Here is a 455,348-nt window from a genome sequence, read left to right on the forward strand (position 1 = left end):
TTCCCCATCCGGTCGAGGATCGTGGTGTTGTCGGCGAACCACTGCTTGACGGCGGCGAAGTCGGTCAGCAGGCGCCCCTGCGACTGCGAGCCGCTGGCCAGCACGATCGCCCTGGCCTTGGTCAGCTCGGCCCGGTAGACCTTCTCGTCCATCAGGGCCTTGACGAGGAGCTGGCGGTTGGCGCCGCTCGCCTCGATGGTGAAGTCGGCCTTGTACTCCTCCATGCGCGATCTGGAGGCGATGAACTTCTCGATCTCCTGGGCGGTGATCTGCGAGGGGGCGTAGTAGCCCGCGAGCAGACGCGAACGCTGCCGGGAGACCTCCTCCTTGGCGCGGGCCAGCGCGCTGAGCGCCCGGGTGTTGCCGACGATCTCGGGGTCGTCGCTGACCAGGGTGAGTTCCTCGTGCAGCTGCAGCAGCGGGGCGATCATGATGCTGTAGCGCTCTGCCCGGTTCGTCCCGGGCAGCTGCCGCAGCTCGCCCAGGCCCGCGAGCTGGTAGCCCACGTCCCTGGCCGCCTCCGCGGCGCGCTGGCCGTAGCTGTCGTCGATGTTCTGCAGGTCGAGCCTGACCTTGCCGACCAGGGCGTCGACGGTCTTCGCCTGCGCCGCCGCCGCGTCCTGCAGGCCCTGGTTCGAGGGCTGGAAGGCGGCCCAGGCGACACGGTCACGTTCCAAACCGAGGGCCTGCGCCAGTTCTCGCAGCGATCCGGAGTACTCGGCCGCCGAGGCGGTCCGCTGGTATCCGGCCACGCTGTCGATGGAGGCGACCACGCGCGTTCCAGCGAGCACCACGCCCACCACGGTCGGCACGAGGATCAGGGCGGTGAGGCGCGTCCGCACACGCCAGTTCCGCAAACCGAACCGGGCGGCGAAGCGCCTGCCGCGGCTGTGTGCCGCGGTACCGCCGCCCTCGGTTGTCGCCGTCGTCACCGCTCTCGCTCTACCTCTCACCATCACGACATAGGTGGCCCTCATCAGACCACATGGTCACGGGACGCAATCGACAAAGCCGACAAACCGGACGCAATCGTTACGAAGGTGACGAGAGAACGATTTCCTATGGTTATCGCAAGGCGGCAAGCACCTGGTCCCGCACCAGTGCCCGCTGGGCCTCGTCAGTCAGAGGACGCCCGGCTCTATCGACAACGTAGAAGACATCCACCGCCTCTGCGCCGAGAGTCTCTACACGTGCGGCTCGCACGTCAAGACCACAGTCTCCAAAAGCCCCGCCGATTCGCCACAATAGTCCCGGTCGGTCCCGTGCGCGCACCTCCACCACGGTTGCGGTGTTGGACGCGTCGTCAACAATAGTGACCCGTGGTGGCGCGACCGGCACCCGGGGCGGCCGGGCCGAAGCGGCCCTGCGGGCCAGGCGCCGCCCGATGTCGAGCCGTCCGGCGAGAACGAGCCGCAGGTCAGCCTCCAGGGTCGCCGGATCGGGCGGCGAGCCGTACTCGGGGACGACCGCGAACTCGATCACCGCCGTCGCCCCCGCGGAGGCGGCCGAGGCGGCGCGGACGACCATCCGGTGCGCGGCGAGCACCCCTGCCGCGCTCCACAGCAGCCCGGCCCTGTCCGGGGCGACGACGGTGACCGCTCCCCCGTTGACCCGTACGGCGCCGCCACCGTGTCTGGCCAGGGACGTCTGGGCCGCCGAGAGCACCGGGGCCGGTCTGACGGGCGTGCCGGACAGCACCGAGCGCACCCGGCGCACGAGGTCGGCGACCAGGGACGCCTTCCAGGAGTTCCACGCGGCGGGTCCCGTGGCGCGGCCGTCGGCGACGGCGAGCGCGGCCAGCAGCTCCAGGACCTCGCGTGATCCGACCGCCTCGGCCACCCTGGAGATCGTCACCGGGTCGTCGAGGTCGCGGCGGGTCGCGGTCTCCGGCAGCAACAGGTGGTGACGGACCACCCGCTCCAGGGTCTCCACATCTGGCGCGGAGAGTCCCATCCGGGCGCCGATATCCCGAGCCACGACCGCCCCGGTCACCGAGTGGTCCCCGGGCCATCCCTTGCCGAGGTCGTGCAGCAGCGCGGCGACGAGCAACAGGTCGGGCCGGGCCACCTCGCGGGTGAACGACGCCGCCCCCGCGGCCGTCTCGATGAGGTGCCGGTCCACGGTGTGGCGGTGCACGGGGTTGCGCTGCGGGCGGTGCCGTACACGCTCCCAGTCGGGCAGCAGACCGACCACCACGCCCGCCTGGTCCAGCTCCTCCCAGACCGGCACCGCGGCCTGTCCCGCGCCGAGCAGCCCGACCAGGGCGTCGCGCGCCTCGGCGGGCCAGGGTACGGGCAGCGGCGGCGAGTGGGCGGCGAGCGCGCTCACCGTGGCCTGCGCGAGCGGCAGCCCCGCCTCGGCGGCGGCCGCCGCGGCGCGCAGCACGAGCACCGGATCGGCGCGCGGGTCCGCGTCGCGGGCGAGCACGACCTCGCCGCCCTGCTCGACCACGCCGTCGGCGAGCGGGCGGCGCCCCCTGGGCGCGGGGCCGCCGACCAGCCGGTCGACGGCACGCCAGGTGGCGTCGAAGGCGTGCGTGACGGTCCGCCCCGCCTCCGCGAGAGCGCGCATCAGCACCTCGGCGTCGAGCAGGCCGAGGACGCCCGCGACCGCCTCCTGCTCCTGGAGCACCAGCCGGTCGCTCCCCCGCCCGGTCACCAGGTGCAGGGCGTGCCGGACGTCCAGCAGCAGTTCGTGGGCCTGCCTGACCCTCGGCCCCGGCGCCGAGGCGACCCAGGCCGCGGCGACCGCCTGCATGACCTGCACGTCACGGATGCCGCCGCGCGCGTCCCTGAGGTCGGGTTCCAGCAGGAAGGCCAGCTCACCGCGGGCCGCCGCCCGCAGGCCCGCGGCCTCACGAAGCTCGGCGAGCCTGCGCCGAGCGTCGGCCCGCCACCCGGCCAGCACGCCCTCCCTGGCCGCCCTGGTCAGCTCCGGGTCGCCCGCGACGTGCCGGGCCTGGATCAGCCCGAGCGCCGCCTTCAGGTCGTCTCCGGCGACCGCGACGGCCTCCCCGACCGTCCGCACCGAGTGGTCCAGGCCCGCGCCCGAGTCCCAGATCGGGTACCAGAGCCGGTCGGCGACGGCCGCCACGTCGTGCCTGCCGTCGTGCAGCAGGACCAGGTCGAGGTCGCTGCCCGGTGCCTGCTCGCCCCTGCCCAGGCTGCCGACCGCGACGAGCGCGATCCCGGACGGCTCGCGTTCCCCGCTCCCCGCGCCGTCCTTCCCGTACGGCGCGCCGCGGGCGCTCCTCAGCAGCCCGGCCAGCCAGCGGTCGACCTCCGCGGTCCGCTCCCTGCGGGCCGCGGCGTAGGAACGCCGGTTCACAACGCCTCTGGGCCGCGTTCCCCGGTGCGGACCCGCACGACCGTGTCCACGGGGACGGACCAGACCTTGCCGTCCCCGATCTTGCCGGTCTGCGCCGCCTTGACGATGACGTCGATGACGTCGTCGGCGTCGTCCTCCTCGGCCAGCACCTCAAGCCGGACCTTGGGCACCAGGTCCACCTGGTACTCCGCGCCCCGGTAGACCTCGGTGTGGCCACGCTGGCGGCCGTACCCGCTGGCCTCACTGACCGTCATGCCCCTGACGCCGAACTGTTCCAGCGCGGCCTTCACGTCGTCGAGCTTGAAGGGCTTGATGACGGCGGTGATGAGTCTCATGCGTCCACCTTCTTCGCGGTGCCACTGGCCGCCGGGGTCCTGACCGTGACGCCGGAGGCGTGCACGGTGCCCAGGTCGTAGCCGGTCTCGGCGTGGGAGGTGATGTCGATTCCGGTGACCTCGTCGTCGGCGCCGATCCTGAACCCCACGGTCCTGTCGATGATCTTGGCGATGACCCAGGTGACGGCGAACGAGTAGGCCGCGACCACGATCGGGCCCAGCAGTTGCAGTCCCAGTTGCCCGAGGCCGCCGCCGTACAGCAGCCCCTTGCCCTGCTGGCCGAGGAGGGGGTAGGCGGCCAGGAAGCCGAGCGAGACCGCGCCGAGCACGCCGCCGACCATGTGGACGCCGACCACGTCGAGTGCGTCGTCGAAGCCGAGACGGTACTTCAGGCCGACGGCACTGGCGCAGACCGCGCCCGCGACGGCGCCGATGACGACCGCGCCCCAGGGGTCGACGAAGCCGCACGCCGGGGTGATCGCGACCAGGCCCGCGACCGCGCCCGAGGCGACTCCCAGGCTGGTCGCGTGGCCGTCGCGCGCCTTCTCCACGACCAGCCAGGCGCCCGCGCCGACGGCGGCGGCGATCTGGGTGTTCATGAACGCCAGCCCCGCGGTCCCGTCGACGGCCAGTTCCGAGCCCGCGTTGAAGCCGAACCAGCCGAACCACAGCAGGCCCGCGCCGAGCAGCACCAGGGGCAGGTTGTGCGGGCGCATCGGCTCCCTGCGCCAGCCGACGCGCCTGCCGAGCACGAGGGTCAGCGCGAGCGCCGCGGCCCCGGCGTTGATGTGGACGACCGTGCCGCCCGCGAAGTCCTCCACGCCCAGGTCGAACAGCCAGCCGCCGCCCCAGACCCAGTGGGCGACCGGGAGGTAGACCACGCTCGCCCAGACCGCGGTGAACAGCACCCACGCGCCGAACCTGGCGCGGTCGGCGACGGCGCCGCTGATCAGGGCGACGGTGATCACCGCGAAGGTGAGCTGGAAGGCGGAGTAGACCAGGCTCGGCATCCCGGTGCCGTCGGCCTTGGTCGCCGTGCCCACCAGGCTCTGCAGCCCCAGGGCGTCCAGCCCGCCGACGAAGGCGTTGACGATCCCGTTGCCGTTCTCGGTGAAGGCCAGTGAGTGCCCGTAGAGCACCCAGGCGACGGTGACGGTGACGATGCTCGCGAACGACATCATCATCATGTTCAGGACGCTCTTGGCCCTGGTCATGCCGCCGTAGAACAGTGCGAGCCCCGGAGTCATCAGCAACACCAGCGCGGTGGCCGTGAGCATCCAGGCAGTGGTGCCGCTATCGATCTTCATTCGAAGCGACCCTCCTTACGAATGGCGCGTGCCTGTCTCAGGTCGCAGTGAACGCCTCCGGGCTCCGTCGACCGTGCGCACTGACGATGCGCCCCAGCGTGTTCCCCGGTGGTTTCACGGCGCCGCACGATGTGTTTCGGATCTGTGAAACTCCACGACACGGTGTTTCAGCCACGTTTCGGACAGAGTCCCCGAAGGCCGCGATCCATCCCAAACCAGCCGCCGGACGGGTTGGTTTTCCCACGAAAGACCACGAAAGAGAATGCCCCGACACATCGCCACAGGCCGGGACGGTAACACCAGCCCCTTACTCACAAAACGGACGAACGTCAGCAAATATCGACAAGATCATCAATAACTGACTACGAACGGGATCGCCGACCTTATCGTGTGTGACGACAGCGGAATACGCGTACGACAGGAGACCTCCCCCTGTGGTGAAACGTGATGATTCACCTTCCTCCCCGCAGAATCCTTCCGAATGGAAGCTTTCCCAGCAGAAGCCAGAAATCGACACCACCGTCCCGCACTCGGCCCGGATCTGGAACTACTGGCTGGGCGGCAAGGACAACTACCCGGTCGACCGCGAGGCCGGCGAGCAGTTCGCCGAGGTCTTCCCCGGTATCGCCGGGCTCGCCCGCGCGTCCCGGCACTTCCTCGCCCGCGCGATCCGGCACCTGGCCGGCGAGGAGGGGATCCGCCAGTTCCTCGACATCGGCACGGGCCTGCCGACCGTCGACAACACCCACGAGGTGGCCCAGCGGGTGGCCCCGGACTCCCGCATCGTCTACGTCGACAACGACCCCCTCGTCCTGGTGCACGCGGGCGCGCTGCTCACCAGCACCCCCCAGGGCATGACCACCTATATCAATGCCGACCTGTACGACCCGGACACGATCCTGGCCGCCGCGGCCAAGACGCTGGACCTCACCCGGCCCGTCGCGCTCGTGCTGATGCAGATCACCGGGCACGTCCGCGACACCGGCGAGGCGCACGCCATCGTGAGACGGCTCATGGACGCCCTGCCCTCGGGCAGCTTCCTCGCCTTCAACGACAGCGTCGACACCAACGCGGAGAACTTCGCGGCCACGCAGCAGTACAACGACAGCGGCGCGGCCCCCTACCACCTGCGCAGCCCGGAGGAACTCGCCGGCTTCTTCGACGGCCTCGACCTCCTGGAACCCGGTGTCGTCCCGATCACACACTGGCGGCCCGAGGTGCCTCTCCTCGACCCGGTCGCCGACGTGGACGCGCTGGGCGGCGTCGCCCGTAAGAGGTAGGTCTCCACCACACCTCGCGCGGACCGCGCCGTGACGGTCCGCGGTGGCCTCTCCCGGACACACGGTGACCACCCCCGCCCCCGTACGGGATCTCCCGCGCGGGACGGTGGACGGTCGCCGTGCTCCGGTTTTCCCGAGACCGGCGCGCCGCGGTCCGACGTCGGCGACCGTCGCCAGAAAGTGACTGAACATGAACATCGAGACCGTGAAGGACCGGCCCGACGGCCGGACCACGGACGACTCCCCCGCAGGGAGCGGACCCACCGTCCTGCGGATGCTGCTGGGCGTCCGGCTCCGCAGGCTGCGGGAGGTCAGCAACATCAGCCTTGAGGAGGCGGGCGAGACGATCCGGGCCTCGCGCTCCAAGATCAGCCGCCTGGAGCTGGGACGCACCGGCTTCAAGCAGCGCGACGTGGCGGACCTTCTCACCCTCTACGGCCTCACCGACGAGGCGGAACGAGCCACGCTGCTGGCGATGGCCAAACAGGCCAGCCGGCGCGGTTGGTGGCACCCCTACAGCGATCTGGTGCCGAGCTGGTTCGACGCCTATCTCGGTCTGGAACAGGCCGCCGACGTCATCCGCGGTTACGAGGTCCAGCTCATCCCCGAGCTGCTGCAGACCGAGGACTACGCCCGCGCCGCCATCCGGCTCGCCCACCAGGACGCCACGAACGCCGAGTGCGAACGCCGGGTCGAGCTGCGCATGAGGCGGCAGCGGATCCTGCACCGGCCCAACGCCCCGAGGCTGTGGACCGTCATCGACGAGGCGGCGCTACGCCGTCCGGTCGGCGGCACGGCGGTGATGCGCGCCCAGCTGGAACACCTGGTCGCCGTCACCGGGCTCAACCACGTCACCGTCCAGGTCCTGCCGTTCAGCGCGGGCGGCCACGCCGCGTGCGGCGGGCCCGTCACCATCCTGCGCATGCCCGAGCAGCAGCTTCCCGACGTCGTCTATCTCAGGCAGCTCATCGGGGCCGCCTGCCCCGACAGGCCGAGTGACGTGCAACGCTTCTGGCACGTCATGAACCAGCTGGTCGTCCAGGCGGAACCGGCGCTCATGACGCGGGACATTCTTCACCGCTTCATCGAGGAGCTCCCCGGACGCTGACCCCGGACCCGATCCGGTACGGCTCCCCGAGGCCGTACCGGATCGTAGGGGTTCAGGCCGCCATCGCCATCTTCCGCAGCCTGGCCAGGGCGTCGCGCTCGATGCGGCGGGCGCGGTCACGGCCGATGCCGTAGCGCTCACCGACCTCGGTCAGCGTGTGCTCACGGCCGTCGATCAGGCCGTAGCGCCAGCGGAGCATCTCACGGGTCTGTCCCTCAAGGCCGGTCAGCCACTCCTCAAGGCGCTCGCGCTCCAGGATGTCCATGGCCTGCTGCTCGGGGTCGGCCCACGTCTCGTCGGCGATCATGTCGCCGAGTTCGGTCTCGTCCTCGTCGCCCACGCCGAGCTGCAGGGAGACCGGGTCGGAGGCCCAGCGGCGCAGCTCGCGCACCCTCTCGATCGGCAGTTCGAGCACCTCGGCCAGGTCGGCGTCCGTCGGCTCCTGGTCGAACTCGGCCAGCATGTCGCGCCTGACACGCATCAGCCTGGTCATCTGCTCGCCCGCGTGGGTCGGCAGCCGTACCGGCCTGGCCTGCTCGTGGATCGCCCTGCCGACGGACTGGCGGATCCACCACGTCGCGTACGTCGAGAACTTGTAACCGCGCCGGTAGTCGAACTTCTCAACCGCCCTGACCAGACCCAGGTTCCCCTCCTGGACCAGATCGATCAACGGCATTCCACGCCCTGAGTACTTGCGCGCCACCGCCACCACAAGACGTAGGTTGGCCTGAATGAACTCATCCTTGGCCCGCTGCCCGGAAACAGCCAGTCTTTCGAGCTCCTCGTCGGCGGCGTCCGCGATACGCGGTTCCCGCAACCCGCCGTCGAGCAGTTGCTCGGCGAAGAGACCGGCCTCGATCCGCTTGGCGAGCTCGACCTCCTCCTCCGCCGTGAGCAGGGGGACCCTTCCGATCTCAGCCAGGTATGTCCCAAGCAGGTCTCGATCAGAGACGTGCTGATCCTGCGTCCGATTCCCCGTCGGCCTTGCCATCAGATGGCACCTCGTTCCGCCTGCTTATGGCAGGCCCGCGCGCTCAATCGAGACCCCGGGCGCGCGAACATGCCGCTTGCCTCAACAACGCCCGGACCAGGGCAAAGATTCCCCAAAAAAGTACGCCGAGAGAACGGTTTTGGATTTCCTCCTCAAGGAGGATGTCTCAGGACACAGCGCCATGAGGTCCCCCGGTTCCCCGCCCGGAAGGGCTCAAACCACGCCGCGCACCTCGGCGATCACCGCGGCGAGCGCGGCGCCCACGTCTCCCAGGACGTGCCTGCCCTCCTCGACCACCCGGCGGCCCCCTGAGACCACGGAGTGGACGTCCGCGGCCGTCGCGGCGAAGACCGTGATCTCCACGGCGTCCTCCTGGCAGGCCCCCGCGGTGCGGACCGAGTCCAGGCGCACCGAGACCAGGTCCGCCCAGGCCCCCGGCACGAGCATGCCCGCCTCGGGGAATCCCAGCGAGGCGTGCCCCGCGGCGGTCGCGGTCTGGAGCAGCTCGGCGGCCGTCCAGTGGCCGCGCCGTTCGGTGACGAGCCGCTCGCTCAGCTCGACGCCGCGCGCCTCCTCGAACAGGTCGATCACCGCCTGGCTGTCCGAGCCGAGCGTGACGGGCGACCCCGCGTCGAACAGCGCCCTGACGGGGCCGAGACCGTCGGCCAGGTCCCGTTCGGTCGTCGGGCACGCGCAGACGTGGGCGCGTGACTGCCCGAGCAGCGCGACGTCCACCTCGGACAGATGTACGGCGTGCACGGCCGTGGTGCGGGGTCCCAGGACGTCGTGCTCGGCCAGGAGCTGGACGGGGCTGGCGGTGTAGGCCTCGACGCACGCGGCGTTCTCCTCGCGCCGCTCGGACACGTGGACGTGCAGCGGGACCGCGTGGTGGTGGGAGAAGGCGCCGACCACGGGCATCTGCTCGGCGGGCACCGCGCGCACCGAGTGGAGCGCTGCCCCGACCTCGACGTCGTGTTCCCCCCGGTAGGCCCCCAGCAGTTCCTCCGCCCGGACCGCCCACCGCTCCGAGTCGCCGTCCCCGAAGCGGAGCTGGGCGCCCGTCAGCGGAACGCCGATGCCACCGGCCAGGTAACAGGTGTCCAGCAGCGCGATGCGCAGTCCCGCCCGTCGCGCCGCCTCGACGAGCGCGTGCCCCATCGCGTTCGGATCGCCGTACGGCCCGCCGCCCGGTGAGTGGTGGAGGTAGTGGAACTCCCCCACACAGGTGATCCCGGCCAGCGCCATCTCCGCGAAGACGGCCGTGGCGAGCCTGTGGTGGGAGTCGGGGTCCAGGGTCGCGGCGACGCCGTACATCCGCTCACGCCAGGTCCAGAAGTTGCCCTTCTCCCGCTGTGTCAGCCCGCGCAGCGCCCGGTGGAAGGCGTGGGAGTGCGCGTTGGCCAGCCCCGGCAGGGTCAGCCCGGCCAGCCGTACGGCCCCGGCGGGAGGGACGGCGACGCCGGAGGCCACCTCGGAGATCCGTGAGCCCGTGACCGTGACGAGCACCCCCGAGGCGACCTCGCCCGGCGGCAGCCAGGCCAGCTCACACCAGTAGGCCGTCTCCGGCACGGACGCTCCCCGCCCGGGCGCCTGGGGCGCTCCTGGCGAGGACGGGAAGGAGTCTCCCCGCGCTGCGGCGAACACCCTCCATTATGTGAACAGGGTCGTTCACGGGCGCCCCGCACGGCTCACATGAAGGGCAAAAGGGTCGTCCAAGACACCGCTCAGTTGACCGGGCCCGCGCTGGGACGGACGGTGATCTCGGTGACGTGGGCGTCCGGGGTGGCGCTCACCGCGGTGAGCACGACCCGCGCGACCGACTCGGGCGTCAGATATCTGTCCGGCTCGTAGGCCGCGCCCTCCTGCTCGCGGACCCCGCGCTGCATGTCGGTGTCGATCCGCCCGGGATAGACGGAGGTGACCCGCAGGGCGGGCTCCTCAAGGCGGAGCGCGTCGGCGAAGGCCCGCAGCGCGAACTTGCTGGCGGCGTAGGAGCCCCAGTCCGGGTTGGCCCGCAGGCCCGCCCCGGAGTTGATCAGCACGACCCGCCCCTGGGCCGCGCGCAGGGCGGGCAGCAGCAGCCGGGTCAGTTCGGCGACCGCGACCACGTTGAGGTCCAGGGTGCGCCGCCAGACCTCGGCGGGCGTCGTGGCGATCCGTCCCAGGATCGCCACCCCGGCGCTGTGCACCAGCACGTCGAGCCGGTCGATCCCGGCGACGTCGGCCTCGGTGACCGAGGTCAGCTCGACCGGCCAGGGGCGCGAGCCCGGCAGTTCCGCGGACAGCGCGGCGAGCGCCGCGGTGTCCCGGCCGCCGAGCAGCAGGTCGTGGGTGGGGGCCAGGGCGCGCGCGACCGCGGCGCCGACCCCCCGCGAGGCTCCGGTCACCAGTGCCAGGGGACGTTCGGACATGTGGATCACCCTACTCGGGGCGGAAGGTGTCCGGCCCGGGACGCTCCAGGGTGAGCGCGTAGACGTCGTGCGGGTAGTCGTGGCCCGTCGGCCGGACCCTGACCTCCCGCTCGTCGGCCTCCAGGATGACGCACCGGTGCCACCTGCCCTCCTGCAGGAACAGCCACGGCTCGCCCAGCACGGAAAGGCCCGAGCGGTGGACCTCCTCGGCCGCCTCCTCGTCCGGGCGGGGCTCCCCCAGCGGATAGCCGAACACGGTCAGCGGCTGCCAGGCGTCCCCCACCGGCCGCAGGTAACCCAGAAGGGCACCGTCGTCGTCACGTCTGATCTCTCTCACGCCCGGCACCGTAGCCCACGATTGACATCGTATTCAAACTTGAATAAAAAATTGCACATGTCCTCCACTCGTGTTCTACTGCTCGGCGTACTGCTCGACGGCCCTCTCCACGGTTACGAGGTGCGGCGCCGCCTCGAACTCATGGGCACCCAGCACTGGGCCAACGTGGCCTACGGCTCGATCTACCACGGACTCGCCAAGATGGCCGACGAAGGCCTCCTTGAGCGGGTCGAGGAGGGAAAGGGAGGCAAGACCGTCTATGGGATCACCGAGATCGGCCGTGCGGAGTTCGCCCGGCACCTGATGAGCCACTGGTGGGAGATCAAGCCGATCGTGGACCCGTTCCAGGTCGCTCTCACCTTCATGGACCGGCTCTCACCCGCCGACCTGACCTCGGCGATGGAGGCCAGGGCCGCGCAGCTGCGCTTCTCGATCTCCATGACCGAGCGCGCGATCGGCGGCAAGCAGGCCTTCGGCGCCCCCCGGCACATCGACGAGTGCCTGCGGCTCAACATCCTGCAGCTCCAGGCCCAGCTCACCTGGCTCGAAGAGGCCATGGAGAAGGTTCGCGACGGGAAGCTGCCGTGAAAAGGGGTTGAGCCTCACACCGCGAGAGGGTCCAGCCTTTCCCGGGAGGTCGCGCGAGCGCCTCCCCACCCCCAGTCACCCCCCGGACATCCGGCGGAACGGAGTGTAATGATCATCGAAGCGCGCGGACTGCGCAAGACCTTCACCAGGCGCGGGCGAGGCGGGAGCGAGCAGGTCGAGGCCGTCAGAGGCATCGACCTGTCGGTCTCCGAGGGCGAGATCTTCGCCGCCCTCGGCCCCAACGGAGCGGGCAAGACCACCACGGTCAGGATGCTCGCCACCTTCACCGCCCCGACCGCGGGAACGGCCACCGTGGCCGGATACGACGTGGTACGGCAGGCGGCCAAGGTCAGGGAGCGGATCGGGTACGTGGGCCAGACGGGCGGGATGGACGACAACGCCCCCGGCCTCGACAGCCTCCTGCTGGCCGCGCGCCTGGCGGGCCACTCCCGCAGGCAGGCGGCCGTCCGGGCCGACGAGCTGCTCGCGGCCTTCAGCCTGACCGAGATCGCCCGGCGCCCCCTCAAGACGCTGTCCGGCGGTCAGAAGCGGCGCTTCGCGCTGGCGGTCGGCCTGGTGAACCGGCCGCCGCTGGTCTTCCTCGACGAGCCGACGACCGGCCTCGACCCGCAGAACCGCGCCAACCTGTGGCAGGAGGTGCGCGCCCTGCGCGACCAGGGCACCAGCGTGCTGCTGACCACCCACTACCTGGACGAGGCCGACGCGCTGTGCGACCGGCTCGTCATCATCGACAACGGCCAGATCGTGGCCGAGGGCACCCCGCAGGGACTCAAGCGGGAGATCTCCGGGGACGTCGTCACCCTCAGGGTCGACGACCGGGCCGCGGCGCTGCCGCTGCTGGCCGCGCAGCCGTACATCAAGGAGACCCAGGAGCGGGACGACGCGCTGCTGGCCTACCTCGACGACGGCGAGCGCAACCTGACGTCACTGCTGCGCGCCCTTGAGGCCGGCGGGCTGGCCATCCGGTCCATCTCCCTCGACCGGGCCACGCTGGACGACGTCTTCCTGCGGCACACGGGGCGTTCCCTGCGTGACGCCGCCTGACGACCACCCCCACCGTCGAAACGTTAGGACCCCCCATGTTCCGGCACACCGCACTGTTCTTCGGCCACGAGCTGCGCGCCATCCTGCGCAATCCGGCCTGGGTGCTGATCGGCATCATGCAGCCCGTGCTCTACCTGCTGTTGTTCGCCCCGCTGCTGACCACGACCACCCGGGGCGGAACGATGGGTGAGGCGCTGCGGATGTTCACCCCCGGCGCGATGATGATGATCGCGCTGTTCGGCTCGCTCTTCACCGGCTTCGCCATGATCAACGAGACCCGCAACGGCGTGCTCGAACGGCTGGCGGTCAGCCAGGCCTGGCGGCCCGCGATCATCCTCGGCCGGGTCGTCAAGGACATGCTCGTGCTCGCCTGCCAGGCGCTGCTGGTGATGGGCGTCGCCGTGCTCATGGGCCTGCGGCTGAGCCCGGCGGCGGCCCTGCTGATGCTGCTGCTCATGGCCACCACCGGCCTGTTCGCCGCCAGTCTCTCCTACGGCCTGGCGCTGGCCATCCGCGACGAGAACGGCCTGTCGCAGATCGTGCAGTTCTTCGCCCTTCCGCTGACCCTGCTGGCCGGGATGCTGCTGCCGGTCTCCCTCGGCCCGCAGTGGATGCAGACCGTCGCGAGGTTCAACCCGCTCTACTACGCGGTCGAGGCCGGGCGCTCGCTGTTCGCCGAGCGCCTGACCGACACCACGATCCCGGTGGCCTTCGCCGTCTTCCTCGTGCTCGGCGCCCTGACCCTCACCTGGTCCGTGCGTTCCCTGCGGAAGCTGGCGGGCTAGCCGTACCCGGCCGGTTCCCGGTGAAGACCCCGGCCCTGTCGATCATCCGCTCGTACTCCTCAAGCCGGGCCTGCGTCCGCAGCGGCGCCGCGTCCGCCATGGCCTCGACCAGCACCATGGCCAGGGCGAGCGGCGCCGTGTGCGCGTCGAACACCAGGCGTTCACCGACCGGGGCGTCCAGGATCACGTCCGCCTCGAACGGCACGTCGCGCCTGTCGGTGATCACCGCGGTCCGCAGGCCCAGCTCCCTGGCCCCGCGCAGGGCCCGTACGGCCTCGGCCGGATAGCGGGGAAGCACCACGGCGACCAGCCAGGCGGCCCCCGCCCTGCGCGCGGCGTCCAGGCCGTCGGCCAGCTCGGAGCCGCCGTGGGTCAGCAGGCGGACGTCGGGGTGGATCCTGCGGGCGAAGTAGGCGAACGTGGTGGCCAGCCCGCTCGAAACCCGCAGCCCGAGAACGGGCAGCGGCTCGCACCCGGCCAGCGCGGCGCCCAGTTCGGCGATGACCGAGGGGTCGGCCAGCCGGTCGCGCACACTCCGCAGGTTCTCGATCTCCGCGTCGATCGCGGTCTGCAGGTCGTTGGCCCGCGACAGGGGCCGCTCGCTCACCACGAACGGCCGCAGCGCCTGCCTCAGCTCGGGATAGCCGGCGAAGCCGAGCGACGTGGCGAACCTGGTCACCGAGGGCTGGCTCACCCCGGCCCGTTCCGCCAGCTCCACGCTGGACAGGAAGACGGCCTCGGCCAGGTGGTCGTTGAGATAGCGCGCGATCCGCCGCTGCACGGGCGAGAGCCTCCGGCCCTCAAGAAGTCGATCGAGTCCTTCCCCCACGTCCCCTCCAACCGCTCGCCCCTCCACCGGCATTCCATCTCCCTCCCGTCCCGGTGTCGTTCATACACCTCACGGAAAGGTGGACATGACGGCGGAGGCGCCATGGCAGGGGTGAACCCATAAAAAAGGGGGCGTCCCAGGCCGCACGCCGGGACGCCCCATCCTTTCCACCACCGCCACATCGGCCTGTGCCCCGCCCTGTCCCGCACGAACCGGACCGGAGGCCGAACCCGGTGAGCGTCCCGAGGGGCGCTCTTGAGCGAAGAAGAGGCTTCGCACAGGGCGGATGCCCGGTTTCCTCCGGCGCCAACCGACGGAGGAGACCGGCGCCCGAACCATCGCCCTCTCCACCACGTAAATTTGCGGGAGCCGTACGAAACCCGGGAGATCAGTTCGACTCCGGTGGCCGTCTCCCTCAGGTCGGCAGCAGGAACTGGGTCGCGGCCAGCTCGCGGTAGAGGTCGTCGTCGTCGAGCAGTTCCCCGTGGGTGCCGACCGCCCGTACGACCCCGCCCTCCATGACCACGATCCGGTCGGCGCTGGTCACCGTGGACAGGCGGTGCGCGATCACCAGCACGGTCGTCTCCTTCGCCACCTCGGCGATCACCTCGCGCAGCCGCATCTCGTTGACCGCGTCGAGCTGGGAGGTCGCCTCGTCGAGCAGGAGCACCCTGGGCCTGCGCAGCAGGGCCCTGGCGATGGCGACCCGCTGACGCTCCCCACCGGAGAGCATGATCCCGCGATGGCCGACCTGGGTCTCCAGGCCCTCGGGGAGCCGGGCGACCAGGTCGTCGAGCCTGGTCAGCGCGAGCACCCGCCGGACGTCGGTCTCGTCGACCCCGGGGGCGGCGAAGACGAGGTTCTCCCGCAGCGTGCCGTCCAGCACGGGCGCGTCCTGCTCGACGTAGCCGAGGACGGCCCGCAGCTCGGGCAGCGGCCAGTCCCGCACGTCACGGCCGTCGACGGTGATCGTCCCCGACTGCTGCTCGTAGAAGCGCTCCAGCAGGGCGAAGACCGTGGACTTGCCCGCCCCCGACGGGCCGACCAGGGCGGTCAGGCCGCGCGCCGGGATCTCGAAGGAGACGCCGCCGTGCACGACCGGCCGGTCCTCGCCGTAGCGGAAGACCACGTCCCGGAAGCCCACCCCGGCGGGAGTCGTGCCGGAGACGCCCGCCGGGGTCCCGATCTCCTCCGCGGGAAGTTCCTCGATCTCCCTGATCCGCCTGACCGCGGCCAGGCCGTTCTGCATCTGGGTGAAACCGTGCACGAGCTGGCCGATCGGGGAGACCAGGTAGAAGAGGTAGAGCAGGAAGGCGACCAGCGAGGAGACCGCGAGCGCACCCGAGGCGACCCGCGCGCCGCCGACGCCGAGCACCGCGACGAAGGCGAGCTGGGCGGCCACCCAGGTGGAGATGCCCGCGATCGAGGTCCACCAGGCGACGGCGACCCCCCTGTCACGCGCCTCGCGGGCCGCGGCGTCCACGGTGGCGATCTCGCGTTCCTCCGCGCCGCTGGCCTTGACCGTGCGGAAGGCCTGCAGCACCCGGTCCAGCACCGCGCCCATCTCGCCGACCGCGACCTGCGCCTGGGTGGAGGCGCGCCGGATGCGCGGCATGACCAGGCCGACCAGCGAGCCGACCACGGCCAGGACCACCAGGGTGACCACCAGCAGCAGCCCGTCCATGACCGCCATCATCACGATGGCGCCGACCAGCATGAACAGCGCGCTGACCATCTCGACGACGCCCTCGGTGAACACCGCGCGCAGCAGTGTGGTGTCCGAGGTCACCCGGGACAGCAGGTCGCCCGGTTTGAGACGGTCGACCTCGGAGACCCGCAACCTGAGGATGCGTCCGACCAGGCCCCGCCTGGCGGCGAAGACCACTCCCTCCCCCATGCGTTCGAGCACGTATCTGCCCAGCGCGCCGACGACCGCGCCCACGACGACCGCGACCGTCAGGCCGAGCACCGGCCCGGCCAGGGACCGGTTCGCGCCGAAGGCGTCGATGACCGTCTTGGCGAGCAGTGGCATGGCCAGGCCGGCGAGCGAGCCGACCAGGCTGAGCGCGCCGCCGAGCAGCAGGGCGGAACGGTGTGGCCTGATGTAGGCGAACAGCGGGCGCCACGACGCGGTCTCTGACAATTCCCGTCTCCTTTGAGATGACATGACCGGCCCCCGACCGACGTGCTTCATATCTACTGCGCACACGCCCCTTTCGAGCGGCACGGCCGGTTTCGTAGACGAAAGTCGATTCCGTCAACATAGGTTGACGCGATCGGCATGTCAACCATGGTTGACGCAAGAGAAGCGGGACACCCGGGGAGGGATGCCCTCTTCGGTCTCCCCAAGGGAAAAATCCATGAATTTTCTGCTCTTTCCGCCGTGCCGCCGCACGAAAAAGCCATCCGGAGCCGGAAGCATTCCAGCGGCGACCAGGCGGCCACCGGCGGGCCGGGGCACTCCCCGGGGCACCGCAGGCCGCCGACGCCGAGATCGAACGTTCGCCGGCACGACGGAGCCCCGTCCGCGTCCGTGAGCCTCGGGAGGTTGCATGACATCGGCACAGGTCCCACCGCCCGCGGGCCGGTACGGCACACGGGAACGGCGTCGTGGAGGGCTCCTGTTCGCCCTCTCCTGCCTGGCGGTCGCGATGTTCCCCGCCTTCGCCCCGCCCGCCGCCGCGCATCCGCTGGGAGACCTCACCGTCAACCACTACGACGGCCTGCGGATCACCCCCGACCGGATCGAGAACACGGCGGTCGTCGACAGCGCCGAGCTGCCCACCCTCCAGGCCGTGACCGAGATGGACACCGACGGCTCGGGCAGGGTCTCCGCCGCCGAACTGGCGGCCTACGGCGCCGCCCGCTGCGCCGCGCTCGCCGGGGCACAGCGGCTGACCGTCAACGGCTCCCCCGTCGCCTGGCGTGTCGCCGGGAGCGGCCTGCGGTACGCCCGGGGGCAGGGCGGCCTGCGGACCAGCCGCCTGACGTGCGACCTGACCGCCGACGTCCGCGCCCGGGGGACGGTCGACTTCAGCGACGACTACCTGCCCGACCGGACCGGCTGGCGGGAGATCACCGCGGTCGCCTCCGGCGGTCTGCGCCTGAGCCGGTCCTCCGTTCCCGGGACGAGTGTCAGCGGACGGCTGCGGTCCTACCCGGACGACCTGCTGGCCGCCCCGCTCGACCAGCGGACCGCGCGGCTGAGCGTCACCCCGGAGACAGGTCCCTCGGCGGCCGTGCCGTCCCCGACGCCCGAGCCGTCCGACCTGTCCGGGCTGTCCGGCGGTCCGCTCGGCGGTGTGACGGCCTGGCTCGACCACACCTTCACCGGCCTGGTCGGCACCGACTCGCCGACCGCGCCGCTCGTGCTGCTCTCGGTGCTCATGGCCGTCGCGCTGGGCGCCGGGCACGCCCTCATCCCGGGACACGGCAAGACCATCATGGCCGCCTACCTGGCGGGCAGATGGGGACGCCCGCGTGACGCGCTGATCGTCGGCGCGACCGTCACCGTGACCCACACCGTCGGCGTCCTGGTGGCCGGTCTGCTGCTGACCGTCCTGTCCGCGCTCACCGGCGAGGCGGTGCTCGCCTGGCTCGGCCTGGTCAGCGGTCTGCTGATCACCCTGGTCGGGGCCGGGCTGCTGCGCTCCGCCTGGCATGCCCACCGCACCGGCGAGGCCCCCGCCCACGGTCACGGCCACACCCACGGCCGTGCTCCCCTCGTTCCCCGGCGTTCCCCCGTCCGGGAGGTCCCCGGCGGCGCGGCCCACGGGTACGCGCCGGTCGCCGTCCTCGAACGGCGGGCCGAGGAGGACCTCCCCCGCGAGCCGACGCCCCGCTCCCGGCGCGGGCTGGTCGGCCTGGGCGTGGCCGGAGGGCTGGTGCCCAGCCCCTCGGCGCTCGTCGTCCTGCTGGGCGCGATCGGCCTCGGCCGCACATGGTTCGGGATCGCGCTGATCCTGGCGTACGGCCTCGGCATGGCGGGCACGCTCACCCTCACCGGGCTGCTGCTGGTCAAACTCGCCGGGCGTCTCGGCCGCCTGGCGGCCGGGGGAAACGGCGTGGCGAGCCGCCTGTCCTCGCTCCTGCCGATCGGCACCGCCGTGGCCGTCATGCTGCTCGGTCTCGGCCTGACCGTGCGGAGCCTCATCGGCGCCGCGTGAACGACCCCGGACCGCCTACTGGGTCTCCTCCTGCAGGCGCGCCCACAGCCCGGCGAGCGCGTCCACGTCACCGGAGCTCCTGAGGGAGTTGCCGCCCGCCCCGCGCCGGTTCCACAGGTGGAGCAGGAGGTCCTCCGGCTCGCCGTCGATCCGCGCGTCCGGCGTCGCCCCCTCCTTCGCCCACACCGCGCGGTCCGCGCGCAGCGTCAGCGCCCACTCCCGGTCCCCGCAGCCCAGCACGACCGTACGGCCGACGCCCTGCTCCCGTTCGGGCCTGCCGCCGAAGTCGTGGGTGATGAAACCGAGCAGCTCGTCGACGCCGTCGGCCGCCGGCTCGGGGTCGACCGGGGTCGGCCCCCCGTCGATCAACTCGGCGTCGATCCGGTGGACGACCGTCTCGTGGGCCATCCTGCGGTACCAGAAGCCGACCGTCCGGTCCGGCGGGAACCAGGTGTGGGAGGGCGCGCCCGGCCCGCGCATGACGAGCTGGTCGAGCAGCGTCTCACGCTGGGAGAGGAACCAGTCCCTGAGCGCGGCGTCGCCGGGCAGCGGCGCCCGCTCGGCCTTCTGCGGGTCACGCCCGAGCCGCATGCACAGGACCTTGTGGTCGTAGACCCCTCCGACGTGGTGGAGCAGGTCACGGCCGGTCCAGCCGGGGCACGACGGCACCCGGGCGTCCAGCCCCCGCTCCGCGGCCGCGAGCAGGAGATCACCGTCGGCGCGGATCAGGTCGAGATAGCGAGTGTGATCCATGGGCGGCATCATGCCGTACGGCCCCGACGGTCCTCTCCCTGTTTTCCGCTCGGCCGGTGGACGCCGCGCCCCGGTGTCACCGGGCGTCGAGCACCTCGCGAAGCAGCTTCCCGAACTCGGCGGGGTGGGTGCTGAGCCCCGTGTGCCCGCCGGGGAAGTGGACCAGCTCCGTGCCGAACCGCTCTGCCAGGAGGGCCGCGGGACGGTAGGGCAGTTCGCCGTGGGAGTCCGCCCCGGCCGCGAGCACGAGCCGGTCCGACAGGGCCCGCAGCCGGTCCACGTCCGGGACGTGGGCCATGAAGCTCGGGATGACACGCCCGATGAAGTAGGGGGCGTCGGCCATCGACCGTTCGACGCGCGCGGCCGCCCTGGGGGACAGCTCGGCGGCGGGCCGCGCGCCGGCGCTCTCCCCCGGGCGCCTGAGACCGGCCGCGAGCACGGTCGCCGCGGCCATCGGCCCCTCCCGGTCGAAGGCCTCCCGGACACGGGCGAGCATCACGCGGTGCTCGGCGGCGTCCGGCAGCACCTCGGCCAGCGGCGGCTCGTGCGCCACGACACGTGCGATCCGCCCGGGGTGGGCGGTGAGCAGGCGCATCGCGACGATCGCCCCCGAGCTGCAGCCCGCCACGCTTACGGGCTCCCCGGGGGACAGCAGGTCGATCAGCCCGAGGGCGTCCTCGGCGTGCTGTTCCACCCGCTGAGGCGCCGCCGGGTCGTCCAGCGGGCTGTTGGACAGGCCGCGCGGATCGTAGGTGACGACCGTGCGGTCGGCGGCCAGGTCGTCGACGATCTCCTCGAAGGAGGCGGCGCCGCCGGTGCCGCCGGGGATCAGCAGCAGGAGCGGCCCGCGCCCCCGCACCTCGTAGTACAGCTCGGCGCCGTCCACACGCAGGCGTCCGGTGGTCGTCTCGGTCATGTCCTGTCTCCTTCACCGTGTGGTTCGTGATCGGCGGGCCAGCGCTCCAGGAGGGTGTGCAGGGCGTCGAGGCAGCGTGACCACGACTCCTCGGCCGGGCGCGAGTGCGCGAACCCGCCCGCCGCCTCAAGGCTGATGAAGCCGTGCAGCATGCTGCGCAGCAGCCGTACCGCGTCGGTCAGGTCGGGCTCCCCGAGGGCGTAGGCGCGCAACATGCCGTAGGTCAGCTCGATCGCGCGCCGCGGCCCGCGCGCCGCGGCCAGGAGCTCGGGGTCGATCTCCGTGGGGATCTGCGTCGCCATGTAGCGGCCCGGGTGTTCGCGGGCGTAGTCCCGGTAGGCGGTCGCGTACGCGACCAGCGCGTCCCTGCCCGCCAGCCCCGCGGTGGCCTCCGCGATGCGGACGCTCTTCTCGTCGGCCGCCAGCAGGGCGATCCGGCCGCGCAGGTCCTCAAGGCCGCGAACGTGCGCGTAGAGGCTGGCGTCCTTCACCCCGAGCCGTCGTGCCACCGCCGACATGGTCAGCCGGTCGAACCCGACCTCGTCGGCCAGTTCGGCACCGGCGAGCGTCACCCGATCCGTCGTCAACCCGGCCCGCGCCATACGCGCCCCTCTCTCCTAGAACCCCTAGACTGTAACTAATCCCATTAGCTTCTGTCTAATGAGATTAGTTTCACCGGGCGCGCGACAGTACGGCACGGCGGTTCACCGAGGTCAGCGGCGTGGCCGCAGGCGGGAGGAGGGCAGGTCGTGACGGCCGGAGACGAACTCCTGGAAGGCGATCTTGACCTTGATGGCCGGGCGACGCCAGCGCTCCTCACGGCGCTGCGCCCTGGCCAGTTTCCAGGGCCTCGGCCTTCGGGAGCCCGGGGCGAAGAACCAGTGGGCCCAGGGGGAGCCGGGCCGGGCCAGCCGCAGCGCCCCGACGATCAGCAGCAGCGGGACGAACAGACCGACCATGCCCGTCCAGATCTTCCCCTTCAGCAGGGTGACCACGGCGAGCATGAGATTGAGCACGAGGAAGCCGACCGCCAGCCACGTCCCCTGCGGCGTGCCGTCCGGCCGCTCCCAGCCCAGCGGGCGCAGGCCGAGCAGGAGCAGACCGGTGACGGCGATCGCGATGAACACCGCGTCGACCGACGTGCGGCCCTCCTCCTCCCAGTAGACGTCGTGCAGGTGCAGGATCAGCGCGAACTCGTCCAGGATGAGGGCGGCGCCCACCCCGAAGACGGCCGCGGTCAGGGCGTACCACCCCTGGGAAACGCCGGAGACGAGCAGGCCGGAGACCCCGCCGAGCATCGTCAGCACCACGCCGAACACCACATGGTGGATGTGCATGTCGCCGACGCTGACGTTGCCGAACCAGCCGATCTTGGCGCGGATGAGCCGGACGTTGATGCGGGTGAAGACGAAGGCGACGATCAGCGCGACGAAGAAACAGAAGAGCGGTAGCCGTCCTGTTTCCACGATTCGATGTTGGAACAAATCCCCCACTGCACCTTCAGGTTATGCGAGAGCCGTCATGATCACGCCTAACCGGACACTCTGTCCCGACCCGGGGATTTCGCTCGGCCCTCGCCTACGGTTAGGCTGGCCGGGACACCGACGAGCCCGCGCGGGAGAGCGTCCTGACATCCAGGCCAGGACCCCTGAAGGAGCAAGCCCTCCCCGCAAACCTCTCAAGGCAAAGGACCGCGTGGGTAGGTGCCTCTGGAAAGCAGGCCGTACGGCCTCGCCGAAGGTGAAAGTCCGGCAAAAATCGGGCGAAGCTCTCAGGCATCCATGACAGAGGGGGAGGATGCTTCTCATCCGACCCCTGTCTGAGGTGCGAACATGTCCCGACCCACGCCGCTGCGCGGTGTTCACGAGGCCCTCGGCGCGACGCTGACCGACTTCGCGGGCTGGCTGATGCCGCTGCGCTACGGAAGCGAGTCCGCCGAGCACAACGCGGTCCGCCAGGCGGCCGGCCTGTTCGACCTCTCCCACATGGGAGAGATCTTCGTGACGGGCCCGCAGGCAGGCGAGGCCCTCGACTACGCGCTCGTCGGTCACATCTCCGCCCTTGAGCCGGGACGCGCCCGCTACACGATGATCGTCGATCCCCAGGGCGGCGTGCTCGACGACCTGATCGTCTACCGCCTGGCCGACCAGGAGTTCATGGTCGTCGCCAACGCCTCCAACTACCCCCGGGTCGCCGCCGAGCTGACCGAGCGCGCCGGGGCCTTCGAGGCCGCGGTCGAGGACCGCTCCGAGCAGTACGCGCTGGTCGCGGTACAGGGGCCGCGCTCCCGCGAGATCCTGGGCGGGCTCACCGACGCCGACCTCGACGGCCTGAAGTACTACGCGGGCCTTCCCGCGACCGTCGCCGGGCTCTCCGCCCTCGTCGCCCGCACCGGCTACACCGGCGAGGACGGCTTCGAGCTGTTCGTCGCCGCCGACGACGCCGAGCCGCTGTGGGCCGCGCTCACCAAGGCGGGCGAGCCGTACGGCCTGCTGCCCGCCGGGCTTTCGGCGCGTGACACCCTCCGTCTTGAGGCGGGGATGCCGCTGTACGGCAACGAGCTCTCCGCTGATCTCACCCCGTTCGACGCGGGGCTCGGCCGTGTGGTGAGGTTTGACAAACCAGGCGACTTCGTCGGCAGGGCCGCCCTTGAGCCGCTCAAGGACGTCCCCCCGGCCCGCCGCCTGGTGGGACTGATCGCGACCGGCCGCAGGGTGCCCCGCCACGGGTATCCGGTGGTCTCCGGCGACGGCGTCGTCGTCGGAGAGGTGACCAGCGGAGCGCCTTCCCAGACCCTGGGCAGGCCGATCGCCATGGCCTACGTGGACAACGGAACGTCCGCTGGACTGGCCGTGGACATCCGGGGCAGTCACGAGCCGGTCGAGGTCGTTGAGCTGCCTTTCTACAGGAGGAAAAAGTGAGTGACATTCCCGAGGAGCTGCACTACACCAAGGAGCACGAGTGGATCTCGGGCATAGACGACGGCCTGACCCTGACCGTCGGCATCACCGCCTACGCCGCCAACGCCCTCGGTGACGTGGTCTTCGTCCAGTTGCCCGAGGCCGGTTCCTCGCTCACCGCGGGTGAGGCGGTCGGCGAGGTCGAGTCGACCAAGTCGGTGAGCGACATCTTCGCGCCGGTCGGCGGTGAGGTCGTCGAGGTCAACGAGGCCGTCGTCGACGACCCCTCGCTGGTCAACAGTGACCCCTATGGCGACGGCTGGCTGTTCCGCGTCCGGCTTGAGGGTGACCCGGAGGACCTGCTGTCCCCCGAGGAGTACACGGCACTCACTTCGGGCGAATCCTGAAATATCTAATCTTGCGTCGTGATCACGCGCGTCCACCGGCGCGCGTGATCACGACCGCGGGACAGCGCAAAGGCAGGGCAGATCAATGGCGATCAGCGTCTTCGACCTCTTCAAGATCGGTATCGGCCCGTCCAGCTCGCACACCGGCGGCCCGATGGCCGCCGCCCACAGGTTCGCCAGAGGGCTCGACCACGACGGCCTGCTCGACAAGACCACCCGGGTCGAGGTCATCCTCTACGGCTCACTCGGCCTGACCGGCAAGGGCCACGGCAGCGACAAGGCCGTCCTTCTCGGCCTGACCGGCGACAAACCCGAACTCGTCGACGTCGACACCGTCGACGAACGGCTGGCCGCCATGCGCGCCTCGGGAACGATCCGGTTGTACGGCTCCCGCGAGATCCCGTTCGTGGTCGGTGAGCATCTCGTCTTCGAACGCAAGATCTCCCTGCCGCACCACCCGAACGGCATGCGGTTCACCGCCTTCGGGGAGACCGGCGACGTCCTGCGGGAGAAGGTCTACTACTCGGTCGGCGGCGGCTTCGTGGTCGACGAGAACGCCACCGGCGCCGACCGCATCAAACCGGACGACACCGTCCTGCCGTACCCCTTCACCACGGCGGCCGAACTGCTCGGCCACTGCACGGAGACGGGTCTTTCCGTCTCGGGGCTGATGCTGGAGAACGAGAAGGCCTTCGGCCTGTCCGAGCGGGAGATCCGCGACCGGCTGCTGAACCTGTGGCGCGTCATGAGCGAGTGCGTCGGGCGCGGCATCGCCAAGGAGGGCGTGCTGCCCGGCGGCCTGAAGGTCAGGCGCAGAGCCCACCAGCTCCACCGGAGGCTGCAGAGCGAGGCCGCGGAGAAGGACCCGCTGCACGCGATGGACTGGGTCTCGCTGTTCGCCCTCGCGGTGAACGAGGAGAACGCCGCGGGCGGGCGGGTCGTCACGGCACCGACGAACGGCGCGGCGGGCATCGTCCCGGCCGTGCTCACCTACTACGACCGGTTCGTCCCGAACTCCGACGACGACGGGGTGGTGCGCTTCCTGCTCACCGCGGGGGCGATCGGCGTGCTGTTCAAGGAGAACGCCTCCATCTCCGGCGCCGAGGTCGGCTGCCAGGGCGAGGTCGGCTCCGCCTGCTCGATGGCGGCGGCCGGGCTGACCGAGGCGCTCGGCGGCACCCCCGAGCAGGTGGAGAACGCCGCCGAGATCGGCATCGAGCACAACCTGGGGCTGACCTGCGACCCGATCGGCGGCCTGGTGCAGATCCCGTGCATCGAGCGCAACGCGGTGGCCTCGATCAAGGCCATCACCGCGGCCAGGATCGCGCTGCGCGGCGACGGCCGCCACTTCGTCTCCCTGGACAAGGCGATCAAGACGATGCGTGACACCGGCCGCGACATGCTCGACAAGTACAAGGAGACGAGCAGGGGCGGCCTGGCGGTGAACGTCATCGAATGCTGACCCGACCTCCCGGCAAACACGCCAAACTCCACGAACTTTGACATCTCACCCGGCCACTCGCCGTAGCGCCCCTATGCTGGGTGCCGCTGTCACCGAGAGTCGGGAGGACGTCGTGCCGACGAAGGTCTCACAGCCGGAGAAGACACGTCCGGGAGGCCGGGCCCGCCACCGCGCGTCCGCCCTCCCCGGCGACCACCGTGACCACAGCGGCTCCCCGGGCTCCCGTGGTTCCCGTGGCTCTCACTGGTTCTTCGCGCTGGCCCTGCTCGCCGGGATCGGGGTGCGCGCGCTGGCCGTGCTCGGTTACCGGCCCACGCTGTGGTTCTGGGCCGACTCCTTCGTCTACCTCGGCGCCGGACTCGACCCCCGGCCGATGGAGTCCCGCCCCTCCGGCTACTCCCTGCTGTTGTGGGCGCTGCGCCCGCTGTCCAGCGTCCAGGCGGTCGTGGTGATCCAGCACCTGCTCGGGCTCGCCACGGCGTTGTGCGTCTACCTTCTGCTGCGCCGCCGGGGAGGGCTGCCGGGGTGGGGGGCGACGCTGATCACGCTCCCCGTGCTGCTCGACGTCCACCAGGTCCAGCTCGAACACCTCGTCATGGCGGACCTGCCGATGGAGTTCCTCGTGGTCGCGGCGGTCACGCTGGTGATGTGGCGGCGGCGCCCACCTGCGTGGGCGGCGCTGCTCGCCGGGCTCCTGCTCGCGGCGGCGACCGTGACCAGGACGATCGGGCTGCCGCTGGCCCTCGTGGTACTGGTGTGCATGGTGATCGGACGGTCCGGATGGCGGGCGGTCACGGCCACCGCGCTGGCCTGCGCGATCGGCCTGGGCGGCTACGCGGCCTGGTTCGCCTCCGAGTACGGCAACTACGGCCTGACCAGGGGAAACGCCTTCCTCTGGGCGCGCACCATGACCTTCGCCGACTGCGCCAGGATCAAACCCGCCGGTCCCGAGGCCGCGCTGTGCCCGACCGTCCCCGTCGCCGAGCGCAAGGCCCCGCCCGTCTACATCTGGGACGCCTCCTCGCCCCTGAACAAGGTCAAGGGAACCTGGGCCGAGCGTGACAGGCTCGCGGGCGCCTTCGCGGCCCAGGCCATCAGGGCGCAGCCGCTCGACTTCCTCACCGCGGGCCTCACCGACGTGGCCCATGTCTTCGACTGGGAACGCAGGGTCTACCCGACCCCCGGCCCGCAGAGCGCCTACGTCTTCCCCGCCGTCGCCAGGCCCTTCCCCACCGGCGCCGCCTCCCAGGGCAGGACCGCCGAGGAGCTGACCGTCGCCTACCAGGGCGCCTCCGGCGAGACCCGTCTCGTCGAGCCGTACGCGGGCTGGCTGCGCCTCTACCAGGAGAACGGCTTCCTGCGCGGCCCGGTCCTCGCCGTGATCGTGCTGGTCGGGCTGGCCGGGGTGCTGCGCAACTGGCGGCGGCTCGGCGGGGTCGTGCTGCTGCCGTGGGCGGCGGGGGCCGTACTGCTGGCCCTGCCGCCCTTCATCGCGGCCTTCGACCACCGCTACGTGGTCCCGGCCGTCCCGTTCGCCTGCCTGGCCGCTGGACTCGCCTTCGCCGTACGGGACCGTGCCCCCGCCGCCCCCGCCGCCCCCGCCGCCCCGGAACCGGCGGCACCGGGACCGGCGAGGTCAGCGGCCCCGGACGTGCAGCCTGACCCAGGCGCCGAGGTTCTCGTCCCCTATCGTCCTGCGGACCTTGGAGACCGCGTCCTTGTTCAGCCGCGCGACGAGCCTGCCGACGTCGGTGGCCGGCCCGCAGGTGATCGCGACGCGCAGACGATCGTCCTTCGCGTGCCTGACGCCAACTCGGACGAGCCCTTCGATTTCTTTAACCGCGACCCCCAGCATGGCCGTACCGGTGGCGCTGCGGCGTCCCACCCGTCCCCAGCCCAGGGCGCGCAGCAGCCACCTGATCGACAGCAGCGCCAGCACCACCAGTAGCAACGCCACCAGCCATCCCAGCCACGCGTGCTGCTCCAGGTAGGAGGGCAGCCCCCGGCTCATGATCCGGTCGTCGCGTGGCTGGGAGGAGAGCTTCCCCTGCCCCCGCAGGCAGGCGTACATCCCCGCCCCGGTCAGCGTCACCCCCGTGAGGGCCAGGCCGACCCTGTTGTCCAGGTAGGCCCGCATCAGGCTCCCCTCCTGCACAGCCGTACGACGATCTCTCGCGCGCACATCGCGCCCAGGGCCGTCAGCCGGTCACCCACGACGATGCCCACCTGACGCAGCAGGTGGCCCGTCCGGTCGGCGTCGGTGAACACGGTGACCTCGATGTCACGCGAGCCGAGCCGTACCCGGGCCCGCCCGACCCCGTCGACCGACTCCGCCGCCGCCCGCAGCGTACGGCGAAGCCCCGCCCTGGTCAGGCCGATCACCATCCGGGAGTCCGCGGACTCCAGCGGCACCAACCGGGTCTTGCCCGGCAGCACGGCCAGGGCGAACAGCACGATCCCGGCCGCCGTCACCGCCAGCGCCACGGCGAAGACCGCGGGGTCGGACCACCTGGCCGCCCCGATCCCCTCGGCGACCCTGCGGTAGGGCACCCGCCCCATCGGGGAGCCCATCGTCAGCCCCGCCGTCACACAGGCCGCGGCCGAGAGCGCCGCCGAGACCAGTACGGCGGCCACCAGGCCCGCCGGATTGCGCTCGGGCCGCAGCAGCCGTACCGATCTGCGCCGGACGGCGTGCAGGTGCTCCCCCGCCGTGGTTCCGCCCGTCCCCGCCATGATGTCCTGGAGAGTGCTCATCACCTGGACAGGTCTACGCGTCCCGGAGTCGTCACGCGGGGGCGAAGCGGCGACTTTCACGATCCCGGAGTCACCCTGGCCGGAGAATTTACCGCCGGCATCTCAACATGAACACTGCTCATATTAGTCGTTTTACGGCTATTCTGCGGGCATGGACGACCGTCAGCGCTACGACCGGGCGACAGCGCACCTGGATCCTCCGTTCGCCGTGCTGGACCTGGAAGCCCTGCGCTCGAACGCCTCCGCCATGGCCCGGCGGGCGGGCGGCAAACCGATCAGGGTCGCCAGCAAGTCCATCCGCTCCAGGCCCCTGCTCGAACGGATCCTCGCCATGGACGGCTTCGCCGGAATCATGGCCTTCACCCTGCCGGAGGCCCTCTGGCTGGTCTCGACCGGCCTGCGGGACGTGCTCGTCGCCTACCCCACCGCCGACAGGACCGCGCTGGCCGAGTTGGCCGCCGACCCCGTGGCGGCGCGGGAGATCACGCTGATGGTTGACAGCGCCGATCACCTGAACCTCGTGGACGCCGCGATCGGCGGCCTCCCCCATCGCCACGAGATCCGCATATGTCTCGACATCGATGCGGGGTTCGTGGCCTTCCGCGGCAGATTCAGGGCCGGAGCGCACCGCTCCCCGGTACGCAGGCCCGACCAGGCGGCCGACCTGGCGGCCACCATCGCCAAACGCCCCGGCTTCCGCCTGGTCGGCGTGATGGCCTACGAGGCCCAGATCGCCGGAGTCGGCGACGACCAGCCGGGCAACCCCGCCCTCACCCGGGCCGTCCGCCTCATGCAGGCCCGCTCCCGCCGCGAACTCCTCGTCCGCAGAGGCCGCGTCGTCCAGGCCGTCGCCCAGGTGGCCGACCTGGAGTTCGTCAACGGCGGAGGCACGGGCAGCATCGACCTGACCGCCAGGGAGAAGGCCGTCACCGAGGTCGCCGCGGGATCCGGCTTCTTCCACCCTCGCCTGTTCGACTTCTACCGCGGCTTCACCGGGCGCCCCGCCGCCATGTTCGCCCTGCCCGTCGTCCGCCGCCCCGCCCCCGGCGTCGTCACCGTCCTGGGCGGCGGCTACCACGCCTCAGGCCCCCCGGGACGGGACCGCCTCCCCCACCCCTACCTGCCCCACGGCCTGCGCTACGCCCCCGGTGAGGGCGCAGGCGAGGTCCAGACCCCGCTCCTCGGCCCCGCCGCACACGACCTGAGAACCGGTGACCGCGTCTGGTTCCGGCACGCCAAGGCCGGCGAACTGTGCGAACGCTTCACCGCCCTGCACCTGATCGAGGGCGAGGAGGTCGTCGAGACCGTCCCCACCTACCGCGGCGAGGGCCGCACCTTCCTCTGACCCGGCCCGCCCGCCTCAACGGCGACGGCGCCGCCACAGCATGACCACCGCGGTGACCGCCAGCACGGCGCCCACGCCGATCAGCACCGGCGCCAGGCTCGGCTCCTCCTCGGCCCACAGGCCCTGCGGCTCGTCCCCCGGCTTGACCGGACGCGGCGTGACCCCGACCACGTCCCCCACCCTGTCTCCGACCGAGACCAGGAACTGCCTCGCACTCGTCTCGGCCTTGGCGACGGTCCTGCGCGCGACGTTCTTCGGGCTCACCCGGTCGGCGATGGCGTCAACCGTCTTGGCCAACTCCGCACGGGTCCGCTCGATTCTCCGCTCAAGCTCCGCGGGATCGGTGTCCGCCATCGGATCTCCTCTCGTCACCCTTGACATTGATCAGTCTGTCAGGTCCGGTCCGCCCGCGGCACTTCGGGCAGGCCGGTAAGTTGACCCGGGAACGAGTCCACGGAGGAAACCCATGAAACTAGAGCCCGGCGACGCCGCCCCGGACTTCGCGCTCCCCGCCGCCGACGGCGGCACCGTCTCCCTCGACGCCTACCGCGGCAAACGTGTGATCCTCTACTTCTACCCCGCCGCGATGACCCCCGGGTGCACCAAGCAGGCCTGCGACTTCCGCGACAGCCTCGAATCCCTGGCCGCCGCGGGCTTCGCCGTACTCGGTGTGTCCAAGGACACCCCGGCCAAGCTCGCCAAGTTCGTCGAGCACGACGCCCTGACCTTCCCCCTGCTGTCCGACCCCGGCCTGGAGGTCCACCAGGCCTACGGCGCCTACGGCGAGAAGACGATGTACGGCAGGACCACCGTGGGCGTGCTGCGCTCGACCTTCGTCATCGACGCGGACGGGAAGATCGAGAAGGCCCTCTACAACGTGAAGGCAACCGGTCACGTGGCCCGCCTCCGCCGCGAACTCGGCGTGGACTGATCCACTTTTTTCGCCATTTAATGTGATTGGCGCATGCCCCAGGAATTGTCGGTCTCCTTCCGTAACCTCGGGGCATGCCGGCGAAGTACAAATACACCCTGGAAATGCTGGCCGAGGCCGCGGCCGCCTCTCTCAGCGTCACCGACGTCCTGCGCCGCCTCGGCATCACGATCGCGGGCGGAAACCACGCGCACATCAGCCGCCAACTGAAACGCCTCGGCATCGACACCTCACACTTCCGCGGCCGGGCGCATCACCGCGGACGGCGTTCCCCCAGACGCCTGCCTCCCGAGGAGGTCCTCCTGGTCCGTCCGCCCGGCTCCCTCAGGACCAAGCCCCCGATGCTCCGCCGCGCGCTCCAGGAAGCCGGGGTGCCCTACCGGTGCGGTGCCTGTAAGATCGGGGGCACCTGGGAGGGCGAGCCCCTCACGTTGCACGTCGACCATCTCAACGGCGACTGGCTCGACAACAGAATAAACAACTTGCGATTTCTCTGCCCGAACTGCCACTCTCAGACAGAGAACTTCGCGGGAAAAAACAAAGGGGCCGTAGCCCAACGGCAGGAGGCAGCGTCTTTAGGTGGCGCGCAGTATGGGTTCGAATCCCATCGGCCCCACAATAAAACGGAAAACGAAACGCAGGCGTTCATCCCGGTGACCGTCAGCGTCATCCTGGCCCCTCAGGACGCCGCCTTCGTCGAGGCCTACGTCACCCAGGGCAGGGCCCCCTCCCGATCCGCCGCCCTCCGCGAGGCCCTCCGCCTGCTCCGCGTCTCCGCCGGCGGCCTCCCCTCACCAGTCGCTCCCTCCCAGAACGGCCGTGTGGAGATCGCCGATGTCGAGTCCTCCCCGGTGGAGGATCTTCCCTCCGGCCCCCAGGACACGGTAGTCGCACGCGCGCAGCCGTTCCCTGGACAGGCCGGGGGGTGAGAAGAGGGCCAGTCCTGTGGCGGTGGCCAGGGCGCCGAGTCCCCACAGCAGTCCCTGAGCCTGTTCCCGGTCGACGTGGCCTTCGGCGGCCGCGGCTGCCCTGGTCAGGTTTGGGCGGAAGGCGGGGTCCTCGTGCTGGGATGTGGGCCAGCCGAGTGACACGGGTTCTCCGAAGCGTTCTCCCAGCCGAATCTTGATGGCGACGTGGCCGGGAGCGGCGTCGGGGACGGGGGTCAGGATCAGGCCGTCGTCCGTCCGGAGGGTGCGGGTGCGGCGTGTCGGGGTGCCGTCGGAGCGGTAGGTGACGGAGGGGGAGATCTTCACCGCGGTCGTCCGCGGGGGGCCGAGCACGATGAGGGTGTGGTCGGGGTCTGCGGAGATCCAGGCGATGCCGTCCCTGCCCGTCATGTTCGGGGGTTGCGGGTCGGCTCTCAGAGCCTCCACGGGGGTTCCCGCCGTGCCGTACAGGATGACCGTGCCGCCCATGGCGGGGTTCCTCGGGGAGACCGCCACGATGACGCGGTGTCCTGCCCTGTCCCCGGCGTAGAGGACACGGGCGCCGGGGTCGCCGGTGATCCCGGGGTGGCCTCTGAGCCGTTCCAGGCCGCGTGAGGCCTGGCTTTTGACCGTGCCGAGGGAGCAGCCGAGTGTTCTGGCGACCTCGGCCTCCGGCAGGTCCTCGAAATAACGCAGGACGAGTACGGCGCGCATTCTGGGGGGAAGGGTCAGCATCGCCGTCCAGAGCGCGTCGCGGGTTTCGTAGCCGGTGTGCGGGTCCTGGACGGCTGTCTCCGGGACGGTGCCGGTGAGGTGTTCGGTGATCCGTCTTCGCCGCCACCAGGAGATGTTGAGGTTGGCGAGCACCCGGCGGGTGTATAGCTCGGGGTCGTCGATCCTGTTCCAGCGTCTGTGGGTCCTGACCAGCGCGGTCTGGAGCAGGTCCTCGGCTCTGCCGTGGTCTCCGGTCAGCAGGTAGGCGGTGCGGAGCATGGCCTGCCAGCGTGAGGTGACGAAGTCGCGGAAGTGTTCCTCCGCGCTTTCCGCGCCTGTTTCCACGTTTCCCCTCCCGGCCCGCCCTCTTCTTTCTCAGATACCGGGCCGGTGGGAAAAGGTTGAGAGGGTTCCGTCAGTGAGGGGCCGGGAATGACGACGGGCCGCGCGATGCGTCCTCTTCATCGCGCGGCCCGGCATTGTTGTGATCCGCCATCACAAACAATCTCTCCCTTTACTCACCCCGGAGGGTGCTCCCGAAAACCATGGTGCCCGAAGGGGCGTAAGAGGGGTGTAAGGGCTTTGGAGGTGCGACCTGGGTCGTAGGCGCGGTTCCGCCCTGAGGGGGAAGGGCATTGATCTGCGTATACGTATCGTGGTGACGTGTTCGGCAGATTACTCGACTGGAGCCGTCGGCATCCCGGTGCCGTGGATGCTCTCTGGCTGGTGCCTTTCGCCGCGATCTCGGTGGCGAACGGGTGGTTCGTCGCGAACCTGACGGGTTCGGGGGCGAGGAGTGTGCCGTGGCCGGGGGTCGTGACGGGGCCGTGGGCGATCCTGGTCTTCGGGCTGATGGTCTCGGTTCCGCTGTTGTGGCTGCGGCGGCATCCTCTCGGGGTCTTCGCGGCCGTCTCGCTGGGGAGTTTCCTGCAGTGGCTCGCCGGGGTCGATCCGCTGGCGTTCAACGTGTCCGTGCTGATCGCCATGTACGCCGTGGCCGCGCGGCGCCTGTTGCGCTGGGCGGTCGCCGCGGGCCTGGTGGCGGAGCTGGGGCTGGCCCTTTCCTTCGGGCGGCTCGTGACATATCCGGATTTCGTGAGCTGGGCCAGCCTCTCCGTGTTCGTGGTGGCGATCTGGATCGCGGGCATCTACGCCAACACCCGCCGCCGTTATCTGCTGAGCCTTGAGGAGCGGGCCGTACGGGCCGAACATGAGCGTGACCAGCAGGTACGGCTGGCCGCCGCGGCCGAGCGGACCAGGATCGCCCGTGAGCTGCACGACGTGGTCGCGCACAACGTGAGTGTGATCATCGTTCAGGCGGACGGCGCGGGGTACGCGATCGACAACGATCCCGAGCAGGCCAGGGAGGCCATGCGGGCCATCTCGTACACGGGCAGGCAGGCGCTGGCCGAGATGCGCAGGATGGTCGGCGTGCTGCGCACCGACGGCGTGTCCGGGGCGGGTTCCGCCGAGAAGGGTTCCGCCGGGCAGGGCAGGGCCGAGGAGTACGCTCCGCAGCCGAGCCTGTCGCAGCTGGACGACCTGGTGGCCCAGGTGTGCGCCTCGGGGGTGCCTGTCGAGTTGCGGGTCACCGGCCCGGCCCAGGGTCTGCCCGAGGGGGAGCAGCTGACGGTCTACCGGATCGTCCAGGAGGCCCTGACCAACACGCTCAAGCACGGCGGCCCCGGCAGCAGCGCGGTGGTCGAGATGGAGTACGGTCCGCGTGAGCTGCTGGTCCGGGTGACCGACGACGGGCGGGGCGCGGCGGCGCCGCGAAGTGTGGACGGGCACGGCCTGGTCGGCATGCGGGAGCGGGCGGCGATGTTCGGCGGGAGCGTCGAGGCGGGTCCGCGCCCCGGTGGCGGGTTCCGGGTGACGGCGCGGTTGCCGATCGGCGAGATGGGCAGGAGCAGGGCCGCGTGAGGGGGGCCGGACGGAAGGGTGCCGGGGAGCGGTTTCCCGGTGGGAAGGTGGGTGGCCGGTGATTCGCGTGATGCTGGTGGACGACCAGGCGCTGCTGAGGGCCGGGTTCCGCATGGTGCTGAACGCCCAGCCGGACATCGAGGTCGTCGCCGAGGTGGGTGACGGGGCGGCGGCGGTCGAGGTGGCCGGAGGCGGCGGTGTCGACGTGGTGCTGATGGATGTGCGGATGCCGGTGATGGACGGCGTCGAGGCGACCCGTCTGATCCGCGCCGCCGAGGACGGGCCGCGGGTGCTGATCCTGACGACGTTCGATCTGGACGACTACGCGTTCGCGGCGTTGAAGGCGGGGGCCTCCGGGTTCCTGCTGAAGGACGTGCCGCCTTCCGACCTGGTCAGCGCCATCCATTCGGTGCACAGCGGGGACGCGGTCGTCGCGCCGAGCACGACCAGGCGGCTGCTGGAGCGCTTCGCCGTGCATCTTCCCTCGCCGGGTACGGCGGAGCCGACGGTGTTCGGCGGTCTGACGGCGCGGGAGCGGGAGGTGCTGGTGCTGGTCGCCCGCGGTCTGTCCAACGGGGAGATCGCCGAGCGGCTCGACCTGGCGGAGGCCACGGTCAAGACGCATCTGGGCAGGGTGCTGGCGAAACTGGGGTTGCGGGACCGGGCCCAGGTGGTGGTCTACGCCTACGAGTCCGGGCTTGTGACGCCGCATTCGACGGATTCGTGAGCCCTTCCCGGCAAGGTCTTTCACGGGCCGGCCCCGCGAGCCAGGCCCCCGGCTCGTCCGAATGGCCGATACGGGGACTACGTCACGGGTCGTAGCTGCCCGGGAACAAGCCTCCTTCGGCGGAGACCGACTCTGTCCCGCAGGCCGATGAACGGCCCTGTCCTGCGCCAATAGCGTTCTTCCAGTTCGCAAGACACGCTTTTGGCAAGGAGACAGAGACGTGACCATCACCGGAGAGGTCGGCGCGGGGCACGCGCGCAGGGACACGGCGGCGGCCGTGGTGGCCAGGGGCCTGACCAAGGTCTACGGCCAGGGAGACGCGGCCGTGGAGGCCCTCCGGGGAGTGGACGTCTCCTTCGCGACGGGCGCCTTCACCGCGATCATGGGGCCCTCCGGGTCCGGCAAGTCGACGCTGATGCACTGCCTGGCCGGTCTGGACACCGTCACCCACGGGCAGGTGCACATCGGCGAGGTCGAGCTGACGGGTCTCGACGACAAACGGCTGACGCTGCTGCGCCGCGAGCGGATCGGGTTCATCTTCCAGGCGTTCAACCTGCTGCCGACGCTGACCGCCGAGCAGAACATCAGGCTTCCGCTGGAGATCGCCGGAAGGCAGGCGGACCAGGTCCTGTTCGACCGGGTCGTGGAGACCGTCGGCCTGCGGGAGCGGCTCGGGCACAGGCCCAGCGAGCTGTCCGGCGGCCAGCAGCAGCGGGTGGCGGTCGCCCGCGCCCTGATCAGCAAGCCACAGGTCATCTTCGCCGACGAGCCGACCGGCAACCTGGACTCGCGCAGCGGCGCCGAGGTGCTGTCGTTCCTGCGCACGTCGGTGCGTGAGCTGAACCAGACGATCGTGATGGTCACCCACGACCCGGTCGCGGCGTCCTACGCCGACCGGGTGATCTTCCTGCGGGACGGCCTGCTGGTCAGTGAGCTGTTCCAGCCGACCCCGCAGAGCGTGCTGGACACGCTGATGAAGCTGGAGGCCTGAAGGTGCTCAAGACGACCTTCGCCGGGCTCAGGGCACGCAAGCTGCGGCTGCTGCTCACCTCGCTGGCCATCGCGCTCGGGGTCGGCTTCATCGCGGGCACGTTCGTGCTCACCGACACCATGCAGGCCGGTTTCACCCAGAAGTTCGGCGCGGCGGCCGACAAGATCGACGTCGCCGTGCTTCCCGCCCCCGACAAGGCGGACCTTTCCCAGGCCGTGCTGGAGAAGGTCCGCGCCGTCGGCGGTGTCGCCGAGGCCCAGGGTCTCGTACGGGGCACCTCCGCGCTGATCGGCAAGGACGGCAAGGCCGCCGGTGACTACCCGACCTCGGGGGTCTCCATCGTCCAGGGGCCGCTGAGCCGTACCTCCATCGTCAGCGGTTCGGCGCCGAGCACCGCGACGCAGGCCGTGCTCGACAAGAACACCGCCAAGACGCGGGGGTTCAAGGTCGGCGAAACCGTCGCGGTGCTCGACTCCAAGAACGTCAGTCACGAGTTCACGCTGGTCGGGCTGTTCGACGTCGGCCTCGACCAGGAGCTGGCCTACACCGGCGCGGTCGGCTTCGTCACCGAGACGGCCAGGGCGATGACCGGTGAGAAGGGCTACCGGGAGATCGACGTCGCGGCGGCCGAGGGGGTCTCCCAGGAGGACGCGCGCGCCGCGGTCGTCAAGGCCCTCGGGGCCGACTACGAGGTGAAGACCGGCAAGCGGTACGCCGACGACATGGTCAAGGCCAACGGCGCCGACAGCCAGTTCCTCACGATGGGTCTGTTGCTGTTCGGCCTGGTGGCGATGTTCGTCGCGGCGCTGGTCATCTACAACACCTTCAACATCCTCGTCGCCCAGCGAACCCGGGAGATGGCGTTGCTGCGCTGCATCGGCGCGACGCGCGGGCAGGTGTTCGGCTCCGTCCTGCTGGAGTCGGCGGTGGTCGGCCTGATGTCGTCGCTGCTCGGCCTGCTGCTCGGGTACGGCATGGGCGCGGGGGCGATGGTGGTGCTGCGTACCTCCGGTGCCCCGCTGCCCGAGGCGACCGCGACCCTGACGCCGTTCACCGTGGCGCTGGCCGTGGCGGTCGGCATGGTCGTCACGGTCGGGGCGGCCCTGCTGCCCGCGCGTTCGGCGACGCGGGTCGCGCCGATCGCCGCGCTGCGCGCCCAGGTGGAGGAGCACACCTTCAGGGCGGGGGTCGTGCGGGTGATCGTGGCGGCGTTGTTCCTGGTCGCCGGGGTCGCGGTCACCGTGGTCGGGGTGACGATGGATCCCGGCCAGGCGGCGCTGTTCACCGTGATGGCGGGCGGCGCGCTGGTGTTCTTCGCGGTGCTGGTCCTCGGACCGGTGATCGTCAGGCCGCTGGGCGCCTTCGTGGGCTGGCTGCCGGGCAGGCTCTTCGGGGTGCCGGGCAGGCTCGCGCTGGACAACTCGGGGCGCAACCCGCGACGTTCCGCGACCACGACGGTGGCGCTGACCGTCGGCGTGACGCTGATGACGCTCATCTCGGTGCTCACCGGCACGCTGCGGCTGACCTACTCCCAGAAGCTCGACGAGCAGTTCCCCGTCGACTACATGGTCCAGGCCCAGGACCGCGAGTCGCGTCTGCCGCGTGACCTGGCGGAGAACCTGCGGACCAGGCCGGAGCTGACCTCGGTCGTCGCGATCCGCCAGACCGACGCCAAGGCCGGCGCCGAGGACTCCACCTACCGGGCGGGAACGTTCGCCGCCACCCGGGACTTCGCCCCGGCCTTCACCTCGGGGTCGGTCGGCGCGCTCAAGCCGGGGACCGTGGCGGTGGCGGGCTACGTGGCCAAGAACCTCAAGGTCGCGGTCGGCGACCGGCTTCCGCTGCGCACGAAGAAGGCGGGCCGGGTCGAGCTCACGGTCGTCGGGGTCTTCGACGCCGATCAGACGGGCCTGGCGGAGCTGACGGTTCCCGAGGCTGACTTCGACCGTTACTTCGGCGTGGTCGACGACAGCCGGATCCTGGTCAACGCCAAGGAGGGGGTCGCCCCCGACGTGACGCGCAAGGTGGTCGAGGCGGCGGCGCAGCCGTACCCGACGGCGAAGGTGGCCAGCTCCACGGAGGTCAGGAGCGGGTTCGACGAGGCGCTCGACATGAGCATGATGATCATCACGGGGCTGCTCGGGCTGGCGGTGCTGATCTCGCTGCTGGGGATCGCCAACACGCTGTCCCTTTCGGTCCACGAGCGGACCAGGGAGTCGGCGCTGCTGCGGGCGCTGGGCCTGACCCGGTCCCAGCTGCGGGCGATGCTCTCGGTCGAGGCCCTGATCCTGGGGCTCATCGGGGCGCTGGTCGGGGTGGTGCTCGGTGTCGTGTTCGGCTGGGCCGCCGCACGGACCGCGACGACCGGCGTAGTGTTCACCGTTCCCGTGCCGCAGGTCCTGGCGTTCGTGGTGCTGTCCGGTCTGGCGGGCGTGCTCGCCGCCGTGCTGCCCGCCCGTAAGGCCGCCCGGGCCTCGGTCGTGGACGCCCTGGCCGCGGGCTGACCGGTGCCGGGGCGCCCCACGGGGTGCCCCGGCCCTTTCGCCCGGCTCATCCGGGGTACTGGTCGGCGATGGTCTCCGGGTTGAGGAGGGGCCTGATCGTGATCTCCCCGGTGGCCTTGTCGATCACAAGGCATCCGCCGCCGACGGTGTCGGGCAGCACGCCGGGGTCCTCGGGTTCGGGCTCCTTGGCCCAGGCGACGTATCCCTCGGCGAAGTCGTAGATCCGGATCTCCACGGCGGCGTCGAGGCCTCTGACGCCGTTGAAGTACTCCTCCGCGACCGCCCTGGCCTGTTCGAGGTTCACAGCCCGCGTCCCTCCGCGTCGAGGATCACGCAGAACACCCCGGTCACGAACTTGTAGAGCGGCTCGTCCGCGAGCCTCCCGAGTTGCGCGTCGAGCCAGAGCACCTCTCCGGAGGCGTTCACCGCGTTCCAGGCGTGGCTGCCGCCCCCGGGCCAGCGGTTGACGATGATCGCGGCGGATCCGTGGCCACCGGCCAGCAGCGCCGGCCCGATCGGGCCGTAGGCCTGTCTTCCCTGTCCGAGGTACTGGAAGCGCTGTCCGAGCCACCGTTCCGCGCGGGCCGCCCCGCCTTCCTCCCCGGTCAGCAGGGGTCTGCCGGCCCGGTCGTACTCCGGCCGTCTCGGCGCGGCGACGACCGGCGTCCCGTACCAGGTGGACAGCACCGACAGGGCGCAGTCCAGGGAGTTGGTCGCCCGGAACGGGTCGTCCGCCGCACCGGCCCCGTTGATCGCCTTGATCCACTCTCCCCGGGGGTCGGGGAAGCGCGTGGGCGTCCCCTCTTCGGTCAGCGGCACCGAGCACAGCAGGTCCTCCTGGATCTGCGGGTCCGGCATCACCAGCCCGCCCACCGCGCCGTACGGCCTGCACCGGTCCAGCCTGATCGGCCGCCACGCGACCCGCTCCGGCTCCCTGGGCGGCGCCACGACGACCGAGGAACGCGGGTCGAGCTCGAAGTCCCGCCACCGCTGCCCGTCCGCGGTCACCACGGGGTTGTACGTCCTCGTTTGTAATACCGCGGTTGAAAACGCCTGTTCCACCGGTCCCCCTCGGCCTCGTTTCGGGCCGATGTTAGGGCGCTCGGCCGTACGGCACCGGCGAGTTGACCAGATCTGGAAGGAGCGTCCCCGGCTCAGGTGACCCGGACGTCCACGGTGTGCCAGCCGGTGGCGCCGTCGGGGCCCACGGGGGCGCGTTCTGCGGTCTGGGTGTAGCCGGTGGCGTCGGTCGCCCGTACCTCGATGGTGTGCTCGCCCGGGGTGGCGTCCCAGTCGTCGACCACCCACTGGCGCCAGGTGTCGGCGGTCGGCGCCTGGGCGAGTCTCGCCTGGCGCCACGGCCCCCGGTCGATCCTGACCTCGACCGCGTCGATCCCCTTGTGCTGCGCCCAGGCGACCCCCGCGATCACCGTACGGCCCGCGGGCAGGTCGGCCCCGTCCCTGGGCAGGTCGATGCGCGACTCGGTCTTGACGGGTCCCTTCGGCGCCCATCCCCTGGGGGTCCAGTAGGCCTCGTCCCGGTCGAAACGGGTGACCTTGATGTCGGTCACCCACTTGGTCGCCGAGACGTATCCGTACAGGCCGGGCACGACCTGGCGGACCGGGAAGCCGTGCGCGAAGGGCAGCGCCTCACCGTTCATCGCGAAGGCCAGCAGGGCGTCACGGCCGTCGAGGACGACGTCGACCGGGGTGCCGCAGGTCCAGCCGTCGGCCGAGGTGCTCAGCAGCATGTCCGCGTCCCGGTGCACGCCCGCGTCGCGCAGCACCCCCGCCAGATCGGCCCCCAGCCACCTGGCGTTGCCGACATAGGGACCGCCGACGTCGTTGGAGACGCAGCACAACGTGACGTCCGCCTCGACCACGGGCCGTTTCAGCAGGTCGGCGAAGGTCAGTTCGACGGGCCTGTCCACCATGCCGTGGATCCTGAGGGTCCAGGAACGGGGGTCGACCTGCGGCAGCACGAGGGCGGTGTCCACCCGGTAGAAGTCCGCGTTCGGGGTGACGAACGGCGACAGTCCCTTGATCCTCAGGTCGGCCCCGGCCGGGATCGGGGGAAGCGGGGTCGCGGGCCCGGGCAGCCTCAGGGAGGCCCTGGCCGCGCTCACCGCGGAGCGTCCCGACGTCAACGCCTGGCCGATCACGCCGCTCACCCCGGCGAGCGCGAGACCACCCGCCGCCCCGATGAGCAGTCCGCGCCGGTCGATCGCGGCGCCCTCCCCCGAGGTCGTGGGGGCCGGGCCCCGCAGGGCGCGTCCGGTCAGCAGGCGCAGGGTGACGATGCCCGCGACCACGCCCGCGAGCGTGGGCACGGCGTCCAGGACGCCCGCGTCCGGACGGGTCAGGGCGGCCGAGACGCCGACCACGCCGAAGGCCGCCAGCCCGGCGGTGCCGTACCTGAGGTCGCGCAGGGCCAGCGTCCCGATGGCCGCGGCGACCGCGGCGAGGACCACGAGGATGCCCGCGACCAGGACGTTCTTGTCGTTCTCCCCGAAGACGCGGATCGCGAACTCCTTCGCCCCCGCGGGGGCGAGGTCGACGGCGGCGTCGCCGACCGCGACGACGGGGAAGGCGGACGCCCTGACCAGCCCCGCGGCCGCCAGGGAGACCCCCAGCGCCGCCGCGCAGGAAACCAGGCCGATCAGCGGGCCCGCCCACCCGGGCGCACGTCTGTTGCTCTCCATGCCTGCGACGTTACGCCTGTCCGCGCGCCGGTCGCGGCGCGCGTCCTCAGCCGAGGAGCTCCGCGATGACGGGGGCCAGGGCGCGGAAGGCACGGCCCCGGTGGCTGATGGCGTTCTTCTCCTGGGCCGAGAGCTCGGCCGCCGTACGGCTCTCGCCCTCGGGCACGAAGATCGGGTCGTAGCCGAAGCCGTTGGCGCCGCGCGGGGCGTCGATGATCACCCCGTTCAGGGTGCCCTCGATGATGCGCTGCTCACCGGAGGGCAGCGCCAGAGCCGCCGCGCACGCGAAGTGGGCGCCCCGGTGCTCCTCCGGCACGTCGGACACCTGGGCGAGCAGCAGTTCCAGGTTCGCCCGGTCGTCGCCGTGCCTGCCCGCCCAGCGGGCGGAGAAGATGCCCGGCATGCCGTTCAGCGCGTCGACGCACAGGCCGGAGTCGTCGGCGATGGCGGGCAGGCCCGACTGCTCGGCGACGGCGCCCGCCTTCAGCAGGGCGTTCTCGGCGAAGGTCAGGCCGGTCTCCGCGACGTCACCGATCTCGGGGAACTCCTCAAGCCCGAGGATCTCGGCCGTGATCGAGGCGTCGGCCAGGATCCGGCGCAGCTCGGCGATCTTCCCGGCGTTCCTGGTCGCCAGGACCAGTTTGATCGAGGAGCTCACGCCAGCGCCTCGCGCTGCAGGCGGGTCAGCTCCACGCATCCGGCGGCGCCGAGGTCGAGCAGTTCGTCGAGGGCGGCCCTGTCGAACGGCTTGCCCTCGGCGGTGCCCTGGACCTCGACGAACTGGCCGCTTCCGGTCATCACCACGTTCATGTCGGTCTCGGCGGCGACGTCCTCGGTGTAGCAGAGGTCGAGCAGCGGCGTGGAGCCGACGACGCCGACCGAGACGGCGGCGACGGAGTCGATGAGGGGGTCGCCCGCGCACATCTTCCGCTCGCGCATCCACCGCACCGCGTCGGCGAGGGCCACGTAGGCGCCGGTGATCGCGGCCGTGCGGGTGCCGCCGTCGGCCTGGAGCACGTCGCAGTCGATCACGACGGAGTTCTCGCCGAGCACCTTGTAGTCGACGCAGGCCCGCAGGGAACGGCCGATGAGGCGGGAGATCTCGTGCGTCCTGCCGCCGATCCTGCCGCGCACCGACTCACGGTCGTTGCGGGTGTTGGTCGCCCTGGGCAGCATGGCGTACTCGGCGGTCACCCAACCCTGGCCGCTGCCCCTGCGCCAGCGGGGCACGTTGTCCTGCACGGAGGCGGCACACAGCACCCTGGTGCCGCCGAACTCGACGAGCACCGACCCCTCTGCGTGGGCGAGCCAGCCACGGGTGATGGTGACGGGGCGAAGCTGATCGGGAGAACGTCCATCTGCGCGAGCCATGGACCTCACCCTAGGGCCTTTCACGCCTCCAGGTCGTAGTGGGCACCGCTGCGGGCCAGTTCGATCCGGCCGGCGAACCCGCCCCGCGACGCCTCGTCGAGAACCCGTTCGGTGGCGTTCCAGGGGACCAGGTGGGTCAGCACCAGGGTGCCCGCGCCCGCCGCCGCCGCGTGTTCGGCGGCCTGGCGCCCGGTCAGGTGCAGGTCGGCGGGCAGGTCAGGGCCCTCGACGAAGGAGGCCTCGCACAGGAACACGTCCACCCCCGAGGCGAGTTTGACCAGTTCGGCCGACTCCCCGGTGTCCGCGGAGTAGGCCACGGAACGGCCGCCGTGGGAGACGCGGAAGCCGTAGGTCTCGACCGGGTGGTTCACCCTGGCGGCCGTCACCTCGAAGGGACCGACCCGGAAGACGCCGGGCGACAGCCGTACGAAGTCGAAGGCCGTCTCCAGGCCCGGCTCGGCGGGCATGCCGTAGGCGGCGGCCAGGCGGCGGGGTGCGTCCGCGGGGGCGTGGACCGGCACGCGGGGCAGCGGGCCGTGCGGGGAGTATGTGCGCACCACGTGGTAGGAGCAGATGTCGAGGCAGTGGTCGGCGTGCAGGTGGGACAGGCAGATCGCGTCCACGTCGTAGAGGCCGATGTGCCGCTGGAGCGCGCCGAGTGAGCCGTTGCCGAAGTCCAGCAGCATGCGGAACCCCTCGGCCTCCAGCAGGTAGCAGGAGGCGGGGCTGTCAGGGCCCGGGAAGCTCCCGGAGCATCCGATGATCGTCAGTTTCACGGCGGCCTCCTACTCGCTGTCTGTCACGTTACGTCGCGTGCCACCGGGGGCTCCCACCTCAGCGGGTCATCCGGTGGACCCGCTGGCCGTTTCCCCTGACGGGCCCGCCGTCCCCGGCGCCGTCACCGACCGTCGCGAGTTCGACCGCCTGGATCTCGGGGCCGAGGAAACGCTGGCCGAGCCTGGCGAACAGGTCGGTGTCCCCGGTGGTGGTGAACCTGTGCGCGGCGGGGCCGCCGGTCGCGGCCATGCCACGGTCGTGCAGGACGCGGTAGACGTCCTTGGCCGTCTCGTCCGCACTGGAGACCAGCGTGACGCCGTTGCCCGCGACGTAGGAGATGGGGCCGGTGAGCAGCGGATAGTGGGTGCAGCCCAGGATCAAGGTGTCGCAGCCGTCGTGCAGCACGGGTTCGAGATACTCCCGGATGGCCTCGATGACCTCCTCGCTCGTCGTCTCCCCCCGTTCGACGAACTCCACCAGGCGGGGCGCGGCCACCCCGGTCAGCCTGACGTCCGGGGCGGCGGCGAAGGCGTCCTGGTAGGCCATCGACTCGATCGTGGCCCTGGTCCCGATCACCCCGACCCTGCCGTTCCTGGTCGCCTGTACGGCCCGGCGCGTCGCGGGCTGGATGACCTCGACGACCGGCACGTCGTAACGCTCGCGGGCGTCCCGCAGCACCGCCGCGCTCGCGCTGTTGCACGCGATCACCAGCATCTTGACGTCGTGCTCGACGAGGTGGTCCATCACCTCAAGGGCGTAGGCCCGCACCTGCGCGATGCTCTTCGGCCCGTACGGCTGGCGTGCGGTGTCCGCCACGTAGAGGAGTGACTCGCTCGGCAGCTGGTCGATGATCGCCCTGGCCACCGTCAGGCCGCCGACCCCGCTGTCGAAGATTCCAATGCTTGCTTGCGACACGGTTCCCAAGGTTAGGCGACCTGGGACGACCGCTCACGGTAAGAATCCTCACAACACGATCAATCATCGCGAAAAGATCAGCCGCGCCCCACCCTGGCGAGCTGCCGCGACTGGGCGACGAGACGTCCGGCCGAGTCCCAGACCTCGACCTCCTCGTCGAACCAGCCGTCACCGATCAGCCGTCCGCTGCCGAGCAGGGTGAGCCAGCCGGGGGCGGGCAGGGCGCGCAGGTGCCAGGTGAGGTCCACGGTCGGCGCCCAGCCGCGAGCGCCCGCGGAGAAGACCACCGGCGGCAGGCAGTCGACGGCCATCGCCAGCACGTAGGGGTCGGGTTCCCTCCCCTCGGCCAGCCGGAAGTAGGCACGGGCCTCGGGACGCCCGGTGGGCCTGCCGTCGAGCCAGCCTGCGGTCGGCGGGTCGAAGGCCAGTTCCATCCGCTCGTTGAGCGTCATGCCCGAGCCGGGATCGGGGACGGGCGGCCTGAAGCACTCCTCGATGGGGGGCATGGTCGCCGAGGGACCGTCGCTCCAGTCGGGGGCGACGTCGTTCAGGGTGGCGGTCGTGACGAGGGTCTCGATCAGCGGGACGTCGTCCTGCAGGAGGGTCGCCCTGGTCATCGTGACGGTCCTGCCCGACTTGAGCGGTTCGAGCCGCACCCTGGCGGGGCCGGGCGGGGCGACGCGCAGGAACTGCGCGCTGGTGGTCACGGGGTGCTCGTGCGGGGAGGCGTCCACGACGGCGCGCAGCAGTACGGCCAGCAGGTAGCCCCCATTGAGCGGTCCTCCGACGGCGTATCCGGGGTCCAGGTGCACGTCGTAGGTGGTCTCGTCCACCCGGACCGCCCGCGTCGCCTCATCGAACTTCGTCATCCACGCTCCCCGAACTATATTCTGGAAGGGTCACTCTATCGGGTTTGACCGGTATTCCTGGCTCCCCTTGGCATATGTCACCTTTTGGAAGAAGACGGGGTGTTTCCCGGGAAGATCAGCGATCTCCGGCGTGCGGGCGCGTTGGATGGAGCAATCGCGTGGTTAGTTCAATGCAAGCGGGTTGCTACCGATGTGCACTAACTTCTCGGTATCCGAGAGAAGTCCACATTGTGAGTGAGCATGTCTGCCAACAACCCCCCCGGCCAGCCGCCCTACCCGGGCCAGGAACCTGACAGGACGATCGCCTACCGGCCACAATCTCAGGGCTACCCCCAGGACGGCGGTTACCAGCAGCCCGGCTACGGCCAGCAGCACCAGGACCAGCAGGTCTACGGCCAGCAACAGGCGTACGGCCAGCAACCCGGTTATGGCCAGCAGCCCGGTTATGGCCAGCAGCCCGGCCACGGCCAGCAACCTGGCTACGGCCAGCAACCCGGCCACGGTCAGCAGGCGTACGGCCAGCAGGCGGGGTACGGCCAGCAGGCCCAGCCGGGTTATCCGCAGAACTACGGCCAGCAGCCCGGCTACGGCCAGCAGCCCACCTGGCAGCAGAACCCGGACTTCCTCGGCCCCGGGCAGCCGACCGCCCGGCCCGCCAAGAAGGGCAGAGGCTGGCTGATCGGGTTGATCGCCGCGCTGGTCGTCGCCCTCGTCGGCGGTGGCGGCGCCTTCGCGGTCAGCCTGCTGAGCGGCGGCGGCACCCAGCCCCACGACGTGCTGCCCGGTGACGCGATCGGCTACGTGCGCCTGGACCTCGACCCGGCCGCCAACCAGAAACTGGCGCTGTTCAGCATCGCCAGGAAGTTCGACGTCACCCGCTCCTCCTTCACCGGGGACGACCCGCGCAAGGCGCTGTTCGACCTGATCAAGGAGGACGGCGGCCTGGACAAGATCAACTACGCCACCGACGTCGAGCCCTGGCTCGGCAGCCGCATCGGCGTCGCCGTGCTCTCCCCGACCAAGGCGGGCGCGGAGCCGGGCGTGGTCGTGGCCGTGCAGGTCTCCGACCAGGACAAGGCGAAGGCCGGGCTCTCCAAGCTGATGGGCGGCGCGAAGTACGGCGTCGCCTTCCGCGAGGACTACGCGCTGCTCGCCCAGACCCAGGACCAGGCCGACCAGGCCGTCAGGGTCGCGCCGCTGTCCGACAACACCGCCTTCTCCGACGACCTGAACGCCCTGGGCGAGACCGGTGTCCTGTCCTTCTGGCTCCACGCCGGGAAGATCGCCGACTTCGCACCCGAGGTGGCCACCCGCAACCCCGAGGCGCTCGCGCAGGTCAAGAACCTCAGGGTCGCCGGCGCGCTGCGCTTCGACGGCGACTACGTCGAACTGGCCGGCGTCACCCGTGGCGCGCAGAACCTGGACATGGGCCAGCCCGAGACCTCCAGGATCAGCACGCTTCCCGCCTCGACCGCCGCCGCCCTGTCCATCTCCGGTCTCGGTGACGTCGTCGGCAAGCAGTGGGCCCAGATCCTGAAGTCCGCCGACCAGACGGGCGCCGGTCTTCAGCGGTTCGCCGACCAGGCCCAGCAGCAGTACGGCCTCGCCCTGCCCGCCGACCTGTCCACGCTGCTCGGCAAGAACCTGACCCTGGCCCTGGACTCCAGGGGCCTGGACGCCAACCAGCCGAAGTTCGGCGCCCGCGTCATCACCGACCCGGCCAAGGCCCAGGAGATCGTCGCCAAGATCGAGAAGGCCCTCGCCGACTCCGGCACCACGACCCCGCAACTGGCCAAGGCCCCCGGCGACGGCAGCTTCGTGCTGGCCAGCTCCCCCGAGTACGCCGCCGAACTGGCCAAGGACGGCGCCCTCGGCGACGACGAGGGCTTCAGGCTGGCGGTCCCCGACGCCGAGAAGGCGACCTTCGCCGCCTATGTCGACCTCGACAAGCTGGAGCACCTCTACCTGCAGAACCTCCAGGGCGAGGAGCGGGCCAGCCTTCAGGTCCTGAAGGCCGTGGGCATCAGCGGAACCCAGTCGGGCAGCGACTCGACCTTCTCCATGCGGCTGGTGTTCAACTGACCCTTCCCGAACCCACCGTCTGAGGGCGGGCGTCCCACCCGGGACGCCCGCCCTTTCGCGTTTCTCCCCGCCGTGGACCACGGCCCCGCACCCCTCGACGCGAACCCGCGAAGCCGGTGAACCGATCCCCCGTCTCCGACGTGTCATCGTCGTGAAGTCCCTGCCCGTGATCGTGATCGTCCTGGCCGTCGCCGTGTGCGCAACCGCCGTACTGGCCTCGCGGTCGGCCGCCGGGCCTCCTGCGGCCCCGCCGCCGTGCCCGCAGCGGTGGGGCGGCGACGCCCCCGGCGGCTGGGTGCCCGGACCCTCCGGCGTCGCCGGGGCCGGCGGGTCCCTCGTGCCCGGCGATCCGGTCTCGGCGCTGATCTGCGCCTACCCCGGGGACAACACCCACCCCGGCGGCACGCGGCTGGCCGGGTCCAGGTCCCTGACGGAAGGAGCCGTGGCGATGGCCCGCGACCTGGACTACCTTCCCGCCGCCGGGAAAACGCCCTTGGGGCCCTGCACGCTGATGGGCGGCCCGATGACCAACTACCTCGTCCGTTTCGTCTACGACGACGGGAAGGTCCTGTGGCTGGGCAGCGCCGAGGAGGTCAACTCCTGTGTGACGACCACCAACGGCGCCGTCGGCAGCCCCTCCTACATCGGGCCGGAGATCACCGCCGCCTACGAGAGCGGCACCTGGCGCCCCGTACGGCCCGCCGACCCCTGCCAGGGCCGGCCGACCGGCCGCAGGGGACAGAACGAACAGATGGTGCCCGAGGGAGCCGTCTCGGTCCTGGCCTGCGGACGGCCCCACAGGCCGGACGCTCCCCCCGTACGGCGGGAGCACGACGCCGAGACCGCCGAGGCCCTGGCCAGGGCCCTGAACTCCCTTGGGACCCGGCCCGGCGACAACACCTGCCACCGGATCCCGGGCCTGCGCGGGCGGCCCTTCCAGCTGCGCTTCCGCTATCCGGACGGCCCCGCCGCGATCGTCGACGTCATGCCGGACTGCGCCCCCATGGTGAACAACGGCCTGCTCCAGGCGGACGCCGACGACACCGTCCGCGAGCTCACAAAGGCGGCCTCGCCCTACGCCCGCTAGGGACCCCCATCCCGGAAGGCCTTCTCACGGCCTCCCGGGGGCCACGGGGAGAAATCAGGCCCAGAGCTGGCCTTCGAGGCGTTCCTCGGCCTCGTCCAGGGTGCCCTCGTAGGCGCCGGTCGACAGGTACTTCCAGCCGCCGTCGGCCACCACGAACACGATGTCGGCGCGCTCGCCCTCCTTGAGGGCCTTGGCCGCCATGCCGAGCGCCCCGTGCAGGGCGGCACCGGTCGAGACACCCGCGAAGATGCCCTCGGTGGACAGCAGCTCCCTGGTCCGCCGCAGCGCGTCTCCCGAGGAGACGGAGAAACGGGTGGTCAGGACGTCGGGGTCGTAGAGCTCGGGGATGAAGCCCTCGTCCACGTTGCGCAGGCCGTACACCAGCTCGCCGTAGCGCGGCTCGGCGGCCACGATCCGCACGCCGGGGACGCGCTCACGCAGGAAGCGGCCGACGCCCATCAGGGTGCCGGTCGTGCCCAGGCCCGCGACGAAGTGGGTGACGGACGGCAGGTCCTCCAGGATCTCCGGCCCCGTCGTCTCGTAGTGCGAACGCCAGTTGGCCGGGTTTCCGTACTGGTAGAGCATCACCCAGTCGGGGTTCTCCGCCGCCATGCCCTTGGCGACCCGTACGGCCTCGTTCGAGCCACCGGCCGCCGGGGAGGAGACGATCTCCGCTCCCCACATCCGCAGCAGCTGACGGCGCTCCTCCGAGGTGTTCTCCGGCATCACGCAGATCAGCCGGTAGCCCTTGAGCCGGGCGGACATCGCCAGTGAGATGCCCGTGTTGCCGCTGGTGGGTTCGAGGATCGTGCAGCCGGGCCGCAGCAGCCCGTCCTTCTCGGCCTGCTCGATCATCCACAGCGCCGGGCGGTCCTTGATCGAGCCCGTCGGGTTGCGGTCTTCGAGCTTGGCCCAGATCCGCACGTCCTGTGAGGGGGAGAGTCGGGGCAGGCCGACCAGGGGGGTACGACCTACCGAGTCGATCAGTGAGTCAAAGCGCATGGTGTAGGGCTTCCGCCTCGTGTTAACAAACCAGAAACATCGGCGTGGGCCACCACCGAACCGGTGGTGGCCCATATGTCTCGCTAGCGGGAGCCGCCGGCCACGGCCGGAAGGACGGTGACCGTGTCGCCGTCGGCGACGGGGGTCTCCAGGCCGCCCAGGAAGCGGACGTCCTCGTCGTTGAGGTAGACGTTCACGAAACGGCGCAGCGCGCCCTTGTCGACCAGACGGTCCTTCAGCCCGGGGTGCCGGGAGTCCAGGTCGCCGATCAGCTCCTCCAGCGTCGCGCCCTTGGCGTCGACAGCCTTGGCACCCTCGGTGAAGGTGCGCAGGATGGTGGGAATGCGAACCTCGATGGCCATCGCGGGTCAGTCTCCTTGTGTCGTCGTGCTGTCGTCGGGGAGGCGTCCACCGGTTCGGAACACCGGTGGGCACGGGGGGATTCCGGAGTGAGGTCCGGAGCTGTCATCAGCGACAGTCGTAGACGACGACGGAGGGGGTGTGCGCGAACAGGAAGTTCTGCACGGGCGCGAGGCCCGCGTTCCCGGCCCACGCATCGGGACGTGAGAGCACGACGTCCTCCTGGCTCGGGTCGGCGGTCATCATGACCGCCAGTCTACCCAACGGGTTTTCCTCCCCCATTGCCGTGTCACCCCCGAGACGGCCGTCACGCTGGGACGATCTTGACCTCTTCCTCGGTCACCACGCCGTCGAGGATGCGGTAGGACCGGAACTCGACCTCCTCGCCCAGTTCCTCGCGGGTGGAGACCAGCACGTAGTGGGCGTTGGGCTCCGAGGCGTAGCTGATGTCGGTGCGTGAGGGGTAGGCCTCCGTCGAGGTGTGGGAGTGGTAGATGACCACCGGCTCCTCGTCGAGGTCGTCCATCTCGCGCCAGACGCGCAGCTGCTCCAGCGAGTCGAAGCGGTAGAAGGTCGGCGACCGTTCGGCGTTGACCATCGCGACGAACCGCTGCGGGGAGTCGGAGCCGATCGGTCCGGCGATCACGCCGCAGGCCTCGTCCGGGTGGTCGGCCCGTGCGTGCGCGATGATCCTGTCAACCAGTTCCCGGGAGATGGTGAGCATGCCTGGAAGTTACCAAAGGGCGTGAACCAGGGTCTCCTGGAGGTAGGTCAGCCAGTCGTACAGGACGAGGACCGGATAGCGGGGGTCGTCCTCGCTCATCCCGGCCAGCTCGTTGTGGGCCTCCTCGGTCACCTCAAGCCGGGTGCCGAGGACCAGCCGGACGTCGTTCAGGGCGCGCATCCAGGCCCGCGCCTGCTCCAGGGTGAGCTCGGCGTGACCGGTCTCCAGGCCGTCGAGCATGGTCTGCGCGTCGGCCCGCTTGCCCTCGCGCAGGGTGGTCTCGGTGTAGCGGCGGAAGTCGGCCGACTGTTCGGCGTCCTCGTAGGCGGAGGGGAAGAGCCTGGCGAGCACCGGGTCGTCGGGCTTCTCCGCGGGCCCGATGCCCAGCGCGCGCTCCAGCGGGTCGTCCCCCGTCTCACCCGGTTCGACCAGGTCCAGCGTGTGGGAGGCCAGCGATCTCAGGATGGAGACCTCGGCGTCGTCGAAGTTCGTGACGACGCCGCCCTCACGGCCACGGCTGAATCCCGAACTCACCGTTCGCTCACCACTTTCGTTCGTCCGCACGCCTCACACGCCACGGCGCCCTCTGATGTCACCTTCTGATGTCACCGTCTGATGTCACCGCCGCGTCGGGCGGGCCGCACTCACGAGTCCTGCTGCAGCGTGGCCCACAGCCCGTAGGAGTGCATGATCTGCACGTCGCGTTCCATCTCCTCGCGCGTGCCGCTCGACACCACGGCCCTGCCCTTGTGATGCACGTCCAGCATCAGTTTCTCCGCCTTCTCCTTCGAGTATCCGAAGACGGATTGGAAGACATAGGTGACATATGACATCAGGTTGACCGGGTCGTTCCAGACGATCGTCAACCACGGCCGATCGGGCCGCACGTCGATCGACGGACGCTCGACCTCCATTGGAGCAGTGCTACCCACGTACCCCAGTCTGCCCTACCTCGGGCTTAGTCTTCGACTCGTGAGTACGAGCATGAGCAGCGCGCTGCTGACCGACCACTACGAGCTGACGATGCTGCAGGCGGCGTTGCGCGACGGGGTCGCCTCCCGGCGGGCGACGTTCGAGGTGTTCGCCAGGCATCTGCCCGAGGGACGGCGCTACGGGGTGGTGGCGGGCACCGGGCGCCTGCTCGACGCGCTGCGCGACTTCCGGTTCGGCGAGCGTGAACTGGCCTTCCTGCGGGAGAACCGGGTGGTCGACGAGCCCACGCTGGAGTTCCTGTCCGGCTACCGCTTCTCCGGCGACGTGTACGGCTACCGCGAGGGAGACTGCTACTTCCCCGGCTCCCCCATCCTGACCGTCGAGGGCACCTTCGCCGAGGCCGTGCTGCTGGAGACCGTGGTCCTGTCCATCCTCAACCACGACTGCGCCATCGCGGCCGCGGCCTCCCGCATGGTCCACGCCGCCGGGCCGAGGCCGATCATCGAGATGGGTTCGCGGCGCACCCACGAGATGGCCGCCGTGGCCGCCGCGCGGACCGCCTACCTGTGCGGGTTCGCCTCCTCCTCCAACCTGATGGCGGGCCACCTGTACGGCGTGCCGACCGCCGGGACGGCCGCCCACGCCTTCACGTTGCTCCACGACTCGGAGAAGGCGGCCTTCCGGGCCCAGATCGACTCCCTCGGCGCCGGGACCACGCTGCTGGTCGACACCTACGACGTGGCGGAGGCCGTACGGACCGGCGTCGAGCTCGCGGGACCCGACCTGGGGGCGGTCAGGCTCGACTCCGGTGACCTGGCCGAGGTCGCCTACGCGGTCCGCGCCCAGCTCGACGAGCTGGGCGCCCACAAGACCCGGATCATCGTCACCAGTGACCTGGACGAGTACACCATCGCCGCGCTCGCCGCCGCCCCCGTCGACGGCTACGGCGTCGGCACCTCGCTGGTCACCGGTTCCGGGGCGCCGACCGCGGCGCTGGTCTACAAGCTCGTCGCCAGGCAGGACGAGGAGGGGGTGATGCGCCCGGTGGCCAAGCGGTCGGTGGGCAAGCCGAGCCGGGGCGGTCGCAAGCACGCCTTCAGAAGGCTGGACGAGTCGGGTACGGCCGACGCCGAGCTGGTCACCGTCTCCGGCGAGCGACCCGCCGGCAGCCGCCCGCTCCAGGTGGAGCTGGTACGCGGCGGGGAGATCGTGGGCGCCGAGCCGCTGGAGGCCGCCCGTGAGCGGCACCGGCTGGCCGTCGCCGAACTGCCCGCCACGGCCCGTCAGCTGGCCAGGGGCTACGAGGCCGTCCCCACCGTCTTCGACGAGTGAGGACGGGTGAACCCGGCTGCCGGACACGGCCTCGGACGTGTTTGACTGACCCCATGGCAACAGCGCTGATCGTCGTCGACGTCCAGAACGACTTCTGCGAGGGGGGCAGTCTCGCGGTCGGCGGTGGCGCCGAGGTCGCCGCCGCCATCTCCAGGCACGCCGCCTCGCACGGCTACGACCACGTCGTGGCCACCCGTGACTTCCACGTCGATCCCGGCGACCACTTCTCCGCCTCCCCCGACTACGTGGACTCCTGGCCCGCCCACTGCGTGGCCGGGAGCCACGGCGCGCTGTTCCACCCCGCCTTCGACACCGCCGGGGTCGAGGAGGTCTTCAGCAAGGGCGCCGACGCCGCCGCCTACAGCGGTTTCGAGGGCAGCGCCCCGGACGGCACGAGCCTGGCCGAGTGGCTGGCGGCCCGCCGGGTGGACACGGTCGACGTCGTGGGCATCGCCACCGACCACTGTGTGCGCGCCACCGCCCTGGACGCGGTCCGCGAGGGGCTGGCCGTACGGGTGCTGCTGGACCTGACGGCGGGGGTCGCCAGGGGGACGACCGAGGCGGCACTCGACCAGCTCAGGGCCGCGGGGGCCGTTCTCACCGGCGAGCCGGTGCTCCGTTCCTGACCGGCCTCCCGTATGCGGCCACAGGCGGGTCATCAAAGGTCAAAGGCCGCCGCCGCCCGGCACGGCAGGAGCTAGTTACGGAGAGTCGTATCCCATGACCTCCGGTGGTGATCCCACATGCTCCTGCTCGGCATCTCGTGGCTGGTCCTGGCTCCGCTCGGCCTGTGGCTGGTGATGCGGGGCCGCGGCTCGGCCCGGGTCGGAGGCGCTTTCGCGCTGGTCGGCCTTGAGGCGACCACGTTCTGGATCAGCGGTCCCACGCTGACCAGGCCGACGATCCCGCTCGAACAGCCCGCTGCCGTCTCCTCGGCCACGCCCCGCCCCTCGGCGTCCCCGACGCCCACGGAGGCGTCCCCTGAGCCTGCGCGGCCCGCACGGAAAACGGCACGGAAAACGGCACGGGAGACATCAAAGGAGACGTCGCGGAAGGCGTCACGGAAAGTGCCGCGGAGGGCGTCCGGGCCCTGCCGGGCGCCGGTCAGCGCGAGCGCTGGACGGCCCACTGGCGGATCTTGTCGATCCGCTCTTGGACCTGTTCGGCGGTCGCCTGGGCGATAGCCGGGCCGCCGCAGGCCCGGCGCAGCTCGGCGTGGATGACGCCGTGGGGCTGGCCGGTGCGGTGGTTCCAGGCCCCGACCAGGGTGTTGAGCTCGCGGCGCAGGTTGGCGATGAGCTCGTGCGGGGCGACCTGCGTCTCCTTGGGCTCGGGGGCGGCGCGCTTGGCCTTCAGCTGGTCGGACTGCCGTTTGCTCAGCAGCGTGCGCACCTGGTCGGGCTCCAGCAGGCCGGGCAGTCCGATGAAGTCCTCCTCCTCGGGGGAGCCCGGCTCCGCGCCGGTGCCGAACTCGCCTCCGTCGAACAGGACCCGGTCGAAGGTGGCGACCGCCTCAAGCGTCTCGAAGGGCAGCTCGTCACCGACGACGTCGGGGTTGTCCTTCTTGCGCTGGGCGTCGTCGAGCAGGAAGTCGTCCAGGCCGTCCTCCGGCGGCTTGCGGTCGAGCACGTGGTCGCGCTCGGCCTCCATCTCCCCGGCCAGGCCCATCAGGGTCGGCACCGAGGGCAGGAAGACCGAGGCCGTCTCCCCGCGCTTGCGCGCCCGCACGAAACGGCCGACGGCCTGGGCGAAGAACAGCGGGGTCGAGGTGCTCGTGGCGTAGACCCCGACCGCCAGGCGCGGGATGTCGACGCCTTCGGAGACCATCCGGACCGCGACCAGCCAGCGGTCCTGTGAGGCCGAGAACTGCTTGATCTTCTTGGACGCGTCGGGGTCGTCGGAGAGCACGACCGTGGCGCCCTCCCCGGTGATCGTGCGGATGTGCCTGGCGTAGGCGCGGGCCGTCTCGTGGTCGGTGGCGATGACCAGGCCTCCGGCGTCGGGGACGCCTCTGCGCACCTCGGTCAGCCGCCGGTCGGCGGCGTGCAGCACCTGCCGGATCCAGTCGCCCTTGGGGTCGAGGGCGGCCTTCCAGGCCTGGCCGAGCTGGTCCTTGGTGAGCGGCGTGCCCAGCGTCGCGGCGATCTCGTCGCCCGCGCGGGTCCGCCAGCGCATCTCCCCCGCGTAGGCAAGGAAGATCACCGGCCGGACGACGCCGTCGGCCAGGGCCGGCCCGTAGCCGTATGAGTAGTCGGAGACGCTGCGCCGTACGCCCTCGCCGTCCTCGGCGTAGGTGACGAACGGGATCGGGTTGACGTCGGACCTGAACGGCGTGCCCGTCAGGGCCAGGCGCCGGGTCGCGGGCTCGAACGCCTCGCGCACCCCGTCGCCCCAGGACTTCGCGTCACCCGCGTGGTGGATCTCGTCGAAGATGACCAGGGTCTTGCGCGCCTCGGTCCTGGCGCGGTGCAGCGCCGGGTGCATCGAGATCTGGGCGTAGGTGACGGCGACCCCGACGTAGTCGCGTGAGGTCGCGCCCTGGCTGTTCTTGAACTCCGGGTCGATGGCGATGCCGACCCTGGAGGCGGCGTCGGCCCACTGTTGCTTGAGATGCTCGGTGGGTGTGACGATCGTCACAGCCCGGATGAGCCCGCGCGACAGCAGCTCACTGGCGATGCGCAGCGCGAAGGTCGTCTTGCCCGCGCCGGGCGTGGCGACCGCGAGGAAGTCGCGCGGCTCACGCCTGAGGTACAGGTCAAGCGCCTCCTGCTGCCACGCGCGCAGCTTCGGCGCGGTGCCCCAGGCGGCACGGTCCGGAAACGAGGGGGACAGGTGGGAGGCGGCGAAGGTGCTCACAGTGTCATCAGAGTAATCGCCGCAACCGTCAGGCGTGCCGATCGGGCGAGATCCTCGCCGATAACGCCCCCGCGTGCTAGGCCCTGTTTTGTGGATCTTTCCGCCTACTGCGGTCGTCCAGGCGGCCCCCGCCGCGTTGTCGCCCCACCCCACGAAAACGCTCCGCAGGCTCCGCGTTTGCCGTGGGGGCCCGGGGAGAATCTGTCGCCCATAACTCCGTTATGAGCTCCTCCTCCGCCTTGCGGGGCATCCACCTGGACGATCCTCGCCACGGCGAAGATCCACAAAACAGGTCCTAGGCCCCTCCCATCCGGGTACGGCCCGCCCCACGGCCGCCGCCCGCCGCCCGCCACCAGGCCCTCACCGGCGCCGACGCCCGTTCCCCCACCCGCCGTCACGCCCTGACGCCTCCCCTGGGACCCCGGGGGAACACCCGAGGCCCGTGGGGGGCCCTTGCGGGCCGGAGTAGGGGCTAACGGAGCCCGGAGATCACCTTGTCGATCGCACCGCGCAGGGCGGGATCGTCGGGCTGGGCGACACCGACCACGACGACCGGTTCGCCGCCCTTCCCGGTGAGCAGGACCAGCCTGAGGTAGGCGGGCCGGTTGACGACGTCGTGGTACTCCGCGCGCAGGGAACGGCTCCGTCCGGTCCGCCCGTTCACGGTGACCGCCCGGTCGTCGACGACCTTGACCTCGTCGCCATGGAGCAGCAGCCTGCCGTACAGGTCGGCCAGACCGGCCGCGGTCTTGGCGGGGTCGTCTCCCGGCTCGGCGGGCCCGGTCATGACCGTCACCGCGCCGTCGCCGCCCGCGATGGAGGTGAACCCGGTGACCGGCGGCACCGCGCCGACCCGCCAGCCCGCGGGCAACGGGTACGTCACACCCGTGACGGGGTCGCTCACCACGGCGGGCCTGGTGGCGGCCTGGGCGTCCGAGGGGGCCTGCCACAGCAGCAGCGGGGGGAGCAGCACGGCGACGGCGAAGCCGACCGCGAGACCGGCCGCCGCCGCCACCGTCCCGAGGAGCAGGCGCCGCAGCCGCCCCGCCCTGCTGGGGGGAGGCGCCACGGGTGAGCCGTACCAGCGGGCCGAGGGCGGCAGCTCGTCCTGGGGGGAGTCGTCGTCGTTGAGCGGCCAGGGCCGGTGGGTCTCCCAGACCGACTCCTCCGGCCAGATCCCCTCCCCCTCCCGCCGTGCCCTGCCCAGGCGCCGGGCACGTCCACGCCTCCAGAACGCCCAGGGCCCGGCGGTCCGCCCCCGGAACTCCTCCGAGGTCCATCCCCGCAGGTCTCCGTCGTCGGTCTCCTCGGACACCCAGCCGCCACGTCCGCCGTCGACCGGCACGAGCACCGGCGTGGGCACCGTCTCGCTGTCCGCCGTCTCCGGGGTCTCGGCCGGTCTCGGCGCCTCTGGGGGCTCCGCCTCGTCCCGGTCCCAGAGCGAGGCCCGGTGCTGGGCGGGACGCGGACGCCTGTCCGGTGGCCATGTCCCCGGCGTCCCCGGCGTCCTCGGCGCCCCCGGCGCCCCGGACTCCCCCGGCGTTCCGCCCGTCTCCGCCACCGGTGACCACACCAGGTGGCCCTCGTCCCGGCCGTCGCGTGCCTTCTGTGAGACGTCGGGCTCGTGCGGCTCGGCGGGGGGCTCAAAGGTGGGGGCGGCGTGAGCCCGGGTCTCCTGGGCCGCGTAGGGAGCGCTTCCACGACGCGTGCGACGCGGCGTGTCCTGTGGCACGCGGGACGCGCCGGAGGCGTCCTCCCCCTCGGGGCGCTCCGGCGGCCACGCCTGGCGAGGTCGTTCGTCCACGACGCCTGCCTTCCCGGTGGTCACGGTTCTACCGTCCTACCATGCCCGTCCTTACCCGGTCCGGCTATAGATGATCGTCGTCAGCGGGAAAACGACCGGCTCAGGCGGCTTCCCGCATGCGGCCCGCGACGGCCACCCCCAGCAGCCCGACCGCCGCCATCAGGACGGCGATCGTGGTGTAGCCGGTGGCGATGTCGTCGTGGCCGATCACGTTGATCAGCACTCCGCCGAAGCCGATCGTCAGGGCGCTGCCGAGGGTGTCGACGACCTGGAGGGCGGCGGAGTTCGCGCCCTGCTCGGCGTCGGGAGACTGGCGCATGGCGGTGACGTTGACGCTGGTCATGGCGATGCCCATGCCGAACCCGGCGAGCACCCAGGCGGGCACGGTGATCCAGCCGGTCACCCCGGGCACCAGCGCGAGCAGGGTGAGCAGGACACCGGAGGTGACCGAGGCCGCGCCGAGCCGTACCAGGCGGGGGCGGTCGAACTCGCGCCTGGACTGCAGGTAGGAGCCGGTCGTCCAGCCGAGCGCGCCGATGGTGAGCGCCACTCCGCCCTCGATCACCGAGAAGCCGCGCACCTGGGTGAGCAGCAGCGGGATGAAGGAGTTGATCCCGAAGAAGGAGGCGGAGAGCACACCGCGCATCATCACCGTGGTCGACAGGCCCCGGCCGAACATGAGCGCCCGGCGCGGCAGCAGCCTGGGCAGGCCCGCGGCCAGCAGCGCCAGACCGGCCAGGGTGGCGGACCAGCCGACCCCCGGGTTCAGGTGCAGGAGGTCGACGCCGTACAGGAGCGCTCCGGCGCCCGCGGCGGTCGCCGAGGCCGCCAGGGTCATCGCCAGCGGCCTCGACCGCTCCCCGGAGGGCGCCGGAGCGACCCCCGCTTCCGTGTCCGGCCCGGCACCTGGTTCGGTTTCGGCCCCACGCGGGCGCAGCGCGGGCAGGAGCATCAGCAGGGCGGGGATCACCAGCGGCACGATGCCGTAGAAGACCCAGCGCCAGCCGAGCGTCGCGGCGACGAGCCCGCCGAGGCCGGGGCCGACCAGCGCGGGCAGCACCCAGGCGGCCGACAGGGCGGCGAAGACCTTGGGTCTGGCCTCGGGCACGTACACCCGCGCGATCATCACGTAGACCGCCACGATGACCGCCCCGCCGCCGAGGCCCTGCACGGCCCGTGCCGCGATGAACAACTCCTTCGACCCGGCGGCGCCCGCCATCGCCATGCCGGTCACGAACAGGCCGACCCCGAGCAGGAAGGGCCAGGCGTGCCCTCTGCGGTCGGACCAGAGCCCGGCGACGACGTTGGCGAAAAGGCCCGCGATGAGGAAGGCCGAGAAGCTCATGCCGTACAGGTCGAGCGCGTCGAGGTCCTCGGACACCGCGGGCATCACGGCACCGACGGACATGCCTTCGAAGGCGATCAGGGTGACGACGAGCAGGATCCCGAGGGAGGCCGTGCGGTATTCCGGACCGAAGATCCGGGGGGACTGGTATGGAGCGTAGAGGGTCTTCGGTACTGTCACCCGTTAAGGGTAGTGGCCGCCTCCCGACTGCGGTAAAGGGCCCATATTTCATGCATTCTGCCCGCTTGTCCGGTGGTGAACTCGGACATACAGCGATCCTGGGCGTAGTCCATGAAGTTGTGGATCGGGTCGGAACCGCCACCCTTGCAGGTGTCCTTGGCCGCCGGGCAGCCCTCGGTCGGCTGAGCCTCCGGCGGGGTGTCGTCGACCGCGTCTCCGGGCGACTCGCAGCCGTTCTCGAAGGTGTGCAGCAGGCCCAGCCAGTGGCCGATCTCGTGGACGGCGGTGAACCCCCGGTCGAAGTTCCGCAGCGACCCGCCGGGCAGCGTCCGCCAGTCGACGACCACACCGTCGAGCTGGGGCTCGTTGCGGTACCAGTGGGGGTAGGTCGAGTAGCCGAGCACGAGCTGGCCGAGCTGGGCGATGTAAAGGTTGAGGGTCTCCGGGCCACCCCGGCGCATCTGCTTGAGCGGCCGTTCGTAGGTGAGCGGACCGCGGAACCAGGCCGTGTTCTCTGTCCTGGTGATCCCGTCGAGCCGGAAGCGGACCCCGGTGTCCACGCCGCCGTAGCGGCCTCCGTAGGCGGAGTTGAGGGCGGCGATCTGCGCGCGCACCGCGTCGTCCTGCGCCCCGAGGACACCCTCGGTGACGACGTGCGCCCAGGTGGGGACGGTGATGGTGGCCGTCGGGACGCGTCGCGCCCGCGACCGGCGCAGCGCGAGGTCGGCGAGCATCTCGGCGACCTGCGCGGGCCGTGGGGCGTACGGTTCTGAGCCCCTGCCGGGGAGCGCTCCCCGCGCGCCCGCCGTACAGCCTCGTCCGCTCACGGCGGCCGCCGTGGCGGGGAGTCCGGGCAGGGCGCCCACGGTGAACAGGCACGCCGAGACGACGGCGATCGCACGCCGAGCCATGCACTCCCCCGAGATGTCACGTTCGCTGGCCGTCAACCGCCAGGCGGTGACATCCCGACCGTAGCCTCATCGGCGGCGATCACCCGTCAGCAACACTCATTCCTTGCCGCTGTCGTCCTCGCCCTTCGGGAGTCCTTCGTAGATCTCCTTGCACTCGGGGCAGACCGGGAACTTCTGCGGGTCCCGGTTCGGCACCCAGACCTTGCCACAGATCGCGCGCACCGGGGTGCCGGTGAACGCGCTCTCCATGATCTTGTCTTTCTCGACGTAGTGGGCGAACCGCTCGTGGTCGCCGTCACCGAACGAGAGGTCGGGACGGATGTCGCTCTCAGGGAGAATTTTCGTGCTCACCCTGACGATTTTATGCCCGCGGGGCCGCGATCCCGGATCCGGCGCACACCGTTTCTCCACCGACCCCGCCAGGGACGGGTACGGCTCCCGCCGGCAAGGGCGGGAGCCGTCGCAGGGATCACCCCATGTGGATGGGGGCGTCCTCGCTCTTGCGGCCCGCCTTGACGAACAGCGCGAGCACGGCGGCCAGCACCGCGACGCCCGTGCTGACGGTGAAACCCAGGTGCATGCCGTCCAGGAAGGACAGGTGGGAGACCTTGCCGATGGCCTGCACGAGCGGCTCGGGCACGCCCGGCATCATCTGGGCGGTCGGCGCCCCGCCGAAGGTGGCGAGTTCCTGCAGCCCGTCCACCTGCTGCGGAGGCAGTGCGGGGAGCTTGGCCTGCGCCCAGTGGTCCTGGTAGACGCCGGCGACCCTGGCCGAGACGATCGCACCGAGGATGGCGGTGCCGAGCGCTCCGCCCACCTGCATGGCCGACTGCTGGACTCCGCCCGCGACGCCGCTGAGGTCCTCCGGGGCGTTGCCGACGATGATCTCGGTCGCGCCGACGAAGACCGGCGAGAGGCCGAAGGCGAGCAGGGCGAACGGGATGCCGCTGTCGATGAACGCCGCGTCGAGGCTGAGCCGGGACAGCAGGAACATCGCCAGCCCGGTGATCAGCATGCCGCCCGTGATCGTGATCTTGGTGCCGAACCTGCCGATGAGCACGGCGGCCAGCGGTGAGGCGACGATCATGCCCGCGCTCATCGGCAGCATCCGCAGACCCGACTCCAGGGGCGAGAGGCCGTGCACGCCCTGGAAGAAGAACGTGAGGAAGAACATCGCGCCGAACATGGAGAACGCGACCAGCATCATCAGGCCGGTGCCGATGGAGACCGAGGCGTTGGCGAAGAGGCTGAGCGGCAGGAGCGGCTCCGACGAGCGGGTCTGCCACCACAGGAACACCCCGCCGACCACCACGGCCGCGGCCAGGAAGCCGATCGTGCGCGCGTCGCCCCAGCCCCAGGTGGGAGCCTGGATGATCGCCCAGACCAGGGAGAACATCGCGACCGACAACAGCAGGACGCCCAGCCAGTCGACCCTGGACAGGGTCCGCGCCCGGCTCTCGGTCAGCACCCACAGGCCCATGGCCAGGGCGGCGATGCCCACGGGGACGTTGATGAAGAAGACCGACTGCCAGCTGACGTTCTCGACCAGCAGGCCGCCGACGATCGGGCCCGCGGCGCTGGACAGGCCGATGATGCCGCCCCAGGCACCCATCGCCGTCTTCAGCCGCTCGCCGGGGAAGGCGACCCGCAGCAGCGCGAGGGCGGCGGGCTGCAGCAGCGCGCCGAACAGGCCCTGGAGCACGCGCAGCCCGATCAGCATGCCGACCGAGGAGCTGAGGCCGATCGCGAGCGAGCTGAGCGCGAAGCCCGCGACGCCGATCAGGAAAATTCGCTTGTGTCCGAACAGGTCACCGAGCTTCCCCGCGGTGATCAGGAACACGGCGAGCGCGAGCAGGTAACCGCTGGTCACCCACTGCAGGTCGGACAGAGATGCCTTGAGGTCCTGGGCGATCACCGGGTTGGCGATGGAGACGACGGTGCCGTCCAGCATCACCATGATCACGCCGAGCGACACGGACAGAAGTGTGAGCCATGGGTGGCCCTGTCGCGTCGTGCCCAGGTCCGACGGTGGTGGTGCGGCCACCGTCTTGGCTTGTGCCATGGGAAGGGGTCCCCTCGTGAGTTCGCTTCGCCCCGCTTATGTCGATTGAGGCGTCAACACCCGGTAATTTATGACAGTCGCTGACAAGTGACAAATCCTTTGAAGAGGCAGCCCATGACTTATGGCAGACTGTGAACGATACGTTTCGGAGAGGTGACACGCATGGGTCAGCACGGCCTGCGCGAGCGCAAGAAGCACAGGACCAGGCTCGCGTTGATCGACGCCGCCCTTGACCTGTTCGCCGAGCAGGGCTACGAGGCAACGACCGTCGACCAGATCGCGGCCGCGGCGGACGTCTCGCCTCGCACGTTCTTCCGCTACTTCGCGACCAAGGAGGACGTCGCCCTCTCGCTGCCTCTCGACGGCCAGGAGGTCATGCTCGCCGAACTGGCCGCCCGCCCGTCCGAGGAGCCGCCGTTCACCGCCCTCGGTCACGCCATGCGCGCGGTCGTCGCCATGCTAGAGGAGTCCGATCCGACCGAGACGGCCAGGTTCCTCAAGGCGCGTGAGCTGATCGAGAGCACCCCCGCCCTCCTCGCCGGGAGCATGCACCGCCTGATGGGCAACGAGCGGCGGCTGATCGAGGAGGTCGCCAGGCGCGAGGGCGTCGGCGACGACGACCTGCTGACGCACTTCGCCGTCGCGCTGTTCGTCTCGGTGGCCAGGACGGGCTTCGAGCACTGCCGGGTGAACGACGTCTCCATCACCGGCTCCATCAGCGCGCGCCTCGACGCGGTGCTCGCGATGGCCGAGGAATCACTGCGTCCCGGCTGGGACCGACCGCCGACCCGCCCCGTTCTGCCCGGTCAGTTCATCGAGGGGTCGTCGGGGCAGGTCGCCACGTAGGCCAGTTCGTCGCGCTGACGACGGAGCACCGCCCGCCACAGCGATCCGGGGTCGTGGTGGAAGGTGTCGCCGGGTTCTGAGTCCACGACGTACCACGCCCCCTGGCCGATCTCGGCTTCGAGCTGCCCGGCCGACCACCCCGCGTAACCCGCGAAGATCCGCATCTGTGCGATCTCCCCGGCGAGGATCTCCGGAGGGGCGTCCAGGTCGACGGTCCCGATCCTGGAGACCGCGTCGGTTCCCGAGTGCAACCGCCGCCACCCCAGGGGCTCCTGCCCGCTCGGGACCGCGGCCAGGGCCAGGGCACTGTCGGTCTGCACCGGCCCTCCCTGGAAGAGCACCGACGGGCCGGTCACCATGGGGTCCCAGGTGGGCAGCACCTGTGTCACCGAGATGTCACTCGGCCGGTTGAGCACCACGCCGAGCGTGCCGCCGTCGAGGTCGTGCTCCAGGACGAGGACCACGCTCCGCCGGAAGTTGGGGTCGTCGAGCCGCGGCGTCGCCACCAGCAGGCCACCGACGTAGATCGCCTCCGCCATGTCTCCATCATGAAGGGTCAAAGGCGGATCTCGCTGCGCTACCCCCACTCCAGATCTTCCAGATATCACCCTGCGTTACGCAAAGCAGCTAAACGGGAACCCTCAGTACATACACCAATAAATGGGGGAGAAATGCGACAGGATGGCGAGGCGACGATCACCCCCGTGGCGTTCTTCGCGCTGGTCTTCCTCTTCGTCGCGGGCACCCTCCCCACACAAGGCACCGGCGAGCCGCACCGGACGGGGGCGCCCCTCACGGGACACGGCGTCAGGGCGCCGAGCGCCGGACACCAGAGGGCACGACCGGGGCGCAGGACCTCGCGGTCCCTGTCCGTTCTCGGTGCGCCGCGTCCCTGGGAGACGGGCCCGCTCGCCGGAGTCGAACCCGCCGCCGGGCTGCCCTCCTGGGCCGCGACCGCCGCAGGCGTGACGCTCACCGGCGGTGCGCTGTGGTGGTACGGCGTGCTGTGGCCACGCCGTACCCCGTCACAGCCGATCGGCCCCGGACACCCGCCGGACGGCCGCCGCCGTCCCGGGCGCAGGCTCTGAGTGCTACGCCTCGGTCATGCCGGTGCGCGCCCTGCCACCCGCCGACTCGCGCACGGCGGCGGCGACGGCGCCCGCGACGTCGGCGTGGAACACGCTGGGAATGATGTAGTTGGGGCCGAGCTCCTCGGCGGTGACCACGGCCGCCAGCGCCCGAGCCGCCGCCAGCAGCATCTCCTGGCTCACCACGCTGGCCTGCGCGTCGAGCAGACCGCGGAAGACACCGGGGAAGGCCAGCACGTTGTTGATCTGGTTCGGGTAGTCCGAACGACCGGTGGCGACCACGGCCGCGTGCTCGCGGGCGTCGTCGGGCGAGACCTCGGGCTCGGGGTTGGCCAGCGCGAAGACCACCGCTCCGTCGGCCATCGTCGCGATGTCGTCGCCGGTGAGGATGCCGGGGGCGGAGACGCCGACGAACACGTCGGCCCCCTTGATCGCGCCCCGCAGGTCACCGGCGTAGCCCTCGGCGTTGGTGTGCTCGGCGATCCAGCGCAGCGAGTCGTCGAGGTCCTCCCTGCCGCTGTGCACCGCGCCCAGGTAGTCGCAGACGACCACGTTGCGGGCACCGGCCGCCAGCAGCAGGCGCAGCACCGCCGTACCGGCCGCCCCGGCGCCGGCCAGCGTGATGCGGACCTCGCCGAGCTCCTTGCCGACCACGCGCAGCGCGTTGGTGAGCGCGGCCAGCACGCAGATCGCGGTGCCGTGCTGGTCGTCGTGGAAGACCGGGATGTCCAGCAGCTCCCGCAGCCGCCGCTCGACCTCGAAGCAGCGCGGCGCGGAGATGTCCTCCAGGTTGATGCCGCCGAAGCCGGGGGCGATGACCTGGACGGTGCGGACGATCTCGTCGACGTCCTGGGTGTCGAGACAGATCGGCCAGGCGTCGATGTCGGCGAAGCGCTTGAAGAGAGCGGCCTTGCCCTCCATGACGGGCAGCGCGGCGGCGGGGCCGATGTTGCCCAGACCGAGCACCGCGGAGCCGTCGGTGACCACGGCGACGGTGTTCCGCTTGATGGTCAGCCGCCTGGCGTCCTCCGGGTTGCGCGCGATGGCCATGGAGACCCGGGCGACGCCGGGCGTGTAGGCCATGGACAGCTCGTCACGGTTGCGCAGCGGCACCTTGGAGCGCATCTCGATCTTGCCGCCGAGGTGCATGAGGAAGGTCCGGTCGGAGACCTTGTGGAGGACGACTCCCTCCACGGCGTCCAGCTTGTCGACGATGGCCTGGGCGTGGTCGGTGTCACGTGCGGCGCAGGTGACGTCGATGCGCAGGGTCTCGTGCCCGGCGGTGGTGACGTCGAGTGCGGTGACCACCCCTCCGGCTGACTCTACGGCGTGGGTGAGCTGGCTGACGGCCTTGCCCCCTGCGGGCACCTCAAGGCGCACGGTGATGGAGTAGGACACGCTCGGCACGGTCGCCACAGTCATTCGCTCCTTCGCGACAGGACTGGTTGGAGTCCCTCCATCGTGCCACCAACGGACCGGTGTCCGTACCGGGTCGCTCAGCTCAGAGCTGTCGATGCGGTCACAATCAGCTCCACGCACGTGTCGACCGGGATGCTCGTGCTGTCCAGCACGAGGTGGTAGAGGGTCGGGCAGGCCGCGTCCGCGCGGTAGAAGTGACGGACGTAGGCGGCCCGCGCCCGGTCGTTGTCCTCGATGATCCGGCGCGCCTGACGCTCGGTCACCCCGCTCAGGGTCGCCGTCTGGACGACCCTGCGGGTCAGCGGCGCGTCCAGCCGTACGTGCAGGGCGCCGGGGTGGTCGGCCAGCACGAGCGCGCCCGCCCTGCCGAGGAACACCCCGCCCTGCTCCCCGGCGATCTGTCTGATCACCCGTTCGGTGTGGGCGACGAAGTCCTCGGCGGGCAGCGGCATGACGCCGGGGATGTACATGTCGATGCCGCCGAAGCTCGCCGCGGGCAGCCGCATCGCCCCGGCCAGCAGCCGGGCCAGCCCGTGCTCGGCCCGGTCGTCGTGCGCCAGGACGTCCTCCAGGCTGCAGCCGAGCTCGACGGCGACCGTGCCGGGGATCGCCCGGTCGAGGAAGGGGACTCCGAGACGCCCGGCGACCGCCGGTCCGATAACGCTTCCGGCGGTGCCGTACGTCGCGGAGATGGTGACGACCCGCATGACCTGTTCATGCCCGGAAACCGGGGGCGTCCATACCCGTGGGCCGGCGCTTTTACGGGCGGACCCTTATCCGGGGCGTCCCGGCCCTCCCGGCGCGGGTGGCGGACACACACGCGGCGCCCGGGAGGCCTCGGACGGGTCAGAACAGGGCGCTGGCCAGGTTCCTGCGGGCCTTGCCCACGGAGGGGTCGTCCGCGGGAAGGGTCTCGAACAGGCTGAGCAGGCGGGTCCTGACCCGGTCTCGGTCGTCGCCCGAGGTGCGCCGCACGACCGCGACGAGCCGTTCGAAGGCCTGGTCCACGTCGCCGGAGAGCATCTCGAAGTCGGCGGCCAGGAGCTGGGCGTCGAGGTCGGCGGGGTCGGACAGGCGGCCCTGCACCTCGGCGGGGTCGACGTCCTGGGTACGCCGGATCAGGCCGAGACCCGCCAGGCCGATCTTGGCGTCCTCGTTGTTCGGGGAGCGCGCCAGCAGCCGCTCGTAGGCGGCGACCGCGGCGTCGAGGTCACCGGCGTCGATGGCCTGCTCGGCGGCGAGAACGTCCGGGTCGGTGGGAGGCTCGGCGGGCTGCTCCTGCGCCTGCCCGCCCTCGGGGACCGGGGGGAGATACTGCGCGAGGGCCTCAAGGAGCTGCGAGAGCCAGTCGCGCAGCTGCGCCTCCGTCGCGATGCCCGGGACGACGGCGACCGGCTGGCCCTGGAAGAGGGCGTAGAGCGCCGGCACGTTCTGCACCCGCAGTGCCTGGGCGATCTGCGGGCTGACCTCGACGTCCACTCTGGCCAGGGTCCACCGGCCCGCGTTCTCCGCGGCCAGTTTCTCCAGCAGCAGGCTGTACTCCCTGGCCTGTTCCGCCCTGGTCACCGTGAGCTCCAGCAGCACGAGGCTGTTCATGGAGCGTTCGACGACCTCCTGCGTGAAGTTGGTGTCGTCCACGTCGACGACCGGAGCCGGTACTCCGCCGGTCTCCTGGGCGGTGGCCTCCCGGCGCGCCTGCGCGTCGAGCGCCTGCTTGCGCGCGCCGAGATCGACGGCACCGTAGAGCGATCCTGCTCGTTTGAAGTCCGCTGGGCTCATACTCCAATCCTGCCGCATCCGGGCGGCTGCGCCGACTCGGCACCACGCCGGGACGCCTTCCGGAGGACAGGCCGGGGCCGGGCGGACGCGCCCACCGGACCCCCCGCGCCGTAGGGAGGCAGGTGGGCTGTCTCGCCCGGCCCTCGGGTCTTCGGGATCCTGCTAGAAGCGCGCGGGCTCGGTGTAGACGCCCCACACCTCGCGCAGCGCGTCGCAGATCTCGCCGAGGGTGGCCTCGGCGCGGACCGCGTCGAGCATGGACGGGATCAGGTTGCCCTCTCCCCTGGCCACCTCGACCATCGTGGCGAGCGCCCGCTCGACGGCCTGCCCGTCGCGGGCCGTCCTGCGCTCGGCGAGGACGCGGTTCTGCTCGCGCTCGACCTCGTGGCTGATCCTGAGGATCTCCAGCGGCTCGTCGATGGAGGCGGTGTGGCAGTTGACGCCGACGATCCGCTTCTCGCCCTTCTCCAGCTTGCGCTGGTAGTCGAAGGCCGCCTCGGCGATCTCGGACATGAACCAGCCGTCCTCGATGCCGCGCAGGATGCCGGACGTCATCGACCCGTCGGAGCCCATGTCCCGGACCTTGGCGAAGATCGCCTCCGCCTCGGCCTCGATCCTGTCGGTCAGCGCCTCCACGTACCAGGAGCCGCCGAGCGGGTCGGCCACGTTGACGACCTCGGTCTCCTCCATGATCACCTGCTGGGTGCGCAGCGCGATCTCGGCGGCCTTCTGCGAGGGCAGCGCCAGGACCTCGTCGAGGGCGTTGGTGTGCAGCGAGTTGGTGCCGCCGAGCACCGCGGCGAGCGCCTCGATCGCGGTGCGCACCACGTTGTTGTACGGCTGCTGCGCCGTCAGGGAGACACCGGCCGTCTGGGTGTGGAAGCGCAGCCACTGGGCCTTGTCGGTCTTGGCCCCGTAGACGTCGCGCAGCCACCGCGCCCAGATCCGCCTGGCGGCCCTGAACTTGGCGATCTCCTCGAAGAAGTCGATGTGCGCGTCGAAGAAGAACGACAGGCCCGGCGCGAAGACGTCCACGTCCAGCCCCCTGGACAGGCCGAGTTCGACGTAGCCGAACCCGTCGGCCAGGGTGAAGGCCAGCTCCTGCGCCGCCGTCGCCCCGGCCTCGCGGATGTGGTAACCGGACACGCTGAGCGGCTTGTAGGCCGGGATGTTCGTGGCGCAGAACTCCATCAGGTCGCCGATCAGCCGCAGGTGCGGCTCGGGGGCGAACAGCCACTCCTTCTGGGCGATGTACTCCTTGAAGATGTCGGTCTGCAGCGTCCCGTTGAGCCTGCCGACCGGCACCCCCTGGCGTTCCGCCGCGACGACGTACATGCAGAAGATCGGCACGGCGGGACCGCTGATCGTCATCGAGGTGGTGATGTCGCCGAGCGGGATGCCGTCGAAGAGCAGGTCCATGTCCAGCGCGGAGTCGATGGCGACGCCGCAGTGGCCGACCTCCCCGAGCGAGCGGGGGTCGTCGGAGTCGCGGCCCATCAGCGTCGGCATGTCGAAGGCGACGCTCAGCCCGCCGCCGCCCGCGCCGAGGATCATCTTGTAGCGCTCGTTGGTCTGCTTGGCGTTGCCGAACCCGGCGAACTGCCGGATGGTCCACGCCTTGCCCCGGTAGCCGGTGGGGTGCAGGCCTCGGGTGAAGGGGTACTCCCCCGGCCAGCCGATCCGTTCGAAGCGCGGATCGTCCTCCTTGGGCCCGTATACGGGCGCGACGTCGAGGCCGGAGAGCGTCCGGAACTCGGAATCACGCTTGGCTGCCTTGTCGAAACGCGCCTGCCAGCGCGCCCTGCCAGCCTCGATCTCCTCGGCGTCCATGGCCAACTCCCTCTAACGCCCTTGTACGGCTCGGCTTCTCGTGACGGCTTGTGGCCTCGAAAAGATACTAGGACGTCCTACTAATTTTTGGCCAGCATACGAGAAAGCGACCGGCCCCGCGATCAGCCCTCGAAGTCCCCCGCGGCCACCCTGATGGTCCTGAGCAGGCCGAACATCTGGCCGAGCTCCGCCTCGCCGTACATGGTCATGCCGAAACCGGCCGCCATCAGGTCGTCCGTCGCCTCGCTCACGACCTCCCGGCCCCGGGTGGTGATCTCGGCCAGCACCCCGCGGCCGTCGCGGGGGTTGCGCATGCGGCGGACCAGCCCGGCGCGTTCGAGGCGGTCGACGGTGTTCGTGACACTCGTCGGGTGGACCATCAGCCGCTCGCCGATGCGCGACAGCGGCAGCGCGCCGGACTTGCTGAAGGTCAGCAGCACCAACGCCTCGTATCGAGCGAAGGTCAAGTCATACGGTTTGAGCAGCGTGTCCAGTTGCGCCAGCAGGATCTGGTGCGCTCTCATGATCGACGTGACGGCGGCCATGGCCGAGGACTGTCCGAAATGAACGCGCCACGTCTCCGCGGCACGCTCGATGGGGTCGAACGGCAGATTCAGCTGACCTGTAGCCACAGGGTTACGTTAGCGCGGCCTCGTCCCCGTCCGCCCGTGCCCACAGGGCGCTGAACCGATGGCTTCGCCAAGAACCCGGACGTCAAACGTCACGCTCGGTTATGGTTCCCACATCGAATGGTGAGGGCGCGGCCAAATGGTCGCGCACGCTCAGTCCGGATCTGCGGGGGACGCCGACCGGACCGGTGGCCGAGGGGAACGGTCATCGAACATTCACAGCACGGGGGGTGCTTGATGAACGACGACTCGACGGCGCTTGTACGCCGTATGACCTATGGCACGTGTCCGAGCACGGACGGCACGGCGTGGACCGCTTCCACGCACGGCGGTGCGTGAGCACAGGGGCGTTTCACGCGAGGAACTCCAGCAGAGCGCGTTGGTGGCTGTCGCCGTCCTGCTCGTGCTCGGCGTGGTCGCGGCGTGGAGCGTCCTCATACCCGGCGTCAGCGCGTGGGAGAACGTCATCGCCGCGGTGATCGGCTCGCTGCGGCTCACCGGGCCCGTGGCCGCCGCCTTCGCCGCCTGGGTCGCGGTGCGCAGGCGGCGCGGGGCCAGGCGGCGCCCGCAGAGCGCGTGGCAGGCCGTGCGCGCGCCACTGGCCATCGCGGTGGTGGTGGCCGCGCCCTTCACCGCGACCGCGTTGATCATGGCGGTCAGGACCGTGCTCACCGAGCAGGCGGGGCTGCTGCTGCCCAGCGGGCTGGTGATGGGGGTCGCGGGCCTGACGCTGTACGTCGCGCTCGGATGGGTGACCGGGTGGCTGCTGCCCTGGACGATCACCCCGGTGTTCGCCGGGCTCGGCTGCTACGGCCTGTTCACCTGGCTGGCCAGGGGGCAGACCTGGACCGACCGCCTCACCCCCGCCACGCGGGAGCCGTACGACGTGTTCCGCGGGCTGAGCTCGACGGCCTTCACCGACCAGTCGCTGTGGCTGCTCGGCGTCAGTACGGCGTTGCTGCTCGGCTGGGCGGCACTGGTGACACGTCAGGCGCTGGCGCTGGCCGGGGCGCTGCTCGCGGTGCTCGCCGCGGGCACGGGGATGGCCAGGCTGCTCAGCCAGCCCGCGACCGTCTCGGCCCAGCGGGTGGTCTACAGCTGCCAGGAGTGGCCGATCACGGTCTGCGTGCACCCGGGGATGCGCACGGGGCTGCCCGAACTCGGCTCCGCGTTCGTCAAGATCGCCTCCCGTCTCGCGGGAACGCCCGGGGAGTTCTCCCGGCTTGAGCAGCGGCCCCGCAGCGACGCCGCGGCCCCCGCCTCCGGCGCCATCCCGATCCACGTGGACGACCTGTCGACCGGGTTCGCCGACGCGGCGGCCGACGAGTTCGTCGAGGGCCTGGCCCGGCAGTGCGACGGCAGCCCGGCGGCCGGATACCGCGACATCGTGATCGCCTGGCTGCGCGGAAAGCCGCTGCCCGGCGGGCCGCTGCCCGAGCACCAGTACGCCGCCGCCTGGTTCTCCGGGCTCACCGAGGCCCAGCGGCGCGAGTGGCTGCGGCTGAACTACGCCGACTTCGCGGCCTGCAGGCTGCGCGGCGACCTCTTCGGCGGGCAGGCCGTACAGGCGGCGCAGCCGTTCCAGACCGCCCGGCCCGCCCAGCCGTTCCGCCCCTTCCAGCCGGCCCAGCCGGTCCAGGACGGCGAGGCCTCGCCGCTCGTCCCACGGGAGCAGCTCGCCGCCCCGGAGCAGCCGGGCCGGGTACGGCGCGCCGGACACTCGGGACGGATGACGGCTCCCCGGCGGCAGGTCGGGCAGGAGAACGGCATGAGCCGTCACGAGGAGTGTGCCGCCCGGGGCGCGGACGGGGGAACGAGACAGGCGCGTCCGGCCCACCACGAATGACATGATCGGCATAGGCTTCGGCACGGGAGCGTGGTCCGTCCGGGACCGCCCGATATGAGAGCGCCGATCCGGATGAGTCGTTCCACGCGGGAAGACGGCCCCTCCTCCGGCCGCCCGCGTGAGAACGCGGCCACCGAGGGAAGGAGACCGCCGTGAACGCCCCCTTGGAAGCGCCGCCGCAACCGGCGTCCGCGCCGCCCCCGCGCAGGGGCGCGCGCCTGCTCGCCGGGCTGCTCGTCACCGTCGTCCTGCTCGTCGTGGGCGCCCGTCTGGCCTGGTCGTGGCTGAACCCGTTCGGCGAGAACACCGTCGACCGCAGTCAGCCCGCGCTGCTCGAATCCATCCACAACCTCAGCCGTTTCGAGGCGGCCACCGGCAACTTCCAGGTCGTCGTGGACCTGGAGAAGGACGCCCCCTTCCTGCCCGACGCCATCAAGGGCAGCCGTACCCTCTTCGTCGGCGCGGGCGGGGTGGACGCCTACGTCGACTTCGGCGGCCTGGCCTCGGGCGCGCTGACCGTCTCCCCCGACCGCAGGCAGGTCACGGTACGGCTGCCGCACGCCCAGCTGGAGAAGCCCAACCTCGACAACAGGCGCTCCTACGTCTACGCCCAGGAGCGCGGTCTCTTCGACCGGGTCGAGGACTTCCTGTCCTCCTCCCCCGGCGACCAGCAGGAGCTCTACGTGCTGGCCGAGAAGAAGATCGCGGATGCGGCGCAGGCCAGTGACCTGCGCACCCGCGCCGACCAGAACACCAAGATCATGCTTCAGGGCATGCTCGGCGGGCTCGGCTTCGAGAAGGTCACCGTCGACTTCGCCGCCCAGCCCTGACACCCGGCTCTGAGCCTCCCAGCCCTGAGCCGCCCGGCTCCGAACGGCCCGGCCCTGATCGGTGTTCCGGTCAGGGCCTTCGACCGGCCGGTGCCGGTCGGTCGATACCGCTCAGTCGATGGCGCTCAGTCGATGGCGGCCAGCAGTTCGTCGGCCGCGCGGTAGGGGTCGAGTCCCTCGTCGAGCACCCGGCGGGCCAGCGCGTCCAGACGCCGGTCGCCGTGCAGGTGCGCGAAGCGTGAGCGGAGGGTGGCCAGCGCGATCGCCTCGATCTCGTCCCTGGCCCTGGCCTGACGTCTGCGCCCGAGCTCGCCCGACTCCTCAAGGTGGGCCCAGTGCGCGTCGAGGGCGTCGACCACGTCCTGCGCCCCTTCGCCCCGGTAGGCGACGGTCGGCACGATCGGCGGCTTCCAGTCCCGTGCGACCAGGGCGATCATGTTGCGCAGTTCCCTGATGGCCGCCTGAGCGCCGTCACGGTCGGCCTTGTTGACCACGAACACGTCGGCGATCTCCAGGATGCCCGCCTTGGCCGCCTGCACGCCGTCCCCCATGCCCGGGGCGAGCAGCACGATGGTGGTGTCGGCCAGCGAGGCGATGTCCACCTCCGCCTGGCCGACCCCGACGGTCTCGACCAGGATGACCTCGCACCCGGCGGCCTCCAGGACGCGCAACGCCTGGGGGGTCGCCCATGACAGACCGCCCAGATGCCCCCGGCTCGCCATCGAGCGGATGAACACCTCGGGGTCGGTCGCGTGGTCCTGCATCCGCACCCGGTCGCCGAGCAGGGCGCCGCCGGTGAACGGCGAGGACGGGTCGACGGCGAGCACGCCGACCCTTCTGCCCTGCTCGCGGAAGGCCCGCACCAGCATCCCGGTCGAGGTCGACTTGCCCACGCCGGGAGAACCGGTCAGCCCGATGATCCTGGCCCTGACCGGACGCTCCGCGCAGAGCCTGGCCATGATCTCTCTGAGCAGGGGCGAGCCGTTCTCCACCAGGGAGATCAACCTGGCGACCGCGCGAGGCTGCCCGGCCCGTGCCCGCGCGACCAGATCGGAGACGTCGGCCTGCGGGAGGTGCCCGTTCCCCGTGGCCGCGGGCCGCTCGCGGGTCACCGGTCCCGGGTCTCGCACCGTCACGCCGAGGGGACCCGGATGATCAGGGCGTCACCCTGGCCACCGCCGCCGCACAGTCCCGCCGCGCCGAGGCCACCGCCACGGCGCCTGAGCTCGTGGGCGAGGGCCAGCACGATGCGGGCTCCCGACGCCCCGATCGGGTGACCGACGGCGATGCCGCCGCCGTTGACGTTGATCTTGTCGAGCGGGACGCCGAGCTCCTTGGCCGACTGCAGGACGACCTGGGCGAAGGCCTCGTTGATCTCCAGCAGGTCGAGATCGTCGACGGAGAGCCCCTGCTTGTCCAGGGCGTGCCTGATGGCGTTGGCCGGCTGGGACTGCAGGGAGTTGTCCGGACCGGCGACGTTGCCGTGCGCGCCGATCTCGGCCAGCCATTCGAGCCCGAGTTCCTCGGCCTTGGCCTTGGACATCACGACGACCGCGCAGGCGCCGTCGGAGATCTGCGAGGCGGAACCCGCGGTGATCGTGCCGTTCCTGCCGAAGGCGGGGCGCAACCGGGCCAGGGCCTCGACGGTGGTGTCGGCGCGCACGCCCTCGTCTGCGGCGAAGACCACCGGCTCGCCCTTGCGCTGCGGGATCGTCACCGGGACGATCTCGTCGTCGAGCACACCGTTCTTGATCGCCGCGGCGGCCAGCTCGTGCGAACGGGCGGAGAAGGCGTCCTGCTCCTCACGGGTCAGGCCGAGGCGCTCGTTGTGCCGCTCGGTCGACTCGCCCATGGACACCTGGTCGTAGGCGTCGGTGAGGCCGTCGTGCGCCATCGAGTCCACGATGCCCGCCTCGCCGTACTTCACCCCTCTGCGCAGGCCGGGCAGCAGGTGGGGGGCGTTCGACATGGACTCCATGCCGCCTGCGACCACGACGTCGAACTCGCCCGCCCTGATGAGCTGGTCGGCGAGGGCGATGGCGTCGAGGCCGGACAGGCAGACCTTGTTGATCGTCAGCGACGGCACGGTCATCGGGATTCCGGCCTTGACGGCGGCCTGACGGGCGGGGATCTGCCCCGCTCCGGCCTGCAGGACCTGGCCCATGATCACGTACTGCACGGCCTCGGGAGCGACGCCTGAACGCTCCAACGCGGCCTTGATGGCGATGCCGCCGAGCTCGACGGCCGAAAGACCGGACAGCGAGCCGAGCAGCCGCCCGATGGGGGTACGAGCTCCGGCGACGATGACGGAACCAGACATAGCAGGGCCTCCCTGGCGGGGCTTGGGACGACTTTGCCACCATACCCATGGGTACCCGAGTAGCCGCCATGGAGGTTGGACATATGTTCATGCGGATCGATCATGTGGGAATCGCCTGCCACGACCTTGAGGAGAAGATCGCATTCTTCGAGCGGACCTTCGAGCTGACCGTGGTCGCCCGCGAGGTCAACGAGGAGCAGGGCGTCAAGGAGGCGATGCTGCACATCGCCGACGGCAACGGGGGCGGGTCGTACATCCAGCTCCTCGAACCGCTCGGCCCCGACACACCCGTCGGGAAGTTCCTCGCCAAGCGGGGTGAGGGGGTCCATCACGTGGCCTTCGGGGTCCCGGACGTCGCCGAGGCGATGCGGGAGATCGGCGACCGGGGCGTCAGGCTTCTCGACGAGGCTCCCCGGCACGGCACGATGGGTTCCTCCATCGCTTTCCTGCATCCCAAGGATGTCGGCGGAATGCTCACCGAACTCGTTCAGGCGCCAAAGCACTAAAGGCGCACCATGTCAAATGTAAGAAACGTTCGTACGTAACAAGTCGCGCAGAAAGCCAGAGGAGACCGACAACTCGGCGACTCCAGAGTACGCTGGCCTACCACCGGACGTGTGGATCCCCGCCACGGCTCCGCCTCGGATGTCCGACCAATCCCCCGTCCGGCCCGTGTAGCCGCCTCGACAACCCAGGATCGAGCCTCCATGCAGTCCGACATCGACGCCCAGCTCAACAATTTCTTCGAAGACGCCCCCGCTCGGGAATTCGACGTGGTGCTCCGAGGCTATGACCGGCACCAGGTCCACGACCATCTGAAGCAAGTCGACAACGAACTGCGCCAGACCAGGGAACAGCTCCAGGGCCTGCAACGAGAACTCGCCGACTCCCAGCGTCAGCTTCAGGAGCAGGAGCGTCCGACCTACTCGGGGCTGGGCGCCCGTATCGAACAGCTGCTGCGTCTGGCCGAGGAGCAGGCCACCGAGTTGGTCCAGGCCGCTCGTTCAGAGGCGAACGAGATCAAGGCCGCGTCCAAGGTCGAGGCCGCGGACCTGCGTGCCGCCGCGGAGAACGAGGCGGCGGAGAAGCGCGCCCTCGCCACCCGCGAGGCCGACGACATGCGCACCACCGCCGAGCGGGACGCCGACGAGATCCGTTCGACCGCTCGCCGTGAGGCCGACGAGCTGACCGCCACCACCGAGCGCGAGGTCGCCAAGCTCAGGGCGACCGCCGACCACGAGGTCGCGGAGAAGCGCGCGGACGCCGAGCGTGAGATCGCCAAGCTGCGCACCACCACCGAGCGCGAGGTCGCCCAGCTGCGCGCCTCGACCAAGCGCGAGCGCGACGAGATCCTGACCACCGCCAAGCGCCAGGCCGACGAGATGCGCGCCCAGGCCCAGCGGGTCCTTGAGGAGTCCGAGGCCAAGCGCGCCCAGGACGAGGCCGAGTTCGAGATCCAGCTCGCCTCCCGCCGCGAGGAGGCCGAGCGCCAGGAGGCCGAGCGCCACGCCACCGCGCAGGCCAACACCCAGAAGCTGGTCTCCGAGGCCGAGCAGCGCGCGGCGACCGCCGAGCAGCGCGCGACCAAGGCGACCCAGCAGGCCGAGCAGACCCGCCGCGAGGCCGACACCCACGCCAAGCAGCTGCTCGCCAACGCCCGCAAGAACGCCGACCAGCTCGTGGCGGACGCCAAGTCCAGCGCCGAGTCGATCGTCTCCGAGGCCAAGTCCGAGGCCGAGCGCAGCCGTACGGTCGCCCAGCGCCAGGTCGACGAGCTGACCCGCCAGCGCGACAGCATCACCAGCCACCTCGCGCAGCTGCGCCAGCTGCTCGGCGGCGCGCCGCTGCCCGCGGCCGACCCCGAGCCCGCGATCGCCGCGGCGCCGCCCAAGCCGGCCATCCCGGCCTCCAACGGCAGCGAGAAGCCGCTCGCGCCCGCCGCGAAGTCGCCCGCCAAGGACGACGACGCGGAGTGGTGGCAGGAGTAGTCCCCCGCCTGGCGAGGCGTCACGACGGCTACACATGACGGCTACGAGAGAGCCTGGCGACCCTGAGGGTCGCTAGGCTCTCTTGTCACGTTCCCCGCCGTTCCCCCACCGCCAGGAGCACCAGTGTCCGAAGCGTCCCAGCCGCCCCAGGCGTCTCCGGCGCCTCAACCGCCCCAGGCGGCCGACGCCGCCCGGCCCGCCGTGCCGAAGGCCAGGCCCGAGTTCGCCGAGCCGTACGGCAAGCCGGGCAAACCGCTGACGAGGAACCCGTTCCTGATCGGGCTGACCGGGGGCCTGGGGATACTGACGGCCTGGGCGCTGGCCCAGGCGCTGATCACGGCGCGCAGCGTGATCGTACTGGTCGTCGTGGCGATGTTCCTCGCCGTCGGGCTCAACCCGGCGGTCGAGGCGTTACAGCGGCGCAGAATGCCCCGCCGGGGGGCGATCTCGATCGTCTTCGGCGGGGTGATCCTGTTCTTCGTGCTGTTCGGTCTGGCGATCGTCCCGCCGGTGAGCCGGGAGGCGGCCTCCTTCGTCAGCGCGGTGCCCGGCTACGTCAGGGAGCTGCTGGCCAACCCCACGCTGAGGGCACTGGACAGCGACTACCAGATCCTCACCAGGATCGGCGACTACGTCACCAACGGCGGCCTGGCCCAGGCCGTGGCCGGCGGCCTGGTCGGTGCCGGCGCCGTGGTGTTCGACACGTTCTTCTCCGGCTTCACGCTGCTGGTGCTGACGCTGTACTTCCTCGGCTCGCTGCCCTCGATCAAGGACTACCTCTTCCGGCTCGTGCCGAGCAGCCGCAGGGAGCGGACCAGGGCGCTGGGCGACGAGATCCTCGACGGCATCGGCGGTTACGTGGCCGGGAACCTGCTGATCTCGGTGATCGCCGGGGTGACCACCTGGGTGTTCCTCGCGGTGCTGAACATGCCCTACGCGCTGGCCCTCGCCCTGGTCGTGGCGGTCGCGGACCTGATCCCGCTGGTCGGGGCGACGATCGGCGCCGTGCTGGTGACGCTGGTCGCGCTGCTGCAGTCCTGGACGCTCGGCGTGGCCTGCGGGGTCTTCTTCCTGATCTACCAGCAGATCGAGAACTATCTGATCTATCCGCGCGTCATGAAGCGCTCGGTCGACGTGGCCCCCGCGGTCACCGTGATCGCCGCGTTGTTCGGCGGCGCGCTGATGGGCATCGTCGGGGCGCTGCTGGCCATCCCGGTGGCCGCGGCGATCGCGTTGATCATCCGTGAGGTCGTGCTTCCCCGGCAAGCCCGGCTGTGAAGGCGGCCACGGCGCCGTTGAACGCCTCTGGCTGTTCGAGCGCGCTCAGGTGCCCGGCCCGCTCGATCACGGCCAGCCGCCCGTCGGGTACGGCCTCGACCATCGCCCGCGCTTCGGCGACCGGGGTGGTCTCGTCCTCCTCCCCCACGATCACCAGGGCGGGGACCGTGAGCCCGCGCAGGGTGTCGAAGGAGTCGGGACGGCCCGCCATGGCCCGTTGCGCCCAGGCGACCGCCCCCGGCGGGGCCGACTCGATCAGGGCGCGCACCCGGCCGAAGACCATCGCCCTGCTGCGCGCGGTCGTCCTGCCGACCATCGCGGGCATGATCTCCCCGGCCAGGAAGGAGGAGCCCTCCGCGAGCACGGTCGTGGCGACGCGTTCGCGGTACGCCCTGGCCTCCTCGGTGTCGGCGCTCGCCTTGGTGTCGGCGAGCACCACTCCGAGCAGCCGATCGGGGTGGCGCCTGCACATGGCCATCGTCACGTAGCCGCCCATGGACTGGCCGACGACGACGGCCCTGTCGATCTTCCGGTGGTCGAGCAGGCGCGCCACGTCATCGGCCATCACGTCGACGGAGGGCTCCTGGTCACCGAGTGGGGAGCCGCCGAAGCCACGCAGGTCGGGGGTGATGACCTCGCAGGAGGAGGACAGTCCCTCCCGCTGGGTCAGCCACATGGCCGAGGAGAGCGGGAAGGCGTGCAGCAGGATGACCGGGAGTCCCTGCCCGGCTGATCGCGTGTACATGAGCACGCTGTCCACCGTAGCCCCGCCGTCCGTGATTCGCGGACCCTATCCCTCGCCGGGCACCTCGCCGAGCATCTCGTGGGGTACCTCGTGGGGCAGCGGATGGGCCGCCGGATTGACGCGCCGTACGATCTCGTTCAGGACGATCCGCACGTACGGCTCGCCGACCCACAGGTGTTTCGCGCCCTCGACCCCGACGACCTCGGCCTGCGGCACCCGCGCGAAGCGGGCCTTGGCCTCCTGCGGCCTCAGGTAGTCGTCGAACTCGGGGACCAGCGCCGTCAGCGGACGGCCGAAGGCCGCCCAGGCGTCGAGGTCGGCGTCGGTCGCCCGGCGCAGCGGCGGAGAGAGCAGGACGGCCCCCGTCACCAGCGGGTCGCGGCCCCATTTGAGCGTCAGCTCGGTGCCGAAGGACCAGCCGACCAGCCAGACGTTCGGCAGGTCGTGGAACTCGGCGTACTCCAGCGCCGCGGCGACGTCGAAGCGCTCCTCCTCGCCGTCGCCGAAGACCCCCTCCGAGGAACCGCGCTCGGAGGAGGTGCCGCGCGTGTTGAACCGCAGCACCGCCAGGTCCGCCAGCGCGGGCAGCCGGTTGGCGGCCTTGCGGTACAGGTGGCTGTCCATCATGCCGCCGTGCGTGGGCAGCGGGTGCAGGCAGACCAGCGTCGCGACCGGCGGCCTTCCCGGGGGAAGGGCCAGCTCTCCGACGAGCCTCAGCCCGTCGCCGGTGTGCAGCTCGATCGGCTCCCTGCGCGCGGGCAGCACCGTCGAGGACCTGATCTCCATGTCTGTTCCGTGTCTCCTCACCGGCGGCCGGAGTGCCGCCGTTTTTCCGTACCCGGCCCGGTGTTCGGCGCCGGGTCTCAGTATCGGCTCCGGCCTGGACCGCGCCGTATCCGGTTGCGCCAGCACGCGGTGTGCCAGTGCCTGCGTTCCTGCTCTCCGCCCCGCCAGGCGGGCCAGCTCACCAGGTGCGGAACGCCCGGTCTGAGTTCCTGGTCACAGCCGGGGCACCGGTAGACCTTGTCCGCGCCCGCGCCGGTGACCCGGCGCACGAACCAGTCGCCGTCCGGCCACTCCTCGACCTGGTCGACGCCGGGCACCGAGGAGCCGACGGGGCGTGCGGGGCTTCCCCGTCCGTCGCCCCGGTCGAAGGGGTCGATCCGGCGGGCTCTGCGGGGGCTCATGACAGGCCGCGAATGCTTCGCACGCCGGCCGTGACGAGCTGGTCGAGCAGCGGCGCGGGGGCGAAGGCCGGGTCGCGGTACTCGGCGTAGAGGGCGCGCAGTCCGTCGCGGACGGTTTCCAGGCCCAGCGCGTCGATCATCTCGAACGGCCCCGCCGGGTATCCGCAGCCGAGCCGCATGGCCGCGTCGATGTCCTCGGTCCCTGCGTAGCCCGAGTCGTACATCCGCACGGCGTCGTTGAGGTACGGGTACAGCAGGGCGTCCACGACGAACTCGGCCCGGTCCTTGCAGTGCACCGGGACCCGGCCGACGATCTTGGTCAGTCCCTCGACGGCGCATGTCGCCTCCGGCGAGGTGAGCACGGTCGAGGCGACCTCGGCCAGCCTGTCCCCGACCAGGTGCAGGCCGACCAGGCGCCTGGGGTGCGGCAGCCGCGCGGCCAGTTCGATCACGGGGGTGTGCGACAGCGCGATGACCACGTCGGCGGTTTCCACCGCGCCCTCAAGCGCGTCCTCCGCCTCGCCCGCCGTCACCGTCTCCAGGGCGGTCGTCCTGAACCCGGCGTCGCCGAGCCTGGCCGCGAACTCGCGCGCGCCCTCACCGAGCACCGCGACGGAGCTGACCGTGGGCTTGCCCGACGCCGGAGGGGTGGCAACGGCCTGCCCGTCGTAGAAGCCCGCTCCCGTCTTACGGCCGAGCAGGCCCGCGGTGACCAGCTCCCGCAGGATCGGCGCGGGGGCGTGGCGGCGGTCGCGTGTCTCCTGGAACAGCACGCACATCACCTCGTAGGAGGTGTCCAGGCCGATCAGGTCGAGCAGCGCGAAGGGGCCCATCGGCACGCCGACGCCGAGTTTCATCGCGGCGTCGATGCCGTCGCGGGTGGCCAGGCCGTTCTCCAGCAGGACGGCGGCGTGGTTGAGGTAGGTCAGCAAAAGCCGGTTGACCACGAATCCGGCGCGGTCGCCGACGCTCACCGGCGTCTTGCCGAGCCGCCGCGCCAGGGCGGCGATCTCCTCGGCCAGGCCGTCCTCGGTGACCACCGTGTGGACCACCTCGACCAGCCTCATGACCGGCGCGGGGTTGAAGAAGTGCATGCCGACGACGCGTCCCGGCCTGCCGGTCGTGGCCGCGATCTCGGTGACGGAGAGGGAGGAGGTGTTGGTCGCGAGCACCGCGGACGGCTTGCAGATCCGGTCCAGGTCGGTGAACAGGGCCCGCTTGAAGTCCATGACCTCGGGGATGGCCTCGATGACGAGGTCGGCGTCCGCGAGGTCCTCCCGCGAGGTCGTCAGGGTGATCCGGCCGAGGATCTCGGCCCGCTCCGCCTCGCTCAGCCTGCCCTTGGCCAGGGCCCGTCCGGTCGAGTTCTCCAGGTTGTCCCGGCCTCGCCCGAGCGCGTCGGGATCGGCCTCGACACCGATCACCCTGAGCCCCGCGCGGGCGAAGACCTCCGCGATCCCCGCCCCCATCGTGCCGAGCCCGACGACTCCGACCTTCTCAAAGCTCCGCGTCATGCCGCCAGTCTCCCAGAGCCCATCACCTCCCCCCAAAACCAACCCAGATAACCAACCGGTAGCAACCCCGACGCCTCTTCCCGGTACCGTCCGGCGAAATCAAAGCAGTCGGTGAACGGATGAAGCCCTGTCGTCCTCGACGACGGACCACGCTCTCGCCGCGCGGCGAGAGCGGTCGCCCGCGATCGAGGCTCGACGTCTAGAGACCCCGCGCCACCGGCCTCCCCGCCCGATAGACCGCGCGGACCCGGCGTACGTCGTCGATGTGGTGGACGGGATCGCCGTCGACGACGAGAAGGTCGGCGTCATAACCGGGAGCGACACGGCCTTTGCGGTGCCCGAGGCCGCAGGACTCGGCGGCGAGGGAGGTGACGGAGGCGAGCGCTTCGACATTGGTGGCGACCTGTGCGGCGAAGTAAACGAGATCGCCGGGAAGTACGTCATGAGGTTTGTGAGGGTTGATGCCCGCGTCGGTGCAGCAGACGACGCGCACGCCATGGCGTTGCATGTAGGCCTGGTTCTCCCAGTAGGGCTCGATGGTCTCCAGGACCTCGGGAGGCATCCCCTCACGGGGTTTGACGACCGTACAGCCGACGAAGGTGCCGGCCGCGGCCATGGCGTCAACGGTCCGAGGGTCGAGCCGCACCCCTGACCGCGTCATGAACGTGCAGTGTTCGATGCCGTCGACTCCGGCTGCCACGGCGTCGGTGATTCCCGCCGCAGCGTGCGCGTGCGCGGTGACAGGCAGTCCCAGCCCGTGAGCGGTCCGGGTGACCGCCCGCAGATCCGCCAGACCGTACTGCGATCCCCCGGGGTTGGTCCCCTTGGTGGACATGCCCCCCGTTGCCATGACCTTGACGAGGTCGGTCCCGTGTTCGGCGCGGGAGGTGACGGCGGCGACCAGTTCCTCCGCCCCTTCGGCCTCTCCGCCGAGGTACCAGCAGTGTCCACGGTTACCGGTGATGGGAGGGCCGGCCGCGAGGATCTGAGGGCCCGGTTCCCCCGTGGCGTACTCGTCGCGCAACCGTAGCGAGAGATATCCACGGTCGCCGAGGTCGCGAAGGGTGGTGATGCCGGCGTGCAACGCCTGGGCGGCGTGTTCCCGCATTCGCGTCATGACGGTGGCGTCATCGTCGTGAAGCATCTGGTGTTCGGTGTTGCCGTTCGGGTCGAACGCCAGGTGGGTGTGCGCGTCCACCAGTCCCGGCATGAGGGTCACGGCCCCCAGGTCCGCCAGCGCCACCCCTTCCGGCGGGGGAGCGCCGGTGAGGTCGACGTCAACGATCCGGCCGTCTTCGATCAGGACCATGACCGGACGCGGATGCGCGGTCTCTCCGTCGAACAGGCGCGCACCGCGGACAGCCAGTCGAGAATCTCTCACGAACGCACTCCCATTATGGTCATGAATAATTCTCCGTTTCGGAACTCCTTACCACCGGTGAAAAGACTGCGTTCGGTGGCGCAAGCACCGGTGGCACGATCCGTCCCAGGTGAATTCATCTCCCGGGGGCATCGGAAATCGTAGGTCACCGTGGCCCGAAGTCGATAACGACCGATCAGCCCGGCGGGTGAGAAACGGCGGCGAAAAGACCGTCGGCGCAGGTGAGGCATATGATTCCGTCGCCTGAACGGCGTGGCGGGCAGGGGTTGTTCCGGGTCACCGAAACAATCAGCCTCGGGCCTTTCTCGTTTCTCCTCCTCGCGGGCACCGCCCGACCGATGCGAATGCGGCATCGACCGTGTCCGCACCGGAAGCCCGGTCCCGACACGGCTTGGCGAAAGACGGCGGCAGCGGGCACAACGCAACCTGATCGATTCCGATCACCGCCAAAACGACGGGGACAGGCGCCAAAGCTCTTCGGCCAGGAAGGGATACACCGCCGATCACCTCACCTGCTCCGAGCCGCCCGCCGTTCCTCGGTCGCGGGCGGAACGGCAGGATCGGAAACGGGTCACGGAGCGAACCGGGCGAAGAACCTCCTCGTCCTGTCGTGGAACCGGCCTTCGTCGGCGGTGAAGCCCCTATGGACCGCCTCATATCCGCGACGACGCGGGATATGAGGCGATCCGGAACCGGCGACGAGCGGCTGGGTCTAGGCTTGGGTGCCATGCGTCTGGTCATCGCGCGGTGCAGCGTGGATTACGTGGGAAAGCTCACCGCTCATCTTCCGATGGCGCCCAGGCTCATCCTGATCAAAGCCGACAGTTCGGTCTCCATCCATGCGGACGACCGGGCGTTCAAGCCTCTGAACTGGATGAACCCGCCCTGCAAGCTCCGTGAGGAGGAGGGCACCTGGACGGTCACGCACGGCAAGACCGGGGAGAAGCTCGTCCTGACGATGGAGGAGATCCTGCACGACTCCAGCCATGAGCTGGGGGTCGACCCCGGCCTGGTCAAGGACGGGGTCGAGGCCCACCTGCAGGAGCTGCTGGCCGAGCACATCACCACGCTGGGCGCGGGCTGGACACTGGTCCGCCGCGAGTACATGACGGCGATCGGCCCGGTGGACATCCTCTGCCGTGACCACACCGGCGCCTCGGTCGCCGTCGAGCTCAAGCGCCGGGCGAACATCGACGCCGTGGAACAGCTGACCCGCTATCTGGAGCTGATGAACCGCGACCCGCTGCTCGCGCCCGTCAGCGGGATCCTGGCCGCCCAGGCCATCGTGCCGCAGGCCAGGACCCTGGCCGAGGACCGCGGCATCCGCTGCGTGACCCTCGACTACGACGAGCTGCGCGGCATCGAGCGCACCGACACCCTGTTCTGAGACCACTGTCACGACGCCGCTGTCCTCCGTTCGGAGGACAGCGGCGTTCCACCGGTCGTGGGTGCCGCCGAAGCCGTACGAGGCGGACGCTTGAGGCATGGATACGGCGGTGAAGGTACGTGGCCTGACCAAACGGTACGGCGACGTGCAGGCGGTCGGGGGCATAGACCTCGACATCCACGCGGGCGAGGTGTTCGCGATCCTCGGCCCGAACGGCGCGGGCAAGTCGACCACGGTTGAGATCCTCGAAGGGCACCGGACCAGGGACGCGGGCGAGGTCAGCGTCCTGGGTGCCGACCCCGGCAGGCCGACCCGGGACTGGCGTTCCCGGATCGGGATCGTGTTGCAGACGGCCAACGACATGACAGAGGCGACGGTCGGGGAGACCGTACGGCACTTCGCCGGGTACTACCCGGCTCCGCGCGACCCGGACCAGGTCATCGAGCGGGTGGGCCTGACGGACAGCGCGGGCAAGCGCGTCCGGCAGCTCTCCGGAGGGCAGCGGCGACGGCTGGACGTGGCGCTCGGGGTGATCGGCGATCCTGAGCTGCTCTTCCTCGACGAGCCGACCACCGGGTTCGACCCGGAGGCCAGGCGGCGGTTCTGGGAGCTGATCCGGGACCTGGCGGGCCAGGGGACCACGATCGTGCTGACCACCCACTACCTGGACGAGGCCGAGGCGCTGGCCGGCCGGGTCGCCGTGGTCTCCGGCGGCCGGGTCGTCGCCGAGGGCGAGCCCGCGACGCTGGGCGGGCGGGCCAACGCCAAGGCCAGGGTGAGCTGGTCGGACGGGGGCGAGCGGCGCACGCTGGAGACGGACACCCCGACCGGGACCGTGCTCGAACTGACCCGGCGCTTCGACGGGGAGGTTCCCGAGCTCACCGTGACCAGGCCGACCCTGGAGGAGATCTACCTCGGGCTCGTCACCCCCTCCGAGGTGACCTCATGAGCCGGACGACCACCCATGTCCCCCTTTGGAGACCGTCCGCGGCACGACTGGGGCTGTCGCGGGCGGCCATCGAGACCCGGATGTTCCTCCGCGAACGGGACGCGGTCATCTTCGTCTTCTCCCTCCCGATCATCCTGCTGGCGATCTTCGGGGCGATCTTCAGCGGCACCCTTGAGGGAAGCGGCGTCAGCGTCGCCCAGCTGTACGTGTCGGGGCTGATCGGCTCGGCGGCGATGACGGGCTTCCAGAACCTCGGTATCGGCATCGCGATCGACCGTGACGACGGCACGCTCAAGCGGCTCGCGGGCACACCGCTGCCGCGTTCCTCCTACTTCGTCGGCAGGGCGTTGCAGACGCTGTTCCTGTCGCTGTGCCAGGTGGTGCTGCTGCTGGCCGTCGGGGTGCTGGCCTTCGGACTCGACCTGCCCATCCGGGTCTCGGCCTGGGTGACCTTCTCCTGGGTCTTCGTGCTCGGCGTGCTGTCCTCGGCGCTGCTGGGCGTGGCGGCCAGCAGCCTGCCCCGCTCGGGCCGGAGCGCGAGCGCGGTGATCTCCATGCCGTTCGTGGTGCTGCAGTTCGTCTCCGGGGTGTTCATCCCGGTCAGCCAGCTGCCCTCATGGCTGGTGAACATCGCCTCGGTGTTCCCGCTGAAGTGGATGTGCCAGGGCTTCCGCTCGGTCTTCATCGGTGACGCCGGGGCCACACTTGAGGTCGCCGGGTCCTACGAACTGGACCGGGTCGCCATGGTCCTGGGAGCCTGGGTCGTCGGAGGACTGGTGCTGTGCCTGCTGACGTTCCGGTGGAAGAGCCGCCGCGACGGATGACCCCTGAGGAACGGCCCCGTCCGGGCGGTGACCCGGCGGGGCCGAACACGTGGGAGTCGTCACCGGCCGTCTGGGAGATCCTGCTGGTCCCGGCGATTCTGCTGCCGGTCGTGCTCGTCGTCACCGGCGACATGACCGTGCCGGGGAAGGCGGTCGCGGCGGGCTGCCTGCTCGCCGCCGAGGTGCCGGGATGACGCCCGCCCCCGGGGAACGGCACGCCTACCACCGCATGGACGGCTGGGAGCGGCTCTATCTTCTCGACCTCATCGTCTCCGTCGCCTTCGTCCTCCTCGACGACGCGCTCACCGTCGCCTGGAAGGCGGTCGTGCTGTGCCTGCTGGGCGGTTGCACGGCGGCCTACGTGTTCCTGGGCAGGCGCATCCCAGGGGGACCGTACGGCACGAACGGGCGCGCCTACGTGGTGCTGTCGATCGTGCTCTTCACCCCGGTCTCGGTGCTCTGCCCGCCGACCCGTTTCCTGCTGTTCGCCTTCGGGCCGCAGTACTACATCCTGCTGCCGAAGCGGCAGGCGATGCTCGCGACCGTGGCGCTGAACGTGGCCCCCGTGCTGTGCCTGCCCCTGTTGCCCTCCAGTGGGGAGGACCTGCTCGCGTTGTCCGTCATCGGGCTGCTCTCGCTGGCCTCGAACCTGGTCTTCGGGCCCTGGATCCAGGATGTCGTCGAGCAGAGCAAGGGACGCGCCCTCCTCATCGAGGAGCTGGAGAACAGCCGTGCCGAGGTGGCCAGGCTCTCGGCGGCGCAGGGGGCGGCGGCCGAGCGGGAACGGCTGGCCGGGGAGATCCACGACACCCTGGCTCAGGGCTTCACCAGCATCATCATGTTGCTGCAGCAGCCGGACGAGCGGCGGATCGGGCTGGCCGTGCGGACGGCGAGGGAGAACCTGGCCGAGGCCCGCGCGCTGATCGCCGCGCTCGGCCCGGCGCCGCTCGACGGCTCGACGCTGGAGGAGGCGCTGGGGCGGATGGTCTCCCGGTTCGGCGAGGAACTGGCCGTCACCGCCTCGTTCGGGGTGAGCGGCGAGTCGCAGCCGATGTGGACCGGGGCCGAGGTCGTCCTGCTGCGCGCGGCGCAGGAGGCGCTGGCGAACGTCCGCAAGCACGCCCGCGCCTCGGCCGTCACGGTGACGCTGGACCATCTTCCCTCCGCGGCCCGGCTGACCGTCCGCGACGACGGCGTGGGGCTCGGGCCCTCGGCCGCCGACGGGTACGGCCTGCGCGGCATGCGCGCGCGGGCCGAGCAGGTGGGAGGGTGTCTGTCGCTGACGGCCGCCGCCGGCGAAGGCACCGTCCTGGAGATCACCGTCCCCGTTTCCCCGGCGACGGTCAGACGAGGAGTTTGACGAGTGCTACGACTGATGATCGTCGATGACCACCCCGTGGTCCGTGAAGGCCTGCGGGGCATGCTTGAGGCGGCGCCGGAGATCACCGTGGTCGGGGAGGCCGCCTCCGGGGACGAGGCGGTGGCGCGGGCCGTGCAACTGCGACCCGAGGTGATCCTGATGGACCTGCGGATGCCGAACGGCGACGGGGTCAGCGCGACCTCGCGCATCCTGGCCGCCCTGCCGCGGAGCCGGGTGATCGTGCTGACCACCTACGAGACGGACCAGGACATTCTGCGGGCGGTCGAGGCCGGGGCGGCCGGTTACCTGCTGAAGGACACCTCGCGGGCCGACCTGCTGGCCGCGATCGCCTCCGCCGCGCGTGGGGAGACGGTGCTGTCGCCGTCCGTGGCGACCCGGCTGGTGACCAGGATGCGCGCCCCGGCGGCCGAGACCCTGTCGCCGCGCGAGGCCGAGGTGCTGGCGCTGGTGGCCGAGGGGCTCACCAACGCCGAGATCGGCCGGGCGCTGTTCATCAGCGAGACCACGGTGAAGACCCACCTGCTACGGGTCTTCGGCAAGCTGGGGGTCTCCGACCGTACGGCCGCCGTCACCACCGCTTTGGACCGTGGGTTCCTCGTCCGCTGAGGCCCTTCACGGACGTGGGTGACTTGACTGCCCAGTCAGGCTCGTGACCTTCTTGCATGAAGTGTGCAAGCAACAGGACACTTACTCTTCCGCAAAAAGGATCTTGCACCCATAATGGGGGATTCCGGGGGCCAGGATCATGAGGTGGAAGTGATAAAACGAGCATTTGTCAACCCCACGTCAAGGCGGGGTGCTTGACATGAACGGCCGGCCTTACCGGGGAATGTCAGCGGAGGAACGTCTCGCCGAACGACGGGAACGTTTGATCTGCGCGGCGTACACCCTCTATTCCGACCCCGGATTCCCAGAGACGACGATCGAGAGGCTGTGCGCCACGGCGCGCATCTCCAACCGCGCGTTCTACGAATGTTTCTCCGGGCGCACCGAACTCATGCGGGCACTGCACGAGAGGTGCGTCCAGGAGGCCGTCTCGGCGGTGGCGAAGGCCGTCGAGGAGGCTCCCGACACCCTGCTCGGCAGGGTCGAGGCGGGCATCACGGAGTACATCAACTTCGTCACCGAGGACAGAAGACGCGCCCGGATCATGCACCTGGAGGTGCGCAGGGCGGGCGACTGCCTCACCACCTCACGGCAGCAGGCCGTACGGGCCTTCGCGAGGATCGTCGCAGCCGGTGCCCTCGGTCCTCCGGACACGGTCGGGGTCAACCGGCACCTGCTCACGCTGGGCATGATCGGCGCCGTCCACGAACTGCTCATCGAGTGGGTGCTGGCCGAGGACCCGCCCCCGGTCTCCGACCTGGTCGGTACGGCCGTGCACATCTTCCACCGGTCGTTCGCGACATGACCGCCAGGTGAGCCCACCCGTCCCCCTCGCCCCGGTCGTCCCCGGGGCGTGGGGGGTCAGGCGACCGCGGCCATGGGCACCTCGACGATGAGCACCCGGTTGAGGCGGGTCACCGCCAGCACCCGCATGACCCGGACGGGCACCCCTCTCAGCACCAGGCGGCGCCCGGTCTCAAGCGCCCGGCGGTGCGTGCCGACCAGCACGCCCAGGCCGGTGGCGTCGATCATCTCAAGTCCGGAGAGATCGACGATCAGATCACCGTCACCGGAGTCGACCGCGCTGTGCAGTCGCGGGCGCACCACGGCTACGGTGCCCACGTCGAGGCGGTTGCCCACCACGACCACCTGCGCCCCGGGCTTTCCAACGGCGCGCATACCCCCTCCTCAGACCGATCTCGGCGCCACCTCGGTCGGCCGACCACGTGCACATCGGACCGTGTGAAAGCCCTGTCCCAGGACTGGGCTTTCTGCCGTCATGAGGAGCCCTTGCCCCCTTCTGGGAGAAAGATGCTGTTCATAACCAACCTTTTTCCTGCGCGACACGGATCGCGGTGATCCGGTTGGTCGCGCCGAGCTTGGTGATGGAGCTGGACAGGTAGTTGCGCACCGTCCCCTCGGTGAGGTGCAGTGAGGCCGCGATCTGGGCGACCGTCGCCCCCTGGGAGGCCAGGGACAGGGCGTCGCGCTCGCGTTCGGTGAGCGGGTTCTCCCCCGCCATCATCGCCGAGGCGGCCATCTCGGGGTCGAGATATCGGCCGCCCGCGTGGATCTTGCGGATCGCCGCCGCCAGTTCCTCGGCCGAGGCGTCCTTGGGGACGAACCCGCGCACCCCCGCGGCCAGCGCCCTCCTCAGGTAGCCCGGCCGCCCGAAGCTGGTCAGGATCAGCACGGCGTGACCGGGCAGTGTCTCGGCCACGCTCAGCCCGTCCATCCCCGGCATCTCGATGTCCAGCACCACCACGTCCGGGCTGTGATCCTGTACGGCCTGTGCCACCAGGTCGCCCCTGGACACCTCGGCGACCACCTCGATGTCCGGCTCCAGGCCGAGCAGCGTGGCGATCGCCCTGCGGATCAGGTGCGCGTCGTCTGCCAGCAGAACCCGGATCATCGTGCCCCCTCCAGCGGGATCGTGGCCCGCAACCTGAACTCCCCCGCGCCCTCGCCCGCGCCCGCGGTGAGGACCCCGCCCATCGCCGTCACCCGCTCCGACATGCCCGTCAGCCCGGTGCCGCCGCGCCCGCCCGGCCCGGTGGCGCCGTCGTTGGTCATCTCCAGCACCGCCGTACCCTCCCGCAGGGTGATCGCGATCCGGCAGCGGGTCGCCGAGCTGTGCCTGAGCACGTTGGTCGTGCCCTCCCTGATCACCCAGGCCAGCAGCGTGGCCGCCTCGTCGGGGACCCCCTCCTTCGGGAGTTCGAGGGAACAGCCGATGCCGCCCGCCTCAAGCACGGCCGTCATGCTGCGCAACTCGGCGTCGAAATCGACCGTGCGGTAGCCGCGCACCGCCGTACGGATCTCCTTGAGCGCCTCGCGTGCCAGCACGCGCACCTCGCCCATCTCCGCGGCGGCCCGCTCGGCGTCCACGGCCGACAACTTGGCGGCGACCTCGCTCTTGAGCGCGATCGCGGACAGGCTGTGCCCGACCAGGTCGTGCAGGTCACGGGAGAAGCGCAGCCGTTCCTCGGTCACCGCCAGCCTGGCCATGGCCTCCTTGCCCTCCTCGGCCGCTCTGACCACCTTCCAGAACCAGAGCTGGAAGCGGTTGGCCCACGGCATGAACATGGCCATCGCGAGGAAGGTCGCTATCGCGAGGGCGGAGGTGTCGTCGAGCCCGAGACGTCCGCTGGGCACGACGAGCACCGCGACGGCCGCCGCGCCGACGGACACGGCGATCGCCCCTCTCCTGTCCAGCAGCAGGGCCGCGCCCGAGGACCAGGCGACGGCCAGGAGCCCGAGGGACCACAGCTCACCGTGCAGGGACACCAACATGACCAGGACGAGCGCGCCGGAGGCGATCATCTCGCGGGTCGCCCTGACCCCGGCGATCGAGGCTCTGACCATCTGCACGTACAGGATGCTGAAGGCGGCCGTCCCCGCCATATCGAAGATCGTCAGAGGGGCCAGGAGGTGCCGGCCCTGCGCGGTGAGCCTCACGAAGGTGCCGAGCCAGGCGAAGGCCACGCCGATCAGCAGCGTGCCGACGGTCGACCTGCGCAGCCGCTCGACACTCGTACGCCCGGGATGGCACCACAGCGACATCCGCAGCTTGCCGAGGACGGTCTTCCAGGACGGACGTCCGGGCTCTCCGGAGAACACCGGCGAGGCGGGAGGCATGTCGCCTCCCGCCTCCCCTGTGTCACTTTTTGTCTGCATCTCGCGGTAGACGTTATCCGTGCCGGGGTTCCCACCGGAACAGCCATCCGGCCAACAGGGCCGTCACCGCGATCCAGACGACCAGGATTCCGAAGGAGGGCAGCGCCCCCGTCCACTGCTCCAGCACGCTCAGCGCCCTGCCGCTGCCGGAGTAGTGGTCGGAGCCGAGGAAGGCGCTGCGCATGATCTTCACGATCGGGGTGATCGGGAGCAGGCCGGAGATCGTCCCCAGCAGGCCGGGCAGCGCGTTCGTCGGGAAGGCGACCGGCGAGCCGATCATCAGGAGCAGGAGGATCGGGAGCACCGTGATCTGGGCCATCTCGGCGTTGGGGGTCAGGCCGGAGCAGGCGGCGGCCAGCAGCCCGAACACCGTCACCCCCAGGACCGCGGCCAGGAGCATCAACGGCACGTTGACCGGGGTCGCCCCCTCGGTGCGCTGGATCCAGATCCCCAGCAGGACGACCTGACCGAAGAAGAGAGCGAGCGCACCGAGGGCGCTTCCCGCCAGAACCGCCGCCGCAGAAGGCTGGCCCCCGCGCAGCCGCTTGAGCACCAGTTCCTCACGACGGGCCGTCAATGAGTTGACCAGGTTGACGAAGACCGCGAACCCCATCATCAGGCCCGGCATTCCGGTCAGCACGAAGAGCTTGGCGGACACCCCCTCGATGGTCGCGCCCCCCTGGGTCTGGGTGAACAGCCAGGCCATCAACAGCGGCATCAGCAGCACGGTGAACAGGACGGTGGTGTTCCTGAAGATCAGGGTCAGGTCGATCTTGGCCAGCCGTACGGCGTGCAGGGCGTCGGTTCTCATGGTCTGTCGTTGCCTTCCGGCCGTCGTGCGGCCTGTCGTCTCCCCGCGGATCGCTCCGCCGTCCACCCGGATGGTCTCCGGTCCTACGCCGTCTCCCCGAGGACCCGCATGAAGGCGTCCTCCAGGGTCCCCCGGCGTACGGTCAGCCGCTCCAGGACCTCGCCCCGGCTGTCGGCCCAGGCCAGCAGCGGTGAGAGGGCGGCGTGCGCGCGGGCCTGGACCTGGTCGCCGGTCAGCGTGTAGGCGACCTCGGTGCCGTCGCCCGTGTAGGTGAGCGCCGGGGCCGCGCCGTCCAGGAAGGGCAGCTCGTCGTAGGAGCGGGAGGCCCCGCCGAGCCGGAAGGAGATGGTGTCGCCGGAGCCCGCGACGACCTCCTCGACCGTCCCGTAGGTGTGGATCCGCCCCTCGTGCATGATCGCCAGGCGGCCCGCGAGGCGCTCGGCCTCCTCCAGGTAGTGCGTGGTGAGCAGCACACTCGTGCCGCGTTCCCGCAGGTCCTCGATCACCCGCCACGTGGTACGGCGCGCCTCGGGGTCCATACCGGTGGTCGGCTCGTCGAGGAAGAGCAGCTCCGGGGCGGACAGTACGGCCAGCGCGAGGTCGAGCCTGCGCTTCTGACCGCCGGAGAGCTGCTTGACCCTGGTCCTGGCCTTGTTCTCCAGGCCGACCAGCTCAAGCGCGCCCATGGTCTGCCGGTCGACGCCCTTCGTCCAGCCCGTGATGGACAGGCGTCCCGGCGTCCCGGTGCCGGACAGGGTCACGGGGCGTCCCGCGTCCTCGCTCAGCCCCTTCCACAGCCCGACGGTCTCGGCGACCGTGAGGTCCCCCAGGAAGCCACCCTCCTGCAGCATGATCCCGATACGGGGACGCAGGCTGCGGCGCTGCCTGATCGGGTCGAGGCCGAGGACCCTGACGCTCCCCTCGGTGGCGGGCGTGAAGCCCCCCAGGACCTCCATGGTGGTCGTCTTGCCCGCGCCGTTCGTGCCGAGCAGGGCGAAGATCTCGCCCCTGGCGACGGTGAAGGAGACGCCGCGCACCGCCTCGAAGTCACCGTACTTCTGCCGGAGCCCGCCGACCTCGATCACGTTTTCGAGGCCGACGGTTCCGATCTCCGCCGTGTCCGCGAGCTGTGGTGTTCTCATGGCGACAATCCTGCTGTTTCCGCCTTTCACCAGGTAGTCGCCGATATCACCACACCGGCAGAGAGATGTCAGCCGACGGAGCTGACAAATGTCATCCGGACCGGGGCGGCAGCGCCGGACGACGCCGGGACGGACGCCGCGAGAGGTCGGGAGCCTTCGCCGCAGGCCGCTCCTCAAGCGCGGCCAGCGCCAGCCGTACCGCCTCCTCGATCTGCGGGTCCCGGCCCCGCGCCCAGTCACCGGGGGTGATCTCCACCTCGACGTCGGGATCGACGCCGTAGTTCTCGACCCCCCAGCCGAGCTCGTCGAACCAGAAGGCGTACCTCGCCACGGTGATGTAGGTGCCGTCCACCAGGCGGTGGTCGCCCTCCGTGCCGATGACGCCGCCCCAGGTCCGGGTGCCGACCACGGGACCGAGCTTGTGGATCTTGAAGGCCGCCGTGACGATGTCGCCGTCCGACCCCGCGTTGTAGTCGGTGACCGCGACCAGCGGGCCACGCGGGGCGTCCTCGGGATAGGTGACCGGGTTCAGGCCCCTGGGCAGGTCCCAGGCGATGATCCGGCGGATCAGCTTCTCGATGATCAGCTCGGAGGTGTGGCCACCCCGGTTGCCACGCAGGTCGACCACCAGTGCCTCCCTGGTCATCTCCCTGCGCAGATCACGGTGGAACTGCGCCCAGCCCTCCGCGACCATGTCCGGGATGTGCAGATAACCGACCCTGCCTGCCCCCAGCTCACGGACGTGCGTCCTGCGCTCGGTGACCCAGTCCTGGTAACGCAGGCGCCGGTCGTCACGCAACGGGGTGACGACGACCCTCCGCCCACCGCCCAGGGTCAGCTCGACCGGTTTGTCCGCCGCACCGATCAGCAGCGGCGCCGGGCCCTGCGGGGGCACCGGACGGCCGTCCACGGCCAGCAGCCTCTCCCCCGGCGTGATCCCCGCCCCCGGTACGGCCAGCGGCGAGCGGGCGTGCACGTCCGAGGACTCGCCGGGCAGTACCCGGTCTATCCGCCAGTGGCCCTCCTCGTCCCGGGACAGGTCGGCGCCGAGCAGACCCACCGGCTCGGAGACCCGGTGCCCCCACGGAGCCGCGTAGACGTAGCAGTGCGAGGTTCCCAGCTCCCCCATGACCTCCCACAGCAGGTCCGCGAAGTCGTCCTGGGTCGCCAGACGCTCGACCAGCGGCCGGTACTCGTCGAGCACGGCCTCCCACTCCACCTCCGCCAGGTCCTCGACCCAGAAGTCGGCCCTGACCCTGCGGCCCATCTCGGTGTAAGCGTGCCGCCACAGGGCGACCGGGTCGGCGGTGACGCGGATACGCGACAGGTCGACGGTCGTGTCCTCACCGTTCTTGCCCGTGACCGGCCTGACCGTGAGGGTCCCCTTGTCCGAGACGACGAGCTGGGTGCCGTCCCCGCTCACCGCGTACCAGTCGAGCTTGTCCACCACCTCCTCGCACTTGCGCTTGACCAGGTCGAAACGGTCGAGCGCGGCCCTGGGGGCATCACCGCCGACCTTGTCCCGGTCCTCACCCAGCTCACCCGCCAGCGGCTCACGCAGCCAGACGATGCCGTCCTTGACCGCGCTGAGCGCCGAGTAACGTCCCTCCGGCACCGGCACCTGCACCACCCTGGAGGCGATGCCGTCGAGATCGACGGTGAACGGGAGATCGCCGTCCTTGTCGTCCTCGGGATCCGTCAGGGGCCGCCCCTCCCCGCTCGGCGCGAACGGCGAAGGCGTCGCCGCGGCCAGCGGCACCAGGTACGGCCGGTAGCCGAACGGGAAGGACATGTCGAAGGAGTGCGCGTCGTAGACGGGGTCGAAGCCCCTGCGCGACAGGAACGCCAGATACCTCCCGGCGAAGGCGGGCGAGACGTCGACGAACCGCCCGTCGGTGACGTCGGTGACGACCCGGTCGGCCATCCTCGCCAGCCTGATCCGGCGCAGCGGGGTCGCGTCCGGGTGCGACCACGCCAGCCATGCGGAGTCCGGAGACCAGGTCAGCCCGCTGATCTCGCCGTTCGCCCTGGACAGCTCGACGACCTCCCCCGAGGCCACGTCGACCAGGAGCAGCCCGCCGTCCCTGGCCGCGACCGCGATCGTGTTCGCGTCGGGCGCCACGGCCAGGTCACCGACCTCGCCCAGCCGCCCGGCGGCGATCCTGCGGGTCTCCCCACCGCCGGCCGGGCCGATCTCCAGCCCCTGACGCTCCCCGTCGTCGAAGACCCACACCACCCGGTCCGCGCCCAGAAGCCGAGGCGTGCCGGCGGCCAGGCCCGTGCTGAGCTGCCGCGCGGGCCCGTCCCGGTGGGTGAGCCAGTGCACCGTCCCCTGGACCTCGACCGCGCTCGCCTGCCCCGTCGCGTCCACCGCCAGATCGTGCAACCGCCACCCCGGATTGACCTGGTACGGCTGCCGCCCCCTCGGCGGCGAACCGAGCGTCACGTCGAGTTTGCGCGAGGAGCCGTCGAGATCGTCGAGCAGGTAGACGTCCCCGGCGTTCTGGTAGACGATCCTGGTCCCGTCAGTGGTCGCGTGACGGGCGTAGAAGACGTCATGGTCGGTGTGGCGGCGCAGTCCGCTGCCGTCGAGCTCACAGGAGTAGAGGTTGCCGACGCCCTCGTGGTCGGAGAGGAAGACCAGCCGTCCCCCGACCAGCATCGGGTTGGCGAAGGTGCCTCTCACCTCTGGCAGGACCTGTTCGAACTCATCCGACAGGCCGCGCCGTACCCACAGGCGGCCCGCCGTACCGCCTCGGTAACGCTTCCAGACGGCGGGGTCGCGGGAGAGTGAGGCGGTGAGCAACGCGACCGTCGCCCCCGCCTCCCCCGATCCCCCGCCGTCCCCCGTGGCCGACAGATCGAAGACCGGCCCGTACGGCAGCCGCTCGACGTGGCCGTCGCCGAGCGCGTAGGCCCAGTTCCGCCAGACGAACGGCTCGCCGGTCGCGCTGATCGCGAGAATCCTGCCGTCCGGAGTCCAGCCGCGGGTGCGGGTCCTGGGGTCGTTCCAGTAGGTCAGCCTCTCCGCCGACCCGGACTCAAGGTCGGCGAGGTGCACCTCGGGGTGGCCGTCGCGGACACTCGTCCACGCGACCCTGGTCGCATCGGGAGAGAGCCGGGGATGCGAGGCCGGCGCCCTGTCCGAGGTCAGGCGCCAGGCCCTGCCGCCTTCGGCGGGAGCGGTCCAGACGTCGTCGTCGGCGACGAAGGTCAGAGTCTCCCGGGAGATGTGCGGGAAACGCAGGTAAAAACCGGAAACCATCGGTAAATCATATTGTCAGCTATCTAACTAATCAGGAGTAATTCTGCGCAAGATACGCTGAGTCTCATGACCCGAGCTGACAGAGACAACCCGGTGGTGCTCTCCAAGATCTACACGCGCACCGGCGACGACGGCACGACGGCACTCGGCGACATGAGCCGCACCCGCAAGACCGACTCCCGGCTCGCCGCCTACGCCGACGTGGAGGAGGCCAACGCCGCGATCGGTGTCGCCCTGGCCGTGGGCACCCTCGACGAGGACGTCACCACGGTCCTGACCCGGGTGCAGAACGAACTGTTCGACCTCGGCGCCGACCTGTCCACGCCGATCACCGAGAACCCCGAGTTCCCCCCGCTGCGCGTCGAAGCCTCCTACGTCGAGTGGCTCGAAGCCAGGTGCGACGAGTTCAACGAACGGCTCAGGCCACTGCGCAGCTTCATCCTGCCCGGCGGCACCCTCGCCGTGGCCCAGCTCCACGTCGCACGGACCGTGGCCCGGCGCGCGGAACGGAACGTCTGGGCGGCCCTCGAAGAGCACGACGACGTCAACCCGCTGACCGCGAAGTACCTCAACCGCCTCAGCGACCTGCTGTTCATCCTGTGCCGCGTCGCCGCCGGGGGCGATGAGATCCTGTGGAAGCCGGGGGGTACGCGTTAGCGCTTGCTCCGCCTGGCTGTGTCTCTTTGCGCCGCCTTCGGCGCCGCGGGCTGTGTCTCCTTGCTCCGCCTGACGGCGTCGCGGGCTTGGGCGCTTCGAGCCGGCGCTTTCCCTCGTCGCTGTGTCTCTTTGCGCCGCCTTCGGCGCCGCGGGGCTTGGGCGCCCCGAGTCGGCGCTTTCCCTCGTCACTCCGTCGCTGCGCTCCTGCGTTCCTCAGTCCAAGCACCGACGGCGCCCAAGCCGGACACTCCTCACACTTGGGGCCGGGAAAGCCAAGATCAAACCCTTCGGAAGCGGCGTCCCGGTGTCCGGGTGGAACTCTTCACGCTTGGGGTCGGGGCGTCCGGGAAGGCGGAATGAGAGAGAGGCGCCTCGCGCCTCCTGCTCCCGTGTGGGGGTGGTCGCCTGTGTCGTCGGCTGGGTGGGATCGGGGGCTCCCCGCGTAGGCGCGATGGGTGCCAAAAGTTCATTTTTCGTGTGTTGGTTGGTTGCCGTCATGGGATGGGGCGCTTCGCCGGAGGGCTTAAAGATCTTGGGTGAGACGGGTCATCGTGCCCGGGAATGAGCCTCCTGGAGGTTCACCGAAAGGCCAACGGCGGCCGAATCCGGAGCGGTTAAATCTGTTTGGAGCCGAAAGAGAAGGAGAAGGCGGACGGCTTTCTCACAATTGAGAAACAGGAGACCGGAGCCTACGGCAATGGCCTTCACCTGGCGGTTCCCCGAGAGGCCGCCCCACGGGCACGACCGCCGCGGACGGGCCAGCGGACACGTCTCCGGGTTTCCATGAACGGCACGAGCAGCCGACAAGTCGGGCTTTGACCTCGCCGTCGACCACCATCCCCGCGATGGCAAAATGTCATGGCTTGTCCCTTATAGGCGGGTGACACTTATCGCCGAATGGGCGGGGTCCGCCGACGCGAATCCCCATAGAACGCCCCGCCGTCCACGGACCGGCCGGAACGTTCCCACCACCCGGCTACCGGCCGGAACCGGCGACGGCCCGGCCGGACGGGTTCGAACCCACAGGCCGGTGCGACGCGCGACAGCGGAGATCCACCCGGTTCGAACGCCGGGCCCATCCCGACCGGGATCACCTCAATCCCCCACCGGCCAGGCCGGGCCCGGAGCGCGAATCCCGCACACGCGCCGTGACCCCGCCCCTTCCCCGTCCGGGCCGAGATCTCCGTTCCGGAGCCGGGTTCCATTCTCCGAGCGTTATGGCCGCCGCGCCGCCGTCCGCGCACGGACCGGGCGCAGCGCGCCAAGCCGGGGAGGCGATATGGACCCCGACCTCCCGCCCCTTGGACGCGCCCCGTCGCACATGCGCAGCGTGGACGGGTGGCGACGGAGGGTTCCGAGGGTCGTTACTTACCGTTTGCCTTGACATACGAAAATGCTATGCCTTTACGAGGCTTGTCAATCTATCTGTTGCATGTCACCTTTAGTGCAGCCCTGGCCGGCCACGGGCTCCTGCTAGTCCCTTCCCCCCTTTGTGGGACTTGTGAGAGGAGTCATCCGTAGTGAGGTCCAAGACAAGGTTGGGGGGCGTCGCCGTACTGGCGGCAGCCGCCCTGGCCACATCCGCGCTCACGAGCGCGACCGGCGCGTACGCCCAGCCGAACGGCACCGGCCCTTCGGCCACCGCGAACTCCGATGGCGCCTACGCCCCGCCGGACGCCCAGAGCAGTGAGCGTGCGATCGCCACCGCGGACAGGGCGCTGGTGGCGCAGTCCCAGGCACTGCACAAGGCTCCGGAAGACAGCTTCGTCCGCGAGAAGACCGTCGTGGGCACCTTCGGCCTCCAGTACGTGCACTACAAGCGCAGCTACCGGGGCCTTCCCGTCTACGGCGGTGACGTGATCGTCGCCACCGACCGGACGGGCGAGCAGGCACGGGACGTCGTCTCCGGGCAGCAGGCCACGCTCAACCTGGACACCACCCCCGTCGTCAGCGCGGACGCGGCTGCGGCCACCGCCCGCGGCCAGCTCACCACCGTCGCGACCGCCTCCGCGCCGGTGCTCGTCGTCCACGCGGCGACCGAGACCCCGGCGCTGGCCTGGGAGGTCGGGGTAACCGGACGCTCGGACAACGCCGAGAGTGTTCTCCACGTGTACGTCGACGCGCGCACCGGCGCCGTCATCGACAAGGTGGACGAGGTCAAGGAGGGAACCGGCAACAGCTACTACAACGGCAACCCGGTCACCATCCAGACCTCGGGCTCGGGTGGCTCCTACTCCATGACCGACGGCACCAGGCCCGGCCTGAAGTGTGGCGGTCAGAGCGGCTCCGCCTACACCAAGAGCTCCGACTCCTGGGGCAACGGCTCCGGCACCAACCTTGAGACCGCCTGCGTCGACGCCCTCTACGCGGCCCAGAAGGAATGGGACCTGCTGAGGAACTGGCTCGGCCGCAACGGCTTCAACGGCAGCGGCGGCGCCTTCCCGGCTCGCGTCGGCCTCAACCAGGTCAACGCCTTCTGGAACGGCTCCTACACCAACTTCGGCCACAACCAGTCGAACAGCAGGCAGGCCACTCCGATCGACGTGGTCGCCCACGAGTACGGCCACGCCATCTTCCAGTTCTCCGGTTCCGGCGGCTCCGGCAGCGGTAACGAGGCCGGCGGCCTGAACGAGTCCACCGGTGACATCTTCGGAGCCCTCACCGAGGCCTACGCCAACAACGCCTACGACCCGCCGGACTACACCGTCGGTGAGGAGGTCGACCTGGTCGGCAGCGGCCCGATCCGCTACATGTACAAGCCGAGCACCAACGGTGACCCCAACTGCTACAGCTCCTCCATCCCCAGCACCGAGGTGCACAAGGCCGCAGGCCCGCAGAACCACTGGTTCTACCTGCTCGCCGAGGGCACCAACCCCGGTGGCGGCAAGCCCGCGAGCCCGGTCTGCTCCGGCCCGTCGAGCCTGACCGGCATCGGCGTCCAGAAGGCCGGACGGATCTTCCAGGGCGGCCTCAACCTCAAGACCATCCCCTGGACGCACGGCAAGGCGCGCGTGGCGACCCTGAAGGCCGCCAAGTCCCTCTACACCTGCGCCGAGTTCAACGCGGTCAAGGCCGCCTGGAGCGCGATCAACGTCGGCGCGCAGAGTGGTGAGCCCACCTGCCCGTGACAGGCACCGGATGTGTGCGGTGGTGATCCCGCCGGCACGCGCGAGGCCCGTCGGCTCCCGTCATCGGGCAAACCCCCGGCACCCTCATCGGCGAATCGCCTCAGGGCGAAAGCCACCGCCGGCTCGGTGACGGCGTGTGGACCCGGTTGGACGGCACCGTATGGGTGACAACCCGCACCGTCACTCATAGGACGTCCCCGGGGCCGCGTTCTCCCCTGAGAACGCCGGATGGCCCGGACCACACCAGGTCCGGGCCATCTTCCATGCCGGGGTGGACCGCCCTCACCCAGGAGGGTCAGGCCACGTCGAGATGGGCGCTGGGCGGGGCGGACTCCAGCCAGGCGACGAAGCCGGTCAAGGCCCGGTACCCCATCGCGAGCTCGAACGCCACACGCTCGTTGCGGCACTCCAGCGCCGTCACACCTTCGATGAAGCCGTAGAACTCGTCCGACCCGATCCTGCGTCGTCCAGAAATGACAAGGCCGCGCCTCACGATCACGTGGCGCGGCCTTGGAAGCAGACCTATGAGCGGAATCCAGTTGAGGTGACCGTCGGCGTAGCGGGCCACACCGACCCGCCAGCCTCGTTCTCCCGACATCGGACGCAGGCAACACAGCACCGAACCCCGAGATCGGGTCAGGATCAGCACGCGGGAGGCGAGGAGGGCGGCCAGCAGCGCCACGACGATGAGTACGTCCAGCACCACCATGTCCCCGCCCCCAACAACCGATACCGCGCTCAGAAGCAGAATTTATCCGACTTCTTCGCCCGCCGCGCGCAACCTTGCCCTGGCGCGCTTGACCTCGATCGCGGCGTCGGCGTCCTCCTGGTTGGCATCGATGGATGCCTGGGCCCGCTGGAGGGCGTCCTTGGCGGCGGCGACGTCCACCTCGGAGCCGAGTTCGGCCAGCTCGGCCAGGATCGACACCTCGTTGTCCGCCACCGAGAGGAAGCCTCCGTGGACCGCGGCGACGAGGTCGGGCTCGCCACCGCCGCGCTTGACCGTCAGCACGCCGCCCTCAACGAGGACGCCGAGCACGGGCGCGTGCTTAGGCATGATACCGATCTCGCCGTCAATGGTCTTGGCAATCACCATGTCGGCCTCGCCCGACCAGATCTCACGCTCCGGCGAGACAACGCCTACTCGCAGCTTCGCCACTTTCCTGAGTTCCTTTCGAACCAGGCACCGGTACGGCCGGGCCGTACCGGTGCCGATGGCGACTAGCGGGCGAGTTCCTTGGCCTTGGCGATGGCCTGCTCGATGCCACCGACCATGAAGAACGCCTGCTCGGGCAGGTGGTCGTACTCACCGGCGCACAGACCCTTGAACGAGGCGATCGTCTCGTCCAGCGGCACGAACTCACCCGGCTGACCGGTGAACGCCTCGGCGGCGTACATCGGGTGCGACAGGAAGCGCTCGATACGGCGGGCCCGGTTGACGGTGACCTTGTCCTCTTCGGAGAGCTCGTCGATACCCAGGATCGCGATGATGTCCTGCAGTTCCTTGTACTTCTGCAGAATCCGCTTGGTCTCCTGGGCCACGCGGTAGTGCTCCTCGCCGAGGATCAGCGGGTCGAGGATCCGCGAGGTGGAGTCGAGCGGGTCCACCGCGGGGTAGATGCCCTTCTCCGAGATCGGCCGGGACAGAACGGTCTGCGCGTCGAGGTGCGCGAACGCGTTGTGCGGGGCCGGGTCGGTGATGTCGTCCGCGGGGACGTAGATCGCCTGCATCGAGGTGATCGAGTGACCGCGGGTCGAGGTGATGCGCTCCTGGAGAACACCCATCTCGTCGGCCAGGGTCGGCTGGTAACCCACCGCGGACGGCATACGGCCGAGCAGGGTGGAGACCTCGGAACCGGCCTGGGTGAACCGGAAGATGTTGTCGATGAACAGAAGCACGTCCTGCTTCTGCACGTCACGGAAGTACTCCGCCATGGTGAGGGCGGAGAGCGCGACGCGCAGACGGGTGCCCGGGGGCTCGTCCATCTGGCCGAAGACGAGGGCGGTGTCCTTGAGGACGTTCGCCTCCTCCATCTCCAGCCAGAGGTCGTTACCCTCACGGGTGCGCTCGCCGACGCCCGCGAACACCGAGGTGCCCGAGAACTTCAGCGCGACTCGGCGGATCATCTCCTGGATCAGAACGGTCTTGCCGACACCGGCGCCACCGAACAGGCCGATCTTTCCACCCTTGACGTACGGGGTGAGCAGGTCGATGACCTTGATGCCGGTGGGCAGCATCTCGGTGCGCGACTCAAGGGAGTCGAAGGAGGGCGAGGGACGGTGGATGCCCCAGCGCTCCTCGATCTTCAGCGACGCGGTCGGCACGTCCAGGGACTCGCCCAGGGTGCTCCACACGTGGCCCTTGACGACGTCGCCGACCGGCACGGAGATCGCGGCACCGGTGTCGGTCACCGGAGCGCCACGGGTCACACCGTCGGTGGGCTGCATGGAGATGGCGCGGACCAGGTTGTCACCCAGGTGCTGGGCGACCTCCAGGGTCAGGGTCTTGGTCTCCCCCGCGAGGAGGACGTCGACCTTCAGCGCGTTGTAGATATCGGGCATCGCCTCGACGGGGAACTCCACGTCGACGACGGGACCGGTGACCCGCGCGACGCGGCCCACGCCGGTCTCAACAGTCTGTGCAGTCATTTCACTCTTTCCCCGCTGCGGCGTCAGCCAGCGCGTTGGCGCCACCGACGATCTCGCTGATTTCCTGGGTGATCTCGGCCTGGCGAGCCTGGTTCATCTGCATGGTGAACACACGGATCAGCTCGTTGGCGTTGTCGGTCGCCGACTTCATGGCCCGGCGACGCGAGGCGTGCTCGGAGGCGGCCGACTGGAGCAGCGCGCTGAAGATACGCGATTCCACGTAACGCGGCAGCAGCGTGTCGAGCACGGCGCCCGCGGTGGGCTCGAACTCGAAGTACGGCAGCGGCGTCTCCGGCTTCGCGGTGGTCTCCTCGATCTCAAGCGGGAGAATCCGCCTGACCGCGACCTCCTGCGTGAGCATCGAGACGAACCCGGTCGAGACGATGTGGATCTCGTCCACCCCGTCCTGCGCCGAGAACGCCTCGATCAGCGTGTCCGCGATCTGCTTGGCGTGGGTGTAGGACGGGTTGTCGGAGAAGCCGTCCCACTTCCCGCCCATCTCGCGGCCGCGGAAGGTGTGCCAGGCGATGCCCTTACGACCGACCACGAAGGGAACCGGCGTGATGCCCTTGCCCTTCAGCAGCGTGCCGAGGGCCTCGGCCTCACGCAGGATGTTGGCGTTGAAGCCACCGCAGAACCCGCGGTCACTGGTGACGATGAGCACGGCCGCCTTGGCGGGCCGCTCCTTCGACACCGTCAGCGGGTGGTCGACGCTGCTGGTGTTGCTGACGACGCCCGTGACGGCGCGGGTGATCTCACGCTCGTACGGCACGGCCGCCTGCATACGCTGCTGCGCCTTGACGATGCGCGACGAGGCGATGAGCTCCTGGGCGCGGGTGATCTTCGCCGTGGACCTGACCGACTTGATCCGCCGCCGCAGCAGTCTTAGCTGGGCACCCATCGGCTACTTCTTCTCGGCAGAGCGGACGTGCTTGGTGATCTTCTCCTGGCCGACCTCGTCCGCGGACAGCGCGGCGACCGGCTCCTCGTTGACCAGCAGCTCGCCCGACGAGGTCTCGAAGGTCTTCTTGAACTCGGTGATGCCGTCCTTGAGGGCGGTCACCGTGTCGTCGGAGAGGTCCTTCGTCTCGCGGATGCTGTCGAAGACGCCCTTCTTCTCCCTGGCGACGTAGTCCAGGAACTCCGCCTCGAAGCGGCGGATGTCCTCGACGGGGACGTCGTCCAGCTCGCCCGTGGTGCCGGCCCAGACCGAGACGACCTGCTTCTCGATGGGGAAGGGGGCGTACTGCGGCTGCTTGAGCAGCTCGACCAGGCGCTGGCCGCGCTCCAGCTGGGCGCGGGAGGCCGCGTCCAGGTCGGAGGCGAAGGAGGCGAAGGCCTCCAGGTCACGGAACTGCGACAGCGACAGACGCAGCGTGCCCGCGACCTTGCGCATCGCCTTGATCTGCGCGGAGCCACCGACTCGGGAGACGGAGACACCGACGTTGATGGCCGGACGCACACCCGAGTTGAACAGGTCGGTCTCAAGGAAGCACTGACCGTCGGTGATGGAGATGACGTTGGTCGGGATGAACGCCGAGACGTCGTTGCCCTTGGTCTCGATGATCGGCAGACCGGTCATCGAGCCCGCGCCCATCTCCTTCGACAGCTTCGCGCAGCGCTCCAGCAGACGGGAGTGCAAGTAGAAGACGTCGCCGGGGAAGGCCTCACGGCCCGGCGGGCGGCGCAGCAGCAGGGAGACGGCGCGGTAGGCGTCGGCCTGCTTGGTCAGGTCGTCGAAGACGATGAGGACGTGCTTGCCCTGGTACATCCAGTGCTGGCCGATGGCCGAGCCGGTGTAGGGGGCGAGGTACTTGTAACCGGCGGGGTCGGAGGCCGGGGCGGCGACGATGGTGGTGTACTCCATCGCGCCCGCCTCCTCAAGGCGGCCCTTGACCTGCGCGATCGTGGAGCCCTTCTGACCGACGGCGACGTAGACGCAGCGAACCTGCTTCTCGGGGTCGCCGGAGAGCCAGTTCTCCCGCTGGTTGAGGATGGTGTCCACGGCGATGGCGGTCTTGCCGGTGCCACGGTCACCGATGATCAGCTGACGCTGGCCGCGGCCGATCGGCGTCATGGCGTCAACCGCCTTGAGGCCGGTCTGCAGCGGCTCCTTGACCGGCTGGCGCTGAACGACCGACGGGGCCTGGAGCTCAAGGGCGCGCAGGCCCTCGGACTCGATGGCACCCTTGCCGTCCAGCGGAACACCCAGCGGGTCGACCACTCGGCCGAGGAAGGAGTCGCCGACCGGCACGGACAGGACCTCGCCCGTCCTGCGGACCGACTGGCCCTCCTCGATCTTGCTGAAGTCGCCCAGAACAACGACACCGATCTCCCGGACGTCCAGGTTCAGTGCCAGGCCGCGCGTACCGTCCTCGAACTCAAGCAGCTCGTTCGCCATCGCCGAGGGAAGGCCGGAGACATGGGCGATACCGTCGCCGCAGTCGACGACGGTCCCGATCTCCTCGCGCGCGGCGCCTTCCGGCTCGTACGCCTGGACGAAGCGCTCAAGCGCGTCCCGGATCTCGTCCGGCCGGATCGTAAGCTCCGCCATCTCTCTTCAGTCTCCCTATTCGCCTAGCCGGCCAACCGGCGGCGGACTTCTTCGATTCGTCCCGCGATCGTGGTGTCGATGAGGTCGTCCCCGATCCGCACCGAGAACCCTCCGAGCACTCGCGGGTCCACCTCGACGTTCAGGTGAACGTCGCGGCCGTACGAGGTGCGGAGCCACGTGGCGAGACGCCGCTTCTGCTCCTCGGAAAGCTCGACCGCGCTGCGCACCACCGCGACGAGGCGCTGCCTCTGGGCGGCGACCAGGCTGCCGAACTCGTCCAGCCCTCTGTCCAGGCTACGTCCTCGCGGATGCAGCACAAGCTGCGTGACCAGACGGAGCGTGGTGGGGGCGACCTTGCCGTCGAGCAGGGAGCCGAGCAGCTCCTGCTTGGCCTGTCCGGTGACGGCGGGGTCGGCCAGGACGCGCTGCAGGTCCAGGTTCGAGGCGACGATGCGCCCGAACCTGAACAGTTCGTCCTCGACGTCGTCGAGTTTGCTCTGTGCCTCGGCCTCGGCCGAGGCGGCGACGACGCCGAGCCGCTCAAGGGCGTCGGCCAGGTCTCCGGAGCCGGACCACCTGACGGAGACGGCCTGGATGACCGTCTCCAGGGCGGCACCGCTGACCTTGCCCTCCAGCAGAACCCGTACGGCCTGGGCCTTCTGGGACGCCGGGCGGGCCGGGTCGGACATATAGCGCCGGAGCCCGTGCTCACGGTCGAACAGGTCGGCGACCGCGAAAAGCTCGTCGGCCAGCGAGCCGAGGTCGGCGCTTCCCGCGACGGCGTTGAAGCGCTCTTCGACCTCGGCCAGCGAAGCCCTGCTCAGACCTCGCATCAGCGAACCGCCGCGCTGCTGCCGGCCTCAAGCTCCTCAAGGAACCGGTCGACGGTACGGCGCTGGCGCGCCTCGTCCTGGAGGGACTCACCGACGATACGACCGGCGAGGTCGACCGACAGGCGGCCGATCTCCGTGCGAAGCTGGGCGAACGCCTGCTGGCGGTCGGCCTCGATCTGGGCGTGCGCGGCCTCGATGAGACGACGGGCCTCGGCCTGTGCCTCCTCGCGGAGCTCGGCCTTGATCTGCGCGCCCTGCTCCCGGGCCTCTTCACGCAGGCGGGACGCCTCGTGACGAGCCTCGGCCAGCTGGTCGCGGTACTGCTTGAGGGCCCGCTGCGCCTCTTCCTGAGCGTCAGCGGCTCGCTTCAGGCCGCCCTCGATCGCGTCGACGCGCTCGGCCAGGGTCTTCTGGATACGGGGAACCAGGAGACGCCCGACGATGAAGAGGACGACCAGGAACGCGAACCCGCCGACGACCATCTCGGCCACGTTGGGCACAAGCGGATTGCTTGCTTCCTCTGCCGCTAGGAGATACATGGGTGCTGCCTTCCGTCAGAGCGGGGTGGTGTTTCTCAGGTCCGGAAGACGAACGCGAGCGCGATACCGATCAGCGCGAGCGCCTCGGCGAACACGAAGCCCAGGATCATGTTCTGGCGGATCAGGCCGTAGGCCTCGGGCTGGCGGGCGATGGCCTGCACACCCTGACCGAAGATGATGCCGATGCCGACACCGGGGCCGATCGCTGCGAGGCCGTAGCCGATGGAACCGAGGTTGCCGGTCACTTCGGCGAGCAGACCACTCATTGGTTGGTTTCCTTTTCTATCGACCAGTGGAGTGTCCACCGGGGTTCTCTGGCGGTGAGAGGGAAAAGTCTTAGTGCGCGGCGTGCAGGGCGTCGTTGATGAACATGGCGGTCAGCAACGCGAACACGTAGGCCTGCAGCGCCTGGATGAACAACTCGAAGGCCGTCAGCAGGAGCGTCATGACGACGCCGAGCACGCCGACCGGAGCCCCAAGCGGGGTCAGCTGGACGAACAGGAAGTGCCAGCCGACCTCGGAGAACAGGCCGATGATCAGGTGACCGGCCATCATGGTGGCGAACAACCGGATCGCGTGCGTGATGTGGCGCAGGAAGAACGTGGAGACGAGCTCGATCGGCGCGACCAGGAAGTAGATCCAGGTCGGCAGGCCGGGAGGGAACATCACGTTCGTGAAGAACTTGATGGGGCCCTGGTTCTTGATGCCCAGGTACATCACCAGCACCCACACCCCGATCGCGAGGACCGCGGGGTAACCGATGCGTGACATCACCGGGAACTGGATGAAGATGATGGAGCCGAACAGGTTCATGATCCACACGAAGAGGAACATGGTGAACAGCAGCGGCATCCACCGGTCGCTGTCCCTGCCGAGGTTCGGCCTGGCGATCTGCTCGCGGACGAACTCGTAGGCGAGTTCGCCGACGTTCTGCACGCCCCTGGGCACCAGCTTGGGCCGGGAGAAGGCGGCGAAGGCGAAGGCTATGACCAGCAATCCGCCGATGAAGGCGAGGAGAGCGGGCTTGTTGAACCAGGCCTGACCTTCGACGAGCGGCGGCCAGTCGAATATGCCGAGCCCCGGAGCATGGAACTCCTCGGAGGCGAGAGGCGTCAGCGCGGCGCTCACTCGGCGTTCCCTTCGTCGTGATGATTGGTCAAGAGGGTGTCATCCGGCTGCCGCGCCGTATGCAGGCCGGCCGGACGAGGAGGGTGAAGATGGTGAGGAGACCAGGGCTCGATGGCTCCGAAGGACGTTCCTCTACCTTCGTCTATCGCGATGTTTATCGCGCACGCGACAATAGCAGGCGGGGCTCTGACTAGTCATACCGGGCCAGCCTCCAGGGTTCTCTCTCCCGGGAGGGCCGACCGTGACCGGTCCCGCCTCGTCTGCCATGACGAGCTTAGGGGACGGGCTGTGAAGATCGCGACTTGTCATCGCTTGCTCCCGAACTGGCCGGGCACCGTCGCGTCGGGGTCGACGTAGAGGATCCGGAGTTTCAGGAAGCCGCGTGCCTCACCGGCCGTCCAGCAGATCGTGCACGCGATGACCGTCAGGGCGAAGGCCATCGGGCTCCACACGGTGGTGTCCTCGAAGGCGGTCAGCAGCACCACCAGCGCGAGGATCTTGGTGAAGAAGACGCCCATCGCGGCGGCCATCATCATCGTGGGCGAGATCCGGGCCGCGTAGACGACGGCCAGCAGGCCGATCGTGAAGAAGGCGCCGACCACGAGGACGCCTATGCCCGCTCCCAGTGCCCCCTTGCCGCCCGAGAGGACCGCGGAGACGACAACGGCGACCAGCCCCAGTAGCGCCGTGGGGATCGCGGCGGCTTTGAGAACTTGGAGATCGTTGGCCTGCATCGGTGCTCCAGGTACGGTTATCAAGCGAGCAATTGCTACGGCGCAGGATGCGTTCATGACGCCTGCCTGCTAGTGAAAGCTATCACAAGCTCTCGAAGGCCGCCTTTACCTGCCGTTTCAAGTAAACGATCAAGAAGTGTCCGGCGGCCGGACCCGGCACGACCCGGCGCCCTCCGGAACGACCGGCGCGCCTTCCACAGGAAAGCGGCATTCGGCCACACCGGGCCGTCGGCACCCCTGACGGCTCACCTGACCCCCGCGGACCGGTGGATACAGGCCACCGATCCCGGCGAACGAGCATACCCTTTTCCGCTCCCCGCGGTTCGCAATCGATTTCGCCGCACCATTAACCAGGGAAAAAGAACTGTTTTCCCTTAATGCCTCTCATGCGCCAAATCAAACGAATACGAACTCTGCCTGACCGGGATCGAACACGGCCTTCCGAGCCCGGAGTAAAGCGGCACCCGAATCAGGGATTCGTTATACGGAGTCATGACCTTACCCCGGATTTCACCGTGGACGTCGGCGGCGGCCCCTCAACGCCCCCGCGACGTACGGCACCGCCCACCTCTGATCAGCGATCTCTCCACGGAGCCCCCCACCCCCGTCATGAGGAGCGACTCACGCTCCCGGAGGGGGCCGTCCCGCCCGGACCGGACGACGGCACCGAAGAACGCATCCGAATTGCGGCTTTCATACCTCTCATCGACCCCACGCGGAGATCACTCCAGCAACAATTCAGACTTCGCATCGCATAGGACGACAATCCCATGCATCACCCTGCGGGGCGATCTCCCACCGAAGCACGATGAACTGACCGCCATTCATGAAGAAAGAGATCACTTCTCGGGGTTCGCTCTGTTTTTCCCCTACCGGGAATCCGTGTCCGATATCCCGCCACCGGACGTGTGCGGGAGGTCACCGCCGTTCCCGTCGCCGGGACGGCCGAGGCCCACGCCCGGCGTCCTCACAGGGGCATCACACGCCCGGGAAGGGGCACGGGGAGACACCGGCCCCAGCCGTACAGTGACGGATCACACACCGAACGACCTCAGGGCAGCGTCTCCGGGTTGGAGAAACCGGGTCCGGGGAGCGCCGACAGCACAGCCGTGTCCTCTCCCACACCGAGCACCTGAGGGGCGGGCGGATAGGCCACCGGTGCTCCCAGAGCGGCCATGGGGGCACCGGGAGGGCCGGGGGGATACGGAGGCTGAGCGGAGAACGGCGGTGCCGGCTGGACGGAGGACGGCTCCGCGTCCGAACGCACGTGGCGGCCGCCCCCCGCGTTCCTGCGCGCGCGCCAGCTGGGCAGCGCCATCACCACCAGCACCACGACCGCCAGCAGGAAGGTCAGCAGGAACAGCACAAGCGGGAGTCCCTCAACGGCCATCGCCACGACGGTGAAGGCGAACAGGATCGTCCAGGCGTACATGATCAGCACCGTGCGCCGGTGCGAGTGGCCGATGTCCAGCAGCCGGTGGTGCAGGTGGCCCCGGTCGGGCGCGAAAGGCGACAGACCGTTCGAGGTGCGCCGGATCACCGCCATGATCAGGTCGAGCAGCGGAAGCACCAGGATGGCGACGGGCACGAGCAGCGGCAGGATGACCGGGAAGCGGTTGATGGTGGTCGAGTCGAGCGGCGTGATGGTGATCATCGTGGAGGACAGGACCAGCCCGAGCAGCATCGCCCCGGTGTCACCCATGAAGATCTTCGCCGGATGGAAGTTGTGCGGCAGGAAGCCCAGGCAGACACCGATCAGCACCGAGGCGATGACCGCCGTGACGTTGATGCTGGTGTTGCCGTAGTAACTGGAAAGGACGACGGAGTAGACCCAGGTGGCCATCGCGGCGATGCCGACGATCCCGGCGGCGAGCCCGTCGAGCCCGTCGACGAAGTTCACCGCGTTGATCGCGACGACCACGACCAGGATGGTGATCAACGGGCGGAGCGTCGAATCGAGACCGAACGGCCCGCCCATGGCGTTGGGCAGCGGAAGCCACGGCAGGGTGACGTCGAAGGCCACCAGGACGCCCGCGGCGCCGATCTGCCCGGCCAGCTTGACCAGCGCGCTCATCCCCCACCAGTCGTCGAGGAAGCCGGTGAGCGTGATCAGGCCGCCCGCCGCGATCAGCGCGATCGCGGTGTTGCCGCCGGCGAAGGTCTCCTCCCCCAGCTTGCCTCCCGCGTACGGCAGGCTGCTCGCGATCAGCAGGCCGGCGACGAGTCCGCCGTACATGGCAAGGCCGCCGAGTCTGGGGGTCGGGACGGTGTGCACGTCACGGTCACGGACCTCCGGCATCGCGCCGATGCGGATGGCGAACACGCGGACCAGTGGGACCAGCAGGTACGTGGCCGCCGCCGCGACCAGTGCCATGAGTAGGTATTCGCGCACGGACCTAGTTTCTCTGATAGTCGGGCCATCTGTGACCGAAAACCGTGACAGAACGCCTCATAGTTCCCTGGCATATGTCTGGTGGGCGTGTGCCAGCTCCCTCGCCCGCTCTCTGGTCTCCGCCACGGCGGCCGGGTCCTTGACGACCCGCGCCACCATCGAGGCGATCTCCTTCATCTCCTCGGCTCCCATCCCCTGGGTGGTGACGCAGGGGGTGCCGACCCGGATTCCCGAGGTCACCGTGGGTGGTTCCGGATCGTAGGGGATCGCGTTGCGGTTGAGCGTGATGCCCGCGGAGGCGCACCGCTGTTCGGCGAGGGCTCCGGAGATCCCTGTGTCCCGCAGGTCGACCAGGGCGAGATGGCTGTCGGTGCCCCCGGAGACGGGCCGCATGCCCTCGGCGGCCAGTCCGTCGGCCAACGTCTGGGCGTTGGCGACCACCTGACGGGCGTACTCGGCGAACTCGGGACTGAGCGCCTCCCCGAAGGCGACGGCCTTGGCCGCGATCGCGTGCATGAGCGGGCCGCCCTGGGTGAACGGGAAGACCGCACGGTCGATCCTGCCCGCCAGTTCCTCGGTGCACATGATCCCGCCGCCCCTCGGCCCGCGCAGCGCCTTGTGCGTGGTGAAGGTCACCACGTCCGCGTACGGCACGGCGGACGGCATGGCCCCTCCGGCCATCAGCCCCACGGTGTGCGCGATGTCGGCGAGCAGCCAGGCCCCGACCTCGTCCGCGATGCCCCTGAAGGCCGCGAAGTCGATCCGCCGCGGATAGGCCGTGGCACCACAGATGATCATCTTGGGCTGGTGCCGCAGCGCCAGTTCCCTGACCTCGTCGTAGTCGATCAGCTCGGTGTCCCTGCGCACGCCGTACGCCACGACACCGAACCAGCGGCCGGAGAAGTTGACCCGGGAGCCGTGGGTGAGGTGGCCGCCGTGCGGCAGCGCCATGGCCAGCACGGTGTCGCCCGGCTGGAGCAGCGCCGCGTAGGCCGCCAGGTTGGCAGAGGTGCCGGAGTGGGGTTGCACGTTGACGTGGTCCGCGCCGAACAGGCGTCTGGCCCGCTCGACCGCGAGGCGCTCGGCGCGGTCGACGACCTCGCACCCCGCGTAGTAACGCCTGCCGGGATAGCCCTCGGCGTACTTGTTGGTCAGCGTCGACCCGAGCGCGGCGAGCACGGCGGGCGAGGCGAAGTTCTCGCTGGCGATGAGCTGCACACCGTCCCGGACCCGTTCGAGCTCGTCGACGAGGACCTGCGCTATCTCGGGATCTTGTCTCTGCAGGAGGCCGAAGTCGGGCCCGTAGTACGGCTCAGCACCCATGGTTCACATCCCGGGGATGACGACTCACCCCACTGTATGCCTGTCCGCCGTCTACGCCCCACGCCAGGGGAGCGTTTCCCCGTGGGCGCAGGCCCGTGGGCGCCTCACGAGAAGGCGTGCGGTGCCCCCGCGTTGACGGGTATCCACCTGGGCGTGTCGGCCGCCTGATCACTGATGGAGGTCAGGATCGCCTGCCGGTAGAGGCCGAGCCGGGTGCGCCACTCGGCCATCTCCTCCACGTAGCGCCCGGAGACAGGGGCGTCCCAGACGTCCTTGCTCCTGGCCATCTGATAAGCCTTGTCCAGGCTTGAGGTCAGCGCGTCAAGCTCTGGCAGCACCTGCCGCCACATCATGACCAGCCGCTGGTAGTCGGGATTGAACTCCCAGGAAACGGCCATGTCCGGTGTGGGCAGCCCCGGGCTCCCGGAGACGGGCGGGGTCTCCCCCGGCTGCAACGGCTGTGGAGCGGGCGGATCGACGAACATCACAGACTCCTCACGTTCACTTCACCGCACCGGGACCGGACGGCGTGGACGGCCGTGACGGGTCCTCCCGCAGGACGGCCCCCCGCGAGTCACCCTGTCCGTCGCTCGTGGACTTCCACGTCCCTTCCTCCTCCCAGTCGTCGCCGTAGAACCCGCCGGCCCCTCCCTTGCCTCCGGCCTCATCGGCTTCCTTGGCCCACTGTGCGAGCACCCCGTCCTTCGGGTCCGCGGAGTGGGCCACCGGGTGAACGGACCCGGTGTTGATGATCGTCTTGTGAGCGCCGTCGGAGGCCGGATGGGTACCCGCCGCGTGGGTGTTCACCGCGTGCGTGCCCGTGACATGGGTGCTCGTCCCATGGCTTCCGGCCGCGTGGGTGTTCGCGGTGGTCGTGTGGGTGCCTGCCTGCTCCGTCGTACCGCCGTCGTAGAAGGCGCCGACGGCCTGGGTGCCCGTGTTCTGGGGGGCGGGGTCGAGGGCCTGCTCGACGGTGTCGGGGATGGGCAGGGCCGGTTTGGCCGACGGCAACGCTTCGTACGGATCCGCCTTGCCCGCCTGGTGGGAGTCGGCACCGCTGGGGCCGCTGTGCAGACCGGGGTTGCCGTCGTCTCCCTGCGGAAGGGAGCCCGCGTCTCCTGTCTGGAGGCCGGAGGCCTGCGGGGCCGTACCGCCCGGGTCCGGGTCGCCGTCCGCCGCGTCGAGAAGCGGGACGTCCTCTATGTGGTCGAGCAGCGTGTTGACCTGCTCCGCGGTGGGCGAGTCGAGGGGGATCTGCAGCACCTTCGCCCCGTCCATCTCCACGACCTTCGCCTTGCTTCCGCCGGCCTGGTCGACGTCGTCGGGATGGTCCTTCTGCGGGGTGTCGAGGATGTCGACCTTCCCGTCGCTTCTGGGCGAACGCTCGTCACCCTTGGAACCGGCGTCGGGCTTGGCGTCCGAGGAGGAGTCGTCCCCGGCGTCCTCGTAGGACCCGTAGGGGGAATCCCCGTCCCTGGGAGACCGCTCGTCGCCCTTCGAACCGGCGTCAGGCTTGGCGTCCGACGAGGAATCATAGGAAGAGCCACTCTCTCCCGAAGACCGCTCGTCGCTCTCCGAACCGGCGTCCTCGTAGGACCCGTAGGGAGAGTCCCCGCCCCTGGGAGACCGCTCGTCACCCTTGGAACCGGCGTCAGGCTTGGCGTCCGACGAGGAATCACCCTCAGAGGACCCGTAGAAAGAGTCCTCCTCTCCGGAAGGCCGCTCGTCACCCTTCGAGCCGGCGTCCTCGTAGGACCCGTAGGGGGAATCCCCGTCCCTGGGAGACCGCTCGTCACCCTTGGAACCGGCATCGGGCTTGGCGTCGGGACCCGAATGGCCGCCTCTCGGCGAACGCTCGTCATCCTTGGAGGCGTTGTCCGGCTTCGTGTCGGAACGCTCGTCCCCCTTGGAACCCGCGTCGGGCTTGGCGTCAGGTTTGGTGTCGGGGCCCGGATGCCCGTCCCTCGGAGACCGCTCGTCACCCTTGGAACCCGTGTCGTGCTTGGCATCCGGTTTCGCGTCAGGTTTGGCCTCGGGCTTGGTGTCGGGACCCGGATGCCCGTCCCTCGGAGACCGCTCATCACCCTTGGAACCCGCGTCGGGCTTGGCGTCGGAGTCCGTACGACCACCGGAAGAGGACGAATGCCCCTCTCTGGGGGAACGCTCGTCGCCCTTGGAGCCCGCGTCGGGCTTGGGGTCGGGTTTGGTGTCGGAACCCGAGTGCCCGTCCTTCGGTCCCGCGTCCGGCTTGTGCTTCTGGTCGTCGTCCGGCCGTACGGCGGGCTTGAGGTCCTCCGCCTTGGGGGCGGCCGGCTTCGCGTGATCCTTCGCGTCGGCGCCCTTGGCGTCCGTCTCCTTGGAGGCCTCACCCCTGGCGTCCGCGACCCCGGACGTCTTCTCCTTGTGGTCTTCGGCCTTCTCGCCGCTCGACACCGGTTGTCCCGCCGGGGAGCCGCCCTCCTGCTTGACCCTCTTCTCCAGGAGTTCGACCCGGGAGGAGACGTCGCGGACCATGATGTCGCATGACTCCGCGACCTGGACGGGGCGGTGCGTGGACTGCGCGGACAGCCCCGCGGCGCTCATCATGCGAGCGACCCGGCCCTCCGTCGTCCGCATGCGCTCCGCCGCCTGTCGGACCTCGGACAGCAGATCACGGACCAGCTTGGGGTCCATTCCGTCTAACTTGCCCATGGACGTCTCCCGGAAGTGTCGGCCACCTCAAGGTACCGGCGGGGCAGCCCGGCGTCACGATCATAATCAGACTGTATGGATCACGATATGGAGCGCGGATCCACCGTTCAGTCGCGGGAATCCGGCTTCCCACCGGCCTCCGGCTTCGCCTCGGCCCCGGCTTCGGGCTTCGCCTCCGGCGCCGGGTCTGGCTTGACCTCCGGCTTCGGTGCCGCGTCCGGCTCGGAGTCCGGCTCAGGGTCCCCATCCGTGGCCACGTAGCCGACCACGCCGCGCAGCCGTCCCACCGGGATGGCGCCCCTGCGCAGCAGCCTGGGCACCGCCGTGGTCAGGTCGAGGATCGTGGAGGGGATGTTGTCCTCGGTCGGGCCGCCGTCGAGGTAGACCCCGACGGAGTCGCCCAGCTGCGCCTCGGCCTCGGCGGCCGTGGTCGCCGCGGGGGCTCCGGAGCGGTTGGCGCTGGAGACCGCGAGCGGACCGGTCTGCTTGAGGAGTTCGAGGGCCAGGGGGTGCTGCGGCATCCTGATGGCCACGGTGCCCTTGGTGTCGCCCAGGTCCCAGGAAAGGGACCGGTTGGCGCGGCAGATCAGCGTGAGCGGGCCGGGCCAGAAGGCGTCGATGAGGTCCTGGCCGTACGGGCCGAGGCTGTCCACCAGGGCCGTGGCCGCGCGCACGGTTCCGACCAGCACCGGCGGGGGCATGTCGCGCCCGCGCCCCTTCGCCTCCAGCAGCTTCGTGACGGCCGGCGGGATGAAGGCGTCAACCCCGACCCCGTAGACGGTGTCGGTCGGGAAGACTATGAGCTCGTACTTCGGGATGGCTATTACCGCGTCGGCCAGCCCCATAGCCCGCTGATCAGGGTCTGAGCAGTCATAACGTCGACTCACGGCAAACCATCCTATTCTTGCCTATTCTTGGCCGAAACGGGCGGTAACGAAGCGGTCCCTGCGGGTCAGGTCTTGGCGGCTACGCACATCACGCCAGCCGTTGTCCTCGGGGAAGAGCAGATATACCGCGGTTCCCTGCTCGTCGGCGTGCTCGACGGCGACGAACCCGCCGGGACGCAGCAGCCGCCTCGCGGTCCGCTCGACGGCCCTGACCTCGTCGAGGCCGTCGCTGCCCGAGCCGTACAGCGCGCGGCGCGGGTCGTAGTCACGCACCTCGGGATCCCTGGGGATCGCACCCGGCGGAATGTACGGCGGGTTGGAGATGACCAGATCGACCTGCCCGTTGAGTTCGGGCAGCGCGTCGGCCAGGTCTTCGGGGTGCAGGTGGACCCGGCCCTGGCCGTGTTCGAGGATGTTGCGCTTGGCCCAGCGGTAGGCGTCGGGATCGACCTCGACGGCGTGCACGATGGCCAGCGCGATCTCCTGCGCGATGGACAGCGCAATGGCGCCGGAGCCCGTGCCGAGGTCGACGACCACCGGCGAGGCGACGTCCATCTCCCGCAGCCGCTCGATCGCCCATCCCGCGACGACCTCGGTCTCCGGACGCGGGACGAACACCCCGGGCCCCACTTCAAGGGACAGGTAGCGGAAGTAGGCGCGGCCGGTGATGTGCTGGAGTGGCTCGCGGGCCTCACGCCGGGCGATGCCCTCCCAGAACAGCGCGTCGAAATCCGCGTCGGTCACGTTGTGCAGCTCGCTGCGCCGTACTCCGTGGACAAAGGCGGCGATCTCCTCGGCGTCCGTGCGTGGCGACGGCACACCTGCCTCGGCGAGCCGGGCGGTGGCGAGGGCGATCTCGTCCAGCAGAAAGGTCATGGGCGCGTTCTATGAGTGGTCTGCGAGCTTCTCCGCCATCTCGGCGTCGAGCAGGGACTGAATCACAGCCGTGAGGTCGCCGTCCAGCACCTGGTCGAGGTTGTAAGCCTTGAAACCGACGCGGTGATCGGAGATGCGGTTCTCGGGGAAGTTGTAGGTGCGGATGCGCTCGGAGCGGTCGACGGTGCGGATCTGGGACTTGCGCTCGGCCATGGCGGCGGCGTTGGCCTCCTCCTCCGCGATGGCCTGGAGACGGGCACGCAGGATGCGCATGGCCGACTCCTTGTTCTGCAGCTGGCTCTTCTCGTTCTGGCAGGAGGCGACCACACCGGTCGGGATGTGCGTGATCCGTACGGCGGAGTCGGTGGTGTTGACGCTCTGGCCGCCGGGACCACTGGAACGGTAGACGTCGATCCTGAGGTCGTTCGGGTCGACCTGCACGTCGACCTCCTCGGCCTCCGGGTAGACGAGGACGCCCGCGGCGCTGGTGTGGATGCGCCCCTGCGACTCGGTCACCGGCACCCGCTGGACCCGGTGCACACCGCCCTCGAACTTCAGCTTCGACCACACGCCGTCGTCGCCCCTGGCCTTGACCGCCACGGTGACGTCCTTGTATCCGCCCAGGTCGGAATGGGTGGCGTCGATCAGCTCGGTCTTCCAGCCGACCCGCTCGGCGTACCTGAGGTACATCCGCAGGAGGTCTCCGGCGAACAGCGCCGACTCCTCACCGCCCTCGCCCGCCTTGATCTCCATGATGATGTCCTTGTCATCGTTGGGATCACGCGGGATCAGCAGGTGCCTGAGCTTCTCCTCAAGCTCGGGGACACGGGCCTCGAGCTCCTTGGCCTCCTCGGCGAACGCCTCGTCCTCCGAGGCCAGCTCCCTGGCGGTCTCCAGGTCGTTGTGGACCCCCTGGAGCTCACGGTAGGTGTTGATGATGGGAGTCAGCTCGGCGTAGCGCCTGCCGAACGTACGCGCCTGCGTGGGGTTGGCGTGCACGGTGGGATCGGCGAGCTTGAGTTCCAGCTCGGCGTACTCACTGAGCAGCTCGTCGAGATTCACCGTGCGTCCTCCTCGAAGTCCTGACGAAACCTGCCTCATCACCACGAACGCCGACCCGGGGTACTCCTCGCGGGCGAGGAGCGTTCCGGGCCGGCGTCGGGATGAGAGCTACTGGCCCGTGGTCTTCTTGCCGAAGCGCTTCTCGAAGCGCGCCACCCGGCCGCCGGTGTCCAGGATCTTCTGCTTGCCCGTGTAGAACGGGTGGCAGGCGGAGCACACGTCGGCGTGGATCACGCCGGACTTCGCGGTGCTGCGGGTGGTGAAGGTGTTACCACAGGTGCAGGTCACCTCGGTGGTGACGTACTCCGGGTGAATGTCGGGCTTCATGTCCTTCGGTTCCTCTCCAATGCGCGGTCGCCGGGTCGCCACTGTCTTTCGCCTGTTCGAGGCTTACGCGCTGTAGCACACCGAGGTGCGCGCGGGCGGGAACCGGAACCGCTGCGGTTCGGCTACCAGTGTGCCAGATGCTCCAACCATCCCAGGCCACGGGACATTCCCGGAGACCATGATCGGGTTCGTATGGACGGGTCCCATTCGTACCACTAGGCTCCGGTGCCCAAACCGTAACTTTTATCACTATCTTCACCCAAGTTGGGGGCCCAAAGATGAGGAACGGAATGCGGTTGCTTCTGGCCACCGCGACGGGGGCAGCCGTCTTCGCCAACGGTACGGTCACAGCCCTCGCCTCCCAGTCCGCCCAGTCCAGCGCCCGCGCGGACACCCGCTGCTCCGGCTCCGCCGAGTTCTCCAAGGTGGAGTGGACCGAGGCGTTCGTCCCCCTCAAGGACAACAACGACGTCACCGTCACGGCCACCCTCAAGAACCCCTTCAAGAAGGGCGCCGACGGGAAGTGGGCGAAGGACCAGGACAACAAGGCTGTACGGGACATCACCGCCCTCGGCGGGGAGATCGTCAAGGCCGGGGCGACCACCGGCGCGAAGGTTGAGCTCGACCTTCCCGCCACTCCCACCATCACCGCGGACAACGAGCAGTCGGCCACCCTCGGCGAGGCCAAGGTGACCGGTAAGTTCACCGTCACCAAGGACGACAAGGACGGCAAGTGGCTGCTCAAGCTCAACCCCGTCCGCGGTAGCGCGCAGCCGTGTGTCGAGGAGATCGCGGTCGGCCCGCAGCTCAAGCTCGCGGGTGCCTCGGTGACCGACCCGGTCGTCGTCACCACGAACGACGACACCAAGGTCGCCGTCAAGGCCACCGTCCTCGGCGGCGCCACCTCGGTCTCGGCCCACCTCTACAGCAACGACGGCAACGACTCCGTCGACCTCAACCTCGACAAGGGCAACTCCGCCAACTCGTGGTACCAGGACACCTGGTTCGACAGCGACTTCAACACCGGCTCCTGGACCCTCGACGTGACCGTCACGCGCGGCAACGAGAGCATCAAGTACGAGCGGGCCGACGTCTTCACCGTCCAGCTCAAGAAGGCCAAGAAGAAGAAGGCCAAGACCAAGGTCTCCTTCGACGTCAACGCGAACAAGGTCCGCAAGGGCAAGACGGTCCGCTTCTACGGCGCCGCCTACCGGGGCAGCTCGGCCTACTCCGGCAAGGGCGTCGAGCTCTACTACCGCAAGAAGGGCTCCACCAAGTGGGTGTTCTTCGCCATCGCCAAGGCCAACCGCAGCGGTAAGTACAGCAAGGTCGTCAAGCCCAAGGCCGACGCCTACTGGCGCGCCGTGGTCACCGGCAACAGCACCACCTCCGGGTCGACCTCCGGTTACGAGTTCGTGGACGTCCGCTGACCACGAGCCCCACGTCACCTGTACCGCTCGCGTCCCCAACCCCGGGCGCAAGCCGTACAGAGGACTGACCGGCCGACGAGGACCGGGAGCGCCCGGCGGCACGGACCGCCGGGCGCTTCGCCGTTCCCGGCCGGGAACGCCTCACAACCCCAGATACGCCAGTACGGCCAGCACCCTGCGGTGGTCGCCGGGGGCGGGGTCGAGGCCGAGCTTGGTGAAGATGCCGGAGACGTGCTTCTCGACGGCCCCCGCCGTGACCGCCAGCCGGACGGCTATCGCCGAGTTCGAGCGGCCCTGCGCCATCAGGGCCAGCACCTCGCGCTCCCGCCCGCTCAGGGAGCCCAGCGGACCGCCCGTGTGGTGGCGGTCGAGGAGCCGGTCGATCACCTCGGGGTCGAGGACCGTCCCTCCTGCCGCGACCCGGCGCACGGCGTCGAGGAAGTCGGTCACATCCGCTACCCGCTCCTTGAGCAGGTAGCCGAACGGTGCGGCTCCCCCACCGGCCAGTTCGGCCGCGTAACGCTCCTCGACGTACTGCGACAGCACCAGGACCGGCAGGGCCGGCTTCAGCGCACGGGCTTGGAGGGCCGCACGCAGTCCCTCGTCCCGATGGGTCGGCGGCATCCGCACGTCCACGATCGCCAGGTCGGGATCGTGCTCGGCGACCGCGGCCACCAGCGACGGGCCGTCGCCGACCGCCGCGACGGTCTCGATCCCGCCGTCATCGAGGAGCCTGGCCAGGCCCTCCCGGAGCAACACGGAGTCCTCGGCGATCACCACGCGCATGGTCCAAGTGTTCACCAGTCACAGGGGAGTTCGGCGCGGATCACGGTCGGGCCGCCCGGTGGGCTGTCCACCCCGAGGACGCCGTCAACGGTCGCCGCCCGGTCCGCCAGGCCCGCCAGCCCTCCTCCCGGACGGGCGAGCGCGCCGCCGGAACCGTTGTCGCGGACCTCGACGGACACCCGCCGGTCGCGCAGGCCGACCCGGACCGAGGCCTCGGTCGCCCCCGAATGCTTGGCCATGTTGGTCAGCGCCTCGGCCACCACGAAGTAGGCGACGCTCTCCACGGCCGCCGGAGGCCGTTCGGCCAGTTCCACCGAAACGGCGGCCCGCACGGGTGCCCTGGCCGCCAGCGCGGACAGGGCGGCGTCGAGGCCCCGGTCGGTGAGGATCGCCGGGTGGATGCCCCGCGCCAGATCGCGCAGTTCGGCGATTGCGGCCTTGGCCCCCTCGTGGGCCTGGGCGAGCAGCCGCCTGGCGGTCTCCGGGTCGCTGTCCAGTTTGACCTGGGCGCGCCCCAGATCCATGGCCACCGACAGCAGCCGCTGCTGGGCGCCGTCGTGCAGGTCACGCTCGATCCTGCGCCGTTCGGCCTCGGCCGCGTCCGCCCCGCGCGCCCTGCTGGCGCGCAGCCGGGCCGATCCGGCGATCTTCTCCCCCGGGCCGAGCAGCGCCATGGCCAGCTGCCCGTGCAGCCGTGCCATCCCCCGCGTCGCGTACAGCGCCGCGACGAGCACCCCGAGCCCCGCCGGAACACACGCCAGCGCCCCGGCCGGGCCGTCGACCGTCAGCTCGCCGACGATCCGCACCTCCATCACCCCGGACAGCACCAGCGGCGGCGTGACGAGCAGGGCGAGCGCGACGGCCCACAGGGCGGCCGAGACGACGAACTCCACCAGGCCGACCAGCGGTAACAGCAGCAGGTACAGCAGGTCCTTCCAGGTCGCGGGGTCGGCGAGCGCTCCTCCGCAGCGCAGCAGCGGGTTGCCGCCCCCACCCGGCCGGTAGGGGTCGGGGATCCTGACGCCGAAGGCCAGCCCGACGAGACGGCGTTCGAGCATCGCCGCGCCACGCCAGGCCACCATGGTCAGCGCGAGCAGCGGCGCCCCCACCCAGGCGACCGCCAGGGTCAGCGAGAACGGGATCACCGAGACCAGCACGGCGAAACAGACCAGGCCGTGGAACACGCTCCCCAGGAGGTACGGCAACGCCCGCCAGGTCATCGGGTCGACGAACATGCCCAGTGGACCGTTGGGACCCAGCGGGACGCGCAGTCTCAGCGGTGTCCGCGCCACGGGCGCCGTCCCGGCCGTCATGCGCGCCTCCCCACGCCCTGTCCGCTGTGCCCTGTAAGTGCCCTCGACGGGTCTTCCCGAGGTATGGATATCCCGGGGAGGCGGATCTCACAAGGGCCGGACAACGGTGAACGCCCCGGCCGTGAGGGCCGGGGCGTTCACCGTACGGGACGGGTGGGTCAGTCGCGATCGGAGCTGACGGTCGTCGTCCTGACCTGGAGGAGGAACTCCGCGTTGGACTTGGTCTCCTTCATCTTCTCCAGGAGAAGCTCCAGAGCCTGCTGCATGTCCAGCGCGTGCAGCACACGCCGCAGCTTCCAGATGATCTGGAGCTCGTCCTTGCCCAGGAGGATCTCCTCCTTGCGGGTGCCGGACGCGTCGACGTCAACCGCGGGGAAGATGCGCTTGTCCGCGAGCTGACGGTTGAGCTTGAGCTCCAGGTTTCCTGTGCCCTTGAACTCCTCGAAGATGACCTCGTCCATCTTGGAGCCGGTCTCGACCAGCGCCGTGGCGAGGATCGTCAGCGAGCCGCCGTTCTCGATGTTGCGGGCGGCACCGAAGAAGCGCTTCGGCGGGTAGAGCGCGGTCGAGTCGACACCACCGGACAGGATGCGTCCCGAGGCCGGGGCCGCCAGGTTGTAGGCGCGGCCGAGGCGGGTGATGGAGTCGAGGAGCACGACGACGTCGTGACCCAGCTCGACCAGGCGCTTGGCCCGCTCGATGGCGAGTTCGGCGACCGTGGTGTGGTCCTCAGCGGGACGGTCGAAGGTCGAGTGGATGACCTCGCCCTTCACCGACCGCTGCATGTCGGTGACCTCTTCGGGACGCTCGTCGACCAGGACGACCATCAGGTGGCACTCGGGGTTGTTCCTGGTGATCGCGTTGGCGATGGCCTGCAGGACCATGGTCTTGCCCGCCTTGGGCGGGGAGACGATGAGACCGCGCTGGCCCTTGCCGATCGGGGCGACCAGGTCGATGATCCTGGTGGTCAGGATGTTCGGCTCGGTCTCCAGGCGCAGCCGCTCCTGCGGGTAGAGCGGGATGAGCTTGTTGAAGTCGGGCCGCTGCCGCGCCTGCTCCGGGTCCATGCCGTTGACGGTGTCGAGGCGGACGAGGGCGTTGAACTTCTCGCGGCGCTCGCCGTCGCGGGGCTGACGCACCGCGCCGGTGATGACGTCACCCTTGCGCAGGCCGTTGCGGCGGATCTGGGCGAGTGAGACGTAGACGTCGTTGGCGCCCGGCAGGTAGCCGCTGGTCCGCACGAAGGCGTAGTTGTCGAGGATGTCCAGGATGCCGGCGATCGGGATCAGGACGTCGTCGTCACCGACCACGGGCTCGTTGCCGTCGAAGCGGTCGCGCCCACGGCGGTTGCGCTCCCTGAACCGGCCGCGACGCCCGCGACGGTCGTCGTCGTCGCCCACACCGTGCTGGTCGTTGCGGTCCTGCGGGCCGCGGTTCTGCTGGTTCCTGTCGTTGCGGTCACCGCGGTCGTTCGACCGCTCGCCCCGGTCGTTACCGCGGTCGTTGCGGTCGTTCGACCGCTCCCCGCGGCTCTGGCCCGCGTCGGCGGCGCGCTGGTCGGGACGGCCCTCGCCGCGCTCACGCCTGTCGTTGCCGCGCTCGCCGCGCTCACCGCGCTCACCGCGGTCGCCGTTGCGGCGGCGGTCGCCGCGCTCACGGCGGCTCTCGCCGCGCTCGGGTCGCGTCTCCGCCTGAACCGGCTCGGCCTGCTGCTCAACGACGGGAGCCGCGACGGGCTCGGCGGCGACGGGAGCGGGGGCCTGCTGGACGACGGGAGCGGGCTGCGCCTGCTCGGCGACCGGCTCCGCGGCCACCGGGGCGGCGGCGCGGGAACGTTCCCTCCGGCTGCGGGCCGGACGCTCGGCGACCGGCTCGGCCACGGGGGCCGCAGCGGCGGCGGGAGTGGGAGCCGCAGAGGCCTCCTTGGCCGCGACGGGAGCCGGGGCGCTCTCTGTGGCTACGCCCTGCTTCTCCTGGATCGCCGCGATGAGTTGGCTCTTGCGCATCCGCCCGGTCCCGCTGATGCCGAGGCCGGACGCGATGGCCTGCAGCTCAGGCAGCACCATGGCGGACAGGCCGGTGCCGGAGCGACGGCGCGGCTTGGCCGCGGCGCGGGTGGGGGTGTCGCCGGCCGTCGGCGATGCGCCGGCGGCGTCGGAGAGGAGTTCGGTGGTGTCGCTCACTAATGGGTCCTTCCCAGGGGTCGGGCGTGGCCATGATCAGCCAATCGTCCCGGTGGTGCGATCGACCCGGTGGGACAGACCGGGTCGGGTTGCACGTCGCGATCCTCGACGGCCCTTGGGGACCGCCGCCACTGTCGGGGAAGGGCACATCCATGCCGTCACCATCGAGATTCGCCGACGGTGGGGCTTGGAGGACACCCCCCGGATTGCTACCGGCAACCAGATGTCGAGGTAGTTCGAACGCGCATGTCCCCTCAAACGCCGCCTCTCGTTGCCCCAACCGAATGTGGAGCATTCGGAGGCGACGGATTCGGGGAGGCCACTGCGGCCCTCATGCCCCACGGTGTGGGAAATGAGACAGCGATGTGTGGCTGACAAGCACGCACCCAACAAGGGGGCACCTGGTGCGGCTACCAGCCTAACATCACCAGCGCACACAGCTATTCCCTGAAGGTCGAAGAGGTATCAGCGTGTCTCGGGAGAGACAACACGGGCACCGCGGGTTTCGACATCCAGTGGCTGGATGAGCCAATCCGTACCCACTTCCGGTGCGATCAAATCCTGCGTATCCACTGTGGAAAACGCAAGAATTGTGGGACCCGCTCCCGAGACCACGGCGGGGACCCCGATGCCGCGCAGACGTTGTACCAGATCCGCCGTACGCGGCATCGCAGGCGCGCGGTAGTCCTGGTGCAGCCGGTCCTCGGTCGCGGCGAGCAGCAGCTCCCGCTCGGGCCTGACGGTCAGCGCCGCCACGAGAAGCGCGGCCCGCCCCGCGTTCGCGGACGCGTCCGCGTGCGGCACGCTCTCAGGGAGGAGTCCCCGCGCGACCTCCGTCGAGAGGCGTTGTCGGGGAACGATGGCTACGGGCCGGATGTCGGCGTGCGGAACCAGTTTCAGCATATGCGGCGTGTTCGACCGGTCCGTCCAGGCGACGGTCAGGCCGCCCGCCAGGCAGGGGGCCACGTTGTCGGGGTGTCCCTCGATCTCGGTGGCCAGGGCGAAGACGTCGTCGTCGCCGAGCGAGGACGTGCCCGCGAGCGCCCTGGCGGCCAGGACGCCCGCGCAGATCGCCGCGGAGGAGGAGCCCAGGCCCCGGGCGTGCGGAATGCGGTTGAGACAGTTCAGCCGGATGCCGTGTGGCTGCGGCAGGCCCATCCGCTCGAAGGTCGTGCGCATCGTCCTGACGATGAGGTGCCCCTCACCCTGGTCCAGCTCGCCGGCGCCCTCTCCCGAGACGGCGATCTCCACCGTCCCGGTATGGGAACCGTCCGGGGTGAACAGGCTCGCCTCGACCTCGTCGTAGAGGCCGAGGGCGAGTCCCAGGGTGTCGAACCCGGGCCCGAGGTTGGCCGATGTCGCCGGGACCCGGACGGTGACCTTGGTGCGTTCGGTCATCGAGAATCTGGGGCGCGAGCCCCTGGCGTGGCCATGGGCGTGGAAGGCCCCTCCTCCTATCTGCCTGCTGTCCGCCTGACGCGGGACGGTCTGCCTGATGCTTCGGGAGTGCGCGCGAAGAGCCGCGGCGGCGGGGCCGCCGCGGCACGCGGGTCGGGGAGGTGCCCTGCGGACGGACGGTTCAGGCGAGTTCCAGCGCCTGGGCCGCGGCGTGGGCGTCGACCGAGATCGTCAGCGGGGTCGGCGCCCCGGAGATCGCCCAGTCGGGGTCCTTGAGGCCGTTGCCGGTGACCGTGCAGACGATCCGCTGGCCGGGGTCGACCAGGCCCTGGGAGTGGGCCTGCAGCAGGCCCGCGACGCTGGCGGCGGAGGCCAGCTCGACGAAGACGCCCTCCTCCTGGGCCAGCAGCTTGTAGGCGGCGGCGATCTGACGGTCGGTCACGGCCTGGATGACGCCGCCCGAGTCGTCACGGGCCGCCTCGGCCAGCTGCCAGGAGGCGGGGTTGCCGATGCGGATCGCGGTGGCGATCGTGTGCGGGTGGGGCACCGGGGCGCCGTTGACGATCGGCGCGGAGCCGCTGGCCTGGAAGCCGAACATGCGCGGGCTCCTGGTCGCGACGCCGTCCTTGGCGTACTCGGTGTAGCCCATCCAGTAGGCCGAGATGTTGCCCGCGTTGCCCACGGGGATGCAGTGGATGTCCGGGGCGTCGCCGAGGGCGTCCACGATCTCGAAGGCGGCGGTCTTCTGGCCCTGGAGCCGGAACGGGTTGACCGAGTTGACCAGCGCGATCGGGTAGCTCTCGGAGAGCTTCCTGGTCATGTCGAGACAGTCGTCGAAGGAGCCCTCGACCTGGATCAGCTTGGCCCCGTGGACGAGCGCCTGCGCCAGCTTGCCCATCGCGATCTTGCCGCGGGGCACGAGCACGGCGCAGGTCAGGCCCGCGCGGACGGCGTAGGCGGCGGCCGAGGCGCTGGTGTTGCCCGTCGAGGCGCAGATGACGGCCTTCGCGCCCTCCTCGACGGCCTTGCTGATGGCCATGGTCATGCCACGGTCCTTGAAGCTGCCGGTCGGGTTGGCCCCCTCGACCTTGAGGTAGACGTCGCAGCCGGTCAGCGCCGAGACCCGGTGTGCCGGAACGAGCGGTGTGCCGCCCTCCAGCAGCGTGACGACGGGCGTCGCCGTGGTCACCGGAAGTCGGTCACGGTACTCCTCGATGAGGCCACGCCACGCCCTGCTCATCATTGCTCCTCCCGCGCGTTCCCAGCACGCGCGTTCTACCTGCGGTGTTAGGCAGCAAGTCTACGGGTAATGGGATCTGAACCGGGATCTGCCGTCCACCAACTGGACACCTCAAGCGTCTCCCCAGGAAACGCTCAGGAAGCGTGGGTAGTGTCATCGGGTCCTGAGAAGCGGGAACGCAGACAAGGAGCGGCGGAACATGGCGGGCGGAGTGGCGACCAGACGGCCCCCGATCCGGCACAACGACTACTCCCCTCTCGATCCGCCGCCACTGGGCGACTGGGCTCCCTCCCTGTCGGTCAGCGTGGTCGTCCCCGCGTACGGCGGGCAGCACGCGCTCGACCTCACCCTCGCCTCCCTGGCCGCGCAGACCTATCCCGGTCACCTCATGGAGGTGATCGTGGTCGACGACGGCAGCGATCCACCGCTGCGCCTGCCGGACATCGCCCCCGAGGGCGCCAGGATCGTTTCCTCCGCCTCGGACGGCTGGGGCATCGCGCACGCGCTCAACACCGGTGCCGCCGTGGCCGAGGGGCGGATCATCCAGCGGCTCGACGCCGACATGGTCGTCTGGCCCGAGCACATCGAGGCGCTGGCCCGCTGGCACCACCTGAGCGACTACCTGGTCACCATCGGCGCCAAGAGGTTCGTCGAGGAGCCGCCCCCGGACCTCTCCCCCGAGGGGCTCTACGAGCACGCGCGCGCCGGCTCCCTCAGCGAGGTCCTCGACCTGTCGAACGCGCTGGCCAGTTCGACGGAGCAGACGATCTCCCGGACCGACGGCCTGCGCAGCAGCCGCAACCCCTACCACGTGTGCACGGGGCCGACGGTCTCGATGCGGCGGGAGACCTTCCACGCCGTGGGCGGGGTCGATCCCGGCGTGCTCAGGGGTGAGGACACCGAGTTCGCCTACCGGCTGGCCACCCACGGGGTGGTCTTCGTCCCGGACATGGCGGCCAGGGCCGCGCACCTGGGGCTTCCCGCGCAGCGGGTCGACCGGGACCGGACGGTCAGGGCCGTCGCCCCCTACCTGGCCCACCGGGTTCCGCTCCGCCGCGACCTGCGCAAGGACGGGGGCAGACGGTGGCTGGTGCCGTACGTGGAGGTGGTCCTCCATGTCGACGGGGACGAGAGGCAGGTGCGGGCCGCGGTGAGCGCCGCGCTTGAGGGTTCGGTCTCCGACGTCCGGGTCACCCTGGTCGCGCCCTGGTCGCGTCTGTCGCCCGGACGGCACTCGGTGCTCGGCGACCCGTCGTTCGAGCTTCGCGTGATGCGGGAGCACTTCGCCCACGACGAGCGGATCAGGCTGGCCGACGAGGTCGTCCCGACGCCGGGGCCGACGCCGTTCCGTTACACGGGGCCGGTCTCGGTCCCGCTCGGCAGGGAGACGCTGGAGCGGATGATCGCCGCGGTCCAGGAGGACCGGTCGGGCATGCTCGTCGTCGATCTCGGTGAGGACGGGTCGGCGACGCTGGAACGGGCGGAGGCGCTGGGCAGGGCCAGGCTGCTCGGCGCGGACGACGTCGTCACCTCGATCAAGGCCACCCACGGGGTACGGCACGGCACGAAGGCGGAGTTCTGGCCCGCTCCCCGGCGTCAGGCACCCAGGCCGGCCCCGGCCAAGACCGCCAAGCCCTGCGCGAACCAGTCCTCCGCCTCCAGGGCGACCCGGTCCCTGCGTTCCAGGCTGGGGGCGGCCTTCAGGGAACTGCGGGCCTGACGGCAGGGGTCTCGCCCTGCTCCTGCTGCGGGCGGGGAACGACGCGCCGCCGTACGACCAGGCCGAAGGCGACGACGAGCAGGCCCGCGACGCCCGCGACAGCGAACGGCGCCGCGGGCCGCCAGGAGCCGAAGAGCGTCCCGCCGACCGCGGAGATGACGAGGATGCCCACGGCGCCGCAGAGCGTCTGCACGCCGTAGGCGGAGGCGCGCACCGCCGGGGGGACCTGCTGGGCCAGCAGCGGACCCGCGCTGACGATGGCGGCGATCTCGCCGAGGCCGATGAGCGCGGCCACGGCCATCATGCCCGAGCCGAGCGGGTCGTCGACCAGCAGCGTGGACAGGTAGGCGACGGCGGCCAGGGCCTGGGCGACCAGGACGGCGTCCTGGCGGCGCAGCCGGTCGCCGAGCCAGCCGAACAGCGGGGCCCCGAGGGTGGCGACCGTCTGCGCGACGCCGACCACGGCTCCGCCTCTGGCCACGGCCTCGACGGGGGACAGGCCGCCCTCCCTGACGCCGTGGACGACGACCCACAGCGGCAGGAACGCCGCGACGATGGACAGGTCGGCGCGGGCCACGAAGGAGGCCGCGTACGACAGCGCGACCCCGGGGTCGCGGGCGAGCGCGAACCCCTCCCTGACCAGGCGGACCAGCGGGATTCGCGCCGAGGCGGCGTCCACCCTGATCCTGGAGATGGTGACCCACATCAGCGCGGCGACGGCCAGGACGATCACGGCGACGATCAGGAACGAGTAGCGGGCCGCGTCGACCGTGGCCGCCCTGCCTCCGTCCCCGCCGAGGTTCCTCTCGATGATCGCGGGCAGGCGGACCAGGCCGAGGACGGCCACCATGGCGCCCAGCCCGCTGAACAGGCCGATCAGTCCGTATGACTTGCCGCGTGAGCGGTCGCGGACGTAGTCGATGGCGACCGTGGCGAGCATGCCGTTGAGGGCCGCCACACCCAGGGCGAAGACGACCCTGAGCGCGACGAGCACGGTCACGTTGCCCGCGTAGGGGAACAGCAGGGTGGACAGGCCGCACAACGCGAACCCGGTCACCACGACGGGCCGCCTGCCGAAGCGGTCGGCGAGCGCGCCGTACCAGGGGAGGCTGAGGATCATCGCGATCTCGGCGGCGGCGGCCAGCAGGGCGACCACCCTGCCCTGGTCGGCTCCCTGGCCGTCGAGCACACCGAGCAGCAGGAGCGGCTGGGCGGCGGGCAGGAATGTGATGATCATGGTCGCCGCGAACGCCATGATCATGGACGCCACCAGGTTGCCTGGGCTGATGCCGTCGGACAGGTGAAGCCCGGCGAAACGGCGCGGGGGAAGGGCGGCCATGCGGCGATCTTGCCAGCCGCCTGATCACTTCTCCAGCGTTACCGCTCGATATGATCACGACAATTCCGGAAATATTTCTACCGGGGAGCAGCACGTGACCGATCAGGCACTAAAAGGCATCAACACCCAGATACCTAACGTTGCACGCATGTACGACTACTATCTGGGCGGCAAGGACAACTTTCCCGCTGACCGGGAGGCGGCGGAACGGGCCCTGACGGTCGTCCCCGAGATCAGGCACAGCGCCAGGTCGAACCGCGCCTTCCTGCGCCGCACGGTCGACTTCGTCGCCAGGACGGGCATCGACCAGTTCCTCGACCTCGGAGCCGGGCTGCCCACCCAGAACAACGTCCACCAGGTCGCCCCCGGCGCCAAGGTCGTCTACGTCGACAACGACCCGACCGTGCTGGTCCACGGCAGGGCGATCCTCGGCAAGAACGAGAACGTGACCATCGTCGAGGGGGACATGCGCCGCCCCCGCGAGATCCTGGAGCACCCGGACGTCCGCGCGGCGATCGACTTCGACAGGCCGGTCGGTGTCCTGCTCCTGGCGATCATGCACTTCGTGCCCGACGAGGACGACCCCTGCGGGATCCTCGCGACGTTCCGCGAGGCCATGGCCCCCGGCAGCCACCTGGTCATGTCACACGTCGCCATCGACGCCAGGCCCGCGGCGGCCGACGGGGTCACCAAGGTCTACGACCGGGCCTCCTCACCGTTCGTGGCCAGGACCAGCAAGGAGATCGTCCGGCTGTTCGAGGGCTTCGACCTGGTCGAGCCCGGCATCGTCAACCTGCCCGAGTGGCGCCCCGCCCCCGGGGACACCGTGCCGTACAAGGGGATCGGGTCCTACTTCCTGGGCGGGGTCGGAGTGGTCAACGGCGACGGGTGATCGCCCGCTTCACCGAGGACAGCAGACCGTACTGGACGACCTTCCTGGCCGCGGCCAGTTCCTTGCGGAGGGTACCGACCTCGCGCCGCAGCTCGACGGCGCTCCTGCGCCAGCGGCCCGCCTCCTCGCGCCACCGGGTCACCTGGCCGCGCAACCGCTCGGCCTCCTTGGTGAGGCGGGCGATCTCGGCCTGTGCCTCCGCCCTGGCCCGGTAGGCCCCCCTGCGCCCGGCCGGGGTCCTGGCCTCCCGCAGGAAGCCGTAGGTCTCCCCGTCCGCCCAGAAGGTGCCGAAGGTGTCCTGGACCGCGTCGTCGAGCGGCTCGCCGTCGGCGGCCACGATGGCCGCGCGGGCGAAGGCCGCGGTCCGCTCCAGCCTGGCGACGATGAGTCCCCGCTCCGCGTCTTCCGCCAGGAGCACACTGACCAGGCCGTATCCTCCGTCCGTCGCCAGGTCGAGCAGTCTGGCGAGGGTGTCCTCCCCCGGCGTCCATCCGGCGGGCAGCCGAAGCCGGTACGGCACCGCCCCCCACGACGACTCCCCCGGCCGTCCCGCCTGTCCCGGGGTCAACGAGGTGAACCGCACCCGGCCCTCGTGCGCGTAGTGGCCGAGGATCAGCGTCAGGTCGAGGTGGGGGTCGCGCAGCGGGGCACGTCCCTCGACGCCCGCGTGCTCCCAGGGGCCGGGGACGGTGACCGCGACGTCGGGCACGGTGCCCGCGAGCACGGCGTCCACACTCGCCCTGACCTCGTCGTAGCCGGGGTCGCCGTCGCTCTCGACGACCACCTCCAGGTAGGGCACCTTCCACTGCCGCGCCGGGTGGGAACGCAGCCAGCGGTAGGCCGGGATCCGGTCGGCGACGAAGGCGTGACTGACCCGGTCGATCGGCGCCTTGTCACGCATCCGCATGGTCGGCCCCAGGTGGAAGGCGCGGGCCAGCGGCTCGGGCACGAAGACCGCGCCCGCCTGGGCGAGCCGGTAGCCCATCTCGGTGTCCTGACCGAGGACGAGATCGGTGTCCATGGGGCCCGCCTCGGCCAGCAACGCGGCGTTGACCGAGGTCGCGCCGCCGACGTGCAGGCTGAAGGCCCGGCTGCGGCCGTCGGTCAGGCCCGAGGTGCGTTCGATGAGGTCGACCAGCCAGGCGTGCGGCTCGGCGGGCTCGAACAACTCGGCCAGGTCCGGCGCCTCGGCCACCTCCCGCGCCGTGGGCAGCGGCGCGGGTGTGAAACGCAGCCGCCCCGTCACCACGAGGTACGGCGCCGCGTGGTGCCAGCGCATGTGCGCCTCGACGGCCTGCCGGTCCAGGACCACGTCCGAGTCGAGCCAGTGGACCACGTCGCCGGTCGCGGCCCGCAGCCCGGCGTTTCGCGCGTGCGCCCTGCCCGGGACCGGGCAGGCGACCAGCCGGGTGCCCGCGGGCCTCAGCTCGGGCAGGCGCAGCGGCGGGTCGCTGCCGTTGTCGACCACGATGACCTCGGTCAGGTCCTCGGGGTAGGTCTGGCCCGCGAGCCCGGCGAGCACCAGGTCGAGCTTGTCCTGGCCGCCGTAGGCCGGCACGACCACGCTGACCCGCAGCGACGGGGTCCAGGCCCCCGGCTCCGGCGGGGTGAGGCTGCGGTAGTCGTTGCCCACGACCCGCGCGATCACGAGGCCTCCAGGATCAGGCTCGGCGCGAAGCCGTACCACTGGTACGACGCGACACGCAGGAAGTGGGCCAGCGGCAGCCGCCAGGTGTGCTCGGCGCTCACCGAGCGTCGCAGCACGTAGCCGAGGCCGTGGGTGCGGTAGATCCGTGCCCCCTCGGCGTGTGCGGCCTTCAGGAAGGCCGCGTCGACCCCGCGCGGCAGGGCGGGGAAACCCCCGGTCCGCGTGAACAGGTCTCTGCCGCTCAGGATCGTGCCGCCCGCGACGTGGTCGGACCAGATCTCACTGGTGTAGTCGGTGCGGCGGACCGTGACGCCCAGGGGCTCCAGGTGGAAGAACTCGGCGGCGGTGCCCACGATGTCGGCGCCCGAGTACGCCCTGGCCAGCAGGAGGTCGGCCAGGTGCTCGGGACCGTACCAGTCGTCGTCGTCCCACTTGGCGACGTACTCTCCCGACGCTCCGGCCGCCGCCAGGTTGAGCACCTCGCCGAAGGGCACGGCCGCGGGTGCCTCGGTCACCCTGACCGGCAGGCCGCTGTCCTCGACCGCGCGCCGTGCCTCGGGGTGGTCGGCCGGGACGCCGTGCAGGCCGAGCAGGACCTCGGTCTCGACCCGGCGCTGGGCGGCGATCTGGGCGAGCGCCCCGCCGAGCAGGTGCGGGCGCATGGTGGACATCACGACGCTGACGGACGGGGTGCCCCGGGGAGGGACGCCCAGCAGGGACAGGCCGTGGCGGCGCAGCCGTACGCTGTGCTCCTCCCTGCGCAGGGCGGTCACCGAGTGCGGCGGCGGGTTCTCCTCCGGCTCTCCGGGGGTCCAGGCCGCCAGCAGGCGGGCCAGGCCGGGCTCGGCCCAGCCGGGCGAGGCGGCGGCGCGCAGCGGGACTCCGGCGGCGGCGAGCGCGGTGAGCGCGCCCGTGGGGACCTCCTGATCCGGCCAGCCGACGTTCAGGCCGAGCAGCGGCCTGAGCCTGTCGATCTCGGCGGCCTCCGGGCGCTCCCCGACTGGCTCACCCGCCGCGAGCCATCCGGAGCCGGACCACGTCAGCTCGGCCATCCCCTCCTTCGCCGTCCGCAGGAAGCCCGCCGGGGTCGCGGAAAGGGTCGGAACGGGCCCTGATGGGGGCGGGGACGTGGGCGGTGACGCGGAAAGAGCGGGGGAGGGCACCGACGCAGGATATCGAGGCCGGGAGATCACTTCCCAGCGCGTTCCAGGGTTGACACGGGCGCTCACCGACAGTCACTCACAGCATTCACCCAGGTCACAAAAACCTTGAGGTTTACCGTTTATCGCTATATCCACTCATGTGGAGTGGATAGCCTCGAACACTCCCCCCGACAGAACAGGCAACGAACGACAGAGCGGCACGGAAGGTAAGCGCGGATGTCCACGCCCCGAAAATTGACGCTACTGACGACGATCGCGGCCCCGCTGGTCGTCATCGCGCTGACCCTGCTCACGGTCCTCGGCGCCGTCCCGGTCGTGGGCGCCCTCGGGCTCGCCGCGGCCGTGGCCGTGCTGGCCGCCCAGGCGCTGACCCTCGTCACCCTGCGCAGGACCGACGGGAAGGCCCAGCGTGTCGACAACCGGGTCAAGCGGCAGGAGGCGGAGCTGGCCAAGGTCAGGACGGCCGTCGAACGGCTGGACGGACGGCTCGACGAGATCGTCTCCCTGCTCAGGCAGGAGAGCGGCAGGCACGAGGAGGACCTGCGGGCGATCCTGGTCTCCCTGGGCGAGGACCGGCTGACGGCCGTTCCCCGGCGCAGGGAGATGGAGGAGTTGGTCAGCGAGCTGCTCCCCAAGCTCGCCGCGGCCGAGGCCAGGCCCTGGCGGGCCAGGCCGGAGGGCGCGGCGTGAGTGAGGCCCGAGAGCGCCGGGAGGCGGGTTCCGGTACGGCCGGCCCGTCCCTGGACGGAGAGGACGGCGCGCTCAGGACGGGCGGGGAGGACGGCACGGGACAGGTCGCCGTTCCCCCCGCCCGGAACACCGGAGGGGTTGCGAGGGTCAGGCACAACGACTACGGCTCGCTGACCCCGCCGGAACCCGGCCACTGGGAGCCCCGGCTCGGGGTGAGCGTGGTGATCGCCGCCTACGACTGCCAGGAGTCCCTCGACCGCACGCTCGCCTCCCTGGCCGCCCAGACCTACCCGGCCCATCTCACGGAGGTGGTCGTCGCCGACGACGGCAGTGAACCGCCGTTGCGGATCGACGGCCCCGCCCCGGCCGGAACCCGGATCGTCCGGGTGCCCGAGGGCCGCTGGGGACGCGGCTGGGCGCGCCAGACCGGTGCCGCCTCCGCGACCGGCGACGTCCTGCTCTGGGTGGACGCCGACGTGGTCCTCGACCGGGAGCACGTGGAGGCGCACATGCGCTGGCACCACCTGGCCCCGTACGCGGTCGTGCTCGGCGACATCCGCTTCACCCCCGAGCCGTCCGGGGACGCGCCGGGACCCGAAGAGGTCCTCGCGGCCGTACGGCGGGGGCGTGCCGAGGACCTCTTCCCCGTCTCCGCCCCGCACGCCTGGCGGGCCGAGCGGTTCGCCGAGACCCGGCGGCTGCGGGAGGCCGGTTCCCGGGCCCACCTGCTCCATTCGGGGGCGGCGACCTCGGTCCCGCTGGCGCTGCTGCGCGCCGCGGGAGGGGTGAACACCGCGCTGAACATGGGTGAGGACACCGACCTGGGCTTCCGGCTGGCACAGGCGGGGGCGGTCTTCGTCCCCGACCCGCGCGCCACGGCCTGGCACCTCGGCCCCTCGACGGTCATGACCAGGGAGAAGGAGGTGCACCGGCACAACTGGTCGGTGCTGCCCGACCTCATCCCCGACCTGCGCTGGCTGCGCGCCCACCCGCGCAGGACCTGGCTGGTGCCGTACGTGCGCGTCGTCGTGGACGCGGCCGGGGCCACCTACGAGGAGGTCAGGACGAGTGTGGACGCCGCGCTCGCGGGCACCCTCGCCGACGTCGCCGTCACCGTGACCGGACCGTGGTCGGCCCTGCCACGGGGACGTCGTTCCTCCCTCGACGAGCCGCTGCTCGACCTTCGCCTGGTGCGCAACCTGTACGGCGGCGAGCCGCGCGTCTCCTTCGCCGAGACCGTCCCCGACGCGGCCCCCGCCCCCTTTCTCCTCACCTGCCCCGCCGGATGGGCCCTCGGCCCCGACACCCTCGCCAGGTTGGTCGAACACGCGGAGAGCGAGGGGTACGGCCTGCTGAGCGTGGTGCTCGACGAGCGGGAGAACGGGGTCACCGCTGCCAGGCTCGAACGCACCTCGGCCTTCGCCAGGGCGGCGCTCGTCGCCGGGGACGACCGGGACGACCTGGTGCACGAGATGTTCGGCTCCCTGTGGGTGGGCGGGGAGGAGTTCGGCTTCACCCCCGCGGACCGGTCCCAGCCCGTCGCCGGGGACACCGCCAGGTGGCGGGCGGAGGCGGCCAGGTGGCGGCGCGAGGCCGAACGCCTTGAGGACGAGGTGCGGAGCCTGCGCCGGGAGGCGCAGGAGGCGCGCGAGCGGGCCGAACAGGCCGGGGCCGAACGGCGGCGCGGCCCGATCGGCGAGATCATCGCGACCGTCCGGCACAGGAGGGCGGGCTGATGTCGTTCCTGACCGACCTGCTCGGCGGCCGGGACGCGCGGGGCCTGCTGGTCTGCCACGCCGGGTTCGACACCCTCGAAGACCTGGAGCCGTACCGGGTGACGGACCTCGACGGCGACCTCGGCGGGCTGCCCGGAGCCCAGGACGGCGTGACGGAGGTCCTCGTCGTCGCCAGGACGCCGACCGACGTCCGCAGGGCCGCGGCGCTGCAGTCCCTGCTCCCCTCGGCCTCACGGGTCACGGTCGCCGTCGAGGAGGCCCCGTACTGGTACACCGCGCCGGTGATCTCCCCCGTCCCCGCGCACCGCTGGCGGTCCCTGACCGAACTGCGGGTGCACCGTCCCGCGAAGGACGCCTGGGCGGTCGAGGCGAGGTTCGCCAAGCCCACGCCCGCGGGCCGTACGCTCGCCGCGACCGCCAGGGCGTTCGGCGGGCACGGGATGGACGCGGTCGCGGCCCCGGTGGCCGGGCTGGCGGGCCCCGGAGCCGCCCACTGGCGTCCCGGCGACCCCAACGCCGCCCCCGCCGAGGTGACGGGCCCGGTCCCCGAGCGGTTCGGTGCCGCGGGAGCCGACCTGGTCCTGCGCGTCACCGACGAGGAGCCGCCCTCCTGGGAGGGCGCGGAGACCCCGATCGACCGCCCCGCCGCCGCGCTGATGAGCTGGGAACGGCTCGGCCGTCCGGGAGGGGCGGGCATCCTGCGCAGCGGCCTGGGAGACCTGTCGGAGCCCAGGACCATCCCGCCGGTCGACGACCGTTCGGTCAACCCGACGGGCTTCGTCACCGTACCGTCGCTCGGCATGGCCGACCTGTCCGTCGAGTCGGGCCGCTGGGCGATCACCTGTGAGGGGCGCACGCTCACCGTCCTCGGCGCCTCCGGCTGCGTGACCGACGTGGACGTCACCAGGATCAGGCAGGTCAGAGGGGTGCGCGTGGACTGGCGGCGGGGCCACAGCGGGCCGGTCGCCGCGCTGCGGGTCGTCACCGGGCTCGCCGCGGCCGGGGTTCCGCTGGTCTGCGAGACCGTGCCCCCGTGGGCGGGCGCGCTCGGCCGGGACCTCGCCGAGTTGGTCACCTCCGCCGACGAGACCGCGCTCGCCGACGACCTGACACGTGAGGAGTACAGCGTACGGCTGCGCAGGCGGGCGCTGCGCGTCCACGGCGTACGGGCCCGCTGGGAGCAGCTCGGCGCCCCCGCCGTCCCCGTCCCCCTGGTCTCGGTGCTGCTGGCGACCCGGCGTCCCGAGATGGTGCGCTTCGCGTTCGAGCAGCTGTCCAGGCAGCGCGGCGCCGAGTTCGAGGTGATTCTCGCCCTGCACGGCATCCCCGCCGGACATCCGGACGTGGCGGAGGCGACGGCGTCCTTCGACCGGCCGCTCACCGTGTTCGAGGCGGACCGGGCGAGCGTGTTCGGCACGGTGCTCAACGAGGCCGCGGCCAGGGCGTCAGGGGCGTTCCTGCTGAAGATGGACGACGACGACTGGTACGGCCCCGACTTCGTCTCCGACCTGCTGCTGGCCCACTCCTACTCGGGGGCCGAGGTGGTCGGCATGGTGCCCGAGTTCGTCTACCTCGCCTCGATCGGGGTGACCGTCCACCGGGAACAGGTCACCGAGCAGATCACCAACTTCATCGCGGGAGGGACCATCCTCACCGAGCGTTCGGCCTTCCACGCGGTGGGGGGCTTCCGCCCGCTTCCCGGCACGATCGACGCCCAGTTCCAGCACGCCGTGCAGGGCGCGGGCGGGCGGATCTACCGCACCCAGGGGCTGGGGTACGTGCTGCGGCGCGGCAACGCCGCGGGGCACACCTGGCGTGAGCCCATCGGCACGTTCCTGCGCAGGAACAAACGCCAGTGGCGCGGCTTCCGGCCGAGCGCGCTGATGGAGCTGCCCGTGGAGGCGGGATGACCGCGCGGATCCCCGGCAACGACTACGGGGTGCTGGAGCCGCCCGCGCCCGGCACGTGGCGGCCCCGCATGGCGGTGAGCGTGGTGATCCCCGCCAGGGGCGGGCAGGAAAGACTCGACCTCACCCTGGCCGCCCTGGCCGCCCAGACCTACCCCGCCCACCTGCTTGAGGTGGTCGTCGTGGACGACGGAAGCGTTCCCCCGCTCCGTGTCCCCGGGATCGCCCCGGAACGCACCAGGATCGTCCGCTCCCCCCAGGGCAGGCGGGGCATCGCGAGCGCCATGGAGACCGGTACGGCCGCCGCCGACGGCGAGGTGATCCACAGGATGGACGCCGACATCGTCCCCTACCACGACCACGTCGAGGCGCACATGCGCTGGCACCATCTGGCCGACTACCTGGTGGTGCTCGGGAGGCTGCGCTTCACCGCCGCGGCGGGCCCCCTCCCGGCCCCGGCCCAGGTCAGCGGGGTCGTCGCGGACGGCGGCGCCCACGGCCTCTTCGCGGAGGACCCCGAGCACGGGCACGACTGGATCGACGAGCTCGTCGCGGCCCATCGCGGCCTGCGCGACGCGCCAAGCCCCCTGCTGCACCGCGTCCACGTGGGGGCGACGGTCTCCTCACCCGCCGCCCTGCTGAAGGAGGCCGGCGGCCTGGACACCTCCCTGGTGCTCGGCGAGGACACCGAGCTGGGCTACCGGCTCACCCAGACCGGCGCGGTCTTCGTCCCCGACGCCGAGGCTGTGTGCTGGCACCTGGGCACCACGACGGCGATGCGCAGGCCCGCCGAGGTCAGACGGCACAACGGGCCGTTCATCGCCGACCGCGTGCCGTACCGGCGCAATCTGCGCTCCGACCCGGGCCGCCAGTGGCTGGTGCCGTACGTCGAGGTGGTCGTGGACGCGGCGGACGCCTCCTTCGAGGACGTCAGGGCGAGCGTGGACGGCGCGCTGGCGAGCACCCTGTCCGACGTGAGCGTGGTGCTGACCGGCCCGTGGGCCCTGCTCGACGCGCGTCCGCCCGGTGAGGAGGGCCGGACGCCGCTGGACGACCCGCTGCTCGACCTGAGGCTGGTGCGCGGGCAGTACGCGGGCGACGGCCGGGTGCGCCTGGCCGAGCGCGTCCCCGCGACCTCCTTTCCCGCTCCCTTCAGGCTCACCTGCCCGCCGGGGTGGGTGCCGGGGGCCGAGAGCCTGGCCATGTTGGTCGAGCAGGCCGACGGGGACGACGAGGGACTGCTGCTCGTCGCGCTCGACGAGAACGAGACCGGCGTCGTCACCGCGCGTCTCGAACGGACCTCGGCCGTCGCCAGGGCGCTGCGCGTCGCGGCCGAGGGCGAGTCCCTGGACGACGTGATCGCCGACCTGTACGGCGCGACCTGGCTGGACGCCGAGACCTGGCGGTTCCGGCCCGCCTCACGCGCCTATCCGGCCTGGGCCTCGGCCCGCAACAGGGAGGCCGTGCGCTGGCGCGCGGAGGCGGAGAGACACGGGCGGGAGGCCGAGCGCGCCAGGCAGCGGGTCGCCGCACTCAAGGCCGAGCTGCGTGAACTGCGCGCCCAGGCGGCCAAGGGCGACCGCGCCGCCGCCCGGTGGAAGGAGAAGGCCGAGCAGCGCCGCCTCGAAGCCGTGGCCCTGCGCAGGGAACGGGACCGTTCCCTGCTGCGCCGTGCGGCCCGCAGGCTGCGGGGTCTCGCCGAGGGCGGCCGCTGACCCGCGCCTTCCCCTGCTTTCCCCCGCTTTCCCCTTGACACGCCTGGCTTTCCCCCTGGCATGCCCGGAACGGCGCCATGGTGACGCCACTGCAGACTTGCCATGGCGCCATCGTGGCGTCATAGTGGCGTCATGGACCTGACGCCCTACGTCGATCGCCTGCGCCGCGAGCTCACGGTCGTCGCGGAGACAGGCGGCGAGGAGGTGCGCGCCGCCGCCAGGCAGCTCACCTCCGCCCTTGAGTCGACCACCAGGCTCGTCCTGCTTGAGGCGCTGTCCACCGCCGCCGACGAGATCAGCCGCGACCTCGCCCCCGGCTCCGTCGAGGTACGGCTGCGCAGACGCGACCCCGACTTCGTGGTGACGCCTCCTCCGGCGGCCAGGCCGTTCGAGGAGGGCTTCGAGGCCGGGGCGCCCACCGTCCAGGGCCCCGCCCCCACCTCGCCCGAGGCGGAGGACGGCGGCACGACACGCCTGTCCCTGCGGGTCCCCGAGCACCTCAAGCCGCGCATCGAGGAGGCGGCGGGCAAGGAGGGGCTTTCGGTCAACGCCTGGCTGGTCCGCGCCGTCTCCGCCGCCCTGGAGGCCGGGGCCCGCCCCTCGCCGCCTCCCCGGGTCTCCCAGCGGGGCGAACGGCGCTACACCGGCTGGGTGCGGTAGCCGACCGTCAGGAAGAGAGCGCCATGCCCACCTTCGACACCCCGGAACCGATCTTCGTCGTCATCGACATCGGGGCGGGCCACATCCGGCTCAACGCCGCCGAACGCGCGGACACGGTCGTCGACGTGCAGCCCGCCGACGAGCACGGCGGCGCCGACATCAGGGCCGCCGAGCAGACCCGGGTCGAGTACGACCAGGGCAGGCTCCTGGTCAAGGCCCCCAAGACCAGGATCGGCTCGCTGCTCGGGTGGGACGGCTCGGTCAGGGTCGTCATCGACCTGCCCGAGGGCTCCCGCGTCGACGTCAGCGCCATGGCCGACCTCCACTGCGAGGGGCGGCTCGGCGAGTCCACGCTGCGCACGGTCTCCGGCGACATCTGGCTCGGCCAGACCGGCGAACTGCGGCTGAACACCGCCGACGGCGACATCACGGTGATCCGCTCCGTCGGGCGCACCGAGGTCACCACCTCCAACGGTGAGATCAGGATCGGCGAGATCGACGGCCCCGCGATGGTCAGGACCGCCAACGGCGGCATCACCATCGGCGAGGTCACCGGCGACCTGCGGCTGAACACGGCCTACGGCGACATCACCGTGGGCCGCGCGCTGGCCGGCGTCGACGCCAGGACGGTCTCCGGAGACATCCGCATCGGTGAGGCCGTACGCGGGTCGGTGGTCCTGGAGACCTCCTACGGCAAGCTGAAGGTCGGCATCCGGGAGGGAACCGCCGCCTGGCTCGACCTGAGCACGCCCTACGGCAGCGTGCGCAACACCCTGGAGGCCGTGGACGGCCCCTCCCCCTCTGACGAGACCGTCGAGGTGCGTGCCCGCACCCACTACGGCGACGTCGTGATCCACCGTTCCTGAAGTCCTGAAAGGCGAAACGAGGGACAGAATGCACAATTTCGCGATCTCGGCGTCCGGGCTGCGCGTGTCGTTCGGCGACAGGACCGTCCTGGACGGCGTCGACCTTGAGGTCCCCTCGGGGACGGTCTTCGCGCTGCTCGGCGCCGAGGGCTCGGGCAAGACCACGGTGATCCGGATCCTGTCCGGGGTGACCGGGGCCGACGAAGGCCTGGTGCGGATCACCGGGGAGCACGTGGGCCGCCGCTCCCCCCTGGACGACTCGCTCACCGGTGAGGACAACCTGCTCGCGGTCGCACGGCGGCGCGGGCTCGACCACGCCGAGGCCGCGCGGTGCGCCGCCGACCTGCTCGGCCGCCTCGGTCTCACAGAGGCCTCAGGAATACCGGTCGCCGCCTACTCCGGCGGCATGCGGCACCGGCTCGGCATCGCGACGGCCCTGGTCGGCTCCCCCGAGGTGGTCCTCCTCGACGAGCCGACCGGCGGGCTCGACCCGAGTGGCCGCCGTGCCGTACGGCGGGTCCTGCGCGATCTCGCCGCGGAGGGCGTCACGGTCTTCCTGACGACGCGGCACCCACGGGACGCGGGCGAGCTGGCCGACCGGGTCGCGGTCCTGTCCCAGGGCAGGATCGTCGCCGAGGGGACCCCGCGGGAGCTGGGGCGCCTGGCCTCCTGCGGCCACGCCCACCTGCGTTTCGCCGACGCCGAGGAGCTCGAATGGGCCGTGCGCGTCCTGGGCGGCGTGCCCGGCGACGACGAGGCGTTCACCCTGCGGGTCCCGAACGACGGCAGCGTCGGCTCCCTGCGTGCCCTTCTCGACAGGATCGACCACCAGTTGCTCGCCGTGGACGGGCTCTCGGTCCACGCCCCCGACCCCGACGACGTCTTCCTCACGCTCACCGCCCGCCCCGTGACGGGCTGACAGGCCCACCGTGACGGTCCACAGTACGGTCAGCCGCGGGCGCCGACCGCGTCCCGCAGCGTCATGACGACCGTGCCACGGCGTTCGCGGGCCGCCAGCCACGCCAGGAAGCCGTCCAGAACCTTCGGCGGCACCGAGTAGAGGCCGCAGTCGTCGCAGACCCGGTGGAACACCAGCGGAAGGACGCCGCCACCGGCCCGTTCCGCGTTGAGGACCAGCTGTCTCAGCTGCCGCAGCGAGGTGTCCTCACGGACGGAGCCCGGGGTGCGGATGCCGTACCGGTCCCGGGGGCGCCGGGGTTCGGTCTCCGGGCAGCCGGAGCAGCTCCACTGCCGCAGGCCGCCGACCGTGCGGGCGGCGTCGTAGCCGCATCCCCGCGCGACCTTCTTGGCCTGGGCGTCGACCGCGCCGAAGGGGTAGGCGAGGGTGACGGGACGCAGCCCCCAGGCGAGCAGCCTCCTGCGGTCGTCACAGATCTGCCCGCGCTGCTCGGCACGGGTCAGCTCGTCCAGCCGGACGTGGGTCAGGGTGTGGCCGCCGACCTCGTGCCCCGCCCGGGCCAGCGCGACGACCTGCTTGCGGGTCAGCTTGCCCGCGCGTCCGGCGGTCGCGGAGTTGACGTAGAACGTTCCCCGCATCCCTCTGCGCTCCAGCAGACGCGCCGCAGCCACGTGGGTGGCGTCCCCGTCGTCGAAGGTCAGCGAGACGACGGTCCTGACCTTCCCGGCGGTCTCGGCGGTCTCGGCTCTGGCGGGAAGTGCCCCGGCCAGTACGGCCAGCGCGACCGCCGGCGCGCCCAGCCGGTATGCGATCCTCACGACGGCCCGCCCTCCCCTACGACGCAGGCGCCCTCCCCGTCGCCGGGAAGGGCGCTCTTCGGCCTCGTCAGGAGGCGTCCTCACCCTCGACGCGCATGACGCTCACCACGTCACGGACGATGTCCATCTCCCGCAGGCCCTCGATGGTCGCCGAGAGGGCCGCGTCGCTGGCCCGGTGGGTGACCAGGACGAGCTGTGCGTCGTCGCCGTGCCCCTCCTGCCGGACGGTCTGGATGGAGACGTCCTGCTTGGCGAACATGTCGGCGACCCGGGCGAGGACACCCGGCTTGTCGGCGACGTCCAGGGAGACGTGGTAGCGCGTGACGGTCTCGCCCATCGCGTGCGCGCCCAGGTCGGCGTAGGTGGACTCCTCCGGGCCCCTGGTCCCGGCCAGGCGGTTACGCCCGACGGCCACGAGGTCGCCGAGCACCGCGCTCGCGGTGGGGGCCCCACCGGCGCCCGCGCCGTAGAACATCAGCTGCCCCGCCGAGCGCGCCTCGACGAAGACCGCGTTGTAGGCCTCGCGCACCCCGGCCAGCGGGTGCGTCCTGGGGATCATGGCCGGGTGCACCCGGACGCCGAAGGAACGCCCGTCGTCGGAACGGGAGCAGATCGCCAGCAGCTTGATGACGTAGCCCATGGCCTTGGCGCTGGCCACGTCGGCCGCGGTGATCTCGGTGATGCCCTCGCGGTGCACGTCGGCGGCCGTCACCCGGCTGTGGAAGGCGATCCCGGCCAGGATGGCGGCCTTGGCCGCGGCGTCGAAGCCCTCCACGTCGGCCGTGGGGTCGGCCTCGGCGTAACCGAGCGCCTGGGCCTCCTCAAGCGCGTCGGAGAAGGAGGCGCCCGAGGAGTCCATCTTGTCGAGGATGTAGTTCGTCGTGCCGTTGACAATGCCCAGCACCCGGTGCACGTGGTCACCGGCGAGCGACTCGCGCAACGGCCTGAGCAGCGGGATCGCACCCGCGACGGCCGCCTCGTAGTACAGGTCGGCGTTGTTGGCCTTGGCCGCGGCGTGGATGGTCGCGCCGTCTTCGGCCAGCAGGGCCTTGTTCGCCGAGACGACCGACTTGCCGCTGTTCATCGCGGCCAGGATGAGCGATCTGGCCGGTTCGATGCCGCCGATCACCTCGACCACGATGTCCACGTCGTCACGGGTGACCAGGGCCTCGGCGTCGGTGGTGAACAGCGCGGGGTCCACGTCGGTGTCCCGCCTGCGGCCCATGCGCCGTACGGCGACGCCCGCCACCTCAAGCGGTGCCCCGATACGTGCGGCCAGGTCGTCGGCCTGCTCGTGCATCAGCCGGATCACCTGGGAACCGACGACGCCGCATCCGAGGAGGGCAACTTTCAGAGCCATACGGCCGCACTCCTCTTCTCGTTTCCGGATCGTTTCACGCTTGTCCCCTCAGGAGGTCGTCCTCGGTCTCGCGGCGGACGATCACGCGGGACTCCCCGTCCCTGACCGCGGCGACGGCGGGCTTGGGGAGGTAGTTGTAGTTGTTGGCGAGCGAGCGGCAGTAGGCGCCGGTGCCCGCGACGGCGATCAGGTCTCCGGTGGCCAGGTCTCCCGGCAGCCACAGGTCACGCACGACCATGTCACCGCTCTCGCAGTGCTTGCCGACCAGGCGGGAGAGCATCGGCTCGGCCGTGCTCTCGCGCGAGGCGAGCCGCGCGGTGTACTCCGCCCCGTAGAGCGCGGTGCGGATGTTGTCGCTCATGCCGCCGTCGACGCTGACGTAGGTCCGCAGCCCCTCGACGTCCTTGATCGTGCCGACCTCGTAGAGGGTCACGCCCGCCCGGCCCGCGATGGCGCGCCCCGGCTCGACGGTCAGCTTGGGGACGGGCAGCCCAGCGGCCTGGGCGACCTTGGTCACGATCTCCCGCAGGCCGTCGGCGATCTCCTTGACGTCGGGGGCGACGTCGCCCTCGACGTAGGGGATGCCGTAGCCACCGCCGAGGTCGAGCTCGGGCAGGACGACGCCGTGCTCCTCCTTGATCTGCACCAGGAGCGTGGCCAGGCGGCGCGCGGCCACCTCGAACCCGGCGGTGTCGGTGATCTGGGACCCGATGTGGGAGTGCAGGCCGACCAGTTCGAGCTGGGGCAGGGCGAGGATGCGTCTGGCCGCCTCGGCCGCGGCTCCGCTGCTCAGCGAGAAGCCGAACTTCTGGTCGTCGTGCGCGGTGGCGATGAACTCGTGGGTGTGCGCCTCGACGCCGACGGTCACCCTGATCATGATCTGGGGACGCCTGCCGTGCTTGTCGGCGAGGAAGCCGAGGCGGGCGATCTCCTCGAAGGAGTCGGCCACGATGTGCCCGACGCCGACCTCGACGGCCTTCTCCAGCTCGGCCGGGGACTTGTTGTTGCCGTGCATCGTGATCCGCTCGGGCGGGAAGCCGACGCTCAGCGCGACGGCCAGCTCACCGGCGCTGCACACGTCGAGGCCGAGGCCCTCCTGCATGATCCAGCGGGCGACCTCGCGGCACAGGAACGCCTTGCCCGCGTAGTGGACCTCGCCTCCGGCGAACGCCTCCCGGTAGTCGCGGCAGCGGGAGCGGAAGTCCTCCTCGTCCACCACGTAGAGCGGGCTGCCGTGCCGTGCCACCAGATCCCTGACGTCCGCGCCGCCGATCGTCACCGAACCGTCGACGCGGCCGGCCGTTCGCGGCCAGATCGTGGGGTCGAGCGTGTTCAGGTCGGCGGGTACGTGGGGAGGGCGGTCCTCGGGCAGCACTTCGGCGTGCCGGTCACCGGCGGGATGGGCGAATCGACTCACCCTATCGAGGCTATCGGACCCGGTGATCCCCATGGGACGCGTGCCCACGTATCGAGACGTGATCATCCTAAAAACCGCGTATTTTTCACGGTTTCTAGGGGTATAGGAGGATATTTTTGTGCTCGTGGACGGTTCCGCCGTCAGGACACCTGTCTGGCGGGGGCGACCCAGGTGTCACAGGAGGCCACCGTTCCCTGGCGCTCCCCTCGCTTCATCCATGCGACGGAGTGGGCCCATGAGCCGTGCGTGCGCAGCATCGCCGCCAGTTCCTCGGCCCTCCCGGGCTCCGCCTCCAGTCCGATGTAGGACGTGTACGTCTTCCGCGCGGATTCCAGCTCCTCCGGCAGCACGGTGCGCAGCGTCACCGCGGCCAGGCAGCCGGCCTGCAGTTCGAGGCGGCGAAGAATGTCGTCGTCGACAGGCCGCGTCATCCACCTGTCGGTGATCGCGCCGGTGAACTGCGCGTGGTGGGCGTACTCGTGCGCGAACACGAACCAGGGTGTCGGCTCCCCGTCCGTGATCAACACGTTGACCACGTTCTTCCCGTAGCAGTAGAGCCCGCCCCATTCGAAGGCGAGCGACGCGCAGGCCGCCTCCTCCGGGGTGCGGATCAGGCGTATCTCGGGTTTGACGTAGGTGACCCCGACCTTCGCCAGGGTGTCCGTCCACATGCGGTCGAGGCAGAGCGCCAGGGCCCGCAACGCCGGTTCGGGCTCGGCACCGGTTCTCAGGGACTCCGGCAGGTCGCACCGGGCGTCCACGGGGCCGAGTCCCCGGTAGGACTTGTGGGAGACCTTCAGCCACGCGGGCTGGGTCGGTGTCGCCGTGGGTGTCGCCGTAGGTGTCGTGGCCACGGCCGCCGCCCGTGCGGTCTCGTCCGGTCTTTCCAGGTTGGTAATGATGTAGACGGCACCGGCGACGATCACCAGGACGATGAGGACCACCGGCACCCACCCGACGATGCCCCGGCGCCGTAATCCGGTTCCCACCCGTCCCCCTTATGGTCTTCCTGAACTACCGGATTTATCACAATCTGTCGGGAACTGTCTCACCAACTGCGGCCAACGCCTCGGTCAGCACCTCTCGTACGGCCTGCGCCAGCCGTACCCGGGCCGTGTGCAGCGCCGTGGGCTCCTCATCCCCGGCGGGCAACGCCGGGGCGTGCTCGAAGGCGTCGTGGTAGGCCAGGGCGAGCTGCTCGGCGTAGGCGGCCCAGCCGGGGTCACGGCTGCCGCGCCTGCCGTACAGCTCGGCGAGCAACCTGAGCACCGCCCTGTCCTGCCGCCCGTCCAGCAGCTCGGGCAGGAACGGACCCCCGACCCCCAGCTCGTCCGCCCAGCGCTGTACGGCCGCCGCCCTGACGCAGGCGTATCTGACCGTGAACCCCGGGTTCCGCCATGTCCTGGGGAAGTCGGGCCACGGCGACCCCGTTCCCAGGGAGGGAGCCACCGTCCCGGCGGCCCCGATCTCGGTCAGCAGTTCCCCGGGGACCGTGACCACGATCTCCAGGAAGCCGCCGGGCCGTACCCGGACCTCGGCGACCCCCGGCAGGGCCCGCACCCGCGCCGCCAGCTCCTCGGGCTCCTCCCGCCCTCGAAGCGCAGCCGCCGAGACGTACAGCGCCTCCTTCTCCCACGTCCCACGCGGGACCGGCGGCGTACCGAGGACCTCGTCCAGCTGACCCGGCGTCATGCACGGCAGCCTAGTAAGGCCGTGACTCGCGGGGCCGCGCGGTGGCGTGTGGACTCCCGTGCCGACGTCCGTCTCCCGGCCTGAGGCCGTGACGCGAAGGCACCGGGGAACGCGACCACCGCGGATTCGGTGACGGCCATGCGTGACCGGCGCCGCCTGTGACAGCGACCCGCATCACCAGGGGATCTCCTCTTTTTCGATGAGATGCCGTACACCGCGTCGCGTCCACGGCCCGCGAAACCAGGTTGAAAAAGCTCATCGTCGTCCGCACCCTGGAGCAGGACGCCCCGCGAGACACACAGGAAATGCGACAGGAGTCCAGATGAACCGGCTTCCTTATATGGCGATCCTGGTTTTCGAGGTCATCGTGAAGGACGGCCGCACTCCTTCTGAGTACACCGAGGACTTCGTCGTCCTGTACGAGGAGTCGGACGAGAAGGCCCACGCGGCCGCCGAGGCGATGGGCCGCGAGGAGGAGACGTCGTACAGGAACCAGTACGGAGAGACCGTGGAATGGAAATTCCTCGGAACCGCGGACGTTCGGGCCGCCCTGTATGACGATCTGTCCTCGGAGACAAGTCTTTACACAAGAGGCTTCAGTGATATCTCACGTTACAGAGATCTCTTCTCCGTTTCTTTGCCGGACGACGGAAAAGAGGACCGGCGTCCTGGTTGAAATTCGCACGGTGACCGAAACGCAGAGCGCCGCCCGCTCCCATGCCCCCGGGCACGGGCGGCGCCCCGAGCTGACCAACCGTCACGCCCGGCAGCCTAAGGCCCCGAACGGCTCACGGCCGGACGACCACCCGGCGGAACGGCAGGACCAGCAGGAGCGCGGTCGCGACCAGGGCGCCGCTGACCCAGACGGGGCCCGTTCCTGCGGAGCCGGTTGCCAGGGTGGCCGCGGCGAGGGCCGGACCGGCGACGGCTCCGACGTTGAGGGCGGCGGTGGCGTAGGACCCCGCCATGGTGGGTGCCCCCGGAGCCTCGTGGAGCACACGTGCGATCAGCGTGCTCCCGAGGCCGAAGGAGAGCGCCCCCTGGACGAGGGCCAGGACCAGCAGGGCGGCCGGATGGACGGCGGTGAGTCCGAGGACGACCCAGCCGCAGAGCAGCGACGGCCCGGCGACCGCGACGACCAGGCCGGGCCTCCGGTCGGACAGCCTCCCGGCGACGGTGACGCCGATGAAGGAACCAAGGCCGAACAGCACCAGCACGACGGGGACCCACAGCGGGCCGAGCCCGGCGACACCGGTGACGATCGGGGCCAGGAAGGTGAAGGTGCCGAAGGTCGCGGCGTTGACCAGCGCGCCCAGCGACAGGACCAGCACCAGCCTGGGGCGCCGCAGCTCGGCGAGCTCTCGGCGCAGGTCGGGAACCGGTCCGTCGGGCCGCGCCGTACCCGGGGGGACGCCGAGCACCACACCGAGCGCCGAGGGCACGCACAGCGCCGCGACCACCCAGAAGGTGGCGCGCCAGCCGAGCAGCGTCCCCAGCAGGGCGCCTCCCGGAACCCCGGCCACGGTGGCGATCGTGACGCCGCCCAGCAGGACGGCCAGGGCCCGGCCCCTCCGGTCGGCGGGCACCATCCCGGTGGCCGTGGTGAGCGCGACCGCCAGGAAGCCCGCGTTGGCGAGCGCCGCGAGGAACCGGGTGACGAACAGGACCGTGAAATCGCCGGTGAGGGCGCCGGCGACGTGCGTGACCAGGAACAGGCCGAGGAGGCCCAGCAGGCCGGCCCGCCGTGGCCGGCGGCGCGCGAGTCCCGCCGTGAGCGGGGCGCCCACCACCATCCCGGCGGCGAAGGCCGGGGTGAGCAGCCCCGCCCTCGCGACCGGGACACCGAGGTCGGCGGCGATGTCCGGCAGCAGACCGGCGAGCATGAATTCGGACGTGCCCATGGCGAAGATCGCCATGGAGAGCAGGTAGACGGGCAGAGGCATCGAGAGACCCCGGGGTGATGAGAGATCGGATGGGACGTCTCGTCACCGCGGTCAGCGGCCCGGCCGCTCCTGTCGCCGCCGCCGTACGGCGGGACAGGGTCTTGAGTGGTTCAGGGGGCTGACGGGTGACCGAAAGCCCCCGTCCTGGATGCCTCAGGGCTCGACATGAAAGGCACGATACCCGAGCACACCGGTTCCATCCCCGCGAGAACCCGTCGGGTGCTCAACGACGTGTCGCCACCGAAGCCCCGTCGCCGTCAACCTGTACGGCGGCCACGGGGCGTGTCGAGCACCATGGACGGGTCGCCGAAGTCTGCAACGATCTTGAGCTGTACGTCACCCCAAGCGCGCCCGACGACTCAGAGTATTCGAACAGCCACGATCCCCTCTCGGGACGACGCCAGGCCGTACGGTTCAGGCCAGGGCGTGGGGCTCCGGGGGGCCGTAGTCGACGAGCTGGGCGGAGCCGAGGAGCCAGCGGTCACGGTCACGCATGCGGACGTAGCCGAAGCGGTCGGCGGAGAAGACCTTCACCCCGTCCGTACGGCACTGCCGCATCAGCACCTCGTCCCACCCCTCGGAGACGTCGGCGAACCCGATCCCGCGCAGTACGGCCCGGCGGGCCAGCAGGGTGGCTCCCGCGACCTCGGGCAGGTAGGAGTACTCGGCGGACGGCTGGCGCAACACCGTCGCGGCGACGTCACGCAGGTGGGCGTAGTAGGCGGCCTTGCCGACGATGTCGGCGGTGGTGAACAGGAAGGCGCGGGCCAGGTCGGTCAGGTAGTGCTCGCCGTACACGTCCTGGGCGTCCATGACCGCGACCAGGTCGCCCTGGCACAGGTCGAGGGCCCGGTTCAGCATGGTGCCCGTGGTCAGCTCGGGGTCGCCGGGACGGACCACGACCTCGACCCCGGTGGGCATGGCGTCGCGGGCCCGCTTCAGGGCGTCCTCGGCGTCGGAGAGCAGGACGAGCTGGATGACGCCCTTCTGCGGCACGACCTGGGCGAGGGTGTGGTCGAGGTCGCCCCTGTCGATCATGATCACCGAGATGTTCAGGGTGGCGCGCGCGCTGGGCAGGCCGACCACGCCGAGCAGGTCGTCCACCTTCTGGCTCATCGTGCCCGAGGCGTAGGCCTGGCGCAGCGCCGCGTGCGCCCTGCGGGCCTCGGCGCCGGTGTCGGGTGTGGCGCCGAGCGGGAGGGGCTCGGCGGGCTGCGCGGGCGCCGCCAAGGGCGAGGCGGCGATCGGCGTGCCGCAGGCGGCCAGCTCGGCCATCCGCCACGGGTCGGTGCCCGGCGGGCAGTCGACGGCCTTCGGCCAGCGGTAGGAGGTGAGCACGTCGGGATAGGACAGGTGTGCCGGGAGCAGCTCCTCCAGGGTCAGCACCCGGTCGAAGCGGTCTCCGGCCAGCGGCAGCGGGTTGTGCACGCGGGGCTGCACGGCGAAGGGCAGCAGCCCGAGTGAGGGGGTGCGACGGCCCGGTTCCGGCTCGCAGGAGGCCAGGGCCGCCCCCCATTCGCCCACGCTCCTGGGCAGCGCGGTGACGATGTGCTCGAACAGCGAGGCGGCGGCGGAGAAGGCGGCCACCTCGCCTCCGGTGTGCCAGAAGACGGTGCGGATGCCCCGTTCGGCGCACCAGGCCAGCAGCGCGCGCAGCCCCTCACCGGCCCCCGCGAGCTCCTCGGCCCAGGGGCCGGTGGTGACCGACTCGACCAGCAGCAGGTGCGGCACCTCTGCGGCCAGCACCCTGGCGAAGTCGCGCGGGGTGAAGCCGGTGCTCTGGCGCCACTCGTAGCGCAGCAGCGCCTCGGCGTGCGGCTCGGCCACGACGGCGACGGTCAGGTGCGGTCGGGTGTTCGGGCCCGTCGGCACGCGGAAGGGCTTGAGCTTGACCGAGGCGCCGCCGACCGTCCTGGTCGAGGTGGTCGCCTGGAAGGAGGCGCCGGGGACCGGCTTGCCGGTGGCCCGCTGCGGGATCGGCTGCCGTTTGGGCGCCGCGGGGCGCTTGGCGGGTTTCGCGGCTCCGCGCAGCCCGCGGGCCAGCCGTACCGGGTTGCTCTTGCCGGTCCTGATCGCGTCGCCGAGCCTGGACCAGCGGGCCACCTGCACCGAGGACAGCTTCCACTTGGCCACCTCGGCCTGGTAGCGCTGCTCGGCAAGGTCCTTGCGGAGCTTCTCCTCGGCCGCCTGGACCTTCTGGAGCCGTTCCTCGGCCTCCTCCAGCCGCTCCTGGAGACCTCGCAGCTCGGCCGTCGCGTCCTGTGCCTCGGCCAGCCTGGCCTCCGCCGCGGCGAGCAGCCTGGCCAGCTCAGCGGCCCGCTCTCCTTGGGCCATGGCCTCCCGCAACGCCAGCCGGGTGCTTTCCAATTGCTCGTCCGCCACGCCGTCCTCCGTTTTCTGAGCCGGGCAAAGGATACCCTTTGCTCAATCGCGACACAGAGGAGTCAGCACGGTGCAGTGGCCGACGTTCAATGTGAGGCCGTACGTCTGCGGCGGCATCGGTCACCTCGACGAGGCCGCCCTTGAGACGCTGCGGAGCGCGGGACCGCGGGTCAGGCCCGCTCTGCGGACGCCGGAGGCCGCGCTGTTCAGCTCGGCGCCGCTGCCGCCGTACCGGCGGGACGAGCGGACGTGGGCCTTCGCCTGGGGCGAGCGCAGACCGGTCGGGGCGGGGTCGTGGATCTCCGTGGCCGAGGAGTTCGAGACGCCCGGGCTGATGGACGACGGCGAGCGGATCGTCCTGCACGCGGGCGGGCTCGGGCTGGTCGACGTCTACTACGTCATGCGCGGGGACGCGGTCTACTTCTCCTCGCTGCTCGAACCGCTGCTGTCGCTGGCGCGCACGCCGTACGAGGTGAACTGGGACGCCTGGGCCTCGATCATCAAGCTGACCTTCCCGCTGCGGGACGACACCCCCTACACCGAGGTCAGGCGGCTGGCCGGGGCCGGCGCGCTGGTCTTCGAGCGGGCCACGGGGCGGATCTCGACCCGCAGGGAGCTGCCCAGGTGGCTGCGGGAGGAGCCGCTGGACGCCGGGCACACGGCCGGGGAGATCCTGGAGATCCTGCACGACGTCTACAAGGAGTTCGACGGGCGGCCCCTGCTGGTGCCGGTCAGCGGCGGCTACGACTCGCGGCTGCTGTGCTCGGTGGCGGTGACCAGGGGCGCCGACGTCGAGTCGTGGACGACCAGCCCGGACGACGGCACCGACACCGACATCCCCTTCGCCCAGGCGATCACCCGTGAGCTGGGCGTGCCGCACCGGGTGATCGAGCAGGACCCCGCCGCCTACCCCGGTGACGCGCTGGCGGTCGCGCGGCGCCTTGAGTTCCTCACCCCGCACCACGCCTGGTACTCCCCCTTCGCCAGGGAGGTGCACCGGGCGGGGCGCACCCTGGTCGACGGGCTCGCCGGAGGCCCGCTGCTGAAGAACTTCATGGTCAGCGGGGCCGCCCTGGAGGCCTCCTCGCAGGCCGAGCGCAAGGCCGCGCTGCTCGGTTCGCTGGCGCTGGGCACCCCGTCGGTGCCGTTCCTGGCCGAGGAGGCCGCGGACTGGATCGCCTCCTCGGTCGGGGCCGCGTTCACCCAGGCGACCTCGATGCTGAACGGCCACCGGGCGGAGCTGCCGCTGTCCGTCCTGCACACCAGGACGGCGCGGGGCATCGCCCGTTCCCCGGTCAACCTGGTCGGCCCCGAGGTCTCCTTCGTGGCGCCGTTCATGCACCCGGCCTTCTTCGACGCCGCGCTCTCGGTCGGCGTGGCCCGCAAGGCCCGGGGCGCCTTCTACCGGGAGCTGCTGCACGCGGCCAACCCCCGGGTCGCCGCCCTGCCCTCGACCAACGTGGTCAAGCAGCCGCTGCGCCGGGTGCCGCTGCGTTCGGCCGCCGCCCCCGCCAGGGAGTACGGCCACCGCATGCTGGGCCGGGTCGCGGAGCTGGTGCCCACGCTGCTATCGGAGCAGTTGCACGCCGTGGTCGCCGAGGGGCCGGACGCCCTGGCCCGGTTCAACGGGTGGAACGACCGGTTCTGGGTGCGGAGCCTGGTGCTGTTCGGAGCGTGGCTGGGCGACTACGAGAACCGGCTGACCGAACTCACCCCGCCCTGGTCTTGATCCCCTTTATGTAGATTTTACGGCTTCTTGTGTTTTTAAGGTAAAAATTCATGCCTTTTGATGGCATATCCAGGCGAGGGGATCGTCCGACCTTTACATGACTCTCGGTGAGCGTCCGAATCCACCACCGGATCGGGGTGCGGGAGGGGACGGAAGCCGGTTTTCACCCTCGGAAACCCGGCGCGCAAGGGCATGCGGCACCTCCGGCGGGGCCGTACCGAGCGCGAGTCGTCCACCGAGGTCAGGGCCCTGATCATCGCGTTCTTCACACCGAAGGACACTGGGTGAGCGGACGATTACGCGCCGACGACGCTAAGTTGACGGGATTCCGTGTCCCCTCGGGGAGAGGTACCTCTTTGGGAGGGCTTCGCAGCACTCACACGGCTGGTAGTCTTCGGCCCAGAAAGCGCCACAACGGATGGCACCGAACCACGAATTCGGTCCGCCGGGGGCATGGAGCACGTGGGGATGACGGCTCCTCCCAGCGCAGTCATCAAACATCATGAGCCGGACACTCCGGTGACTTCGTCCTGCCCTTTCTCACTGTGAGCGAGAACACGATGAATGCATCCCCCTGCCCGGATTCCGTGCCCGAGGATTTCGTCTCGGCCGATCCGCAGTGGTACAAGCGAGCGGTCTTCTACGAGGTGCTCGTCCGTGGGTTCAAGGACTCCAACGGCGACGGCACCGGGGACCTGCGTGGCTTGATCGAGAAACTGGACTACCTCCAGTGGCTCGGCGTGGACTGTTTGTGGCTGCTGCCTCTCTACGAGTCGCCGCTGCGCGACGGGGGCTATGACATCTCCGACTACATGAAGATCCTTCCGGACTTCGGGGACCTCGGAGACTTCATCCAGCTCATCGAGGAGGCGCACCGGCGCGGGCTGCGCATCATCACCGACCTGGTGATGAACCACACCAGTGACAAGCACCCCTGGTTCCAGGCCTCACGCCACGACCCGGAGGGACCCTACGGGGACTTCTACGTCTGGGCCGACGAGCCGACCGGCTACCCCGACGCGCCGATCATCTTCATCGGCGCCGAGGAGTCCAACTGGACCTACGACCCGGTCCGCAAGCAGTACTACTGGCACCGGTTCTTCCACCACCAGCCCGACCTGAACTACGACAACCCCGCGGTTCAGGAGGCCATGCTGGAGGTGCTGCGCTTCTGGCTCGACCTGGGCATCGACGGCTTCCGGCTGGACGCGGTGCCGTACCTGTTCGAGCGTGAGGGCACCACCTGTTCCGGGCTGCCGGAAACCCACGCCTACCTGAAGAAGGTCCGCGCCGAGGTCGACCGGCTCTTCCCCGACCGGGTGCTGCTGGCCGAGGCCAACGGCTGGCCGGAGGACGTCGTCGAGTACTTCGGCGACCCCTCGGTCGGCGGCGACGAGTGCCACATGGCCTTCCACTTCCCGCTCATGCCGCGCATCTTCATGGCCGTACGGCGCGGCAGCCGCGAGCCGATCTCCGAGATCATGTCCAGGACCCCGAAGCTCCCCGACACCGCGCAGTGGGGCATCTTCCTGCGCAACCACGACGAGCTCACCCTGGAGACGGTCACCGAGGAGGAGCGCGACTACATGCACGCCGAGTACGCCAAGGACCCGCGGATGCGGGCCTACCTCGGCATCCGGCGCCGCCTGGCCCCGCTCCTGGAGAACCACAGGGACCAGATCGAGCTGTTCACCGCGCTGCTGCTGTCGCTGCCCGGCTCCCCCGTCATGTACTACGGCGACGAGATCGGCATGGGCGACAACATCTGGCTTGAGGACCGTGACGCGGTCCGCACCCCGATGCAGTGGAGCCCCGACCGCAACGCGGGGTTCTCGACCGCCGACCCGGGACGGCTCTACCTGCCCGCCGTCATGGACCCGATCTACGGCTACCAGGCGGTCAACGTCGAGGCGCAGCAGAACAACCCCGCCTCCCTGCTGCACTTCACCAAGCGGATGCTGGAGATCCGCCGTAACCACCCGGTCTTCGGCACCGGCGTCTACAACGAGCTGTGGTCCAGCAACCCCGCGGTGCTGTCCTACGTTCGCGAGGACGGTGACGACGTCATGCTGTGCGTCAACAACCTGTCGAAGTACCCCCAGCCGGTCGAGCTTGATCTGCGTCGTTTCGAGGGCATGACGCCGGTCGAGGCCAGGGGCGGCGTGCCGTTCCCCGTCGTCGGGGAGCTCCCCTACCTGCTGACCCTGCCGGGCCACGGGTTCTACTGGTTCTCCCTGCAGGGGTGACCCCGCGTACCGACGCCCGCCGTCCGGTGATCCCGGGCGGCGGGCGTCGGCGTGTCAGCGGGCCGTGACGGGCACCCGGGCGCGGGCCGCTCTTCTCGCGGGGATCAGCGCGACGAGCAGCGCCGCCCCGATCGCGGCCAGCACCGCCAGGACCAGGGTGAGCGCGGAGGGCGTACGGCCGATGCCCGCCCCGACGCCGCTGCTGTGCCCCTGAAGGTCGATCAGGCCGCCGACGACCGAGACCCCGGCGGCGGTTCCCGTGACGACGCCCAGCACGACGAGCAGGCCGGTTCCGGTGACCAGGGTCGCGGCGACCTGCCTCGGGGTCAGGCCCATCGCCTTGAGGACCGCCAGGTCGAACGCGTGGTCGCGCAGGCCCAGGGCGCTGGCGGTCAGCAGGTTGGCCAGGCCGAGCAGCGCGAGCACGGCGATCAGCGCCACGATCACCCCGCGGATGACCGAGAGCCGCTCGGCGGGGTTGACCACCCGCCGCGCCTCCAGCGCCTCGCCCGAGGCCGCGAGCAGCCGTGCCCTGACCGTCGCCGGGTCGGCCCCTTCCCTCAGCACCAGGCTGTGGAACTGCGGTGGCACGGCGTCCTTCGCCGCCAGGCTGTCCAGCCCCAGGGAGAGCACCTCGCCGTCCTGCTCGGGCTCGATCACCCGGCCGACGATGTGCACGATCAGCGGGGTGCCGCCGACGGTCATCCTGACGCGGTCGCCGATGCGCACCCCCATCAGGTCGAGCAGCCCCTGCCCGGCCACGGCCTCGCCCCTGGCGGTGAACATCCGCCCCTCGACCACGGAGAAGGGGTACGGCTGCGCCGAGGTGCCGACGGCACGCACGAGCACGCTCCTGGTCTGCTCGGGTTCGAGGGCGGCGACCTCGCTGCCCGGATAGACGGCCGCGACGTCCGGGTCGGCCCTGGCCAGCCTGGCCACGTCCTCGGCCGGCAGCCGGTCCGAGCGGACGGTGAGGGCCGCGGCCTGGCCGACCCGCTCCGGGTGGCTCAGGAAGTCGTCCAGGGTGGCCCAGCAGCCGAGCCCGACCACGATCATCATCATCGGGACCGCGAGGCCGAAGATGCTCAGGAACGCGGGCGCCCGCCTGCTGAAGGCGTCCCGGGTGCCGAGCACCAGGGCGGGCGGCAGCCGTACGAGGAGGGCGAGTCTGGCCATGCGCGACAGGTGGCCCCGCAGCGGCGCGGCCGGGGCGGCGGGGATGGGCGCGGTACGGCCGCCGCGCCAGGCGGGCAGGGCCACCGCGACGAGGACGACCACGGCGGTGCCCGCGGTGATGGCCAGCAGCGGCATCGGGGAGAGCGGCAGGATCGGCACGCCCCGCAGCGCGAAGGAGGAGGCGAGCTGCCCGCAGACGAGCCCGGCGGCGATGCCGATCATGCCGAGGGCGCCGTGCTCGGCCATGAGCAGGCCGAAGATCTGGCCCCTGGTGTAGCCGAGGGACTTGAGGGTGGCCAGGTCGCGGATCTGGCCGAGCACCCGGCCGCCGGCGGCGTTGGCGATGGCCAGGGCGGCGGCGACCATGCCGACGCCGCCGAACAGCGCCAGCAGCAGGCCGAGCAGCCGGTTGTCCAGCTCCATCGAGGCGCGCACCTCGCGCCAGGTGGACATGCGCTGGATCTGCCCGCCCAGCAAGGTGACCGCGCCGTGCACGACCGGCAGGGTGTCCTCGCCGTCGGCGAGCCTGAGCCCGGTGACCATCTCGCTGCGGCCGGGCGCGGGCTCGATCTTGACGAGGGTCGTGCCGAGGGTCCAGGCGAGGCCGGGCGTCGTCTCCGGGTAGAAGCCCTGGTCGGCCGTGTCCGCCAGGCCGACCACGTTCAGCGGGTGCAGCGCGCCGTTGAGGGCCGTCACGGTGAACGAGGAGCCGACCCGCAGGCCGAGCGCCTCGGCGAAGGACCGTTCGACGACCACCCCGTCGTCGTCCCCCTGGCGTAGCCATCGTCCGGCGCGGACCAGCGGCACGGCCACGTCCGGCGGCCTGGCCTCCATCCCGCGCAGCGTGACCGGCGTCCGCCTGCCGTTCATGGTGAGCATCACCGGCGCCGCCCGGTACGGCCCGGCGACCCTGACCACCCCCTGGAGGCGTGCCAGCGCCGCCACCTGGGGGGCGTCCCTGGTGTGGATCCACACGTGGGCGCCCTTGGACTCGGTGAACAGGCCCCGCCAGGGGTTGGTCCCGTCCTCAAGGAGGGTCGCCGCGGTGATCAGGGCGGTGACGATCCCGGCGACGGCGAGCACGGTCAGCAGCGCCTGCCCCCGTCGTGCCCTCAGGTCGGCCCCGACCCATCTGGCCGAGGCCCGCAGGGTGCTCACGTGGCCGCTCCGCTCGGGGGTGTGTTCGGGAACAACGCGGGCTATCCCCGCAGCTCGACGACGTCGCCCGCCGTGCCCCTCGGGCGGCGGCGGGCGGTTCCCAGGGCTCCGTCGTCGACGATCTCTCCGTCGAGCAGGGTGATCACCCGGTCGGCCAGGCTGGCGACCCGGGCGTCGTGGGTGACCAGGACGATGGTCTGCCCGTCGCGGTGGACCTGGCCGAGCAGGCGCAGGACGTCACGGGTGTTGCGGCTGTCGAGGTTGCCGGTCGGCTCGTCGGCCAGCAGCAGGCTCGGCTTGTTGGCCAGCGCGCGGGCCAGCGCGACCCGCTGCTGCTCACCGCCGGCGAGCTGGGCGGGTGAGGCGTCGGCGCGGCCGGTCAGCCCGAGCTCGCCGAGCAGGTGCTCCCTGCGCTCCCTGGCGTCGCGGGCCGAGGCCCCGGCCAGCAGCGCGGGCAGCTCGACGTTGTCGGCCACGGTCATGTTGGCGACCAGGTTGAAGAACTGGAAGACGAAGCCGATCTTCCGGCGTCTGAGCAGCGCCCACGCGCTCTCGCTCATGGTGTCCGCCCGCTTGCCGTCCAGCCAGATCTCCCCGCTGGTGCGGGGGTCGAGGCCGCCGAGCATGTGCACCAGGGTCGACTTGCCCGAGCCGGAGGGGCCGGTGATCGCGACGAACTGTCCCGGCTCGACCACCAGGTCGACCCCGCGCACCGCGGGCACCGGCACGGCGCCGTTCTGGTAGATCTTGACCAGATTGACCGTACGGACGACCGGGGGGTGACTCACGAAAGGTCCTCCTGACATCGTTCGAGCCAGTCGAGGTCGGCCTGCAGATGCAGCATGGCCCCCTCGATCAGCAGGAGTGCGACGTAGTCCTCCCGGTCTGTCCGGTCGGCGAGTTCGTTGAGGTCGCGCATGAGCCCGAGATAGTGGCGGCGCTGGCGGTTGATCAGCGCCATCCGGTCGGCGATGCCGGTCATGGGGGCCAGGACGAGCTTCATGAAGAACTCGTCGCGGACCCTGGGGCCCTCGGTCGGCTCCTCCACCCACGCGTCCAGGGCGTCCCGGCCCGCGGCGGTCAGATAGTACACCTTCTTGTTCGGCCGGTTCGACTGCTCGACGTCCACGGCGCGGATCAGGCCGTCCTTCTCAAGGCGGCCGAGCGTGACGTAGATCTGCCCGATGTTCGGTGACGGGTAGGCCCGGCCGAAGATCTGCTCAAGCGCCTGTTTCAGCTCGTATCCGTGGGCAGGTTCCTTCGCGAGGAGCGCCAGCAGTGACTGTCTCACCCCCCACCTCCTCGACATGCTCGTTACCTGAGCGTTACGGGACTATCCGTTGACGTCCACATTAACGCTGTGCATAACATGCATGCATCTACCTAACATGTATGTAGCCGCCAGGAAACAGGGAGGCAATCGTGCGCCACCTCCTTCTCGTCACTCTCGTCGTCGTTCTGGTGACGGGGTGTTCGGGAGCGGTCGCGCGGGACGCCGACCGTTCCGGCGGCAGCGGTCCGTTCACCTTCGTGACGGGCCGTGACACCACCGGTTATCTGCGACCGCTGATCGACCGGTGGAACCAGACACACCCGGCGGAGCAGGCGACGCTCCTTGAGCTTCCCGAGGCCGCCGACGAGCAACGCGCGCAGATGGTCGCCAACCTGCAGGCCAAGAGCGACCGCTACGACGTGCTCGGCCTGGACGTGGTCTGGACGGCGGAGTTCGCCGACGCCGGCTGGATCGTGCCGCTCGAACGCGGCATGTTCCCGCTGGACAGGTTCCTGCCGTCCGTCACGGACACCGCCGTCCACCGGGGCAAGCTCTGGGCCGTGCCGTACACCAGCAACGCCGGGCTGCTCTACTACCGCAAGGACCTGCTGGCCAAGGAGGGCTTCACTCCGCCCACGACCTGGGCGGAGCTGCGCAGGCAGGCCCGTGCGCTGCACGACAGGTACGGCATCGGCGGCTACGCCGGGCAGTTCCTCGCCTACGAGGGACTGACCGTCAACTTCGCCGAGGCCGTGCAGTCCGCGGGCGGGCAGATCCTCAACCGCGACGGCACCCAGGTCACGATGGACACCGCCAAGGCCACGACCGGGCTCGACTTCCTGGTCAACGGTCTTCGTGAGGGCTGGATCCCCCGCGAGTCCCTCTCCTACAAGGAGGAGGAGTCACGGCTGGCCTTCCAGGAGGGCCGCCTGGCCTTCTCCCGCAACTGGCCCCACGCCTACGGCCCGGCGACGACCTCGCCGATCGGCCGCAGGTTCGGGGTGACCCGGCTGCCCGGCCTCAACGGGCCCGGCTCCAGCTCGCTGGGCGGGATCAACCTCGCCATCAGCGCCTACTCCAAGCGGCAGAAGTCCGCCCTGGAGTTCATCCGCTACTTCACCGGGCTTGAGAACGAACGCCGGGTGCTCGCCGACGGGTCCTTCCCCCCCGTCTGGGCCGAGCTCTACGACGACCCCGCTCTGATCAAGCGCTTCCCCTACCTGCCGGTGCTCAAGGACAGCCTGCTGTCCGCGCGGCCCAGGCCGACGAGCGCCAACTACAACCAGCTGAGCCTGGTGATCGCCAGTGCGGTCTCCAACGCGCTCACCCCGCCCTTCGACGAGGACAGCGGCGACGTCGTCACCTCGATGAAGGGTCAGCTCGACGAGATCATCCGGGCTCGATGACGGGGGTCACCCCTCCGTTCCGCGAGTCGTCATCCCTTCCCTTCCCCTTGTTTCTGTCTCTTTCCGTCTCTCTCCGTTCTCGGCGGACGCCCGTGGGCATCCCCACCGCGCGGCGTCCGCCGTACCTCACGCCTCACCTCACCACCCCAGGACCGGGGACAGGCGGTCCCCCCGCACCGATCGCCTGTCCCCCCATCTCCGTTCCGTCAGCACAGGAGGTTCGCCAGAATGCGTAAGACCATCGCCACGGTGACGTTGACGGGCCTGGCGCTCGCGCTCGCCGCGTGCGGCAGCCAGGACAACGCGTCCTCGACGCCCGCCCCGGGCGACAGCGCCCCGGCCTCCTCGGCCGCCGCGGGAGCCAAGACCCTGGACGGCGTGACCATCGAGGTCGCCGCCAAGTGGACGGGCCAGGAGCAGGAGAACTTCCAGCAGGTGCTCAAGGCGTTCGAGGCCAAGACCGGTGCCAAGGTCACCTACGCCTCGACCGGTGAGGACACCGGCGCCTACCTCGGCCCGCGCATCCAGGGCGGCAGCCCGCCGGACATCGCGATCCTGCCCCAGCCCGGCCTCGTCCAGCAGTACGCCAAGGAGAAGGCCCTCAAGCCGCTCACCGCCGAGGTCCAGAAGCAGATCGACGACAACTACACCCCGTACTGGAAGGAGCTCGGCTCCGCCGACGGCCAGGTCTACGGCGTGCTGGTCAAGGCCGCGCACAAGTCGCTCGTCTGGTACCGCGACCAGGCGTTCCAGGACGCGGGCGCCCAGCCCCCCGCCACCTGGGACGACCTCATCAAGACGGCCCAGACCGTCGCCGACTCCGGCACCGCCCCGTTCGCCCTCTGCGGCGCCTCCGGCTGGACGCTGACCGACCTGTTCGAGAACGTCTACCTCTCGACCGCCGGGCCGGACAACTACACCAAGCTCTCCAAGCACGAGATCCCGTGGACCGACGCGACCGTGACCACCGCGCTTGAGAAGATCGCGCAGATCGTCGGCAAGAAGGAGTTCCTGCTCGGCGGCCCCTCCGGCGCCCTGCAGACCGACTTCCCGACCTGCGCGACCCAGGTGTACGGCCAGGACAAGGCGGCGATGGTCATCGAGGCCGACTTCGTGGCCACCTCCGCCGAGCAGTCGGGCGCCAAGCTGGGCGAGGAGGCCAAGTACTTCCCCTTCCCCAAGGCCGGTGACACCGAGCCGGTCGTGCTCGGCGGCGACATCGCCGTGGCGCTGAAGGACTCCAAGGGGGGCATGGCCCTGCTTGAGTTCCTCGCCTCGAAGGAGGGCGGCGAGATCTGGGCCAAGCTGCCCGGCTACCTTTCGCCCAACCGCAACGTCTCGCCGGACAACTACCCGGCCGAGCTGACCAAGAAGCTCGCCCAGACGATCATCTCCGCCGGTGAGGCGGTCCGCTACGACATGTCCGACCTCGCGCCGAGCGCGTTCGGCGGCACCGAGGGCAAGGGCGAGTGGAAGCTCCTGCAGGACTTCGTCCGCGACCCCTCCGACGTCAAGGGGACCCAGACCAAGCTTGAGGACGAGGCCAAGAAGGCCTGGAAGTAGGGGGACCGGCCGTGACCAACCGGTTGGACGGCCCGCAGGGCCCGAGGGAGGGCGAGGGCGCCTCCCCCGGGCCCGGGCCCGGCCCCGCGACCCCGCAGGGCCAAGCGGACGATCCCCCGCCGTCCGCCACCGCGCCGGAGACGGCCGGGGCGACAGCGGAGGCCACGACGGCGGGAGCCGCGGCCCGGGGGTCTGCGGCTCCCGCTCCTCCCCCGAATCCCTCGAATCCCTCGAATCCCTCGGGCCGCCGGGGAAGGCTCGGCCCCTCCCCGACGCTGGCGCTGGTTTTCCTGCTGCCCGCCGCGGTCGTCCTCGGCGCGCTGGTGATCTACCCGATCGTCTACTCGATCTTCCGCAGCCTCTTCGACGCCACCGGGGACACCTTCGTCGGCGCCGGGAACTACGCCGCGATCTTCAGTGACTCCTCGACGCTGACCACGATCAGGAACAACCTGATCTGGGTCGTGTTCGCCCCCGCCATGGTCACCGCGATCGGCCTGATCTTCGCGGTGCTGACCGAGCGGATCCGCTGGGCCACCGCGTTCAAGCTGGTCGTCTTCATGCCGATGGCCGTCTCCCTGATGGCCTCCGGCGTCATCTTCAGGCTCGTCTACGAGCAGGACCCCGACCGGGGCGTGGCCAACGCCGTGATCACCTCGGTCCAGGGGATCTTCGGCCCCTCCCACGGCTATCCCGACGCCAGGCCGAGGGAGAACGACGCGGCGCCGGTCGTCCCACGCGACGGCGCGGTCGTGACCAGGCAGACCGTCAAGCCGGGCCAGGCCGTACAGGTGCCGCTGGTGGGCGTCAAGCCCGCGACGCTCGCCTCCGCCTCCGCGGCCAAGGCGGCGCAGCCGGTGCCCGGCGAGCTGACCGGCACCGTGTGGGTCGACTTCACCCAGGGCGGCGGCGGCACGCTCAACCAGGTCGACGGCACGGAGAAGGCGCTGGCCGGGGTGACGGTCGAGGCGGTGCGCGGCGACGCGGTCGCGGCGACGGCGACCACCGAGGCCGACGGGACCTTCCGCTTCGCCGGTCTGCCCCAGGGCGACTATCTCCTGCGGCTGCCGCCGTCGAACTTCCAGGAGCCCTTCAACGGCGTCTCCTGGCTCGGGCCGACCCTGATCACCCCGGCCATCATCGGGGCGTTCATCTGGGTGTGGGCCGGGTTCGCCATGGTGCTGATCGCCGCCGGGCTCGCGTCCATCCCGCGTGACGCGCTTGAGGCGGCCCGCATCGACGGGGCGACCGAGTGGCAGGTGTTCCGCAAGATCACCGTCCCGTTGCTCTCCCCCGTGCTGCTGGTCGTGTTCGTCACCATGATCATCAATACGCTCAAGGTCTTCGACCTGGTCTTCGTGATCGCCCCGGGCTCCGTGCAGCCGCAGGCGAACGTGATCGCGCTTGAGATGTGGCGGGTCTCCTTCGGCGGCGGAGGCAACCAGGGGCTGGGCAGCGCGCTGGCCATCTTCCTGCTGATCCTGGTCCTGCCGTTCATGATCATCAATATCCGCCGGTTCAGAAGGGACAACCAGTGACGACCCCCGCGCTGGGCGCGCCGAGTCGCGGCCCCCTCGGCAGGGCCGTCGACCGGATCGGCGGCGGCCTGCTCCAGGCCCTGATGGTGGTGATCGGCCTGTTCTGGCTGGTTCCCACACTCGGCCTGTTCGTGGTCTCGATCAGGAACGAGACCGCCAACAACTCCACCGGCTGGTGGACGGCCCTGACCAGGCCGGCCGAGCTGACCCTCAGGAACTACTCGGACCTGCTGGCGACCGGCTTCACCTCCTCGTTCTGGAACACCGTCCTCATCACCGTCCCGACGACCGTCCTGGTGATCGGCATCGCCGCCATGGCGGCCTACGCCTTCGCCTGGATGGAGTTCCGGGGCAGGGACACCCTGTTCCTGGTGGTGGTCGGCCTGCTGGTCGTACCGGTCCAGATCGCGCTGATCCCGATCGCGAAGCTGTACGGCACGCTCGGGATCTTCGGCTCCATCGCCGGGGTCGTGCTCTTCCACACGGCCTTCGGCCTGCCGTTCGCGATCTTCCTGCTGCGCAACTTCTTCGCGGGCATCCCGCGCTCGCTGCTAGAGGCGGCGCGGATGGACGGCGCGGGCGAGTGGAAGATCTTCTCGACCGTGGTGTTCCCGCTGGCCAAGCCCGCGGTGGCCTCGCTGGGGATCTTCCAGTTCCTCTGGGTGTGGAACGACCTGCTCGTCGCCCTGGTCTTCGCCGACACCGGCAACCAGCCGATGACCAAGGCCCTGCAGTCTCAGATGCGGCAGTTCGGCACCAATATCGACATCCTTGCCCCCGGCGCCTTTTTGTCGCTGATAATCCCGTTAATCCTGTTCTTCGCATTCCAGCGGTATTTCGTGCAGGGCATGATGGCGGGCTCCGTGAAATAACGACAGGGGCAGGTCAGATACGGCTCGCGTGATTCGTCACGCGAGCCGTACCTGGTCGCAAAACTCGATAGGGTTTTCGGCATGGCCGCACGTCCTTTGAACGAAGTCGTGGAAGCCGGGTGGGCGCAGGCCCTGGAACCCGTCGCTGACAAGATCGCCGAGCTGGGTGACTTCCTCCGCCAGGAGGTCGCGGAAGGCAGGCAGTACCTCCCCGCGGGAGCCAACGTGCTCCGCGCCTTCCAGCAGCCCTTCGACCAGGTGAAGGTGCTGATCGTCGGGCAGGACCCCTACCCGACCCCGGGACACCCGATCGGCCTGAGCTTCTCGGTCGCCGCCGACGTGCGCCCGATCCCCGGCAGCCTCCGCAACATCTACAAGGAGCTGACCGAGGACCTCGGCCTGCCGATGCCGAGCAACGGCGACCTGACCCCCTGGACCGACCAGGGCGTCCTGCTGCTCAACAGGGTCCTCACCGTCATGCCCGGCAAGCCCGCCTCGCACCGCGGCAAGGGCTGGGAGGAGGTCACCGAGCAGGCCATCAAGGCCCTCGTCGCCCGCGACCAGCCCCTGGTCTCGATCCTGTGGGGCCGCGACGCCCGCTCGCTGCGCCCGATGCTCGGCTCGACCCCGGCCATCGAGTCGGCCCACCCGAGCCCGCTGTCGGCCCGCAGCGGCTTCTTCGGCTCCCGCCCCTTCAGCCGTGCCAACGACCTGCTGCAGCAGCAGGGCGCGGCACCGGTCGAATGGAAGCTGCCGTAGTCTGATCGTCCCTTGTCGGGGCACTAGGATTCCACCATGAGTGATGAATCGGGCACCGAACGCTATCTGCGTCTGACGATCGAGCTGACCGTTGAGGTGCAGGACCTCGCCGGGCTCCAGGAAGCCGCGCTGAAGGAGATCAACCACCCCGACGCCGACCTGGACGACGACGAGCGCAGGGAACAGGCGGAGATGGTCTCCGCCGACGAGACGGGGGCCACGGCCCTGCAGTGGCTCATCGAGCCGGACCACGTTCTGGGCCTGATCGAGCACGTGGAGCAGGTCGAGCCCCGCGAGGCCGTGCTGGGGGTCGAACCCTCAGACGGCCCCTCGGACGAGGAAGACGACCACGACCACCACGGCCACGACCACTGAGATCAGTCGTCGGCCTCGAAGCCGTCCCCGAAGGCCCAGAGCTGGCCCTCCAGATCGAAGGCCATGTAGATCCTGGTGCCCTCGGGGGTGGTCTCGGGCTCGACCACGATCTCGGCGCCCCGCGCCACGGCCTGCTCGTAGTGGGCCTCAAGATCCTCGACAACGACGAACACGCCCTGGCTGACCGCGGGCAGGTCGAGGGCACTGCGCAGGTAGGGCTCGCCGGGCCGTACCGAGGCGAGCACGATCACCGCGTCCCCCAGAGTGAGCCGGGCGTACCCCACTCCCCCGTGAGAGCCGGGCACCGTGACCGACGGCCGGAAGCCGAAGACCTTGCCCAGCCATTCGATGGCGCCCGGGGCGTCCTGGTAACGAAGGAACGGAACCACACTGGGGTTCGACATGCGGCCCTCCACCGAGACGATGCGATGTCTTAAGCCCAGAGCTTGTCACCGTTGGCCGATCACGTCAGCATGTCCGCCGCACCTTCCGTTCCGGCCGTCCGGTCCGTCCTCTCTCAGCCCGCGAGGAGTTCCTCCCTGCGGGCGATGAGCAGATCACGCTGACGCGCCAGCTCGGCGTGGTTGGTGGTCAGGGTCGCGACGGTCTCCTGCACCCATTGGGCGATCTCGGCGACCGCCTCGCCGGTGCGGGAGATCTTCTGGTGCTTGATCGCGTCCACGATGATGTTGTCGAAGAACATGTCGGCGAACCAGCGGGTGTCCACCTCGGGCATCTGGGGGTTGACGTGCACCCCGACGTCGGCCAGCTCCCTGGAGAAGACGTCCAGTGCCCGCTGCGCGTGCCAGGCCGCCTCGTCGGCGTTGCGCAGGTGGCCGTTCTCCACCATGTCGGCGAAGCCCCCGCCGCCGCTCAGCATGTCCCAGCGGGAGGCGCCCCGGGCGCTGCCGAGACTGTGCAGGACCTGGCCAACGGCCTGGACCGCGCCGACCCCCGCCTGGCGCGCCTCCTCGTGCTCGCGCAGCCCGGCGTCGGTGTCGGCGAGCCGCCGGGAGATGTCGGTGAGCTCCCTGCCCTTCGGGTCGCCCGACTCGACCAGCATGCGCTCCTTGCGTTCGAGCAGCGCCGCGTACTCCTCGCGCGCCGTGCCCACCTCGGCGAGGCCGCTCTCCACGGCCGCCATGTCCGTCTCCAGCCACCCCAGGCGGCCGCGCTGCCCGTCAAGGCGCTGCCGTACGGCCTGCGCCTCGGCCCGCTCCTTGGCGAGCCGCTCCTCCTTCGAACCGGCGAGCCCCGCAAGGAACGCCGTGAAGCCGCCCGCCTCCAGCCGGGAGACGTCCTTCTCCTCCTCGGCGAGCCGTTCCTCAAGTTCCGCGAGCAGCCGCCCGACCTCGTCGAGTTGCAGGGCCAGTCCCTGACGCTGGGCCGTCAGCCGCTCAAGACGCCGTACCCGCTCACGGGCCGCGCGCAGGTCGTCGTCGATGCCGTCGAAGATCATCACATCAGTGCGACGTACGGCACAGGCGAATTGTTCCGCTCCCGACATATCAACACTTGCGGTCAGGGCCGAAACACGGCCCGCGACCTCACTCCATGGTCACCAGGGGTGGCGGGTAGCCCTCGACCCCGCCGGGCAGGCGCCAGGGCCGGTGAACCGCCCCGTCCGGTACGGCCCGCAGCTCGGGCACGTGACGACGGACGTACTCCCCCGTCGGGTCGAACCGTCTCGCCTGCCTCAGCGGGTTGACGACCCGGTTGGGCCTGGTGTCGTTGCCCGTCCCCGCGACCCACTGCCAGTTGCCGTAGTTGTCGGGCACGTCCCCGTCGAGCAGCAGCGAGAAGAAGTGCTCCGCACCCACCCTCCAGTCCACGCCCAGCCTCCTGACCAGGAAGGACGCGGTGACCATCCGGGCGCGGCCGTGCATCCAGCCCTCGGCGAGCAGCTGCCGCATGCCCGCGTCCACGATCGGCACACCGGTCCTGCCCTCCCGCCAGGCCCGCGCGGCCTCCTCGTCGTGGCGCCAACGGTGTCCGCGCGGCCGGTAGTCCTCCCGCGTGATGCCCGGGAAGGCCCGCGTGACCTGGTGGAAGAAGTCGCGCCAGCAGAGCTGCCTGACGAGGTCGTCACCGGGCCGCCGTGATTCGAGCTCAAGGGGCGACAGGCAGCCGAAACGCAGGTAGGGACTGAGCCGTGAGGTACGGTCGCCCGCGAGGTCGTCGCGCCTGTCGGCGTAGTTCTCCGCGTCGTACCTGAGCCAGGTGTTCATCCGCTCCCTGGCGGCCCGCTCACCACCGGGGAAAGGCCCTCCGGGGCCGGGCTCGGGCAGGGTGCCGGCGTCGAGTCCCTCGGACAGGACGACCTCGCGCGGGGCGTCCAGCAGCCGCCTGCGGCCGTGCTCCGCCCAGACCCGCCAGTAGGGCGTGAACACCCGATAGTGGTCACCGCCGCCGGAGGGCCGCAGGGCGCCGGGAGGCACGATCGTGACACCGGGGAAGGCCAGGAAGGCCGTCCGCGCGCGCTCGCACTCCTCGGCGAGCCTCCGCTGCCTGCGCGAGGCCAGGGCGCTGACGTCCTCGCTGACATGCACGGCCCGGGCACCGACCTGACGGGCCAGACGCATCGTCTCGGTGACCGTGTCGCCCCGGCGGACCACCAGGTCGCCCCCTCGCCCGCGCAGGGACCGGCGCAGGTCGGCCAGGCTCTCGGCGAGGAAGGCCGCCCTGCCGTACGGCCGGACGGCGGGGTCGAGCACGAACAGCGGCACCACCCGGCGCGCCCCGGCGCACGCCTCCGCCAGTGCCGGATGGTCATGGACCCGCAGGTCACGGGTGAAGAGGACGACGACGGTCTCGATCACATGGGGACCTTCGTTCCCGCGCCCCGCGTGGTTGCATCCGGCCGGGGCCGGGTGTCCGAAGGGATCGTCAGGGGGACGAGACTGGCAGGCTGTAGACCGTACGGGAGGGGCCCGTGGATGGGGTGAGACGGTGACGGACGAGCAGGAGCCGGGATACGGCATCGGGGCCGTCGCCCGCAGACTCGGTGTGCCCGCCCCGACCCTGCGCACCTGGAACCTGCGCTACGGCGTCGGCCCGAGCCGCCGCAGCCCCGGTGGGCACCGCCGCTACGACTCCGCCGATCTGCGCCGCCTTGAGGAGATGAACCGGCTGATCAGGCAGGGGGTTCCGGCGGCCGACGCCGCCAGGCGGGTCCTGCGGCCCGGCGCCCTGCCCCTCCAGACGCCGGAGCCCGCGCCGGTCCCTGTCCCTGCCTCGGGTTCGGGCTCGGGCTCGGTCCCTGGCTCAGGTTCGGGCTCGGGTTCGGAAGGGGAGGCCGCGATCCCGACGGTGGCGATGCTGGCACGGGCCGCGACCGCGCTGGACAGCGGGGGTGTCTCCGACTGGATCGACGCGGCGCTGGCCAGGCACGGCGTCGAGTGGACCTGGCACACCCTGGTGCTGCCGGTCTTCGAGGCCATCTGCAGGCGACAGGCGGAGACCGGCGCGGGCATCGAGATCGAGCACCTGTTCTCCGAACGGCTGCTCGGCGCGCTGACCCGGATAGGCCGTCCCCCCGCCCTGCCGGTCAACGACCGTCCCGTGCTGCTGGCCTGCGCGGAGAACGAGCTGCACAGCATGCCGGTCCACGCGCTGGCCGCCGCGCTGTCCCTGGAGGGCGTCCAGACGCGGGTGCTCGGCGCGCGGACGCCGTACCCGGCGCTGGGGGACGCGATGCGTCGTCTCGGCCCTGCGGTGGTCTTCGTCTGGTCCCAGATCCCCGAGACAGGGGATCCCGCGCCGCTCGCCTCGCTGCCTCCGCTGCGCCCGCCGAGCCGCCTCATCGTGGGCGGCGAGGGCTGGCGGGAGGGGTTGCCCGCCTCGGTTCTGCGGGTCTCCTCCTTCGCCGAGGCGCTCACCGGCGTCCACGCCGCACTGCGCTGACCTGCGCGAGTCGCTTGCCTTCATGCACACCGGAGAGTATGAATAAGTTTTGAGTAGCTTTTTTCGGCAAGGGGGGCACCATGACAGACACCCTGAACGTCCGGTTCGCCGAGGGTGACGACGCGGCCCTGGCCGAGTGCCTCCACACGCACGGCTCGCTCGTGCGCTCCTACCTGCGGCGCTTCGTCGCCTTCCAGGACGTCGAGGACCTCCAGCAGGTCGTGTTCACCGAGGTCTGGCGGTCACGGCACCGCTTCGACCCGGCCCGCAGCCTTCCCGCCTGGCTGCTCGGCATCGCGCACAACCGGGCGGTCGACCACCTGCGGGTGCGCACGTTGCGGACGGTCCCGCTCGACGCGGTCGCCGACCCCGCGGGTCAGGACGGCAGGGCCCACGGGGAGGCCCTGGCCGAACGCGACGAGGTACGGCGGGCGCTGGCCGAACTGCCCGCCCCGCAGCGCCAGGCCATCGAGCTGGCCTACTACGGCGACCTCACCCAGCGGGAGATCGCCGAACGGCTGAGCGTTCCGCTCGGCACCGTCAAGGCCCGTACGGCCCGCGGCCTGCGCCGCCTTTCGGCCCTGCTCACCCCCATGGCGGCGTGACCGTCAGCGGGTCTCGGGCCAGCGGCCGGTGGCCTTGGCGGCCTCGATCGCGGCGTGGCCCGCCGGGCGCATCCGGCCCTCGGCCGTCAGCGCCTCGGCCTTGGCGACGTTGATCTCCGACCAGGGGCTGCGGCGGGCGCGCGGTGAGTAACGCTGCAGGTAGTAGTCGCCGTCGAACGCCCTGCGGTGGCTGTCGATCCAGCCGTGGCACAACGCCTCGTCGAGGGCCTCGTCCAGAGTGACGGTGGTGGCGTTGCCGTTCTTCTTGGCGATCATCAGCCAGACGTCGCGGGCGCTGTCGTGGTGCTCGGTCAGCCAGGCCTTCCAGGCGGCGGCGTCGTCCAGGATCAGGGCGTTCTCGGTCATCGTGGTCAGCCCTTCCGGCTCGCGAGGACGTTCATGTAGTGGTTGTTGATCATGATGCCGAGGATGTTGCCGAACGGGTCGCGGACCGAGGCGGTGACGAAGCCGGGGCCGCGCTCGGTCGGCTTGTCGAACGGGACGGCCCCCATCTCCAGCAGCCGCTCCCAGGTCGCCTCCAGATCGTCCACCGCCCAGTAGACGATCGCCCCGCCGCTCTCGGCGCTCCAGCCCTGCGGGGCGAAGCGCGCGTCGATGACGCCCAGCTCGTGCTGGTAGTCACCCACCCGGAACTCCACATAGACCGGATCGCCCTGCTCGGGCCGCTGGAAGTAGGCCTCCATCCCGAGAAGCTCGGCGTACCAGTCACGGGCGGCGGCGACGTCGTGCGCGTAGAAGCTGATGGTGGTGAGTCCGCGAAGCATGTCCTGCTGCCTTCCGCTCGGTGGCTTGTGAGATCGATCCTGTCAGCCAAAGTGCTCACCGAATGAGCACTTTTACCGGCGACATGAGTTCAGCCGGCGTCGAGGAGGGCCCTGATGTCGCTCTCGCGGTAACGGCGCTGCCTGCTGGGGGTTCGCACCGAGGGGATGCGGCCGGTCAGCGCCCAGCGGTTGACGGTCTTTGGGTCGACGCCGAAGATCCGGGCCACCTCACCGGGGGTGAGGAGCCTGTCGGTGGTGTCCGGGCCGGTGGTGAAGGTGCCGTCCGGGGCGACGGCCTTGAGTGGGGACATGGAGGGCTCCAGAAGGGTCAGTGGCGGCTGCGGTGGAGGATCTCGTCGTGGTGGGCCAGCGCGCAGGCCAGCCGGTGGAGGGTGGTACGGCCGCGCACATCCCTGGTTCCGGCCGCGCGCTGGTCGGGACGGAGCGGGTGATAGCGGACGGCCCACGACCGGGGCGGTCCGGGCAGGTCGTGTTCCTCGTACCGCCAGGCGGGGTGGGTGCTGATGAGCAGGTCGATCAACCGGCGTTCGTACTCGGTCATGGTCGTCCCTGGTGCCGGGAGTCGTTCCGGGGTGCTCCGAAGGTCTCCCGGAAGTTGTTCCGAAGGCGTTCCGAGAACATTCCGGGAGCGTTCCGGGGGCGGAAAGGGTGGAGAGGGTGGAAGCGGGGGCGGGCGCCCGGCCCCGAGCCGGGGAGCACTTGGCCGGGCACCCTGGAGGAGGACCGGCCCCACATGGGGCCGGTGCGCCAGACGGCTCCCTCTTCCCCAGCGCGCCCGGCGCGTGGGAACCGTCTCGCGGAGGTGTGCGGCCCAGGTCCCTCCCACCTGGACCGCACGCTGAGGAGGTACGGCGGGCGGCGGGTGGGATGATTTCCACCGCCCGCCGTACCGGCTTTCACGAGCGCAGAAGTCTGCGCAGTGCCGTAGGCCGACCGGGCGCGACGGCCTGGCCAGGGCATACGGCCAGGGAGGTCCGGGTCGGCTGCCCGACCAGGGCGGTCCGCAGGGCGCGGGCGACGGCCCTGATGCTCGGCGGCACCGTCGGGGTCACCTGGGCGGACAGCTTGCGGTCCAGTTCCTCAGCCGACTCCGCCCGTACCAGCGGCACGGTCCCGGGAGCGCGGCCTGCCGGACAGGGCGCTTCGGTAGGCGCTCCACAGGCCGGTCGCCGAGTTGTGGAACACCAGCCAGTCAGGGTGCGTCCGCTGTACGGCATCGCAGCTCTGACGTGCGGTGTCCGACGTCATGCCGCCCTCCCACCCGGCGAACGCCGCCCTCCGGCGGATGCCGTTCCCTTCCTGCGCCGGGCCGACACTGGGGAGGACTGCGGCGAGAGCCGGATCGTCCTGATCATCTCCGCCTCCCGCATCCGCTCCTCCAGCCCCTCACCCGTGGAGTCCTCAACGATCACCGGACGAGGGCCGTCCCAGGCGGCCACGGCGTAGAAGCGGCGGCTACCCAGGCTGTAGAGCACCGTCCAGCCCGCCCAGGCCTGGTCGATCCGCTCGGCCTGCGCCCGTGCCGGGCCGTCCCAGACCCGCCTATACACCGGGGCGTACGGCAGGCCCGCACGGTGCCGTCCGGTCACGACGCCACCCCCTTGGCGATCTCCTCCTGCTCGGCCACGGCCGCCTGGACCTCGTCGAAGGTGTCGGCGTCCACGGCCGACTGGGCCCCGGCGTGTACGGCGGTGCAGGGGAAGACGTGGGAACGGAAGGCCCAGAAGCGGCCCGCGTCGCTGATGATCAACCGCCAGCCCGGGATCACCTGGGCCGTGGGGATGCCATGCATGATCTGGACCTCCCGGGTCCGTCCTGTTGGAGAAGCGGCCGGTACGCGGATGGCGGGAAACCCTGCGATAACAGGCAAAAGGGACTTCGGTCGGCTATTTCCCAGATGGCGAGTGTTCGCGTTTATCACCGAAACAACCATCTTCATTACCATACCAATACCCTTAATACCCCTTTTCTGATTGACTTCCGCACCTCCACAGGGAGTTGTGAAGTTGACGGTACCCACCCGGGAGGAAAGTCCGCCCCGAATGCCGTGAGCTGCGGAATACCGATTTCCGCACCCGCGTCGTCGTGAGTATTCCCTCATGTTCACCATCCCCTCGTCCGCGCCTAGGGTGCCGCTTCGGCTCGCCACCGAGAATCCCAGACACGACGGCCACAGAGCAGCCTGTAATGGCGCACGGTTCCCACACACTTCTTGTGAAGTACTGGCGACCCGGCCCATGAGGATATAAAGGATTACCCATGGACGTCTCCCAGGAATACGACTCCTCGAAGTCGCCGCGAACCTACTTCGCCCAAGAACTCCGCAGAATTCGCACCGGCAAAGGAATCACCCAATTGCGACTTGCCGACATAATTGGGTGGTCGGAGAGCCAGATCAGCATGGTCGAGCAGGGGCACAGGAAGCCCACGAGGCCCTTCACCGTGGCCGTGGACGCGGCCATGCGCCTCGAAGGACGGCTCATCGAGCTCTACGACATGTTCGACAGCATGGCCGCCCAGTCACCCGAGTGGTTCCGCCCCTGGATCGAGGTCGAGCGCGAGGCGCAGACGCTGCGGGCATGGGAGCCACTGATCGTTCCCGGACTGCTCCAGGTGGAGGGCTATGCTCGGGCGCAGCTGAGCGGTGAGCCGGGGGTCTCGAAGGAGCGGACCGAGGAGCTGGTGCGAGCCCGGCTCGACCGGCAGAACATCTTCGCCCGGCCCGACCCGCCGCGCTTCTGGGTGGTGCTGGACGAGGGCGTGCTGGCCCGGCCCGTGGGCAGCCCCGAGATCATGGCGGCCCAGATCGCCCACCTGCTGGAAGTGGCAGAGGAGGGGCACATCTCCATCCAGATTCTCCCGCACAGCGCCTACAACGTTGTGGGACTGCTGGGCAGCTTTGTGGTCGCCGAGCTTTCCGGTGCGGCCGCGGACATGGTCTACGTGGAATCACAGGGCACCGAAGGGCGAGTGAACGATCGAGTAAAGGAGGTCGAACGTCTACGATTCAAGCACGACGCGATTCGCGCCGACGCCATGTCGCGGCGCGAGTCGCTGAACGCGATCAAGGAGATGATGCGGCGATGGACAGCCTGACCAGGGAACTCGTTTCTGCGGCCTGGCGCAAATCCTCTCTCTCTGGCAGCGACGGCGGTAACTGCGTCGAAGTCGCCCGTCTCGGCGGAGGACACATCGGCGTTCGCGACAGCAAGAACATCACCGGTCCGGCACTGGCCTTCACCGCCTCCGGCTGGGAATCTTTCGTGAAGGGCGTGAAGAACGGCACGTTCGACGCCCTCTGATTCACCCTCGTCGCCCGCCGGAGAGGAAACCATCATGAACACCTGGCGTAAATCCAGCCTCTCCGGCAGCGACGGCGGCGACTGCGTCGAAGTCGCCCACCTCAACGGTCTGACAGCCATCAGAGACAGCAAGAACCCCACCGGCCCGACACTGACCCTCACCCCCGCCCAGTGGCGTTCGTTCATCGGCCATCTGAAGGCCGACGCCTGAGCGCGCTCAATGTCACGGCAGTGAGCGGGTGAGCCACACCACCTCACCGTTTTCCTCCGTGGACAGGCGGTCCCGCTCGAACCCGAGTTTCTCCAGGACGCGGAGCGAGGGCGTGTTCCACGAGCCGACGGTCGACCAGAGCCGTTTCCGCCCGGTCGCCACCGCCGCGTCGAGCACCGCGCGGGCCGCCTCGGTCGCGTACCCGCGCCCGTGCACACGCTGGAACAGCTCATACGCGATCTCGGGCTCCTCGACGGTGCAACGACCGACGATCAGCCCGCAGTAGCCGATGAAGTCGCCTTCCACCCGGCGCCGGACGGGCAGCAGCGCGATCCCCGTGGCCGCCGTCGCGGTGAGCTGCTTCGCGATGATCGCCCGGACGTGCTCAATCGTGGGCGTCCCCTTGCCACGTTCGGCATGCAGGTCCCGAAGCTCGCCGGCGTCCGACTCGGCCCACGGCCGCATCGTCAGCCGCTCGGTCTCCAGATGAAACGCCATCGTCTCGTACCCGGTCATGGCCCCACTCTGCCTCACGGATCACGCGAGCCGGGTCCTGGCTCACGGTGGCGCGCGACCCCGGCACGGCCTTGCCGGTCACCGTACGCCACCGTGCCCAGCTCAGACCTGGGAGGCGCGGCCGAACGCGCGAACCCTCCTCAGCTCAAGAAGACGCTCATCCACTGGCCACCGACGAGTCGTAAGCGATCTTGGTTCTGGCTGGAGCAACGCGATGGATACCCGCGCCTCCCCTGCCAGGCCGAGCAAGAAGGGCTCAACCCTCATCAACACCGCGCTTTTGCACATCGATGCGCCGGAGCCTGATGTGGGAGCGCCGGGCATGCAAGCCAGCCTCTTCCAAGTGATCGGCGATCCTCCTCAGACGGTCACGAACCTCAGCAAGCAGCGGTTCCGCGTCTTCACCAGTGTCGTCGCACAACAGGTCGCCACGCGCGGTGCACCGCTTCCGCAGAGGGGCGATTTCGGTTCGCAGGTGATCGGCCACAGTGGCGGTGGCCTGAGTCACCTCGCCCAGTAGTCTCAACGCTTCACGTAAATCGGCCATGTCCACCTCGCGCCGCTTACGGGCCGCTTGGATAAGTTCGCCAAGGCGCACCAAGTCCTCGCTGTCCACCGTTGTGCCCTTTCCTCAGTCCTGTCAGCGAAGCCGGATTGGTCGACGTCGGTCTCACCGAATTCAGTCAATGCGCCCGTTGCAAGCTTCGCCGCCATTCGTGCCCGAAAGCTACGCCGGCCCCCAGACCATTGCGTGCAGAAAACAGGCCCTTGACGACGAATCGTCGAATTTTCTCCACTCTACTCAGAGAAAGCAGGGCATGGGCCGTCCCCTAGTCGACCAGAGGGTAGCACATAATCATAACTGCGTCCACGCGTGCAACTTACGTTTTTCCCACCCGAACATCCGTCTTTTCGGCCTGGCGATACCGCTTAATGGACATTCGAAAAATTTGGTAAGTGTCGACTCGTTGACATCTGACCACCGTAACAACTTGTCCCGACGTGACCACATAAAATTATTCTTTAATTCTCCTGCGATATGAGTTACACAAGAGAGGCGGGCCGGAGCACGGGCCCGCTTCCTCCATCCAAGAAAGGGAACGCGTGAAGCCGAGAGTTACAGCGATCGCAGCGGCGCTTTGCTTCCTGGCGATCAACATGTTTGCCCCTGCCGGCTCGGCCCAGGCCGATACGTCGCCGAATCAGTGCGGACTTGACCGCCAGGCGGCCGTCAACGAGCAGCTGAAGAAGATTCCCGGCGGTCAGGTCATCGATGAGAGAACCATCTCCTACGCTAGCGGAAAGGTCACAGTCACCCTCGCCAACCCCGCCTCTTGCGGAGGCGATGGCGCCTCCGCTAAGTCTGATTGCACGGAAGACTGGCTGTGTCTGTGGTCGAGTTCCCGTTACCTGGGAACTAAATGGTCCTTCACCGACAACGGCTACTGGCAGGACCTGCGCCAGTGGGGAATCACCTCGTTTTCCTCCTTCTACAATCACCGAGCGGACGCCTTCCTGCTGAAGCAGCACTCCAGCGCCCCCTCCTACTGCTACGACTACGAGACAGCGGCGTCCGACGTTGCAGCCACCGTAGGCTCCTACCGGTTCATCTACCTTCGTGAAACCTCGGGCTGCTGACTTCGAGCAGCCACCGTTCGGGGACGCCATGGTGTGTATGGCGTCCCCGAACGGGGTTCGTCCTCCCTCTGAAAGGGAGAGCATCACATGTCAGTTGAGATTTCGAACCCATCGCTGGCTCAGGAATGTCGTGTAGCCGATGACTGCAGGTATTCGGACATTCAGCTTTCCGGCGTCCGTGGTCAATATCTCCTCGAACGCTAGCAGACGCCCGGTCTCCGGACTGATGATCATCACCCAGCGCATGGGCAGTGCCAGATCGAAGTCAAAGGTGATGGCTTTCCCCTTCCGCCCGGCCCGATCGGTGACCTCTCCGCCGAATACCAGATCGGGCTGCCGCGCCAGCAGACGCCATATCCGGCCTGCGAGCGGATCTGGGACCACATGGTAGGTGTGCAGCATCCGCACCGCGCGAAGGAGCCGATAGGTGACCGGTTCGCCGGAGTTGCTCCCGCCACGCAGGAGTTCTTCCCGCAGCTCTTGGTCCGAACTACGGGCCAAGGCATCGCTCCAGGGCCCCATGTCCGCCCCTGCCGGCCACGCCTCATCAGAGAGTGCGGCGGCGTCGTCAACTGCCTCAGCGCTATTTTCTTTTGCCTCTTCAACGCTTTGCGGCTTGCCTCTGCGTTCCACCCGGCGCCCAGAGCCAGTCATCGCGAGGGGAGTCCACTGCTGAACGAGCTTGGGCACAATGACCGACGTCGTCTTCTGGTCAGCCACAGTAACGTTAAGGTCCCAAATATTGGTCGTGATGAGGCTGAAAGCCGCATCGGCGGGAGGGTGCGTGCTCGATTGCCGGTCAACGACAGTGGCTAGGGCCAACAGCACCGCCTGTGCGGAGGGGGGGATAGATGTAGGGGCTCTCATCAGCCGATAGTGCAACATCGGCGGTGTGGCCAGCGGAGTTGGAGAGGAGGATTGGCGGATCACTACGGTAGCGGTGGCCGCCATTGCCACCGCTCCCGCTGCCAGCAGGCGGCGCCGCGTCCACATCCGCGGTGCGCCATGTAGCGACGCCTCAGCCGTCTGCTCAAGGGCTCGACGTAAGGCTGCGCGGCCTTGGTCGTCATGGGCAGCACCGACAAGGTGGTGGCGGGGAACCGGATTGGTCATGCTCATCAGATGCTTGATGTCGTGAAACTCCTCAGCCATGGTCACCGCTCCGTTCGACGGGGGATGGAGAGAATCGGGGCTGGCGTTCCTTGATCGTCAAGGATGGCCAGGAAACGGCGGCGCGCGCGGTGAACTTTGACCGCCATGGTCGCCGGCGAGCATCCGATGACGATGGCGGCTTGGCGGATCGTCAGTTCCTCCCAGCCGATGAGCTGGAGAACCTCCTGATCTCTGGGAGGAAGTGACTGCAGTGCCTGGCGCAGTCCCATCACCGCGGTGACATCGTCGCCGTGGTCGTCTTCACTCATCGGGCCGCTTAGCGATCGTGCGATCCGTTGCAGAAGTCGCTGGCTGCGACGCTCTCGACGGTATTCGTTGGCCAGGACGTTTCGCGCGACTCCGTACAGCCACGGCAGGATATCGCCATCAACCTGAGGGACTTCGGACAGTCGCCTCCAAGCGACCAGGAAGGTCTCAGCTGCGACGTCGCGTGCGGTGTCAGGATCGATCCGCCGTGCCGCGTATCGCAACACGTCGTCATAGCAGGTGTCGAAGAACCAGGCGAATCTGTCGACCGGCTCTTGCATGGTCACACCTTTCCTCGGGACGCCAACACCTCCCTATGTCCGACATGGATGCTGCGCTTACACCTCGATCTCACACAGGCTCCAGGCCTTCGGAACTCCATACCGCTATCTGATGCACTGGTAGGAACGTCAGGCATCGCTAGTGAATCGCTATCTGCGGCCGGCTCACCCGATGTCTCGGTATGGCATGGGCAATAGTGTCTCTGCAACAAGAGCCAGGTTGCCGACAGCAGTCACATAGCGTGAGCATGCTCCCCTTAAGGGTTCCCCGAGCCTCGGCGCCAGCAGCAAACGTTTACCTGAGAACTCCGATAAACGCAGTATCAGACTCGTCTTTATTATTTATACACTAACCGAAATTGGCTACAGAGACGACTATATTAATGAATGGCATCATAATCACACGCGAAGACCATGCGAAACGAGTTATCCGGGCGCCACATACCAACGCAGGCCGCCCATCCAAACCCCAAGCCACTAGCTTTAAGATTCAACAAATAGATCCCAGCTATGCATCTTGACACCCCACAGAGTGCTAATTACCATCCACTTTAGAGATCTCTAAGGAGGTGTCACCCAAAGTCTCAGACATTGACACGAAAACAGAAGCGGATCATTTCATTCCGAATGGAAACCCATGAGATTTCTTAAAGCAAACCTGTCCGCTCGACGCGCTTCAGTTAGTGTGATAATCGCGGGAATGGCTCTATTCGCCTCTTCTACGGCCGCACACGCGGAGCAACCCGGTACAACTGGAGCCAACTCCGCCTCTTCGGTGAAACTGGCCCCTGGATCAAACGGGCAGCAAATCCGAGTATGCGATAATACCGCTTTCTATGACGCCGTAAAGCTCAGTGGAACAAGTCACACTGGCACGTCGGCCAACACTTCATCTCGGCTCGACATCGATAAATGCCACAGCTTTGCAAATTGGTGGTGGGTGGGAAGGGTAACCTTAAAATGGTTCAGGGACGGAAGTTCTAAGACTCTCACTACCTACTGCGATGTGCCGAGGTATGATCCGGACTGGGACTGGGTAGTTTGCGAAATCGAGCCCAGTAACCCGTAACGTCGACCGGAAGGCCTCGTCCGTATGGAGGAAGGTGCTGTGGCGCATCGTGGAAAGCGCCCGGATCGCCCGCCTGCGTGCTGATCACGATTGCAGCAGGCCGCCTTCCGACGAACCCAATGCATGGTGACGCAAGGCCCCAGGGTATGGCTGGTAATGCTGCCTAGGATCCCGGTTTAGCAAGATCCCGGAGAAAATGCCGCCTCCCTGGGGCTTCTTCACATCCGTACAGATCGCAGATTCAAGGGTCTCCCAGGCGCAGGTCCTTGTACCAGACCGTCCCGCTCTGGGCTGCCAAGCCCATTCCATGCGAGTTCTGGCGTGACTTCGCGATCTCATACCGATCGAGCGCGTCCGGGAAAGAACTTCTCCAGATCCGACAGCGACGGCAACTCCTCGAAGGCCGTATATGCCCTAACCTGACCATTAGCCTCGATCTTTCACGATCTTCGTGTGGTCAGCTGGCGTCTTCGGCTAAGGGGTGATTTCGCTTCCTGGTCAGCGTGATGGCCCGGCTTTCGCGTCGGGTGAGCGGGTTCCACGAGGCCCGGCTGGTTCTCCTTCCTGGGTTGTCTGGACGGTTGGGTGCCGGTGACAAGCAGGGGAAACGACGCCCGTAGAGGTCAGTGAACCACGGTTGAGCGCCCGGGTGGAGGCGTTCCTCGCGGACGATGATCCGCGTGCCTTCCAGGTCAGCCGCTGGTCACTCAGCCCCGGAGGACTGGAGTACGGCCAGCGATCTGGCGGGGAGGAACAGGTCAGGGCCGGTCAGGGTTGTGGCCGGGTCGAGGGCGAGGAGGATGTGGGCGGGGCCGGTCGGCAGGGTGAGGGGGGTGGGGCCGAGATTGGCCGCGATCCGCAGGGCGCCGCGCCGTACGAGGAGCCAGTCGTCGCCGTGCGAGACGGCGGTCCGGTCGAGCCGGGGGTCGGTCAGTTCGGGGTGGGCCCGGCGCAGCGCGATCAGGGCCCGGTACCAGTCGAGGTGGGCCCGGTGGGCGTCGTCGTCGAGTTCGCTCCAGTCGAGTTTGGAGCGCAGGAACGTCAGCTCCTCGCCGGGGTCGGGCGCCTTGTCCGCCCAGTCGTCGTAGCCGTGGCCGACGAACTCCCGGCGCCGCCGTTCCCCCTCGCCCTCGCGCAGCTGAGGCTCGACGTGGTCGGTGAAGAACAGGAACGGGGTGCGGGCCCCCCACTCCTCGCCCATGAACAGCATCGGGGTGAACGGGGAGGTCAGCAGCAGCCCGGCGGCCAGCCGCAGGGCCTCCGGCGGCATCCGGTCGCCCGTCGCGCGGTTGCCGATCTGGTCGTGGTTCTGCGCCGAGCAGACGAAGCGGTGGGCGGGCACGTGCCCGGCCGGGCGGCCGTGGGAGCGGCCCCTGAAGGAGGAGTAGGTGCCGTCGTGGTAGTAACCCGAGGTCAGCACCTTGGCCAACGTCGCCGTGACGCCACCGGTGGCGTCTCCGGCTGTGACCCCGGTGGCGTCTCCGCCCGTGCTTCCGCTGGTGTCTCCGGCCGTGACCCCGGCTACGGCCCTGGCTTCGGCCCCAACCACGGCCCCGGCGGCTCCGGCTCCGGCACCGGCGAAGTCGGCGTAGTAGCCGTGCCGTTCCCCGGTGACCGCCACGTGCAGCGCGTGGTGGACGTCGTCGTTCCAGGCCGCGGCCAGGCCGTACCCTCCCGCCTCGCGGGGGGTCATCAGCCGGGGGTCGTTGAGGTCGGACTCGGCGATCAGCGTCAGCGGCCTGCCGACGGCCGTGGAGAGGGCCTCGACCTCGACGGCCATCTCCTCAAGCAGGTGCACGGCCCGGGAGTCGTGCAGGGCGTGCACGGCGTCCAGGCGCAGGCCGTCCACGTGGTAGTCGCGCAGCCACTGCAGGGCGTTGCCCACGAAGTAGCGGCGCACCTCGTCGGAGCCGGGGCCGTCCAGGTTGACCGCCTGCCCCCAGAAGGAGGCGGCCGAGGGGTTGAAGTAGGGGCCGAAGGGGGCCAGGAAGTTGCCCGAGGGCCCCAGGTGGTTGTGAACGACGTCCAGGATCACCCCGAGTCCCCGCCGGTGGCAGGCGTCGACGAAGCGCTTGAACCCGTCGGGGCCGCCGTAGTTCTCGGTCACGGCCCACAGGTCGACCCCGTCGTAGCCCCAGTTGCGCGTGCCGGGCACCGGAGGGACCGGCATGACCTCGACGAAGTCGACGCCGAGTTCGGCCAGGTGCGGGAGCCTGTCGATCGCCGCGTCGAAGGTCCCCTCCGGGGTGAAGGCCCCGACGTGCAGCTCGTAGATCACCGAACCGGGCAGGGCGCGCCCGCGCCACAGGTCGTCGTTCCACGCGAACCTGTCGTGCTCGTAGACCCGGCTCGGCCCGAAGATCCCCTCCGGCTGCCTGCGTGACCTCGGGTCGGGCAGCCCGGGACCGCCGTCGAGGCTGAAGCGGTAGTCGGTGCCGTGGCCCGCGCCCGGCACCCGGGCAGACCACCAGCCGCCCGCGCCCAGGGCCATCGGGTGGCGCACTCCGTCGATCTCCACGTCCACCGAGGACGCCTGCGGCGCCCAGACCTCGAACACGGGCTACTCCCTCTCAAGAAGCGCGACCGGGAAGACGGAAAGCAGGTGGGCCAGCGGGACACGCCCGGTGTGGCGGGCGCCGGACAGCAGGTCGAGCCATCTGCCGTGCGGCAGGGTGATCGTCTCACCGCCCCAGCCGCCGCGCGCGGCCAGGCCGACCGGCAGCCGGGTCGCGACCGCCACCGCCCTGTCCCCCCGGGCGAAGGCGACGGCGTGCTCCCCCGTCTCGACCGGCAGGTACGGCAGCGCCGGGTCGAGGCGTTTGCGCAGCCGCAGCGCCTGGGTGGTGACCAGCAGCTTGTCCTCGTCCCACGAGCCGCTCCTGGGCCCACTCCCGGTCACGGCCAGCAGCGCGCGACGGCGGGCGAAGTCGACCGGGCGGCGGTTGTCCGGATCGACCAGCGAGAAGTCGGTGATCTCGTTGCCCCAGTAGAGGTCGGGCACGCCGGGCAGCATGAGCTGCACGAGTTTCTGGCCGAGGGAGTTGGACCTGGCGTACGGCTCGATCATGGCGGTGAACTCGGCGACCGAGGGGCCGCACTCGTCGACGGCCCGCATGACGAAGTCACGGACGCCCCGCTCGTAGGCGGGGTCCGGGGCCGCCCACGAGATCGCCGTCTTGGCCTCGCGGGCCGCCTTGAGCAGGTAGTCGAAGAACCTGCCCGGCTCGATCGGCCAGGCGGCCATCAGGTTCTGCCAGGCGAGATAGTCGAGCGCCGGGTCGAAGGAGACCTTCGCCGACCACTCCCCCACCGCCCGCGCCCACTCCTGCGGCATCTCGGAGAGTACGGCCAGCCGCGCCCGCACGTCCTCGGAGCGTTTGGTGTCGTGGGTGGACAACGTCGTCATGGTCCCCGGGGACATCTCCCCGCAGAAGGCGTGGAAGTCCCCGACGTCTCCGCCGAACCGGTCGGGCTCGCCGCCGACCTCGTTCAGGCAGGCCAGCGGGTACCACCGATAGAGCGCGGTGTCCTCGACGCCCTTGGCCATCACGGGGCCGCAGGTCTGCTGGAAGCGGACGACGGCGTCGGCGGGGCCGTACAGGACCCTGTCCACGACCTCGGCGACCGGGGCGCCCTCGGGCAGCCTGGCGGCGGCGGCCCGCCCCGCCGCCTCGACGATCGCCACCGACCGCTCGGGGACCGGCTCACCCGGCACGGCGTAGGCCCGGTAGACCGGCATCGCGACGAGCAGTTCGGCCAGCGCCGTACGGTCGGAGCCGACGACCGCGTGCAGCCGGTCGAGTTCGGCGCCCAGGAACAGGTCGATGACCTCCCGTTTCGCACAGCCGACCACGGCGGCGTACTCGCGGGGCATGCCGGTGCGCTCGACGAACAGGTCGGTCAGCGGCTCCTGCCCTGCCGGGTCGACGAACAGGCCGGTGATCCGGTTGAGCACCTCGTAACCGGTCGTGCCGTCGCAGTCCCAGTCGGCGGGCAGCCGTTCCTCCCCCACCAGGATCTTCTCGGCGACCGTCCACACCCCGCAGGCCTCGCGGAGCCTGGCGAGGTAGCCGCGCGGGTCGGCCAGGCCGTCCGGGTGGTCGACCCGCAGCCCGTGGACGATCCCGTCGCGGACCAGCCCGACGATCACCTCGTGGGTGGCGTCGAAGACCTTCTCGTCCTCGACCCGCAGCCCGATCAGCGAGGAGACGTCGAAGAAGCGCCGGTAGCCGGGGCCGCGACGCCAGTCGACCAGCCGGTAGTGGGTGTCGGGCAGCGGGAACTCGTGGTCGTGGTAGCGCAGCACGGAGCCGTCGGCGTGCGGCTCGACCTCGTCGCCGAGGACCGGCATGTCCACCCGGCCGCCGCCGCCCGCCCAGTCGATGTCGAACCACCGCGCGTACGGCGAGGCCGGGCCGTCCCTGAGCACCGACCACAGCTGCCGGTTGCCCGACTCGGGGACCGGGACCGTCATGTGGTTGGGCACGATGTCGACCACGACGCCCAGGCCGTGCGCGGTCAGCCGCTCCGACAGCGCCCGCAGCCCCTCAAGGCCGCCGAACTCCTCCCTGATCCGGGAGTGGTCGGTCACGTCGTAGCCGTGGCGGGAGCGCGAGGTCGCCTGCAGGATCGGGGAGAGGTAGACGTGGCTCACCCCCAGGTCGCGCAGGTAGGGGGCCAGCTCGGCGACCTCGGCGAAGCCGAAGTCGGGGGTGAGCTGGAGCCGGTAGGTGGACAGCGGCGGTCCGAAGTCCCGCCCCGCGTTCTCCCTTCGCCCGTCAGACACGCCGCAACACCCGTACCGACCTGCCGGTCACCGGCACCTCCTCACCCGCTCTGCAGACCCTGGTGTCGACGATGATGGGCATCGCCGTGTCGATCTCCGTCACCCACATGTCGCCGTGGTCCTTGGGGATCGTGAACTCGATGACGTCGTGGTGGGCGTTGAACAGCAGCAGGAACGAGTCGTCGACGATCCGCCGTCCCCTGCGGTCCGGCTCGGTGATCGCGTCGCCGTTCAGGAAGACCGCCAGCGACTTGGCGTAGCCCACGTTCCAGTCGGCGTCGGTCATCCGTTCCCCTCTCGGGGTGAACCAGGCGATGTCGCTGAGGTTGTCGCCGGAGCCCCGTACCGGGCGGCCGTAGAAGAAGCGGCGCCTGCGGAAGACGGGATGCCCGGCGCGGAGCCTGGCCAGGCGCCGGGTGAACTCCAGCAGCAGCCAGTTCTCCCTGACGTCGGACCAGTCGACCCAGCTCAGCTCGTTGTCCTGGCAGTAGACGTTGTTGTTGCCCAGCTGGGTACGGCCGAGCTCGTCGCCGTGGGAGATCATCGGCACGCCCTGGGACAGGAACAGCGTCGTCAGGAAGTTGCGTTTCTGCTGCTCGCGCAGCGACTCGATCGCCAGCGAGGCGGGCCCCTCCGTGCCGCAGTTCCACGAACGGTTGTCGTCGGTGCCGTCCCGGTTGTCCTCGCCGTTGGCCTCGTTGTGCTTGCGGTCGTAGGAGACGAGGTCCTGCATGGTGAAGCCGTCGTGGCAGGTGACGAAGTTGATCGAGGCGGCGGGCCTGCGGCTGTCGTCCTGGTAGAGGTCGCTGGAGCCGGTCAGCCGGGAGGCGAACTCCGGCAGGGAGGCGGGCTCGCCGCGCCACAGGTCGCGGATCGTGTCGCGGTACATGCCGTTCCACTCGGTCCACCTGGCGGGGAAGTTGCCCACCTGGTAGCCGCCCGGGCCGACGTCCCAGGGTTCGGCGATCAGCTTGACCTGCGAGAGCACCGGGTCCTGCTGGACGAGGTCGAAGAAGGCGCTCAGCCGGTCGACCTCGTGCAGTTCCCTGGCCAGGGTGGCCGCCAGGTCGAATCTGAAGCCGTCCACGTGCATCTCGATGACCCAGTACCGCAGCGAGTCCATGATCATCTGGAGGACGTGCGGGGAGCGCATGAACAGGCTGTTGCCGGTCCCCGTCGTGTCCATGTAGTAGCGCCTGTCGTCGTCCACCAGCCGGTAGTAGCCGGGGTTGTCGATCCCCCGCATGCTCAGCGTCGGCCCCAGGTGGTTGCCCTCGGCGGTGTGGTTGTAGACCACGTCGAGGATGACCTCGATGTTCGCCTCGTGCAGCGCCTTGACCATGGCCTTGAACTCCAGCACCTGCCCGCCGCGCTGCCCGGTGCTCGAATAGGCGTTGTGCGGGGCGAAGAACCCGATGCTGTTGTAACCCCAGTAGTTCGTCAGGCCACGCTCGGCCAGGACGTGGTCGGTGACGAACTGGTGGACCGGCATCAGCTCGATCGCCGTGACGCCGAGGGAGGTCAGATGGTCGATGATCTCCGGGTGGCCGATGGCCGCGTAGGTGCCCCGGATCCGCTCGGGGATCTTCGGGTGGTTCACGGTCAGGCCCTTGACGTGCGCCTCGTAGATGACCGTGTCGTGGTACGGCGTCGCGGGCGGCCGGTCGTGTCCCCACCCGAAGAACGGGTTGATCACGATGGACCGGGGGACGAACGGGGCCGAGTCCGCGTCGTTGCGCAGGTCGGGGTCCCCGAAGCGGTAGCCGTACACGGCCTCGTCCCAGCGCATCTCCCCCTCGATGGCCTTGGCGTAGGGGTCGAGCAGCAGCTTGGCGGGGTTACAGCGCACGCCCCTGGCGGGGTCGTAGGGGCCGTGCACGCGGTAGCCGTACCGCTGGCCCGGGCCGACGCCCGGCAGGTAGCCGTGCCAGACGTAGCCCTCGCACTCGGTGAAGGGGACCCGCGTCTCGTTGTCCTCCTCGTCGAACAGGCACAGTTCGACCCGCTCGGCGACCTCGGTGAAGAGCGCGAAGTTTGTCCCCGCGCCGTCGTAGGTGGCCCCGAGGGGATAGGGGTCACCGGGCCAGATCTCGATCATCACACCGCCCTTCAGCGGTGGGAAGACATGCCCCATGTTTCCCCTGTCATGCGTGGCGGTGCCCCGGCGTGAGCCTCGGCGCGGCGAAACCGGCATGACATGGGAGTATTCCTGGCCCTCAGGCGGGAGGACAGGACCGCGCCCGGCGATTCGCGGCCCGTCGGCGGGCCCGCCCGCCTACCGGCCCGTCCTCGCCTCCCCCACCGGCTCGGCCAGCCTGTCCTCCAGGTCGCGCAGCGCGGGCTCGTAGCGGGTCAGCCGGGCGCGGGTGACCAGGTCACGCGCCGCCCCCAGGTGGTCGTGGGCGCCCCGGACGTCGCCGTCGAGCAGGGCCAGCCGCCCCAGGCACAGGTCCGTCACCGACCAGCCGAGCAGCCTGCCCGCGTTGGGGGCGAGCAGGCCGTACAGGACACGTCCTGCCGCCCGCTCGCCCAGCGCGGCGCAGGCCTCGCTGAGGGCGTCGGGGACGAACCGGTAGGCCAGGTCGGGTCCGGCGGCCGCGAAGCCGTCCTCGGCGAGGACCGCGAAGACGGCGCGTGCCCGCTCGGTCCCGCCCAGGTCGATCAGGGCCAGGCAGCGCAGGGCGAGCCAGGGCCGCTGCCCCGGGCGCAGGGCGAGCATCTCGTCGGCGACGGCGAGCGCCCCGGCCGCGTCCCCGTCCGCCCGCAGCGTCAGGAAGCGGAACACCCCGCGCCTCAGCCCGGCGTCGTCCCTGCCCAGCGCCCCCTCCGGGTAGGCGGCGGCGGACTCCTCGGCCGCGGTGAGGGCCGCCTCCGCGTGCCCGCCCAGCCAGGCGTGCACGGCCCGCTGCCAGGCGGCCAGGCTCACCATCGAGGGGAGCCTGAGGCGTTCGGCCGTCTCGGTGAGCCAGGCCAGCAGTTCGGGGGCCCGTTCGGTCCTGCCCTGGGCGAGCAGCTCGACGTAGGCGGTCTCCCTGCCGACCCACTCGACGGCCAGGTCGCCGATGCGGTGGCCGATCTCGGTGATCTCGTCGATGACCGCCTGCCTGCGGTCGTGGTCGTGTTCGGTCCGGGACAGCAGCTCCTGGACGATCAACGTCCTGGCCAGCGTCCTGTCGTCACCGAGCCTGCGGGCCAGCCGTACGGCCTGCAGCGCGGTCCGCGTGCTCTCCTCGACGGGCCTGGTCGTCGCGCCGGTCAGCGCGGCGGCGGCCAGGAGCTGGGCCCGCCAGGGCGAGTCGGCGGCCAGCCCGGAGGCCAGGACCCGCTCGATCCGCTCGGTGAGCCGGTCGATGCCGGTCGTCTCCTCGTACATGGCCAGGGAGATCGGGTCGGTGAACCCCAGCACCGCCCTGGCCAGCCTGCTGTCGTCGCCGAGTCCCTCGGCGATCTCCGCCGCCGCCTCAAGGGAGGCGTGGGCCGCCACGCTCATCCCGGCGGCGCCCTGCGCCTCGGCCAGGTCGAGCAGCAGGTCGCAGCGGAGCGCGTCGTCGGACCTGGGCAGGGCGCCGACCAGCGCGATCGCCTGCTCCAGGTTCTCCACCGCGTCCTCGTGGGCGAACTGCGCCGTGGCCTGCGCCGCGGCGCGCCGGGTGTAGCCGATCGCCTTGCCGGTCGTGGCGGCGGTGAGCAGACTCTGCCGGTAGTGGTGGGCGATCTCGGTCAGGCGCGCCCCGCCACGGGCCTCCAGCACCTCGGCGATCCGGGCGTGCAGGCGCCTGCGGCGCAGCGGGGGCAGCGCCTCGCGCAGCACGTCGCGGACGATGTCGTGGACGAAGCGGCAGGCGGGTCCCCGCCCCTCGGTCAGCAGCCCCGCGCCGACGGCGGCGTCCACGATGTCGAGCACCCGCTCGACGGACAGCCCGGTCACCTGGGTCAGGACGTCGGCGACCACCTGATCGCCGAGCAGCGCCGCGGTGGTCAGCACCTCCTCCGTCTCCGGAGGCAGGCCCGTCATCCGGCCGCGCACGACGTCGGAGAGCGCCGCCGGGGTCTCCCCGAGCCGCAGGACCTCCCCCAGGAAGAACGGGTTGCCCGCGGTCAGCCTGCCCATCTCCCCGGCCAGCCCGGGGTCGGCGCCGGCCCGCCCGAGGTACTCGCCGATCTCCGCCTCGCCGAGCCCCCGCAGCGGGAGCCTGCGCACGTACGGCAGCCGCGCAAGGGCGGCCAGGGCGTGTTCGAGCGCGCCGCCGGGCCGTACCTCGGTGTCGCGGTAGGTGGCGACCACGGTCAGCTTGGGGCACAGCCGGGTCGAGGCGAGGAATTCGAGCAGCCGCAGCGAGGAGGCGTCGGCCCACTGGAGGTCGTCGAGGACGACCAGGACCCTGCCGTGCTCGTTGAACAGCTCGGCGAAGGCCTCGTAGAGCTCGAAGCGGTCGCCTCCCGAGGGACCGGCCTTGCCGCCCTGCCCGCCGGTCAGCTCCTGCGCGGCCTGCGTCCAGGGCCAGAAGGGCGGCGCTCCCGTGCCGTCCCAGCAACGGCCCCACACCACCCGGTTCCCCTCGGCCCGCGCGGTCCGCGCCGCCTGTTCGGCCAGGCTCGTCTTGCCGATGCCCGGCTCCCCGGCCAGCAGCACCACCCGGTACGGCCCGCCTGTGACCGCGGCGTCGAGCACCTCCGCCTCGGCGTCCCTGCCGATGAGCCGGGTCTCCCGAGGGTCCTCCGCGGGCCGGGGCGGAGCCGGTGTGGCCTGGACGCGGGGGGTCAGGGACGGGTCCTGGGCGAGGATGCGCCGTTCCATCTCCCTTGAGCGGGGGTCGGGGTCGAGGCCCAGCTCGTCGGCCAGTGTGTCGCGTCCCCTGGCCAGCACGGCGAGCGCGTCGGCCTGCCGTCCCGCCTGGTAGAGGGCGTGCGCGCCGAGCACGTGCAGGCGTTCCCTGAACGGGTTGTCGGCGACCAGCCGCGTCAGGGTGCCCGTCAGCTCCGCCCCCAGGCCGAGCGCGAGTTCGCACTCGGCGAGGTCCTCCTGCAGGGTCAGCCGCTGTTCGCCCAGGTGGGCGGCCTCCCGCGTGGCCCACGAGGCCTCGGCGAAGTCGGCCAGCGGCTCCCCGCGCCACTCGGCCAGTGCCAGCCGCAGCCGTCCCGCCGCGGCCTCGTGCTCGCCCGCGGCGGCCAGGCGCCTGCCCTCGGCCGCGTACCCCCGCACCCTGGTCAGGTCGAGGTCCCGTGCCGGGATGTCGAGGGCGTAGCCGCCCGGCTTGCTGACCAGGACCGTGGGCCGCGTGGCACGGCTCCTGCCGGGTTCGAGAGCCCGGCGGAGCTTGGAGACGTAGGCCTGGAGGGTGTTGAGCGCCCTGGGCGGCGGCTCGCCCTCCCAGAGCTCCTCCATCATCGTGGCCGCCCCGACGGGCCTGGGCGCGGCCAGCATGCACAGCGCCAGGACCGCACGCTGCTGGTGGGGACCGATGTCCAGCGGCGTCCCGTCACCGGTGATCACGCTGACCGGTCCCAGCACACGAAAGTCCATCAGGCACCTCGCTCACGAATTCGGCAGATGGTAACCCACCATGGACCCGGACCGTAAAGTCGTGGTCGTGCGAACGTCATCGCTCAGTTACTCTCCGGGGCGGGCTTCGCGGTAGGCTCGGCGTCCACACGAGTGGAGGACGCACGGAATGACCGGATTCAAGAAGTTCCTGATGAGGGGCAACCTCGTCGAGCTCGCCGTGGCCGTGGTCATCGGCGCGACGTTCAGCGGCCTGGTCCAGGCCCTGGTCAAGGACCTCATCACCCCGCTGATCGCGGCGGTCACCGGCGGCAACGAGCCGGACTTCTCCGACTACGTCTTCACGGTCAACGGCGCCAAGTTCATGTACGGCGACTTCGTCAACCAGCTGCTGAGCTTCCTGATCATCGCCTCGGTCGTCTACTGGCTGGTCGTGCTGCCGATGAGCAGGGTCGTCGCCTACTTCGACAGGAACAAGGAGTCGACGGAGAAGAAGTGCCCCGAGTGCCTCAGCGACATCCCCGTCGCGGCCAGGCGCTGCGCGTTCTGCACGGCGGTGCTGGAGGACTCCGGAGCCACGGCCGCCTCCTGAGCGCCCTCCCCGTCGTCCGCGAGACGATGGGGTCATGAGTTTCGAACTGGCCGTCTGGCACGAACCCGAGCCGATCACCGCCGAGCGCGCGGCCGAGGTCCTGCGGGCGCTGCGCGAGGGCGACACCCGGGCCGTACGGCCTCATCCCGGGGTGACCGAGTTCACCGCCGCGTTCCCCGAGGCCGTGTCCTTCGGCGACTCCCCGGCTTACGCCCTGCTCACCGTGGACCTCGAACGCTCCGACGAGGTCGCGGGCGAGGCCTTCGCCCTGGCCCGTGAGTGCGGGCTGGTCTGTTACGACCCGCAACGCGGACTGGTGCACAACCTGGCCCCGCTGGGCGCCTATCCCGGCATGCAGCTGCGCACCGGGGACGGCATGATCGTCGTCGATCCCGACCTGCGGCTCGTCGGGGACGCGGTCGCCACGATGTCGCCGCAGAACCCGTTCACGGCGCTGGTCGTCTTCGGTGAGCACTTCGTCCAGTCGTCTCCGGAGATCACCGGATACGAGCTGGAGTACAAGGACAGCGCGCGGGACGTGATGGTCCGCACGCACGTCCCGGAGATCGGCGCGGTGCGGGAGGCCTTCGTCGAGTACGCCGAGGGGGGCCGTTCCTTCCTGGAACGCCACGACTGGCGCCGGGTCTAGCGGTCGGGCGGGGCCGTACGGGGAGAGGGGCTGTGCACGGGCCGCCCCGGGGATGCGGGGGGCGCCGGAAAACCGGCCGCGGGCTCATCGTCCACCACCCTCACCAGCCTTTTCACGACATAGACGACGACAGGCGGAAAAAGGCGACAACGCGGTGATAGCGGGAAAAAACAGTGATTTGTAAGCTGTGTCAGTAATATCGGTAAACCTCGGAGAATCCGAGAGGACACCGGCGGGAGCACCACGACCCAACCTTCCAGGAGCCCCCCGTGACCATCAAACGAGCCGCCTCGTACGCCCTGCTCGCCGCGCTGACCGTCACCTCCTCGGTCGCCACGGCCGCCCCGTCGAGCGCGGATACGGCCGGCCACGCCGCGTTCGCCCTGACCAGCGCCGCCTTCACCGAGGGCGGGACGATCCCGAAGGTCCACGAGTGCACCAGCGGCGGCAACGACCCGCGCCAGCACAACGAGTCCCCGCCGCTGACGTGGGCGGGCGCGCCCACCGCCGCGCGCAGCTACGCGCTCGTCATGCGCGACCTCGACAACAACAACCTCATCCACTGGGTCATCTACGACATCCCGGTGGGCGTGACCTCGCTCCCGCAGAACGTCGATCACGCCTACCGGCCCACGGTCCCCTCGGGGGCCAGGCAGGTCTACTACCGCGGCAGCGCCAGCCTGTACGGCTACCAGGGCCCCTGCTCGCCCAGGACCGTCAACACCTACGAGTTCGTGGTCTACGCGCTCAACAGGGCGAGCCTGACCGAGCTGACCACGAGTTCCTCGACGCAGACCGCGGCCAGGGTCATCGCCAACGCGTCGCTGGGGTCGGCCAGGCTGACCGGGGAGTCCTGAGCGCTCCGTCAGCAGCCGCAGTCGCAACCGCAGCCGTCGCCGCAGCACCCGTCGCCGCCACAGCAGTCACAGCAGCTTCCGCAGTCGCCGCAGTTCCCGCAGCAGTCGCAGCCGCTGGCGTCGCACCGCTCACCGCATGACTTGTACCGGTCCTCATCCCACGGGGGCCGGTACAGGCCACAGGTGCAGCAGGCCATCGCCGCGCACATCATCGACAGCAGGCCGCCGGGGTCGGGCTTGAGCCTCGGGTCGCGGGGCCGGTCGTGGTGCGGGGTCTTGGGGTCCTTGTGGCCCGGTCTCCCCCGCTGCCCGGCCAGGGCGAAGGTCTGTTCGACGGAGCGGGCGGTCTCCCTGACCAGCAGCGCCCTGACCAGGGTCCGCCGTTCCAGGTCGAGTTCGGCGACGGCGAGGCGCAGCCCGAGCAGCGCGTCGTCGCAGTGGCGCCGGGCCTCGGCCAGGCCGGTCCCCGAGGCGATCAGCGGGTTGTAGGCGCCCCGGGCACGGTCCTCGGTCAGGTCCTCGACCGCGTCGAGCAGGTGGGCCAGGCGGCCGAAGTGGCGTCCCGCCTCCCGCAGCGCCTCCTGGTTGTGCGGTTTGCCGGTGAGCAGGGCGGTGTGCCCGAAGGCGGCGGCGACGGCCTCCTCGGTCGGGGCGGTCAGTTCGAGCAGCCGCAGCCCCGGCACGCCCTCCAGCCTGGTCTGCTCCGCCACCGCCCTGACCAGGACCTCGGGGTCGAAGCCGACCGCGACGGCCGTACCCGAGCCCGCCGCGGACCAGCGGGTGGCGACCCGGCCCGCGACGGCCGCGACCGGCCTGCGCGCGTAGGCGCCGTCCCCGTCCGCGACGTGGTCCCCGATCTTGCCCGCGGCCAGGATCAGCGAGACCGCCGCCGCGAGCCGTACCCCCTGCTGGGCCTCGACGACGTCGGCGCCCTTGAAGCCGCGCAGCGCGCACGCCGCGGCCCTGCGGTGCGGGGAGGAGGAGACGGCCTGGGCCTCGGTGAGCACCGAGACGAGCAGGCCGTCGTAGTTGGTGACCAGCCGGGAGAGGTGGCCGTGCTCGTCACGCAGAGCCAGGCAGAGCCCGCACAGGTGCGCCATCCACTCCTTGAACAACCCGTTGCACATCCCGTGGCGGCACGGGCGGACGATTCCGAACATCTGCTTCCCTCTGTCACACGGCCGCCGTCGCACGGCACGCGAGCCACCGCCCTACCCCCCCCGGTGGACAGGCGCTCCGGCGATAAGGATGCCCCATTTGGCCGTCTTGTGGGGATATATCGCACCAGGCGCGGACATGGCCGCCCATTCTCCGATAGACGGCGCGACAGAGGGCCCCTACGCCCGCCTCCAGCGGCCTTCAGCGGCCCCGGCGCGCCCGATGTGATCCATCGAGACCCGGGGCCGTTTCGGCGGCTCGTAGGGCGGCTCAGCCCCGGGTGTCGGCGAGCAGGGCCTTGAGCACGAGGTTCGGGTGGTCACGCAGCACGCCGCGCATGCGCCACTCGTCGCTGAACAGCGCGAGCAGCTCTCCGTCGATCGCCCGGGTGAGGACCTCGACACCCCGCTGACGGGCCAGGATGGGCGCGGACTCGGCGTCGGTGATCCTGGCCAGGCTGTAGTCGAGCCTGTCCATGACGATCTCGGTGTTGAACTCCCCCGCCAGGCGGTGCTTGACCACGTCGAACTGCATCGGGCCGACGGCGGCGAGCACCGGCGACTGGTCTCCTCTGATGTCGGAGCGCAGGACCTGGACGACGCCCTCGGCCTCCATCTGGTCGATGCCCTTGCGGAACTGCTTGGCCCTGCTCGAATCACGGCACCGGGCGGTCCAGAAGTGCTCGGGCGCGAAGCTGGGGATCTTGGGGAACTCCACGGGGACGCCGTCGTAGAGCGTGTCCCCCGGGCGCAGGGCGGTGGCGTTCACCAGGCCGACCACGTCGCCGGGGAAGGCCTCGTCGATGGTGGCGCGCTCCTGGCCGAAGACCGACTGGGCGTACTTGGTCGCGAAGGGACGGCCCGTCGCCGCGTGGGTCAGCACCATGCCGCGCTCGAAGCGCCCCGAGCAGACCCGGACGAAGGCGATCCGGTCGCGGTGCGAGGGGTCCATGTTGGCCTGCACCTTGAAGACCAGGCCGGAGAACGGCTTGTCGAGCGGGCGGGGGTCGTCCTTGACGTCAGGGCGGGGCGCCGGGGCCGGGGCGATGTCCACCATGGCGTCGAGCAGGCGGCCGACGCCGAAGTTGTTCAGCGCGGCGCCGAACAGCACCGGGGTCGACTCGTGGGCCTCGAAGGCCTTCTGGTCGTGGTCGGAGCCGATCGCCGACAGCAGGTCGGCCTCGTCCCTGGCCCGCTCCCAGTCCTCGCCGAGCTCGGCCGTGGCCAGCTCGGGGGTCAGCAGGGTCTCGATGGCCTTGGTCGCCCCACCGGGGGTCCGGGTGTAGCGGACCGCCTGCTCGGCGACGCGGTCGATCACCCCGTGGAAGAAGCCACCGGTGCCGATCGGCCAGGTGATCGGGGTCGGCCGCAGGCCGGTCTTCTCCTGGATCTCGTCGAGCAGCTCAAGGGCCTCCCTGCCGGGACGGTCCCACTTGTTGACGAACGTGATGACCGGGATGCGCCGGTGGCGGCAGACCTCGAACAGCTTCAGGGTCTGCGGCTCCATGCCCTTGGCCGCGTCGAGCAGCATGACCGCGCAGTCGACGGCGGCCAGCACCCGGTAGGTGTCCTCGGAGAAGTCGGCGTGGCCCGGGGTGTCGACCAGGTTGAACATGTGGCCGCGGTACTCGAACCGCAGGGCCGCCGAGGTGATGGAGATGCCCCTGGCCTTCTCCATGTCCATCCAGTCGGAGGTGACGCCACGCCTGCCGGCCTTGCCGTGCACGGCACCGGCCTCACTGATCGCCGAGGCGTGCAGCGCGAGCGCCTCCGTCATCGTGGACTTTCCCGCGTCGGGGTGGCTGATCACCGCGAACGTACGGCGCCGCCCCGCCTCCTGCGTGACCGCGGTCATTTCCTCAGCTCCTCGCCGTCCGGGGTGGTGGGGCTCCCGGCAACGTGTGCGGGGAGCCGAAACAGCTTACGCGCCACGGTGACCCCCAAAGGATGTGACGACACTTCCACAGGCCGCTTGCGCCACCATGGTGTTAAGTGGATTGTGGAACATCTCGGTTCGACCGTGCCGATTCCACCGCCCGAAAGCGACCCGCTCGTGCAACTCGACCTTCCAGTGGTGTGCAGATGATCACGCTCCGCTACGCAGCCGGTTCCGACGTCGGCCGTGTCCGCCAGGGCAACGAGGACGCCGGGTACGCCGGCGCCCGGCTGCTCGCCGTCGCCGACGGCATGGGCGGCCACGTGGGCGGGGAGGTCGCCAGTTCGGCGGCGATCGCCGCGGTCGCCTACCTGGACCACGAGTGTTCCGCCGACCTGGCGGCCGCGGCCGAGGCCGGGATACGCAGGGCCAACCAGCGCCTGCGCGAGCTCGTCGAGCAGGACCCGTCCCTCACCGGGATGGGCACGACGCTGACGATGATGCTCTGGGACGGCCCCCGGGTGGCCCTGGCCCACATCGGCGACTCCCGCGCCTACCTGCTGCGCAACGGCGACCTCTACCAGATCACCTACGACCACACCCTGGTGCAGACGCTGCTCGACGACGGCCGGATCACCCCGGAGGAGGCCGCCAGGCACCCGCACCGGTCGATCCTGCTGCAGGTCCTCGACGGCGGAGACAACGCCGACCCCGACCTGTCGCTGCGGGACGCCGAGGTCGGCGACCGCTACCTGCTGTGCTCGGACGGCCTGTCCGGGGTCGTCGAGGCCGAGCGGCTGCGCCACGTGCTGGCCGAGGTCGACGACCTCTCCGAGGTGACGCGGCAGCTCATCGACCTGGCCTGCGAGGCGGGCGGCCCGGACAACATCACCTGTGTGGTGGCCGAGGTCGTCGAGGGACCCGGCTCCGAGGAACCGGTCGTCGTCGGCTCGGCGATTCCCTCCTGAGACCCCTCCTGACGGCCTTCCGAGGGTTCTGGTCGCGGCGCGGGGCAGGCGCTATCGTCGGTGCTCAGCGTTCCCGCAACGATCGTCACCCTCGAAGGGATGTCCGTCGTGTACAAGGAGTTCGCCATCGAGGCGATCGTGTGGCTCATCCCCGTCGTGATCCTCGTCGGGCTGGCCATCATGATCACGCGGCCCGCCTGAGGCCCCGAGGCCGGGGCGCGCAAGGCCCGCCGCCCCGGTTCTCACCCCTGCGACTACGCTGTTGGTGCCGATCAGCCTCCCACCGGGCCGGGCGGACACGTGTCAACCAGCGGGCGGTGCCGCCATCGCGGCCATCGTGCCGAGCGATCTCAGGGGATTAGGGAACAGTGAAGCTTCTCCACTCAGGGAAGGTCCGCGACGTCTACGAGGACCGGGGCGACATCATCCTGGTCGCCTCCGACCGGGTCTCGGTCTACGACGTGATCCTGCCCACGCCCATCCCCGACAAGGGAAGGATCCTCACCCAGCTCTCGCTGTGGTGGTTCGAGCAGCTCGCCGACGTCGTGCCCAACCACGTCATCTCCGCCACCGAGGTGCCCGACGAGTTCGAGGGCCGGGCCGTACGGTGCAGGCGGCTGGAGATGGTGCAGGTCGAGTGCATCGCCAGGGGTTACCTCACCGGCTCGGGCCTGAAGGAGTACCAGGCGACCGGCGCGGTCTCCGGGGTCGAGCTGCCGCCCGGCCTGGTCGAGGGCTCCAGGCTCCCCGAGCCGATCTTCACGCCGACCACGAAGGCGCCGCTCGGGCAGCACGACGAGTTCATCACCTTCGACGAGGTGGTGGCCCGGGAGGGCGCGGAGACCGCGCAGGAGCTGCGCCGGATCACCCTTGAGGTCTACCGGCGCGGCGCGGAGCTGGCACGCGAGCGCGGTGTGATCATCGCGGACACGAAGATCGAGCTCGGCCGGGACGCCGAGGGCACGCTGGTGCTCGGCGACGAGGTGCTCACCTCGGACTCCTCGCGGTTCTGGCCCGCAGACCAGTGGGAGCCGGGACGCCCGCAGTTCTCCTACGACAAGCAGTTCGTCCGCGACTGGGCGGCGAACAGCGGCTGGGACAAGAAGGGGCCCGCCCCCGAGGTGCCTGAGGAGGTCGTCGAGATCACCAGGGCCCGCTACATCGAGGCCTACGAGCGCATCACCGGCAGGACCTGGTAGTGCCAGGTCCGGTACGGCGGGCCGGCCTCCGATCCGCCCGCCGTACCGGTCACAGGGACAGTCTTCGCTCCGCCGCGGCGCCGACGACGAACCGGTTCGCGGAGGCGGGGTGGGCGCCGAAGTCGGCCACGACACAGGTGATGTTGTCGGGCCCGCCACCCCGGTTGGCCAGGTCGATGAGCCATCTGGCCGCCTCGTCGGGGTCGCCGATGTCGGTCAGCGTGTTGAACAGGGTCTCCGGGCCGACCACGGCGGTCAGGCCGTCCGAGCACAGCAGGTAGCGGTCGCCGACCTTGGCCTCGCGCAACGACAGGTCGAGTTCGCCGTCCCCGGTGCCCTCAAGGACCCGTAGCACCATGGAGCGGCGTGGGTGCTCGGCCGCCTGCTCCGGAGTGATCCGCCCGTCGTCGACCAGCGACTGGACCAGGGTGTGGTCGTGGGTGATCTGGTAGAGGGCGCCCTCGCGCAGCATGTAGGCGCGGGAGTCGCCGACGTGGGCCAGCGCGAAGGAGGCGCCGTCCCAGAGCATGGCGGTGAATGTGGTTCCCATCCCCCGCAGGGTGGGGTCCTGCTCGCTCCTCTCCCTCAGCGCGTGGTTGACGTCCCGCGCGGTGTTCTTGATGGTGGTCACCAGATCGACGCCACTCTGCGGGAGACTGTCGTCCAGTGCCGCCAGGGCCGTGACGGCCAGGGAGCTGGCGACCTCCCCGCCGGCGTGACCGCCCATGCCGTCCGCTATGGCCAGCAGGCGCGCGCTCGCGTAGCCCGAGTCCTCGTTCGCCTCACGGCGGACGCCGACATCCGAGCGGGCGGCATAGCGCAGTGCCGGTGCTTCGTTCAGTGCCATGAAGGCAGTAAATCATTGGTTGAAGCACTTCACAAGCAAAGCTGTTGTAGACCGCTGCGGCACAGTGAACTACTCTGGCCCAGTATGGAGGAGAGCCAGGAGATCACGGTGAACGCGGGCGACATCGCCCGGCTCGCCTCCGTCGGCCGTGCCGCGGTCAGCAACTGGCGCCGCCGCCACGACGACTTCCCCCAGCCGGTCGGCGGAACCACCTCCAGCCCGCTCTACTCCCTGCCCGAGATCGCCGCTTGGTTGCGCCGTAACGGCAAGACCTTCGAGGTCTCCCTCGGTGACCTGGTCTGGCAGCGGCTGCGCACCTCGGCCGACGACCTGCGCCTCGGCGACCTGGTCGGCGGCGCCGGGGCCTTCCTGTTGTTCCTGCACCGTGAGCCCCGGGCCTGGCGCGAGCAGGGCAGACGAGCCCTGTCCCGGATCGCCGAGGTGACCGCCGACCTGCCCGGCACCCCGGCACGCGTCGACGACCCCGCGCTGCTGCGCCTGGTCGCCGAACTGTCCGCCGAGCTCGGGCCGCTGCCCGCCTTCGAGTTCCTCTGCGAGCGCTACGTCGAGGCCCACTCCCGCAGGCTCTCGGTCACCAGGGACGACGTCGCCGCGCTCATGCACCGGCTGGCCGTGCAGGACGGCGGAACGGTGCTGGACCCGGCCTGCGGGGTCGGGACCCTTCTGCTGCATGCGGAGAACGCCCTCGGCCAGGAGATCAACGAGACGAACGCGCTGCTCACCGCGGTCAGGCTGCTGCTGCGGGGGACGAGGGCGCGGATCGTCGCGGGTGACTCGCTCCGCGAGGACGGCCTGTCGGACGAGCCCGCCGACGCCGTGGTCTGCGACCCGCCGTTCAACGAGCGCGCCTGGGGTTACGAGGAGCTCACCGGCGACCCCCGCTGGGAGTACGGCCTGCCGCCGCGCGGGGAGTCCGAGCTGGCCTGGGTGCAGCACTGCCTCGCCCGCGTACGGCCCGGCGGCCTGGTGGCGATCCTGATGCCCGCCGCCGCGGCGAGCCGCCGTCCCGGCAAGCGGATCAGGGGCAACCTGCTGCGCGCCGGGGCGCTGCGTGCGGTGGTCACGCTGGGCGCGGGCGGCCCCGACCTGTGGCTGCTGCGCCGTCCCGACGGGGAGAGGCCCCCCTCCCAGCTTCTGGTGGTCGACGCCAGTGAGAACCTGTCGGTCGTCGAACCCGCCTGGCGGGCCTACTGCGACGACCCAGAGGCCGAGATGACCGGCGAGAGCCGTACGGTGCGGATCATCGACCTGCTGGACGACGAGGTGGACCTCAGCCTGGCGCGCGTCCGCCCCCAGCAGGGCGGCCCCGACTTCCTGCGTGACTTCACCGGGGCGCTCGACCGCTTCAGGGGCACCTCGGCGAGGCTCTCCGGCGCGCCCTTCGCCCTCGAACCGCTCACCGAACGGCAGGACCTGCCGACGACCACGGTGGGCGAGCTGGTCAAGGCGGGCCTGATCACGATCCTGCAGGCCCCGCCGAAGATGTCCGTCGAGAAGGGCCCGCTGCCGGTGCTGACCGCGGAGGACGCCGCCCTGGGCACCGCCCCCTCCGGCAGGACGACCCCTGACCCGGCGCCGGTCATGGTCACGCCCGGAGACGTCGTGACGACCGTCATGGGCGCGGTGCGGGTGGTCACGCACGGCGGGGCCGCGCTCGGCCCGCAGCTCACGCTCTACCGGGTCGATCCCGGGCGGCTCGACGCGGACTTCCTCGCCGGTTTCCTCCGTTCGGCGGACGCGGCGCGAATCCATCCCAGCTCAAGCCGCCTCGACGTACGGCGGGCCAGGGTGCCGATGCTTCCCCTGGTTGAGCAGCGCCGTTACGGCGCCGCCTTCCGTGAGCTGTTCGCCCTTGAGGACAGATTGCGCGAGACGGCGGCGCTGGGGGAAACCTTGATCCGGTTAGGCTTTGACGGACTGGTCGACGGTCATCTGCGGCCGTGCGACCAAGGAGTGTGATGTTCCGCGGGCTTGGAGGACCGGATGGTCATCGGCGACCGGTACGTGCTCGACGACCTCCCGCTCGGCCAGGGCGGCATGAGCGCCGTCTACGCGGGGCACGACAGGCATCTCGACCGCAGGGTCGCCGTGAAGTTCCTGCGGCTCGTCACGGGTCCCGACGAGGAGATGAAGCGGCGCTTCCTGCGTGAGGCGCGCATCCTGGCCAGGCTGGAGCATCCCGGCGCGCCCGTCCTGTACGACTTCGGCACCTTCGACCACCGGCTGTTCCAGGTGATGCAGTTCATCGCGGGCGTCACCGTGGCCGACCTGCTCAGCGAGCACGGCCCGCTGCCGGTTCCCTGGGCCGCCACGATAGCCGCGCAGGCCTGCGCGGTGCTGGTCGCGGCCCACGCGCTGAGCATCTACCACCGCGACCTCAAGCCGACCAATCTGATGCTCTGCCCCGACGGCAGCGTCAAGGTGCTGGACTTCGGGCTGGCCGTGCTCCGTGAGACCGGTTCGGCCCAGTTCACCCGGGTTGGGCAGATCCTCGGGACGCCCGCCTACATGGCCCCCGAGCAGATCCAGAGCGGGATCGTCGGGCCCCGCAGCGACCTGTACGCCCTGGGCTGTGTGATCCACGAGATGCTGACGGGCGAGCAGTTGTTCACCGGCCCGACGGAGTACGCCGTGTTCGAGCGCCAGGTGAAGGAGCGCCCGCCCCCCGTCGGCGGCGTCCCCGCCGAGCTGAACCGGCTGATCCAGGACCTGCTGGAGAAGGACCCCGAACGGCGCCCCCCAGGGGCCGACGTCCTCTACGAACGGCTGCAGCCCTTCGCCGTGAACCCGCCGATGCTTCCCGGCTTCCTCAACCCGCCCTCGGCGCCCAGCCCGGGGCGGATGTACGCCCGGATGGTCGGCCGCGTGCTGGCCTGACGTTCAGGGGGCCGCGTCGACCGGCCTGCGGCACACGTACGCGATCCCCGGCGGGATGTTCCGCCAGACGGGCCCGGTGATCAGCACCTCGTCGAAGACCGCGCGCAGCCGCCGGCGCAGCGCCCTCGCCCCGGCCAGCGGCAGCGCGTGCAGGTAGGTCACGGTCGTGAACGCCCCGCCCGGGGCGAGGGCCCCGCTGATCTGGCCGAGGATGCGCTCCTGCACGTCACCGGGGAAGAACGACCACGGCAGCGTGCTGACGACCGCGTCCACCCGCTCGACCCCCGCCTTGGCCAGCAGGGTGCCCAGGTCGGCGGCGTCGCCGTACAGGGTCTCCATCCACGGCCTGGTCCTGCGCAGGTGCGCGGCGAGGTCGGGGTCGATCTCGACGGCCAGGTGGCGGGAGCCGGGGGCCAGCCGCGCGTGGATGACCTCGCTGATCGGGCCGGTGCCGGGGCCGAGCTCGACCACGACCGACGCGTTCCCCGTGGGGACCACCGCGCTGAGCGCCCTGCCCAGGACGGGGGAACTCGGCGCGATCGCGCCGACGACGTGCTGTCTGCGCAGCGCGGCCGACATGAAGGCCCGCAGGTCCGGGCGTACGGCTGTCTGGTTCATGGCCCCCATGACACCGTCGCCGGGGTCGTGGACACAGGACGCCAAAGCCTAGTTTTCCGGGTATATCTGGCTATACCCCTATAAGTGGGGTTGCTCTCCTGGGGGCCTCCGCTCCGGGGACGTAGTGTCGTCGGATGCAGTCATCGGCGGCGTGGCGGGCCCTCACCCGGTGGGACCTGGTGCTGACCTCCTGGCCGTGGCGCTCGCTCGCCTACCTGGTCACCGGCGTGCTCGTCGGCGAGGTCGTCCTGGTGGTCTTCCTGCTGGGCCTGTTCACCGGGACCGTCCTGGCCGCGGTGCTGATCGGCGTGCCGCTGCTGCTCGTGCTCGCCCTCGGCGGCATACCCGTGGCCGCGCTCGAACGCCGCAGGCTGCGGATCATCGACCCGGACCCGGCCCCGACCCCGCACCGCGCCGCGGAGTCCTCGGGGGTCGTCGCGTGGCTGCGGTTGCGGCTGCGGGAACAGGCCACCTGGCGGGAGCTCGGCTACCTGGTCCTGATGGTCACGGTGCTGTGGCCGATCGAGCTGCTGGCGGTGACCTTCGGCCTGGGCATGCCCGCCACGATGGTCCTGACCCCCGCCCTGCGCTCGCAGACGGGAGACGTCAGGGTGCTGAGGTTCTGGCTGGTCGACAACGACCTGTCGGCGATGGCCGCGCTCGCCATCGGCTCGCTCTGGCTCCTGCTGGCCCTGTACCCGCTGACGCTGCTCGCCCTGGCCCACGGCGCGCTGGCCAGGGCGATGCTGTCGCCGAAGGAGATCGACGCGGGACGGCGGCTCGCCGAGATCACCCGGTCGAGGACCCGGCTGGTCGCGGCCTTCGAGTCGGAGCGGCGCCGGATCGAACGCGACCTGCACGACGGCGCGCAGCAACGGCTGGTCGCGCTGACCATGACGCTCGGCATGGCCAGGCTGACGGAGGGCGAGGAGACCGCCGAGCTGGTCGCACGGGCCCACGGCCAGGCGAAACTGGCCCTGGCCGAGATCCGCGACCTGATCAGGGGCATCCATCCGCAGATCCTCACCGACCGGGGCCTGCCCGCCGCCGTCGCCGACGTGGCCGACCGGTCGCCGATACCCGTCGACGTCTCGGTCACGCTGCCGCGCCTGCCCGAGGCCGTCGAGTCGGTCGCCTACTTCGTGGTCTCCGAGGCGCTGGCCAACGTGGCCAGGCACAGCGGCGCCGCCCACGCCCGGGTCGAGGGCCGTCTCGACGGCGGCCTCCTGGTGGTCGAGGTCGGCGACGACGGCACGGGCGGCGCCGACCCCGCCAGGGGCAGCGGCCTGGCCGGTCTGGCCGACCGCGTCTCCGTCGTCGACGGCAGGCTCATGCTCTCCAGCCCCGCCGGGGGCCCTACCCTGCTACGTGTGGAGATCCCTTGCGTACCGACCGACCCCTCGACATAGTCCTCGCCGAGGACGGCGTCCTGCTGCGTGAGGGGCTCGCCGGGCTGCTGACCCGCTTCGGGCACCGGGTGGTCGCCTCGGTCGGCGACGCCGACGGCCTCGTCGAGGCGGTACGGGCGCACGCCCCTGACGTCGTGGTCACCGACGTGCGGATGCCGCCCGGCTTCACCGACGAGGGACTGCGGGCCGCGGTCACGCTGCGCGCCGCCGACCCCCGCCTGCCCGTCCTGGTGCTGAGCCAGTACGTCGAGCAGACCTACGCCAGCGAGCTGCTCGACTCCGGCGACGGGACCGGGGTCGGCTATCTCCTCAAGGACCGGGTCGGCGACGTCGAGGAGTTCGTGGACGCGCTGCACGGCGTCGCCTCCGGCGGCACGGTCGTCGACCCCGAGGTGGTCAGGCAGTTGCTGCGCCGCCGCCGTGACCCGCTCGGCAGGCTCTCCCCGCGCGAGCGGGAGGTGCTGGCCCTGATGGCGGAGGGCCGTTCCAACGCGGCCATCGCCAGGGGGCTGGTGATCTCCGAGGCCGCCGTCGGCAAGCACATCGGGAGCATCCTGACCAAGCTCGACCTGCCGCCCGCCGAGGACGACCACCGCAGGGTCCTGGCCGTGGTGACCTACCTGCGCGGCTGACCTCCATGGCCCGTGGACAAGCAGGCATATAAAGAATGAATTTTCCAGTTAAGGCCGGACTTTAAGGGTCATTGCCACCTAAAAGGTCAATACAGCTGTTATGGACTCCAACACCGTACTGCTGGGAGTCGTGGTGGCCACCGCCCTGGCCTTCGACTTCACCAACGGATTCCACGACACGGCCAACGCGATGGCGACCTCCATCGCCACCGGCGCCCTGCGCCCCAAGATCGCCGTCGCGCTCTCGGCGATCCTCAACTTCCTCGGCGCCTTCCTCTCCCTGGCCGTCGCGGCGACCATCGCGACCGGCATCGTCGAGGCCGGAGCCATCACCCTCACCGTCGTCTTCGCCGGACTCGTGGGCGGTCTGGCCTGGAACCTCCTCACCTGGTACTTCGGCATCCCCTCCAGCTCCTCCCACGCGCTGATCGGCGGAGTCGTCGGGGCGACGCTGATCGCCGCGGGCCCCTCGGCCGTGAAGGCGGTCGGCATCGTCTCCAAGGTGCTGATCCCCGCCGTCCTGGCGCCGCTGGCCGCCATCCTGGTCGCGACCATCGGTACCTTCCTGGTCTACGTCATCACCAGGAACGTTCCCGACGACATCCGCGGCAGAGGGTTCAGGATCGGCCAGATCGGGTCGGCCTCACTCGTCTCGCTCGCCCACGGCACCAACGACGCCCAGAAGACCATGGGCATCATCACCCTCGCCCTGATCGCCAACGGCACCCTCGGCAAGGACGCGGGACCGCCGCTGTGGGTGATCGTCTGCAGTGCGAGCGCCATCGCCCTGGGCACCTACCTCGGCGGCTGGCGGATCATCCGTACCCTCGGCAAGGGGCTCACCGAGATCGAGACGCCGCAGGGCTTCGCCGCGGAGGGGTCCTCGGCGGCGGTCATCTTCGCCTCCTCCCACTTCGGCTTCCCGCTGTCCACGACGCACGTGTGCGCCGGGTCGGTGATCGGCTCCGGCCTCGGCAAGCGGCTGGCCGAGGTGCGCTGGAACGTGGCCGGTCAGATGGCCACCGCGTGGCTGCTGACGCTGCCCGCCGCCGCCCTGGTCGGCGCCGTCGCGTGGAAGGGCGCCGACCTCATCGGCGGGGCGGGCGGGGTGACCGTCGTCTTCCTGCTCGCGCTGCTCGGCGGCCTCGGCCTCTACCTCGCCTCCCGCCGCAGCACGGTGAACGCCGCCAACGTCAACGACGAGTGGACCGGACGCACCCCCGCCCCGGTCAAGGAGGCCGTGTGATGAACGCCTACCTCGACCTCGACGCCCTGTGGCGGGTCCTGGTCGCCGCCCTGGCCGGTGGCGCGGGGCTCGTCGCGGTCTTCTCCGTCGCCCTGGCCGGTCTGGCCGCCGCCCGGCCCACCTCGGCCGGAGGCGGCGGATGTCCCCTCGGCTGGGTCGTCGCGGTGGCCGGTTTCCTGGTCGTCGTGAGCGGTGTCGCCCTCGGCATCTGGGTGATGCTGCACAAATGAGCCTCCCGTACGGCCCGGCCGCGCGGGCCGTACGGGAGAATGCCGTCCGTGGAGGGACGTTGGATCGAGGTCGCCGACCGGGTGCTGGTGCGGCGGCACAGTGAGCTCGACCTGTCCGTCGGGCTGGTCCTCGGCGACGGCGGCTGCCTGGTGGTCGACACGCGGGGCGACGCCCGGCAGGGCGCAGAACTGGCCGCCGAGGTACGGAGGATCACCCCGGATCCGTGGACGGTGGTGATCACCCACTCGCACTTCGACCACAGCTTCGGCACGGGCGCCTTCCTCGACTGCCCCGTCTGGGCGCACGAGGCCTGCCGTGGCGACCTGGTGGCGAACGGTTGCGCGGCCAGGGACACCTGGGCGCGGTGGTACCGCGACCAGGGGCGGGACGACGTCGCCGACGACATCGCGGGCACGGAGATCGCGCTGCCCGACCGCCTGGTGAGCTCGGGGGCCGAACTCGTCGCCGGAGGCAGGAGGGTCGTGCTGGCCCACTTCGGTCCCGGCCACTCCGGCAACGACCTCGTGGTCCACGTGCCGGACGCGGACGTGGTCTTCGCCGGTGACCTGGTGGAGAACGGCGCGCCGCCCGACTACGAGGACGCCGCTCCCCTGGCGTGGCCCGCCGCCCTCGACGGACTGCTCGGGCTGCCCGGGACCACGGCGGCGACGACGGTCGTTCCCGGCCACGGCGACCCGGTCGGGCGCGGGTTCGTCGTCGCCCAGCGCGCGGAGATCGCCGCCGTCGCCGACTTCTGCCGCCGGGTCGCCTCGGGCGAGCTGGACCGGGAGCACGCCGTACGGCTGTCGCCCTATCCGCGCGAGACGACCCTCACCGCCCTTGACCGTGTGTCATGAGGGCACGAAGCTGGGGGCCTCCCCGCTGAACTCGCTGTGCACGCGCTCACCGCGCACCCCCATGGCCAGCAGCCGCGCGGTCGTGTGGCGCACCATCTCCGGCGAGCCGCACACGTAGACGTCCCCGTCGGGGATGACCCGGTGGTATTCGAGGGCGTCGACCGCGGTGTGCCTCGGCCAGTGCTCGGGTTCGTCGGAGACGGCCTGGATGATCCGCAGACGCTTGTGCTGCGCCCGCAGGCGCCGCAGGTCGTGCATGTCGTAGGCCTCGGAGCTGTGCCGTACGCCGTGGAAGAGGTCGATGGAGGGGCGCTCCGGCGACCACGCCGACTCCTCGACGAGCGCCTTGAGCGGGGCGAGGCCGGTGCCGCCCGCCAGGAACACCAGGTGCGGGGTGCGCGCGTCGTTCAGCGAGAACGTCCCCCTCGGCGGGCCGATCAGGACGATGTCGCCGGGCTGGGTGTGCCGGACCAGCGCCGTGCTGACCCATCCGCCCGGCACGGCCCGCACGTGGAAGGACAGGCGGTTGTCGTGCCTGGGCGCGTTGGCGATCGAGTACGGCCGCCACACCTTGGGCCACTGCCCGGTCTGCAGGGTGGCGTACTGACCCGCCCTGAAGGGGTAGGGCTGGTCGGGCTCGACGTTGATCACGGCGATGTCCCTGGTGCGCATCTCGTGCGAGACGACCGTACCGATCCAGGAGGGCGGCGCGTGGACGGCGTCCTGTTCCGCGGCCTGGATCATCACCTCGGCGACGTAACGGTAGGCGTTCATCCACGCCTCGTCGTAGGCGGGCAGCCAGGCGCCGTGGGCGTTGGCCCGCATCGCGGCCACCAGGCAGTGGCCCAGCGCGGGGTAGTGCTCGGGGCGCACGCCGTACTTGCGGTGGTCCCTGGCGAGCTGGCCGAGGTAGTCGTCGAGCGGCTCACCGTTCTCCAGGCTGAGCACCACCTGGGTCAGCGCCTTGAGCAGCCGGTCGCGCTGCACGTCCATCGCGGGCGGGAACATCTCTCTCACCTGCGGATACTCGGAGAAGAGCCTGCCGTAGAAGTGCATGGTGACCTTCTCGGCCACGGGGGCGACGAGCAGCCAGCTGTGGCGGATCAGCCCGATGTCGATCATCATGTCGTCACCCGGCCGGCTTCCCCGCCTTTTCCCTTTCCCTCTCGGCGGGCCACTCCCTCTCGGCGGGCAGCCCTCTGTCGACGGATCTCTCCCTTTCGACGGGCCGCTCTCCACGGCGGCCGACACCGAAGTGGTCCTCCCCCGCCGGTCTGCGCCGCGCTCCGTGCCGGCCTCCGCGTTCCTGCCTGGCCAGCAGCGGGATGTGCTTCGAGCAGTGGATGTAGGCCTCCTCGACCTCGATCCTGACCCAGCGCTCGGCCCTGCGGCCCGGGGCCGTCATGTCCTCGTCGGCCAGGCCGTGACGGCGGGCCGCGTCGTAGGCGGTGACGATGGTCGCCGAACCGTTGACGTGCAGCCCGACGAGTTCCTCGAAGAAGTCGACGAACAACAGGCTGAGGTGCGGATTCTCCATGATGTTGCCGAGGCTGGCGAGCACGCCGTTGCCGCGGAACTCCGGGTAGGCGAGCGTGGTCTCGTCGAGGACCCTGACGAATCCGGGAGGGCCGGCGCGGAAGGTCGTGTCGCAGTTTCCCGAGGCGTCGGCCGTACCCACGAAGACCATCTCCTGGCGGGCCACGAACTCCCTCATCCGCGGCGTCAGCCGGTCGGTGACCTGGCGTTCGTAGAACCTCTTCGCCCTGTCGCGGGTGGCGAACAGGAGCTGGAGCACGTGTTCCCCCCTCGAACCGGGGAGGTGGTCCCCGTCGTCCAGGCCGCCGCGCGGCGTGTACTGGTCCATCAACTCGACATCGCTCCCATCCATCGCGGACCCGTGGTCCGCGACGCGATCTGTGACATGGGCACGCGCCGGTCCTGCCTCCGGCGGGAGCCGCCGGAGGAGGTCTGTGCCCGCTCCGTGCCCGCTCCTTGCCCACACAGGCGTTGGAGCCTAGACCACAAATCGTGCATGTCTTGAATGTTTACGAAACTTTCCTTCGGCTGTCACATCGGCCACTTCAGCCACAGCCGTCCCCGGTACCCGATGCCCGTGCGACCAAACACGGCCTCGCCAACTTCTTGTGACGGCCCCGCCCCGAGCCCGGTCGTCACACGTGTTTCGCCGAAATTAACAAAAAACACAGGAGAGAAAAAACAAACAGCTTCTCGACTGCCGGTGACGACTCGGCTACTCTTACTCGCATGACGAAGCGACAGGCCCTGACGCGGCGGCGGCACGTCGATCTCGCCCGCGTCTCCAGCGCCATCTGTCGTCCCCGGTCCTGAGAGCCCTTCCCCCTCTCACCCCCTCCCACCAGGCATTTCCCCCTTTCTCCGCCTGGCGTTCACGGCGTCGCCCCTCTTCCCAACCGCCTTCGGAATTCCCCTTCCAAGCGGTACGGCATCGCATGTGAATTCGCCATGCCAATTTCCCGACCCTCTTTTCCCGTCCGTCGTGAACGGTATTTCCCCATGCCGTGAACGACGACCACCCGGTTTTCTCCGTCATGCCCTCCCTCCATGTGCCGGGAGCCTTTCGATGTCCGCACCACCCTCCACAGAACCCGTGCGATTCGCCTACTGGGTGCCGAACGTCAGCGGCGGCCTGGTCACCAGCCGGATCGAACAACGCACCGACTGGAGCTACGAGTACAACCGTGACCTGGCCGTCCTCGCCGAGGAGAACGGCTTCGACTACGCCCTGAGCCAGGTCCGCTACATCGCCGGCTACGGCGCCGAGTACCAGCACGAGTCGACCGGATTCAGCCTGGCCCTGCTGCTGGCCACCCGGCGGCTGAAGGTCATCGCCGCGGTCCACCCCGGCCTGTGGCATCCGGGGGTGCTGGCCAAGTTCGGCGCGACCGCCGACCACCTCTCCGGCGGCCGGTTCGCGGTGAACGTCGTCAGCGGCTGGTTCAAGGGCGAGTTCACCGCCCTCGGCGAGCCGTGGCTCGAACACGACGAGCGTTACCGCCGCTCAGAGGAGTTCATCCGCGCCCTGCGCGCCATCTGGACCGAGGACCACGCCGAGCTGGCCGGGGACTTCTACCGGATCCGCGACTTCTCCCTCAAGCCGAAGCCGCTGAGTTCCGCGGGCCGTCCGCACCCGGAGATCTTCCAGGGCGGCAACTCCACCGCCGCCCGCGCCATGGCGGGCCGGGTCTCCGACTGGTACTTCAGCAACGGCAGGGACTTCGACGGCGTCGCCGAGCAGCTCGCGGACGTGCGCGCCGCCGCCGAGGGCGTGGGGCGCCGCCCGCCCCGCTTCGGTCTCAACGGCTTCCTCATCGCCCGCGACACCGAGGCCGAGGCCCGCGAGACCCTCAGGGAGATCGTCGCCAAGGCCGACACCGAGGCCGTGCGCGACTTCGGCGACGCCGTCAGGCAGGCGGGCCGTTCGACCGCCGACGGCAGGGGGATGTGGCAGGACTCGACCTTCGAGGACCTGGTCCAGTACAACGACGGGTTCCGCACCGGCCTGATCGGCACCCCCGAGCAGGTCGCCGAGCGCATCGTCGCCTACCGGCGGCTCGGCGTCGACCTCCTGCTGCTCGGCTTCCTGCACTACCACGAGGAGGTCGAGTACTTCGGCAGGCGGGTGCTGCCGCTCGTGCGCGAGCTGGAGTCCCGGCTGCCCGGGAAGGAGAGCGAGCCCGCCACGCTCGGCTCCTGACCGCACCACCAGCCCCCCGGAACAGCGAACCCACGACCGTCAGCCCGAACGAGAGGTCCGTCATGACCGCCGTCACTCCTTCCGCCTGGCAGACAGAGCCCTTCCCCGACAGCCCGCGGGGCTGGATCGACCGGGCCGCCGAGGTGGCCGCCGTGCTCTCGACCGACGCCGCCGCCCGTGACAAGGCCGCGGCGACGCCGTACGCCGAGGTCCGGTTGCTGAAGGACTCCGGGCTCGTCACCCTGCTCGGGCCCGCCGAGCACGGGGGCGGGGGCCAGAACTGGCCGACCGCCTACCGCGTCGTCCGTGAGATCTCCAAGGCGGACGGCTCCGTCGGCCAGCTGCTCGGCTACCACTACCTGTGGAACTGGGCGGCCAGGCTGGTCGGCACCCGTGAGCAGTGGGAGCACGTCGAGGCGGAGGCCGCGCGCAACCGGTGGTTCTTCGGCGGCGCGGTCAACCCACGCGACAACGACGTCGTCGTCACCGAGGACGGCGACGACCTGGTCTTCACCGGGCGCAAGTCCTTCTCGACGGGCAGCAAGGTCTCCGACGTGACCGTCCTGGAAGGGGTGCTCGACGGGACGCAGACGCACATCTTCGCGATCGTGCCCTCCGACAGCCCGGGGCTGACCTTTCACGACGACTGGGACAACATCGGCCAGCGGCTCACCGAGAGCGGCAGCGTCACCCTCGACGGCGTCCGGACCCCATGGGCCTCGGCGGCCGGTTTCGTGGACCGGGTGTTCCAGCCCCGCGTCTACAACACCCTCAACGTCCCGACGATCCAGCTCGTCTTCGTCAACCTCTACCTCGGCATAGCGGCGGGCGCCCTGGAGACGGCCGCGACATACACCAGGACCAGGTCCCGTTCCTGGCTGCACGGCGGACACGACAACGCGGTGGACGAGCCGTACGTCATCGACGCCTACGGCGAGCTGACCTCCAGGCTCTGGGCGGCCGAGGCGCTGGCCGACCGGATCGCCGAGGAGGGTGAGAGGCTGCACGGCGACCCGGACGCGGTGACCGAGGCGGCGCGCGGGGAGTTCGAGGTGCGGGTCGCGGCGGCCAAGGCCGTGGCGACCGAGGTCTCCCTTGAGGTGACCGGCCGGATCTTCGAGGTCACCGGCGCGCGGGCGACCACGAGCGCCGAGGGCCTGGACCGGTTCTGGCGCAACGTCCGCACCCACACCCTGCACGACCCGGTCGCCTACAAGCGCCGGGAGGTCGGGCGTTTCGTCCTGACGGGCGAGATTCCCGAGCCGACCTGGTACTCCTGACCCCTCCGCGCCGGTGACCGCGGGCCCGGTCGTGGCCGACACGGACGGCCACGACCGGGCACGCCCCGGTTCTCCCTGTACCGACCCCCTGGAGATCCCGCCGTGACCGCTCATGTGATCGCCGACGACGCCGAGGCGCTGGAGACGGCCGGGAGGCTGGCCGCCGAGTTCCGCGCGGGCGCCTCCGAGCGGGACTCGGCGAGGAAGCTCCCGCACGCCGAGGTGGAGCGGCTCTCGGCGAGCGGGCTGCTCGGCGTCACCGTTCCCGCCGACCACGGTGGCGCCGACATCCGCCACGAGACACTGGCCGAGGTCTTCCGGCTGCTGGCCTCCGGCGATCCGAGCCTGGCGCAGATCCCGCAGAGCCACTTCGTCTACGTCAACGTCCTGCGCCGCCAGGGCACCCCGGCGCAGCGGGAGTTCTTCTTCGCCGAGGTGCTGGCGGGACGCAGGTTCGGCAACGCCCAGTCGGAGGCGGGCACCAGGCACGTCCAGGACATCCGTACCAGGCTCGTCCCGGCGCCGGACGGCTCGTTCCTGCTCAGCGGCGTCAAGCACTACTCGACCGGGGCGCTGTTCGCGCACTGGATCCCGGTGCTCGCCCGTGCCGAGGACGACACGCTCCACGTCGCCTACGTGCCGCGCGAGGCGCGGGGGCTGACCGTCGTCGACGACTGGGACGGCATGGGTCAGCGCACCACGGCGAGCGGGACCGTCAAGCTCGACCGGGTCGAGGTGCCCGCGGACCGGGTGGTGCCGCACCACCTGACCTTCCAGGGGCCGCAGCTGCACGGCGCGGTCGCCCAGCTGCTGCACACCGCCATCGACGTGGGGATCGCCGCCGCGGCCCTGGCCGAGGCCGCCGAGTTCGTCCGCACCAGGAGCAGGCCCTGGTTCGAGAGCGGTCACGAGAGCGCGGCCGACGACCCGCTGCTCATCCAGCGCTTCGGTGAGCTGGGCGTTCAGCTGCGCGCGGCCGAGGCGCTGCTGGCGACGGCCGCCAGGACCGTGGACGCCGCGGGCACGCCGGGGGCCGGGCTCACCGAGGAAAGCGCGGCCGAGGCGTCCATCGCGGTGGCCGCCGCCAAGGCCTTCGCCGCGAGCGCCGCGGTCGACATCGGCGGCGCCCTGTTCGAGCTGGCCGGAACCCGCTCCGCGCTGGACGGCCTCAACCTGCACCGTTTCTGGCGGGACGCCAGGACCCACACCCTGCACGACCCGGCCAGGTGGAAGGTGCAGCACATCGGGCGTTACCTGCTCAACGGCACCCTGCCGCCCCGGCACGGCCTGCTCTGACCTTCTCCGGCGCGCCCTCTCTGGACCGTCCTCCGCGGTCGCGCGCCGTACGGGATCTTCGTGGCCCGTAATCCCCGGTGTCCGGATGGATATGTCCGGACATATAGAAAAACCGAGGGTTGACGGTGTATGTCAGCGCGAGTAGCTTCCCGAATTAAATAAGAAGGTTTCTTGTTTGTTGCTTCCCTGACGAGCGGATTCACCCGCCCGCCGGGAAGGTCACACGCGCGCGCGAACTATCTCGGGGGACACCTTTTTAGCTGCTTCGCCAGAGAGGAAGCACGATGTCCCGTCTCCGTTCATGGAGAGCAGTCGCCGTTGCGGTCATGTACGCGGCCGCAACGGCGGGAATGGCCGCGGTCGGTGCGCCCGCCGCGCACGCCGCGGCATCGCTGACCGCCAAGTTCTCCGCCTCCGACCGCGGTACCTGGTGGCAAGGAACGTACGAGGTGAAGAACGCCGGCGACTCGGCGGCGACCACCTGGACCCTCGAATTCGACCTCAACTCCGGCCAGTCCATCGGCAACTGGTGGAACGGCACGCCGACCATCAGCGGCAGCCACGTGACCGTCAAGCCCGGCAGCGGCAACGCCAACGTTCCCGCGGGCGGAAGCACGGGCGGCAACAGCTTCGGCTTCGTCGGCATGGGGCCGACCACCCCGCCGGCCAACTGCAAGATCAACGGCAACCCGTGTGAGGGCGGCCCGCCGCCGGACACCCCGCCGACCGCGCCGGGCAAGCCCGTCGCGACGCCGACGACCAACAGCGTCGCCCTGACCTGGGCCGCCTCGACCGACGACAAGGGCGTCGCGGGCTACGACGTCTACCAGGGCACCTCCAAGGTCACCTCGGTGGCGACCACCTCCGCGACGGTGAACGGCCTCACGCCCGACACCGAGTACACCTTCTCCGTCAAGGCGAAGGACACCGCGGGCCAGGAGTCGGCCTCCTCCCCCTCGACCACCGTCCGCACCCTCAAGGACGACACCCCCGACACCGAGGCGCCGACCACCCCCGGCACGCCGACCGTGAGCGGCAGGACGACCACCAGCATCACCCTGCAGTGGGGTGCCTCGACCGACAACAGGGGCGTCACCGCCTACGAGGTCTACAACGGTGACTCGTCGGCTTCCACTGTGACGGGGACGCCGCCGAACACGACCACCACGATCAACGGGCTGAGCGCCGACACCGAGTACACCTTCAAGGTCCGCGCCAAGGACGGAGCGGGCAACCAGTCCGGCTTCTCCGGGACCGTCACCGCCCGCACCGACAAGCCGGACACCGAGGCGCCGACCACCCCCGGCACGCCGACCGTGACCGGCAAGACGAACACCAGCATCACCCTGCAGTGGGGCGCCTCGACCGACAACAAGGGCGTCGTCTCCTACGAGGTCTACAACGGCAACTCCTCCGCGACCGTCGTGACCGGGACCCCGCCGGGTACGACCGCGACCGTCAGCGGCCTGACCGAGGACACCGAGTACACCTTCAAGGTCCGGGCGAAGGACGCCGTCGGCAACCAGTCCGACTTCTCCGGAACGGTCACCGGCCGCACCGACAAGCTGCCCACCGACCAGTCGGCCTGCCGTCCCGACGGCCTCTACCAGTCTCCCGGCGTGACCGGCGTGCCGTACTGCACGGTCTACGACAACAACGGGCGCGAGAAGATGGGCGCCGACCACCCGCGCCGCGTGGTGGGCTACTTCACCAGCTGGCGCACCGGCAAGGACGGTTCCCCGTCCTACCTCGCCAAGGACATCCCCTGGGACAAGATCACCCACATCAACTACGCCTTCGCCCACATCGACGGGCAGGGCAAGGTCTCCGTGGGCTCCCCCAGCGCGAACAACCCCTCCATCGGCATGGAGTGGCCGGGCGTCGCCGGGGCCGAGATGGACCCGGCCTACTCCTACAAGGGCCACTTCAACCAGCTCAACAAGTTCAAGAAGCAGCACCCCAACGTCAAGACGATCCTGTCGATCGGCGGCTGGGCCGAGACCGGTGGCTACATCGACGACAACGGCGTCCGGCAGGCCTCCGGCGGCTTCTACACGATGGCCAGCTCGCAGTCGAGCATCAACACCTTCGCCGACTCGGCCGTGAAGTTCATGAAGGACTACGGCTTCGACGGTGTGGACATCGACTACGAGTACGCGACCTCCGCCCCCAACGCCGGTAACCCCGACGACTTCAGCTTCTCCAACCCGCGCCGGGCGACGCTGATGGCGGGCTACGTCAACCTGATGAAGACCCTGCGGCAGAAGCTGGACGCCGCCGCCGCGGCCGACGGCAAGTACTACCTGCTCACCGCGGCGACCACCGCCTCCGGCTGGATCCTGCGCGGCAGCGAGACCTACCAGGTCACCCCGTACCTCGACTACGCCAACATGATGACCTACGACCTGCACGGGGCGTGGAACCACTTCGTCGGCCCGCTGCAGGCCCTCTACGACGACGGCAGCGACGCCGAGATGAAGTACTGGAACGTCTACGGCACCTACAGCGGCATCGGCTACATGAACGGCGACTGGGCCTTCCACCACCTGCGAGGCGCGATGCAGGCGGGCCGGATCAACCTGGGCGTCGGCTACTACAGCCGGGGATGGCAGCGCGTCACCGGAGGCACGGACGGCCTCTGGGGCACCTCCGACCTGCCGGACCAGAACAACTGCCCCGAGGGCACCGGCGGCAAGATCGGTTCCAAGGTGCCGTGCGGTGACGGCGCCATCGGCATCGACAACCTCTGGCACGACCTGGACAAGGCGGGCAAGGAAGTCCCGGCCGGCGTCAACCCGGTCTGGCACTTCAAGAACCTGCAGGAGGGCAAGCAGGGCAGCTACATCACCCAGTACGGCCTCACCCCGGACACCGACCCGACCGACCGCATCTCGGGCACCTACGTCCGCAAGTACTCCTCCTCCATGGTCGCCCCGTGGCTGTGGAACAACGACAAGAAGGTCTACCTGTCCACCGAGGACGACCAGTCCATCCAGGCCAAGGCCGACTACGTGGCCAACAAGGGCATGGGCGGCATCATGATCTGGGAGCTGGCCGGCGACTACAAGTACTACCCCGAGCGTGACGGCGGCAAGGGCGAGTACTTCATCGGCGACACCCTCACCACCAAGATCTACAACACCTTCAAGACGGCCGCGCCGTACGGGAACCTGAAGGCCGGCACCAGGACGATGCCGACCGAGACCCTCAACGTCCAGGCCGAGCTGTACGGCTTCGCGGTCGGCGACGCCAACTACCCGATCTCCCCCAAGTTCAAGTTCACCAACAACTCGACGACCACGATCCCCGGCGGCGCCACGATCGAGTTCGACTACGGCACCTCCGCCCCGGCGACCATGACCCAGCAGACGGGCTGGACGCTCTCGGTGGTCTCGACCGGGCACACCGGGCCGAACGTCGGCGGCCTCAAGGGCGACTTCCATCGGATACGGCTGACCGTTCCGACCTGGGAGAGCATCGCCCCGGGGCAGTCGAAGGAGGTCCAGCTCAGATACGACCTGCCCATCGCGACGCCGTCCAACTTCGTCGTGACCTTCGGCGGGAAGTCCTACCGGATGGCCGCCGACAACCCGCGGTGATCTCCCGGTGATCCGGGAACCGCACCTTCGCTGACACGTTCCGCCCGGCCACACGGCCGGGCGGAATGTTTTTCCGCCCTTATCCAGCATTATCCAGATTGCTTACCTGTTGGGTCGGAAGCCAATAAGACCGCCCCACAACCCACATTGCATGCGCACTCAAAAACACGGTTCACGGTGATATTGACCGAGCTTTACAACATGAGTGGCAATCTGGTATTAGTTAAAATATTGTTCCGCCTGTTCATATCAGGGAGGACGTGTTGGCTGGGCGCCCAGGTGCAACGAAAGGCGCGACCCGGATCCAACCGAAAAGGAATTCCATCGGAGAAAAGAATCATCACAGGGGTTCCGACGACGCCTACGGAGGCGTCCAGGTGACCCCCGTCGGTCTTCGCATCCCAGCGGAGTTGCCCTACGAACTCTGGGAGAAGGCCGGTTTCCGGATTTCCGCGGTCGCCAACTCTTCCACATGGTGTCTCGGCGACTGGCTCGCCTACGGCCGGTCCCGCTACACCGACAGATACCGAAAAGCCATCGAGGCCATCGGCCTCGACTACCAGACACTTCGCAACTACGCCTGGGTCTCCAGGAGGGTCGACCTCTCCCGCAGACGCGACGGGCTGAGCTTCCAGCACCACGCGGAGGTGGCGTCACTGCCTCCCGAGGAGCAGGACCACTGGCTCGACCAGGCGCAGCGGAACGGATGGACACGTAACCGGTTGAGGCGGAACCTCGCCGCCCTCCGCCAGGAGAAACCAGAGGCCGAAGGAAAGCGGGTCTCACTCGAACTCAGGCTGGGCGCCGACCGCATCGCCCGCTACCAGGAGGTCGCGGGCCAGTCGCAGACCAGCCTCGAATCCTGGATCGTCGAACAACTCGACACCGCGGCCGCCGCGTTTCTCGGCTGAACGAACCATCCGGGCGGACGACACCGTCCGTAAATCTCAACAGGGGGCGAACGGCCTTCCCCTCTCGTTTTCCGGCCCGGCGCTCCCGTCATGTCCACGGTCTCTCCAGGCCCGACCGAGCGCGAAAGGACATCGGAAATGAGATCAACGCCGGAAGGAACGACCGGCGAACTCGACTGGGAGGTCTCCGAGGGGAAACCGGTGTCCGCGTGGCTCACCGGCCCCGACGACATCGCCGGGACCTGTGACCGGCTGAGCGCCCTCCTGCCCGAGTTGCGCGCGGCCCTGGCCGAACACGGTGCCGTCCACCTCCGGGGCCTGCCGCTGAAGGGCGTCGAGGACTTCGCGAGGGTGCGGGACGTGCTCATCCCCAGGCACACGCCGTACCGGGAGAAGGCGACGCCGCGCAGCGACCTCGGCAGCGGGGTCTTCTCCTCGACCGACCTTCCCCCCTCGCAGCCGATCATGATGCACAACGAGAACAGCTACACCCTGACCTTCCCCGGGCTGCTGCTGTTCGCCTGCCTGACCGCGCCGGAGGAGGGCGGGGCCACGCCGGTCGCCGACTGCAGGAAGGTTCTGCGGAACGTCCCCGCACCCCTGGCCGAGAAGGTCCGGGCCTCCGGCTGGCTGCTGAGACGCGGCTACTCCGAGCACATCTCGACCGACTGGCGCACCGCCTTCTCCGCGCAGGACAGGGGCGACGTCGAGCGCTACTGCGCCGACAACCTCATCGGCCACCGGTGGCAGGACGACGGGAACCTGCGCACCAGCCAGCTGCGCCCCGGCGTCATCAGGCACCCGCGCAGCGGGGAGGAGGTCTGGTTCAACCACCTGGCCTTCTGGAACGAGTGGTCCCTGGACGAGGAGCTCAGGGAGGTCCTCGTGGCGGAGTTCGGGCGGGACGGCCTGCCGTTCAACACCGCCTTCGGCGACGGCGAACCCCTGACGCGGGACGACCTGGAGGACCTGCGGGCCGCCTACGAGGCGGCGACCGTACGCGAACGGTGGCGCCCCGGTGACCTGCTCATCGTCGACAACGTCCTGACGGCGCACGGCAGGGACCCCTTCCGCGGCGACCGCAGGATCGTGGTGGCGATGGGCGAGCCCGTCGACCTCCTCGACTGCGCGCCGACCGTCCAGCCCGCGGCCGGTCAGCTGTGAGCGGGCAGGAGCGGGACCTGCTGAGCCGTTTCTCCGCCACGGTCCGGCACGCGCCCGACCGGCCCGCGGTGCGCCACGGGGAGACCGTGCTCGACTTCGCCGAACTCGACGCCCGTACGGCCCGGCTCGCGGCGGCGCTGCGCGACCTGGGCGCCGGGCCGGGCCACCGGGTCGGGGTGAGCCTGCCCAGGGGCGCCGACCTGGTCGTGGCGCTGCTGGCGGTGTGGCGGGCGGGCGCGGCCTACGTCCCGCTCGATCCCGTCTACCCCGCCGACCGGCTCGCGTTCATGGCCGAGGACGCGGAGACGCGGATTCTGCTCCACACCGGTGAACGTCCCTCGTGGGCGGGTGAAGCGCGTTGCCTCACCCCGGATGCGACCTCGGGCAACGACGGGGCCTTGGACCTTCCGTCCGCCTCGGCCCCGGCGTACGTCATCCACACCTCGGGCTCGACCGGCAGGCCGAAGGGGGTCGAGGTGTCCCGGAGCTCCGTGGCCTCCATGGTCACCGCGCTCGAACGCTTCGGCGCCTACGCCGACCGTCCCCGGGTGGTCGCCTGGAACGCCAGCGTCTCCTTCGACGCCTCCGTGCAGCAGTGGGTCAGGGTGTGCCGGGGAGACACCCTGGTCGTGCTCGGCGAGCAGGACCGCACCGACCCGGCCCGGCTGCGCGCCCTGCTCGACGAGCACGCGGTGACCGACCTCGACCTGACCCCCTCACATTGGGAGACCCTGCGCGAGGAACTGCTCACCCCCCGCCCCGACGGACGTGTGCTGCGGCTGTTCCTCGGCGGCGAGGCCGTACCCGAACGGACCTGGCGGGAGATCGCCGGCTCGGAGCACGTGGAGGGGCTGAACCTGTACGGCCCAACGGAGTGCACGGTCAACGTCACCACCGCCTGGATCACCGGCGCCGGGCCGCACATCGGACGGCCGCTGTCCGGCTGCCACGTCCACGTGCTCGACGACGCCCTGCGCCCGGTGCCGCCCGGCGTGACCGGGGAGCTGTACGTCGCGGGCCCCCGCCTTGCCCTCGGTTACGTCGGCAGGCCCGCCCTCACCGCGGAGCGGTTCGTCGCCGACCCGTTCTCCGCGCCCGGCGCCCGGATGTACCGCACCGGCGACCTGGCCTCCCGCGCGGAGGACGGCACGCTGCGGTTCGCAGGGCGGGCCGACGGCCAGGTGAAGGTCCGCGGCTTCCGGATCGAGCCCGGCGAGATCGAGCACGCCCTCGGTGCCCACCCTGACGTGGCACGCGCCGTCGTCACGCTCCGCGGCGACCGGCTGGTGGCCCACGTGGTGCCCGTGGAAGGCCGCGAACCCTCCCCGGAACGGCTGCGGGAGCACCTGGCCGCCGGGCTGCCGGAGTTCATGGTGCCCTCCGCCTTCGCCCTCGTCGAACGCCTCCCGCTCACCCCGAACGGCAAGCTCGACGTGGCCGCCCTCCCCGAGCCCGTGTGGGCCGCGGAACCCGGGCAAGCGCCGCGGGGCGAGTTCGAGGAGCTGATCGCGGGCGTGTGGGCGGAGGTCCTCGGCCGGGACGGGATCGGCCCCGACGACGACTTCTTCGCCCTCGGCGGCCACTCGCTGATGGCCATCCGGGTGGTCGCGCGGCTGCGCAGGAACCTCGGCGTCGTCGTGCCGACCCGGCAGGTGTACCGGCATCCGCGCCTGCGCGACCTGGCCGGCTACGTCGAGTCGCTGCACCGCAACGGCTGAGGACCACAAGAGAGGGAAAAGCGTGGACACCATCGTGGTGCGCCCCCGGCACCGGCCCGAGGCGGCGCGGGCACTCGTCTGCCTTGGTTTCTGCGGCGGCGGCGCGGGCCCCTACCTGGGGTGGGCCGACGTCGTGCCGCAGGATGTGTCCCTGGCCGCGATCTGCTACCCCGGCAGGGAGGGCCGTTTCGCCGAGGCGTTCGCCACTGACTGGGACGAACTGGCCGAGGACGCGACCGCCGCCGTGCTCGCCGCCGCCGACCGGCCGTACGTCCTGTTCGGGCACAGCATGGGCGGCTGGATGGCCTTCGACGTCGCCTCCCGGCTCGAACGGCACGGCGGCAGGCCCCCCGAGGCGCTCGTCATCTCCTCGACGAACGCGCCGAGCGGCGGCCTGCGCCCCAGAGACATGTTCCCCGCCCAGGAGGAGACCGACGAGCAGTTGCTGCACTGGATGAGCGTCAACGGCCTGTTGCCCGCGCACGTGCTCGACGACCCTGACCTGAGCGAGATGGCGGTCGAGCTGATGCGCGCCGACATCAAGGTCCGCGACTCCTTCCGTCACCGGGCCGGGACACGCGCCCGGGTTCCCCTGCAGGTGCTCACCGGCGCCGCCGACGACGTCATCGAGCCCGAGGCGACCGAAAGGTGGCGGGAGCTGGCCGAGAGCGCCTTCCGGCACGACAGGCTGCCCGGTGGCCACTTCTACACCCCGGACGTCTGGGCGAGGCTGCCCGCGTTCATGGCGCCGTTCGCCGGGGATCCGCCCGGGGTGTGAGCGGTCAGAGCAGGACGGTGCCCAGGGTCCGGGCGGCGGAGAGGTCGGCGCAGCCCGTCAGCAGCATGGCCTCACGCAGCTCGGCGCGCAGCAGGTCGAGCACCAGCCCGGCCCCCGCCTCGCCGTCCATCGCCAGCCCCCACAGCAGGGGACGGCCGAGCAGCACGCCGGCCGCGCCGTACGCCAGCGCGCGCAGCACGTCGGTGCCGCTCCTGACCCCGCTGTCGAACAGCACCTCGCACCGCCCGGCGACCGCCTCGACGACCCCCGGCAACGCCACGATGGACGGTACGGCCCCGGCCAGCTGACGACCGCCGTGGTTGGAGACGACCACGGCGCTCACCCCGGCCTCCACGGCCCGTACGGCGTCGCCCGGGTCGAGGACGCCCTTGAGCACGACGGGCAGGCCGGTGTGCCCGCGCAGCCAGGCCAGGTCGTCCCAGCCGAGCGTGTTCTCGAACATGATCCCGGTGTGGGAGGCGACGGCCGACTCGTGCGGCATGGGGACGTGCGCGGCCGACCCCGTCCCCTCGGGGAGGTTGGCGGCGACGACCGAGGCGGGCAGCGTGAACCCGTTGCGCATGTCGCGCGGTCGCCGCGCGGGCACCGGCACGTCCACGGTCAGCACCAGCGCCGTGCAGCCCGCCCGTTCCGCCCTGGCCAGCAGGTCGAGCACGAGCCCCCGGTCACGCAGCCAGTAGAGCTGGAACCAGAGTGTCCCGGCGACCGCCGCGATCTCCTCGATCGGGACGCTGCTCAGCGTGGCGGCCGTGAACGGGACGCCCGCCTTCCCGGCGGCGCGGGCCATGGCGAGCTCGCCGTCAGGATGGCACAGCCGCTGGTAGGCCATGGGGGCGACGGCGACCGGCATCGCCGCCGTGCCGTGCAGCAGCCGTCCCGCCGTGTCGGCCCCGTCCGCCGAGGTCAGCACCCTGGGCACCAGGCGCACCCGGTCGAGGCAGGCGCGGTTGGCCGCCTGGGCGGACTCGTCGCCGCCTCCCCCGGCGACGAAGTCCCGGATGTCCGGCGGCAGGAGATCTCCGGCGAGCCGTTCGACGTCCGCGACGCACACCGCCGCGTCCCCGGCGTTCACCGGGCCTGCCTGTTGCGCTGGATCTCCACCGCGGTGTAAAGGGCGTTGATGTTGCCGCTGCCGAAGGTACGCGCCCCGGCCCGTTCGATCACCTCGAAGAAGAGGGTGCCGCGCGGGTGGACGCTCCTGGAGAAGATCTGCAGCAGCTGGCCGTCCTGGTCCTGGTCGACGAGGATGCTCAGCGCGCGCAGCTCGCCGAGGGAGTGCCTGGCCAGCCGCAGCCGCTCCGGCACCAGGTCGTAGTAGGCGCCGGGGGTGCCCAGGAACTCGATGCCGTTCTCCCGCAGCGTGCCCACCGCCCTGACGATGTCGCCGGTGGTGAAGGCGACGTGCTGGATGCCCGCCCCACCGTGGTCCTTGACGAACTGGTCGATCTGGCCGGGGTCGCGTGACACGTCGGGTTCGATCAGGGTGAGCGTCACCGCGCCGGAACGGCTCTGCACCACCTTCGAGTCCATGGCCTGGCGTCCGACGACGATGCGCTGGGTGAACACCATCTCGAAGTCGAGGGCCGTCTCGTAGAACTCGACCGTGGGGTCGAGCTGCCCGGCCTCCAGGCAGACGGCGAAGTGGTCGACCGTGCCGAGCCCGGCGTGTCCCGCCGGGTGCCGTTCCCCGGTGGCCGGGAACAGTCCGGGCAGGACACGCGGGTCGGTCGTGGGCGGGCGCTGGACGAAGGTGTGCAGGACGTCCGCGAAGCCGACGATCGAGGCGGTGACCACCCCGTCCCGTACGGCCGGTGGTGTCACGGGCCGGGCGCCGCGCCGTACGGCCTCGGTGTAGGCCGCCTCGGCGTCGCAGGTGCGCAGGGCGATGTCGGAGACCCCGTCGCCGTGCCGTTCCACGTAGGCGGCGGCCGGGTGGTCGGCGTCGCCCGCCTGGGTCAGCACCAGCCTGATGTCCTGGCAGCCGAGGGCGACGGTGAGGGCGCCCCCGGTCTCGGGGGGTTCCTCGGATCGGGCGTAGACGGTGAAGCCGTAGCGGTCGACGAAGAGTCTGGTCGTCTCCGCCAGATCGGCGACGGAGAATCCGACGTGGTCGACGGACAGCTCCTCGAAAACTGTCATCTCTTGCCTCCCTATGGGGCCTCACAACGCCGGGCGACGAAGCGCGCCAGCCGGTCGAGGCCGATGGTGATCTCGCCGGGCGTCAGATGGCTGAACGACAGCCGGATCTGTGGTCGTGGCAGGCCGTCGCCGTAGAAGTGGTGCATGGGCGTCCACAGGACGCGGTGCTCGCGGGCCGAGTGTTCGAGCAGCTCGTCGTCGGCGGGGAACGGGACGTCGAGGACGACGAAGAAGCCGCCCTCCGGGGTGTTCCAGCTGACGCGGCTCTCCGGTGGGAAGCGTTCGCGCAGCCCGTCGAGCATGTGCCGGAGGTTGCCCTGGTATACCCGGGTCTCCCTGACGTTCGCCGCGCGCAGGCTGCACCCGTTGGCGAGCAGTTTGCCGCCGATGACGGCCTGGGCGATGGGTGAGGTGTTGACCGTCAGCATGCTCTTGATCTTCGCCAGCTGGTCGGCGAGCAGCCCGTTCCCGGCGCGCTGGTCGGCCACGACGTAGCCGACCCTGGCGCCGGGGATGCCGGTCTTGGCGAACGAACCGAGGTAGACCACCCGCCCGCCGGGGTCGAGGGCCTTGAGCGTCGGCGCCCGCTCCTCCTCGCCGTGGAAGAGGCCGTACGGATTGTCCTCAAGGATCAGCAGGTCGAGCTCCCCTGCCAGGGCGAGCAGGCGCTCACGGGTGGCGCGGCCGAGGCTGACGCCGGAGGGGTTGGCGAAGTCGGCGACCACGTACAGCGCGCGTGGCCGCATCCCGTCGGCCCTGGCCCGATGGACGGCCGCGACGAGGTCGTCCAGGTCGATCCCCTCCGGGGAGCCGGCGACGGGCAGCAACGGCATGTCGGCCAGCGCCGCGGCGCCCGCCACCCCGACGTAGCACGGGAAGACGCTCAGCAGGGCGTCCCGCCCGTCGCGGCGCAGCGCCCGCACCGTGAGGTAGAGGGCCTCCTGGCAGCCAACCGTGACGACGATCGACTCGGGGTCGACGTCGATGCCCTCGTCCAGCAGGAGGTTCCTGGCCACGAGGTCGTGGATGACGCCCTTGGTGCGGCCGTACTGGAGCATGGTGCGCCTGACCAGGACCTCGTCCCCCAGCCGTTCCATCAGGTGGTCACGGTAGACGCGCAGGTAGCGGTGGACCTCCTCGATGTCGAAGAAGCCCTCGTAGGGCCGTCCCGCGGCGAAGGAGACCGCGTCGGGGAAGCGGCTGGAGACCTCGTTGAGGAAGTTCATCGACTCGATGACGGGAGAGCCGAGCGAGCCGTGCAGGCCGAGGAGGTCCAGGACGACCGTGTCGGCGAGGCCGGTGTCACGCGTCATGGGAGCCCGCCAGACCGCGGGGCCGCATGTCGGTCCAGTGCTCCTCCACGTAGGCGACGCAGTCGTCCCGGCGCGCGTCGTCGAGCCGCACCAGCCACCCGCCGGGTACGGCGGTGCCCGCGGGCCACAGTGAGTACTGGCCCTCGTCGTTGACCAGGACCTTGAACAGCCCCGTCTCCTCGTCGAACGGTCCGGGCATCTCAGCCTCCGCTTTCTCTCCCCGCCCCTCGCGGAGAGTCCGTCGTCATGTGGCCGTACCGGTGGGTCGCGCGGCGAGCATGAACCCCGCGCCGAGCACGGCGACCACCCCGCACAGCGCCCAGTGGCCGGCGGCGGTGTGCCCGTACAGGAAGCCGCCCGCGGCGGGGCCCGCCGTCTGGGCGACGGTCACCGCGACGCCCTCCGCGCCCTGGTAGCGCCCCCTGAGGTGGCCGGGCGCCAGCAGGCCCGGATAGGCCGTGGCCACCGGCGTGTAGACCATCTCGCCGAGCGTCCACAGCGCCACGGTCGCCACGAGCGCGGCCCGCTCGTCCGCGACCCCGGTCAGCGCGACCCCGGCGCCCAGCAGGACCACCCCGGCCGCGATCACGTACCGGGGCTGGCGGCGCTCGGTGAACCGGACGAGCGGCAGCTCGAACAGCACGATCAGCAGCGCGTTCACCCCGAGCAGCAGGCCGTAGAACTCGGTGCCGAGCCCCTGGTTCCTGACGTGCAGCGGGAGTGTCGCGATCGTCTGCGTGTAGACGTAGGTGGCGGCGGTCATCGACAGCAGGTACAGCACCATCGCCCGGTCGCGGAACACGGTCCGGTAGCCGCCGCGTGCCCCGGCGCCCTCGTGCTCGGGCGGGGCGGGCCTGGTCTCCGGCAGCAGCGTCAGCACCAGCAGCCCGAACAGCAGGCACGTCACCGCGTTGCCGACGAACAGGTAGGTGTAGGACAGCACGCTGAGCAGGCCGCCGACCACGCCGCCGATGGCCATCCCGAGGTTCATGGCCAGGCGCAGCAGGGAGACCGCGGCGATCAGGTCGCGGGCGGGCACGGTGTCGACGAGGATCGCGCCCGCCGCCGGGCGGTAGAGCTGCGCGAGGAATCCGACGGCCAGCGACAGCGCGACGATGACGCCGATGGTGTCGGCCAGCGGGACGAGCAGGGTGAAGACCGCGGTGCCGAACATCGAGGCGACGATCGTCCACCGTCTGCCGATCAGGTCCGCGATGCTTCCGCCGACCGCGTTGCCGAGGAAGCCGCCGAAGCCGACCGCGCCGAGCGCGAGCCCGGCCAGGAAGGCGGAGTACCCCCGGTGGGTGAGGTACAGGACCAGGAAGACGTTGAGGAAGGCGCCGAACTTGTTGACGAACATGCCCGCGCAGATGACCCAGGCCTCCCTGGGCAGGCCCATGATCCGCCGGGTGAGCGAGGTGGTGGTCGCGGTCATCGCGCGGAGCCACCGAGCGCGCGGAGCCCGTCCGTGCTTCCGTCCGTGCTTCCGTCCGTGCCTCCGTTCGTGCCTCCTTCGGTGTTCCCGTCCGTGCCCGCGTCTGTGTTCCCGCGTTGAGGGCCGCTCCGGTGGTCCGGGTCGGCGACGGCCTGGCGCAGCCTCGTGACGAACCCCTCGACCAGCCGCAGCGCGCTCTCCCGGTCGAACAGGTCGGTGGCGAACTCCGCGTAGCCGTCGAGCGCGCCGGGCGTGCCGTCCGCCTCCCGCCGGGCGATCAGGTCGAAGGTCAGGTCGAACCTGGCCGCCCCGGTCCTGGCCAGCGTCCACTCACCGCGCTCCGGCGTTCCGGGGGCCTGCGGAGTCGTTCCGGGGGTCCCCGGAGTTTCGGAGGGCTCCGGCGTGAGGTCGAGGGCGAGGTCCGGGGCGTCGAGCAGGCCGAGCGTGACCTGGAAGACCGGGTGGCGGGACAGCCCGCGTGCCGGGTTGACCCGTTCGACCACCAGCTCGAAGGGGACGTCCTGATTGGCCGAGGCGGGCAGCCAGCCGTCGCGCACCCGGCCGAGCAGCTCACGGAAGGTCGGGTCGCCCGAGGTGTCGGTCCGCAGCGCGACCATGTTGACGAAGAAGCCGACCAGCTCGTCGAGCGCCTCGGCCGTACGGCCCGCGGTCGGGCTGCCCACCACGATGTCGTGCCCGCAGCCCAGGTCGGTGAGCAGGTCCGCCAGCGCGGCGTGCAGCGTCATGAACAGCGTGGCCCGGCAGGAGCGCGCGAGGTCCTCAAGCCCCCGGCGCAGCTCGGCGGGGACGGTGAAGGCGACGGCGTCCCCCCGGTTGCCCGAGATCGGCGGCCGGGGCCGGTCCGGCGGCGGCGAGACCTCGTCGGGCAGGCCCGCGAGCCGCCGTTCCCAGTAGCGGAGCTGGGACGACAGCCTGCTGCCCGGGTCTCCGGCGTCGCCGAGCAGCTCACGGTGCCAGGCGGCGTAGTCGGCGTACTGCAGCGGCAGCGGGACGAACTCCGGGGCCGTACCCGCCAGCCTGGCCCGGTAGGCCAGGGACAGGTCGCGGCAGAGCGACGTCAGCGACCAGCCGTCGGCCGCGATGTGGTGCAGCACCAGCAGCAGTGTCGTCCCCCGCCCCTGGGACGGGCGCAGCAGCGCGCCGCGCAGCGGCAGGTCCTCGGTGATGTCGAACGGCCTGCGGACCTCGGCCGCGAGCAGCTCCTCCATCTCCGCCTCGGCGCAGACGGTGACCGTCAGCTCGGGGTCGCGCTCCCCGGGGTCCAGGACGCGCTGCCAGGGCCCCTCGTCGTCATAGTCGTCGGGGAAGACCGTGCGCAGGCTCTCGTGCCTGGTGACGACGTCGGCCATGGCCAGGCGCAGCGCGTCGGCGTCCACCTCGTACGGCAGGCGGAAGACCAGCGGGATGTGGTAACCGGGGTCGCCCTCCTCCTGGAGCTGGTCGACGAACCACAGCCTGCGCTGGGCGTGGGACAGCGCGATCCGCTCCGGGCGCGGCTTAGGAACGGGCGGAAGGCAGAGACCCGCGGCGCGGGCCGGTGAGGTGAGGAGGCGTACGGCCAGCTCGGCGACCGTCGGCGCCTCGAAGACCTCCCCCGCCTCGACCCGGAGGCCGAGGGCGGCCTCGGCCCTGGCCGCCAGCCGGGTCGCCGCCAGCGAGTGGCCGCCCAGGTCGAAGAAGCCGTCGTTCACCCCGACCCGTTCGACGCCGAGCACGTCGGCGAACAGGTGGCACAGCACCTTCTCCGTCTCCGACGCGGGCTCCGCGCCACCCGCCGCGCGCGCCGGGGCGGGCAGTGCCCGTATGTCGAGCTTGCCGTTGTTGTTCAGCGGCAGCTCCCCGAGCACGACCAGCGCCGAGGGCACCATGTACGGCGGCAGCCGTTCGCGCAGGTGGTCCAGCAGGACGTCCGCCCAGGCGTCCCCGGTCTCCCCGGCGTCTCCGGCGTCCCCTGCGGGGACGACGTAGGCGGTCAGGGTCGTGTCGCCGTGCCGGTCGGCGGTGGCGACGACGGCGGCCCGGGCCACGTCCTCCCTGCGGGAGAGCTGGTTCTCGATCTCGCCGAGCTCGATCCTGAAGCCACGGACCTTGACCTGGCCGTCGTGCCTGCCGACGAACTCCAGCAGGCCGTCGGGGCGGCGCCGTACGATGTCGCCGGTCCGGTACATCCGGGCGCCGTCACCCGCGAAGGGGTCGGCGACGAACTTCTGGGCGGTGAGGCCCGGTCTCGCCCAGTAGCCCCGGGCGACGCCCCGTCCGCCGAGGCACAGCTCACCCTCGGCGCCGTCGGGGACCGGGCGCAGGTGCTCGTCGAGGACGTGGACGGTGACGTCCCGCATGGGCGAGCCGATCGGCACCGGGCTCGGCACGGGTTCCTCGACCGGGTGGTAGGTGGCGAAGACCGTGGCCTCGGTCGGGCCGTAGACGTTGACGACGGAGCCCGGCCCCGAGGCGCGCAGGGTGCGCTCGACCGCCACCGGGGAGGCGGCCTCGCCGCCCATCCACACCTGGCAGCCCCCGGCGAAGGCGTCCGGGTGCTGCTCGGTGAGCACGTTGAAGAAGGAGGTGGTCATGAAGGTGCAGGTGACGGCCTCCTCCGCGATCGTCCGCGCCAGCGCGCGGGCCTCGACGGGGCCGGGCGGGGCGAGCACGACCGTGCCGCCGCGCAGCAGGGGGACCCACATCTGGAACACCGAGGCGTCGAACTCAAGCGGGGAGTGCAGCAGGACCCGTCCCTCAAGGCCGGTCCAGCAGGGGTCGGCGGCGAAGGCGACCAGGTCGCGGTGGCAGATCGCCACGCCCTTCGGCGTCCCCGTCGAACCCGAGGTGTAGACGACGTAGGCGAGCTGCCCGGGGACGACCTGTTTCCGGGCCGTTCGCGGGCCGGGTCCCGACAGGTCGAGATCCTCACCGACGACGGCCACCCGGGTGCCCGGCTCGCAGAAGCCCCGGACGAAGGCCGCGCGCTCCGCCGAGTCGGTGATCACGACGCGGATGCCGCACTCGGTGAGGATCAACCGCAGCCGGGCGGCCGGTGAGCGGGTGTCGAGCGGGACGTAGGCGGCGCCCGACTTCACCGTCCCGACGATCGCCGCGACCACGTCGGGGCCGCGTTCCATGAGGATGCCGATCCGCTGCTCGGAACGAATATCACAGCGTTCCAGAAAATCAACGAAAATGTCGGAGATCTCATCCAATCTGCGGTATGAGAGAACGGTCCCACCCTGCTTGACAGCGGGTCTGTCGCTGTTCTCCTGGACTTGTTCGGCGAAAGCGCCGACTATGGTGCGCGACTCGCCAGACACCGGAGAATCCCCCTTCTCTCACACGCCCGCCATTGAAACACGATGCCGCGCGTTCATGTCAACGCGCCGCCGGGGCGGGTCCGCGCGCCGCCACGATGTCCCGCCGGCGGGACATCGGCCCTCACCGGAGGCACTCGCTTGACGTCCACCGGCCATCTGGTTCAATCGGTCGAAAGTAACGTGGCAGATAACTCATACAAAAGCTATGCAGGATCACACGGGGAGTGATTTATCCATCCCTCGGCGTACGCATACCGGCCGCGAACACAAAGGGAAAAGGAACTGCATTGCTGAATGACATTCACGTTCACCGATTCCCCGGGGGAACCGTTTCCTCCGGGTTCGAGGAACTTCTTTCCGCGCGCAGAAAGCGCCTCTCCGAGGACCTCGCGCTCGGGCGTCTTCCGCACCGGAACTTCCCGGTGCTGGCCGTGCTCGCGCCCGTCATGACGCAGGCGGAGGGCGAGATCACCTACCCCGGCGACCCGATGTGCCTGTACGCGGCCCTCTCGGTCGCGGTGCGCAACGCCGTACGGAACGCCGGGCACTACAACGACCTGGCTCCGGGGTGGACCCGGTTTCCCGACCTCTCCTACCGCATGTCGGTCGGCGAGGACGGCTACCGGCCGTACACCGACTCGCCGAACACCGACGAGACCGTCTTCGACCCGCGCGTCTGGGACCGGGCGGCACGGGAACGCTGGATCGGCCTGCTGCGCGAGACCCGGCCGAGGATCGTGCTGATCAGCAGCGTCTCACCGGCCCACCGTTACGCCCTGGACATCGCGGGGCTTGCCAAGGCCGAGATACCCGGTGTCTACGTGATCCTGGGCGGGCGGCACGTCGACGAGACGACCACCTGCGTCCCCGGCGCCGACACGCTCATGATCGCGCCGAGCAGCACGCTCGCGGTCATGGACGACGGCAGGGTGCCGCACGTGGTCGACGCGACCGTCTCCGGCGAGGCCTACCACTCACTCGACCTGCTGATGCGCGCCGTCGCGCTCTCCGTCGACCTGGACACCGGGTGGGTCGCCCCTTCGGCCGTCCGCCCCCGCCTTGAGGACCTGCTGCGACGGGACGGCCCTGCCCCGGGGCGCTCCCTGATCACGCTGACCGGCCAGGACGCCGTGCACGCCTACCCCCAGGAAGGGCCCAGGCTCGACCTGACCACACTGCCCTCGCCGTACGAGGCGTTCGCGATCCGGTCCCGGTTCCCGATCTTCACCGACGGCGCGACCGGCGAGATCCAGCGGACCGCGCACGTGATGGTGTCCAACGCCTGCCCCTACCAGTGCAACTTCTGCTCGGAGACGGCCAAACTCGCGGGCGGCCTGAAGAAGTTCAGCCAGACACACGCCGGAGTCGAACGCGTGTGCGAATATGTGGGCTACGGCGCCGAGGCCCTGTTCTTCGACGACTCGGTCTTCTGGAGCGGCACCTTCCGGGACATCGCCGAGTTCTGCGCCGAGCTCGGCGGCGTCCGCCGCGCCGCCGCCGGGGAGCTGGACGAGGGCCTGCTGCGCTCGCTCGGCGGCGAGGACGGCCTGGCCCGCCTGCGCCGCCTGCAGTGGGGCGCGCAGCTGACCGTGGACGTGCTGGTCGGCCTGCACAGGCCCGAGGAGAGCGCGACGATCCTCGACCTGATGCGCGAGGCGGGATGCACCTACGTCTACATCGGCATCGAGAGCATGTCCACGCAGGTGATGGACCGCATCCACAAGAACCTCCGCCGCGTCGAGGGACGCGACTGGGCGCAGAAGGTGCGCGAGGCGACGTCACTGGTGAAGTCACACGGCCTGCGGGTCGGCACGTCCGTCCTGTTCGGCCTCGACGGGGAGACCCGCGCCAGCATCGACGAGACGATCACGGGGGTGAGCGAGCTGATCGACGAAAGGATCATCGACCTCGCCAGCCCGAACATCCTGACCTACCACCCGGCCACCCCGATCACCCGCATCCACGGCATGACCGACAAGCTCGACTACCACTCCCCGTGGGTCGACAACCGCAAGCCGTACATCTACTTCGAGGAGGCCTTTCCCGGCGTCGTGTCCGTCACACTGACGGAGGACGACCTCTGGTACATCCACAACGAGACGGAAAGACGCTGGGGCGCCATCCGTAACGACAGCGCGCCGGTGCCGCTCGAACAGGACCCCCGACAGGCTAGGTGACACATCGATGACCCTGGACGCCCTCGACCTCGCCACTCTCTCCCTGCGTGACGGGGAGAAATGGGCGTCCGCCCCGGCCGGGGTGCTGCCCGCGTGGGTCGCGGACATGGACTTCCCCATCTCGCCCGCCGTACGGCGCGCCCTGGTCGAGCGGATCGACACCGACCTCGGCTACCCCGCATGGTACGACGAGTCGCGCGGCGGGCCGCTGGGAGAGGCGTTCGCCGGGCGCATGCTCGGCCGGTTCGGTTTCGCCGCCGACCCCACGCACGTCAGACTGTTCACCGACATCAACCAGGCGATGCAGGTCGCGCTGCACTTCGGCACCTCACCCGGTGACCCGGTCGCGCTGCACTCCCCGGTCTGTCCCCCGTTCACCGAGATGCTGACCAAGCTGGGCCGCCCGCCGAGGCCCGTGCCGATCCGCTGGCGCGCCGGCGACTGGGACCTCGACCTCGACCGGATCTCCGAGGAGGTCAGTGGCCGTCACGGGACCCCGTGCCGCGCGCTGTTCCTGGTGAACCCGCACAACCCGACCGGACGTGTCTTCCGGCGCGACGAGCTTGAGGCCCTGGCCGCGCTCGCCGTCGAACACGACCTGCTGGTGATCTCCGACGAGGCCCACGCCGAGCTGGCCTACGACGGATACCGGCACATCCCGTTCGCCGCGGTCTCCGAGGAGGCCGCGGCGCGCACGGTGACGATCACCTCGGGCAGCAAGGCCTTCAACCTGGCCGGGGTCCGCTGCGCCGTCGCGCACATCGGCGCCAAGGAGGTCCGCGACGCCGTGGACGCGCACCGCGGCATCCTGTTCGGCCAGGTGAGCGCCCTCGGGGTGGACGCGCTCAGGGCCGCGTGGACCGAAGGGGACCCCTGGCTGAAGACCGTGCGGGACCTGCTGGCGCGCAACCGGCTGCGGGTCGCGGAACGGCTGCCCGAGGGAGTGGTCTACCGGCTTCCCGAGGCCACCTACCTCGCCTGGCTCGACTGCCGCGCCCTGGGCCTCGGCGACGACCCGTCGGCGTTCTTCCTCGAACGGGCCAGGGTCATGCTCTTCAGGGGTCCGGACTTCGGCCCGGAGGGCAGGGGGTTCGCCCGGCTGAACTTCGCCACCTCACCCGCGGTACTCGACGAGATGCTCGACCGGATGCGCGCCGCCGTACCCGGCTGACCGACCTGAGACGAGAAGGGCACCGATGCACGACACCCCCGGTACGGCGCGGCCCCACGACCTCGGCGCTCCGCGTGACTCCCGTGGCCCACAGGACTCTCACGGCTCTCACGAACTCGACGAGCCTCGTGACGCCCATGGCTTCCATGATTCGCATGTTCTCCACGGCCCGCGTGGCTCGCGCGGTCCTTGTGGTCCCCGTGGTCCCCGTGGTCCCCGGGAGGAGATCATGTGCGGGCTGTTCGCCGAGGTGCTGGGGGTGACGGACGTCGGTCCCGAGGACAACTTCTTCAGCCTGGGCGGGCAGTCGCTGCTGGCCACCCGGCTGGTCAAACGGGTCCGTACGGCGCTCGGCGCCTCGGTCGGTGTGCGCGCCCTCTTCCAGGCGCCGACACCGAGAGGGCTGCTCGGCCGTCTCGACGGACGGGAACGGCCCGCCGTCACGGCGGTCTCCCCCCGCCCCATGACGGTGCCCGCCTCACCGGGGCAGCGGCGTCTGTGGTTCCTCGACCGGCTCGCGGGACCGAGCCCCACCTACAACATGCCGGTCGCCACCGTGGTCCACGGCACGCTCGACCCGGCGACGCTGGCCGCCGCGCTGCGGGACGTCGCGCTCAGGCACGAGAGCCTGCGGACGGTCTTCACCGAGGAGGGGGGCGAGCCCGTCCAGCGGATCCTGCCCGAGCCCAGGACCGAGGTGGTGCTCACCGAGTGCCCGCCCGCCGAACGCGCGGCGGCGGTGGCCAGGGCGTGTGCCCACGTGTTCGACCTCACGACGGACTCGCCGCTGTACGCCGAGGTGATCAGGTCGGAGCCCGGCGAGTGCGTGCTCGTGCTGGTGCTGCACCACATCGCGGGCGACGGCTGGTCGATCGACCGGCTGGGGGCCGACCTGTCACACGCGTACGCGGCGCGGCTGACCGGGCAGGCACCCGGCTGGGAACCGCTACCGGTGCAGTACGCCGACTACGCCCTCTGGCAGCACGAAGCGCTCGCCGGGCAAGGCCCGAGTCGCAGGGTGAAGGGCGAGGCCGCCTCCCTCGTGGAGCAGGCCCCACGGCACCTGGCGGAGGGCGGAGTGCCTGACCGAGCCGTCTCCCGCCGGACGGAAGACGGCCCGCACCACTGGGTGGAGAGGCTGCACGGCCTGCCGGAGGAGCTGACACTGCCCACCGACCGGCCCCGCCCTCCCCGGGCCGACCACCGGTGCGGACGCGTGCTCGTCCCGATCGACGCCGAACTCGACCGAGGACTGCACGAACTCGCCCGGCGTCGTCACGCCACGGTCTTCATGGTGGTTCACGCCGCGCTGGCGGGTCTGCTGACCCGTCTCGGCGCGGGCACCGACATCCCGCTGGGCACGGTCGTCGCCGGACGCGGCGACGAGGCGCTCGACGACCTGATCGGATTCTTCGTCAACACCCTGGTGCTCCGCGTCGGCACCTCGGGCGACCCGGCGTTCACCGAACTGCTCGACCGGGTCAGGGAGGCGGACCTGGCCGCCTACGCCGACCAGGACGTCCCGTTCGACCACGTCGTCGAGGCCCTCAACCCGAACCGCTCCCCCGCCCGTCACCCGCTGTTCCAGGTGGCGCTGTCCTGGGCCGACAGCGGCGTCCTCACCCTCGACCTGCCGGGAGCGCGCTGCCTGCCGGGCACCGCGGTCGCCCAGGGGGCCAAGTTCGACCTGGACTTCGCCTTCGAACGGCGGGGCCGGGACGTCGAGCTCACGATCACCTACGCGAGTGCCCTGTTCGACGAGCCGACGGTCGCCACGATGGCCGAACGGTTCGTCCGTGTCCTGCGTCAGATCGTCGCGGAGCCCGAGACCCGGCTGAGCGCCCTGGAGGTGCTGTCCTCCCGGGAACGCGAACTGATCCTGACCGGCTGGAACGACACCGCCGCGCCCCGCCGCACCGCCTCGGTCGTCGAGGTGTTCGGCGAACGCGCTACCGCGACCCCCGACGCGCCAGCCGTCGTCGCCGGCCGTACCCAGCTCACCTATGACGAACTGGACGAACGCGCGGGACGCCTGGCCGCGGCGCTGGTCACGGCCGGGGTCGGCACCGGCACGACGGTGCCGGTGCTGATGGAGCGTTCCGCGGGACTGGTCGTCGCATTGCTGGCCGTACTGCGGGCCGGGGCGGCCTACCTGCCGGTCCACACCGCCTATCCGGTGGCCAGGATGCGGGCCGTCGTCGAGGAGAGCGGCAGCCCGGTGCTGCTGACCGACCAGGTGTACGGCGCGCACGAACTCACCACGGGCTTGCGGACACTGACGGTGCACCCGGACGGCGGCCTCTCTCCTTTCCCCGCGAGCCTCTCGGAGAGCGGCCTTGACGAGGCACGGCCTGAGGACCTCGCCTACGTCATGTACACCTCCGGCTCGACCGGTGAACCGAAGGGCATCGGCGTGACCCACCAGGGCGTCGTGGACCTCGCCCTCGACCCGATGTGGGAGGTCGGCCCGCAGGACCGGGTGCTGTTCCACGCCCCGCACGCCTTCGACGCCTCCACCTACGAGATCTGGGTGCCGCTGCTCACCGGGGGCACCGTGGTCGTCGCGCCGCCCGGCGACCTCGACGCCCCGGTGCTCGAACGGCTGATCCGTGAGCACGGTGTGTCCCACGTGCACCTCACCGCAGGACTGTTCCGGGTCGTCGCCGAGGACCTCGCCGGCTGTCTCACCGGTGTCCGCGAGGTTCTCACCGGCGGAGACGTCGTCTCTCCCCAGGCCGTGGCCTCGGTGCTCGACGCCTGCCCCGAGACGACCGTGCGGACGCTGTACGGCCCCACCGAGATCACCCTGTGCGCCACCTGGTCGCTCTGGCGGGCCGGGGACGGGCCGGGGACGACCGTTCCCATCGGACGTCCGATGGCCAACACCCGCGCCTACGTGCTGGACGACTCCCTGCGCCCGGTGCCGCCCCACGTGCCGGGTGAGCTGTACCTCGCCGGGGCCGGGCTGGCCCGCGGATACGTCGGGCGTCCCGGCCTGACCTCGGCGCGGTTCGTCGCCTGCCCGTTCGGCGCGGCCGGAGAACGGATGTACCGCACCGGCGACGTCGTCCGCTGGGACGAGCAGGGGCGTCTGTTCTTCCTCGGACGTGCCGACGACCAGGTGAAGATCCGTGGCTTCCGCGTCGAACCCGGCGAGGTCGAGGCCGCGCTGGCGAGCGTCCCCGGCGTCAGACAGGCCGTGGTGGTCGTCAGGGAGGACGCCCCCGGCGAGAAACACCTGGTCGGCTACGTCGTGACCTCCCCCTCCGGTACGCCCCCGGGCCACGAACCGCAGGAGACCGCACCGGACGGCGTGCCGGCCGGGCCCCTGTCCGGGCAACGCAGCCCGACGGACACCACCCTGATCGACGCCGGCCTGGCCCCGGAACAACCGGGCACCGCACCCGAAGGCCAACCGCCCCGGCCGAACGCGGCCACGACCGGCACCGGAGGCCTGGGCGTGGCGGACGCCGAGTGGTGTCGTGAGCACGTGGCCGGGTTGCTGCCGGAATACATGGTGCCGTCCGCGGTGGTCGCGCTTGAGGCGTTCCCGGTGACCGCGAACGGGAAGCTGGACCGGCACGCCCTCCCGGCTCCCGTACGGCGGGCGTCGTCGGGCGGTTCCGCGGGCAACCCTCGTGAGGCGGTCCTGCGTGAGCTGTTCGCCGAGGTGCTCGGGGTGCCCGAGGTCGGCGTGCGCGACAACTTCTTCGACCTGGGTGGACACTCCCTGCTCGCCGTCCGCCTCGTCAGCCGCGTCCGTTCCGTGCTCGGCGCCGAGGTCGGCGTCTCCGCGCTGTTCGCCGACCCGACCGTCACGGGACTCGCGGAACGCCTCGGCGAGGAGAGCGGTGCCGTACCCGCCGTCCTGTCCTACCGCCCCCGTGGTGAGCTGTGCCCGATCTTCCTGATCCCCGCGGCGAACGGACTCGGGTGGTGCTATTCGGCGCTGCCCAGGCACATCCCCCGGGGGCATCCGGTGCACGCCCTTCAGGACCCCCGCCTCGCCGTCGGACCGGTGCGCCCGATGTCGGTGCCCGAGCTGGCGGCCGTCTACGCCGAGCGGATGCGCGAGATCCGGCCTGCCGGGCCGTACGTCCTGGCGGGCTGGTCCTTCGGGGGTACGGTCGCCCAGCAGATCGCCGTCGACCTGACCGCCACGGGTGAGCAGGTCGCGCTGCTCGTCCTGCTGGACGCCTATCCCGGTGACGTCAGAGGACGCGCGTCCCGCCGCGGATTCGGGGCGAGAACCCCGGACCAGGCCTTTGAGGGTTCTCACAAGGAGTCCCCCGCGGAGGCCTCTGATGAGGCCCCTGCCGAGGTCGTTGAAGAGACCCATGAGGAGGAGGTCGCCCGTACCGCCCTGGACGGTGTCGCCGCACCCAGGGGCTCGCGACGGGAGGCGCTGCGACGGGCGGGAAGTCCACTCGCCGCCCTGGACGAGGCCACAGTCGACGACCTGGTGTCGATCACCGGGGAGAACACCCACGCGATGGCCGCGCACTCCCCCGTGCCCTTCACCGGCCCCACCCTCTGCTTCGACGCCTCCCTCCAGGACATCCACGCCTCGGACACCTGGCGCCCCTTCCTGCCCGCCCTGACCGTCCACACCGTGACCTGCGACCACACCTCCATCGTCAAACCCGAAGCCCTGTCCGAGATCTCCCCCATCCTGGCGAAACACCTGCTCGCCTCCGGGTGAGAGCCCGTCGCGCCCCGCTCGTCGAACGTGCTCGTGACCGCTCCGGTCGGAGCGGACGGTCCAGGCGTACGGATCACGCGTTCGACGCGCCGCCGATCTCGCCGACCATGTGGGCCGTCTCGAACCTCGGGTCCGGGACGGCTCTCCCCACGGCGGTCTCCTCGTCGGACCGACGAAAGCGCTGGGCGTCCAGCGCGCTACGCGTCTCCGCCTGTACAGGGGCTCCCACACCCGTCGTATACGAGCGCGCTGCGCGTTCCTCGTCGCCCTCCTCGTCGCCCAAGGTCTCCGGTCAGCGGCCTGGCGGCGGGAACGCAACCGCCGTGCCCCGGCGGGTGTGCCCTCCCGGTCCACGAGTCACTGGGCCGTGGCGTCCCAGGCCATCCGGTAGACGGTCATGGTCATCCCTCGGGGAACTCCCTGAGGAGTCCGGGAAGCCCGGTGACCGAATCGATCGTGTGGTCGGCTCCCCCGGCAAGGCCGTCCGCCCGCTGGTCGGCGTACTTGCCCGTGCGCACCTGGACGGTCCTCGCACCTGCGGCGTTCCCTCCGGCGACGTCGGTGGTCGCGTCGTCTCCGACGACCAGACACTCGGTGACCTCGACGCCGAGCGTCGCGGCGGCGAGGGCGAAGAAGTCGGTGGACGGCTTACCGAGCACACGGGCCTGGACACCCGCCGCGTACTCCAGCCCCGCCACGACCGCCCCGGTGTCCAGATGGTCGCCGTCCGCCCGCTTGAAATAGCGTCCGCGTTGCAGCGCCAGTAGCGCCGCGCCGGAGCGCAGAGCACGGAAGGCCCCGTCCAGCAGGGGGTAGCTCAACGTGTCCCGGCAGTCGCCCACCAGTACGTGGGTGAAGGGGGGCTCGTCGACGAGGCAGGGGAAGGACTCCCGCAGGGCCTGCGAGACCACCGCGTACACCCGGGCGTTTGGAGTGGCCGCCACCAGGGACTCGGCGGCCACCACCGGGGTGAACAACTCCTCCTGGCCGATCGGGAGACCGTAACCGGCCAGCCGGGCGAGAGTCCGCCCAGCGGGCTCGGAGTCGGTGTTGGTCAGGAACCGGAGCGCGAGCCCCTGTTCCCGTAGCTCGGTCAGGGCGGCGACGGCACCGGGAATCATCTCCCCGTTGGCGTACAGCGTCCCTTCCAGGTCGAACAGGACGGCGCGCACCGGATACTGCGATCTCATCTCATCTCCATGGGGAGTTCGGGTCGCGCGGCCACCGCGCCCTTGAGGAAGGCCCTCGGGGAGGGGTGACCCCGTACTCACCTCGTGAGGTCTGAGTCCACAACTGGTGGGCGTCAATGAGAACGGGCGAGGCTCCCTAAGACTGGAGACCCGCCCGTTCCTGTGCTGTTTCCCCTTTTCAGCGAACAGATCGCCGATGAGGAGTTGGTGCCCCCTGCAAGATTCGAACTTGCGCTCCCGGCTCCGGAGGCCGGTGCTCTATCCCCTGAGCTAAGGGGGCCAACGAGTGAATAGGCTACCAGCATCCTGGAGGGAACCGACACTCGAAACCCGAAGCGGGTGATCTAGAGGGCAGACAGGCGGGAAGCCCTGGGTGGGCGGCTTGGGACCGGGGTGGAGATCGGACAGGCCGGGGAGAAGATCGCTCTGGGGTGAGGTCAGCCTGCGGGGCGAACGGCGCCCCGGTAACGGGCACGGTAGTAGGGCGAGGTGGCGAAGCTCGTTGTCTTGACGACGTCACCACGTCGTGGGGCGTGAATCATGCGGCCACCACCGACATAGAGCCCCACATGGGCGGGATCTCCACTGCCTCCCCCGAAGAAGACCAGGTCTCCGGGGCGAAGGCGGGAGAACGGCACCCTCCTGCCCTGCCTGAACTGACTGCCGGTGTAGTGGGTGAGCCTGACCCCCGCCCTCGCCCAGGCGTGCAAGGTGAGCCCCGAGCAGTCGAAGCCGCCGCGGGTCGGCCCTGTGCTCGACCCACCTCCCCAGACGTAGGGCCTGCCGATCTGGCGTAAGGCCGCGGTCACGGCCATCCGGCCAGGGGACAACGCGACAGCCGTCCTCACCGGGGATAAACGGCTCGACCATCGCAAGGCGATCCTGCCGGCCGCCTCGCTACGACCTGTGGTCGTCCCGGATCCGCGCGGTTCAGGACCGCTTGGCTCCGGGCTCGCCATCTCGGCGATCTCACCGTCTCCCCTGGCCATGTCGTTCTCGTCGGCATCGTGACCTGTCCTGTCGCCGACCTGACCGCCCTTTACTGCGGCGTCGCTCGTCTCGTCGGCGCCAGCGAGCCCGTCCGAAGCCCTCAGGGAAGGTGGAGCAGGCGGGGAGTCGACCGGACTCCAGGCGTGAGGCCCGAGATCCGTGGACGGAGGATTCGCTTTCACGGGGGCCATGGGGTGAGCGGCCTGCCCGCGGATGGACGTATCGGACCTGGCCGGCCCTGCGGAAGCCTCCTGCGGGGTGTCGCGGCTCGTAGCGGGCTCCGGTGTCAAGGCGGCCGCCCCTGGTGAAGGCACGGCTCTGGCCGTCTCCGCATGGCAGGCGTCCTGTTCGCCCCCGGACAGGCCCTCAAGGAGGCCTGGCGGGCCGCCCATGATGAGCCACCTCGTCCAGCTGTCGGCGGCCTCACGACAGGGTCGGGTCACGGATATCCGGGGGGTGACCACGAGTGCCGCCACAAGAACGGTGACGGTGACAAGGGTCGTGATCATGTGTGGCCTCCTGGGGTCGGTGAACGGTCGAGGCCCAGGATCAAAGAAACGGCGGGGTCGCCAAGCGACCGAACGCGGTTCTGTGGATAACTCAAGTTATCCACAGAACCGCGTTCGGTAACCGCTTCCGCGCGCCTCCGGGCTGAAGATGTTCTCCAACGCCCCGTACGGCGCAGCACCCCGAACGACCGCCCGAGGGAGAACCCCGATGATCGACGCCATCCGTGGAGCGCACGACGGTGACAGCCATCCTGGAGGTGGGAAACCTGACGAAAAACGTCTTCCTGGCCGGTCTCCGCCTGCGGGAACCTGTCGCCCATGAACAGCTCTGTGTACACATCCATCGAAAACCGCGCGGGACACCTCTTCGAGGAGTTAGCCTCACGGCCGTGGGCGAGCCTCTGGGAAAAGTGTTGGTGGTGGATGACGACGAGGTCATCCGACAGCTCATCGCGGTCAATCTCACCTTGGAGGGGTTCCAGGTCGAGACGGCCTCCGATGGGCAGGACTGCCTCGATCGGGTGCTGGACGTGCGGCCCGATGTCATCACGCTCGACGTCATGATGCCCAGGCTCGACGGCTGGATGACGGCGACAAGGCTGCGCGGCGACGAGGAGACGAGCCACATCAAGGTGGTGCTGATCACCGCACGGGCACAGGAGGACGACAAGCGGCGTGGGCTGGGGATCGGTGTCGACGCCTATCTCACCAAGCCGTTCGACCCGTCCGAGCTCATTCAGGTCGTCCGCGACCTGGCCCTGGCCGCCCACAACGGCTGAACCCGCTCCCCGAACGGCACAAGCCTGCCTGTCGTGGCCGTCCCAGCCGGGCGGCACGACCGATAACGGCCGCCCAGCACGCCGAGCAAGATCACATACCTCCGGACTCCGGACAGACGCCTGCCCGGGAACGCCCCAAGAACCCGCCGTTCGCTCAGAAGCCTCAGCCTCCCGACCGAAGATCATCTTCGGCGTCGAACTCGAAACCCTCGATGCCGCTCCTTTGAAACCTCCGCGTTCCAGAACCTCGGCGCCGAATCCAAGTAAGCGAACACCTCAGGAAAAGACTCGAAGACGCCACGGGCTCTCTTGACCCACTCCATCCATGGCGTATTCTCCGGGCGGAACGCCTCCCGGATGAGAACGTTCCCTTTCAATGAAATGAAGAAGTCGCACATGAGCTCCGGGAATCACCGCGATATCCGGTTCTGGCGTGCTCTTCTTGTCACCGCGATCGCCGTTCCCACAGGACCGCTGACGACGATTCCCGCCGCACACGCGGACGGCGGCTACACCGGCTCCGACGGGACCCGACACGAGATCTCCCCGGCGCTGGGCTGGAGCATCCTGGCCGGCGACCGCACAGGCCAGGGAGACGGCGGATCAGCCCAGGTCACGATCACCTCCGGCCCCTACGCCGGGACCTAATCCCGCCACGTGGTGAAACGGCCCGCCTACCCTGCTGAGTGCGAGTCGCCACTGAGTCCTGCGCCGTGTCTACAACAAGACAGGTTCACAACAAAGGCGGGCCCACCTATCGAAGCCCATCAAAACCCTCGAATCCCTGTTCCCGCCGGGTGATATCACTAAAGGAAAACCAAGGACAGATCTCAGAGAAGGCCCCGCTTACGCGCGAGAGCGGCGGCATGCGTTCGAGAGGAGACACCGAGTTTGCCAAGAATGTTGGAGACGTGCACACTCACGGTCTTCTGGGCGATGAACAGCCGTTCGCCGATCTCGCGGTTGGGCAGGCCCTCGGCGACCAGGGCCAGCACCTCCTGTTCGCGGCTGGTGAGCAGGCTCTGCTGGGCGGTGACGAACCTGGCGCGTTGTCCCAGTTCGGCCAGAGCCTTGGCCAGAGGTTTGGCACCCAGGGAGTCGGCGGTCTCGACAGCGAGTCGCCACTCCTCAAGCGCGGCGGCGCGATCTCCTGAGGCAAGCAACGCCTCGGCCAGCCGCCACCGCGCGCGTGCGGTCTCGTAGACAAAGGCGGGGTCGAAGATCTCGACGACCCGACGCCAGGCCTGGACGTCGAAACGGCCGTTCGCGCGGTGCCACTCGGCCTCGGCACGTGCCATCCATCCGTGTCCCTCGGTGCCCATCCCTGCCCTGACCGCACCACGGGCGCGGGCGAGCAGTTCGTCGGCCCCTTCGGTGCGGCCAAGGTCGGCCAGTGCCCACAGCGCGACGGCGCTGATACGGATCACCCCGAGGTCAGCGGGGTAGATCGTGTCCAGTACAGCGGTGGCATGCTCCAGGGCGAGCTCGGGGTCGCCCTGCCAGAGGGCGTGCTCGGCGGCCAGGCCGCGTGACATGTAAGCGACAAGGGGGTCGGACCAGAACGGCCTGAGCCAGGCGAGACGCTGCTCAACCTGAGGCGCCCCTGAGGCGACCTCCACGAACAACGCGAAGGAGGACAACACGGCTTCGGCGACCCTGCCGACCCTGGCGCCGAACCCGGCGGCCATCTCCGCGGCGCGGGTCCACTCTCCTGACGAGTAGTGGACGAGCAGCCACAGGAACCGCAGGTCGGTGCCGTAGGTGCTCCACGACAGTCCGGTGCGTTCGGCCAGCCGTACACCACGCTCGGCTGTCTCGGCCGCACTCGCCATGAATCCGCGCTCGTATCGCGTCCGGGCGTGGTGGAACAGGGCGCGCAGGTCCATGGCCAGGTCGCCGGAGTCTCGCAGGACGACGGAGTCGAGCAGCTTCTCGGCTTCTTCGACGTCCCCCTCGTATTCGGCGCAGAGGGCGAGAACGAGGATCGCTCCCTTCTCGGCGTCGCTCGTCCCGGTGGCCCTGGCCACCCCGAGCGCGCGTTCGGCCAGCACCTTGACCTCGGCCGGTCGTGGTGGCCAGGCGAGTGTGCGGGAGAGCGTGGCCAGTGCCCTGGCCAGGTCAGGGCTGTCCGGAGGTGCCGCATCGACGGCCGCCCTGGCGGCGGCGACCGCGCCCTCGACGTCGTCGGAGTCGTAGAGGTAGTAGGCGAGCCGCTCGTAGATCTCCGCCGAGGGGGTGAGAGAACGCAACTGGGCTATGGCCCGGTGGTTGTCGCCCATGTCGGCCGCGACGGCGGCGGTGCGCAGTGTGAGCCGTACGCGGTCGGTCCCGGCGCGCTGTTCGGCGTCCGGGACGCGGTCCCACAGGCTGAGCGCCTGCTCGAAGTGGCGGTGGGCCTCCGCGGGGGCGCCCAGACGTTCGGCCCTGCGTCCCGCCTCCACCGACGCGGACAGGCCTTCGGCGAGGTCGTGGCCCGCGAGGTAGTGGTAGGCGAGTTCGGCCGCCGCTCCCTGACGGGCCGTGAGCAGGCGGGCGAACTCGGAGTGCAGTCTGATCCGCTCACCGGGCAGCAGGTCGGTGTAGACGGCCTCCTGGAGCAGGGCGTGCCGGAAGGCGTAGCCGTACTCGCCGTCGGGGCGGAGCAGCCCACGCGAGACGATCTCCCGCATGGCCTCGTCGAAGGCCAGGTCAGGCGGGCCGGAGGCCTCCTGGAGGAGGTCGTGGTCGACCCGCCTTCCCGCGACGGCGGCGCCGCGCAGCACCCGCTGGGCCTCGTCGGAGAGCACTTCGGCCCTGGACAGCAACAGGCCCGCGAGGTCGTCGGTCATCGAGGAGCCCTCGGTCACGGCTTCGAGCAGCTCGGCGCCGTAGAACGGGTTGCCCTCGGCTCGTTCGGCGACCTCGTCCATGACCCGGGCGTCGGTGCCGCCGAGGGCCGCGAGATAGTCGGCCATCTCGGCCTGGTCGAGCGGGGTCAGTTCGACGGAGGTCACCGAGGGCAGGAGTCTGAGCTCGGCGAGGACCCGGCGCAGTGGGTGGCGTCGATGCAGGTCGTCGGTCCGGTAGGTGCCGACCAGCAGCACACGTTCGGTCTGCAGCATCCGGCTGAGGAAGACCAGCAGGTCACGGGTCGAACGGTCGGCCCAGTGCAGGTCTTCGAGCACCAGCAGCATGGGCCGTACGGCCAGGAAGCCGAGCATCGACCCGAACAGCCGCTGCTGGGTGAGGCCGGAGGCGCTCTCGGTGCCCGGGTCGGTGCCTCCCGGCAGCAGCCTCCCCAGGACGGGACGGGCGTCGATCTCCGCACGCAGCTCGGCTGGGGCGCCGCGCAGGGCGTCGGCCAGCGGGAGGTACGGCAGCGCGTCACCCAGTTCGGCGCACTGACCGACCAGTACGGCGAAGCCGTCCCGTCTGGCCTGCTCGGCGAGCTCCGTGACGAGACGTGTCTTGCCGATGCCCGCGTCACCGCCGACCAGGGCGACACCCGCGAGGCCCTCGGAGGCCGCGCGGAGCAGCGCGGCGAGCCTGCCCAGCTCGGACGAGCGTCCGATCAGGACTCCGCTCGAAGCGGTGCCCGAAGTGGCGCCCAGAACACCGTTCGAAGCTCTCTGTCCCACCTGGTGAGTATGCCACCGTGCGTCGACAAAGTTGATGGCCCGTTCCATAGGACCGAAACGCTCTTATGGTTGGGGCATGGTCTCGATGTCCACGTTCCTGGTCTTCGTGGTCGCATCCTCGGCGCTCGTCCTGATTCCGGGGCCGAACCACCTGTACATCGCCGCCCGGAGCATCGCCCAGGGCAGGTCCGGCGGGATCGCGAGCGTGTTCGGCGTCGGGACGGGCACGCTGGTGCACATCGCCGCCGCGGCCGCGGGACTGTCCTATGTGATCGCCAGGTCCGCAACGCTCTTCAACGTGATCAAGTGGGCCGGGGTGGCCTACCTGGCCTATCTCGGGCTCAGGGCGTTGGTCCGCAGGCACGAGGAGGCCTCCTACGAGACCCGGCCCCAGCCGCTTCGCGCGATCTTCCTGGAGGGCATGGTGGTCAACCTGCTCAATCCCAAGGTGATCCTGTTCTTCCTGGCCTTCCTTCCACAGTTCGTGCACCCCGAGGCGGGGTCGGTCCCGTTGCAGGTCGTGGTCCTGGGTGTCACCCTCCTACTCCTCGGCATGGTCTCGGACATGGTCTACGCACTGGGGGCGGGAATGCTCGGCTCCAGGCTCCGTGGCCGTTCGAACACGGTCGGGCGCCTCAGCGGAGTGGTCTACCTGGGCCTGGGGGTCGCGACGGCGCTCGCCGGACGCTCGGTCTGAGAGATCAGGCTCCGCCTGAGAGGCCGGACGTCCATCTGAGAAACCGAACACGCGACCAGAGAGACCAGGCCCTCGGCCCGGGAAACCCGACGTACGGCCAGAGAGGCCAGGCGCCCGATCCGGAAACGGACGCACGGCCTGAGGGATCGGCTCAGCCCGGGAAACCACCCGGACCGGAGGCACAACCCGGCTCGGACCAGCCGCCCGGACCCACCGGGGAGCACGGCTCGACCTGGGAGCACAGGTCGTCGACGAGGCGGGCCAGGGAGCCTGGAGCCGCCAGTACACCCAGGTGGCCACGCCCGGGGATCAGGATGAGCCTGCCGTTCCGGCAGGCACGCAGGAAGTCGCGCTCGTCGGCCCTGAACGGGTCGCGGGAGCCGTTCACCAGCCACACACGGCCGGGGTATGCGGCCAGTGCGGTGAGCTGATCGTGCGCGGCGACGGCCTCGACCACCTGGGGCAGCACCTCGCACGACAGCCCCCCGGCGACCATCGCGGCGGCTGAGGGGGCGGGCAGGAAGCGGCGGAAGCCGTACTCGCTGATCCGGTTGGCCCGAGCGGGGTTCCTCGCGGCGAGCCTGGCGGCGAACCGGTAGACCCCGAGCATCGACTGGCTGCGGGACGTGCAGCCCATGGCCACCAGGCCCGCGACCTTGTCGGGGAAGCGCTCGGCGGTCGCCATGCCGACGTAGCCGCCCAGGGACAGGCCCGCCACGACGGCTCTGCCGCCGAGTGCGTCGATCGCGGCGGACACCGCGGAGACCGCGTCGTCCATGGAGAACGGCTCTCCCGCGCGGGTGCCGTGGCCCGGCAGGTCGACGACCTTCACGGGGCGGTCGAGGTGGTCGATGACGGGGTCCCACATGGTCGCGCTGACCCGGATGCCGTGCAGGAAGACGATTGGCCGCATGGGAGATCTCCAGACATGTCGGACGAACAACCCCATTGAAACACAACGCACCGTTGCGTTGCTATGGTTGGCGCATGGCACCGCGCAAGGAGCAGCAGATCTTCCAGGCGACGCTCGAACTGCTCACCGTGAGGGGATACGAGGGACTGACCATCGAGGGGGTGGCCGAGCGGTCCGGAGTCAACAAGACCACCATCTACCGCTGGTGGCCCTCCAAGGCGGCCCTGCTCGCCGCCGCACTGACCCAGGCGGACCTGCTCCTGTTCGACCCTCCGGACACCGGCACCCTCAGGGGAGACCTGGAGGAGCTGGTGCGAGGGATGGCCACACTCCTGACCACCTCCCCCAGTTCGGACGTGGCGGTGGCGACGCTGGGCGCGGCCGTGAACCATCCCGAGCTGGCCACGGCGGTCCGGCGGTTCTTCACCGACCGGTTCGCCAGGGAGGAGGCGGTCTTCGACCGTGCCCGGCGGCGCGGCGAGCTTCCGGAGACGGCCGATCCGCTGCTGATCGTGGATCTGCTCGGGGGCGCGGTGTGGATTCGGACGATCTTCCGCGGCCTCCCTCTCGACGACGACTTCGCCACCCAGGCGGTGTCCGTCGTCCTTGACGGAGTGCGCTAGAGGCCGAGGTCCCCGGCGATGCCGTCCAGCATCCAGCGCAGGCCTTGCTCGAAGTCCTCGTCCGCCGCGGCGGGGTCGGCGGGGCCGGAGGCGATCTCGTTCACCAGTGGCGCGAGGTTGGGGAACTCGCCGCTTTCGAGAAGCTCACGTAGGTATGGCCGCATGAGGGCCTCGCGCTCCTGCGGTGTCCAGGTGTATCCGCTGCGCCCCTCCCCCCGCAGCGTCTCCCTGATCACGAACCCCAGCGCGTAGTCGTCGATCGCGGCGATGATCCGCCACTTCTGCTCGGGCGGGATCGGCAGTCCGGAGAGCGCGGCCAGTGACTGCTCCCCGTGCCGCAGGCCGTTCGGGCCGACCTGGGGACGGCTGGCGACAAGATCGACCAGCCAGGGATGGCGCCGGATCGTCTCCCGCGTGCGCCGTACGACGGCTGAGATCGCCTCGCGCCAGTCGTCGGGCAGTTCCCCCTCGACCAGGATCTCCGCGTTCGTCTCGTCGGCCATGAGGTCGAGCAGGTCCTCCTTGCGCTCGATATGGGTGTAGAGGCTCATCGCCCGCGCCCCGAGCTCGGTGGCGATCCTGCGGATGGAGACGGCGTCGAGCCCCTCGGCGTCGGCGACCTCGATCGCGGTCCTCACGATCGCCTCGCGGGTCAGTTTCGGACGGCGCCCGGCCGTCTCACGTGCCCAGACCGGCCCCTGCGCCTGTTCGGTTCCCATCCGAAGAGTGTACGGCGTAGCGCATGGGCGCTACAGTGTACGGAAAACCGATACAACGTACGGAACGGTGATCTGGATGACCGTCACCCAAGCCCGATCCGACCCCGCACTGCGCGCCGTCTCCATCACCGTGGTGCTCGGCACGATCATGACCATGCTGGACGCGACCATCGTCAACGTCGCGATCGACGTTCTCGGCCGTGACCTGGGTGTCCCGCTCAGCACCGTCCAGTGGACGGTCACCGGCTACGTGCTCGCCCTGTCCATGACGATCCCGGTGACCGGATGGGCCATCGGGCGCTTCGGCGCCAAGACGACCTGGATCGCCTCGCTCGCGATCTTCGGAGCCGGGTCGGTCCTGTGCGGGGCCGCCTGGTCCGTGGGCGCCCTGATCGCCTTCCGCGTGCTCCAGGGGATCGGCGGCGGGCTGCTCATGCCGATCGCACAGACCCTGCTCGCCCGCGCCGCGGGCCCCGAAAGGCTGGGCCGGGTGATGGCCGTGATCTCGGTCCCGTCGATGCTCGCCCCGGTGCTCGGGCCGCTGCTCGGCGGGGTGCTCGTCGACCACCTGAGCTGGCGGTGGATGTTCTACGTCAACGTCCCGGTGTGCGTGGTCGCGTTGCTGCTGGCCGTACGGCTACTGCCCGGTGACCGGGAGCGCGACGCCGGGCGGCTGGACCTGCTCGGTCTGGTGCTGCTGTCCCCCGGGCTGGCCGCGCTGGTCTACGGACTGTCACAGTTCGGTGAGGCGGGGGGCGGTACGCGGGCGGTCCTGGGACTCGGCCTCGGCGCCGCGCTCGTCGCGGTCTTCGTCACGCACTCGCTGCGCCGGGGCACCGGCGCCCTGATCGACGTGGGTCTCTTCCGCGACAGAGGGCTGACCACCTCCGCGGCGTCCCTGTTCTTCTACTCCGTCGGGGTCTTCGGTGTGCTGCTGCTGGTGCCGCTGTACTCGCAGAGCGTCCCGGGAACGGGCGTGCTGGACGCGGGCCTCCTGATCGCCCCGATGGGCGTGGGCGCGATCGTCACCATGCCGCTGGCCGGACGGCTCACCGACCGGCTCGGCGCCCGGCTGCCCGGGGTGGCGGGCATCGTGACCGTGCTCGCCGGGACCCTCGCCTGCGCCGTGATCGGCCCGTCGGTCGCCGCGCTCTTCGTGATCGGCCTCGGGCACGGTCTCGTCACCCCGTCGATCATGGCCTCGGCCTACCGCACCCTGCCCAGGGCGGCCGTTCCGGGTGCCGCGACCGCCTCGCAGATCGTGATCAGGGTGGGCAGCGCGCTCGGCGCCGCCGTGACCGCGGTCGTCCTGCAGGCACTGACCCGTTCGTACGGCACCGCCGCCTTCTCCGGTGGCTTCACCTGGACTCTGGTGATCATCGCCGTGGCCCTGGTGCCCGCCCTGGTGATCCCCCGCCACCGACCGGCGTGACAGTTCCGTGAACGGTCAGCCGGACAGGGCCCCGGGGATGCGGTCGAGGATGGGGTACGGCATGAGCCCGTAGGCGTAGAAGTCGACCGCGTCCGCCCCGGCGACCTTGGCGGCCCTGACCTTGGCGGCCAGCCGTTCCGCCGAGTCGGTGTCCGGCATTCCGGGCCGGAGCACCGCCCGCAGCTCCTTGCCCGTGGAACGACGGTAGGCCACCAGGTCGTCGGCGACGCGCTCGGCGTCGCGGGCGTAGGCGAGCACTCCGAGCGAGGGGACCAGGTCACCCAGGGCGACCAGGTCGACGCCGAGCTGCCAGGAGTCGTGCGCGGACAGCCCGGAAGGGGGGAGACCGTCCATGTAGCCCTTCGCCGCGCCGGTCGCGTCGAGGAAGACGAACCTGGTGCCCTCCGCGGTGACCGCGGCGGAGACCTCGGAGACCAGCGAGGTCACCACCTCGGAGCGGGCCCGCGCGTAGGAGACGACCTCGGGCCCCGCGTAGGCGGTCAGCGCCGCCCTGGTCACCTCGCCCTGCGCGGGCGGGTCGCCGTCGAGGACACCGCCCACGATCCTGGCGCACTCCTCCCTGGCGACCTCCGCGTTGACACCGAGGTCCGCGGCGCGGCGGATGCAGAAGTCGCAGAAGCACAGGCCCAGAAGGAAGACGTCCATCGGCCCGAGCGGCACGAAGCAGCGGTCGTTGTGGTAGCCGCAGCCGAAGGTGCCGAAGTGCAGCGCCTCGGCGACCACACTGTCCACCCCCTGCCTGGCCACGGCCCTGCCGAGCGCCACCGCGTAGCGGCGCACGTCGGGGTTGGAGGGGCACAGCTCGGCGGGCGAACCCCGGTCACCGAAGCAGTTGCGCACGGTGACGTCGGGGTTGGCCAGGCCGAGTGTGGTGTTCTCCAGGAAGACGGTCCAGCCGTGCAGCTTCAGGCCCCGCTCCGCGGTGGCCAGACGCAACGCGGCCAGGGGCTCCTCCTCGGCACCCGCCTGCACAGGCGGGACGAGGCGGAGCCCGTCGAACAGGTCGGCCGGCGGAAGGAAGTGGACGCCGTCGTCACGCACGGTCACCCGGGGGCGGCCGTGCGGGGTGACGTCGCGAGCGCGGTGATAGGCGGCGGCGACGGTCACGCCCGCCACGCCGTACCCGGTGACCCGGTCGAGGACCGCCTCAAGGCCCTCACCCCGCACGTCCTCGACGTAGACGTATAGCGAGCTGTCCAAACCGCCGCCTTCCCACGCAGTCGGTCAGACTCTAACGTGCCTTGTAAGCGACGAAGTCGATCTCGACGAGGATGTCCATCAAGTCGGAGCCGACGGTCGTACGGACCGGGTACGGCTGGGTGAAATACGACTTGTACACCTCGTTGTAGGCGGCGAAGTCCCGCTTCAGGTGCTGAAGGTGGACGGTCGACTTGACCACGTCGTCGAACCCGAGACCGTGGGCCGCCAGGATCGCGCCGAGGTTGCGCATCACCTGGTGGGTCTGCTCGGCCACGTCGGTGCCGACGACCTCACCGGTCTTGGGGTCGAGCGGGCCCGCGCCGGAGGTGTAGACGAAGTCACCGACCACGAGGCCCTGTGAGTACGCCCCGACCGGCGCGGCGCCCTCGTCCGTCCGCAGTTCCTGCTTGCCACTCATGTCACAACTCCTTAGGAGACTCTCTACGACAACGACAGAACGTCAGAAATAGGTCGTGATCAGATCGACGACCGTGTGGTCGTCGTCCACGACCGGGATGACCCGCCACTTGTCGAAGGCGGTGCACGGGTGGGAGATGCCGAAGGAGACCAGGTCTCCGGGCTTCACCGTCGAGTCCGGCGTGAGCCGCAGGATCGCGTGCTGGTCCTGGACCTTGAGCACGGTCGCGCCCTCGACGGCCCCCTTGGGCACCGGCAGCCCCTCGTCGAAGGGGGCGTCCCGCTTGCCGAAGCCCACCACGGCCAGACCGGGTTCGGGCACACTCAGCACGTACGCCCACACCTCAAGCGCCGCCCGCAGTTCCCCCTCGATCCGGTTGTACGGCGTGCGCTCGCGGTAGTAGCCGTCGTCGTGGGAGACGTAGGCGCCGCTGCGCAGCACGACCCTGGCCTGGCAGGTGGCCAGCTCCCTGCCGATCACGTCGAACCACTGGCTGCCGCCGACCGACAGGATCGGGTCGCGCACCCGCAGGTGCTCCAGCGCCTCGACCAGCCTGCCGAGGTAGGCGCGCACCTCCTGCGCGTTCCCCAGCCCGCCCTCGTAGCCCGCGACGCCCACCAGTTCGACGCCGGACGCCTCCTGGGCCGCCGCGGCGACCTCAAGGAAGTCGGAGAGCGTACGGCAGCCCGCCCTGCCGCCCTCGTGTCCCAGCTCGACCAGCACCTGGAACGGCCTGCCGCCCGCGTGCCGGGAGAGTGTCTCGACACCGGCGACCGAGTCCGCGAAGCAGAGGAACTCGAACGACGGGTCCTGGTCCAGCTGGGCGGCGATCGCGTCGAGGCCCGCGGGGTCGAAGACCTGGTTGGCGATGAGGACGCGTGACACGCCGAACTCGCGCAGGGTCAGCGCCTGGCTCGGGGTCGCGACCGCCAGCCCCCACGCGCCCGCCTCAAGCTGGGCTCTGACCAGCTCCGGCGACATGGTCGTCTTGGCGTGCGGGGCGAGGAGCAACCCGTGGTCGGCGGCGAATCCCGCGAGTGTGGCGATGTTGTGTTCGAGCGCGTCACGGTTGGCCACCATCACGGGGAAGCTGAAGGCTCCCCCGAACAGTGAGGACCCGACCGCCCGACTGGGATCGACGATCCCCTTCACGTGTTACCCCCTTCGCTTCCCTTGCTGGACCCTATCCGTCAGGGTCTGATCGCCCTTCCGGGGGTGGCCCCGGTGAGCGTTCCTCCGGCGAGCACCGCGACTCCGGAGACGAGGACGTCGTCGACACCGGCCGCGGGGACGCGGGGGTCGGCGTAGGTGGCCAGGTCCTGGACGCGGGCGGCGTCGAGAACGACGACGTCGGCCACCTGACCCGCGCGGATCAGGCCCCTGCCGGTCAGGCCGAAACGCCGGGCGGGGTGGGAGGCGAGATGGACGGCGGCCTGCTCCAGGGTCAGGTCACCGGTGTCGCGGACGTGGTGGCCGAGCATGCGGGCGAAGGCCCCGTAGCCCCTGGGGTGCGGATGCCCTCCGACGTAGATGCCGTCGGAACCACCGGTGTGGGCGGGATGCCGCAGGATCGCGCGGACCGACTCCTCCCCTTCCGGTCCCTCGTCGGGGCGGGCCATCACGCACCCGGCCTCAAGGCGGGTCGCGACCAGGATCGCGCGGCAGAACTCACCCGGTTCCGCGCCGGCCCGCTCCGCCGCCTCGGGCAGCGTCAGCCCCTCCGCCCACTCGGCCCCCGGGACGTGCGAGAGGGTGATCCTCGGCCAGATCGTCTCGTCCCACTCGATCCGCTCGGACTCCAGCAGACTGAGCGCCCTGTCCGTGTCGGCGGCCGGAATCCACGACGGCAGCGCGACCATCGCCAGGATCGTGCTGCCCCGCAGGTAGGGATAGGTGTCGAAGGTGACGTCGAGACCTTCGTCGCGCGCCCGGTCGACCATCGGCAGCAGGGTCGCCGCCGGACCGTGGTAGTGCGAGACGTGCACGGCGGCGCCCGAGCGCCTGGCGATGTCGGTCACCTCGGTCATCCCGGTCGTGGCATTGACGCCGTAGCCGCGCATGTGCGTGACGTACGGCAGAGCGCCGAGGGGCGCGCAGAGCGCGGCCAGCTCGGCGGCGTCCGCGTAGCGTCCCGGGGCGTACTCCAGGCCCGTGGAGAACCCGGCCGCCCCCTCGGACAGGCCGCGCTCGACCCGGGCGAGCATGGCGGCGAGCTCGTCGGCCGACGCCGCCCGTTCCGCGGCGCCCATCACGTCGTAGCGGATCGTGCCGTGCGGCAGCAGGTAGACGGTGTTGAGCGCGCTCGCCCCGTCGTAGCCCGCCAGCAGCTCCGCCACGCTCAGCGGGCCGTCCGCGTGGGGGTGGGCGCCGTTGACCGCGGCGAAGTAGCGGGTGACGTAGGCGAAGGCCTCGGGGGTCGAGGTGGGGGCGAAGGACAGGCCGTCCTGACCGAGGACGAAGGTCGTCACGCCCTGGCGCAGCGCGGCGAGCTGCACCTCCGGGTCGAAGACGAGGGCGTCGCCGTGGACGTGGCAGTCGATCAGACCGGGCATGACGTGGCGCCCAGAGGCGTCGATCACCGTCGCGGCCTCCGCCCCCGTCAGTCTGCCGACCGCGGTGATCTCGCTCCCGGTGATCCCGACGTCCGCCAGAAAGGCCGGGGCGCCGGTTCCGTCCAACACCCAGCCGTCTCTGATCAACACATCAAAGGACATGCTCGGATTCAATCATTGAAGAGGGATTCCGTGCATCTTCGAGCGTTCCAGCCGTCCGGGGGTGACTCGCCGTGACACCGGAGGCGGTCGGCGAGTCCCCGCCGGAATCAGTCGTACGGCCCCCGGGAGGAGGTGGTCGCGCACTCAGGGCCGGAGAGCACCGGGCGTTCGGCCAGCAGATCCCTGGCCCGCTGGCGGGCGAGGTTCCATCCGTTCCACGGGTCGGGGGCCGCGAGGTCGTTGGCGGCGACCACGTCCCGCAGCACACAGCTGCGCATCGGCTCGGGCAACCGGTCGAGCGCGGGTACGGCCTCCGCCCCGAGGTCGCCCAGGTAGGCCTGGTCGAGCCGTTCGACACCCCGGATGGCGACCTGGGTCTCGGCGACCCGCAGGTCGGGGTTCCACACGGCGAACGCCAGCAGCGCGACCCCGGTCATCATCACCATCGCCCTGGGCAGCCATCCCGCGTGGCCACGCCGGGTGAGCCGTACCGCCCCCGCGGCCAGGACCAGCACGAAGACGGCGCCCAGCCACCAGATCGCCGCCTCGACCGAGGCCCGCAGCCGGGAGAAGCCGTAGGCGTCGACGTAGAGGTCGAGACGGTGCAGCGCGGAGGCCAGGACCACCAGGGTCAGCGCGCAGAGCAGGCCGAGCAGGCCAGCCATCAGCCACCTCTCACGCCCCCCGAGATCGACCAGGACCGAGGCCGCCGCCACGATGGCCAGCACGAACACGCTGACGATGACGAGCTGGAAGAACCCTGACCTGGCGTACTCGGCGTAGGTCAGCCCCACGGCGGAGACCACCCACCGGGTGCTGCCGAACAGCACGGTCAGCTGCATCCCCACGAACACGGCGAACAGCAGGTTGAGAGCGACCAGCGGAGGCACCCACAGGCTCCGGCCGACCGTGAGCCGCAGCGTGGGAACCCTCGGTTCGGCCACGGGACGCAGGCCGACCAACACCGCCGCGGCGACCAGCACCCCGAAGACCGCGAACAGCACGATCCGCACCGGCATCGACGCCGCCCAGTCCTGCGCCAGCAGAATCCGTTCGACGGCGTCGGCGAAGACCGCGTCCGCCGAAACGAACAGCCCGCCGAAGAGCAGTACGAGCACCAGGCTCAGCCCGACCCCGACCAGCGCGGGCACCACTCGTCTGCGCAGGGACGCCCCCTTGACCGACTCCGCGAGGAACCACGGCACGGGCGGTAGCGCGATCAGCACCGAGGCGGCGCCCCTGACCACCCCGAGCCAGCCGCGTCCCACCCCCGACAGGGCGAGGGCGGCCAGCAGGAACCCGGCCAGCAGGAGCGAGGCGACCAGCCAGTCCGAGTCCCTGAACACCGCGACCGTGACGAGTCCATACGCGACCACCCCCAGCCCTGCCGACCACGGTGTGATCCGGTGCCGGGCGACCGGCAGAACCGCCACACCCATGGCGACGGCGACGAGCACGAACCCCAGCCCGATCCGGCTGTACGGCAGGGCCAGCGCCGCGACGAGGCCGACACAGGCGCCGGCGGCGAGCATCCAGCGGGGGGTGGCGGGCAGCTCTGGCCTGGGGAACAACGGCGGGGCCACATATCCCCCCGGCGGCCCTCCCGAGCCCTTTCCCGAAGGACCCCCGAAGGGACTTCCCGGCACGCTCCCCGCGAGGGCTCCCGGAGAACTTTCCGACGTCCCTCCCGGGAGGCCTTCCAGCGTGCCGTCCGGGGAGCCTCCCGAGGAGCCCGTCCCCCGCTCGCCACCGGTGGTTTCCCGCGTGGCGCCGGTCGCTCGCGCGCCCCACGGCCCGCTGCCGTGCCCCGCCGGCCTCGGTATGACGGGACGCTCCGGGAGGCTTCCCGCGGCCCTGGCGTAGGAGTCGGTGATCCCGAGCACCGTGCCGACGAACCCGCCGCCCAGCGTGATCAGGAAACCGGCCAGCGCCCCCAGCAGCGGGCTCATCGAGGCGATGATCAACCCCGTGACCACCCCGCAGACCAGTCCGGCGATCCCGCCGCCGAAGAGTCCGGCGAACGCCCCCGCCCAGTTGCGAGGCGGCCGGGACCGACGGGGGACCTCCGGCATCGGCCCCCACGCGGCGGACCGATACGACCCGCCCACCGCGGGTCTCCGCTCGGAGGACAGATGCGACTCGTCTGCCCTCGGCTGCTCACGCGCTGAGGACTCGCTCGCCACCGGCCCGTTCGCCGAGGACGAGTACGGCCCGCCCACCGGCCCCCGCTCAGAGGACAGCCGTGACTCACCCGCCACCGGCCCGTTCGCCGAGGACGGGTGCGGTTCACCCGGGGCCGACGGCTCCGCCGCCCCGGGCTCGGTCCTCCGGGGAGGTTCACCGTCTCCTTCGGCGTACCGCGCGAATCCGGCTGCGCCGGCGCTTTCCCTGGGTCCGGCCAGACCACCCTCGACGGCATCGGAGAGCTTCGCGTTCTCACCGGTTCCCCCGGCCCGGTGGGCGAGCCCGGCGGACTTGCCGGATTCCGTGATCTCCGGCGACCCCGTCCCCTCGGAGGAAGGCACGGCTTTCCCGGCCTCGTCCGAATCGCCGTGTTCCCGAAGCGCCTCAACCCCCGAGTCCCCGGTGGATTCCGCCGTCTCAGGGAGCCGTGGGCCTTCCCCTCGCGCCTTGGCGGGGTTGCCGGGCGTTTCGGATCCCGCGATCTCCCGAAAACCAGATCCCTCGACGGGCGCCTCGTCCTGGGAGAGCCGGGCGCCTCCCGTGGCACCGGTACGGCCGGTGGCGTCGGCCGGTCCGCGCGACGCCCGGGTGAGGGTCGAGGCCGAAGAACTTTCCGGAAGGTCGACCACGACACGGCAGCCCCCGCCGTCCTCGACGTGGATGCAGCCGCCGTGCAGCTCGACGATCTCCTTGACGATGGCCAGCCCGAGGCCTGCGCCGCCCACGTCCGCCGCCCGCCCGGCGTCCAGCCGGGAGAAGCGCTCGAACGCCCGAGCCCGGTCCTCCTGCGGGATGCCCGGCCCCTGGTCGGTCACGCGCAGCCGTACGCCGTTCTCCCGTGGGGAGGCTCCGAGCACCACGACCCCGCCCACGGGGCTGTGCCGTACCGCGTTGTCCAGCAGGTTCGCCAGCACCTGCGCCAGCAGGTCGGGGTCGGCGTGGGCGCTCAGGCCCGCGGGCACCTCACAGCGGGCGGTGACGCCCTCCCTGGCGAGTACGGCTTCGCGCAGCGCCTGTTCGCACAGCGGCCGGAGCTCGACCTCCTCAAGCTCGATCGGCCTGGCCCCGGAGTCGAGACGGGACAGGTCGAGAAGCTGGGCGACCAGTCTGCCGAGCCGCTCCGTCTGGGACAGGGCGGTTCCCAGCGTGACGGGGTCGGGCGTCGAGACGCCGTCGACCACGTTCTCCAGGACCGCCCTGAGCGCGGTGATCGGTGTGCGCAGCTCGTGGCTGACGTTGGCGACCAGCTCGCGCCGCTGCCGGTCGACCTCGCCGAGGTCGGCCGCCATCGCGTTGAAGGCACGGGCGAGTTCGCCGACCTCGTCACGTGAGGTGGCGGCGACGCGCAGACCGTAGCGGCCCTTGGCGATGGTCTGCGCGGCGGCGGCCATCTCACGCAGCGGTTTGGTCATCCCCCGGGCGAGCAACTGCATCATGACCAGGGCGAACGCGACGGCGACCGCGACGCGGACGTTGCGCGGATATCCGGCGTTGATGCCGACCTCGTTGGCGACGAACGCCGCGGCGACGGCCAGCAGCATGACCATGCCGATCTTGACCTTGATCCTGCCGAGGAAGTCGAGGGGTCTCAATGGGGCCCGTCCGTTGGTCGAGTGGTGGCGGTTCGGAGGATTTCCGGTACTGAAAGAGGAGCGGGTCAGTTACGGACGAGGGCGTAGCCCACTCCGTGGACGGTCCTGACCACGCCGGGGCCGAGTTTGCGGCGCAGCGCGCGCACGTGGCTGTCGACCGTCCGGGTGGCGGCCGCCTCGGAGAACCCCCAGATGTCGGCGAGCAGCCGTTCACGTTCGTACACCTGGCCCGGCCGCTCGGCGAGACGGCACAGCAGGTCGAACTCGGTCCTGGTGAGCTGCGCCTCCGCTCCCCGCACGTAGACCCGCCGCTCCGCGGTGTCGATCTCGACGTCACCGACCCGGATGACCGTGTCCTCGACGGCGAGCTGGGAGGCCCGCTCCACCCGGCGCAGCAGCGCGTGCACCCGCGCGACCAGTTCGCGCATGCTGAACGGCTTGGCCATGTAGTCGTCCGCGCCGACCCCGAGGCCGACGAGCAGGTCGGTCTCCTCACCCAGTGCGGTCAGCATGAGCACGGGCACCGGCCTGGCGGCCTGCATCCTGCGGCAGACCTCCAGGCCGTCGAGGCCGGGCAGCAGCCGGTCGAGCACGACCACGTCGGCCCCGGCCCTGGCGTAGGCCGTGAGCGCCCCCTCCCCGTCACCCACGACCTGGACGTCGAAGCCCTCGGCCGTCAGCCGGTGCCCCACGGCCCGCGCGATCGTCTCGTCGTCCTCCACCACGAGGACACGTCGTTGTTGGGGGGATGTCATGCCTCGCAGCGTAAAGGGGCCGCGTGCAGATCACCTGTGATGAATTGTGAAGGTTTCGCGCACTCCGCCCGGCCCCCTGACCGACTTCCGGCGCCGATTCCGGCGCCCCGAGCGTCTCGGACATCTCTGATATCTCCGACATCACGGCCAGAGGGCGCGGGCGTGGCCGGAACTACATGAGCACCATCCGGTGGCCGGTGACGCGGTAACCCAGCCGGGCGAACGAGGCGGCCATGGGGACGTTGCCCAGGTCGGTGTTGTCGTAGACCTGGGGCTCACCCTCCGCGGCGAAGATGTGCAGCGCCTCGGTGACCAGATCGCCGGAGTAGCCGTGGCCACGGTGCGCGGGATCGACCCCGACGTAGCCGACCGTCGCCGAGCTGTCGTTGCGGGTCGGCATCACGACGCCGACCAGCGCTCCGGACGCGTCGTGAGCCAGGCGCCAGCGGGAGCGCCCGCCGGGATACCCCGCGAGCGCCGTGAGGGTCTCCCTCGCCGTCGCCTCGGCCCCCTTCTCGGCGCTGGTGCGCCGGTCCCAGGAGTCGAGACTGTCCCCGGCGACCCTGGCGAGCAGGCCGAGCACGGTCTCGTCGTCGTCTGCCGGGGTGAAGGTGAGACGGACCGACCTGGGTGGCAGACCGTACTCGGGAAGCCAGCGCAGGTTGAGCCGTTCGACGGTCCTGCGCCAGCCCAACCGCTCGGCGGCGTCGATCCGGTCGGTCGCGTCCGCCAGCGCGTCCGGCTGCTCCTGCCAGCCGACGGGCAGGAACAGGTGGTACTCGGGCCGGGTGTCCCCTTCGGGAAACAGCCCCGTAAGGGCGGCCTCCAGCAGGGCGGCGCCCGTCTCGACCCGGTCGTCACCGTGGCCGGGGTCGAACCAGTCGAGAAAGGCCGGACGGTCGGAACCCTCAGGGGCCCAGAAGGCTGCACGCGCGACCACCTCGTCGCCACGCGACGCGACCCAGACCCACCCCGACCGGTAGCCGAGCTCCTCGAAGGGCCGGGGACGCAGGCCGACTCCCGATGCGGGCACCGGACCGTAGCGGTGGAACAGGGGGAACTCGTCCGCCTGGAGCGGACGGAACAGCAGATCGGACATGTGAAACTCCAGAAAGCATGTGCGCCTCCCGGATCTCAGGTGGTCTGCCACCCAAGACGGGGACGCGTGATCAGATCGGTGGGCATCTGTTCCTCACTCCTTTCTTTCCAGGGCCGGCCTCCTGAGGACCGGCGGGCAGACGTTAACCGGCCGAGCGACCCGCGCTCAACCGGATAAACCGGCCTCCGAGCGGGGTGCAGCCGCCTCCCCGGAACCGTCACCGTGGGCATCACGCCGACAGAATGGCCCGATCCGGGAACGGCCGTCGGCACCGAATCCCGTTCTGTGGATAACTCCGCACCCCGTGCGCGGCCACCTTTCGTTTCAGCAAGTCCTCATTCATTGGTTCATATGGCGCTAAGTGGCTATGTTGCTGTCCGCGATGGGACGGCGAACGGGGTGGGTGGGATCGACACTCAAGTGCTAGCGGGCCGCTATCGGCTGCTCAACCCCCTCGCTGAGGGCGACACGGGGGCGGTCTGGCTCGCCGCTGACGAGATGCTCCGCCGTGACGTGGCGGTCAAGGAGGTACGGCTCCCGCCGGGCCTCGACCCCGTCCGGCGGCAGGAGGCGTGCGCCTCCGTTCTCAGGGAGGCCAACCTGGCCGCCCGCCTCAAGCACCCCTCGATCGTGACCGTCCACGACGTGGTGATCGAGCACGAGCGTCCCTGGCTCGTCATGGAGCTGTTGTCCGGAGCCTCCCTTGAGGAGACCGTCAGCAGACGGCAGCCGCTGCCTGTGCACCAGGTCGCCAGGGTCGGCGTGGGAATCCTCAGCGCGCTGGCCGCCGCGCACGCCGCCGGGGTCGTACACCGGGACGTCAAGCCGGGCAACGTCTTCCTCACCCGCACCGGGCGGGCCGTACTGACCGACTTCGGCTTCGCGGCGGTCGAGGGAGAGGAGACGGCCGGACGCACCGGCCAGCTGATCGGCTCCCCCAACTACATCGCCCCGGAACGCCTGCGCGGCGAACGCGGCGGCCCCGCCTCCGACCTGTGGTCGCTGGGCGCGACACTCTACTTCGCCGTCGAGGGAACACCCCCGCACCCGGCGGAGAGCCCCGTGGCGGCGATCGGCCGGGTGCTGACCGACCCCGCCAGACCTCCCGAGCGGGCGGGGCATCTCGGCCCGCTGCTCATGCGGATGCTCGCCCCCAGGGCCGAGGAACGGCCCTCCTTCGAGGAGGCCGCCCGCATCCTGCAGGAGATCGCCCTCGGCCGCCCCGGCGCCGAGGTGGCCGTCGTCTCCCCCGCCCCCGAGTCCCTCCCCCCGGCGGAACCCGAGGCGGCGCCCGTCCCCGCGGGCAACCGCGGGCGCACCCTCGTGTGGGCGGCCGTCGAGGTCACGGCGGTCGTCGCGGTCATCGCGGCGACCACGGGGGTGGCCCACTTCGCCTTCGGCCGTACGGTCCAGCAGGGGCCGCCCAGGCTCAGCGAGAAGCCGGGCGCCTTCACCGTCCCGGTGGACCTGTGCGAGCTGATCTCCGCGGCCGACGTCAAGAAGCTCCTGCCCGCCGTGAAGGCCCCGGGCAAGCCGACCAACCAGGGAGGCTGTGAGTGGATGAGCCCTGGAATCGGCCTTGACGTCCAGCCCGCTCCCCCCGGCAAACAGTGGGGCAAGAGCCCACGCCAGGCCCACGAACTCTTCGTCAACCAGCGCAACGGCACACTGCCCAGCGGGCAGATCGGGTGGGGCTGGTCCGAGATCGGGGCGGTCATGCACTCGGCCAGGACCACGGGGCCTCTCACGGTCAAACCCGTGGGTGACGAGGCGTTCGGCTACGACCTGTACGACAACAGGAAGACCGGCAGGCTCGAACAGAGCCACGTGGTCCTCCGCGTCGACAACCTGGTCCTCGACGTCACCTACACGGTGGTCAACGGTTCCAAGGACGGTCCCGCGATCCAGGCGGGCGCCCACACCGCAGCGACCTGGGTCGCGCAGGCACTGAACAAGCAGAAAGCGAGAGGATGAACCGTCCAGACGTCCCGGACTCGCAGGGCAGGCGCTCGGGCAGGCACGCGGTGAACGCGCCCGGTTCCGCGGTGCTCGAACAGTCCTCACTGGAGCAGGTGGTCGAGCGGGCCGGACCGTTGACCCCTCAGCAGGCCGCCACCATCGGCCTGGCCGTACTGGACCAGCTCGTGGCCGTGCACAACCGGGGGATGCTCCACGGTGACGTGCGTCCGGGTTCGGTGCTGATCGGCCCCCGCGACCATGTCACCCTCGCGACGCCCACCCTGCGTTCCCCGGCGTTCACCGCCCCCGAGGGGGTGACGGGCCCCGCGGCCGACCTGTGGTCACTCGGCGCGACCCTCTACACCGCCGTCGAGGGGCGCGCTCCCTCGCCCGGCGGGTCCCTGGACAACGCGGGGATGCTGGGCTCGGTGCTGTTCGCGCTGCTCTCCGGCGACCCCGCCCAGCGGCCCGAGCCCGGGGTGCTGCGCAACACCCTGCTCGACCTGTCCCGCAACGGCGGCCACACCCCGTTGCCGCCGGTCCGCGCGGACGCGGTGCCTCCGCCGTCCCCCTGGGCGGCCTCCACGCCCTTCCCCGCGGATCTCCCGACGATCCCCCCGGCCTCCTCCTACCCCTCGGACCCGTTCTCCTCCGGCCCCCTCTCCTCCGGGGCGTTCACCTCGGGGCCCTCCGAGGCGTTCACCTCAGGGCCCTCCGAGGCGTTCACCTCAGGCCCCTTCACCTCGGGCCCGTTCAGCTCGGGCCCGTTCAGCTCGGACCCGTTCTCGTCAGGACCGTCGGGGCCGTCGGGATCGTCAGTGCCGCCGGGACCGCCGCGCTCTCCAGGGGCGTCAGGAGCCCAGGGAACACTGGAACCAACAGGACAATCAGGACCGTCCAGTCCCCAAGAACACTCCCAGAACGGCCCTGAGAACAGCCGTCAGGCCGAGACACGACCCGGGCCCCAGCCTGAGCCACTGTCTGAGCCGCTGTCTGAGCCGCTGCCCGAACCACCGACCGGAGCGGTACGCGAAGCAGTGCCCGGAGCACCGTCGAAACCGCTGGCCGAACTGCTGGCCGGGCCGCCGCCGGAGTCACCGCCGCAGTTCGAAGGGGCCATCCCCACCTCGCCCTTCCCGAACCAGCCCCAGAACCCGCATCCCCAGCCGCAGACCCCGGCACCGCGGCTCCCTGCGCCCCAGGCTCAGCAGGTCCAGGCCCAGCAGATCCAGGTCCAGCAGCCCCAGCAGGCACCCGCCCCGCGTGAGCCGGTTCCGGTGTCGCCGATCCAGGAGAGCGCGACGCGACCGCCCACATCGGCGCGGCGTTCCTCCGGGGTGCTCGTGCCCCGCCCGATCGTCGGGCTGACCGGCGGGTTGCTCCTGGCCATGGCGGTCACCATCGGTGTCCTGCTCTCCCAGCGGATCGGCGCCCCCGTCGAGGCCGAGGCCCGCGCCCCCGGTCCCGGCGGCGCTCTTTTCGCCTCCGCGCCCAGGGCGTGCAGCCTGCTGGACGACAAGCAGGCCGCCGAGGTCGTGCCCGGCTTCCGTAGCTCCGAGGTCGAGCCCTCCTCCTGCGACTGGCTCGCCTCGCTCGACCTGCACAAGCCGGGCGTCGAGAAGTTCGACCTCAGCGTACGGCTGGTCGCCCAGAAGCAGGACGCCTCCGGGGTGGCACGCGCCAAGCAGTACCTGTCCGGAAAGCGGCAGGACATCCTGGAGAAGATCAAGGTGCTCACCCCCAAGCCCACGACGCCGAAGGCCCTCCAGGGAGTCGGTGAGGAGGCCTTCAGCACCGGGGTCTTCAACCAGTACAACCTGTACGGCGGGGCGTACCGGGTCACCGTGGTCCTCCGGATCAGCAATCTGGTCGCGGAGATCGACTACAGCCGGTACGGCGTCAAGAACGACTCGGACGGCCAGATCGCGGCGGGCGCGGAGAAGGTCGCCCGCTGGCTCAGCACCTCTCTGAAGACCAATGGCTGACCAGGCGCCGCCCGTGCTCGCGGGCCGTTACCGTGCGCTCGACCGGCTGGGCGCGGGCGGGATGGGGGTGGTCTGGCGGGCCAGGGACGAGCTGCTGCACCGCGAGGTCGCGATCAAGGAGGTGCTGCTCAACCGGAACCTGACCGAGGCCGAGCGGGTGGAGGCGTACGAACGCACCCTCCGCGAGGCCAGGGCGGCGGCCCGGCTGAGCCACCCGTCCATCGTGGCGGTGCACGACGTCATCGCCCAGCAGGGGCGCCCCTGGATCGTGATGGACCTCGTCCGGGGCCGTTCCCTCGACCGGGTGATCCGCGCCGAGGGACCGCTGCCGCCCCGGCGGGTGGCCGCGATCGGGGTGGCGGTCCTCGACGCGCTGACCATGGCGCACGGCAGGGGCATCATGCACCGCGACGTGAAACCGGCCAACATCATGCTCGCCGACGACGGCGGGGTGCTGCTGACCGACTTCGGCATCGCGACGGTCGAGGGGGACGCCCAGCTGACCTCGGCGGACTCGCTGGTCGGCTCCCCCGGGTACATCGCCCCCGAACGGCTGCGCGGCGACGACAGCCCCGCCGCCGACCTGTGGTCCCTGGGCGCCGCGCTCTACGCCGCCGTCGAGGGGCGGGGGCCGTTCCAGCGGGGTGTCCCGGTGGCGACCCTGGGCGCGGTGCTGACCGAGCCGACCCCGTTCCCCGCCCGCGCGGGGGACCTGGCTCCGGTGCTGCTGGCTGTACTGGAGAAGGATCCCCGGCTGCGGCCCGGTGCGGCGATGCTCCGTACGGCGTTGCAGCGGGTGGCGCAGGGGCTGCCCGCGGGCCCGCTGACCCCCGCCGAGCCGGTCACCGAACCCGGTGGAGCCTCGCGGCGGGCGGGGCGGATCAGGACCGGGTGGCTCGTCGGAGGCGGGACCGCGGTCGTGGCGGCCGTGGTGACGACCGCCGTGCTGCTGGCCACCGGGGGCACGGCGACGCCCTCCCCCTCGCCGTCCCCGTCCGGGACGACGGCGGAGGCGGGCGCGGGGCGGTTCTCGGCGGATCCCGACCCGTGCTCCATGCTCGAACCCGCCCAGGTCCGCACCCTCGGCCCCACCTCGGCCCCGTTCTTCGTCAAGGCCAAGGGGGACGAGGAAGCGTACTGCAGCTGGTCCGACCCCTCGGACGGCCCCGCGCTCAGGGTACGGTTCGCCCGTAAGACCCCGGTCTCCGGGAAAACGGCGCCGGAGGTCGCCCACGCGTTCTTCGTCGCCGAACGCGTCAAGTCCAAGGCCGACGAGGGGACCTCCCCCGCCGGCTGGGTCGGCCCGCTGCGCGATGTGAACCGGGTCGGCGCCGAGGCGTTCGCCTACGACATGGGCGTCCTCGACCAGGCGCATGCCGTGATCCGCTTCCGGATCAGCAACCTGCTGGTCGAGGTCAGCCTGTCGGAGAAGGCCAAGCGGGTGAGCCCCGAACTGCGCGCGCGGAGTCTTCGCGCCGCCAGATTCGCCGCCGAGGAGCTGAACAGCCGTGACTGACGTGTCCCCCGATCCCGGTCTGCTGGCCGGGCGTTACCGGCTGCTCGAACGCCGTGACCACACCGGCACCTCGTGGCGGGCCCGCGACGAGCTGCTCGGCAGGGAGGTCACGATCGCCGAGGTACGGCTGCCGCCTCCCGGCCCCGTCCGTGACCGGCTCCTCGCCCAGATCCGCGCGGCGGCCGACCTCAGGCACCCCGGGGTCACCACCCTGCACGACGTGATCTCGGCCCCCGACCGGATGTGGCTGGTCGCCGAGGCGGTGACGGGCCGTTCGCTGGTCCAGATCGTCAGGCACGAGGGTCCGCTTCCCCCCGAGCGGGCGGCCGAGGTGGGCCTGCGCGTGCTGGACGCGCTGAACGCCGCCCACGAGCGGGGCGTCAACCTGGCCGCGACCCCCGACACGGTGGTGCTCGCCGCGGACGGCCGGGTCGTGCTGACCGGCATCCTGAACCCCTCCGGCGCCGACGAGATGCGGGATCTGGGCACCACCCTGTTCACCGCCATGGAGGGCAGGGCGCCGAGCACCGGGTCGGTGACCGTCCCCAGGATGGCGGACGGCTCGCCGCTCGCCGCCCCCTCCGACCTCACCGGCGGGGTGACCACGGGCTCGGGCGTGCTGGCGCCGATCGTCGAGGGCCTGCTCGCGGCCGACCCTTCCCAGCGTCCCGACGCGACCTCGGTCCGTCTCGCGCTCGAACAGGTCTCCCCCAAGCCCGCGAGGTCGCCTCTCCGGTCCCCGCTCGTCATCGCGGCCGTCGCGGCCGTGGTGCTCGCGGTCGCCGGAGGGGTCGTCTGGGGTCTGACCCGCTCCTCCGCGCCCGTGGTCGAGGTGGCGCCGTACGTGGACCCCGGGCCCTTCGCCGGGAAACCCGCCGCGAAGGGGCTCTTCACCGCCGAGCAGCTCGGGCAGCTCGGTGTGAGGACCGATCCGACCGGCCCCGACGATCACCTCATCTGGGGTACGGCGAACGACAACGATCCGGGGAACCTCAAGCGTCAGCTCGCCGTCGAGGAGAAGCTGTATCCGTCGGCGGCCGAGGCCTCCGAGGCACTCGCTCGCCGCGTGGCCACGGCCGCCAAGAAGCGGACGAACGACTACGGAAGCGCGCAGACTCCTCTGAGGCCCGTCGGTGGGCTGGGCAACGAGGCCGTCGTGGGCGAGGTCTCCGGGGGTGGTTACTCGGTGACCGTGATCGTCCGGGTCAACAACCTGCTGCTCTTCGTCCAGTACCAGAACTCCGCCGGTCCGGCCGATGAGGAGATCATGCGCAACGCCCTCACCGCGGCCAGGTGGGGGGTCGAGTCACTCACCCGGGACCACTGATCCCGGCCGGGCCAACACGATATATCTCGGATGGAACCCGGGAGGGCGCCCACGCGTTGGACAGGAGACGCACAATGAACGACAGGCGGGGCGAGCGCTCCGCGTTCGGAGGATGTTGACGATGTCGCCGGTCCAGAAGTACCTGCTCGGCGCAGGCGCGGTGGTGTTCCTGTCGTGGCTGTTCCTGCCCGGTCTGCTGTTCACGCTCGTGGTCCTGGGCGTCATCGCCGCCCCGATCGTGGGCTACCTGATGCTCGACCCGTCGCAGCGCGCCAGGCTCAAGCGCGCCCGCAAGCGCGGCCTCGGACGATAGCCGGCGGACGGGCCGCGGCACCCCCGCGGCCCCGCCCGTCCATCAGGGCCGGCCATGAGAGGCCGGTCAGGCCGCCGCGAGCTCGGCCTCGACCCGCCGGGTGACCTTGCGCTCGAAGACGAACGACAGCAGCGGGACGGTGCCCGCGAGCATCACGCCCACGATGTACGGCCACGACCAGCGGGCCTTCATGCCCAGGTTCATCGCGGCCACGAGATAGAGCATGTAGAGGAACCCGTGGATCGGGGAGACGACCCTCGACGGCCCGGCGATGTCGAAGCCGTACCTGAGCACGATGCACGTGACCAGGACGAGCAGCATCACGCCGACGACGTACGCCAGGATGCGAAAGGGCTTGAGGGCGGATTCCACGTCATCTACCTCGGTCTGGGAGTTCGGGACACTAAACGATATGTCGGCTTCCGCGGGCCCTAGGCCGCGGCGGGCTCGGGTTCCTGCTCCCGCTCCGCCGTACGGCTTCGCACCATGTCACGCAGGAAGTGCCACCACATGAAGACCGCGAAGAGACCGAAGATCCACCACTGGGCGGCGTAGGCGAGGTTGCGCCAGGAGAAGCCGCCGGGCTCGGTCGGCGGGGCGACGGCGACCGGCTTGACCGCCACGGCCGGGGCCGGGCTGTGGGCGGTGGCGATCACGAACCCGTCCCGCAGTCTCACCCCGCGCCACAGGTTGACCAGCTCCGCCGACGAGACGGTGAGCACCTGCCCCTCGGGCAGCCTCTCGCCCCCGCGCCGCACACTGTCGGTCGCCTCCGAGGGCTTCAGGCGCCCGGTCACGGTCACCGTCCCCGACGGTACGGCTCCCGCCCCGGCGGCGGGGTCCGTGGCCCCGGGCACCCAGCCGCGCACGACCGGGACGGAGGTGCCGTCGCCGAGGTCGAGGGGGGTGAGCAGCCACGCCCCGCCGTCCCGTCCGGCGACCAGCAGCTGCCTGGAGGCGTCGTAGGTCCCCGAGGCGGTGACCCTGCGGCTGACCGCCTCGCTTGTCATGTGCCTGCCGGGCTGGGTGAGGGTCGCGACGGCGACCGGTGCGGGGTCCTGCGCCGCCTGTGGCCTGCCCGAGTCCTCGAACACCCCCAGCTGCCAGCGGCCGAGCAGCCCGCACACGACGAGCGCTCCGATCGCGAGCAGGTGGAGCACCAGCGCGCGAGGAGAGAACAGGGTCCGGAGCATGACACCACGCTATCCGCCCGACCCGGTGGTCCTGTCTTCAGCATCGCCCACCGAATACCCAAGCACCATGGATGCCTACGAAAGTGACATGAACCGGTAGTGACGCGGTCATGGATGTCGCTAGAGTCAGCCCCATGTCTGAACCTCAGATGGACCCTGCGGGCAACACCCAGCAGTTCAAGGCGTTCGCCCAGCGTAACGAGCCCGAGGCCGCGCCCGCCGGGCGGTCGCTGCTCACCCCGATCCTGATCGTGGTCGGAGTCCTGATCGTGGCGGTCCTGGCCTTCCTCCTGTTCCGCTAGGGCCGCTCCCCCCGGGGCCACCCTGACAGAACGCAGCGCCGACGGCATTCGCCATCGGCGCGTTTCGCGTTCTCCGGGGCCGGGAGGTCGTCAGCGGCGCCCGCTCACCACCAGCGCACTGCCGCCCCCTCGCCTGACCGGCTCGGCGACGGCCTGGACCCTGCCGCCGCCGAGGAACTCAAGACCGGTCGCCGCGCCGATCTCCGGGTTCAGCACGAGGCTGTGACCCCTGGCCGTCAGTTCGGGGCCGTAGCGATCGATGAAGCCCTGCTCCGCCTGGGTCTGCGCGGTGTTGCGCTGGGTGGCGCGCGGCGCGGCCAGCGCCTGGGGCAGCGTCATGCCGAAGTCCCAGCGGTTGACCAGGATCTGCAGCACGGTGGTGATGATCGTCGAACCGCCGGGCGAACCGACCGCCAGCAGCGGCTCACCGTTCCTCAGCACGATCGTCGGGGCCATCGAGGAGCGGGGCCGCTTGCCGGGACCCGGCAGGTTGGGGTCGCCGGGGGCCGGGCCGAAGGTGAAGTCGGTCAGCTCGTTGTTGAGCAGGAACCCCCGTCCCGGGACGACGATGCCGTTGCCGCCGGTGGACTCGATGGTGATGTTGTAGGCCACGACGTTCCCCCACCGGTCGGCCACCACCAGGTGGGTGGTCTCCGGCCCCTCTGCGGGAATCGGCTTCGCGCTCTCCTGCGGTACGGCCCGGCACGCCCCGTAGGAGCCGTCCGGGTCACCGGGCGCGGCCGGGGCGGGGATCGCCCGCTCCCCGATCAGGCAGGCGCGCTCCTTGGCGAACCCCTCCGACAGCAGTTGCCCAAGCGGCACCCCGGGGATGTCGCCGACGTACTTCCCCCGGTCGGCGAAGGCCAGCTTGGAGGCCTCCAGATACTCGTGCGCCCCGACCCCGGGCAGGGCCTGCAGGATGTTGAGCGCCTCACCGACCGTCGAACCGCCCGAGGAGGAGGGCGCCATGCCGTAGACGTCCATGCCCTTGTAGGTGACCTTGGTCGGCCGACGTTCCACCGCCCGGTAGGCGGCCAGGTCGGACAGTTCCATCAGGCCGGGCCGTACGGTCCTGGTCGAGCCGGGGGTGACCGGCGGCCGTTTGACCGTGGCCACGATCTCGGCGCCGAGACGCCCGCCGTACAGCCAGGAGCCGCCGCGCCTGCCGAGCTGCCGGTAGGTCTCGGCCAGCTCCGGGTTGCGGAAGGTCGAGCCGACCGCGGGTGGCGCGCCCCCGGGGAGGTACAGCCTGGCGGTCGAGGTGAAGTCCTTGAACCGGGCGGCGTTCGACGCCGTCTGGTCGTGGAAGGTCTGGTCGACCGTGAACCCCCGTGAGGCGACCTCGATCGCGGGCCTGAGCGCCTGACCGAGCGAGAGCGTGCCGAACCGCCTCAGGGCCAGCTCCCACTGCGCGACGCTGCCCGGGACCCCGGCGGACAGGCCGCTGGTCACCGCGTCGTCGAACGGGACGCCCTCCAGCGAGGAGGACCGCATCGCCCTCGGCGCCGTCTCCCTGCCGTCGATGGTGTGCACCCTGCCGTGGCGGGCGTCGTAGTAGACGATGTAGCCGCCCCCGGCGAGCCCGGCCGAGTACGGCTCGGTGACGCCGAGCGTGGCCGCGCCCGCGACCGCGGCGTCGATCGCGTTTCCGCCCCTGCGCAGCACGCCGAGCGCGGCTCTGCTGGCGTCCAGGTCCACGGTCGCGACCGCGCCGCCGTACCCCTCGGCGACGGGTTGTTTCTCCTGCTGCGGGGCCGCGGTGGCGGGCCGTACGAGCAGGACGGAGCTTCCCGCCAGAATCGCGGCGGCGAGCACGGTTGAGCCTCGACTGATCATGTTGGCCTCCCGCAGCCCAGCTTGACTCAGTTGACCGCCCATGTCAGCCCCCCTCCTACGCCCGGCGGTGTAGTGCCGTCTGCCGCCGGGGGCGGACGCGCAGGTCAGGGCCGGGACGTAAAGTGCTCACCGTGCGCGTCACCCGCCTTCCCCTTCCGCTGCTGCCGTTCCTGGTGGCCGTCGTCCAGGTCGCGGGCAGCACCGGGGCCCAGTGGAACCAGCTGCACAGCGCCGGGCTGATGCGGGTCCCGCTGGACGCCGTGGGATACGCGCTGCTGCTGACCGGCCCCCTCGCCCTGACCGTACGGCACCGTAACCCCGTCGTCAGCTTGGCCGTGACCCAGGTCGCGACCTGGGCGTACGTCGTCCTCGGATACTCCTACGGCCCCGTCTTCGCCAGCCCGGCCATCGCGCTCTACTGCGCCGTCTCCGCCGGGCACCGCAGGGCCGCCTGGCTGACCGGCGGGCTGATGTACGCCTTCCTCCTGTCCTACGCGACCTGGGCCGCCAACCTGCCGATCCCCTCCTGGTACCACAACCTGGCCGTGGCGGCCTTCATCGGCGTGGTGCTGGCGGCCGGCGAGTACACCAGGGCCAGGCGCGAGCGGATCGCCGAACGGAGGCGGGTCGAGGCCGAGGAGTCCCGGCGGCAGGCCAGCGAGGAGCGCCTGACCATGGCCCAGGAGCTGCACGACGTGCTGGCGCACAACATCTCCCTCATCCACGTGCAGGCCTCGACCGCCCTGCATCTCATCGACGACCACCCCGAGCAGGCCCGCACCGCGCTCACCACGATCAAACAGGCCTCCAAGGACGTGCTGACCGAGATGCGCTCGGTGATCAACGTGCTCCGCGAGGGCGCCCCCCGCTCCCCCACGGCCGGGCTCGACCGCCTCGACGAGCTCATCGGACGTGCCGAGCACGGCGGCCTGACGATCGAACGGCAGGTCGAGGGCCGGGTCAGGGCGCTGCCCCCGGGGACCGACCGGGCCGGGTACCGCATCGTCCAGGAGGCCCTGACCAACGCCGCCCGGCACGCCCCGGGCTCGACCGTCACTGTGCTCCTGCGGTACGGCCCGCGCGAGCTGCTGATCCGGGTCACCGACACCGGCGGCGTCGGCACGGCCGAGCCCCTGGGCGGCGGCAACGGCATCCCCGGCATGCGCGAACGCGCCACGGCCCTCGGCGGCACCCTGACCTCGGGCCCGCACGGACGGGGTTTCCGCGTCGAGGCCCGGCTGCCGATCCCGGAGGAACCCGCATGATCAAGATCGTTCTCGCCGACGACCAGGCGCTGGTCAGGGCCGGGTTCCGTGCCCTGCTGGACGCCCAGCCCGGGATGACCGTCGTGGCCGAGGCCTCCGACGGCGCCCAGGCGCTGCGCCTTGCCGCCGAGCACCGGCCCGACGTGGTGCTGATGGACATCAGGATGCCCGGCATGGACGGCCTGACCGCGACCAGGGAGATGCCCCCGGGGCCGCGGATCATCATCCTGACCACCTTCGAACTCGACGAGTACGTCTTCGAGGCGCTGCGCAACGGCGCCAGCGGGTTCCTCGTCAAGGACACCGAGCCGGCCGAGCTCATCCAGGCCGTCCGCGTCGTCGCCGCCGGGGACGCGCTGCTGTCCCCCGGGGTGACCCGCCGTCTGATCGCCGAGTACGCCAGCCGGGCCAAGGCGCCGCACCCCTCCCAGGACCTCTCCCTGCTCACCGATCGTGAACGGGAGGTCCTCACCCTGGTCGGCACCGGCATGACCAACGACGAGATCGCCCAGCGGCTCTTCATGAGCCCCGCGACCGCCAAGACGCACGTGAGCCGGACCATGATGAAACTGCACGCCCGCGACCGCGCTCAACTCGTCGTCATCGCCTACGAGTCCGGCCTGGTCCGCCCCGGCTGGCTGTGATCGTTTTCAGGGAAAACCCATGCCCGCACGGCATGTCGGCGATACCCTGCGTGTTCCCAAGGACACGAAGGGAAACAATCGTGCTCATGATGTCACGACGGCGCCCCGCCACTCTGAGGCCCACTCCCGAAACCGCGTCCCACTCCCTGCCCGGGACGCCACGCGAACTGTTCGAGGCCCTCCCCCAGCTTCCCGGGCTTCGCACCGAGATCATCGACGGGAGACTCATAGTGAGCCCGGTGGGCACCCCCGAACACGGCTGGACTGCGACACTTCTTTCCTACGAGCTGCATCCTCTGGTCAGGGAGCGCGGCTGGCATGCCTACACGGGCAATGTCGACGTCTGCATCGACGGGCCTCGCGACCCCGTGGAGCCCGACTTCGTGCTCGCCCCGCCCGACTGCCCCCGTTGGGGAGAGCGGGAGCTGCTGTCGTCCGGTCTCATCATGGTGGCCGAGATCGTCTCGCCCGGCAGTGTCGCCGACGACCGTGACAGGAAGCCCGGCATCTACGCCCTCGGCGAGGTCCCGGTGATGGTCATCATCGACCCCGTGGCCACCCCGGCGACCGTGACGGTCCTCAGCGACCCCAAGGAGGGGGCCTACCTGACCTCGACCCGGGTCGCGATGGGCTCGCCCGTGCACCTGCCGGAACCGGTCGGCTTCACGCTGGACACCTCGGTCTTCGTGCGCTCCTGAGCGGGTCGTATCCACCCCGGCCCCGGATACGCCCGCGCCGTACGCCGTGATGGGACGTGGGGGCGATTGCCCGTCACGTCCCGCACGGGAGGGTGGGAGACGTCGAAGGAGGTAGAAGATGAACGTTCTCGCCGTGGGTCACGAGGTCGTCGCGGCGGCTCCGCCGTGGGGGTGGCACGTGCCCTGGTGGCCGGTCTTCCCGGTGTTCTGGGTGCTGGTGTGGGCCGGGGTCGCGACGCTGGTGGTGCGGGCCCGGCGCCGGGGTCTGGGGCCGTGGCGGCGTCCTGAGGTCCAGACGCCCCAGGAGGGCACGACGGCGGCGGCCGAGCGGATTCTCGCCGAGCGGTACGCCAGGGGCGAGCTCGGTGCCGAGGAGTATTTCGAGCGGATGTCGGTGCTCAGAAGCGGCGCTCTCTGAGAAGCGCTGGCACCTGGAGACAACCCGGCCGTGACATTCCGCCGTTCGAACTCGGCACTATATGCGGAGAATTGGCGGCCGAAAACGGCTTTCCCGCGCGGAACCGAAGCGCGGGGCCGTACACGGAGAGAGGGGGGCCGTGTCCCGCGCGCCGGGAGCGCGGGGCACGGTCACGGTGTGGAACGGTCAGTCGGCGATGACCTGCGAGACCGGGGTGTACGGCAGGCCGAGGGACTGGGCGACCTGGTCGTTGGTGAGCAGGCCCGCGTGGGTGTTGAGGCCCGGCGCCAGGCCCGCGTCCTGCTGCAGGGCCGACTTCCACCCGAGGCCCGCGAGCTTGACCGCGTAGGGCAGCGTCGCGTTGGTCAGGGCGTAGGTGGAGGTGTTGGCCACCGAACCGGGCATGTTGGCCACGCAGTAGAAGACCGAGTTGTGGACCTGGTAGGTCGGGTCGGCGTGGGTGGTCGGCCTGGAGTCCTCGAAGCAACCGCCCTGGTCGATGGCGATGTCCACCAGGACCGAACCCGGCTTCATCCTGGAGACCAGCTCGTTGGAGACGAGGGTCGGCGCCTTGGCCCCGGGGATCAGCACGGCGCCGATGACCAGGTCGGCCTCAAGGACCTCCTTCTCGATGGCGTAGGAGGTCGAGACGAGGGTCTTCAGCCGCCCCTGGTAGACGGCGTCGATGAAGCGCAGCCGGTCGACGTTGAGGTCGAGGACGGTGACGTCCGCCCCCATGCCGACCGCGATCTGCGCGGCGTTGAGACCGGAGACGCCGCCGCCGATGACGACGACCTTGGCCGGGGCCACACCGGGCACGCCGCCGGGCAGCACGCCCCTGCCGCCGTTGAAGCGCATCAGGTTGTAGGCGCCGACCTGCGGGGCCAGGCGGCCCGCGACCTCCGACATCGGGGCGAGCAGCGGCAGGGTGCCGCCGACCTGCACGGTCTCGTAGGCGATACCGGTGACCTGCTGCCTTAACAGGGCCTCGGTGCACTCGGGGCCCGCGGCCAGGTGCAGGTAGGTGAAGAGCACCTGCCCCTGACGCATGCGGTGGTACTCCTCGGCGATCGGCTCCTTGACCTTGAGGATCATGTCCGCCTCACCCCACACCTCGTCAGCGGTGTCGAGGATCTTGGCTCCGGCGAACAGGTACTCCTCGTCGGTCAGGTGCGAGCCGAGACCCGCGCCGCGCTGGACGTAGACGTCGTGGCCGTGTCGTACCAGCTCGTGGACGCCCGCCGGAGTAGCGGCGACGCGGTACTCGTGGTTCTTGACCTCGGCAGGCACGCCGATCTTCATAATCGGTCCTTTCAGCTTCCAAAGGATGTCACCGCATGGCCCGCTGAACGTGGTGACGTTTCAGCGAATGCCGTGACGATTGGGTGAGATCCATTGTGCTGCTGCCAGGGTGAAGTCAGAGCCGATTCCACGCTTCTGTCAGAACCGACCGCAGAATCGACTCGATCTCGTCGAACTCCTTGGGGCCGCAGATGAGCGGCGGGGCGAGCTGGATGACCGGGTCACCCCGGTCGTCGGCCCGGCAGTACAGCCCGGCCTCGTACAGGGCCGAGGACAGATAGCCCCGGATGAGGCGTTCCGACTCCTCCAGGTCGAAGGTCTGCTTGGTCGTCCTGTCCTTGACCAGTTCGATGCCCCAGAAGTAGCCGGACCCGCGCACGTCGCCGACGATCGGCAGGTCCCGCAGACGTTCCAGGGTGGCGCGGAAGACCGGCTCGTTGCGGGTCACGTGGCCGAGCAGGTCCTCGCGCTCGAACAGGTCGAGGTTGGCCAGGGCCACGGCGGCGGAGACCGGGTGGCCGCCGAAGGTGTAGCCGTGGGCGAACATCTCGGTGCCGTCCTTGAACGGCTCGAAGAGGCGCTCCGAGGCGATCATGGCGCCGATCGGTGAGTAGCCGCTGGTCATGCCCTTGGCGCAGGTGATGATGTCGGGGACGTAGTCGAACTTCTGCCCGCCGAACATGGTGCCGAGGCGGCCGAAGGCGCAGATGACCTCGTCGGAGACGAGCAGGACGTCGTACTCGTCGCAGATCTCGCGCAGGCGCTGGAAGTATCCGGGCGGGGGCGGGAAGCAGCCGCCCGCGTTCTGCACCGGCTCGACGAAGACGGCGGCCACGGTGTCGGGGCCCTCCATCTCGATGGCCCTGGCGACGCGTTCCGCGGCCCAGTGGCCGTACTGCTCGGGGGTCATGCCGGGCACGCCGGTGATCTCGTCGGCGCGGTAGTGGTTGGTGTTCGGCACCCGGATCGAGCCGGGGACCAGGGGCTCGAACATCTGCTTGAAGGCCGGGATGCCGGTGATCGACAGGGCGCCCTGGGGGGTGCCGTGGTAGGCGATCTGGCGGCTGATGACCTTGTGCTTGAGCGGCCTTCCGGTGATCTTGAAGTACTGCTTGGCGAGCTTCCAGGCGGTCTCGACGGCCTCGCCGCCGCCGGTGGTGAAGAAGACCCGGTTGAGGTCGCCCGGGGTCTGCTCGGCCAGCCGCTGCGCCAGTTCCGCGGCCTTGGGGTGGGCGTAGGACCACAGCGGGAAGAAGGCCATCTCCTGCGCCTGTTTGGCCGCGGCCTCGGCCAGTTCGCTGCGGCCGTGGCCCGCCTGGACCACGAACAGCCCGGCCAGGCCGTCGAGGTAGCGCTTGCCGTGGATGTCGTAGACGTAGCTGCCCTCGCCTCGCACGATCATCGGCATCTCCGCGTCCCGATAGGAGCCGTGCCGGGTGAAGTGCAGCCACAGGTTGTCCTGCGCGGCCTTCATGATCGAGGCGACGTCGGTGTTTTCGGGGTGGTTCATGGCGATCTTCCCTCGATGAGCTGGGCTCCCCACAGTCTGCACGCCGAACATCACCTTGCCAAGTGAAAACGTGGCAACAGACTGCAATGACATCGGAATCCGCAATGACATCCCACGACATCAACGAAATCCGCGAGCACGGCCCATGCCGCTCCGGTCTCCGGGTTCCGTCCCACGGAATGAGACGCGAAACCATTGGACGATGGAAACGGACACCAATGACGAAGGGTCGTCCACTCGTTGTGATCCAATAGGACGGACCAGATGTTGAGATGCGAGGGAACGTTGTGACTCCTGACGAGATCGAGGGCGCCGTCGCCGCGGGACTGCCCCAGGCGGTCGAGGACCTCAAGCGCCTCGTCGCCATCCCCTCCGTGGCCTTCCCCGGCCACCCGGAGGAGCCGGTGTTCGCCGCCGCCGCGGTGACCGAGGAACTGCTGCGCAGTACGGGATTGCCGCACGTCCAGCAGGTACCGGTCCCAGGGAGCTTCCCCGCCGTCTACGCCGAGGCTCCCGCTCCGCCCGGCGCGCCGACCGTCCTGCTGTACGCGCACTACGACGTGCAGCCCGCGGGCGACCCCGCGCTGTGGCGCACCCCGGCCTTCGAGCCGACCGAGATCAACGGCGCCATCCACGGGCGCGGCGCCGCCGACGACAAGTCCGGCGTCATCACGCACGTCGCCGCGCTGCGCGCCTTCAGGGGCCGTTTCCCGGTGGGCGTCAAGGTGATCGTCGAGGGCCAGGAGGAGTACGCCGGGGAGCGCCTTGAGTCCTTCATCGAGCACAACCCCGAACTGGTCCGCGCGGACGCGATCGTGGTCGCCGACACCGGCAACCCCCGTGTCGGCGACCCGGCGGTGACCACCTCGCTGCGCGGCATGGCCGCCTTCACCGTCGAGGTGCGCACGCTGCGCGAGTCGCTGCACAGCGGCTCGTTCGGCGGTGCCGCCCCCGACGCGCTGGCCGCGCTGATCCGGATGCTCGCCTCCCTGCACGACGACCACGGCGACATCCGCGTCCCCGGTCTGCCCCGTGGCACCTTCCTGGGCACCGGCCCCTCCGAGGAGGACTTCAGGGCGACGGCGGGCGTGCTCGACGACGTCTCCCTGGTCGGCTCGGGCTCGCTGGCCGACCGGCTGTGGGCCTCCTACGCCATCACGGTCACCGGCCTGGACGTGCCGACCGTCTCCGGCGCCATCAGCGCCGTCCAGCCCGTCGCCAGGGCGCGGGTGACCGTACGGGTGCCCCCGGCGGGCGACCCGAAGGCCACGACCGAGGCCGTGCTCGACTTCCTGCGGCAGGTCGCCCCCTGGGGGGTCAGGGTGAGCTTCAGCGACCACGTGCTCGGCTCCGGCTTCCTCGCCGACACCGGCGGCGTCGCCCGCTCCGCGCTGAACCGGGCCATGGAGCGCGCCTACGGCAGGCCGCCGCGCGACGTCGGGGCGGGCGGTTCGATCCCGCTGGTCTCCACGCTCGTCAGGCAGTTCCCCGCCGCCTCGATCCTGCTCTTCGGCGCCGAGGACGACGACGCCTCGATCCACGCGCCCAACGAGCGTGTCGTCATCGAGGAGCTGCGCCGTACGATCGCCACGGAGGCGCTCTTCCTCCAGGAGTACGGCTCCGCCCCCTTCTGACCTGCGGTGACGTGAAAGGCCCCGCCCGGGAACGGGCGGGGTTTTTCGTTGTGTTAGTTTTTGTACTGACTGGTCAGTTTGAAATGTGGAGGCGAGATGTTCACCGGGGTGGCGGTGCGCGCCGACGACCTTTCCCTCAGGGGCGGGCACGGCTGGGTCTACCGCGAGGTCACCGCCGAGGCCGCCCCCGGCGCGCTCACGGCCGTCGCCGGGCAGGCGGGCAGCGGGCGTACCAGCCTCCTGCTGACCCTGGCCGGCCGGATGAAACCCACCGCGGGCACACTCACGGTCGCCGGAAGGCACACGCCCAGGACCATCAGGCGGGTGGCCGCGCTCGGCCTGGTCGACGGGGTCAACGACCTGGATCCCGCGCTGTCGGTCGCCGAGCACCTGCGTGAGCGGGCACGGGGTCCTCTGGGGTCACGGCGGGGCGGCCGGCAGGAGACACGGGCGGGCGTCGCGCTCGAACTGGCCGGCCTCGAACGCTCCCCCGGTGACAGGACCCTGGTGCGGGCCCTGGACCGCGAACAGCGTGTACGGCTCGGCCTCGCCCTCGCCCTGCTCGACGAACCGGGACTGCTCGTCCTCGACAACGTGGACACCGGGCTCGACGCGGTACGGCGCGCGGCGCTCTGGGCGACACTCACCGGACTGGCCGCGCTGGGGCTGACCGTCTTCGCCGCGTGCACCGAACCCCCCGAGCCCCCGCGCGCCGGTGGAACCCTCGAAACCACCACGACCCCCGGGGCCGCCAAGGCGCGCCCGGTTGGGACGCTGCGCCTGCCGGGCCAGGAGGAACGATGAGATCACTTCGGCTGGGCGACCTGGAGCTACGGCGTTTCACCCGGTCACGGCTGACCAGGGCGGCGCTGGCGGGGGTCGTGATGCTGCCGCTGCTGTACGCCGGGCTGTACCTGTGGTCGTTCTGGGACCCGCAGGGCAACCTCGGTGACATCCCGGTCGCGCTGGTCGTCGAGGACCGGCCCGCGACCGTGGACGGGAAGACGGTCGACGCGGGCCGGGAGCTGGCCGACAGGCTGCGTGAGCGCGAGGTCTTCGACTGGCACACGACCGACGCGCGGCAGGCTCTGGACGGCGTCAACGACGGCCGTTTCTACCTGTCGCTGACCATCCCCGCCGACTTCAGCGCCAGGCTCGCCTCCCCCTCAGGGGAGGGCGCGCCCACCCCGGCCGAGCTGGGCGTGCGGGTGGACACCGGCCGCAGCTACGTCATGCGCACGATCTCCGACGCGGTGTTCGCCGAGGTCAGGGAGTCCGCGGGCCGTACGGCGCTGAAGGACTACTGGGACCGGGTCTTCGTCTCCTTCGGAGAGCTGCACGAGGCGACGGCCAAGGCCGCCGACGGCGCGGGCGAGCTGCGCGACGGCGCGGCCAAGGCGGGCGAGGGCGCCTCCGCCCTGGACACCGGTCTCGACAAGGCCAAGGACGGCACCGGCAGGCTCGTCACCGGCCTGAGCGGCGCGAACGCGGCGACCGGCAAGCTCTCCTCGGGGGCGGCCGAACTTGCGGGCGGGCTGGGCAGGGCACGCAACGGCGCGCGTGAGCTCGGCCGGGGCCTGGACAGGCTCGGCGACGGCGCGAAACGGGTCGCGGCGGGCAACGCCAAGGTCCACCGGCAGGTCCGCGCCCAGATCGCGGCGCTCGACAGGGCGGCAGGTGAGCTGACCAGGCTGCTCGACGCCAACGGCGCGCGGCTGCGGTCCCTGGCCCAGGCCGTCGAGCGGGACGCGGCTCTGCTCGCGGACGGCTCGGGCGGGTCGGGCGGGCAGGTCTCCGGCCAGGCCGCGCAGCAGGCACGGCGGCTGCAGAACTGGATCGCCGCCAACCCGGAGGCCGACTCCGCGCTGCGCGGCATCGCCGACCGGCTCTCCGCATCGACCCAGGCGGGCGAGCCCTCGGGCCCCGCACGTGACGGACAGGCCGCGGCCAGGCTGCGGCGGGACGCGCGGCGCGTCTCCGAACTCGCGGGCCGCGCCGCCGAGATCGCCCCCTCCGCGGGCGCCCGCCTCGAACGGGCCAGGAAGGCCGTGAAACAGCTGGAGGCGGGCCTCGGCGAACTGGCCGCGGGCTCGGCCAAGGTCAGCGCCGGACTCGGCAAGGCGGGTACGGCAGGTGGCCGGCTCACCTCCGGCCTGACGAGGCTCGGCACCGGAGCCGACCGCCTCAGCCAGGGCCTGTCCCGGCTCGACGGCGGCATCGTCAGGCTGAGCGACGGCGCGACCAGGGTGGACAGCGGCGTCGGCAGGCTGAGCCGGGGCGCCGGAGAGCTGAGCGACGGCCTCGGCAAGCTGGCCGACGGGTCGAAGGAGCTGAGCGACAAACTCGGCGAGGGCGCGGCCCGCATCCCCGACTACGACGGGGACGAGCGCGCGCGGCGCGCCGACATGATGAGCGAACCGGTCAGGCTGGCCAGCCAGGTCCTCAACCGGGTGCCGAACTACGGCACCGGCTTCGCGCCCTTCTTCGTCCCGCTGGCACTGTGGGTCGGCGCGATGGTGAGCTACATGGTGCTGCGCCCGCTCAACCCGCGCCTGCTCGCCGGTACGGCTCCCGCCTGGCGGATCGCCCTCGCGGGCTGGCTTCCCGGGGTCGCCCTGGGCGCGGCGCAGGTCGGCGTGCTGCTGGCCGTGATCAGGTTCGGGCTCGGCATGGAGGCCGCGCACTGGGCCGGGGTCGTGGGCGTCCTGCTGCTGACCACGGCGGCGTTCCTGGCGATCGTGCAGGCGGTCAACGCCCTGCTCGGGCCACCGGGACGGGTCGCGGTGCTGGCGCTGCTGATGCTCCAGCTCACCTCGGCCGCGGGAACCTACCCCATCGAGACCTCACCGGGTTTCTTCAGGGCGATCTCGCCGTGGATGCCGATGAGCTGGGTGGTCAGCGCGCTGCGCAGGCTGATCAGCGGCGGTGACCTGACCGTCGCCTGGCAGGCCTGCGGGGTGCTGGCCCTGTTCACCGTCCTGGGCCTGGCCCTGAGCGTCTACGCGGTGCACCGGGGCCGTACCTGGACCATGCGCCGCCTGCACCCGGAGCTGGCGCTGTGACTACGGTTGGCGCATGACGAGACAGCGGGCCGCGGGCGGGGAGGACGGCCGCAGGGCCGCGACACGGCTTCGGCTGTTCGGCGCGGCGGTCGAGGTGATCGCCGAGGACGGCTACGCGGCGGCGACCGTCGAGGCGATCGCCGAACGGGCCGGGGTGGCCAAGGGCACGGTCTTCTACAACTTCGGCAGCAAGGACGGGCTCTTCACCGCCCTGCTCGAACACGGCATCCGGCAACTGGCGGAGACGATGACCCGGGCGGCCCAGGCCCAGGAGAGCCCGCTGGAGGCGCTGGACGCGGTGATCATGGCGCAGCTGCGCTTCTTCGAGGAGTACGCGGCCTTCGCCCGGGTGCTGCTGACCGAGATGTGGCGTACGGCCTGGCAGGAGACGATCGCCACGCTCAGGCGGGAGGTGCTGGGCGTCTACGCGGACACGCTGCGCGAGGCGGTCATCCGGGGAACGGTCCGCGCTGACCTGGACGTGGAGACCGCGGCGACCGCGCTGTTCGGCATGGTCCTGACCACCTCGATCGAGCGCAGGGCGCTGCATCCCACCCGCCCGGTCGAACAGTTGCACGCCACCCTCGTCGACCTCGTCCACGGACGGGTAGCCGATCACCTCTTGTCCGAGTAAAACGGTTCTTCCTACGATCGTCTGACGATGCACCGGCTCTTCGCCCTTGATCGCGGATCACGGTTCCCGCCGGGGCGGTGGCGAACTCCGCGTCGGACAGACACCACCATCCTCGGGAGGCCGGGTGCAGCAGCCGCAGCGACGACGCAGGAACGTCGCCCCGTTCGTCATCGCGATCCTCGTCGCCGGCAGCCTGATCGTCGGCCTGCGGCTGTTCATCGGAGCCCGGGACGACGAGGGCGGCGGAGGCGGCGAATCCGGGAAGGGCACCGAAACCGCGGCGGCCTGCGACGGTGAGGGGGTACGGCTGACCGTGGCCGCCTCCCTTGAGAAGGCCGAGCTGCTGAGGAAGATGGCGGCCGGCTACAGCGGCAGGAAGGTCGGCGGCCGGTGCGCCGAGATCGCCGTGACCAGGTCGAGCGGCGGCCTGATCCAGGCGCTCGCCAGAGGCTGGGACGAGGGACGGGACGGCCCGCGCCCCGACGTCTGGTCCCCGGCGAGCAGCAGCTGGATCGCCCTGCTCAGGCAGCGCGCCGCCGCGGCGGACACCGCCTCCCCCGTCGCCGACGACAACCCGTCGATCGCCAAGACGCCGCTGGTCGTCGCGATGCCCAAGCCGATGGCCGAGGCGCTCGGCTGGCCGGGCAAGAAACTCGGCTGGTCCGACCTGCTCGAACTGTCGAAGAGCTCGTGGGCCAAGTACGGCCATCCCGAGTGGGGCGCCTTCCGGCTGGGCAAGACCAACCCCAACTTCTCGACCAGTGGCCTGAACGCCACCATCGGCACCTACTTCGCGGCCACCGGCCTGTCGGGCGACCTGTCCGAGCACAACGTGGCCGACCCCGCGGCTCGGGAGTTCGTGCGGGGGGTCGAGCACTCGATCGTGCACTACGGCGACACGACGCTGACGTTCCTGTCGAACCTGCAGCGGGCCGACGACGCCGGGACCGGCCTGAGCTACATCTCCGCCGTGGCCGTCGAGGAGAAGTCCGTCTGGGACTACAACGAGGGCAACCCGACCGGCGACCCCACGACGCTCGGCGAGCACGGCAAACCCAAGGTGCCGCTGGTCGCGATCTACCCCAAGGAGGGCACCCTCTACTCGGACAACCCGTACGCGGTGCTGACCACGCCGTGGGTGGACGACGCCAAGCGCGCCGTGGCCGCCGACTTCCTGGCCTACCTCCAGGCGGCGCCGCAGCAGAAGCAGTTCACCGACCACGCCTTCAGGTCGCACGACGGCAAGCCCGGCGGGCTCATCACCCAGGCGAACGGGCTGCTGCCCGCCGAACCGGGGAACACGCTCAGCCCGCCCGCCCCCAACGTGCTCGACAAGGTGCTGTCCAGCTGGGCCGAGTTGCGCAAACCCGCCAACGTGCTCATGGTGATCGACGTCTCCGGCTCGATGGGCGCCCAGGTGCCCGGCACGGGCAGGAGCAAGCTCGAACTCGCCAAGCAGGCGGCCGTCAACGCGCTGCCCCAGTTCGGGCCGCACGACCAGGTCGGCCTGTGGATGTTCTCGACCGAGCGGGACGGCGCCAAGGACCATCTGGAGCTGGCCCCGATGGCGACCGTCGACGACGCCCAGCGCAAGCGGCTGCGGGCCAGGCTCGGCGGGCTGACCCCGGACGGCGGGACCGGCCTGTACGACACGGCGATGGCCGCCTACCAGCACGTGCGCGGGCGGCACAGCGGTGACGCGATCAACGCGGTCGTCTTCCTCACCGACGGCAGGAACGAGGACAACAACAGTCTCTCCCTGGACAAACTGCTGGCCGGGCTGCGCACCGAGCCGTCCGGGGAGTCGGTGCGGATGTTCACCATCGCCTACGGCCAGGACGCCGACCTCGGCGTGCTCAGGCAGATCTCCCAGATGACGAACGCCGCCGCCTACGACTCCAGGGAGCCGGGGAGCATCGACCAGGTGTTCACCGCGGTGGTGTCCAACTTCTGATGTCCCGGCTCGGTGAGGAACTACGCGACCCGTGGGGGCTGCTGCTCGGTGTGACCGCGGCGGGCGCCGCCTGGGCCGTGAACGTGCCCCCGGCGGCCGCCGTTTTCGTCGGGGCCGCCGTCTGGCTGACCAAGGTGGGCAGCGCCGTCCTGCAGGGCCGGGGCGGCGGCCGTACGGCGACCGTCACCTCGGGCAGCCAGGAGGAGCGGTGGCTGCGGCGGGCGGAGGAGGCGACGCGGAGCTTCGACGAACTGGGCGCCTCGATGGGGGACGGCCCGCTGGCCGGGCGGGTCGCGCTGATGCGTCCCCAGGTGGACGACGCGATGGCCGCCCTGCGGCGGCTGGCCCAGCAGGCGTCGCTGGCCTGTGCCGCACTGGACAGGTTCGACCTCGACCAGCTCATGCGGGAGCGCCTCCGGCTGACCGGCGCCAGGGAGCAGGCCAGGAAGGAGGTCGTCGAGGACATCGACCGCGCGCTCGCCTCGCTGGCCGCCCAGCTTGAGGTGGTCGACCGGCTCGCGGAGACCAGGGACCGGGCACTCGCCCGGATGGAGTCGAGCACGATCAGCATCGAGGGGCTCCTGGCGCGGGTGGTCGAGCTGGCGGCGACGTCGGCCACCGGGGTCCTGGACCCGGCACGGGTGCTCGACGAGCTGGCCGCCGGGCTCGAAGGGGTCCGCGTGGGCCTGCGTGAAACCGAACAGATCACTCGCGACGCGCTGGACCGGCAGCCCCCTCCGGAGCGGTAATCAGTAAGGAGTCCCTATGTTCGCACTCGTCCGCAGGGCCTGGCGCCATCTCGTCTTCGCCCTGTCCGGCAGGCTCTCCGAGCTGTCCGACCCCCGGGTCCAGATCGAGCAGGCCGTACAGGAGGCCAGGGAACGGCACCGGGTGCTGACCCAGCGGGCGGCCTCGGTCATCGGCAACGAGCACGAACTTGAGCTGCGGCTCACCCGCGCGACGGAGGAGACGGACCGTCTCCAGGAGAACGCCCGCCAGGCGGTCCTGCTGGCCGAGGGGTCCAGGGCCGCGGGGGAGGAGGCCAAGGCCCGTTCCTACGAGGAGTCGGCCCGCGCCTTCGCCTCCCGGCTCGTCGCCGCTGAGGACTCGCTGCGGGACACCCGGCTCATGTACGAGCGCGCGCGGCAGGCCTCCGACCAGGCCCGCGCGGCCGTCGACACCAACGCCGCCGCCCTGCAGCGCACGCTCACCGAACGGATGCGCCTGCTGTCGCAGCTCGACCAGGCCGAGATGCAGGAACAGCTCAACAGGGCCATGGGTGAGCTGTCCGGGCTTGGCCCCGCCGGGGAGACCCCGACCCTCGGGGAGGTCAGGGAGAGGATCGACAAACGGTACGCCCGTGCCCTCGGTGAGGCGGAGCTGACCACGGGCTCCGTCGAGGCCAGGATGCTGGAGGTCGAGCGCGCCACCCTCGACGTCGAGGGCGCCGCCCGCCTTGAGGACATCAGGCGCGGTCTCGGCCTCGGCCGGGAGGAGGGGCCGGGGGATCAGCCGACCGGCAGGTCATAGGCGCGGCATGGCCGTACCAATGCATAACGTCCAGTGCCTGTCTTTCCGCTGATTCATCGATAACTTTGATACATGCTCGACGTCGTACGGCTTCGTGTCCTGGCCGCCGTCGCACGGCACGGCTCGGTGACCGCCGCCGCCAGGGAACTGCACTACTCCCAGCCCTCCGTCAGCCACCATCTCGCCCGGCTCGAAGCCGAGACCGGGGCCAAACTGATCCAGCGGGCGGGCCGGGGCATCCGGCTCACCGAGGCGGGGCGCCTGCTGGCCGAACGGGCCGCCGAGATCGTCGGCCGCATCGACTCCGCCGCCGCCGAACTCTCCGCGCACGTCGGCCTGCGCGCGGGCCGGGTCAGGCTGGCCGCCTTCCCCGCGGCGCTCGGCACGTTCGTGCCCGGGGCGGTCTCGCTGCTCGCCAGGGAGCATCCGGGACTCGAACTGCGCCTGACCGAGACCGAACCGCATGAGGCTCTGCGGATGCTCCGCGCCGGCCACGTGGACGTGGCGGTCGTCTTCCACCACTCCGGGACCGGCGCCGAGGCCGAGGGCGTCCGGCTGACCCACCTGATGGACGACCCCGGCTACCTGGTCACCTCGGGTGTGCCCGGCGACCTGTCCGCGCACCGGGACTCCCCGTGGATCGGGGGTTGCGACCGGTGCCGCGGCCCCCTGCTGCGGTTGTGCGCGCGTGCGGGCTTCGCTCCGGACATCTCCTTCACCACCGACGACGTCGTCGCCGCCCAGGCCCTCGTGGCCGCCGGGATGGGGGTGACGCTCCTGCCGGGCCTGGCCCTGCGCGCGCACCGCAACCCGGGGGTCAACGCGGTGGAGGTGCCCGGCTCGACCCGGCACATCCACGCCGCCACGTACGGCGAGCCGCCCCCTCCCCCGGCGACGGCCGCCCTGCTGACCGCCCTGACCGCCGCGGCCCGCGCGACCGACGTCCCCTGAGCCGGAGCCGTACGGCCGGGCCGCGACCCTGGACGAGGCCGTACGGCCAGGCCGCGATCCCGAGCCGGGCCGTACGGTTCCGGGCGGGGCCGTACGGTGGAAAAACCTGAGGCGAACGGCCAGGTCACCCTTCTACGATCCGGATATGCCGGACCTGACGACGCTCGCTCTCTTCGCCGCCGCGACCCTCGCCCTGCTGCTCGTGCCGGGCCCCGCGGTCCTGTACATCGTGACCCGCAGCGTCGCCCAGGGCCGTACCGCGGGCATGTTGTCGGTGATGGGCATCCATCTGGGCTCCGTGGTCCACGTGGCCGCCGCCGCCCTGGGCATCAGCGCGCTGCTGGCCGCCTCCGCGGCCGCGTTCACCGTGGTGAAGTACCTGGGCGCGGCCTACCTGGTCTGGCTCGGCGTCCGCAAGCTGATAGCGGCCCGCACCGAGGGCGACGTCCCCGCCGAGCTCGGGACCGCCTCCAGGTCGCGGCTGTTCTGGGAGGGCTTCGTGGTCAACGTGCTGAACCCGAAGACCGCGATCTTCTTCCTGGCCTTCCTCCCGCACTTCACCGACCCCGCGCGGGGCCCGATCGCGCCGCAGATCGTGGTGCTCGGCCTGATCTGGATCGTGCTGGGCCTCACGAGCGACGGGGCCTTCGCCCTGCTCTCCTCCGCGCTGGCCGGGCGCCTGCGCGGCTCCGCCCGTGCCCGGCGCCGCCTGAACGTCACCAGCGGCGTCGTCTATCTCGGTCTGGGAGCCGTCGCGGCGTTCACCGGCGAGAGCGCCCAGGCCGCCAGGGCCTGAGCGCGGGTCTCTCAACGGGTCTCTGCGGGCGTTCGCCGCCGAGGCGGTCGCGGCCGGGTCAGGAAGCCCGCCACGACGACCTTTCGGACGACCACCGTGAGCGCCGCCAGGGCGATCGCCGTCCACGTCTGGGCCCGCGAAAGGCGCAGCAGACCCGCCGCGACGAGGAAGTCGAGCAGCACCGCCATCGCGCCCCCGGGTCCGCCGCCACGCGCCAGCACGGCGAACGAGGCGGCCAGTCCCATGGCGACGATCAGGACGACGGCTGTCCCGAGGAGGTCAGCCATCGCCGATCATGCTCCTCTCCCGCTCGATCTCCCTGCTCAGGAAGAAGTTCAGCGCGGTCCTGATCGTCGCGATCGCCGCCAGTTGCCCGATCTGGGCGAAGCTCGGTGAGACGGCCGTCCGCAGCACGTCACCGGCCAGCTGGAACTCCAGCCCCAGCGCGAGGAATCTGCCCAGGAACAGCCGGACGGTGACGAACCCATCACCGTCCCCGCGCACCGCGGCCAGCAGGAACCGCGCGAAGGCCGTGACCGCCCCGGCGAAGATGACGATCGCGCCCGCCGCCTCGACGAGACGGACGAGCAGGTTGACGACCTCCCCGAGGCTCTCCTCCGGCAGGAGATCAGGCATGTGGTGCTGGTACCCGCTGACCCGCGGGCCAAGCGACCCCGCCCCCGGGCGACCTCAGCGGGCGAGCCTCAGCGGGCCGGGCCTCAGGACCGAGCCTCAGCGGGCCGGGCCGAACCAGGTGGTGAGGGCGGCGCGCAGAGCGGCCTCGTCACCTTCGGAGGAGGCCCCGGCGACCCAGGCGACGTGGCCGTCCGGGCGCACGAGCAGCGCCCGGGGGGCGGGAACCTCCCCGGCGCCCGGCACGGTCCACACCCGCTCCGCGCAGCCCGCCTCGACCAGGTCGACCCGGCCGTCCCACCCCTTGACAACCTCCCCCGCCTCCCCTGCCGGCCCGAGATCGAGCAGCACCGGCCTGGCCGTGTGCAGCAGGCCGTACAGCCTGACCGGGCCGTCCGGGGTCAGCAGGTCGAGGTCGGGGACCCGGCGGCCGAGCAGCGGGTGGTCCCCGCCCAGCGGGTATCGGACGTCCAGCGCGGTGATCATGCCGCTGAGCAGCCGGTTCACCTCCTCCACCTCGATGAGGCGGCCGAACGTCTCGCGCAGCGCGGTCATCTGCTCTCCGGGGCGCCCCAGCACCGTCTGCGCCCGTGTGTTGCGCAGCACCTCCTCGGCGACCGGGTGCCGTTCGGCGTGGTAGCTGTCCAGCAGTTCCTCCGGCGCGGTGCCGTCGACCACCAGGGCGAGCTTCCAGCCGAGGTTGAACGCGTCCTGCACGCCCGTGTTCAGCCCCTGGCCGCCCGCGGGGAAGTGGATGTGCGCCGCGTCCCCGGCGAGCAGCACCCGGCCCTCGCGGTAGCGCTCGGCCTGCCGGGCGGCGTCGCCGTATCGGGAGACCCAGCGGGGATCGTGCATGCCGTAGTCGGTCCCGGCGATCCTGACCAGCGTCTCCCGCAGCGTCTCGAAGGTCACCGGGGCGTCCCGGTCGGCCACGTGGTCGTACTCGTTGGTCATCACCCGGTACCAGTCCTGGTCGAAGGGCAGCACCGTGAAGGAGCCGTGCTCCCTGCGCTCCTGGAAGATCACCTCCTTGGGCGGGTCGGCGAGCGACACGTCGCCGAGCAGCGCGGTCATCGTCGCCGGGGTTCCGGGGAAGCCGATCCCGGCGAGCTTGCGGACCGTGCTGCGCCCGCCGTCGCAGCCGACCAGGTAGGACGCGCGCAGCCTGCCGCCGCCTTCGGTCTCGACCTCGACGCCGGTCGCGTCCTGGCGCAGGTCCGTCACCCCGGACGACCAGCGCACCCGCACACCGAGCTGGGCGGCGCGCTCCTCAAGCAGCCGTTCGATGGTCGTCTGCAGGACCATGAGCAGGAAGGGATACCTGGTCGCGAGGCCGCTGAAGTCCAGTGGCAGCGCGGAGAAGTGCCCCGCCTGCAGTCGCCGTCCGACGTCGAGGAAACCGCCGAGAAGGCCCCGCTGGTCGAGAACCTCCATGGTGCGCGCGTGGATGCCCCCCGCCCGTGACTCCCGGCCGCGCTCGGCGAGCCGGTCGAGCACGACGACCTCGACGCCCGCCAGCCTCAGCTCGCACGCGAGCATCAGCCCGGTCGGCCCGCCGCCCACGACCACCACGTCCGTCTTCTCCATGATCGCCCCCCTTAACGCCGTTAAATTTAACTGCGTTAAGGATTAATTGAACGATGTTAAGCTGTCAAGGGCACAGGACGGAGAACGGGATGAAGATCACTGCCGAGGAGATCGCGCGGACCTCACTGCGACTCCTCAACGAGGTCGGCCTCGACGGGCTCACCATGCGCCTGGTGGCCAGGGAGCTCGGCGTGCAGGCCCCCGCCCTCTACTGGCACGTCAAGAACAAGCAGGAGCTGCTCGACGTCATGACCGGGATCGTGTTCGCCGAGAGCACCGTGGGGCTTGAGCTGCCCGGACGCGGCACCCCCTGGGACGAGTGGCTCGCCGACAGGTTCCGGCTGCTGCGCCGTACGATGCTGTGCTACCGCGACGGAGCGCGGATGATGGCGGGCACCCATGTCACCGACCCGGCCATCTTCCGGACCACCGAACTGGCCCTGCGGACCCTGGGGGACGCGGGCTTCCCCCTCGACGTGGCCGCCCGCTCCCTGCCCACGCTCCTGCACTACACGATCGGCTTCACCATCGAGGAGCAGGCCCGCACCGGCGAGGCGTACGGCGAGGCGGGCAACCCCTACCAGGAGGGACTGCTGGCCGCCTCCCTCGACCCCGGGCGTTTCCCCCTCACCCTGCGGGCCCTCCACCACCTCTTCGACGACGACGGGGACGCGAGCTTCGAGTACGGCCTGCGGATCATCCTCGACGGCATGCGCGCCCTCCTGAAAGAGGACTAACGGGGCATCCTCCGCCACACGGCGCGGGGCAGGACACGCATCACCGCGAACATCGCGCGCAGCGCGCCGGGCACCCACACCACCTCGGTGCCGGAGCGCAGCCCGGCGACCACCGCGTCGGCGACCTGGCCGGGGGTCGAGGACAGCGGCGCCGGGGACATGCCCTTGGTCATCCTGCCGATCACGAAGCCCGGCCGGACGACCATCACCCGGGCACCCGAGCCGTGCAGCGCGTCACCCAGCCCCTGGGCGAAGCCGTCCAGGCCCGCCTTGGCCGAGCCGTACACGAAGTTGGCCCTGCGCACCCGGATTCCCGCGACCGACGACAGGACGACCAGCGTGCCGTGGCCCTGCTCGCGCAGCCGCCGGGCCGCGAAGAGCCCCGCGGAGACGTGCCCGCCGTAGTTGACGGCGACCGCCCGCGCGGCGGCCACCGGGTCGGCGTCGTAGACCTCCTGGCTGCCCAGCACCCCGAAGGCGGGGATGATCACGTCGAGGTCGCCGACCAGCTTCACCGCGGCCTCGATCACCTCCCCGTGCGTCTCCGGCGCCGAGGCGTCGAACTCGAGCAGGTGCACCTCGGCGGTGCCGATCGCCGGGGGCGTCCCACCGGGGTCCCGCGAGGCCAGCACGACCTTGCGGGCACCGTCGCGGACCAGCCGTTGGACGATCTCCAGACCGATCTCGCTGCGCCCGCCGAGCAGCAGCACGGTGTCCACCGAGCCCAGGGCGTTCTTCATCGGACGAGCCTCCCACAACCTGTCGTCTTCACAGCCCGAGTCTCCTGGCCAGGTCGGAGCGGAAGACCCCGGCGGGGTCGGCCTCCTCGCGGATCTTGCGCCACTCGTCGAGCCTGGGGTACATCGCGGCCAGGGACCGCGCCGACATGCGGGAGTCCTTGGCCAGGTAGAGCCGCCCGCCCGCCTCCATGACCCACCCGTCGAACTCCCGCAGCAGCCGGGCGAGGCCCGCGCGGCCCGCCGGGATGTCCAGGGCGAGGGTCCAGCCGGGCATCGGGAACGACAGCATCCCCGGCGTGCCGGGACCGAACCGTTTGAGCACGGTCAGGAAGGACACCACGCCCTCGGCCGAGAGCCTGGAGACGATCCGCCGCAGCGTCGCCTCCTCGCCGAAGGGCACCACGAACTGGTACTGGACGAAACCGTTCGACCCGTAGACCCGGTTCCAGCCCTCGACGAAGTCCAGCGGGTGGAAGAACGGCCCGATCTCCTGGATCAGCCCCGTCGCCGGACGCGACTTCCGGTACCAGGCCTCGTTGAAGGCCCGCACGGTCAGCGGGTTGAGCATGCCGTTCGGCGCCCACGGCGGTGCCTTCAGCCGCGTCCTCGGCGCGAAGGCCAGCGGCTCGGTCCCCCTGGGCAGCTCGGCGCGGCTCGCGTGGTCGCCCCGGGTGAGCACGCTGCGGCCCATCCTGGCCCCCGAGGCGAGCAGGTCGATCCAGGCGACCGTGTAGCGGTAACGGTCGTCGGTCGCGGTCATCGTCTCAAGCGTGTGCTCCAGGTCACGGGTGCGTTCGACGTCCACCCGGACCCGCGAGGTCTCGATCGGCACACACTGGAAGACCGCCTCGACGATCACCCCGGTGAGCCCCATCCCGCCGACCGTCGCCCAGAACAGCTCGTCGGCCGGTGTCACCGTACGGCTGCCGCCGTCCGCGGTGACCAGCGTCAGGGAGCGCACGTGGGCGCCGAAGGAGGAGTCCACGTGGTGGTTCTTGCCGTGCACGTCCGCCGCGACGGCCCCGCCGACCGTCACGTGCCTGGTGCCCGGTGTGACGGGGACGAACCAGCCCTTGGGCACCAGGGCCGTCATCAGGTCGTGCAGGCTGAGCCCGGCGCCCGCGGTGACCAGCCCGGTGGACTCGTCGAGGAACCACGAGGTCAGCGAGGTGCAGTCGAGGACGAGTCCTCCGGCGTTCTGCGCGGCGTCGCCGTAGGCCCGGCCGAGCCCTCTGGGGGCGACGCCCCGGTCCGAGGCCCGCCGTACGAGGTCGGCGACCTCCTGCGGTGAACGAGGCCTGGCCACTCGCGCGACGGTCGGCGCGGTACGGCCCCAGCCGGTCAGCAGGGTCATGTGAGGTAGATCCCGATCAGGAGCGGAAGAAGGAGAAGGGCGACGAAGAGCTGGGTGGGCCGGTCACGCAGGGCGAGTTCCTCGGGCTCCTCGCCGACGCCCCGGTCGACCAGCAGGTTGTGCCGCAGGACGATCAGCACGAAGGGGACGATGCTGATCGGGTAGAAGGGCCCCGAGTGCTCGTTCAGCGCCCACAGGCAGTAGGTCACGATCATGGCTCCCGAGGCCATCATCCTGACCCCGGCCAGATAGCCGGGCGTGTAGGCGGCCAGGATGGCCCGGGTCGCGTTGCCGGTCTCGTTGCCCATCGCGGCGCGCAGCTCGGTCTCGCGCTTGCCCGCGACGAGCTGCAGCGAGCCGAGCGAGATGACCACGAGGAACCAGCTCGTCACCGGCACCTGTACGGCGATCGCCCCGGCGAAGGCCCGGATGACGTGGCATCCCGCGACCGCGACGAGGTCGACCACCTCCTGGTGCTTGAGGTAGTAGGTGTAGGAGAAGGTCAGCGACAGGTAGCCCGCCACGACGAGCGGCAGCCGCCAGCCACCGGACAGCGCGGCGATCGCGGGGGCCAGCAGAACGAACGCGATCCCGACCGCCCAGGCGAGCCGTATCGGGACCAGGCCCGCGGCGATCGGGCGGTGGCGTTTGCGCGGGTGACGGCGGTCCGCCTCGACGTCGGAGGCGTCGTTGAGCAGGTAGGCCCCGCTGGCCGCGACGCAGAAGGCGGCGAAGGCGATCAGCGCGTCCAGCATTCCCTGCACGGTGAACAGCACACCCGCCGCGGCGGGGGCCGCGAAGATCAGGCCGTTCTTGAGCCACTGGCGGGGCCGACAGGCGCGCAGGAGGGCGACCGGCGAGAACCTCCGCGCCGGCTCGACGTCCACGGGTGGCTCAGGCTCGGCCTGCGGCGGTCCGAGCACCGTCTCATCGCTCGTCGCCTCACGGCTGGAACCGCTCATCGCTTCACGACTGGGACGGGGCCCGAAGGAGGCGTGGGGGGAATTGTCACCTTGGGCATGGTGATCTGATTCTTGCCTTCCTGTGGCGTCGTCCACAAGGTCATTGACGATGGGAAAAGTCATCCAGGCCGAAACCGTACAGTAGCGGCGCGAATCACCTGCCGGGTTCCGGGTCGCGGGGCAGGCCGAGCAGCCGTTCACCGATGATGTTCAGCTGGACCTCGGTGGTACCACCGTAGATCGTCATGGCCCGGGTGGCCAGGATGGCGCGGTTCCAGTGGCCCGCGTCGCCGAGCGTACGGTCGGCGGCGGTCACCGCCGCGGCGCCCAGCAGGCCGACCGCGCACTCGGCGACGTGCTGGGCGTGTGAGGTGGACAGCAGCTTGCGGACCGAGGCGTCGCCGCCGGGTTCGGCGCCGCTCAGCTGCCGCAGCGTCACCCGCAGGCCGAGCGCGTCGATCGAGTGGCCCTCGCAGAGCACCTCCGCCAGGTCCTGGCGTTCGACGGCGGTCAGCTCGCGGCCGAGCCTGCCCACGAACCCGAGCAGGTCGCGGATCGAGGAGCCGGTGCCGCCCGTCCCCGAGGAGAGCAGGACCCGCTCGTTGGACAGGGTGTTGCGGGCGACCCGCCAGCCGTCGCCGACCTGGCCGACGACCAGCTCGTCGGGGACGAACACGTCGTCGAGGAAGACCTGGTTGAACATGCTCTCCCCGGTCATCTCGGTCAGCGGCCTGACCGTGACGCCCGGGGTCTTCATGTCCACCAGGAAGTAGGTGATGCCCTCGTGCTTGGAGCCGGTCGAGGAGGTGCGGGCGAGGCAGATGGCCCATTCGGCGATGTGCGCGATCGAGGTCCAGACCTTCTGGCCGTTGAGCCGCCAGCCTCCCTCAACCCGTTCCGCCCTCGTCTGGAGGGAGGCCAGGTCGGAGCCCGCGCCCGGCTCCGAGAACAGCTGGCACCAGACCGTCTCCCCGCTGAGGGTGCGGGGCAGGAAGCGTTCCTGCTGCTCGGCGGTGCCGTAGGCGACGATCGATGGCACGACCCACGCGCCGATGATCATCTGGGGTGGCCTGACCCGGGCCGCCCGCAGCTCCTGGAGGATGAGCACCTGTTCGAGGGGTGTGGCCTCGCGCCCCCACGGCCTGGGCAGGTGCGGCATGACGTAACCGGCCTCGGCCAGCGCCCGCCGCTGCCGCCGGCCTTCGAGCCCGGCGAACCCGGCGACCTCGGCGCGGACGCGTTCACGGAGCCCGGCGGCCTCCTCGGGCAGGTCGATCTCCATCTGCGGGCGCACGCCGTCCAGCGCCAGCCCGGCGACCTTGTCGGCCCACCCGGCGGAGGGGCCGAGCAGCGCGCGCAGGCTCAGCGCGCGGCGGTAGTAGAGGTGGACGTCGTGCTCGTAGGTGTAGCCGATGCCGCCGAAGATCTGGATCGCGTCCCTGGCGCACCCGACGGCGGCGTCCGGCGCGACCACCCCGGCGACCGCGGCGGCGTAGGCCGCCTCCCTGACGGCCTCCCCGGTCGCCCGCGCGGCATCGTCCTCTTCAAGGGTCCGTACGGCCGCGCCCTCCCCGGCCTCCTGTGCGACGTCACCCCCGGCCGTCCGTGCGACGCCGTCCTCCTCGGCGGTCCGCGCGGCCCGGACGGCGTCCCACACGGTCGCGCGGGCCTGTTCGAGCGCGACGAGCATCCGGGCCGCCTTGTGCTTGACCCCCTGGAACTGCCCGATGGGACGGCCGAACTGCACGCGGCCCCTGGCGTACTCGGAGGCGGCGCGCACGCACCAGGCGGCCACGCCCGCGGCCTCGGCCCCGAGCAGGATCGCCGCCAGGTCGTGGACGCGCTCCGAGCGCAGGCCGTCGAGGACCCGCCCCGGCGGCACCTCGACCGACTCGGCCTCGACCCTGGCCACTCCCCGGGTGAGGTCCAGTGCCTGGATCGGTGTCACGGTCACCGTTGAGGCGTCCACCACGACCCACACCCGCTCCTGCCGCGTGGCGACGGGGAGCACCAGGACGTCGGCGAGGGTGCCACCCAGGACCGGTTCGACGACGCCGCCGACGGTCAGTGTGCCGTCCTCGCCGCGGGTGCCCGTCAGGGAACCGGCCGGAGGGTGGGTCAGCGCGACCGCGCCGGTCAGCGTGCCGTCGGCGAGCCCGGGGAGCAGTTCGGCACGGGCCTTGCCGTCCGAGGCCAGGATCACCGCGCTCGCCAGGACGGTCGGCAGGAGGGGGCCGGGGGCGACCCGCTCCCCCAGCGCCTCGACGGCCACGGCCGTCTCCAGCAGGCCGTATCCGCTGCCGCCGTACTCCTCGGGAAGGTGGAGGCCGAGGAGCCCCTGGGCGGCGAGGCTCGTCCAGAACGCCGGACGGGTCTCCTGCGGGGCCTGTACGGCGGCCCGCAGGACCTCGGGCGGGATGTTCCGCGCCGCCCAGCCGATCACCGACTCGCGAAGCTCCCGGTGCTCCTCCCCCAACCCGATCGCCATGACAGAGCCTCCAGACAGGGTTCAGTGACAGAAGCAGATTCTAGAATGTGTTTCCGTCAGAGCGCCCGGGCACTTGCCACCAACGGCGCGATATCAGCCCAGAGTTCCTTGCGGGTGTCCGGAACGGTGACGAAGAGGATGGCCGGTTTGCGGCGGCCGATGTCCAGCAGCGTGAGCGCCGCCTGCGAGGTGTGCCGCTTGCCCTTCACCGTGTAGGTCACCCGGTAGCCGAGCGTCCATCCCTTGCCCGTGGCCGGTTTCTGCGACGCCGTCCAGGCCACCTTGGCGCCCGCCGGATAGTGGTTGGCGACCGTCCACCTCACCGCGCCCGCCGCCGCCTTGCGGAACTCGGCGTCGGTCTTCAGGTCTGCCTGGGGAGAGGCGCCGGGGAGCAGGCCCGAGACGACCATCGTGCCCGGCTGCCGTGCCGTACCGACCTGCTGGCCCGCGGAGAAGGAGGGGATGTCGGCCACCTGCCACGGCTTGCCCAGCTTGGCGTAGGTGATCGCCGCCCTGCTGTCGGTGACCGCGCCGAGCACCGGGCTCGGCGTGCCGGGCAGCGCCCGCAACTTCGTCGTCGGGGGCAGGCCGGGCAGGGCGACCGCGGACGGTGACGGTGCGGGCGAGACGACGGCGGCTCCCGATCCGGCCCCGCTGCCCGACTGGTCGATCCTGTGGGGCCTGTCGCCGGAGAACAGCACGAAGATCAGGAAGACCGCCAGGGCCGTGACGAGCGCGGCGCCGACGCTGTAGACGAACCGGACGGGGATGTCCCCGATCCGGGTCAGCAGGCCCTCCTTGCGCCGCTTCGCCGGGGGCGCGAAAAGCGCAGGCGGCGGGCCGGGCACGAGGGACGGCGTCGGCCTGACCGCGGGTTCCTCGGCCGGAGCGGGCGTCCAGACGGGCTTCGAGGGGGAGTCTCCGGCCGCGTTCCTGGCCGCGGCCTCCCAGGCCCAGACCCCGGACAGGCCACCGGAGGGCGACTCGGCCGGCTCCGGCGCCTCGGGGGCGTGCTCCCTCTCGTCCGTTTCGAGCCCGGGAAAGCCCGCCATGGGGAAGAGCCAGACGGACTCCTGCTCCTCGGCCGCCTCAGGCTCCGGCTCGGGAGACGGCTCAGCGGGCAGCTCGGGCCTGGGGACCAGCACGGTCTCCTCGCCGTCGCCGATGGGGAACCGGCGCGGCACCCGAGGATTGATCAGCGTGCCGTCCTCGGCGCGGATGGCGGGGATGGGCGCCGTGGGCGCGTCGTAGGACGGGATGTATCCATCGTGAGGGCCCCCGGAGGAGTCGCCGCCAACATCCGCCATGAGCGCCAGGCTATGCCACCTCACCTGATGGGCGAAACGCATACCATCACGCTTCGGCCACGAGATACCGGGGAAGGGGCCGGTCCGCCGCTCCCCGCCAAGAGCATCTTCCGCGCTGAGCTGGGAAGATACTCCCGCATGCAGGGATGGAGTTCACGGGCCGCGCTGTCCGTCGCCGTCGTCATGACGCTCGCGGGATGCGGTCAGAGCGCGAGACCACCGGCGGCGGGCCCCGAGCCCTCACAACCGGGCACGACGGTCGCCACGCCACCGCGGGCCTCGGCGGACGGTGCCTCCCCCGGCGCCCCCATCGGCCCACCGCCGGGCGGCTCCCCTGTCGGACCCGAGGCCCTGGAGACCAAGTACGAGCAGGTCATCGCCACGGTGCTGCCGTCCATCGTGCAGATCACCACGAAGAGCGGCCTCGGCTCCGGTGTCATCTACGACACACAGGGACACATCATCACCAACGCCCACGTCATCGGACGTTCCACAACCTTCGAGGTGACACTGGCCAGCGGCGGCAAACCCCGCGCCGCACGGCTCGTCAAGGCGTACGGGCTCGGCGACCTGGCCGTGATCAAGGTTGACGACCCCACGGGGCTGAAGCCCGCCAGGTTCGGCGATTCGAGCAAGCTCCGGGTCGGGCAGCTCGTCCTCGCCATGGGCAACCCCCTGGGCCTGTCCGGCAGCGTCACCAACGGCATCATCTCGGCACTCGGCCGTACGGTCAGCGAACCGCAGGAGGAGGGCGGCCCCGGGGCGACGATCACCGGGGCCGTCCAGACCTCCGCCGCGATCAACCCCGGCAACAGCGGCGGCGCCCTGGTGAACCTCTCCAACGAGGTCATCGGCATCCCGACCCTGACGGCCGTCAACCCGGAGCTCGGCGGCGGTCAGGCCCCCGGCATCGGGTTCGCGATCCCCTCGAACACCGCGACCGACATCGCCAACCAGATCATCAGGCACGGCAAGGTCACCAACACCCACCGGGCGGCCCTCGGGATCACCGTGCAGACGGTGATCGGCTCCGACGGCAGGCCCGCGGGTGTCGGCGTCGTACGGGTCGCCCCCGGCGGCAGCGGCGCGAAGGCGGGCATCAGGCGTGGCGACGTGATCCTGTCGATCAACGGCGCCCCCACCCTGGACACCCAGGCCCTGGCCGAGGCCATGGCGGGCCTCAACCCCGGCGACCGCGCCCAGGTCCAGCTCCTGCGCGCCGACGCGTCGAGGGCGACGGTCACCGTGACGCTGGGCCAGCTGCCGAGCGACTGACCGGCCCTCTCAGCCGCCCAGGATCGCGTTGAGCCTGCCGTAATCCAGGGCGCCCTCAAGAGGCGTGTAGGTGCCCGAGGCGAGGACCTCCCGGGTGGCCTCCCAGATCACGGCGTAGGCGGCTCCCACGATCGAGGAGCCCAGGCTGACCCGGGCGACACCGAGCGCGGCCAGCTCGGCGACCGTGGGGGCCCCGGGCCCCACCAGGATGTTCAACGGAGCCGCCACGGCCCCTGTGAGCGCGGCGACGGTCTCCGGATCGACGACCCCGGGCACGAAGACGCCGCTGGCCCCGGCCGCGAGATAGGCCTCGGCGCGCTCGACCGCCGCCTCGAACCGCTCCTTCGGCGTCTCGCCGACCTGACGCAGGTAGACGTCGGTCCGCGCGTTGACGTAGAGGGGGATCCCCGCCTCCTCGGCCGCCCGCCTGGCGGCGGCCAGCCGCTCGCACTGCTCCTCGACGGGACGCAGCGGCGTGTCCCCGCCGTACAGGGCGTCCTCGATGTTGACTCCGACGGCACCGGCCGCGATCACCCGCCCGACCGTCTCGGCGACCCCCTCCGGGGTGTCCGCGAAGCCGCTCTCGATGTCGGCGGTGACGGGCAGGTCGACGGCGGCGGCGATCCTGGCGATCAGGTCGATCGCACGGTCACGGTCGAGCCGGTCACCGTCGGGGGCGCCGAGACTCCAGGCGACCCCGGCGCTGGTCGTCGCGACCGCCCCGGCCCCGGCCTCCTCCACGAGACGCGCGCCGGCGACGTCCCAGACGTTGGCGAGCACCAGCGGCGTGCCGCCCCGGTGCAACGAGTGGAACAGCTCTGCTCTCTCACGAAGGGTCGTCATGGCGAACAGTAAACCAGTTCGATCCTCTTCCAGGAGGGGAAAACCCGTTCGAGTCGCGACTTCGGAAAAACGCCGAGGGCGGCCGCGCGGACTCGGGTCCGTGCGACCGCCCTCAGACGATCTGCTCCGTGCGCGGGGCACGGAACGGGGGTGGAGGTGGCGGGAATCGAACCCGCGTCCTTCAACTCCAAGACAGGGCTTCTCCGGGTGCAGCCTGCTTTGCTTTTCTCAGCCCCGGCGATCACACAGGCAAGACGCCGACGGGCTCAGCCACTGTTTGGTTTCCCGATCTTCCCCGTGGCCGGGTCGATCGGTTGAGCCTCCTAGCGATGCCGGATCCGGGCCGGAGGCACTCCCGGGCCGGCAGAAGTCACTCGCTGCTTAGGCGGCGAGCGCCAGGCGAGCCTGGCTGACTTCGGAGTGCGTCTTATTGGCACTTGTTGGTTGCGGTCACAGTGTTAACGAGGTTATGTCCGCAGTCCTCGACCCGCTTCTCCTGGCTTGCAAAGCCAAAGTCGAAACCAGTCACCCCCCTGTTGAATTGTCAACCCGGTCCTGGGACCGAGGATCCGAAGATACCCGGTACAACACCGGTAACGCCAACTCGATTCCCGGCGAACGGCTCGTTCCCCGGCGACCGGCGGGGCCGGCCGGTCATGACGGGACCGAGGCCTCCCCCGAGACGAGGCCCCGGTCCCATCGAGGCGACCGGGTCCACAACCCCCCAAGCGGTGCCCGGTCATCTGGGAAGACGCAGGCCGGGCACCCGATGGTTGCTCAGGGCGAGGAGAAAATCTCAGACCGTCACGACCCGGTGGGCAACTTCTGGAAGAAACGGCCCGCGACGGTCGCCCCCGCGGTCGAGTCGGCGCTCTCCATCAGCACGGCCACCGCGATGTCGCCCTGCCAGCCGACGAACCAGGCCAGCGGCTTACGGCTCTGCGTGGCGGCGGCCGTGACACCGTGCACCGGGTCGCCCGGCGCCGCGGCGGACCTGGCGGAGCCCGCGACCACTCCCGACCGCATGAGGGTGCGAAGCGTGGCGATGGCCTTGTCGTCGATCTTGATCGGACTCGGCGGTTTCGGCGGCTCCGCCTCGGCCGCGGGGTCCGGGCTGTGCGGGTCGGTGACCAGGACCGGCGGACGCCAGGTGCCCGAGGCGACCGCCCCGGCGACCAGGGCCATGGACAGCGGGCTGACCAGCACGTTCTGCCCGGCGATGGCCCTGGCGGTGGCCGCGTCCGTACGCAGGGGGCCGACCGAGCCGCTGAAGGACTTCAGCGGCAGTGTCCACGGCGACTCGATGCCGAACCTGGCGGCGCTGGCCGTCAGCTCGGCGCCGTCGATCCTGCGGGCCAGCGCGGTCAGCGCGGTCACACACCCGCTGGCGAAGTCACCCTGGATGCTCGGCGCCGTCCCGCCCGGCGGGTCCGCCTGGTGGAAACGGGCGCCGCCGACACTGCGCTCCACGGGGCAGGCGAGCCGCTGCTTGGTGCTGATCCCCGCCTTGAGCAGCCCCTCGACCGTCATGATCGAGAACGTGGTGCCCGCGGGGAACCTGCCCGCCAGGGCGTCCTTCTCCTGGTTGTACTCCTTGGTGCTGCCGACCGCGCGGATCTCACCGGTCGAGGCCTGGACCGCCACCAGCATGCCGGGGGTGCCGCCGAAGAGCGCGGCGTCGGCCGCCTTCTGGGCCGGGCCGTCGAGCGTGGTGCGCACCGGCGAGGTCGAGCGGCTGGGCCGCCACTTGCGCAGCTCGGCCACCTGCTGGTTCGTCTTCAGGTCGACCGTGATGACCCGCGTCTCCGTCGAACCGGTCAGGTGCTCCTGGTAGGCCTTCTGCAGCCCGGTCCTGCCGACGGTGTCGCCCGCCCGCTGCGGACCGCCGAGCTGCTGCTCGGTCTCCGGGGTCACCGCGGTGACGGTGCCGACGATCTGGGCGGGCGAGTCGGGGGCGACCGGCTGCTTCTGCGGCGAGACGACGATGCCGGGAACGGCCGCCAGCTTGTCGCTGAGCTGGGCGTACTTGGCGCGTCCGAAGGTCACCAGCGGCACCTGGACGTTGGGCCTGGCCGACCTGATCCGGCTCAGCAGCCGGTCCTGGGGGAAGCCGGTGATCTTCGAAAGCTGCTCGCAGACCGCCACCGGATCCTTCAGCGACGCCGGGACGACGTTCGCCACGTACAGCGTGGCCTCCTGCTGGAGCGGGTCGCCGTTGCGGTCGAGGATCGGCTTACGCCCTTCGGGGATGACGTCGACCGCGAAGCGCTGCCCCTCGTGCAGGTCGGGATGGAGCACGCTGGGCGACCAGCGCACCTTCCAGCGGCCGTCCACCAGGTGCAGGGGGAGCTTTCCGGTGTACTGCCACAGGGGGTTGTTCTCCCCCAGGTCGACCTCCGCGTCGAAGTCGGCCTCCGTCTCGTCCCCCGTACGGCGCATGCCCTTGACCTTGAAACGGAAGGACGCGGCGTCGAGCTGGACCTTGGCGTTCTCCAGGGCCTTGCTGACCGTCCGCTCGTCCCCGTCGGTACGCCTGGCCGCCGCGACGTAGTCGCCCGTCTGCCAGCCGACCAGGAAGTCACGCACCGCCTCGTGGGCCGAAGGCTCCTCGAAGCAGGCCGACAGCATGGGGACCGTCACCGCCAGCGTCAGTGCCGCGGCGACGGTCCGCCGAGCCTTCCCCGTCACAATTACCTGTTCCTGTGCCTGAGAGCGCGAGCCATCTCACGCTTGGCCTGCTTCTCCGCGAGGGTCTGCCGCTTGTCCCAGTCCTTCTTACCCTTGGCGAGGCCGATCTCGATCTTGGCCTTGCCGTCCTTGAAGTAGATCGCGAGCGGGATCAGCGTCAGGCCGCTCTCCTTGGTCTTCGCGACCAGCTTGTCGATCTCCTTGCGGTGGAGCAGAAGCTTACGGGTGCGACGCGCCGCGTGGTTGGTCCACGTCCCCATGGTGTATTCGGGGATGTGGACGTTGATCAGCCAAGCCTCGCCGTCCTTGAGGAGGGCGTATCCGTCGAGCAGAGAGGCCCTGCCCAGGCGGAGTGACTTGACCTCGGTGCCCTGGAGCACGAGACCAGCCTCGTAGGTTTCCTCGATGTGGTAGTCGTGCCAGGCACGCTTGTTCTGGGCGATGACCTTCCGCCCGGTCTCACGTGGCATGCCCCCGAGCCTACCGGGGACCGGGACGGCCGGCCGCGTCCCGAGGCGGGAGCGCGCCCGGCGGGCGCGCTCCCGGGCGCTCACACCCGCAGGTAGCGGCGGAGCGTGACGAACGAGGCGAGCACACAGATGAGCACGCCGATGACCATCGTGAGGCTGATCGTCGAGGCGACGGTCTCCCACGTGAGCGGGCTGGTGTTGGCCAGGTAGATCTGCACGCCGTCGAAGAGGAACACCTTGCTGACGATCAGCATCACCGCGGCGACCACACCTCCGATCAGGCCCGCGATGACCCCCTCCATGACGAAGGGAAGCTGGATGTAGAGGTTCGAGGCGCCGACGAGCCGCATGATGCCGGTCTCACGTCTGCGGTTGTACGCCGACAGACGCACCGTGTTGCCGATCAGCAGGGTGGCCGCGAAGACCAGGACGATGGCCACGACCAGGGCGGCCCAGCGCAGCCTCTCCAGCAGCCCGAAGAACTTGTCCAGGATCTCCTGCTGGTTGACCACGTAGGAGACGCCGCCCGCGCCCTTGACCTGCTCGATGACGGCCGGGTAGTCAGCGGGGTTCTTGAGCTTCACCCTGAACGACTCGGGCATGTCAGACACCTGCAGCACCGAGAGCAGGACGTTGTTGTCCTTGTACTGCTCGCGGAAGTTCGCGTAGGCCTGGGCCGCGTTCTCGAACTCCACCCGTTCGACCTGGGGCATGGACTCGATCTGCGCCTTGAGGGCGGCCTGCTCCTGGGCGTTGACGCCACCGCTGCCCTTGCACTGCGGGAAGGCGTCGTTCTTCTTGCACAGGAAGACAGAGATCTCGACCTTGTCCACCCAGAAGTCACGCATGGTGGAGATCTGAGAGTTGATCATCAAGCCGACGCCCAGCAACGCCATGCCGATCGCCACGGTCACGATGACCGCGATCGTCATCGTGAGGTTGCGGCGGAGGCCGATCCAGACCTCGGAGAAGATGAAGTTTGCCCGCATGCTCTTCCTGTCGCTTCGCTTCCTTGAGGTCCTGGGTCAGTACGCCTGGCCGTACACGCCACGCGACTGGTCACGGACGATCTTGCCGTCCTCCAGTTCCACTACGCGCTTGCGCATGGAGTCGACGATGGCGGCGTCGTGCGTGGCCATGACGACGGTGGTACCGGTCCTGTTGATCCGGTCGAGCACCTTCATGATGCCGATGCTGGTCGCCGGGTCGATGTTTCCCGTCGGCTCGTCGGCCAGCAGGATCATAGGGCGGTTGACGAAGGCACGGGCCATGGCGACCCGCTGCTGCTCGCCACCGGACAGCTCGTCGGGCATCCGGTGGGCCTTGCCCTCAAGGCCGACCAGTTCGACGACCTCGGGCACGACCTTGCGAATGAACCGGCGTGGCTTGCCGATGACCTCCAGGGCGAACGCCACGTTCTCGTAGACGTTCTTGTTCGGCAGCAGCCGGAAGTCCTGGAAGACGCAGCCGATACGGCGGCGCAGGTGGGGGATCTTGAAGTTGGACAGTCGGGCGAGGTCCTTGCCGGCCACGTGGATCGCCCCGGAGTCGGGACGCTCCTCCTTCAGGACCAGGCGGAGGAAGGTCGACTTCCCGGACCCCGAGGGGCCGACGAGGAACACGAACTCGCCCTTGTCGACATCGACGCTGACGTGGTCCAACGCGGGCCGCTTCTGGTTCGCGTAGACCTTGGTGACATTATCAAAATGGATCACGGGCGCATCACGGCATGCCAGTCTAGGGGTTAGGACAGTCGCGGTGGTGGCAGAGGTTCACTTCCGCCTCTCGCCGGCCGGGGGGCGCCGCTCTTTGCTAACGATCGACGTTCCGGTTGGCCGGAGCCCAGTCTAGGGGGAAGACTGGCATGGAACGTCCATAACGGAAACAAAACGATTCGGCGCCCGGTAACGACCACATAAAGTAGTTCTGACCTAGGAGACGGAGGCTCTCATGAGCTGTGAAGACCTCGTCTGCGCCCGATGCGCCCACCCTGTGGCGGAGGGCCGCTGCGCCCAGTGCCGCGCCTACCGCGACCGGATGCACCACGGCTTCGGCGGGCTGACGCCCGCCACGGTCGCGCTGCTGTTGATCGTGCTGTTCTTCCTCACCGTGGCCCTGCGGCACCTGGCGGGCCTGTGACGGCCCGCCACCGGGCGGGCCGTCACGAAAAGCCTTACCCCTCGACGCCGGACTCCTGACGGCGGGTCCAGCGGATCTCCGCCTCGATGAACTCGTCGAGGTCTCCGTCGAGCACCGAGCTCGGGTTGCCCGCCTCCGTGCCCGTCCGCAGGTCCTTGACGATCTGGTACGGGTGCAGCACGTAGTTGCGGATCTGCGTGCCCCACGAGGTGGTCGACTCGCCCCTGATCTCGTTGAGCGCCGCGGCCTCCTCCTGCCGCTTGCGCTCCAGCAGCTTGGACTGCAGGACCGCCATCGCGGTCGCCTTGTTCTGCAGCTGCGAACGCTCGTTCTGGCAGGAGACCACGATGCCGGTCGGCAGGTGGGTCAGGCGGACCGCCGAGTCGGTGGTGTTGACGCCCTGGCCACCGGGGCCCGAGGAGCGGTACACGTCGACCCGCAGGTCGTCCTCGTTGATGTCGATGTGGTCGGTCGTCTCGACCACCGGCACCACGTCGACCCCGGCGAAGGAGGTCTGGCGGCGGCCCTGGTTGTCGAACGGGCTGATCCGCACCAGGCGGTGGGTGCCGTGCTCGCCGCGCAGCGTGCCGTACGCGTAGGGCGCCTTGACCGTGAAGGTGGCCGACTTGATGCCCGCCTCCTCGGCGTAGGAGGTCTCGTAGACCTCCGTCGGGTAGCCCTTGCGCTCGGCCCAGCGCAGGTACATCCGCAGGAGCATCTGCGCCCAGTCGGCCGCGTCGACGCCACCGGCCTGGGAGTTGATCGTGACGACCGCCTCACGGGCGTCGTACTCGCCCGACAGCAGGGTGCGTACCTCAAGGGCGCCGACCTCGCTCCTGAGGGCGGCCAGCTCGCGGTCGGCCTCCTCGCGGGTGTCCTCGTCCTCCTCGGCCGCGGCCAGCTCGTACAGGACGGACAGGTCGTCGAGGCGCCGTTCGAGCCCCTCGATCCTGTTGACCTCACCCTGCAGGTAGGAGAGCTTGCTGGTGACCTTCTGGGCCCGCTCCTGGTCGTTCCACAGGTCGGGCGCCGCGGCCTGCTCTTCGAGCTCCTCGATCTGCTTGCGTATCGCGCCGAGGTCGAGCACGTCCTGGATGTTCTTCAGCGTGCCGATGAGCTCGTTGATCTCTTCTACCGGATCGATGAGTGCCACGTCTGTAAAGGGTACGCGACCGACGCACCCCGTTGTGTACGGCCGGGCCCGCGCGCTGGCTAGCATGGGGCGCCGGAGACCGTGAGGAGGCGGACGTGCGGGGACGTGGTGGACGGGGGCTGCTCGTGTTCACCCTGGCCCTGATGACCGCGACCGCGGCCTGTGTGGACCAGGGCGGCGGCGCACGCGAGCAGGGCGCACAGGGAGCTCAGGGGGCCCAGACCTCGGGTCCCGCCTCAAGCCCGGTCCCGGCCGCGTTGCGGGAGCCTCCCGTCACGCTGGCCGAGGCGGGCAGGGCGCTGTCGAGCGTGCTCGGCGCGCAGGCGGTGCTCGAAAGCGCGACACCACACCTGGAGGCCGACCGCAGGAACCTCCTGGAGCAGACCCGCGACTCCCAGGAGGCGCTCACCATGGCCGCCTTCAACAGCACGCCGGGCCCGCTGCCGCACTACACCTGGGGCAGGCCGGAGCTGCTGGTGCCCAGGGTCCAGCGGGCCCCCTTCTGGTTCGCCGCGGTCGTCGAGCGCGAGGACAGCGCGGGCGAGCGGCGCCCCGCCGTCCTGGTCCTGACCAAGTACGGCGGGCACGAGTGGTATCTCAGCTCGACCTCGCTGCTCGACCCCGGGGAAAGGATCCCGGAGATCGCCAAGGACGCCGGGGGCTACGCGACCGAGCTCGACGACGACGACCCGACCACGGCGATCAGTCCCCGTCTCATGGCGCCGCTGCACGCGACCTCGGCCGAGGAGGGCAGCGCGGGCTTCGCCGCGGGCCTGATCGAGAAGGGCCCGCACACCACGGACTACGCCGAGGAGATCGAGGGCAAGCGGCCGAAGTACAAGAGCGACTGTCTCGGCTACGACTCGATCTTCGGCGCGAGCAACTACCCGGTCCACGCCCTGCGCACCGCGGACGGGGGTTCCATGATCATGTACTCGCTGATCAGGACCACGACCGTGACGGCCAAGATCGAGCCGTGCGCCGACATCAGGGTTCCTCCGAACGCCGAACGGCTGGCCTCGGCGACGGGCGCGCGCAAGGAACTGCGCACGGTCGAGACGCACCAGTACGTGAGCACGGTGCCCGCCAAGACGGGCAAGGGCCTCGCCCGGGTGATCGGCTACCTGGGCGGGGTCACCAAGGTCTCCGCCAACTGACGCCCGCCCCGCCGCCCCGTACGGCCGGCCTGGCCGTACGGGGCGGCGGTGCCGTCAGGACTCGCCGAGCGGCAGGCTCGTCGAGGCGACCAGCGTGCGGATGGCGCGCAGCGCGACCGACAGCGTCGCCAGGTCGAAGTTGTCGCTCTCCCAGATCTCCGACAGGGTCTGCCGGGCCCTGGAGACGGCGGCCGAGTTGGCCTCCGTCCAGCGGGCCAGGCGCTCCTCCGGGGTCAGTCCGGGCGTGTTGTGGGCCAGGACGTCCCGGGTGAGCGAGGCGTGGGCGGCGTAGAGGTCGTCGCGGAGGGCGGCCCGCGCCATGGAGTTCCAGCGGCTGTCGCGCGGCAGCCCGATCACCCGCTCGCGCAGCCTGGCCAGCTGGAGCCGGTCGGCCAGGTCGAAGTAGACCTCGGCGACCTCGTTGACCGGACGGTTCGCCTGCACGGCCACCTCGACCAGGTCGAAGGTGGAGTAGGCCGGGACCATCGAGGCGACCCGCTCGGCCAGCTCGTTCGGCACCCCCCTGGCGACGAAGGAGTCGCGCCGCTCCTCGAAGCCCGCCAGGTCGGAGCCGGTGAGCAGCTTGGGCAGGTGGGGCAGCAGGCCGTTCATCCCCTTGGCGAAGAAGGTCACCGTCGAGGCCAGGTCGAGCGGCGTGCGCCGGTTGCCGAGCAGCCAGCGGGTGCCGCGCTCGGCGAGCTTGCGGGACTCCAGGAGCATGGCGATCTGGGTGGAGGTGTCCACCTTGTTGTCCAGCTCCTCGACCTGACGCCAGAAGCTCGGCAGGTCGAAGACCTCGCGGGTGACCAGGTAGGCGCGGGCGATGTCCGGCGCCGAGGCGCCGCTCTCCTCACCCAGGCGGAACATGAAGGTGGTGCCGCCCGAGTTGACCAGGTCGTTCACCACGCCGGTCGTGATGATCTCCCGGCGCAGCGGGTGGGTGTCCATGTGCTCCCGCATGCGCTCGCGCAGCGCCGAGGGGAAGTAGGACACCAGCCAGGAGGCCAGGTAGGGATCGTCCGGCAGGTCGGAGGCGAGGATCTCGGCGTCGGTGACCAGCTTGGTGTAGGCCAGCAGCACCGAGAACTCCGGCGCGGTCAGCCCGAGCCCGGCCTGGCGCCGTTCGGCGAGGGCCTTGTCCGAGGGCAGGAACTCCAGCTCCCGGTTGACCAGCCCGGCCCGTTCGAGCCTGCGCAGCTGGCGGGCGTGGATGTGCAGCATGTCCGACGCCTGGGCGCGGGCGGCGGCCAGCACCACGTTCTGGTCGTGGTTGTCCCGCAGGACCAGTTCGCCGACCTCGCCGGTCATGTCGAGGAAGAGCTCGTTGCGCTGCCTGTCGGTCAGCTCGCCGTCCCGGACCGCGCGGTCCAGCAGGATCTTGATGTTCACCTCGTGGTCGGAGGTGTCGACCCCGGCGGAGTTGTCGATGAAGTCGGTGTTGACGAGGCCGCCCTCGCGGGCGAACTCGATCCTGGCGAGCTGGGTGAAGCCCAGGTTGCCGCCCTCGCCGACCACCTTGCAGCGCAGCTCGGAGCCGTTGACCCGCAGGCCGTCGTTGGCCTTGTCGCCCACGTCGGCGTTGGACTCGCTCGACGCCTTGGCGTAGGTGCCGATGCCGCCGTTCCACAGCAGGTCGACCGGGGCCCGCAGGATGGCGCTGATCAGGTCGTTCGGTGCCAGCGAGGTAACCCCGTCGGCGATGCCGAGCGCGGCGCGCGCCTGCGGGGAGACCGGGATCGACTTGGCCGTGCGCGGCCAGACGCCGCCGCCCTGCCCGATGAGGGCGGGGTCGTAGTCGGCCCAGGAGCTGCGCGGCAGCGCGAAGAGCCTGGCCCGCTCGGCGTAGCTCCTGGCGGCGTCGGGGTCGGGGTCGATGAAGATGTGCCGGTGGTCGAAGGCCGCGACCAGCCTGATGTGCTGGGACAGCAGCATGCCGTTGCCGAAGACGTCGCCGGACATGTCGCCGATTCCGACCACGGTGAAGTCGGTGGTCTGGATGTCGACGCCGGTGGTGCGGAAGTGGTACTTGACGGACTCCCAGGCGCCGCGGGCGGTGATGCCCATGGCCTTGTGGTCGTAGCCGATCGAGCCGCCGGAGGCGAAGGCGTCCCCGAGCCAGAAGCCGTACTCCTTGGCCACCGCGTTGGCGATGTCGGAGAAGGTGGCGGTGCCCTTGTCCGCGGCGACCACGAGGTAGGTGTCGTCCCCGTCGTGCCTGACCACGTCGGCGGGCGGGACGACCACGCCGTCGACGAGGTTGTCGGTGACGTCGAGCAGGCCGGAGATGAACATCCGGTAGCAGGCGACGCCCTCGGCCAGCAGGTCCTCACGGGTGCCGGACTTCGGCGGGTTCTTCACCACGAAGCCGCCCTTTGAGCCGGTGGGGACGATGACGGTGTTCTTCACCATCTGCGCCTTCACCAGGCCGAGGACCTCGGTACGGAAGTCCTCCCTGCGGTCCGACCAGCGCAGGCCGCCTCGCGCGACCTTGCCGAAGCGCAGGTGCACGCCCTCGACCCGCGGCGAGTAGACGAAGATCTCGAACTTCGGCCTCGGCAGCGGCAACACGCCGATCGACGGCGAGTCGAGCTTCAGGCTGACGTACGGCTTGCGCGCCCCGTCCACGGTCTGGAAGTAGTTCGTCCGCAGCGTGGCGTCGATCATCTCCAGGTAGGCCCGCAGGATGCGGTCCTCGTCCAGGGAGGCCACGTCGTCGAGGGCGCCGAGGATCTCCTCGTGCAGCGCCTCGGACAGGTCGGAGCGGACCTCCTCCTCGCGCCTGGGGTCGTGCCTGGCCTCGAACAGGCGCACCAGCAGGCGGGCGAGCCGTACGTTGTCCAGCAGGACCCGCTCGATGTAGTCCTGGCTGAAGGTGGTGCCCGCCTGGCGCAGGTACTTGGCGTAGACCCGCAGGATCTCGGCCTGCTCCCAGGTCAGCCCGGCCGCCAGGACCAGGGCGTTGAAGCCGTCGCTCTCGACCCTGCCCCGCCACAGGGCGTCGAAGGCGTCCTGGAAGAGCCGCTTGAACTCGTCCCTGTCCACCTCGGGCGACAGGTCGTAGCGCAGCCCGAAGTCGTAGATCCAGGCGTCCTTGGTCGCCGGGTCCCGGTCGCGGTCGATCTCGTAGGGACGCTCGTCGACGACCTCGACGCCCAGGCGCTGCAGCAGCGGCAGCACGTGCGACAGGGAGATGGACGCGCCGATCCGGTAGAGCTTGAAGCGGCGCTCCCCCTCGGGGGCGTCGTAGGGCTCGTAGAGGTTCATCCCGATCTCGTCCGGCGGCGAGTCGGCGAGCGCCTCAAGGCGGCGCAGGTCGGCGACGGCCAGCCTGGGCGGGAAGTCGGCCTTGTAGCCCTCGGGGAAGGCCGTGGCGTAGCGCCGGACGAGGCGGGGCGCCTCCTCCTCCGAGCTCAGCTCGGTGATCGCGGTGGCCAGGTCGTCGTCCCAGGAGCGGGTGGCCGCGGCCAGCCTGCCCTCAAGCTCCTCGACGTCCAGCTCCTGCACGTTCAGCGGCCTGCCGCGCTCGCCGCGCACGACCACGTGCAGCCGGGCGAGGGCGGACTCGCCGATCATCGCGCTGTAGTCGCAGGAGGTGCCGCCGACCGCCTTGAGCAGGAGGTCCTGCATCTTGATGCGGATCTGGGTGGTGTAGCGGTCACGCGGGAGGTAGATCAGGAAGGAGATGTAGCGGCCGTAGTCGTCGGGGCGCAGGAAGACCTTGACCTGCTTGCGCTCGCGCAGCCTGAGCACGCCGAGCGCGATCGGCAGCAGCTGCTCGACCGAGGTCTGGAACAGCTCGTCCCTGGGGAAGGTCTCCAGGATCTCGATGAGGTCCTTGCCGTCGTGGCTGTCGGCGGCGAGCCCGGCCAGGTCGAGGACCTCGGCCAGCTTGCGGCGCAGCACCGGGATGCGGGAGATCGACTCGCTGTAGGCCACGTGGGTGAACAGGCCGAGGAAGCGGCGCTCGCCGACGACCTCTCCCGCGTCGTCGAACAGCTTGACGCCCACGTAGTCGAGGTAGGCGGGGCGGTGCACGGTCGCCCTGGCGTTGGCCTTGGTGATGATCAGCATCTGCTGCTTCTCACGGGCCTTGGCGCGCAGCTCGGGCGAGAGCGCGGCGAAGCTCTCCGAGCCCGCCTTGTCGTGGCGCAGGATGCCCAGGCCCGTCCCCGGGACCTGGCGCAGCGCGTCGCCCTGCTCGCCCTCCTCAAGGCGGTACTCGCGGTAGCCGAGGAAGGTGAAGTGGCCGTCGGCCAGCCAGCGCATCAGCTCCAGGCTGTCCTCGACGCCCGCGAGGTCGAGCGGGGGCGGGTTGACCGAGACGTCCTCGGCCGTCTGCAGGGCCAGCGCCCGCATCTTGGCGAAGTCCTCGACGGCGTAGCGGACGTCCTCAAGGACCCGCTGCAGGTCGGTCTCCAGCTGCTTGAGCACGGCCGGGTCGTTCTGCCGGTCGATCTCGAAGTGCATCCAGGACTCGGTGATCTCCTGCCCGGCGGCCTGGTCGCGGTCCCCGCCGAGCAGCTTGCCAGTCACGTCCCTGCGCACCCGCATCTGCGGGTGGACGACCAGGTGGGTGGTGACGCCGTGCCGGTCGAGCTCCATGGTCGCGGAGTCGACCAGGAAGGGCATGTCGTCGGTCACCACCTCGATGACCGAGCGGCCGGGGTCCCAGCCGTGCTCCTCCAGGCTGGGGGTGTAGGCGCGCACCAGCGCCCGGCCCTGGGGACGCTTGTCGGCGAGCTGACGCTGGGCCGTCGCGGGGCCGTACACGTCGACCGGGTTGCGGTCCAGCAGGTCCTCTGGCGCGACATGCCGGTAGTAGAGCCTGAGGAAGTCGAGTGCCTCCTCGTCACTCCCGTGGTCGCCGCCGGGTGTGTGCCCGCAGATCTCGGCGGCACTCCTCAGCAGCTCATCCTTCGCCTCGTCGAGCGGCATGTCGCTCTCACTCCTTTGTGAGGGATTTTTCGTATTAGAAGAGGGATCTTCGATCAATGTCGTAGTTCCCGAGTAGGAGGGAAGTAATGCGGCATATGCCGCCTACCGAGAGAGACGTCGCTTTAGGTCGTCTCTGCCCGGTCCTACGTGGATCTGTCACCCGGCCACCGCGTGGACGGCCCGCCGCGAGGCGGGCTCATGACGCGCCGGTTCCCGGACGTGCGCGACAGGACTTGACCGCCCATCGCCCACCCCTCCGACTCCCCGTCCAGCGGGCACGGCCCGTGGCACAACACCTCCAGCGGCCACCCGCCCCGGTCTCCGTTGACCTGAGCATGCCGCCGCTCTGATACCACCCGAAAAGCCGTGAAACGTCAATGTGACGGACGGCCAACATCAGGGGAAGTGGAGCGCTCCATCCGGGATCGGTCGAGGGTCGGGAAGCCCTCGGAAGCCCGGGATCCCCGTCGCCTCACCGGCGGCGCAAACCCGGACCGACCGCACCCGATTGGTTCCCCAGTCTCCCACGGCCGGCCGCGCCGCGTCCCCGTCTCGGCCCTCCGCCCCAAGATTATGCTTCCGCGATCCACGGCACCCTCGCCACGCCGACATCCCCCGCGGCTCCCCACCGCGATCACCACACACACCGACAAAGGCCCCATTAGCCGCGACGTGATGTGAATGTAACCAACCAGACCGTAGGCGCGGCCGTCTCACCGGACAGACGACTAGCACCCAACGGGGAGAACAACCATGCAGCCCGCTCCGGACAGGCGGACGTTCCTTAGGCTCGGTGGTATGGCCGCGCTCACCATCGGAGCCGCTTCCCCCTCCTCTTCGCCACGTCCGACCCCGGCGGAGTGGACCGCCCTCGGCCGGGGTCTCGACGGCACCCTCGTACGGCCCGGCGACGCCTCCTACGACGCCGCCCGCCGCCTGTTCAACACCGCCTTCGACGCGGTACGGCCCGCGGGCGTGGCCTACTGCGCCAACCCCTCCGACGTGGCCGAGTGCGTGACCTTCGCCAGGAGGATGGGGGTGCCGCTGGCCGTACGGTCGGGCGGGCACTCCTACGCGGGCTGGTCGAGCGGCCCCGGGCTGGTCCTCGACGTCTCCCGGATGAGCAAGGTCTCCTACTCGGGCGGACGGGCCGTCGTCGGGGCGGGCGCCAAGCTGGTCGACGTCTACGACAGGCTCGCCGCGCACGGGGTGAGCATCCCGGCGGGCAGCTGCCCCACGGTCGGCGTCAGCGGTCTGACGCTCGGCGGCGGGATCGGCGTGGTGTCCAGGAAGTACGGCCTGACGTGCGACGTCATGGAGTCCGTCCAGGTCGTCACGGCCGACGGGCGGCTGCTGACGTGCGACGCCCATCACGAGCCCGACCTCTACTGGGCCTGCCGGGGCGGGGGCGGCGGCAACCTCGGGGTCGCGGTCTCCTTCGGCTTCAGGACCCACCCGACCCGCGAGGTCACGGTGTTCTTCCTGCACTGGCCGTGGGCCAGGGCCGCCAAGGCGCTCAAGGCATGGCAGTCGTGGTCGCGGGCCGTACCCGACGAGCTGTGGTCCACGATGCACCTGAGCAGCGACGGCGGGATGGACGTGCAGATCGGCGGCCTCCACCTGGGCGGCAGGGCGGAGTGCGAGCGGCTGCTCGACCGGCTGACGAGCGCGATCGGCCCGGTCTCCTCCTCCTTCGTCAAGCAGACGTCCTACAGCCACGCCATGATGATCATGGGGGGCTGCTCGACGCTCACGGTCTCCCAGTGCCACCGGCAGGGCTCGCTTCCCGGGCAGACCCCCGACGGAAGGCTGCCGCGCGACTCCTTCAGCGGCAGGTCGCACATGGCCTACGCCCCGCTGTCCGAGGCCGGGATCAGGACCCTGGTGGCCCAGGTCGCCAGGCCCGGCAGCCACACGGTGCTGCTGGACGCCCTCGGCGGAGCCGTGGGGCGGGTGCGGCCCGACGCGACGGCCTTCCCGCACCGGGCGGCGCTCTACAGCGTCCAGTACTACGCCCACCGCGCGGGCGCGGCCTCCTGGACCGCGAACGCCAGAAACGCCATGCGCCCCCACTTCGGCGACCACGCCTACGTCAACTACGTCGATCCCGGGCTGGCCGGCTGGCGCTCGGCCTACTACGGCGCGAACGCCACCAGGCTCGCCCGGGTCAAGGCCGCCTACGACCCCGGCCGTCTCTTCCGGATACCCCAGGGGTTCTGACCCGGGTGTCCCGGGACACCGGCCCTCCTGAACCAGGACAGAACACCGGTACGGTGTGGCGACCGGCTCGGAAGGCTTTCGGGAGACACGATGACCGTGCGCCTCGCGTGGGCCTGCTGCGCCCTGACGTCGCTGCTGGTCGTGGCCGCCGCCGTACTGGCCACGCGTAACGGGGTCGGCCCGCTCGGGCTCGGTCACCTGGTCTTCGTGGCCGCCTGCGCGCTCGCCGGCGGCCTGATCGGCTCGCGGCGCCCCGAGCACCCGGTCGGCCGGGCGCTGGCGCTCGGCGGCCTGTGCTTCGCCCTGATGGAGGCCTGCGGCCAGTACGCCGTCCTCGGTCTGGTCACCGGTCCCCCGCTGCCGCTCGCCCGGGCCGCCGCCTGGCCGCAGACCTGGCTGTGGGTCCCGGCGAACCTGTCGATCACCCTGATTCCGATGATCTTCCCGGGTGGGACGCTCTCCTCCCCCGGCCTGCGGCGCCTGGTCCGTCTGACGCTCGCCGCCGCCGTACCGGTCATGCTGCTCAGCGCGCTCAGACCCGGTGAGAACAACCAGGTCGGCACCGGCGCCGGCACCGGGGTGGTCAACCCGCTCGGGGTCGCGGCGCTGGCCGGTCCCGCGCCGGTGGCGGAGACCGCGATGACGGCCCTCATGGCGGTGGTCTTCGTCGTCGGCGGCGCCGACCTGGTCCGCAGGGCGCTGCGCAGCTCCGGGGTGGAACGCCGCCAGATCATGTGGCTGGCCTACGCGGTCGGCGTCGAGATGCTGGTCGTCGCCGCCCGCCTGGCCGCCGGGCTGACCGACGCGGTCCCCGGGCGCATCTGGCCCGCGACCGACACCCTCTGGGAGCTCGGCTCGGCCACCACGGCGCTGCTCCCGGCCGCCGTCTGTGTCGCGATCCTGCGTCACCGGCTCTTCGACATCGACCTGGTGGTCAACAGGACCCTGGTGTACACGCTGCTGTCCGGCTGCGTGAGCGCCGGATACGTGGCCGTCGCGGCCTATCTGGGCGCGGTCTTCCCCGGCGGGGACCTGTCCGTCTCGGTGCTGGCCGCCGGGCTCGTCGCCCTCGCCTTCGCGCCGCTGCGCGGGCGGCTGCAGGGCTGGGTGAACCTGCTGATGTACGGCGAGCGGGACGACCCCTACGCGGCCCTCACCCGTCTGGGCAGACGCCTGGAGAACAGCGGGGAGCCGGACGGCGTGCTGCCCGGGGTGGCGCGCTCGGTGGCCGAGGCGCTGCGGCTGCCCTACGCGGCGGTGGAGACCTCGGCGGGCACCCGGCACGCCTTCGGCACCCCCTCCGGCACCCTGGTACGGCTGCCGCTGACCCACAACGGCGAGCGGGCGGGCGACCTCGTCCTGTCGCCCAGGCCAGGGGAGAGCGGCTTCGGCCCCCGTGACCTGCGGGTGCTGACCGACCTGGCCAGGCAGGTCGCGATCGCGGCGCACGCCGCCCGGCTGACCGCCGACCTGCGGCGCTCGCGGGAGAGGCTCGTGATGGCCAGGGAGGAGGAGCGCCGCAGGCTCAGGCGCGACCTGCACGACGGGCTCGGCCCCACGCTGGCCGCGCTGACCATGCGGGCCGAGGCCGCGTGCGACCTGGTCGAGGACGGGCCCGCCCGGCGGCTGCTCACCGAGATCGTCGCCGACGCCGAGGCCGCGGTCGCCGACGTGCGGACCCTGGTCGACGGGCTGCGCCCGCCCGCGCTCGACACCCTCGGCCTGCTCGGCGCCCTGCGCGCCCACGCCGTACGGCAGCCGCCCGGCCTGCGGGTGACCGTACGGGCCCCGGACGGGCTCGGGCCGCTGCCCGCGGCGACCGAGGTGGCCGCCTACCGCGTCGCGGCCGAGGCGCTGGCCAACGTGCGCAGGCACGCCGGGGCGTCCCAGGCGTGGCTGCGGGTCGAGGTGTCCGAGGGCACGCTCATGCTTGAGGTGTCCGACGACGGCGACGGGCTGCGGGCCGTACCCTCCGGACCTTCGGGGCCCTCCGGAACGGACGGGGTGGGGCTGGCGTCGATGCGTGAGCGGGCGCTCGAACTCGGCGGCACGTTCGCGGCCGAGGACCGTCCAGGAGGCGGGACCCTGGTCAGGGTCACGCTTCCCGCACGTGAGGGAGGGGATCACGATGATCCGGGTCCTGCTCGTTGACGACCACGCCGGGTTCCGCGCCGGGCTGCGCACACTGCTGTCCACCGCGGAGGGCATCGAGGTCGCCGACGAGGTGTCCAGCGGGGAGCAGGCGCTGGCGGTGGTCGGGCGGCTGCAGCCGGACGTGGTGCTGATGGACCTGACGATGCCCGGCATGGGCGGGGTCGCGGCGACCGGGCGGCTCGTCCGCGACCACCCGCACATCCGGGTGGTCGTGCTCAGCATGTCGGACGACGACGACTCGGTGTTCGCCGCCGTGCGGGCCGGGGCCCGCGGTTACGTGCTCAAGGGCGCGCGCAGGGCGGAACTGGTCAGGGCGGTGCAGGCGGCGGCCGACGGCGAGGCCATCTTCGGCCCCGCCATCGCGGCCAGACTGGTCGGCTACTTCACCGAGCGGGAGCGCGCGTCCACCGGCCAGGGACCCGCGCTGCCCGAGCTGACCCGGCGGGAACGGGAGGTGCTCGGCCTGATGGCCGAACGCCTGACGAACCCGCAGATCGCGGCCAGGCTCGGGCTGAGCCACAAGACGGTTCGCAACCACGTCTCCGCCGTCTTCACCAAGCTCCAGGTGAACGACCGGGCCGAGGCGATCACACGGGCGAGGCGGGCGGGGCTGTGAGGCCCGCCCGCCACGCGCTGTCCGAGGCCCGCAGCACCCGCAGCGCGACCCAGCCGTAGGCGAGCAGGTGGAACAGCGCGCCGAGCGCCTGTACGGCGGGTGCCCGGTCCTGGGTCAGGAACGGCGTGAGGGTTCCGACAAGTGCGGTGACCGGCACCCACCAGGGGACGATCCTGACGGTGAGCAGGCCGACGAGCAGGACGAACAGCCCGATGTGCGTCAGGAAGCCGGGCAGCAGCATGCCGTACAGGAAGCCCCACAGCTCGCCTGCCCGGGCCGTGACCGCCTCGGCCTGCGCGTCCGGCAGGGTCTGGGCCAGGGCCAGGTCGTAGAAGTCGGTGGTGAAGAGCGTGAGCGCGTGCCCGGCGCCGAGCAGTCCCAGCGCGGCGCCGACGTTCCCGGCCATCGGGGCCCGGCGGCGGAGCAGGTGGGCCAGGCCGAGGACGGCCGGGACGAGGGCCAGCGTCGCCCAGAGGAACAGCAGGCCGCTGACCTGGACGAGGTCGGGATGCTCCCGGAAGACGGCGGGGTCGTGGGTCGCGGAGGGGGGCGAGGTCAGGAAGGCGAGGAATTCGAGGACGGGCCAGGCGAGGAGGGCGGTTCCGGCGACCACCCGACGGAACGAATCCGGATTTTTCAGCATTTGCCCATCGAATCCAGGGGGTGTCCCGGGGCACATGAGCCCTCTGTCCCGGGCGACCGGGAGGAATCCCGGGCCTCGGGCCGGGCGGGGCTGCGGGTTCCAAAACGACTGGACCCGCGTGTGGCGGAACGGCAGCATCGGGGGATGCGCAACTGGCCCCTCACCGGACTACGGGTGACCACCCCACGTCTCGAACTCCGCCTGCCCTCCCTCGACGACCTCGACCGGCTCGCCGACCGCGCCATCGAGGGGGTTCACGACCAGGGCACGATGCCCTTCATCGTGCCCTGGAGCGACGCCGAGCCGCAGGAGCGGGCTCGCAGGACCATCCAGTACCACTTCTCCCTGTGGGGCGCCTGGACCCCCGCCGAGTGGACCTGCGCGTTCGCCGTGGTCTTCGAGGGAGAGGTCGTCGGCACCCAGGCGATAGCGGCCACCGACTTCGCCGTCACCCGCGAGGTCACGAGCGGCTCCTGGCTGGGCAGGCGCTTCCACGGCAGGGGCATCGGCACCGAGATGCGCGCGGCCGTACTGCACCTGGCCTTCGAGGGTCTCGGCGCCCGCTACGCCACCTCGGGCGCGTTCGCCGACAACCACGCCTCCCTGGCGGTCTCCCGCAAGTTCGGCTACGCCGACGACGGCGTCCAGATCCACAACAGGCAGGGCGAGCCCGTGACGACCCTGCGCCTGCGCCTGGCCCGCGAGGACTGGGCAGGCGGGCTCGGGGTCGGGGTCCACGGTCTCGAACCCTGCCTGCCGCTGTTCGGCGCGGCCCCTACTTCCCCGGATCGGTGACCGGGACGAAGTAGGACAGGATCTCCGGGTTGGCCATGGCGTCGAGGTTGGCCGCCTTCTCCGGGGGGACGCCGAGGAGGATCTTGCGGATCGGGACCTCCAGCTTCTTGCCGCTGAGCGTGCGGGGGATGCCGGGGACCTCGACGATCTCGTTGGGCACGTGCCTGGGGGACAGCTCCTCCTTGATCGCCCGGCGCAGCCGCATGATCAGCGAGTCGGACAGGCTCGCCCCCTCGGCCACCGTGACATAGAGCAGCAGACGCCCCTCCTGGCCGAGCTGCCCGGTGTCGATCACCAGGCTGTCGGCGATCTCCTCGAAGCGCTCGACCACCCGGTAGAACTCGCTGGTCCCCATCCGCACTCCACCCCGGTTGAGGGTGGAGTCGGAACGGCCGTAGATCACGCATCCGCCGTCAGGCAGGATCTTGATCCAGTCGCCGTGCCGCCACACCCCGGGATAGTCGGCGAAGTAGCTCTCCCGGTATCTCGTCCCGTCGGGGTCGTTCCAGAACATGACGGGCATCGACGGCATCGGCGCGGTCAGCACCAGCTCCCCGACCTCGCCGGTCACCGGACCACCCGACGGGTCGAAGGACTCGACCCTGGCCCCCAGGCACCGGCACGGGATGACCCCGGCCCTGACCGGCAGCAGCGGGACCGCCCCGACGAAGCCGGTGCACACGTCGGTGCCACCGGAGAACGAGCCGAGCTGCACCTCGGGCATCGTGTCGTGCACCCAGGCGAAGCCCTCCGGCGGCAGCGGCGAGCCGGTCGAACCGACCCCCCGCAGCGCCCCGAGCCCCGAGGGGCGCAGGTTCGCCTTCATGGACGCCACGATGTACGGCGCTCCCGTGCCGAAGTAGGTGACACCCTCCTCGGCGGCCAGCCGCCACAGCGCGTCCGTCCCCGGGTGGGTGGCCGAGCCGTCGTACAGCACGATCGTCGAACCGGCCAGCAGGCCGCCGACGAGGTAGTTCCACATCATCCAGCCGGTCGTGGTGTACCAGAAGAAGACGTCGCCCTCCCCCAGGTCCTGGTGGAAGGAGAGCGCCTTGAGGTGTTCGAGCACCACGCCGCCGTGCCCGTGCACGATCGGCTTCGGCAGCCCCGTGGTGCCCGAGGAGTAGACGATCCACAGCGGGTGGGCGAAGGGCACCGGCTCGAAGCCGAGCGGCCCCTCCACGGCCCGCAGCTCGGACCACTCGACCGTACGGTGCCCGGCCTCCCCGCTCTCCCCGGCTTCCCGGGGCGGCGCGCCGTACAGGGGCATCCGTACCCGGGCGGCCAGAGTCGGCAGTTTGGCCGCGATGTCCTCGACCACCTGGGAGCGGTCGAACCACCTGCCGTTGTAGGCGTAGCCGTCGATCGCGACCAGCACCTTCGGCTCGATCTGGGTGAAGCGGTCGATCACGCTTGAGGCGCCGAAGTCCGGGGAGCACGAGGACCACACGGCCCCGAGGGAGGCGGTGGCGAGGAAGGCGACCAGCGTCTCGGGCACGTTCGGCGCGTAGGCGGCGACCCGGTCTCCCCGCCCGACGCCCAGCGCGGCCAGCCCGGCGCGGACCCGCGCGACCTCCCCGGCCAGCTCGCCCAGCGTGAGCGTACGGCGTGACCCCGACTCGTCGCGGAAGACCACCGCGAGCCGCCCAGGGTCGGCCTCCGCCCCGCGCAGCGCGTTCTCGGCGTAGTTCAGCGTCGATCCGGCGAACCACTCGGCCCCGGGCATCGTCCCGGACAGGACGGGCCCCGCGCCTCGCTCCCCGACCACGCCGAAGTAGTCCCAGAGCGACGCCCAGAACTCAGCCGGCGAGTCGACCGACCACTGCCACAGATCCTGGTAGTCACCGGATCTGCCGAGCCACTCCATGTAACGGGTGACCTTGGCGTCCCGCACGGTCTGGGGGGTGGGTTCCCAAAGGAGCGTACCTTCCTCAACCATGCCCCCATCCTCCCGACGGCCCACCGGAATGTCATCCCCCTCGGGCACACACTCCCCCGGCACACGGTGTGGCCCGCCCCCACGTGCCCGCCGTACCGGAGACGGTCTCAGCGGGCGGCGCGGTGACGGCGGGGCCCGCGGAACAGGAGGAAGGCGCCGACCAGGCAGAGCAGCCCGACACCGAGTCCCGTTCCGCCGATGACGAGGTAGTCGGAGTCGACGGGCGGGTGATCGACGGGCGAGCCGACCGGGCCACCGCCGAGATACCTCTTGCCGGTGTAGGCGACGGCCTTCGCCGCCGGGGGCGGTGAGTCCACGGCCTGGACCGCCGCCGCGGCGTCGACGATCCCGTGGCCGAGATACAGGGTGTAGCCCGCGGGGGGCTTCATCGCGGTCCTGGTCAGGATCTCGCGGACCTGCCTGATGGTCAGCCTGGGGTTGCGCGACAGCATCAGGGCGACCGTGCCCGAGGTCAGCGCCGCCGCCGGTGAGGTGCCGCTGCCCGGCTCGTAGCCGCCCAGGTTGCGGGCGGCGTAGATGTCGACACCGGGTGCGGCGATCGTGGTGTAGGTGTGCACCTGGGAGAACTCCGCCCGCGCGCCGTCGGGGCCCGCCGCGGCGACCCCGATCACACTGGGAAAGGCCGCCGGGTAGGACACCCTGTTGTTGGCGTCGAGGTCCATGGCGTCGGTCGATCCGCCGTTGCCCGAACTGGCCACCACCACGACGCCCTTACTGGAGGCGTAGTCGACGGCGGCGGCGGTGTCCTCCTCGTATCCCGCCCACGACCACTCGTCGGTGCCGAGGGACATCGAGATGACCTTGGCGTCGTGGTCCACCGCGTAGCGGATGCCCTTGGCCACGGCGCCGGCCCACTTGCGGCTCTCCTCCTGTCCGACCTTCTTGCTCCTCTTCGCCGACTCCTCCGCCCTCTTGCGCGCGGGGTCCTCCCGGTCCCAGATGACCCGCACGGACAGCACGCGCGCCTGCGGGGCGACAGCGAGGACGCTCGACGCCATGGCGGTGCCGTGCGCGCCCCAGTACGACCGGCCTGGCCTGGCGCCGCCGCCGACGAAGTCGGGACCGGAGGTCACGCGCCCCCTGAAGGCCGGATGGTTCGCCATCACCCCGGTGTCCAGCACGGCGACCGTGACCCCCTTGCCCTGGGCCAGGGTCTGCGCCTGCCGTACCTTCATGACCTGGAGTTCCCAGCCGTGCGGCGCCTCGGCCAGCGCGGGCGCCGCCGTACCCGCGAGGAGGGCGGCGCCGAGCAGGGCGGCGGTCAACGTCCGGCGGATCATGGTCGCACCTTCTCCGCCTCGGTCTTCAGGCGCGTGGACAGCGTCTGGGCGAGACCGTACGCCGTCATCTTCCACGGTTCGCGGTCCTCCTGTTGCTTGAACTGCCCCTTCCCCCAGGGCTGCGGCACGTGTCCGGCCACCCGGCCGTCGACCGGGCCCGAGGTGACCACCACGAACAACGTGGCGTAGGGGGCGAAGACGCTGATTCCTCCGCTTCCCGCCCGGGCGCCGTCCTTCCACCGCACGCCCGGAACGCCGAGGGCGTGCACCGCCTGCTCGGCCCCGCCCTCGTCGTCCTGGGTCCGGGTGAGCACGTCGGTGAGATCACTGCGGTCGTTCTCGTTGGGAAGGGCCAGGACGACGGCCGTGGCCGCGGTCCCGCCACCGGGGTCGAGGTAGGTGGCCCGCAGCGCCGCCACGCAGCCGTGTCTGGTCGCCGCCGCCGCGAACCGCCCGGAGAGCGCCGCCTTGCAGGAGGTGTCCTGCGAGATCGCGGCCCTGGTCCAGCCCTTCTCCACACTGACGGTCGCGTCGGGGTCGCGCACCCCGATGGAGGCGGGGAAGACCGTCTCGACGGGCACGTTGCGCCACAGGTTGCGCATGTACTCCTTGCTGATGATCTTCTGCTCGCTGTTGGCGACCGCACGGGCAACGATCGTGCCGCCGCCCAGCGCCACCACCAGCCCGATCCCGGCGACGAGGGTCCCCGCGACGATCCGCCCGATCCCCCGCCTCGGCGCGGCCTGGGACTCCTGGGGTCCCGGCGGGTACGGCGCCTGCCCGTTCTGCGGGGGCGGCGCCGACGGCTGGGAGCCCTGGTACGGCGTACCCGGCTGTCCCTGGGGTGGGTACATCTGGGGCGCCCGCCCCTGCTGCGGATACGCCTGGTACGGATACGGCTGCTGCTGAGGGGGCTGCTGAGGCTGCCCGTAGGGCTCCCCCTGCGGGGGGTACGCCGGCCACGGTGTGCCCGGCGGTGGGTTACGGCCCCGACCCCTGTCCCCCCGCGGGAGGCCGGTTAGCGGGTGGGGGATGGCTCATCGTCGCTCCCGATCACGCGTGCTGCATTCCAGGAGGGGGAAACGCCCGTTCCAACACCGCAGTTCCCACTACATCATTTATCCAAATAACCCCATACGTCGCATCCGTCACTCTGAGACATCCCCAGAGAGTGGACGGTGATCCCGCCGTGGAGCCCCGGCACACCCGGGGCGCCGACCCCTCACTCCAGGTCAGAGACGGCAGCGGTCCGTGGCCGGCAGACGAGCCCCCGAGCCGACGCAAGGGCCCGGACACGTCACCCGGCACCCACCGGTCCCGGGACGGACCGAACCGCCGCTCTCCCGCCGGGCACACCGTTCATGGGAACGAAGACGGTCAGGCGCTGTGGACCGGGGTCGTCAGGCTCTCGACGGCGGCCACCACCGCTGAGGGGTCGGACAGGTCGGGGAGAACGACGTCGGCGCCCGCCTCCCGGAGCTCGGCCGGGAGGGAGCGGCCGGTGGCCACGGCGACCATGGAGGCTCCGGCGATCTTGGCGGCCTGGACGTCCCTGGCCGAGTCGCCGATCAGCACCGTGTTGGTCCCGTCGAACGCCGCGCCGTACTTCTGCCTGGCCCTGCCCTGGGCGACCTGGAGCAGGGTGGCCTTGGGGTAGACCTCCTCGCCGTAGCCGCCGACCTCGAAGTCGACGTACCTGTCCAGCTTGAAGGCCTTCAGCTTGTGTACGGCGTTGCTCCTGATGGTGCCGGTCAGCACCGACTGGACCGTGCCGCCGAGTCCGCCCACGGCCCTGAGCGTCTCGGCCGCGCCCCGCATCATCCGCCCCTCCCTGGCCAGCCGCCCCCGCCGGGCCGCGAACGCCTCGGCCAGGGCGTCGAGGAACATGGGCAGGTGGGCGTCCTCGGCGACGATGTCGTTGATGGCCAGCGTCTCGAAGATGATCTCGGAGTCGGGACGGCCGTTGTGCTGGGTGAGCTTGACCAGGGGCCGTCCGGTGACCTGGCGGAAGGCGTCGGCGTACGCCTCACGGGTGAGGATGGACACGTCGACCAGGGTGAGGTCGACGTTCCAGAGAACGAGACGGCTAATCGTGGCCTCCGGGGTGGGGGTGAGGACCCGTCGGGCCCCAGAGTACGGCCGCCGCCCGCCTCACGATCACCGAACCGCCCCGCCGGGCACCCGCACGCACGAAACCGACGCTCAGGCGTGGTCGAGGGCGTCGGTGAGGGTGTCCACGACGGGGACGCCGAGGGCGTGCAGGTCGGCCCGGCTGGTCATGCCGCCGGTGTAGAGGACGGCGCGCGCCCCGACGTGCTGGGCCGCGTGGGCGTCGTCCACGCTGTCACCGATGACGAGCACGTTCGCCGGGTCGACGCCGAGCGCCTCGATGTGGGCCGCCATCGAGGCGGCCTTGTGCCCTCCCATGGCCGGGGGCGCTCCCGAGTCGGTGCGCAGCCCGTCGATCCGGCTGAAGTGGTGGTCGATGCCGAACTCGGCGACCTTCGGCCCCAGCCGGTCGTGCGTCCACATGGACAACAGCGACTGACGGTTGCCCGTGGCGCTCCACGCCTCAAGCGCGCCCACGGCGTCGGCCGTCAGGCCGCACTCCAGCATCAGCCGGTGGTAGTGGTCGTGGAAGCCCGCGTCGAGGCGTTCCCACTCGCCGTCGTCGAGGGGGCGGCCCAGCATGCGCTCGTAGGCCGTCCAGATCGGGCGCATGTAGACCGCCCGGAAACCGTCCGCGTCGTAGGCGGCTATCCCGTACGGCTCGAACACGAGGTTCGTGGCGCCGACAACGGCGTCGATGTCGTGAAAAAGTGTGCCGTTCCAGTCCCAAACGATGTGTCTCATATCGTTCTCCAGGATAACCGCCCAGAACTCAGCCGATCAGGTCGGGAATCTCCTGGGTGGCGTACCACAGCAGTTCGTTGGCCTCGGCGCCGTCCACGGTGAAGCGGGCGTCGTCGTCACCGAGGTCCGCGGCGGGCAGCGCGGAGACGGCGGCCTCGACGTCGGGCGTCGCGGCCTCCTCGTCCACGTGGACCGCGGCGATCCTGCTGAGGGGGACCGCGGTCGACAGCCGTACCCGGGCGCGTTCCTCCAGGTCGGCCCCGCCGTTCACCTCGTCGTCGGGGACCTCGGCGGCGATCACCACGCGGCGGGCGGGCGCCTTGACGCCGTCGGCCCTGTCCTCGGCGATCATCCGCAGGGAGGCCCTGGCCGCCTCGGTCAGGGCGACGTACTCCAGTTCCTCGGTGTCACCCGAGGCGTACCATTCGACCAGCGCGGGGGTCACCGCGTAACCGGTCAGCGGGGCCGGGCCGAGCTCCCCGACCGTGGCCACACGGGCCAGCGCCGGGAGCGTGCACGGCAGGTAGACGCGCATCGATGCCTCGATCTGTTCTTCCGACGTGGCGCCGTCCGGCGCCGATCACCCATCGAGTGTGACAGCTCCGCCGCCCGGCCCGCGAGGTACGGCGCACCACCGGTCAGCGCAGTGGCGTCCCGAGCAGCCTTTCCAGTTCGGCGATGGTCGGCTCCGGGTCCCTGTGGTGGAGGCCGACGATACCGAGGGCCCGGGCGGCGGCGACGTTGACCTCGGCGTCGTCGACGAACACGCACTCGGGACCGGTCAGGTTCAGCGCGCCCAGGGCGTGCTCGAAGATCCCTGGCTCCGGCTTCCGCATGCCGACCTCCCCCGAGATCACCACCGCGTCGAAGACCTCCTCCCAGCCCTCACGGGGGTACTCGTTGGCCCAGGAGTTGGACAGCAGGCAGGTGCGCACTCCCGCGGCACGGGCCTCACGCAGCATGCCGTACATGGACTCGACCCGGCGGAACCCGGCGAACATCCTGGTCAGCAGGCCCTCGGCGACCGGTGGGACGCCGTCGAGTGTGACGAGCAGGGCGGCCAGGCGCCGTTCGAAGTCCGGTCCGGAGATCTCGCCGCGTTCCAGGGCGTGGACGAGGTTCTCCTCGCCGTCACGGACGCCGTCGTAGGCGCGTGCGACCAGCTCGCGCATCACCTCGTGGTAGTGGTCCGCGTCGATGCGGTCCACGGTGATCCACTCCGTGATCGCCTCGGTCATGTTCACGGTGAGCACGCCGCCCCAGTCGATCAGTACGCCTCTGAGCATTCGGCCTCCTTCGTGGAACCCGTTCCAGGTTAGGTCCGCCCTGTGCGGAGCACCGGCGAAGGGGGGTGCCAAACTGACCGCCATGGACTTCGCGCTCAGCACGAAGGCGGAGGAGTACCTCGCCGACCTGACCGATTTCATGGTGTCGTATGTCTACCCGGCCGAGCCGGTCTACCACGCCTGGCGGCAGGCCGCCGGACACGGGGACCACCGTCTGCCCCCGGTCGTCGAGGACCTCAAGGCGGAGGCCCGTTCGCGTGGCCTGTGGAACCTGTTCCTGCCCTCGGAGTCGGGGATGTCCGTTCTCGACCACGCCAGTCTCGCCGAGGTCACCGGCCGCTCCCCCGACCTGGCCCCCGAGGCGCTGAACTGCGCCGCCCCCGACACGGGCAACATGGAGTTGCTGCACACCTTCGGCTCGCCCGAGCAGCGGGCCCGCTGGCTCACCCCGCTGCTCGCGGGCGGCATCCGCTCGGCGTTCGCGATGAGCGAGCCCGCCGTGGCGTCGAGCGACGCGACGAACCTCACGACCTCCATCGTCCGCGACGGCGACGACTACGTGGTCAACGGCCGCAAGTGGTTCGTCAGCGGTGCCGCCGACCCGCGCTGCCGGGTCGTGATCGTGCTCGGCAACACCGACCCGGAGGCCCCCGCGCACCGCAGGCAGTCGACGGTGCTGGTCCCGATGGACACCCCCGGCGTCGAGGTCGTCCGCCACCTGCCGGTGTTCGGTTACCAGGAGCAGCGCGGCTACTCCGAGCTCGTCCTGTCCGACGTGCGGGTGCCCGTGGCGAACCTCCTCGGTGAGGAGGGCGACGGCCTGCGTATCGCGCGGACCCGTCTCGGTCCCGGGCGTGTCCACCACTGCATGCGCGCGATCGGCATGGCCGAGCGTGCCCTTGAGCTGCTGTGCGCCCGCGCCGCGAACCGGGTGGCCTTCGGCGTGACCCTGGCCCAGCAGGGCGTCGTGCAGCAGCAGATCGCCGAGTCGCGGCTGGCCATCGACCAGGCCAGGCTGCTGGGGCTGCGGGCCGCCTGGATGATCGACACCGTGGGTGCGAAGGCCGCCTCCGCCGAGATCTCCGCCGTCAAGGCCGTCGCCCCCAGGGTGGCCTGTGAGGTGATCGACCGGGCCATCCAGGTCCACGGCGCCCAGGGGGTCTCCGACGACGTCCCGCTGGCCTCGATGTACGTCCACGCCCGCGCGATGCGCATTCTCGGCGGTCCCGACGAGGTACATCTGCGGGCCGTCGCCCGCCGTGAGCTCAAGCCTCACCTTTCCTGACATCACCACCCTTCCCTCCTTAATGTCCGATTCTTGGAACGCGACCGCGTTTCGGAGACCTGGGGTGAGGAAGGCTAAAAGAACGCCCCAGCGTTGAATAACCGCACGTGAGAGGTGTCGCCGCCGCTCGCGGGCACCATGTTGGAACGATGTTGGAACGATCCCTCGACTCCTTTGGGGAGGGGCCATGACCGTAAGTCAGACAGGTGGCACGACGCGGAGCCGTACGGCTTCGAAGTCAAGCCCATCCGCCACGCGGAAACCGGCCGCGAGGAAGAGCACCGCGACATCCTCGGCGGCGAAGACGACCACCCGGCCGAGCACCACGCAGCGGTCCTCGGCGGGCACCTCGGCCAAGTCACCGGCCAGAACCTCGGCCAGAACCTCGGCCAGGACCCCGGCCAAGTCCCCGGCGACGAAGGCCTCGACCACCAGGGCTTCGACCACCAGGGCTTCGACCGCCAAGGCACCGACCACCGGGACCACGGCGACCAGGGCATCGGCCAAGTCACCCGCCAAGTCCCGCGCCAAGACTCCGGCGAAGACCTCGACCGGCGCCTCGACCAAGTCCCCGGCGACGTCTTCGGCGGCCAAGCCCTCGACGACCTCGACGACCTCGACCGCCAAGCCCCGGGCCAGGTCTCTGGCCAAGACCTCGACCAGGGCCTCAACGAGGACATCGGCCAGGGCCTCGACAACGGGGACCACCGCGCAGCGCAGGAACACCGCCCAGCAGGCCACGACGCAGGGCTCGGCGGGAACCTCGACGCACCGGGCGAACGGCAGCGGCGGCAAGCGCGGGCTCACGGTGAACCTGCCCATGATGACCGTGAAGTTCCACGCCCCGCACCTCCACATGCCGCACGTCGGCCTGCCGCACGTCAACCGCCAGGAGGCGGGCCAGGCCGTGGACGCCGCCAAGTCGTTCCTGCCGCCGCCCGAGCGCATGGTCTACTACGGCGGGCTCGGCGCGCTGGCCGTCGCGGGCCTGATCGAGTGGCCGGTCGCCGCGGCCATCGGGGTCGGCACGGTGATCGCCCAGCGCGCCCGTGGGATGAGCCGTTCGGGGCGGGCCAGAGCCTCCGCGCGGTGACACGGCTGCTCCGGCGTGTTCCCGTGACCTGACCGCCAGGAAAGCACCATCCGCCGTCCGGCCCGCCCGCGCGGGCCGTACGGCTCCGTCATGGCCGTCAGGCCCGAGTGACCCGTCTGGAGAGCCGAATGTTGCTGTCACGTGTGCTCACGCTTTCCGCCGAGACGCTGTGGGAGGCCGTACCCGACGCCGTGCGCAGGGCGTTGCCTCGTCCCCGCGCGGTACGGGCGGCCCCGGGCGGCTTCCACGTGGACCTGCGCGCGATCGGCGGCCCCGGCACGGAACGGCTCGCCCGGCGGCTTGAGACGCTGTTGCTCGCGCTCGACGGAGTCGAGCGGGCCGAGGTCAACGGGGTGCTGGGCACCGTCTTCGTCGGCGGCGACGACGGAGTCGTCGACCTGAAGAGGCTGCTGTCGATCGTCGCGGAACTCGACGACGAGGACGAGTGGGAGCAGGAGGAGGACGAGGAGGCGCGGGAGGCGGGGGGCGCGGCGGAGGGCACGGCGGGGCGGGGCCCCGGACCGGCCCTGGCCAGAGTGGTCGAGCAGCGCACCCGGGCGGGCATCAGGCTGGGCGCGAGCGCCCTCGGAACGGGACTCGCGGTCGCCGGGCGGCTTGCGCACCTTCCGCCGCTGTCCCCGGTCGTCCCCGCCCTGCTGCACCTGGCCGAGTCCACCCCGGCGATCCGGACGAGACTGACCCGCCATCTCGGCCACCAGGCCACCTCCGCCCTGTTCACGACGGCGAACGTGGTCACGGGCACGCTCGCGCTCCAGCCCGTCGGGCTGCTGGTGCAGGCGGTCTCCGCCGCCGAGCGTTACGTGGAGGCCCGTGAGGCACGGCGGGCCTGGGATTCGCGCGCGCGGGAACTGGCCTCCGACGAGGGCGCCTACCGGCACGTCCGCAGGCGCAGGAGGACCAGGACCACGCCGCTTGAGCACAGTCCCGTCGAGCGGTTCGAACGACTGGCGAGCCCGGCGGCGCTCGGCGTCTCGGTGCTGACCCACGTCGTCAGCGGCAGCCGTGACCGCGGTCTCGCCATGATGATCGCCGCGACGCCCAGTGCCGCGAAGGCCGGGCGGGAGGCGTTCTCCAGCGCGGTCGGGCGCACCCTGGCCAAACGTGGCGCGGTCGTCCTCGACAGTCACGCGCTGCGCCGGATGGACGGCCTCGAAACGGTCGTGCTCGACGCCGCCCTGTTCCTGACCGGCTCGTGGACGGTCGAGCGCGTCGTGCCCCTGGCCGAGGGCATCGACCCCGCCGAGCTGAACGCCCTGCTGCCCGGCCTGCTCGACGCGACCGATCCCGGCGCGCGCCGTGAGCGCGGCCACTGGGCGGCCGAACCCGCCAGGCTTCCCGCCGCCGAGGGGCGCGAGTGGCGTTCCCTGGGGCTGCGGCCGGTCCGGGTGAGCAGGCGGGGCGTGCCGGTCGCCCTGGCCGGTCTGGCGCCCGAACTCGTGTCCATCGCGGACGCGCTGGTCACCGCCCCCCAGGGCTGCTCGGTGCTGCTGGCGGGTGAGGGTGCCCGCGAGGTGGTCAGGCGGCTCGCCGTGGGAGGCGGAGGCGGGGACGGCACGCCGCCGAAGACCCTCCCGGGAGGCCACCGGCTGACGACGCGGATCCGCGCGCTCCAGGCGGAGGGCCACGGGGTCGCGGTGGTCTCCAGGCGGTCGACGTCCGCGATGGCCCAGGCCGATCTGAGCGTCGGCGTGCTCGGTGGTCCCGACGGCGTGCCGTGGGAGGCGGACGTGCTGGGCGACCTGGAGACGGCCCACCTGCTGCTGAGCTGCCTGGCCCCGGCCAGACGGGCCGGTGAGCGGTGCGTACGGCTCAGCCTGGCGACGGCGGCGGCGGGCGCGGCGCTCGCGGGCACCGGCCCCAGGACCGCCTCCGTGAGCAGGGCCCGCCTGGTCAGTGACGGTACGGCGCTGGCCGCGATCGTCGTGGGCGAGTGGACGGCCCGTGAACTGGGCAACGCGGCGCCCGCCGAGCGCGCCGACCCGACCCCCTGGCACGCCCTGCCGGTCGACACCGTGCTGTCCAGGCTCGGTTCCTCCCTCGACGGCCTGCCCAAGTCCGAGGCCGTACGGCGCAGGCCTCCGCCGCCGCCGGGAGAGCCGGACGGCACCGACTCGCTGCTGCGCGCCTCCCTTGAGGAACTGGCCAACCCGCTGACCCCGGTGCTGGCGGCCGGGGCGGGCCTGTCCGCGATGGTGGGCTCCGTCCTGGACGGCGTGCTGATCGGCGGCGTCATGATCGTGGACGCGCTCATCGGCGGCGGGCAGCGAACGTCGGCCAACCGGGCCGTGCACCGCCTGACCGAGTCCGTCGCCGACCACGTACGGCTGCGCCGTCCCTTCTCCAAAGACGTCAAGGACCTCAAAGAGCCCAAGAAGGGCAAGAAGGCCAAAGAACCTGAAAGAGGCTCGGCGCACACGACCGAGGTGGCGACGGCGGACACGCTCGTGCCGGGAGACGTCATCGAACTGCGGGCGGGCGACGCCGTACCGGCCGACTGCCGGATCCTGTCGTCGATCGGCCTGGAGATCGACGAGGCGGGACTGACCGGTGAGTCCCTGCTGGTCCCGAAGGCGCCCGCCCCGGTGGACGCCTCCGCGGTCGCCGACCGCAGCTCGATGGTCTACCAGGGCACGACGGTCGCCGCGGGGCACGGGCTGGCCGTGGTCGTGGCGTCGGGTGAGGAGACGGAGGCGGCGCGCACCGCGCGGCTCTCGGCCGACGAGCGCCCGCAGAGCGGGGTTCACCTGCGGCTGCGGACGCTGAGCCGCAGGATCCTGCCGGTCGCGATCGGCTCGGGTGTCGTCGTGCTGGTCGCGGACCTGCTGCGGGGGCGGTCGATGCCGCAGGCGCTCGCCCTGGCGGTGAGCCTCGCGGTCGCCTCGGTGCCCGAGGGGCTGCCCTTCATCGCCTCGGCCGCCGAACTGGCCGCGGCCAGGCGATTGTCGAGCCGCGAGACCCTGGTGCCCAACCCCTCGACGATCGAGGCCCTCGGCCGGGTGAACGTGCTCTGCTTCGACAAGACGGGGACCCTGACCGAGGGGCGCATCAGCCTGCGGGTGGTCTCCGACGGGCGTTCCGAGCACTCGACGGAGCGGCTGAACGAGGAGCTACGGCGGATCGTGGCCGCCGGGTTGCGCGCGAGCCCCCGCTACGAGTACGGCAAGCCCATCGCCCACCCGACGGACCGCGCGGTGGTCGAGGGGGCGCGGCGGCTCGACGTGACGCCGCAGGAGGGGCTGGGCGTCTGGAGCCGGGTCGAGGAGCTGCCCTTCGAGCCGGGACGCGGCTACCACGCGGTGCTCGGCCTCGGCCCCTCCGGGCACGTGCTGAGCGTCAAGGGCGCCCCCGAGATCGTGCTCACCGGCTGCGCGCACCTGCTGCGCGACGGCCGTACGGTCCGCATGACCGCCGCGGCGAGGAAGGGGCTTGAGGAGGAGGTCGACCGGCTCGCCCTGCAGGGTTACCGGGTGCTCGCGGTGGCCGAACGGCCCGCCTCCGACCGCCGTGACCTGGACGACTCCCGGGTCGACGAGCTGACCTTCCTGGGGTTCCTGTGCCTGGCCGACCCGGTCAGGCCTACGGCGGCCGAGAGCGTCGGCCGCCTGACGAGGGCGGGCGTCAGGATCGTCATGATCACCGGTGACCATCCGAGCACCGCGGCGGCGATCGCCGCCGAGCTCGACCTGCTGGACGGCGGGCGGGTGATGACCGGCCCCGAGCTGGACGAGATGGACGACGCGACCCTGGTCGAGCGGCTTCCCGGGGTTGCGGTCTTCGCCAGGACGACCCCCGCGCACAAGGTCAGGATCGTCAGCTGCCTGCGCCGGGCGGGGAAGGTCGTCGCGGTGACCGGAGACGGGGCCAACGACGCCCCGGCCATCCGCGCCGCCGACGTCGGAATCGCCCTGGGCTCCCGCGCCACCCCGGCGGCCAGGACCGCGGCCGACGTCGTGGTGACCGACGACCGCATCGAGACGATCGTGGACGCGTTCATCGAGGGCAGGGCCATGTGGAGCTCGGTCCGCGACGCCCTGAGCATCCTGCTCGGCGGCAACGTCGGGGAGATCGTCTTCGCGGTCGGCTCGAACCTGCTCACCGGCGGCAGCGTGCTGAACGCCCGCCAGTTGCTGCTGGTCAACCTGCTGACCGACATGCTGCCCGCGATGGCGGTCGCGGTCAGGCCTCCGGCGGCGACCAGCCCGGAGCGGCTGCTGGCCGAGGGTCCTGAGGCGTCCCTGGGCGCCTCGCTGACCCGGGACATCTACCTGCGCGCCACGACGACGGCCGGGGCGGCGTCGATGGCCTGGCTGGTCGGGCGGGTGACGGGCACGCGGGGACGGGCGAACACGATCGCGCTGGTCGCCCTGATCTCCACGCAGCTGTTCCAGACCCTGGCCAGCGGCGGCCGGGACCGGGTGGTCCTGCTGGCCGTGATCGCCTCGATGGGCGTCCTGGCGACCAGTGTCTCCGTCCCCGTGATCTGCCTGTTCTTCGGCTGCCGGCCGCTGGGACCTGTGGGATGGGGCATCGCCCTGGGCAGCTCCCTGGCGGCCACGCTGGCCGGAACGGCGTTCGAGCGGTGGACCCGCGATCCTTCACCGTCTGTTCATTAAAAGGAAACCTCAAAGTATTGATTTGTGACGCTATGTCGGCAATTATCCCCGAAGTAGCGTTTCAGCGATTTGAGGTAGACATGTCCGGATTCTTGAGCTCGGTCGTCGCCAAGGCCGTGGCTCTCCTGCTCGAAGCCCTCATCATGCGCATCGTGCAGTCGCTCACCCTCGCCATGATCCGTCGCGGCGGCCTCCTGCCCGTCTGACCCCGACCCTCACGGACCCGCCGGCGGGCCCCTCAGGGGACCCTCAGCGGGCCCGGCTGTTGATGAGCCGGGCGACCTTGCGGTGCTCGGGTGAACGCAGCACCCGCTCGGCCTCGTCCGGGTCGGCGACCGGCGCCTTCACCAGCAGGCCCCGGTTGAACTTCAGCTTCAGCAGCCGCCGTACCGACTGGTCGAGCCGCGCCCTGGAGATCTTCCCCGACTTCACCGCGGTCAGCACCCCGTCGTAGGCCGCCGAGTAGTTGGGCGGCATCAGAAGCAGGTCCGCCCCCGCCTGTACGGCCCGCACCGCCACCTGGGCGTCGCCGTACTTCTTGCGCACCCCGGCCATGTCCAGCGCGTCGGTCGAGACGACGCCGTCGAAGCCGAGCTTGTCACGCAGCAGGCCGGTCAGGATCGGCTTGGACAGGGTGGCCGGGTCGCCCGACGGGTCGAGCTTGGGCATGACCACGTGGGCGCTCATGATCGCGTCGACGTCCGCACCGATCGCGGCGGCGAACGGCGGGGCGTCCAGCTTCTCCCACTGGGCCCGGGAGTGCTGGATGACCGGCAGCCCGGTGTGGCTGTCCACGTTGGTGTCGCCGTGCCCGGGGAAGTGCTTGGCCGTCGAGGCGACGCCCGCGTCGTGGAAGCCCTGGACCGCGGCGGCGACCATGGGCGAGACCTTCTTCGGGTCCGAGCCGTAGGCGCGGTTACCGATCACCGGGTTGCGCGGGTTGATGTTCACGTCGGCGACCGGGGCGAAGTCGAGGTTGATGCCCAGCGCCTTCAGCTCGGCGCCGGTCACCTTGGCGGCCCTGCGCGCCAGCGACGGGTCGCCGGTCGAGCCGATGACCGAGGCCCCCGGCATGTCGGTGACCAGCGGCGCCAGGCGGGACACCCGGCCGTTCTCCTGGTCGGCGCCGACGAGCAGCGGAATCCTCGGGGAGGCCTTCTGCAGCCCGTTGGTGAGCGCGACGACCTGCCGGACGCCCTTGACGTTGTTCGCCCAGGGGAACAGGATCACCCCGCCGGGACGGTACTTCTCGATCACCTTCGCCGGGGTGTCCACCCCGTAGCGGGCGCGGTTCTCCGGCGAGGAGGTGTCGGCGGCCGGGCCGTACAGAACCGGCATGAAGAGCTGGCCGACCTTCTCCTCCAGGCTCATCTTCCGCAGCACGGCCTCGACCTGGGCGGGAGAGCCCGCAGGAGGGGCCGTGGACGGCTCAGGCGAGGACGCGGAGGGAGATGCCACCGAGGGTGAGGCCGCCTGGGCCGAGGCGCTCCCGGCCTGGCTCTCCGCCGCCCTGACAGGCGCCGAGGCCCCCGTCGCGGCACATCCGGCCACCATCGTCGCGATCACTGCGAGACCAGTCGTGCGAATACACCGAACCATGGGTTCCACGCTATCCGCGTCACGGACTCCGACACGCCGCGCCTCCCCGTTACGGAAAAGACCTCAGAGGGCGAGTCCGGCCAGTTCCGGCAGGTGGGCGCGGGCCGCGGCCCTGGCGTCCGACGGACTGGAGGCCGCCAGCGCGGCCTGCGCGGCCAGCACGCACCGCTCCCGCGTGTGCAGCGACAGAGCCGCCCGTACGGCGGGCAGCGCGGTCGGCGCCATCGACAGTGAGGTGACGCCCATCCCGACCAGCACACAGGCCAGGGCCGGGTCCCCGGCGGCCTCTCCGCAGACCCCGCAGGACCTGCCGCGCTCGGCGGCGCCGTTGACGGCCGCGAGGACCAGGTCGAGCAGCGCGGGCTGCCAGGGGTCGTGCAGCATGCCGAGTCCTCCGACCTCCCGGTCCGCGGCCAGGGTGTACTGGGCAAGGTCGTTGGTGCCGATGGAGAAGAAGTCCGCCTCGGCCGCCAGGTCACCGGAGCGCAGGGCCGCCGAGGGGATCTCGATCATCACCCCGGCCGAGGCGATCCCGGCCTCCTTGCACGCCGCCACGTACCAGGCGGCCTCCTGCCTGGTCGCCACCATCGGGGCCATCACCTGGAGCTTGGCCGAAGACCGCGCGGCCGCCCTGGCCAGCGCCCTGAGCTGGGTCTCCATGATCTCCGGGTACCGCTGGAAGAGCCGCAGACCGCGCTGGCCCAGCGCCGGGTTGGGCTCCTTGCCGGGCGGCGGCAGGAAGGCCAGCGGCTTGTCCGCCCCCGCGTCGAGTGTGCGCACCACGACCCGCCCGCCGGGGAAGGCGTCGAGCACCCCGAGATAGGCGGCGACCTGCTCCTCCTCCGAGGGCGGCGCCGTCCTGTCGAGGAAGAGGAACTCGGTGCGGTAGAGGCCGACCCCCTCGGCGCCGTGCCGCAACGCCCCCTCCACGTCACGCGGCCCGCCGACGTTGGCCAGCAGCGGCACCGGATGACCGTCCGCGGTGGCCCCGGGGCCGGTGGCCGCCGCGAGCACGGCCTGCCTCGCCGCCGCGGCCCTCGCCACGGTCTCCACCTCCTCCGGAGAGGGGTCGAGCCGTACGAGGCCGGAGAAGCCGTCGACGAGCACCTCGGTCCCCGCGGCGACGGAGGCCGCCCCCGGGCAGGCGACCACGGCCGGCACGCCCATGGCCCTGGCGAGGATCGCGGTGTGGCTGGTCGGCCCGCCCTGCTCGGTGACGAACGCCGCGACCACCTCCCTGGACAGCGCCGCCGTGTCCGCGGGCGCCAGGTCACGGGCCAGCAGCACGTACGGCCGGACACCGGGCGCGGGCAGCCCCGGGGCGGGCAGTCCCTCAAGGAGGGCGACGACCCTGTCCCGCACGTCGTCCAGGTCGGCCGCGCGCTCACCGAGGTATCCCCCGGCGCCGACGATCATCTCGCGGTATCCGCCGAACCCCTCGTAGACGGCCCTCGACGCGTTCATCCCGGCGTCGATCAGCCCGGCGACCCCGACGGCCAGCCCCGGGTCGCGCGCCATCAGCGCCTGGGCCTTGAGGATCTCCTGGGCCTGGCCCCCCGCCCTGGCCCCCCGCTCCTCCAGGTCGGCGGCGACCCGTTCGAGGGCGCGGGCGGCCCTGGCGCGCTCGGCCTCGGCGTCACCGTCGTGACGGGCGTCGGCGTCCGGCACGGGGACCTCGCGTGAAAGGACGTATCCGGGCCCGGATCCGACACCCGGGCTCACGCCGACCCCCGTGAGCGCGTTCATGGAGCCGATGCGATGAGTGCGAGCTCGTCCAGCAGCTCGTCGGCCCCCTCGCCCTCCGCCTCGATCACCACGGTGTCCCCCTGCCGGACGTCGAGGGAGAGGACCGCGAGGATGCTCTTGGCGTTCACCGGCTCCCCGCCCTTCTTGGCGACGGTCACCTCAAGGGACGCCTTGGCCGCGGTCTGCACGAACGTCGCGGCGGGGCGGGCGTGCAGGCCGACCTCGGACTCAACGGTGACTTGGCGCTGGGCCACGTGCTCCTCCTGCAGGGTCGACCGGGCGGTCTAGACCGCCCGGATCATCGAATGGTGGATGGAGGCCAGTCGACCGTCGTCAGGTCGGTGACCACAAGGTCCGCCTCGGCCAGCTCGGAGCCCTCGTGGGTCGTCGCTATCCCCACGCATGTCATACCCGCCGCCTTGGCCGCCGCAATCCCCGCGATCGAATCCTCGAAGACGACGCACCGCGCGGGTTCGACGGCCAGCCGCTCCGCGGCCAGCAGGAACCCCTCGGGGTCGGGTTTGCCGACGGTCACGTCCCGGGAGGAGACGACGGTCAGCACGAGGTCGCTCACCCCGGCCTCGGCGAGCCTCTTGTCCGCCCAGTCCGGGTGGGCCGAGGTGACGACGGCGATCCGCGCGCCGTACTCGGCGGCCCTGCGCATCAGGTCGGCGGCGCCGGGAACCTGGGTGACCTCGGGCAGTCCCGGGTGGTCGTGGAAGGAGCGGACCTCGGCGAGCAGGTCGTCGATCGCGACGCCGGGGAAGAGATCGGTCCGCTCGGCCAGGACGTCACGCCCCCGCCGCCCGATGAATCCGCGTAACGCGTCGCGGTCGTGGCCGACCCCGTGCCTGTCGAACAACATGGCCCACATGGCCTGGCTCCGCCGCTCGGAGTTGATGAGCGTGCCGTCCAGGTCGAACAACGCAGCATCCATGGTCGTCCCCGCTAGAGATCGTCGTGGTCTTCGCGGGCCCCACTGCCGCGCGAAGGGCTCACACCCCGGGGAAGGGCTCACGTCCACACGAAGAGCTCGTCTCCTGTGCGCACCGGACCGTCGGCGATCCTGGTGACGGCCTCCGTGACGGCGTCCAGCGCCACGACGGGGCAGACCGGACAGCGTCCGCCCGCCTCGACCTCAGCGGGGTTCCAGGCGACCACGGGCTGCCCCGCCTCCACCCTGTCACCCTCCGACGCGAGCACCTCGAAACCCTCACCTCTGAGCTGGACGGTGTCGATACCCAGATGGACCAGGACCCCTCTGCCGTCGTCGCCGACGACGACGAAGGCGTGCGGGTGGAGCTTCACGATCTTACCGGCGATGGGAGCGACCGCCCGGCCCGGCTCCCTCAACGGCTCGATCGCCAGCCCGGGCCCGACGAGGCCCTGCGAGAACACCGGGTCGGGTACGGCCCGCAGAGCGAGAGCCGCTCCCGCGACCGGGGCAAGCACGGTGGTCATCACACCCCCTTGGCGCCCCACGCCGTCCCCCCACCGGTGAGGGTGAGAGGACGGCCCGGCGTCTCCTAGCCGATGATGTCCTCGATGTCGCTGGCGATGGTGTCGGCCTCGGGGCCGACCACCACCTGGACGATGTTGCCCGCGGCCATCACTCCGTGCGCGCCCGCCGCCCGCAGAGCCGCCTGGTCGACCTTGGCGGCGTCGTGCACCTCGGTGCGCAGGCGGGTGATGCACGGCTCGATCTCGATGATGTTCTCCGCGCCACCCAGTCCCGCGATGATCGCGTGGGCGTCAGCCGCCATGTCGTCCTCCAGTCGTCATCGGTCTCTGACCAGGCTAAACGACCCGAGACGATCAGTCCGTCTGGGTCACCTTGTTGAGACCCCTGGGGGCGTCGGGGTCGATGCCGAGCCTGCGCGCCAGGGCCTCGGTCAGCAGCTGGCCGGGGACGATGAGGCCGAGGGGGGCGACCCACTCGGGGAGGTCGGGGCCGTTGAGCGCGGCGGTGCCGGCCGCGGCGAGCGCGGTGCCGCCGCCGACGGTGAAGGCGGAGGCGCCCGCCCCGGTGACCCGCTCGGCGAGCGCGACGGTCCCGGCCAGGGTGGGGCCCTCGCCCGCGGCGACCAGGAGGGCGGGGGTGTCCTCGTCGACCACGGCGATCGGGCCGTGCAGCAGGTCGGCGTACGACAGGCCCATGGCGTGCAGGTAGCAGGCCTCCTTGAGCTTCAGGGCCAGTTCGAGGGCGGTGGAGAAGGCCAGGCCCCGGCCGGAGACCACGACGCCGGGCTTGTCCGCCAGGCCCTCGACGATCGCGTCCAGGTCGCCGGGCTCGGCGATCAGCTTCTCCACCGCGTCCGGGACCCGCTGCAGGTCGGCGGCGTCGACGTCGGCGCCGAGACCGAGTCCGAGCACGGCCAGCGCGGCGAGCTGGGTGGTGTAGGTCTTGGTCGCCGGGACGGCCTTCTCCTCACCGGCGAGCGTGCACAGGGCCAGGTCGGCGGCCTGGGCGAGGGGGCTCTGCTCGCCGCCGTTGGTGATGGCCACGGTGCTGGCACCGCAGTCCTTGGCCCAGGCGAGGGTCTCGACGATCTCCTCGGTCCTGCCGGACTGGGAGAGGGCGACCGCGAGCACCCCGTCGAGGTCGAGCTTGCGCCGGTAGGTGGTGGCGATCGACGGCGCGGCGAGGGTCGACAGGCGGCCCGCGTGCGCCTCGGCGAGGTAACGGCCGTAGACTGCGGCATTGTCGGAGGTACCGCGGGCGATGAACAGCAGCTGGCGAGTCTGTCCCGCGAGCCGTTCCACCTCCTCGACCCTGGGGAGGAGGGCGTCCAGCGTGGCTCGCAAAGCGGCGGGCTGCTCAGCGATCTCGCTGCGCATCTTGGTCGTCATCTCGCGCTCATCCTTCGGTCGGACGGACGGAGATCGGGCCGTTATCGATCCGTCGCCGGTCCGCACATTGACACCCTTTTCCGGCCTGTGGTCTAGTCCGGACTAGACCAGTACGAACCATAACTCATCCGTACTTCTCAGATCGAGAGGGGAGGATCTCGTGGCCCAGATCGATCCGGACAGCCCTGTCCCCAAGTACTTCCAGCTTCGCGAGATCCTGCTTGACCTGATCGAGAACAACGAGCTGCCGATCGGCGCGGCGATCCCGTCCGAACGCGAGCTCTGCCAGCGCTTCGAGCTGTCCCGCATGACCGTACGGCAGGCGGTCGACCACCTGGTCTCCGAGGGCAGGCTGCAGCGCGTCGCGGGCAAGGGCACCTTCGTCGCCCGCCCCAAGATCGAGATGGCCCTCAGACTGACCTCCTTCAGCGACGAGATGCGCGCCCGCGGCATGGAACCGGGATCACGCGACCTCGACCGCAGGATCGTCAGGGCCAGCGCGCACCTGGCCAGGGAACTCGGCATCCACCCCGGAGACGAGGTCCACTTCATCGAGCGGCTGCGCACCGCTGCCGACGAGCCCATGTGCATCGAGCGGGCCCACATCCCGGTGTCCCTCGCCCCCGACCTCGACGCCCACGACCTGACGGGCCGGTCCCTGTACGCCCTGCTCGAAAGCCGGTACGGTCTGATCCTCGACGCGGGTGAGCTGACCATCGACGGCGGAATCGCCGATCCCGGAGACGCCGACCTGCTGAAACTGCCACGTGGCGGCGCCGTGCTGCTGCTCCAGCGGCGTTCCTTCGCCGGGAACGTCTGCGCCGAGCTCGGGGTCTCCACCTACCGAGCCGACCGCTACCAGCTCCGCACGGTCCTGGAGACCCCGGCACGCCGCACCTGACCTCCTCGCGATCCCCACCCCCCTGGAGGAAAGTCCGATGAGTTCCCCCTCAGCGGACGCGGGACGCCCTCCCGCCCCGCCCTCGGCCGGGTCCGCCGTGATGAGCGTGCTCCAGCGCCTGGGACGCTCCCTCATGCTGCCGATCGCGATCCTGCCCGCCGCGGGACTGCTGCAGCGGCTCGGCTACGACGACCTCATCGGCCGTACGGACAACGTCCTGCTCGACGACATCGCCCACGTGATCGGCACCGCGGGCCAGACCCTCTTCGACAACCTGGCGCTGCTGTTCGCCGTCGGCGTGGCGATCGGGTTCGCCCGCAAGGCCGACGGCTCGACCGCGCTCGCCGCGCTCGTCGGCTACCTCGTCTTCCACGCGGTCAGCATGACCATCTTCTTCGACCTGTTCGACCCCGCCCTGAAGGACACGATCTCCAAGAAGCTCTTCAACCCGGCCCATCCGGGCGTCCCCGACGTGGTGCTCAACCTCGGCGCGGAGAACCCGACCCGGGTGCTCGGCGGCATCGTGATGGGCCTGGTCTCGGCGACGCTGTGGCAGCGGTTCTACCGGACCAAACTGCCGACCTGGCTGGCCTTCTTCAGCGGGCGCCGCCTGGTGCCGATCATCACCGCCTTCGCCGGTCTGATCATCGGCGTCCTGTTCGGCTTCGTCTGGCCGGTCATCGGCAACCTGATGAGCGTGTTCGGCAACTGGCTCGCCGCCCACAGCGTCGCGGGCGCCGGGATCTACGGCATGTTCAACCGGGCGCTGCTGCCCCTCGGGCTGCACCACATCGTCAACAACGTGGTCTGGACGCAGGTCCCCGACTGCGTGGTCAACGGCAAGCGGCTCGCCGGGGACCTGATCTGCTTCAACAACGGCGCCCCGGGCTTCGGCGGCTTCGAGGCGGGCCTGTACCCGGTGCTGATGTTCGGCCTGCCCGCCGCGGCCCTGGCCATCTGGCGGGCCGCGCCGCCGCACCGCCGCAACGCGGTCGGCTCGATCATGGTCTCCGCGGCCCTCACCGCCTTCCTGACCGGGATCACCGAGCCGATCGAGTTCGCCTTCGTCTTCGTCGCCCCGGTCCTGTTCGTGGTCCACATCGTCCTGACCGGCATCTCCCTGGCGGTCGCCTCGGCCCTGGGCGCCAAGCTCGCCTTCAGCTTCTCCTCCGGCCTGATCGACCTCGTCCTGTACGGCACCGCCCCCAACGCCGAGGGCATCCCGATCATCATCGTGATGGGCCTGGTCTACGCGGTGATCTACTACGTCGTGTTCAGCTTCCTGATCAGGAAGCTGAACATCATGACGCCGGGCCGGGAGCCGGAGGCCGACACCGAGTCCGGCTCCCCCGCGGCGCCCGAGCAACTCCCCGAACCCGCTGAGCCCCCCGCTGAGACCCCCGAGCCCGCCGAGGCCGTACCCCGCAGAACGGAAGGCTGAGCGGCCCTGAGGCCGTGTATCCGCCGCGCCCGGTGGTAGATACCAGACATCCCCCGCCATCGACAGGCAGGGGGACCGGCAATGGGCACGGCGGCCGTGGAGCGCGGCCCTTCGGGGTGGGCGTCGGCTCTGGCGATCCTGCAGCGCGTCGGGCGCTCGCTCATGATGCCCATCGCGGTGCTGCCCGCCGCCGGACTGCTGTTCAGGTTCGGCCAGGAGGACATGCTCGGGCGGACGGACAACCTCTTCCTCGACCAGGTCGCGGGCGTCTTCGCGGCGGCCGGTGGCGCGCTGTTCGACAACCTGCCGCTGCTGTTCGCGATCGGCGTGGCGATCGGGTTCGCCCGCAAGGCCGACGGCTCGACCGCGCTCGCCGCGCTCGTCGGCTACCTCGTCTTCGACCGGGTCAGCAGGACGCTGTTCTTCACCTCGGCCCCGGCCTCCCAGGTCTACAAGAAGGTGGCGCTGACCGTCGTGGGCCCTGACGGACGGCCCGTGCCCGCGCTCAACCTCGGCGTCCAGAACCCGACCGGGGTCCTGGGGGGCATCGTCATCGGCATCGTCGCCGCCCTGCTCTGGGAGCGGTACTACCGGATCAAACTGCCCGCCTGGCTCGCCTTCTTCGGCGGGCGCAGGTTCGTCCCCATCGTCACCGCCGTCTCCGCGCTCGTCCTCGGCGTCGTCTTCGGCCTGCTCTGGCGGCCCGTGGGCGACTGGCTCGCGGGCGTGGGCGACTGGCTCGCCGCCCACGGCACCGCGGGCGCCGGACTGTACGGCGTGGCCAACCGGCTGCTCATCCCGATCGGCCTGCACCACTTCCTGAACACGATCGTCTGGTTCACCCTGCCCGAGTGCCACGCCGGGGTCCAGGGCGCGACCAAGAACGCCGCGGGCGACCTGAACTGCTACTTCGCGGGCGAGCAGGGCGCCGGGATCTTCATGACCGGCTTCTTCCCGGTCATGATGTTCGGCCTGCTCGGCGCGGCCATCGCGATGTGGCGCGCGGCCCCGAAGGAGAAGCGGGGCGTCGTGGGCGGCATCATGCTCTCGGCCGGTCTCACCTCGTTCGTGACCGGCATCACCGAACCGCTCGAATTCGCCTTCATCTTCGTCGCTCCCACGCTGTTCGCGGTGCACGCGGTGCTCACCGGGATCTCGATGGCCCTGATGGCCGAGTTCGGGGCCAGGCTGGGGTTCACCTTCTCCGGCGGCGCCATCGACATGCTTCTCAACGCGGGCAAGTCCAACACCCACGAACTCGCCCTGATCATCGGCTTCGGCCTGGTCTACTTCGTCGTCTACTACCTGCTGTTCACCGTGCTGATCAGAAGACTGAACCTGGCGACCCCGGGCCGTGAGCCCGAGGAGGCCCCCGCCGCCTCGCCGTGACCCGTTCCGGTCGTCCGTGGAAGGAACGGCCCGCACGCCGGAACCGCAGGACACCGCTCCAGCTTCGGGTGATTCGCCACGCCCTTTCCAGGCCCTTCACGGAGGAAACACCACCGGACGCCGGAAAGCTGGCGTGCCACGTATTCGGCGGCAGGACCGGAAACTCCTAGCTGTGTCAGCCCCTCGCAGGAGAAACCGGAGCCAGCATGCCGCGCCCCTCGCACCTCCCCCGCGTCGCGTCCTCCTCCACCGTGGAGCCGCTCTACGACGACGAGCGGCCCTCCCCGAAGGCCGCCGCCGCGCCGCCGTACGTCCAGGGCGCGCTCGCCCTCGCCCTCGACCACGAGACGGGAACGGCCGGGCCACCGGGGCCACCACCCGCGGTCCCCGAGGGGAGGCGGCTGCGGGCCCTGTGCCAGGCCGTCGCCGAGGTCCTGGCGGGCCTGAGGCCCCCCTCCAGCGTCGCCTCCCACCTCACCGGCAGGGCCGGCAACGAACTGGCGCGCAGCGGGAGGGTCATGCGGTGCGCGCGGCCCCCGCGGACCGGTGTCCCCCACGTGTCCCAGCCGCGTGACGGGGTGGTGGAGATGTGCGTCCTGGTGCACTGCGGTGACCGGTCACGGGTGCTGGCGCTGCGGCTTGAGCGCGTGGGCGCCCGCTGGCTGTGCACGGACGTCGAGACGGCCCCCTGAGAGCCCCGGAGAGCCGCCTGCCGCCCTCGCCGGCCCTTCTCCAGGGAGAAAGCCCACAGGGCCCGTACGGGATCGTACGGGCCCTGTGAAGCGGATGGATCAGACCTCGGCGTTCCTGGGGTCGCCGTGGCAGCGCTTGTACTTCTTGCCGGAACCACAGGGGCAGGGGGCGTTGCGCTCGACGTTGCCGTAGGCGTCGCGCTCGGCCTTGGTGCTGACCCTGGTGTGCTCGACGTCGCCGCTCTCGCCGGGCGCGGAGTATTCGAGCTCTGCCGGGCGCTGCGGACCACGCAGGCCCCGGGCGATGATGGAGCGGGTCTCGGCGATCGCCTCGTCCTCGTGCTCCTCCTGCTCCTCGACGATCGGGTTGGTCTGGACCTCGACCTCAAGGTTGAACAGGTAACCGACCGACTCCTCCTTGATGCCGTCGAGCATCTGGGAGAACATCTCGAAGCCCTCGCGCTGGTACTCGATCAGCGGGTCGCGCTGGGCCATCGCGCGCAGGCCGATGCCCTCCTGGAGATAGTCCATCTCGTAGAGGTGCTCACGCCACTTGCGGTCGAGGACCGACAGGATGACCCTGCGCTCCAGCTCCCGCATGGTCTCGGCGCCGAGCTCCTCCTCGCGGCGGTCGTAGGCCGCCGTCGCGTCGGCCTTGACCTTCTCGGCGAGGACTTCCGCGGTGAGCTCCTCACGGCCGCCGACCTCCTCAAGGAGGTCGTCCAGGCCGAGGGTGATCGGGTAGAGCTGGCCGAGCGCCTTCCACAGCTTGTCGAGGTCCCACTCCTCGGCGAAGCCCTCCGCGGTCGCGCCGCCGACGTACTCATCGATCACGTCGTTGACGAAGGTGCGGATCTGCTCCTGAAGGTCGGCGCCCTCAAGCACGCGGCGACGCTCGGCGTAGATCACCTTGCGCTGCCGGTTCATGACCTCGTCGTACTTCAGAACGTTCTTGCGGATCTCGAAGTTCTGCTGCTCGACCTGGTGCTGGGCGGAGGCGATGGCCTTGGAGACGATGCCCGACTCGATCGGGACGTCGTCCGGGATGTTCAGCCGCGTCATGATCATCTCGACCCTGGCCGAGTTGAACAGGCGCATGAGGTCGTCCTCAAGCGAGAGGTAGAAGCGCGACTCGCCCGGGTCGCCCTGACGGCCGGAACGACCGCGCAGCTGGTTGTCGATACGCCGCGACTCGTGGCGCTCGGTGCCCAGCACGTAGAGGCCGCCGAGCCCGGTGACCTCCTCGTGCTCGGCCTGGACGGCCTCCTTGGCCTTCTCCAGCGCCTCGCCCCAGGCCTTGTCGTACTCCTCCGGAGTCTCGACGGGGTCCAGGCCCCGGCCGCGCAGCTCCAGGTCGGCGCGGAAGTCGGGGTTGCCGCCGAGCATGATGTCGGTGCCTCGACCGGCCATGTTGGTCGCGACGGTCACGGCGTGCTTGCGGCCCGCCTCCGCGACGATCGACGCCTCACGCGCGTGGTTCTTGGCGTTGAGGACCTCGTGCTTGACGCCCTTGCGCTTGAGCTCCCTGGACAGGCGCTCGGACTTGGCGACGCTGGTGGTGCCGACGAGGACCGGCTGGCCGCGCTCGTAGCGCTCCTTGATGTCCTCGACACAGGCCAGGAACTTGGCGTCCTCGGTCTTGTAGACCACGTCGGCCTGGTCCTTGCGGATCATCGGCCGGTTCGTCGGGATCGGGACGACGCCGAGCTTGTAGGTCTGGTGGAACTCGTTGGCCTCGGTGGTCGCCGTTCCGGTCATGCCGGACAGCGTGGCGTAGAGGCGGAAGTAGTTCTGGAGCGTGATCGTGGCGAGAGTCTGGTTCTCGTCCTTGATCTTCACGCCCTCCTTGGCCTCGATGGCCTGGTGCATGCCCTCGTTGTAGCGGCGGCCGTGCAGGACTCGACCGGTGAACTCGTCGACGATCAGGACCTCGCCGTCGACGACGATGTAGTCCTTGTCCTTCTTGTAGAGCTCCTTGGCCTTCAACGCGTTGTTGAGGAAGCCGACCAGGTGGGTGTGCTCGGGCTTGTAGAGGTTGTCGATGCCGAGCCAGTCCTCGACCTTCTCCACACCGGACTCGAAGATGCCGACGGTGCGCTTCTTCTCGTCGACGGAGTAGTCGCCGGTGTTCTCCTCGCCGTCCTTGCCCTCGGTGCCCCTGCGGAGCCTGGGCACGATCTTGGCGAACTCGGAGTACCACTTGCCCGACTGCTCACCGGGACCCGAGATGATCAGCGGCGTCCTGGCCTCGTCGATGAGGATCGAGTCGACCTCGTCGACGATGGCGAAGTTGTGGCCGCGCTGGACGCACTCCTCCAGCGACCAGGCCATGTTGTCGCGCAGGTAGTCGAAGCCGAACTCGTTGTTCGTCCCGTAGGTGATGTCGCAGTTGTACTGCTTGCGGCGCTCATCCGGCGGCATGTTCGCCAGGATCACCCCGACCTCAAGACCGAGGAAGCGGTGGATGCGCCCCATCTCGTCGGCGTCACGCTTGGCCAGGTAGTCGTTGACCGTGATGACGTGGACGCCCTTGCCCGAGATGGCGTTGAGGTACGCCGGGAGCGTACAGGTCAGGGTCTTGCCCTCACCGGTGCGCATCTCGGAGATGTTGCCCATGTGCAGGTTGGCCCCGCCCATGATCTGCACGTCGAAGTGGCGCTTGCCCAGGACACGCTTGGAGGCCTCGCGAACGGTGGCGAAGGCCTCGGGCAGCAGGTCGTCGAGGGACTCGCCGTCGGCGTGACGCTGCTTGTACTCCGCGGTGAGGGCGCGCAGCTCCGCATCGCTCAGGCCGATGAAGTCGTCCTCGATGGAGTTGACCTGGTCGGCGATCCGCTTGAGCTTACGCAGAAGCTTGCCTTCGCCTGCGCGAAGAATCTTATCGAGAAAGGCTGGCACTTTAGGTAAGGCTCCTCGCAGGTCTTCCGTGGCCGGACGGCTCCGGATGAGGACGAGTCATGGTTCTCCGCTGCCATCGTAGGCGGTTCCACCACCCGACACAGCCACCTGAAAGACGCTCTTCGTGTCCGCGGAGTTCCCGGCACCCTATTCATAGAGGCTAGTGCTCACTTTAAAGGGTATGTCGCTTTGCAGAGTTGTATGACGATGAGTCAGGCCGTACGGCGCGTCGCGCCCGGGCCCCGAAGTCCCTGATGACACCGGCGTAGCATTTTCGTCGGTGTGGCGCGCTAGCCTCTGGGCCATGCTGACGTGTTCTCTCCCCGCCATCCGGCCATGACGCTCACCCTCTCCCCGGACGAGGCCCGCCGGATCATCCTGCACGCCCAGGGGTTCCTGGGGGCCGACGCCCGGCGCGCGGGCGTCGCCGCCACCCTGCGCCGCCTCGGCGCGGTCCAGCTCGACACGATCTCCGTCCTGGCCCGCTCCCACGAGCTGATCGCCTACGCCCGTCTCGGCGCCGTCGGCAGGGCGGAGATCGAGCGGGCCTACTGGGACGAGCCCGCCCGCGCCTTCGAGTACTGGTGCCACGCCGCCTGCGTCCTACCGATCGAGGACTGGCCGCTGTACGCCTTCCGCAGGAGGCACATGCGCTCCTGGAAGCACCGCAGGGACGACATTCCCGCGACCATGGACAAGGTGCTCGACCAGGTCCGCGAGGCCGGCCCCGTCACCGTCGCCGACATCGGCGGCAGCAGGAAGGGCGGCGGCTGGTGGGACCGGTCGGACACCAAGATCGCCATCGAGTGGCTGCTCAACGTGGGCGAGGTCGTGTGCACCCGCCGTACCGGATGGCGGCGTGTCTACGAGCTGGCCGAGCGGGCGGTGCCCGCCCACCTGCTGGCCGAGGACCTCTCCGACGCCGAGTGCGTCACCCGTCTCGCCACGGTCGCGGGCCGCGCGCTGGGGGTGGCGACCCGCGCCGACCTGGTTGACTTCCTCCGGCTTCGTGCCCCGGAGGCGGCGCTGCTCGACGCCGCGCTGCTCGACGGCTCGGCGGGGCTCACGCCCGTGCGCGTCCCCGGCTGGCCCGAGCGCTCGGTGAACGCGTGGGCCGACCCCGTGGCCCTGGAGACCGAGCCGAAGGGACGCCACCGCACGGCTCCGCTCTCGCCGTTCGACTCCCTCGTCTGGGACCGCGCCCGCACCGCCAGGGTCTTCGGCTTCAACCACCGGCTTGAGGCCTACGTCCCCAAGGACAAGCGCGTCCACGGTTACTTCACCATGCCGGTGCTCTCCGGCGGCCGTCTGATCGGCAGGATCGACCCGGCCCGCCAGGGGACGACGCTGGTCGCGCGGCAGGTCGGCGTCGAGGAGGGCGTCAGCCCGCGCAGGGCCGCCCAGGGGATGGCCGAGGCCCTGTGGGAGGCCGCGAGCTGGGTCGGCTGCGACGACGTGCGGGTCGACCGTGTCGATCCCCGGCTCGCCGCGCCGTTGTTCGAGGCCCTGATGCGCTGAGCGCTCGGGCCGGGGTTCCGGCCGGTTCCCGTGGGACCCGGCCGGAACCGGCCGTCAGGTGATCTCCAGCATCCGTTCTCGGACCGCGTAGACCACGGCCTCCATCCTGGAGTGGAGTTGCAACTTGTCCAGGATGTTGCGGACGTGGTTCTTCACGGTGTTCTCCGAGATGAACAACTGCTTGGCGATCTCGCGGTTGTTCATGCCCTTCGCGACCAGGCGGAGCACCTCCATCTCCCGGTCCGTCAGCCTCGGGACCGGGAGCTGGGGGGGACGCTCCGCCTCCTTGCGGCTCATGTTGGCGAACTCGGTGATCAGCTTCGCGGCCATGGCCGGATTGATCAGCGACTGCCCTTCGTGAACGCCGCGCACGGCCTCGGGGACCTCGTCGAGCTGCACGTTCTTCAGCAGGTAACCGGTGGCACCCGCCTTGATCGCGTCGAAGAGGTCCTCCTCCTCGTCGCTCACCGTGAGCATGATGATCCGCGTGCTCGGCACCGAGGCCTTGATCTCACGGGCGGCCTCGATACCGCTCCTGCGCGGCATACGGACGTCCATGAGCATGACGTCCGGGGTGAGACGGTCGGCGAGCTCGATCGCCTCCTGCCCGTCGCTCGCCTCACCCACCACCTCGATGTCCGTCTCCGCGCTCAGCGCCATCTCCAGACTTCGGCGGATCAGCGCGTGATCGTCGACGATCAGCACGCGGATCGGGTCGCCTCGCCTGGCAGGGCGGGTCGCTTCGTCGGGTTCCGTCACGCCTCCTCCTCGGGGGGCCAGAGCCGTTGGACCGCCATGATTACACGGGTTTCAGGTCCTAGGGTTGGTCGGAGAGGATCTTCGAACGCGACCGTCAGGATTCGACGAGCCGCAGCACGCCGTAGTTGTAGCCTTGCCGGAGGTACACGACGCTCGGCTGCCCGCTCTCCTTGTCACGGAACAGGTAGAAGTCGTGTCCGACCAGCTCCATCTCCAGGAGGGCCTGGTCGACGGTCATCGGCTCGGCCTGGTGGTGCTTCTCCCGCACCACCAGCGGGCCGTCGCCGTCCATCTCGATCGGGACGATGGCCTTGTCCTCGGAGTGATCGGCGTCGTCCTCACGCCTGCGGGTCCCGTTGAGGGAACCGGTGTCCGCCCGCACGGTGTCGGCCTCGGCGGACTCCGCGAGCGCGGTGGCGGTCGCGGTCAGCTCGGCGACGGAGGGAGGGCAGTGGTTGCCGTGGTGGACCTTGCGTCGGTCGGCCAGGCGCCTGAGCCTTCCCTCAAGCTTGCCGATGGCGATGTCGAGGGCGGCGAAGCGGTCGTCTGCGGCGGCCTCGGCGCGGACGGCCGGGCCCCGCGAGTGGATGGTCAGCTCGACCCGCTCGCGCGATCCGTTGATCCGCTCGTTGGTCTCCCTGGTCACCTCCACATCAACGCTGATGAGCTTGTGGTCCAGACGCTCGATCTTGGCCAGCTTGGTTGTCACGTGGTCTCGGAATCGGTCACTCACTCCGGTGTGCCGACCCTTGACGATGATTTCCATGCACAGCCCCCCTTCGAACCTCGACGGTGGTACAGCGGCACCCGCTCGGCCGACCTGGTCTTCGTCCCCACATCCGCCTGCTGAGGGTTTCGCAGCTCTTTGCCACTACATGCCCTTCTCTTCTGGCGAGGAACATCTGGCTCCTCGGGAAGGCAGGACTTACCTCTAAGCCGCACCGTGATCGACCGACGAAAAGTCGTCTTACGTGGACCGTTTAGCCTGCGGCTGGCATCGGCTAGCCAGGCCGGCCCCCCAGAGGGAGTCGGTCCGGCGCAACCACGGACCCGAGCGGGTGCCATGGCACAGACGCTATCCGCATCGGGGCCGAATGTCAGCCTGGGAGACCGCCCGAACCTCACGTTGTGTGATCTCCAGGGAAGGTCTCCCGTCGGAGGGTCCCGCAGGATCAGGCGATATACCCATATATGGACACTTCCCATATCCATCCATCAGCGGCGAACTTCCGCCTGGGACAGGGAGATCCGACGCCGTGGTGACAGGCCCGTTCCCCTGCCCGCTCACCCTCGGTGACGATCGCGGGGTCGCTCCCACCGGCGTGTCGCGGCGACCGTCGCGGCCAGACGCGCCGTGATCCCGGCCGCGCCCAGCGCCCTGGCGGCCTCCGCCAGGGTCGCTCCGGTGGTGACGATGTCGTCGACCAGCACAACCGCCCCTGGGCCACCCCAGGATCCCGGCACAGGGCCGTTCCGGCCGGCCGCAATCCTGAATGCCCCGGAGAGGTTCGCGGCCCTCTGCGACGAACTCAGCCCCGCCTGGTCGGCGACACGGCGGCGTTGCAGGAGCAGTCTCTCCACCGTCGCGGGCCACCCCGCCGAGCGGAGGTAGGCCGCCGCCAGCGTGGCGAGCCGGTTCACCGGATCGTGCCCGCGCCGCCTGCCCGCCGAACGCGCGCTGGGCACCGGGACGAGGACGACGGGCCGCCCGCCCGCCCCCGCGGCGACCGCCAGCGCCAGTGCGCCCGCGAGCGGGGCGGCCAGCGCCGTACGGCCGTGCTCCTTGTAGGCGAGCAGGGCGCGCCGGACGGCCCCGGAGTAGTCGGCGGCCGACCAGCACTCGGGCAGGCCGGGCGGAGACGGGTCGGGTGTCCTGCGCTCGGGCTCGCCGTGCAGCAGCGCGGCGCAGCGGGGACACACGAGGGCGTCCGCCGCGCCGCATCCGGCACAGCGCGCGGGCAGGACCAGGTCGAGCAGAGCGGTCGGCACGGAACCAACCGTGCCAGGCACCACCGACAAACCACCGACGAGCCGCGCCTCAGTCCAGGGGGTAGGCGGGGAAGGCCGGTCCCTGCTCGGCGAAGTCCGTCCTGCCGTTCTCGTTCTTGACCCGGGGCTCCCACTTGGAGGAGGTCCAGTAGAGGATCTGCCGCTTGCCGTCGTCGTCGACCGCTCCGGCCAGCAGGGAGCCGTCCAGGGCGGTGATGTTCTGGATGCCCGTGTTGGAGGGCAGCGACTTCGACTCTCCGGTGAGCGAGACCTCAAGCAGGTCGGACTTGTCGGTCAGGACGTAGAGGGTCTTGCCGTCCTTCCAGGCGATGTCCCTGATCTTCTGCTTGTCCTCGACCGGCACCACGACCTGCAGGTTCGTGATGCGGGTCGCGCCGCCCCTGCCGATCACCGTGCCGACCTTGACCTGCTCGCCGGTGCCGTCCCGCACGACGACCGCGACGTGCACGCCGTCCCGCGCGACCTTGAGCAGGCTGACGTGGACGGTGTCCAGGTCGGGGGCCGAGACCGCGTACCGTTGCCCGTCGCGGATGCGGATGACCCGGGAGATGTGGTCGTCGGGGCGCTCGACCGTCCACAGCGTCTGGTAGCGGTCCCAGCACGGCGGGGCCAGCGAGCGCCCCGTCGCCCACTGCCGCCACTCGCCACCGGTGGCCAGCGGCGCGACCGACAGCGTCGTGCCGTTGTGGGAGAGGGCCGCCACCTGGGCATGGGCACTGATCGCCATGTCGGTTCTCGTGCCGTCCTTCTCCCCCGCCTTGCCCAGCACGGGCTGACCGGTGTTGTCCTTGCCCAGCAGCCACAGCGCGTCGTCGGCCACGTAGTAGGGGTAGATCTCGCCGGGCGCCATCCAGGGGTCGAACCTCGTCTGCTCCTGGGCGTCGACGGTGAGCGGGTTGTCGGTGTAGTACGGCTCGCCCCTGACCCTGACCTCGAAGCCCCAGCCGCCCTTGGTCAGCGCGGCGAGCGTCCCGGCGAGCTGGGCCGTCATCGGCCCGACGAGGTCGGGGGCGACCCGGTTGGTCAGGTCGACCACGACGCGGTTGTCCTCGGTGGTGACGTCGATGAGCCTGGTGCCGTCGAACGCCGAGCGCACCGCGCCCTTGAGTGAGCTGCTCGGTCCCTGCAGCAGCCGTTCCACGGTCGTCTTCGCGAAGTTGGAGGCGGGGTTGATCGGCACCCTGACCTGGTCGATCACCAGGCCTTTCTCCTCGGCGTCGAGGAAGTAGAGGTCGACCTTGAGGTAGGCGCGCTCGGCGTCGGCCTCCGACAGCAACAACCCCGGGGGCGCGCTGTCGATCCGCCAGCCGCCGGCCCCCTTGACCAGGACGAAGGGCTCGTTCAGCGGTCCGCCGCTCGGCCGGTAGCGGCCGTCCTGGTCGATGAGCGCCGTGACGGTCCCCTTGAGGGTCACCCGGGTGTCCTTCTCCCCCTCCCCGACCTGCACGACCGGGGGCTCACCCTGCCGGTAGACCGTGACCCCGCTCTGCGGGTTCCAGGTCCTGGCGAAGGAGTCGGTGAGGTACTTGCGCGCCACCTCACGCCCGGGGTCGTCCACGCTCGCCATGGCGGCCTTGAACCCGTTGACGACGTCGGCCGCCGACCAGTCGGCGCTCGGCGCCACCGCGATCACCCGCGCGTACGGGTCGCCGAGCGGGTTGCCCTTGTGGCCGTTCTCCCCCACGGTCGAGTGCATCCCGACGGGGATGACCGAGCAGGAGGCCAGCCCGCAGGCCAGCGTGGCCACCAGGGCCGTCACCCCCGCGCGGGCCCTGAGAGTCCTAGTCGGCATCGCGTCCCCCGTCGGCCACCGCCGGAGAGAGCACCGGCGTCATCTGTCCCCGCCACGTGCGCCGCATCTCCACCTCCGGCGGCACCAGCGGCAGCGGTGAGCCCCGCAGCGGCGCCCCGGCGACCCTGGGCAGCGAGAGCCTGAACTGCGAGCCCTCCCCCGGTACTCCCCACGCCTGAAGCCAGCCGCCGTGCAGCATGGCGTCCTCGCGGGAGATCGCCAGGCCGAGGCCGGTGCCGCCGATGGTCCGCGCCCGGGAGGGGTCGGCCCGCCAGAACCGGTCGAAGACCATGTTCTCCTCCCCCGGTTTCAGGCCGACCCCGTGGTCCCGTACGGCCACCGCGACCGCGTCGCGGTCGGCCCCGACGGAGACGACGATGTCGCGGCCCTCGCCGTGCTCGATCGCGTTGAACAGCAGGTTGCGCAGGATGCGCTCGACCCGGCGGCTGTCCATCTCGGCCATGCAGGGGTCACCGGGCAGCCGCAGGTCGAAGCGGGTCGAGTGGCGTTCGGCCAGTGCCTCGGAGTCGGCGACCGCGCGCAGCACCACGTCCCTGATGTCCACCGGCTCGATGTCCAGCTCGGCGGCGCCCGCGTCGTAGCGGCTGATCTCCAGCAGGTCGGCGAGCATCGACTCGAACCGGTTCAGCTGGTTCTGCATCAGCTCGGCCGAGCGCGCGGCCATCGGGTCGAAGTCCTCGCGGGCGTCGTAGAGCAGGTCGGCGGCCATCCGCACGGTGGTCAGCGGGGTGCGCAGCTCGTGCGAGACGTCGGAGACGAACTGCCGCTGGACGTGGGAGAGCTCCTCCAGCTGGTGGATCTTCAGCGCCAGGGTGGTGGCCATCTCGTTGAAGGAGGCGGCCAGGCGGGCCAGGTCGTCCTCCCCCCTGACCTTCAGGCGCTCGTCGAGGTGCCCGTTCGCCAGCCGTTCGGCCGCCTGGCGGGCCAGCCGTACGGGGGTGACGACCTGGCGGGTCACCAGTGAGGCGATGGCCGCGAGCAGCAGGACCAGGGCGACGCCGACCAGGATGAGCATCTGCCTGACCGAGGTGAGGTTCTTCTCCTCCTCCTCAAGCGGGATCAGGTGGTAGATCTCGTAGCCGTCGTCCAGGCCGGTGCCGTAGGTGTCGAGCCGGGTGCCGATCACCAGACCGCGCACCGGCTCGGGCCTGCCCATGTAGCGCAGGTTCCAGTACTGGGTGCTGTCCTCGTCCGCGGGCTTCCTGAGCACCTCCTCGCGCAGCTTGGGAGGGATGCTCGCCGGGTCGATGTTCGTGGTGCCGTAGAACTCGCCCGGCCGGTTCTCGTTGCGGACGATCACCGAATATCTCACCGCGGGTCCCGCCCGCGCCGCCAGCGCCGCCAGCGCCCGGCCGAGCGGGCTGTCCTCGCCCTGCTGCGCCCCCTGGCCGGGGTCGGTCGACTGCTTCGAGGCGTCGCCGTCCTGCTGGTTCAGGTAGACGAGCACCGCCTTGCGGTCGGCCTGCGCCTCGCTGCGCGCCGCGCGGTCCCTGGCCCCCAGGATGGTCGCGCTGATCGACTGCATGAGGAAGACGCCGAGCACGGCGACGACCACGATGGAGATGACCATCGTGCTGGTGACCACGTGCAGTTGCAGGGAGCGCCGCCAGACCCTGCGCACGCCGCCCACCGCGCGCCGTGCCCTGCGCCGTCCCCCCCTGACGATCTGCGGGAGGGTACGGCGGCGCCTCTTCTGGGTGGGCATCTCGGGAGTCCCGGGGAGGCCGCAGGCCTAGGCCGGACCGGCCTTGTAGCCGACGCCGCGCACGGTCACCACGATCTCGGGGTGCTCGGGATCCTTCTCGATCTTGGCGCGGAGCCGCTGGACGTGCACGTTGACCAGGCGGGTGTCGGCCGCGTGACGGTAGCCCCAGACCTGTTCGAGCAGCACCTCCCTGGTGAAGACCTGGCGCGGCTTGCGGGCCAGGGCGACCAGCAGGTCGAACTCAAGCGGGGTGAGGTTGATGGTCTCCTCTTCGCGCTTGACCGAGTGACCGGCGACGTCGATGGTGATGTCGCCGATCTGCAGGATCTCCGGCGTCGGCTCGTCCGTGCGGCGCAGCCGCGCGCGGACCCTGGCGACCAGTTCCTTGGGCTTGAACGGCTTGACGATGTAGTCGTCGGCGCCGGACTCCAGGCCGAGGACGACGTCGATGGTGTCGCTCTTGGCCGTCAGCATGACGATCGGCACGCCGGACTCGGCGCGGATGCGCCGGCACACGTCGATGCCGTCGGCCCCGGGAAGCATCAGATCCAGCAGCACCAGATCCGGGCGGGTGTCACGGAACGCGTCCAGCGCCTTGTCCCCATCGGAGACGAAGGAAGGCTCGAAGCCCTCCCCGCGTAGCACGATGCCGAGCATCTCGGCGAGAGCGGCGTCGTCGTCGACGACCAGCACGCGTCCTTTCATGGCCCCTCATTCGTTTTACGCAGTTTGGGAGTTTTTGGGGTAAACGGCACGGCTGTCGAAGATTACCCTCGCCGGACCACCGGATGACACAGTCTGACCACCAGACATCCGAATGCCGAATTTTAGGCGCACACGACGTAAAGCGCGTAGTAGCACCCCCACGCGGCGTAAGCCCCCCACGTGGCCACCTCCGGCCACGGCGCCCTCGGGCACCGGATCGGCGACGGTCACGGTCCCAGTCTGAGGTAAACGACACCGTCTCGGCCATCCCTGGGACGGACCCGGCCACCCCGGGCGGTGAAACCTCGCCGTGATCTCCCGAGCAGCCCAAGCAGTGGGGCCACATGTCAGGATTGGGATATGTCAGACGGACACGGCTCCACTCCCGACACCCCACCCGGCTGGGCGTCCAACCAGCCCCCGCCGTACGGCGACGCCCAGGGAACGCCGTGGGCCGCGCCCGGATCGGGGCCCGGCGGACCGTCGCCGTCCCAGCCCCCGCCACAGTACGGGCAGCAGCACGGGCAGCAGCAGCCGCCCTCCTCCCCGCCTCCGCCGTACCAGCAGCACCCCGGGCAGCAGCCGTACCAGGGGCAGCCGTACCCGCCGGGACAGCCGCATCCGGGGCAGGGCTACCCCCCGCCTCCGTACGGCTACCAGCAGCCGCCCCCGGCGTTGCGGCCCGGGATCATCCCGCTGCGCCCCCTCGGCGTGGGCGACGTCATCGACGGCGCGATCAAGCTGATCCGCTCCAACCCCAAGGCCGTGCTCGGCCTGTCCGCGATCGCCGCCGCGCTCGGCGCCATCCCGGTCGCGATCGGCCAGGCCCTGACCTTCGGCAGGATCGGCGACGCCTTCAGGAACAACGACCCCACGGCGCTGGAGACCACGGGGCAGACCGACTTCCTCGCCGACTACGGCGGCTCCCTCATCTCCTACGCCGTGCAGTTCGTCGCGGTGACCCTGCTCAGCGGCGTGCTGACCCGCATCCTCGGCCGCGCCGTCTTCGGCGGGAAGATCACCACCGGTGAAGCGTGGCGGCTGACCAGGGGACGGGTGCCCACCCTGTTCGGGCTGGTCGCCATCGAGGCGGGCATCCTGCTGCTGCCGCTGGCCGCGGTCGTGGGGCTGCTGTACGCGACCGCCGTCTCCGGCATCGACCTCGGGGCGTTCGTACTGGTCATGGTGCTGGTGATGATCCTCTACATGGTCTACGCCGCCTTCATCACCACCCGGCTCGTGCTCGCGGCACCCGCCGCGGTGCTGGAGAAGACGGGCGTCATGGCCTCGCTGAGCAGGTCGTGGCGGCTGACCCAGGGCAGTTTCTGGCGGCTGTTCGGCATCTTGCTGCTCACGAGCATCCTCGCGGGCCTGGTCGGCCTGGTGATCTCCGTCCCGTTCTCCTTCGCCGCTGCCTTCGTCGGCATTCTCGTCTCGGGCGGGACGGGCGTGCAGATCCTCCTCGCGATCCTCCTCGCGATCGGCGGGACCGTCGGAGCGATGATCACCTACCCGTTCCAGGCCGGGGTGTACGGCCTGCTCTACGCCGACCGCAGGATGCGCGCAGAGGCCTTCGACCTGGTGCTGCAGACCGCGGCCATCGAGCAGCAGCGCCAGGGGTGGGTGCACGCCTCCGCCGACGACCTGTGGAGTTCCTCCGCCACCCCCGGGCAGCCGGGCCAGGGAGCCCCGTGGCCGGGCCGCTGACGGCGTCGGCTCTCACGGTCCCCGTCGACACCGATCGCGGGCGGGCGGCGGGTGAGGCGATCCGTGAGCTGCTCAAGGCCGAGTACGCCAAGGAGAACGTCGTCGACCGCGTCATGCGGGTCGTCAACCAGTTCCTCGGCGACCTGCTCGACCAGGAGGCGGCGGGCACCGTGGGCAGCGTGATCGCGTGGATCGTCCTGGGCGTGATCGTCCTGGCCGCGCTCGCCGCGGTCTTCCTGGTCGCCCGCAGGACGGCCGGGCGCGGCTCCACCAGGCGGGAGGGCGTCTTCGGCGACGGCCGCCGCAGCGCGGCCGAGCACCGGCAGGCGGCCGAGCACCTGGCCGCGCGGGAGCAGTGGGCCGAGGCGATCCGCGAACGGCTCAGGGCCGTGGCCAGGGACCTGGAGGACCGCGTCGTCATCGACTCGATGCCCGGCCGTACCGCCGACGAGCTGGCCGTCGAGGCGGGGCGCGCTCTGCCCGGCCTGGCCGCCGACCTGGCCGCCGCCGCGCGGATCTTCGACGACGTGACCTACGGCGAGGTGCCGGGGACCGCCGCCGCCTACGAGGTCATGCGCGACCTCGACGAGCGCCTGCGCACCGCCCGGCCCGTGTTCGCCCAGGAAACCTCCCCGGAAACCTCCAAGGTGGCCGTCCCGTGAGCTCCCAGACGGGCCTGGCCCCCGTGAACGCCCTCGGGCCGACGCCGACCTCGCCGACCGCGCGGAGCCTGTGGCGCGGCGGCAGGGGCGCCCTGTCGATCGCCCTCCTGGTCGTGCTGGTGGCCGTCGGCGGGGTGCTGCTCGGCGGCGGCCAGGGCGAAGGCAAGCCGCTCGACCCGGAGAGCACCTCGCTGTCCGGGGCGAGGGGCCTGGCGCAGCTGCTGCGGGCCGAGGGTGTCCGGGTCGTCAGGGTCACCTCCGTGACCGAGGCCGTCGAGGCCGCCGGGACCCCGAAGGCCCCCGGCGGCAGCATGCTGCTGCTCGGCGACACCTCCTTCCTCACCGAGGAGGAGGCCGACCAGCTGGCCTCGACGCCCGCGGACCGGCTGGTGGTCGGCGCCCAGCCGTACCTCGGCCGGCTGGCACCCGGTGTGAGCCCCGGCCCGGAGACACGGGCGCGCTCGCGCGAGCCGCGCTGCGCGCTGCCCGCCGCGGTCAGGGCGGGCAGCGCCTACCTGGGCGGGACGACCTTCACCGCCCCCTCGTGGGCGACCGGCTGCTACCCGGCGGACGGCTCCCCCTCCCTGGTCAGATACGAGGAGGCGGGCCGTACGATCACGGTCGTCGGCGACGGCCAGTTCATGAGCAACCTGCGCCTGGCCGAGGACGGCAACGCCGCGCTGGCGATGAACCTGGCCGGAACGCGGCCCACGCTGGTCTGGCTCGTCGCCCCGGAGACGCCGCCCACCGTGAGCGCCACACCGCCGACCCTGTACGACCTCATCCCGTCCGCGGTTGTCTGGGCCGTCGTGCAGCTGGCCGTCGTGGTCCTCCTGCTCGCGCTCTGGCAGGGCCGCAGGCTCGGTCCCGTGGTGACCGAACGGCTTCCGGTCGTGGTCAGGGCGGCGGAGACCGTCGAGGGACGGGCCAGGCTCTACCGGGCGAGGCGGGCCCGTGACCGGGCCGTCTCGGCCCTCAGGACGGGCTTCGTCGACCGCGTGACCCCCAGGCTCGGACTGCCCGCGGGGGCGGGCCCCGAAGCCGTGGTCGGCGCGATCGCAGAAAGGACCGGTCAGCCCGCCGCCTACGTGGGCTCCGCCCTGTACGGCAGGGCGCCGGCGGACGAGGCCGGGCTGATAGCCGTGGCCGCATACCTTGACATGTTGGAAAGGCAGGTCAGAGAGTCGTGAGCGAGCGCAGCGAGCCGGGCGCCGGATACCCCGATCCCGGGACCGGCGGCGACCCCGCGGGCACGCCGCCGGACAACGGCGGTCAGGGCGGCACGCCGTCCCCGGGGCCCCAGACGCCCTTCCCCGGCGGCCAGGGCGGCTTCGCGGCGCCTCCCGCCCCGCCTCCCGGACCGCCCGCCTCCTTCCCCGCCGGGCCCGCTGTGCCCCCAGGGCCCCCGGCGCCTCCCGTCGCGGGGACCGACAGGGCGCGTGAGGCGCGTGAGGCCCTCAGCGCGCTGCGCGCCGAGGTCGCCAAGGCCGTGGTCGGGCAGGACGCGGTGGTGACCGGGCTGGTCATCGCCCTGCTCTGCCGGGGGCACGTGCTGCTCGAAGGCGTGCCGGGCGTCGCCAAGACCCTGCTCGTCAAGACGCTGTCCGCCGCGCTCTCCCTGGACTTCAAGCGGGTGCAGTTCACCCCGGACCTGATGCCCGGCGACGTCACCGGCTCCCTGATCTACGACGCGAAGACCTCGGAGTTCGAGTTCAGGCAGGGCCCGGTCTTCACCAACCTGCTGCTCGCCGACGAGATCAACCGCACGCCTCCGAAGACGCAGGCGGCCCTTCTGGAGGCGATGGAGGAGCGCCAGGTCAGCGTCGAGGGCAGGGCGCGCGCGCTGCCCGAGCCGTTCATCGTGGCCGCGACCCAGAACCCGGTCGAGTACGAGGGCACCTACCAGCTCCCCGAGGCGCAGCTCGACCGGTTCCTGCTCAAGCTGACCGTGCCGCTGCCCGCCCGCGACCAGGAGATCGCGGTGCTGGAACGGCACGCGCTCGGCTTCGACCCGCGCGACCTGTCCCACATCAGGGCGGTCGCCACCGTCGAGGACCTGGACGCGGGACGCGCGGCCGTCAGCCAGGTGCACGCCGGGCCCGAGGTGCTCGGCTACATCGTGGACATCGCCAGGGCCACCCGCCAGTCGCCGTCCCTGCAACTCGGCGTCTCACCGCGTGGCGGCACCGCGCTGCTCGCCGGCGCCCGCGCCTGGGCGTGGCTCTCCGGCCGTTCCTACGTGACCCCTGACGACGTCAAGGCCCTGGCCAGGCCCGCGCTGCGGCACAGGATCCAGCTGCGTCCCGAGGCCGAGCTTGAGGGCGCGACCGCGGACGGCCTGATCGACGCCATCCTCGCCTCCGTCCCCGTCCCCCGCTGAGCGTGGCACCGATCGTGACGAGGACGCGCGAAGGAGAGGGCGAGGCGGTGCGGACATGGCACTGACGGGACGGGCCGCGCTGCTGGCCCTGCTGGGGACGCTGGTCGTGCTGTTCGCGCCCAGGCCCGGTCTGGCGGTCGCCGCCGTCGCGCTGCTGCTGGTCGCGCTGGTCGCGATCGACCTGGCGCTGGCCGCGGGCGTGCGACCGCTGCGCCTGAGCCGCGCGGGAGACCGCCTGGTACGGCTCGGCGAGACCGCGGCGGTCGAGCTGATCGTGGAGAACCCCGGCCCTCGCAGGGCTAAGGGGCTGCTCAGGGACGCCTGGCCCCCGTCGGCGGGGGCGGCTCCGCGCCGTTTCGTCCTCGACGTCCCTCCCGGGGAGCGCCGCCGCCTGGTCACGACGCTCACCCCGTCCCGAAGGGGGGACCGGGAGGCGGTCACGGTCACCGTACGGACGCTGGGCCCGCTGGGCATCGCGGGCCGCCAGGGCTCCCACAGCGTGCCGTGGTCGGTCCGGGTGCTGCCGCCGTTCCTCAGCCGCAAGCACCTGCCCGCCAAACTGTCCAGGCTCAGGGAGCTTGAGGGCAGGCACCCCTCGATGATCAGGGGGCAGGGCACCGAGTTCGACTCGCTGCGCGAGTACGTGGTCGGTGACGACGTCCGTTCGATCGACTGGCGGGCGACCGCCCGCCGCCACGACGTGGTGGTCCGCACCTGGCGTCCCGAACGCGACCGCCGGGTGCTGATCGTCCTGGACACCGGGCGCACCTCGGCGGGACGGGTCGGCACCGCCCCGATCCCGCTCGCGGGTGAGCTTCCCCGCAACCGGGACATCCCTGGTGGAACCGGGGTGGCGCCCGGCTGGCCCCGCCTCGACTGGTCGATGGACGCGGCCCTGCTGCTGGCCGCGCTGGCCTCACGGGCGGGCGACCGGGTCGACTTCATGGCCCACGACCGCGCGGTGCGGGCCTGGGTCTCCGGCGCGGGCCGTGGCGACCTGCTGTCCACCCTGGTCAACACCATGGCCCCGATCGAGGCCGAATTGATCGAGGCCGACTCGGCGGACATGGTCTCGGCCGTGCTGTCCAGGGCGAAGCGGCGCTGCCTGGTCGTGGTGCTCACCGACCTGAACCCGGCCTCGCTTGAGGAGGGGCTGCTGCCCGTGCTCCCCCAGCTCTCCTCCCGGCACCTGGTACTGCTGGCCGCCGTCTCCGACCCTCAGGTCGCGGCGATGGAGGCCGGGCGCGGCACCGCCGAACTGGTCTACAACGCCGCGGCGGCCGAACGGCACAGCGCCGAGCGGCGCAGGATCACCGCCCGGCTCAGACGACACGGCGTCGAGGTGGTCGACGCCGCCCCCGAGCAGATCGCCCCCGCCCTCGCCGACGCCTACCTCGCCCTGAAGGCCGCGGGCCGCCTGTGACCCGGCCCCCGGGCTCCTATCCGGCGCTCGGGGCCAGGTCGGGCGCCCGCTCCAGGTCTCCGGTCTCCCCCGCGGCCACGGCACGGCGGCCGAAGAAGATCACGTAGGCCAGGAAGGCCGCCTCCGCGACGACCCCGATGCCGACGCGCGCCCAGGTCGGCAGGCCCGAGGGGGTGACCAGGCCCTCGATGAGCCCGGAGACCAGCAGGACGACGACCAGCCCGAGCGCCACGCTCACCACGGCTCTGCCCTGCTCGGCGAGGACCTCGCCCCGCCCGCGCGGCCCCGGGTTGACGACCGTCCAGCCCAGGCGCATGCCGACGGCGGCGGCCAGGAAGACGGCGGTCAGTTCGAGCAGGCCGTGCGGCGTGATGAGCCCGAAGAAGACGTCCAGCCTGTCGTGGGAGGCCATCAGACCTGCGGAGACGGCCACGTTGGCCGCGTTCTGCCACAGGATGTACGGGATCGGCAGGCCGAGCAGGATGGCCATCACGATGACCTGCATCGAGACCCAGGCGTTGTTGACCCAGACCTGGCCCGCGAACGAGGCCCCGGGGTGCTCCGAGTAGTAGTCGGCGAAGTCGTGCTCGACGAGCTGACGGATCTCCTCCGGCGTGCCGACCGCGGCCTGGACCGCGGGGTCGCGCGCGACCCAGACGGCCATGACCACCGAGACCAGCAGGAACGCCCCGGTCGTCGCGATCCACCACCAGCGGGCGCGGTAGGCGACCACGGGGAAGGAGACCGTGAAGAAGCGGACGAACTCCCGCCAGGCGGGGGTGTGCGCGCCGGTCACCGCGGAACGGGCCCTGGCCACCAGCGCGGAGAGCCGCCCGACCAGGAACGGGTCCGCCCGGCCTGAGCGCACGATGGACAGGTGCGTCGCGACCCTCTGGTAGAGCTCGACGAGTTCGTCGATCTCGGCGCCGTTCAGCGACATGCGGCGCCGTACCAGCTCCTCAAGGCGGTCCCAGACGGGGCGGTGCGCGTTGACGAAGGCGTCGATGTCCACCAGGAAAGCCTAATGCCGCGCCCGGGGGCCCTTCTTGACCTCAAGGGGGATTGAGGTCCTAGGTTCGGAGACCTGTGGAGTGGTCGAGCCGGACGGGGACGGGACATGAACCAGGCGGGGCGTGGCTGGGACGGCGAGACGCTGGATCTGGCGGCCTATCTGGCGCGGATCTCCTTCGAGGGAGACCTCGCGCCGACCGCGCGGACGCTGCGCGCCCTGCAGCGGGCGCACGCGGCCGCGATCCCCTTCGAGAACCTGGAGGTCGTGCTGGGCCGCCCGGTCCTCCTCGACCTCGAAGCCCTTCAGGACAAGATGGTGCGCGGGGCACGCGGCGGCTACTGCTACGAGCACACCCGGTTGTTCGCCGCGGCGCTCGAACGGCTGGGGTTCGGCGTGACCGGGCTCGCCGCACGGGTGCGGATGGGCTCCGACAGGCTGCGGGCCGCGACACACGCGCTCCTGCTGGTCGAGGTGCCCGGGTCCCCGGAAAGCGGGTGGATCTGCGACGTCGGCTTCGGCGAGGGACCGACCGAGCCGATCGAGCTGGTCGAGGGCGCCGAGTCGGAGCAGGGCGGCCGGCGCTTCCGGCTGGAACGGTCTGGGCGGGAGTGGGTGCTGAACTCCCTGCGCAGCCCCGCCGACGGCTGGCTCGATCTGCACTCCTTCACTCTCGACCCGCGCTACCCGGTCGACTATGTCGTGATAAATCACTACATCTCAACTCATCCGAACTCGCCGTTCGTCAACCGTCTCGTGGTCAGGCGACCCGGCCCCGGGGTCCTGTACGGCCTGTTGGGGACCACGCTGACCGCCCACCGTCCCGACGGCTCCGCCGAGGAGCGGCATCTCGAACCCGGCGAGGTGCCGAAGGTCCTTGAGGAGACCTTCGGCGTCCGGCTCGGCCCCGCCGACGCCGCCGCCCTCACCGCCCGTCTCTCCTGACCCTCCCCGGCCCGTTCCCGCGAGCCGTACCGGTGATCGACACCGGTTACGGTGTCCTCCTAGACACATGAACCCACGGGGAGCGGCCTCATGTACTTCCAGCACGCGGACGACATCTGGGCGGAGCACCCCGGCCTCGCCGCCGGAGTGGTCCTGGCCACCGGGATCACCCCGGAGGCGTCCGTCGAGGAGCGGATCACGGAGTTCGCCGCCGTCGCCGGGCGGCGGCTCGCGGCGGGCTCCGAGGCCGAGTTCCCCGAGATCCAGGCCTGGCGGCGGACCTTCTCCAAGATGGGCCTCAAGCCGACCCAGTACCGCTGCGCCTCCGAGGCGCTGCTGCGGCGCTTCAAGAAGGAGGGGGACCTTCCCCGGATCCACCCGCTGATCGACCTGTGCAACGCGGTCTCGATCGCGTTCGCGATCCCGATCGCCGTGTTCGACCTGGCCAACGTCTCCGGGGGCCTTGAGGTCAGGCACGCGACCGGCGAGGAGACCTACCTGACCTTCTCCGGGGAGACCGAGAACCCGGAGCCGCGCGAGGTGGTCTTCGCCGACGCCGAGGGCCGGGCGCACGCCCGCCGGTGGACGAACCGGCAGAGCGGGCTGTCCGCCGTACGGCCGGGCACCGCCTCGGTCCTGATCGTCGCCGAGGCGCTGCACGACTCGGCGGCCGGGGACGTCGAGGAGCTCACGGCCACGGTCGCCGGGCAACTCGGCGAGGTCTGGCCGGTCGCGCCCAAGGCCGTGACACTCAGCCGGTCGGCTCCGCGTCTGGAGTTCTGAGCGGCTCCCCGCCCGCTCCCGGGCCGGGCAGTACGTCCACGTCGGTGGCGCGCATCGGCTGCCCGCACGAGGAGCAGCACAGCTCGACGTGGCCGATCTCGCCGCAGGCGTGGTGGCGGTAGAGCACCGGCGGCCCCGCCTCGCCCGAGGTCCAGCGGTCACCCCAGCGCACCATCACCAGCAGCAGGTCGCACAGCTCCCTGCCCTTGGCGGTGAGCAGATACTCGTCGCGGGGTGGCCGCTCCGAGTACGCCCGTCGTTCGAGCACGCCGTTCTCGGTCAGCCATCTGAGCCGTTCGGCGAGCACCTTGCGGGAGATGCCCAGGTCCTGCTGGATCTGCTCGAAGCGGTTCATTCCAACGTAGACGTCCCGCAGGATCAACGGTGACCACGGCTCGCCCACGACGTCCAGCGTGCGGGCGATGGAACAGGCCATGTCACCGAACCGAGTGCGTTGCATCGGCCCAGTCTAGGCGAGTGGGTTCCCTCAGGGAATGGTCTCTGCTACGGTCGCCCTATGAGTTCCCTCAGGGAACTGACGAGGAGAGGACTGATCCGCGATGTCGAAGAACCCGGTGGCCGAGCTCCTGTTCAGCGAGGCCGACGCCACCCCCATCAGCACCGACCCGGCGACGGTGAAGTCCTGGGACCTGGCACGGACGTGCGTCGAGTCGGCGCACCGGGCGTGGCTGTCGACCGGACGGCCGGACGGCGGCCCGCACGCCGTGCCGCTGATGCCGGTCTGGGTCGACGGCGCGCCCTGCTTCACCAGCCGCCCCCACTCCCGCAAGAGCAGGAACCTCGCCGGCGACCCCCGCTGCGTCCTCACCGCCGCCGACGAGACACTCGACCTCGTCATCGAGGGCGAGGCCGTACGGATCACGGACGAGGACGGCATCAGGCGGGTCCTCGACGCGTTCGGGGCCAAGTACGGCTGGGGGCTGTCGGTGCGCGACGGTTCCGCCTTCGCCGACGACCTGCCCGGCTCCCCCGAGTACGGTGTCTACCGGATCATTCCGACCCGCGCCTTCGGCTACGGCGCCGACGGCTCGACGGCGACACGCTGGCGGTTCGAGGGAGAGTGACCAACTGCGTAGGGGAGTGGGATGGTCCGTCATAGGTAGGGTGCTGATGTGACCGATGTCGTAACCGGCGAGGCCGTCGTCGTCGAAGTCAGGATCGCCCAGCTACCGAGCCGGGCCCTGGCACTGCTGATCGACATGACGGTCCAGTTCGTGACGCTGTTCGGCGTTTCCCAGCTGATCGGCGTCCTGGCCTGGAACGCCGACGAGGCACTGGTCGTGATGCTCTACATCGCCTTCACCGTGTCCGTGCTCGTCGGCTACCCCGTGGTCTTCGAGACCCTCAGCAGGGGCCGTAGCCTGGGCAAACTCGCCCTCGGGCTCAGGGTCGTCAGCGACGACGGCGGCCCGGAGCGGTTCCGGCAGGCACTGTTCCGCGGCCTGTCCGGAATGGTGGAGTTCTGGATGCTCGGCGGCGCCCCGGCGCTGATCGGCTCGCTGATCTCCGAGAAGGGCAAACGGCTCGGTGACGTCTTCGCGGGCACCGTCGTGATCGCCGAGCGCTCCCCCAGGCAGTACGGCCCGCCCCTGGAGATGCCCCCGCCGCTGGCCGCCTGGGCCGCGACGCTCGAACTGTCCCGGCTGCCCGAGGGGGTCGCCGCGACCGCCAGGCAGTACCTCATGCGCTGGCACGACCTCTCGCCCGCCGTGCAGCACGAGATGGGGGTGCGCATCGCCACCGAGATGTCGGCCTTCGTCTCACCGCCCCCGCCGTCCGGGGTGCCGCCGTTCGCCTACCTGACCGCCGTACTGGCCGAGCGCCGCAGGCGTGACCAGGTACGGCTGGCGCAGCGGATCGGCGCTCCCCCGCCCGACCCCCGGTTCCAGGCCCCGTCCCAGGCTCCGTACCAGCCGTATCCGCAGCCGCCCGCGCCGTACGGCCTGCCCTTCGCTCCCCCCACGCCGGCCCCCCAGGCCCCTCAGCCCCCGCAGGTCCCACAGGCGCCTCCCACGACCACCCCCGGCGGCTTCGTCCCGCCCGCCTGAACACCGACGTGCCCCGGCCATGGCGGACCGGGGCACCGGAGAAGGGGAACGGTCACTCCGCCCCGACGCCGAACCAGCCCCTGTAGGAGGTCTGGGTCTGCACGTTCAACCGGTCGAAGCGGACCCACCTCGCCGGGTCGGTGCGCCTGTCGCTGATGTTGAGGACGTCGAGCCCGAAGTTGAAGTCACTGCCGTAGACGTAGCCGTTGTAGTAGTAGGCCGACCAGATGCCGCCGGAGCCACCGCTGGGGTCGGGACCGCGCTCGAAGAAGCCGATCTCCTTCGGGTGGGCCGAGTCGGTGAAGTCGATGACGGAGACGCCGCCCTGGTACCACGCTTGGACCAGGATGTCGCGGCCCCTGACCGGGATCAGTGAGCCGTTGTGCGCGACGCAGTTCTCGGTCTCCCCCTGGTAGCGGGAGATCTTGAAGTAGCTCTTGAAGACCAGCCTGCCGCGCCTGATGTCGAAGATGGCGTCGGCTCCCCGGTTGGGTCCCGTCTCCTCGTTGCAGGTGGCCGCGCCGCCGCCGCCGAGTTCGTCGGTGAAGATGACCTTGGTGCCCTCGTTGTTGAACGTCGCCGAGTGCCAGAAGGCGAAGTTCGGGTCGGTCACCCGGGCCGTGACGACCGGGTTCTCCCGGTCGGAGATGTCCAGCAGCACGCCGTCACCCATGCAGGCCCCGGCCGCGATGTCCTTCTCCGCGTAGACGGTGATGTCGTGGCAGCCGGTGGTCGGCAGCAGCAGACCGGGCTGGGTCTCGTTGCCGCCGTCGGGGAAGACGACCGGCGTGGTGACGACCGCGGCGTCCACCGGCCTGTGCAGCGGCACCTTGATGACCGAGATCTTGTCATGCGGCGGCTGGCAGTCGGGGAAGGCCGCGTTGGGGCTGTAGGAGGAGACGTACAGGTAGACGTTCCTCCAGCGGTCCCTGCCCTTGCCCGGCACCTGGGTCAGGGTGTGGGAGCCGCAGTTCGTCTCGACCGACTTGATGTACTTCGGATGCGCCTTGTCGCTGATGTCGAAGATCCGGACGCCCTCCCACGACTCCTTGACCGACGCGCTCTGCGCGGTGCTGCTGCAGGAGTCGTTGTTGCGGGAGGAGTCGACCGCGGTGAACAGCAGGTTGTCGTGGACGGTGACGTCCATCTGGGAACCGGGGCATACGACGCTGCTGACCACCTTGACGTGTTTCGGGTCGCGAATGTCGTAGATAGCGAAACCGCCGTAATTTCCGACGAACGCATAGTCACCCTGGAATGCGATGTCGGTGTTGATGGTCTTCTCCAGCCCGGCGGGCTTGGGAACATTCGTCACATGCGCCACATTCGCACTGGTGACCACCTGGCCGGGGGCCGGGAGATCGGAGGCCTGGGCCGGTACGGTGGCCAGGACCAGCGCCGCCGCGGCCGCGGCCGCGATCAGGAATCGGCCACCAAGGCCCTTCCTGAGAGGGGATAACACCGGTGATCCTCCTTGCCGCTTATGCCATAAAGCACAGATAAATAACTGAATTGTTTATCCGAACGGCAGACACCACAAGACCTGACCACGTCAGTAAATTTTCCCGTTCTGCGGCCTTTACTCCTTTCTCTCCCCGGGTTATCGTCCTTGCCCGGGGGAGTCGGGAGATCACGAAGGAGGCCGGGTGCGCGTCAGACTGGTGCTCGCCGTTCTCACGGCCCTGTCGGCCCTGTCGGCCACCGCCTGCTCGACCGGCGGGCGACCGGCGGCGCTGTCCGCCCCGCTGTCGGCCGCGCCGCCGACCGCGCCCGTCATCGCGCCCGGCAGGCCGGGCGAGGCCGCCAGGACGCTCGGGGCGGACGAGGCGGCGACGGCGGTGCCCACCCCGACGGCGAACGCGGCCGACGTGCGGTACGCGCAGGACATGATCGTCCACCACCGGCAGGCCCTGGAGATGGCGACCCTGGCCCTCACCCACGCGGGCGACCCGACGGTCCGCGCCCTGGCCTCCCGGATCAAAGACTCACAGGGGCCGGAGATCCAGGTCATGTCCCGGTGGCTGACCGAGCAGGGCATGCGGCTGCCGGACCACCACACGAACCACGGCGTCATGCCCGGCATGGCCACCCCCGAGCAGCTCGGCACCCTGGCCGCCGCCTCGGGCCCGGAGTTCGACCGCCTCTTCCTGCGGCTGATGACGGCCCACCACCGGGGCGCGATCACGATGTCGGCGGAGGTCCTGACCAACGGCTCGCACCTGAGGATCGAGGAGATGGCCAACGAGATCGCCACGGTCCAGGCCGGGGAGATCCGCAGGATGGCCCGCCTCCTGGCCTCCCCCTGAGGTCAGGAGCCCAGGCGCCAGGAGCGCAGGTACTCCTCCTGCTGCGTGGTCAGGTGGTCGACCTCGATGCCCGCGGCGGCGAGCTTGAGCCTGGCCACCTCCACGTCGACCTCCTCGGGAACGTCGTAGACGCCGGGTTCGAGCCGGGCCCGCTCACGGGCCAGCCAGGCCACGGCGAGGGCCTGGGCGGAGAAGGACATGTCCATGACGGCGGCCGGGTGCCCCTCGGCGGCCGTGAGGTTCACCAGACGACCCTCGGCCAGCAGCAACAGCCTGCGCCCGTCGGCCAGGACGTACTCGTCGGTGTTCGGCCGCACCCCGGGCCGCACCTCGCGGGCCAGTTCCTCAAGGGCCCTGACGTCGATCTCGACGTCGAAGTGGCCGGCGTTGGCCAGGATCGCGCCGTCCTTCATCGCCGCCAGGTGCTCACCCCTGATGACGTCGCGGTTGCCGGTCACGGTGACGAACACGTCGCCGACCACCGCCGCGGCGGCCATGGTCCGCACGTCGTAACCCTGCAGCGAGGCGTCGAGCGCCTTGACCGGGTCGATCTCGGTGACGACGACCCGGGCGCCCAGGCCCCTGGCCCGCTCGGCCACCCCCCGGCCGCAGAATCCGAACCCGGCGACGACCACGACCTTGCCCGCCAGCAGCGTGTTGGTCGCGCGCATGATGCCGTCCAGGGTCGACTGGCCGGTGCCGTACCGGTTGTCGAACATCCGTTTGGTCCGGGTGTCGTTGACCGCGACGACGGGGAAGCGCAACGCCCGCTCCGCCGCCATCTGCCGGAGCCTGATGACCCCGGTCGTGGTCTCCTCGCAGCCGCCGGAGACCGTTTCGAGGAGTTCGGTCCGCTCGGTGTGCAGGATGTTGACCAGGTCACAGCCGTCGTCGAGAACCAGGTCGGGGACGATGTCCAGGGCCTGGTGGATGTGCCGGTAGTAGGTCTGCCGGTCGACCCCCGCCAGCGCGTGCACGCGCACGCCGTACGCGCCGAGGGCCTGGGCCACGTCGTCCTGGGTGGACAGCGGGTTGGAGGCGGCCAGCGCGATCTCGGCCCCGCCCGCCCGAAGGGCACCCATGAGGACGGCGGTCTCCGCCGTCACGTGCAGGCAGGCGGCGATCCGCAGCCCGTCGAACGGCTCGTCGGCCGCGAACCGTTCCCCGATCGCGGTGAGCACCGGCATCGCCCGCGCCGCCCACCCGATCCGCCGCTCCCCGGCGGCCGTCAGCGCGCTGTCCACGGTCCTCCCCAGATGGCCCGAAGGCCCCCGCGTGCCACGCGGGGGCCGGGTCTGACGGTTCGATCAGTAACGGTAGTGGTCGGCCTTGTAGGGGCCCTCGACGTCCACGCCGATGTACTCCGCCTGCTCCTTGGTGAGCTTGGTGAGCTTCACGCCGAGGGCGTCGAGGTGGAGGCGGGCGACCTTCTCGTCCAGGTGCTTGGGCAGCACGTAGACGCCGACCGGGTACTGCTCGGTCTTGGTGAACAGCTCGATCTGGGCGATCACCTGGTTGGTGAACGAGTTGGACATGACGAACGAGGGGTGGCCGGTGGCGCAGCCCAGGTTCATCAGACGGCCCTCGGCGAGCACGATGATCTGACGGCCGTCGGGGAAGGCCCAGGTGTGGACCTGCGGCTTGACCTCGGTCTTGACGATGCCCGGGATCTTGGCCAGGCCGGCCATGTCGATCTCGTTGTCGAAGTGCCCGATGTTGGACACGATCGCGTTGTGCTTCATCCGCGACATGTGGTCGGCGGTGATGATGTCGAAGTTGCCGGTCGTGGTGACGAAGATGTCGGCGATGCCGACGACGTCGTCGAGCGTGGTGACCTGGAAGCCGTCCATGGCCGCCTGGAGCGCGCAGATCGGGTCGATCTCGGTGACGATGACCCGGGCGCCCTGGCCCCTGAGGGCGTCGGCGCAGCCCTTGCCGACGTCGCCGTAACCGGCCACGACCGCGACCTTGCCGCCGATCAGCACGTCGGTGGCGCGGTTGAGGCCGTCGATGACCGAGTGGCGGCAGCCGTACTTGTTGTCGAACTTCGACTTGGTCACCGAGTCGTTGACGTTGATCGCCGGGAAGAGCAGCGAGCCCGCCTTGAACATCTCGTACAGGCGGTGGACACCGGTGGTGGTCTCCTCGGTGACGCCCTTGATGCGCGAGGCGATCTCGGTCCAGCGCTTGTCCGGCCCGACCGTACGGCGCAGCAGCTCCAGGATGACCTGCCACTCCTCGGAGTCGCCCTCGGAGGCACCGGGGACGGCACCGGCCTTCTCGTACTCGACACCCTTGTGGACGAGCAGCGTCGCGTCGCCACCGTCGTCGAGGATCATGTTGGGGCCGTCACCGCCGGGCCAGACGAGCGCCTGCTCGGTGCACCACCAGTACTCCTCCAGGGTCTCGCCCTTCCAGGCGAAGACCGGAACGCCCTTGGGGTCCTCGACGGTGCCCTCGGGGCCGACGACCACGGCGGCGGCGGCGTGGTCCTGGGTGGAGAAGATGTTGCAGCTCACCCAGCGAACCTCGGCGCCGAGCGCGACCAGCGTCTCGATCAGCACGGCGGTCTGGATGGTCATGTGCAGCGAGCCCATGATCTTCGCGCCGGCCAGCGGCTGGGAGTCCGCGTACTCCTTGCGGACGGCCATCAGACCCGGCATCTCGTGCTCGGCGAGCTGGATCTCCCGACGCCCGAAAGCGGCCAGGGAAAGGTCGGCGACCTTGAAGTCCATGAATTAACCCCTCTGGTTGATGGTCTGGCGCCGCATGCCCCCGCCGGGCTCGCCGCGTGCGCGGCCCCGCTTCGCTTCCGGGCACGGCTCTCACTCCACCGGAAAGCAGACGAAGTGAGTGTAGGCGCCCGATACGGCTCCGCGCACCTTGTGAGGCGGTAACCTTACACAAGAATGTGAGGTTTCCAGGAAAGGCGCGATATGCGGATCACCGAGGCCGCGAAACGGCTGGGAATGTCCCCCAGAATGCTCCGCTACCGCGAGGCCCTGGGACTGCTCCCGCCCGTCAGGACCCAGGGGGCGCACCGCCGCTTCGGCCAGGAGGAACTGGCCGCCGTGGCGCAGGGCGTCGAGCTGGAGAAGCGCTTCGACGTCTCCCCCGCCGAGCTGGCGTTCGCGCTGCGGGTGCTGAGCGAGCCCGCCGTCGCGCAGGCCGTACGGGATCTCGGGCTGCGGATCGGCCGCCTCCAGGCCCCGCGCAGGGCGCTGGACTTCGAGAAGGAGAAGGCCCTGCGCCTGCTCCAGGGGCGCTCCTGACCGCCGGAGGGGAACGTCGCTCCCAGGAGTGACGACGCCGGACGGCCTCCGTCGCGACAATTCTCCCCATGAACGTCGCAACCGTATTAACCGAGGCCGAACGGAGGGTCGACGCCCTGAACCTCCGGCGGGTCATCGCCTCCCCCCTCACCGACGTCGCCGTCGGCGTCCTGCTCATGTTCCTCGCCCTGGCCCAGCTCGGCGGCCGGTCCTCCCTGACCATGCTGGCCGCCGTGCTCGCCACGCTGCCGCACGTCGTACGGCGCAGGCATCCCTGGGCGGTCGTCACGCTGGTCTCCTTCGGCGCGCTCTGCCTGCTCTACACCGGCGTACTGCCCGACTACCCCCCGTTCGGCGTGGTGCTGTCCGGCGCGCTCACCCTCTACACGATCGCGCGGATCGTCGGCCCGCTCGTCGTCGGGCTGGTCATCGGCGCCCTGACGATCCTGCTCCTGGCGGCCGTGTTCCTGCGGAACGGGAGGGAGGTGCTGTCCATCACCACGATCGACAGACAGGCGGTCTCCCCGCTCGTCGTCCTGTTCCTCGGAACCGTCCTGCTGATCTTCCTCGCCCATGTACGGCGTAGCGCCAGCACGATCACGGAGATGCGCGCGGGCAACCTGGAGACGCTCAGGGAGCAGGCCGCGATGGCCGAGCGGGCCAGGATCGCCAGGGAGATGCACGACATCGTGGCCCACTCCGTCTCGAAGATCGCCGTGCAGGCCGAGACCGCCCCCTACACGCTCGACGGCCTCGACGAGCGGACCCTCCAGGAGTTCGCCGAGATCGCGACCTCCGCCCGGACCACCCTCACCGAGATGCGCCGCCTGCTCGGCGTGCTGCGCGCCGACGTCGTCACCGCCCCGGAGACCGCGCCACAACCGGGGCTGGCGCGGCTTCCCGAACTGGTCGGACGACACGAGGGCGAGGTCGACCTCGACGTGATCGGGGAGGAGGTCCCCCTGCCGCAGGCCGTGGACGTCTCCGCCTACCGGATCATCCAGGAGGCGCTGACCAACGTCCGCGTCCACGCGCCCGGCGCCCGGGTCTCGATCGAGCTGGCCTACCGCCCTGCCCTGCTGGCGCTGCGGATCACCGACAACGGCCCCGGCCCCTCCGGCGACACCGAGAACGGGCACGGCCTGGTCGGCATGCGCGAACGCGCCCTCGCCCTCGGCGGCTGGTTCAAGGCGGGCCCCGGCCCCTCCGGTGGCTTCCTCATCCAGGTGGGTCTCCCCCTCGAATGACAACCCCCGAACCTCCCGCCCCTGACGCCGAGGCTGTCACCGGCCCTCCGGCCGAAGCCCTCCCCGGTCCTCAAGCCGAGGCTCTCCCCGGGACGGCCTCCGGGGCTCCTCCCGGGACGGCCGTGGACGGCCGGATCCGGGTGCTGATCGCCGACGACCAGCCGGTCGTGCTGCGGGGCTTCGCCGCGGTGCTCAGGGCCCAGCCCGACATCACCGTCGTGGGAACCGCCCCCGACGGCGCCCAGGCCGTACGGCTGGCACGGCGGACCCGTCCCGACGTCGCGCTGCTGGACATCCGGATGCCGGAGATGAACGGCATCGAGGCGGCCCGCCGAATCCTGGAGACCGAGGCGACCAGGATCATCATGATCACCACGTTCGACCTCGACGACTACGTGTACGACGCGCTCACCGCGGGGGCGAGCGGGTTCCTGCTCAAGGACGTCAGGGCCGGAGATCTGGCGGAGGCCGTGCGGACGGTGGCCCGTGGGGACGCGCTGCTGGCCCCCAGGATCACCAGGCGACTGATCGCCGAGTTCTCCCGGCAGCGAAGGCCCGCCGCGGACGGCGGGCCGCTGACCCCGCGTGAGGTCGAGGTGCTGCGGCTGATCGCCCAGGGGCTGTCGAACGCCGAGATCGCCTCCCGCCTCGTGGTCACCGAACACACCGTCAAGACCCACGTGGCCAGGCTGCTGGCCAAGCTGAACCTGCGTGACCGCACGCAGGCCGTCATCCACGCCTACGAGACGGGACTGGTGGTCCCCGGCGCGTGAACCTCCCGGATCACACCCGGCCGTTGGCCGCGTGCGGCCCGGGGGTGATCCCGCCCGTCTTGGCCCGGTCGAGGTCGGGCTCCAGGTAGATGACGCGGGCGATCGGCACGGCGGAGCGGATGCGCTGCTCCGCCTCGTCGATGCCCCTGGCCACCTCGGCGGCCGTGTCGTCGTGGTCGACCGCGATCTTCGCGGCGACCAGAAGCTCCTCGGGGCCGAGGTGGAGGGTGCGCATGTGAATGACCCTGACCACCTCGGGGGCGCTCTCCAGGGCGGCGATGATCTGACCCTCGACCTCGGGGCCGGCGCTCTCGCCGATCAGCAGCGACTTGGTCTCGATGGCCAGCACGATCGCGATGACGGCCAGCAGCACGCCGATCGCCATCGTGCCGACGCCGTCCCAGACGCCGTCGCCGGTGATGACGGCGAGCGTCACGCCGACCAGCGCCAGGATGAGGCCGACCAGGGCGCCCAGGTCCTCCAGGACGATGACCGGCAGCTCGGGCGACTTGGACCTGCGGATGAACTGGACCCACGTCTGCTTGCCGCGCAGCGAGTTGGACTCCTTGATCGCGGTGCGGAAGGAGAAGCCCTCCGCGATGATCGCGAAGATCAGCACCGCGAAGGCCACGACCGGCGTCTCCACCGGCTTCGGTTCATGGATCTTGTGCCAGCCCTCGTAGAGGGAGAAGAGCGCACCGATCGTGAACAGCACCACCGCGACCACGAAGGCGTAGAAGTAGCGTTCCCTGCCGTAGCCGAAGGGGTGCTCCGGGGTGCGCTTGCGCTCGGCCCGCTTCCCGCCGACCAGCAGCAACACCTGGTTCCCCGAGTCGGCGAGGGAGTGAATCGACTCGGCGAGCATGGACGACGAAGTCGTGACCAGGAAGGCGACGAACTTGGCCGCCGCGATCGCAAGGTTCGCGCTCAACGCCGCGATGATCGCCTTTGTACCGCCGCCCGCACTCACGACAGCCTCCGCTTACATAGTCCGAAAAAGACGAGAGGATACTATTGGGAAATTCTCGCCTTTAGTTCCGTGATGGCCGACACGGGGGTCGGATCGATCCCGTACCCCAGGGCGAGATAGGTACTCGCGTAGTCGCCCAGTCCGATCAGCGTCGCGAGCCGCTCAAGCGGATGAGCGCCCTCCGCGACGAGCTGGGTGGCCGGAACGCCCCTGTCCTCGGCCATCCGCACCGAGGCCTCACGCCGCCGCGCCTCCTGCGGATGCTCCTCCGTGTCACGCAGCATGAACAGCCGCAGCGACCGGCCCGCGTCGTCGGCGAAGATGTCCCGCTGCGCCAACGGACCGTCGAAGGCCACCACCTGGTTGTGGTTGGCCTCCGGGATCTGTCCCCAGACGGCCGGGTACTTGCCGTTCTCGTTGAGCTGGCTGGCCCACCGGTAGGCGGCCACGGCCGAGAGCCGGGAGGAACCCCAGATCATCGGCACCGTCTCCGCCAGCTCCATGGCCAGCGTCTTGCCCGGGTTGATGAAGGACTCACTCACCGGACGGCAGCGGTGGGCGATCTCCTCAAGACGCTTGGCGACCTCCTCGATCACCCCGTCGTCCATCTGGAGCACGCCGAGTTCGGCGGCGACCACGAGCAACGGCACCGACAGCGCCCAGACCGCCGCCCGGGGCTGCCCGCCGGTGGTCACCGGCACGAACGGCGCGCCCGACTGCCTGGCGACCGCGTGCAGCGGAGAGTTCGCCGCGGCCAGCACCAGCAGGCGGCACCCTCTGCGGACGGCCTCCGTGGCCACCGCGAGTGTCTCCTCGGTCTTGCCCGAACACGACACGGCGACCACCAGGTCCGTCGCGCCGACCCAGCCGGGCAACTGGTAGGAACGCACCGTCACGATCGGCAACGGAGCCCCGTTGCCGCACACCGCGTCGAGGATGTCACCGGCGATGCCGGAACCGCCCATGCCCGCGACCACGATCGCCCTCGGCCTGCCCTCCCCGATCACCCGGGTGAGGTCGGCCTCACGGACACCCCGATGTGAGATGCGCACCTGCGCCGCCGAGGCGGCGACGGCGCGCAACATGCCTGAGGGGTCAGCCTCGGTCAGCCACCCCTGGTCGTCGAGCCGATCCGACTCCCAGCTCACGACTTCCGAGCCTCGTCGACCAGCAGGACCGGAATGTCATCACGAACCGGATAGACCAGCCCGCACGAGGCCGAAGTGCACGACAGCTCGTCCACCTCCGGCTCCGCACGCAACGGAGACTTGCAGTTGGGGCAGGCCAGGATCTCCAGCAACCACTCGTCGATCTTCACGTGCTCAGCTCCTCACGACGGCGAGGACCTCGTCCCTGATCGCCGCCATCTGAATCTCGTCGGCCGCCTCGGCGTTCAGCCTGAGCAGCGGCTCGGTGTTGGACGGACGAAGATTGAACCACCATCCGGGGCCGGAGACGGTCAGACCGTCCAGGTCGTCGAAGGTGACGCCGTCCCTGCCCTCGAAGACCTGCCTGACCCGCGCCGTCGCGGCCCGCTGGTCGGCGACCGTACTGTTGATCTCCCCGGAGGCGGCGTAGCGGGCGTAACCCGCGAGGATCTCCGACAGCGGCCTGTCCTGCTCACCCAGCGCGGCCAGCACGTGCAGCGCGGCCAGCATGCCGGTGTCGGCGAACCAGAAGTCCTTGAAGTAGTAGTGCGCGGAGTGCTCACCGCCGAAGACCGCGCCGCTCCTGGCCATCTCGGCCTTGATGAAGGAGTGCCCGACCCGGGTCCTGACCGGGACCCCGCCGTGCTCGGCGACGATCTCGGGAACGCCCCGCGAGGTGATCAGGTTGTGGATGATCGTGGCGCCGGGCTGCTTGGCCAGCTCACGGGCGGCGACCAGCGCGGTGATCGTGGAGGGCGAGACCGACTCGCCGCGCTCGTCCACGACCCAGCAGCGGTCGGCGTCGCCGTCGAAGGCGAGGCCGATGTCCGCGCCCACGTCGAGCACGGCCTTCTGCAGGTCACGCAGGTTCTCCGGCTCGATCGGATTGGCCTCGTGGTTGGGGAAGTCGCCGTCGAGCTCGAAGTAGAGCGCGGTCAGCTCGACGGGAAGCCCCTCGAAGACCACCGGCACCGTGTGCCCCGCCATCCCGTTGCCCGCGTCGACCACGACCTTCAACGGCCGGACACCGGACAGGTCGACCAGCGTGCGCAGGTGGTCCGCGTAGCCCTGCAGCAGGTCACGCCGGGAGACCGTACCGCCGCCCTCGCCGCCCTTGCCGCCCGCGGCGAGCAGTTCGGCCGCCCGGTCGCGGATCTCGGTGAGCCCGGTCTCCCCACCGATCGGCACCGCGCCCGCACGGCACATCTTCATGCCGTTGTAACGGGCCGGATTGTGGCTGGCGGTGAACATCACCCCGGCCATGCCCAGACTGCCGCTGGCGTAATAGAGCATGTCGGTCGAGCCGAGACCGGTGTCCACCACGTCGGCCCCACGTGAGACGGCCCCGCCGGCGAAGGCCGCGGCCAGCGGAGCCGATGAGGCACGCATGTCGTGCGTGACCACGACGGACCCGGCACCGGTGACCTCAACGAAGGCCGCGCCGACCGCCCACGCGGTCTCCTCGTCTAACTCGTCCGGCACGACGCCGCGCACGTCGTACGCCTTGAAGATCCTGGCGAGGTCGCCCACTCCAGCTCCGCCCCTTTGACTCGTCTCTGCCGCCCCCAAGCCTAGGGGGTCGGTGTCCCTTTGCGCCGCCTGCTGTGCCCCCTTGCTCCGCCTGACGGCGTCGCGGGCTTGGGCGCCCTGGGTCGGTGCTTTCCCTCGTCGCTCATCCGCTGCGCTCCTTCGCTCCTCAGTCCAAGCACCGACGCGCCCAAGCCGGACACTCCTCACACACGGGACCGGTAAAGCAAAGATCAAACTCCTCACACTTGGCGCCGGTAAGGCACATGCGAAACTCTTCACTCGCCGCGCCGAAGAAGGCCGTTCTGGGTGGACTCTCCACTGCGGGCACCGTTGTCGGGGGCGCAAGGTGGGGCGTCTCCGTGATGAGGTTCTTCTGAGCTGTGTCCCGGGTTCCGGAACCCTCGCCGCTCCGGGGGGTGGGGACGTACGGCTCAGCGGTCGCGCTGGGGCTGCGCGGGGTGGGGCTGTGGCTGGGCTGAGCGCAACACTCTCAGGTGTCCACGACGCCCGACCTCGACTCCCTGGCCCACGGGCTCGGTGCCCTTCGTCGCGGGCCTGGCCGCCTCCCGGACGGCGTTGGCGAGCGCTTCGAGGTCGTCGGTGCTCGGCGGCGCTCCGTCGCTCGGCAGCCGGACGACCTCCCAGCCCCGTGGGGCGGTGAGCCGCTCCGCATGCTCGGCGCACAGGTCGTAACAGTGCGGCTCGGCGTACGTCGCCAAGGGCCCGAGAACGGCGGTCGAGTCGGCGTAGACGTACGTGAGCGTGAATACGGCAGGCTGACTGCACGCGGTGCGGGAACAGCGGCGGACGGGGCTCACGGTGGGACCGTATCCGGTAAGCGTCCAGGGCGCCACTATCTGAGCGCTCTTAACGAGCGTGTCGCCACAATTCGGACACGTGTCCCGGCTTCCACCCGCCTGTACGGCTTGCACACCCTCCCGTCAACCCCTTTCCACCTTCCCACCAGGCATGTCTAAGCTTGGCCCGTGAGCCCGGCACCAGGTAGACCTCGCCCTCCTCGCAAACGCGACCGACACGGTCGTGGCATGCGGGGCCCGCTGGCACCCTCCCATGTGCCGATCGCCAAGTCGCGCAGCGAGCGCTTCGACGATCTCGTCCTGGACGCCGTGGACCGTCTCAAGCCACGCTGGGGCACCCAGCTCGCGTCCGTCGAGTTCGCGATCGAGGAGGTGCCGCCGCTGTCGGAACTGGGCGACGGCCCGGGCCTGCTGTCCGGCGAGCCGATCCCGTTCGGCCGCTCGGAACCCGCCGTCGGCAAGCGCCCCGCCGTCGTGATCGTCTACCGGCGCCCCCTTGAGGCCAGGGCCCGCGACCGCGACCAGCTGGGAGCCCTGGTCCACGACACCGTGGTCGAACAGATCGCCGGTCTCCTGGGTCTGTCCCCCGAATCCGTAGACCCCGGCTACGAGGAAGACGACTAGCCCAATCGGGCTGCCTTACCTCACCGCCAGATCTCCCTTACCTCACCACTCCCCTCCACCACCCCCGCCCCACGCCACCCCAGATTCCCCCGAGTACGACCCCCCAGGGAACTCACCCCGGCGCCAAGAGCGGACTCCCCCAAAGAACCCGACCACTCCCGGCACCGCACACGAGGCTTTTGCCCTTGTGCCTTACCGCCCCCAAGTGTGAGGGTTTCGGCCCCCTGCCTCACCAGCTCCCGGTGTGAAGCTTTTGCCCTCGTGCCTTACCGGCGCCGTGTGTGAGGAGTGTCCGGCTTGGGCGCGTCGGTGCTTGGACTGAGGAGCGAAGGAGCGCAGCGGATGAGTGACGAGGGAAAGCACCGACCCGAGGCGCCCAAGCCCGCGACGCCGCCAGGCGGAGCAAAGAGTCACAACACCACCCCCATCGATTCCGTCGTAGGTGGCACCAGAGCCCACACTCGGGCCGCGGCGAGGGGTTGGACGGTCAGGGCCAGGCCCTTCTTGATTCGTTCGTCCATCACCCGCCCGCCGTACACGGGCCCCGATCCTTCCACCGGTAGCACCAGCACTCCGAAGGGGCCGTCGACCTTGGGGAGGCTCACCTGTTTGGTGCGGGCGGCGGGGATGTCCACCTCGAACGGTTCCGGTGCCTTTCCCTTGCGTGGCAGGACCCGCACGCTCACCTTGCCTGCCGTCTCCGGCGCGCTCAGCACGAGCCTCGCACCCTTGTCCCCGCCGGTGTGGTTGTCGGCGACCACGCTGCCCAGGTCGATGGGGGCGGCTCCGGCGGTGAAGGCCACATCGGGTTTCTTGCCGGTCCCGGTGACCGTCACCCCGGCGAGGATGGGGGTCTCCGAGGTCAGCACGAGGGCGGCCGACCGGTCGTCCACGGCGTTCGACAGGTCCAGGGTCGCGACCGACTCGGCGGGCACTTCGAGCACCTCCTTGCCCTTGAGGGCGTAGGTCCCGTCCGAGGTGATCGCCTTGATCTCGACCAGGGTGTCGGTCTCGGCGGTCGAGGCGACCAGCAGCTGGCGGGTGCCGCCTCCGCCGGGGACGGCGGGGACCACGACGCGGGTCGCGGGAGGGGCCGAGGCGGGCAGCCAGTCCACGCCCTTTCCGCCGTGCATGATCGCCCGGGCCGCCGCGGTGACCCGGCCGGAGACGGTGCGTACCCCGACCGCCATGACGAGCGGTGAGGGCGCGACGTCCTTGAGGTCGATCGCCCTGGTCTCGCCCGGCTTCATGGTGATCACGTCGCCCGAGTCGGAGACCACCGGCCCCTCCCCCGCGTAGACCGTGAGCTCGACGGTCGCCTGGGCGAGTCCCGGGTTGGCGAGGTAGAGCGTGACGTCGGCCGCCGCGGGCCCGGGACCGACCAGCCAGGTGTCGGCGGCGGGCTCGACGCACCGCACTCCGGCCAGCCCGCGGTGCCTGCCCGAGGTCTCCCTGCGGGTCTGGGAGGCCTCAAGGCCCGCCGCCATGTTCGCCTTGGCGGTCACGACGAGCGGGGCCGACTTGGCGGGGATCTTCTCGTGCCAGAGGGTGCCGGGGGTCCGCAGGGCCGTGACCGTGGTGTCCCCGGTGACGAGTGTGGCGGTTCCCGCGTCCTGGCCGCCCGGCGGGGTGACGACGGCGGCGTCGGTGTCGCCGGGGTCGGGGCAGACGACCGTCACCGAGGCGACGGGGACCCGTCTGAGGCCCTTGGCCGGTTCGGCCTCGGGAGCGGGCCTGGTCGCGGAGGCGACGCCGTACAGGGCCAGCAGGGCGACCAGGACGAGCGCGAGGAGGCTGAACCGGTTCTCGATCAGGGACTTCATCGGCTGGACGGCTCCCTGCCTGGCTCGGGGACCTCGGTGCGAATCTGACTGTCGGCGCCGCGTGAGGCCGGGGCGGCCAGGACGGAGACGACCAGCAGCAGTACGGCCTGCGCCCACAGCCAGCGGCCGTGCCAGGGGTCGTCCTGCGGGGTGGGGGGCACGGTGACCGGCTGGGTCAGCTGCCACACGCCTATGGCACGCGACAGGCTCATCCTGGCCAGGGCGGGCTGGGAGTCGAGGGCGTGGCTGATCGTCTCGGTCACCGGCGGGACGACCACGACGAACCGTATGCCGTAGGAGGCGAGCACGTCGGCGTCGTCACCGCCCCTGCCCGAGGCCAGTCCTCCCGCGGCGACGGCGACCCGTTCCCTGGGGCCGGGCAGGGTGGGGATGTCGGCCTCGCCGACCAGCGGGGTACGGCCCCGCAGCACGGTGAAGGCCAGGGCGCCGTCCTTCTCGCGCAGCAGCAGGGTCCGTTCGCCGCCGCCGGAGTTGAGGGCGGCCAGCGCGGGCATCACGTCGCCGACGTCACCGCCGAGGGGGCCGCCCGCCCCCCTGGTGATCCACATTCCGGCCGCGAGGACCGGGGTCGAGAACGCGACGGCGACGACGGCGACCGCCACGGCTCTGCGCGGCCCGCCCGCCTTCCTGAGGTCGGCGATGCGGTTGGCGGTGAGCGCGGCGACGACGAGCATGCCGATCGCGGCGAGGGCGAGCGGCACGCCGGGCCAGGCGGGGGCCCGGGTGTCGGCGTTCAGCGAGGTGACCGGGGTTCTGCTGACCAGGATCGCGACCAGCGTGCCGAAGAGCGCGACGCCCCAGCCGACGGCGACGACCGTCCGGTCGCGGCGCATCAGCAGCGCGGCCAGGCAGGCGGCGATGAGGCCGCCCGTCACCCACAGCGGCGGCATCCCCGGGCCGCCGGGGCTGAGCAGCAACAGCGAGGAGGCGGGCAGCGCGGCGTCGACCAGCTCGGGCCGGTGCAGGCCCGCTTCGAGCAGCAGCAGCCCGGGGGTGGAGACCACCTGGACCAGCCAGGGCAGCAGCAGCGCCACCGGGACGCCGAAGGCGATGACGACCGAGCCGGTCAGTCCCCTGCGGGGGAAGGCCAGCGCGGCCAGCGCGCCCAGGACCAGCGTGAGCGGGTAGATCAGCGGGGCGAAGGCCGTACCGACGGCCAGCAGCAGGCCGAGTCCCCAGGCGGCGCGGCGCGCCCGGCGCGGGTCGGCGGTCAGCATCCTGGTGGCCAGCGCCGCGTAGCAGGGCAGCAGCGTGAAGACCACGGCGGTGCCGAGTCTCCCGGCCGCGATCGCCCCGGTGGCGACGGGCAGCAGCGCGTAGGAGGCGCCGAGCCAGACGCGGGTCCAGCGGCCCGGGATCATCGCCCTGGTCGCGGTGTAGGCGGAGAGCCCGGCCAGCGGCACGCAGCCGAGCAGCAGCACGGTCACGGCGAGCCAGGGTTTGCCGAACAGCACCGTGGACAGCCCGGCGAGCACCGCCACGTACGGCGGCGCCCACCCGTCACCGCCGAGTCCCGCCTGACGGTAGCCCTCGGTGTAGAGGTCCCACAGGTCGGAGGCGCCGCCGATCACGGGGACGAGCGCGCCGCCGCCCAGCCGGGAGCCGCCGATCAGGCCGCGTTCCGCGACCAGCGTGACGACGGCCAGGACCAGGAACAGCGCCATGCCCGGGCTGCCGAACAGGCGCCGGGTCGCCCCGACGTCGTCGGTGAGCAGCTCTTCCCCGTCCTCCTGGACGGGGGTCGCGGCGTGGTGGCGTCCCGCCGACTCGACGAGGCCGTTGCCCGCCAGGTAGCCCTGGAACCGGTCGGCCAGCCGACGGTAGCCCGCGCCCGGCGGGGTGAGCAGCCTGGCCGCCGCGGCGCCGCCGCGTCTCCTGCCCGCGGCGCGGACGCGTCTGGCCCTGACGAGCCTGCCCGGGTGCCTGAGGATCGAGCCGAGCGCGAGCGCCTCGTCCAGCGCGTCGGCGGGCTGTTTGGCCAGCAGGAACAGCAGTGTGCTGACCAGCGAGCCGAAGAGGTTGCGCAGCAGCGCCCACGGCAGAGACCGCGCGGGCAGGTTCGCCATGACCACGAACATGGCGTTGCGGCGGTCGAGGCGGCGGGGGTGGTCGCCGCTGACGGTGATGCGGCGGCGGCGCCTGCCAGCCGCCTCCGCGTGCCAGGCGACGGCCTGGGTGACGTTGCGGACCCGGTATCCGGCACTCCTGATCCGCCAGCACAGGTCGAGGTCGTCACGGAACAACGGCAGGAAGGGGTCGAGGCCGCCGACCTCCTCCCAGACGTCCCTGCGGACCAGCATCCCGGCCGTGGAGACCGAGAGCACGTCCCTGGCGCCGCTGTACTGGCCCTGGTCGAACTCGCGGGGTTCGATGCCGGTGTCCCTGCGTCCTCGCAGGTCCACGGTGACGCCGACCTCAAGCAGGAGCCGCCGGTCGAGCCAGTCGCGGAGCTTGGGGCCGAGTACGGCCGCGCCCGGGTCGTCGTCGGCGGCCTTCAGCAGGGCTTCGAGGGCGCCGTCGTCCGGCGCGCAGTCGTCGTGCAGCAGCCACAGCCACTCGTTTCCCTCAGAGGGCCCGAGCCGGTCGAGGACCTCGGCCACGGCCTGGCCGAAGCTCGTCGAGCGCGGCAGCGTGAGCACGGCGTTGCGGCCGAGGGTACCGGTCAGCAGCGCGGCGCTGCCGTCCTTGCTGCCGTTGTCGACCCCGACCGCCCGGTCGATGGGGCGGGTCTGCCGCAGCAGCGCGGCGAGGGTCTCCCCAAGCCAGCGTGCGCCGTCGTGGGCCACGACGATCGCGGTGACGGTGTGGTTGGGGCGGGGGGAGTCGGTGCTGGACATGCGTCCCGTGTTCAGGAAGGGCTGATGATCGGCGCGACCACGATACGGCACCCTCTGTTGAGGTATGCCTGATGCACCAAAAAAGGAGCATGTGGCCGGTCGGCCACATGCTCCGTCGATATATGATCAAGCACTCTCCGTGAACCCGTGGCCCCCGGTGAGCGCGTCAATCGTCCGCTCAGACCGCCTCGCGCTTGATCCTGCGGCGCTCCCTCTCGGAGAGCCCTCCCCAGATCCCGAACCGCTCGTCGTGCTCCAGAGCGTACTCAAGGCATTCGGCACGCACCTCGCACGAGCGGCAGACCTTTTTGGCCTCCCGAGTGGATCCCCCCTTCTCGGGGAAGAACGCCTCGGGGTCGGTTTGCGCGCACAGCGCGCGTTCCTGCCAACCAAGCTGCTCTTCAGCGATGCTGTCCTGTGCGATGACCAGGTCGGCCACTGCACACCTCCCTGCCGCCTGCCCGCAAATGGAGCCCCCCTATGAACGCCTCCCCTCTTACCCACCAGCGGGAAGGCGTAACAACACGTGTGTAATTACACGCGCGTGGCCTGTGTGACGTCAAGCGGCATGCCGGTATCCGGGGAAAGACCTGCTCTCCCCGGTAGTGGATCGTCCTACTGCCAAATACGGCGTTCACCCCGGTCTCCCGTGACGATCGCCTGGCTCTTCAGTGCTCTCGGCGGTCGGAACCGTACCAGGACATGTTCTGCTCCTGACCGGGACCCACCCTTTCTCTGTCCGGACTTTCCTCTCCCGTTACCTGGGTCGAGCGCTCCGGTTTGTAAATCGCGGTGGGGTCGATGGGGGGCTGCGAGTCCCACGAGCGCCCCGAGGGGCTCGGGCCGTTGAGCGGGTCGCCCTGGTATGCGGCGGGATCGAACCTCAGCGTCGTCTCGGCCGGGGCCTCCCACTGGCCGCCGCCCTGCTGGTACGGCTGCGCCTGCGGGTACCCGAGGCTGTCGTAGTTTCCGCCCTGCTGAGGGGTCTGGGGGTTCGAGGTGTACTCGGGGACGCGCAGCTGCGGTTCCGGCGTGCCCGCCTGCGACTGCTGGTAGTTCTCCGCCTGCTGGTAGGCCTGCGCCATCTGCTGCGAGCGGGGGTCGACCGGGTCGGGCGCCGGGTAGTGCAGGTTCGGCTCGGTCTGGCGGACGTACTCGGAGCCGGAGTAGCCGGTGAACGGCTGGCCGTAGTTGTCCGGCGGCTGCGGGAAGGAGTGCTGCCCCTGCGCGTCGAACGTCAGCCGCGGCTCGCTGTCGGAGCCGTACGGCGAGGCCGCCTGCGGTTCGGGGCGGCCGCCGTAGGAGTCGGCGCCGTGGAACTGCCCGGCCTGCTGGCCGTACCCGGTGGCCTGGGGCTCGGCGGGCGGCGGGTAGGCGGACGGCTGGGGGTCGGCGTAGGCGTCGGTGTAGGACGGGGCCTGCGGCTGTGACGGTGGCTGCTGCTGTGGCTGCGGCTCCGTCCTCGGCCCGTAACCGGACTGGTCGTAGGCGGGCGGGTCGTAGGACGGCGCCGGAGGCTGGACGTCCGCCGGGACGTACGGCCCCGGGTTGTAGGACTCACCGTAGGAATCGTTGTAGGACTCCGCGGCGCCGTAGGAGGGGGCCGGGGAGGCGTGGGAGCCGGTCTGCGGGGTCAGCAGGTCCTGGCCGTACCTCTCGCCGTATCCCTCGGCGCCGTACGCCTCGGCGGCGGCGGCCGGGCCGGGGGGAAGGGCGGGCTGGCTGTGCGCGGGCCTGCTCGCGGGAGCGGGCGGAGCCTGCTGCGCGAACCCGTGGCTCCCCTGGTCCTGGGCCGGGAAGCCGTGACCGCCCTGGTCCTGAGCCGCGAAACCATGGCCACCCTGGTCCTGGACCGGGAAGCCGTGGCCACCCTGGTCCTGGACGGGGAAGCCGTGCTGGGCCGTCTCCTGGGGGCGGGCCGCCTGCTCGTACTGCGGCGGGACCTGCTCGTGCGGCGGCCGGCCGTGCGCGGGGGGCTGTTCCTGGACGTTGACCCCCTGCGGCGCGCCCTGCTGGTCGTACGGCGGGAAGCCGTGCTGCTCCTGGGGCGGGAAGCCGTGCTGCGGGACCTGATCCTGGGGGTGGGCCCCCGGGAAGGGCGCACCGGGCTGTGCGCCGGGCTGCGGAACGGAGTGCGCGCCGGGCTGCGGGGTGGGGAAGGCCTGGCCGTGGGAGAAGACCGGTTCCTTCCGCGCGGGCCCGGCGGCGGCCATCCTGGGCAGGAGATAGGCCAGTGCGAGGCCGGTCAGCCCAAGGGTGGGGAGGCTGACGAGGAGGAACTCGACCTTCTCCATGAGGCCGGTCTCACCGGCGAACAGGCCGCCGAAGAGGCCGACCGTGCCGAACAGGGCGGCCAGGCCGAGCGTGCCGACCGCGATCTGCGTCATGAGTTTCAGCCGCGCGATCGCCGGGCCCGCGTTTCCCGCCAGCAGCACGGCGCCGACGAGCAGCGCGGTGGTCACCGGGGAGGTGAGTCCGCCCACCTGGCCGGCCGCGCGAAACGCGAAGGACCCTCCGAGCGATGTACCGAACAGCAGCCGCTCGACATCGACGAGAACGCCCGTGGACGCTACGGCGATCATGAGCCACGCGGCCGGCTCCCTGAGCCTGCCCGCTTCCGCATTGATCACGATTACTCCCAAAGGGTTCTCAGGTAAACCCGGGGCAAGTTTTGCACATGGCCGACTTAGGTGTCTGGAGTCCCAGCAAGCCCACTTATCCCATAAGTACTACATAGCATCCTATTCGGACATATTTCGGGCAGCCCTGAAGATCACGCTGCCAGCGAAGACGCCGTGCATAACGATCAAGACAAGTCGTCCTGCCCCCTTGACGAACGCTCCCATACCCCATCAGGGCGGTACCGGTACGGCAGTGGAACACTGGACCGCATGCGCATTGTGTCCCTCGCAGGTGGGATCGGCGGTGCCCGTTTCCTGCGCGGCCTCCGTTCCGCCGTCCCCGATTCAGAGATCACCGTCATCGGCAACACCGGTGACGACATCACCCTGTACGGCTTGCAGGTCTGCCCCGACCTGGACACCGTCATGTACACCCTGGGCGGCGGCATCGACGAGGAGCAGGGCTGGGGCAGGCAGAAGGAGAGCCACGTCGTCAAGGAGGAGCTGGCCGCCTACGGCGTCGAACCGCAGTGGTTCGGCCTGGGGGACCGCGACTTCGCCACGCACATCGTGCGCACCCAGATGCTCTCCGCCGGATACCCCCTGTCGGCCGTCACCGAGGCGCTGTGCGCCCGCTGGCAGCCCGGCGTGCGGCTGATCCCGATGACCGACGACAGGGCCGAGACCCACGTGGTCATCTCCGACGAGCGGGGCCGCAGGGCCGTCCACTTCCAGGAGTGGTGGGTACGGCTGCGCGCCTCGGTCCCCGCCGAGCGGATCATCCTCGTCGGCGCGGAGGAGGCCCGTCCCGCCCCCGGCGTGCTCCAGGCCGTCGCCGAGGCCGACGTGGTGATCCTGCCCCCGTCCAACCCCGTGGTGAGCATCGGCACGATCCTGCAGATCAAGGGCATCCGCGAGGCCCTTGAGGCCAAGACGGTCGTCGGCGTCTCCCCCATCGTCGGCGGCGCCCCCGTACGCGGCATGGCCGACGCCTGCCTGACCGCGATCGGCGTGGAGACCACCGCCCAGGCGGTCCTCGACCTGTACGGCTCGCCGCTGATCGACGGCTGGCTGGTCGCCGAGGAGGACGCCGGGGTCGCCCTCGACGGCGTGCGCGTCGAGGCCCGTCCCCTGATCATGCACGACGTCGAGGCCGCCGCCGACATCGCGCGGGCCGCCCTCGACCTTGCCGTCTCCCTGGCCGGGACCGGCGGCTCGGACGGGGAGGCCCGATGAGCAGGGTCCGCCGTACCAGGGACGGCTCCCAGGACGCCAGGCTGGAGATCTTCGCCGTCCCCGGCATCCCCGAGGTGAGGGAGGGCGACGACGTCGGCGAGCTGATCGCGGACGCCGCGCCCGACCTGCGTGACGGCGACATCCTCGTCGTCACCTCCAAGATCTCCAGCAAGGCCGAGGGGCGGGTCAGGCGAGGCATCACCCGGGCCGAGGCCATCACCGCCGAGACCACCCGGGTCGTGGCCCGCTGGGGCGAGACGGTGATCGCGCAGACCACGCACGGGTTCGTCATGGCCGCGGCCGGGGTCGACGCCTCCAACACCGAGACGGGCACCGTCGTGCTGCTGCCCGTCGACCCCGACGCCTCCGCCACCGCGGTGCGGGAGAGCGTACGGCGCAGGCTCGGCGTCTCGGTCGGCGTCATCGTCTCCGACACCTTCGGCCGCCCGTGGCGCAACGGCCAGACGGACGTGGCGATCGGTGTGGCGGGGGTGACCCCCATCCTCGACTACCGGGGCATGTCCGACGACCACGGCAACGCTCTTGAGGTCACCCTGACCGCGGTCGCCGACGAGCTGGCCGCCGCGGGTGACCTGGTCAAGGGCAAGCTCGCCCAGACCCCGGTGGCGGTGATCAGGGGGATGGCCGAGTACACCACCCAGGAGGACGGCCCCGGCGTCCGCGAACTGGTCCGCCCGTCGGAGGAGGACATGTTCCGGTACGGCTCGCGGGACGTGCTCTTCGCCCGCAGGACCGTGCGTTCCTTCTCCGCCGAGCCCGTCGACGGCGCCAAGGTCCGCAGGGCCGTGGAGGCCGCGATCGCCGCCCCCGCCCCGCACCACACCACGCCGTGGCGGTTCGTCCTGCTTGAGTCGCCCGAGGTCAGGGCCAAGCTCCTGGACGCCATGCGGGAGGCATGGATCGCCGACCTCCGGGGGGACGGGTTCTCCGAGGAGGCGATCACCAGGCGGGTCGCGCGCGGGGAGGTGCTGCGCGGCGCGCCGTACCTGGTGGTGCCCTGCCTGGTGACGGACGGCTCGCACACCTACCGCGACGAGCGGCGTAACGCGGCCGAGCGGGAGATGTTCGTGGTCGCGGCGGGTGCCGGGGTGCAGAACCTCCTGGTCCAGCTCGCGGTCGAGGGGCTCGGCTCGGCCTGGGTCTCCTCGACGATGTTCTGCCGCGACGTGGTCCGCGAGGTGCTCGGTCTGCCCGGCGACTGGGACCCGATGGGCGCCGTCGCCGTCGGCCGCCCCGCGGCCCCGCCCAGGGACCGCGCCCCGAGAAAGGCCGACGACTTCATCGTCGTCCGCTGAACCTTTCACCGTCCCCCGGTTTCCAGCCCCCTCCTGGGCACCCCCCGCCGGGGAACTCTCCGCGGACGACCGGGCCCGGCTCACGGGCGGGCACGACGGCCCGCCCCGGTCGCGCGGGACCGGCCCGGTCTCCCCGTACGGCGGCGCCCTCGCGGGGTGGAGTTCACCCTCGGCGCCCGGCCCCACTCCTCCACGACGTCACTCCTGCGAGCGCGTCCCCGCCGCCCGGCGGCCCCGTGGCGGCGCGGAGCGGCCCCGGGCACGGCCCTCGTACAGTTGCTATGGACCGCTGATCTACGTATCCGTTGCAGTCGACGCCCCAGCATGTGCTTTGGAGTGTGACGATGGAAGAAATCGCAAGGTCAGATGCTCCGCGTCGGATGCCCGTACGGCTGCGTTCGCTCGCGACGGTCCTGATCGCCGCCCAGTGCGGTTTCTGGGGTGGCCGTGTCCTCGATGCGAGTTTCGGCGAGGACCTGCTGCTCGGCGGGGTCGTCGCGCTGGCCGTCGCCGGTGCGACCGGGATCGGTTTCCTCACCCTGAGGCGGCTGGGAGACGCCCTGGTCAGGTGGCGGGGGCACCGGACGGCCCTTGAGGCGGCCAGGGCGGAGCTGTTGTGCGCCGCCGCCATCGCGCAGGAGCGCGAACGGATCGCCCGCGACCTGCACGACCTGCTCAGCCATGGGATCTCCACGATCGCCCTCAAGGGCGAGCTGGCCCGGCGGATCACCCCCGCGGAGTCCCCCCGGGTCAGGGAGGAGCTCTCGGAGATCATCGAGATCTCACGCAAGGCTCTGGCCGACGTCCGCGAGCTCTCGCACAACCACAGCAGGATGTCGTTGCGGGACGAACTGGACTCGGTGCTCTCGACGCTGTCCGGCCTGGGCATCAGGGTCGAGGCGGACATCTCCCCCGAGCCTCTCGACCCGGACACCGGGACCGTCCTGGCGATCGTGTTGCGCGAGGGCGTCACCAACCTCCTCAAACACGGCACCGGCCGGTGGTGCGAGGTCTCCGTCCGGTCCACGGGCGAGGCGGTCACGATGGTCCTGGCGAACGACTGCGCGCCGGGCAGCCCCTGGCGCCCGGCGAAGGACGGCAACGGGCTGGCCAACCTCGCGTCCCGGGTCGCCACGGTCAACGGCCGTTTCTCCGCGGCCCGTTCCGGCGGCCGGTTCGTCCTTGAGGTCGCGATCCCCAGGGACACCTTCTCCCCCGGCTCCCCGGGGTCCCCGAACTCCCTGGGCTCCTCCGGTGCCTCCGGCGTCCCGGCCGAGCGGGCGTCAGGAGAGCCACCCCGATTCCTGTGCGAGACGTAGCGCGTCGATGAGGTTGCGCGCGCGCAGTTTGCCGACGATGGCGGTGAGGTAGTTGCGCACGGTCCCCGGCGACAGTGACAGGCGGGCGGCGATCTCCCGCGCTCCCGCCCCCGACCCGGCCATCCTGAGCACTTCGGCCTCGCGCAGCGTGAGGGGGTTGGCCCCGTCGTTCCACGCGGCGAGCGCCAGCTTGGGGTCGAAGACGTGCTGCCCGTCGGCCACGGCCCGTACGGCGTGGGCGAGTTCCTCAGGCGGGGCGTCCTTCAGGACGTATCCGGAGACCTTCGCCTCGATGGCGCGGTGCAGCGTCCCCGGTCTTCCCAGGCCGGTGAGGATGAGGGTGCGGCATCCGGGCAGGGTCTCGCGCAGCCTGTTGGCGGCGCTGATGCCGTCGAGTCCCGGCAGGCCCACGTCGATCAGGGCCACGTCGGGCCGGTGCCGTACGGCCTCGGAGACGATCCGGTCGCCGTCGCCGACCTCGGCGACCACCTTGAGATCGTCTTCGAGTTCGAGCAGGGCCACCAGTGCGCCCCGGATCATGTTGACGTCCTCGGCTATCAGGACTCGGATCACTACGCCCCCTTGGCTGGTGTGCCGCTTTTCTGCGAAAAATCCACCTGTAGCGCTTTAAAAGCCGTCATATCCCACCAAATAGGTCGGGTGCGAGGCTGGTTCAAGTGTTCCTCGATCGGCTCCGGCCATGCTGGGACCCGGTCGAACGCACGCCGGAGGCCGAGCCGCCGAGGGGGATGTCGATGAGCACCGTCACGCACGAACCGCCCGAGCCCGTGACCACGGGCCCCGCCTCTCCGATGCGCGAGCGCGTCGCCGCGCTGACGTGGATGCGGGCCCGTGCCAGGGTGGGGCCCGGCGAGCAGGCCTCCCGGGCACAGCACGCCAAGGGCAAGCTGACCGTCAGGGAACGGCTCAGGCTGCTGTTCGACGAGGGGACCTTCACCGAGATCGAGGCCTTCCGCAGACACCGCGCGACGGGCTTCGGCCTTGAGGACCGCAGGCCGTACACCGACGGCGTGGTGTGCGGGTGGGGGCGGGTGCACGGGCGCAAGGTCTTCGCCTACGCGCACGACTTCCGGATCTTCGGCGGCGCCCTCGGCGAGGCCCACGCCGAGAAGATCCACAAGGTGATGGACCTCGCGGAGACGACGGGCGCCCCGATCGTCGGGCTGTGCGACGGCGCGGGCGCGCGCATCCAGGAGGGGGTGACGGCGCTGGCGGGCTACGGCGGGATATTCCAGCGCAACGTCCGCGCCTCCGGGGTGATCCCGCAGATCAGCGTGGTGGTCGGCCCCTGCGCCGGGGGCGCGGCCTACTCCCCCGCGCTCACCGACTTCGTCTTCATGGTGCGCGGGGTGGCGCAGATGTTCATCACCGGCCCCGACGTGGTCCAGACGGTGACCGGAGAGAGCGTCACCCACGAGGAGCTCGGCGGCGCCGACGTGCACGCGCGCTCCGGCGTCGGCTCCTTCGTCTACGACGACGAGGAGACCTGCCTGGCGGACGTCAGGTACCTGCTGTCGCTGCTGCCGTCCAACAACCGGGAGTCCGCGCCCGTCCTCGCGCCCGCCGACCCGCCGGACCGGCGGGTGGAACGGCTGCTCGACCTGGTCCCGGTCGAGACCGGCCGCGCCTACGACATGCGGGCGGTGATCGAGGAGATCGTGGACGACGGCGAGATGCTGGAGCTGCACGAGCAGTGGGCGCCGAACGTCGTGTGCGCGCTGGTCAGGCTGGACGGGCAGGTCACCGGCATCGTCGCCAACCAGCCCGCCAGCCTCGCCGGGGTGCTCGACATCGACGCCTCGGAGAAGGCCGCCAGATTCGTCCAGTTCTGCGACGCCTTCAACATCCCGCTGGTGACGATGGTCGACACCCCGGGTTTCCTGCCCGGGACGGACCAGGAGCACGGCGGCGTCATCAGGCACGGCGCCAAGCTGCTCTACGCCTACTGCAACGCCACGGTCCCCCGCGTCCAGCTCGTCCTGCGCAAGGCGTACGGCGGCGCCTACATCGTGATGGACTCGCGCTCCATCGGGGCCGACCTGTCGCTGGCGTGGCCGACCAACGAGATCGCGGTGATGGGCGCCGAGGGCGCCGCGAACGTCATCTTCAGGCGGGAGATCGCCGCGGCCGAGGACCCGAAGGCGGTCTTCGACCTGCGGACCGAGCAGTACCGCCAGGAGCTGATGCACCCCTACCACGCGGCGGAACGCGGCCTCGTCGACGACGTCATCGACCCGGCCGACACCCGCTCCGCGCTGATCGGCGCCCTGGCGATGCTGCGCGGCAAGCACCGGGTACTGCCCTCGCGCAAGCACGGAAACCAGCCACAGTGACAGCGACGATGACAGCGACGCCGATCCTGGTCGTCCGGGGCGAGGCGGGAGCCGAGGAGCTCGCCGCTCTCGCCGTCGTGCTGCTCGCGCTGGGCAGGCGGGGCACACCCGGCGCCACACCACCCGGCGAGGGCGCCTCACGGCCCGTCCCATGGTCGGAGGGGCTGGACGGCTACCGTCCGCCCGGCTCCTGGGCCTCCGGTGAGCACCCCTCCTGGGCGGGGCTTCCCCGGGAGTCCCGCCACCCGTAGGACCGAACCGTGGACGGCCCCGCCGAAGACACGCGGCGTGGACGGCCCGGCCGCGCCGTTCACAGGACCGGATCGCGGGCGGGCCCCGCCGAAGACACGCGGCGTGCCGTTCACAGGACCGAGTCGCGGCCGTGTGGCAGCTCCCAGTCCGCCTCGACCGGTTCGACCTCGATCCGCGCCGGACCCGGCCTGCGGATCGAGGAGCGGTCCCTGCGGAAGGTCCCGAAGTCCGTGGTGTCGCGGAAGGCGGGCCGCTGGTACAGGTCGCGGGCGTAGGCCCACAGGTTCGGGAAGTCGCTCAGGCTCCGTTCGCTGATCTTCCCGAGCGGGTTGTCGAGGAGGTCGAAGCGGGCCAGGGTCGGCCACAGCCAGACGTCGGACTCGGTGATCGTGTCCCCGAACAGGAACCGGCGGGTGGCCAGGCGCCTCTCCATCCGGTCGAGGACGGCGACGACACGCCCGCGCGCCGCCTCGTACCCCTTCTGGGTGGTGGTCATCGCCACCTCCCAGGCGCCGCCGTTGAGGTCGGCGTGCAGGTAGGCGTTGAGCCTGTCGATCTCCGCGCGCAGCTCGGGCGGGTAGAGCCGGACCTCCGGGTCGCCCCACTCCTCGAACTGGGTGCCGAGGTCGACGGTGATGGCGGCGTAGTCGTTGCTGACGAGGCCGCCGGTCACCCGGTCCCACAGCGCGGGCACCGAGACCGGGCCGTCGTAGCCGGGCACGGTCGCCTCGTAGGCCTGCCTGAGACGGCCGAAGCCGTTCACCGGGTCGGGGCCGCGCCGGGGGCCGAAGGTCCACCCCTCGGCGCCGAGGTCGTCCTCGACGTAGGACAGCGTGACGACCTCCCGCAGGCCCTTGAGGTCGCGCACGATGGCCGTCCGCTGCGCCCAGGGACACGACCAGGCCAGATAGAGGTGGTAGCGGCCGGGCTCCGCGGGGTAACCGCTTGAGCCGTCGGCGGTGACACGTCCCTTCAGCGCGGAACCGTTCACTGGATTGCCTCCGTCGTTGGTCGGGGCCGGGCGGCCGGGACGAGGTGGGCCGTACCCGCCTGTTCGGACGGCCGGTCGAGTCTGGGGATCGCGGCCAGCAGTTCGCGGGTGTAGTCGGCCCGGGGCGCGGTGAAGATCTGGCCGACGTCGCCGGTCTCGACGACGCGGCCCTCCTTGAGCACCACGACCCGGTCGCTGACGTGGTGGACGACGCCCAGGTGGTGGGAGACGAACAGGTAGGCCATCCCCAGCTCCGCCTGCAGGTCGGCCAGCAGGTCGAGCACCTGCGCCTGCACCGAGACGTCCAGGGCGGAGACCGGCTCGTCGCAGACCAGCACCCGGGGCCGCGGGGCCAGGGCGCGGGCGATGGCGACCCGCTGCCGCTGGCCTCCCGACAGCTGCCGGGGGCGGCGTTCCAGCACGCCGCCGTCGAGCCCGACCTGGTCGAGCAGCAGCAGGGCCTGGTCGCGGCGTTCCGCGCGGGGCACCCCGCCGACCATGAGCGCCTCGTCGAGGATGCGCCTGACGTTGAAGCGGGGGTCGAAGGAGCTGAGCGGGTCCTGGTAGACCACCTGGACGTGACGGCGGGCCTCGCGGCGCTGCCGTGCCGTCATCTCCCCCCAGGTCCTGCCCTCGACCAGTGCCTGCCCGCCGTCGGATTCGAGGAGGCCGAGCACCAGTCTGGCGACGGTCGTCTTGCCCGACCCCGACTCGCCGACCAGTCCGAGCGTCTCACCCGCGCGCAGCTCGAAGGAGACCTCGTCGACGGCACGCCGCCCACGGAAGTCCTTGACCAGGCCGCGCGCCTCGATCACCACCTCCCCCGGGGCACGGCGCGGCTCGGGCCGTACGTGCCCGGACGTCGCCGACAGGCGGGTGCCCCTGCTGTGCTCTCCCGGGATGGCGGCCAGCAGCGCCCGGGTGTAGGGGTGGGACGGGGCGGTGAGGACCCGGCCGGTCGGCCCCTCCTCGACCACCGTCCCGTCCTTCATGACCAGCACCCGGTCGGCCAGCCGCGCGACGACCGCCAGGTCGTGGCTGATCAGCAGCAGCGCGGTGCCCGCCCGCCGCCGTTCGTCGAGCAGCCGCAGGATCTGCGCCTGCACGGTCACGTCGAGCGCGGTCGTCGGCTCATCGGCGATGAGCAGCTCGGGGTCGCAGGCGATGGCCGAGGCGATCAGCGCCCGCTGGCGCAGGCCGCCGGACAGCTCGTGCGGGTACTGCCCGGCCCGCAGTTCGGGCTCGGGCACCCCGACCTCGCGCAGCAGCTCGATGACGCGTCCGTCGATCTCGGCGCGCGGCACCGCGCGGTGCAGCCTGAGCGTCTCGGCGATCTCCCTGCCGACCGGCCGCAGCGGGTCGAGGGAGACCAGCGCGTCCTGCAGGACGTAGCCGATCCCGGTGCCGCGCACCTGACGCCACTGCCGTTCGCCGAACGCCAGGGCGTCCTGCCCGCCGACGCGCAGCCGGGCGGCGCCGACCGTGGCGCCCTCTCCGGTGAGCCCGATGAGGCTGCGGGCGGTGACGCTCTTGCCCGAGCCGGACTCCCCGACGATCGCCACGCACTCGCCGGGGCTCACCGCCAGGGACACTCCCCGTACGGCCTCGATCGCCCCGAAGGACACGGTCAGGTCCTCGACCTCGACCAGCGGGTCACCGTTCATCGGTCCCTCCCCTCAAGGCGCCGCTGCAGGGCGCGTCCGACGACCGTGATCGACAGCACGGTGAGCGTGACGGCCGCGCCGGGGAAGACCGCGACCCACCACGCGACCGAGAAGTAGTCCCGCCCGCCGGCCAGCATCGCCCCCCACTCGGGGGCAGGCGGCCTGGCGCCAAGCCCGAGGAAGCTGAGCGAGGAGGCCGCGACCAGCGCGGTGCCGACCTCGATGGTGGCCAGTACCAGCAGCGGGGCGAAGGCGTTGGGCAGGATGTGACGCAGGACGATCCGGCTGCGGGTGAGGCCGAGCGAGGTCGCGGCCTCCACGTGGCCCGAGCGGCGGATCACCATCGTCTGCACCCTGACCAGCCGGGCGTAGCTGGGCATCGTGTACAGCGCGATGGCGTAGATCGAGTTGAGGGTGCCGGGGCCGGTGATCGTCAGGACGAGCAGGGCCAGCAGCAGGGTGGGCAGCGACAGCGTCACGTCCGTCAGCCGCATGATGATCTCGTCGGCGACCCGCCCGCCGAGCGCGGCCAGCAGCCCGAGCAGGGTGCCCGCGCCCACCGCGAGCACCGTGGCGCCGACCCCGGCCAGCAGTGACTGGCGGGCGCCGTACACGATGCGGGTGAAGACGTCCCTGCCGATGGCGTCGGTGCCGAACGGGTGACCCTCCCCCGGGGGTTGCAGCGCCATCAGCGCGTCCGACTCGTGGGGGGCGCCGTCGGTGAGCAGGCCGGGCGCCACGGCGGCCAGGACGATCAGGGAGAGCGCGATGCCCGCGGCCCAGACGCCCGGCCGGACGCCGGGTCGTTCACGGGTCGCGGCCCGCAGGGTGACGGCCGTCATGTGGCCTCCCTCAGCCTGGGGTCGATGACCAGGTAGAGCAGGTCGATCAGGGCGTTGACGACGACGTAGACGGTCGCGGTGAGCAGCGTGACGCCCATCACGACCGGCAGGTCCTTGCCGGTGACGGCGCCGAGCATGAGCGTGCCGAGTCCCTGTCTGGAGAAGACCTGCTCGATCACGACCATGGCGCCGAGCAGCAGCCCGAACAGCCATCCGGCCAGGGTGACGACCGGCAGCAGGGCGTGTCTGAGGGCGTGCCTGAGCCGTACGGCGGCGTCGGACATGCCGCGGGCGCGGGCGGTCAGCACGAACGGCTCGTCCAGCGCCCGTTCCAGTCCCTCCCGCATGACCTGGGCCAGCAGGGCCGTCACGGGCAGGGCCATGGAGATCGCGGGCAGGACCAGCCCCGCGAGGCCGTCACCGCCCGCCGCGGGGAACCAGCCGAGTTGGAAGGAGAAGACCGTCAGCAGCAGGATGCCCACCCAGAAGATCGGCACGGAGGTGCCGACGAGTTCGGCGCCGGAGGAGACCCCGCGGATCCAGCGGGAGCGCTTGGCGGTCAGCAGCGCCAGCACCGTCGCCAGCACCAGCGCCAGCCCCATCCCGGCGGCGGTGAGCTGGAGCGAGGCGCCCAGCTGCGACCAGATGGCCGTGCCGACCGACTCGTTGAGCTGGTAGGAGTGGCCGAGGTCGCCCCTGACGACCATGCCGAGGTAGGAGAGGTACTGCGTCAGGACGGGCCTGTCGAGCCCGTAGTCGGCGATGATCTGCGCCTTGACCTGCGGGGAGACGATCGAGGTTCCCACCAGTGCGTCGGCCACGCTGCCCGGGGTGAGCTGGAGGGCCGCGAAGGAGACCGTGGCCGCCCCCCAGATCACCAGGAGTGAGGTGGCCAGCCTGACCAACGCCGCGCGCAGGCGGCGCCGGTGGCGGAGGCCGGGGACGGTCCCGCTCATCGCGCGGCGACCCAGGCGTCGTAGAAGCTCGGGTAGGCCTGCGCCTCCCAGGTGACGCCGTGCACCCTCCTGGCGGCGCCGAGCACGTAGTTGAAGGTGTAGACGGGGAAGACCGCGGCGTCCTCGACGACCTTGCGCTGCACCTTGGCGTACAGCTCGGCGCGCTTGGCCGGGTCGACGGTGTCGAGGGTCTGGTCGAGCCAGGCGTCGACGTCCTTGTTCGAGTAGCGGGAGGCGTTGGCCCCCGAGCCGCCCTGGTCGTTGGGGATGTTGGCGGAGGCGAACAGGTCGCGCAGGGCGTCGGCGTCCACCCGCTGCCAGCTGTAGTCGGACAGGTCGTAGTCGCCCCGCAGGGCGATGGGCGCGTAGTTGCTCGGGGTGACGTCGAGGAACTGGACGTCGATGCCCGCCTTCCTGGCCTCGGCCTGCACCTGCTCGGACAGTACGGCGCGCTGCTCGCGGGCGATCATCTTGACGAACATCCACCGGACGGTCAGCCGTTCGCCGTTCTTCGTCCGGTAGCCCTGGGCGTCGCGGGCGGTCCACCCGGCCTCGTCGAGCAGCTTCGCCGCCGCCTGCGGGTCGTATCCACCGAGTTGTTCGGTGCCGGGGTCGTAGCCGAAGGTGCTGGGCGCGATGGGGCTCGCGGCGGGCTGGAAGACGCCGAAGTAGAGCTTGCCGATGATCGTCTTGAGGTCGATCGCCGCGCGGAAGGCCTGCCGTACGCGGACGTCGGAGAAGACGCCCCTGGCGGTGTTCGGGTAGTAGTTGTAGTTGCCGCCGGGGGCCTGACGGGTCTCAAGCCAGAGTCTGGAGTCGGCCTTGACCTGGCTGACGTTGACCGGGGGGACGCTTCCGATGGCGTCGACCTGGCCGCTGGTCAGCGCGCCGACCCGGACGGAGTCCTCCCGCAGGACCTTGAACTCCAGTTTGTCGAGGTAGGCGGGGCCGGTGTGCGCGGTGCCCCGCGGCGGCCAGGCGTACTTCGGGTTGCGGTGGTAGGTGATGCCCTGACGCGGGGTGAAGGCGTCGATCACGAACGGCCCCGAGCCCACGACCTTCCTGGCCAGGGCGTCGGCGCCGAGCTTCAACGAGGCGGGCGACTGGATGCCGAGGTAGGGGGTGGACAGGGCCGACAGCAGCGGGGAGTGCGGCCGGGAGAGGTCGACGCGCACCGTGTGCGGGCCGATCACCTCGGTCCCCTTGTAGGGGGTGATGAGCCCGGCGGCGAGTTCGGACTTGGTCTTCGGGTCGACGACGTGGTCGAGGTTGGCCTTCACCGCCGCGGCGTCGAACGGCGTGCCGTCGCTGAAGGTGACGTCCTTGCGGAGTTCGAAGGTGTAGCTCTTCCCGTCCGGCGAGACCTGCCATGACGTCGCCAGCCAGGGGTGCACCCCGCCCTTGGGGTCCAGGGAGACCAGGGAGTCGAGCACGGGCCGAGTGAAAACGGCGGTTATGTCGGAGGGGCTCGCGTGCGGGTCGAGATTACTCGGTTCGGTATTGACCGCGTAGCGAAGAATTCCCCCGCTGACCGGTTTGGTGGATTTCGTGTCGCTTTCAGCGGCGGCGCCGCATGAGGAGAGGGCAAGGGCGGTGATGAGCAGCAACGCGGGAGGCGCGAATCTGCCGGTCAAGTACACTCCGTCAGCACCTTTACGGGTAGTGCGTGCCAGGAACCGGCCCGGGGCCGGCCGTCCATATTACATATCTTCCTGGTAGGAAATGTAGCCTTCTTTTCATGACATGTCAGGCGCTTCGGCGCGATGTTCTACTAATTCGGGCTTCTCCGATTTATCCGACTGCTCTGACCCATGGGCGTCCGCGGGCCGTACACCGCGCAGCAGCAGGACCACCGCGACCGCGAGCCCGAAGACGGTGACCATGCCGATGCCCGCCGCGAGCCGCAGCCCGTGGGTGAACGCCTGCCCCGCGGCCAGGCGCAGGCTCTCGCCCAGCTCACCGGGCAGCCGCGCCGCGGCGGAGAAGGCCGCCCCCACCGTGTCGTGGGCCGCGGCGACGGCCTGCGGGGGCAGGCCCCGGGGCAGGTTCCCGGCCACCTCTCCCCGGTAGACGGCCATCCCGGCGCTGCCGATGGCCGCGATGCCCAGGGCGAGACCCAGGTCGGAGCCGGTCTCCGAGATCGCCGAGGCCGCCCCCGCCTGCCGTACGGGGACCGAGCCGAGCACCAGGTCGCTGCCCAGCGCGAGCGTCGGCCCGAACCCCAGCGAGGTCATCACGGTGGCCGCGACCACGATCCCGACCCCGGCGTCCGCGCTGACCTGTGTCAGCACCCCCATGCCCAGGGCCGAGAGGGCCAGCCCGAACGCCATGAGGTAGGCCCTGGGGATCCGGCGGGCGAGCACCGGGGCGAGCATGGTGCCGGTGATGCTCGCCACCGCGCTGGGCACGACCACCAGGCCCGCCCGCAGCGGCGACAGCCCGAGCACCGTCTGCAGGTACTGGCTGATGAAGAACTGCATGCCGGCGGAGGCCGCGATGGCCAGGGCGGTCGTGCCCAGCGAGGCGGTGAAGGCCCGGTTGGCGAACAGCCTGGTGTCCAGCAGCGGGTCGCGCAGCACCCGCTGCCGCCGGACGAAGACCACGCCGACGGCCACCCCGGCGACCGTGACGGCCACGGCGGGCAGGCTCACCCCGGCCGCGGCGATCCGCTTGAGCCCGTAGACCACGGCCAGCACGGTCGCCAGCAGCAGCCCGGCGCTGAGGAAGTCCAGCGGTCCCGGCTCCGGGTCGCGCTGCTCGGGCAGCAGGATCGGGCCGAGCACGACCAGCAGCACGGCCACCGGTACGGCCAGCAGGAACACCGACCCCCACCAGAACCGTTCCAGCAGCGCCCCGCCGACGACCGGGCCGAGCACGGCGCCCGCGGTGAAGCTAGAGATCCAGACACTGACCGCGACCGCGCGCTGACGCGGGTCCTCGAAGATGGTGCGGATCAGCGACATCGTCGAGGGCATCAGGGTCGCCGCGGTGACGCCCATCAGCGCCCGCGCCAGGATCAGCAGCTCGGCGTTCGGGGCGAGGGCGGCGAACGCGCTGGACAGGCCGAACGCGCCCGCCCCCCAGATGAGCAGCCTGCGGCGGCCGATGCGGTCGCCCACGTTGCCCATCGTGATCAGGAATCCGGAGATCACGAACCCGTAGACGTCGATGATCCACAGCAGCTGCGTGCTGTCGGGCCGCAGGTCGGCGCTCAGTTTGGGCACGGCCAGGTTCAGCACGGTCATGCTGATCGCGATCACGACCGTCGGCAGTGCCAGCACCGCCAGGCCGAGCCAGTCGCGCGTGGTTGCGCGCGCCGGTGCAGCGGCGACCATCGGTTGATCCCTTCGTCGAGTTCGTCCGGAAGGCCGCCGCGCCGCGACGGTCCGCGTGGGATGGGGGCGGTCCTCACGCCCCCGGGTTCACAGCCCGATCGTGTCGGCCAGCAGGTCGACCTGGGCGGGGTCGGGGTCGTTGCCCGCGAAGATCAGCTCGTCGACGCCGATCTCGGCGAACCCGGCGACCGCCGTCGTGATCTGCTCGGGCGTGGTGAGCGCCGCCGAGGCGCCGTAGGAGGCGTACTCCTCGCCGGCGAAGGCGTAGTAGGGCTCGATGGCGGCCGAGACCGCCCGGCGGGCGTCCGGTCCCAGGGCGAACATCACGGTCGCGACCACCCTCGGGGCGCCCGGCCTGCCCGCGTCCGCCCAGGCCTTGGCCAGGCCGGGGGTGAACTCCCGCACCCCCTCGACCGTCGCGTCGCCGGCGATCCACCCGGTGCCCCGGGTGGCGATGCGCCGCAGGGCCGCCTCCGAGTGCCCGCCGAACAGCAGCGGGATCCCGCCGTCCGTCGCGGCGCGGGGGCCGACCGGGTCCTCTCCCCGGGAGACCCCGGCCAGCCGGTCGAGCAGCCGGTCGAACTGCCGTCCCCGGGTGGCGTAGTCGACGCCGCCCTCGGTGAAGTCGTCGTCCCGCAGCCCGGGGGCGAGGCCGAGCTGGAGCCTGCCGGGACCGGCGAGCTGGTCGAGGGTGGTCACGGCCTTGGCGAACAGCGCGTGGTTGGCCCGCAGCGGCGCCAGCAGCACGCTGGTGAGCAGCCGGATGCGGGAGGTGGCCCCGGCCGCGGCGGCCAGCGTGATCAGGGGTTCGGGCGTCGTCCAGACCAGGCGGTCGCTGACGGAGAGCGTGGAGAAGCCGCGTTCCTCCGCCCGGCGCGCCCAGTCGACCAGGGCCCGGCCCTGTGTCCAGGGGGCGTGCCCGGGAAGCCCGATACCGATGTCCATGCGGGTGTGATTCCTCTCGTGCTGTCGTGTCGGTGAGGTGTCGAACCCGTCAGTCGCCCGCGACGGGCGCCGGGCGCAGCGCGTCCTGGAGCAGGCGGGTCAGGTCGGCGGGAGGCTGGATGCCGCTGACGGGCGGCCTGCCGTCGATGATGAGCATCGGCACGCCGTTGACGCCCCGCTCCTTCGCCCTGCGCTCGTCGGCGCGGACGTCCTTGGCGTAGGCGTCGCCGTCGAGCAGCGCGCGGACCTGCCCGGCGTCGAGACCGGCCTCGACGCCGACGCGCTCCAGGACCTCGGGGTCGCTGACGTTGCCGCCCTCGCAGAGGTAGGCGCGCAGCAGCCGCTCCATCACCTGGTCGGCCAGGCCGTGGTCGGCGGCCAGGTGACGCAGCCGGTGGGCGTCGAAGGTGTTGACGGGCCTGGCGAGGGTGAGGTCGATGGCCACGCCCTCCGCCCGGCCGAGGGTGTGGATCAGCTCGACCCTGGCGCTGCCCTGCTCGCCCCACCAGTCGCCCATCGCCTCGGCCGCCGTCCTGCCGGGAGTACGGCCCTCCTCCGGCGACAGCTCGTAGCTGCGCCAGACGATCTCAAGCCGCTCCCTGCCCTCCGTCCCGGCCAGGGCCGTCTCAAGACGCCTTTTGCCGATGTAGCTCCACGGGCACAACACGTCGGCGTAGACCTCGACGGTCCTGGTCTGGTTATCGGTAGACATGGGGAATCCTCCCGTCCCGCGGCCAGTGCGCGGCGAACTCGGAAAACGGGTTTCGACGCCTTCGATGCTGCAACCTCAAGCACGCTAGAGGTCAAGCCGGGAAGTGATTGTCGGCGTTTCGGCCAACCCTTAGGACGACCCTCCCGATATGGCGACGGCCCTCGATGATCTCGTGTGCCCTGGCCACCTGCCGGAGAGGGAGGACGGCGTGGACGACATCTTTGACGCTGCCGTCCCTGAGATGGTCCACCAGCAATTTGTGGTCCGTCCGATAACGATCGGGACGGGCGGCCCGCCAGGCGGAAAGGGCAAATCCCGTCACATATTTAATCCCTATCAACTCCATGGGCGATATGTGAGGAATATCCAATCCACCGTGCGATGACCCGTAGAACACCAGTCGTCCGAACGGCGCCAGCAGACCGATCCCCTGCCGGAGCACCTGCCCCCCGACGCTGTCGAGGACGACGTCCACCCCGGCGCCGCCCGTCGCCTCCCGCACCCGCTCCGCCCAGTCGTCCTCGCCGTAGTCCACGACCAGGTCGGCGCCCAGATCCCGGACGAAGTCGCGCTTGGCCGCCGAACCCGCCGTCGCGATCACCTGCCCCGCCCCCGCCAGTACGGCCAACTGCACGGCCAGGTGACCGATGCCGCCGGAGGCCGCGTGGACCAGCACCCGCTCCCCCGGCCGCAGGTCGGCCACGCCGAGCGTGCCCATCGCGATCGGCCCCGAGCCGGGCAGTACGGTCGCCCGCACGGCGTCCAGGTCCTCCGGCACCGACACGAGCGAGGCGGCGTCGAGCACCGCGTACTCGGCGTAGGCGCCGTGCAGCGTGTAGGCGCCCACCCGGTCGCCGGGCCGTACGTCCTCGACGCCGGGGCCGGTCTCGACGACCACGCCGACGACGTCGCCGCCGAGCACGATGGGGAACGTCGGCCGCCACATCGGGGCGGGGAAGAGGTCACGCCGCATCTGGGTCTGCGCGAACCCCACGCTGACGGCCTCGACCTCGACCAGCACCTGCCCGGGTCCCGGCCTCGGCACCGGGACCTCCTCGGGGCGCAGCACCTCGGGCGGGCCGTACTCGTGGACGCGGACGGCGAGCATCGTCCCCTCAGCCGGCATGGGGCCGCCGTCCGCGTCCCTCACGCAGGGTGCTCGCCAGCCATTCGAGCTCCCGCAGGATCTCCTTGGCCGTCGAGGCGTAGCCCTCGGGGTCCTTGGGCCTGCCGTCCTCGCCGAAGACCTCCCTGGGGAACTGGAAGGTGAGCACCTCGCGCACCGTGACCGCCTCAAGGGCGGCCAGGATCTGCCGGGTGTGCTCGGCCGCCCGTATGCCCCCCGAACGCCCGCCGTAGGAGACCAGCGCGACCGGCTTGGCCCGCCACTCGGCGTCGCTCCAGTCCAGCGCGTTCTTCAGCGAGGCGGGCAGGCTGTGGTTGTACTCGGGGGTGACCACGACGAAGGCGTCGGCGGCGGCGAGCCGCCCGGAGAGCCGGGCCGCGACGGCCGCGACCTCGGGGGCCGGGTCGCTCCCGAAGGCGGGCAGCACGACCGGCAACGGCAGCTCCGCCAGATCGACGACGTCCGTGGTGAACCGCCCGTACTGGGCGACCTGCTCGGCGAACCAGCTCGCCACGGTCGGCCCGAAACGGCCCTCACGCACGCTTCCCACGACCAGGGCCAGGTGCAGGGGTGTCTGTGTCATCGGGACTCCTATCGGGAGGTGTGGACCAGCCGCTCGACGGCGGCCAGCGCCTGGGAGGGGCCGGGAAGCAGGGACATCTCGTGGGCGACGTCGCGGGCGCGCTGCCGGTAGGAGGGGGTGCCCAGCACCTCCCGGCAGGCCTCGGCCACGTTCTCCGGGGAGTCGTCCTCGGGAGGCAGCATCCTGGCGGCGCCGTAGTCGGTGAGCCTTCTGGTGAAGCCGAGCGCGTAGGGCAGGTAGGGGATGAGCAGCTGGGGCACTCCGTAGTGCATGTTCCCCAGGACCGTGGTGCCTCCGGCGTGGCTGACCACCAGGTCGCAGGTCGGGGCCACCACGTCCAGCGGCAGCCAGCCGGCCCTGACGTTGTCCGGCAGGGGCCGCAGCGCCTCCGCCACGTCGGCGGGCGCCGCGACCAGCAGCTCCACGTCCAGCGCGCCCACCTTGGCGACCAGGCCGCTGAGGATCTCGAAGTCGCGGTCCGGGGTGACCCGGCTGCCCGCGGAGACCAGCACCCGGGGCCTGTCCCCCTTGGTGTACATCCAGGACTCGACGCGGCCCTTGGTGGAGTAGGGGATGTATCTCATGATCTGGGCGGGCGGCGCGTCCGCCTCCCTGAGGCTGGGCGGGCAGATGTCGACGAACAGATCGGAACGCGGCATCTCGTGGAAGCCGAGCCGCTTCAGCCAGGGCCCCAGCTCCGCGGCGGCGGCCAGGTCGATCGTGCGGGGCTCGCCCATGTCGACCGCCTGCTTGACGTACGGCACGCCCGCGTGGCGGGCGACCAGCGGCGCGGCGAAGACCAGCGTGCCCCCGACCACCACGTCGGGGCGCCAGCGGTCGGCGAAGTCGAGCAGCCCCTCAAGGCACCAGCCGGCGTAGCGCCCGAAGCAGCGCCCGTTGAAGATGTAGCGCTCGTGCAGGTCGGTCGGGATCGGACGGCGCTCGCCGTCGTCGTACAGCAGGGTGTCCAGCATTTTGCGCGAGGTGACCGCGACGGCCGTCAGCCCGGCCGAGGTGATGGTCGGCACCACGTTCTCCGGGGCCGCCATCACCACCTCGTGCCCGGCGTTACGCGCCGCCTGGGCCAGCGGGATGATCGAGAAGATCACCCCGGACGTCCCCCCGGCCACGAACAGAACTCTCACGCCACGACCTCCTCGGTCAGCAGGGGAACGAGGTCGGCGGGCAGCGGCATCTCGTGGATCTCGGCGCGCAGCCGGTGCGCCGCCTGCCCGTAGGCGGGATCGGCCAGCACCTCCCGGCAGGCCGCGACGACCTCCCCCGTCTCCACCGGAGCCCCCGGGACCGCCGACTCTCCGACCTGCCTGGCCGCCCCGAGACGCGCCAGCCTGCCGGCGTGCTCGTCGAGGCCGGGGTCGCCGGGCAGCAGGACCTGCGCCGCCGCCCGCGCCAGGCAGGTCAGGACAACGTCCGGGCGCCCCCGGTGGACCACGACGTCCCCGGGCCGTACGGCGACGCCGAGCGGGACCCGGCCTGCGCGCACGCCGGGCGGCACCGGCCCCTCCTCCTGGCCGGTCACCACGATCTCGGCCTCCAGCTCCCGCAGCCCCTCCAGCAGGTCCGGCCGCGTCTCACCGTGGTCGTGCACCAGGACACGCGGCCTGTCCTGTCCCGGGTGGACCCACGGCGGCAGGGCGCTCTGCGTCTCGTAGGGGATGTGCCGCAGCGGCAGGGCGGGGGCCGCGTCGGGGGCACGCAGGCTGGGCGGCGCCACGCTGACCGAGCGCCACGGCGCGGGAAGCTCGTACAGGCCGAGTTTCTCCAGCTCCGGTCCCAGCTCGGCGACGGCCGCCAGCATGTGGACGACCGGCTCCGCCAGATCGGTCGCGAACCGGACGTACGGCACACCGCCGTCGTGCGCGGCCAGCGGCGCCGCGTAGGCCGTGGCGACCCCGACCACCCGGTCGGGACGCCAGTCCCGCACCAGGGCCAGCAGCCCGTCCAGGCCGTCGGCGGCGAAGCGGCCGAACACCCGGCCCACGGCCAGGTCGTGTTCGTGTCCCGGCTCGGGAAGCTCGACGGTCCGCCCCCCGCGGTCCACGAGGAAGTCGGACAGCGTCCTCGACGAGATCGCGACCCCGGGCAGGCCCGCGGCGGCGACGACGGGAAGGACGTCCTCGTGACCCGCGACGAAGACCTCGTGCCCGCCGAGCCGTACGGCCTGGGCCAGCGGGACGAGTGGATAGCAGGCCCCGGCCGTGTGGCCCGCCACGAAGAGAACTCTCATGCGCACGTCCCCGGTTTCTGTCGAGGGTTTGGTCAGGCGTGACAGGCGGGCAGGCCGCCGTTGAACTCGACGATCTCCCCGAACACGGCGGGCACGTCCAGCGGCAGGCCCGGCTCACCGCCCGGTTCGCCGAGTTCGAGCAGTGCCCGGTGCAGGTTGCCCACGAGCCGCTCGGGGTCGAGCAGCCCGCCGTACTCGCCGAGGGAGCACTCGCGGGCCGTGCCGAGGGCGTCAAGCCCGCGCCGTGCCCCGTCGGCCGCGACCCGCAGCAGCCAGCGCAGGTAGGCCTCGGTCTCGTCGAAGGCGTGCGGCCCGGCGACGGGGCCGTGGCCGCCGACGACGACCTCGGGGCGCAGCTCCCGCAGCAGGTCCAGGGTGGCCAGCGTCCCGCTGACCGTCCCCATCATCACGAACGGCGTACAGCCCGGCATGACGATGTCCCCGGCGAACAGGACGCGTTCCTCCGGCAGCCAGACCACGGTGTCGTGCCGGGTGTGCGCGGGACCCGCCGAGATGAGTTCGATCCGCCTGCCGCCCGCGTGCACCGTCAGCCGGTCGGTGTAGGTGACGCCGGGCGGCACGACCCCGACGTCCCCCCACTCCACGTCGGGCCACAGCCCGGTCAGCGCGAGCCCGGTCTCGGCGATCTCCTCGCGCGTGCCCGCGTGGCTCACCACGGTCGCCTCGGGGCCGAAGACCGCGTTGCCGAAGACGTGGTCGCCGTGGAAATGGGTGTTGACCACGAGCCTGCGCTCTCCCCCGGCGACCCCGTCGACGGCGTCCCGCAGCGCCAGGGCCCGGCGTTCGGTGGCCGCGGTGTCCACGACCACGGCCCCGTCGGGCGTGGTGATCACTCCGGCGTTGTTGAGGCACCAGCCCCCGTCCGGCTGGAGGTAGGCGTGGACGCCCTCGGCCACCTCGACCAGCTCAGGCGCGACCATGAGACGTTCCCCTTTCTGTGGTCGTTCCTGTGGCCGGTCACCCCGCCGACGGCAGGGCGGACCGGCTCACGAACGCGCCCGCCACGGCGGGCAGCTGCAGCCCGGCGTGACCCGCGCCGGTGGTCACGTCGCGCCAGTGCCGTTGCAGCGGCTCGCTCTCCGACTGGCCCCTGCTCCCCGAACTGCGCAGCAGCCGGTCGGCGGCGGTCGCGAGCAGGTCGGCCGCCAGCGCGCAGTCACGCCCGTTGCGCGCGGTGAGCAGGGCGTCGACGGGCGCCTGGTCGGCGACCTCGGCGACCCGCCGCAGCAGCAGGGCCGCCGCGTCCACCTCGCCGTCCGCGCGGGCCAGGGTCAGCTCGTAGGAGCCCCTGCCGACCCCACCGGAGATCGCCCCGGCGGGCGCGAGCAGCTTGTCGCGCACCAGCTCCGACCAGCGCCGCAGCGCGCCGCGCGCGGCGCCGAGCAGCGGGGCGGTCAGGGTGAGCCCGTTGCCCGCCTTCATCGGCACCCGGTGGCAGACGGCCCGCGCGTCGGGGGCCTCACCGGCGAGCAGGTCGTCGAGCGCGACCGAACGGGCCTCGGGGACCTCGGTCTCGTCGAGGATCAGGGTGTTGCTCCCGGTCGCCCGCATGCCGCTGTTGAACCAGGTGTCGGCGACGCCGTACGCGGCGCGGGGGACCGCGAAGAACCTGGCCCCCCGCTCCGTTCTCGCGCACAGCAGCGCCCAGTCCGAGTGGGCGATCCCGCTGACGTACGGCCACTGGCCGCGTACCCGCCAGCCGCCGGAGACCCGCTCGGCCGTACCGGCCTGGACGAGGCCCCCCACGATCACGGCGTGGGGGCCCTCGGCCCAGACCTCCCGCCGCCCCTCCTCGGGGAGGTAGGCGGCCAGTCTGCCGGTGCCCGCCGTCAGGGACGCGAACCAGGCGGCGGACGCACAGCCCTCCCCCACCTGTGTCACGGCGGACAGCAACTCGGCGAAGCCTCCCGCCGCGCCGCCGTACCCGGCGGGCACGAAGTGCCTGACGAAGCCCGCGTGGACGATCGCCTCGACCACGTCGGGGGTGAGCTGTCTGTTCGCCTCGGCCTCCGCGGCACGCTTGGCGGCCACGGCGGCGGTCTCCCTGACGGCGTCAGGGGACAGGGAGGCGGGGGTGGCTTCCGGCATGTCGGATCACCCGATGGTGGTCGTGGTGAAGGTCACGGGGCTCGCCGGGTCCACGTAGTTCTCGAACGGGTCCCACTGACCGCTGACGGTCTGCTCGCGGTACCAGTAGAAGGCCGGGTCGGCGAAGCTGGAACCGCCGGGCGAGGTCGTGACCGTGCCCGTGGCACCCGCCCGGACCTTGACCACCAGGTCGGGCACGTCGAACTCGACCCCGCCCTGGAAGGTGCCGTTGCTGCGCAGGACCAGGTCGGAGCCGTTCCGCTCGACCCAGAAGTGGGCGCCGCCGAGGTTGCTGCCCCCTTCGAGGCGGTAGCGCAGGACGGTGGCGTCGCCGGAGACCCGGTAGGCGATCCGCAGGTCGGTCAGCGTCTTGTTGTGCGCGGGCACCGCGAAGATCGGCGCCGAGTCGAACCTGACACGGAAGTCGCCGCCGGGCTCGACCGTCGCGGGGGCGGTCACGGTGTAGTCGCGGGTGTAGCCCTCGATGGGGGTCCACACGCCGTCGATGCGGGTCCGCGAGATGTACGGAACCGTCACCGTCGCGGTGGTCCGCACGGCCCCCGTCGCTGTCCCCGTCGCCCCCGTCGTCGTGGTCTGCCGGGCCTCGGCCGGGGCGGTCAGGCCGGTCAGGGCCACGGCGGCGAGGCAGGCCGCGGCGGCGGTACGGAGGGTCCACTTGTTCATGCGTGTTTCCTTCGTTCGTTACCCATTGTTTTCCAGGAGGTTTTCCGGGTTTTTCGGCGTGAGCCGTCCCCGGCGTAGGAGAGACACGAGGTCAGGAGGAGATCAGGGTGGTGGTGAAGACCACCGGCGCGTCAACGGGGACGTAGCACTGGAAGGGGTCCCACTGGCCGTTGACCGCGTGCTCACGCGTCCACCCGAAGGCGGGCCGGTCGAACCCGGAGCCCCCCGGCGACGTGGTGACCGTGCCCGGCCCCTCCGCGCGCACCGTGACGACCAGGTCGGGCACCGCGACCTCGACCCCGCCCGCGATGGTCCCGCCGAAGCCGACCACCAGGTCGTCGTCCTGCCGCTCGGCGGTGAACTCCAGCCCGCCGGGGGTGTCGCCCCCGCGCAGCTCCCACTCCAGTACGGCCGCCTGGCCGGAGACCCGGTAGGCGATCCGCAGGTCGGTCAGCGTCCGGTTGAACGCGGGCAGGGCCAGGATCGGCGCGCTGGCGAAGACGACCGTGAACTCCTCTCCCGGCGCGACCCGTTCCGGAGCGGTCACCGTGAAGTCCCTGGAGTACTCGATCGGCGTCCACTCGCCGTCGATCCTGGTCCTGGCCAGGTACGGCACGCTCACCGCGACACCTCACCGTTCGCAGGGCCGTTCACTGGGCCGCCCGCCGCCGCGCCGACCGTGGTGGCCGGTTCCGGCTGCCAGTCGTGCTCGACCCATCGGGACCTGACCAGCAGGCCGCCGTCGGCGTCCTCGACCAGCACGTCGTGGACCACGCAGCTCGGCGCGATCTCCGGCTGCCTGACCCCGGGGCGGGTCGCGACGACGAGCACGTAGAAGGTGGCGTGGATCTCGCCGCCGGAGCCCGGTTCCACGCGCAGCATGTTGAACCAGTGGCGCCGCTGCACGGGGTCGCCGGCGAAGCGCTCCCGGTGGAAGGCCTTCAGCTCCTCGGCGATGCCCGCGCGGGTCCTGGCCGCGGGCCGTCCCGGCGTGTGCCGGAACTCGCCGTCCTCGGTGAAGGTCTCGGCGTAGGCGTCGAATTCACCACCGTCGAGCGCGTGCATCTGGGTGGCGTGGAACTGCTGTATCCGCGCGTACAAATCCGGTGGGGCCGTAACTTCTCTCATCTGGCGGACTCCTTTCGAGAAGTCCTCATAATGCTAGAAAGAGGCGCTCGAATGACACTTGAGAAACATGGTCGGCCGCTCATCCGGACTCCGCCACGGTGCCGCGAGCCCCGTTCAGTTGCCGGATATTTCCGGATTCAACACGAGCAAGGGCATCAAGGATGGCATTCTGCCTAATGTCCCTTTTCGTGGAGAGTTCCGGGTAATTCCCCACGCCGTAGACCCGTTCCGCCTCCGAGCTCAGCAGCTCGATCGTCTCCTCCGTCAGCTCGGGACTGCCGAGTTCCCGCCAGCTCGCCTCAAGTCCCCGGCCCAGGTGCCCGAGCCAGCGGCGCAGACCTCCCTCGCCGCCCCCCAGGTGGAAGGCCTGGAACGGCCCGACCGTCGCCCACCGCAGGCCGATCGAGTTGACCACGACACTGTCCAGCTCCTCCATCGTGACCACGCCCTCGCGGACCAGGTGGATGCTCTCCCGCAGCAGCGCCGTCTGCAGCCGGTTGGCCACGAACCGGGGCACCGGCCTGCGCAGCGCGATCGGGACCTTGCCGACCGAGCGGTAGAAGGCGATCGTCTCCTCGATCGCCTCCGGGGTGGTGCGCGTGCCGCCGACCACCTCGACCAGCGGCACCACGTGCGGCGGGTTGAAGGGATGACCGACCACCAGCCTGCCCTGGTCCGGGACCCGCTCGCCGAAGTCGTCGGGCACCAGCGTCGAGGTCGAGGACAGCAGCAGCGCCCCGGACGGGGCCGCGCCCGCGATCACCCCGAACAGCTCCCGCTTCAGCGCCGGGTCCTCCGGGGCGTTCTCCTGCACCACGTCGGCGCCGGAGACCGCCCGCGCCACGTCGGGTTCGAAACGCAGCCCGGCCAGCAGCTCCTCCGGGTCACGCCCGCCGCCGGGCAGCGTCGGCGCGAAGGTCCGCAGCCCCTCCTCGACGACCCGCCGGGCGTCGGGGCGCCTGCTGTTGACGGTGACGTCCAGCCCGTGCGCCGCGAACAACGTGATCCAGCCCAGCCCGATCGTGCCCGCGCCGATGACCGTCACGGCGCCTGGTCGCGTTCCCATCCGTTCCGTCCTTCCTGTCGGGCTTGTCGGGCTCACCAGCCGACCGCGCCGGTGTTGAGGCAGGCGAGCAGGGAGCGCGCCTGGACGTTGACGTAGTGCGGGTGCCGCGCCAGGAAGCGCAGCTGCCCCGGGGTGACCCAGCGGAAGCCGGGCGGCGGGTCGAGCGGCGCGTCCGCCTCGTCCACGTCCACCACCAGGTAGCGGCCCTCCGCGTTGAGGAACCTGCCGCCCTCCTCCGAGTGGATCGCCCGGTAGCGGACGCTCTCCGGCCTGGCGGTCAGCACCAGGTCCAGGAAGGGCGGCCGGTCGGCGCCGCTCAGGTGGGCGTAGTTCTCCGGGGTGTACTGGACGGTCGGGGCCAGCTCGATCGTGTCGCGCAGTCCCGCCTCCGCCTTGGCGTGCACCAGGACGTGCGGGACCCCGCCGATGCGCCTGGTCAGGAAGGCCGTGACGGCCAGGCCGTGCGGTTCGAGCAGCGGCTGGGTCCAGCGGGTCACCTCGCGGTTGCCCGCCGCGACGGAGACCGCGACGATGCTGAAGTAACGGCCCGCGTCGTGGTCGATGGACCAGGGGCCGCGCCGCCAGTCGTTCACCTCGGTCAGCGGCGTCAGCTCCACCCGCATCTCCCGCCTGGCCCGCTCCGCGGTGAACCAGGACAGCAGCTCGGTGTCGCTGTGCAGCGCGCCCGCCTCGTCGGAGCCGATCGGCGCGCAGGCCAGGACCGTACGGGCGTCCATGTTGACGACGTTGTCCCGGCGCAGCAGCTCCCCGATCTGCCCGAGCGTCAGCCAGCGGAAGTCGTCGCCGATCGGGACGTCCTCGTCCACCTCGACGATCATGTTGCGGTTGATCTTCTGGTGGAACCACGAGCCCTGCTCCGACTGGAGCACGTCGGCCAGGACCCGTCCCCTGGTGGGATCGACGAAGTACTCCAGGTAACGCACCTCGGAGCCCCGGTGCACCTTGGTGTAGTTGCTCCGGGTGGCCTGGACGGTCGGCGACAGTTGCAGCAGGTTGGGGTTGCCCGGCTCCATCTTCGCCTGCATCAGCAGGTGCGGAACCCCGTCGAACTCCTTGAGCAGCAGGCCGAGGATGCCGACCTCGGGCTGTCTGATGATCGGCTGGTCCCAGCTCAGGACGGGCCCCTGGTCGGCCGTGACACGCAGCCCCTCGACGGTGAAGAACTTGCCGCTGTGGTGGGCCAGCCTCGCGCCGTCCTCGACGAAGTCCCACTGGTCGAGTCTGGCGAACGGGATGCGTTCGACGACGAAGCGGTGGGCCAGGGCGCGTTCGGCCAGCCAGTCCGTGACCTGCGCGGTGCTCAGCTGCCAGCCCGCCGTCGTCTCCGCCAGCGAGCGCGCGAGCCGTTCGGCCAGTCCGGCGTCCTCCCTGGCGCGCAGCCTCGGCAGGTCGAACAGCCCGGCCGTCATGCCCCCACCCCCGCCGCCGTCCGCAGGGCGTGTTTGACCGGCCCCCACCAGCCGGGGTTGTCCCGGTACCAGGCGACCGTCTCGGCCAGCCCCCGCTCGAACGGTACGGCGGGCCGGTAGCCGAGTCGTTCACGGATCTTGGTGTCGTCGAGGGAGTAGCGCCGGTCGTGCCCCTTGCGGTCGGCCACGGGACGGATCACCGAGCGGTCGGCGCCGAGCAGCGCGATCAGTCGTTCGGTGACGGCGATGTTGGTCTGCTCGCTGCCGCCGCCGATGTTGTAGACCTCACCCGCGTTCCCCCGGGTCAGGACGAGCTGGACGCCCCGGCAGTGGTCGTCGACGTGCAGCCAGTCGCGGACGTTGAGGCCGTCGCCGTACAGGGGCAGCGACTCGCCTTCGAGCAGGTTGGTGACGAACAGCGGGATCATCTTCTCGGGGTGCTGGTGGGGGCCGTAGTTGTTGGAGCAGCGGGTGATCGAGACGTCGAGCCCGTAGGTGCGCCAGTAGGAGCGGACGAACAGTTCGGCCGCCGCCTTCGAGGCCGCGTAGGGGGAGTTGGGCAGCGGCGGGCACTCCTCGTGCCAGGAGCCCTCCTCGATGGAGCCGTACACCTCGTCCGTCGAGACGTGCACCACCCGCTCGACCCCGGCCGCGAGGCAGGCCTCCAGCAGCGTCTGGGTGCCGCCCACGTTGACGTGCGCGAACTCGGCGGCGTTCCTGAGGGAGCGGTCGACGTGCGTCTCGGCGGCGAAGTGGACGACCGCGTCGTGCCCGGGCAGCAGGTCGAGCAGCAGCGGCAGGTCGCAGACGTCGCCGTGCACGAATTCGAGGCGGGGGTGCCCGATCGGCAGGTTCGCGATGTTGCCGGCGTAGCTGAGCTTGTCGAGCACGGTGACCCGGACGTCGTGGAAGCCTGGGTAGCCGTCGTCGAGAACGGTGCGCGCGTAGTGTGAGCCGATGAAACCGGCGCCGCCGGTGACCAGCAGTCTCATGCCGCCGTCTCGATTCTGGCCTCGTCGCCGACCACGAGCCGTAACACGCCGTCCGGCGGACGCCCCCCGACGACCGTGCCGCGCCCGATGACGGAGTCACGCAGCCCCGCCACGCCTGTCAGGCGGGCCCCGTCCATCACGACCGAGTCCCGCAGCCGGGTGCCGCTGATCACGCACCCCCTGCCGACGGTCGTGCCGGGGCCGATCTCGCTGTCCTCGACCACGCTGTCGCCGCCGATGAGCGCCGGGCCCTCGATGCGGGACCGTACGACACGGGCGCCCGCCTCGACGACCACCGGGCCGGTGACGCCGCTGGCCGCGTCGATCGAGCCGTCGAGACGCGGGGGCAGGCCGCCGAGCAGCCGCCGGTTGCAGTCGAGGACGTCCTCGACCCGGCCCACGTCCCGCCAGTAACCGGGGTACTCGGCGGCCGTGACCTCGGCCCCGTCGTCGACCAGCCACTGGATCGCGTCGGTGATCTCCAGCTCGCCCCTGGCGCTCGGCCGGATGGCGGCGACGGCCCGGTGGACGGCGGCGGTGAAGAAGTAGACGCCGATCAGGGCGAGGTCGCTGCGGGGCCTTCGCGGTTTCTCGACCACCCGCTCAAGCCTGCCGTCGGGGCCGAACTCGGCCACTCCGAACGACTGCGGATCGGCGACCTTGCGTACCACCACGTGTGCGGCGGGCCGGTTCGCGGTGAAGCGCGCCGCGGGCTCGGCGACCCCCTCGGGCAGCATGTTGTCCCCGAGGTACATCACGAAGTCGTCCTCCCCGAGGAACGGCCTGGCGATCGTGACGCAGTGCGCCAGGCCGAGCGGCTCGTCCTGCGGGATGTAGGTCACGCTCATCCCCAGCCCGCCGCCGTCACCGATCGCCTCGCGGATCTGCCGTTCCCCGGCGCCGACGACGATCCCGGCCTCGGTGACGCCGACGGCCCTGAGGTTGTCCAGGACGTGTTCGAGAACCGGTCTGTTGACGATGGGGATGAGCTGTTTTGGCATGGAGTAGCTGAAAGGGCGCAGGCGGGTTCCCGTCCCGCCTGCCAGCACCAGAGCCTTCACGGCGGAGTCCTCTCTGGACGATCTCGACGATCGCGGCGCCGGGCCGCTATGTGCTCTCCCGTTGCCGCTGGAACCCGTTGACGACCTCAAGCCAGCGCTCGTGGTCGGTGACGCGCTCGGCGGCCTGGTCGGCGACCTCGGGATGCGGAAGGATCAGGAACCGCTCCTCGGCGATCCCCTTGAGCAGCGCGTCGGCGACCTCCTCCGGGCCGATGGCGGTGGAGGTGAGCGTCAACCCGCTCGAACTCGCGGCCCTGCGCGTCTCGGTGCGGACGCCGCGGGGGCAGACGGCGTGCACGCTGACGCCGCGGTGCCGGTAGGTCAGTGACAGCCACTCGGCGAAGGCCAGCGCCGCGTGCTTGGACACCGCGTACGGCGCCGCCCCGACCATGGTGAGCAGTCCCGCCGAGGAGACGACGGAGACGAAACGCCCCTGCCCCCGTTCGAGCCAGCCGGGCAGCAGGTCCCGCGCGGCCCGCACGTGGGCCATCACGTTGACCTGCCAGGCGCTCTCCCAGTCCTCCTCGGGCGCCTCGGGACCACCGGCCCGTACGGCTCCCGCGTTGGCGCAGTAGACGTCGATCCGCCCGCCGAGCAGGCGCAGGGCCTCGGGCACCAGGCCCCGCTCCGCGTCGCCGGGCAGGGCGATCCCGCCGATCTCCCCGGCCACCTCCTCGGCGCGCTCAGGGTGGCGGTCGTTGACGACGACCCGGGCGCCCTCCTCGGCGAACCGCCTGGCCAGCGCGGCCCCGATGCCGCGTCCCGCGCCGGTGACCACGACCGCCGCCTCTCGCAGGCCCATGCCGTACGGCTCCTCTCTCACGCGCCGTGCCCGGCGGCCCGCAGGCCGTCCAGGGCCCGGCTCGCGGCGTAGTCCGGCAGGATCCCGGCGCGTTCCGCCTCGGCGAGCGTGGGAGCCCGCCGGTCGCGCTCGGACAGGATCAGGTCCAGGTCGCGCGGCAGCGGCAGCCCCAGGGCCGGGTCGAGCGGCGAGACCGCCAGCTCGTTCTCCGCGACGTATCCCGTGGACAGCAGGTAGGAGACGGCCGTGTCGTCCTCAAGCGCGACGAACAGGTGCCCGACGCCGACCGGGAGGTAGACCGACCTGAAGTCCCGCTGGTCGAGGACCACGCTGTCCCACACGCCGTAGGTCGGCGACCCCACCCGGGTGTCGAGGACCACGTCCAGGGCGACGCCCCCGGCGCAGTAGGCGTACTTCGCCATGCCGGGGGGTGTGGCGGTGAAGTGGACGCCGCGGACCACCCCGCGCCGCGACCGGCTGTGGCTGGCCTGCGCCACCGAGAACAGCGGGCGCCCGACCGCCCTGACGAACGGTTCCTCCTGGTAGGGCGACAGGAAGAAGCCCCGTTCGTCCCCGAACACCTCGGGGGTCAGCTCGTAGGCCCCCTCGACCTTCAGCTCGCGGACGCGCATCCCGCTCACCCGGCGCCCAGGACGCCGACGTACAGGCCGGGCCCCGCCCAGTCGTGCTCGACGAACTCCGCGGCGAAGCCCGCGCGGGTGAAGGCGTCGAGATACTCCCGCCGGGAGAACAGCGACATGACGTGGACGTCGGAGTGGTGGCTGATCCCCGTCTCCGGGTGGGCGGCCGTCCAGTGCACCTCCATCCGGCTGGCGGCTCCCTCCCGCTGCCACGTCGAGTGGGAGACCCGGGAGACCGTCAGGCCGCCGACCTTCACCACGTCCCCCTGGACGTGCCCGGGGAGGAAGTTCTCCGGCGCCCACCAGGGTTCGACGACCACGACGCCACCCGGGTTGAGGTGCCTGGCGAAGCTCTCCAGCGTCGCGGTCAGCTCACCGACGTCGGCCAGGTAGCCGACCGAGCTGAACATGCAGGTCACCGCGTCGTAGGTGACGCCGAGGTCGAACTTGCGCATGTCGCCCTGCCACAGGGGCACCCCGGGGACCCGGTCGCGGGCCCTGGCGAGCATCCGCTCGGACAGGTCGACCCCGGCGACCTCGCCGAACGTCCCGGCGAAGTGACGCAGGTGCGAGCCGGTCCCGCAGGCGACGTCGAGCAGGCTCCGCGCGCCGGGGTTGCGCTCGCGGATCAGCGCCGAGGTGACCGCGGCCTCCCGCTCGTAGTCCTTGCCCCTGCCCTCGTAGACCACCTCGTAGAGGTCGGCCCTGTCGTAGGCCCCGAGGACCTCGCTCTCGTTCATCTGACGCCCTCCAACGGGTCGGCTCCTACAGCGTGGACAGCACTTCGCGCAGCGCGGCGATCACCTTGTCCTGCAGCTCCTCCGACAGCGCCGGGTACATCGGCAGGGAGAAGATCTCCTTGGCCAGCCGTTCCGTCACCGGCAGCGACCCGGCGCCGTAGCCCAGGTGGGAGAAGCCGGTCATCGTGTGCACCGGCCAGGGGTAGCTGATGTTCAGGGAGATCCCGTACGACTTGAGCCGCTCGATGATCCGGTCCCGTTCCGGGTGGCGGACCACGTACACGTAGTAGACGTGCTCGTTGCCCGGCGCCGTGGACGGCAGCAGCAGCCCGCCGGGGCCGGTGAGGTCGCCGAGCGCCTCCTCGTACCGCCTGGCGACCGCCTGACGTGCGGCGATGTAGGAGTCGAGTCTGCGGAGCTTGCGGCGCAGGATCTCGGCCTGCACCTCGTCGAGCCGGGAGTTGTGCCCGGGGGTCTGCACGACGTAGTAGACCTTCTCCATGCCGTAGTAGCGCAGCCGCCGCAGGTTCTGCTCGATCTCGTCGTCGGAGGTGGCCACCGCCCCCGCGTCGCCGTACGCGCCGAGCACCTTGGTCGGGTAGAAGGAGAAGGCCGCGGCGTCCCCGAGCGTCCCGGCCAGCCTGCCGTGGTGACGGGCGCCGTGCGACTGGGCGCAGTCCTCAAGGATCTTCAGCCCGTGCTCGTCAGCCAGGGCGCGCAGCGGCGCGAAGTCCACGCACTGGCCGTACAGGTGCACCGGCAGCAGCGCCTTGGTCCGCGGGGTGATCGCGGCGGCCACCTGGGCGGTGTCCATGAGGAAGTCCTCCTCGCGGACGTCCACGAAGACGGGCCTGGCCCCCGCCCCGTCGATGGCGACCACGGTGGGGGCCGCGGTGTTGGACACCGTGACGACCTCGTCGCCGGGGCCGACCCCGAGCGCCTCAAGCCCCAGCTTGACGGCGTTCGTCCCGTTGTCCACGCCGACGCTGTGCCTGAGCCCGTGGTAGGCGGCGAACTCCTCCTCGAAACCCTTGACGCTGGGCCCCAGGATCAGCTGGCCGGAACGGAAGACCGTGTCCACGGCGTCGAGGATGTCCTCGCGCTCGTTGTCGTACTCCGCCAGGTAGCTCCAGACGTAGGTGCTCATGAACGTGCTCCCGGTCCTTCCGGTGGTCAGCTGTGGGCTCCGATGAGGGGGAAGACGCGGTCGTCGTCGAGCGGCTGGCCGGGCAGCAGCCCGCCCAGGTCGTCGGGGACGAGGTCGCTCGGCTCGTAGACGGCTTCGGCGTCCATGTAGACGGTGGCCAGCGAGACCCTGACCTCGTCGGTGTCGTTGCGGCCCGCCAGGTGCAGGACCCGCTCGTGGTGGAAGGTGACGTCCCCGGCCCGGACCGGGACGGTGACCCGCGGCTCCCAGACCAGGTTCACCGGGCAGCGGAAGGGGTCCTGGTCCCCGGAGTCGTCCCGCTCGTGCGGGACCAGGTGCGAGCCGGGGATGTAGCTCATGCAGCCCCGCTCGACCGGGACGTCGGTCAGCGCCACCCAGGCGGTCAGGCCGATGGACCGGCCGGCGAACGGGATGGCCGGGGCGTCGGCGTGCAGCGGGGTCAGGGCCGACCCCGCGGTGCCCTTGCGCAGGAGCTCCGACTTGAACAGCCGCAGCGGGCCTCCCGCCAGCCGTTCGGCGACGGCGGTCACCCGGGGGTGCAGCGCCAGGCCGCGCAGTTCCTCACTGACACGGTCGACGTGGGGGACCCAGTCCATGACCCGCCCGTCGGCCCGGTCCCAGTTCACCTTCTCCGCCTCGTCGAGACGGAGAAGGGAGACCGCCAGGAGGCTCTCCACCTCCTGCGGCGTCAGTACGCCGGGGATTCGGATGAACCCCTCCCGCCGATAACGCTCAACCACTTCGTCGGAGACGAGGTCGGGCATGTGCCTGCTCCTTCCCGTGTGCCCCGCGGCGCCCTCGTGGACGCCGGGAACGATCGGACGGCGCGAGTGTCTCCGACACGACTCGAAGCGCGGTCGAGCCTTCCTCCATCGGGTCCCCGAGCCGATTTCGAGCTGTGCTCAAGGCGGCTGACCCATGCTGCTGCTGGCTCCGCGATCGACGGACGCCCGCACACGGGTACACAGCCTGGAGGTACGCCGATGGAAAGTTCAGCCAGAGGCCGGCGCGTCGTCATGACGGGGATGGGCGTCCGCACTCCCGGCGGGGCAGGCACCAAGGAGTTCTGGGACCTGCTCACCTCGGGGAGGACGGCCACCCGCCGGATCTCCTTCTTCGACGCCTCACCCTTCCGCTCGCAGGTCGCGGCCGAGGCCGCCTTCGACCCCGTCGCCGAGGGCCTGACCCCCCGGCAGATCCGCAGGATGGACCGGGCGACGCAGTTCGCCGTCGCCTGCACCCGGGACGCGGTCGCCGACAGCGGACTCGACTTCGACGCGCTCGACCCCTACCGGGTCGGGGTGAGCCTGGGCAGCGCGGTCGCCTCGGCGACCAGCCTGGAGAAGGAGTACCTCGTCATGTCGGACGCGGGCAGGAACTGGCTCGTCGACCCCGCCTACCTGTCGCCGCACATGTTCGACTACCTGAGCCCGGGGGCGATGCCCGCCGAGGTCGCCTGGACGGTCGGGGCGCAGGGGCCGGTGACGATGGTCTCCGACGGGTGCACCTCCGGCATCGACGCGGTCGGCCACGCCGTACGGCTCATCCGGGAGGGCAGCGCCGACATCATGATCGCCGGGGCGACGGACACCCCGATCTCGCCGATCGTCGTCGCCTGCTTCGACGCGATCAAGGCGAGCACACCGCGCAACGACGACCCCGAGCACGCCTCCCGGCCCTTCGACCGGACCCGTGACGGCTTCGTCCTCGCCGAGGGGGCCGCCGTGTTCGTCCTTGAGGAGTACGAGGCGGCGCGGGCCAGGGGCGCGCACATCTACGCCGAACTCGGCGCCTCGGCGACCCGGTGCAACGCCCACCACATGACGGGCCTGACCAGGCACGGCCGGGAGATGGCCGAGGCGATCAGGAACGCGCTCGACGACGCGCGGGCCGACGCCACCGACATCGACTACGTCAACGCCCACGGCTCGGGCACCCAGCAGAACGACCGGCACGAGACCGCCGCCTTCAAACTGGCGCTCGGCTCCCACGCCTACCGGGTGCCGGTCAGCTCCATCAAGTCGATGGTCGGCCACTCGCTCGGCGCGATCGGCGCCATCGAGATCGCCGCCTGCGCGCTGGCCATCGAGTACGACGTCGTGCCGCCGACCGCCAACCTCCACGAACCCGACCCCGCCTGCGATCTGGACTACGTGCCGCTGACCGCCAGGGAGCTGCCGGTGCGCACCGTGCTCACGGTCGGCAGCGGCTTCGGCGGCTTCCAGAGCGCCATGGTCCTGCGAGCCGTCGCGTGAGCGGCCCGGCCGTACGGCCCGCGCTGGCCGGGCACGTTCCCACGGTCGTCACGGGCGTCGGCGTGGCCGCGCCCAACGGCCTGGGCACCGAGGAGTACTGGCGGAACGTGCTCGAAGGCCGCAGCGGCATCACGGAGATGACCAGGTTCGACACCTCCGGCTACCCGTTCAAACTGGCCGGGCAGATCACCGGGTTCGTCGCCGAGGACCACCTGCCCGCCAGGCTGCTGCCGCAGACCGACGTCTCGACCCGGCTGGCGCTGGCCACCGCCGACTGGGCGCTCGCCGACGCCGCCGTCGAACCCGGTGACGGGGAGAACTACGACATGGGGGTGATCACCTCCAACGCCACCGGCGGGTTCGAGTTCACCCACAGGGAGTTCCGCAAGCTGTGGGACCAGGGGCCGTCCTACGTCAGCGTCTACGAGTCCTTCGCCTGGTTCTACGCGGTCAACACCGGCCAGATCTCCATCCGCAACGGGCTGCGCGGCCCCGGTGCCGCCCTGGTCGGCGAGCAGGCGGGCGGGCTGGACGCGCTGGGGCACGCCTGCCGTACGGTGCGGGAGGGCACCGGCCTGGTGATCAGCGGAGGGGTCGACTCCGCGCTCGACCCGTGGGGGTACCTCTCCCAGTTCGCGGGCGGCCTGGTCAGCGCGGAGTCCGACCCGCGCCGCGCCTACCTGCCCTTCGACGCCGCGGCCGGCGGCTACGTGCCCGGCGAGGGCGGGGCCGTACTGGTCGTGGAGTCCGCCGAGGCCGCCGAACGCCGGGGAGCGCCGCGGATCTACGGTGAGATCGCCGGATACGCGGCGGCCTTCGACCCGCCTCCCGGCTCCGACCGGCCGCCCGCGCTGCGCCACACCGCCGAGCAGGCCATCGCCCGCGCCGGTCTGCGGCCCGGTGACATCGACGTGGTCTTCGCCGACGCCGCGGGCGTGCCGCGCCTCGACCTGGCCGAGGCCCAGGCCATCAGCGGCCTGTTCGGCCCGGGGGCGGTGCCGGTGACCGCGCCCAAGGCCCTGACCGGACGGCTCTACGCGGGCGGCGGCCCGCTGGACGTCGTGACCGCCCTGCTGTCCATCAGGGACGGGGTGATCCCGCCGACCGCGCACACCAGCGACGTCCCCGGCTCCTACGGCATCGACCTCGTCGTCGGGGAGCCGCGTGCCCTGCCGGTCTCGACCGCGCTCGTCGTGGCCCGTGGCAGGCACGGCTTCAACGCGGCCGTCGTGGTACGCGCCTGGACGAACTGATCCCGTTCCCAGCCCGAACCACGCCGTGGAAGACGGCGTGGTGTGAAAGGAGCACGACCATGTCCGCACTGAGCATCGACGACCTGCGCCGCGTCCTGGTGGAGTGCGCCGGGGAGGCCGAGGGAGCCGAGTTCGACGGCGACGGCCGGACGTTCGAGGAGCTGGGATACGACTCCCTCGCCCTGATCGAGACCGCCGCCAGGCTCAAGCAGCGCTACGGCATCGACCTCGACGACGGCGACGTCATGGCGGCCGAGACCCCGGCCGCGCTGCTGTCCCTGGCCAACGCGGCGGCCCGCTCCTGAGACCTCCCCGACCCTCCCGGGTCTCGGCGCCTTCCCAGGACTTCCTCGGACTTTCCAAGCGTGGCGCCCTCCCGGGACGGGACCTTCCCCGACGTGACATCGAAAGGCCAGTAGATGAGCACACACCGCACCGAGCACACGCTCACGGTCGACGCCCCGGCCCGCGTGCTGTACGACCTGGTCTCCGACGCCGGGACCTGGCCCGCCGTCTTCGGGCCCAGCGTGTACGTCCGGCACCTGGAACGCGACGCGAACCGGGAGCGCTTCCGCATCTGGGCCGTGGTGAACGACGAGGTGCGGAGCTGGACCTCGCGCAGGGAGCTGGACCCGCAGGGGCTCTCGGTCACCTTCCGGCAGGAGCACAGCAGGCCCCCGCTCTCCTCGATGGGAGGCGGCTGGCGCTTCCGCGAGCTTCCCGGCGGCCGGACCGAGATCGTCCTTGAGCACGTCTTCGAGACCGACGGCACGCCGGAGGCCCTCACCTGGGTCACCGCCGCGCTCGACCGCAACAGTCCCGAGGAACTGGCCGCCCTCGCCCGGATCGCCACCCTGGCACCGCGCCCACAGGACGTGGTCGTCTCCTTCACCGACACCGTCGAGGTGCCGGGGACCGCCGCCGAGGCCTACGACTTCATCCACCGCGCCGACCTGTGGGAGCGGCGGCTGCCGCACGTCGAACGGGTCAGCCTGCGTGAGGACGCGCAGGGCGCGCAGGTGCTGGAGATGAGCACCCGTACGGCGGACGGCGCGGCGCACGAGACCCGTTCGATCCGGATCTGCGAGCCGGGGGCCTGGATCGCCTACAAACAGCAGCTCACCCCGGCCCTGCTGCTCGGCCACAGCGGGCTGTGGACGTTCACCGACGGCACCGGCGGCACCGGCGGCGCGGTCGTGACCTCCCGGCACACCGCGGTGATCTCGCCGGAGGCGGTGCCCGCCGTCCTCGGGCCGGGCCGTACGCTCGCCGACGCCCGGGAGTACGTCCGTACGGCGCTGAGCCGCAACAGCCTGGCCACTCTGGAGGCGGCCGCCGCCCAGGCCAGGGCCGCCCGGTGACACCCCGATGACATGACGCCGCCCCGGAGCCGAGCGGGCTCCGGGGCGGCACCGTCTGTCTGGCGCTGTCTGTCTGGCACTGTCCGTCTGGCACTGTCCGTCTAGGGCGATCGCGCCGTGGCGATCCCGTCCTGGACGGCCCCGCCCTTGAGCGGCGCCGCCCCTCCTCGTCAGGTCAGGCCCGGCCGGGAGCCGTCAGTAGTTGCCCAGGCCGCCGCAGACGTTGAGGGCCTGGGCGGTCACGGCCTGGGCGTCGTCGTCGACGAGGTAGTCCACCATGGCCGCCACCTCCTTCGGCTCCACGTAACGCCCGATCGGGACGCGGGTGGTGATGCGGCTCTTGGTCTCCTCCTCGTCCACCCCCCAGATCGCGGCGTAGTGCTTGCGCACCCGCTCGGCCATGGGCGTCTCGACGAACCCGGGACAGACCGCGTTGACGGTGATGCCGGTCCTGGCCAGTTCGAGGCCGAGCGCCTTGGTGAAACCGACCACACCGTGCTTGGAGGCCGAGTACGGCGCGGCGTGTACCACCCCCTGCTTGCCGCCCGTCGAGGCGATGTTGATGATGCGGCCCCGGCCCGCCGCCAGCATCCCGCCCGCGTTCAGCACCTCCTTCGTCATCAGGAACACGCTGTTGAGGTTGGTGTTGATGACGTCGAACCAGAGGTCGTCGTCGAGTTCGGCGGTGGCTCCGCCCCCGCTGCGCCCGGCGTTGTTGACCAGGATGTCGACGGGGCCGTACCGCTCCCTGGCCGTGCGCACGAACGCGCGGATCTCCTCGGGCCTGGAGACGTCACAGGTCGTGCCGTCCACCTCGTACCCCTGCTCACGCAGGGACTTGACGGTCGCGGCGACGTCCTCGGCCCCGCGGGCGCAGACGAAGACCGCGGCGCCACGGCGGGCGAGCCGTTCGGCGATCTCCCGCCCGATCCCGCTGGTCGCCCCGGTGACGAGGGCGACGGGACGCGCGGGACGGTCGGTCGGCGTGATGTCGGTCGTGTCGGTCAACTCGGCTCCCTCGCTTCGGCGAACACCTCACGTGCAGAGTGCCGCAGCGCGCTCAAACCCTGGTCGAGAAGCTCTCGGGGAGGCCGACGCCGTACGGCCTGGGCCGGATGCCTCCGCCGTCGGTGACCAGGTCGAGGGTCGGGTCCCCGGCGAGCATCGCCAGGTGCAGGCGGCGCAGGCGGGCCGACGGTTCGATGCCGAGCTCCTCGACGAGCTTGGCCCGCAGCCGGTGGAACTCCTCAAGCGCCCGTGACACGTTGCCCGTGCGGTACAGCGCCAGCATGAGCTGGGAACGGAAGCCCTCGTGCATGGGGTGCTCGGCGACCAGGACACTCAGCTCGGGGAGCAGCGCGGCCTGTCTGCCCAGTTGCAGGGCGGCGTCGATCCGCTGTTCGAGCACGCTCATCCGCAGGTGTTCCATGCTCATGACCTCGCGTTGCAGGATTCTGCCGTGCGGGACGTCCACCAGGGCCGGCCCCCGCCACAGCCGCAGGGCCCGTTCGAGCGTGGCCAGTGCCCGGGGGTCACCCGCCTCGTGCGCGGCGATGCCCGCGGTGGCCTGCGCCTCGAACTCCTCGGCGTCGGAGAGCCCCGGGCCGCGTTTGAGCATGTAGCCGCCGAAACAGGTGACAAGAAGCTCCTTGGGGGAACGTCCCGACTCCCTGGGCTGCGCGGCGGCGATCTTGTTACGCAACTGGAGCACGTAGGTCTGCAGGGTCGTGGAGGCGCTGCGCGGTATGCGGTCCCCCCAGAGTTCCTCCATCAGGGTGGACACCTGGACCACCCGTTCCCCGCGCAGCGCGAGAAGGGAGAGGACCTGCCGTGGCTTGCCCGCGCTCGGCACCACGGAGATTCCGCCTTCACTGATTCTCAGCGGACCAAGGACACTGATATCCAACAGATAACCCCCTCTTCTATTTACAGGTACTTTACATCTGACGTCTTCAACTCCCTGTCCAGCACCCTCAGAGCCTTACACACATCCATCTGTGAAACCATGTGACCACATCATGATCTTGACCGTGAAAAATACACGATGATTCATTCCCGTGTCCCCCACACTACGGAACGACACACCTCACAGCGTTAACTTCGGCGTAACACGCAGGCCACACGCTCTTCTTCCACCCCTCCTCCCGGCATCCGATCCGCCTATTAGACAGGACGGACGAAGGCGTATCACTCTCCGTCGCCCATCGACTCCGGACCGAAGGAATTCTTTTCAAGAATATGTCAACCATTGCCACGCGAATAATCCGGAGACATCGGCGGGGAAGCGCCAGCCGCTCTTTTCAATGAGCTTCGGGAACGTTCCCTCCACCGGGAACACCGCCACACCCACGGCTCGCCACCCCTTTCCCGAGGCGCCACAACCGCCCGCTCCCCCTCCGGGAACGCCCTCCGAAGCGCCGCCCCCTCCGAGGCCGTCGCCTCCCGCATGACTCGCCCCGTTCCCCAGGAGCCGTCGCCTTCCCGGGAACCCCGCCATCACCCCCCACACAACTCGTCCCCGTTTCCCGGAGGCCGTCGCCGTCCGCCCTCCAGGAGCACCCCACCCCATTTCTAGCGCCGCTAGATTTCCTGCCTAAGGCATGCTAGCTTCACTCCTGTTCCTAGCGTTGCTAGCAAAGAGAGATGCTCATGCTCACCCCCGTCGCCTACGGGCTGGCCGTACTCCTCGATCTCCTCATCGCCTTCATCGGCCTCAGGTTCCTCCTGACGCCGGGCCCCGCCGCCGCCGGTTACGGCGTCCCCGCCAAGGAGAACGGCGACGCCGCCTACCTGACCATCAAGGGGCTGCGCGACCTGACCTACGGCCTCCTCGGCCTGGCCCTGTTGGCCTTCGCCGGCGCCAGGGCCGAGGCGTGGTTCATGCTCGTCGTCGCGATCGTCCCGTTCGTGGACACGGTCATCGTCCTACGCCACGGCGGCACCAAGGCCGTCGCCTTCGGCATCCACTTCGCCACCGCCGTAACCGTCCTCCTCAGCGCCGCCCTGCTGTTCATGGTCTGATCACCGCGACCGGGCCCGGAACGCTCGGCGGTAGGCGCCCGGGGTCGTGCCCAGGGCCGTGAGGAACCGCCTGCGGAGGTTGGTCGAGGAGGAGAGGCCGGCCCGGCGGGCGACGGCCTCCAGCGGGAGGTCGGAGGACTCCAGCAGGTCCTGGGCGACGGCGATCCGCTGGGCGAGCAGCCACTGTCCCGGGCTCGTGCCGAGCTGGTCGGTGAACCGCCGGGCGAGGGTGCGCGCCGAGAGCCCCGCCCACCCGGCCATGTCCTCGACGGTCACCGGTTCGTCGAGCCTCCCGGCGGCCCACTCCAGCAACGGCGCGAGCGTGCCGTCGATCTGCTCGGGGTGCGGCGGCGCCGAGTACTGCAGTTGCCCGCCCTCACGGTGCGGCGGCATGACCATGGTCCTGGCGATGTGCGCGGCGTACCGGGCCCCCTGGTCGCCACGGACCAGGTGCACGCACAGGTCGAACCCGGCCCCCGCCCCGGCGCTGGTGGCCACGTCGCCGTGGTCCACGTACAGCACGTCCGGGTCCAACCGGACATGCGGGAAGCGTCTGGCGAACTCCCCCGCCAACGCCCAGTGGGTGGTCGCCTGCCGTCCGTCGAGCAGACCCGCGTACGCCAGCGCGAAGGCGCCGGAGCAGATGCTGACCACCCGCGCGCCACGGGAGTGCGCGCGACGCAGCGCCCGGACGACCTCGGAAGACGGCGGCTCCTCGACGGGCAGCCAGCCCGGGACGACCACGGTGTCCGCATGGTCGAGTGCCTCCAGCCCGTCGTTCACGAGCATGTCGTACCCGGCGAGCGTCGGGATCGGGCCGGGCCGCTCCGCGCACACGCCGAAGGCGTACCTGACGGGAAGGCCCGGCCGTTCGACCCCGAACACCTGGGCCGCGCAGGCGAGTTCGAAGGTCGACTGCCCGGGGCGGACGAGCGCCGTCATCCGATGCATGGCAAGAAAGTACCGTACAACGTCATTCCTGACACTCGGCAGGGAGACGGCCGACCACCAGGCTGGCCCCATGACGACAGAGCAGACAGAGCGGTATGTGTGGTCCACCGTCCAGGACGCCCCGGTTCGTGAGCTCTTCCCCGGCATCCGCCTGCACTCCCTGTGGAAGGGGGGCGACGGCGCCAAGGCCTACGTGCTCCAGATGGACCCGAACACGTCCTGGCAGGGGATCGACGTCCACGACCCGGGCCCCGAGGAGGTCTTCGTGGTCTCCGGGGTCTTCAACGACGGCGACCGGGATTACCCCGCTGGCACCTTCATCCACGCCCCCGCGGGCTCCTCCCACGTCCCCCGGACGACCGTCGGCTGCACCCTCTTCCTCTTCTACCCGGAGGGCTGAACCCTTCCGCCAGAGGTCTGAGCCCCAGGTCACACGGCGCCATCCCACGAAAACCACGTCGGGCGCCGAACCGTGTTCCCCGGACCCGATCCCCAGGGGCTCCAGGTCACGTGGACGTCGCCCAGGGAGGGCAATGGCCGAGAATCTGGCCGCCATATCGGCCAAGCAGATATCATGGACGTATGGAGATCATCCCGATCAGTGAGGCCAAGGATCGGCTGACCGAACTGGCCGACCGGGCCGCTCGCGAGCATGACCACTTCACCCTGACCCGGAACGGGCGGCCACACGCCGTGATCGTGTCCGTGGCCGAGTGGGAGTCCCTCCAGGAGACCCTGGAAATCCTCGCCGACCCACAGATGCGCGCCGACCTGGTCGAGGCGGCGTCCGCCGAGGCCCGCGGCGATGTGACCACCGAGGAGGAGATGGCCGCCATCATGGCGAACCGTCTTGGCAGGGCCAGCGCGTGAGCGACCGCTACACCGTCCTCCTGGCCCCTCCCGCACGACGTGCCCTGACGGCGAGTCTGCCCGAGACAGTGGCGGTCGCGGCCTGGGAGTTGATCACCGGCGCGCTCGCCAAAGAACCGTGGCGCGTCGGCAAACCCCTCCAGGAGCCATATGAGGGACTCCACGTCGCCCGACGCGGGACCTACCGGGTGATCTACCGCATCGATGAGGACAAGCACACGGTGACGGTTCAGGTCGTCAAACACCGCCGGGATTCATACCACACCTGACATCGTCACCGTGTGCGGTCTGTCCTCAGCCGCGCCGTACCTCGAAGTGGAAGCAGCCGAACTCGATCGCGCGGACGTGGACCACCGCCGTCTCCGGGTCCTCGAACACCTCCCGCAGCGCCGTGTCCGGGTCCTCGCCGGCGGCCAGGTAGCGTCCCCCCAGGATGTGCCCGTCCGCGGCGTAGGCCCGGAGCATCCGGTGCGACTCGTGCCCCGCGGGCCAGCCGTCGGACCCGGCGCCGGGACAGCCGCCGGCGTGCACGAAGATCGGCCCCTGCTCGTCGTAGGCGCCCGGGTCCACTCCCCGTTCCGCCGCCCACCGGCGCAGCGGCGCGTACGACAGCAGCGCGACCCTCTCCCCCGCTCCCGCCCTGGTCAGGCAGCAGCGCAGCGGAGCGCCCTCCCGCTCGGTCGACACCCGGGGCGGGCGGCCCGCGTCGTCACCCTCCAGCAACTCCTTCACGACCTGGGCGTCGATCGCCCGAATCTCATATCCCATGCCGCCATCGTCGTACCGCCCGCACCCGGGCACCGGCGCTCCTCGGACCTCACATTTGCGACGGCCAGTTCCGCAGGAGGACGTCGAGGGCGTCCAGGTTTCTGGCCCAGGACTCGTCGATCGCCTTCGAGTGGCTGAACCCGCCCGCCGTCTCCAGGCTGACGTACCCGTGGAAGAAGCCGTGCAGCAGCCGTACGGCGTCCGTCTGGGCGGGTTCCGGCAGGTGGTAGCCGCGGAGCAGCGCCCGCGTCATCGTCGAGTGCCGGGTGGCCGCCTCGGCGGAGGCGTTCTCCGGGTCCAGTTCGAAGCGCGCCGCGGCGTATCTCCCAGGATGTTCCCTGGCGTAGTCGCGGTAGGCGTTGGCGAAGGCCACCAGCGCGTCCTTGCCCGAACGCCCGGTCAGCGCGGCGGCGGCCCGGTCGGCCAACTCGGTCAGCGCGAGGATCGCCACCCTCGTCCTGAGGTCGCGCACGTTCTTGACGTGGGAGTACAGGCCCGCGTCCGTGACGCCGAATCCCCGCGCGAGCGCCGAGACGGTCACGTTCTCGAAGCCGATCTCGTCGGCCAGGTCCGCCGCCGCCCGCGTCAGCCGTTCGACGGTCACTCCCGCGCGCGCCATACGCCTCCCTCTCACAACTTAGATGAATTAACCATTTGCCTAGAGTTCCTAGGAAAGGATAGCGTCCCAACCATGAGACCGGTTACCGAGCGCGACATCCGCGCGGCCTTCGTCAACTGCACCAAGGGAGAGGCGAAGCGGCTGGCCGTACCCCGGGATCTGGCCACGCGGCCCTGGGACGACCTGGACTTCCTCGGCTGGCGCGACCCCGCCTCACCGGAGCGGGCCTACATGGTCGCCGAGTCCGGCGACGGCCTCGTGGCGATCGCCCTGCGCCAGGCCGCCCCCCACGCCGGTCATGTACGGCGCAGCATGTGCTCGCTGTGCCTGACCGTGCACCCCGGGGACGGCGTGAGCCTGCTGACCGCCCGCAGGGCGGGAAAGACCGGGCAGCAGGGCAACTCCGTCGGCGCCTACATCTGCACCGACCTGGCCTGTTCCCTCTACCTCCGCGGCAAGAAGGAAGCCGCCCCCGGCGCCCGCCTCCACGAGTCCCTGACCCTGGAGGAACTGATAACCCGCACCGCCACCAACCTCACGAACTTCCTGAACAAGGTCGTCGAGTAGTCCCGCACGACCACCGGAAAGAGGTTCGTGTCGCTCGGCAACGCGTGTGGCGAAGTTCCGGCGACCGGCCGTACGGTCATCCGAAGGCGGCACCGCATGTCTCGCGGTCGCCCCGGTGGATCTTGCCCGTCTACGATGATCGAGTTCGGCGATCACCAGGGGAAAGGTGACATGGCGCAGGATCCGGATCACGCCTCCGTTCCCGGAACCCCGGCCGGCGGCAGGGTCATTCTGCTCAACGGCACGTCCAGTTCCGGCAAGAGCAGCATCGCCGGGGAACTGCTCGACGTCCTGGACGGGACGTGGTTCCACATGCCGGTTGACGCCTTTCACGCGATGCGGTGCAAGCGTGAGATAGCCGAGGAGGACCTGCAGGCCGAGGTCGACCGCACCGTGAAGGGCTTCCACCGCGCCGTCGCCGGTATGGCCGCGGCGGGGAACAACCTTGTGGTCGACCATCCGCTCAGCCGGCGCTGGCGGTTGCTGGACCTTCTCGATGTGCTCGTGCCCGAGAACACGGTGCTGGTGGCGGTGCGCTGCCCGCTGCCCGAACTGGAGCGCCGTGAGGCCGAACGTGGCGACCGGCAACCCGGGCTGGCGGCTCTGCAGTACCACCGGGTCCATTCCCACGAACTGCATGACATCGACGTCGACACGAGCGTCCACAGCCCGCGGGAATGCGCCGTCCGGATCAGCGACGCACTGCCGGACCTGCCGCGCCCGACCGCCTTCGAGACGCTCAGGCGAACGCTGCGACGGCCAGGCCGATCACCCCGGAAGCACCGGTAGGGCCCGGGCCTTCTCGGCCTCGGCCTCCTCGGACTCGGCGGGAAATCCCTTCACCGTCAGCAGCACTCCCAGGCCTACTTCGAAAAGGCCGCCGGGAACCGAAAGGGCCGTGCCGACGCCGTACCCGAGGATTTCGAGAATCGCACCCACCGCGAAAACGGCGTAGCCCACCGTCCCCCACACCGCCATGAATCCGGGCACGAGTTTCGCCCGGAACAGAACGCGGCAGAACAGCAGGCTCCCAAGGCCCAGGGAGACCATGGCGATCTGGTAGGCGTAAAGGTTCCCCTGCCGCAGGACGGCGGCCAACGACGGGGAAAGGGAGGTGTCCCGCGCGAGGGGGACCAGCAGAAGCAGGAAGACGATCCCGACGGCCAGCATCACCGCCTCGACGACCCTGGAGACCAGGTAGGCGTGGGCGGAGAGTTCGTGGTGGCGTTTCAGGACGGGGAACATCAGCACTCCGATGCCGGCGACGGCGACGGAGTTGACCAGCATCAACAGTGCTCCCGCCGACGTCCGCATCTGGTCGGCGGCGGCACCGGTCAGGGCGTTGCCGGGGATGTACACGACGAACGCGAGCAGAAAAAGAGCACCCACGGCTCGTCCCGTTGCTCTGGCTGACATCTCTTCCCTCTTTCACCGGGCCGGGCTCACCGGACCCGGACGTCACCGGGCCCGGAGAAGCCCGGTCCGGAGTGCGCTCGTACTAAGTACGGTCACGGTAACGTACTAAGTACGAAACGACAATCGTCCAGGAGGGCGCGATGGCTCAGCTCAGCCGTGAACGGGTGTTGCGCGGCGCCCTCGCGGTCGCCGACGCGGGGGGAATCGGGTCGCTGACGATTCGCTCGCTCGCCCAGGAGCTCGGTGTCAAACCGATGTCGGTCTACCATCACGTCGCCGGCAAGGAGGAGATCCTCGACGGCATCGTCGACCTCGTCTTCCAGGAGATCGAGCTGCCGTCGGCCGACGGCGACTGGCGAGAGGAGATCCGGCGGCGGGCGTCCTCGGCCCGTCTCGTGCTGCGGCGCCACCCCTGGGCGCTCGGGCTCCTGGAGTCGCGGACCACCCCCGGCCCCGCGACCCTGCGGCACCACGACGCGGTCCTCGGCATCCTGCGCGGGGCGGGTTTCCCGGTGCGGATGGCCGCCCACGCCTACGCGCTGCTCGACAGCTACGTGTACGGCTTCGCCCTCCAGGAGGCGTCTCTGCCCTTCGACGGCCCGCGGAACGTGACCGAGATCGTCGAGCCGATGGCGCAGCAGGCCTTCGCCGAGGGATATCCCCACCTCGTCGAGATGGCGACCGAGCACGTTCTCAAGCCCGGCTACGACTTCGGCGACGAGTTCGACTTCGGGCTCGACCTGATCCTCGACGGACTCACGCGGAGGAGATGACACGCCGGGCGGGAACCCCGCCGAGGGGCCCCGCCCAGCGACTCAGACCTGTTCGAGGGGCAGCAGGCCCCGGACGCTGCGGCAGACGCCGTCGCTGGCGGCCGAGGCGGCCAGCCGCTCGGCGTCCGGCGTGCCGTACTCCGTGGTCCGCTGACGGATCCGCCGCCCGGTCGGGGCCACCATCTCCCCGATCTCGGTGATCGTCTTGAACGAGCCGTTCTCCGAGCCCGCCATCCGGCTGATCGTCTCCTCCATCAACGTGCCGCCCAGGTCGTTGACGCCGCCCTGGAGCACCTGACGGCACAGGTCGTCACGGAGTTTGACCCACGAGCACTGGATGTTGTCGATCGCGCCGTGCAGCAGGATCCTGGACAGCGCGTGCACGGCGCGGTTCTCCCGCGCCGTCGGTCCCGGCCTGGCGATCCCGGCCAGATAGATGGGCGCGCTGTGGTGCACGAACGGCAGCAGGACGAACTCCGAGAAACCGCCCGTCTCCTCCTGCATGCGGCGGATCAGCTGAATGTGCCGTACCCAGTGGGCGTGGGTGTCCACGTGGCCGTACATCATCGTCGAGGTCGTCGGGATGCCGACCCGGTGCGCGGTCGAGATGACCTCGATCCACTCCCTGGCCGGCAGTTTGCCCTTGGTCAGCACCCAGCGCACGTCGTCGTCGAGGATCTCGGCCGCGGTGCCGGGCAGCGAGTCGACCCCCGCCTCCCTGGCCGCGACGAGCCAGTCCTCGATGGACAGGTTCGTACGGCTCGCACCGTTGATGACCTCCATCGGGGAGAAGGCGTGGACGTGCATTCCCGGCACCCTCGCCTTGACCGCCCTGGCGATGTCGAAGTAGGCGTCGCCCGGCATGTCCGGATGGATGCCGCCCTGCATGCACACCTCGGTCGCCCCGGCCTGCCAGCCCTCCCAGGCCCGGTCCGCGACCTGCTCCAGGCTGAGGGTGTAGGCGTCGGCGTCGGTACGGCGCTGCGCGAACGCGCAGAAGCGGCAGCCGGTGTAACAGACGTTGGTGAAGTTGATGTTGCGGTTGACCACGAAGGTCACGTCGTCGCCGACCGCCTGTCTGCGCAGGTCGTCGGCGATCCGGCACAGCTCGTCGAGGGCCGCGTCGTCGGCCCCTGCCCCGTTCTGGTCGCCCGCCACGTCGAGCAGGGCGACGGCCTCCTCCTCGGTCAGCGCGGCCGGGCTCTCCGCGGCCTTCCGCAGGGCCCGGCCGACCTCCCCGACCAGCACGGAGGGAGCGGCGGCCACGGGCAGCCGTTCCCTGAGCGCGTCCCAGTCACCGTAGACGTCGTCGAAGTCCTCGCGACGGTCGGCGGTCCGCCCCTCGGTGTCCACCGCGGTGTGCAGGTCGGTACGGCCCGCCGAGACGAAGCCGCCGTCGGGCTCCTGCCAGGGACGGCCGACGAGGACGGCGTCCTCCCGCGCCAGCCCCGTCTCCGGGTCGGCGAGGGCCGCCACGTGCGCGTGCAGGCGGGGATCGAGCCAGGGCTCACCCGCGAGCACGTACTCGGGGTAGATCGTCAGCCGCTCACGCAGCGTGAAGCCGGAGGCGGCGGTACGGGCGGCGAGTTCCTCGATCTGCGGCCACGGCCGTTCCGGGTTGACGTGGTCGGGGGTCAGGGGCGAGACACCGCCCCAGTCGTCGATCCCGGCCCTGATCATCAGGTCGTACTCGGCGTCGACCAGGTTCGGCGGGGCCTGCACCCGCATCCGGGGGCCGAGGACCAGCCGGGAGACCGCGATCGTGGCGGCCAGCTCCTGCAGGTCGGCGTCGGGCATGCCGCGCATCGCGGTGTCCGGCTTGGCGCGGAAGTTCTGGATGATGGTCTCCTGGAGACCGCCGTACTCGCGGGCCACCCTGCGCAGCGCGAACAGCGACTCGGCCCTGTCCTCGACAGTCTCGCCGATGCCGATGAGGATGCCGGTGGTGAAGGGCACGTTGCTGCGGCCCGCGTCCTCAAGGACGCGCAGCCGTACGGCGGGGTCCTTGTCGGGAGAGCCGTGGTGCGGCATGCCCTTGACCTCGAACAGGCGCCGTGAGGTCGTCTCCAGCATCATGCCCATCGACGGCGCGACCGGCTTGAGGCGTTGCAGGTCACGCCAGGTCATGACGCCCGGGTTGAGGTGCGGCAGCAGGCCGGTCTCCTCAAGGACCCGGATGGCCATCGCGCGGACGTAGGAGAGCGTGTCGTCGTAGCCGTGCGCGTCCAGCCACTCGCGGGCCTGGTGCCAGCGGTCCTCGGGACGGTCGCCGAGGGTGAACAGCGCCTCCTTGCACCCCATGGCGGCGCCCTGTCTGGCGATCTCCAGCACCTCGTCGGGGCTCAGGAAAACGCTCTCCAGCTTGTGCGGAGCGGTGGCGAACGTGCAGTACCCACAGCGGTCACGGCACAGGCGGGTCAGCGGTATGAAGACCTTGCGGCTGTAGGTGATGGTTCCCTGCCGTCCGACGGCTTCGAGACCCGCGTCCCTGACTCGGCCCGCGTGTTCGAGCAGGGTGTCGAGATGACCGTCCCTGGCGTGCAGAAGGACGGTGGCTTCGGTGAGATCAAGAGCTTTGCCGTCACGGGCGCGGGCCAGCGCCCTACGCATCGCGCTGTCGGTGGGGTTGTCGCTCATGACGGCACATTACGACCCTGCTCCGGACGGACCGGGCGCGGGGTACGGCTCCGACTTCAGCACTGCTTAAGTGGACCCTCAAGCAAATCTCGATAGACGTAAATTATTGCACCTGCATATATTGGAGGCATCCCCGGAAACCGCTCCACAGGAGTTCACGATGCTCTGGTTCCTCCTCGCCCTGCTCGCCGTGTCCGCGCTGGCCCCGCTGATAGGCACCGACACCCGTGACGGCCGTGACTGGCGCGACGACGACCCTGCCACGTCCAGGAGAAGGCTCCCCGTCAGAAGGATCGGTAGTCCCGCACCCGTGCCCTCGGCCCCCGTGCGGGCGGGCGTTCGCCGTCCGACCTCAGCAACCTGCTGACCCGGTGACGATGCCCCAGGTAGGGGGCGAGCAGCCGCAACATCCCCGCGTCGTCGGTCCGCCGCCCCGTCAGCGCCCAGCCGACCAGCGACGACAGGTGATAGTCGCCGACGGAGAGCGCGTCCGCGTCGCCGTGTGAGCGCTGGCGCACCTCGGCCGACGTCCATACCCCGATCCCCGGCAGCGCCCGCAGCAGCAGATCGGTGGCGGCGCTGTCCCCCGCCGCCTCCAGCCTCGCGGCGTACCGGGCGGCGTTCACGATCGTCCTGGCCCGTACGGCCTCGGCCCCCGCCCGGTGCCAGTCCCACGAGGGGATCGACCGGCACACCTCAGGTCCGGGAAAGACCCGCATCCCCTCGGGCGCGGGCCCCGGAGCCGGCTCACCGTAGCGGTACAGCAGCCACCGCCACGCCCGCCAGCCCTCCTCACTGACCACCTTCTGCTCCAGTACGGCGGGCACCAGGGACTCGAAGACCCGGAAGGTCCGTCCGATCCTGAGCCCTTCGTGCCGTTTCGCCGCGCGCCGTACCACCTCGTGCTCCGGGACGAAGCCCGAGACGTCGTCGTCCTCGCCGAGCAGCGCGGGCAGCGTCTCCAGCAGCCATCCGGCTCCGGGGCCCCACGCCGCACCGGTGACGCGGCCGTCGGCGACGGCGACCCGCAGCGTGCCCGGTCCGTCGGGGGTGGCGCAGGTGCGCCAGAACGCCCCGTCGGGGGTGTGCCGCCAGGCGGGGTCCCCGGGACCGTGCCGCAACGGACGCAGAGTCGCCCTGAGATCGAGCGGCCGGTCCGGCCGCCACCGTCTTTCCGCCAAGGGAGCGGGTCAGCGGTCGCTGGAGAAACGGATGGCGCACTCGGGCAGCACGACACCCGGCCAGACCCGGCTGCCCGCGAGCAGTTCGTTGCCCGGCCCGACGACGGCGCCGTCACCGACGACCACGTCCCGCAGGACCGCGCCCGGCTCGACCCTGGCCCCGATGCCCACGACCGAGTCGGTCACCGACGCCCCTGCGCGGATCACGCAGTCGTCGCCGAGCACGCTGCCGGAGACCTGCGCCCCCGCCTCGACGACCGCGCGGGCGCCGACGACGGAACCGCCGTCCACCTTCGCCCCCGCGTCGACCACGGCGCCGGGCAGCGCCAGCAGGTCACCGGTCGGCCCGGGCAGGGCCGGGGAGGCCAGCCGGCCCAGGACCAGGTCGCGGGAACCCTGGACGAACGCGGCGGGGGTGCCCACGTCCAGCCAGTAGGAGGCGTCGGCGTAGCCGAGCACCAGGGCGCCGTCCTCGATGAGGCCGGGGAAGGTCTCCCGTTCGACGGAGACGACCTCCCCCGCCGGGATGGTGTCGATCACCGAGCGGGTGAAGACGTAGCAGCCCGCGTTGATCCGGTTGGTGACCGGGTTCGGTGTCTTCTCCAGGAACGCGGTCACCCGGCCGTCCCCGTCGGTCGGCACGCAGCCGAACCGCGAGGGGTCCTCGACCTCGGTCAGGTGCAACGTCACCGCGGCCTGTCTGGCGATGTGCCTGGCGACCTGGTCGCCGATGTCGTGGCCGGACAGGATGTCGCCGTTGAGCACCAGCACCGGGGCGTCCGGGCCGCAGGTCAGCGCGTCGGCGGCGTTCCTGATGGCGCCGCCGGTGCCCAGCGGCGTCTCCTCCGTCATGTACTCCAGCGAGAGCCCGAACGCCGAGCCGTCCCCGAACGCCTCGGAGAACATCTCGGCCCGGTAGGAGGTGGCGAACACGATGCGCCGTACCCCGAACGAACGGGCCCGCGCCAGCTGGTGCGCCAGAAAGGGGACCCCCGCCGTGGGCAGCAGCGGCTTCGGGGTGCCCAGGGTAAGCGGACGCAGTCGCGTTCCTTGTCCTCCGACAAGAAGAATCGCCTCAAGCTCCGACAAAGAGGTCTCCATCATCCCGCGAGATTAGCTCACCGTTCAACGGCGTGCTGAATAGCCCATTAACCGATGGAAGATCGATTCTTTCGCTAATCGAGCGCACGCTGATAGGACAACAGATGGGCCTCGGCCGAGGCGTCCCAGGTGAACTCCTTCGCCCTGGAGTGCCCCGCCTCGGAAAGCGCCGCGCGGCGCTCCGGCGAGGTCAGCAGCGAACGCAGCGCGTCGGCGATGCTGGCCTCGTCGGGCTCGGTGTAGGCGACCGCGTCCCCACCGACCTCGGGCAGCGAGGTCCGGTGCGTGGTCAGCACCGGTGTGCCGCAGGCCATGGCCTCAAGGACGGGAAGCCCGAAGCCCTCCCCTCGGGAGGGGAAGGCCGCCACCAGCGCGCCGCCGAGGAAACCGGACAGGTCGGAGAAGGCCAGGAAGCCGGGACGGACGACCCTGACGTCCGAGGGCACCTCGTCGATCGCGGCGTCCACGTCGGCCTCGTGGACCCCGCCCGCCAGCACCAGCGCGGGCGGCGAGGGCAGCTCGCGCACCGCCCTGGCGAACCCCCTGATCAGGTTCGGCAGGTTCTTGCGCGGCTCCATCGGGCCGAGAAAGGCAACGTACGGCGTGCCGTGCAGCCCGAGCCGGTCGGCCGCGTGCGCCAGCTCCCGCTCCGAGGGCCGGTGGAACAGCCGGGGATCGACCCCGTGGTAGGCCACGTCGATCCTCGTCGGGTCGGCGGTCAGCACCCTGACCAGCTCGTCCCTCGTCGCCTTCGAGGGGACGACGACCCGCGCGGCGTGCCGTACGGCGGTGCGGGTCGCCGAACGGAAGAAGGAGGCCCTGACCGTGTCGTGCTGGGAGGCCTCGGTGAACCACGTGACGTCGTGCACGGTCACCACGGCGGGCAGCCCCGAACGCAGCGGCATCGAGTAGTAGGGGGCGTGGATCACCTGGGCGCCCACCTGCTGGGCGACGACCGGCAGCCCGGTCTGCTCCCAGGCGATCCTGGCGGCCCGGTTGGCGATGCCGAGCGGCCCTGGAACGATCCTGGCCGAAGGGGCGAGCCCGGCGTAACGTTCGGCGTCGGCGCGTTGGCACACGATCGCCAGGTCGGCTCCCGCCCGGTCAAGCGCGGCGAGAAGTCCGTCGACATATCTGATCAGAGCACCACGGTCAGCCGGAACCGCGGCCGCGTCGACGAGCACTCGGGGCGTCAAGAACGATCACTCCCCCTCAAGGGTCAGCGCGGGCTCCTTCTCCCATTTCCCCCTCACTCTATTGCGAGCGTCTTCGAAAACGTGGGGTATATCACACGGGTTTTCCCGTTGTTTGATCGTGCGTGGGACCGACGTCACGACGGGCCGCGATCCCGGCCGCACCGGCGCAAACAAGGTCACCGACCACGATCACGATTCTGGAGCAGAGCGCCACCGTGATCGCCTGTCCCTGGCTCAGCACCGGGGCCAGCACCGCGACCATGGCCACCTCGCGCACCCCCGCCCCCGCCGGGACCACGAACGTCATGATGCCCAGGCACCAGGAGAGCGCGAACGCCCCGATGGAGAAGACGATCGCGGAAAGCCCGGAGGGGCCGAAGTCACGGACGACGGCGGCCAGGTGCAGGCCGTAGGCGGTCCAGCCGAGCAGCGCCCAGCCGAGCGCGGTGAGCATGCCCCCGCGGGTGAGCGGGCGTTCGAGCGGCTCACGCCCCAGCTTCCGCAGCCCGAACCCGAGGACCGCGTTGACCACCCGGGGCTCGAAGGCCACCGCGAGCACCGGGATCAGCAGGAACACCCAGGCGTACGGCGCCGCCGAACCCGGCATGGCGGCCAGCAGCGTCACCCCCGAGACCACCAGCCCGCTGCCCAGCTGCACCGGCATCGTCAGGAAGAACGCCGCCGCGCTGCGCGACCTGGGCACGCCGAGTTCCCTGCCCATCTCCATCTGGGCCAGGACCGGCCACAGCGAGCCGGGGATGTACTTGCCGAGCTGGCCGACGAAGAAGACCTTCGCGGCGGGGCGGAACGGCAGCGGCGAGCCGAGGTCGGCCAGCAGCGCCCGCCACGTCATCATCCCGCCGCCCAGCGCGGCGATGACGGCCAGCAGCGACAGGACCAGGCCGGGCCAGGAGAGCCGGGCGAACCCGGCGCGGATGTCGTCCCACTGCCGGGCGACCGCCCACGCGCCGAAGCCGAGCGCGACGACCAGGAACGCGATCCGGACCAGGCGTTTCACGCTCTCACGGTTCCAATCTCACAGGGGTCTCACAGAGGGAGCACCGGCTCCGGCGGCTGCGGCAGGGCGGCCCCCGCGGGACGGCGTCGCCCCTTGGTCGCCACCCACAGGTAGGTCGGCACGACCGGCAGCAGCGCGCCGAGCACCGGCCGGGGCAGCCGGGACAGGACACCCTCCGCGGCCCGGCCGACCGCGCCGGGGAACAGCTCGGACCCGGCGAACTCCGCCGGGGTGGCCAGCACCGGGAAGGTGTAGTCCCACACCCGCAGCCCCCTGACCATCCGGCGCAGCCCCCTGCGGGTCCGGTAGCGCTCGTAGTAGCTGTCGGCCCGCCCGGACAGGCGCACGTAACGGTCGGCGAGCGCGGGCGGCAGATAGGACAGGAACGGCAGCCTGTAGTGCGGCTCCATCACCCCGAGCCGGTTGCCCAGGCCCAGGTAGAGCACGCCGTCGGGGGCCAGCACCCGGCGCATCTCCGCCATGATCGCGTCAGGGTCCACCACGTGCTCGTAGATGTGGTTGAAGACCAGCACGTCGATGGAGTCGTCGGGGAAGGGCAGCGCCGTACCGTCGGCACAGACGAAGCTGACCCGCTCACCGAACCGCGCCGAGGCCTTGCGCAGGCCCGGCACGTCGATGTCCACGCCGAACGTCCGCCGCGCGCCCGCCGCCGCCAACTCGTCGGCGATGAACCCGGCCGAACAGCCGATGTCGGCGACCGTCAGCCCTTCGAGGACCCGCTCCCTCCTGCCGAGGAAGTGGCCGAGCACCGCCACGATCTTCGCGGCCTTGCGGCGGCGTTTCTCCTCGTCCAGCATGGCCGCCTGGAACTCGGAGTACTCCAGCTGCGCAACCCGCTCGCCGCTCATCGTCCGTTCACCGTTCCTCGTCGCCATCACGGCCCGCCCCTGCCCGCCGGGGCGCGCGGCCCAAGCGTACCGGCGTGCCGTGTCCCTTACCGGTCACCGACCAGAGCCGCCAGGTAGGCGTCCCAGTAGGGTTCGGGGTCGACCGGCTTGACCCCGGACCGCAGCCGTTGCGGCTCTCCCGGCCGGTAGAAGGCCTCAAGCGCGGCCCGCAGGGACTCCACCGAGCCCGGCTCGACCAGCAGGCCGTCCACGCCGTCGGTCACGTGGTCGCCGAGCGTCCCCACCCGGCTGGCGATCACCGGCACGCCCTGTTCGTGGCCGAGCCACACCTGCTGGCTGGCCGTACCGCCACGGTAGGGCAGGACCAGCGCGTCCACGTCGGCGAACAGCTCCGGCACCTCGGTGTCGGCCACGTAACCCGGTCGCAGTTCGACCCGGTCGGTCAGCCCGAGCTGCGCGACCAACGCCTTCGTCTCGTCGAGACCGCCCCAGAACTCTCCGGCGACACGCAGCGAGACCCCTTCGGGCAGCGCCCTGATCAACACGTCGAGCCCCTTGTACGGACGGACCAGGCCGAAGAACAGCAGCCGCCCGGCCACCTCCTCACCCGCTCCCCGGGCACGTCCGCGCAGGGCGGCGGGCAGGTGCGGCGCCATCTCGGCCACCGTCACCGGAGCGGGCGTCAGCCCTCGGGCCAGGTCCCCCTGCGCCCGCGAGTGGGCCAGCACCCCGTCGACCCTGCGCAGCAGCGCCCGCATCAACGGCACGTCGTACGGCTTGCGCTCGTGGGGCAGCACGTTGTGGCACAGCGCGACGACCCGGGTACGGCGCCGCAGGCCGTACAGGATGCCCAGGTAGGCGGGCACCTGCACCGGACTGAGCACGACGAGGATCACCAGGTCGGCCCCCGCCAGGCGGCGCCCCGCGCGCACCCAGCCGTCGGGACGACGCCAGTCGAGGTCGCGCAGGACGTTGGGGAAGGGGGCGCCGTCGGGGGTGTCCACGGTCTGGGTGCCCGGGTAGAGGAAGGAGGGGTACTGCGCCCGCCACGACTCGATCAGCACGTCGTGCCCAGCCGCCCGCAGACGGTGGGCCAGTTCCGTGGTGTGCGCGACCCCGCCGCCCTTGTAGGGGTGGGCGGGCCCGACGATCGCGACGCGCATCTACTCGCTCCTGGAGCGCACGATGAGGTCGGCCAGCAGCGCGAGCGAGCCGATGAGCAGACCGGACAGGAAGATGACGATGGTGTTGCTGGTCAGGTAGAACCCGTAGCGGATCATGTCGACCACGCCCTTGACCAGGCCGATGCCGACCAGCCACAGCGCGGGCGGCATGAGGACCTTGAGCGGGTTGAAGTACATGACCATCCGCAGCACCTGCAGGATGTAGCGGTAGGCGTCGGAGACGAAGCTGAACTTCGACGTGCCCGCCCGCTTGCTGTACTCGATCGGCAGATAGTAGACGTCGTGCTGGTTCGACAGGAACGACAGCGTGATCGTGGTGACGCAGGAGAAGCCGGGAGGCAGCAGCCGCAGGTACGGCTTGGCCACCGACTTGCGGAAGGCCCGAAGCCCGCTGTTCAGGTCGGGGATCTTCTGCCCGGCGAGCCGCTCGGCCACCTTGCGGATGAACCACTTGGCGGGCACCCGCAGGAACTTGTGCGAGCCCTCCTCGGTGGTCCGCGCGCCCACGACCTGGTCGATCGCCGCGTCCTTGTCCAGGATCGCCACCAGCTCGGGGATGCGCTCGTTCGGGTAGGTCATGTCCGCGTCGGTCCACACGACGATCTCGCCCCGGGCCTCCTGCGTGCCGATCCTGCGCACGGTGCCCGAGCCGCCGTTGCGGTGGAAGGCCCGCACCCGCATGTTGGGGAAACGCGGCGCGGCCTCGTGCAGCCTGGCCAGGGTCGCGTCGGTCGAGAAGTCGTCGACGGCCACGAGCTCGTAGGTGTAACCGCTGTCGTCCATCGCCCGGCAGATGCGCTCGACCTCGTCGATGACGTGGTTCTGCTCGTTGTAACAGGGCAGGACGATTGTGACGTACGGTGTTGCGTCCACGGCGGTTCCACTCTTCGGCGTCTCGGGCGTGCTCACGACGGGCGAGGATACTCTGCCCGGCTGGGAGGCGAGTGCACTTCGCCGTCCGGCTCAGCCTGTCTCCACGACACCGGCGCCGCCGACGCCCGGCAGTTCCTCCATCGTCGCGGCGAATGACCGGGCGTCCGTCGGGTCGGCGAGCTTTACAAAGTATCCCTCGGACACGGTCGCGGAGTCGGGCAGGCGCCCTGCCCACATGAAGGACAGGACGCGCCGGGCGTGGGCGGCGTCCTCGACGTAGACGTGCTCGACCTCCTCCATGCCCGCCAGCCTCGCCTCGACGGCCTTCCTCTCCTGGGAGGTGGCCCGGCCGCGTCCCGCGCAGTCGTCCGCCCCGCACAGCGTGAGGTAGGCGTCGGCCTTGTACCGCCAGAAGGGGTGGCCGAAGGCACCGGCGTTGGCGACGCCCGGAGCCCGGTTGAGCGCGGCGGGGAAGGGGGCGATGTCGGCCCGGTCACGGAGTGTCCCGACGAACGACTCCGGCAGGTCCCCGGCCTTGAGGACGGAGAGCATGACCTCGTCCCCGGCGTAGGCCCTGCGGTAGTCCGCCAGGGCCTCCTGGCGGGAGACGAACCGCACGTCCTTCACCTGGGGCATCGCCCGCAGCCTCTCCCCGAGAGCACGCCGTTGCTCGGCGGTCACGGCCCTGCCGTGGCAGTTCTCCCACGGGGCGTCGTCCCAGCACAGGAAGACGGAGAACGTCCCGCCCTTCGGCCAGGGACCGGCGGGCGGCGGGGAGAACTTCTGGCCGGTCGCGGAGGACCCCGTCGTGAGCGACGGCGCCTTGAGGGACGGCGCCTTGGGAGGCCGTGCCGTGGGAGTCGCGGCCTTGGGGGAGCGTCCCTGCGGGGACTCCGCCCGGGGAGCCGACGCCCTGGCAGCCGACGCCTCGGGGGACGGCGCCTTGGGGGACGGCGCCGCCTGCGCGGCCGTCGGCGGGAGCACCGGCAGTACGGCCACGGCCGCGACCCCGCTCAGTACGGCGCGGCGGGCCCGTGCCCGTCTCCGCGAGCCACCGGACCCGCTCCCGGGAACAATCGTGTCCAATGCGTCACCCACCGCGATAACCAGATGTCCTTCACAACAGCCATGAATGGATATCACGGATTCGATCACCGCTTGACGAGGTGGTCCCCGGCGGGCGAAACCGTTACCTACGGGCCTTCAGGAGGCGGGCGGGACGGTCATCCAGACGTCCACGGCCATCGACCAGGTGCCGTTCGGCGGCTCGACGAGGGAACGCTCGTCCTGACGGGCCCGCAGCTTCATCACCTGGACCGGATCGCCGTACGGAGCGAGCTGGTCGGCCCTGACCGCGAGCAGGACGGGCACCCGGCCCGCCGCCCGGACGCGGCCGACCAGACGGTTGACGTCGGAGGGGATGGGGATGTCCGCGCCCTGCCGGTGGAAGACCTTGGCGGTCGGCACGCCGCAGGTGCCCCTGACGACCTGGGTGAACCGGTCACCGGTGACCCGTTCGACGATCAGCACGGAGGCGTTGGCGGGCAGGGCCGCGCACATCGCCTCGACCGCGGCGCGCTCACCGCGCTCGACCGGGGTGAAGGCGACGCCCGCCGAGGTGACCACGGGCGGCACGAGCAGCAGCAGCACGCCCGCGACGACCAGCCCGCGTTGCACGGGCCTGCCGTACCCGAGCCTGCGGGCCTTGTCCCTGACCCAGCGCAGCCCCCAGACCGCCAGCAGCACCAGCCCGGGGATGACGACGGGCACCAGGCGCCGGGAGGCCCACGGGTGGTCGGGGGTGATGGAGGGCAGTATCAGCGTGGCGACCGTGGTCCAGCCGATCACGGCCAGCGGCAGCAGCCAGCCGAACCCGCGCCGCCTGACCAGCCTGCGCGTCAGCAGGGCGGCGGCCATGGTGGCCAGGGCGACGGCGGGAACGCCGAGGTACCAGATCACCCAGTAGAGCGACTCCTCGTAGTAGAGCCGGGTCGGGTCGGCCGCCAGGCCGTTGTCCGCCTGGGTTCGCTGGATGAACGCGGCGTTCAGCGCGTCGTCGGCGGTCACCGGGATGCGGGTCACGGTCTGCAGCCAGGGCCGGGCCACGAAGATCGCGACGACCAGCACCACCAGGCCCGCGGCGATCTCGGGAAGCCCGCGCAGCCGTACGGCCCGCCGCAGCGGCGGGGCGAGCACCGGGGCCAGGGCCGCCGCCACCAGGGTGAGGGCCAGGACCGCCCCGCAGATGGCCAGCAGCGGCCTGACCGAGGCTCCCAGGTAGGTCAGGTACGGCCGGGACAGGAAGTAGGCGGCGGCCAGGCCGACCCCGGTTCCCACGGCCAGCCCGCACAGCAGCGGCAGGCCGAGCCGTCCCTCCTGACGGCCGCCGACCCTGCGCATGGCGATCAGCAGCCCGGCGTAGGCGAGCACGGGCAGGATGTCGCGCAGGCCGTCGATCCTGACCAGCACGGCCAGCCCGAACACCAGGCCCGCCAGGTCGGCGCCCGCGACGGCGCCGTAGGCCTGGGCCGCGCGGACCAGCCCCGGCCGCTCCCCCGAGGGGACCGGTGGCAGGTAGCCGAGCCCCATGACGCCCGAGCGCAGCCTGGCCCGTGCGTCGTGGAGCAGGACGAGCCCGCCGAAGAGCATGATCAGGGACGGGATCTCACTGAAGGTGGTGCGCGAGGTGTAGAGGATCGGCAGGCTGACCGCGAACACCAGGGCGGCCAGCGGCGCCCAGCGGGCGCCGACGAACCTGGCGACGAGCCCGGCGACGACCAGCACCGCCATGGCGCCGAGCAGCGGCGGGACCAGCAGCAGGCCGCCCAGCCCGCCCAGCCAGTGGCCGAGCGCCTGGATCATCGGCGGCCCCGGCATGAACTGCGGCACGACCACGCCGCCGAAGTCGTAGAAGCCCATGCTGCCGAAGACCAGCGCCGGGTCGGCCCCGCCGAAGGCCGCCTCCTGGTACGGGATCGGCAGCGAGCCGTGTTCGGCCAGCCAGACGGCGTACTGTGCGTAGGTCGCCGGGTCGCGGCGGACGATGAGCTGCTCGCTGCCGAACACGGTGTTGAAGATCGCGGAACCGGCCGCGACGGCGACGACCGCGGCCGTCTGCCCGGCGGTCGCCTCGACCGTCTCCGGCAGGCGGCGCAGGCCGTAGCGGCACAGCAGCGCCGCGACCAGCAGGCCGAGCGGCAGCGCGGCGACCGGCCTGAACCAGCCCAGCATGAGCAGCGCGAACCCGGCCAGCAGCCAGCCCGCCAGGACGAGCGCGGGCACGGCCGAGAGCACGGCGAGCACCCTGCCCGCCGTGGGTCCGCGCGCGCTGTCCCACGGGCCGATCCTCATGGCTGGCCCCGAGCGTAGCGGCCCCGCCGCGTGACGGCGACGGGGACGCGCGACGGGCGGGCCGAGCCGGTAGCGTACGCGCAGCATGCGAAGGGGGCGGTAGTGGTCGGGTGGGTGCGGGGGCGCAGGGGGCTCTTCCCGGTGCCGGAGCGGGCCGCGCTGGAACCGCTGAGGCAGCGGTGGTTCCTGGTGGTGCTCGGTCTCGGCGTCGTCCTGCGGGCGCTCGCCATGCTCGGCTACCGGCCCGCGTTGTGGTTCCCCGACTCCTACACCTACGTGGTCACCGCGATGCGGCCCAGGCCCGACCTGGTGCGCCCGGCGGGCTACTCGATGTTCCTGCGGCTGTTGGAGCCCCTGCACAGCTTCGCCCTCGTCGCGGGCGTCCAGCACCTGCTCGGGCTCCTGACAGGCGTGATGGTCTACCTCACCGCCAGGCGGCTGCGCGCCCCCGCCTGGGCCGCGACGCTCGCCTGCGTCCCCGTCCTGCTGGACGCCTACCAGATCGAGCTGGAGCACCTGCTGGTCTCCGACACGCTGTTCACGACGCTCGTGGTGGCCGCCGTCTGCCTGGCCGTACGGGAGCCCGGGAGTCAGCGGGGGCGGATGGCCGGGGCGTGCGCGATCGGCCTGCTGGTCGCGGCGGCGACGCTGACCAGGACGGTCGGGCTGCCGCTGGTCGCGCTCCTGGGCGCGTGGCTGCTCTACCGGCAGCGGGGCCGGGTGGCGGTCGCGGCGGTGACGCTGGCCGCGGCGGCTTTGCCGATCCTGGGTTACGGCGTCTGGTTCCACGCGACCACCGGCAGGATCGGCCTGGTCGGCGCGAACGGCGCCTTCCTGTACGCCAAGACGATGACGTTCGCCGACTGCGCGGTGATGAGGCCGTCGGCGGACCTGGCCGTCCTGTGCGACCCCCGGCCGCCCGCGTCGCGGCCCCCCTCGCAGGAGTATCTCTGGGGTCAGGACTCCCCGCTGGTCAGGCTGCCCGGCATCACCTTCACCCGGGAGACCGACGCGCTGGCCGGGGAGTTCGCCTCGCTGGCCATCCGCAGCCAGCCGCTGGACTATCTGGGCTCGGTCCTGACGGAGCTCGGCCGCTCCTTCACGCTGGACCGGCCCGTCTACCCCGACCAGGAGATCTACGACCACTACCTCTTCCCGGCCGCGACGCCCGAGCCGCCGGGACGTTACCCGGCCCTGGTCGGCGCCTCCTTCGCCCGGCTCTACGAGCGGGGGCCGATCGAGACCGAGGTGGTCGAGCCGTACGCGGGCTGGATGCGGGCCTACCAGGGCGTCGCCGCGCTGCCCGGCGCCGCGCTGCTGGTGATCCTGCTCCTCCCTCCGGTCGTCGCGGGGGTACGGCGGGCCAGGTCGGCCGGATCCGTCCCGGTGGTGTGGGCGCTGCCCTGGGCGACGGCGGTGACGTTGCTGGTCATGCCCGCGGCGGTGGCGGAGTTCGACTACCGCTACGTGCTGCCCGCCGTACCACTGGCCTGCCTTGCTGCGGCTTTCGCCGCAAGTAAACCTTCCTTCAGTAACATTCCAAGAAATGTCCGTATTTGAGTATGCTGGGCGGCCGGATCACCGCGCAGTCCCCGGGGGAGATCATGGCTGAGTTCGTACCATCACGACTCCCCACGCCGACTTCGTGACCTACTCTTTGGGCGCTATGAGCGAGCCGAGACAGCGGGTGTCGCCGCCGAGCAAGGAGATCGCATGAGCGACCAGCGGCACGTCGCCATGAGCGATCACACCACCCAGCCGGCCCTTGGGCGCAGGGCGTCCAGGCGCGCGGCCGGGAACGGCGTGACGCCTGAGGAGATCTCCCCTCTTTACCAGGAACCTCCCAGGAGGAACGGCGGCGGCCGGTCGAGAGGGTCGGGCGGCAAGGCCGCCAAGCTCGGCGTCGGCGCCTGGGTCAGCGTCGCGCTGACCGGCGTCATGGTGGTCGGCACCCTCACCGGCTACAAGTTCTACCGGGACATCGAGGGCAACATCACCCGTGAGGACGTCGAGGGCAAGCTGGGCGCCGACCGCCCGCCGGAGACGGGCGCGCTCAACGTCCTCGTCGTCGGCTCCGACAGCCGCGACGGCGCGGGCAACAAGAAGTACGGCCAGCACCTGCAGGGAACGGGTGAGCGGACCGACACGATCATCCTCCTGCACATCTCCCCGAACCGCGACAAGGCGACGCTGATCAGCTTCCCCCGCGACTCGATGGTCCAGGCGCCCGAGTGCCAGAACCCCAAGACCAAGGCGATCATTCCCGCCGGTCTCCGGCAGATCAACGCGACCTTCAACGACGGCGGCATCACCTGCACGTGGAAGACGATCGAGACGCTGACCGACATCCACATCAACCACTTCGTCAAGGTCGACTTCTCCGGGTTCAAGGGCATCATCGACGCCCTCGGCGGCATCGAGATCTGCCTGCCCAAGGACGTCACGGACAAGAAGGCCAAGCTCGAACTGAAGAAGGGCAAGCACATCGTCAAGGGCGAGACCGCCCTGGCCTACGTCCGTGCCCGCTACACGCTCGGCGACGGCAGCGACATCAGCCGCATCAAGCGCCAGCAGGTCTTCCTCACCCAGGTGATGAAGAAGGCGACCAGCTCCGACCTGCTCACCGACCTCGGCAAGCTGACCAGTTTCCTTGAGGCCGCGACCTCCTCGGTGACGATGGACCGCAACCTCACCACCGGACGGCTCCTGGAGATCGCGCAGAGCGCGGCCTCCCTCAACGCCAAGGGCCTGAAGTCCGTCACCGTCCCCTGGAAGCCGTACGCGCCCGACCCCGGCCGGGTCGAGTGGGCCCAGCCGAAGGCCGACCAGCTCTTCGCCGCGATCCGCAGCGACATCGAGGTGCAGCCGACCGCCACGCCGAAGCCCTCGGCCAGCCCAGGCCAGACCTCGGCCCCCGCCAAACCCGCGATCAAGCCCTCCCAGGTCAGGGTCCAGGTGCTCAACGGCACCAGCGTCGCCGGCAGGGCGCAGGAGGTGGCCGACGCGCTGGCCGCCCAGGGCTTCACGGTGACCGAGGTCGGCAACGCGCGGCTGCCCAGCGGCGCCGACCAGCCGAAGACACGCATCCTGTACGCCAGGAACGCCCAGGACGGCGCCGACTACGCCGCCCCGGTGGCCGCCAAGCTCCTCAACAAGGAGAAGGTCAAGCCGGAGGGCGGCAAGCTCAAGCCGGGCGGCAGCGAGCCGTACGTCCCGTCGGCCACGGGAACGGCCTCGACCGCGCCCACCGCGACGCCGACGGCGAGCGCCCCGGCCACCACGACGGACGGCCAGGGGCCGGTCATCCAGCTGGTCATCGGTGCCGACTGGCAGGGTGTCGCCGCTCCCATCAAGATCCCGGACAGCATCAAGGGCGACGTGGTCGACGCCAACACCAACCCCTGTCTCTGAGCCCTGTCCCCGGTACCGCCGGTGCCGCCCCGTGCCCCGTTCCTCCGGGAACGGGGCCGTTCTCCCAGCTCCGGGCCGCCCCGACGGTCACGAAACCCCGTGAAACGCGGCGAGCTCGTGCGACAGGGCGTCCAAGAGCGTTTATGGTGGTCCGACCGGTGGACGACTCCGTCATCCGTCCGTGTCCCGGGCGATCTCGCCGGTCCGCTTCCCCGTCTCCGACAGATAGCTGAGCGTTTTCCTCGTGAGCGACACCCGACCCTCTTCCCCGGTACCGGCCCCATGGGACGACGGCGCCAGTGGCGCCGGAGGCGGCGGGCAAACCGGCGGGCAGGACGGAAGGGCGGCGCCGTGGCCCCAGCCTCCGGCCCCCGACCCCGCGGAGGGGGCGGGCGAGGTGACCGCGTGGGGCTACCCCGCCTACCGGGAGCCGGAGAACACGCCCGGCGGGGAGACGAGCACGCCGTACTGGGAGGGGTCCTCCGCTTTCGGGAGTGAGGAGACCTCCGGGGCGGGCGCGGCGCCGTCCGCCGCACGGCAGGCGCGCAGCCCCTACCCCAGCCCTCACGACCCCCCGCACACCACCGCGTCCCAGGAACCCGCCTCTCAGAGGCCGGAGGCCCGGGAGCCCCTGCCCCAGAGGCCGGGGTCCCGGGAGCGGGACGCGCGGTGGGCTCAGGAGTTCGGCGCGGCCCAGGCACGGGCGTGGACCTCGGGCACCCCGTCCGAGCCCCCCTCCTCGGAGACCTTCTCCTACTGGGAGAACTCCGCCCGGCAGCAGCCCGAGCCCCAGGAGGCCGACCGTCGGCCCTCCGCGTGGGGAGAGGCGACCGTCTCCCCCTGGGAGCAGGCCCACCCCGTCCCGTCTCAGGAACCCCCCGCGCCCGCCGAGCAGGCCCGGTACACCGCACCGGCTCCCGCCGAGCTCCCCGAGCGGACCACGCCGCGCCGCCGGGGCTCACGGGCGGCCTCGCACCTGAACGCCCGGCCCAGAATCCCTGCCTACCTGGACGAACACCCCCAGGTCACCGAGCAGCAGAGGGCCCCGGTTCCCGTCGGCGCGCACGCCGCGGGACCGGCCGTCGCCCCCTCGTCCGTCAGAGGTCCGGCGGCCCTGGAGTGGGAGCAGCGGGCCTACGCCGAGGAGGAGCCCACCGCTCCCCCGGCGAAGAAGAAGCGTGAGCCGTACCTCGACAACGTCAAGTTCGTCCTGATCGTCATGGTGGTCATCGGGCACTCGCTGGTGCCGACCCTGGCCGCGCACTCCTCCAGGGCCGCCTACCTGTTCATCTACACGTTCCACATGCCGGCGTTCGTGCTGATCAGCGGCTATCTGGGACGCAACTTCTGGAACTCGAACGCGAAGATCAACAAGCTGGTCGACACCATGCTGGTGCCGTACGCGTTCATCGAGATCGGGTACGCCCTGCTGCGTTACGCGCTCGGCCAGAAGTGGACCCTGACGATCATCGACCCGGCCTGGCTGAACTGGTATCTCGTCGCGCTGGTGCTCTGGCGGATCTCCACCCCCATCTGGACGCGGATGCGCCAGCCGTTGCTGGTCGCGGTGACCATATACATGGTGGCCGGTTTCTCCGAGATATCCGGCGACTTCAGCCTCGACCGGTTCTTCGGCCTGCTGCCGTTCTACGTGCTCGGCCTGCTGCTCAAGCCCGAGCACTTCGACCTGCTCAAGCCGTTCTGGGTGCGGATCGCCGCCGGGTTCGTCGTCGCCGGAGGCGTCGCGGTGGCCGTCTACCTCGCCCCCAGGGTCGGCCTCGACCCGGTCTACTACCGCTACAGCTTCAAGTACATGCACCTCAGCTGGTGGATGGGCCTGAGCGTGCGCGCGGCCATGCTGCTGGCGGGCCTGGCGCTCTCGGTCGCGCTGCTGGCGCTCGTGCCGAGGCGCGAGACCTGGTTCTCCGACCTGGGCACCCGCACGCTCTACACCTACCTGCTGCACGGTGTCGTCGTGCTCATCGCCAAGGACCAGAAGTGGCTGAGCTTCCCCTGGCTGTACGGCCCGCTCGGCGTGCTGGCGATCGCGTCGAGCTCGCTCGTACTGGCGATCATCCTGAGCCTGCCGCAGACCCGCACGCTCTTCAAATGGCTGCTCGAACCCCGCCTGGTCTGGCTGTACCGCAGGCCCTCCTCGAAGGAGAGTTCAGCCGCCGTTCCCCGGTAGTTCACTCAACGCATCCGGTGCGGACGGAACCGGCACTCAGCATCGGCATATGCGGGTATGTGTCGGGACGATCGTCCATCACCCCGAAGACGCCCGGATCATGCATCGGCAGATCCGGGCGCTCCTCGACGCCGGGCATGACATCACCTATGTCGCGCCCTTCACCGACTGCAACGTCACGCCCGATCCCGGGATCAGGGCGATCGACGTTCCCCGCGCGACCGGGCGGCGCCGCAGGCGCGCGCTCAAGGCGGCCAGGAAGGCCCTCAAACGCGGGATCGAGGGCGCCGACCTGCTGATCGTCCACGACATCGAGTTGCTGTTCCGGCTGCCCAGGCGCAGGCCCGCGACCGTGTGGGACGTGCACGAGGACACGGCCGCCGCCCTTGAGGCCAAGCCGTACCTGCCCGAGGTGCTGCGCCGTACGCTGCCGTCGCTGGTGCGCGGGGTCGAGGCCAGGGCCGAGCGGCGCATGCACCTGATCCTGGCCGAGGAGGCCTACCAGGAGCGCTTCTCCAGGCCCCATCCCGTGGTGCTCAACACCACCTACGTGCCCCGGCGCCCGCCCGCCCCGCCCGGGGGGAACCGGGTGATCTACGTCGGCCAGCTGTCGGCGGCCAGGGGGGCCGTCGAGCTGGTCGAGCTGGCCAGGCGGCTGCTGCCGCACGGGATCAGGACCGACCTGGTCGGGGCGGCCGACCAGGAGATCAGGCCGCTGCTGCGGGACGCGCAGCGGGAGGGCGTGCTCGACTGGTACGGCTACGTGCCCAACCAGCACGCGCTGCGGATGGCCGAGGGGGCGATCGCCGGGCTCTCCCTGCTGCACGACGTGCCCAACTACCGGCAGTCGATGCCGACCAAGGTCGTGGAGTACATGGCCAGGGGGGTCCCGGTGGTGACGACGCCGTTGCCCGCCGCCGCCTCGATGGTCGAGCGGGTCGGTTGCGGCGTCGTCGTGCCGTTCGGGGACGTGGACGCGGCGCTGCACGCCGTGCTCGGGCTGCGGGACGACCCCGGCGGGGCCACGGCGATGGGCAAGCGCGGGTACGAGCAGGCGCTGAACGAGCACCACTGGCCCGACCACGCGGGTGAGTTCGTCGGCCGCCTTGAGGAATGGGCCGGCAAACCGGTGACGTCCGCCGTGGAGATTGGTGTACTGGAGGCATGGCACGCCATCTGATCCAGGGACGTGAGATATCCACCCCCGTCCGCGTCCGCGACGCGGTGGCGTGCGCGGCCTCCTATCTCGTCAGAGCGGACGCCGCCCGGGCCGTGATCGCCTACTCGGGGTTCGACGTCGCCGAGGTGCTGCCGGGCAGGGCCCTGTGCACGCTGGCGTTCGCCGAGCACGCCGACGGTGACCTGGAGGCCTGCCGGGAGTTCGCCGTCTCCTTCCTGACCAGGCCGCCCGACGCCGGGCCGCCGCCCAGGGCTCGTGGCCTGCGGGCCAACCTCGCCGAGCTGCGCCGGGCCGGGGCGGGGTCGTTCGTCCACTGGCTGCCGTCCGACCGGGACTTCGCCGCGGAGGCGGGACGCGCCATCTGGGGCTTCCCCCGGGAGGTCGCCGACATCGACCTGCGGATGGCCTCGCCGTACAAGCGGTGCGTGGTGCGCAGGGACGGCCGCCTGGTGCTCGACCTGCTCGTCAAGCCGGGGGCGGCCGTCCCCTTCGTGGGCAGGGTCACGCCGCCGAGGGCCTACGGCCAGCTCGACGGTGTCACCCGCCGTGTCCCCTGGTCGGCCACCCTGCGCGGGGTCCGGGCCCGCCTCGGCGGGGCGCTGATCCGCCTGGGCAACCACCCGATCGCCAAGGAGCTGAGCGAGCTCGGCCTGCCCAGGCGCGCGGTGCTGACCGGTACGGTCTCCCACCTGGCCATGACGCTCGGCGAGGCCAAGCAGCTGTAGGTCAGCCCTCCAGTTCGAGGAGCGGCAGTTCGGCGCGGGTCGGCAGGCCCTGCCAGTCGCTGGGGCTCGACGCGGCGAAGGCCGCGAGCTGGGCGCCCCTGCGCAGCCTGTCCGTCGGGTGCAGCCGGTCGAGCAGGGCGCTGAGATAGCCCGCGACGAAGGCGTTCTCGCACCCTCCGGGGTCGACCACGGGCGCCACGATGCCCGGGGCGTCGTGGCGGACGCCGTCCACCCGCACGCTCGCCCCCCTGGTCCCCCTGAGCACCACGACCTGCCTGCCGCCGCCGAGGGCGGGTTTGACCAGGTCGAGTTCGCTCTGCCGTACGAACAGCAGGTCGGCCGAGCCTGCCAGGGCGCCGAGGACCTCCTCCGCCTCCCGCAGGTCGGGCCAGAGCCGGTCGTGGTAGTCCACGGCCACCGAGACGACGACCCCCGCCGCCTGTGCCGCCCGTACCGCGGCCTGCATGGCGTCGCGCGCGCTCAGCGCGGCGGTGACCCCGCTGACGTGCAGGATGCGCACGGCCGCGATGCGGTCTATGGGAACGTTCCCCTGGGCGAGCCGGGTGCCTCCCCGGTAGTGGGTGACCTTGGCCGCCTGCCCCGGTCTGGTCTCCCGCAGGATCATCCCGGTCGCCGAGCCGTCCTCGGTCCTGGCGTCGGAGACGTCCACTCCCTCGCCGCGCAGCGCGGTGAGCACCCGCTGGCCCAGCTCGTCCGCGCCCACCTTGCCCAGCCACGCGACCTTGTGGCCGAGTCTGGCCAGGCCGACCGCGACGGTGAACTCCGATCCCGTGACGTCCAGCCTGACCTCGTTCTCGTGACGGATCCGGCTGCTGCTGACGATGGCGAAGGCCTCGCCGAGGGTGTAGACGTCCACGCCGGAACCTTTCGCGGCGCCGTAGGACGCCGATGGAGCCATGTTCGGATTTTCGAACTCTAGCGATTCTCCCCGTCCCGCTCTCCCCAGGGAGCACAACAGCAACCGGCCGGTGATCTCCGCGTGCTCTGACCTCCAGGGGTGCTGGGAGCCTTCGCCAGGAAGGCCTTCCCGGCTATCGGAGCCTCATGGTCCTGGGAGCTTTCGTGGGGCCCGGGAAGCCTTCATGTGCTCCCGGAAGACCTTCGTCGGTCTTCAGAGGTCTGAGGACCTGTTAGGGTTCTCGCATCGAGGAGAGCCCATGGGAGGTGGGAGATGGCCGAGTCACCCGGCCTGCGGCACGGACCCGTCGTGCCGCAACTGGAGAGCCTGCTGCGCGAGTTGCTCAGGGAGCAGCGCTGGAAGGCCGGTGAACGGCTGCCCAGCGAGGTGCGGCTCGCCGAGGAGCTCGGCGTCGGCCGTTCCTCGGTGCGCGAGGCCATCCGCCTGCTGGCCCGTGACGGTCTGGTCGACGTACGGCACGGCTCGGGCACGTTCGTCACCGACCTGTCCGCGATCCCCCACGAGGGGCCGGACGTGCGCCAGCTCCTGCGCCGGGCCCGGCTGCTTGAGGCCTACGAGGTGCGCAGGGCCCTTGAGGTCGAGGCCGCAAGGCTCACCGCGCGGCGCATCCGCCCCGAGGACGTCGAGCGGCTGAGGGCGAGGCTGCGCGAGCGCCAGGAGCGGGTCGGCGGTGACCCTGCCGCCTTTGTCGACGCCGACCTCGACTTCCACCACGCGATCGTGGAGCTGTCCGGCAACGCCGTGCTCGTCGGCCTGTTCGACGTGGTGCGCCCCGTGCTGCGCGCGGCGCTGATCGAGATGGTCACCCACGAGGCCGCCCTGCCCGACGTCTCGTGCGCCCACGCCGACGTGCTTGAGGCGCTGGCGCGCGGCGACGCCGAGGCCGCGGTGGCCGCCACGGCCGACAACCTGGAGGGCACCATGGCGTTCATCAGGGCGGAGATGGCCGACCGATGATCGTCTCCCAGCCCTCGGAAACCGGGCCCGTCCTGCACGCGCAGGAGGTCGACGTCGTGCGCGACGGCAACCACCTGCTGTGGCAGATCTCCCTGACCGTGCACCGGGGTGAGCACTGGGCCCTGCTCGGCGCCAACGGCGCGGGCAAGAGCACGCTGCTCAACCTGCTGGGCGCGGTCACCCACCCCACCCGCGGCGTCGTCGAGGTGCTCGGGCGCAGGCTGGGCCGGGTCGACATGCGGGAGCTGCGCTCCTACCTGGGTCACGTCGACCCGCGTCACGCCCCCGACTCCCCGCTGCGGGTCAAAGAGGTCGTCCTGACCGGCCTGACGAACACCATCGCGCTCGTGCCCCGCTGGGCGCCCACCGCCGAGGAGACCCAGCGCGCCGACCACCTGATCGAGCTGCTGGGCATGGGCGCCAGGGGTGAGGCGCGCTGGCCCACGCTGTCGCAGGGCGAGCGTGGCCGGGCCCTGATCGCCAGGGCGCTGATGCCCCGGCCACGGCTGTTGCTGTTCGACGAGCCGGCGACGGGCCTTGACCTGGCCGCCCGCGAGCAGCTCCTCGGCAGCATCGACCTGCTCAGGCACGAGCATCCCTCGCTGGCCACGGTCCTGGTCACCCACCACCTGGAGGAGCTTCCCGCGAGCACCACTCACGCGATGTTGCTCAGGAAGGGCCACTGCCTGGCCTCCGGCCCGGTTGACGACGTCCTGACCACCGACCTGATCAGCGCGTGCTTCGACCACCCGGTGCGGATCACCCGCAGCGAGGGCCGCTGGAGCGCCAAGGCCGCCACCCTGCTGGCGACCCCCTGACCTCGTCCCTGGAGTTGCGGAACTCCAGGGACGATCGACACCTTATGTTGTCTGAGGTCTGAGGACAGTCCTCGGACTTTCATGAGAAGGACGCACGAGAGAGTGAAGAACCGCAGGGCCCTGGGGCTGCTCACGGTCACCCACGGGGTCAACGACATGTACCAGGGCGCCGTCCCCGCCCTGCTCCCCTTCCTGGTGGCCGAGCGCGGCTACAGCTACGCGCTGGCCACGGGGATCGTCGTGGCCGCCACGGGGCTGTCCAGCGTCGTGCAGCCGCTGTTCGGCGTGGCCGTGGACCGCCGCCGGATGAGCTGGCTGGTCGCCGTGGGCATGATCGCGGCAGGCGTCGGGGTCGGCCTGTCCGGCCTGGTCGACGACTACGCGTGGACGTGGCTCGCCATCGCGGTCTCCGGCCTGGGCGTCGCCGCCTACCATCCCGCGGCGGCCAAGGCCGCACGGGTCGCCGGCGGCGGCTCCGCGCGTTCGATGGGCGTCTTCTCCGTCGGCGGCAACGTGGGAGGCGCGCTCGCCCCGCTGTTCGTCGCCCTCGTCCTCAACGCCGCCGGAACCCGGGGCACCTGGCTGCTTGCCGTGCCCGCCGTGGTGGCCGGAGTCGGCTACCTCCTGGCCCGGCGCGTCTCCGACTCCGGCCCGGCAACCGCGACCGCCCCGGCGAGCGCGGAGGGGGCCACGGGGCGCGACGACTGGCGGGCGTTCGCCCGGCTGTCGGCCCTGGCGGTCTTCTGGTCGATCCCCTATGTCGTCATGGGCTCCTTCGCCGCCCTGAACGTCATCGGCCGCTTCCACGTCTCGACCGCCACCGGGACGGCCACGCTCACCGTCTTCACCGCGGGCGGCGTGGTCGGCACCCTCGCGGGCGGATGGCTCGCCGAACGACGGGGACGGCTGAGCACGATCCGCCTCGGTTATCTGACGGCCGCGCTCGCGGTGGCGGGCGTCGTGTTCTCACCCGGCCTGGCGGGGGTGCTGTGCTGTACGGCGCTGTTCGGCACCGCCCTGTTCGTGCCCTTCGCCGCCCAGGTCACCCTGGCTCAGGACTACCTTCCCAACCGGGTGGGAACGGCCAGCGGGCTCACCCTGGGGCTGACCCTGTCGGTCGGCGGCCTGCTCTCCCCCGCCTTCGGCGCCCTGGCCGACGCCTGGGGGGTGCGCACCGTGCTGGTCTGCCTCGTCGCGGTCCTGGCCGTGGCCGTCCTGATCACGCTGAGGCTTCCCGAGCCCTCCGGCCCCCTCCCGTCTCCCCGTTCCGACCCGGAGCCCGCAGACGCCGCCGCGTGAACCCCGGAGAGGCCGCGAAGCGCGCGGAACCCCCGGGCCGGACGACCACCGGCGCCGCCCTCGTACGGCTTCGGCGGACCTTGCGGCCCGGGGGCTCTTCCCCGCCCTTGGGTGCCGCACCCCTTCCCGCTTCTCACCACTTATCACCACATAAGGGAAATTTGTCCCTTCTCTCCAGGTCAGCGGGGTCACGATGCCGGTCGGCGATGTCGAGGGGGTACCTGTTAAACGGCACAAAGCCGGGTACCGGCATGCTTGGGGCTCAACACACAGACATCAAGGGGAAATCGGATGACTTCGGTACCCATCATCAGGTTGAACAACGGCGTCGAGATCCCGCAGCTGGGATTCGGGACCTACCAGATCAAACCTGGCGAGACGAAGGCGGCGGTGCTGTCCGCGTTCGAAGTCGGCTTCCGGCACATCGACACCGCCGAGATGTACGGCAACGAGGCACAGGTCGGCGAGGCGGTCAGGGCGTCCGGTCTCGACCGGGGCGAGGTGTTCGTCACGAGCAAGCTGAACAACGGCTTCCACGCCCACGACGACGCCCTGAAGGCGTTCGACCGGACGCTGGAGGAGCTGGGGTTCGACTACCTGGACCTGTTCCTCATCCACTGGCCGCTGCCCGCCGTCGGTGACTTCGTGGAGACCTGGAGGGCCCTGGAGGAGATCTACCGTTCGGAGCGTGTCAGGGCCATCGGCGTCTCCAACTTCCACGTGAGCCACCTGCGCAGGGTCCTGGAGGAGACCGAGACCGTGCCCGCGGTCAACCAGATCGAGGCGCATCCGTACCTCACCCAGGACGACATCAGGGCGTTCGACGCCGAGCACGACATCGCCACCGAGGCGTGGTCGCCGATCGCGCAGGGCAAGGTGCTCACCGACCCGACGATCGTACGGATCGCCGAACGGCACGGCAGGACACCCGCCCAGGTGACGCTGCGCTGGCACATCCAGCGGGGCGACATCGTCTTCCCCAAGTCGCTCAGGCGCGAGCGCATGCAGGAGAACTTCGACATCTTCGACTTCGAGCTCTCCGAGGAGGAGATGAACACGATCTCCGCCCTCAACCGCGACGAGCGGGTCGGCCCCGACCCGGACACCTTCAACTGGATTCCCTAGTCCCTCCCACGAGCTGGTCCACGGACCACAGCGATGGCGGCCGCCCGACCCGGACGGCCGCCATCGGCGTCTCGCCCACCTCGACCGGCAGCGGCACCCGGAACAGCGGCTGGTCGAGGTGGGCGAGTACACCCTCCGCCCGGCGCCCCCACTCGACGCGCCCCACCCGGCGCCCTCCACCCGGCGCCCTCCACCCGGCGCCCCCACTCGACGCGCCCCACCCGGCGCCTTCCGCCCGGTGCGCCCAGGCCGACGGCTCCCTCCGTCCGCCCCACCGCGACCCCCTCCGGTCGCCCCGGGGCCCGCCCATGGCGCAAGGTGCCCCCACCCGGCCTCCTCAGGACAAGGCCCCGGCAACCCGCCCTCGGGAGAGGCCGGGCAACCCGGCCGCTTGGAACAGGGCTTCCCTCTCCTCACGACACAGCAGCCGCCTTGTGACAGGCCGCTCGACGACGTGCATCGATTGCCAATCGGAGGCAACCTCCGTATTGTGGTATACACAAAACGGAGGGCCTCTCCGAATAGTGGGGAGTCCTCCCATACCCCGGAGGCAGGCGATCGTGACCGTGGAAGAGACACGTCTGAGGCTGGGCCGGTTCGGTGTCTGGCTGGCCCCGCCCACTCTGCTGAGGACCCCCGTCGGCGTGCAACGTGAGCAGTTCGCCCGCGTCGAACGGCTCGGCTACGGCTCACTGTGGAGCGGCGAACCCCCGGCGACCTCCCTCGGCGCCGGACGTGAGGTGTTCACCCAGCACGCCGTGATGCTGGCCGCGACCAACCGGATCGTCGTCGGAACGGGGGTGGCGAACATCCGGATGCGCGAGCCCCTCGCCGCACACGGCGGCGCCGCCACCCTCGCCGAGGCCTACCCCGGGCGGTTCGTCCTCGGTCTCGGCGGGCACGGCGGTGACCGCCCACTGGGAGAGCTACAGGCCTATCTAGAGGCGATGGCGACCGCGGCGACGACGCTGCTCCCGGAGATCGGCTACCCCCTCGTCCTGGCCGCCCTGGGGCCCCGGGCGCACCGGCTCGCCGCCGACCACGCCGACGGAGCGCACCCGTTCATGCAGCCGGTCGAGCACACCGCGATCGCGCGCGAGCGGCTGGGGCCCGGCAAACTGCTGATCCCTCACCAGGCGGTCGTCCTCGACACCGACCCGGTCTCCGCCAGGGCACGGATGCGCGCCCTGACCCCCGCCCGGTTCCGTGACGTCGAGACCCCCTACACCGTCAACTTCAGGCGCCTGGGCTACGGGGACGACGACCTCGCGGGTGAACGCAGTGACCGGCTCATCGACGCCATCCTGGGCTGGGGGGACGAGAAGACCGTCGCCGGCAGGCTCGGCGCCCACCTGGAGGCGGGCGCCGACCACGTCCTCGTGCATCCCCTGGCGGACGACCTGGTCTCCGCCGTCGACCAGCTCGAACGCCTCGCCCCTTTCCTGACAGCCCCGCAGGATCCGCACGCCCGAGGCATATGACCGACCGGTCGCGCCCGTGCGGCCACCGGTTCGAAACCGGTGGAACCGCTCCTCGGCAAGGAGAAGACGATCTCGGTCAGCCGCACGCCGCCGCGCCCGGCTGACGGCTCAGACGATCGGGGGACGGCCCAGGCGGAGCATGCGCCAGGCGGTCTTCCAGCCCATCGGACGGCGCTCGCCCGCGGGCTCGCGCATCCCCTCGGTGAAGCCGGTGAACCAGGCGCGCAGCGCCGGACGGGAACGTTCTCTGAGCAGGGTGAGAACGATCCAGTTGAGGAGGTAGAAAGCCGCCAGCGGCCAGGGGAGGTTGCGCCGGGCCAGCCAGACGCGGTTCCTGGCGTTGAGGCGGTAGAAGTCCGCATGGCGGGTCGGCGGGACCTGCGGGTGGTACATGACCGTCTGGGCGTCGTACTCGATCCGGTAGCCCTCGCCGAGCAGCCGCCAGGCCA

Annotated in this window: 405 protein-coding genes, 2 tRNA genes, 1 other RNA gene and 2 riboswitches (2 of these 410 running past the window's edge); of the genes, 167 read left to right on the plus strand and 241 right to left on the minus strand. The window is 70.8% G+C overall.

Going from position 1 to position 455,348, the window contains the following annotated elements:
• From ABT340_RS06015 to ABT340_RS06030, 4 genes are all read right to left on the minus strand, one after another.
• On the minus strand, nt 1-932 hold the beginning of the coding sequence (locus tag ABT340_RS06015) for a sensor histidine kinase (protein WP_352009562.1). Its footprint begins 2,014 nt before the window's first position; the window shows 932 of its 2,946 coding nt (coding positions 1-932); the start codon lies at nt 930-932; the stop codon falls past the left edge of the window.
• A 133-nt stretch (nt 933-1,065) separates the two neighbouring features.
• Entirely contained in the window at nt 1,066-3,327 is a 2,262-nt protein-coding gene (locus ABT340_RS06020) for a [protein-PII] uridylyltransferase (protein ID WP_352009563.1), read from the minus strand.
• Entirely contained in the window at nt 3,324-3,662 is a 339-nt protein-coding gene (locus ABT340_RS06025; protein ID WP_184713272.1) for a P-II family nitrogen regulator, read from the minus strand. The genes ABT340_RS06020 and ABT340_RS06025 overlap by 4 nt, the downstream gene beginning before the upstream one ends.
• Complete coding sequence (locus tag ABT340_RS06030; protein ID WP_352009564.1) at nt 3,659-4,969, minus strand: ammonium transporter; 1,311 nt, start codon at nt 4,967-4,969, stop codon at nt 3,659-3,661. The genes ABT340_RS06025 and ABT340_RS06030 overlap by 4 nt, the downstream gene beginning before the upstream one ends.
• Nucleotides 4,970-5,406: 437 nt before the next feature.
• On the opposite strand from ABT340_RS06030, the gene ABT340_RS06035 reads away from it, so the two are divergent.
• On the plus strand, nt 5,407-6,249 hold the full coding sequence (locus tag ABT340_RS06035) for an SAM-dependent methyltransferase (RefSeq protein WP_352009565.1): 843 nt from the start codon (nt 5,407-5,409) through the stop codon (nt 6,247-6,249).
• Between the two features lie 190 nt (nt 6,250-6,439).
• Nucleotides 6,440-7,357 (plus strand): Sco1979 family transcriptional regulator, encoded by a 918-nt coding sequence (locus ABT340_RS06040; protein ID WP_352009566.1) that lies wholly within the window; start codon nt 6,440-6,442, stop codon nt 7,355-7,357.
• Nucleotides 7,358-7,409: 52 nt separating this feature from the next.
• On the opposite strand, the gene ABT340_RS06045 is transcribed toward ABT340_RS06040, so the two are convergent.
• The 4 genes from ABT340_RS06045 to ABT340_RS06060 all read right to left on the minus strand — a co-directional run bounded on the left by ABT340_RS06045 (nt 7,410) and on the right by ABT340_RS06060 (nt 11,096).
• The gene (locus tag ABT340_RS06045) at nt 7,410-8,348 is read right to left on the minus strand and encodes a sigma-70 family RNA polymerase sigma factor (RefSeq protein ID WP_352009567.1); all 939 of its coding nucleotides are present in this window, start codon (nt 8,346-8,348) and stop codon (nt 7,410-7,412) included.
• A 213-nt stretch (nt 8,349-8,561) separates the two neighbouring features.
• Nucleotides 8,562-9,917 carry a formimidoylglutamate deiminase gene (locus ABT340_RS06050; protein ID WP_352009568.1) on the minus strand — a complete coding sequence of 452 codons (1,356 nt, stop codon included), beginning with the start codon at nt 9,915-9,917 and terminating at the stop codon, nt 8,562-8,564.
• Between the two features lie 155 nt (nt 9,918-10,072).
• Complete coding sequence (locus tag ABT340_RS06055; RefSeq protein WP_352009569.1) at nt 10,073-10,759, minus strand: SDR family oxidoreductase; 687 nt, start codon at nt 10,757-10,759, stop codon at nt 10,073-10,075.
• 10 nt (nt 10,760-10,769) lie between these two features.
• The gene (locus tag ABT340_RS06060; RefSeq protein WP_352009570.1) at nt 10,770-11,096 is read right to left on the minus strand and encodes a hypothetical protein; all 327 of its coding nucleotides are present in this window, start codon (nt 11,094-11,096) and stop codon (nt 10,770-10,772) included.
• Nucleotides 11,097-11,153: 57 nt separating this feature from the next.
• Here ABT340_RS06060 and ABT340_RS06065 point away from each other — a divergent pair, with 57 nt between their 5' ends.
• The 3 genes from ABT340_RS06065 (at nt 11,154) to ABT340_RS06075 (ending at nt 13,534) form a co-directional block, all read left to right on the plus strand.
• Nucleotides 11,154-11,684, plus strand: a complete 531-nt coding sequence (locus ABT340_RS06065; RefSeq protein ID WP_352009571.1) for a PadR family transcriptional regulator — start codon at nt 11,154-11,156, stop codon at nt 11,682-11,684.
• 108 nt (nt 11,685-11,792) lie between these two features.
• Nucleotides 11,793-12,749 carry an ATP-binding cassette domain-containing protein gene (locus ABT340_RS06070; protein WP_352009572.1) on the plus strand — a complete coding sequence of 319 codons (957 nt, stop codon included), beginning with the start codon at nt 11,793-11,795 and terminating at the stop codon, nt 12,747-12,749.
• A 35-nt stretch (nt 12,750-12,784) separates the two neighbouring features.
• Complete coding sequence (locus tag ABT340_RS06075; RefSeq protein ID WP_352009573.1) at nt 12,785-13,534, plus strand: ABC transporter permease; 750 nt, start codon at nt 12,785-12,787, stop codon at nt 13,532-13,534.
• Here ABT340_RS06075 and ABT340_RS06080 read toward each other — a convergent pair.
• Nucleotides 13,494-14,363, minus strand: coding sequence for a MurR/RpiR family transcriptional regulator (locus ABT340_RS06080; protein ID WP_352009574.1), 870 nt, complete (start codon nt 14,361-14,363; stop codon nt 13,494-13,496). The two genes, ABT340_RS06075 and ABT340_RS06080, sit on opposite strands and share 41 nt — an antisense overlap.
• A 415-nt stretch (nt 14,364-14,778) precedes the next feature.
• Nucleotides 14,779-16,530 carry an ABC transporter ATP-binding protein gene (locus ABT340_RS06085; RefSeq protein ID WP_502992433.1) on the minus strand — a complete coding sequence of 584 codons (1,752 nt, stop codon included), beginning with the start codon at nt 16,528-16,530 and terminating at the stop codon, nt 14,779-14,781.
• A gap of 385 nt (nt 16,531-16,915) precedes the next feature.
• On the opposite strand from ABT340_RS06085, the gene ABT340_RS06090 reads away from it, so the two are divergent.
• Nucleotides 16,916-18,529: a nickel/cobalt transporter gene (locus tag ABT340_RS06090; protein WP_352009576.1), complete on the plus strand. Its 1,614-nt coding sequence runs from the start codon at nt 16,916-16,918 to the stop codon at nt 18,527-18,529.
• 15 nt (nt 18,530-18,544) lie between these two features.
• On the opposite strand, the gene ABT340_RS06095 is transcribed toward ABT340_RS06090, so the two are convergent.
• The 4 genes from ABT340_RS06095 to ABT340_RS06110 all read right to left on the minus strand — a co-directional run bounded on the left by ABT340_RS06095 (nt 18,545) and on the right by ABT340_RS06110 (nt 21,664).
• Nucleotides 18,545-19,282: a maleylpyruvate isomerase family mycothiol-dependent enzyme gene (locus tag ABT340_RS06095; protein ID WP_352009577.1), complete on the minus strand. Its 738-nt coding sequence runs from the start codon at nt 19,280-19,282 to the stop codon at nt 18,545-18,547.
• Between the two features lie 76 nt (nt 19,283-19,358).
• Nucleotides 19,359-20,198, minus strand: coding sequence for an alpha/beta fold hydrolase (locus ABT340_RS06100; RefSeq protein WP_352009578.1), 840 nt, complete (start codon nt 20,196-20,198; stop codon nt 19,359-19,361).
• Nucleotides 20,195-20,800, minus strand: a complete 606-nt coding sequence (locus tag ABT340_RS06105; RefSeq protein WP_352009579.1) for a TetR/AcrR family transcriptional regulator — start codon at nt 20,798-20,800, stop codon at nt 20,195-20,197. Before ABT340_RS06105 ends, ABT340_RS06100 begins: the two co-directional genes overlap by 4 nt.
• Nucleotides 20,801-20,911: 111 nt before the next feature.
• Entirely contained in the window at nt 20,912-21,664 is a 753-nt protein-coding gene (locus tag ABT340_RS06110) for a hypothetical protein (protein WP_352009580.1), read from the minus strand.
• Between the two features lie 139 nt (nt 21,665-21,803).
• Nucleotides 21,804-21,902: riboswitch (glycine riboswitch) on the plus strand.
• A gap of 2 nt (nt 21,903-21,904) precedes the next feature.
• Nucleotides 21,905-21,989: riboswitch (glycine riboswitch) on the plus strand.
• A 41-nt stretch (nt 21,990-22,030) separates the two neighbouring features.
• Here ABT340_RS06110 and gcvT point away from each other — a divergent pair.
• The 4 genes from gcvT to ABT340_RS06130 all read left to right on the plus strand — a co-directional run bounded on the left by gcvT (nt 22,031) and on the right by ABT340_RS06130 (nt 26,915).
• A complete protein-coding gene (gene gcvT, locus ABT340_RS06115) occupies nt 22,031-23,119 on the plus strand; it encodes a glycine cleavage system aminomethyltransferase GcvT (protein ID WP_352009581.1) in 1,089 nt (362 codons plus the stop codon).
• Entirely contained in the window at nt 23,116-23,505 is a 390-nt protein-coding gene (gene gcvH / locus ABT340_RS06120) for a glycine cleavage system protein GcvH (protein WP_352009582.1), read from the plus strand. The genes gcvT and gcvH overlap by 4 nt, the downstream gene beginning before the upstream one ends.
• An 85-nt stretch (nt 23,506-23,590) precedes the next feature.
• Entirely contained in the window at nt 23,591-24,967 is a 1,377-nt protein-coding gene (locus tag ABT340_RS06125) for an L-serine ammonia-lyase (protein ID WP_352009583.1), read from the plus strand.
• 112 nt (nt 24,968-25,079) lie between these two features.
• On the plus strand, nt 25,080-26,915 hold the full coding sequence (locus ABT340_RS06130) for a hypothetical protein (RefSeq protein ID WP_352009584.1): 1,836 nt from the start codon (nt 25,080-25,082) through the stop codon (nt 26,913-26,915).
• Between the two features lie 188 nt (nt 26,916-27,103).
• On the opposite strand, the gene ABT340_RS06135 is transcribed toward ABT340_RS06130, so the two are convergent.
• Nucleotides 27,104-27,721, minus strand: a complete 618-nt coding sequence (locus ABT340_RS06135) for a DUF6286 domain-containing protein (protein WP_352009585.1) — start codon at nt 27,719-27,721, stop codon at nt 27,104-27,106.
• 151 nt (nt 27,722-27,872) lie between these two features.
• Between ABT340_RS06135 and ABT340_RS06140 the strand changes: the two genes are divergently transcribed.
• A complete protein-coding gene (locus ABT340_RS06140) occupies nt 27,873-29,066 on the plus strand; it encodes an amino acid deaminase/aldolase (protein ID WP_352009586.1) in 1,194 nt (397 codons plus the stop codon).
• Nucleotides 29,067-29,081: 15 nt separating this feature from the next.
• Here the strand turns inward: ABT340_RS06140 and ABT340_RS06145 are convergent, their stop codons facing one another.
• Nucleotides 29,082-29,420, minus strand: coding sequence for a DUF3618 domain-containing protein (locus ABT340_RS06145; RefSeq protein WP_352009587.1), 339 nt, complete (start codon nt 29,418-29,420; stop codon nt 29,082-29,084).
• Between the two features lie 112 nt (nt 29,421-29,532).
• Between ABT340_RS06145 and bcp the strand changes: the two genes are divergently transcribed.
• Together bcp and ABT340_RS06155 are read left to right on the plus strand one after the other, a co-directional pair.
• Entirely contained in the window at nt 29,533-29,997 is a 465-nt protein-coding gene (bcp, locus tag ABT340_RS06150) for a thioredoxin-dependent thiol peroxidase (protein WP_352009588.1), read from the plus strand.
• Between the two features lie 542 nt (nt 29,998-30,539).
• Nucleotides 30,540-30,613, plus strand: a tRNA-Leu gene (locus tag ABT340_RS06155).
• 175 nt (nt 30,614-30,788) lie between these two features.
• Here ABT340_RS06155 and ABT340_RS06160 read toward each other — a convergent pair.
• Nucleotides 30,789-31,982: a SigE family RNA polymerase sigma factor gene (locus ABT340_RS06160; protein ID WP_352009589.1), complete on the minus strand. Its 1,194-nt coding sequence runs from the start codon at nt 31,980-31,982 to the stop codon at nt 30,789-30,791.
• A 318-nt stretch (nt 31,983-32,300) separates the two neighbouring features.
• On the opposite strand from ABT340_RS06160, the gene ABT340_RS06165 reads away from it, so the two are divergent.
• The 4 genes from ABT340_RS06165 (at nt 32,301) to ABT340_RS06180 (ending at nt 37,782) form a co-directional block, all read left to right on the plus strand.
• Nucleotides 32,301-33,560 carry a sensor histidine kinase gene (locus tag ABT340_RS06165; protein WP_352009590.1) on the plus strand — a complete coding sequence of 420 codons (1,260 nt, stop codon included), beginning with the start codon at nt 32,301-32,303 and terminating at the stop codon, nt 33,558-33,560.
• Nucleotides 33,561-33,618: 58 nt separating this feature from the next.
• The gene (locus ABT340_RS06170; RefSeq protein ID WP_352009591.1) at nt 33,619-34,287 is read left to right on the plus strand and encodes a response regulator; all 669 of its coding nucleotides are present in this window, start codon (nt 33,619-33,621) and stop codon (nt 34,285-34,287) included.
• Nucleotides 34,288-34,507: 220 nt separating this feature from the next.
• The gene (locus ABT340_RS06175; RefSeq protein WP_352009592.1) at nt 34,508-35,278 is read left to right on the plus strand and encodes an ABC transporter ATP-binding protein; all 771 of its coding nucleotides are present in this window, start codon (nt 34,508-34,510) and stop codon (nt 35,276-35,278) included.
• Nucleotides 35,279-35,280: 2 nt separating this feature from the next.
• Nucleotides 35,281-37,782: an ABC transporter permease gene (locus ABT340_RS06180; RefSeq protein ID WP_352009593.1), complete on the plus strand. Its 2,502-nt coding sequence runs from the start codon at nt 35,281-35,283 to the stop codon at nt 37,780-37,782.
• Nucleotides 37,783-37,828: 46 nt separating this feature from the next.
• Here the strand turns inward: ABT340_RS06180 and ABT340_RS06185 are convergent, their stop codons facing one another.
• The 8 genes from ABT340_RS06185 to ABT340_RS06220 form a co-directional block, all read right to left on the minus strand.
• Nucleotides 37,829-38,086, minus strand: coding sequence for an SUKH-4 family immunity protein (locus tag ABT340_RS06185; RefSeq protein WP_352009594.1), 258 nt, complete (start codon nt 38,084-38,086; stop codon nt 37,829-37,831).
• Entirely contained in the window at nt 38,083-38,790 is a 708-nt protein-coding gene (locus ABT340_RS06190) for a toxin glutamine deamidase domain-containing protein (protein WP_352009595.1), read from the minus strand. Before ABT340_RS06190 ends, ABT340_RS06185 begins: the two co-directional genes overlap by 4 nt.
• A gap of 146 nt (nt 38,791-38,936) precedes the next feature.
• Nucleotides 38,937-40,484 (minus strand): molybdopterin-dependent oxidoreductase, encoded by a 1,548-nt coding sequence (locus tag ABT340_RS06195; protein ID WP_352009596.1) that lies wholly within the window; start codon nt 40,482-40,484, stop codon nt 38,937-38,939.
• Between the two features lie 46 nt (nt 40,485-40,530).
• On the minus strand, nt 40,531-41,181 hold the full coding sequence (locus tag ABT340_RS06200; protein WP_399175970.1) for an XTP/dITP diphosphatase: 651 nt from the start codon (nt 41,179-41,181) through the stop codon (nt 40,531-40,533).
• A complete protein-coding gene (gene rph, locus ABT340_RS06205) occupies nt 41,139-41,855 on the minus strand; it encodes a ribonuclease PH (RefSeq protein ID WP_352009597.1) in 717 nt (238 codons plus the stop codon). The genes ABT340_RS06200 and rph overlap by 43 nt, the downstream gene beginning before the upstream one ends.
• Before the next feature lie 20 nt (nt 41,856-41,875).
• On the minus strand, nt 41,876-42,631 hold the full coding sequence (locus ABT340_RS06210; RefSeq protein ID WP_352009598.1) for an MBL fold metallo-hydrolase: 756 nt from the start codon (nt 42,629-42,631) through the stop codon (nt 41,876-41,878).
• A gap of 58 nt (nt 42,632-42,689) precedes the next feature.
• The gene (murI, locus tag ABT340_RS06215) at nt 42,690-43,547 is read right to left on the minus strand and encodes a glutamate racemase (protein WP_352009599.1); all 858 of its coding nucleotides are present in this window, start codon (nt 43,545-43,547) and stop codon (nt 42,690-42,692) included.
• 77 nt (nt 43,548-43,624) lie between these two features.
• Entirely contained in the window at nt 43,625-44,416 is a 792-nt protein-coding gene (locus ABT340_RS06220; protein WP_352009600.1) for a thioesterase family protein, read from the minus strand.
• Between the two features lie 240 nt (nt 44,417-44,656).
• On the opposite strand from ABT340_RS06220, the gene ABT340_RS06225 reads away from it, so the two are divergent.
• Both ABT340_RS06225 and ABT340_RS06230 read left to right on the plus strand, forming a co-directional pair.
• Complete coding sequence (locus tag ABT340_RS06225) at nt 44,657-46,498, plus strand: DUF3352 domain-containing protein (protein WP_352009601.1); 1,842 nt, start codon at nt 44,657-44,659, stop codon at nt 46,496-46,498.
• 151 nt (nt 46,499-46,649) lie between these two features.
• On the plus strand, nt 46,650-47,585 hold the full coding sequence (locus ABT340_RS06230; RefSeq protein ID WP_352009602.1) for a hypothetical protein: 936 nt from the start codon (nt 46,650-46,652) through the stop codon (nt 47,583-47,585).
• A gap of 54 nt (nt 47,586-47,639) precedes the next feature.
• Here the strand turns inward: ABT340_RS06230 and ABT340_RS06235 are convergent, their stop codons facing one another.
• From ABT340_RS06235 to clpS, 6 genes are all read right to left on the minus strand, one after another.
• Nucleotides 47,640-48,587, minus strand: coding sequence for a PLP-dependent cysteine synthase family protein (locus tag ABT340_RS06235; protein ID WP_352009603.1), 948 nt, complete (start codon nt 48,585-48,587; stop codon nt 47,640-47,642).
• 83 nt (nt 48,588-48,670) lie between these two features.
• Nucleotides 48,671-48,949 carry a MoaD/ThiS family protein gene (locus ABT340_RS06240; RefSeq protein ID WP_352009604.1) on the minus strand — a complete coding sequence of 93 codons (279 nt, stop codon included), beginning with the start codon at nt 48,947-48,949 and terminating at the stop codon, nt 48,671-48,673.
• 106 nt (nt 48,950-49,055) lie between these two features.
• Nucleotides 49,056-49,193 carry a hypothetical protein gene (locus tag ABT340_RS06245; RefSeq protein ID WP_352009605.1) on the minus strand — a complete coding sequence of 46 codons (138 nt, stop codon included), beginning with the start codon at nt 49,191-49,193 and terminating at the stop codon, nt 49,056-49,058.
• Nucleotides 49,194-49,254: 61 nt separating this feature from the next.
• A complete protein-coding gene (locus ABT340_RS06250) occupies nt 49,255-49,671 on the minus strand; it encodes a M67 family metallopeptidase (RefSeq protein ID WP_352009606.1) in 417 nt (138 codons plus the stop codon).
• 9 nt (nt 49,672-49,680) lie between these two features.
• The gene (locus ABT340_RS06255; RefSeq protein WP_352009607.1) at nt 49,681-50,205 is read right to left on the minus strand and encodes a DUF2017 domain-containing protein; all 525 of its coding nucleotides are present in this window, start codon (nt 50,203-50,205) and stop codon (nt 49,681-49,683) included.
• A gap of 110 nt (nt 50,206-50,315) precedes the next feature.
• Nucleotides 50,316-50,585: an ATP-dependent Clp protease adapter ClpS gene (gene clpS, locus ABT340_RS06260; protein WP_386192970.1), complete on the minus strand. Its 270-nt coding sequence runs from the start codon at nt 50,583-50,585 to the stop codon at nt 50,316-50,318.
• Nucleotides 50,586-50,655: 70 nt separating this feature from the next.
• Between clpS and ABT340_RS06265 the strand changes: the two genes are divergently transcribed.
• Nucleotides 50,656-51,936: a nicotinate phosphoribosyltransferase gene (locus ABT340_RS06265; protein ID WP_352010158.1), complete on the plus strand. Its 1,281-nt coding sequence runs from the start codon at nt 50,656-50,658 to the stop codon at nt 51,934-51,936.
• A 53-nt stretch (nt 51,937-51,989) separates the two neighbouring features.
• Complete coding sequence (locus tag ABT340_RS06270) at nt 51,990-52,562, plus strand: isochorismatase family protein (RefSeq protein WP_352009609.1); 573 nt, start codon at nt 51,990-51,992, stop codon at nt 52,560-52,562.
• Nucleotides 52,563-52,633: 71 nt separating this feature from the next.
• Here the strand turns inward: ABT340_RS06270 and ABT340_RS06275 are convergent, their stop codons facing one another.
• The 7 genes from ABT340_RS06275 to ABT340_RS06305 all read right to left on the minus strand — a co-directional run bounded on the left by ABT340_RS06275 (nt 52,634) and on the right by ABT340_RS06305 (nt 61,094).
• Nucleotides 52,634-52,906 carry a hypothetical protein gene (locus tag ABT340_RS06275; protein ID WP_352009610.1) on the minus strand — a complete coding sequence of 91 codons (273 nt, stop codon included), beginning with the start codon at nt 52,904-52,906 and terminating at the stop codon, nt 52,634-52,636.
• Between the two features lie 134 nt (nt 52,907-53,040).
• Nucleotides 53,041-54,792 (minus strand): DEAD/DEAH box helicase, encoded by a 1,752-nt coding sequence (locus ABT340_RS06280; protein WP_352009611.1) that lies wholly within the window; start codon nt 54,790-54,792, stop codon nt 53,041-53,043.
• 472 nt (nt 54,793-55,264) lie between these two features.
• Entirely contained in the window at nt 55,265-56,620 is a 1,356-nt protein-coding gene (locus ABT340_RS06285; RefSeq protein ID WP_352009612.1) for a hypothetical protein, read from the minus strand.
• A gap of 76 nt (nt 56,621-56,696) precedes the next feature.
• Nucleotides 56,697-58,121, minus strand: a complete 1,425-nt coding sequence (locus ABT340_RS06290) for an MFS transporter (protein ID WP_352009613.1) — start codon at nt 58,119-58,121, stop codon at nt 56,697-56,699.
• Nucleotides 58,118-59,032 (minus strand): zinc metalloprotease, encoded by a 915-nt coding sequence (locus tag ABT340_RS06295; RefSeq protein WP_352009614.1) that lies wholly within the window; start codon nt 59,030-59,032, stop codon nt 58,118-58,120. The genes ABT340_RS06290 and ABT340_RS06295 overlap by 4 nt, the downstream gene beginning before the upstream one ends.
• 96 nt (nt 59,033-59,128) lie before the next feature.
• On the minus strand, nt 59,129-59,383 hold the full coding sequence (locus ABT340_RS06300; protein ID WP_352009615.1) for a DUF3039 domain-containing protein: 255 nt from the start codon (nt 59,381-59,383) through the stop codon (nt 59,129-59,131).
• 118 nt (nt 59,384-59,501) lie between these two features.
• Entirely contained in the window at nt 59,502-61,094 is a 1,593-nt protein-coding gene (locus ABT340_RS06305; RefSeq protein ID WP_502992436.1) for an MFS transporter, read from the minus strand.
• Between the two features lie 162 nt (nt 61,095-61,256).
• Here ABT340_RS06305 and ABT340_RS06310 point away from each other — a divergent pair, with 162 nt between their 5' ends.
• Complete coding sequence (locus tag ABT340_RS06310) at nt 61,257-61,940, plus strand: TetR family transcriptional regulator (RefSeq protein WP_352009617.1); 684 nt, start codon at nt 61,257-61,259, stop codon at nt 61,938-61,940.
• Here the strand turns inward: ABT340_RS06310 and ABT340_RS06315 are convergent.
• A complete protein-coding gene (locus tag ABT340_RS06315; RefSeq protein ID WP_352009618.1) occupies nt 61,901-62,479 on the minus strand; it encodes a YqgE/AlgH family protein in 579 nt (192 codons plus the stop codon). The two genes, ABT340_RS06310 and ABT340_RS06315, sit on opposite strands and share 40 nt — an antisense overlap.
• 132 nt (nt 62,480-62,611) lie before the next feature.
• Here ABT340_RS06315 and ABT340_RS06320 point away from each other — a divergent pair, with 132 nt between their 5' ends.
• On the plus strand, nt 62,612-63,028 hold the full coding sequence (locus ABT340_RS06320) for a hypothetical protein (RefSeq protein ID WP_352009619.1): 417 nt from the start codon (nt 62,612-62,614) through the stop codon (nt 63,026-63,028).
• A 3-nt stretch (nt 63,029-63,031) separates the two neighbouring features.
• Here ABT340_RS06320 and ABT340_RS06325 read toward each other — a convergent pair whose 3' ends face one another.
• From ABT340_RS06325 to ABT340_RS06345, 5 genes are all read right to left on the minus strand, one after another.
• The gene (locus tag ABT340_RS06325) at nt 63,032-64,444 is read right to left on the minus strand and encodes an NAD-dependent malic enzyme (RefSeq protein WP_352010159.1); all 1,413 of its coding nucleotides are present in this window, start codon (nt 64,442-64,444) and stop codon (nt 63,032-63,034) included.
• A gap of 80 nt (nt 64,445-64,524) precedes the next feature.
• Entirely contained in the window at nt 64,525-65,154 is a 630-nt protein-coding gene (locus tag ABT340_RS06330; RefSeq protein WP_352009620.1) for a cytidylate kinase-like family protein, read from the minus strand.
• A gap of 139 nt (nt 65,155-65,293) precedes the next feature.
• Nucleotides 65,294-66,226, minus strand: coding sequence for a tetratricopeptide repeat protein (locus ABT340_RS06335; protein WP_352009621.1), 933 nt, complete (start codon nt 66,224-66,226; stop codon nt 65,294-65,296).
• Nucleotides 66,227-66,388: 162 nt separating this feature from the next.
• On the minus strand, nt 66,389-68,056 hold the full coding sequence (gene icmA / locus ABT340_RS06340) for a coenzyme B12-dependent isobutyryl-CoA mutase large subunit (RefSeq protein WP_352009622.1): 1,668 nt from the start codon (nt 68,054-68,056) through the stop codon (nt 66,389-66,391).
• A 122-nt stretch (nt 68,057-68,178) separates the two neighbouring features.
• Nucleotides 68,179-68,688, minus strand: a complete 510-nt coding sequence (locus ABT340_RS06345) for a MarR family winged helix-turn-helix transcriptional regulator (protein WP_352009623.1) — start codon at nt 68,686-68,688, stop codon at nt 68,179-68,181.
• Nucleotides 68,689-69,016: 328 nt separating this feature from the next.
• On the opposite strand from ABT340_RS06345, the gene ABT340_RS06350 reads away from it, so the two are divergent.
• A complete protein-coding gene (locus tag ABT340_RS06350; protein ID WP_352009624.1) occupies nt 69,017-70,531 on the plus strand; it encodes a hypothetical protein in 1,515 nt (504 codons plus the stop codon).
• Between the two features lie 152 nt (nt 70,532-70,683).
• Nucleotides 70,684-71,361 (plus strand): DUF4230 domain-containing protein, encoded by a 678-nt coding sequence (locus ABT340_RS06355; RefSeq protein ID WP_352009625.1) that lies wholly within the window; start codon nt 70,684-70,686, stop codon nt 71,359-71,361.
• 125 nt (nt 71,362-71,486) lie between these two features.
• On the opposite strand, the gene meaB is transcribed toward ABT340_RS06355, so the two are convergent.
• Together meaB and ABT340_RS06365 are read right to left on the minus strand one after the other, a co-directional pair.
• Nucleotides 71,487-72,410, minus strand: a complete 924-nt coding sequence (meaB, locus tag ABT340_RS06360; RefSeq protein ID WP_352010160.1) for a methylmalonyl Co-A mutase-associated GTPase MeaB — start codon at nt 72,408-72,410, stop codon at nt 71,487-71,489.
• An 83-nt stretch (nt 72,411-72,493) separates the two neighbouring features.
• The gene (locus ABT340_RS06365; RefSeq protein WP_352009626.1) at nt 72,494-73,681 is read right to left on the minus strand and encodes an acetyl-CoA C-acetyltransferase; all 1,188 of its coding nucleotides are present in this window, start codon (nt 73,679-73,681) and stop codon (nt 72,494-72,496) included.
• Nucleotides 73,682-73,764: 83 nt separating this feature from the next.
• Between ABT340_RS06365 and mce the strand changes: the two genes are divergently transcribed.
• From mce to ABT340_RS06380, 3 genes are all read left to right on the plus strand, one after another.
• Nucleotides 73,765-74,187 (plus strand): methylmalonyl-CoA epimerase, encoded by a 423-nt coding sequence (mce, locus tag ABT340_RS06370; protein ID WP_352010161.1) that lies wholly within the window; start codon nt 73,765-73,767, stop codon nt 74,185-74,187.
• 201 nt (nt 74,188-74,388) lie between these two features.
• Nucleotides 74,389-75,669, plus strand: coding sequence for a DivIVA domain-containing protein (locus tag ABT340_RS06375; RefSeq protein ID WP_352009627.1), 1,281 nt, complete (start codon nt 74,389-74,391; stop codon nt 75,667-75,669).
• A 123-nt stretch (nt 75,670-75,792) separates the two neighbouring features.
• On the plus strand, nt 75,793-76,947 hold the full coding sequence (locus ABT340_RS06380) for an AI-2E family transporter (protein ID WP_352009628.1): 1,155 nt from the start codon (nt 75,793-75,795) through the stop codon (nt 76,945-76,947).
• On the opposite strand, the gene ABT340_RS06385 is transcribed toward ABT340_RS06380, so the two are convergent.
• The 5 genes from ABT340_RS06385 to ABT340_RS06405 all read right to left on the minus strand — a co-directional run bounded on the left by ABT340_RS06385 (nt 76,907) and on the right by ABT340_RS06405 (nt 81,774).
• Nucleotides 76,907-77,692, minus strand: a complete 786-nt coding sequence (locus tag ABT340_RS06385; protein ID WP_352010162.1) for an alpha/beta fold hydrolase — start codon at nt 77,690-77,692, stop codon at nt 76,907-76,909. The genes ABT340_RS06380 and ABT340_RS06385 overlap by 41 nt on opposite strands.
• A 45-nt stretch (nt 77,693-77,737) precedes the next feature.
• Nucleotides 77,738-78,478 carry an alpha/beta hydrolase gene (locus tag ABT340_RS06390; protein WP_352009629.1) on the minus strand — a complete coding sequence of 247 codons (741 nt, stop codon included), beginning with the start codon at nt 78,476-78,478 and terminating at the stop codon, nt 77,738-77,740.
• Nucleotides 78,479-78,555: 77 nt separating this feature from the next.
• Entirely contained in the window at nt 78,556-78,879 is a 324-nt protein-coding gene (locus ABT340_RS06395; protein WP_352009630.1) for an Rv1322 family protein, read from the minus strand.
• Complete coding sequence (locus ABT340_RS06400) at nt 78,876-80,393, minus strand: 3-hydroxyacyl-CoA dehydrogenase family protein (protein WP_352009631.1); 1,518 nt, start codon at nt 80,391-80,393, stop codon at nt 78,876-78,878. The genes ABT340_RS06395 and ABT340_RS06400 overlap by 4 nt, the downstream gene beginning before the upstream one ends.
• Before the next feature lie 199 nt (nt 80,394-80,592).
• Nucleotides 80,593-81,774 carry an amidohydrolase family protein gene (locus ABT340_RS06405; protein ID WP_352009632.1) on the minus strand — a complete coding sequence of 394 codons (1,182 nt, stop codon included), beginning with the start codon at nt 81,772-81,774 and terminating at the stop codon, nt 80,593-80,595.
• Between the two features lie 727 nt (nt 81,775-82,501).
• On the opposite strand from ABT340_RS06405, the gene nucS reads away from it, so the two are divergent.
• The 7 genes from nucS (at nt 82,502) to ABT340_RS06440 (ending at nt 87,726) form a co-directional block, all read left to right on the plus strand.
• The gene (nucS, locus tag ABT340_RS06410) at nt 82,502-83,161 is read left to right on the plus strand and encodes an endonuclease NucS (RefSeq protein WP_352009633.1); all 660 of its coding nucleotides are present in this window, start codon (nt 82,502-82,504) and stop codon (nt 83,159-83,161) included.
• Between the two features lie 97 nt (nt 83,162-83,258).
• A complete protein-coding gene (locus ABT340_RS06415) occupies nt 83,259-84,110 on the plus strand; it encodes an ABC transporter ATP-binding protein (RefSeq protein WP_352009634.1) in 852 nt (283 codons plus the stop codon).
• Nucleotides 84,107-84,934: an ABC transporter permease gene (locus ABT340_RS06420; RefSeq protein WP_352009635.1), complete on the plus strand. Its 828-nt coding sequence runs from the start codon at nt 84,107-84,109 to the stop codon at nt 84,932-84,934. The genes ABT340_RS06415 and ABT340_RS06420 overlap by 4 nt, the downstream gene beginning before the upstream one ends.
• Complete coding sequence (locus tag ABT340_RS06425) at nt 84,931-85,128, plus strand: hypothetical protein (protein ID WP_352009636.1); 198 nt, start codon at nt 84,931-84,933, stop codon at nt 85,126-85,128. The genes ABT340_RS06420 and ABT340_RS06425 overlap by 4 nt, the downstream gene beginning before the upstream one ends.
• Nucleotides 85,125-86,294 (plus strand): sensor histidine kinase, encoded by a 1,170-nt coding sequence (locus tag ABT340_RS06430; RefSeq protein ID WP_352009637.1) that lies wholly within the window; start codon nt 85,125-85,127, stop codon nt 86,292-86,294. Before ABT340_RS06425 ends, ABT340_RS06430 begins: the two co-directional genes overlap by 4 nt.
• Before the next feature lie 3 nt (nt 86,295-86,297).
• Entirely contained in the window at nt 86,298-86,921 is a 624-nt protein-coding gene (locus ABT340_RS06435; protein WP_352009638.1) for a response regulator, read from the plus strand.
• 199 nt (nt 86,922-87,120) lie between these two features.
• Nucleotides 87,121-87,726 (plus strand): TetR/AcrR family transcriptional regulator, encoded by a 606-nt coding sequence (locus ABT340_RS06440; RefSeq protein ID WP_352009639.1) that lies wholly within the window; start codon nt 87,121-87,123, stop codon nt 87,724-87,726.
• Nucleotides 87,727-87,782: 56 nt separating this feature from the next.
• Here the strand turns inward: ABT340_RS06440 and ABT340_RS06445 are convergent, their stop codons facing one another.
• From ABT340_RS06445 to ABT340_RS06470, 6 genes are all read right to left on the minus strand, one after another.
• The gene (locus ABT340_RS06445) at nt 87,783-88,100 is read right to left on the minus strand and encodes an STAS domain-containing protein (protein WP_352009640.1); all 318 of its coding nucleotides are present in this window, start codon (nt 88,098-88,100) and stop codon (nt 87,783-87,785) included.
• Nucleotides 88,101-88,239: 139 nt separating this feature from the next.
• Nucleotides 88,240-88,833 carry a response regulator transcription factor gene (locus ABT340_RS06450; protein WP_352009641.1) on the minus strand — a complete coding sequence of 198 codons (594 nt, stop codon included), beginning with the start codon at nt 88,831-88,833 and terminating at the stop codon, nt 88,240-88,242.
• The gene (locus tag ABT340_RS06455) at nt 88,830-90,059 is read right to left on the minus strand and encodes a sensor histidine kinase (protein WP_352009642.1); all 1,230 of its coding nucleotides are present in this window, start codon (nt 90,057-90,059) and stop codon (nt 88,830-88,832) included. The genes ABT340_RS06450 and ABT340_RS06455 overlap by 4 nt, the downstream gene beginning before the upstream one ends.
• 52 nt (nt 90,060-90,111) lie before the next feature.
• Entirely contained in the window at nt 90,112-90,909 is a 798-nt protein-coding gene (locus tag ABT340_RS06460) for an ABC transporter permease (protein ID WP_352009643.1), read from the minus strand.
• An 83-nt stretch (nt 90,910-90,992) separates the two neighbouring features.
• On the minus strand, nt 90,993-92,051 hold the full coding sequence (locus ABT340_RS06465; RefSeq protein WP_352009644.1) for an ABC transporter ATP-binding protein: 1,059 nt from the start codon (nt 92,049-92,051) through the stop codon (nt 90,993-90,995).
• A gap of 91 nt (nt 92,052-92,142) precedes the next feature.
• Nucleotides 92,143-95,316: a S41 family peptidase gene (locus tag ABT340_RS06470; protein ID WP_352009645.1), complete on the minus strand. Its 3,174-nt coding sequence runs from the start codon at nt 95,314-95,316 to the stop codon at nt 92,143-92,145.
• A gap of 66 nt (nt 95,317-95,382) precedes the next feature.
• Here ABT340_RS06470 and ABT340_RS06475 point away from each other — a divergent pair, with 66 nt between their 5' ends.
• Complete coding sequence (locus ABT340_RS06475) at nt 95,383-95,973, plus strand: cob(I)yrinic acid a,c-diamide adenosyltransferase (RefSeq protein WP_352009646.1); 591 nt, start codon at nt 95,383-95,385, stop codon at nt 95,971-95,973.
• Between the two features lie 1,520 nt (nt 95,974-97,493).
• Entirely contained in the window at nt 97,494-99,101 is a 1,608-nt protein-coding gene (locus tag ABT340_RS06480) for a M4 family metallopeptidase (protein ID WP_352009647.1), read from the plus strand.
• Between the two features lie 295 nt (nt 99,102-99,396).
• On the opposite strand, the gene ABT340_RS06485 is transcribed toward ABT340_RS06480, so the two are convergent.
• The 18 genes from ABT340_RS06485 to rpmE all read right to left on the minus strand — a co-directional run bounded on the left by ABT340_RS06485 (nt 99,397) and on the right by rpmE (nt 117,096).
• Complete coding sequence (locus tag ABT340_RS06485; RefSeq protein ID WP_352009648.1) at nt 99,397-99,810, minus strand: DUF2550 domain-containing protein; 414 nt, start codon at nt 99,808-99,810, stop codon at nt 99,397-99,399.
• Nucleotides 99,811-99,852: 42 nt separating this feature from the next.
• Nucleotides 99,853-100,260, minus strand: a complete 408-nt coding sequence (locus ABT340_RS06490) for a F0F1 ATP synthase subunit epsilon (protein ID WP_352009649.1) — start codon at nt 100,258-100,260, stop codon at nt 99,853-99,855.
• A 62-nt stretch (nt 100,261-100,322) separates the two neighbouring features.
• Nucleotides 100,323-101,750 carry a F0F1 ATP synthase subunit beta gene (gene atpD / locus ABT340_RS06495; RefSeq protein WP_352009650.1) on the minus strand — a complete coding sequence of 476 codons (1,428 nt, stop codon included), beginning with the start codon at nt 101,748-101,750 and terminating at the stop codon, nt 100,323-100,325.
• A 1-nt stretch (nt 101,751) separates the two neighbouring features.
• Nucleotides 101,752-102,651, minus strand: a complete 900-nt coding sequence (locus tag ABT340_RS06500; protein ID WP_352009651.1) for a F0F1 ATP synthase subunit gamma — start codon at nt 102,649-102,651, stop codon at nt 101,752-101,754.
• 3 nt (nt 102,652-102,654) lie between these two features.
• Entirely contained in the window at nt 102,655-104,304 is a 1,650-nt protein-coding gene (gene atpA, locus ABT340_RS06505; protein WP_352009652.1) for a F0F1 ATP synthase subunit alpha, read from the minus strand.
• Nucleotides 104,305-104,327: 23 nt separating this feature from the next.
• Nucleotides 104,328-105,137, minus strand: a complete 810-nt coding sequence (locus ABT340_RS06510) for a F0F1 ATP synthase subunit delta (protein WP_352009653.1) — start codon at nt 105,135-105,137, stop codon at nt 104,328-104,330.
• Nucleotides 105,137-105,676, minus strand: coding sequence for a F0F1 ATP synthase subunit B (locus tag ABT340_RS06515; protein ID WP_352009654.1), 540 nt, complete (start codon nt 105,674-105,676; stop codon nt 105,137-105,139). Before ABT340_RS06515 ends, ABT340_RS06510 begins: the two co-directional genes overlap by 1 nt.
• A gap of 35 nt (nt 105,677-105,711) precedes the next feature.
• Nucleotides 105,712-105,942 carry an ATP synthase F0 subunit C gene (atpE, locus tag ABT340_RS06520; RefSeq protein ID WP_352009655.1) on the minus strand — a complete coding sequence of 77 codons (231 nt, stop codon included), beginning with the start codon at nt 105,940-105,942 and terminating at the stop codon, nt 105,712-105,714.
• 70 nt (nt 105,943-106,012) lie between these two features.
• Nucleotides 106,013-106,804, minus strand: coding sequence for a F0F1 ATP synthase subunit A (gene atpB, locus ABT340_RS06525; RefSeq protein ID WP_352009656.1), 792 nt, complete (start codon nt 106,802-106,804; stop codon nt 106,013-106,015).
• Between the two features lie 305 nt (nt 106,805-107,109).
• Nucleotides 107,110-107,538: a Cg1360 family ATP-synthase-associated protein gene (locus ABT340_RS06530; RefSeq protein WP_352009657.1), complete on the minus strand. Its 429-nt coding sequence runs from the start codon at nt 107,536-107,538 to the stop codon at nt 107,110-107,112.
• A gap of 1,051 nt (nt 107,539-108,589) precedes the next feature.
• Nucleotides 108,590-109,930 carry an MraY family glycosyltransferase gene (locus tag ABT340_RS06535; protein WP_352009658.1) on the minus strand — a complete coding sequence of 447 codons (1,341 nt, stop codon included), beginning with the start codon at nt 109,928-109,930 and terminating at the stop codon, nt 108,590-108,592.
• 57 nt (nt 109,931-109,987) lie between these two features.
• A complete protein-coding gene (glyA, locus tag ABT340_RS06540; protein WP_352009659.1) occupies nt 109,988-111,253 on the minus strand; it encodes a serine hydroxymethyltransferase in 1,266 nt (421 codons plus the stop codon).
• Nucleotides 111,254-111,357: 104 nt separating this feature from the next.
• Nucleotides 111,358-111,738: a hypothetical protein gene (locus ABT340_RS06545; RefSeq protein ID WP_352009660.1), complete on the minus strand. Its 381-nt coding sequence runs from the start codon at nt 111,736-111,738 to the stop codon at nt 111,358-111,360.
• 16 nt (nt 111,739-111,754) lie between these two features.
• The gene (locus tag ABT340_RS06550; RefSeq protein WP_352009661.1) at nt 111,755-113,944 is read right to left on the minus strand and encodes a hypothetical protein; all 2,190 of its coding nucleotides are present in this window, start codon (nt 113,942-113,944) and stop codon (nt 111,755-111,757) included.
• Nucleotides 113,945-114,051: 107 nt separating this feature from the next.
• Nucleotides 114,052-114,831, minus strand: coding sequence for an L-threonylcarbamoyladenylate synthase (locus ABT340_RS06555; RefSeq protein ID WP_352009662.1), 780 nt, complete (start codon nt 114,829-114,831; stop codon nt 114,052-114,054).
• Between the two features lie 21 nt (nt 114,832-114,852).
• Nucleotides 114,853-115,707, minus strand: a complete 855-nt coding sequence (prmC, locus tag ABT340_RS06560; protein ID WP_352009663.1) for a peptide chain release factor N(5)-glutamine methyltransferase — start codon at nt 115,705-115,707, stop codon at nt 114,853-114,855.
• A 9-nt stretch (nt 115,708-115,716) separates the two neighbouring features.
• Entirely contained in the window at nt 115,717-116,769 is a 1,053-nt protein-coding gene (prfA, locus tag ABT340_RS06565; protein ID WP_352009664.1) for a peptide chain release factor 1, read from the minus strand.
• Nucleotides 116,770-116,877: 108 nt separating this feature from the next.
• A complete protein-coding gene (gene rpmE, locus ABT340_RS06570; protein WP_352009665.1) occupies nt 116,878-117,096 on the minus strand; it encodes a 50S ribosomal protein L31 in 219 nt (72 codons plus the stop codon).
• A gap of 290 nt (nt 117,097-117,386) precedes the next feature.
• On the opposite strand from rpmE, the gene ABT340_RS06575 reads away from it, so the two are divergent.
• Entirely contained in the window at nt 117,387-118,526 is a 1,140-nt protein-coding gene (locus ABT340_RS06575; protein WP_352009666.1) for a hypothetical protein, read from the plus strand.
• Nucleotides 118,527-118,667: 141 nt separating this feature from the next.
• Here the strand turns inward: ABT340_RS06575 and ABT340_RS06580 are convergent, their stop codons facing one another.
• From ABT340_RS06580 to thrC, 5 genes are all read right to left on the minus strand, one after another.
• Complete coding sequence (locus tag ABT340_RS06580; RefSeq protein ID WP_352010163.1) at nt 118,668-119,312, minus strand: response regulator transcription factor; 645 nt, start codon at nt 119,310-119,312, stop codon at nt 118,668-118,670.
• 11 nt (nt 119,313-119,323) lie between these two features.
• Entirely contained in the window at nt 119,324-120,625 is a 1,302-nt protein-coding gene (locus tag ABT340_RS06585; RefSeq protein ID WP_352009667.1) for a sensor histidine kinase, read from the minus strand.
• A gap of 158 nt (nt 120,626-120,783) precedes the next feature.
• Nucleotides 120,784-122,808, minus strand: a complete 2,025-nt coding sequence (gene rho / locus ABT340_RS06590) for a transcription termination factor Rho (RefSeq protein WP_352009668.1) — start codon at nt 122,806-122,808, stop codon at nt 120,784-120,786.
• Between the two features lie 465 nt (nt 122,809-123,273).
• The gene (thrB, locus tag ABT340_RS06595; RefSeq protein ID WP_352009669.1) at nt 123,274-124,206 is read right to left on the minus strand and encodes a homoserine kinase; all 933 of its coding nucleotides are present in this window, start codon (nt 124,204-124,206) and stop codon (nt 123,274-123,276) included.
• Nucleotides 124,207-124,387: 181 nt separating this feature from the next.
• Complete coding sequence (thrC, locus tag ABT340_RS06600) at nt 124,388-125,446, minus strand: threonine synthase (RefSeq protein ID WP_352010164.1); 1,059 nt, start codon at nt 125,444-125,446, stop codon at nt 124,388-124,390.
• A 199-nt stretch (nt 125,447-125,645) separates the two neighbouring features.
• On the opposite strand from thrC, the gene ABT340_RS06605 reads away from it, so the two are divergent.
• Nucleotides 125,646-127,166: a glycosyltransferase family 2 protein gene (locus tag ABT340_RS06605; RefSeq protein ID WP_352009670.1), complete on the plus strand. Its 1,521-nt coding sequence runs from the start codon at nt 125,646-125,648 to the stop codon at nt 127,164-127,166.
• On the opposite strand, the gene ABT340_RS06610 is transcribed toward ABT340_RS06605, so the two are convergent.
• Entirely contained in the window at nt 127,147-128,505 is a 1,359-nt protein-coding gene (locus ABT340_RS06610) for an MFS transporter (protein ID WP_352009671.1), read from the minus strand. The two genes, ABT340_RS06605 and ABT340_RS06610, sit on opposite strands and share 20 nt — an antisense overlap.
• 94 nt (nt 128,506-128,599) lie before the next feature.
• Here ABT340_RS06610 and ABT340_RS06615 point away from each other — a divergent pair, with 94 nt between their 5' ends.
• Complete coding sequence (locus ABT340_RS06615) at nt 128,600-129,397, plus strand: SAM-dependent methyltransferase (RefSeq protein ID WP_352009672.1); 798 nt, start codon at nt 128,600-128,602, stop codon at nt 129,395-129,397.
• Here the strand turns inward: ABT340_RS06615 and ABT340_RS06620 are convergent.
• Nucleotides 129,381-131,045: a glycosyltransferase family 2 protein gene (locus ABT340_RS06620; RefSeq protein ID WP_352009673.1), complete on the minus strand. Its 1,665-nt coding sequence runs from the start codon at nt 131,043-131,045 to the stop codon at nt 129,381-129,383. The two genes, ABT340_RS06615 and ABT340_RS06620, sit on opposite strands and share 17 nt — an antisense overlap.
• Entirely contained in the window at nt 131,042-132,097 is a 1,056-nt protein-coding gene (locus tag ABT340_RS06625) for a glycosyltransferase (protein WP_352009674.1), read from the minus strand. Before ABT340_RS06625 ends, ABT340_RS06620 begins: the two co-directional genes overlap by 4 nt.
• 327 nt (nt 132,098-132,424) lie before the next feature.
• On the opposite strand from ABT340_RS06625, the gene ABT340_RS06630 reads away from it, so the two are divergent.
• The 7 genes from ABT340_RS06630 (at nt 132,425) to ABT340_RS06660 (ending at nt 140,701) form a co-directional block, all read left to right on the plus strand.
• Nucleotides 132,425-132,898: a hypothetical protein gene (locus ABT340_RS06630; RefSeq protein ID WP_352009675.1), complete on the plus strand. Its 474-nt coding sequence runs from the start codon at nt 132,425-132,427 to the stop codon at nt 132,896-132,898.
• Nucleotides 132,895-134,634 (plus strand): glycosyltransferase family 2 protein, encoded by a 1,740-nt coding sequence (locus ABT340_RS06635; RefSeq protein ID WP_352009676.1) that lies wholly within the window; start codon nt 132,895-132,897, stop codon nt 134,632-134,634. Before ABT340_RS06630 ends, ABT340_RS06635 begins: the two co-directional genes overlap by 4 nt.
• The gene (locus ABT340_RS06640) at nt 134,634-136,544 is read left to right on the plus strand and encodes a glycosyltransferase (RefSeq protein ID WP_352009677.1); all 1,911 of its coding nucleotides are present in this window, start codon (nt 134,634-134,636) and stop codon (nt 136,542-136,544) included. The genes ABT340_RS06635 and ABT340_RS06640 overlap by 1 nt, the downstream gene beginning before the upstream one ends.
• A complete protein-coding gene (locus tag ABT340_RS06645; RefSeq protein ID WP_352009678.1) occupies nt 136,541-138,256 on the plus strand; it encodes a glycosyltransferase family 2 protein in 1,716 nt (571 codons plus the stop codon). The genes ABT340_RS06640 and ABT340_RS06645 overlap by 4 nt, the downstream gene beginning before the upstream one ends.
• Before the next feature lie 132 nt (nt 138,257-138,388).
• Entirely contained in the window at nt 138,389-138,916 is a 528-nt protein-coding gene (locus ABT340_RS06650; RefSeq protein ID WP_352009679.1) for a toxin-antitoxin system HicB family antitoxin, read from the plus strand.
• 23 nt (nt 138,917-138,939) lie between these two features.
• Nucleotides 138,940-139,782, plus strand: a complete 843-nt coding sequence (locus ABT340_RS06655) for a DUF4097 family beta strand repeat-containing protein (RefSeq protein ID WP_352009680.1) — start codon at nt 138,940-138,942, stop codon at nt 139,780-139,782.
• A 28-nt stretch (nt 139,783-139,810) separates the two neighbouring features.
• Nucleotides 139,811-140,701, plus strand: a complete 891-nt coding sequence (locus ABT340_RS06660; protein WP_352009681.1) for an ABC transporter ATP-binding protein — start codon at nt 139,811-139,813, stop codon at nt 140,699-140,701.
• Nucleotides 140,702-140,730: 29 nt separating this feature from the next.
• On the opposite strand, the gene ABT340_RS06665 is transcribed toward ABT340_RS06660, so the two are convergent.
• The 5 genes from ABT340_RS06665 to ABT340_RS06685 all read right to left on the minus strand — a co-directional run bounded on the left by ABT340_RS06665 (nt 140,731) and on the right by ABT340_RS06685 (nt 145,988).
• Nucleotides 140,731-141,519: a polysaccharide deacetylase family protein gene (locus ABT340_RS06665; RefSeq protein ID WP_352009682.1), complete on the minus strand. Its 789-nt coding sequence runs from the start codon at nt 141,517-141,519 to the stop codon at nt 140,731-140,733.
• Between the two features lie 67 nt (nt 141,520-141,586).
• Complete coding sequence (locus ABT340_RS06670; protein ID WP_352009683.1) at nt 141,587-142,879, minus strand: homoserine dehydrogenase; 1,293 nt, start codon at nt 142,877-142,879, stop codon at nt 141,587-141,589.
• Between the two features lie 34 nt (nt 142,880-142,913).
• A complete protein-coding gene (lysA, locus tag ABT340_RS06675) occupies nt 142,914-144,296 on the minus strand; it encodes a diaminopimelate decarboxylase (protein ID WP_352009684.1) in 1,383 nt (460 codons plus the stop codon).
• A 140-nt stretch (nt 144,297-144,436) separates the two neighbouring features.
• Nucleotides 144,437-145,285 (minus strand): neutral zinc metallopeptidase, encoded by an 849-nt coding sequence (locus ABT340_RS06680; RefSeq protein WP_352009685.1) that lies wholly within the window; start codon nt 145,283-145,285, stop codon nt 144,437-144,439.
• Nucleotides 145,286-145,322: 37 nt separating this feature from the next.
• A complete protein-coding gene (locus ABT340_RS06685; protein ID WP_352009686.1) occupies nt 145,323-145,988 on the minus strand; it encodes a DALR anticodon-binding domain-containing protein in 666 nt (221 codons plus the stop codon).
• Nucleotides 145,989-146,310: 322 nt separating this feature from the next.
• Between ABT340_RS06685 and ABT340_RS06690 the strand changes: the two genes are divergently transcribed.
• Nucleotides 146,311-146,664 (plus strand): DUF4288 domain-containing protein, encoded by a 354-nt coding sequence (locus tag ABT340_RS06690; protein WP_352009687.1) that lies wholly within the window; start codon nt 146,311-146,313, stop codon nt 146,662-146,664.
• A gap of 112 nt (nt 146,665-146,776) precedes the next feature.
• On the opposite strand, the gene ABT340_RS06695 is transcribed toward ABT340_RS06690, so the two are convergent.
• Together ABT340_RS06695 and ABT340_RS06700 are read right to left on the minus strand one after the other, a co-directional pair.
• Nucleotides 146,777-147,931, minus strand: a complete 1,155-nt coding sequence (locus ABT340_RS06695) for a Cmx/CmrA family chloramphenicol efflux MFS transporter (RefSeq protein ID WP_352009688.1) — start codon at nt 147,929-147,931, stop codon at nt 146,777-146,779.
• 414 nt (nt 147,932-148,345) lie between these two features.
• Nucleotides 148,346-150,313, minus strand: coding sequence for a glycosyltransferase (locus ABT340_RS06700; RefSeq protein ID WP_352009689.1), 1,968 nt, complete (start codon nt 150,311-150,313; stop codon nt 148,346-148,348).
• Between the two features lie 70 nt (nt 150,314-150,383).
• Here ABT340_RS06700 and ABT340_RS06705 point away from each other — a divergent pair, with 70 nt between their 5' ends.
• Together ABT340_RS06705 and treS are read left to right on the plus strand one after the other, a co-directional pair.
• Nucleotides 150,384-152,042: an asparagine synthetase B family protein gene (locus tag ABT340_RS06705; RefSeq protein WP_352009690.1), complete on the plus strand. Its 1,659-nt coding sequence runs from the start codon at nt 150,384-150,386 to the stop codon at nt 152,040-152,042.
• Between the two features lie 560 nt (nt 152,043-152,602).
• Complete coding sequence (treS, locus tag ABT340_RS06710; protein WP_352009691.1) at nt 152,603-154,288, plus strand: maltose alpha-D-glucosyltransferase; 1,686 nt, start codon at nt 152,603-152,605, stop codon at nt 154,286-154,288.
• Between the two features lie 54 nt (nt 154,289-154,342).
• Here treS and ABT340_RS06715 read toward each other — a convergent pair whose 3' ends face one another.
• The 3 genes from ABT340_RS06715 to ABT340_RS06725 are packed head-to-tail and all read right to left on the minus strand — an operon-like array spanning nt 154,343 to nt 157,913.
• Nucleotides 154,343-156,622 (minus strand): FtsX-like permease family protein, encoded by a 2,280-nt coding sequence (locus ABT340_RS06715; protein WP_352009692.1) that lies wholly within the window; start codon nt 156,620-156,622, stop codon nt 154,343-154,345.
• A 41-nt stretch (nt 156,623-156,663) separates the two neighbouring features.
• Entirely contained in the window at nt 156,664-157,428 is a 765-nt protein-coding gene (locus ABT340_RS06720) for an ABC transporter ATP-binding protein (protein WP_386193077.1), read from the minus strand.
• The gene (locus tag ABT340_RS06725; RefSeq protein ID WP_352009694.1) at nt 157,407-157,913 is read right to left on the minus strand and encodes a PadR family transcriptional regulator; all 507 of its coding nucleotides are present in this window, start codon (nt 157,911-157,913) and stop codon (nt 157,407-157,409) included. Before ABT340_RS06725 ends, ABT340_RS06720 begins: the two co-directional genes overlap by 22 nt.
• A gap of 131 nt (nt 157,914-158,044) precedes the next feature.
• Between ABT340_RS06725 and ABT340_RS06730 the strand changes: the two genes are divergently transcribed.
• From ABT340_RS06730 to ABT340_RS06755, 6 genes are all read left to right on the plus strand, one after another.
• Nucleotides 158,045-159,301, plus strand: a complete 1,257-nt coding sequence (locus tag ABT340_RS06730) for an ABC transporter substrate-binding protein (RefSeq protein ID WP_352009695.1) — start codon at nt 158,045-158,047, stop codon at nt 159,299-159,301.
• A gap of 228 nt (nt 159,302-159,529) precedes the next feature.
• The gene (locus tag ABT340_RS06735) at nt 159,530-160,864 is read left to right on the plus strand and encodes an ABC transporter substrate-binding protein (RefSeq protein WP_352009696.1); all 1,335 of its coding nucleotides are present in this window, start codon (nt 159,530-159,532) and stop codon (nt 160,862-160,864) included.
• Between the two features lie 11 nt (nt 160,865-160,875).
• The gene (locus tag ABT340_RS06740; RefSeq protein ID WP_352009697.1) at nt 160,876-162,402 is read left to right on the plus strand and encodes a carbohydrate ABC transporter permease; all 1,527 of its coding nucleotides are present in this window, start codon (nt 160,876-160,878) and stop codon (nt 162,400-162,402) included.
• Nucleotides 162,399-163,274, plus strand: coding sequence for a carbohydrate ABC transporter permease (locus ABT340_RS06745; RefSeq protein WP_352009698.1), 876 nt, complete (start codon nt 162,399-162,401; stop codon nt 163,272-163,274). The genes ABT340_RS06740 and ABT340_RS06745 overlap by 4 nt, the downstream gene beginning before the upstream one ends.
• 81 nt (nt 163,275-163,355) lie before the next feature.
• Nucleotides 163,356-164,033, plus strand: coding sequence for a uracil-DNA glycosylase (locus ABT340_RS06750; protein ID WP_352009699.1), 678 nt, complete (start codon nt 163,356-163,358; stop codon nt 164,031-164,033).
• A 36-nt stretch (nt 164,034-164,069) separates the two neighbouring features.
• On the plus strand, nt 164,070-164,408 hold the full coding sequence (locus ABT340_RS06755; protein WP_352009700.1) for a hypothetical protein: 339 nt from the start codon (nt 164,070-164,072) through the stop codon (nt 164,406-164,408).
• A 2-nt stretch (nt 164,409-164,410) separates the two neighbouring features.
• Here the strand turns inward: ABT340_RS06755 and ABT340_RS06760 are convergent, their stop codons facing one another.
• The 3 genes from ABT340_RS06760 to ABT340_RS06770 form a co-directional block, all read right to left on the minus strand.
• Nucleotides 164,411-164,812: a VOC family protein gene (locus ABT340_RS06760; RefSeq protein ID WP_352009701.1), complete on the minus strand. Its 402-nt coding sequence runs from the start codon at nt 164,810-164,812 to the stop codon at nt 164,411-164,413.
• Between the two features lie 113 nt (nt 164,813-164,925).
• Entirely contained in the window at nt 164,926-165,867 is a 942-nt protein-coding gene (locus tag ABT340_RS06765; RefSeq protein WP_352009702.1) for a hypothetical protein, read from the minus strand.
• 88 nt (nt 165,868-165,955) lie between these two features.
• A complete protein-coding gene (locus tag ABT340_RS06770) occupies nt 165,956-167,227 on the minus strand; it encodes a cryptochrome/photolyase family protein (RefSeq protein WP_352009703.1) in 1,272 nt (423 codons plus the stop codon).
• Nucleotides 167,228-167,357: 130 nt separating this feature from the next.
• Here ABT340_RS06770 and ABT340_RS06775 point away from each other — a divergent pair, with 130 nt between their 5' ends.
• Together ABT340_RS06775 and ABT340_RS06780 are read left to right on the plus strand one after the other, a co-directional pair.
• Nucleotides 167,358-168,311, plus strand: a complete 954-nt coding sequence (locus tag ABT340_RS06775) for a MerR family transcriptional regulator (RefSeq protein WP_352009704.1) — start codon at nt 167,358-167,360, stop codon at nt 168,309-168,311.
• An 80-nt stretch (nt 168,312-168,391) separates the two neighbouring features.
• Nucleotides 168,392-168,916 carry an RNA polymerase sigma factor gene (locus ABT340_RS06780; RefSeq protein WP_352009705.1) on the plus strand — a complete coding sequence of 175 codons (525 nt, stop codon included), beginning with the start codon at nt 168,392-168,394 and terminating at the stop codon, nt 168,914-168,916.
• Nucleotides 168,917-168,919: 3 nt separating this feature from the next.
• Here ABT340_RS06780 and ABT340_RS06785 read toward each other — a convergent pair whose 3' ends face one another.
• The 8 genes from ABT340_RS06785 to ABT340_RS06820 form a co-directional block, all read right to left on the minus strand.
• Complete coding sequence (locus ABT340_RS06785) at nt 168,920-169,282, minus strand: YdeI/OmpD-associated family protein (RefSeq protein WP_352009706.1); 363 nt, start codon at nt 169,280-169,282, stop codon at nt 168,920-168,922.
• A gap of 5 nt (nt 169,283-169,287) precedes the next feature.
• On the minus strand, nt 169,288-169,701 hold the full coding sequence (locus ABT340_RS06790; protein ID WP_352009707.1) for a VOC family protein: 414 nt from the start codon (nt 169,699-169,701) through the stop codon (nt 169,288-169,290).
• A gap of 89 nt (nt 169,702-169,790) precedes the next feature.
• Nucleotides 169,791-170,012, minus strand: a complete 222-nt coding sequence (locus ABT340_RS06795; protein ID WP_352009708.1) for a BldC family transcriptional regulator — start codon at nt 170,010-170,012, stop codon at nt 169,791-169,793.
• A 17-nt stretch (nt 170,013-170,029) separates the two neighbouring features.
• The gene (locus ABT340_RS06800) at nt 170,030-170,263 is read right to left on the minus strand and encodes a hypothetical protein (RefSeq protein ID WP_352009709.1); all 234 of its coding nucleotides are present in this window, start codon (nt 170,261-170,263) and stop codon (nt 170,030-170,032) included.
• A 355-nt stretch (nt 170,264-170,618) separates the two neighbouring features.
• Nucleotides 170,619-170,831, minus strand: coding sequence for a hypothetical protein (locus ABT340_RS06805; protein WP_352009710.1), 213 nt, complete (start codon nt 170,829-170,831; stop codon nt 170,619-170,621).
• A complete protein-coding gene (locus tag ABT340_RS06810) occupies nt 170,803-170,970 on the minus strand; it encodes a hypothetical protein (protein WP_352009711.1) in 168 nt (55 codons plus the stop codon). Before ABT340_RS06810 ends, ABT340_RS06805 begins: the two co-directional genes overlap by 29 nt.
• Nucleotides 170,967-171,311, minus strand: a complete 345-nt coding sequence (locus ABT340_RS06815; RefSeq protein WP_352009712.1) for a hypothetical protein — start codon at nt 171,309-171,311, stop codon at nt 170,967-170,969. Before ABT340_RS06815 ends, ABT340_RS06810 begins: the two co-directional genes overlap by 4 nt.
• Nucleotides 171,308-171,514, minus strand: a complete 207-nt coding sequence (locus ABT340_RS06820; protein WP_352009713.1) for a hypothetical protein — start codon at nt 171,512-171,514, stop codon at nt 171,308-171,310. The genes ABT340_RS06815 and ABT340_RS06820 overlap by 4 nt, the downstream gene beginning before the upstream one ends.
• Before the next feature lie 467 nt (nt 171,515-171,981).
• Here ABT340_RS06820 and ABT340_RS06825 point away from each other — a divergent pair, with 467 nt between their 5' ends.
• From ABT340_RS06825 to ABT340_RS06835, 3 genes are read left to right on the plus strand one after another with little or no spacing between them, the layout of a single operon-like run.
• The gene (locus ABT340_RS06825) at nt 171,982-172,818 is read left to right on the plus strand and encodes a helix-turn-helix domain-containing protein (protein ID WP_352009714.1); all 837 of its coding nucleotides are present in this window, start codon (nt 171,982-171,984) and stop codon (nt 172,816-172,818) included.
• Complete coding sequence (locus tag ABT340_RS06830; protein ID WP_352009715.1) at nt 172,806-173,024, plus strand: DUF397 domain-containing protein; 219 nt, start codon at nt 172,806-172,808, stop codon at nt 173,022-173,024. Before ABT340_RS06825 ends, ABT340_RS06830 begins: the two co-directional genes overlap by 13 nt.
• A 34-nt stretch (nt 173,025-173,058) precedes the next feature.
• Complete coding sequence (locus tag ABT340_RS06835; RefSeq protein WP_352009716.1) at nt 173,059-173,235, plus strand: DUF397 domain-containing protein; 177 nt, start codon at nt 173,059-173,061, stop codon at nt 173,233-173,235.
• Between the two features lie 12 nt (nt 173,236-173,247).
• Here ABT340_RS06835 and ABT340_RS06840 read toward each other — a convergent pair whose 3' ends face one another.
• Together ABT340_RS06840 and ABT340_RS06845 are read right to left on the minus strand one after the other, a co-directional pair.
• The gene (locus ABT340_RS06840) at nt 173,248-173,751 is read right to left on the minus strand and encodes a GNAT family N-acetyltransferase (RefSeq protein WP_352009717.1); all 504 of its coding nucleotides are present in this window, start codon (nt 173,749-173,751) and stop codon (nt 173,248-173,250) included.
• A 256-nt stretch (nt 173,752-174,007) separates the two neighbouring features.
• The gene (locus ABT340_RS06845; protein ID WP_352009718.1) at nt 174,008-174,367 is read right to left on the minus strand and encodes an alginate O-acetyltransferase AlgX-related protein; all 360 of its coding nucleotides are present in this window, start codon (nt 174,365-174,367) and stop codon (nt 174,008-174,010) included.
• Between the two features lie 488 nt (nt 174,368-174,855).
• Between ABT340_RS06845 and ABT340_RS06850 the strand changes: the two genes are divergently transcribed.
• Nucleotides 174,856-175,389 (plus strand): hypothetical protein, encoded by a 534-nt coding sequence (locus ABT340_RS06850; RefSeq protein ID WP_352009719.1) that lies wholly within the window; start codon nt 174,856-174,858, stop codon nt 175,387-175,389.
• 90 nt (nt 175,390-175,479) lie between these two features.
• On the opposite strand, the gene ABT340_RS06855 is transcribed toward ABT340_RS06850, so the two are convergent.
• The 6 genes from ABT340_RS06855 to ABT340_RS06880 form a co-directional block, all read right to left on the minus strand.
• Entirely contained in the window at nt 175,480-176,541 is a 1,062-nt protein-coding gene (locus ABT340_RS06855) for a hypothetical protein (RefSeq protein ID WP_352009720.1), read from the minus strand.
• A 2-nt stretch (nt 176,542-176,543) separates the two neighbouring features.
• Nucleotides 176,544-177,089 (minus strand): RNA polymerase sigma factor, encoded by a 546-nt coding sequence (locus ABT340_RS06860; protein ID WP_352010165.1) that lies wholly within the window; start codon nt 177,087-177,089, stop codon nt 176,544-176,546.
• Nucleotides 177,090-178,861: 1,772 nt separating this feature from the next.
• Complete coding sequence (locus ABT340_RS06865) at nt 178,862-180,715, minus strand: malto-oligosyltrehalose trehalohydrolase (protein ID WP_352009721.1); 1,854 nt, start codon at nt 180,713-180,715, stop codon at nt 178,862-178,864.
• Nucleotides 180,716-180,718: 3 nt separating this feature from the next.
• On the minus strand, nt 180,719-182,944 hold the full coding sequence (gene treY, locus ABT340_RS06870) for a malto-oligosyltrehalose synthase (RefSeq protein ID WP_352009722.1): 2,226 nt from the start codon (nt 182,942-182,944) through the stop codon (nt 180,719-180,721).
• Nucleotides 182,937-185,042, minus strand: a complete 2,106-nt coding sequence (gene glgX / locus ABT340_RS06875; protein WP_352010166.1) for a glycogen debranching protein GlgX — start codon at nt 185,040-185,042, stop codon at nt 182,937-182,939. The genes treY and glgX overlap by 8 nt, the downstream gene beginning before the upstream one ends.
• Nucleotides 185,043-185,219: 177 nt before the next feature.
• A complete protein-coding gene (locus tag ABT340_RS06880) occupies nt 185,220-188,468 on the minus strand; it encodes an ATP-binding protein (protein ID WP_352009723.1) in 3,249 nt (1,082 codons plus the stop codon).
• 148 nt (nt 188,469-188,616) lie between these two features.
• On the opposite strand from ABT340_RS06880, the gene mscL reads away from it, so the two are divergent.
• The 3 genes from mscL to ABT340_RS06895 all read left to right on the plus strand — a co-directional run bounded on the left by mscL (nt 188,617) and on the right by ABT340_RS06895 (nt 190,545).
• Nucleotides 188,617-189,039 (plus strand): large conductance mechanosensitive channel protein MscL, encoded by a 423-nt coding sequence (gene mscL, locus ABT340_RS06885; RefSeq protein ID WP_352009724.1) that lies wholly within the window; start codon nt 188,617-188,619, stop codon nt 189,037-189,039.
• 34 nt (nt 189,040-189,073) lie between these two features.
• Nucleotides 189,074-189,688 (plus strand): hypothetical protein, encoded by a 615-nt coding sequence (locus tag ABT340_RS06890; protein WP_352009725.1) that lies wholly within the window; start codon nt 189,074-189,076, stop codon nt 189,686-189,688.
• Between the two features lie 269 nt (nt 189,689-189,957).
• Nucleotides 189,958-190,545, plus strand: a complete 588-nt coding sequence (locus tag ABT340_RS06895; RefSeq protein WP_352009726.1) for a YbhB/YbcL family Raf kinase inhibitor-like protein — start codon at nt 189,958-189,960, stop codon at nt 190,543-190,545.
• Between the two features lie 8 nt (nt 190,546-190,553).
• On the opposite strand, the gene ABT340_RS06900 is transcribed toward ABT340_RS06895, so the two are convergent.
• Together ABT340_RS06900 and ABT340_RS06905 are read right to left on the minus strand one after the other, a co-directional pair.
• A complete protein-coding gene (locus ABT340_RS06900; RefSeq protein ID WP_352009727.1) occupies nt 190,554-191,705 on the minus strand; it encodes a DUF5685 family protein in 1,152 nt (383 codons plus the stop codon).
• Between the two features lie 268 nt (nt 191,706-191,973).
• Nucleotides 191,974-193,557, minus strand: coding sequence for a peptide chain release factor 3 (locus ABT340_RS06905; RefSeq protein ID WP_352009728.1), 1,584 nt, complete (start codon nt 193,555-193,557; stop codon nt 191,974-191,976).
• A 227-nt stretch (nt 193,558-193,784) separates the two neighbouring features.
• On the opposite strand from ABT340_RS06905, the gene ABT340_RS06910 reads away from it, so the two are divergent.
• On the plus strand, nt 193,785-194,546 hold the full coding sequence (locus ABT340_RS06910) for a PP2C family protein-serine/threonine phosphatase (protein WP_352009729.1): 762 nt from the start codon (nt 193,785-193,787) through the stop codon (nt 194,544-194,546).
• A gap of 368 nt (nt 194,547-194,914) precedes the next feature.
• On the plus strand, nt 194,915-195,745 hold the full coding sequence (locus ABT340_RS06915) for a phosphoribosylaminoimidazolesuccinocarboxamide synthase (protein WP_352009730.1): 831 nt from the start codon (nt 194,915-194,917) through the stop codon (nt 195,743-195,745).
• A gap of 49 nt (nt 195,746-195,794) precedes the next feature.
• Here the strand turns inward: ABT340_RS06915 and ABT340_RS06920 are convergent, their stop codons facing one another.
• The gene (locus tag ABT340_RS06920) at nt 195,795-196,592 is read right to left on the minus strand and encodes a PP2C family protein-serine/threonine phosphatase (protein ID WP_352009731.1); all 798 of its coding nucleotides are present in this window, start codon (nt 196,590-196,592) and stop codon (nt 195,795-195,797) included.
• 84 nt (nt 196,593-196,676) lie between these two features.
• Here ABT340_RS06920 and ABT340_RS06925 point away from each other — a divergent pair, with 84 nt between their 5' ends.
• Nucleotides 196,677-198,572 (plus strand): N-6 DNA methylase, encoded by a 1,896-nt coding sequence (locus tag ABT340_RS06925; RefSeq protein WP_352009732.1) that lies wholly within the window; start codon nt 196,677-196,679, stop codon nt 198,570-198,572.
• Nucleotides 198,573-198,596: 24 nt separating this feature from the next.
• Nucleotides 198,597-199,490, plus strand: coding sequence for a serine/threonine-protein kinase (locus ABT340_RS06930; protein WP_352009733.1), 894 nt, complete (start codon nt 198,597-198,599; stop codon nt 199,488-199,490).
• A 3-nt stretch (nt 199,491-199,493) separates the two neighbouring features.
• Here the strand turns inward: ABT340_RS06930 and ABT340_RS06935 are convergent, their stop codons facing one another.
• Entirely contained in the window at nt 199,494-200,108 is a 615-nt protein-coding gene (locus ABT340_RS06935) for a class I SAM-dependent methyltransferase (RefSeq protein WP_352009734.1), read from the minus strand.
• 134 nt (nt 200,109-200,242) lie between these two features.
• Between ABT340_RS06935 and ABT340_RS06940 the strand changes: the two genes are divergently transcribed.
• The 5 genes from ABT340_RS06940 to ABT340_RS06960 all read left to right on the plus strand — a co-directional run bounded on the left by ABT340_RS06940 (nt 200,243) and on the right by ABT340_RS06960 (nt 204,483).
• Nucleotides 200,243-201,517, plus strand: a complete 1,275-nt coding sequence (locus tag ABT340_RS06940; RefSeq protein WP_352009735.1) for a sensor histidine kinase — start codon at nt 200,243-200,245, stop codon at nt 201,515-201,517.
• Entirely contained in the window at nt 201,490-202,149 is a 660-nt protein-coding gene (locus tag ABT340_RS06945; protein WP_352009736.1) for a response regulator transcription factor, read from the plus strand. The genes ABT340_RS06940 and ABT340_RS06945 overlap by 28 nt, the downstream gene beginning before the upstream one ends.
• Before the next feature lie 100 nt (nt 202,150-202,249).
• The gene (locus ABT340_RS06950; RefSeq protein WP_352009737.1) at nt 202,250-203,395 is read left to right on the plus strand and encodes an inorganic phosphate transporter; all 1,146 of its coding nucleotides are present in this window, start codon (nt 202,250-202,252) and stop codon (nt 203,393-203,395) included.
• Complete coding sequence (locus ABT340_RS06955) at nt 203,395-203,625, plus strand: hypothetical protein (RefSeq protein ID WP_352009738.1); 231 nt, start codon at nt 203,395-203,397, stop codon at nt 203,623-203,625. The genes ABT340_RS06950 and ABT340_RS06955 overlap by 1 nt, the downstream gene beginning before the upstream one ends.
• Nucleotides 203,626-203,664: 39 nt before the next feature.
• On the plus strand, nt 203,665-204,483 hold the full coding sequence (locus ABT340_RS06960) for an MBL fold metallo-hydrolase (protein WP_352009739.1): 819 nt from the start codon (nt 203,665-203,667) through the stop codon (nt 204,481-204,483).
• On the opposite strand, the gene ABT340_RS06965 is transcribed toward ABT340_RS06960, so the two are convergent.
• On the minus strand, nt 204,478-205,608 hold the full coding sequence (locus ABT340_RS06965) for a globin domain-containing protein (protein WP_352009740.1): 1,131 nt from the start codon (nt 205,606-205,608) through the stop codon (nt 204,478-204,480). The two genes, ABT340_RS06960 and ABT340_RS06965, sit on opposite strands and share 6 nt — an antisense overlap.
• A 4-nt stretch (nt 205,609-205,612) precedes the next feature.
• Nucleotides 205,613-206,347: a pyridoxamine 5'-phosphate oxidase family protein gene (locus tag ABT340_RS06970; RefSeq protein ID WP_386194072.1), complete on the minus strand. Its 735-nt coding sequence runs from the start codon at nt 206,345-206,347 to the stop codon at nt 205,613-205,615.
• 401 nt (nt 206,348-206,748) lie between these two features.
• On the opposite strand from ABT340_RS06970, the gene ABT340_RS06975 reads away from it, so the two are divergent.
• The 9 genes from ABT340_RS06975 to ABT340_RS07015 all read left to right on the plus strand — a co-directional run bounded on the left by ABT340_RS06975 (nt 206,749) and on the right by ABT340_RS07015 (nt 218,965).
• Nucleotides 206,749-206,832 (plus strand): putative leader peptide, encoded by an 84-nt coding sequence (locus ABT340_RS06975; RefSeq protein WP_352010167.1) that lies wholly within the window; start codon nt 206,749-206,751, stop codon nt 206,830-206,832.
• A gap of 253 nt (nt 206,833-207,085) precedes the next feature.
• On the plus strand, nt 207,086-208,219 hold the full coding sequence (gene sfnG / locus ABT340_RS06980) for a dimethylsulfone monooxygenase SfnG (RefSeq protein WP_352009742.1): 1,134 nt from the start codon (nt 207,086-207,088) through the stop codon (nt 208,217-208,219).
• Between the two features lie 62 nt (nt 208,220-208,281).
• Complete coding sequence (locus ABT340_RS06985; protein ID WP_352009743.1) at nt 208,282-209,499, plus strand: acyl-CoA dehydrogenase family protein; 1,218 nt, start codon at nt 208,282-208,284, stop codon at nt 209,497-209,499.
• A 102-nt stretch (nt 209,500-209,601) separates the two neighbouring features.
• Nucleotides 209,602-210,795, plus strand: a complete 1,194-nt coding sequence (locus tag ABT340_RS06990) for an SfnB family sulfur acquisition oxidoreductase (protein ID WP_352009744.1) — start codon at nt 209,602-209,604, stop codon at nt 210,793-210,795.
• A gap of 326 nt (nt 210,796-211,121) precedes the next feature.
• The gene (locus tag ABT340_RS06995; RefSeq protein WP_352009745.1) at nt 211,122-214,394 is read left to right on the plus strand and encodes a chitinase C-terminal domain-containing protein; all 3,273 of its coding nucleotides are present in this window, start codon (nt 211,122-211,124) and stop codon (nt 214,392-214,394) included.
• Between the two features lie 377 nt (nt 214,395-214,771).
• Entirely contained in the window at nt 214,772-215,305 is a 534-nt protein-coding gene (locus ABT340_RS07000) for an LmbU family transcriptional regulator (RefSeq protein ID WP_352009746.1), read from the plus strand.
• 138 nt (nt 215,306-215,443) lie between these two features.
• On the plus strand, nt 215,444-216,469 hold the full coding sequence (locus ABT340_RS07005) for a TauD/TfdA family dioxygenase (protein ID WP_352009747.1): 1,026 nt from the start codon (nt 215,444-215,446) through the stop codon (nt 216,467-216,469).
• A complete protein-coding gene (locus tag ABT340_RS07010) occupies nt 216,466-218,187 on the plus strand; it encodes a non-ribosomal peptide synthetase (protein ID WP_352009748.1) in 1,722 nt (573 codons plus the stop codon). Before ABT340_RS07005 ends, ABT340_RS07010 begins: the two co-directional genes overlap by 4 nt.
• A 22-nt stretch (nt 218,188-218,209) precedes the next feature.
• Nucleotides 218,210-218,965: a thioesterase II family protein gene (locus ABT340_RS07015; RefSeq protein WP_352009749.1), complete on the plus strand. Its 756-nt coding sequence runs from the start codon at nt 218,210-218,212 to the stop codon at nt 218,963-218,965.
• Nucleotides 218,966-218,969: 4 nt separating this feature from the next.
• Here the strand turns inward: ABT340_RS07015 and ABT340_RS07020 are convergent, their stop codons facing one another.
• From ABT340_RS07020 to ABT340_RS07045, 6 genes are read right to left on the minus strand one after another with little or no spacing between them, the layout of a single operon-like run.
• Nucleotides 218,970-220,058, minus strand: coding sequence for an alpha-hydroxy acid oxidase (locus ABT340_RS07020; protein WP_352009750.1), 1,089 nt, complete (start codon nt 220,056-220,058; stop codon nt 218,970-218,972).
• Complete coding sequence (gene hppD, locus ABT340_RS07025; RefSeq protein ID WP_352009751.1) at nt 220,055-221,125, minus strand: 4-hydroxyphenylpyruvate dioxygenase; 1,071 nt, start codon at nt 221,123-221,125, stop codon at nt 220,055-220,057. Before hppD ends, ABT340_RS07020 begins: the two co-directional genes overlap by 4 nt.
• 11 nt (nt 221,126-221,136) lie before the next feature.
• The gene (locus ABT340_RS07030) at nt 221,137-222,438 is read right to left on the minus strand and encodes an aminotransferase-like domain-containing protein (RefSeq protein ID WP_352009752.1); all 1,302 of its coding nucleotides are present in this window, start codon (nt 222,436-222,438) and stop codon (nt 221,137-221,139) included.
• Entirely contained in the window at nt 222,428-222,637 is a 210-nt protein-coding gene (locus ABT340_RS07035; protein WP_352009753.1) for an MbtH family protein, read from the minus strand. The genes ABT340_RS07030 and ABT340_RS07035 overlap by 11 nt, the downstream gene beginning before the upstream one ends.
• 45 nt (nt 222,638-222,682) lie before the next feature.
• Nucleotides 222,683-223,873 (minus strand): MDR family MFS transporter, encoded by a 1,191-nt coding sequence (locus ABT340_RS07040; protein ID WP_352009754.1) that lies wholly within the window; start codon nt 223,871-223,873, stop codon nt 222,683-222,685.
• Entirely contained in the window at nt 223,870-227,199 is a 3,330-nt protein-coding gene (locus tag ABT340_RS07045) for a non-ribosomal peptide synthetase (protein ID WP_352009755.1), read from the minus strand. Before ABT340_RS07045 ends, ABT340_RS07040 begins: the two co-directional genes overlap by 4 nt.
• A gap of 287 nt (nt 227,200-227,486) precedes the next feature.
• Between ABT340_RS07045 and ABT340_RS07050 the strand changes: the two genes are divergently transcribed.
• The 3 genes from ABT340_RS07050 to ABT340_RS07060 all read left to right on the plus strand — a co-directional run bounded on the left by ABT340_RS07050 (nt 227,487) and on the right by ABT340_RS07060 (nt 235,249).
• A complete protein-coding gene (locus ABT340_RS07050) occupies nt 227,487-229,376 on the plus strand; it encodes a B12-binding domain-containing radical SAM protein (protein ID WP_352009756.1) in 1,890 nt (629 codons plus the stop codon).
• Nucleotides 229,377-229,383: 7 nt separating this feature from the next.
• A complete protein-coding gene (locus ABT340_RS07055) occupies nt 229,384-230,547 on the plus strand; it encodes a MalY/PatB family protein (protein WP_352009757.1) in 1,164 nt (387 codons plus the stop codon).
• A 229-nt stretch (nt 230,548-230,776) separates the two neighbouring features.
• Nucleotides 230,777-235,249, plus strand: coding sequence for a non-ribosomal peptide synthetase (locus tag ABT340_RS07060; RefSeq protein ID WP_352009758.1), 4,473 nt, complete (start codon nt 230,777-230,779; stop codon nt 235,247-235,249).
• A gap of 73 nt (nt 235,250-235,322) precedes the next feature.
• On the opposite strand, the gene ABT340_RS07065 is transcribed toward ABT340_RS07060, so the two are convergent.
• The 4 genes from ABT340_RS07065 to ABT340_RS07080 all read right to left on the minus strand — a co-directional run bounded on the left by ABT340_RS07065 (nt 235,323) and on the right by ABT340_RS07080 (nt 237,254).
• A complete protein-coding gene (locus ABT340_RS07065; RefSeq protein WP_352009759.1) occupies nt 235,323-235,478 on the minus strand; it encodes a hypothetical protein in 156 nt (51 codons plus the stop codon).
• A 172-nt stretch (nt 235,479-235,650) separates the two neighbouring features.
• Nucleotides 235,651-236,439, minus strand: coding sequence for an HAD-IIA family hydrolase (locus ABT340_RS07070; RefSeq protein ID WP_352009760.1), 789 nt, complete (start codon nt 236,437-236,439; stop codon nt 235,651-235,653).
• Nucleotides 236,440-236,644: 205 nt separating this feature from the next.
• A tRNA-Arg gene (locus ABT340_RS07075) sits at nt 236,645-236,719 on the minus strand.
• Between the two features lie 157 nt (nt 236,720-236,876).
• Entirely contained in the window at nt 236,877-237,254 is a 378-nt protein-coding gene (locus ABT340_RS07080; RefSeq protein WP_352009761.1) for a C40 family peptidase, read from the minus strand.
• Between the two features lie 1,094 nt (nt 237,255-238,348).
• Here ABT340_RS07080 and ABT340_RS07085 point away from each other — a divergent pair.
• Together ABT340_RS07085 and ABT340_RS07090 are read left to right on the plus strand one after the other, a co-directional pair.
• Nucleotides 238,349-238,717, plus strand: coding sequence for a response regulator transcription factor (locus tag ABT340_RS07085; protein WP_184713476.1), 369 nt, complete (start codon nt 238,349-238,351; stop codon nt 238,715-238,717).
• A 396-nt stretch (nt 238,718-239,113) separates the two neighbouring features.
• Nucleotides 239,114-239,365, plus strand: coding sequence for a hypothetical protein (locus tag ABT340_RS07090; RefSeq protein WP_352009762.1), 252 nt, complete (start codon nt 239,114-239,116; stop codon nt 239,363-239,365).
• 182 nt (nt 239,366-239,547) lie between these two features.
• Here ABT340_RS07090 and ABT340_RS07095 read toward each other — a convergent pair whose 3' ends face one another.
• Nucleotides 239,548-242,334 carry a helix-turn-helix transcriptional regulator gene (locus ABT340_RS07095; RefSeq protein ID WP_352009763.1) on the minus strand — a complete coding sequence of 929 codons (2,787 nt, stop codon included), beginning with the start codon at nt 242,332-242,334 and terminating at the stop codon, nt 239,548-239,550.
• 76 nt (nt 242,335-242,410) lie between these two features.
• Between ABT340_RS07095 and ABT340_RS07100 the strand changes: the two genes are divergently transcribed.
• On the plus strand, nt 242,411-243,031 hold the full coding sequence (locus tag ABT340_RS07100) for a LysE family translocator (protein WP_352009764.1): 621 nt from the start codon (nt 242,411-242,413) through the stop codon (nt 243,029-243,031).
• 151 nt (nt 243,032-243,182) lie between these two features.
• Here ABT340_RS07100 and ABT340_RS07105 read toward each other — a convergent pair whose 3' ends face one another.
• A complete protein-coding gene (locus ABT340_RS07105) occupies nt 243,183-243,944 on the minus strand; it encodes an alpha/beta fold hydrolase (protein WP_352009765.1) in 762 nt (253 codons plus the stop codon).
• Nucleotides 243,945-244,018: 74 nt separating this feature from the next.
• Between ABT340_RS07105 and ABT340_RS07110 the strand changes: the two genes are divergently transcribed.
• Complete coding sequence (locus ABT340_RS07110; RefSeq protein ID WP_352009766.1) at nt 244,019-244,567, plus strand: TetR/AcrR family transcriptional regulator; 549 nt, start codon at nt 244,019-244,021, stop codon at nt 244,565-244,567.
• Here the strand turns inward: ABT340_RS07110 and ABT340_RS07115 are convergent.
• Nucleotides 244,564-245,286 carry a TetR/AcrR family transcriptional regulator C-terminal domain-containing protein gene (locus ABT340_RS07115; protein ID WP_352009767.1) on the minus strand — a complete coding sequence of 241 codons (723 nt, stop codon included), beginning with the start codon at nt 245,284-245,286 and terminating at the stop codon, nt 244,564-244,566. The two genes, ABT340_RS07110 and ABT340_RS07115, sit on opposite strands and share 4 nt — an antisense overlap.
• Before the next feature lie 76 nt (nt 245,287-245,362).
• Here ABT340_RS07115 and ABT340_RS07120 point away from each other — a divergent pair, with 76 nt between their 5' ends.
• Entirely contained in the window at nt 245,363-246,718 is a 1,356-nt protein-coding gene (locus tag ABT340_RS07120; RefSeq protein ID WP_352009768.1) for a DHA2 family efflux MFS transporter permease subunit, read from the plus strand.
• Between the two features lie 15 nt (nt 246,719-246,733).
• Here ABT340_RS07120 and ABT340_RS07125 read toward each other — a convergent pair whose 3' ends face one another.
• From ABT340_RS07125 to ABT340_RS07155, 7 genes are all read right to left on the minus strand, one after another.
• Entirely contained in the window at nt 246,734-247,939 is a 1,206-nt protein-coding gene (locus ABT340_RS07125; protein WP_352009769.1) for a hypothetical protein, read from the minus strand.
• 31 nt (nt 247,940-247,970) lie between these two features.
• The gene (locus tag ABT340_RS07130; RefSeq protein ID WP_352009770.1) at nt 247,971-248,357 is read right to left on the minus strand and encodes a Rid family detoxifying hydrolase; all 387 of its coding nucleotides are present in this window, start codon (nt 248,355-248,357) and stop codon (nt 247,971-247,973) included.
• 42 nt (nt 248,358-248,399) lie between these two features.
• A complete protein-coding gene (locus ABT340_RS07135; RefSeq protein ID WP_352009771.1) occupies nt 248,400-249,509 on the minus strand; it encodes an alanine racemase in 1,110 nt (369 codons plus the stop codon).
• A gap of 38 nt (nt 249,510-249,547) precedes the next feature.
• A complete protein-coding gene (locus tag ABT340_RS07140; RefSeq protein WP_352009772.1) occupies nt 249,548-251,071 on the minus strand; it encodes an N-acyl-D-amino-acid deacylase family protein in 1,524 nt (507 codons plus the stop codon).
• Between the two features lie 107 nt (nt 251,072-251,178).
• On the minus strand, nt 251,179-254,847 hold the full coding sequence (locus tag ABT340_RS07145) for a DUF4153 domain-containing protein (protein ID WP_352009773.1): 3,669 nt from the start codon (nt 254,845-254,847) through the stop codon (nt 251,179-251,181).
• Between the two features lie 65 nt (nt 254,848-254,912).
• Nucleotides 254,913-255,602 carry a response regulator transcription factor gene (locus tag ABT340_RS07150; RefSeq protein WP_352009774.1) on the minus strand — a complete coding sequence of 230 codons (690 nt, stop codon included), beginning with the start codon at nt 255,600-255,602 and terminating at the stop codon, nt 254,913-254,915.
• A gap of 172 nt (nt 255,603-255,774) precedes the next feature.
• Complete coding sequence (locus tag ABT340_RS07155; protein ID WP_352009775.1) at nt 255,775-256,701, minus strand: GNAT family N-acetyltransferase; 927 nt, start codon at nt 256,699-256,701, stop codon at nt 255,775-255,777.
• Nucleotides 256,702-257,121: 420 nt separating this feature from the next.
• Between ABT340_RS07155 and ABT340_RS07160 the strand changes: the two genes are divergently transcribed.
• From ABT340_RS07160 to ABT340_RS07180, 5 genes are all read left to right on the plus strand, one after another.
• Nucleotides 257,122-258,675, plus strand: a complete 1,554-nt coding sequence (locus tag ABT340_RS07160) for a serine/threonine-protein kinase (protein WP_352009776.1) — start codon at nt 257,122-257,124, stop codon at nt 258,673-258,675.
• Complete coding sequence (locus ABT340_RS07165; protein ID WP_352009777.1) at nt 258,672-260,645, plus strand: protein kinase family protein; 1,974 nt, start codon at nt 258,672-258,674, stop codon at nt 260,643-260,645. Before ABT340_RS07160 ends, ABT340_RS07165 begins: the two co-directional genes overlap by 4 nt.
• Nucleotides 260,638-262,161 carry a serine/threonine-protein kinase gene (locus ABT340_RS07170; protein ID WP_352009778.1) on the plus strand — a complete coding sequence of 508 codons (1,524 nt, stop codon included), beginning with the start codon at nt 260,638-260,640 and terminating at the stop codon, nt 262,159-262,161. Before ABT340_RS07165 ends, ABT340_RS07170 begins: the two co-directional genes overlap by 8 nt.
• Nucleotides 262,154-263,488, plus strand: a complete 1,335-nt coding sequence (locus ABT340_RS07175; protein ID WP_352009779.1) for a protein kinase domain-containing protein — start codon at nt 262,154-262,156, stop codon at nt 263,486-263,488. The genes ABT340_RS07170 and ABT340_RS07175 overlap by 8 nt, the downstream gene beginning before the upstream one ends.
• A gap of 121 nt (nt 263,489-263,609) precedes the next feature.
• Nucleotides 263,610-263,801, plus strand: a complete 192-nt coding sequence (locus tag ABT340_RS07180; protein WP_352009780.1) for a tail-anchor membrane protein — start codon at nt 263,610-263,612, stop codon at nt 263,799-263,801.
• A 66-nt stretch (nt 263,802-263,867) separates the two neighbouring features.
• Here ABT340_RS07180 and ABT340_RS07185 read toward each other — a convergent pair whose 3' ends face one another.
• Both ABT340_RS07185 and ABT340_RS07190 read right to left on the minus strand, forming a co-directional pair.
• On the minus strand, nt 263,868-264,173 hold the full coding sequence (locus ABT340_RS07185; protein ID WP_352009781.1) for a DUF3817 domain-containing protein: 306 nt from the start codon (nt 264,171-264,173) through the stop codon (nt 263,868-263,870).
• Nucleotides 264,174-264,232: 59 nt separating this feature from the next.
• Nucleotides 264,233-264,994, minus strand: coding sequence for an SURF1 family protein (locus ABT340_RS07190; protein ID WP_352009782.1), 762 nt, complete (start codon nt 264,992-264,994; stop codon nt 264,233-264,235).
• A 134-nt stretch (nt 264,995-265,128) separates the two neighbouring features.
• On the opposite strand from ABT340_RS07190, the gene ABT340_RS07195 reads away from it, so the two are divergent.
• Entirely contained in the window at nt 265,129-265,296 is a 168-nt protein-coding gene (locus ABT340_RS07195) for a hypothetical protein (protein WP_352009783.1), read from the plus strand.
• Between the two features lie 90 nt (nt 265,297-265,386).
• Here the strand turns inward: ABT340_RS07195 and ABT340_RS07200 are convergent, their stop codons facing one another.
• Entirely contained in the window at nt 265,387-267,132 is a 1,746-nt protein-coding gene (locus tag ABT340_RS07200; RefSeq protein ID WP_352009784.1) for a gamma-glutamyltransferase family protein, read from the minus strand.
• Nucleotides 267,133-267,263: 131 nt separating this feature from the next.
• On the opposite strand from ABT340_RS07200, the gene ABT340_RS07205 reads away from it, so the two are divergent.
• From ABT340_RS07205 to ABT340_RS07220, 4 genes are all read left to right on the plus strand, one after another.
• On the plus strand, nt 267,264-268,397 hold the full coding sequence (locus ABT340_RS07205; RefSeq protein WP_352009785.1) for a sensor histidine kinase: 1,134 nt from the start codon (nt 267,264-267,266) through the stop codon (nt 268,395-268,397).
• Complete coding sequence (locus tag ABT340_RS07210; protein ID WP_352009786.1) at nt 268,394-269,041, plus strand: response regulator; 648 nt, start codon at nt 268,394-268,396, stop codon at nt 269,039-269,041. The genes ABT340_RS07205 and ABT340_RS07210 overlap by 4 nt, the downstream gene beginning before the upstream one ends.
• Before the next feature lie 86 nt (nt 269,042-269,127).
• Nucleotides 269,128-269,739, plus strand: a complete 612-nt coding sequence (locus ABT340_RS07215; protein ID WP_352009787.1) for a Uma2 family endonuclease — start codon at nt 269,128-269,130, stop codon at nt 269,737-269,739.
• Between the two features lie 118 nt (nt 269,740-269,857).
• Nucleotides 269,858-270,157 (plus strand): SHOCT domain-containing protein, encoded by a 300-nt coding sequence (locus tag ABT340_RS07220; protein ID WP_352009788.1) that lies wholly within the window; start codon nt 269,858-269,860, stop codon nt 270,155-270,157.
• Between the two features lie 186 nt (nt 270,158-270,343).
• Here the strand turns inward: ABT340_RS07220 and ald are convergent, their stop codons facing one another.
• Both ald and ABT340_RS07230 read right to left on the minus strand, forming a co-directional pair.
• Entirely contained in the window at nt 270,344-271,459 is a 1,116-nt protein-coding gene (gene ald / locus ABT340_RS07225) for an alanine dehydrogenase (protein WP_352009789.1), read from the minus strand.
• Between the two features lie 115 nt (nt 271,460-271,574).
• On the minus strand, nt 271,575-272,969 hold the full coding sequence (locus tag ABT340_RS07230; RefSeq protein WP_352009790.1) for an aspartate aminotransferase family protein: 1,395 nt from the start codon (nt 272,967-272,969) through the stop codon (nt 271,575-271,577).
• Nucleotides 272,970-273,256: 287 nt separating this feature from the next.
• Here ABT340_RS07230 and ABT340_RS07235 point away from each other — a divergent pair, with 287 nt between their 5' ends.
• From ABT340_RS07235 to ABT340_RS07275, 9 genes are all read left to right on the plus strand, one after another.
• Nucleotides 273,257-274,603, plus strand: coding sequence for a M20/M25/M40 family metallo-hydrolase (locus ABT340_RS07235; RefSeq protein WP_352009791.1), 1,347 nt, complete (start codon nt 273,257-273,259; stop codon nt 274,601-274,603).
• A gap of 96 nt (nt 274,604-274,699) precedes the next feature.
• On the plus strand, nt 274,700-275,407 hold the full coding sequence (locus ABT340_RS07240) for an ATP-binding cassette domain-containing protein (protein WP_352009792.1): 708 nt from the start codon (nt 274,700-274,702) through the stop codon (nt 275,405-275,407).
• Nucleotides 275,404-277,665, plus strand: a complete 2,262-nt coding sequence (locus ABT340_RS07245) for a YhgE/Pip domain-containing protein (RefSeq protein WP_352009793.1) — start codon at nt 275,404-275,406, stop codon at nt 277,663-277,665. Before ABT340_RS07240 ends, ABT340_RS07245 begins: the two co-directional genes overlap by 4 nt.
• A 13-nt stretch (nt 277,666-277,678) precedes the next feature.
• Nucleotides 277,679-278,299 carry a TetR/AcrR family transcriptional regulator gene (locus ABT340_RS07250; protein ID WP_352009794.1) on the plus strand — a complete coding sequence of 207 codons (621 nt, stop codon included), beginning with the start codon at nt 277,679-277,681 and terminating at the stop codon, nt 278,297-278,299.
• A 124-nt stretch (nt 278,300-278,423) separates the two neighbouring features.
• A complete protein-coding gene (locus ABT340_RS07255) occupies nt 278,424-280,253 on the plus strand; it encodes an extracellular solute-binding protein (RefSeq protein ID WP_352009795.1) in 1,830 nt (609 codons plus the stop codon).
• Nucleotides 280,253-281,002, plus strand: a complete 750-nt coding sequence (locus tag ABT340_RS07260) for a hypothetical protein (RefSeq protein ID WP_352009796.1) — start codon at nt 280,253-280,255, stop codon at nt 281,000-281,002. The genes ABT340_RS07255 and ABT340_RS07260 overlap by 1 nt, the downstream gene beginning before the upstream one ends.
• Nucleotides 281,003-281,018: 16 nt before the next feature.
• The gene (locus ABT340_RS07265) at nt 281,019-281,783 is read left to right on the plus strand and encodes a PspA/IM30 family protein (protein ID WP_352009797.1); all 765 of its coding nucleotides are present in this window, start codon (nt 281,019-281,021) and stop codon (nt 281,781-281,783) included.
• A 72-nt stretch (nt 281,784-281,855) separates the two neighbouring features.
• Entirely contained in the window at nt 281,856-282,734 is an 879-nt protein-coding gene (locus ABT340_RS07270) for a LysR family transcriptional regulator (RefSeq protein ID WP_352009798.1), read from the plus strand.
• Between the two features lie 145 nt (nt 282,735-282,879).
• Complete coding sequence (locus ABT340_RS07275; RefSeq protein ID WP_352009799.1) at nt 282,880-283,530, plus strand: LysE family translocator; 651 nt, start codon at nt 282,880-282,882, stop codon at nt 283,528-283,530.
• Nucleotides 283,531-283,541: 11 nt separating this feature from the next.
• Here the strand turns inward: ABT340_RS07275 and ABT340_RS07280 are convergent, their stop codons facing one another.
• The 3 genes from ABT340_RS07280 to ABT340_RS07290 all read right to left on the minus strand — a co-directional run bounded on the left by ABT340_RS07280 (nt 283,542) and on the right by ABT340_RS07290 (nt 285,750).
• Nucleotides 283,542-283,817, minus strand: a complete 276-nt coding sequence (locus tag ABT340_RS07280) for a hypothetical protein (protein ID WP_352009800.1) — start codon at nt 283,815-283,817, stop codon at nt 283,542-283,544.
• Nucleotides 283,810-284,166 (minus strand): DUF1622 domain-containing protein, encoded by a 357-nt coding sequence (locus ABT340_RS07285; protein WP_352009801.1) that lies wholly within the window; start codon nt 284,164-284,166, stop codon nt 283,810-283,812. Before ABT340_RS07285 ends, ABT340_RS07280 begins: the two co-directional genes overlap by 8 nt.
• Before the next feature lie 96 nt (nt 284,167-284,262).
• Nucleotides 284,263-285,750: an FAD-dependent monooxygenase gene (locus ABT340_RS07290; protein WP_352009802.1), complete on the minus strand. Its 1,488-nt coding sequence runs from the start codon at nt 285,748-285,750 to the stop codon at nt 284,263-284,265.
• A gap of 89 nt (nt 285,751-285,839) precedes the next feature.
• On the opposite strand from ABT340_RS07290, the gene ABT340_RS07295 reads away from it, so the two are divergent.
• On the plus strand, nt 285,840-286,487 hold the full coding sequence (locus tag ABT340_RS07295; protein ID WP_352009803.1) for a TetR/AcrR family transcriptional regulator C-terminal domain-containing protein: 648 nt from the start codon (nt 285,840-285,842) through the stop codon (nt 286,485-286,487).
• Here the strand turns inward: ABT340_RS07295 and dprE2 are convergent.
• The 5 genes from dprE2 to ABT340_RS07320 form a co-directional block, all read right to left on the minus strand.
• Entirely contained in the window at nt 286,484-287,227 is a 744-nt protein-coding gene (gene dprE2 / locus ABT340_RS07300) for a decaprenylphospho-beta-D-erythro-pentofuranosid-2-ulose 2-reductase (protein WP_352009804.1), read from the minus strand. The genes ABT340_RS07295 and dprE2 overlap by 4 nt on opposite strands.
• A 28-nt stretch (nt 287,228-287,255) precedes the next feature.
• Nucleotides 287,256-288,581, minus strand: coding sequence for a decaprenylphosphoryl-beta-D-ribose oxidase (dprE1, locus tag ABT340_RS07305; protein ID WP_352009805.1), 1,326 nt, complete (start codon nt 288,579-288,581; stop codon nt 287,256-287,258).
• Nucleotides 288,578-289,543 (minus strand): decaprenyl-phosphate phosphoribosyltransferase, encoded by a 966-nt coding sequence (locus ABT340_RS07310; protein WP_352009806.1) that lies wholly within the window; start codon nt 289,541-289,543, stop codon nt 288,578-288,580. The genes dprE1 and ABT340_RS07310 overlap by 4 nt, the downstream gene beginning before the upstream one ends.
• A 154-nt stretch (nt 289,544-289,697) precedes the next feature.
• On the minus strand, nt 289,698-292,031 hold the full coding sequence (locus tag ABT340_RS07315; protein WP_352009807.1) for an acyl-CoA dehydrogenase family protein: 2,334 nt from the start codon (nt 292,029-292,031) through the stop codon (nt 289,698-289,700).
• Nucleotides 292,032-292,087: 56 nt separating this feature from the next.
• Entirely contained in the window at nt 292,088-293,338 is a 1,251-nt protein-coding gene (locus ABT340_RS07320) for a hypothetical protein (protein WP_352009808.1), read from the minus strand.
• Nucleotides 293,339-293,476: 138 nt separating this feature from the next.
• Between ABT340_RS07320 and ABT340_RS07325 the strand changes: the two genes are divergently transcribed.
• Nucleotides 293,477-294,613 carry a S1C family serine protease gene (locus tag ABT340_RS07325; RefSeq protein ID WP_352009809.1) on the plus strand — a complete coding sequence of 379 codons (1,137 nt, stop codon included), beginning with the start codon at nt 293,477-293,479 and terminating at the stop codon, nt 294,611-294,613.
• Nucleotides 294,614-294,622: 9 nt separating this feature from the next.
• On the opposite strand, the gene ABT340_RS07330 is transcribed toward ABT340_RS07325, so the two are convergent.
• From ABT340_RS07330 to ftsE, 6 genes are all read right to left on the minus strand, one after another.
• The gene (locus tag ABT340_RS07330) at nt 294,623-295,456 is read right to left on the minus strand and encodes an isocitrate lyase/PEP mutase family protein (RefSeq protein WP_352009810.1); all 834 of its coding nucleotides are present in this window, start codon (nt 295,454-295,456) and stop codon (nt 294,623-294,625) included.
• Nucleotides 295,457-295,604: 148 nt separating this feature from the next.
• Nucleotides 295,605-295,989, minus strand: a transfer-messenger RNA (tmRNA) gene (gene ssrA / locus ABT340_RS07335).
• A gap of 271 nt (nt 295,990-296,260) precedes the next feature.
• Nucleotides 296,261-298,144 carry a penicillin-binding transpeptidase domain-containing protein gene (locus ABT340_RS07340; RefSeq protein WP_352009811.1) on the minus strand — a complete coding sequence of 628 codons (1,884 nt, stop codon included), beginning with the start codon at nt 298,142-298,144 and terminating at the stop codon, nt 296,261-296,263.
• A 2-nt stretch (nt 298,145-298,146) separates the two neighbouring features.
• Nucleotides 298,147-298,614: an SsrA-binding protein SmpB gene (smpB, locus tag ABT340_RS07345; protein WP_352009812.1), complete on the minus strand. Its 468-nt coding sequence runs from the start codon at nt 298,612-298,614 to the stop codon at nt 298,147-298,149.
• Nucleotides 298,615-298,694: 80 nt separating this feature from the next.
• Nucleotides 298,695-299,603, minus strand: coding sequence for a permease-like cell division protein FtsX (gene ftsX / locus ABT340_RS07350; RefSeq protein WP_352009813.1), 909 nt, complete (start codon nt 299,601-299,603; stop codon nt 298,695-298,697).
• 36 nt (nt 299,604-299,639) lie between these two features.
• On the minus strand, nt 299,640-300,329 hold the full coding sequence (gene ftsE, locus ABT340_RS07355; RefSeq protein ID WP_184713049.1) for a cell division ATP-binding protein FtsE: 690 nt from the start codon (nt 300,327-300,329) through the stop codon (nt 299,640-299,642).
• A 235-nt stretch (nt 300,330-300,564) separates the two neighbouring features.
• Here ftsE and ABT340_RS07360 point away from each other — a divergent pair, with 235 nt between their 5' ends.
• Entirely contained in the window at nt 300,565-300,753 is a 189-nt protein-coding gene (locus ABT340_RS07360) for a hypothetical protein (RefSeq protein ID WP_352009814.1), read from the plus strand.
• A gap of 34 nt (nt 300,754-300,787) precedes the next feature.
• Here the strand turns inward: ABT340_RS07360 and prfB are convergent, their stop codons facing one another.
• Nucleotides 300,788-301,906, minus strand: coding sequence for a peptide chain release factor 2 (gene prfB / locus ABT340_RS07365; protein WP_352009815.1), 1,119 nt, complete (start codon nt 301,904-301,906; stop codon nt 300,788-300,790).
• Nucleotides 301,907-302,001: 95 nt separating this feature from the next.
• On the opposite strand from prfB, the gene ABT340_RS07370 reads away from it, so the two are divergent.
• Nucleotides 302,002-303,063: a DUF8094 domain-containing protein gene (locus ABT340_RS07370; protein ID WP_352009816.1), complete on the plus strand. Its 1,062-nt coding sequence runs from the start codon at nt 302,002-302,004 to the stop codon at nt 303,061-303,063.
• Nucleotides 303,064-303,117: 54 nt separating this feature from the next.
• On the opposite strand, the gene ABT340_RS07375 is transcribed toward ABT340_RS07370, so the two are convergent.
• Entirely contained in the window at nt 303,118-307,998 is a 4,881-nt protein-coding gene (locus ABT340_RS07375) for an NAD-glutamate dehydrogenase (protein WP_352009817.1), read from the minus strand.
• 798 nt (nt 307,999-308,796) lie between these two features.
• Here ABT340_RS07375 and ABT340_RS07380 point away from each other — a divergent pair.
• The 3 genes from ABT340_RS07380 (at nt 308,797) to ABT340_RS07390 (ending at nt 312,988) form a co-directional block, all read left to right on the plus strand.
• A complete protein-coding gene (locus ABT340_RS07380; protein WP_352009818.1) occupies nt 308,797-310,218 on the plus strand; it encodes an FAD-binding oxidoreductase in 1,422 nt (473 codons plus the stop codon).
• Nucleotides 310,219-310,308: 90 nt separating this feature from the next.
• Nucleotides 310,309-312,369 (plus strand): sensor histidine kinase, encoded by a 2,061-nt coding sequence (locus ABT340_RS07385; RefSeq protein WP_352009819.1) that lies wholly within the window; start codon nt 310,309-310,311, stop codon nt 312,367-312,369.
• A complete protein-coding gene (locus ABT340_RS07390) occupies nt 312,347-312,988 on the plus strand; it encodes a response regulator (protein WP_352009820.1) in 642 nt (213 codons plus the stop codon). The genes ABT340_RS07385 and ABT340_RS07390 overlap by 23 nt, the downstream gene beginning before the upstream one ends.
• Here the strand turns inward: ABT340_RS07390 and ABT340_RS07395 are convergent.
• Nucleotides 312,960-313,601, minus strand: coding sequence for a hypothetical protein (locus tag ABT340_RS07395; RefSeq protein ID WP_352009821.1), 642 nt, complete (start codon nt 313,599-313,601; stop codon nt 312,960-312,962). The two genes, ABT340_RS07390 and ABT340_RS07395, sit on opposite strands and share 29 nt — an antisense overlap.
• A 174-nt stretch (nt 313,602-313,775) precedes the next feature.
• Here ABT340_RS07395 and ABT340_RS07400 point away from each other — a divergent pair, with 174 nt between their 5' ends.
• Entirely contained in the window at nt 313,776-314,426 is a 651-nt protein-coding gene (locus tag ABT340_RS07400) for a GNAT family N-acetyltransferase (protein WP_352009822.1), read from the plus strand.
• On the opposite strand, the gene ABT340_RS07405 is transcribed toward ABT340_RS07400, so the two are convergent.
• From ABT340_RS07405 to ABT340_RS07435, 7 genes are all read right to left on the minus strand, one after another.
• Entirely contained in the window at nt 314,407-316,365 is a 1,959-nt protein-coding gene (locus ABT340_RS07405; RefSeq protein ID WP_352009823.1) for an acetoacetate--CoA ligase, read from the minus strand. The two genes, ABT340_RS07400 and ABT340_RS07405, sit on opposite strands and share 20 nt — an antisense overlap.
• Nucleotides 316,366-316,472: 107 nt before the next feature.
• Entirely contained in the window at nt 316,473-317,666 is a 1,194-nt protein-coding gene (locus tag ABT340_RS07410; RefSeq protein ID WP_352009824.1) for a S8 family peptidase, read from the minus strand.
• A complete protein-coding gene (locus tag ABT340_RS07415) occupies nt 317,663-318,520 on the minus strand; it encodes a hypothetical protein (RefSeq protein ID WP_352009825.1) in 858 nt (285 codons plus the stop codon). Before ABT340_RS07415 ends, ABT340_RS07410 begins: the two co-directional genes overlap by 4 nt.
• Before the next feature lie 523 nt (nt 318,521-319,043).
• Complete coding sequence (locus tag ABT340_RS07420) at nt 319,044-319,757, minus strand: HAD family hydrolase (protein WP_352010168.1); 714 nt, start codon at nt 319,755-319,757, stop codon at nt 319,044-319,046.
• A gap of 111 nt (nt 319,758-319,868) precedes the next feature.
• The gene (locus tag ABT340_RS07425) at nt 319,869-320,519 is read right to left on the minus strand and encodes an HAD family hydrolase (RefSeq protein ID WP_352009826.1); all 651 of its coding nucleotides are present in this window, start codon (nt 320,517-320,519) and stop codon (nt 319,869-319,871) included.
• 28 nt (nt 320,520-320,547) lie between these two features.
• A complete protein-coding gene (locus ABT340_RS07430; RefSeq protein ID WP_352009827.1) occupies nt 320,548-321,054 on the minus strand; it encodes a DUF6912 family protein in 507 nt (168 codons plus the stop codon).
• A gap of 103 nt (nt 321,055-321,157) precedes the next feature.
• Entirely contained in the window at nt 321,158-321,805 is a 648-nt protein-coding gene (locus tag ABT340_RS07435; protein ID WP_352009828.1) for an HAD family hydrolase, read from the minus strand.
• Nucleotides 321,806-321,887: 82 nt separating this feature from the next.
• On the opposite strand from ABT340_RS07435, the gene ABT340_RS07440 reads away from it, so the two are divergent.
• Complete coding sequence (locus ABT340_RS07440) at nt 321,888-323,090, plus strand: acyl-CoA dehydrogenase family protein (RefSeq protein ID WP_352009829.1); 1,203 nt, start codon at nt 321,888-321,890, stop codon at nt 323,088-323,090.
• A gap of 198 nt (nt 323,091-323,288) precedes the next feature.
• Here the strand turns inward: ABT340_RS07440 and ABT340_RS07445 are convergent, their stop codons facing one another.
• Nucleotides 323,289-323,897, minus strand: coding sequence for a hypothetical protein (locus ABT340_RS07445; RefSeq protein ID WP_352009830.1), 609 nt, complete (start codon nt 323,895-323,897; stop codon nt 323,289-323,291).
• Between the two features lie 16 nt (nt 323,898-323,913).
• On the opposite strand from ABT340_RS07445, the gene ABT340_RS07450 reads away from it, so the two are divergent.
• From ABT340_RS07450 to ABT340_RS07460, 3 genes are all read left to right on the plus strand, one after another.
• Nucleotides 323,914-324,183 (plus strand): hypothetical protein, encoded by a 270-nt coding sequence (locus tag ABT340_RS07450; protein WP_352009831.1) that lies wholly within the window; start codon nt 323,914-323,916, stop codon nt 324,181-324,183.
• A gap of 128 nt (nt 324,184-324,311) precedes the next feature.
• Nucleotides 324,312-328,817, plus strand: a complete 4,506-nt coding sequence (locus tag ABT340_RS07455) for a cation-translocating P-type ATPase (protein ID WP_352009832.1) — start codon at nt 324,312-324,314, stop codon at nt 328,815-328,817.
• 80 nt (nt 328,818-328,897) lie between these two features.
• A complete protein-coding gene (locus tag ABT340_RS07460) occupies nt 328,898-329,023 on the plus strand; it encodes a hypothetical protein (protein ID WP_352009833.1) in 126 nt (41 codons plus the stop codon).
• Nucleotides 329,024-329,066: 43 nt separating this feature from the next.
• On the opposite strand, the gene ABT340_RS07465 is transcribed toward ABT340_RS07460, so the two are convergent.
• The 7 genes from ABT340_RS07465 to ABT340_RS07495 form a co-directional block, all read right to left on the minus strand.
• Nucleotides 329,067-330,383: a glycoside hydrolase family 3 protein gene (locus ABT340_RS07465; protein WP_352009834.1), complete on the minus strand. Its 1,317-nt coding sequence runs from the start codon at nt 330,381-330,383 to the stop codon at nt 329,067-329,069.
• A gap of 96 nt (nt 330,384-330,479) precedes the next feature.
• Nucleotides 330,480-332,162: a phosphoenolpyruvate--protein phosphotransferase gene (ptsP, locus tag ABT340_RS07470; protein WP_352009835.1), complete on the minus strand. Its 1,683-nt coding sequence runs from the start codon at nt 332,160-332,162 to the stop codon at nt 330,480-330,482.
• Nucleotides 332,159-332,416 carry an HPr family phosphocarrier protein gene (locus ABT340_RS07475; protein WP_352009836.1) on the minus strand — a complete coding sequence of 86 codons (258 nt, stop codon included), beginning with the start codon at nt 332,414-332,416 and terminating at the stop codon, nt 332,159-332,161. The genes ptsP and ABT340_RS07475 overlap by 4 nt, the downstream gene beginning before the upstream one ends.
• A 44-nt stretch (nt 332,417-332,460) precedes the next feature.
• Nucleotides 332,461-333,099 carry an HAD family hydrolase gene (locus ABT340_RS07480; protein ID WP_352009837.1) on the minus strand — a complete coding sequence of 213 codons (639 nt, stop codon included), beginning with the start codon at nt 333,097-333,099 and terminating at the stop codon, nt 332,461-332,463.
• A 77-nt stretch (nt 333,100-333,176) separates the two neighbouring features.
• Nucleotides 333,177-333,623, minus strand: coding sequence for a PTS sugar transporter subunit IIA (locus ABT340_RS07485; protein ID WP_352009838.1), 447 nt, complete (start codon nt 333,621-333,623; stop codon nt 333,177-333,179).
• Nucleotides 333,624-333,688: 65 nt separating this feature from the next.
• Nucleotides 333,689-333,925 carry a PTS sugar transporter subunit IIB gene (locus ABT340_RS07490; RefSeq protein WP_352009839.1) on the minus strand — a complete coding sequence of 79 codons (237 nt, stop codon included), beginning with the start codon at nt 333,923-333,925 and terminating at the stop codon, nt 333,689-333,691.
• A 52-nt stretch (nt 333,926-333,977) separates the two neighbouring features.
• Nucleotides 333,978-335,012, minus strand: a complete 1,035-nt coding sequence (locus ABT340_RS07495; protein WP_352009840.1) for an SIS domain-containing protein — start codon at nt 335,010-335,012, stop codon at nt 333,978-333,980.
• A gap of 160 nt (nt 335,013-335,172) precedes the next feature.
• On the opposite strand from ABT340_RS07495, the gene ABT340_RS07500 reads away from it, so the two are divergent.
• The 4 genes from ABT340_RS07500 (at nt 335,173) to ABT340_RS07515 (ending at nt 339,435) form a co-directional block, all read left to right on the plus strand.
• Nucleotides 335,173-335,913: a GntR family transcriptional regulator gene (locus tag ABT340_RS07500; protein WP_352009841.1), complete on the plus strand. Its 741-nt coding sequence runs from the start codon at nt 335,173-335,175 to the stop codon at nt 335,911-335,913.
• 37 nt (nt 335,914-335,950) lie between these two features.
• On the plus strand, nt 335,951-337,354 hold the full coding sequence (locus ABT340_RS07505; RefSeq protein WP_352009842.1) for a PTS transporter subunit EIIC: 1,404 nt from the start codon (nt 335,951-335,953) through the stop codon (nt 337,352-337,354).
• An 81-nt stretch (nt 337,355-337,435) separates the two neighbouring features.
• Nucleotides 337,436-338,743, plus strand: coding sequence for a PTS transporter subunit EIIC (locus ABT340_RS07510; RefSeq protein ID WP_352009843.1), 1,308 nt, complete (start codon nt 337,436-337,438; stop codon nt 338,741-338,743).
• Nucleotides 338,744-338,949: 206 nt separating this feature from the next.
• Nucleotides 338,950-339,435, plus strand: a complete 486-nt coding sequence (locus ABT340_RS07515; RefSeq protein WP_352009844.1) for an Rv3235 family protein — start codon at nt 338,950-338,952, stop codon at nt 339,433-339,435.
• 99 nt (nt 339,436-339,534) lie between these two features.
• On the opposite strand, the gene secA is transcribed toward ABT340_RS07515, so the two are convergent.
• Nucleotides 339,535-342,333 (minus strand): preprotein translocase subunit SecA, encoded by a 2,799-nt coding sequence (gene secA / locus ABT340_RS07520; RefSeq protein ID WP_352009845.1) that lies wholly within the window; start codon nt 342,331-342,333, stop codon nt 339,535-339,537.
• A gap of 336 nt (nt 342,334-342,669) precedes the next feature.
• Here secA and ABT340_RS07525 point away from each other — a divergent pair, with 336 nt between their 5' ends.
• On the plus strand, nt 342,670-343,851 hold the full coding sequence (locus ABT340_RS07525) for a winged helix-turn-helix domain-containing protein (RefSeq protein WP_352009846.1): 1,182 nt from the start codon (nt 342,670-342,672) through the stop codon (nt 343,849-343,851).
• 54 nt (nt 343,852-343,905) lie between these two features.
• On the opposite strand, the gene ABT340_RS07530 is transcribed toward ABT340_RS07525, so the two are convergent.
• The 6 genes from ABT340_RS07530 to mtrA form a co-directional block, all read right to left on the minus strand.
• Nucleotides 343,906-344,610 (minus strand): response regulator, encoded by a 705-nt coding sequence (locus ABT340_RS07530; RefSeq protein ID WP_184713016.1) that lies wholly within the window; start codon nt 344,608-344,610, stop codon nt 343,906-343,908.
• 94 nt (nt 344,611-344,704) lie between these two features.
• On the minus strand, nt 344,705-345,376 hold the full coding sequence (gene hpf / locus ABT340_RS07535; RefSeq protein WP_352009847.1) for a ribosome hibernation-promoting factor, HPF/YfiA family: 672 nt from the start codon (nt 345,374-345,376) through the stop codon (nt 344,705-344,707).
• Nucleotides 345,377-345,894: 518 nt separating this feature from the next.
• Nucleotides 345,895-346,599 (minus strand): ComF family protein, encoded by a 705-nt coding sequence (locus ABT340_RS07540; protein ID WP_352009848.1) that lies wholly within the window; start codon nt 346,597-346,599, stop codon nt 345,895-345,897.
• A 49-nt stretch (nt 346,600-346,648) separates the two neighbouring features.
• Nucleotides 346,649-348,412 (minus strand): LpqB family beta-propeller domain-containing protein, encoded by a 1,764-nt coding sequence (locus ABT340_RS07545; protein ID WP_352009849.1) that lies wholly within the window; start codon nt 348,410-348,412, stop codon nt 346,649-346,651.
• Nucleotides 348,402-350,138: an MtrAB system histidine kinase MtrB gene (mtrB, locus tag ABT340_RS07550; protein WP_352009850.1), complete on the minus strand. Its 1,737-nt coding sequence runs from the start codon at nt 350,136-350,138 to the stop codon at nt 348,402-348,404. Before mtrB ends, ABT340_RS07545 begins: the two co-directional genes overlap by 11 nt.
• Nucleotides 350,139-350,165: 27 nt before the next feature.
• On the minus strand, nt 350,166-350,843 hold the full coding sequence (mtrA, locus tag ABT340_RS07555) for an MtrAB system response regulator MtrA (RefSeq protein WP_030907316.1): 678 nt from the start codon (nt 350,841-350,843) through the stop codon (nt 350,166-350,168).
• Nucleotides 350,844-351,203: 360 nt separating this feature from the next.
• Here mtrA and ABT340_RS07560 point away from each other — a divergent pair, with 360 nt between their 5' ends.
• From ABT340_RS07560 to ABT340_RS07580, 5 genes are all read left to right on the plus strand, one after another.
• Nucleotides 351,204-352,550 carry a glycerophosphoryl diester phosphodiesterase membrane domain-containing protein gene (locus tag ABT340_RS07560; RefSeq protein WP_352009851.1) on the plus strand — a complete coding sequence of 449 codons (1,347 nt, stop codon included), beginning with the start codon at nt 351,204-351,206 and terminating at the stop codon, nt 352,548-352,550.
• Nucleotides 352,535-353,212, plus strand: a complete 678-nt coding sequence (locus ABT340_RS07565; RefSeq protein WP_352009852.1) for a DUF4129 domain-containing protein — start codon at nt 352,535-352,537, stop codon at nt 353,210-353,212. Before ABT340_RS07560 ends, ABT340_RS07565 begins: the two co-directional genes overlap by 16 nt.
• Nucleotides 353,209-354,402 carry a DUF4350 domain-containing protein gene (locus ABT340_RS07570; protein ID WP_352009853.1) on the plus strand — a complete coding sequence of 398 codons (1,194 nt, stop codon included), beginning with the start codon at nt 353,209-353,211 and terminating at the stop codon, nt 354,400-354,402. The genes ABT340_RS07565 and ABT340_RS07570 overlap by 4 nt, the downstream gene beginning before the upstream one ends.
• A gap of 200 nt (nt 354,403-354,602) precedes the next feature.
• Nucleotides 354,603-355,592, plus strand: coding sequence for an AAA family ATPase (locus tag ABT340_RS07575; protein ID WP_352010169.1), 990 nt, complete (start codon nt 354,603-354,605; stop codon nt 355,590-355,592).
• Nucleotides 355,593-355,647: 55 nt separating this feature from the next.
• Entirely contained in the window at nt 355,648-357,015 is a 1,368-nt protein-coding gene (locus tag ABT340_RS07580) for a DUF58 domain-containing protein (RefSeq protein ID WP_352009854.1), read from the plus strand.
• A 16-nt stretch (nt 357,016-357,031) separates the two neighbouring features.
• On the opposite strand, the gene ABT340_RS07585 is transcribed toward ABT340_RS07580, so the two are convergent.
• Nucleotides 357,032-358,027, minus strand: a complete 996-nt coding sequence (locus ABT340_RS07585) for a stage II sporulation protein M (RefSeq protein WP_352009855.1) — start codon at nt 358,025-358,027, stop codon at nt 357,032-357,034.
• A 105-nt stretch (nt 358,028-358,132) separates the two neighbouring features.
• Here ABT340_RS07585 and ABT340_RS07590 point away from each other — a divergent pair, with 105 nt between their 5' ends.
• A complete protein-coding gene (locus ABT340_RS07590) occupies nt 358,133-358,969 on the plus strand; it encodes an arylamine N-acetyltransferase family protein (RefSeq protein WP_352009856.1) in 837 nt (278 codons plus the stop codon).
• A 90-nt stretch (nt 358,970-359,059) separates the two neighbouring features.
• Nucleotides 359,060-359,752 carry a B3/B4 domain-containing protein gene (locus tag ABT340_RS07595; RefSeq protein ID WP_352009857.1) on the plus strand — a complete coding sequence of 231 codons (693 nt, stop codon included), beginning with the start codon at nt 359,060-359,062 and terminating at the stop codon, nt 359,750-359,752.
• Here the strand turns inward: ABT340_RS07595 and ABT340_RS07600 are convergent.
• Nucleotides 359,721-360,212: a winged helix-turn-helix transcriptional regulator gene (locus ABT340_RS07600; RefSeq protein ID WP_352009858.1), complete on the minus strand. Its 492-nt coding sequence runs from the start codon at nt 360,210-360,212 to the stop codon at nt 359,721-359,723. The two genes, ABT340_RS07595 and ABT340_RS07600, sit on opposite strands and share 32 nt — an antisense overlap.
• 100 nt (nt 360,213-360,312) lie before the next feature.
• Between ABT340_RS07600 and ABT340_RS07605 the strand changes: the two genes are divergently transcribed.
• Both ABT340_RS07605 and ABT340_RS07610 read left to right on the plus strand, forming a co-directional pair.
• Nucleotides 360,313-360,837, plus strand: a complete 525-nt coding sequence (locus tag ABT340_RS07605; RefSeq protein ID WP_352009859.1) for a pyridoxamine 5'-phosphate oxidase family protein — start codon at nt 360,313-360,315, stop codon at nt 360,835-360,837.
• A gap of 48 nt (nt 360,838-360,885) precedes the next feature.
• The gene (locus ABT340_RS07610) at nt 360,886-361,821 is read left to right on the plus strand and encodes an RDD family protein (protein WP_352009860.1); all 936 of its coding nucleotides are present in this window, start codon (nt 360,886-360,888) and stop codon (nt 361,819-361,821) included.
• Nucleotides 361,822-361,873: 52 nt separating this feature from the next.
• On the opposite strand, the gene ABT340_RS07615 is transcribed toward ABT340_RS07610, so the two are convergent.
• Complete coding sequence (locus ABT340_RS07615) at nt 361,874-363,283, minus strand: LVIVD repeat-containing protein (RefSeq protein WP_352009861.1); 1,410 nt, start codon at nt 363,281-363,283, stop codon at nt 361,874-361,876.
• A 184-nt stretch (nt 363,284-363,467) separates the two neighbouring features.
• On the opposite strand from ABT340_RS07615, the gene ABT340_RS07620 reads away from it, so the two are divergent.
• On the plus strand, nt 363,468-364,127 hold the full coding sequence (locus tag ABT340_RS07620; RefSeq protein WP_352009862.1) for a DUF305 domain-containing protein: 660 nt from the start codon (nt 363,468-363,470) through the stop codon (nt 364,125-364,127).
• A 2-nt stretch (nt 364,128-364,129) separates the two neighbouring features.
• Here ABT340_RS07620 and ABT340_RS07625 read toward each other — a convergent pair whose 3' ends face one another.
• Both ABT340_RS07625 and ahcY read right to left on the minus strand, forming a co-directional pair.
• Nucleotides 364,130-365,371, minus strand: a complete 1,242-nt coding sequence (locus ABT340_RS07625) for an adenosylhomocysteinase (protein WP_352009863.1) — start codon at nt 365,369-365,371, stop codon at nt 364,130-364,132.
• Between the two features lie 63 nt (nt 365,372-365,434).
• Nucleotides 365,435-366,862 (minus strand): adenosylhomocysteinase, encoded by a 1,428-nt coding sequence (ahcY, locus tag ABT340_RS07630; protein WP_352009864.1) that lies wholly within the window; start codon nt 366,860-366,862, stop codon nt 365,435-365,437.
• A gap of 201 nt (nt 366,863-367,063) precedes the next feature.
• On the opposite strand from ahcY, the gene ABT340_RS07635 reads away from it, so the two are divergent.
• The 3 genes from ABT340_RS07635 to ABT340_RS07645 all read left to right on the plus strand — a co-directional run bounded on the left by ABT340_RS07635 (nt 367,064) and on the right by ABT340_RS07645 (nt 369,419).
• Nucleotides 367,064-367,399 (plus strand): MerR family DNA-binding transcriptional regulator, encoded by a 336-nt coding sequence (locus ABT340_RS07635; RefSeq protein WP_352009865.1) that lies wholly within the window; start codon nt 367,064-367,066, stop codon nt 367,397-367,399.
• A 68-nt stretch (nt 367,400-367,467) separates the two neighbouring features.
• Nucleotides 367,468-368,646 carry a sensor histidine kinase gene (locus ABT340_RS07640; protein ID WP_352009866.1) on the plus strand — a complete coding sequence of 393 codons (1,179 nt, stop codon included), beginning with the start codon at nt 367,468-367,470 and terminating at the stop codon, nt 368,644-368,646.
• Nucleotides 368,647-368,768: 122 nt separating this feature from the next.
• Nucleotides 368,769-369,419, plus strand: a complete 651-nt coding sequence (locus ABT340_RS07645) for a response regulator (RefSeq protein WP_352009867.1) — start codon at nt 368,769-368,771, stop codon at nt 369,417-369,419.
• A 10-nt stretch (nt 369,420-369,429) separates the two neighbouring features.
• Here the strand turns inward: ABT340_RS07645 and ABT340_RS07650 are convergent, their stop codons facing one another.
• The 5 genes from ABT340_RS07650 to ABT340_RS07670 all read right to left on the minus strand — a co-directional run bounded on the left by ABT340_RS07650 (nt 369,430) and on the right by ABT340_RS07670 (nt 373,885).
• The gene (locus tag ABT340_RS07650) at nt 369,430-370,389 is read right to left on the minus strand and encodes a cation diffusion facilitator family transporter (RefSeq protein ID WP_352009868.1); all 960 of its coding nucleotides are present in this window, start codon (nt 370,387-370,389) and stop codon (nt 369,430-369,432) included.
• Nucleotides 370,390-370,430: 41 nt separating this feature from the next.
• Nucleotides 370,431-371,537 carry a bifunctional phosphoglucose/phosphomannose isomerase gene (locus ABT340_RS07655; RefSeq protein WP_352009869.1) on the minus strand — a complete coding sequence of 369 codons (1,107 nt, stop codon included), beginning with the start codon at nt 371,535-371,537 and terminating at the stop codon, nt 370,431-370,433.
• Nucleotides 371,534-371,707 (minus strand): Trm112 family protein, encoded by a 174-nt coding sequence (locus ABT340_RS07660; protein ID WP_184712993.1) that lies wholly within the window; start codon nt 371,705-371,707, stop codon nt 371,534-371,536. Before ABT340_RS07660 ends, ABT340_RS07655 begins: the two co-directional genes overlap by 4 nt.
• Before the next feature lie 4 nt (nt 371,708-371,711).
• Nucleotides 371,712-373,067, minus strand: a complete 1,356-nt coding sequence (locus tag ABT340_RS07665; protein WP_352009870.1) for a phosphomannomutase/phosphoglucomutase — start codon at nt 373,065-373,067, stop codon at nt 371,712-371,714.
• Nucleotides 373,068-373,498: 431 nt separating this feature from the next.
• Nucleotides 373,499-373,885, minus strand: a complete 387-nt coding sequence (locus ABT340_RS07670) for a DUF3499 domain-containing protein (RefSeq protein WP_352009871.1) — start codon at nt 373,883-373,885, stop codon at nt 373,499-373,501.
• Between the two features lie 228 nt (nt 373,886-374,113).
• Between ABT340_RS07670 and ABT340_RS07675 the strand changes: the two genes are divergently transcribed.
• Entirely contained in the window at nt 374,114-374,509 is a 396-nt protein-coding gene (locus ABT340_RS07675) for a metallopeptidase family protein (RefSeq protein WP_352009872.1), read from the plus strand.
• A 410-nt stretch (nt 374,510-374,919) separates the two neighbouring features.
• Here ABT340_RS07675 and ABT340_RS07680 read toward each other — a convergent pair whose 3' ends face one another.
• The 4 genes from ABT340_RS07680 to ABT340_RS07695 form a co-directional block, all read right to left on the minus strand.
• Nucleotides 374,920-376,332, minus strand: coding sequence for a DUF5719 family protein (locus ABT340_RS07680; protein ID WP_352009873.1), 1,413 nt, complete (start codon nt 376,330-376,332; stop codon nt 374,920-374,922).
• A complete protein-coding gene (locus ABT340_RS07685; protein ID WP_352009874.1) occupies nt 376,329-379,190 on the minus strand; it encodes a glycosyltransferase family 2 protein in 2,862 nt (953 codons plus the stop codon). Before ABT340_RS07685 ends, ABT340_RS07680 begins: the two co-directional genes overlap by 4 nt.
• Nucleotides 379,191-379,368: 178 nt before the next feature.
• Nucleotides 379,369-379,629 (minus strand): WhiB family transcriptional regulator, encoded by a 261-nt coding sequence (locus tag ABT340_RS07690; RefSeq protein WP_012888122.1) that lies wholly within the window; start codon nt 379,627-379,629, stop codon nt 379,369-379,371.
• 229 nt (nt 379,630-379,858) lie between these two features.
• A complete protein-coding gene (locus tag ABT340_RS07695; RefSeq protein WP_352009875.1) occupies nt 379,859-381,820 on the minus strand; it encodes an MFS transporter in 1,962 nt (653 codons plus the stop codon).
• 261 nt (nt 381,821-382,081) lie between these two features.
• Here ABT340_RS07695 and cofD point away from each other — a divergent pair, with 261 nt between their 5' ends.
• The 3 genes from cofD to ABT340_RS07710 all read left to right on the plus strand — a co-directional run bounded on the left by cofD (nt 382,082) and on the right by ABT340_RS07710 (nt 385,682).
• Nucleotides 382,082-383,047, plus strand: coding sequence for a 2-phospho-L-lactate transferase (cofD, locus tag ABT340_RS07700; protein ID WP_352009876.1), 966 nt, complete (start codon nt 382,082-382,084; stop codon nt 383,045-383,047).
• Nucleotides 383,044-384,363: a coenzyme F420-0:L-glutamate ligase gene (locus tag ABT340_RS07705; RefSeq protein ID WP_352009877.1), complete on the plus strand. Its 1,320-nt coding sequence runs from the start codon at nt 383,044-383,046 to the stop codon at nt 384,361-384,363. The genes cofD and ABT340_RS07705 overlap by 4 nt, the downstream gene beginning before the upstream one ends.
• A 344-nt stretch (nt 384,364-384,707) precedes the next feature.
• A complete protein-coding gene (locus ABT340_RS07710; protein WP_352009878.1) occupies nt 384,708-385,682 on the plus strand; it encodes a sensor histidine kinase in 975 nt (324 codons plus the stop codon).
• Here the strand turns inward: ABT340_RS07710 and ABT340_RS07715 are convergent.
• Nucleotides 385,647-386,255: a response regulator transcription factor gene (locus ABT340_RS07715; protein ID WP_352009879.1), complete on the minus strand. Its 609-nt coding sequence runs from the start codon at nt 386,253-386,255 to the stop codon at nt 385,647-385,649. The genes ABT340_RS07710 and ABT340_RS07715 overlap by 36 nt on opposite strands.
• A gap of 182 nt (nt 386,256-386,437) precedes the next feature.
• On the opposite strand from ABT340_RS07715, the gene ABT340_RS07720 reads away from it, so the two are divergent.
• Entirely contained in the window at nt 386,438-388,036 is a 1,599-nt protein-coding gene (locus ABT340_RS07720; RefSeq protein ID WP_386193402.1) for an acyl-CoA carboxylase subunit beta, read from the plus strand.
• Between the two features lie 8 nt (nt 388,037-388,044).
• Entirely contained in the window at nt 388,045-388,287 is a 243-nt protein-coding gene (locus ABT340_RS07725) for an acyl-CoA carboxylase epsilon subunit (protein ID WP_352009880.1), read from the plus strand.
• Nucleotides 388,288-388,397: 110 nt separating this feature from the next.
• On the opposite strand, the gene ABT340_RS07730 is transcribed toward ABT340_RS07725, so the two are convergent.
• From ABT340_RS07730 to ABT340_RS07855, 26 genes are all read right to left on the minus strand, one after another.
• Nucleotides 388,398-389,279, minus strand: a complete 882-nt coding sequence (locus tag ABT340_RS07730) for a glutathione S-transferase C-terminal domain-containing protein (protein ID WP_352009881.1) — start codon at nt 389,277-389,279, stop codon at nt 388,398-388,400.
• Entirely contained in the window at nt 389,276-390,943 is a 1,668-nt protein-coding gene (locus tag ABT340_RS07735; RefSeq protein WP_352009882.1) for a dipeptide ABC transporter ATP-binding protein, read from the minus strand. The genes ABT340_RS07730 and ABT340_RS07735 overlap by 4 nt, the downstream gene beginning before the upstream one ends.
• Entirely contained in the window at nt 390,940-391,785 is an 846-nt protein-coding gene (locus ABT340_RS07740; RefSeq protein WP_352009883.1) for an ABC transporter permease, read from the minus strand. Before ABT340_RS07740 ends, ABT340_RS07735 begins: the two co-directional genes overlap by 4 nt.
• Entirely contained in the window at nt 391,782-392,741 is a 960-nt protein-coding gene (locus tag ABT340_RS07745) for an ABC transporter permease (protein WP_352009884.1), read from the minus strand. Before ABT340_RS07745 ends, ABT340_RS07740 begins: the two co-directional genes overlap by 4 nt.
• Entirely contained in the window at nt 392,738-394,174 is a 1,437-nt protein-coding gene (locus ABT340_RS07750; RefSeq protein WP_352009885.1) for an ABC transporter substrate-binding protein, read from the minus strand. Before ABT340_RS07750 ends, ABT340_RS07745 begins: the two co-directional genes overlap by 4 nt.
• Before the next feature lie 303 nt (nt 394,175-394,477).
• Nucleotides 394,478-396,076: an MFS transporter gene (locus tag ABT340_RS07755; protein ID WP_352009886.1), complete on the minus strand. Its 1,599-nt coding sequence runs from the start codon at nt 396,074-396,076 to the stop codon at nt 394,478-394,480.
• A gap of 87 nt (nt 396,077-396,163) precedes the next feature.
• On the minus strand, nt 396,164-397,021 hold the full coding sequence (locus tag ABT340_RS07760; protein ID WP_352009887.1) for an LLM class flavin-dependent oxidoreductase: 858 nt from the start codon (nt 397,019-397,021) through the stop codon (nt 396,164-396,166).
• A 49-nt stretch (nt 397,022-397,070) separates the two neighbouring features.
• A complete protein-coding gene (locus ABT340_RS07765) occupies nt 397,071-397,733 on the minus strand; it encodes a DsbA family oxidoreductase (protein ID WP_352009888.1) in 663 nt (220 codons plus the stop codon).
• Between the two features lie 91 nt (nt 397,734-397,824).
• The gene (locus ABT340_RS07770) at nt 397,825-398,859 is read right to left on the minus strand and encodes a quinone oxidoreductase family protein (RefSeq protein WP_352009889.1); all 1,035 of its coding nucleotides are present in this window, start codon (nt 398,857-398,859) and stop codon (nt 397,825-397,827) included.
• Complete coding sequence (locus ABT340_RS07775; RefSeq protein ID WP_352009890.1) at nt 398,849-399,442, minus strand: NADPH-dependent FMN reductase; 594 nt, start codon at nt 399,440-399,442, stop codon at nt 398,849-398,851. The genes ABT340_RS07770 and ABT340_RS07775 overlap by 11 nt, the downstream gene beginning before the upstream one ends.
• Before the next feature lie 8 nt (nt 399,443-399,450).
• On the minus strand, nt 399,451-400,587 hold the full coding sequence (locus ABT340_RS07780; RefSeq protein ID WP_352009891.1) for a nucleotide disphospho-sugar-binding domain-containing protein: 1,137 nt from the start codon (nt 400,585-400,587) through the stop codon (nt 399,451-399,453).
• Complete coding sequence (locus tag ABT340_RS07785; protein WP_352009892.1) at nt 400,584-401,690, minus strand: nucleotide disphospho-sugar-binding domain-containing protein; 1,107 nt, start codon at nt 401,688-401,690, stop codon at nt 400,584-400,586. The genes ABT340_RS07780 and ABT340_RS07785 overlap by 4 nt, the downstream gene beginning before the upstream one ends.
• A gap of 32 nt (nt 401,691-401,722) precedes the next feature.
• On the minus strand, nt 401,723-402,631 hold the full coding sequence (locus ABT340_RS07790) for an MBL fold metallo-hydrolase (protein ID WP_352009893.1): 909 nt from the start codon (nt 402,629-402,631) through the stop codon (nt 401,723-401,725).
• Nucleotides 402,632-402,668: 37 nt separating this feature from the next.
• On the minus strand, nt 402,669-403,799 hold the full coding sequence (locus tag ABT340_RS07795) for an acyl-CoA dehydrogenase family protein (RefSeq protein ID WP_352009894.1): 1,131 nt from the start codon (nt 403,797-403,799) through the stop codon (nt 402,669-402,671).
• A 6-nt stretch (nt 403,800-403,805) separates the two neighbouring features.
• The gene (locus ABT340_RS07800) at nt 403,806-404,483 is read right to left on the minus strand and encodes a hypothetical protein (RefSeq protein ID WP_352009895.1); all 678 of its coding nucleotides are present in this window, start codon (nt 404,481-404,483) and stop codon (nt 403,806-403,808) included.
• Nucleotides 404,484-404,574: 91 nt separating this feature from the next.
• Nucleotides 404,575-405,105, minus strand: a complete 531-nt coding sequence (locus ABT340_RS07805; protein ID WP_352009896.1) for a hypothetical protein — start codon at nt 405,103-405,105, stop codon at nt 404,575-404,577.
• Nucleotides 405,102-405,611, minus strand: a complete 510-nt coding sequence (locus tag ABT340_RS07810; protein WP_352009897.1) for a nuclear transport factor 2 family protein — start codon at nt 405,609-405,611, stop codon at nt 405,102-405,104. Before ABT340_RS07810 ends, ABT340_RS07805 begins: the two co-directional genes overlap by 4 nt.
• 79 nt (nt 405,612-405,690) lie before the next feature.
• Nucleotides 405,691-406,677 carry a 3-hydroxyacyl-CoA dehydrogenase NAD-binding domain-containing protein gene (locus ABT340_RS07815; RefSeq protein ID WP_352009898.1) on the minus strand — a complete coding sequence of 329 codons (987 nt, stop codon included), beginning with the start codon at nt 406,675-406,677 and terminating at the stop codon, nt 405,691-405,693.
• Nucleotides 406,678-406,709: 32 nt separating this feature from the next.
• Nucleotides 406,710-408,107 (minus strand): NDP-hexose 2,3-dehydratase family protein, encoded by a 1,398-nt coding sequence (locus tag ABT340_RS07820; RefSeq protein WP_352009899.1) that lies wholly within the window; start codon nt 408,105-408,107, stop codon nt 406,710-406,712.
• Complete coding sequence (rfbB, locus tag ABT340_RS07825) at nt 408,104-409,099, minus strand: dTDP-glucose 4,6-dehydratase (RefSeq protein WP_352009900.1); 996 nt, start codon at nt 409,097-409,099, stop codon at nt 408,104-408,106. Before rfbB ends, ABT340_RS07820 begins: the two co-directional genes overlap by 4 nt.
• On the minus strand, nt 409,096-410,160 hold the full coding sequence (locus tag ABT340_RS07830) for a glucose-1-phosphate thymidylyltransferase (protein ID WP_352009901.1): 1,065 nt from the start codon (nt 410,158-410,160) through the stop codon (nt 409,096-409,098). Before ABT340_RS07830 ends, rfbB begins: the two co-directional genes overlap by 4 nt.
• Before the next feature lie 46 nt (nt 410,161-410,206).
• Nucleotides 410,207-410,962: an SDR family NAD(P)-dependent oxidoreductase gene (locus ABT340_RS07835; protein WP_352009902.1), complete on the minus strand. Its 756-nt coding sequence runs from the start codon at nt 410,960-410,962 to the stop codon at nt 410,207-410,209.
• Between the two features lie 17 nt (nt 410,963-410,979).
• Entirely contained in the window at nt 410,980-411,594 is a 615-nt protein-coding gene (locus ABT340_RS07840; RefSeq protein ID WP_352009903.1) for a dTDP-4-dehydrorhamnose 3,5-epimerase family protein, read from the minus strand.
• A 5-nt stretch (nt 411,595-411,599) separates the two neighbouring features.
• Nucleotides 411,600-412,343 (minus strand): class I SAM-dependent DNA methyltransferase, encoded by a 744-nt coding sequence (locus ABT340_RS07845; protein ID WP_352009904.1) that lies wholly within the window; start codon nt 412,341-412,343, stop codon nt 411,600-411,602.
• A 25-nt stretch (nt 412,344-412,368) separates the two neighbouring features.
• Nucleotides 412,369-413,490, minus strand: a complete 1,122-nt coding sequence (locus tag ABT340_RS07850) for a DegT/DnrJ/EryC1/StrS family aminotransferase (RefSeq protein WP_352009905.1) — start codon at nt 413,488-413,490, stop codon at nt 412,369-412,371.
• 26 nt (nt 413,491-413,516) lie between these two features.
• Nucleotides 413,517-414,275, minus strand: coding sequence for a phytanoyl-CoA dioxygenase family protein (locus ABT340_RS07855; RefSeq protein ID WP_352009906.1), 759 nt, complete (start codon nt 414,273-414,275; stop codon nt 413,517-413,519).
• 219 nt (nt 414,276-414,494) lie between these two features.
• Between ABT340_RS07855 and ABT340_RS07860 the strand changes: the two genes are divergently transcribed.
• The 4 genes from ABT340_RS07860 (at nt 414,495) to ABT340_RS07875 (ending at nt 418,380) form a co-directional block, all read left to right on the plus strand.
• Nucleotides 414,495-415,766: a beta-ketoacyl-[acyl-carrier-protein] synthase family protein gene (locus ABT340_RS07860; RefSeq protein ID WP_352009907.1), complete on the plus strand. Its 1,272-nt coding sequence runs from the start codon at nt 414,495-414,497 to the stop codon at nt 415,764-415,766.
• The gene (locus tag ABT340_RS07865; protein WP_352009908.1) at nt 415,763-417,019 is read left to right on the plus strand and encodes a ketosynthase chain-length factor; all 1,257 of its coding nucleotides are present in this window, start codon (nt 415,763-415,765) and stop codon (nt 417,017-417,019) included. The genes ABT340_RS07860 and ABT340_RS07865 overlap by 4 nt, the downstream gene beginning before the upstream one ends.
• Nucleotides 417,020-417,078: 59 nt before the next feature.
• Entirely contained in the window at nt 417,079-417,324 is a 246-nt protein-coding gene (locus ABT340_RS07870; RefSeq protein WP_352009909.1) for an acyl carrier protein, read from the plus strand.
• A 114-nt stretch (nt 417,325-417,438) separates the two neighbouring features.
• Nucleotides 417,439-418,380, plus strand: coding sequence for an aromatase/cyclase (locus ABT340_RS07875; protein ID WP_352009910.1), 942 nt, complete (start codon nt 417,439-417,441; stop codon nt 418,378-418,380).
• 195 nt (nt 418,381-418,575) lie between these two features.
• On the opposite strand, the gene fabG is transcribed toward ABT340_RS07875, so the two are convergent.
• Nucleotides 418,576-419,388, minus strand: a complete 813-nt coding sequence (fabG, locus tag ABT340_RS07880; protein ID WP_352009911.1) for a 3-oxoacyl-ACP reductase FabG — start codon at nt 419,386-419,388, stop codon at nt 418,576-418,578.
• Nucleotides 419,389-419,440: 52 nt separating this feature from the next.
• Nucleotides 419,441-420,235, minus strand: coding sequence for an AfsR/SARP family transcriptional regulator (locus tag ABT340_RS07885; RefSeq protein ID WP_352009912.1), 795 nt, complete (start codon nt 420,233-420,235; stop codon nt 419,441-419,443).
• Nucleotides 420,236-421,023: 788 nt separating this feature from the next.
• On the opposite strand from ABT340_RS07885, the gene ABT340_RS07890 reads away from it, so the two are divergent.
• On the plus strand, nt 421,024-421,401 hold the full coding sequence (locus ABT340_RS07890) for a DUF4267 domain-containing protein (RefSeq protein WP_352009913.1): 378 nt from the start codon (nt 421,024-421,026) through the stop codon (nt 421,399-421,401).
• Here the strand turns inward: ABT340_RS07890 and ABT340_RS07895 are convergent, their stop codons facing one another.
• On the minus strand, nt 421,402-422,343 hold the full coding sequence (locus tag ABT340_RS07895) for a GlxA family transcriptional regulator (RefSeq protein ID WP_352010171.1): 942 nt from the start codon (nt 422,341-422,343) through the stop codon (nt 421,402-421,404).
• 79 nt (nt 422,344-422,422) lie between these two features.
• Between ABT340_RS07895 and ABT340_RS07900 the strand changes: the two genes are divergently transcribed.
• The 3 genes from ABT340_RS07900 (at nt 422,423) to ABT340_RS07910 (ending at nt 423,491) form a co-directional block, all read left to right on the plus strand.
• Nucleotides 422,423-422,752 (plus strand): cupin domain-containing protein, encoded by a 330-nt coding sequence (locus ABT340_RS07900; protein ID WP_352009914.1) that lies wholly within the window; start codon nt 422,423-422,425, stop codon nt 422,750-422,752.
• A 182-nt stretch (nt 422,753-422,934) separates the two neighbouring features.
• On the plus strand, nt 422,935-423,222 hold the full coding sequence (locus ABT340_RS07905; protein ID WP_352009915.1) for a type II toxin-antitoxin system Phd/YefM family antitoxin: 288 nt from the start codon (nt 422,935-422,937) through the stop codon (nt 423,220-423,222).
• The gene (locus ABT340_RS07910; RefSeq protein WP_352009916.1) at nt 423,219-423,491 is read left to right on the plus strand and encodes a type II toxin-antitoxin system RelE family toxin; all 273 of its coding nucleotides are present in this window, start codon (nt 423,219-423,221) and stop codon (nt 423,489-423,491) included. Before ABT340_RS07905 ends, ABT340_RS07910 begins: the two co-directional genes overlap by 4 nt.
• Nucleotides 423,492-423,516: 25 nt before the next feature.
• On the opposite strand, the gene ABT340_RS07915 is transcribed toward ABT340_RS07910, so the two are convergent.
• Together ABT340_RS07915 and ABT340_RS07920 are read right to left on the minus strand one after the other, a co-directional pair.
• Entirely contained in the window at nt 423,517-423,990 is a 474-nt protein-coding gene (locus tag ABT340_RS07915) for a DUF1203 domain-containing protein (RefSeq protein ID WP_352009917.1), read from the minus strand.
• Between the two features lie 49 nt (nt 423,991-424,039).
• Complete coding sequence (locus ABT340_RS07920) at nt 424,040-424,609, minus strand: TetR/AcrR family transcriptional regulator (protein WP_352009918.1); 570 nt, start codon at nt 424,607-424,609, stop codon at nt 424,040-424,042.
• A gap of 72 nt (nt 424,610-424,681) precedes the next feature.
• Here ABT340_RS07920 and ABT340_RS07925 point away from each other — a divergent pair, with 72 nt between their 5' ends.
• Nucleotides 424,682-425,176, plus strand: a complete 495-nt coding sequence (locus ABT340_RS07925; protein WP_352009919.1) for an FBP domain-containing protein — start codon at nt 424,682-424,684, stop codon at nt 425,174-425,176.
• A 171-nt stretch (nt 425,177-425,347) separates the two neighbouring features.
• The gene (locus ABT340_RS07930; protein WP_352009920.1) at nt 425,348-425,965 is read left to right on the plus strand and encodes a phosphotransferase-like protein; all 618 of its coding nucleotides are present in this window, start codon (nt 425,348-425,350) and stop codon (nt 425,963-425,965) included.
• On the opposite strand, the gene ABT340_RS07935 is transcribed toward ABT340_RS07930, so the two are convergent.
• Nucleotides 425,945-426,565 (minus strand): DUF4386 domain-containing protein, encoded by a 621-nt coding sequence (locus ABT340_RS07935; protein ID WP_352009921.1) that lies wholly within the window; start codon nt 426,563-426,565, stop codon nt 425,945-425,947. The genes ABT340_RS07930 and ABT340_RS07935 overlap by 21 nt on opposite strands.
• A gap of 167 nt (nt 426,566-426,732) precedes the next feature.
• Here ABT340_RS07935 and ABT340_RS07940 point away from each other — a divergent pair, with 167 nt between their 5' ends.
• Complete coding sequence (locus ABT340_RS07940; protein ID WP_352009922.1) at nt 426,733-427,365, plus strand: TetR/AcrR family transcriptional regulator C-terminal domain-containing protein; 633 nt, start codon at nt 426,733-426,735, stop codon at nt 427,363-427,365.
• 42 nt (nt 427,366-427,407) lie between these two features.
• Here the strand turns inward: ABT340_RS07940 and ABT340_RS07945 are convergent, their stop codons facing one another.
• The 10 genes from ABT340_RS07945 to ABT340_RS07990 form a co-directional block, all read right to left on the minus strand.
• Nucleotides 427,408-430,002 (minus strand): bifunctional FO biosynthesis protein CofGH, encoded by a 2,595-nt coding sequence (locus tag ABT340_RS07945; RefSeq protein ID WP_352009923.1) that lies wholly within the window; start codon nt 430,000-430,002, stop codon nt 427,408-427,410.
• 284 nt (nt 430,003-430,286) lie between these two features.
• A complete protein-coding gene (locus ABT340_RS07950) occupies nt 430,287-431,123 on the minus strand; it encodes a DNA-3-methyladenine glycosylase family protein (RefSeq protein WP_352009924.1) in 837 nt (278 codons plus the stop codon).
• Between the two features lie 69 nt (nt 431,124-431,192).
• Nucleotides 431,193-432,287, minus strand: a complete 1,095-nt coding sequence (gene manB / locus ABT340_RS07955; protein WP_352009925.1) for a mannose-1-phosphate guanylyltransferase — start codon at nt 432,285-432,287, stop codon at nt 431,193-431,195.
• A 71-nt stretch (nt 432,288-432,358) separates the two neighbouring features.
• Complete coding sequence (locus tag ABT340_RS07960; protein WP_352009926.1) at nt 432,359-433,480, minus strand: glycosyltransferase family 4 protein; 1,122 nt, start codon at nt 433,478-433,480, stop codon at nt 432,359-432,361.
• A 91-nt stretch (nt 433,481-433,571) separates the two neighbouring features.
• Nucleotides 433,572-434,498, minus strand: a complete 927-nt coding sequence (locus ABT340_RS07965; protein ID WP_352009927.1) for a lysylphosphatidylglycerol synthase domain-containing protein — start codon at nt 434,496-434,498, stop codon at nt 433,572-433,574.
• A 29-nt stretch (nt 434,499-434,527) separates the two neighbouring features.
• Complete coding sequence (locus ABT340_RS07970; protein WP_352009928.1) at nt 434,528-435,394, minus strand: class I SAM-dependent methyltransferase; 867 nt, start codon at nt 435,392-435,394, stop codon at nt 434,528-434,530.
• 59 nt (nt 435,395-435,453) lie between these two features.
• The gene (locus tag ABT340_RS07975) at nt 435,454-436,530 is read right to left on the minus strand and encodes a glycosyltransferase family 4 protein (RefSeq protein ID WP_352009929.1); all 1,077 of its coding nucleotides are present in this window, start codon (nt 436,528-436,530) and stop codon (nt 435,454-435,456) included.
• Nucleotides 436,531-437,460 (minus strand): glycosyltransferase family 2 protein, encoded by a 930-nt coding sequence (locus ABT340_RS07980; RefSeq protein WP_352009930.1) that lies wholly within the window; start codon nt 437,458-437,460, stop codon nt 436,531-436,533.
• A 54-nt stretch (nt 437,461-437,514) separates the two neighbouring features.
• Nucleotides 437,515-438,522 (minus strand): permease-like cell division protein FtsX, encoded by a 1,008-nt coding sequence (locus tag ABT340_RS07985; RefSeq protein ID WP_352009931.1) that lies wholly within the window; start codon nt 438,520-438,522, stop codon nt 437,515-437,517.
• A gap of 105 nt (nt 438,523-438,627) precedes the next feature.
• On the minus strand, nt 438,628-440,775 hold the full coding sequence (locus ABT340_RS07990; protein WP_352009932.1) for a hypothetical protein: 2,148 nt from the start codon (nt 440,773-440,775) through the stop codon (nt 438,628-438,630).
• A 102-nt stretch (nt 440,776-440,877) separates the two neighbouring features.
• Here ABT340_RS07990 and ABT340_RS07995 point away from each other — a divergent pair, with 102 nt between their 5' ends.
• From ABT340_RS07995 to ABT340_RS08015, 5 genes are all read left to right on the plus strand, one after another.
• The gene (locus ABT340_RS07995; protein WP_352009933.1) at nt 440,878-442,335 is read left to right on the plus strand and encodes a phospholipid carrier-dependent glycosyltransferase; all 1,458 of its coding nucleotides are present in this window, start codon (nt 440,878-440,880) and stop codon (nt 442,333-442,335) included.
• A 153-nt stretch (nt 442,336-442,488) separates the two neighbouring features.
• Nucleotides 442,489-444,186, plus strand: coding sequence for an LCP family protein (locus ABT340_RS08000; RefSeq protein ID WP_352009934.1), 1,698 nt, complete (start codon nt 442,489-442,491; stop codon nt 444,184-444,186).
• A gap of 244 nt (nt 444,187-444,430) precedes the next feature.
• Nucleotides 444,431-446,374: an acyltransferase family protein gene (locus ABT340_RS08005; RefSeq protein WP_352009935.1), complete on the plus strand. Its 1,944-nt coding sequence runs from the start codon at nt 444,431-444,433 to the stop codon at nt 446,372-446,374.
• A 49-nt stretch (nt 446,375-446,423) separates the two neighbouring features.
• Nucleotides 446,424-447,554 (plus strand): glycosyltransferase family 4 protein, encoded by a 1,131-nt coding sequence (locus tag ABT340_RS08010; protein WP_352009936.1) that lies wholly within the window; start codon nt 446,424-446,426, stop codon nt 447,552-447,554.
• The gene (locus ABT340_RS08015) at nt 447,539-448,279 is read left to right on the plus strand and encodes an acetoacetate decarboxylase family protein (protein ID WP_352009937.1); all 741 of its coding nucleotides are present in this window, start codon (nt 447,539-447,541) and stop codon (nt 448,277-448,279) included. The genes ABT340_RS08010 and ABT340_RS08015 overlap by 16 nt, the downstream gene beginning before the upstream one ends.
• A gap of 1 nt (nt 448,280) precedes the next feature.
• Here the strand turns inward: ABT340_RS08015 and ABT340_RS08020 are convergent, their stop codons facing one another.
• Complete coding sequence (locus ABT340_RS08020) at nt 448,281-449,198, minus strand: PfkB family carbohydrate kinase (protein WP_352009938.1); 918 nt, start codon at nt 449,196-449,198, stop codon at nt 448,281-448,283.
• 273 nt (nt 449,199-449,471) lie between these two features.
• Between ABT340_RS08020 and ABT340_RS08025 the strand changes: the two genes are divergently transcribed.
• From ABT340_RS08025 to ABT340_RS08045, 5 genes are all read left to right on the plus strand, one after another.
• Nucleotides 449,472-450,176: a FadR/GntR family transcriptional regulator gene (locus ABT340_RS08025; protein WP_352009939.1), complete on the plus strand. Its 705-nt coding sequence runs from the start codon at nt 449,472-449,474 to the stop codon at nt 450,174-450,176.
• The gene (locus ABT340_RS08030) at nt 450,173-450,994 is read left to right on the plus strand and encodes an ABC transporter ATP-binding protein (protein ID WP_352009940.1); all 822 of its coding nucleotides are present in this window, start codon (nt 450,173-450,175) and stop codon (nt 450,992-450,994) included. Before ABT340_RS08025 ends, ABT340_RS08030 begins: the two co-directional genes overlap by 4 nt.
• Nucleotides 450,995-451,075: 81 nt before the next feature.
• A complete protein-coding gene (locus ABT340_RS08035; RefSeq protein WP_352009941.1) occupies nt 451,076-452,293 on the plus strand; it encodes an MFS transporter in 1,218 nt (405 codons plus the stop codon).
• Nucleotides 452,294-452,584: 291 nt separating this feature from the next.
• Nucleotides 452,585-453,418 (plus strand): aldo/keto reductase, encoded by an 834-nt coding sequence (locus ABT340_RS08040; protein ID WP_352009942.1) that lies wholly within the window; start codon nt 452,585-452,587, stop codon nt 453,416-453,418.
• A 566-nt stretch (nt 453,419-453,984) separates the two neighbouring features.
• Entirely contained in the window at nt 453,985-454,899 is a 915-nt protein-coding gene (locus ABT340_RS08045) for a TIGR03620 family F420-dependent LLM class oxidoreductase (protein WP_352009943.1), read from the plus strand.
• A gap of 108 nt (nt 454,900-455,007) precedes the next feature.
• On the opposite strand, the gene ABT340_RS08050 is transcribed toward ABT340_RS08045, so the two are convergent.
• A protein-coding gene (locus ABT340_RS08050) for a glycosyltransferase family 2 protein (protein WP_352009944.1) crosses the window boundary here: on the minus strand, nt 455,008-455,348 show its 3' end. It continues 541 nt past the right edge of the window; only the last 341 of its 882 coding nucleotides appear in the window; its start codon lies off the right edge, out of view — the gene reads right to left on this strand; it ends in the stop codon at nt 455,008-455,010.

The sequence above is a fragment of the Streptosporangium sp. NPDC000239 genome, assembly GCF_040300765.1.
In the GTDB taxonomy this organism is placed as follows: Bacteria; Actinomycetota; Actinomycetes; order Streptosporangiales; family Streptosporangiaceae; genus Streptosporangium.

What these genes read in the sequence shown, in the direction of transcription:
- ABT340_RS06515 (WP_352009654.1), bottom strand. Translation starts at nt 105,676, where the DNA reads ATGTATCTCCTAGCGGCAGAGGAAGCAAGCAATCCGCTTGTGCCCAAC.
- ABT340_RS06765 (WP_352009702.1), bottom strand. Translation starts at nt 165,867, where the DNA reads ATGATCTTCGACGGCATCGACGACGACCTGCGCGCGGCCCGTGAGCGG.
- ABT340_RS07315 (WP_352009807.1), bottom strand. Translation starts at nt 292,031, where the DNA reads ATGGCGATCGGGTTGGGGGAGGAGCACCGGGAGCTTCGCGAGTCGGTG.
- ABT340_RS06650 (WP_352009679.1), top strand. Translation starts at nt 138,389, where the DNA reads ATGGACCTGACGCCCTACGTCGATCGCCTGCGCCGCGAGCTCACGGTC.
- ABT340_RS06310 (WP_352009617.1), top strand. Translation starts at nt 61,257, where the DNA reads ATGGGTCAGCACGGCCTGCGCGAGCGCAAGAAGCACAGGACCAGGCTC.
- ABT340_RS07795 (WP_352009894.1), bottom strand. Translation starts at nt 403,799, where the DNA reads ATGCCGGAAGCCACCCCCGCCTCCCTGTCCCCTGACGCCGTCAGGGAG.
- ABT340_RS07210 (WP_352009786.1), top strand. Translation starts at nt 268,394, where the DNA reads ATGATCAAGATCGTTCTCGCCGACGACCAGGCGCTGGTCAGGGCCGGG.
- ABT340_RS07450 (WP_352009831.1), top strand. Translation starts at nt 323,914, where the DNA reads ATGACCGTGAAGTTCCACGCCCCGCACCTCCACATGCCGCACGTCGGC.
- ABT340_RS06065 (WP_352009571.1), top strand. Translation starts at nt 11,154, where the DNA reads ATGTCCTCCACTCGTGTTCTACTGCTCGGCGTACTGCTCGACGGCCCT.
- ABT340_RS06195 (WP_352009596.1), bottom strand. Translation starts at nt 40,484, where the DNA reads ATGGAGAGCAACAGACGTGCGCCCGGGTGGGCGGGCCCGCTGATCGGC.
- prmC (WP_352009663.1), bottom strand. Translation starts at nt 115,707, where the DNA reads ATGACCTTTCTGCTGGACGAGATCGCCCTCGCCACCGCCCGGCTCGCC.
- ABT340_RS06095 (WP_352009577.1), bottom strand. Translation starts at nt 19,282, where the DNA reads ATGGATCACACTCGCTATCTCGACCTGATCCGCGCCGACGGTGATCTC.
- ABT340_RS06140 (WP_352009586.1), top strand. Translation starts at nt 27,873, where the DNA reads ATGGACGACCGTCAGCGCTACGACCGGGCGACAGCGCACCTGGATCCT.
- ABT340_RS06265 (WP_352010158.1), top strand. Translation starts at nt 50,656, where the DNA reads ATGAGCAGCGCGCTGCTGACCGACCACTACGAGCTGACGATGCTGCAG.
- ABT340_RS07635 (WP_352009865.1), top strand. Translation starts at nt 367,064, where the DNA reads ATGCGGATCACCGAGGCCGCGAAACGGCTGGGAATGTCCCCCAGAATG.
- ABT340_RS07770 (WP_352009889.1), bottom strand. Translation starts at nt 398,859, where the DNA reads ATGCCGGCTGAGGGGACGATGCTCGCCGTCCGCGTCCACGAGTACGGC.
- thrC (WP_352010164.1), bottom strand. Translation starts at nt 125,446, where the DNA reads ATGAGCAGGGCGTGGCGTGGCCTCATCGAGGAGTACCGTGACCGACTT.
- ABT340_RS07110 (WP_352009766.1), top strand. Translation starts at nt 244,019, where the DNA reads ATGGCACCGCGCAAGGAGCAGCAGATCTTCCAGGCGACGCTCGAACTG.
- ABT340_RS08015 (WP_352009937.1), top strand. Translation starts at nt 447,539, where the DNA reads ATGGCACGCCATCTGATCCAGGGACGTGAGATATCCACCCCCGTCCGC.
- mscL (WP_352009724.1), top strand. Translation starts at nt 188,617, where the DNA reads ATGACCGGATTCAAGAAGTTCCTGATGAGGGGCAACCTCGTCGAGCTC.
- rfbB (WP_352009900.1), bottom strand. Translation starts at nt 409,099, where the DNA reads ATGAGACTGCTGGTCACCGGCGGCGCCGGTTTCATCGGCTCACACTAC.
- ABT340_RS06655 (WP_352009680.1), top strand. Translation starts at nt 138,940, where the DNA reads ATGCCCACCTTCGACACCCCGGAACCGATCTTCGTCGTCATCGACATC.
- ahcY (WP_352009864.1), bottom strand. Translation starts at nt 366,862, where the DNA reads ATGGACTTCAAGGTCGCCGACCTTTCCCTGGCCGCTTTCGGGCGTCGG.
- glyA (WP_352009659.1), bottom strand. Translation starts at nt 111,253, where the DNA reads ATGGGTGCTGAGCCGTACTACGGGCCCGACTTCGGCCTCCTGCAGAGA.
- ABT340_RS06105 (WP_352009579.1), bottom strand. Translation starts at nt 20,800, where the DNA reads ATGGCGCGGGCCGGGTTGACGACGGATCGGGTGACGCTCGCCGGTGCC.
- ABT340_RS07495 (WP_352009840.1), bottom strand. Translation starts at nt 335,012, where the DNA reads ATGACGACCAAGATGCGCAGCGAGATCGCTGAGCAGCCCGCCGCTTTG.
- ABT340_RS06045 (WP_352009567.1), bottom strand. Translation starts at nt 8,348, where the DNA reads ATGGCAAGGCCGACGGGGAATCGGACGCAGGATCAGCACGTCTCTGAT.
- ABT340_RS07005 (WP_352009747.1), top strand. Translation starts at nt 215,444, where the DNA reads ATGAGATCAACGCCGGAAGGAACGACCGGCGAACTCGACTGGGAGGTC.
- ABT340_RS07120 (WP_352009768.1), top strand. Translation starts at nt 245,363, where the DNA reads ATGACCGTCACCCAAGCCCGATCCGACCCCGCACTGCGCGCCGTCTCC.
- ABT340_RS07400 (WP_352009822.1), top strand. Translation starts at nt 313,776, where the DNA reads ATGCGCAACTGGCCCCTCACCGGACTACGGGTGACCACCCCACGTCTC.
- ABT340_RS06040 (WP_352009566.1), top strand. Translation starts at nt 6,440, where the DNA reads ATGAACATCGAGACCGTGAAGGACCGGCCCGACGGCCGGACCACGGAC.
- ABT340_RS07425 (WP_352009826.1), bottom strand. Translation starts at nt 320,519, where the DNA reads ATGAGACACATCGTTTGGGACTGGAACGGCACACTTTTTCACGACATC.
- ABT340_RS06810 (WP_352009711.1), bottom strand. Translation starts at nt 170,970, where the DNA reads ATGACGTCGGACACCGCACGTCAGAGCTGCGATGCCGTACAGCGGACG.
- ABT340_RS06625 (WP_352009674.1), bottom strand. Translation starts at nt 132,097, where the DNA reads ATGGCCGAGCTGACGTGGTCCGGCTCCGGATGGCTCGCGGCGGGTGAG.
- ABT340_RS06460 (WP_352009643.1), bottom strand. Translation starts at nt 90,909, where the DNA reads ATGAGAACCGACGCCCTGCACGCCGTACGGCTGGCCAAGATCGACCTG.
- ABT340_RS07600 (WP_352009858.1), bottom strand. Translation starts at nt 360,212, where the DNA reads ATGCAACGCACTCGGTTCGGTGACATGGCCTGTTCCATCGCCCGCACG.
- ABT340_RS07415 (WP_352009825.1), bottom strand. Translation starts at nt 318,520, where the DNA reads ATGTACCCACCCCAGGGACAGCCGGGTACGCCGTACCAGGGCTCCCAG.
- ABT340_RS06795 (WP_352009708.1), bottom strand. Translation starts at nt 170,012, where the DNA reads ATGTCCCCACTCAAGGCCGTCGCCCCGGACGGCACCTTCACCACCGGC.
- ABT340_RS07030 (WP_352009752.1), bottom strand. Translation starts at nt 222,438, where the DNA reads ATGACGCGTGACACCGGCCTCGCCGACACGGTCGTCCTGGACCTCCTC.
- ABT340_RS07455 (WP_352009832.1), top strand. Translation starts at nt 324,312, where the DNA reads ATGTTGCTGTCACGTGTGCTCACGCTTTCCGCCGAGACGCTGTGGGAG.
- ABT340_RS07150 (WP_352009774.1), bottom strand. Translation starts at nt 255,602, where the DNA reads ATGACATCCCCCCAACAACGACGTGTCCTCGTGGTGGAGGACGACGAG.
- ABT340_RS06550 (WP_352009661.1), bottom strand. Translation starts at nt 113,944, where the DNA reads ATGGGCAAGTTAGACGGAATGGACCCCAAGCTGGTCCGTGATCTGCTG.
- ABT340_RS07375 (WP_352009817.1), bottom strand. Translation starts at nt 307,998, where the DNA reads ATGCCGCTCGACGAGGCGAAGGATGAGCTGCTGAGGAGTGCCGCCGAG.
- ABT340_RS06070 (WP_352009572.1), top strand. Translation starts at nt 11,793, where the DNA reads ATGATCATCGAAGCGCGCGGACTGCGCAAGACCTTCACCAGGCGCGGG.
- atpD (WP_352009650.1), bottom strand. Translation starts at nt 101,750, where the DNA reads ATGACTGCACAGACTGTTGAGACCGGCGTGGGCCGCGTCGCGCGGGTC.
- ABT340_RS06295 (WP_352009614.1), bottom strand. Translation starts at nt 59,032, where the DNA reads ATGGCTCGGCGTGCGATCGCCGTCGTCTCGGCGTGCCTGTTCACCGTG.
- ABT340_RS06910 (WP_352009729.1), top strand. Translation starts at nt 193,785, where the DNA reads ATGATCACGCTCCGCTACGCAGCCGGTTCCGACGTCGGCCGTGTCCGC.
- ABT340_RS07680 (WP_352009873.1), bottom strand. Translation starts at nt 376,332, where the DNA reads ATGAAGTCCCTGATCGAGAACCGGTTCAGCCTCCTCGCGCTCGTCCTG.
- ABT340_RS06685 (WP_352009686.1), bottom strand. Translation starts at nt 145,988, where the DNA reads ATGACGCCGGGTCAGCTGGACGAGGTCCTCGGTACGCCGCCGGTCCCG.
- ABT340_RS07590 (WP_352009856.1), top strand. Translation starts at nt 358,133, where the DNA reads ATGAACCAGGCGGGGCGTGGCTGGGACGGCGAGACGCTGGATCTGGCG.
- ABT340_RS06840 (WP_352009717.1), bottom strand. Translation starts at nt 173,751, where the DNA reads ATGACCGGGTACGAGACGATGGCGTTTCATCTGGAGACCGAGCGGCTG.
- atpA (WP_352009652.1), bottom strand. Translation starts at nt 104,304, where the DNA reads ATGGCGGAGCTTACGATCCGGCCGGACGAGATCCGGGACGCGCTTGAG.
- ABT340_RS06905 (WP_352009728.1), bottom strand. Translation starts at nt 193,557, where the DNA reads ATGACCGCGGTCACGCAGGAGGCGGGGCGGCGCCGTACGTTCGCGGTG.
- ABT340_RS07360 (WP_352009814.1), top strand. Translation starts at nt 300,565, where the DNA reads ATGAGCTGTGAAGACCTCGTCTGCGCCCGATGCGCCCACCCTGTGGCG.
- ABT340_RS06450 (WP_352009641.1), bottom strand. Translation starts at nt 88,833, where the DNA reads ATGATCCGGGTTCTGCTGGCAGACGACGCGCACCTGATCCGCAGGGCG.
- ABT340_RS06735 (WP_352009696.1), top strand. Translation starts at nt 159,530, where the DNA reads ATGCGTAAGACCATCGCCACGGTGACGTTGACGGGCCTGGCGCTCGCG.
- ABT340_RS07240 (WP_352009792.1), top strand. Translation starts at nt 274,700, where the DNA reads ATGTTCACCGGGGTGGCGGTGCGCGCCGACGACCTTTCCCTCAGGGGC.
- gcvT (WP_352009581.1), top strand. Translation starts at nt 22,031, where the DNA reads ATGTCCCGACCCACGCCGCTGCGCGGTGTTCACGAGGCCCTCGGCGCG.
- ABT340_RS07915 (WP_352009917.1), bottom strand. Translation starts at nt 423,990, where the DNA reads ATGGGATATGAGATTCGGGCGATCGACGCCCAGGTCGTGAAGGAGTTG.
- icmA (WP_352009622.1), bottom strand. Translation starts at nt 68,056, where the DNA reads ATGGACGCCGAGGAGATCGAGGCTGGCAGGGCGCGCTGGCAGGCGCGT.
- ABT340_RS07740 (WP_352009883.1), bottom strand. Translation starts at nt 391,785, where the DNA reads ATGACGGCCGTCACCCTGCGGGCCGCGACCCGTGAACGACCCGGCGTC.
- ABT340_RS06820 (WP_352009713.1), bottom strand. Translation starts at nt 171,514, where the DNA reads ATGCATGGCATCCCCACGGCCCAGGTGATCCCGGGCTGGCGGTTGATC.
- ABT340_RS06660 (WP_352009681.1), top strand. Translation starts at nt 139,811, where the DNA reads ATGCACAATTTCGCGATCTCGGCGTCCGGGCTGCGCGTGTCGTTCGGC.
- ABT340_RS07430 (WP_352009827.1), bottom strand. Translation starts at nt 321,054, where the DNA reads ATGCGCGTCTACCTGCCGTGCACGCTCCCGGCGCTGGCCCGTGTGGCC.
- ABT340_RS06025 (WP_184713272.1), bottom strand. Translation starts at nt 3,662, where the DNA reads ATGAGACTCATCACCGCCGTCATCAAGCCCTTCAAGCTCGACGACGTG.
- ABT340_RS06400 (WP_352009631.1), bottom strand. Translation starts at nt 80,393, where the DNA reads ATGACGCGGAGCTTTGAGAAGGTCGGAGTCGTCGGGCTCGGCACGATG.
- ABT340_RS07320 (WP_352009808.1), bottom strand. Translation starts at nt 293,338, where the DNA reads ATGGCGGATGTTGGCGGCGACTCCTCCGGGGGCCCTCACGATGGATAC.
- ABT340_RS07115 (WP_352009767.1), bottom strand. Translation starts at nt 245,286, where the DNA reads ATGGGAACCGAACAGGCGCAGGGGCCGGTCTGGGCACGTGAGACGGCC.
- ABT340_RS08000 (WP_352009934.1), top strand. Translation starts at nt 442,489, where the DNA reads ATGAGCGACCAGCGGCACGTCGCCATGAGCGATCACACCACCCAGCCG.
- ABT340_RS07970 (WP_352009928.1), bottom strand. Translation starts at nt 435,394, where the DNA reads ATGGCGACGAGGAACGGTGAACGGACGATGAGCGGCGAGCGGGTTGCG.
- ABT340_RS06855 (WP_352009720.1), bottom strand. Translation starts at nt 176,541, where the DNA reads ATGGCTGAGGAGTTTCACGACATCAAGCATCTGATGAGCATGACCAAT.
- ABT340_RS06545 (WP_352009660.1), bottom strand. Translation starts at nt 111,738, where the DNA reads ATGTTCGTCGATCCGCCCGCTCCACAGCCGTTGCAGCCGGGGGAGACC.
- ABT340_RS06055 (WP_352009569.1), bottom strand. Translation starts at nt 10,759, where the DNA reads ATGTCCGAACGTCCCCTGGCACTGGTGACCGGAGCCTCGCGGGGGGTC.
- ABT340_RS07280 (WP_352009800.1), bottom strand. Translation starts at nt 283,817, where the DNA reads ATGGCTGACCTCCTCGGGACAGCCGTCGTCCTGATCGTCGCCATGGGA.
- ABT340_RS07675 (WP_352009872.1), top strand. Translation starts at nt 374,114, where the DNA reads ATGCGGGGCCCGCTGGCACCCTCCCATGTGCCGATCGCCAAGTCGCGC.
- ABT340_RS07060 (WP_352009758.1), top strand. Translation starts at nt 230,777, where the DNA reads ATGTGCGGGCTGTTCGCCGAGGTGCTGGGGGTGACGGACGTCGGTCCC.
- ABT340_RS06950 (WP_352009737.1), top strand. Translation starts at nt 202,250, where the DNA reads ATGGACTCCAACACCGTACTGCTGGGAGTCGTGGTGGCCACCGCCCTG.
- ABT340_RS07835 (WP_352009902.1), bottom strand. Translation starts at nt 410,962, where the DNA reads ATGGGCCTGCGAGAGGCGGCGGTCGTGGTCACCGGCGCGGGACGCGGC.
- ABT340_RS06695 (WP_352009688.1), bottom strand. Translation starts at nt 147,931, where the DNA reads ATGCCTCTGCCCGTCTACCTGCTCTCCATGGCGATCTTCGCCATGGGC.
- ABT340_RS06445 (WP_352009640.1), bottom strand. Translation starts at nt 88,100, where the DNA reads ATGCGCGCCGTTGGAAAGCCCGGGGCGCAGGTGGTCGTGGTGGGCAAC.
- ABT340_RS07220 (WP_352009788.1), top strand. Translation starts at nt 269,858, where the DNA reads ATGAACGTTCTCGCCGTGGGTCACGAGGTCGTCGCGGCGGCTCCGCCG.
- ABT340_RS06390 (WP_352009629.1), bottom strand. Translation starts at nt 78,478, where the DNA reads ATGGAGATCAGGTCCTCGACGGTGCTGCCCGCGCGCAGGGAGCCGATC.
- ABT340_RS06100 (WP_352009578.1), bottom strand. Translation starts at nt 20,198, where the DNA reads ATGACCGAGACGACCACCGGACGCCTGCGTGTGGACGGCGCCGAGCTG.
- ABT340_RS07895 (WP_352010171.1), bottom strand. Translation starts at nt 422,343, where the DNA reads ATGACGGCGCTCGTCCGCCCCGGGCAGTCGACCTTCGAACTCGCCTGC.
- ABT340_RS07560 (WP_352009851.1), top strand. Translation starts at nt 351,204, where the DNA reads ATGTCAGACGGACACGGCTCCACTCCCGACACCCCACCCGGCTGGGCG.
- ABT340_RS07200 (WP_352009784.1), bottom strand. Translation starts at nt 267,132, where the DNA reads ATGATCAGTCGAGGCTCAACCGTGCTCGCCGCCGCGATTCTGGCGGGA.
- ABT340_RS07710 (WP_352009878.1), top strand. Translation starts at nt 384,708, where the DNA reads ATGGAAGAAATCGCAAGGTCAGATGCTCCGCGTCGGATGCCCGTACGG.
- ABT340_RS07380 (WP_352009818.1), top strand. Translation starts at nt 308,797, where the DNA reads ATGGCCGCGCTCACCATCGGAGCCGCTTCCCCCTCCTCTTCGCCACGT.
- ABT340_RS07390 (WP_352009820.1), top strand. Translation starts at nt 312,347, where the DNA reads ATGATCCGGGTCCTGCTCGTTGACGACCACGCCGGGTTCCGCGCCGGG.
- ABT340_RS06530 (WP_352009657.1), bottom strand. Translation starts at nt 107,538, where the DNA reads ATGCAGGCCAACGATCTCCAAGTTCTCAAAGCCGCCGCGATCCCCACG.
- ABT340_RS07295 (WP_352009803.1), top strand. Translation starts at nt 285,840, where the DNA reads ATGAAGATCACTGCCGAGGAGATCGCGCGGACCTCACTGCGACTCCTC.
- ABT340_RS07040 (WP_352009754.1), bottom strand. Translation starts at nt 223,873, where the DNA reads ATGACCGCGACCACCACCTCGCTCACCCGGCGGATCATGGGCCTGCCC.
- ABT340_RS06430 (WP_352009637.1), top strand. Translation starts at nt 85,125, where the DNA reads ATGACGCCCGCCCCCGGGGAACGGCACGCCTACCACCGCATGGACGGC.
- treS (WP_352009691.1), top strand. Translation starts at nt 152,603, where the DNA reads ATGAATGCATCCCCCTGCCCGGATTCCGTGCCCGAGGATTTCGTCTCG.
- ftsX (WP_352009813.1), bottom strand. Translation starts at nt 299,603, where the DNA reads ATGCGGGCAAACTTCATCTTCTCCGAGGTCTGGATCGGCCTCCGCCGC.
- ABT340_RS06630 (WP_352009675.1), top strand. Translation starts at nt 132,425, where the DNA reads ATGTCCACGCCCCGAAAATTGACGCTACTGACGACGATCGCGGCCCCG.
- ABT340_RS07925 (WP_352009919.1), top strand. Translation starts at nt 424,682, where the DNA reads ATGAGACCGGTTACCGAGCGCGACATCCGCGCGGCCTTCGTCAACTGC.
- ABT340_RS07940 (WP_352009922.1), top strand. Translation starts at nt 426,733, where the DNA reads ATGGCTCAGCTCAGCCGTGAACGGGTGTTGCGCGGCGCCCTCGCGGTC.
- ABT340_RS07480 (WP_352009837.1), bottom strand. Translation starts at nt 333,099, where the DNA reads ATGGATGCTGCGTTGTTCGACCTGGACGGCACGCTCATCAACTCCGAG.
- ABT340_RS06670 (WP_352009683.1), bottom strand. Translation starts at nt 142,879, where the DNA reads ATGGCTCTGAAAGTTGCCCTCCTCGGATGCGGCGTCGTCGGTTCCCAG.
- ABT340_RS07810 (WP_352009897.1), bottom strand. Translation starts at nt 405,611, where the DNA reads ATGAGAGAAGTTACGGCCCCACCGGATTTGTACGCGCGGATACAGCAG.
- hpf (WP_352009847.1), bottom strand. Translation starts at nt 345,376, where the DNA reads ATGGAAATCATCGTCAAGGGTCGGCACACCGGAGTGAGTGACCGATTC.
- ABT340_RS07270 (WP_352009798.1), top strand. Translation starts at nt 281,856, where the DNA reads ATGCTCGACGTCGTACGGCTTCGTGTCCTGGCCGCCGTCGCACGGCAC.
- ABT340_RS08030 (WP_352009940.1), top strand. Translation starts at nt 450,173, where the DNA reads ATGATCGTCTCCCAGCCCTCGGAAACCGGGCCCGTCCTGCACGCGCAG.
- ABT340_RS06385 (WP_352010162.1), bottom strand. Translation starts at nt 77,692, where the DNA reads ATGTACACGCGATCAGCCGGGCAGGGACTCCCGGTCATCCTGCTGCAC.
- nucS (WP_352009633.1), top strand. Translation starts at nt 82,502, where the DNA reads ATGCGTCTGGTCATCGCGCGGTGCAGCGTGGATTACGTGGGAAAGCTC.
- manB (WP_352009925.1), bottom strand. Translation starts at nt 432,287, where the DNA reads ATGATGGAGACCTCTTTGTCGGAGCTTGAGGCGATTCTTCTTGTCGGA.
- ABT340_RS08025 (WP_352009939.1), top strand. Translation starts at nt 449,472, where the DNA reads ATGGCCGAGTCACCCGGCCTGCGGCACGGACCCGTCGTGCCGCAACTG.
- ABT340_RS07165 (WP_352009777.1), top strand. Translation starts at nt 258,672, where the DNA reads ATGAACCGTCCAGACGTCCCGGACTCGCAGGGCAGGCGCTCGGGCAGG.
- ABT340_RS07905 (WP_352009915.1), top strand. Translation starts at nt 422,935, where the DNA reads ATGGAGATCATCCCGATCAGTGAGGCCAAGGATCGGCTGACCGAACTG.
- ABT340_RS07435 (WP_352009828.1), bottom strand. Translation starts at nt 321,805, where the DNA reads ATGCTCAGAGGCGTACTGATCGACTGGGGCGGCGTGCTCACCGTGAAC.
- ABT340_RS06935 (WP_352009734.1), bottom strand. Translation starts at nt 200,108, where the DNA reads ATGAACCAGACAGCCGTACGCCCGGACCTGCGGGCCTTCATGTCGGCC.
- ABT340_RS06890 (WP_352009725.1), top strand. Translation starts at nt 189,074, where the DNA reads ATGAGTTTCGAACTGGCCGTCTGGCACGAACCCGAGCCGATCACCGCC.
- ABT340_RS07385 (WP_352009819.1), top strand. Translation starts at nt 310,309, where the DNA reads ATGACCGTGCGCCTCGCGTGGGCCTGCTGCGCCCTGACGTCGCTGCTG.
- ABT340_RS06235 (WP_352009603.1), bottom strand. Translation starts at nt 48,587, where the DNA reads ATGCGCTTTGACTCACTGATCGACTCGGTAGGTCGTACCCCCCTGGTC.
- ABT340_RS06305 (WP_502992436.1), bottom strand. Translation starts at nt 61,094, where the DNA reads ATGGCACAAGCCAAGACGGTGGCCGCACCACCACCGTCGGACCTGGGC.
- ABT340_RS06720 (WP_386193077.1), bottom strand. Translation starts at nt 157,428, where the DNA reads ATGTCAGGAGGACCTTTCGTGAGTCACCCCCCGGTCGTCCGTACGGTC.
- ABT340_RS07765 (WP_352009888.1), bottom strand. Translation starts at nt 397,733, where the DNA reads ATGTCTACCGATAACCAGACCAGGACCGTCGAGGTCTACGCCGACGTG.
- ABT340_RS07510 (WP_352009843.1), top strand. Translation starts at nt 337,436, where the DNA reads ATGGGCACGGCGGCCGTGGAGCGCGGCCCTTCGGGGTGGGCGTCGGCT.
- ABT340_RS07170 (WP_352009778.1), top strand. Translation starts at nt 260,638, where the DNA reads ATGGCTGACCAGGCGCCGCCCGTGCTCGCGGGCCGTTACCGTGCGCTC.
- ABT340_RS06200 (WP_399175970.1), bottom strand. Translation starts at nt 41,181, where the DNA reads ATGCGTGGAGCTGACCCGCCTGCAGCGCGAGGCGCTGGCGTGAGCTCC.
- ABT340_RS07440 (WP_352009829.1), top strand. Translation starts at nt 321,888, where the DNA reads ATGGACTTCGCGCTCAGCACGAAGGCGGAGGAGTACCTCGCCGACCTG.
- ABT340_RS07900 (WP_352009914.1), top strand. Translation starts at nt 422,423, where the DNA reads ATGACGACAGAGCAGACAGAGCGGTATGTGTGGTCCACCGTCCAGGAC.
- ABT340_RS07745 (WP_352009884.1), bottom strand. Translation starts at nt 392,741, where the DNA reads ATGAGCGGGACCGTCCCCGGCCTCCGCCACCGGCGCCGCCTGCGCGCG.
- ABT340_RS07155 (WP_352009775.1), bottom strand. Translation starts at nt 256,701, where the DNA reads ATGTCCGATCTGCTGTTCCGTCCGCTCCAGGCGGACGAGTTCCCCCTG.
- rph (WP_352009597.1), bottom strand. Translation starts at nt 41,855, where the DNA reads ATGGCTCGCGCAGATGGACGTTCTCCCGATCAGCTTCGCCCCGTCACC.
- ABT340_RS06920 (WP_352009731.1), bottom strand. Translation starts at nt 196,592, where the DNA reads ATGGCACTGAACGAAGCACCGGCACTGCGCTATGCCGCCCGCTCGGAT.
- ABT340_RS06965 (WP_352009740.1), bottom strand. Translation starts at nt 205,608, where the DNA reads ATGATGATCGACATCGGGCTGATCCGCCACAGCTGGCTGCTCGTCGCC.
- ABT340_RS07290 (WP_352009802.1), bottom strand. Translation starts at nt 285,750, where the DNA reads ATGGAGAAGACGGACGTGGTGGTCGTGGGCGGCGGGCCGACCGGGCTG.
- ABT340_RS06900 (WP_352009727.1), bottom strand. Translation starts at nt 191,705, where the DNA reads ATGTTCGGAATCGTCCGCCCGTGCCGCCACGGGATGTGCAACGGGTTG.
- ABT340_RS06930 (WP_352009733.1), top strand. Translation starts at nt 198,597, where the DNA reads ATGGTCATCGGCGACCGGTACGTGCTCGACGACCTCCCGCTCGGCCAG.
- ABT340_RS07325 (WP_352009809.1), top strand. Translation starts at nt 293,477, where the DNA reads ATGCAGGGATGGAGTTCACGGGCCGCGCTGTCCGTCGCCGTCGTCATG.
- ABT340_RS06755 (WP_352009700.1), top strand. Translation starts at nt 164,070, where the DNA reads ATGAGTGATGAATCGGGCACCGAACGCTATCTGCGTCTGACGATCGAG.
- ABT340_RS06240 (WP_352009604.1), bottom strand. Translation starts at nt 48,949, where the DNA reads ATGGCCATCGAGGTTCGCATTCCCACCATCCTGCGCACCTTCACCGAG.
- ABT340_RS07790 (WP_352009893.1), bottom strand. Translation starts at nt 402,631, where the DNA reads ATGGTCGCGCCTGAGCTGGTCGAGGTGGCCGAGGGCGTCCACGCCTAC.
- ABT340_RS07840 (WP_352009903.1), bottom strand. Translation starts at nt 411,594, where the DNA reads ATGCGCGTCCGCGAGCTGAAGGTCGAGGGGGCCTACGAGCTGACCCCC.
- ABT340_RS06790 (WP_352009707.1), bottom strand. Translation starts at nt 169,701, where the DNA reads ATGCTTCGCGGACTCACCACCATCAGCTTCTACGCGCACGACGTCGCC.
- ABT340_RS06640 (WP_352009677.1), top strand. Translation starts at nt 134,634, where the DNA reads ATGTCGTTCCTGACCGACCTGCTCGGCGGCCGGGACGCGCGGGGCCTG.
- ABT340_RS07105 (WP_352009765.1), bottom strand. Translation starts at nt 243,944, where the DNA reads ATGCGGCCAATCGTCTTCCTGCACGGCATCCGGGTCAGCGCGACCATG.
- ABT340_RS06580 (WP_352010163.1), bottom strand. Translation starts at nt 119,312, where the DNA reads ATGCGCGTGGTGATCGCCGAGGACTCCGTGTTGCTCCGGGAGGGCCTG.
- ABT340_RS06125 (WP_352009583.1), top strand. Translation starts at nt 23,591, where the DNA reads ATGGCGATCAGCGTCTTCGACCTCTTCAAGATCGGTATCGGCCCGTCC.
- ABT340_RS07245 (WP_352009793.1), top strand. Translation starts at nt 275,404, where the DNA reads ATGAGATCACTTCGGCTGGGCGACCTGGAGCTACGGCGTTTCACCCGG.
- ABT340_RS06605 (WP_352009670.1), top strand. Translation starts at nt 125,646, where the DNA reads ATGGCGGGCGGAGTGGCGACCAGACGGCCCCCGATCCGGCACAACGAC.
- hppD (WP_352009751.1), bottom strand. Translation starts at nt 221,125, where the DNA reads ATGACAGTTTTCGAGGAGCTGTCCGTCGACCACGTCGGATTCTCCGTC.
- ABT340_RS07485 (WP_352009838.1), bottom strand. Translation starts at nt 333,623, where the DNA reads ATGACCACCGTGCTTGCCCCGGTCGCGGGAGCGGCTCTCGCTCTGCGG.
- ABT340_RS07705 (WP_352009877.1), top strand. Translation starts at nt 383,044, where the DNA reads ATGAGCAGGGTCCGCCGTACCAGGGACGGCTCCCAGGACGCCAGGCTG.
- ABT340_RS07875 (WP_352009910.1), top strand. Translation starts at nt 417,439, where the DNA reads ATGAGCACACACCGCACCGAGCACACGCTCACGGTCGACGCCCCGGCC.
- mce (WP_352010161.1), top strand. Translation starts at nt 73,765, where the DNA reads ATGTTCATGCGGATCGATCATGTGGGAATCGCCTGCCACGACCTTGAG.
- ABT340_RS07070 (WP_352009760.1), bottom strand. Translation starts at nt 236,439, where the DNA reads ATGAGATCGCAGTATCCGGTGCGCGCCGTCCTGTTCGACCTGGAAGGG.
- ABT340_RS06750 (WP_352009699.1), top strand. Translation starts at nt 163,356, where the DNA reads ATGGCCGCACGTCCTTTGAACGAAGTCGTGGAAGCCGGGTGGGCGCAG.
- dprE2 (WP_352009804.1), bottom strand. Translation starts at nt 287,227, where the DNA reads ATGAAGAACGCCCTGGGCTCGGTGGACACCGTGCTGCTGCTCGGCGGG.
- ABT340_RS07515 (WP_352009844.1), top strand. Translation starts at nt 338,950, where the DNA reads ATGCCGCGCCCCTCGCACCTCCCCCGCGTCGCGTCCTCCTCCACCGTG.
- ABT340_RS07250 (WP_352009794.1), top strand. Translation starts at nt 277,679, where the DNA reads ATGACGAGACAGCGGGCCGCGGGCGGGGAGGACGGCCGCAGGGCCGCG.
- ABT340_RS07190 (WP_352009782.1), bottom strand. Translation starts at nt 264,994, where the DNA reads ATGCTCCGGACCCTGTTCTCTCCTCGCGCGCTGGTGCTCCACCTGCTC.
- cofD (WP_352009876.1), top strand. Translation starts at nt 382,082, where the DNA reads ATGCGCATTGTGTCCCTCGCAGGTGGGATCGGCGGTGCCCGTTTCCTG.
- ABT340_RS06585 (WP_352009667.1), bottom strand. Translation starts at nt 120,625, where the DNA reads ATGACGGCCGGGACGGCGCCCGTGGCGCGGACACCGCTGAGACTGCGC.
- ABT340_RS07310 (WP_352009806.1), bottom strand. Translation starts at nt 289,543, where the DNA reads ATGAGCGGTTCCAGCCGTGAGGCGACGAGCGATGAGACGGTGCTCGGA.
- ABT340_RS07525 (WP_352009846.1), top strand. Translation starts at nt 342,670, where the DNA reads ATGACGCTCACCCTCTCCCCGGACGAGGCCCGCCGGATCATCCTGCAC.
- ABT340_RS07260 (WP_352009796.1), top strand. Translation starts at nt 280,253, where the DNA reads ATGTCCCGGCTCGGTGAGGAACTACGCGACCCGTGGGGGCTGCTGCTC.
- ABT340_RS06220 (WP_352009600.1), bottom strand. Translation starts at nt 44,416, where the DNA reads ATGACGAAGTTCGATGAGGCGACGCGGGCGGTCCGGGTGGACGAGACC.
- sfnG (WP_352009742.1), top strand. Translation starts at nt 207,086, where the DNA reads ATGTCCGCACCACCCTCCACAGAACCCGTGCGATTCGCCTACTGGGTG.
- ABT340_RS06135 (WP_352009585.1), bottom strand. Translation starts at nt 27,721, where the DNA reads ATGAGCACTCTCCAGGACATCATGGCGGGGACGGGCGGAACCACGGCG.
- ABT340_RS07870 (WP_352009909.1), top strand. Translation starts at nt 417,079, where the DNA reads ATGTCCGCACTGAGCATCGACGACCTGCGCCGCGTCCTGGTGGAGTGC.
- ABT340_RS07855 (WP_352009906.1), bottom strand. Translation starts at nt 414,275, where the DNA reads ATGCCCGACCTCGTCTCCGACGAAGTGGTTGAGCGTTATCGGCGGGAG.
- ABT340_RS06455 (WP_352009642.1), bottom strand. Translation starts at nt 90,059, where the DNA reads ATGCCTCCCGCCTCGCCGGTGTTCTCCGGAGAGCCCGGACGTCCGTCC.
- mtrB (WP_352009850.1), bottom strand. Translation starts at nt 350,138, where the DNA reads ATGCCCACCCAGAAGAGGCGCCGCCGTACCCTCCCGCAGATCGTCAGG.
- ABT340_RS07595 (WP_352009857.1), top strand. Translation starts at nt 359,060, where the DNA reads ATGTACTTCCAGCACGCGGACGACATCTGGGCGGAGCACCCCGGCCTC.
- ABT340_RS06375 (WP_352009627.1), top strand. Translation starts at nt 74,389, where the DNA reads ATGCAGTCCGACATCGACGCCCAGCTCAACAATTTCTTCGAAGACGCC.
- ABT340_RS08020 (WP_352009938.1), bottom strand. Translation starts at nt 449,198, where the DNA reads ATGGCTCCATCGGCGTCCTACGGCGCCGCGAAAGGTTCCGGCGTGGAC.
- ald (WP_352009789.1), bottom strand. Translation starts at nt 271,459, where the DNA reads ATGAAGATCGGCGTGCCTGCCGAGGTCAAGAACCACGAGTACCGCGTC.
- ABT340_RS06425 (WP_352009636.1), top strand. Translation starts at nt 84,931, where the DNA reads ATGACCCCTGAGGAACGGCCCCGTCCGGGCGGTGACCCGGCGGGGCCG.
- ABT340_RS07735 (WP_352009882.1), bottom strand. Translation starts at nt 390,943, where the DNA reads ATGAACGGTGACCCGCTGGTCGAGGTCGAGGACCTGACCGTGTCCTTC.
- ABT340_RS06975 (WP_352010167.1), top strand. Translation starts at nt 206,749, where the DNA reads ATGACGAAGCGACAGGCCCTGACGCGGCGGCGGCACGTCGATCTCGCC.
- ABT340_RS07490 (WP_352009839.1), bottom strand. Translation starts at nt 333,925, where the DNA reads ATGGCGGCTGACGCCCACGCGATCATCGCGGGACTGGGTGGCGCGGAG.
- ABT340_RS06940 (WP_352009735.1), top strand. Translation starts at nt 200,243, where the DNA reads ATGCAGTCATCGGCGGCGTGGCGGGCCCTCACCCGGTGGGACCTGGTG.
- glgX (WP_352010166.1), bottom strand. Translation starts at nt 185,042, where the DNA reads ATGATCGAGATCTGGCCCGGTGACCCCTATCCCCTCGGGGCCACCTAC.
- ABT340_RS07285 (WP_352009801.1), bottom strand. Translation starts at nt 284,166, where the DNA reads ATGCCTGATCTCCTGCCGGAGGAGAGCCTCGGGGAGGTCGTCAACCTG.
- ABT340_RS06250 (WP_352009606.1), bottom strand. Translation starts at nt 49,671, where the DNA reads ATGCTCACCATCTCCCGGGAACTGGTTGACAGGATCATCGCGCACGCA.
- ABT340_RS06315 (WP_352009618.1), bottom strand. Translation starts at nt 62,479, where the DNA reads ATGGCGGAGGCGATCTACGTCGGTGGCCTGCTGGTGGCGACGCCGCGG.
- ABT340_RS06880 (WP_352009723.1), bottom strand. Translation starts at nt 188,468, where the DNA reads ATGGACTTTCGTGTGCTGGGACCGGTCAGCGTGATCACCGGTGACGGG.
- ABT340_RS07785 (WP_352009892.1), bottom strand. Translation starts at nt 401,690, where the DNA reads ATGAGAGTTCTCTTCGTGGCGGGCCACACGGCCGGGGCCTGCTATCCA.
- ABT340_RS07545 (WP_352009849.1), bottom strand. Translation starts at nt 348,412, where the DNA reads ATGCCGACTAGGACTCTCAGGGCCCGCGCGGGGGTGACGGCCCTGGTG.
- ABT340_RS08010 (WP_352009936.1), top strand. Translation starts at nt 446,424, where the DNA reads ATGCGGGTATGTGTCGGGACGATCGTCCATCACCCCGAAGACGCCCGG.
- ABT340_RS06760 (WP_352009701.1), bottom strand. Translation starts at nt 164,812, where the DNA reads ATGTCGAACCCCAGTGTGGTTCCGTTCCTTCGTTACCAGGACGCCCCG.
- ABT340_RS06090 (WP_352009576.1), top strand. Translation starts at nt 16,916, where the DNA reads ATGACATCGGCACAGGTCCCACCGCCCGCGGGCCGGTACGGCACACGG.
- bcp (WP_352009588.1), top strand. Translation starts at nt 29,533, where the DNA reads ATGAAACTAGAGCCCGGCGACGCCGCCCCGGACTTCGCGCTCCCCGCC.
- ABT340_RS07815 (WP_352009898.1), bottom strand. Translation starts at nt 406,677, where the DNA reads ATGGGAACGCGACCAGGCGCCGTGACGGTCATCGGCGCGGGCACGATC.
- ptsP (WP_352009835.1), bottom strand. Translation starts at nt 332,162, where the DNA reads ATGAACGCGCTCACGGGGGTCGGCGTGAGCCCGGGTGTCGGATCCGGG.
- ABT340_RS07035 (WP_352009753.1), bottom strand. Translation starts at nt 222,637, where the DNA reads ATGCCCGGACCGTTCGACGAGGAGACGGGGCTGTTCAAGGTCCTGGTC.
- ABT340_RS06085 (WP_502992433.1), bottom strand. Translation starts at nt 16,530, where the DNA reads ATGTCATCTCAAAGGAGACGGGAATTGTCAGAGACCGCGTCGTGGCGC.
- ABT340_RS06225 (WP_352009601.1), top strand. Translation starts at nt 44,657, where the DNA reads ATGTCTGCCAACAACCCCCCCGGCCAGCCGCCCTACCCGGGCCAGGAA.
- ABT340_RS06575 (WP_352009666.1), top strand. Translation starts at nt 117,387, where the DNA reads ATGCGGTTGCTTCTGGCCACCGCGACGGGGGCAGCCGTCTTCGCCAAC.
- ABT340_RS06500 (WP_352009651.1), bottom strand. Translation starts at nt 102,651, where the DNA reads ATGGGTGCCCAGCTAAGACTGCTGCGGCGGCGGATCAAGTCGGTCAGG.
- ABT340_RS07410 (WP_352009824.1), bottom strand. Translation starts at nt 317,666, where the DNA reads ATGATCCGCCGGACGTTGACCGCCGCCCTGCTCGGCGCCGCCCTCCTC.
- ABT340_RS07460 (WP_352009833.1), top strand. Translation starts at nt 328,898, where the DNA reads ATGTCCGGATTCTTGAGCTCGGTCGTCGCCAAGGCCGTGGCTCTCCTG.
- ABT340_RS06780 (WP_352009705.1), top strand. Translation starts at nt 168,392, where the DNA reads ATGACAGACACCCTGAACGTCCGGTTCGCCGAGGGTGACGACGCGGCC.
- smpB (WP_352009812.1), bottom strand. Translation starts at nt 298,614, where the DNA reads ATGCCACGTGAGACCGGGCGGAAGGTCATCGCCCAGAACAAGCGTGCC.
- ABT340_RS06470 (WP_352009645.1), bottom strand. Translation starts at nt 95,316, where the DNA reads ATGGTTTCCGGTTTTTACCTGCGTTTCCCGCACATCTCCCGGGAGACT.
- ABT340_RS06465 (WP_352009644.1), bottom strand. Translation starts at nt 92,051, where the DNA reads ATGAGAACACCACAGCTCGCGGACACGGCGGAGATCGGAACCGTCGGC.
- ABT340_RS06925 (WP_352009732.1), top strand. Translation starts at nt 196,677, where the DNA reads ATGGAGGAGAGCCAGGAGATCACGGTGAACGCGGGCGACATCGCCCGG.
- ABT340_RS07755 (WP_352009886.1), bottom strand. Translation starts at nt 396,076, where the DNA reads ATGGTCGCCGCTGCACCGGCGCGCGCAACCACGCGCGACTGGCTCGGC.
- ABT340_RS06785 (WP_352009706.1), bottom strand. Translation starts at nt 169,282, where the DNA reads ATGACCGAGAACGCCCTGATCCTGGACGACGCCGCCGCCTGGAAGGCC.
- ABT340_RS07760 (WP_352009887.1), bottom strand. Translation starts at nt 397,021, where the DNA reads ATGGACATCGGTATCGGGCTTCCCGGGCACGCCCCCTGGACACAGGGC.
- ABT340_RS07195 (WP_352009783.1), top strand. Translation starts at nt 265,129, where the DNA reads ATGTCTGAACCTCAGATGGACCCTGCGGGCAACACCCAGCAGTTCAAG.
- ABT340_RS06415 (WP_352009634.1), top strand. Translation starts at nt 83,259, where the DNA reads ATGGATACGGCGGTGAAGGTACGTGGCCTGACCAAACGGTACGGCGAC.
- thrB (WP_352009669.1), bottom strand. Translation starts at nt 124,206, where the DNA reads ATGACCGAACGCACCAAGGTCACCGTCCGGGTCCCGGCGACATCGGCC.
- ABT340_RS06145 (WP_352009587.1), bottom strand. Translation starts at nt 29,420, where the DNA reads ATGGCGGACACCGATCCCGCGGAGCTTGAGCGGAGAATCGAGCGGACC.
- ABT340_RS07845 (WP_352009904.1), bottom strand. Translation starts at nt 412,343, where the DNA reads ATGAACGAGAGCGAGGTCCTCGGGGCCTACGACAGGGCCGACCTCTAC.
- ABT340_RS06475 (WP_352009646.1), top strand. Translation starts at nt 95,383, where the DNA reads ATGACCCGAGCTGACAGAGACAACCCGGTGGTGCTCTCCAAGATCTAC.
- atpE (WP_352009655.1), bottom strand. Translation starts at nt 105,942, where the DNA reads ATGAGTGGTCTGCTCGCCGAAGTGACCGGCAACCTCGGTTCCATCGGC.
- ABT340_RS07890 (WP_352009913.1), top strand. Translation starts at nt 421,024, where the DNA reads ATGCTCATGCTCACCCCCGTCGCCTACGGGCTGGCCGTACTCCTCGAT.
- ABT340_RS07130 (WP_352009770.1), bottom strand. Translation starts at nt 248,357, where the DNA reads ATGAGTGGCAAGCAGGAACTGCGGACGGACGAGGGCGCCGCGCCGGTC.
- ABT340_RS06510 (WP_352009653.1), bottom strand. Translation starts at nt 105,137, where the DNA reads ATGCGAGGTCTGAGCAGGGCTTCGCTGGCCGAGGTCGAAGAGCGCTTC.
- ABT340_RS06245 (WP_352009605.1), bottom strand. Translation starts at nt 49,193, where the DNA reads ATGATGACCGCCGACCCGAGCCAGGAGGACGTCGTGCTCTCACGTCCC.
- ABT340_RS07920 (WP_352009918.1), bottom strand. Translation starts at nt 424,609, where the DNA reads ATGGCGCGCGCGGGAGTGACCGTCGAACGGCTGACGCGGGCGGCGGCG.
- ABT340_RS06955 (WP_352009738.1), top strand. Translation starts at nt 203,395, where the DNA reads ATGAACGCCTACCTCGACCTCGACGCCCTGTGGCGGGTCCTGGTCGCC.
- ABT340_RS06835 (WP_352009716.1), top strand. Translation starts at nt 173,059, where the DNA reads ATGAACACCTGGCGTAAATCCAGCCTCTCCGGCAGCGACGGCGGCGAC.
- ABT340_RS06075 (WP_352009573.1), top strand. Translation starts at nt 12,785, where the DNA reads ATGTTCCGGCACACCGCACTGTTCTTCGGCCACGAGCTGCGCGCCATC.
- ABT340_RS07140 (WP_352009772.1), bottom strand. Translation starts at nt 251,071, where the DNA reads ATGTCCTTTGATGTGTTGATCAGAGACGGCTGGGTGTTGGACGGAACC.
- ABT340_RS06825 (WP_352009714.1), top strand. Translation starts at nt 171,982, where the DNA reads ATGGACGTCTCCCAGGAATACGACTCCTCGAAGTCGCCGCGAACCTAC.
- ABT340_RS07055 (WP_352009757.1), top strand. Translation starts at nt 229,384, where the DNA reads ATGACCCTGGACGCCCTCGACCTCGCCACTCTCTCCCTGCGTGACGGG.
- ABT340_RS07505 (WP_352009842.1), top strand. Translation starts at nt 335,951, where the DNA reads ATGAGTTCCCCCTCAGCGGACGCGGGACGCCCTCCCGCCCCGCCCTCG.
- ABT340_RS06330 (WP_352009620.1), bottom strand. Translation starts at nt 65,154, where the DNA reads ATGCGGGTCGTCACCATCTCCGCGACGTACGGCACCGCCGGAAGCGTT.
- ABT340_RS07180 (WP_352009780.1), top strand. Translation starts at nt 263,610, where the DNA reads ATGTCGCCGGTCCAGAAGTACCTGCTCGGCGCAGGCGCGGTGGTGTTC.
- rpmE (WP_352009665.1), bottom strand. Translation starts at nt 117,096, where the DNA reads ATGAAGCCCGACATTCACCCGGAGTACGTCACCACCGAGGTGACCTGC.
- ABT340_RS06335 (WP_352009621.1), bottom strand. Translation starts at nt 66,226, where the DNA reads ATGAGCCCAGCGGACTTCAAACGAGCAGGATCGCTCTACGGTGCCGTC.
- ABT340_RS07725 (WP_352009880.1), top strand. Translation starts at nt 388,045, where the DNA reads ATGACAGCGACGCCGATCCTGGTCGTCCGGGGCGAGGCGGGAGCCGAG.
- ABT340_RS07820 (WP_352009899.1), bottom strand. Translation starts at nt 408,107, where the DNA reads ATGACGGCCGGGCTGTTCGACCTGCCGAGGCTGCGCGCCAGGGAGGAC.
- ABT340_RS08035 (WP_352009941.1), top strand. Translation starts at nt 451,076, where the DNA reads ATGAGAAGGACGCACGAGAGAGTGAAGAACCGCAGGGCCCTGGGGCTG.
- ABT340_RS07275 (WP_352009799.1), top strand. Translation starts at nt 282,880, where the DNA reads ATGCCGGACCTGACGACGCTCGCTCTCTTCGCCGCCGCGACCCTCGCC.
- clpS (WP_386192970.1), bottom strand. Translation starts at nt 50,585, where the DNA reads ATGGAGGTCGAGCGTCCGTCGATCGACGTGCGGCCCGATCGGCCGTGG.
- ABT340_RS07775 (WP_352009890.1), bottom strand. Translation starts at nt 399,442, where the DNA reads ATGACACAGACACCCCTGCACCTGGCCCTGGTCGTGGGAAGCGTGCGT.
- ABT340_RS07800 (WP_352009895.1), bottom strand. Translation starts at nt 404,483, where the DNA reads ATGAACAAGTGGACCCTCCGTACCGCCGCCGCGGCCTGCCTCGCCGCC.
- ABT340_RS06860 (WP_352010165.1), bottom strand. Translation starts at nt 177,089, where the DNA reads ATGCAAGAGCCGGTCGACAGATTCGCCTGGTTCTTCGACACCTGCTAT.
- ABT340_RS06485 (WP_352009648.1), bottom strand. Translation starts at nt 99,810, where the DNA reads ATGGTGGTGCTGGACGTACTCATCGTCGTGGCGCTGCTGGCCGCCCTC.
- ABT340_RS07330 (WP_352009810.1), bottom strand. Translation starts at nt 295,456, where the DNA reads ATGACGACCCTTCGTGAGAGAGCAGAGCTGTTCCACTCGTTGCACCGG.
- ABT340_RS07265 (WP_352009797.1), top strand. Translation starts at nt 281,019, where the DNA reads ATGTTCGCACTCGTCCGCAGGGCCTGGCGCCATCTCGTCTTCGCCCTG.
- ABT340_RS06995 (WP_352009745.1), top strand. Translation starts at nt 211,122, where the DNA reads ATGTACGCGGCCGCAACGGCGGGAATGGCCGCGGTCGGTGCGCCCGCC.
- ABT340_RS06610 (WP_352009671.1), bottom strand. Translation starts at nt 128,505, where the DNA reads ATGGCCGCCCTTCCCCCGCGCCGTTTCGCCGGGCTTCACCTGTCCGAC.
- ABT340_RS07640 (WP_352009866.1), top strand. Translation starts at nt 367,468, where the DNA reads ATGAACGTCGCAACCGTATTAACCGAGGCCGAACGGAGGGTCGACGCC.
- ABT340_RS08040 (WP_352009942.1), top strand. Translation starts at nt 452,585, where the DNA reads ATGACTTCGGTACCCATCATCAGGTTGAACAACGGCGTCGAGATCCCG.
- ABT340_RS07580 (WP_352009854.1), top strand. Translation starts at nt 355,648, where the DNA reads ATGGCACTGACGGGACGGGCCGCGCTGCTGGCCCTGCTGGGGACGCTG.
- ABT340_RS07405 (WP_352009823.1), bottom strand. Translation starts at nt 316,365, where the DNA reads ATGGTTGAGGAAGGTACGCTCCTTTGGGAACCCACCCCCCAGACCGTG.
- ABT340_RS06395 (WP_352009630.1), bottom strand. Translation starts at nt 78,879, where the DNA reads ATGAGCCCCCGCAGAGCCCGCCGGATCGACCCCTTCGACCGGGGCGAC.
- ABT340_RS07990 (WP_352009932.1), bottom strand. Translation starts at nt 440,775, where the DNA reads ATGAGGATCGGCCCGTGGGACAGCGCGCGCGGACCCACGGCGGGCAGG.
- ABT340_RS07685 (WP_352009874.1), bottom strand. Translation starts at nt 379,190, where the DNA reads ATGTCCAGCACCGACTCCCCCCGCCCCAACCACACCGTCACCGCGATC.
- ABT340_RS07945 (WP_352009923.1), bottom strand. Translation starts at nt 430,002, where the DNA reads ATGAGCGACAACCCCACCGACAGCGCGATGCGTAGGGCGCTGGCCCGC.
- ABT340_RS06270 (WP_352009609.1), top strand. Translation starts at nt 51,990, where the DNA reads ATGGCAACAGCGCTGATCGTCGTCGACGTCCAGAACGACTTCTGCGAG.
- ABT340_RS06970 (WP_386194072.1), bottom strand. Translation starts at nt 206,347, where the DNA reads ATGGACCAGTACACGCCGCGCGGCGGCCTGGACGACGGGGACCACCTC.
- ABT340_RS07100 (WP_352009764.1), top strand. Translation starts at nt 242,411, where the DNA reads ATGGTCTCGATGTCCACGTTCCTGGTCTTCGTGGTCGCATCCTCGGCG.
- ABT340_RS07605 (WP_352009859.1), top strand. Translation starts at nt 360,313, where the DNA reads ATGTCGAAGAACCCGGTGGCCGAGCTCCTGTTCAGCGAGGCCGACGCC.
- ABT340_RS06420 (WP_352009635.1), top strand. Translation starts at nt 84,107, where the DNA reads ATGAGCCGGACGACCACCCATGTCCCCCTTTGGAGACCGTCCGCGGCA.
- ABT340_RS06960 (WP_352009739.1), top strand. Translation starts at nt 203,665, where the DNA reads ATGCCGTCCGTGGAGGGACGTTGGATCGAGGTCGCCGACCGGGTGCTG.
- mtrA (WP_030907316.1), bottom strand. Translation starts at nt 350,843, where the DNA reads ATGAAAGGACGCGTGCTGGTCGTCGACGACGACGCCGCTCTCGCCGAG.
- ABT340_RS06365 (WP_352009626.1), bottom strand. Translation starts at nt 73,681, where the DNA reads ATGTCTGGTTCCGTCATCGTCGCCGGAGCTCGTACCCCCATCGGGCGG.
- ABT340_RS06030 (WP_352009564.1), bottom strand. Translation starts at nt 4,969, where the DNA reads ATGAAGATCGATAGCGGCACCACTGCCTGGATGCTCACGGCCACCGCG.
- ABT340_RS07930 (WP_352009920.1), top strand. Translation starts at nt 425,348, where the DNA reads ATGGCGCAGGATCCGGATCACGCCTCCGTTCCCGGAACCCCGGCCGGC.
- ABT340_RS06690 (WP_352009687.1), top strand. Translation starts at nt 146,311, where the DNA reads ATGAACCGGCTTCCTTATATGGCGATCCTGGTTTTCGAGGTCATCGTG.
- dprE1 (WP_352009805.1), bottom strand. Translation starts at nt 288,581, where the DNA reads ATGACCCTGCTGACCGGCTGGGGCCGTACCGCGCCGACCGTCGCGCGA.
- ABT340_RS06985 (WP_352009743.1), top strand. Translation starts at nt 208,282, where the DNA reads ATGACCGCCGTCACTCCTTCCGCCTGGCAGACAGAGCCCTTCCCCGAC.
- ABT340_RS07975 (WP_352009929.1), bottom strand. Translation starts at nt 436,530, where the DNA reads ATGCGCGTCGCGATCGTCGGGCCCGCCCACCCCTACAAGGGCGGCGGG.
- ABT340_RS06645 (WP_352009678.1), top strand. Translation starts at nt 136,541, where the DNA reads ATGACCGCGCGGATCCCCGGCAACGACTACGGGGTGCTGGAGCCGCCC.
- ABT340_RS07720 (WP_386193402.1), top strand. Translation starts at nt 386,438, where the DNA reads ATGAGCACCGTCACGCACGAACCGCCCGAGCCCGTGACCACGGGCCCC.
- ABT340_RS06830 (WP_352009715.1), top strand. Translation starts at nt 172,806, where the DNA reads ATGGACAGCCTGACCAGGGAACTCGTTTCTGCGGCCTGGCGCAAATCC.
- ABT340_RS07230 (WP_352009790.1), bottom strand. Translation starts at nt 272,969, where the DNA reads ATGAACCACCCCGAAAACACCGACGTCGCCTCGATCATGAAGGCCGCG.
- ABT340_RS07080 (WP_352009761.1), bottom strand. Translation starts at nt 237,254, where the DNA reads ATGGCCGTGACCGCGGCCTTACGCCAGATCGGCAGGCCCTACGTCTGG.
- ABT340_RS07860 (WP_352009907.1), top strand. Translation starts at nt 414,495, where the DNA reads ATGGAAAGTTCAGCCAGAGGCCGGCGCGTCGTCATGACGGGGATGGGC.
- ABT340_RS07850 (WP_352009905.1), bottom strand. Translation starts at nt 413,490, where the DNA reads ATGAGCACCTACGTCTGGAGCTACCTGGCGGAGTACGACAACGAGCGC.
- ABT340_RS07090 (WP_352009762.1), top strand. Translation starts at nt 239,114, where the DNA reads ATGAGCTCCGGGAATCACCGCGATATCCGGTTCTGGCGTGCTCTTCTT.
- ABT340_RS06320 (WP_352009619.1), top strand. Translation starts at nt 62,612, where the DNA reads ATGCGACAGGATGGCGAGGCGACGATCACCCCCGTGGCGTTCTTCGCG.
- ABT340_RS06800 (WP_352009709.1), bottom strand. Translation starts at nt 170,263, where the DNA reads ATGACCGAGTACGAACGCCGGTTGATCGACCTGCTCATCAGCACCCAC.
- ABT340_RS07215 (WP_352009787.1), top strand. Translation starts at nt 269,128, where the DNA reads ATGATGTCACGACGGCGCCCCGCCACTCTGAGGCCCACTCCCGAAACC.
- ABT340_RS06440 (WP_352009639.1), top strand. Translation starts at nt 87,121, where the DNA reads ATGAACGGCCGGCCTTACCGGGGAATGTCAGCGGAGGAACGTCTCGCC.